Source organism: Paenibacillus sp. FSL P2-0121, assembly GCF_037975345.1.
GTDB lineage: Bacteria > Bacillota > Bacilli > Paenibacillales > Paenibacillaceae > Paenibacillus_AQ > Paenibacillus_AQ odorifer.
Genome location: NZ_CP150245.1, coordinates 4,265,236 through 4,726,608 on the forward strand (window position 1 = coordinate 4,265,236; position 461,373 = coordinate 4,726,608).

Annotated in this window: 426 protein-coding genes, 1 tRNA gene and 1 pseudogene (1 of these 428 only partly in view); 81 read left to right on the forward strand and 347 right to left on the reverse strand. The window is 43.1% G+C overall.

All coding sequences use genetic code 11. The features are described 5' to 3' along the window. Nucleotides 1–20 precede the first annotated feature (20 nt). Complete coding sequence (locus tag MKY54_RS18825) at nt 21–161, forward strand: hypothetical protein (protein ID WP_179086773.1); 141 nt, start codon at nt 21–23, stop codon at nt 159–161. A gap of 128 nt (nt 162–289) precedes the next feature. On the opposite strand, the gene dut is transcribed toward MKY54_RS18825, so the two are convergent. From dut to MKY54_RS19170, 69 genes are all read right to left on the reverse strand, one after another. Then, complete coding sequence (gene dut / locus MKY54_RS18830; protein WP_172628834.1) at nt 290–736, reverse strand: dUTP diphosphatase; 447 nt, start codon at nt 734–736, stop codon at nt 290–292. Beyond that, a complete protein-coding gene (locus MKY54_RS18835) occupies nt 711–1,979 on the reverse strand; it encodes a pitrilysin family protein (protein WP_036688449.1) in 1,269 nt (422 codons plus the stop codon). Before MKY54_RS18835 ends, dut begins: the two co-directional genes overlap by 26 nt. Before the next feature lie 78 nt (nt 1,980–2,057). Beyond that, nucleotides 2,058–3,041, reverse strand: a complete 984-nt coding sequence (locus MKY54_RS18840) for a polysaccharide deacetylase family protein (RefSeq protein ID WP_076307730.1) — start codon at nt 3,039–3,041, stop codon at nt 2,058–2,060. A gap of 235 nt (nt 3,042–3,276) precedes the next feature. Beyond that, a complete protein-coding gene (gene pnp / locus MKY54_RS18845; protein WP_076127850.1) occupies nt 3,277–5,379 on the reverse strand; it encodes a polyribonucleotide nucleotidyltransferase in 2,103 nt (700 codons plus the stop codon). Between the two features lie 293 nt (nt 5,380–5,672). Beyond that, a complete protein-coding gene (gene rpsO, locus MKY54_RS18850) occupies nt 5,673–5,942 on the reverse strand; it encodes a 30S ribosomal protein S15 (RefSeq protein ID WP_036656390.1) in 270 nt (89 codons plus the stop codon). Between the two features lie 148 nt (nt 5,943–6,090). After that, the gene (locus MKY54_RS18855) at nt 6,091–7,038 is read right to left on the reverse strand and encodes a bifunctional riboflavin kinase/FAD synthetase (RefSeq protein WP_076182610.1); all 948 of its coding nucleotides are present in this window, start codon (nt 7,036–7,038) and stop codon (nt 6,091–6,093) included. Between the two features lie 37 nt (nt 7,039–7,075). Further along, nucleotides 7,076–7,990 (reverse strand): tRNA pseudouridine(55) synthase TruB, encoded by a 915-nt coding sequence (gene truB, locus MKY54_RS18860; RefSeq protein WP_076127847.1) that lies wholly within the window; start codon nt 7,988–7,990, stop codon nt 7,076–7,078. Continuing rightward, nucleotides 7,987–8,964 (reverse strand): bifunctional oligoribonuclease/PAP phosphatase NrnA, encoded by a 978-nt coding sequence (locus tag MKY54_RS18865; RefSeq protein WP_076106341.1) that lies wholly within the window; start codon nt 8,962–8,964, stop codon nt 7,987–7,989. The genes truB and MKY54_RS18865 overlap by 4 nt, the downstream gene beginning before the upstream one ends. 72 nt (nt 8,965–9,036) lie before the next feature. Further along, a complete protein-coding gene (gene rbfA / locus MKY54_RS18870) occupies nt 9,037–9,384 on the reverse strand; it encodes a 30S ribosome-binding factor RbfA (RefSeq protein ID WP_076127845.1) in 348 nt (115 codons plus the stop codon). Between the two features lie 18 nt (nt 9,385–9,402). Next, the gene (gene infB, locus MKY54_RS18875; protein WP_076307729.1) at nt 9,403–12,054 is read right to left on the reverse strand and encodes a translation initiation factor IF-2; all 2,652 of its coding nucleotides are present in this window, start codon (nt 12,052–12,054) and stop codon (nt 9,403–9,405) included. Next, nucleotides 12,047–12,370 carry a YlxQ family RNA-binding protein gene (locus MKY54_RS18880; protein WP_036688466.1) on the reverse strand — a complete coding sequence of 108 codons (324 nt, stop codon included), beginning with the start codon at nt 12,368–12,370 and terminating at the stop codon, nt 12,047–12,049. Before MKY54_RS18880 ends, infB begins: the two co-directional genes overlap by 8 nt. After that, nucleotides 12,363–12,671 (reverse strand): YlxR family protein, encoded by a 309-nt coding sequence (locus tag MKY54_RS18885; protein ID WP_036688467.1) that lies wholly within the window; start codon nt 12,669–12,671, stop codon nt 12,363–12,365. Before MKY54_RS18885 ends, MKY54_RS18880 begins: the two co-directional genes overlap by 8 nt. 28 nt (nt 12,672–12,699) lie before the next feature. Further along, nucleotides 12,700–13,797, reverse strand: coding sequence for a transcription termination factor NusA (nusA, locus tag MKY54_RS18890; RefSeq protein WP_076182615.1), 1,098 nt, complete (start codon nt 13,795–13,797; stop codon nt 12,700–12,702). Between the two features lie 26 nt (nt 13,798–13,823). After that, the gene (rimP, locus tag MKY54_RS18895) at nt 13,824–14,291 is read right to left on the reverse strand and encodes a ribosome maturation factor RimP (protein WP_076182620.1); all 468 of its coding nucleotides are present in this window, start codon (nt 14,289–14,291) and stop codon (nt 13,824–13,826) included. Between the two features lie 199 nt (nt 14,292–14,490). Continuing rightward, a complete protein-coding gene (locus MKY54_RS18900; RefSeq protein ID WP_339187551.1) occupies nt 14,491–18,819 on the reverse strand; it encodes a PolC-type DNA polymerase III in 4,329 nt (1,442 codons plus the stop codon). A 268-nt stretch (nt 18,820–19,087) separates the two neighbouring features. Next, a complete protein-coding gene (gene proS, locus MKY54_RS18905) occupies nt 19,088–20,536 on the reverse strand; it encodes a proline--tRNA ligase (protein WP_036688477.1) in 1,449 nt (482 codons plus the stop codon). 25 nt (nt 20,537–20,561) lie between these two features. Next, nucleotides 20,562–21,836 (reverse strand): RIP metalloprotease RseP, encoded by a 1,275-nt coding sequence (gene rseP / locus MKY54_RS18910; RefSeq protein ID WP_076127839.1) that lies wholly within the window; start codon nt 21,834–21,836, stop codon nt 20,562–20,564. Between the two features lie 247 nt (nt 21,837–22,083). After that, entirely contained in the window at nt 22,084–23,223 is a 1,140-nt protein-coding gene (locus MKY54_RS18915; RefSeq protein ID WP_076307726.1) for a 1-deoxy-D-xylulose-5-phosphate reductoisomerase, read from the reverse strand. 23 nt (nt 23,224–23,246) lie between these two features. Then, the gene (locus tag MKY54_RS18920; protein ID WP_076127836.1) at nt 23,247–24,050 is read right to left on the reverse strand and encodes a phosphatidate cytidylyltransferase; all 804 of its coding nucleotides are present in this window, start codon (nt 24,048–24,050) and stop codon (nt 23,247–23,249) included. Nucleotides 24,051–24,070: 20 nt separating this feature from the next. Then, nucleotides 24,071–24,838, reverse strand: a complete 768-nt coding sequence (locus MKY54_RS18925; RefSeq protein ID WP_076127834.1) for an isoprenyl transferase — start codon at nt 24,836–24,838, stop codon at nt 24,071–24,073. 78 nt (nt 24,839–24,916) lie between these two features. Beyond that, a complete protein-coding gene (gene frr / locus MKY54_RS18930; RefSeq protein ID WP_076127832.1) occupies nt 24,917–25,471 on the reverse strand; it encodes a ribosome recycling factor in 555 nt (184 codons plus the stop codon). Continuing rightward, complete coding sequence (gene pyrH / locus MKY54_RS18935) at nt 25,471–26,199, reverse strand: UMP kinase (RefSeq protein WP_036688491.1); 729 nt, start codon at nt 26,197–26,199, stop codon at nt 25,471–25,473. The genes frr and pyrH overlap by 1 nt, the downstream gene beginning before the upstream one ends. A 102-nt stretch (nt 26,200–26,301) precedes the next feature. After that, on the reverse strand, nt 26,302–26,952 hold the full coding sequence (gene tsf / locus MKY54_RS18940; RefSeq protein ID WP_036688492.1) for a translation elongation factor Ts: 651 nt from the start codon (nt 26,950–26,952) through the stop codon (nt 26,302–26,304). A 132-nt stretch (nt 26,953–27,084) separates the two neighbouring features. Continuing rightward, nucleotides 27,085–27,786 (reverse strand): 30S ribosomal protein S2, encoded by a 702-nt coding sequence (gene rpsB / locus MKY54_RS18945; protein ID WP_036688493.1) that lies wholly within the window; start codon nt 27,784–27,786, stop codon nt 27,085–27,087. Between the two features lie 161 nt (nt 27,787–27,947). Continuing rightward, a complete protein-coding gene (locus tag MKY54_RS18950; RefSeq protein WP_076307724.1) occupies nt 27,948–28,604 on the reverse strand; it encodes an endolytic transglycosylase MltG in 657 nt (218 codons plus the stop codon). Next, a complete protein-coding gene (locus MKY54_RS18955) occupies nt 28,601–29,179 on the reverse strand; it encodes a hypothetical protein (protein WP_076127828.1) in 579 nt (192 codons plus the stop codon). The genes MKY54_RS18950 and MKY54_RS18955 overlap by 4 nt, the downstream gene beginning before the upstream one ends. A 49-nt stretch (nt 29,180–29,228) precedes the next feature. Then, nucleotides 29,229–29,543: a hypothetical protein gene (locus MKY54_RS18960; RefSeq protein WP_076127826.1), complete on the reverse strand. Its 315-nt coding sequence runs from the start codon at nt 29,541–29,543 to the stop codon at nt 29,229–29,231. Nucleotides 29,544–29,594: 51 nt separating this feature from the next. Next, the gene (locus MKY54_RS18965) at nt 29,595–30,998 is read right to left on the reverse strand and encodes a FapA family protein (protein ID WP_036688497.1); all 1,404 of its coding nucleotides are present in this window, start codon (nt 30,996–30,998) and stop codon (nt 29,595–29,597) included. Between the two features lie 29 nt (nt 30,999–31,027). Beyond that, nucleotides 31,028–31,816 (reverse strand): FliA/WhiG family RNA polymerase sigma factor, encoded by a 789-nt coding sequence (locus MKY54_RS18970; protein ID WP_076127824.1) that lies wholly within the window; start codon nt 31,814–31,816, stop codon nt 31,028–31,030. 90 nt (nt 31,817–31,906) lie between these two features. After that, the gene (locus tag MKY54_RS18975) at nt 31,907–32,311 is read right to left on the reverse strand and encodes a hypothetical protein (protein ID WP_076127910.1); all 405 of its coding nucleotides are present in this window, start codon (nt 32,309–32,311) and stop codon (nt 31,907–31,909) included. 8 nt (nt 32,312–32,319) lie between these two features. After that, a complete protein-coding gene (locus tag MKY54_RS18980) occupies nt 32,320–32,817 on the reverse strand; it encodes a chemotaxis protein CheD (RefSeq protein ID WP_339187553.1) in 498 nt (165 codons plus the stop codon). After that, a complete protein-coding gene (locus MKY54_RS18985) occupies nt 32,810–33,436 on the reverse strand; it encodes a chemotaxis protein CheC (RefSeq protein WP_076182646.1) in 627 nt (208 codons plus the stop codon). The genes MKY54_RS18980 and MKY54_RS18985 overlap by 8 nt, the downstream gene beginning before the upstream one ends. A gap of 3 nt (nt 33,437–33,439) precedes the next feature. Then, entirely contained in the window at nt 33,440–33,901 is a 462-nt protein-coding gene (locus MKY54_RS18990; protein WP_036688501.1) for a chemotaxis protein CheW, read from the reverse strand. 27 nt (nt 33,902–33,928) lie between these two features. Next, complete coding sequence (locus MKY54_RS18995; RefSeq protein WP_339187556.1) at nt 33,929–36,001, reverse strand: chemotaxis protein CheA; 2,073 nt, start codon at nt 35,999–36,001, stop codon at nt 33,929–33,931. A 34-nt stretch (nt 36,002–36,035) separates the two neighbouring features. Beyond that, nucleotides 36,036–37,367, reverse strand: a complete 1,332-nt coding sequence (locus MKY54_RS19000; protein WP_339187560.1) for a chemotaxis response regulator protein-glutamate methylesterase — start codon at nt 37,365–37,367, stop codon at nt 36,036–36,038. A 33-nt stretch (nt 37,368–37,400) separates the two neighbouring features. Then, nucleotides 37,401–38,282: a MinD/ParA family protein gene (locus MKY54_RS19005; protein ID WP_076276206.1), complete on the reverse strand. Its 882-nt coding sequence runs from the start codon at nt 38,280–38,282 to the stop codon at nt 37,401–37,403. Then, nucleotides 38,279–39,664 carry a flagellar biosynthesis protein FlhF gene (flhF, locus tag MKY54_RS19010; protein WP_076182662.1) on the reverse strand — a complete coding sequence of 462 codons (1,386 nt, stop codon included), beginning with the start codon at nt 39,662–39,664 and terminating at the stop codon, nt 38,279–38,281. Before flhF ends, MKY54_RS19005 begins: the two co-directional genes overlap by 4 nt. Then, nucleotides 39,661–41,694 carry a flagellar biosynthesis protein FlhA gene (gene flhA, locus MKY54_RS19015; protein WP_076182665.1) on the reverse strand — a complete coding sequence of 678 codons (2,034 nt, stop codon included), beginning with the start codon at nt 41,692–41,694 and terminating at the stop codon, nt 39,661–39,663. Before flhA ends, flhF begins: the two co-directional genes overlap by 4 nt. Nucleotides 41,695–41,712: 18 nt before the next feature. Beyond that, a complete protein-coding gene (gene flhB / locus MKY54_RS19020; protein WP_036688512.1) occupies nt 41,713–42,807 on the reverse strand; it encodes a flagellar biosynthesis protein FlhB in 1,095 nt (364 codons plus the stop codon). 22 nt (nt 42,808–42,829) lie between these two features. Beyond that, nucleotides 42,830–43,615, reverse strand: a complete 786-nt coding sequence (gene fliR, locus MKY54_RS19025) for a flagellar biosynthetic protein FliR (RefSeq protein ID WP_036688514.1) — start codon at nt 43,613–43,615, stop codon at nt 42,830–42,832. 9 nt (nt 43,616–43,624) lie between these two features. Next, nucleotides 43,625–43,894, reverse strand: coding sequence for a flagellar biosynthesis protein FliQ (gene fliQ / locus MKY54_RS19030; RefSeq protein WP_036688516.1), 270 nt, complete (start codon nt 43,892–43,894; stop codon nt 43,625–43,627). A gap of 21 nt (nt 43,895–43,915) precedes the next feature. Continuing rightward, on the reverse strand, nt 43,916–44,677 hold the full coding sequence (gene fliP / locus MKY54_RS19035; RefSeq protein ID WP_036688518.1) for a flagellar type III secretion system pore protein FliP: 762 nt from the start codon (nt 44,675–44,677) through the stop codon (nt 43,916–43,918). Beyond that, on the reverse strand, nt 44,674–45,198 hold the full coding sequence (locus MKY54_RS19040; RefSeq protein WP_036688521.1) for a flagellar biosynthetic protein FliO: 525 nt from the start codon (nt 45,196–45,198) through the stop codon (nt 44,674–44,676). Before MKY54_RS19040 ends, fliP begins: the two co-directional genes overlap by 4 nt. 9 nt (nt 45,199–45,207) lie before the next feature. Beyond that, complete coding sequence (locus tag MKY54_RS19045) at nt 45,208–45,573, reverse strand: response regulator (protein ID WP_076127811.1); 366 nt, start codon at nt 45,571–45,573, stop codon at nt 45,208–45,210. Between the two features lie 26 nt (nt 45,574–45,599). Next, nucleotides 45,600–46,904, reverse strand: coding sequence for a flagellar motor switch phosphatase FliY (fliY, locus tag MKY54_RS19050; RefSeq protein ID WP_076182668.1), 1,305 nt, complete (start codon nt 46,902–46,904; stop codon nt 45,600–45,602). Then, nucleotides 46,894–47,892, reverse strand: a complete 999-nt coding sequence (fliM, locus tag MKY54_RS19055; RefSeq protein WP_036688529.1) for a flagellar motor switch protein FliM — start codon at nt 47,890–47,892, stop codon at nt 46,894–46,896. The genes fliY and fliM overlap by 11 nt, the downstream gene beginning before the upstream one ends. Nucleotides 47,893–47,931: 39 nt before the next feature. Beyond that, nucleotides 47,932–48,399: a flagellar basal body-associated FliL family protein gene (locus MKY54_RS19060; RefSeq protein WP_076100380.1), complete on the reverse strand. Its 468-nt coding sequence runs from the start codon at nt 48,397–48,399 to the stop codon at nt 47,932–47,934. Beyond that, nucleotides 48,396–48,620, reverse strand: a complete 225-nt coding sequence (locus MKY54_RS19065; RefSeq protein ID WP_036688535.1) for a flagellar FlbD family protein — start codon at nt 48,618–48,620, stop codon at nt 48,396–48,398. The genes MKY54_RS19060 and MKY54_RS19065 overlap by 4 nt, the downstream gene beginning before the upstream one ends. Nucleotides 48,621–48,709: 89 nt before the next feature. Next, on the reverse strand, nt 48,710–49,528 hold the full coding sequence (gene flgG, locus MKY54_RS19070; RefSeq protein ID WP_036688538.1) for a flagellar basal body rod protein FlgG: 819 nt from the start codon (nt 49,526–49,528) through the stop codon (nt 48,710–48,712). Nucleotides 49,529–49,632: 104 nt separating this feature from the next. Next, a complete protein-coding gene (locus MKY54_RS19075; RefSeq protein ID WP_036688541.1) occupies nt 49,633–50,016 on the reverse strand; it encodes a TIGR02530 family flagellar biosynthesis protein in 384 nt (127 codons plus the stop codon). Further along, entirely contained in the window at nt 50,013–50,510 is a 498-nt protein-coding gene (locus tag MKY54_RS19080; protein WP_036688543.1) for a flagellar hook capping FlgD N-terminal domain-containing protein, read from the reverse strand. The genes MKY54_RS19075 and MKY54_RS19080 overlap by 4 nt, the downstream gene beginning before the upstream one ends. 33 nt (nt 50,511–50,543) lie before the next feature. Further along, on the reverse strand, nt 50,544–52,025 hold the full coding sequence (locus tag MKY54_RS19085) for a flagellar hook-length control protein FliK (protein WP_339187563.1): 1,482 nt from the start codon (nt 52,023–52,025) through the stop codon (nt 50,544–50,546). A gap of 24 nt (nt 52,026–52,049) precedes the next feature. Continuing rightward, complete coding sequence (locus MKY54_RS19090) at nt 52,050–52,967, reverse strand: kinesin (protein ID WP_076127908.1); 918 nt, start codon at nt 52,965–52,967, stop codon at nt 52,050–52,052. A gap of 39 nt (nt 52,968–53,006) precedes the next feature. Continuing rightward, nucleotides 53,007–53,450: a flagellar export protein FliJ gene (fliJ, locus tag MKY54_RS19095; protein ID WP_036688544.1), complete on the reverse strand. Its 444-nt coding sequence runs from the start codon at nt 53,448–53,450 to the stop codon at nt 53,007–53,009. 9 nt (nt 53,451–53,459) lie between these two features. Continuing rightward, nucleotides 53,460–54,785, reverse strand: a complete 1,326-nt coding sequence (fliI, locus tag MKY54_RS19100) for a flagellar protein export ATPase FliI (RefSeq protein WP_235219563.1) — start codon at nt 54,783–54,785, stop codon at nt 53,460–53,462. Then, on the reverse strand, nt 54,766–55,614 hold the full coding sequence (locus tag MKY54_RS19105) for a FliH/SctL family protein (RefSeq protein ID WP_036688548.1): 849 nt from the start codon (nt 55,612–55,614) through the stop codon (nt 54,766–54,768). Before MKY54_RS19105 ends, fliI begins: the two co-directional genes overlap by 20 nt. Next, nucleotides 55,607–56,623 (reverse strand): flagellar motor switch protein FliG, encoded by a 1,017-nt coding sequence (fliG, locus tag MKY54_RS19110; protein WP_036688550.1) that lies wholly within the window; start codon nt 56,621–56,623, stop codon nt 55,607–55,609. Before fliG ends, MKY54_RS19105 begins: the two co-directional genes overlap by 8 nt. 4 nt (nt 56,624–56,627) lie before the next feature. Continuing rightward, nucleotides 56,628–58,214, reverse strand: coding sequence for a flagellar basal-body MS-ring/collar protein FliF (fliF, locus tag MKY54_RS19115; protein WP_076182681.1), 1,587 nt, complete (start codon nt 58,212–58,214; stop codon nt 56,628–56,630). A 34-nt stretch (nt 58,215–58,248) separates the two neighbouring features. Beyond that, nucleotides 58,249–58,560 (reverse strand): flagellar hook-basal body complex protein FliE, encoded by a 312-nt coding sequence (gene fliE / locus MKY54_RS19120; RefSeq protein WP_036688553.1) that lies wholly within the window; start codon nt 58,558–58,560, stop codon nt 58,249–58,251. 33 nt (nt 58,561–58,593) lie between these two features. Further along, nucleotides 58,594–59,040 carry a flagellar basal body rod protein FlgC gene (flgC, locus tag MKY54_RS19125; RefSeq protein ID WP_076307721.1) on the reverse strand — a complete coding sequence of 149 codons (447 nt, stop codon included), beginning with the start codon at nt 59,038–59,040 and terminating at the stop codon, nt 58,594–58,596. Nucleotides 59,041–59,046: 6 nt separating this feature from the next. Continuing rightward, nucleotides 59,047–59,454, reverse strand: coding sequence for a flagellar basal body rod protein FlgB (gene flgB, locus MKY54_RS19130; protein WP_036688558.1), 408 nt, complete (start codon nt 59,452–59,454; stop codon nt 59,047–59,049). 388 nt (nt 59,455–59,842) lie between these two features. Further along, nucleotides 59,843–61,243 (reverse strand): ATP-dependent protease ATPase subunit HslU, encoded by a 1,401-nt coding sequence (hslU, locus tag MKY54_RS19135; protein WP_248548840.1) that lies wholly within the window; start codon nt 61,241–61,243, stop codon nt 59,843–59,845. 33 nt (nt 61,244–61,276) lie between these two features. Next, nucleotides 61,277–61,819 carry an ATP-dependent protease subunit HslV gene (hslV, locus tag MKY54_RS19140; RefSeq protein WP_036688562.1) on the reverse strand — a complete coding sequence of 181 codons (543 nt, stop codon included), beginning with the start codon at nt 61,817–61,819 and terminating at the stop codon, nt 61,277–61,279. A gap of 17 nt (nt 61,820–61,836) precedes the next feature. Beyond that, entirely contained in the window at nt 61,837–63,219 is a 1,383-nt protein-coding gene (trmFO, locus tag MKY54_RS19145) for an FADH(2)-oxidizing methylenetetrahydrofolate--tRNA-(uracil(54)-C(5))-methyltransferase TrmFO (RefSeq protein ID WP_076100371.1), read from the reverse strand. Nucleotides 63,220–63,227: 8 nt separating this feature from the next. After that, nucleotides 63,228–65,327: a type I DNA topoisomerase gene (topA, locus tag MKY54_RS19150; RefSeq protein WP_339187566.1), complete on the reverse strand. Its 2,100-nt coding sequence runs from the start codon at nt 65,325–65,327 to the stop codon at nt 63,228–63,230. Between the two features lie 36 nt (nt 65,328–65,363). Continuing rightward, nucleotides 65,364–66,482, reverse strand: coding sequence for a DNA-processing protein DprA (dprA, locus tag MKY54_RS19155; RefSeq protein WP_076127799.1), 1,119 nt, complete (start codon nt 66,480–66,482; stop codon nt 65,364–65,366). 223 nt (nt 66,483–66,705) lie between these two features. After that, the gene (gene sucD, locus MKY54_RS19160; protein WP_036688571.1) at nt 66,706–67,635 is read right to left on the reverse strand and encodes a succinate--CoA ligase subunit alpha; all 930 of its coding nucleotides are present in this window, start codon (nt 67,633–67,635) and stop codon (nt 66,706–66,708) included. A gap of 62 nt (nt 67,636–67,697) precedes the next feature. Beyond that, the gene (gene sucC / locus MKY54_RS19165) at nt 67,698–68,858 is read right to left on the reverse strand and encodes an ADP-forming succinate--CoA ligase subunit beta (RefSeq protein ID WP_339187568.1); all 1,161 of its coding nucleotides are present in this window, start codon (nt 68,856–68,858) and stop codon (nt 67,698–67,700) included. A 352-nt stretch (nt 68,859–69,210) separates the two neighbouring features. Then, nucleotides 69,211–69,699 carry a MarR family transcriptional regulator gene (locus tag MKY54_RS19170; RefSeq protein ID WP_235219564.1) on the reverse strand — a complete coding sequence of 163 codons (489 nt, stop codon included), beginning with the start codon at nt 69,697–69,699 and terminating at the stop codon, nt 69,211–69,213. 142 nt (nt 69,700–69,841) lie between these two features. Here MKY54_RS19170 and MKY54_RS19175 point away from each other — a divergent pair, with 142 nt between their 5' ends. Further along, nucleotides 69,842–70,270 (forward strand): organic hydroperoxide resistance protein, encoded by a 429-nt coding sequence (locus MKY54_RS19175; protein ID WP_036688575.1) that lies wholly within the window; start codon nt 69,842–69,844, stop codon nt 70,268–70,270. Nucleotides 70,271–70,639: 369 nt separating this feature from the next. On the opposite strand, the gene MKY54_RS19180 is transcribed toward MKY54_RS19175, so the two are convergent. From MKY54_RS19180 to MKY54_RS19230, 11 genes are all read right to left on the reverse strand, one after another. Further along, the gene (locus MKY54_RS19180; protein WP_036688578.1) at nt 70,640–72,319 is read right to left on the reverse strand and encodes a YifB family Mg chelatase-like AAA ATPase; all 1,680 of its coding nucleotides are present in this window, start codon (nt 72,317–72,319) and stop codon (nt 70,640–70,642) included. A 209-nt stretch (nt 72,320–72,528) separates the two neighbouring features. After that, nucleotides 72,529–73,038: a metallophosphoesterase gene (locus tag MKY54_RS19185; protein WP_036688580.1), complete on the reverse strand. Its 510-nt coding sequence runs from the start codon at nt 73,036–73,038 to the stop codon at nt 72,529–72,531. 174 nt (nt 73,039–73,212) lie between these two features. Continuing rightward, on the reverse strand, nt 73,213–73,629 hold the full coding sequence (locus MKY54_RS19190) for a hypothetical protein (RefSeq protein WP_051491578.1): 417 nt from the start codon (nt 73,627–73,629) through the stop codon (nt 73,213–73,215). 154 nt (nt 73,630–73,783) lie between these two features. Further along, complete coding sequence (locus tag MKY54_RS19195) at nt 73,784–74,170, reverse strand: YraN family protein (protein WP_076127091.1); 387 nt, start codon at nt 74,168–74,170, stop codon at nt 73,784–73,786. After that, a complete protein-coding gene (locus tag MKY54_RS19200) occupies nt 74,167–74,469 on the reverse strand; it encodes an EscU/YscU/HrcU family type III secretion system export apparatus switch protein (RefSeq protein WP_038571992.1) in 303 nt (100 codons plus the stop codon). The genes MKY54_RS19195 and MKY54_RS19200 overlap by 4 nt, the downstream gene beginning before the upstream one ends. Continuing rightward, nucleotides 74,466–76,655, reverse strand: coding sequence for a DNA ligase (locus MKY54_RS19205; protein WP_339187570.1), 2,190 nt, complete (start codon nt 76,653–76,655; stop codon nt 74,466–74,468). The genes MKY54_RS19200 and MKY54_RS19205 overlap by 4 nt, the downstream gene beginning before the upstream one ends. A 118-nt stretch (nt 76,656–76,773) precedes the next feature. Then, the gene (locus tag MKY54_RS19210) at nt 76,774–77,385 is read right to left on the reverse strand and encodes a ribonuclease HII (RefSeq protein ID WP_076100429.1); all 612 of its coding nucleotides are present in this window, start codon (nt 77,383–77,385) and stop codon (nt 76,774–76,776) included. Nucleotides 77,386–77,560: 175 nt separating this feature from the next. After that, complete coding sequence (gene ylqF, locus MKY54_RS19215) at nt 77,561–78,421, reverse strand: ribosome biogenesis GTPase YlqF (protein WP_036688587.1); 861 nt, start codon at nt 78,419–78,421, stop codon at nt 77,561–77,563. A 29-nt stretch (nt 78,422–78,450) separates the two neighbouring features. Beyond that, on the reverse strand, nt 78,451–79,059 hold the full coding sequence (gene lepB / locus MKY54_RS19220) for a signal peptidase I (RefSeq protein ID WP_036688589.1): 609 nt from the start codon (nt 79,057–79,059) through the stop codon (nt 78,451–78,453). A gap of 298 nt (nt 79,060–79,357) precedes the next feature. Further along, entirely contained in the window at nt 79,358–79,702 is a 345-nt protein-coding gene (gene rplS / locus MKY54_RS19225; protein WP_036688590.1) for a 50S ribosomal protein L19, read from the reverse strand. A gap of 147 nt (nt 79,703–79,849) precedes the next feature. Further along, entirely contained in the window at nt 79,850–80,140 is a 291-nt protein-coding gene (locus MKY54_RS19230) for a hypothetical protein (protein WP_051491579.1), read from the reverse strand. A 412-nt stretch (nt 80,141–80,552) separates the two neighbouring features. Between MKY54_RS19230 and MKY54_RS19235 the strand changes: the two genes are divergently transcribed. After that, nucleotides 80,553–81,503: a hypothetical protein gene (locus MKY54_RS19235; protein ID WP_036688593.1), complete on the forward strand. Its 951-nt coding sequence runs from the start codon at nt 80,553–80,555 to the stop codon at nt 81,501–81,503. Nucleotides 81,504–81,561: 58 nt separating this feature from the next. On the opposite strand, the gene MKY54_RS19240 is transcribed toward MKY54_RS19235, so the two are convergent. Continuing rightward, nucleotides 81,562–81,792, reverse strand: coding sequence for a hypothetical protein (locus MKY54_RS19240; protein ID WP_036688596.1), 231 nt, complete (start codon nt 81,790–81,792; stop codon nt 81,562–81,564). 205 nt (nt 81,793–81,997) lie between these two features. Here MKY54_RS19240 and MKY54_RS19245 point away from each other — a divergent pair, with 205 nt between their 5' ends. Continuing rightward, nucleotides 81,998–82,174, forward strand: a complete 177-nt coding sequence (locus tag MKY54_RS19245) for a hypothetical protein (protein WP_155288145.1) — start codon at nt 81,998–82,000, stop codon at nt 82,172–82,174. Between the two features lie 602 nt (nt 82,175–82,776). On the opposite strand, the gene trmD is transcribed toward MKY54_RS19245, so the two are convergent. From trmD to MKY54_RS19285, 8 genes are all read right to left on the reverse strand, one after another. After that, nucleotides 82,777–83,568, reverse strand: a complete 792-nt coding sequence (gene trmD / locus MKY54_RS19250) for a tRNA (guanosine(37)-N1)-methyltransferase TrmD (RefSeq protein ID WP_076307759.1) — start codon at nt 83,566–83,568, stop codon at nt 82,777–82,779. Beyond that, nucleotides 83,568–84,092: a ribosome maturation factor RimM gene (gene rimM, locus MKY54_RS19255; RefSeq protein ID WP_036688599.1), complete on the reverse strand. Its 525-nt coding sequence runs from the start codon at nt 84,090–84,092 to the stop codon at nt 83,568–83,570. The genes trmD and rimM overlap by 1 nt, the downstream gene beginning before the upstream one ends. Nucleotides 84,093–84,181: 89 nt before the next feature. After that, nucleotides 84,182–84,412 (reverse strand): KH domain-containing protein, encoded by a 231-nt coding sequence (locus MKY54_RS19260; RefSeq protein WP_036688600.1) that lies wholly within the window; start codon nt 84,410–84,412, stop codon nt 84,182–84,184. A gap of 22 nt (nt 84,413–84,434) precedes the next feature. Further along, nucleotides 84,435–84,707: a 30S ribosomal protein S16 gene (gene rpsP, locus MKY54_RS19265; protein WP_036688604.1), complete on the reverse strand. Its 273-nt coding sequence runs from the start codon at nt 84,705–84,707 to the stop codon at nt 84,435–84,437. A gap of 54 nt (nt 84,708–84,761) precedes the next feature. After that, nucleotides 84,762–86,150 carry a signal recognition particle protein gene (ffh, locus tag MKY54_RS19270; RefSeq protein ID WP_036688607.1) on the reverse strand — a complete coding sequence of 463 codons (1,389 nt, stop codon included), beginning with the start codon at nt 86,148–86,150 and terminating at the stop codon, nt 84,762–84,764. Nucleotides 86,151–86,171: 21 nt separating this feature from the next. Continuing rightward, complete coding sequence (ylxM, locus tag MKY54_RS19275) at nt 86,172–86,528, reverse strand: YlxM family DNA-binding protein (RefSeq protein ID WP_036688609.1); 357 nt, start codon at nt 86,526–86,528, stop codon at nt 86,172–86,174. Nucleotides 86,529–86,677: 149 nt separating this feature from the next. Continuing rightward, nucleotides 86,678–87,325 carry a hemolysin III family protein gene (locus MKY54_RS19280; protein ID WP_036688612.1) on the reverse strand — a complete coding sequence of 216 codons (648 nt, stop codon included), beginning with the start codon at nt 87,323–87,325 and terminating at the stop codon, nt 86,678–86,680. A gap of 56 nt (nt 87,326–87,381) precedes the next feature. Continuing rightward, a complete protein-coding gene (locus MKY54_RS19285; protein WP_339187574.1) occupies nt 87,382–88,899 on the reverse strand; it encodes a carboxypeptidase M32 in 1,518 nt (505 codons plus the stop codon). 162 nt (nt 88,900–89,061) lie between these two features. On the opposite strand from MKY54_RS19285, the gene MKY54_RS19290 reads away from it, so the two are divergent. The 4 genes from MKY54_RS19290 (at nt 89,062) to MKY54_RS19305 (ending at nt 90,877) form a co-directional block, all read left to right on the forward strand. Next, complete coding sequence (locus MKY54_RS19290; protein WP_076127099.1) at nt 89,062–89,403, forward strand: iron-sulfur cluster biosynthesis family protein; 342 nt, start codon at nt 89,062–89,064, stop codon at nt 89,401–89,403. 14 nt (nt 89,404–89,417) lie between these two features. Further along, nucleotides 89,418–89,978, forward strand: a complete 561-nt coding sequence (locus MKY54_RS19295) for a carbonic anhydrase (protein ID WP_339187575.1) — start codon at nt 89,418–89,420, stop codon at nt 89,976–89,978. 165 nt (nt 89,979–90,143) lie between these two features. Continuing rightward, complete coding sequence (locus MKY54_RS19300; protein ID WP_076127101.1) at nt 90,144–90,584, forward strand: hypothetical protein; 441 nt, start codon at nt 90,144–90,146, stop codon at nt 90,582–90,584. An 8-nt stretch (nt 90,585–90,592) separates the two neighbouring features. Continuing rightward, a complete protein-coding gene (locus MKY54_RS19305) occupies nt 90,593–90,877 on the forward strand; it encodes a YxcD family protein (protein WP_036689115.1) in 285 nt (94 codons plus the stop codon). A 48-nt stretch (nt 90,878–90,925) separates the two neighbouring features. Here MKY54_RS19305 and MKY54_RS19310 read toward each other — a convergent pair whose 3' ends face one another. From MKY54_RS19310 to MKY54_RS19340, 7 genes are all read right to left on the reverse strand, one after another. Further along, complete coding sequence (locus tag MKY54_RS19310) at nt 90,926–91,942, reverse strand: S66 peptidase family protein (protein ID WP_339187578.1); 1,017 nt, start codon at nt 91,940–91,942, stop codon at nt 90,926–90,928. A 160-nt stretch (nt 91,943–92,102) separates the two neighbouring features. Then, nucleotides 92,103–92,480, reverse strand: coding sequence for a hypothetical protein (locus MKY54_RS19315; RefSeq protein ID WP_339187580.1), 378 nt, complete (start codon nt 92,478–92,480; stop codon nt 92,103–92,105). Between the two features lie 80 nt (nt 92,481–92,560). Continuing rightward, nucleotides 92,561–92,911 carry an Asp23/Gls24 family envelope stress response protein gene (locus MKY54_RS19320; RefSeq protein ID WP_076127105.1) on the reverse strand — a complete coding sequence of 117 codons (351 nt, stop codon included), beginning with the start codon at nt 92,909–92,911 and terminating at the stop codon, nt 92,561–92,563. A 28-nt stretch (nt 92,912–92,939) separates the two neighbouring features. Continuing rightward, nucleotides 92,940–94,046 carry an AI-2E family transporter gene (locus MKY54_RS19325; protein ID WP_036688627.1) on the reverse strand — a complete coding sequence of 369 codons (1,107 nt, stop codon included), beginning with the start codon at nt 94,044–94,046 and terminating at the stop codon, nt 92,940–92,942. A 41-nt stretch (nt 94,047–94,087) separates the two neighbouring features. Next, entirely contained in the window at nt 94,088–95,506 is a 1,419-nt protein-coding gene (locus tag MKY54_RS19330; RefSeq protein ID WP_076182735.1) for a HAMP domain-containing sensor histidine kinase, read from the reverse strand. Further along, nucleotides 95,484–96,191 carry a response regulator transcription factor gene (locus tag MKY54_RS19335; RefSeq protein WP_170914177.1) on the reverse strand — a complete coding sequence of 236 codons (708 nt, stop codon included), beginning with the start codon at nt 96,189–96,191 and terminating at the stop codon, nt 95,484–95,486. The genes MKY54_RS19330 and MKY54_RS19335 overlap by 23 nt, the downstream gene beginning before the upstream one ends. 155 nt (nt 96,192–96,346) lie before the next feature. Then, nucleotides 96,347–97,186 carry a DegV family protein gene (locus MKY54_RS19340; protein ID WP_036688632.1) on the reverse strand — a complete coding sequence of 280 codons (840 nt, stop codon included), beginning with the start codon at nt 97,184–97,186 and terminating at the stop codon, nt 96,347–96,349. A gap of 174 nt (nt 97,187–97,360) precedes the next feature. Between MKY54_RS19340 and MKY54_RS19345 the strand changes: the two genes are divergently transcribed. Together MKY54_RS19345 and MKY54_RS19350 are read left to right on the forward strand one after the other, a co-directional pair. Then, complete coding sequence (locus tag MKY54_RS19345; RefSeq protein ID WP_339187582.1) at nt 97,361–97,585, forward strand: hypothetical protein; 225 nt, start codon at nt 97,361–97,363, stop codon at nt 97,583–97,585. A gap of 336 nt (nt 97,586–97,921) precedes the next feature. Beyond that, nucleotides 97,922–99,480, forward strand: a protein-coding gene (locus tag MKY54_RS19350) for an IS3 family transposase (RefSeq protein ID WP_339187584.1) whose coding sequence is annotated in 2 segments (ribosomal slippage) — nt 97,922–98,555 and nt 98,555–99,480 — 1,560 coding nt in all. Because the reading frame shifts where the segments join, the coding sequence is not laid out codon by codon here. An 87-nt stretch (nt 99,481–99,567) separates the two neighbouring features. On the opposite strand, the gene MKY54_RS19355 is transcribed toward MKY54_RS19350, so the two are convergent. From MKY54_RS19355 to MKY54_RS19370, 4 genes are read right to left on the reverse strand one after another with little or no spacing between them, the layout of a single operon-like run. Beyond that, the gene (locus tag MKY54_RS19355) at nt 99,568–100,365 is read right to left on the reverse strand and encodes a PHP domain-containing protein (protein ID WP_305953529.1); all 798 of its coding nucleotides are present in this window, start codon (nt 100,363–100,365) and stop codon (nt 99,568–99,570) included. A 34-nt stretch (nt 100,366–100,399) separates the two neighbouring features. After that, entirely contained in the window at nt 100,400–101,233 is an 834-nt protein-coding gene (locus MKY54_RS19360; protein ID WP_339187586.1) for an energy-coupling factor transporter transmembrane component T, read from the reverse strand. Continuing rightward, nucleotides 101,220–102,962, reverse strand: a complete 1,743-nt coding sequence (locus tag MKY54_RS19365; protein ID WP_248548608.1) for an energy-coupling factor transporter ATPase — start codon at nt 102,960–102,962, stop codon at nt 101,220–101,222. Before MKY54_RS19365 ends, MKY54_RS19360 begins: the two co-directional genes overlap by 14 nt. Next, nucleotides 102,955–103,833, reverse strand: coding sequence for a cell division protein FtsQ (locus MKY54_RS19370; RefSeq protein ID WP_076127114.1), 879 nt, complete (start codon nt 103,831–103,833; stop codon nt 102,955–102,957). The genes MKY54_RS19365 and MKY54_RS19370 overlap by 8 nt, the downstream gene beginning before the upstream one ends. 181 nt (nt 103,834–104,014) lie before the next feature. Here MKY54_RS19370 and MKY54_RS19375 point away from each other — a divergent pair, with 181 nt between their 5' ends. After that, nucleotides 104,015–104,848, forward strand: coding sequence for a MurR/RpiR family transcriptional regulator (locus MKY54_RS19375; RefSeq protein WP_339187589.1), 834 nt, complete (start codon nt 104,015–104,017; stop codon nt 104,846–104,848). A 24-nt stretch (nt 104,849–104,872) separates the two neighbouring features. Here MKY54_RS19375 and MKY54_RS19380 read toward each other — a convergent pair whose 3' ends face one another. The 4 genes from MKY54_RS19380 to MKY54_RS19395 all read right to left on the reverse strand — a co-directional run bounded on the left by MKY54_RS19380 (nt 104,873) and on the right by MKY54_RS19395 (nt 107,458). Then, nucleotides 104,873–105,133 (reverse strand): helix-turn-helix domain-containing protein, encoded by a 261-nt coding sequence (locus MKY54_RS19380; RefSeq protein ID WP_036688642.1) that lies wholly within the window; start codon nt 105,131–105,133, stop codon nt 104,873–104,875. A gap of 15 nt (nt 105,134–105,148) precedes the next feature. Then, nucleotides 105,149–106,141, reverse strand: a complete 993-nt coding sequence (locus MKY54_RS19385; protein ID WP_076316296.1) for a hypothetical protein — start codon at nt 106,139–106,141, stop codon at nt 105,149–105,151. A gap of 742 nt (nt 106,142–106,883) precedes the next feature. Next, nucleotides 106,884–107,078 (reverse strand): hypothetical protein, encoded by a 195-nt coding sequence (locus MKY54_RS19390; protein WP_076127122.1) that lies wholly within the window; start codon nt 107,076–107,078, stop codon nt 106,884–106,886. A 77-nt stretch (nt 107,079–107,155) separates the two neighbouring features. Beyond that, nucleotides 107,156–107,458, reverse strand: a complete 303-nt coding sequence (locus MKY54_RS19395) for a DUF6809 family protein (RefSeq protein ID WP_076127124.1) — start codon at nt 107,456–107,458, stop codon at nt 107,156–107,158. Between the two features lie 105 nt (nt 107,459–107,563). Here MKY54_RS19395 and MKY54_RS19400 point away from each other — a divergent pair, with 105 nt between their 5' ends. Both MKY54_RS19400 and MKY54_RS19405 read left to right on the forward strand, forming a co-directional pair. Continuing rightward, nucleotides 107,564–107,782: a helix-turn-helix transcriptional regulator gene (locus MKY54_RS19400; protein ID WP_076100339.1), complete on the forward strand. Its 219-nt coding sequence runs from the start codon at nt 107,564–107,566 to the stop codon at nt 107,780–107,782. 60 nt (nt 107,783–107,842) lie between these two features. Next, nucleotides 107,843–108,064 carry a helix-turn-helix transcriptional regulator gene (locus tag MKY54_RS19405; RefSeq protein ID WP_076127127.1) on the forward strand — a complete coding sequence of 74 codons (222 nt, stop codon included), beginning with the start codon at nt 107,843–107,845 and terminating at the stop codon, nt 108,062–108,064. Nucleotides 108,065–108,157: 93 nt separating this feature from the next. Here the strand turns inward: MKY54_RS19405 and MKY54_RS19410 are convergent, their stop codons facing one another. The 23 genes from MKY54_RS19410 to MKY54_RS19520 all read right to left on the reverse strand — a co-directional run bounded on the left by MKY54_RS19410 (nt 108,158) and on the right by MKY54_RS19520 (nt 135,746). Beyond that, entirely contained in the window at nt 108,158–109,879 is a 1,722-nt protein-coding gene (locus MKY54_RS19410; protein ID WP_076127128.1) for a helix-turn-helix domain-containing protein, read from the reverse strand. A 108-nt stretch (nt 109,880–109,987) separates the two neighbouring features. Next, nucleotides 109,988–110,764 carry an IucA/IucC family C-terminal-domain containing protein gene (locus MKY54_RS19415; RefSeq protein ID WP_339187594.1) on the reverse strand — a complete coding sequence of 259 codons (777 nt, stop codon included), beginning with the start codon at nt 110,762–110,764 and terminating at the stop codon, nt 109,988–109,990. A gap of 1 nt (nt 110,765) precedes the next feature. Next, on the reverse strand, nt 110,766–111,815 hold the full coding sequence (locus MKY54_RS19420) for an iron-siderophore ABC transporter substrate-binding protein (RefSeq protein ID WP_076127132.1): 1,050 nt from the start codon (nt 111,813–111,815) through the stop codon (nt 110,766–110,768). A gap of 404 nt (nt 111,816–112,219) precedes the next feature. Continuing rightward, nucleotides 112,220–114,796, reverse strand: a complete 2,577-nt coding sequence (locus MKY54_RS19425; RefSeq protein ID WP_076307711.1) for a glycosyl hydrolase — start codon at nt 114,794–114,796, stop codon at nt 112,220–112,222. Between the two features lie 709 nt (nt 114,797–115,505). Beyond that, the gene (locus MKY54_RS19430) at nt 115,506–117,395 is read right to left on the reverse strand and encodes a DUF4365 domain-containing protein (RefSeq protein ID WP_076307710.1); all 1,890 of its coding nucleotides are present in this window, start codon (nt 117,393–117,395) and stop codon (nt 115,506–115,508) included. A 723-nt stretch (nt 117,396–118,118) separates the two neighbouring features. Further along, complete coding sequence (locus tag MKY54_RS19435; RefSeq protein ID WP_076307709.1) at nt 118,119–118,280, reverse strand: DUF255 domain-containing protein; 162 nt, start codon at nt 118,278–118,280, stop codon at nt 118,119–118,121. Between the two features lie 360 nt (nt 118,281–118,640). Then, entirely contained in the window at nt 118,641–119,558 is a 918-nt protein-coding gene (locus tag MKY54_RS19440; protein WP_076307708.1) for a hypothetical protein, read from the reverse strand. Between the two features lie 262 nt (nt 119,559–119,820). Then, nucleotides 119,821–120,414 carry a hypothetical protein gene (locus MKY54_RS19445; protein WP_076307707.1) on the reverse strand — a complete coding sequence of 198 codons (594 nt, stop codon included), beginning with the start codon at nt 120,412–120,414 and terminating at the stop codon, nt 119,821–119,823. Between the two features lie 158 nt (nt 120,415–120,572). Next, a complete protein-coding gene (locus MKY54_RS19450) occupies nt 120,573–121,232 on the reverse strand; it encodes a hypothetical protein (protein ID WP_339187599.1) in 660 nt (219 codons plus the stop codon). Between the two features lie 334 nt (nt 121,233–121,566). Continuing rightward, nucleotides 121,567–122,700 carry a DUF3626 domain-containing protein gene (locus MKY54_RS19455; RefSeq protein ID WP_076307705.1) on the reverse strand — a complete coding sequence of 378 codons (1,134 nt, stop codon included), beginning with the start codon at nt 122,698–122,700 and terminating at the stop codon, nt 121,567–121,569. A 310-nt stretch (nt 122,701–123,010) separates the two neighbouring features. After that, nucleotides 123,011–123,655, reverse strand: coding sequence for a Type 1 glutamine amidotransferase-like domain-containing protein (locus tag MKY54_RS19460; protein ID WP_076127138.1), 645 nt, complete (start codon nt 123,653–123,655; stop codon nt 123,011–123,013). A 377-nt stretch (nt 123,656–124,032) separates the two neighbouring features. After that, a complete protein-coding gene (locus tag MKY54_RS19465) occupies nt 124,033–124,797 on the reverse strand; it encodes a VOC family protein (protein ID WP_076127140.1) in 765 nt (254 codons plus the stop codon). Nucleotides 124,798–124,799: 2 nt separating this feature from the next. After that, a complete protein-coding gene (gene proC / locus MKY54_RS19470) occupies nt 124,800–125,606 on the reverse strand; it encodes a pyrroline-5-carboxylate reductase (protein ID WP_076127142.1) in 807 nt (268 codons plus the stop codon). A gap of 17 nt (nt 125,607–125,623) precedes the next feature. Further along, nucleotides 125,624–126,451: a MetQ/NlpA family ABC transporter substrate-binding protein gene (locus MKY54_RS19475; RefSeq protein ID WP_076307704.1), complete on the reverse strand. Its 828-nt coding sequence runs from the start codon at nt 126,449–126,451 to the stop codon at nt 125,624–125,626. 11 nt (nt 126,452–126,462) lie between these two features. Beyond that, complete coding sequence (locus MKY54_RS19480) at nt 126,463–127,482, reverse strand: uroporphyrinogen decarboxylase family protein (protein ID WP_076307703.1); 1,020 nt, start codon at nt 127,480–127,482, stop codon at nt 126,463–126,465. A 30-nt stretch (nt 127,483–127,512) separates the two neighbouring features. Then, on the reverse strand, nt 127,513–128,172 hold the full coding sequence (locus MKY54_RS19485; protein WP_036688669.1) for a methionine ABC transporter permease: 660 nt from the start codon (nt 128,170–128,172) through the stop codon (nt 127,513–127,515). Next, on the reverse strand, nt 128,147–129,190 hold the full coding sequence (locus MKY54_RS19490) for a methionine ABC transporter ATP-binding protein (RefSeq protein WP_036688670.1): 1,044 nt from the start codon (nt 129,188–129,190) through the stop codon (nt 128,147–128,149). Before MKY54_RS19490 ends, MKY54_RS19485 begins: the two co-directional genes overlap by 26 nt. 27 nt (nt 129,191–129,217) lie before the next feature. Next, the gene (locus MKY54_RS19495) at nt 129,218–130,378 is read right to left on the reverse strand and encodes an amidohydrolase (RefSeq protein WP_076278667.1); all 1,161 of its coding nucleotides are present in this window, start codon (nt 130,376–130,378) and stop codon (nt 129,218–129,220) included. Nucleotides 130,379–130,398: 20 nt separating this feature from the next. After that, nucleotides 130,399–131,070 carry a GntR family transcriptional regulator gene (locus MKY54_RS19500; RefSeq protein ID WP_052097124.1) on the reverse strand — a complete coding sequence of 224 codons (672 nt, stop codon included), beginning with the start codon at nt 131,068–131,070 and terminating at the stop codon, nt 130,399–130,401. Between the two features lie 261 nt (nt 131,071–131,331). After that, nucleotides 131,332–132,684, reverse strand: coding sequence for a sodium-dependent transporter (locus MKY54_RS19505; protein ID WP_076127152.1), 1,353 nt, complete (start codon nt 132,682–132,684; stop codon nt 131,332–131,334). Nucleotides 132,685–132,934: 250 nt separating this feature from the next. After that, entirely contained in the window at nt 132,935–133,582 is a 648-nt protein-coding gene (locus tag MKY54_RS19510) for a FusB/FusC family EF-G-binding protein (RefSeq protein ID WP_076307702.1), read from the reverse strand. A 319-nt stretch (nt 133,583–133,901) separates the two neighbouring features. Further along, nucleotides 133,902–134,774, reverse strand: coding sequence for a carbohydrate ABC transporter permease (locus MKY54_RS19515; RefSeq protein ID WP_036688680.1), 873 nt, complete (start codon nt 134,772–134,774; stop codon nt 133,902–133,904). Nucleotides 134,775–134,789: 15 nt separating this feature from the next. Beyond that, the gene (locus tag MKY54_RS19520; RefSeq protein ID WP_036688682.1) at nt 134,790–135,746 is read right to left on the reverse strand and encodes an ABC transporter permease subunit; all 957 of its coding nucleotides are present in this window, start codon (nt 135,744–135,746) and stop codon (nt 134,790–134,792) included. Nucleotides 135,747–135,890: 144 nt separating this feature from the next. On the opposite strand from MKY54_RS19520, the gene MKY54_RS19525 reads away from it, so the two are divergent. The 3 genes from MKY54_RS19525 (at nt 135,891) to MKY54_RS19535 (ending at nt 141,108) form a co-directional block, all read left to right on the forward strand. Continuing rightward, nucleotides 135,891–137,702 (forward strand): sensor histidine kinase, encoded by a 1,812-nt coding sequence (locus tag MKY54_RS19525; protein ID WP_036688684.1) that lies wholly within the window; start codon nt 135,891–135,893, stop codon nt 137,700–137,702. 4 nt (nt 137,703–137,706) lie between these two features. Then, nucleotides 137,707–139,317 (forward strand): response regulator, encoded by a 1,611-nt coding sequence (locus MKY54_RS19530; protein WP_076307701.1) that lies wholly within the window; start codon nt 137,707–137,709, stop codon nt 139,315–139,317. 105 nt (nt 139,318–139,422) lie between these two features. Continuing rightward, on the forward strand, nt 139,423–141,108 hold the full coding sequence (locus MKY54_RS19535) for an ABC transporter substrate-binding protein (protein WP_076127158.1): 1,686 nt from the start codon (nt 139,423–139,425) through the stop codon (nt 141,106–141,108). 68 nt (nt 141,109–141,176) lie between these two features. On the opposite strand, the gene MKY54_RS19540 is transcribed toward MKY54_RS19535, so the two are convergent. Continuing rightward, nucleotides 141,177–142,310: an SGNH/GDSL hydrolase family protein gene (locus tag MKY54_RS19540; RefSeq protein ID WP_076307700.1), complete on the reverse strand. Its 1,134-nt coding sequence runs from the start codon at nt 142,308–142,310 to the stop codon at nt 141,177–141,179. Nucleotides 142,311–142,462: 152 nt separating this feature from the next. Here MKY54_RS19540 and MKY54_RS19545 point away from each other — a divergent pair, with 152 nt between their 5' ends. Further along, nucleotides 142,463–143,008 (forward strand): CDP-alcohol phosphatidyltransferase family protein, encoded by a 546-nt coding sequence (locus tag MKY54_RS19545; protein WP_076307699.1) that lies wholly within the window; start codon nt 142,463–142,465, stop codon nt 143,006–143,008. On the opposite strand, the gene MKY54_RS19550 is transcribed toward MKY54_RS19545, so the two are convergent. The 5 genes from MKY54_RS19550 to MKY54_RS19570 all read right to left on the reverse strand — a co-directional run bounded on the left by MKY54_RS19550 (nt 142,995) and on the right by MKY54_RS19570 (nt 149,936). Further along, a complete protein-coding gene (locus tag MKY54_RS19550) occupies nt 142,995–146,111 on the reverse strand; it encodes an ATP-binding protein (protein WP_076307698.1) in 3,117 nt (1,038 codons plus the stop codon). The two genes, MKY54_RS19545 and MKY54_RS19550, sit on opposite strands and share 14 nt — an antisense overlap. A 161-nt stretch (nt 146,112–146,272) precedes the next feature. Then, complete coding sequence (locus tag MKY54_RS19555; protein WP_076307697.1) at nt 146,273–147,163, reverse strand: AraC family transcriptional regulator; 891 nt, start codon at nt 147,161–147,163, stop codon at nt 146,273–146,275. A gap of 41 nt (nt 147,164–147,204) precedes the next feature. Next, on the reverse strand, nt 147,205–148,044 hold the full coding sequence (locus MKY54_RS19560; RefSeq protein WP_076304571.1) for a sugar phosphate isomerase/epimerase: 840 nt from the start codon (nt 148,042–148,044) through the stop codon (nt 147,205–147,207). A 35-nt stretch (nt 148,045–148,079) separates the two neighbouring features. After that, complete coding sequence (locus MKY54_RS19565) at nt 148,080–148,913, reverse strand: sugar phosphate isomerase/epimerase family protein (RefSeq protein WP_076307696.1); 834 nt, start codon at nt 148,911–148,913, stop codon at nt 148,080–148,082. Nucleotides 148,914–148,928: 15 nt separating this feature from the next. Next, the gene (locus MKY54_RS19570; RefSeq protein WP_076127168.1) at nt 148,929–149,936 is read right to left on the reverse strand and encodes a zinc-binding alcohol dehydrogenase; all 1,008 of its coding nucleotides are present in this window, start codon (nt 149,934–149,936) and stop codon (nt 148,929–148,931) included. 205 nt (nt 149,937–150,141) lie between these two features. On the opposite strand from MKY54_RS19570, the gene MKY54_RS19575 reads away from it, so the two are divergent. Continuing rightward, nucleotides 150,142–151,041 (forward strand): LysR family transcriptional regulator, encoded by a 900-nt coding sequence (locus MKY54_RS19575; protein WP_076127169.1) that lies wholly within the window; start codon nt 150,142–150,144, stop codon nt 151,039–151,041. Between the two features lie 8 nt (nt 151,042–151,049). Here the strand turns inward: MKY54_RS19575 and MKY54_RS19580 are convergent, their stop codons facing one another. The 4 genes from MKY54_RS19580 to MKY54_RS19595 all read right to left on the reverse strand — a co-directional run bounded on the left by MKY54_RS19580 (nt 151,050) and on the right by MKY54_RS19595 (nt 153,992). Beyond that, complete coding sequence (locus MKY54_RS19580; RefSeq protein ID WP_076127171.1) at nt 151,050–152,039, reverse strand: aldo/keto reductase family protein; 990 nt, start codon at nt 152,037–152,039, stop codon at nt 151,050–151,052. Nucleotides 152,040–152,249: 210 nt separating this feature from the next. Then, nucleotides 152,250–153,338, reverse strand: coding sequence for a DUF1648 domain-containing protein (locus tag MKY54_RS19585; RefSeq protein ID WP_076307695.1), 1,089 nt, complete (start codon nt 153,336–153,338; stop codon nt 152,250–152,252). Between the two features lie 347 nt (nt 153,339–153,685). After that, the gene (locus MKY54_RS19590; protein ID WP_081383209.1) at nt 153,686–153,814 is read right to left on the reverse strand and encodes a hypothetical protein; all 129 of its coding nucleotides are present in this window, start codon (nt 153,812–153,814) and stop codon (nt 153,686–153,688) included. After that, entirely contained in the window at nt 153,798–153,992 is a 195-nt protein-coding gene (locus MKY54_RS19595) for a hypothetical protein (protein ID WP_076307694.1), read from the reverse strand. Before MKY54_RS19595 ends, MKY54_RS19590 begins: the two co-directional genes overlap by 17 nt. 177 nt (nt 153,993–154,169) lie before the next feature. On the opposite strand from MKY54_RS19595, the gene MKY54_RS19600 reads away from it, so the two are divergent. Further along, nucleotides 154,170–155,378 carry a GNAT family N-acetyltransferase gene (locus tag MKY54_RS19600; RefSeq protein WP_076307693.1) on the forward strand — a complete coding sequence of 403 codons (1,209 nt, stop codon included), beginning with the start codon at nt 154,170–154,172 and terminating at the stop codon, nt 155,376–155,378. Nucleotides 155,379–155,474: 96 nt separating this feature from the next. On the opposite strand, the gene MKY54_RS19605 is transcribed toward MKY54_RS19600, so the two are convergent. From MKY54_RS19605 to MKY54_RS19660, 12 genes and pseudogenes are all read right to left on the reverse strand, one after another. Beyond that, on the reverse strand, nt 155,475–156,392 hold the full coding sequence (locus tag MKY54_RS19605) for a BadF/BadG/BcrA/BcrD ATPase family protein (RefSeq protein ID WP_076307692.1): 918 nt from the start codon (nt 156,390–156,392) through the stop codon (nt 155,475–155,477). Nucleotides 156,393–156,420: 28 nt separating this feature from the next. Next, nucleotides 156,421–157,983, reverse strand: coding sequence for a glycoside hydrolase family 3 protein (locus MKY54_RS19610; protein ID WP_339187609.1), 1,563 nt, complete (start codon nt 157,981–157,983; stop codon nt 156,421–156,423). Nucleotides 157,984–158,000: 17 nt separating this feature from the next. Beyond that, a complete protein-coding gene (locus tag MKY54_RS19615) occupies nt 158,001–159,143 on the reverse strand; it encodes a DUF1343 domain-containing protein (RefSeq protein WP_076307690.1) in 1,143 nt (380 codons plus the stop codon). A 98-nt stretch (nt 159,144–159,241) separates the two neighbouring features. Then, entirely contained in the window at nt 159,242–159,949 is a 708-nt protein-coding gene (locus MKY54_RS19620; RefSeq protein WP_076307689.1) for a PIG-L family deacetylase, read from the reverse strand. A gap of 2 nt (nt 159,950–159,951) precedes the next feature. Next, nucleotides 159,952–160,923, reverse strand: a complete 972-nt coding sequence (locus MKY54_RS19625) for a GNAT family N-acetyltransferase (protein WP_256716012.1) — start codon at nt 160,921–160,923, stop codon at nt 159,952–159,954. Further along, a complete protein-coding gene (locus MKY54_RS19630; RefSeq protein ID WP_076307688.1) occupies nt 160,924–162,144 on the reverse strand; it encodes an anhydro-N-acetylmuramic acid kinase in 1,221 nt (406 codons plus the stop codon). Then, nucleotides 162,144–163,004, reverse strand: a complete 861-nt coding sequence (locus MKY54_RS19635) for a carbohydrate ABC transporter permease (RefSeq protein ID WP_076127188.1) — start codon at nt 163,002–163,004, stop codon at nt 162,144–162,146. Before MKY54_RS19635 ends, MKY54_RS19630 begins: the two co-directional genes overlap by 1 nt. A gap of 18 nt (nt 163,005–163,022) precedes the next feature. Then, nucleotides 163,023–163,925: a sugar ABC transporter permease gene (locus tag MKY54_RS19640; RefSeq protein WP_060622964.1), complete on the reverse strand. Its 903-nt coding sequence runs from the start codon at nt 163,923–163,925 to the stop codon at nt 163,023–163,025. 104 nt (nt 163,926–164,029) lie between these two features. After that, nucleotides 164,030–165,484: an extracellular solute-binding protein gene (locus MKY54_RS19645; RefSeq protein WP_076190768.1), complete on the reverse strand. Its 1,455-nt coding sequence runs from the start codon at nt 165,482–165,484 to the stop codon at nt 164,030–164,032. A 57-nt stretch (nt 165,485–165,541) separates the two neighbouring features. After that, the gene (murQ, locus tag MKY54_RS19650) at nt 165,542–166,447 is read right to left on the reverse strand and encodes an N-acetylmuramic acid 6-phosphate etherase (protein WP_076217895.1); all 906 of its coding nucleotides are present in this window, start codon (nt 166,445–166,447) and stop codon (nt 165,542–165,544) included. A gap of 574 nt (nt 166,448–167,021) precedes the next feature. After that, entirely contained in the window at nt 167,022–167,885 is an 864-nt protein-coding gene (locus tag MKY54_RS19655) for a MurR/RpiR family transcriptional regulator (protein WP_042129113.1), read from the reverse strand. Nucleotides 167,886–168,212: 327 nt separating this feature from the next. Then, nucleotides 168,213–168,457: pseudogene (locus MKY54_RS19660) on the reverse strand (hypothetical protein); the annotation flags it as partial. Nucleotides 168,458–168,770: 313 nt separating this feature from the next. Between MKY54_RS19660 and MKY54_RS19665 the strand changes: the two are divergent. Both MKY54_RS19665 and MKY54_RS19670 read left to right on the forward strand, forming a co-directional pair. Next, nucleotides 168,771–169,472: a response regulator transcription factor gene (locus MKY54_RS19665; RefSeq protein ID WP_076127196.1), complete on the forward strand. Its 702-nt coding sequence runs from the start codon at nt 168,771–168,773 to the stop codon at nt 169,470–169,472. Nucleotides 169,473–169,478: 6 nt separating this feature from the next. Then, nucleotides 169,479–170,873: a HAMP domain-containing sensor histidine kinase gene (locus tag MKY54_RS19670; RefSeq protein WP_076307687.1), complete on the forward strand. Its 1,395-nt coding sequence runs from the start codon at nt 169,479–169,481 to the stop codon at nt 170,871–170,873. Between the two features lie 82 nt (nt 170,874–170,955). On the opposite strand, the gene MKY54_RS19675 is transcribed toward MKY54_RS19670, so the two are convergent. From MKY54_RS19675 to MKY54_RS19690, 4 genes are all read right to left on the reverse strand, one after another. Then, a complete protein-coding gene (locus tag MKY54_RS19675) occupies nt 170,956–171,309 on the reverse strand; it encodes a YxeA family protein (protein WP_036688737.1) in 354 nt (117 codons plus the stop codon). Between the two features lie 5 nt (nt 171,310–171,314). Beyond that, complete coding sequence (locus MKY54_RS19680; RefSeq protein WP_076307686.1) at nt 171,315–173,234, reverse strand: ABC transporter permease; 1,920 nt, start codon at nt 173,232–173,234, stop codon at nt 171,315–171,317. After that, nucleotides 173,221–173,988 (reverse strand): ABC transporter ATP-binding protein, encoded by a 768-nt coding sequence (locus MKY54_RS19685; protein WP_076307685.1) that lies wholly within the window; start codon nt 173,986–173,988, stop codon nt 173,221–173,223. The genes MKY54_RS19680 and MKY54_RS19685 overlap by 14 nt, the downstream gene beginning before the upstream one ends. A gap of 153 nt (nt 173,989–174,141) precedes the next feature. After that, entirely contained in the window at nt 174,142–175,290 is a 1,149-nt protein-coding gene (locus MKY54_RS19690; RefSeq protein WP_076307684.1) for a VanZ family protein, read from the reverse strand. Between the two features lie 184 nt (nt 175,291–175,474). Here MKY54_RS19690 and MKY54_RS19695 point away from each other — a divergent pair, with 184 nt between their 5' ends. Continuing rightward, nucleotides 175,475–176,521 carry a DUF418 domain-containing protein gene (locus MKY54_RS19695; RefSeq protein WP_076182853.1) on the forward strand — a complete coding sequence of 349 codons (1,047 nt, stop codon included), beginning with the start codon at nt 175,475–175,477 and terminating at the stop codon, nt 176,519–176,521. Between the two features lie 131 nt (nt 176,522–176,652). Here MKY54_RS19695 and MKY54_RS19700 read toward each other — a convergent pair whose 3' ends face one another. The 4 genes from MKY54_RS19700 to MKY54_RS19715 all read right to left on the reverse strand — a co-directional run bounded on the left by MKY54_RS19700 (nt 176,653) and on the right by MKY54_RS19715 (nt 182,945). Further along, on the reverse strand, nt 176,653–178,284 hold the full coding sequence (locus MKY54_RS19700) for an alkaline phosphatase (RefSeq protein ID WP_076307683.1): 1,632 nt from the start codon (nt 178,282–178,284) through the stop codon (nt 176,653–176,655). Between the two features lie 172 nt (nt 178,285–178,456). Next, on the reverse strand, nt 178,457–178,831 hold the full coding sequence (locus tag MKY54_RS19705) for a hypothetical protein (RefSeq protein WP_076182861.1): 375 nt from the start codon (nt 178,829–178,831) through the stop codon (nt 178,457–178,459). A gap of 528 nt (nt 178,832–179,359) precedes the next feature. Then, complete coding sequence (locus MKY54_RS19710; RefSeq protein WP_339187619.1) at nt 179,360–181,948, reverse strand: metallophosphoesterase; 2,589 nt, start codon at nt 181,946–181,948, stop codon at nt 179,360–179,362. 88 nt (nt 181,949–182,036) lie between these two features. Then, entirely contained in the window at nt 182,037–182,945 is a 909-nt protein-coding gene (locus tag MKY54_RS19715) for a chitosanase (RefSeq protein WP_248548588.1), read from the reverse strand. A 235-nt stretch (nt 182,946–183,180) separates the two neighbouring features. Between MKY54_RS19715 and MKY54_RS19720 the strand changes: the two genes are divergently transcribed. Continuing rightward, a complete protein-coding gene (locus MKY54_RS19720; protein ID WP_076217885.1) occupies nt 183,181–184,020 on the forward strand; it encodes an AraC family transcriptional regulator in 840 nt (279 codons plus the stop codon). A gap of 20 nt (nt 184,021–184,040) precedes the next feature. Here the strand turns inward: MKY54_RS19720 and MKY54_RS19725 are convergent, their stop codons facing one another. From MKY54_RS19725 to MKY54_RS19735, 3 genes are all read right to left on the reverse strand, one after another. Further along, entirely contained in the window at nt 184,041–184,691 is a 651-nt protein-coding gene (locus MKY54_RS19725; RefSeq protein WP_175618995.1) for a polysaccharide deacetylase family protein, read from the reverse strand. A gap of 78 nt (nt 184,692–184,769) precedes the next feature. Further along, a complete protein-coding gene (locus MKY54_RS19730) occupies nt 184,770–185,375 on the reverse strand; it encodes a polysaccharide deacetylase (RefSeq protein WP_256716011.1) in 606 nt (201 codons plus the stop codon). Between the two features lie 289 nt (nt 185,376–185,664). Next, on the reverse strand, nt 185,665–186,933 hold the full coding sequence (locus MKY54_RS19735; RefSeq protein ID WP_076307680.1) for a hypothetical protein: 1,269 nt from the start codon (nt 186,931–186,933) through the stop codon (nt 185,665–185,667). A 49-nt stretch (nt 186,934–186,982) separates the two neighbouring features. Between MKY54_RS19735 and MKY54_RS19740 the strand changes: the two genes are divergently transcribed. Both MKY54_RS19740 and MKY54_RS19745 read left to right on the forward strand, forming a co-directional pair. Then, entirely contained in the window at nt 186,983–187,159 is a 177-nt protein-coding gene (locus tag MKY54_RS19740) for a hypothetical protein (protein ID WP_339187623.1), read from the forward strand. Nucleotides 187,160–187,200: 41 nt separating this feature from the next. Further along, entirely contained in the window at nt 187,201–187,674 is a 474-nt protein-coding gene (locus tag MKY54_RS19745) for a hypothetical protein (protein ID WP_339187626.1), read from the forward strand. A 102-nt stretch (nt 187,675–187,776) separates the two neighbouring features. Here the strand turns inward: MKY54_RS19745 and MKY54_RS19750 are convergent, their stop codons facing one another. The 9 genes from MKY54_RS19750 to MKY54_RS19790 all read right to left on the reverse strand — a co-directional run bounded on the left by MKY54_RS19750 (nt 187,777) and on the right by MKY54_RS19790 (nt 196,885). Then, nucleotides 187,777–188,985 (reverse strand): hypothetical protein, encoded by a 1,209-nt coding sequence (locus MKY54_RS19750; protein ID WP_076307679.1) that lies wholly within the window; start codon nt 188,983–188,985, stop codon nt 187,777–187,779. A gap of 34 nt (nt 188,986–189,019) precedes the next feature. After that, nucleotides 189,020–190,414 (reverse strand): hypothetical protein, encoded by a 1,395-nt coding sequence (locus MKY54_RS19755; RefSeq protein ID WP_076306911.1) that lies wholly within the window; start codon nt 190,412–190,414, stop codon nt 189,020–189,022. Nucleotides 190,415–190,475: 61 nt separating this feature from the next. Next, nucleotides 190,476–191,027 carry a DUF4303 domain-containing protein gene (locus MKY54_RS19760; RefSeq protein WP_076127224.1) on the reverse strand — a complete coding sequence of 184 codons (552 nt, stop codon included), beginning with the start codon at nt 191,025–191,027 and terminating at the stop codon, nt 190,476–190,478. Nucleotides 191,028–191,090: 63 nt separating this feature from the next. Next, nucleotides 191,091–191,657, reverse strand: coding sequence for a hypothetical protein (locus tag MKY54_RS19765; protein ID WP_076127226.1), 567 nt, complete (start codon nt 191,655–191,657; stop codon nt 191,091–191,093). A gap of 37 nt (nt 191,658–191,694) precedes the next feature. Beyond that, on the reverse strand, nt 191,695–192,444 hold the full coding sequence (locus MKY54_RS19770; protein ID WP_076127228.1) for a hypothetical protein: 750 nt from the start codon (nt 192,442–192,444) through the stop codon (nt 191,695–191,697). A gap of 180 nt (nt 192,445–192,624) precedes the next feature. Next, the gene (locus MKY54_RS19775) at nt 192,625–193,242 is read right to left on the reverse strand and encodes a hypothetical protein (RefSeq protein WP_076127230.1); all 618 of its coding nucleotides are present in this window, start codon (nt 193,240–193,242) and stop codon (nt 192,625–192,627) included. 68 nt (nt 193,243–193,310) lie between these two features. Next, complete coding sequence (locus tag MKY54_RS19780) at nt 193,311–193,883, reverse strand: hypothetical protein (protein ID WP_076127231.1); 573 nt, start codon at nt 193,881–193,883, stop codon at nt 193,311–193,313. A gap of 410 nt (nt 193,884–194,293) precedes the next feature. Then, on the reverse strand, nt 194,294–196,225 hold the full coding sequence (locus MKY54_RS19785; protein WP_076127233.1) for an AraC family transcriptional regulator: 1,932 nt from the start codon (nt 196,223–196,225) through the stop codon (nt 194,294–194,296). Between the two features lie 288 nt (nt 196,226–196,513). Beyond that, entirely contained in the window at nt 196,514–196,885 is a 372-nt protein-coding gene (locus MKY54_RS19790) for a MerR family transcriptional regulator (protein ID WP_076182898.1), read from the reverse strand. 135 nt (nt 196,886–197,020) lie between these two features. Here MKY54_RS19790 and MKY54_RS19795 point away from each other — a divergent pair, with 135 nt between their 5' ends. Continuing rightward, nucleotides 197,021–197,779: an SDR family NAD(P)-dependent oxidoreductase gene (locus MKY54_RS19795; protein WP_076182900.1), complete on the forward strand. Its 759-nt coding sequence runs from the start codon at nt 197,021–197,023 to the stop codon at nt 197,777–197,779. A 137-nt stretch (nt 197,780–197,916) separates the two neighbouring features. On the opposite strand, the gene hcp is transcribed toward MKY54_RS19795, so the two are convergent. The 7 genes from hcp to MKY54_RS19830 all read right to left on the reverse strand — a co-directional run bounded on the left by hcp (nt 197,917) and on the right by MKY54_RS19830 (nt 205,760). After that, nucleotides 197,917–199,209, reverse strand: a complete 1,293-nt coding sequence (gene hcp / locus MKY54_RS19800; protein ID WP_076182902.1) for a hydroxylamine reductase — start codon at nt 199,207–199,209, stop codon at nt 197,917–197,919. A gap of 92 nt (nt 199,210–199,301) precedes the next feature. Further along, nucleotides 199,302–200,702, reverse strand: a complete 1,401-nt coding sequence (locus MKY54_RS19805; RefSeq protein ID WP_339187629.1) for an MFS transporter — start codon at nt 200,700–200,702, stop codon at nt 199,302–199,304. 187 nt (nt 200,703–200,889) lie between these two features. Then, complete coding sequence (locus tag MKY54_RS19810; protein ID WP_076127240.1) at nt 200,890–201,447, reverse strand: cysteine hydrolase family protein; 558 nt, start codon at nt 201,445–201,447, stop codon at nt 200,890–200,892. Between the two features lie 201 nt (nt 201,448–201,648). Next, nucleotides 201,649–202,257: a CPBP family intramembrane glutamic endopeptidase gene (locus tag MKY54_RS19815; RefSeq protein ID WP_076190720.1), complete on the reverse strand. Its 609-nt coding sequence runs from the start codon at nt 202,255–202,257 to the stop codon at nt 201,649–201,651. A gap of 110 nt (nt 202,258–202,367) precedes the next feature. Further along, nucleotides 202,368–203,690, reverse strand: a complete 1,323-nt coding sequence (locus MKY54_RS19820; RefSeq protein WP_339187632.1) for a GHKL domain-containing protein — start codon at nt 203,688–203,690, stop codon at nt 202,368–202,370. Next, the gene (locus MKY54_RS19825) at nt 203,691–204,416 is read right to left on the reverse strand and encodes a LytTR family DNA-binding domain-containing protein (RefSeq protein ID WP_076182909.1); all 726 of its coding nucleotides are present in this window, start codon (nt 204,414–204,416) and stop codon (nt 203,691–203,693) included. A 129-nt stretch (nt 204,417–204,545) separates the two neighbouring features. Next, nucleotides 204,546–205,760 (reverse strand): MFS transporter, encoded by a 1,215-nt coding sequence (locus MKY54_RS19830; RefSeq protein ID WP_339187634.1) that lies wholly within the window; start codon nt 205,758–205,760, stop codon nt 204,546–204,548. 335 nt (nt 205,761–206,095) lie between these two features. Between MKY54_RS19830 and MKY54_RS19835 the strand changes: the two genes are divergently transcribed. The 3 genes from MKY54_RS19835 to MKY54_RS19845 all read left to right on the forward strand — a co-directional run bounded on the left by MKY54_RS19835 (nt 206,096) and on the right by MKY54_RS19845 (nt 210,226). Beyond that, nucleotides 206,096–207,676 carry a spore germination protein gene (locus MKY54_RS19835; RefSeq protein ID WP_256715792.1) on the forward strand — a complete coding sequence of 527 codons (1,581 nt, stop codon included), beginning with the start codon at nt 206,096–206,098 and terminating at the stop codon, nt 207,674–207,676. 5 nt (nt 207,677–207,681) lie between these two features. Beyond that, entirely contained in the window at nt 207,682–208,851 is a 1,170-nt protein-coding gene (locus MKY54_RS19840) for a Ger(x)C family spore germination protein (RefSeq protein ID WP_179088771.1), read from the forward strand. A gap of 268 nt (nt 208,852–209,119) precedes the next feature. After that, complete coding sequence (locus MKY54_RS19845) at nt 209,120–210,226, forward strand: endospore germination permease (protein ID WP_076127252.1); 1,107 nt, start codon at nt 209,120–209,122, stop codon at nt 210,224–210,226. Nucleotides 210,227–210,651: 425 nt separating this feature from the next. Here the strand turns inward: MKY54_RS19845 and MKY54_RS19850 are convergent, their stop codons facing one another. Then, entirely contained in the window at nt 210,652–211,317 is a 666-nt protein-coding gene (locus tag MKY54_RS19850) for a CAP domain-containing protein (RefSeq protein ID WP_081391877.1), read from the reverse strand. 435 nt (nt 211,318–211,752) lie between these two features. Between MKY54_RS19850 and MKY54_RS19855 the strand changes: the two genes are divergently transcribed. Beyond that, nucleotides 211,753–212,742, forward strand: a complete 990-nt coding sequence (locus tag MKY54_RS19855; RefSeq protein WP_339187637.1) for a ketoacyl-ACP synthase III — start codon at nt 211,753–211,755, stop codon at nt 212,740–212,742. 17 nt (nt 212,743–212,759) lie between these two features. On the opposite strand, the gene MKY54_RS19860 is transcribed toward MKY54_RS19855, so the two are convergent. Next, complete coding sequence (locus MKY54_RS19860) at nt 212,760–213,341, reverse strand: LysE family transporter (protein ID WP_339187639.1); 582 nt, start codon at nt 213,339–213,341, stop codon at nt 212,760–212,762. Between the two features lie 114 nt (nt 213,342–213,455). Between MKY54_RS19860 and MKY54_RS19865 the strand changes: the two genes are divergently transcribed. Beyond that, nucleotides 213,456–214,010: an XRE family transcriptional regulator gene (locus MKY54_RS19865; protein WP_339187641.1), complete on the forward strand. Its 555-nt coding sequence runs from the start codon at nt 213,456–213,458 to the stop codon at nt 214,008–214,010. 77 nt (nt 214,011–214,087) lie between these two features. On the opposite strand, the gene MKY54_RS19870 is transcribed toward MKY54_RS19865, so the two are convergent. Further along, a complete protein-coding gene (locus tag MKY54_RS19870; protein ID WP_076304548.1) occupies nt 214,088–214,291 on the reverse strand; it encodes a hypothetical protein in 204 nt (67 codons plus the stop codon). Next, nucleotides 214,278–214,967, reverse strand: a complete 690-nt coding sequence (locus tag MKY54_RS19875; protein WP_076190699.1) for a copper amine oxidase N-terminal domain-containing protein — start codon at nt 214,965–214,967, stop codon at nt 214,278–214,280. The genes MKY54_RS19870 and MKY54_RS19875 overlap by 14 nt, the downstream gene beginning before the upstream one ends. Before the next feature lie 255 nt (nt 214,968–215,222). On the opposite strand from MKY54_RS19875, the gene MKY54_RS19880 reads away from it, so the two are divergent. Then, the gene (locus tag MKY54_RS19880) at nt 215,223–215,849 is read left to right on the forward strand and encodes a glycoside hydrolase domain-containing protein (RefSeq protein ID WP_076127258.1); all 627 of its coding nucleotides are present in this window, start codon (nt 215,223–215,225) and stop codon (nt 215,847–215,849) included. Between the two features lie 668 nt (nt 215,850–216,517). Here MKY54_RS19880 and MKY54_RS19885 read toward each other — a convergent pair. Beyond that, complete coding sequence (locus tag MKY54_RS19885; RefSeq protein WP_076127260.1) at nt 216,518–218,347, reverse strand: M56 family metallopeptidase; 1,830 nt, start codon at nt 218,345–218,347, stop codon at nt 216,518–216,520. Continuing rightward, nucleotides 218,347–218,736, reverse strand: coding sequence for a BlaI/MecI/CopY family transcriptional regulator (locus tag MKY54_RS19890; protein ID WP_036688814.1), 390 nt, complete (start codon nt 218,734–218,736; stop codon nt 218,347–218,349). Before MKY54_RS19890 ends, MKY54_RS19885 begins: the two co-directional genes overlap by 1 nt. 275 nt (nt 218,737–219,011) lie before the next feature. Here MKY54_RS19890 and MKY54_RS19895 point away from each other — a divergent pair, with 275 nt between their 5' ends. Further along, nucleotides 219,012–219,401, forward strand: a complete 390-nt coding sequence (locus MKY54_RS19895) for a hypothetical protein (RefSeq protein ID WP_076127262.1) — start codon at nt 219,012–219,014, stop codon at nt 219,399–219,401. Nucleotides 219,402–219,538: 137 nt separating this feature from the next. Here the strand turns inward: MKY54_RS19895 and MKY54_RS19900 are convergent, their stop codons facing one another. The 14 genes from MKY54_RS19900 to MKY54_RS19965 all read right to left on the reverse strand — a co-directional run bounded on the left by MKY54_RS19900 (nt 219,539) and on the right by MKY54_RS19965 (nt 235,178). Then, nucleotides 219,539–220,414 (reverse strand): amidohydrolase family protein, encoded by an 876-nt coding sequence (locus MKY54_RS19900; protein ID WP_076104960.1) that lies wholly within the window; start codon nt 220,412–220,414, stop codon nt 219,539–219,541. Next, on the reverse strand, nt 220,401–223,571 hold the full coding sequence (locus MKY54_RS19905) for a GNAT family N-acetyltransferase (protein WP_076127265.1): 3,171 nt from the start codon (nt 223,569–223,571) through the stop codon (nt 220,401–220,403). The genes MKY54_RS19900 and MKY54_RS19905 overlap by 14 nt, the downstream gene beginning before the upstream one ends. A 252-nt stretch (nt 223,572–223,823) precedes the next feature. Next, nucleotides 223,824–224,999, reverse strand: coding sequence for an MFS transporter (locus tag MKY54_RS19910; protein ID WP_076127267.1), 1,176 nt, complete (start codon nt 224,997–224,999; stop codon nt 223,824–223,826). A 179-nt stretch (nt 225,000–225,178) separates the two neighbouring features. Further along, nucleotides 225,179–226,198 (reverse strand): LCP family protein, encoded by a 1,020-nt coding sequence (locus MKY54_RS19915; protein WP_076218415.1) that lies wholly within the window; start codon nt 226,196–226,198, stop codon nt 225,179–225,181. 30 nt (nt 226,199–226,228) lie between these two features. Then, nucleotides 226,229–227,350, reverse strand: coding sequence for an FtsW/RodA/SpoVE family cell cycle protein (locus MKY54_RS19920; RefSeq protein WP_076278706.1), 1,122 nt, complete (start codon nt 227,348–227,350; stop codon nt 226,229–226,231). A gap of 138 nt (nt 227,351–227,488) precedes the next feature. After that, the gene (locus tag MKY54_RS19925; RefSeq protein WP_339187646.1) at nt 227,489–228,052 is read right to left on the reverse strand and encodes a hypothetical protein; all 564 of its coding nucleotides are present in this window, start codon (nt 228,050–228,052) and stop codon (nt 227,489–227,491) included. 60 nt (nt 228,053–228,112) lie between these two features. Next, nucleotides 228,113–229,498, reverse strand: a complete 1,386-nt coding sequence (locus tag MKY54_RS19930; RefSeq protein WP_339187648.1) for a HAMP domain-containing sensor histidine kinase — start codon at nt 229,496–229,498, stop codon at nt 228,113–228,115. A 3-nt stretch (nt 229,499–229,501) separates the two neighbouring features. After that, complete coding sequence (locus tag MKY54_RS19935; protein WP_076127275.1) at nt 229,502–230,206, reverse strand: response regulator transcription factor; 705 nt, start codon at nt 230,204–230,206, stop codon at nt 229,502–229,504. 138 nt (nt 230,207–230,344) lie between these two features. Further along, the gene (locus tag MKY54_RS19940) at nt 230,345–231,427 is read right to left on the reverse strand and encodes a Gfo/Idh/MocA family oxidoreductase (RefSeq protein WP_076190679.1); all 1,083 of its coding nucleotides are present in this window, start codon (nt 231,425–231,427) and stop codon (nt 230,345–230,347) included. Nucleotides 231,428–231,444: 17 nt separating this feature from the next. Then, nucleotides 231,445–232,362 carry an AraC family transcriptional regulator gene (locus MKY54_RS19945; RefSeq protein ID WP_254857007.1) on the reverse strand — a complete coding sequence of 306 codons (918 nt, stop codon included), beginning with the start codon at nt 232,360–232,362 and terminating at the stop codon, nt 231,445–231,447. Nucleotides 232,363–232,364: 2 nt separating this feature from the next. Beyond that, complete coding sequence (locus tag MKY54_RS19950; RefSeq protein ID WP_076218419.1) at nt 232,365–233,363, reverse strand: Gfo/Idh/MocA family oxidoreductase; 999 nt, start codon at nt 233,361–233,363, stop codon at nt 232,365–232,367. A 189-nt stretch (nt 233,364–233,552) separates the two neighbouring features. Continuing rightward, nucleotides 233,553–233,912 carry a GIY-YIG nuclease family protein gene (locus MKY54_RS19955; RefSeq protein WP_038572157.1) on the reverse strand — a complete coding sequence of 120 codons (360 nt, stop codon included), beginning with the start codon at nt 233,910–233,912 and terminating at the stop codon, nt 233,553–233,555. Between the two features lie 42 nt (nt 233,913–233,954). Then, nucleotides 233,955–234,434, reverse strand: a complete 480-nt coding sequence (locus MKY54_RS19960) for a DUF6530 family protein (protein ID WP_038572158.1) — start codon at nt 234,432–234,434, stop codon at nt 233,955–233,957. 189 nt (nt 234,435–234,623) lie between these two features. Continuing rightward, nucleotides 234,624–235,178 carry a GNAT family N-acetyltransferase gene (locus MKY54_RS19965; RefSeq protein WP_339187651.1) on the reverse strand — a complete coding sequence of 185 codons (555 nt, stop codon included), beginning with the start codon at nt 235,176–235,178 and terminating at the stop codon, nt 234,624–234,626. Between the two features lie 116 nt (nt 235,179–235,294). Between MKY54_RS19965 and MKY54_RS19970 the strand changes: the two genes are divergently transcribed. Next, nucleotides 235,295–235,876 carry a LysE family transporter gene (locus MKY54_RS19970; RefSeq protein ID WP_076278710.1) on the forward strand — a complete coding sequence of 194 codons (582 nt, stop codon included), beginning with the start codon at nt 235,295–235,297 and terminating at the stop codon, nt 235,874–235,876. 19 nt (nt 235,877–235,895) lie between these two features. Continuing rightward, a complete protein-coding gene (locus MKY54_RS19975; protein WP_076190665.1) occupies nt 235,896–236,666 on the forward strand; it encodes an AraC family transcriptional regulator in 771 nt (256 codons plus the stop codon). On the opposite strand, the gene nagA is transcribed toward MKY54_RS19975, so the two are convergent. The 5 genes from nagA to MKY54_RS20000 all read right to left on the reverse strand — a co-directional run bounded on the left by nagA (nt 236,655) and on the right by MKY54_RS20000 (nt 242,097). Continuing rightward, nucleotides 236,655–237,803: an N-acetylglucosamine-6-phosphate deacetylase gene (gene nagA / locus MKY54_RS19980; protein ID WP_339187656.1), complete on the reverse strand. Its 1,149-nt coding sequence runs from the start codon at nt 237,801–237,803 to the stop codon at nt 236,655–236,657. The two genes, MKY54_RS19975 and nagA, sit on opposite strands and share 12 nt — an antisense overlap. Nucleotides 237,804–237,825: 22 nt before the next feature. Further along, entirely contained in the window at nt 237,826–238,611 is a 786-nt protein-coding gene (locus MKY54_RS19985; RefSeq protein WP_076182961.1) for a DeoR/GlpR family DNA-binding transcription regulator, read from the reverse strand. 175 nt (nt 238,612–238,786) lie between these two features. Continuing rightward, nucleotides 238,787–239,269, reverse strand: a complete 483-nt coding sequence (locus tag MKY54_RS19990) for a DinB family protein (protein ID WP_339187658.1) — start codon at nt 239,267–239,269, stop codon at nt 238,787–238,789. Nucleotides 239,270–239,307: 38 nt separating this feature from the next. Next, on the reverse strand, nt 239,308–240,774 hold the full coding sequence (locus MKY54_RS19995; RefSeq protein ID WP_339187661.1) for a YdiU family protein: 1,467 nt from the start codon (nt 240,772–240,774) through the stop codon (nt 239,308–239,310). 33 nt (nt 240,775–240,807) lie between these two features. Continuing rightward, the gene (locus MKY54_RS20000) at nt 240,808–242,097 is read right to left on the reverse strand and encodes an L-serine ammonia-lyase, iron-sulfur-dependent, subunit alpha (RefSeq protein ID WP_339187662.1); all 1,290 of its coding nucleotides are present in this window, start codon (nt 242,095–242,097) and stop codon (nt 240,808–240,810) included. A 133-nt stretch (nt 242,098–242,230) separates the two neighbouring features. Between MKY54_RS20000 and MKY54_RS20005 the strand changes: the two genes are divergently transcribed. Then, nucleotides 242,231–243,040, forward strand: a complete 810-nt coding sequence (locus tag MKY54_RS20005; RefSeq protein WP_076127292.1) for a lipase family protein — start codon at nt 242,231–242,233, stop codon at nt 243,038–243,040. A gap of 302 nt (nt 243,041–243,342) precedes the next feature. Here the strand turns inward: MKY54_RS20005 and MKY54_RS20010 are convergent, their stop codons facing one another. Beyond that, nucleotides 243,343–243,684 (reverse strand): DUF4181 domain-containing protein, encoded by a 342-nt coding sequence (locus tag MKY54_RS20010; RefSeq protein ID WP_076127294.1) that lies wholly within the window; start codon nt 243,682–243,684, stop codon nt 243,343–243,345. A 427-nt stretch (nt 243,685–244,111) separates the two neighbouring features. Here MKY54_RS20010 and MKY54_RS20015 point away from each other — a divergent pair, with 427 nt between their 5' ends. Further along, nucleotides 244,112–244,543 carry a flavodoxin domain-containing protein gene (locus tag MKY54_RS20015; RefSeq protein WP_076190655.1) on the forward strand — a complete coding sequence of 144 codons (432 nt, stop codon included), beginning with the start codon at nt 244,112–244,114 and terminating at the stop codon, nt 244,541–244,543. A gap of 56 nt (nt 244,544–244,599) precedes the next feature. On the opposite strand, the gene MKY54_RS20020 is transcribed toward MKY54_RS20015, so the two are convergent. Then, a complete protein-coding gene (locus MKY54_RS20020; protein ID WP_339187665.1) occupies nt 244,600–246,672 on the reverse strand; it encodes a serine hydrolase domain-containing protein in 2,073 nt (690 codons plus the stop codon). Between the two features lie 92 nt (nt 246,673–246,764). Continuing rightward, nucleotides 246,765–247,487 (reverse strand): MOSC domain-containing protein, encoded by a 723-nt coding sequence (locus MKY54_RS20025; RefSeq protein WP_076276121.1) that lies wholly within the window; start codon nt 247,485–247,487, stop codon nt 246,765–246,767. A gap of 197 nt (nt 247,488–247,684) precedes the next feature. Here MKY54_RS20025 and MKY54_RS20030 point away from each other — a divergent pair, with 197 nt between their 5' ends. The 3 genes from MKY54_RS20030 (at nt 247,685) to MKY54_RS20040 (ending at nt 250,970) form a co-directional block, all read left to right on the forward strand. Then, nucleotides 247,685–249,148 (forward strand): ATP-binding protein, encoded by a 1,464-nt coding sequence (locus MKY54_RS20030; RefSeq protein ID WP_256720974.1) that lies wholly within the window; start codon nt 247,685–247,687, stop codon nt 249,146–249,148. Between the two features lie 86 nt (nt 249,149–249,234). After that, complete coding sequence (locus tag MKY54_RS20035) at nt 249,235–250,086, forward strand: AraC family transcriptional regulator (RefSeq protein ID WP_339187667.1); 852 nt, start codon at nt 249,235–249,237, stop codon at nt 250,084–250,086. Next, nucleotides 250,086–250,970 (forward strand): DMT family transporter, encoded by an 885-nt coding sequence (locus tag MKY54_RS20040; protein ID WP_339191238.1) that lies wholly within the window; start codon nt 250,086–250,088, stop codon nt 250,968–250,970. The genes MKY54_RS20035 and MKY54_RS20040 overlap by 1 nt, the downstream gene beginning before the upstream one ends. 81 nt (nt 250,971–251,051) lie before the next feature. Here the strand turns inward: MKY54_RS20040 and MKY54_RS20045 are convergent, their stop codons facing one another. From MKY54_RS20045 to MKY54_RS20065, 5 genes are all read right to left on the reverse strand, one after another. Next, on the reverse strand, nt 251,052–255,533 hold the full coding sequence (locus tag MKY54_RS20045; RefSeq protein ID WP_339187669.1) for a hypothetical protein: 4,482 nt from the start codon (nt 255,531–255,533) through the stop codon (nt 251,052–251,054). Continuing rightward, nucleotides 255,520–256,278, reverse strand: a complete 759-nt coding sequence (locus MKY54_RS20050; RefSeq protein ID WP_076190642.1) for a DUF6063 family protein — start codon at nt 256,276–256,278, stop codon at nt 255,520–255,522. Before MKY54_RS20050 ends, MKY54_RS20045 begins: the two co-directional genes overlap by 14 nt. Before the next feature lie 12 nt (nt 256,279–256,290). Continuing rightward, nucleotides 256,291–257,799 (reverse strand): hypothetical protein, encoded by a 1,509-nt coding sequence (locus MKY54_RS20055; protein ID WP_076182986.1) that lies wholly within the window; start codon nt 257,797–257,799, stop codon nt 256,291–256,293. Further along, nucleotides 257,796–258,869: a Wadjet anti-phage system protein JetD domain-containing protein gene (locus tag MKY54_RS20060; protein ID WP_339187673.1), complete on the reverse strand. Its 1,074-nt coding sequence runs from the start codon at nt 258,867–258,869 to the stop codon at nt 257,796–257,798. Before MKY54_RS20060 ends, MKY54_RS20055 begins: the two co-directional genes overlap by 4 nt. A 509-nt stretch (nt 258,870–259,378) precedes the next feature. Further along, entirely contained in the window at nt 259,379–259,759 is a 381-nt protein-coding gene (locus tag MKY54_RS20065; RefSeq protein WP_339187675.1) for a GNAT family N-acetyltransferase, read from the reverse strand. A 98-nt stretch (nt 259,760–259,857) separates the two neighbouring features. Between MKY54_RS20065 and MKY54_RS20070 the strand changes: the two genes are divergently transcribed. Both MKY54_RS20070 and MKY54_RS20075 read left to right on the forward strand, forming a co-directional pair. Continuing rightward, nucleotides 259,858–260,034: a hypothetical protein gene (locus tag MKY54_RS20070; protein ID WP_256717547.1), complete on the forward strand. Its 177-nt coding sequence runs from the start codon at nt 259,858–259,860 to the stop codon at nt 260,032–260,034. A 129-nt stretch (nt 260,035–260,163) separates the two neighbouring features. Beyond that, nucleotides 260,164–260,976 (forward strand): undecaprenyl-diphosphate phosphatase, encoded by an 813-nt coding sequence (locus MKY54_RS20075; protein ID WP_036688882.1) that lies wholly within the window; start codon nt 260,164–260,166, stop codon nt 260,974–260,976. A gap of 70 nt (nt 260,977–261,046) precedes the next feature. Here MKY54_RS20075 and MKY54_RS20080 read toward each other — a convergent pair whose 3' ends face one another. Genes MKY54_RS20080 through MKY54_RS20090 form a run of 3 tightly spaced genes read right to left on the reverse strand, consistent with a single transcriptional unit; the run spans nt 261,047 to nt 262,885 of the window. Then, nucleotides 261,047–261,640 carry a hydrolase gene (locus MKY54_RS20080; protein ID WP_076182991.1) on the reverse strand — a complete coding sequence of 198 codons (594 nt, stop codon included), beginning with the start codon at nt 261,638–261,640 and terminating at the stop codon, nt 261,047–261,049. 50 nt (nt 261,641–261,690) lie between these two features. Next, on the reverse strand, nt 261,691–262,023 hold the full coding sequence (csaA, locus tag MKY54_RS20085; protein WP_076182994.1) for a chaperone CsaA: 333 nt from the start codon (nt 262,021–262,023) through the stop codon (nt 261,691–261,693). Nucleotides 262,024–262,066: 43 nt separating this feature from the next. Then, nucleotides 262,067–262,885 carry a DMT family transporter gene (locus MKY54_RS20090; RefSeq protein WP_339187680.1) on the reverse strand — a complete coding sequence of 273 codons (819 nt, stop codon included), beginning with the start codon at nt 262,883–262,885 and terminating at the stop codon, nt 262,067–262,069. Between the two features lie 235 nt (nt 262,886–263,120). Here MKY54_RS20090 and MKY54_RS20095 point away from each other — a divergent pair, with 235 nt between their 5' ends. Continuing rightward, a complete protein-coding gene (locus MKY54_RS20095) occupies nt 263,121–264,011 on the forward strand; it encodes an AraC family transcriptional regulator (protein WP_076143736.1) in 891 nt (296 codons plus the stop codon). 295 nt (nt 264,012–264,306) lie between these two features. Beyond that, complete coding sequence (locus MKY54_RS20100) at nt 264,307–265,362, forward strand: ankyrin repeat domain-containing protein (RefSeq protein ID WP_339187683.1); 1,056 nt, start codon at nt 264,307–264,309, stop codon at nt 265,360–265,362. Between the two features lie 95 nt (nt 265,363–265,457). On the opposite strand, the gene MKY54_RS20105 is transcribed toward MKY54_RS20100, so the two are convergent. After that, complete coding sequence (locus tag MKY54_RS20105) at nt 265,458–265,538, reverse strand: YjcZ family sporulation protein (RefSeq protein ID WP_232061537.1); 81 nt, start codon at nt 265,536–265,538, stop codon at nt 265,458–265,460. A gap of 266 nt (nt 265,539–265,804) precedes the next feature. On the opposite strand from MKY54_RS20105, the gene MKY54_RS20110 reads away from it, so the two are divergent. Continuing rightward, entirely contained in the window at nt 265,805–266,230 is a 426-nt protein-coding gene (locus MKY54_RS20110) for a MarR family transcriptional regulator (protein ID WP_076183004.1), read from the forward strand. A gap of 88 nt (nt 266,231–266,318) precedes the next feature. Then, nucleotides 266,319–267,728, forward strand: coding sequence for an MDR family MFS transporter (locus tag MKY54_RS20115; RefSeq protein WP_076183007.1), 1,410 nt, complete (start codon nt 266,319–266,321; stop codon nt 267,726–267,728). A gap of 68 nt (nt 267,729–267,796) precedes the next feature. Here the strand turns inward: MKY54_RS20115 and MKY54_RS20120 are convergent, their stop codons facing one another. From MKY54_RS20120 to MKY54_RS20135, 4 genes are all read right to left on the reverse strand, one after another. Beyond that, nucleotides 267,797–268,270, reverse strand: a complete 474-nt coding sequence (locus tag MKY54_RS20120; protein ID WP_076301726.1) for a GNAT family N-acetyltransferase — start codon at nt 268,268–268,270, stop codon at nt 267,797–267,799. A 40-nt stretch (nt 268,271–268,310) separates the two neighbouring features. Next, complete coding sequence (locus MKY54_RS20125; RefSeq protein ID WP_248548548.1) at nt 268,311–268,580, reverse strand: hypothetical protein; 270 nt, start codon at nt 268,578–268,580, stop codon at nt 268,311–268,313. 94 nt (nt 268,581–268,674) lie between these two features. Next, entirely contained in the window at nt 268,675–269,328 is a 654-nt protein-coding gene (locus MKY54_RS20130) for a DUF421 domain-containing protein (RefSeq protein ID WP_339168619.1), read from the reverse strand. A gap of 122 nt (nt 269,329–269,450) precedes the next feature. After that, nucleotides 269,451–270,689 (reverse strand): ATP-binding protein, encoded by a 1,239-nt coding sequence (locus MKY54_RS20135; RefSeq protein WP_076127331.1) that lies wholly within the window; start codon nt 270,687–270,689, stop codon nt 269,451–269,453. A gap of 325 nt (nt 270,690–271,014) precedes the next feature. On the opposite strand from MKY54_RS20135, the gene MKY54_RS20140 reads away from it, so the two are divergent. After that, a complete protein-coding gene (locus tag MKY54_RS20140) occupies nt 271,015–271,434 on the forward strand; it encodes a hypothetical protein (RefSeq protein WP_076127333.1) in 420 nt (139 codons plus the stop codon). 171 nt (nt 271,435–271,605) lie between these two features. Here the strand turns inward: MKY54_RS20140 and MKY54_RS20145 are convergent, their stop codons facing one another. The 4 genes from MKY54_RS20145 to MKY54_RS20160 form a co-directional block, all read right to left on the reverse strand. After that, nucleotides 271,606–272,205, reverse strand: a complete 600-nt coding sequence (locus tag MKY54_RS20145) for a chorismate mutase (RefSeq protein ID WP_076127335.1) — start codon at nt 272,203–272,205, stop codon at nt 271,606–271,608. Further along, complete coding sequence (fabZ, locus tag MKY54_RS20150; protein ID WP_076127337.1) at nt 272,202–272,642, reverse strand: 3-hydroxyacyl-ACP dehydratase FabZ; 441 nt, start codon at nt 272,640–272,642, stop codon at nt 272,202–272,204. The genes MKY54_RS20145 and fabZ overlap by 4 nt, the downstream gene beginning before the upstream one ends. A 191-nt stretch (nt 272,643–272,833) precedes the next feature. Next, nucleotides 272,834–273,319, reverse strand: a complete 486-nt coding sequence (locus tag MKY54_RS20155) for a GNAT family N-acetyltransferase (RefSeq protein ID WP_076127339.1) — start codon at nt 273,317–273,319, stop codon at nt 272,834–272,836. Nucleotides 273,320–273,475: 156 nt separating this feature from the next. Beyond that, complete coding sequence (locus MKY54_RS20160) at nt 273,476–273,787, reverse strand: antibiotic biosynthesis monooxygenase (RefSeq protein WP_076127341.1); 312 nt, start codon at nt 273,785–273,787, stop codon at nt 273,476–273,478. 136 nt (nt 273,788–273,923) lie between these two features. Between MKY54_RS20160 and MKY54_RS20165 the strand changes: the two genes are divergently transcribed. After that, on the forward strand, nt 273,924–274,823 hold the full coding sequence (locus tag MKY54_RS20165) for a LysR substrate-binding domain-containing protein (RefSeq protein ID WP_076127343.1): 900 nt from the start codon (nt 273,924–273,926) through the stop codon (nt 274,821–274,823). After that, nucleotides 274,820–274,948, forward strand: coding sequence for a hypothetical protein (locus tag MKY54_RS20170; RefSeq protein ID WP_339187692.1), 129 nt, complete (start codon nt 274,820–274,822; stop codon nt 274,946–274,948). The genes MKY54_RS20165 and MKY54_RS20170 overlap by 4 nt, the downstream gene beginning before the upstream one ends. A gap of 75 nt (nt 274,949–275,023) precedes the next feature. Here the strand turns inward: MKY54_RS20170 and MKY54_RS20175 are convergent, their stop codons facing one another. The 5 genes from MKY54_RS20175 to MKY54_RS20195 form a co-directional block, all read right to left on the reverse strand. Continuing rightward, nucleotides 275,024–275,440: a transporter gene (locus MKY54_RS20175; protein ID WP_076127345.1), complete on the reverse strand. Its 417-nt coding sequence runs from the start codon at nt 275,438–275,440 to the stop codon at nt 275,024–275,026. 257 nt (nt 275,441–275,697) lie between these two features. Beyond that, entirely contained in the window at nt 275,698–276,186 is a 489-nt protein-coding gene (locus MKY54_RS20180) for an LURP-one-related family protein (RefSeq protein ID WP_076127346.1), read from the reverse strand. A gap of 48 nt (nt 276,187–276,234) precedes the next feature. After that, nucleotides 276,235–276,750, reverse strand: coding sequence for a GNAT family N-acetyltransferase (locus MKY54_RS20185; RefSeq protein ID WP_076127348.1), 516 nt, complete (start codon nt 276,748–276,750; stop codon nt 276,235–276,237). 2,147 nt (nt 276,751–278,897) lie between these two features. Beyond that, nucleotides 278,898–280,190, reverse strand: coding sequence for a DUF4179 domain-containing protein (locus tag MKY54_RS20190; RefSeq protein WP_076310457.1), 1,293 nt, complete (start codon nt 280,188–280,190; stop codon nt 278,898–278,900). Beyond that, nucleotides 280,180–280,728, reverse strand: a complete 549-nt coding sequence (locus MKY54_RS20195) for a sigma-70 family RNA polymerase sigma factor (RefSeq protein WP_339187695.1) — start codon at nt 280,726–280,728, stop codon at nt 280,180–280,182. Before MKY54_RS20195 ends, MKY54_RS20190 begins: the two co-directional genes overlap by 11 nt. Nucleotides 280,729–280,934: 206 nt before the next feature. On the opposite strand from MKY54_RS20195, the gene MKY54_RS20200 reads away from it, so the two are divergent. Next, nucleotides 280,935–282,800 (forward strand): LTA synthase family protein, encoded by a 1,866-nt coding sequence (locus MKY54_RS20200; protein ID WP_076218177.1) that lies wholly within the window; start codon nt 280,935–280,937, stop codon nt 282,798–282,800. Nucleotides 282,801–282,869: 69 nt separating this feature from the next. Here the strand turns inward: MKY54_RS20200 and rbsB are convergent, their stop codons facing one another. The 8 genes from rbsB to MKY54_RS20240 form a co-directional block, all read right to left on the reverse strand. Next, the gene (rbsB, locus tag MKY54_RS20205; RefSeq protein ID WP_339187698.1) at nt 282,870–283,793 is read right to left on the reverse strand and encodes a ribose ABC transporter substrate-binding protein RbsB; all 924 of its coding nucleotides are present in this window, start codon (nt 283,791–283,793) and stop codon (nt 282,870–282,872) included. Nucleotides 283,794–283,806: 13 nt separating this feature from the next. Next, nucleotides 283,807–284,775: a ribose ABC transporter permease gene (gene rbsC / locus MKY54_RS20210; RefSeq protein ID WP_076127362.1), complete on the reverse strand. Its 969-nt coding sequence runs from the start codon at nt 284,773–284,775 to the stop codon at nt 283,807–283,809. Nucleotides 284,776–284,777: 2 nt separating this feature from the next. Beyond that, nucleotides 284,778–286,259, reverse strand: a complete 1,482-nt coding sequence (locus MKY54_RS20215; protein WP_076218180.1) for a sugar ABC transporter ATP-binding protein — start codon at nt 286,257–286,259, stop codon at nt 284,778–284,780. A 21-nt stretch (nt 286,260–286,280) separates the two neighbouring features. Beyond that, a complete protein-coding gene (rbsD, locus tag MKY54_RS20220; RefSeq protein WP_339187700.1) occupies nt 286,281–286,676 on the reverse strand; it encodes a D-ribose pyranase in 396 nt (131 codons plus the stop codon). A gap of 2 nt (nt 286,677–286,678) precedes the next feature. Further along, a complete protein-coding gene (gene rbsK / locus MKY54_RS20225) occupies nt 286,679–287,557 on the reverse strand; it encodes a ribokinase (protein WP_076201458.1) in 879 nt (292 codons plus the stop codon). Nucleotides 287,558–287,584: 27 nt separating this feature from the next. After that, a complete protein-coding gene (locus MKY54_RS20230; protein WP_076127368.1) occupies nt 287,585–288,565 on the reverse strand; it encodes a LacI family DNA-binding transcriptional regulator in 981 nt (326 codons plus the stop codon). Between the two features lie 147 nt (nt 288,566–288,712). After that, on the reverse strand, nt 288,713–289,180 hold the full coding sequence (locus tag MKY54_RS20235) for a DinB family protein (protein ID WP_076127369.1): 468 nt from the start codon (nt 289,178–289,180) through the stop codon (nt 288,713–288,715). A gap of 62 nt (nt 289,181–289,242) precedes the next feature. Continuing rightward, nucleotides 289,243–290,145: a LysR family transcriptional regulator gene (locus tag MKY54_RS20240; protein ID WP_339187706.1), complete on the reverse strand. Its 903-nt coding sequence runs from the start codon at nt 290,143–290,145 to the stop codon at nt 289,243–289,245. A 158-nt stretch (nt 290,146–290,303) separates the two neighbouring features. Between MKY54_RS20240 and MKY54_RS20245 the strand changes: the two genes are divergently transcribed. Next, nucleotides 290,304–290,921 carry a histidine phosphatase family protein gene (locus MKY54_RS20245; RefSeq protein ID WP_339187708.1) on the forward strand — a complete coding sequence of 206 codons (618 nt, stop codon included), beginning with the start codon at nt 290,304–290,306 and terminating at the stop codon, nt 290,919–290,921. A 62-nt stretch (nt 290,922–290,983) separates the two neighbouring features. Here the strand turns inward: MKY54_RS20245 and MKY54_RS20250 are convergent, their stop codons facing one another. Together MKY54_RS20250 and MKY54_RS20255 are read right to left on the reverse strand one after the other, a co-directional pair. Continuing rightward, entirely contained in the window at nt 290,984–291,229 is a 246-nt protein-coding gene (locus MKY54_RS20250) for a hypothetical protein (protein ID WP_339187711.1), read from the reverse strand. A 620-nt stretch (nt 291,230–291,849) separates the two neighbouring features. After that, nucleotides 291,850–292,401, reverse strand: coding sequence for a polymer-forming cytoskeletal protein (locus tag MKY54_RS20255; protein WP_076183054.1), 552 nt, complete (start codon nt 292,399–292,401; stop codon nt 291,850–291,852). Nucleotides 292,402–293,042: 641 nt separating this feature from the next. Here MKY54_RS20255 and MKY54_RS20260 point away from each other — a divergent pair. Beyond that, nucleotides 293,043–293,954: a LacI family DNA-binding transcriptional regulator gene (locus MKY54_RS20260; protein ID WP_076129864.1), complete on the forward strand. Its 912-nt coding sequence runs from the start codon at nt 293,043–293,045 to the stop codon at nt 293,952–293,954. Nucleotides 293,955–294,002: 48 nt separating this feature from the next. Then, nucleotides 294,003–295,268, forward strand: a complete 1,266-nt coding sequence (locus MKY54_RS20265) for an MFS transporter (RefSeq protein ID WP_339187716.1) — start codon at nt 294,003–294,005, stop codon at nt 295,266–295,268. A 23-nt stretch (nt 295,269–295,291) separates the two neighbouring features. Here the strand turns inward: MKY54_RS20265 and MKY54_RS20270 are convergent, their stop codons facing one another. Together MKY54_RS20270 and MKY54_RS20275 are read right to left on the reverse strand one after the other, a co-directional pair. Continuing rightward, a complete protein-coding gene (locus MKY54_RS20270) occupies nt 295,292–296,044 on the reverse strand; it encodes a hypothetical protein (RefSeq protein WP_339168648.1) in 753 nt (250 codons plus the stop codon). Nucleotides 296,045–296,180: 136 nt separating this feature from the next. Next, a complete protein-coding gene (locus MKY54_RS20275; RefSeq protein ID WP_339168650.1) occupies nt 296,181–297,224 on the reverse strand; it encodes a phosphotransferase in 1,044 nt (347 codons plus the stop codon). Nucleotides 297,225–297,380: 156 nt separating this feature from the next. Here MKY54_RS20275 and MKY54_RS20280 point away from each other — a divergent pair, with 156 nt between their 5' ends. Next, nucleotides 297,381–299,243: a rhamnogalacturonan lyase gene (locus MKY54_RS20280; protein ID WP_339187718.1), complete on the forward strand. Its 1,863-nt coding sequence runs from the start codon at nt 297,381–297,383 to the stop codon at nt 299,241–299,243. 237 nt (nt 299,244–299,480) lie between these two features. Here MKY54_RS20280 and MKY54_RS20285 read toward each other — a convergent pair whose 3' ends face one another. From MKY54_RS20285 to MKY54_RS20325, 9 genes are all read right to left on the reverse strand, one after another. Further along, nucleotides 299,481–300,245 carry an ABC transporter ATP-binding protein gene (locus tag MKY54_RS20285; RefSeq protein WP_339168654.1) on the reverse strand — a complete coding sequence of 255 codons (765 nt, stop codon included), beginning with the start codon at nt 300,243–300,245 and terminating at the stop codon, nt 299,481–299,483. Nucleotides 300,246–300,259: 14 nt separating this feature from the next. Continuing rightward, on the reverse strand, nt 300,260–302,599 hold the full coding sequence (locus tag MKY54_RS20290; RefSeq protein WP_339168656.1) for an ABC transporter permease: 2,340 nt from the start codon (nt 302,597–302,599) through the stop codon (nt 300,260–300,262). Nucleotides 302,600–302,630: 31 nt separating this feature from the next. Next, on the reverse strand, nt 302,631–303,878 hold the full coding sequence (locus MKY54_RS20295; RefSeq protein ID WP_179088350.1) for an MFS transporter: 1,248 nt from the start codon (nt 303,876–303,878) through the stop codon (nt 302,631–302,633). Nucleotides 303,879–303,920: 42 nt separating this feature from the next. Further along, nucleotides 303,921–304,544, reverse strand: a complete 624-nt coding sequence (locus tag MKY54_RS20300) for a TetR/AcrR family transcriptional regulator (protein ID WP_076129871.1) — start codon at nt 304,542–304,544, stop codon at nt 303,921–303,923. A 688-nt stretch (nt 304,545–305,232) separates the two neighbouring features. After that, the gene (locus tag MKY54_RS20305; RefSeq protein WP_339168663.1) at nt 305,233–305,910 is read right to left on the reverse strand and encodes a DUF1266 domain-containing protein; all 678 of its coding nucleotides are present in this window, start codon (nt 305,908–305,910) and stop codon (nt 305,233–305,235) included. Between the two features lie 16 nt (nt 305,911–305,926). Beyond that, complete coding sequence (locus tag MKY54_RS20310; protein ID WP_339187723.1) at nt 305,927–307,411, reverse strand: J domain-containing protein; 1,485 nt, start codon at nt 307,409–307,411, stop codon at nt 305,927–305,929. Further along, a complete protein-coding gene (locus MKY54_RS20315) occupies nt 307,408–309,108 on the reverse strand; it encodes a molecular chaperone HscC (RefSeq protein ID WP_076301745.1) in 1,701 nt (566 codons plus the stop codon). The genes MKY54_RS20310 and MKY54_RS20315 overlap by 4 nt, the downstream gene beginning before the upstream one ends. A gap of 219 nt (nt 309,109–309,327) precedes the next feature. Further along, nucleotides 309,328–309,897, reverse strand: a complete 570-nt coding sequence (locus tag MKY54_RS20320; protein ID WP_076301746.1) for a hypothetical protein — start codon at nt 309,895–309,897, stop codon at nt 309,328–309,330. 85 nt (nt 309,898–309,982) lie between these two features. Then, on the reverse strand, nt 309,983–310,174 hold the full coding sequence (locus tag MKY54_RS20325; protein ID WP_076301798.1) for a cysteine-rich CWC family protein: 192 nt from the start codon (nt 310,172–310,174) through the stop codon (nt 309,983–309,985). 164 nt (nt 310,175–310,338) lie between these two features. Between MKY54_RS20325 and MKY54_RS20330 the strand changes: the two genes are divergently transcribed. Next, on the forward strand, nt 310,339–310,887 hold the full coding sequence (locus MKY54_RS20330; RefSeq protein WP_076301747.1) for a MepB family protein: 549 nt from the start codon (nt 310,339–310,341) through the stop codon (nt 310,885–310,887). Here MKY54_RS20330 and MKY54_RS20335 read toward each other — a convergent pair. Next, on the reverse strand, nt 310,857–311,387 hold the full coding sequence (locus tag MKY54_RS20335) for a hypothetical protein (RefSeq protein ID WP_076301748.1): 531 nt from the start codon (nt 311,385–311,387) through the stop codon (nt 310,857–310,859). The two genes, MKY54_RS20330 and MKY54_RS20335, sit on opposite strands and share 31 nt — an antisense overlap. 107 nt (nt 311,388–311,494) lie before the next feature. On the opposite strand from MKY54_RS20335, the gene MKY54_RS20340 reads away from it, so the two are divergent. Further along, nucleotides 311,495–312,103: an isoprenylcysteine carboxylmethyltransferase family protein gene (locus MKY54_RS20340; RefSeq protein WP_076301749.1), complete on the forward strand. Its 609-nt coding sequence runs from the start codon at nt 311,495–311,497 to the stop codon at nt 312,101–312,103. A 128-nt stretch (nt 312,104–312,231) separates the two neighbouring features. After that, complete coding sequence (locus MKY54_RS20345; RefSeq protein WP_339187727.1) at nt 312,232–313,500, forward strand: alkaline phosphatase; 1,269 nt, start codon at nt 312,232–312,234, stop codon at nt 313,498–313,500. 542 nt (nt 313,501–314,042) lie between these two features. On the opposite strand, the gene MKY54_RS20350 is transcribed toward MKY54_RS20345, so the two are convergent. Then, nucleotides 314,043–314,564, reverse strand: a complete 522-nt coding sequence (locus tag MKY54_RS20350) for a PadR family transcriptional regulator (RefSeq protein WP_036688994.1) — start codon at nt 314,562–314,564, stop codon at nt 314,043–314,045. A gap of 181 nt (nt 314,565–314,745) precedes the next feature. On the opposite strand from MKY54_RS20350, the gene MKY54_RS20355 reads away from it, so the two are divergent. After that, the gene (locus tag MKY54_RS20355) at nt 314,746–316,671 is read left to right on the forward strand and encodes an FAD-dependent oxidoreductase (RefSeq protein WP_339187729.1); all 1,926 of its coding nucleotides are present in this window, start codon (nt 314,746–314,748) and stop codon (nt 316,669–316,671) included. A gap of 469 nt (nt 316,672–317,140) precedes the next feature. On the opposite strand, the gene MKY54_RS20360 is transcribed toward MKY54_RS20355, so the two are convergent. From MKY54_RS20360 to MKY54_RS20395, 8 genes are all read right to left on the reverse strand, one after another. After that, nucleotides 317,141–318,229, reverse strand: coding sequence for a winged helix DNA-binding domain-containing protein (locus tag MKY54_RS20360; RefSeq protein WP_339187731.1), 1,089 nt, complete (start codon nt 318,227–318,229; stop codon nt 317,141–317,143). Nucleotides 318,230–318,319: 90 nt separating this feature from the next. Further along, complete coding sequence (locus MKY54_RS20365; RefSeq protein WP_218642202.1) at nt 318,320–319,381, reverse strand: LLM class flavin-dependent oxidoreductase; 1,062 nt, start codon at nt 319,379–319,381, stop codon at nt 318,320–318,322. 26 nt (nt 319,382–319,407) lie between these two features. Further along, complete coding sequence (locus tag MKY54_RS20370) at nt 319,408–320,379, reverse strand: ring-cleaving dioxygenase (protein ID WP_076190569.1); 972 nt, start codon at nt 320,377–320,379, stop codon at nt 319,408–319,410. Between the two features lie 87 nt (nt 320,380–320,466). Further along, complete coding sequence (locus MKY54_RS20375; protein ID WP_076219998.1) at nt 320,467–320,934, reverse strand: MarR family transcriptional regulator; 468 nt, start codon at nt 320,932–320,934, stop codon at nt 320,467–320,469. An 80-nt stretch (nt 320,935–321,014) separates the two neighbouring features. Further along, the gene (locus MKY54_RS20380; RefSeq protein WP_339187737.1) at nt 321,015–321,728 is read right to left on the reverse strand and encodes a type II CAAX endopeptidase family protein; all 714 of its coding nucleotides are present in this window, start codon (nt 321,726–321,728) and stop codon (nt 321,015–321,017) included. Between the two features lie 98 nt (nt 321,729–321,826). Then, nucleotides 321,827–323,167 carry a HAMP domain-containing sensor histidine kinase gene (locus MKY54_RS20385; protein ID WP_339187739.1) on the reverse strand — a complete coding sequence of 447 codons (1,341 nt, stop codon included), beginning with the start codon at nt 323,165–323,167 and terminating at the stop codon, nt 321,827–321,829. Nucleotide 323,168: 1 nt separating this feature from the next. Then, complete coding sequence (locus tag MKY54_RS20390) at nt 323,169–323,864, reverse strand: response regulator transcription factor (protein ID WP_076281473.1); 696 nt, start codon at nt 323,862–323,864, stop codon at nt 323,169–323,171. Nucleotides 323,865–323,973: 109 nt separating this feature from the next. Continuing rightward, complete coding sequence (locus MKY54_RS20395; RefSeq protein WP_339187741.1) at nt 323,974–324,177, reverse strand: hypothetical protein; 204 nt, start codon at nt 324,175–324,177, stop codon at nt 323,974–323,976. 258 nt (nt 324,178–324,435) lie between these two features. On the opposite strand from MKY54_RS20395, the gene MKY54_RS20400 reads away from it, so the two are divergent. Further along, a complete protein-coding gene (locus MKY54_RS20400; protein ID WP_076129886.1) occupies nt 324,436–324,783 on the forward strand; it encodes a PadR family transcriptional regulator in 348 nt (115 codons plus the stop codon). Beyond that, on the forward strand, nt 324,770–325,765 hold the full coding sequence (locus tag MKY54_RS20405; protein ID WP_076129887.1) for a hypothetical protein: 996 nt from the start codon (nt 324,770–324,772) through the stop codon (nt 325,763–325,765). The genes MKY54_RS20400 and MKY54_RS20405 overlap by 14 nt, the downstream gene beginning before the upstream one ends. 392 nt (nt 325,766–326,157) lie before the next feature. Here the strand turns inward: MKY54_RS20405 and MKY54_RS20410 are convergent, their stop codons facing one another. The 13 genes from MKY54_RS20410 to MKY54_RS20470 all read right to left on the reverse strand — a co-directional run bounded on the left by MKY54_RS20410 (nt 326,158) and on the right by MKY54_RS20470 (nt 340,396). After that, on the reverse strand, nt 326,158–327,435 hold the full coding sequence (locus MKY54_RS20410; protein ID WP_076307753.1) for an alpha-L-fucosidase: 1,278 nt from the start codon (nt 327,433–327,435) through the stop codon (nt 326,158–326,160). 49 nt (nt 327,436–327,484) lie between these two features. Next, complete coding sequence (locus MKY54_RS20415; RefSeq protein ID WP_312148292.1) at nt 327,485–328,435, reverse strand: ROK family protein; 951 nt, start codon at nt 328,433–328,435, stop codon at nt 327,485–327,487. 28 nt (nt 328,436–328,463) lie between these two features. Further along, a complete protein-coding gene (locus tag MKY54_RS20420; RefSeq protein WP_339187746.1) occupies nt 328,464–329,156 on the reverse strand; it encodes a copper homeostasis protein CutC in 693 nt (230 codons plus the stop codon). A 24-nt stretch (nt 329,157–329,180) separates the two neighbouring features. Further along, nucleotides 329,181–330,620 carry a leucyl aminopeptidase family protein gene (locus MKY54_RS20425; RefSeq protein ID WP_339187748.1) on the reverse strand — a complete coding sequence of 480 codons (1,440 nt, stop codon included), beginning with the start codon at nt 330,618–330,620 and terminating at the stop codon, nt 329,181–329,183. Between the two features lie 41 nt (nt 330,621–330,661). Then, nucleotides 330,662–331,654 carry a dipeptide ABC transporter ATP-binding protein gene (locus MKY54_RS20430; RefSeq protein WP_339187750.1) on the reverse strand — a complete coding sequence of 331 codons (993 nt, stop codon included), beginning with the start codon at nt 331,652–331,654 and terminating at the stop codon, nt 330,662–330,664. Next, a complete protein-coding gene (locus MKY54_RS20435) occupies nt 331,651–332,652 on the reverse strand; it encodes an ABC transporter ATP-binding protein (RefSeq protein WP_339187752.1) in 1,002 nt (333 codons plus the stop codon). Before MKY54_RS20435 ends, MKY54_RS20430 begins: the two co-directional genes overlap by 4 nt. A gap of 13 nt (nt 332,653–332,665) precedes the next feature. Continuing rightward, nucleotides 332,666–333,577 (reverse strand): ABC transporter permease subunit, encoded by a 912-nt coding sequence (locus MKY54_RS20440; RefSeq protein WP_038572342.1) that lies wholly within the window; start codon nt 333,575–333,577, stop codon nt 332,666–332,668. 66 nt (nt 333,578–333,643) lie between these two features. Then, a complete protein-coding gene (locus tag MKY54_RS20445; RefSeq protein WP_036689023.1) occupies nt 333,644–334,567 on the reverse strand; it encodes an ABC transporter permease subunit in 924 nt (307 codons plus the stop codon). Nucleotides 334,568–334,679: 112 nt separating this feature from the next. Further along, on the reverse strand, nt 334,680–336,284 hold the full coding sequence (locus MKY54_RS20450; RefSeq protein ID WP_076129894.1) for a glutathione ABC transporter substrate-binding protein: 1,605 nt from the start codon (nt 336,282–336,284) through the stop codon (nt 334,680–334,682). 89 nt (nt 336,285–336,373) lie between these two features. Beyond that, on the reverse strand, nt 336,374–337,378 hold the full coding sequence (locus MKY54_RS20455; RefSeq protein ID WP_339187756.1) for an asparaginase: 1,005 nt from the start codon (nt 337,376–337,378) through the stop codon (nt 336,374–336,376). Nucleotides 337,379–337,406: 28 nt separating this feature from the next. Then, complete coding sequence (locus tag MKY54_RS20460; RefSeq protein ID WP_076183118.1) at nt 337,407–338,564, reverse strand: ROK family transcriptional regulator; 1,158 nt, start codon at nt 338,562–338,564, stop codon at nt 337,407–337,409. Between the two features lie 467 nt (nt 338,565–339,031). Further along, nucleotides 339,032–339,715 carry an MgtC/SapB family protein gene (locus tag MKY54_RS20465; protein ID WP_339187760.1) on the reverse strand — a complete coding sequence of 228 codons (684 nt, stop codon included), beginning with the start codon at nt 339,713–339,715 and terminating at the stop codon, nt 339,032–339,034. 126 nt (nt 339,716–339,841) lie between these two features. Then, nucleotides 339,842–340,396, reverse strand: coding sequence for a GNAT family protein (locus MKY54_RS20470; protein ID WP_081387118.1), 555 nt, complete (start codon nt 340,394–340,396; stop codon nt 339,842–339,844). A 186-nt stretch (nt 340,397–340,582) separates the two neighbouring features. Between MKY54_RS20470 and MKY54_RS20475 the strand changes: the two genes are divergently transcribed. Then, nucleotides 340,583–340,978, forward strand: a complete 396-nt coding sequence (locus MKY54_RS20475; RefSeq protein WP_076129897.1) for a DUF2871 domain-containing protein — start codon at nt 340,583–340,585, stop codon at nt 340,976–340,978. Between the two features lie 58 nt (nt 340,979–341,036). Here the strand turns inward: MKY54_RS20475 and MKY54_RS20480 are convergent, their stop codons facing one another. Continuing rightward, the gene (locus MKY54_RS20480; RefSeq protein ID WP_339191242.1) at nt 341,037–343,685 is read right to left on the reverse strand and encodes a glycoside hydrolase family 6 protein; all 2,649 of its coding nucleotides are present in this window, start codon (nt 343,683–343,685) and stop codon (nt 341,037–341,039) included. Nucleotides 343,686–344,138: 453 nt separating this feature from the next. Between MKY54_RS20480 and MKY54_RS20485 the strand changes: the two genes are divergently transcribed. Beyond that, a complete protein-coding gene (locus MKY54_RS20485) occupies nt 344,139–344,567 on the forward strand; it encodes a VOC family protein (protein ID WP_076183122.1) in 429 nt (142 codons plus the stop codon). A gap of 64 nt (nt 344,568–344,631) precedes the next feature. Here MKY54_RS20485 and MKY54_RS20490 read toward each other — a convergent pair whose 3' ends face one another. The 4 genes from MKY54_RS20490 to MKY54_RS20505 all read right to left on the reverse strand — a co-directional run bounded on the left by MKY54_RS20490 (nt 344,632) and on the right by MKY54_RS20505 (nt 349,869). Continuing rightward, nucleotides 344,632–346,974, reverse strand: a complete 2,343-nt coding sequence (locus MKY54_RS20490) for an ABC transporter permease (protein WP_076301762.1) — start codon at nt 346,972–346,974, stop codon at nt 344,632–344,634. Between the two features lie 2 nt (nt 346,975–346,976). Continuing rightward, nucleotides 346,977–347,750: an ABC transporter ATP-binding protein gene (locus MKY54_RS20495; RefSeq protein ID WP_076183127.1), complete on the reverse strand. Its 774-nt coding sequence runs from the start codon at nt 347,748–347,750 to the stop codon at nt 346,977–346,979. Nucleotides 347,751–347,908: 158 nt separating this feature from the next. Further along, nucleotides 347,909–349,183: a HAMP domain-containing sensor histidine kinase gene (locus tag MKY54_RS20500; protein WP_076301763.1), complete on the reverse strand. Its 1,275-nt coding sequence runs from the start codon at nt 349,181–349,183 to the stop codon at nt 347,909–347,911. A gap of 2 nt (nt 349,184–349,185) precedes the next feature. After that, nucleotides 349,186–349,869, reverse strand: coding sequence for a response regulator transcription factor (locus MKY54_RS20505; RefSeq protein ID WP_076301764.1), 684 nt, complete (start codon nt 349,867–349,869; stop codon nt 349,186–349,188). 66 nt (nt 349,870–349,935) lie between these two features. Here MKY54_RS20505 and MKY54_RS20510 point away from each other — a divergent pair, with 66 nt between their 5' ends. Then, on the forward strand, nt 349,936–351,207 hold the full coding sequence (locus tag MKY54_RS20510; RefSeq protein ID WP_339187763.1) for a serine hydrolase domain-containing protein: 1,272 nt from the start codon (nt 349,936–349,938) through the stop codon (nt 351,205–351,207). A 39-nt stretch (nt 351,208–351,246) separates the two neighbouring features. On the opposite strand, the gene MKY54_RS20515 is transcribed toward MKY54_RS20510, so the two are convergent. Further along, nucleotides 351,247–351,606 (reverse strand): hypothetical protein, encoded by a 360-nt coding sequence (locus MKY54_RS20515; protein WP_076129905.1) that lies wholly within the window; start codon nt 351,604–351,606, stop codon nt 351,247–351,249. Between the two features lie 279 nt (nt 351,607–351,885). Here MKY54_RS20515 and MKY54_RS20520 point away from each other — a divergent pair, with 279 nt between their 5' ends. Next, a complete protein-coding gene (locus MKY54_RS20520) occupies nt 351,886–352,095 on the forward strand; it encodes a hypothetical protein (RefSeq protein WP_076100132.1) in 210 nt (69 codons plus the stop codon). Here MKY54_RS20520 and MKY54_RS20525 read toward each other — a convergent pair. The 6 genes from MKY54_RS20525 to MKY54_RS20550 all read right to left on the reverse strand — a co-directional run bounded on the left by MKY54_RS20525 (nt 352,092) and on the right by MKY54_RS20550 (nt 358,025). After that, on the reverse strand, nt 352,092–352,574 hold the full coding sequence (locus MKY54_RS20525) for a DinB family protein (RefSeq protein ID WP_175617285.1): 483 nt from the start codon (nt 352,572–352,574) through the stop codon (nt 352,092–352,094). The genes MKY54_RS20520 and MKY54_RS20525 overlap by 4 nt on opposite strands. 37 nt (nt 352,575–352,611) lie before the next feature. Beyond that, nucleotides 352,612–353,715 (reverse strand): LCP family protein, encoded by a 1,104-nt coding sequence (locus MKY54_RS20530; protein ID WP_081383220.1) that lies wholly within the window; start codon nt 353,713–353,715, stop codon nt 352,612–352,614. A gap of 8 nt (nt 353,716–353,723) precedes the next feature. After that, nucleotides 353,724–354,533, reverse strand: a complete 810-nt coding sequence (locus MKY54_RS20535) for a GNAT family N-acetyltransferase (protein WP_339187766.1) — start codon at nt 354,531–354,533, stop codon at nt 353,724–353,726. A 207-nt stretch (nt 354,534–354,740) separates the two neighbouring features. Further along, nucleotides 354,741–354,968 carry a hypothetical protein gene (locus tag MKY54_RS20540; RefSeq protein WP_038572358.1) on the reverse strand — a complete coding sequence of 76 codons (228 nt, stop codon included), beginning with the start codon at nt 354,966–354,968 and terminating at the stop codon, nt 354,741–354,743. Between the two features lie 64 nt (nt 354,969–355,032). Next, entirely contained in the window at nt 355,033–355,233 is a 201-nt protein-coding gene (locus MKY54_RS20545) for a cold-shock protein (protein WP_036685790.1), read from the reverse strand. A 683-nt stretch (nt 355,234–355,916) separates the two neighbouring features. Beyond that, nucleotides 355,917–358,025, reverse strand: a complete 2,109-nt coding sequence (locus MKY54_RS20550) for a methyl-accepting chemotaxis protein (RefSeq protein WP_339168704.1) — start codon at nt 358,023–358,025, stop codon at nt 355,917–355,919. 178 nt (nt 358,026–358,203) lie between these two features. Here MKY54_RS20550 and MKY54_RS20555 point away from each other — a divergent pair, with 178 nt between their 5' ends. Then, nucleotides 358,204–358,608, forward strand: coding sequence for a CBS domain-containing protein (locus MKY54_RS20555; RefSeq protein WP_038572361.1), 405 nt, complete (start codon nt 358,204–358,206; stop codon nt 358,606–358,608). 54 nt (nt 358,609–358,662) lie between these two features. Here MKY54_RS20555 and map read toward each other — a convergent pair whose 3' ends face one another. Continuing rightward, a complete protein-coding gene (map, locus tag MKY54_RS20560; RefSeq protein WP_076278759.1) occupies nt 358,663–359,409 on the reverse strand; it encodes a type I methionyl aminopeptidase in 747 nt (248 codons plus the stop codon). A gap of 399 nt (nt 359,410–359,808) precedes the next feature. Here map and MKY54_RS20565 point away from each other — a divergent pair, with 399 nt between their 5' ends. After that, complete coding sequence (locus tag MKY54_RS20565; RefSeq protein ID WP_339187768.1) at nt 359,809–361,452, forward strand: cellulase family glycosylhydrolase; 1,644 nt, start codon at nt 359,809–359,811, stop codon at nt 361,450–361,452. 1,391 nt (nt 361,453–362,843) lie between these two features. On the opposite strand, the gene cysI is transcribed toward MKY54_RS20565, so the two are convergent. The 5 genes from cysI to MKY54_RS20590 form a co-directional block, all read right to left on the reverse strand. Next, a complete protein-coding gene (gene cysI, locus MKY54_RS20570) occupies nt 362,844–364,568 on the reverse strand; it encodes an assimilatory sulfite reductase (NADPH) hemoprotein subunit (RefSeq protein ID WP_076130761.1) in 1,725 nt (574 codons plus the stop codon). Nucleotides 364,569–364,614: 46 nt separating this feature from the next. Next, nucleotides 364,615–366,471 (reverse strand): assimilatory sulfite reductase (NADPH) flavoprotein subunit, encoded by a 1,857-nt coding sequence (locus MKY54_RS20575; protein WP_339191244.1) that lies wholly within the window; start codon nt 366,469–366,471, stop codon nt 364,615–364,617. 234 nt (nt 366,472–366,705) lie between these two features. Continuing rightward, nucleotides 366,706–369,966 carry an ATP-binding protein gene (locus MKY54_RS20580; protein WP_339187770.1) on the reverse strand — a complete coding sequence of 1,087 codons (3,261 nt, stop codon included), beginning with the start codon at nt 369,964–369,966 and terminating at the stop codon, nt 366,706–366,708. Next, entirely contained in the window at nt 369,953–370,324 is a 372-nt protein-coding gene (locus MKY54_RS20585; protein ID WP_076130763.1) for a response regulator, read from the reverse strand. The genes MKY54_RS20580 and MKY54_RS20585 overlap by 14 nt, the downstream gene beginning before the upstream one ends. A gap of 61 nt (nt 370,325–370,385) precedes the next feature. Beyond that, nucleotides 370,386–372,017: a diguanylate cyclase gene (locus MKY54_RS20590; RefSeq protein ID WP_076130764.1), complete on the reverse strand. Its 1,632-nt coding sequence runs from the start codon at nt 372,015–372,017 to the stop codon at nt 370,386–370,388. Between the two features lie 217 nt (nt 372,018–372,234). On the opposite strand from MKY54_RS20590, the gene MKY54_RS20595 reads away from it, so the two are divergent. Then, nucleotides 372,235–372,504, forward strand: coding sequence for an ACT domain-containing protein (locus MKY54_RS20595; protein WP_036685776.1), 270 nt, complete (start codon nt 372,235–372,237; stop codon nt 372,502–372,504). 17 nt (nt 372,505–372,521) lie between these two features. Then, nucleotides 372,522–373,877, forward strand: a complete 1,356-nt coding sequence (locus MKY54_RS20600; protein WP_339191246.1) for a PFL family protein — start codon at nt 372,522–372,524, stop codon at nt 373,875–373,877. Nucleotides 373,878–373,966: 89 nt separating this feature from the next. Here the strand turns inward: MKY54_RS20600 and MKY54_RS20605 are convergent, their stop codons facing one another. Further along, a complete protein-coding gene (locus tag MKY54_RS20605) occupies nt 373,967–374,377 on the reverse strand; it encodes a hypothetical protein (RefSeq protein WP_248548519.1) in 411 nt (136 codons plus the stop codon). Nucleotides 374,378–374,584: 207 nt separating this feature from the next. Here MKY54_RS20605 and MKY54_RS20610 point away from each other — a divergent pair, with 207 nt between their 5' ends. After that, complete coding sequence (locus MKY54_RS20610) at nt 374,585–375,622, forward strand: glycosyltransferase (protein WP_076130766.1); 1,038 nt, start codon at nt 374,585–374,587, stop codon at nt 375,620–375,622. 13 nt (nt 375,623–375,635) lie between these two features. After that, entirely contained in the window at nt 375,636–376,703 is a 1,068-nt protein-coding gene (locus MKY54_RS20615; protein WP_312151268.1) for a glycoside hydrolase family 99-like domain-containing protein, read from the forward strand. A gap of 33 nt (nt 376,704–376,736) precedes the next feature. On the opposite strand, the gene MKY54_RS20620 is transcribed toward MKY54_RS20615, so the two are convergent. Next, nucleotides 376,737–378,197, reverse strand: coding sequence for an MFS transporter (locus MKY54_RS20620; protein WP_076278765.1), 1,461 nt, complete (start codon nt 378,195–378,197; stop codon nt 376,737–376,739). 164 nt (nt 378,198–378,361) lie between these two features. On the opposite strand from MKY54_RS20620, the gene MKY54_RS20625 reads away from it, so the two are divergent. Beyond that, complete coding sequence (locus MKY54_RS20625) at nt 378,362–378,781, forward strand: MarR family winged helix-turn-helix transcriptional regulator (protein WP_076130769.1); 420 nt, start codon at nt 378,362–378,364, stop codon at nt 378,779–378,781. 53 nt (nt 378,782–378,834) lie between these two features. Here the strand turns inward: MKY54_RS20625 and MKY54_RS20630 are convergent, their stop codons facing one another. The 18 genes from MKY54_RS20630 to MKY54_RS20715 form a co-directional block, all read right to left on the reverse strand. Beyond that, on the reverse strand, nt 378,835–380,502 hold the full coding sequence (locus MKY54_RS20630) for an extracellular solute-binding protein (RefSeq protein ID WP_339187776.1): 1,668 nt from the start codon (nt 380,500–380,502) through the stop codon (nt 378,835–378,837). Then, nucleotides 380,499–381,905: a response regulator gene (locus tag MKY54_RS20635; RefSeq protein ID WP_339187779.1), complete on the reverse strand. Its 1,407-nt coding sequence runs from the start codon at nt 381,903–381,905 to the stop codon at nt 380,499–380,501. Before MKY54_RS20635 ends, MKY54_RS20630 begins: the two co-directional genes overlap by 4 nt. Continuing rightward, nucleotides 381,898–383,643, reverse strand: coding sequence for a sensor histidine kinase (locus tag MKY54_RS20640; RefSeq protein ID WP_076130772.1), 1,746 nt, complete (start codon nt 383,641–383,643; stop codon nt 381,898–381,900). The genes MKY54_RS20635 and MKY54_RS20640 overlap by 8 nt, the downstream gene beginning before the upstream one ends. 134 nt (nt 383,644–383,777) lie before the next feature. After that, entirely contained in the window at nt 383,778–385,613 is a 1,836-nt protein-coding gene (locus MKY54_RS20645) for an extracellular solute-binding protein (protein WP_076187499.1), read from the reverse strand. 91 nt (nt 385,614–385,704) lie between these two features. Continuing rightward, entirely contained in the window at nt 385,705–386,601 is an 897-nt protein-coding gene (locus MKY54_RS20650) for a carbohydrate ABC transporter permease (RefSeq protein WP_036685756.1), read from the reverse strand. A gap of 17 nt (nt 386,602–386,618) precedes the next feature. Further along, the gene (locus MKY54_RS20655; protein ID WP_076130774.1) at nt 386,619–387,578 is read right to left on the reverse strand and encodes an ABC transporter permease subunit; all 960 of its coding nucleotides are present in this window, start codon (nt 387,576–387,578) and stop codon (nt 386,619–386,621) included. A 1,983-nt stretch (nt 387,579–389,561) separates the two neighbouring features. Then, complete coding sequence (locus tag MKY54_RS20660; protein WP_339187780.1) at nt 389,562–391,109, reverse strand: MDR family MFS transporter; 1,548 nt, start codon at nt 391,107–391,109, stop codon at nt 389,562–389,564. A 40-nt stretch (nt 391,110–391,149) separates the two neighbouring features. Then, entirely contained in the window at nt 391,150–391,821 is a 672-nt protein-coding gene (locus MKY54_RS20665) for a hypothetical protein (RefSeq protein WP_076278768.1), read from the reverse strand. Then, nucleotides 391,814–392,500 carry a hypothetical protein gene (locus MKY54_RS20670; RefSeq protein ID WP_076130804.1) on the reverse strand — a complete coding sequence of 229 codons (687 nt, stop codon included), beginning with the start codon at nt 392,498–392,500 and terminating at the stop codon, nt 391,814–391,816. Before MKY54_RS20670 ends, MKY54_RS20665 begins: the two co-directional genes overlap by 8 nt. Nucleotides 392,501–392,512: 12 nt before the next feature. Beyond that, the gene (locus MKY54_RS20675) at nt 392,513–393,157 is read right to left on the reverse strand and encodes a YhbD family protein (protein ID WP_076192157.1); all 645 of its coding nucleotides are present in this window, start codon (nt 393,155–393,157) and stop codon (nt 392,513–392,515) included. A gap of 270 nt (nt 393,158–393,427) precedes the next feature. Further along, entirely contained in the window at nt 393,428–395,275 is a 1,848-nt protein-coding gene (locus tag MKY54_RS20680) for a fibronectin type III domain-containing protein (RefSeq protein WP_081386409.1), read from the reverse strand. A gap of 324 nt (nt 395,276–395,599) precedes the next feature. Further along, nucleotides 395,600–396,208 carry a 50S ribosomal protein L25 gene (locus MKY54_RS20685; protein ID WP_339187783.1) on the reverse strand — a complete coding sequence of 203 codons (609 nt, stop codon included), beginning with the start codon at nt 396,206–396,208 and terminating at the stop codon, nt 395,600–395,602. A gap of 210 nt (nt 396,209–396,418) precedes the next feature. Further along, nucleotides 396,419–397,384 carry an oligopeptide/dipeptide ABC transporter ATP-binding protein gene (locus tag MKY54_RS20690; protein WP_036685744.1) on the reverse strand — a complete coding sequence of 322 codons (966 nt, stop codon included), beginning with the start codon at nt 397,382–397,384 and terminating at the stop codon, nt 396,419–396,421. Beyond that, on the reverse strand, nt 397,377–398,360 hold the full coding sequence (locus MKY54_RS20695) for an ABC transporter ATP-binding protein (protein ID WP_076130798.1): 984 nt from the start codon (nt 398,358–398,360) through the stop codon (nt 397,377–397,379). The genes MKY54_RS20690 and MKY54_RS20695 overlap by 8 nt, the downstream gene beginning before the upstream one ends. Nucleotides 398,361–398,371: 11 nt before the next feature. Then, nucleotides 398,372–399,295: an oligopeptide ABC transporter permease gene (gene opp4C / locus MKY54_RS20700; protein WP_339187785.1), complete on the reverse strand. Its 924-nt coding sequence runs from the start codon at nt 399,293–399,295 to the stop codon at nt 398,372–398,374. A 16-nt stretch (nt 399,296–399,311) separates the two neighbouring features. After that, entirely contained in the window at nt 399,312–400,265 is a 954-nt protein-coding gene (locus tag MKY54_RS20705; protein WP_339187788.1) for an ABC transporter permease, read from the reverse strand. Nucleotides 400,266–400,329: 64 nt separating this feature from the next. Then, the gene (locus MKY54_RS20710; protein ID WP_036685737.1) at nt 400,330–402,078 is read right to left on the reverse strand and encodes an ABC transporter substrate-binding protein; all 1,749 of its coding nucleotides are present in this window, start codon (nt 402,076–402,078) and stop codon (nt 400,330–400,332) included. A gap of 234 nt (nt 402,079–402,312) precedes the next feature. Beyond that, nucleotides 402,313–403,215: a winged helix-turn-helix domain-containing protein gene (locus MKY54_RS20715; RefSeq protein ID WP_076308375.1), complete on the reverse strand. Its 903-nt coding sequence runs from the start codon at nt 403,213–403,215 to the stop codon at nt 402,313–402,315. A gap of 1,553 nt (nt 403,216–404,768) precedes the next feature. Here MKY54_RS20715 and MKY54_RS20720 point away from each other — a divergent pair. Both MKY54_RS20720 and MKY54_RS20725 read left to right on the forward strand, forming a co-directional pair. Continuing rightward, entirely contained in the window at nt 404,769–405,062 is a 294-nt protein-coding gene (locus MKY54_RS20720; RefSeq protein ID WP_076308376.1) for a GNAT family N-acetyltransferase, read from the forward strand. An 81-nt stretch (nt 405,063–405,143) separates the two neighbouring features. Further along, a complete protein-coding gene (locus tag MKY54_RS20725) occupies nt 405,144–405,989 on the forward strand; it encodes a GNAT family N-acetyltransferase (protein ID WP_339187793.1) in 846 nt (281 codons plus the stop codon). 94 nt (nt 405,990–406,083) lie between these two features. Here MKY54_RS20725 and MKY54_RS20730 read toward each other — a convergent pair whose 3' ends face one another. The 4 genes from MKY54_RS20730 to MKY54_RS20745 form a co-directional block, all read right to left on the reverse strand. After that, complete coding sequence (locus tag MKY54_RS20730; protein ID WP_076308378.1) at nt 406,084–406,851, reverse strand: hypothetical protein; 768 nt, start codon at nt 406,849–406,851, stop codon at nt 406,084–406,086. Between the two features lies 1 nt (nt 406,852). Further along, complete coding sequence (locus MKY54_RS20735; protein WP_076134641.1) at nt 406,853–407,305, reverse strand: flavodoxin; 453 nt, start codon at nt 407,303–407,305, stop codon at nt 406,853–406,855. Nucleotides 407,306–407,476: 171 nt separating this feature from the next. Continuing rightward, the gene (locus MKY54_RS20740) at nt 407,477–407,842 is read right to left on the reverse strand and encodes a VOC family protein (RefSeq protein ID WP_076308379.1); all 366 of its coding nucleotides are present in this window, start codon (nt 407,840–407,842) and stop codon (nt 407,477–407,479) included. Nucleotides 407,843–407,927: 85 nt separating this feature from the next. Beyond that, complete coding sequence (locus tag MKY54_RS20745; RefSeq protein WP_076278319.1) at nt 407,928–408,758, reverse strand: helix-turn-helix domain-containing protein; 831 nt, start codon at nt 408,756–408,758, stop codon at nt 407,928–407,930. 231 nt (nt 408,759–408,989) lie between these two features. On the opposite strand from MKY54_RS20745, the gene MKY54_RS20750 reads away from it, so the two are divergent. Together MKY54_RS20750 and MKY54_RS20755 are read left to right on the forward strand one after the other, a co-directional pair. Continuing rightward, nucleotides 408,990–409,853, forward strand: coding sequence for a class I SAM-dependent methyltransferase (locus MKY54_RS20750; RefSeq protein ID WP_036685718.1), 864 nt, complete (start codon nt 408,990–408,992; stop codon nt 409,851–409,853). A 3-nt stretch (nt 409,854–409,856) separates the two neighbouring features. Next, nucleotides 409,857–410,603 carry an RluA family pseudouridine synthase gene (locus MKY54_RS20755; RefSeq protein ID WP_076219226.1) on the forward strand — a complete coding sequence of 249 codons (747 nt, stop codon included), beginning with the start codon at nt 409,857–409,859 and terminating at the stop codon, nt 410,601–410,603. Between the two features lie 805 nt (nt 410,604–411,408). On the opposite strand, the gene MKY54_RS20760 is transcribed toward MKY54_RS20755, so the two are convergent. From MKY54_RS20760 to MKY54_RS20790, 7 genes are all read right to left on the reverse strand, one after another. Continuing rightward, a complete protein-coding gene (locus MKY54_RS20760; protein ID WP_339187797.1) occupies nt 411,409–411,954 on the reverse strand; it encodes a hypothetical protein in 546 nt (181 codons plus the stop codon). After that, nucleotides 411,951–412,382 carry a MarR family transcriptional regulator gene (locus MKY54_RS20765; protein ID WP_076127601.1) on the reverse strand — a complete coding sequence of 144 codons (432 nt, stop codon included), beginning with the start codon at nt 412,380–412,382 and terminating at the stop codon, nt 411,951–411,953. Before MKY54_RS20765 ends, MKY54_RS20760 begins: the two co-directional genes overlap by 4 nt. Nucleotides 412,383–412,574: 192 nt before the next feature. Beyond that, a complete protein-coding gene (gyrA, locus tag MKY54_RS20770) occupies nt 412,575–415,016 on the reverse strand; it encodes a DNA gyrase subunit A (protein ID WP_076127599.1) in 2,442 nt (813 codons plus the stop codon). Nucleotides 415,017–415,193: 177 nt separating this feature from the next. Next, entirely contained in the window at nt 415,194–417,176 is a 1,983-nt protein-coding gene (gene parE / locus MKY54_RS20775) for a DNA topoisomerase IV subunit B (RefSeq protein WP_076127597.1), read from the reverse strand. A gap of 169 nt (nt 417,177–417,345) precedes the next feature. Next, a complete protein-coding gene (locus MKY54_RS20780; RefSeq protein ID WP_036685819.1) occupies nt 417,346–418,335 on the reverse strand; it encodes an ABC transporter permease in 990 nt (329 codons plus the stop codon). Further along, nucleotides 418,328–419,308 carry an ABC transporter ATP-binding protein gene (locus tag MKY54_RS20785; protein ID WP_076183951.1) on the reverse strand — a complete coding sequence of 327 codons (981 nt, stop codon included), beginning with the start codon at nt 419,306–419,308 and terminating at the stop codon, nt 418,328–418,330. Before MKY54_RS20785 ends, MKY54_RS20780 begins: the two co-directional genes overlap by 8 nt. Before the next feature lie 102 nt (nt 419,309–419,410). Continuing rightward, entirely contained in the window at nt 419,411–420,250 is an 840-nt protein-coding gene (locus MKY54_RS20790; RefSeq protein ID WP_076127595.1) for a GDSL-type esterase/lipase family protein, read from the reverse strand. A 238-nt stretch (nt 420,251–420,488) separates the two neighbouring features. Here MKY54_RS20790 and MKY54_RS20795 point away from each other — a divergent pair. Next, nucleotides 420,489–420,561 (forward strand) — tRNA-Lys (locus MKY54_RS20795). 133 nt (nt 420,562–420,694) lie between these two features. Here MKY54_RS20795 and MKY54_RS20800 read toward each other — a convergent pair. The 3 genes from MKY54_RS20800 to MKY54_RS20810 all read right to left on the reverse strand — a co-directional run bounded on the left by MKY54_RS20800 (nt 420,695) and on the right by MKY54_RS20810 (nt 424,090). Continuing rightward, nucleotides 420,695–421,411 (reverse strand): CAP domain-containing protein, encoded by a 717-nt coding sequence (locus tag MKY54_RS20800; protein ID WP_036685704.1) that lies wholly within the window; start codon nt 421,409–421,411, stop codon nt 420,695–420,697. A 312-nt stretch (nt 421,412–421,723) separates the two neighbouring features. Continuing rightward, nucleotides 421,724–423,688 (reverse strand): WG repeat-containing protein, encoded by a 1,965-nt coding sequence (locus MKY54_RS20805; RefSeq protein ID WP_339168794.1) that lies wholly within the window; start codon nt 423,686–423,688, stop codon nt 421,724–421,726. Nucleotides 423,689–423,787: 99 nt separating this feature from the next. Continuing rightward, the gene (locus tag MKY54_RS20810; protein ID WP_339187799.1) at nt 423,788–424,090 is read right to left on the reverse strand and encodes a hypothetical protein; all 303 of its coding nucleotides are present in this window, start codon (nt 424,088–424,090) and stop codon (nt 423,788–423,790) included. 33 nt (nt 424,091–424,123) lie between these two features. Between MKY54_RS20810 and MKY54_RS20815 the strand changes: the two genes are divergently transcribed. Next, the gene (locus tag MKY54_RS20815) at nt 424,124–424,618 is read left to right on the forward strand and encodes a hypothetical protein (protein ID WP_339187802.1); all 495 of its coding nucleotides are present in this window, start codon (nt 424,124–424,126) and stop codon (nt 424,616–424,618) included. Nucleotides 424,619–425,292: 674 nt separating this feature from the next. Here MKY54_RS20815 and mglC read toward each other — a convergent pair. From mglC to leuC, 17 genes are all read right to left on the reverse strand, one after another. Then, the gene (gene mglC, locus MKY54_RS20820; RefSeq protein ID WP_076127586.1) at nt 425,293–426,300 is read right to left on the reverse strand and encodes a galactose/methyl galactoside ABC transporter permease MglC; all 1,008 of its coding nucleotides are present in this window, start codon (nt 426,298–426,300) and stop codon (nt 425,293–425,295) included. A 93-nt stretch (nt 426,301–426,393) separates the two neighbouring features. After that, nucleotides 426,394–427,905, reverse strand: a complete 1,512-nt coding sequence (locus tag MKY54_RS20825; protein WP_076101437.1) for a sugar ABC transporter ATP-binding protein — start codon at nt 427,903–427,905, stop codon at nt 426,394–426,396. A gap of 146 nt (nt 427,906–428,051) precedes the next feature. Continuing rightward, nucleotides 428,052–429,122, reverse strand: coding sequence for a galactose ABC transporter substrate-binding protein (locus tag MKY54_RS20830; protein ID WP_094903385.1), 1,071 nt, complete (start codon nt 429,120–429,122; stop codon nt 428,052–428,054). Between the two features lie 198 nt (nt 429,123–429,320). Then, a complete protein-coding gene (locus MKY54_RS20835; protein ID WP_339187803.1) occupies nt 429,321–430,343 on the reverse strand; it encodes a substrate-binding domain-containing protein in 1,023 nt (340 codons plus the stop codon). Then, complete coding sequence (locus tag MKY54_RS20840; protein WP_081383399.1) at nt 430,340–432,169, reverse strand: sensor histidine kinase; 1,830 nt, start codon at nt 432,167–432,169, stop codon at nt 430,340–430,342. The genes MKY54_RS20835 and MKY54_RS20840 overlap by 4 nt, the downstream gene beginning before the upstream one ends. A gap of 2 nt (nt 432,170–432,171) precedes the next feature. Then, entirely contained in the window at nt 432,172–433,824 is a 1,653-nt protein-coding gene (locus MKY54_RS20845) for a response regulator (protein ID WP_076127582.1), read from the reverse strand. Between the two features lie 194 nt (nt 433,825–434,018). Beyond that, on the reverse strand, nt 434,019–434,483 hold the full coding sequence (locus MKY54_RS20850; RefSeq protein WP_232061416.1) for a GNAT family N-acetyltransferase: 465 nt from the start codon (nt 434,481–434,483) through the stop codon (nt 434,019–434,021). Then, nucleotides 434,473–435,663, reverse strand: a complete 1,191-nt coding sequence (gene purT / locus MKY54_RS20855; RefSeq protein WP_076302737.1) for a formate-dependent phosphoribosylglycinamide formyltransferase — start codon at nt 435,661–435,663, stop codon at nt 434,473–434,475. The genes MKY54_RS20850 and purT overlap by 11 nt, the downstream gene beginning before the upstream one ends. Before the next feature lie 149 nt (nt 435,664–435,812). After that, nucleotides 435,813–439,499 carry a dynamin family protein gene (locus tag MKY54_RS20860; RefSeq protein WP_339187806.1) on the reverse strand — a complete coding sequence of 1,229 codons (3,687 nt, stop codon included), beginning with the start codon at nt 439,497–439,499 and terminating at the stop codon, nt 435,813–435,815. A gap of 343 nt (nt 439,500–439,842) precedes the next feature. Further along, entirely contained in the window at nt 439,843–440,109 is a 267-nt protein-coding gene (locus tag MKY54_RS20865) for a hypothetical protein (RefSeq protein ID WP_036676334.1), read from the reverse strand. Between the two features lie 32 nt (nt 440,110–440,141). Next, nucleotides 440,142–440,822 (reverse strand): endonuclease III, encoded by a 681-nt coding sequence (gene nth, locus MKY54_RS20870; protein WP_036676333.1) that lies wholly within the window; start codon nt 440,820–440,822, stop codon nt 440,142–440,144. Between the two features lie 313 nt (nt 440,823–441,135). Next, entirely contained in the window at nt 441,136–443,868 is a 2,733-nt protein-coding gene (locus tag MKY54_RS20875; protein ID WP_339187808.1) for an S-layer homology domain-containing protein, read from the reverse strand. An 87-nt stretch (nt 443,869–443,955) separates the two neighbouring features. Beyond that, nucleotides 443,956–444,615 (reverse strand): GerMN domain-containing protein, encoded by a 660-nt coding sequence (locus MKY54_RS20880; protein ID WP_076308384.1) that lies wholly within the window; start codon nt 444,613–444,615, stop codon nt 443,956–443,958. Between the two features lie 116 nt (nt 444,616–444,731). After that, nucleotides 444,732–446,174 carry an N-acetylmuramoyl-L-alanine amidase family protein gene (locus tag MKY54_RS20885; protein ID WP_076127574.1) on the reverse strand — a complete coding sequence of 481 codons (1,443 nt, stop codon included), beginning with the start codon at nt 446,172–446,174 and terminating at the stop codon, nt 444,732–444,734. A gap of 150 nt (nt 446,175–446,324) precedes the next feature. Then, the gene (locus MKY54_RS20890; protein ID WP_081388299.1) at nt 446,325–447,917 is read right to left on the reverse strand and encodes an N-acetylmuramoyl-L-alanine amidase family protein; all 1,593 of its coding nucleotides are present in this window, start codon (nt 447,915–447,917) and stop codon (nt 446,325–446,327) included. A gap of 186 nt (nt 447,918–448,103) precedes the next feature. Further along, nucleotides 448,104–448,706, reverse strand: coding sequence for a 3-isopropylmalate dehydratase small subunit (gene leuD, locus MKY54_RS20895; protein ID WP_076127570.1), 603 nt, complete (start codon nt 448,704–448,706; stop codon nt 448,104–448,106). Nucleotides 448,707–448,735: 29 nt separating this feature from the next. After that, nucleotides 448,736–450,160 carry a 3-isopropylmalate dehydratase large subunit gene (leuC, locus tag MKY54_RS20900; RefSeq protein WP_076127568.1) on the reverse strand — a complete coding sequence of 475 codons (1,425 nt, stop codon included), beginning with the start codon at nt 450,158–450,160 and terminating at the stop codon, nt 448,736–448,738. Between the two features lie 669 nt (nt 450,161–450,829). Between leuC and MKY54_RS20905 the strand changes: the two genes are divergently transcribed. Next, nucleotides 450,830–451,741, forward strand: a complete 912-nt coding sequence (locus MKY54_RS20905) for a LysR family transcriptional regulator (RefSeq protein WP_076101451.1) — start codon at nt 450,830–450,832, stop codon at nt 451,739–451,741. Between the two features lie 85 nt (nt 451,742–451,826). Here MKY54_RS20905 and MKY54_RS20910 read toward each other — a convergent pair whose 3' ends face one another. Continuing rightward, nucleotides 451,827–452,024, reverse strand: a complete 198-nt coding sequence (locus MKY54_RS20910) for a hypothetical protein (protein WP_076308386.1) — start codon at nt 452,022–452,024, stop codon at nt 451,827–451,829. Nucleotides 452,025–452,456: 432 nt separating this feature from the next. Between MKY54_RS20910 and proB the strand changes: the two genes are divergently transcribed. The 3 genes from proB to proC (MKY54_RS20925) are packed head-to-tail and all read left to right on the forward strand — an operon-like array spanning nt 452,457 to nt 455,763. Further along, on the forward strand, nt 452,457–453,560 hold the full coding sequence (gene proB / locus MKY54_RS20915; protein ID WP_076308387.1) for a glutamate 5-kinase: 1,104 nt from the start codon (nt 452,457–452,459) through the stop codon (nt 453,558–453,560). 36 nt (nt 453,561–453,596) lie between these two features. Beyond that, entirely contained in the window at nt 453,597–454,844 is a 1,248-nt protein-coding gene (locus tag MKY54_RS20920; RefSeq protein WP_076192177.1) for a glutamate-5-semialdehyde dehydrogenase, read from the forward strand. Nucleotides 454,845–454,893: 49 nt separating this feature from the next. Continuing rightward, the gene (gene proC / locus MKY54_RS20925) at nt 454,894–455,763 is read left to right on the forward strand and encodes a pyrroline-5-carboxylate reductase (protein WP_076308388.1); all 870 of its coding nucleotides are present in this window, start codon (nt 454,894–454,896) and stop codon (nt 455,761–455,763) included. Nucleotides 455,764–455,813: 50 nt separating this feature from the next. On the opposite strand, the gene MKY54_RS20930 is transcribed toward proC (MKY54_RS20925), so the two are convergent. From MKY54_RS20930 to MKY54_RS20960, 7 genes are all read right to left on the reverse strand, one after another. Continuing rightward, nucleotides 455,814–456,539, reverse strand: coding sequence for a hypothetical protein (locus MKY54_RS20930; RefSeq protein ID WP_081388300.1), 726 nt, complete (start codon nt 456,537–456,539; stop codon nt 455,814–455,816). Then, entirely contained in the window at nt 456,536–457,642 is a 1,107-nt protein-coding gene (locus tag MKY54_RS20935) for a hypothetical protein (protein ID WP_076127557.1), read from the reverse strand. The genes MKY54_RS20930 and MKY54_RS20935 overlap by 4 nt, the downstream gene beginning before the upstream one ends. Nucleotides 457,643–457,657: 15 nt before the next feature. After that, entirely contained in the window at nt 457,658–458,155 is a 498-nt protein-coding gene (locus tag MKY54_RS20940) for a hypothetical protein (RefSeq protein WP_339187817.1), read from the reverse strand. Further along, complete coding sequence (locus tag MKY54_RS20945) at nt 458,146–458,754, reverse strand: sigma-70 family RNA polymerase sigma factor (protein ID WP_305954008.1); 609 nt, start codon at nt 458,752–458,754, stop codon at nt 458,146–458,148. The genes MKY54_RS20940 and MKY54_RS20945 overlap by 10 nt, the downstream gene beginning before the upstream one ends. 71 nt (nt 458,755–458,825) lie before the next feature. Next, a complete protein-coding gene (locus MKY54_RS20950) occupies nt 458,826–459,578 on the reverse strand; it encodes a DnaD domain-containing protein (protein ID WP_038572407.1) in 753 nt (250 codons plus the stop codon). A 31-nt stretch (nt 459,579–459,609) separates the two neighbouring features. Next, entirely contained in the window at nt 459,610–460,908 is a 1,299-nt protein-coding gene (gene asnS / locus MKY54_RS20955) for an asparagine--tRNA ligase (protein WP_036676308.1), read from the reverse strand. A 21-nt stretch (nt 460,909–460,929) separates the two neighbouring features. Next, nucleotides 460,930–461,373, reverse strand: the final stretch of a protein-coding gene (locus tag MKY54_RS20960) for an acetate kinase (RefSeq protein WP_036676305.1). Its footprint extends 765 nt past the window's final position; 444 of the gene's 1,209 nt are visible here — the last part of the coding sequence; the start codon falls outside the window, past its right edge — the gene reads right to left on this strand; the stop codon is at nt 460,930–460,932.

Here is a 461,373-nt window from a genome sequence, read left to right on the forward strand (position 1 = left end):
GAAAATGCTGAGTTTATTCGATGGGGAAGTCGGGGTTAGTTGGAGTAGCAGATAGCACCGCAGATGGCACCGCAGATGGCACCGCAGATGGCACCGCAGATGGCACCGCAGATGGCACTGCAGATGGCACTGCAAATGGCACTGCAGTTAGCACTTTATAAAATGCTATCTGCTTAACAATCGAAGAAATTAAAGTTTTGGATAATTAACTCTGCATAATAAAAAAAGCTCACGAATCATACCTTGGGCATGAATTCGTAAGCTTTTTAAATGAATTGTAACAACACTCTTACTTGCCAGTATGGCCAAAGCCTCCGGCTCCGCGTTGTGTTTCGGACAACTCTTCCACTTCCACCAAATTAACCACTGGAACGGCTTGAAATACCATTTGGGCAATCCGCTCATTGCGAGCGATAGCAAAAGGCTCCTGCCCCAGATTGATCAAGAGCACTTTGATCTCTCCGCGGTAATCGGCGTCTATAGTTCCAGGTGTATTCAAGCAGGTAATCCCGTGCTTCAAGGCCAGTCCACTACGCGGACGGATCTGCGCTTCAAGCCCCTCTGGCATAGCCAGTGAAATCCCTGTTGGAATTAATGCCCGCTCTCCTGGTGCAAGTACAATTTCACCCGCAACGGCAGCATAAAGATCATAACCGGAAGCTTGCTCCGACATTTTACAAGGAAGATTTACATCCTCGTTTCCAGCAAGTTTATTGATTTGTACGTAATAAGACAAGATCATCTCTCCTAACATTTGCAATAGCTTTATCTGATGAGCCTACCATCGCTAAAGAAAGCGGCTCCGCGAACATATGGTCCAGCACACTGTTGATATTGTCCATCGTCACTAGCTGAATTTTGGCGATCATATCGTCCAATGTATTATGTCTTCCGAGCATAAGTTCATTTTTTCCGATACGGTTCATTCGGCTGCTAGTGCTTTCGAGACTAAGAATGAGGCTGCCTTTAAGCTGCTCCTTACCTTTTCTCAGCTCATCTTCACTGAGGCCGTTGGTAGCAAGTTCGTACATCATTTCCTTGATTAACTCCATGACATCCTTTGTTTGCTTGGGCGCTGTTCCAGCATAGACCGTAAACAGACCAGAATCTGCCTGGGAGCTGTGATAGGAATACACCGAATAAGCTAATCCGCGCTTTTCACGAATTTCCTGGAACATGCGGGAGCTCATCCCTCCGCCTACGGCATTATTAATCAGCACCATAGCATACTGCAGGGGATCGCCAGAACGGACACCTGGTAAGGAAAGACAGATGTGATTCTGCTCTGTTTTCTTGCGGTGAAATAAGAGCTCTCCATAGTAATCTGGTGGAGTCAGCGGCGCACTTGTACCATGATTATCAAAAGAACCAAAATGCTGTTCCAGCAGTTCAATCAATCCATCACTGATGTTGCCGGCAACGCTTATAACCGTATTCTCAATCGTGTATTGTTCCTTCATATACGCCCGAAGATCATCCGGCTTCATCTCCATTAGCCGTTCCTTCAAGCCAAGGATAGAATACGCAAGCGGATGGTCCTTGTAGGCAGCAGCACACATCAAATCATGCACAAGATCATCCGGCGTGTCCTCGCACATGGAAATTTCCTCAAGGATGACATTCTTTTCTTTCTCCAGCTCTTCAGCATCCATCCGTGAACGGAAGAACATATCCGCTAACACATCTACAGCGATGGGCAGATGCTCATCCAATACTTTAGCATAATAACATGTATATTCTTTTGAGGTAAACGCATTTACATTGCCGCCGATGGCGTCAAACTGCTCAGCAATATCCTTGGCACTGTACCGATCCGTACCTTTAAAAAGCATATGTTCTACAAAATGGGATATCCCGTTGTTTCCAGGATGTTCATTCCGAGAGCCTGTCTTTACCCAGATTCCGAAAGAAACGGACCGGCCGGTCGGGATTTTCTCCATTACCACTCGTAAACCATTGGATAACACTATTTTTTCCACTTCAAGTCCTCCTGGCTAATAGCCATGTTCTATCTAATTTAATTACACGTGCCTATAATCCTACCAGAAATACATCTCTCACTCAACATTAGAGGGGATTAGCCGCTCTGCTGAGAGTGTTTGACTAACTGTGCCTAGCTGTAACCCTTTTGCTTTGATTCCACGTATCATGGCCTTCAGAGCTTTGGAGGATGCGGCTGTGGGATGCATTAGGACTAGAGTGCCCGGTTCCGCTTTGCTTGTGATTTTGGCAACCACAGATTCAGGAGACGGATTACGCCAATCTACGGTATCCACGGTCCAAAGTACGGTTTTGAGCCCTAAACTGCCTGCAATTTCTACGGTCTCCTGATCGAAATCACCAGAAGGGGGAGCGAACCATTTATTAGTGACTCCAAGCGATTCCTTTAACAGCTTTTGTGTCTTCTCAATTTCTACAGTAGCTCGTGCACGACTTAAAGTACTCATATTAGGGTGGGTATAAGCGTGATTCTCCATCTCATGACCGCGTTTTAGCATTTCTTTAGCCAGCTCCGGGTTTTTGCTCAACCAGCTCCCATCCAGAAAAAACGTAACTTTAACGTTCTCTTCATCCAAGGCATCCAACATTGGCACAATGTACTCATTTCCCCACGCCACATTAATCATCAGCGATACCATCGGCTTAGCCGGATTCCCACGATATATGGGTTCAGCTCCCAGTTGATTCAGGGATATCTGTGGTTCGATCTGCCGATACACAAATTTTATAGGTTCTTTTGGTGCCAAAAGAGCATTCCGATATGTACTCTCTACATCAATTTCAAGCCCGTTATAACCCGGAATCGCCTTCCATACCCGATCAACCACAGCATTCACTGGAGGGGCATTAAGCTTGGCTGCGGCGGTCTCAATCCGTGTCCGAAGATCATTGTTCTCCGCCTTAGAAATATCCTTCCACACAGCTAGGTCATCCTGCGGCTTCAATTGCGCAAGCATGTCCTTTACCGGTCCCTGAGTGCTGCCAATTCCTATCACGATCGCAATACAAGCAACCACTAAAGCCACTTTTTCCGTCTTCATGACGACTTCCTCCCCGGTAGAAACGACTTGTAGTCCGTTCCACACGAATACAAAGACACTTTGTCCCAATCTATGAGACAAGAGAGGAATTTATGTCATAAGAACAGAGGACAGAGGCGTGATAGTGATGCACTTTACTTTATTTCATATAAAAAAAGAGCCAGAACGCAATCGCTTCTGTCTCCTTTTATTATGCTATTAGGTACTTTAGAAAAGGTACCTCTACAATCGAAACTTAAGCTTTAGCTCCAGTTTCCGAAGTCAATACCGCTTTACGCGACAGGTTAACCCGGCCTTGTTGGTCGATTTCGGTAACTTTAACGGTAATTGTATCCCCGACAGCTACAACATCTTCAACCTTAGCTACGCGCTCAGTAGACAATTGGGAAATGTGTACCAATCCGTCTTTACCCGGAATTAGTTCAACAAATGCTCCAAATTTCTCAATACGTCTAACTGTACCCACATAGATTTCTCCAACTTGTACTTCACGCACAAGTCCTTCGATAATCGAACGCGCCTTTTGGATCATTTCTTCATCTGAAGAACCGATAAAGACACGGCCATCTTGTTCGATGTCGATTTTTACGCCGGTTTCTTCAATAATTTTATTGATAATCTTACCACCAGCACCGATAACATCACGGATTTTGTCCGGATTGATGTTGATAATAATGATTTTTGGAGCATATTTGGACAGATTAGGTCTTGGCGCAGAGATCGCTTCATTCATTTTGTCCAAGATGAACAGACGGCCTTCTTTAGCCTGCTGAAGTGCATCCTGAAGAATTTTGCGGTCGATACCGGCAATCTTAATGTCCATTTGAATAGCTGTAACACCTTCTGCTGTACCAGCTACCTTGAAGTCCATATCTCCGAGATGATCTTCCATACCTTGAATATCCGTCAGGATGGAGACATGCTCTCCGTCTTTGATCAGACCCATTGCTACTCCGGCTACAGGTGCTTTGATTGGCACACCAGCGTCCATCATAGCCAGAATGCTGGCACAGATACTTGCCTGGGAAGTAGAACCGTTAGATTCAATCGCTTCTGATACTAGACGAATCGTGTATGGGAATTCAGTTTCACTAGGAATAACCTTGGATAATGCACGTTCTCCAAGTGCTCCATGACCGATTTCACGGCGTCCTGGTGCTCTAAGCGGACGAGCTTCCCCTACGCTGAACGGCGGGAAGTTGTAATGGTGCATGAAACGTTTCGTTTCAGTAGGATCGATTCCGTCAAGAATTTGCACATCACCTAGTGCCCCAAGAGTACAAACGCTAAGGATTTGTGTTTGTCCACGTGTAAACAGACCGGAACCGTGTGTACGCGGTAACAGACTTGTATCACATTCAATCGGACGGATTTCATCAAGTTTACGTCCATCTGGACGAACCTTATCATGTGTGATTAGACGTCTTACTTCATCCTTCACGATATCATGTAGGACTTCTTTAACATCTTTCAGAAGCTCCGGTGCTTCTATGTACTTCTCTACGAAATACGCAACCGCTTCATCATTAACGACATCAATCGCTTCCTGACGCGCATGTTTTTCAGCTATTTTAACGGCTTCCACCAGACGAGCCTCAGCAAATGCACGGACCTCAGTATTCACGTCAGCATTCACTGTATGCAGCTTCACAGCCATTTTTTCTTTACCAGCCACTTTAACCAGTTCTTCAATGGTTGCAACGATCTTGCGGATTTCATCATGACCGAACATAATCGCTTCGAGCATCACATCTTCCGTCACTTCGTTCGCTTCTGCTTCAACCATCATGATTGCATCCTTCGTTCCAGCAACCACCACATAAACATCACTGATTGCTTGCTGAGACATATCCGGATTGATCACAAACTCTCCATTAATCCGACCTACAGCAACGCCGCCGATGGGTCCATCAAAAGGCACATCGGAAATACTAAGTGCAGCTGAAGTACCGATCATAGCAGCAATATCTGGTGCGCAGTCCTGATCCACACTCATTACCATGTTCAATACCTGAACATCGTTACGGAATCCTTCAGGGAATAGTGGTCTGATTGGACGGTCTGTCAAACGGCTTGACAGAATCGCTTTCTCACTCGGTCTACCTTCCCGTTTAATAAATCCGCCAGGAATTTTACCTACCGCATATAATCTTTCCTCATAGTTAACTGTAAGCGGGAAAAAATCCAGATCCTTAGGCTCTTTTGAAGCCGTAACGGTACATAATACCGAAGTATCCCCGTAACGCACCATAACGGCTGCGTTTGCTTGTTTAGCCAGGCGGCCCGTTTCCAGCACAAGGCGTCTTCCACCCAGCTGCATTTCTACACGTTTTTCCATAAATACCTCCTTGAATAGTAGTAGACCCGCAGTCTAAAATAGCAGGTTCACATATCGATCTAAATGAATTGGAAAGGCTTGTCCCAAAGGGAGGCTGCCTATTCTGTATGCATATAAGAAGAAACGGCTGGGCCTTACTGAAAAGTAAAGTCGCCGTTTTTGCGAATAATCTCATCGATCCTAATATTAAGTTTTCCCTAAATTTTCAAAAAGCAACCCAGCTGTCCCGCTGTCGCTCCGAGAAGGACATACGGTATACAACCAGGCTGCTTTAAGAGTAATCTTATGGAAAATTAACGACGCAATCCCAGTCTTTCGATCAGGGCGCTGTAACGTCTGATGTCTTTGTTTTTCAAATACGCCAGAAGTTTACGACGTTGTCCAACCATTTTCAACAATCCACGACGGGAGTGATGATCTTTCTTGTGCGTACGCAAGTGGTCAGTCAAATTAACGATGTTCTCCGTTAGGATAGCAACTTGCACCTCAGGGGATCCAGTATCGGATTCGTGAGTTTTGTGCTCGTCGATCAATTGATGTTTACGTTCTTGAGTTAATGCCATCCTGTTCACCTCCTTCAATATAATCGCCACTAGCCTCGTCACCGTCGGTGAGAACGTGCAACCAAGCTAAGGTTATGATGCTGTAAGCCAGCAACGTTACTTAGTATAGCATCTCCATTAACAAAAGTAAACGGCTTGTCCGGGATGACTATAAATTATACTCCAGAATCTTCTTCGCGGTTTCTGCATCCTCGCCAATCTGAGTAATCAATGCTCCAATGGAGTCAAACTTCCGTTCTGGACGAATGTAAGATACCAATTCTACCTTAAGCTCTTGATCATACAGGTCACCCTCGAAGTCAAAAAGATGAACCTCAAAGCTCGGAGTTAACACACCCTCATGAAAGGTTGGTTTAACACCCACATTCATAACCCCGTACAGAACTTTATCCTTATAAAAGACTCGGACCGCATATACACCTTTGGTCGGAATGACAAAATGATCACTGAGCTTCAAATTGGCAGTTGGAAAACCAATTGTGCGGCCTCTCTTCTCACCATGCCCCACTTCACCACGCAGATGATAGCAACGTCCGAACCAGGAGTTTGCCAGCCCCAGATCTCCATTTTGGAGACTTTTACGAATGCCGGAGCTGCTAACCTTTTCGCCTTCAAGCAGAAAAGGAGGAGCAACTTCCACATTCATAACACCTTCACCCAGTTTGCGAAGCATCTCAACATCGCCTTCACCTTGGTAGCCAAAGCGAAAGTCAAAGCCAACAACTGCAGTTACAATATGTAGCGGCAAAAGCATAACAGAGACAAAATTCTGTGGACTAACCCGGGAAAGCTGCTCATTAAATTCAACAACATACAGGATATCGACACCCATGCTGGCAAGAATCTCTTGCTTTTCAAAGGGTGGCGTCAAGTACCCTTCATAATCTCCCTTACCCATAACATCTTTGGGATGAGGATGAAATGTAAGGACTGCAGCCGGCACACCTTGTTTACGGGCTAAGGCTACAGCGGATGTAATGACGCTGGCATGTCCACGATGCAGGCCGTCAAACTGCCCTAGAGCAGCCACTTGAGGTTGTGCCCATTCGGCAGCAGTCTCCGGCGACATCGGATAGGTTAACGTTACGGTTCTCACGCTGTTTCTCACCTACAATTCACTTGGTAAAATTGATTTAAGCTTGTGCAAACACCTTTACTGGGGCAATAGCACCTGTCTCTTCCAGCTCATAAATGCCAAGAAACAATCCCTGAAGATCGTATAGCCGAATTTGACCTGTTGTCTTCACTTCTGGAGCAATGAACCGCGAAGACAAACGTTGCCCTTGCAGTGCTGCCTTCTTCTTCTCATCCATAACGGTATGCTTAGGCAAATGCGAAATTGCCTCATCAGCAGCGATTAAATGATCTTCCAATGTTCCGGCTTCCTTGTGCGCGGCAATATCCTCAAGGGATAAACAATGGCTGGCAGAAATTCCTGCCGACATTGTTCTCTCCAGCTTCACCATTACACCCGGCAGTCCAAGCGCACGACCGATATCTACACAAAGTGTACGAATATACGTGCCTTTGGAGCATAATACCCGGAAAGTGATGTCGGGATGATTACCTTCCCAAGTCATATCCGTCATTTCGATTTCATAAATCTCTACTTCGCGACTTTTCCGTTCAACGGTTTTGCCTTCTCTAGCCAATTCATAAAGACGTTTGCCGTCGACTTTCACCGCAGAGTACATGGGAGGAACCTGAGAAATTACGCCTTTGAAAGAGGCAAGCACTGCAAGAATCTCTTCCTCAGTTACATGAACCTCATCAACAGTTTCCGTAATGGTTCCAGTTAAGTCTTCAGTATCACTGGACATCCCCAGTCTCAGTGTTGCCACATATTCTTTGGGCAGCTCCTGAATATACTCCACAACGCGAGTCGCACGTCCCAGACAAAGCGGCAATACACCAGTCACTTGGGGATCTAGTGTCCCCGTATGACCAATTCGTTTCATGCCGAGAATCCGACGTGCCTTGGCTACAACATCATGTGAAGTGAAGCCTGCCGGTTTATAAACCGCCAGAACACCTTCTAATTCACTCATAAATGACGTCTTACCTCCTCAAGCACCTGAGCTATTGCCTCTTCAAGCGTAGCTTCTATACGCGCACCTGCAGCACGGGTATGACCGCCGCCTCCAAACGTTTGCGCCAATGCAGCCACGTCAACTTTACCGGCAGAACGCAGGCTAACCTTGACCGCATGTTCGTGAATAACTTTAAAAAGAATGCCTACTTCCACGCCCCGAATATTACGAGGGTAGTTTACGATTCCTTCCAAATCTTCATTAGCAGCAGCACATTCGATCATATGCTCGGGTGTAACATATAGCCAGGCAATATCTCCTTCAGGAGATAATTCCAGCGTATTTAAGGCTTTATTTAATATTTTAACCTGTGGCAGCGTCATTTCTTCAAGCAATGTCTCAGCGAGTTCAGGACCGTTAACCCCAAGGGATAATAGCTCAGATACAGCTGCCATTACTTTTGGTGATGTGTTGGTATAACGAAAACCACCGGTATCTGTTAACAGACCCGTATATATAGCTGTGGCGATATCAATATCCCATTCGATCTCGAATGTCTTCAGCAGGTCGAACAAAATTTCCGCTGTCGCAGCTGCATCCGGTTTGATTAAATTAACGAATCCATAACCGTTATTTGTTGGATGGTGATCAATGTTCAGGATAAGAGCCTCATTCGCAAAATAGCGATTTGTCAGCCCTACTCGCTGAAAATCCGCACAATCCACACAGATGACGTTGCTGTATTGACGGGGCGGTTCACTAGAGGCCATATTGATGATTTCATCCGAATGCCATAGGTATTCCATTCGCTTCGGGATTGGTCCTTCATTCAGCATAGTGTATTTTTTGCCCAGACATGAGAGAAGCCAGCCCACCGCAAGGGTGGAGCTGACTGCATCTCCGTCCGGCTGAACATGCGACACTACAAGGTAATCGTCGTGTTCCAGCAGAAACTCACGGGTCTGCTGGAGACTTTGTTCATAGCTCTGCATTCGCCGTCTCCTTTTTAAAGGTTGTTCAAAATAGCATAACGCTATTTTGAACCCCACTTTAATCACTTATTTCTAATCGTTCTTATGAAGCTCTCCAAGAAGCTTCTCAATATGACTGCCATAAGCGACAGATTCGTCGAACTTAAAGATCAGCTCCGGTGTATGCCGAAGGCGAATGGCCTTGCCAAGCTCTGAGCGAAGAAAACCATTGGCTTTCTCAATCGCTTTAAGCGAGTCTGACTTCTGCTCTTCATCCCCGAACACGCTTAGGTATACCTTGGCTTGGGATAGATCGTTAGTCACGTCTACGCCAGTTACAGTTACAAAACCGATTCGAGGGTCTTTCAGACCGCTTTGGATAAGTTGACTAAGCTCTTTCTTGATCTGCTCGCCCACTCGTCCTGCTCTAATTTTAGACATCTATATTCACCTCTTCGCTTAGCGCTCTACAGTTTCCATAAGAAACGCTTCGATAATGTCGCCCTCTTGGACGTCATTATAGCGTTCCAAAGTTATGCCACATTCATAACCTTGCGCCACTTCTTTGGCATCATCTTTGAAACGTTTCAAAGTATCAACCTTACCTGTGAACACTACGATTCCGCTACGGATCAAGCGCATTTCAGCATTACGGGTAATTTTACCGGAAGTAACCATACATCCTGCAATGGTACCCACTTTGCTGATTTTGAACACGCTGCGAACTTCGGCGTGACCGATAACATTCTCTTTATAGATAGGATCGAGCATACCTTTCATGGCACTTTCGATTTCTTCAATTACGTTGTAGATAATGTTGTGCAGACGAACATCTACTTTTTCTTGCTCAGCAGCAGCTTTGGTCTGTGCGTCTGGACGAACGTTAAAGCCGATAACGATAGCATTCGATGCTGCTGCAAGCGTAATATCGGATTCAGTAATCGCACCAGCACCGCTGTGAATGATCTTCACGCGTACGCCTTCCACTTCGATCTTAGCCAAGGATCCTTTAAGCGCCTCGACTGAACCTTGTACGTCAGCTTTGATAATCACGTTAAGGTCTTTGATCTCGCCATCTTTAATGTGCTGGAACAGATCATCCAAAGTTACACGGGTGTTCGTATTCAGCTCAGATTGACGTTGGGAAGTAGAACGTCTATCAGCAATCGCACGCGCTTTACGCTCATCTTCGAAAGCCATAAACGGATCTCCAGCTTGTGGTACCTCAGTCAAACCTGTAATTTCAACTGGAGTAGATGGTCCAGCTTCTTTGATCTTACGACCTTTATCATTGACCATCGCACGTACACGTCCGAAGCAGTTACCTGCTACAAAGGCATCGCCGACTTTCAACGTACCGTTCTGAACGAGTATACGAGCAACTGGTCCACGGGATTTATCAAGCTCAGCTTCTATAACAGTACCGCGTGCCCGTTTGTCAGGGTTCGCTTTGTACTCATTAACTTCAGCTACGAGCAGGATCATTTCCAGCAGTTCTTCCAAGTTAATACGTTGTTTCGCAGAGAGGTTAACGAAGATGGTATCTCCACCCCACTCTTCAGGAACAAGTTCATAACTTGTAAGCTCTTGCTTCACCTTATCAGGATCTGCACCCGGTTTGTCGATTTTATTAACAGCGACAATAATCGGAAGTCCAGCAGCCTTAGCGTGTGCAATAGCTTCAACGGTCTGAGGCATAACACCGTCATCAGCAGCTACTACGATAATTGTCATATCCGTAACCTGTGCACCACGAGCACGCATAGCAGTAAATGCTTCGTGACCAGGTGTATCAAGGAACGTGATTTTCTTTTGGTTGATTTCGACTTGATAAGCACCGATGTGCTGAGTGATTCCGCCGGCTTCGCCTAGCGTCACATTGGTCGAACGAATAGCATCAAGTAGTGTAGTTTTACCATGGTCAACGTGACCCATAATAGTAACTACTGGAGGACGAGTCTGAAGATCCTCTTCATTGTCATTCTCTTCCACTGTTTCGAAGCTGTCCTCGTCAACAGGAATCTTCACTTCTACTTCTACGCCAAATTCAGCAGCGAGTAGCAAAATGGTGTCGATATCAAGTTCTTGGTTGATGGTAGCCATAACACCCATCGAAATCAGCTTTTTGATTACTTCAGAAGCATCCTTGTGAAGCAATTTCGCTGTTTCACCAACGGTCATGCTGCCACGAACGATGATTTTCTTAGGTGTGTTATCGATCTTCTCGCGGTGTACCATTGGTTGGTTCTTGCCACGGCCATTCTTACCACCACGACCGCGGTAGTTACCACCTTTACCATCATCGAAACGTCTTTGATTATTATTCGGTCTGCCACCAGTTGTGTTCTTTTTAGGACCTCTGTCATCACCGCGTGTGAAACCTCCGCCTGTGCCAGATTGACCTTGTGGACGGCTGTCAGTGCGTGGTGCACTGCTTTGTCCTTGCGGACGGCTGCCACTTGTATTGCTGCCTTGTGGACGGCTTCCACCAGTGTTGCTGCCTTGTGGGCGGCTACCACCAGTATTGCTGCCTTGCGGACGGCTGCCACCGGTATTGCTACCTTGTGGACGGTTGCCGCCAGTATTACTGCTTTGCGGACGGCTGCCACCGGTATTGCTACCTTGTGGGCGATTGCCGCCAGTACTGCTGCCTTGCGGGCGGCTGCTGCTAGTACTGCTAGTACGTGGAGCACCGCTTTGTTGCGGACGTGCATTCTGCGTTGAACCTGTTTGTGTTCTGCGGGAATCTTGTCCGCTTTGGGGCCTTGGGGACGTCGTCGATTGGTTGTTGTTTTGGTTACTGTTCATACCTACCTGCTTTTCCTGTTGATTTTTGTTGGCATTCTGAGCACTTTGAGGTTCGGCTGTTACCGCACCGGTTGTTACCGGCCGGCTGCTGGTGCCGGTATCCCGCTTGGCTGCAGCGTTTGATTTGATATCCTTAAAGAACTGTTCAACTTTGTTCACGGATCCATTCTCCATGACACTCATATGATTATTCACAGGGACATTCAAACGCTTCAGAATAGTAATAATTTCTTTACTGCTCATGTTTAGTGACTTGGCGTATTCGTACACGCGCAATTTATCTTTGTTCTCTTCTTTAGTCAATAAATCCACCTCCGACAGTATCTCCGAGTTGCTTGGAGATCATTTCCGCGAATCCTTTATCCGTAATGGCCAGTACTACGCGCTGGTCTTTACCAATACTTGCACCGAGTTCATCCCGGTGAAATGCGATTACTAGTGGAATATCGTAAGTTCCGCATTTATCACGGAACTTTTTTTGGGTATTATCTGAAGCGTCACCTGCCAGAACGACCAGCTTCGCCTCTGAAGACCGTACAGCTTTGAGTACAGCCTCGTCACCGGTGACTATCTTGCCTGCTCTCATGGCAAGCCCTAAATAAGAAAGCGCCTTACTCATTATCCTCACTATCCTTTGCTGCTAGAAACTGCTCTTCCACGGAAGTAAACTCCCGGGCTAGCTGGGCGTAGATTTCAGGACTCACTTGACATTTCAATGCACGGTCAAGTGCTTTGTTCTTTTGTGCCAGCTGAAAGCATTCAAGCTTGCCGCATATGTAAGCACCACGGCCTGACTTCTTGCCCGTCAGATCAATCAGCACTTCACCTTCAGGCGTTCTTACCACACGAATCAGCTCTTTTTTAGGCATCATCTCTTGGGTAGCAACGCATTTACGCAGCGGCACCTTTTTTTGTTTCATTACAAACGCCTCCCGTCAAGCAGGTTAATTAATCTATGGAGACGGAATCCTGATGCATTTCATCAATAGAAGATTTCGGTCTGCCGTATTCCTGCTCCGCTTGAGTTTCACTCTTGATATCAATCTTCCAGCCGGTAAGTTTAGCGGCAAGACGTGCATTTTGCCCTTTAATACCGATAGCCAGTGACAATTGATAGTCAGGAACGATAACTCTCGCCATCTTCTCCGTTTCAAAGACTTGAACTTCAAGAACCTTTGAAGGGCTAAGTGCATTCGCAACATATTCCTGCACCAGATCAGAATAACGGACGATATCGATCTTCTCACCGCGAAGCTCAGTAACGATGGTCTGAACGCGTGTGCCTCTTGGACCTACGCAAGAACCAACGGGATCTACTTCTGGATTGCGGGAATACACAGCAATCTTCGAGCGGAAGCCAGCTTCACGGGCTACAGAACGAATCTCAACTACACCGTCAAATATTTCAGGAACTTCAAGCTCGAACAGACGCTTCAGTAATCCAGGATGACTGCGGGAGAGCATAATCTGTGGACCTTTTGTTGTATTCTCAACTTTTGTGATATAAGCCTTGATGCGTTCGCTTTGTTTGAACTTTTCACCTGGCATCAATTCGCTAAGCGGAAGAACCGCTTCGATTTTACCAAGATCAATGTAAATGTTCCGCATATCTTGACGTTGAACTAGTCCAGTAACGATATCATCTTCTTTGTCGATAAAAGCATTATAGATAAGTCCACGCTCTGCCTCGCGAATTCGTTGAGTTACAACCTGCTTAGCAGTCTGTGCGGCAATACGTCCAAAATCACGCGGTGTCACTTCAAGCTCAGCGATATCTTCCAGCTGGAAATGCGGGTTAATTTCTCTGGCTGCCGGCAATGAGATTTCAGTCCTTGTATCCAGGACCTCCTCAACAATTAACTTGCGGGCAAACACTTTAATGACACCTGTATTGCGATTCATGTCAACACGCACGTTCTGTGCTGCATTGAAATTACGTTTATAACTAGAGATCAGCGCCGCTTCAATCGCTTCAAACAGCACATCTTTACTGATGCCTCTCTCCCTCTCCAGCTCATTCATTGCTTCAATAAACTCCATACTCATGAATTTCCGGCCCCCCTTTCAAGACGTTAAAAAATAATGGCCAATCTCGCACTTGCGACCTTGGCGTACGGTACTACATGTTCTTTTTTGCCCGCGGAGATGAGCAGTTCCTCGTTCTCGAACGAGAGCAAACGACCTTCAAATTCTTTGAGTCCTTGAATCGGCTCATAAACAGTCACATACACGTCCTTACCTACCGCTTTAGCTACATCCGAAGCTTTTTTGAGAGGACGCTCTGCTCCCGGCGAGGAAACCTCAAGGAAATATGCCTCAGGAATAGGATCATTCTCATCTAACTTCTGACTGAAATATTCGCTAATGATCCCGCAGTCATCAATATCAATGCCGCCTTCTTTATCTACGAATATACGCAGAAACCAATTGGAGCCTTCCTTCACGTATTCAACGTCCACCAGTTCGAAACCATTGTCGTCGAGATAGGGCCCGAGCATCTGCTCTACCGTTTGTTTAATTTTAGATTTGGGTGTGCTCAAAAGAAAATTACCTCCACGAACTTGTCTTTTGCTATATACCAAAGATAAAGAGTGGGTTTCCCCACTCTTTACACAACGGACTTATCTCATTATTACCAAAGAAATTATACCATAGGGAAACTGGACTGACAAGTGCTAGCCCTTGACTCCCCCTTTGGAGCACTCTTTTCTAGCCATGAAATAAGTGTTGTTAAAGCCTTTAAAATAGGGAAAGTTGATTGCTTTCCGGTAAGCCGCGGAAGCAGCCCATGCCGGTCAGCAGCTCAATAACCGTCTTACTTGCCTTTGATTTCTGCTGGAAATCTTCAATAGACAGGAACTCGCCAGCATCTTTCGCAGCAGCTATGTTGATAGCAGCATTCTCACCAATTCCCGCTAAAGCAGAAAACGGAGGGATCAAACTCTTGTCATCAACAATAAACTTATTCGCTTCTGAGCGGTAAAGATCAATGTTTTTGAATGTAAACCCACGTGCCGTCATCTCCAAAGCCATCTCAAGGACAGGCAACATAGCCTTTTCCTTAGGCAAAGCTTGAAATCCTTTTTGCTCAATTTCTACGATCTGACGGCTGATGGCTTCATACCCCTTACAGCACAATTCAATATCAAAATCTGCTGCACGTACAGAGAAATAAGTCGCATAATATTCAATAGGATGATACAGCTTGAAGTAGGCGGTACGCACTGCAGAAATTACGTATGCAGCAGCATGCGCCTTCGGGAACATGTATTGAATCTTTAGACAAGAATCAATATACCATTGTGGGACCTTGCACTTTTTCATTTCCTCGATCCATTCGTCAGACAAACCTTTACCTTTACGAACACTCTCGGTAATTTTAAAGGCCAAGCTCGCATCCATTCCCGCTTTATAAATTAAGAAGAGCATGATGTCATCACGACAACCGATAACGGTCTTAATGTTACAAGTGTTATTCTTTATAAGCTCTTGAGCGTTACCAAGCCAAACTCCAGTACCATGAGACAAACCTGATATTTGCAGTAAGTCAGCAAAGCTGGACGGCTTCGACTCAATAAGCATTTGACGTACGAACTTGGTACCCATTTCGGGCACACCATAGGTCGCAACCGGTGATCTGATTTCGTCAGGTCTTACTCCAAGTGCATCTGTAGAGTTAAACATGCTCATTACTTTCGGATCATTCATCGGGATAGAAGTTGGATCAACACCTGTCAAATCCTGAAGCATCCGCATCATCGTCGGATCATCATGACCCAGAATATCAAGCTTCAGCAAATTCGCGTCAAAAGCGTGATAATCAAAGTGTGTGGTCTTCCATTCAGCATTGACATCATCCGCCGGGAATTGTACTGGCGTAATATCTTCTACCTCCATATAGTCTGGAACAACGACTATACCACCCGGATGCTGTCCCGTACTACGTTTAACGCCTGTACAGCCAGCCGCCAGACGGCCAACTTCAGCTCCACGCCAACGTTTCTGGTGCAGTTCTTCGTATTTTTTTGCAAATCCGAAGGCTGTCTTCTCAGCTACGGTACCAATCGTTCCGGCACGGAATACATTTTTCTCACCAAACATTTCTTTGGTAAAGTTATGTGCATTCGGCTGATATTCCCCTGAGAAGTTCAAGTCGATATCGGGGACTTTATCCCCTTTAAATCCAAGGAAGGTCTCGAACGGAATATCCTGGCCTTCACCTTTGAGCTTCTGACCGCAATCCGGGCAGACTTTATCTGGTAAATCGAATCCGCTCCGCACACTACCGTCCAGGAACCATTCATTATGGCGACACTCGGGGTTTAGGCAAATATAATGTGCAGGCAAAGGATTTACTTCTGAAATCCCAAGAAATGTAGCTACTACAGAAGAACCTACGGAACCCCGCGAGCCTACGAGATACCCATCCTGATTTGACTTTTTAACAAGACGTTCAGAAATCAAATAGTTGGCAGAGAACCCGTATTTAATAATCGGTGCAAGCTCTTTCTCCAAACGGGCAATAACTACCTCAGGCAGCTCTTCACCGTAAATGGATTTGGCAGTATTGTAGCAGGTCTCGCGAATTTCTTCGTCCGCCCCGTCAATAATTGGTGTAAATAGCTTATCTGGAAATAGCTCCAGTTCTTCAAAACGCTCCGCCAGCTCAACTGTATTTGTGACAACGACTTCCATCGCTTTTTCAGCACCAAGAAATTCGAATTCAGACAGCATTTCATCTGTTGTGCGGAAGTGTGCATCCGGTTTGCGTTGGTCTTTAAGCGGACTAAAGCCCGTGATCCCATTAATCGTAATATCACGATACAGCTTGTCCCGGGGTTCAAGATAATGCACATTCCCCGTTGCGATAACAGGTTTATTCAACTGTTCCCCTATTTCGCAAACCTTCCGGACTACATCGCGAAGCTCATCAGGGCCTGCTACAAAGCCCTTGTCCACCAAGTGCATGTACATGGTCAATGGCTGAATCTCCAGCACATCATAAAAATGAGCAACCTCCATGGCTTCCTCAGTCGTTTTGTTGAGTACTGCTTCAAAAAACTCTCCACGTTCACAACCGGAAATCACGAGCAGTCCATCTCTATGCTCTTCCAGCTTGGATTTCGGAATACAAGGTAAACGTTTGAAATATTCCGTATGTGACATGGAAATGAGCTTATAGAGATTTTTTTTCCCTATTTGATTTAGTGCATAAATATTACAGTGGAACGGTCGTGTGTTCGAAAGATCATTACCCACATAATCGTTTAGTCGATCAAGGCGGGTCATGCCCTTCATCTTTTCAGCATCTGCGAGCAATCCTGTTAATATACCGCCGAGTGCTATGGTATCATCAATCGCACGGTGATGGCTTTCCAGAAGAACTTTATATTTATCGGCTAATGTGTTCAGCCTGTGATTCTTCATGCTTGGATATAGTAACCGCGCGAGCTCAAGCGTATCAAGAGATGGATTCGGAAGCACAGGTTCACCTATTTTACGTAACGAGGCCTGAATAAAACCCATATCAAATCTGGCGTTATGAGCTACAAGGATACTGTCACCCACAAATTCAACAAACTTACGCAGCACTGGTTCAAGATCAGGAGCATCCTTAACCATTTCATCCGTAATATTGGTCAATTGCTGAATATGATAAGGGATTTTCTCATGCGGATTAACAAAAGTAGAATAACGGTCTACTTCTTTGCCTTCGCACATTTTAATGGCCGCCAGCTCCGTAATATTATTGCGGGTAATCGATAAACCCGTGGTTTCTATATCAAACACTACATAGGTAGCTGTCTTCAAGTCCAAAGGCTGAGCGTTCTCGACAATATTCACAGAGTCATTCACAACATTAGCTTCCACACCATAAATCATTTTTATCTTATGCTTATGAGCTGCATGGTTTGCATCAGGAAAAGCCTGAACGCCGCCATGATCAGAAATAGCAATCGCAGGATGACCCCACTGGGCAGCTGTTTTGACATAGGTAGTGATCGGAGTGACCGCATCCATCGTACTCATCGTAGTGTGAAGGTGGAATTCCACCCGTTTCTTAGGAGCTGTATCTTTACGCGCAGGCGGTGCCTTAACTTCCGTTAAATCTGAAGGGATCATCACGAGCTCAGGAATCTGCATAAAACGGTCATATTCTACTTTCCCGCGTGCTCTTACCCATTTGCCATTAGCTAGCTGACTCATAACCTTCAGATCATCTTTAGTCTTCGCGAACATCTTCATTTGTAGAGAATCCGTAAAATCGGTCAGACTGAAAGTGAACAAGGTACTGCCATTGCGAAGCTCCTTACGATCCAGACCAAAAATGGTACCCTGAATTGTAATTTTCTTCTCTTCATCTTGAATTTCAAGAATCGGCACGGCCTGTTCCTTAATTTCATACCCCACTTGAAGCTTAATTACTTCATTAGGATCGCTATCATCAGCAGGAGCTTCTGTTTCCACAGCAGTCATCATCTGCTCAACGATCTCGCGTTGTTCTTGCTGAAGCTTTTGCTGAAATTCTTCGAATGCTTCAACATTATTATTTTCGTTCTCCGCCATTAGTAATTTAACTTTTAAGGAGAGACCGAAATACTTTTCATAAAATTTAATAATTGCTCCATCGATGCCTTTTTTGCGAGCCAGCTCCATCGAGGTGGAATCACTCATCGTTAACATTAAAGTATCCTCTTTAAGCTCCTGTGAGGAGCGGGTCAGCCAGCCGTTCACCGATGGAATCTCCCGATGCACCCACTCCAGAAACAGTCCCCAATATTCCTGGACAAGCTCCGCTCTACTAACCTTCTCATCATATAGGAACAAAAAGCTTACTTTAGCTATATGCTGTAGCTTCTCACGCATTCTAAGGCAAAATGTCCGATATACCTGTGCTGGAACCAGACTTTCTTTCGCAATAATGATTTGCCAGTCCCGATTACCGCGACTGATCTCAACACGTTCTATATACCCGTCCAAAAAGTAGGGGTCCATGATTGCAGGCGGAATTTCACCCTGCTTCATCAAGAGCTCGAACCTTTTTCTTCTCTCCTGGTTTTGTTCCATGCTTTCCTCCCACCTTTAATAACCCAGTTAAAACTATCCATGATATACAGTGAAAGTACAATATGATAAGAAGAAACGATGTAGTCGCCTTTTAAAGACGACAACTGTTTCTCGTAAAATATAAGGATAATTTATAGCGAATTCCTATAAATTCTTATATTTTAAAAAGCTTCTGGTTTCAAAAAGCATTGGGTTCTTACGGCCCGCCGACTCCTTTCGCCAGAAGCTAAATTAAAATACTACAAGACTGTTGATCGGTGCCTAATGATTAATACGCCTTTGCAAAAACCACAGTATGCTTGGCTGGTTGGCCACAGCAAATGCAGACTTGCTTAGTCTCCGCTGGATCAAAAGGAATATTGCGGCTACCCGCACCTGTCTCTTCCTTAACTTTGGACTCGCATTCTTCGGAACCACACCATCCCGCTAGAGCAAATCCACGTTTTTCGTCCATCGAAGCTTTCATTTCCTCCAAGGAATCTACAGAATAGAAATGGTCCTCACGGAATTTCAGCGCACGTTCGAACATTTCATTGTGAACCTGTTCAAGCATTGTTTGAACCTCTTCTACGAGGTTTTCCTGTTGAATAACCTTCTTCTCACCAGTGACACGTGAGACGAGAACGCAGACGCCATTCTCCATATCGCGTGGTCCAAGCTCCAAACGTACTGGCACTCCACGCATTTCATATTCATTAAACTTCCAGCCTGGGGTAACATCTGAACGATCATCCACACGTACACGAACGCCAGCATTCTTCAATTCCTTGAACAGCTCGTCCGTCCGCCCAATCACAGCTTCGCGGGTCTTAGGAGGTCCGATAGGAATCATAATAACTTGCGTTGGAGCTACCTTAGGCGGCAGAACAAGACCACGGTCATCTCCATGCACCATAATCAGGGAGCCAATCAAGCGAGTGGTTGAGCCCCATGAAGTAGTGTGTACATACTCCAAATTATTGTCACGGCTTAAATATTGAATCTCAAAAGCTGTGGCAAACTTGGTGCCGAGGTAATGTGAAGTAGCAGCCTGAACAGCGCGTCCATCCTTCATCATCGCTTCAATAGAATACGTATCTACCGCACCGGCAAAACGCTCGGAAGGTGTCTTTTGTCCGGTAATAACCGGAATGGCAAGATAGGTCTCGACAAAATCACGGTAGTTATCCAGCATCCGCATAGTTTCTTCACGAGCTTCCGCTTCATTCTCATGCGCGGTATGCCCTTCTTGCCAAAGAAACTCAGTAGTGCGGATAAATGGCAATGTACGTTTCTCCCAACGAACCACGTTCGCCCATTGATTGATAAGTACAGGAAGGTCACGATAAGATTGAATCCATTTGGAGTACATGTGGCCAAACATGGTCTCTGAAGTAGGACGAACTGCGAGACGTTCCTCAAGTACATCACCACCCGCTTCTGTTACCCATGGCAGCTCTGGATTAAAGCCTTCAATGTGATCCTTTTCCTTCTGAAAGAAACTCTCTGGAATGAACACTGGAAAATAAGCGTTTCGATGCCCAGTTTCCTTGAGGCGACGGTTCATTTCCTCCTGAATATGCTCCCATATTTCATAGCCTTCTGGCTTAAATACAATACAGCCACGAACAGGAGAGTAATCCATCAAGTCTCCTTTTTTAATAACATCAATATACCAGCGTGAGAAATCCTCGCTTTGCGGCGTGATTTCCGTAACGAATTGTTTATCTTTTGCCATGTAATGGAATGCCTCCCGAAGAAAATTAGCCGCTGATCAAACGTAAAATATCATTATACGTAACAGCAATCATTAATAAAAATAGCAGTGCAAAACCTACAAAGTGAACCATGCCTTCATGACCCGGATCCACAGGTTTGCCACGCAGTGCCTCTACACCTAGGAATGCCAGACGGCTTCCATCGAGTGCCGGAATCGGCAAGAGGTTAAATATCCCCAGATATAGACTCAAAATAGCGGCCCAGTATGTAAGATACTGAATACCTTGTTGAGCAATTTGACCGGTTACTTCAAACGTACGAACCGGACCTCCAATATCATCCATATTGAATTTATTGATCAATTGTTTAAAGCCCAAAAAGATAGCTTCTGTCGTATCGACCATAGCTTTTCCTGAACCTGTTATCGTCTCGCCAAAACCAGCTTTACGAGTAGGCAGCTCAGGAGTGATGCCTATTTTACCGCCTTCTTGCCCTTCCATACTACGAGGAACTAGCGTAACGTTAAGGGTTTCCTCTCCCCGCTGCAGCGTCCAGTTCATTTCTTTCCCTTTGGACTCCGAGGTCAAGCTAATCATTTTTTGGTAATCAGCACCGATCTTCTCACCATTGATGGAGACAATGATGTCGCCCTTTTGGAGTCCTGCTTCTTGCGCAGGCATTCCTTCGGAGACGTCGCCAATCTTAACAAAAGTAGGATTTTCAACTTGAATACCGACCATTTGCAAATGGATGGCGAAGAGTACAAAGGCTAACAGAAAGTTCATCACAGGACCCGCAACAATAGCCAACGCACGCTGACCCACGGTCTTGCTGCCGAATTGACGATCTTTAGGTGCAATTTGTGTCTGTTGCGTTCCTTTAATCATCATCGCTTGCGGATGAACATCATAAGTTGTAACTTCTCCGTCCACATCTAAGGTAATCTGCAATTTATCCTCGAGATCGGTATTCAGCGCCTCACCACGGATAACATTTCTACGGGTGTCTAGTGCATCCAGATAAATGTTTTTAACTTTATTGTCTTGTCCGAGCCTTACCGCAATGGTCTGTCCAGAACCTATCTCGACAATCTCAGGATCTTCACCAGCCATGCGGGCATAACCGCCAAAAGGCAGTAAGCGAAGAGTGAACTGAGTCTCATTCCGTTTATAAGAAAACAGTTTCGGACCGAAACCGATAGCAAATTCCCTCACGAGAATACCGGCGCGTTTGGCAAAATAATAGTGACCCCATTCGTGTACAGTCACAAGTACAAAAAACATGAGCACCGTTAAAAAAACGACCTGAACCATTTCCAAACGTATCATCCCCCTTTAGGTGTAAGACCGAAGTATGTCCTCTTAATTTATCATTATTCTCCGATCAGGCACAAGAGAATCAACTGTCCCAACCTATTTTTAGGGCAAAGTAAGTATTTCCAGTCAAGCAATAACGCCATCGGTGTCCCTTAAGGAGACGGTACGCGTTTACGCGAGAAATATAAGGATAATGTATAAAGTGAAACTTATACTTTCTTATATTTTGAAAAGGAGATCTTTCTACGTTCTACAGCGTAGCTGCCAGTTCTCGAACACGTCTATCACAGGATTCAATTTGTTCCAGATTCGGATTATGCTCGTTATTATGACGATCTAGCACTTCTCCGATTATCTCCTCAATACGCAGGAACGAGATCTCATGACTCAAGAATCGAGCAACAGCTATTTCGTTCGCAGCATTAAAAGCTGTAGTCGCCGTTCCACCAGCTTTTCCACAATCTATCGCTAGCTTCAGTGCAGGGTAACGTTCAAAGTCCATTTCACGGAAGGTCAAACGTCCTATCTCAGCTAACGACAACCGCTGTGCCGGAGATTCCCAACGAGCTGGATAAGTAAGTGCATATTGAATCGGGACACGCATATCGGGATTGCCAAGCTGGGCAATAATACTGCTGTCACGGAATTCAACATAAGAGTGAATGATGCTCTCCGGGTGCAGCAGCACATTCACTTGTTCATACGGAAGACCGAATAACCAATGCGCTTCAATAACCTCTAGGCCCTTGTTCACCATTGTAGCAGAATCTATCGTTATTTTCGCGCCCATGCTCCAATTCGGATGACGAAGCGCATCTTCTACCGTCACATCCTTAAGCTGATCACGCGTAAAGTCACGGAATGAGCCGCCGGATGCTGTTAAAGTAATGTAGGCAATATCTGAGATGTTCTCGCCATTGAGACATTGATAAATAGCTGAATGCTCACTATCAATCGGCAACAGCTTAACTCCCTTACGATTAGCGAGATTAGTGACCAAATGTCCGGCCGTTACTAATGTCTCCTTATTGGCGAGTCCAATATGTTTGCCGGCTTCAATTGCGGCTAGTGTTGATTGAAGCCCTACGCTTCCCATAACAGCCGTTACGACTATTTCGGCATCGCCGCCAGCCGCCACTTCAACAAGCCCTTCATTCCCGCTGTAAAGCTCTATACCAGAAGGTAGGCTGGATCTAATCTCATCTGCCAGCTCTTTCGTTGCCACAGAGACTCTACGCGGGTTAAAACGACGAACTTGCTCCAGTAATAATGCTGTATTTGTTCCGGCCGCCAAGCCATCTACTTCAAAAGAGTCTGGGTGCATTGCGATGACATCTAGAGTCTGAGTGCCGATCGAACCCGTCGAACCTAGAACACTTATTTTTTTCATAGTTATACTCTCTCTCCCTTCGTTTAATAGTAAGGCATAAGCATTACAATATGTACGAATGGAAATACGATAATCCAGCTGTCACATCGATCAAGAATACCGCCATGCCCTGGCAAAAGTGTACCTGAGTCTTTAATGCCATACGCACGTTTATAAGCTGACTGCACAAGATCTCCAAGCTGTCCTAATATCGCACAAGAAAGCCCAATAAGCAATGCTCGTCCTATCGTCAAGTGTTCAGGAGCAAGCAGCGCAAACACGATAGAAATAAGCATCGAGATCAGTACCCCGCCAACAGCACCTTCCACCGTTTTGTTAGGACTGATGGCCGGCCAGAGCTTGTTCTTGCCAAAGCTTCTGCCTACAAAATATGCCCCCGCATCACTGCCCCAAATGCAGAACAGGAGCAAAAAAGTCCAGAACAAACCATGTCCGTCATCCGATGCACGAGCCACGGCCATATAAGAGAAGCCCATTCCAATGTATACAATACCAGTAAACAGCAAGGCTGTTACTCGAATATCTAATTTATTTTTAGTAAAAACGGTGACCAGAAGGAACAATAACAGCAGAATCCAAATCCCTTGCTCCCAGGACAACGGCTCATTAACACCAAGCAAATTCCATGGGATCATGAAGCTTAGAATAGCTGCGTAACCCAGAACAGTAGTACCGGAAAGCGTAGGAATACCTATCATTTTGACAAATTCATAAAAACCTATAAGAGCCATAGCAATAAGCAGAACCTGATACGGCCAGTTTCCCAGTACACATAACCCTAAAAATAATACTCCGGCAACAATTCCGGTAATCAATCGCTGCTTCAAAGGTTCCATCTCCTAACAAGCTACTTCAGTCCACCATAACGGCGTGTTCGTCGTTGATATTCAGCAACGGCCTGATGCAAATGCTCTTTGTCGAACTCAGGCCAGTACACATCAGTAAACCACAGTTCACTATAGGCAACCTGCCATAACATAAAATTGCTAAGCCGAATTTCTCCGCTTGTACGTATCAGCAAATCAGGATCGGGTAAACCAGCAGTTAATAGTCTGTTGTTAATCAACTCTGATGTAATTTCTTCTGGCGACAATATACCAGCTTGGATATCTTTCCCTAAACTGCGCATACAGCCTTCTATTTCATTGCGTCCACCATAGTTAAGAGCAAAATTTAAGATCAATCCAGTATTCTCTTTTGTTCGAGCTACCGCCTCTTCCATAGCCTTACGGGTATATGAAGGTAAAGCGTCAGCGTCACCCATCATGCGTACTTGAACATTCTTCTCGATTAGCTCATCAAGCTCAATCGCCAGAAACTCCCCAGGCAAACGCATCAAGTAATCGACTTCTTCTTTCGGGCGTATCCAGTTTTCTGTCGAGAACGCATACATCGTTAAGTATTTAATACCTAATTCGTCTGCAGCGATCGTAGCACGTTTGACAGCCTTCATGCCGTTCTGATGACCCATAACGCGCGGTAAGCCGCGCCGTTTAGCCCAGCGTCCATTACCATCCATTATCACAGCCACATGCCGGGGAATGTTATCCGGTGAAATCTCGACTGACTGTTGCCTGTCTTTACGGCTCAGCCACGCTTGAATCCGTTTGATCATTTCCGTTTCCTCCAAGCTCTTATCAGAAAGAGACAAACCCCACCATTAACGGAGGGGCCTTAAGTCTCTTGAATATCATTAAACTTCCATAATCTCTTTTTCTTTGGAAACAAGCACTTTGTCAACTTCGGCTATGAACTTATCCGTTGTTTTTTGAATGTCTTCCTGATGGCCACGGGACTCATCTTCAGAGATACCGTTTTTCTCCATCTTTTTAATATCATCGTTGGCATCACGGCGAATGTTGCGGATCGCTACTTTCGCTTCTTCACCAAATTTCTTAGTCAGCTTAACCAAGTCCGTCCGACGCTCTTCAGTCAGCGGAGGGATAGAAAGACGAATAATGGTGCCGTCATTGGCAGGTGTCAATCCGATATCGGATTTCATGATCGCCCGTTCAATATCAGACATCGATGTTTTGTCCCACGGCTGAATCAACAGTGTCCGGGAATCCGGAGTACTAATGTTGGCCAGCTGATTAATTGGAGTAGGTGCCCCGTAATATTCAACTTGAATACGATCGAGAAGCGATGTTGTTGCACGTCCTGCACGTAATGTCGCCAAGTCACGTTTCAGCGATGAAATCGCTTTTTCCATACGCTCTTCAGCATTTTTTTTGACCGATTGTGGCATTAATCTACACTCCCTTTAACAATCGTTCCGATCTTCTCACCGAGAACGACACGTTTGATATTGCCTTGTTCTGTAATGGCAAATACAATGAGCGGTATATTGTTATCCATGCATAAAGATGAAGCTGTTGAATCCATAACACCGAGGTTTTTGTTCAGAACATCCATATAAGTAAGCTGTTCGAATTTCTCAGCGGTACTATCTTTGAACGGATCAGCAGAATATACTCCATCAACCTTATTTTTCGCCATCAGAATAACTTCTGCTTCGATCTCTGCCGCTCTAAGCGCTGCAGTAGTATCTGTTGAGAAGAATGGGTTACCTGTGCCTGCTGCAAAAATAACAACACGACCCTTCTCCAAGTGGCGAATCGCACGACGACGAATGTATGGTTCAGCAATTTGCTGCATCGAGATCGAAGTCTGTACTCTTGTTGGCACATCGATTTGCTCCAATGCATCCTGCAGTGCAAGTGAGTTCATTACTGTTGCCAGCATGCCCATATAATCTGCAGTAGCGCGATCTATGCCGCTTGCGCTGCCCGCGATCCCGCGCCAAATGTTCCCCCCGCCACAAACAATCGCAACCTGAACGCCAAGTTCTACAACTTCCTTGATCTGTTCAGCGATGGAAATAATCATGTCGGCATCAATACCATATCCGTTTTGTCCTGCCAAAGACTCTCCACTTACCTTAAGGACTACTCTCTTAAATACCGGCTGTTCCAAATGTATACCCTCACTTTCTGCAAAAGACGGAACACTACGTGTACGTGTTCCGCTCTTCTGATGCTTGCCTTTATTCAATTCTTCACATTTATGATGAAACTATTATTGATTAACTTGTGCCATAACTTCTTCAACAAAGTTATCCACTTTCTTTTCCAAACCTTCGCCAAGTTCAAAACGAGCAAAACGACGGATCGAGATGTTTTCTCCGATGGTGCTGATTTTTTCATTCAACAATTGGGAGATTGTTTTGTCAGGGTCTTTAACGAAAGTTTGCTCAAGCAAGCAATATTCTTCGTAATATTTACCAATACGTCCTTCAACCATTTTTTCAATGATTTTCTCAGGCTTACCTTCGTTCAAAGCTTGAGCTTTCAGGATTTCTTTTTCTTTCTCAACATCTTCTTGTGGAACTTCTTCACGACGAACATAACGTGGGTTTGCTGCAGCGATTTGCATAGCGATATCGCGAGCAAATTCCTTGAAGGAATCTGTTTTACCAACAAAGTCAGTTTCGCAGTTGATTTCTACAAGTACACCAATACGGCCGCCAGCGTGGATGTAAGATTCTACAACGCCTTCAGTAGCAATACGTCCTGCTTTGTTCGCTGCTGCAGACAGACCTTTTTCACGAAGCAATTCTGCTGCTTTAGTGATATCGTTATTAGCTTCTTCAAGCGCTTTTTTACAATCAAGCATACCAGCGCCTGTTCTTTCACGAAGTTCTTTTACTGCTTTTGCATCAACTGCCATTGTTTATTCCCTCCAGGTAATTGTCGTTTTCTTACATTATTCAAGGCCTTTATCCTAAAAAAAGGGCAGTGAGAGGTTATCCACCTGCCAACCACCCTTTTCATTTAAGTTCTTGTATGTGTTAGTCGCTACTTAAGCAGTAGTTGTGTCTTCGCCTTGGTGAGCTTCAACAACAGCGTCTGCCATTTTACCAGTCAACAATTTAACAGCGCGGATAGCGTCGTCGTTACCTGGAATTACGTAGTCGATTTCGTCTGGATCACAGTTAGTATCAACGATAGCTACGATTGGAATACCCAATTTGCGAGCTTCTGCAACTGCAATACGCTCTTTACGCGGGTCAATGATGAACAGCGCGCTTGGAAGACCTTTCATGTTCTTGATACCGCCCAAGAATTTTTCAAGACGATCTTTCTCTTTGCGAAGAAGGATAACTTCTTTCTTAGGTAGTACTTCAAAAGTACCGTCTTCTTCCCAAGATTCCAATTTCTTCAAGCGATCAATACGCTTTTGGATAGTTTGGAAGTTGGTAAGAGTTCCGCCCAACCAACGTTGGTTAATGAAGAACATACCGGAACGTTCTGCTTCTTCTTTTACGGAATCTTGAGCTTGTTTCTTTGTTCCTACGAATAGGATTGTGCCGTTGTCACCAGCGACGCTTTTTACAAAGTTGTAAGCTTCCTCTACCTTTTTGACTGTTTTTTGCAAGTCAATAATGTAAATTCCGTTTCTTTCAGTGAAGATATAACGATCCATCTTTGGGTTCCAACGACGAGTCTGGTGACCGAAGTGTACCCCAGCTTCTAGAAGCTGTTTCATGGAGATTACTGCCATCTTCACACACCTCCTAAGTTTGGTTTATTGTGTGTCTCCTCCGCCATGCGTCATCTTTCAGCAAGACTTTCTTCAGAAGAAAGCACCCCTTGTCGAAATCAACCGGCGTGTGTTTTAACACCGTCAATTACTATACCATATTATCTCAGTGTATGCAACGATCACTTTAAAGTTATTAATTTCTCTATTATCGAGTCAATACTTTCTCCCTTATTAAAGCTATAAGAACCGGATTGAATTTTGGTATTAATCTTACGTTTGTTTGCAGCCTCTAGAAAAGTAGACTTATCTTTAATGACACCAGCCTTCGCTAAAATATCTGTTGTTGCGGTCAATGTGCTGCCAGATGGAATTCGAACAGAAACACTAGCATTTGCTGTGACTTTAGGCGTTACAGGAGCTACAGCGGTTGGAGCGGCACTGGCCTTTGGAGTGACCTTTGGTTGCTCAACCTTCCCGTCAGTAGGCGTAGATGGCTTGTTCGGGGCAATGGCTTTATCAGAGCTCTCAGGCGTTGTAGGTGACACTGCCGGCGTGGGGGAGGCTGCAGCAGCCGGCGCAGAGGGGCTGACGTTCTCCTTGCTTTCTGCTGTCGGCCCCCCGGTCTCTGTGACTTCCTCTTTATTATCATTCTCAGTTTCCCCTGAGGAAGGTACTGCAGCTTCATCGATGACTTTCATATTCAGTTTCTCCGCACCCTGTAGAACTTGTTCTTTGGTAAGTGGAGCCGCTCCACCGGAGATCATTAATTGAAGTAATAAAGCGCCAGTAATTAGTCCTGTGCCTAGCCCGAACAAGAATGAACGGTTCTTAATCATACCGATTCCTCCTGTTTGGCAAGTTGCAGAATCAGTTGCACTTCCCCTCGCTGAAGTCCAGCTGTCTTGGCAATGGAATCTATCGATTTGCCCTGCTCATGCAGTTCAAACAATCTTGGGTAACGTAATTTTATCGAACTAATAGGTTTCGCTTTCACATCTGGCGACACTGAACTCATCTCTGCTGGGAGAGACGGATCTTCGTTTACACCAACTTTAACCTTCGAACCTTGTTCAACCGACACTGCAAGTTCTTTCAAACTCTTTTCTTCCTCGGCCACTCGTGCTTCTAGCTTTAAAGAGCTGTTCTGCAACTCTACCACTTGACTCTGTAATTCATTAACCTGTCCCTGCAGTACATTATGATTAGTTTGCGATTGTTGTTTAATACTACTAACTAATTGTACCAGTTCCTCATTCTCGCGCTCTATGTCTGCCATATATAGCTCAAGCGCAGCCTCTGTATCTTTGAGGCTTTGCTGATTAGCTTTTCCTTCCTTTACACGTGCGGGAAGTAAAAGGGCATAAAGAATAGCGGCGACACCTACTAGCACAATATAAACCCATGGTTGCAAGTGCCTTATCTCCTTTTACATATCAGATGTAGATTCATGTAGATTCTTATTAAAGACTTAGATCAATGCGTTGGCCTTTGTAAGGATGCTCAGCATCACGGGTTGCAGGCGGGTTCGAATGTTTATCTGACGAAGAATTGCCACCTGAATGCTGATTGCCTTTTCCACCGCCATCCCGTAAAGCTGATTCAGAAGACTCATCCACTTCAGTGCTCCGCATGGCCAATTCCTGACTTTGTTTTACATTTTGCCCAGCCAATTGATGTTGGTCGATAGCAGGACGTTGCTGAGATTCATTCTGAAGCTTGCCCGCCTCCGTGGTGCGAGGCAAAGCAATTTGCAGTTCCACCGGTTTTAGGCTCATCTTAACCCTTCTCTCACAAGTAATGGCCGGCCGCAAATGCTGCCCGCCCGATTAATTGTACGGCGTTAAAGATATATCCCCATCACTGTAAATAAACACAACCCGCTCCGTAGCATCCTTAACAAATCGGGTATATCTGCCGATCATGATCTTTGAACCGCCATAAATGGTTTTGATAACCTCAACTCTCGCTCTACCTGTATCTTCTAACATTCTTTCTATCTCTAGCACCCGTTCTTTAATTCTTTTTTCTTCACGTTGATGGGATTGTTTAGTAGCATTTAATTTGACGCGAAGCGCCACTTTATCCGCAGGGAGCTGACCGTTAGTAGCCAATTGATTTAATAGATACAAAGCTTTAGAGGTTTTATCCTCGTTCTCCAGCAGCTGCCGCAGCTCTTGACGAAGTTCGTTAATCTCATTTCTAAGCTCTGGAACCACGCCTACCTCAATCACAGTCGCAGTGGACATGGTGTTACCTATAGTTCTTGCTACAACTCTTTCTCCAGACTGAACGATTCCACCCACAATTAAACCTTTAGAGCCGTTACAGATAACATCTCTACCAGCACGTATATTGGAGTGCATAATACTCTGAGAGACAATTACATCTTCCCCAGCGGTTACGTTTCCATCTTGAATGAAAGAAACCTTCACACTTTTTCCAGCGGTAACTTGGCCTTTGTTATATCCGATAATTCCACCAGTAATTTCAATGGAGCCCCCAGAGATTAACTCTGCACCTTCAACGCCGCCTACAACCCGAATATCACCGGCAGACTTTACCGTAAAGCCTGAAAGGACATTCCCACGTATGACGACTGTACCTACAAAATCAATATTTCCAGTGCCGTAATCGACATCACCATTCACTTCATATACAGGAAACACATTGATTTTCCCGTTATCAGTTAACGTGACCAGTCCATCAATCGCTGCGTACATCGAAGTGCCATCGTTATCAATGAGTACATTTTTCCCGATTTTAAAATGAGCTTCCTTTCCAGCCTTGAAAGCAAGCTCATCACCAGTTACAGTCATCCCTAACTTTCCAGGCTGGGCAGGGATAATTTTAGCTATTAACTTTCCTTTAAGCACATTACGAAGCCGGACCAAGTCCTTGTAGTCGACCTTACCATCCGCTTTCTCAAGCGGTTTGCGGTCCTCTTCCAGATCAACTGTAAGCATAACTCGTCCATCTGTGCCATGCACAGCAGGATAACCTGCAGCAATCGGAACTTTACTCCAAAAAAACTCCTCAGGATGACTACTAATACGTTCGACAACATCACTCTTGATACCGTAGCGAATATTGTGACTGTGCAGGAAGGCTTCCAGTTCTGTAGATGAGCAGGAAAAATTCTCATCCTTTTTGGAGAACTGCAAATACGCGATTCCTTTGTCCTCCGAAAAAGTTATACTCAAGTACTGATTCAAAGCATATTGACCGATCAAATTTTGCTCCCCCTTGTCACCGCTAACGGTTAATCGTTCTGCATAAGGAGATCACGGTTCTTCTCGAGCGTTCCCCTCAGCCGCAAAATAGCTTTGGAATGCAACTGCGAAATTCTTGAAGGAGATAACGACATGACCTCAGCAATCTCACTTAAAGATAAATCTTCATAATATAAAAGGGACACAACGGTCCTTTCTTTCACCGTTAATTTCTCAATACCTTTGGTGAGCGCTTCGCGCAAGTAGAATTCATTTACCTTGCTATCCGGATTCTTAGCTTTATCGTCCACCAGTATGGACATTCGGGTCTCTGATTCCTCTTCACGAATCGGGTCTTCCAGTGAACAAAGTGACATCACAGCCACATCCTGCAACATATTTTGAAATTCCAGTTCACTAATATTAAGGTATTGGCTCATTTCCTCGTCACTAACTGACCTTAAGTGCTTCTGCTCCAGCTGCTGATAAGCGTCCTCAATTTTTTTAGCTTTTTCCCTAACGGATCTAGGTACCCAATCACTTTGGCGTAATGAATCTAATATCGCACCACGCACACGCCAGGACGCATAGGTCTGAAACTGCAATCCTCGTTTGTAGTCGAATTTCTCAATCGCATCAATTAGTCCCATAACCCCATTACTGGCTAAATCATCTTTGGATACATTTTTGGGTAATCCCACAGCCAAACGACTGGATACATAATCAACAATATGGAGATAACTCTCTATCAGCTTCTTTTTGGCATCAGGGTCTCTGTGTTCTTTCCACTGTTCCCATAGCTCGTCAGTTTCCAATTGAGAAGCTTTACGCTCGTTCAATAGCTTTCACCCTTCCCAAAGTTTAGTCAGCGAGCATTCGCGGCGAAATGTACCTTCCAATAAGATCACCGATTCCGCCTCAGCCCTCACTTATTCTTCTTTCAGGTGACGAACGGCCTTGGCCAATTCTTCAGGATCCTTCATCGAAACTAGCTTAGGAGGTGTAAGAGGCTTAAATCCCTCGCTATTTTCGTTTCCTTGTCCTGGCTTCGGTTTTAGTAGATTGATTAATTCTTCATCCTCATTAGGCGTGCTGATATCCAGCTTCGCCCCAAGTTCTTCACCACCAGTATCCACTTCATCCGGAGGCGATGTTTGAATCATAATAAAACCCAATACCCATCTTACGAGGAAAGCAAGCAGAAACCAGATGATAAATGCAATTAGGCTTCTTAATAAACTAGTACCCAATACATTGTTACTGTAGGTTACAAAAAAGGTAAATATGAAACCTACCAAACCCGACACCAAGTTTATCAAAATGTTTCCAATCATATTCATAATTATAGTTCCTTAGAGCCTTTTTGCACACTGCGAATAAACAATATACCAGTGTTGCAGGCTATTTCTATCGTACGGCCATAATTGCCGCCTGTGTCTTCTGCGATTAATGGAATTTTTAAATTTTCAAGTGCTAGTTTACAAGATTCAACATTACGAGGCCCGATCCTCATGGTGTCGCTCCCCCCGGCAAAGGCAAACATTTGTGAACCTCCGGCCATCTTGGCTACGATCCGGCTCCGAACCGCCCCAAGCTCTAGCAGACGGGATAAGAGCTCCGGCACTGCAGTATCTGCAAACTTAGCGATGTTTAACTGCCCTTCCCTAGCAATCTCAGATGATGGGAGCATTACATGCGCCATCCCTGCAAGCTTTTTTCCAGGGTCAAACAATGTTAATCCCACGCAGGAGCCAAGACCTGTGGTACGAATTAAACTGTCTTGGCTACCCACGTTAAGATCCGCCATCCCTACTTTAATAATGCTTTGTTCTTCAATCATTTTCAAAAGGAACTCCTAGCGATTTGAAGATTTTCGGGAATGATTCCGGATCGGGAATAAGGAAAAATTGCCCTTCAATTTCGTTTTTCCCTTCGAAGAAGGTAGTGTCGATCAACAATGCATCGTCCCCCATCTGCCCGAATTGCAGCAGACCGTAGCTAAGGATAGCGCCAGCCATGTCCATAGCAAGGGCCGGCACCGTTGGATACATAGAAAGTGCGGTGAAATCTGCTAGAGAAGAAAGATACGATCCTGCCAAAATATTGCCAATTTCGCTTAGTGCAGAGAGCTCCATTTCTCCAAGCTCTTCATTACTCGATAGCTCAATGCCCGCAATACGACTAAGCAAGTTCATAGCCGCTTCTGGTGACAGAATGAAAAACAGGTTACCTGGAGCTTCACCCTCCACACGTAGAAACACCGCATATACAAGTTCTTCGGCTCCGCCAACTTTATCTGTTATTTCTTCAAAGTTAAGGAGCTGTACCTTAGGAACAGCCATATCTATCGGCTTATTCAAGAGCTGTGATAATGCGGTGGCTGCATTTCCAGCTCCAATGTTCCCAACTTCCTTAAGCACATCCATTTTGAAATCCTTATAGTGCTTAAATAGTTCCACAGGTTAGCCCTCTAGGCTTTCTAATTGAACGATTTCGCTTTTGTTAAGCACTTCTGACAAGTTAAGCATAATCAGTAAGCGCTCGTCTCCAATCTTGGCCACCCCATCCAAATACTTTGCCTTGATGCCGCCAACAACATCAGGAGGTGTATCAATAGAATCTCTGTTCAAATCTATAACATCATTTGCAGAGTCTACAATGAAGCCTACTTCCATTTCATTAACAGACACGATGATGATTCTTGTCTGATCGGTGTGTTCAGCCTCTTCGATGCCGAAACGGCCCCGTAGATCAATTACAGGAATAACAACCCCACGTAAATTAATTACACCTTTGATAAATGAATAGGTCTTAGGTACACGAGTAATGGGCATCATGCGCTCAATAGTTTGTACCTTTTCAACTTCAATTCCATATTCCTCTACGCCTAATTTAAACACTATCACTTTAATATCTTCAGCCATGGAATGAACCTCCCTGTTCTATCCTAGTTATTTAATAAAAGCGTTCGGATCAATAATAAGTGCTACTTGACCATCACCAAGAATGGTTGCGCCAGATATTCCTTGTACATCAGGCAAATATTTACCCAGATTCTTAATCACAACCTCGTTCTGGCCAATAAAATCCTGTACTGCTAAGGCAACTAATCTTTCTCCCTTGCGCACCACTACGATTTCTGTTTCTTCTTCGGTACTCTCATCATAATCTGGTACTGAAAAGAGACGACTTAGCGAAACCAGAGGAATATGCGAATCACGGAATTCTACCATTTTATTGCCATGGATTGTACGGATCTGAGATTGCTTCACGATTCCGGTTTCCACTATAGAGGTCAAAGGAATGGCATACTTCTCGGAACCTAATCGGATAAGCATTGCAGCAATGATTGATAGAGTTAAAGGCAGCTGCACTGAGAAATTTGTTCCTTTACCTGGAGCAGAATAAATCGTTACATTGCCGCCTAAAGAAGAAATCTTAGATTTCACTACATCCAGCCCTACCCCGCGGCCTGAAACATCAGAAATGACCTCTGCTGTACTGAAGCCTGGGGCAAATAACAACTGAAAAGCTTCATCGTCCGACATACTGGCTGCCTGCTCTTGTGTTATAACACCCTTCTTCACAGCAGATTTCAGAACCTTCTCCGGATAAATCCCTGTTCCATCTTCTTCGATCTCAATGAAGACGTGATTACCACTGTGGAAAGCCCGCAAATAGACCGTTCCGGTCTCAGGCTTACCAGCAGCAACACGATCCGCAATGGATTCGATACCATGGTCAACTGCATTACGCAATAAATGCACCAGCGGATCCCCGATTTCGTCAATGACCGTTCGGTCTAGCTCAGTTTCTGCTCCTGTGATGATAAGATCTACTTTTTTGTCTAGTGACTTGGCTAGATCACGAATCATACGTGGGAATCGGTTAAATACTGTATCTACTGGAACCATCCGCAGCTTCATTACAATATTCTGGAGATCTCCGCTTACCCGGCCCATATGCTCAACCGTTTCTGTAAGATCACCATTTTGAACCTCAGAAGCCAGCTGTTCCAATCGTACACGGTCGATAAGAAGTTCACTGAATAAATTCATCAACACGTCCAAACGTTCAATATCTACACGAATGGTACGTGATGGTGCCCCACCTGTTTTGTGAGCTGCCGGTTTGTTCCCTTCTTCTTTGGTTGGCAGGGGTTTAGCGGCAGAAGACGCAGGTGTAGCTGCTGGAGCCTCAGTAGTCGTGGCAGCCACTTCAGAGGCTGCTGCTGCTGTTTCTTGACCCAGCTGTTGCAGAGAGTCTTGATCCAATGCTACTGCCGATACCTTATCAATCTCAGACAGATTTAGTATCATAGCCTGAATTTGATCAGCACTTTTTTGAGTTATGTAATAGAGAGAGAAGCTTTGATCAAATTTCTCTTGTTCAATATCCTGAACGGATGGGAAGGATTTAACCACTTCACCTGAACGCTCCAAAAGATCAAACACCATATATGCACGTACTGCCTTAAGCTGACAATCCTTGCGAATGGTTACGTCCACATATAATACTTGATGTCCTTCTTGAATCGACTGTTCTAGAACAGAAAATTGAAACTCATCTAAATGAATCGGGGTTTCAACCGCTTGTGCAGCAGGTCCTGAGACAGAAGCTGCCTCACCACCCGCAACAGGAATCTCTCCCCGGACTATAGCCTGTAAGGAGGAGACGATAGACGAAACATCCGCTTTACCCTCGCCTCCTCCCGTAATATCCTCAACCATAGACTCCAAGGCATCCAAACTTTTGAACAACGTATCAAAAATGAAATCCTGCATGCGCAGTTTGTTGTTGCGTACCAAATCAAGAACATTTTCCATTTGGTGTGTGAGTGAAGCCAAATCTTCAAAGCCCATAGTTGCTGCCATACCTTTTAAGGTATGCGCAGAGCGGAATATTACCTGTACAATACTAATGTCCTCAGGATTCGCTTCCAGCCCCATCATGCTCTCGTTCAATGACTGCAGATGATCGTTCGACTCATCAATAAACATGGATAAATATTGGTTCATGTCCATCAGTGAGCACCTCCCCTTTGAGTTCGCTTTTCTGTTATTTAACAGCTTGCACCAGCCTTGGAGCAATTTCTTGCAAAGGCAGTACGTGCTGGACGCACTGTAATTCCACCGCAGATCGCGGCATTCCATATACGACACAAGTTTCTTCGCTTTCAGCAAAGGTTGAGGTTACCCCAGAGTCGTATAAGGATTTCATCATTCTTGCCCCATCACTACCCATCCCTGTCATTAGTAACAAATGACGTTCTAACGATGTGAGCGGCAGCAATGATTCAAATAAAACATCCACAGAAGGTCGATGGCCATTACGTGCCTCCTCCTTTGTGAGTACAACCGCATATTGCCCTCTAGAGGATGGGACAACTTGTAAATGATAGCCTCCAGGTGCTATATAAGCAGTTCCTTTTTGCAATATCATCCCCTGCTCAGCTTCAATCACTTCTAGCGGGCTGAAGGTATTCAGTCGCTGGGCTAGTGATTTGGTAAAGTTAGGCGGCATATGCTGCACAATAACAATAGGCGCTGGAAAATCCGCAGGAATCTTCTCCAGAAATACCTTTAGAGCACGTGGTCCACCTGTAGAGCACCCCACGGCAACCAACTTTTGCAGATCATTACTCCCATACTTCCGGACCTGAGGATTTGCAGGAGCGTCAGAAGACACTTCCACTTTAGGTTTAAGCAACGGTTTTGGTGGGGTAGCGTTATTCTCTACTCTTGACCTTGCATTACTCTTTTCTGATAAAGGTGGTGGAGTAGAGATTAATGGTTTTGCTGCTCTTTTAGGAACAGTATGATCTAACGGCTGCTTCACCCGCGGTTTTTTGGTCACTTCATTTTTGAGTGAAGCTTTAGGTTCTACCTTGTGTTTGCCGGGCATCACTCTCGGTACAGTTGGCGGTGCGACTTCTACTGGCGGTATGTCTGGCAACTTAAATGCAGAAGCACGTGCTTCGCGCTGCTCCCGGGCCATCATAGCCTCTTTCATTTGTTCCCTTAAGGATTCTCCTACTCCCATGATATCCTGAGAGTTGGTAATCGAAGGTTTACGAATAAAGTCAAAAGCGCCCCATTCCAGTGCAAGAATGGTTTCCTTCATGCCCTCTTCATTGATCCCTGACAGCATAATCACTGGCAGAGGGTCTGAGGCCATTATTATTTTCAGCGCTTCCAGGCCGTTCATTTCTGGCATTTCTACATCCATAGTAACCAGATCTGGACGAAGCTCATTGATTTTTTCGATAGCCTCACGACCGTTTTTTGCTGTTGCCGTCACCTGAAAGTCAGCGTCATTTTCAATTAAATCGGAAATGATCTTGCGCATAAATGCCGAATCATCAACAACCAATACTTTATATGGCTTCATATCATTTCCACCTCTGTCCCAAATTCAGAACAACTATTTACTTCGCTTTAACCATTTATGGATAAAGCCTTTAATCCCTTGGACTTTTGTGGTCTTTTTAGAATCAATGGTCAAATAACTTAGGGCAAGCCGATGTATATCCTTTGCAGCAATACTGTTTGGAAAAGCCAATGTGAAAGGCGTTTGCCTTTTGACAGCCTGCACTACATGGGCATCTGAGCTTATATGACCAAGATAAGAAATATCTAATTGTAAAAAACGACTGGCGGCCATTCGGATCTTGTCGCTTGTCGCTATGGCTTCCCTTTCATCACCTGCCTGGTTCACAATCAATTTAAAGGAAGTCTCAGGATAGGAACGATTCACAACCTTCATTAATGCGTATGCATCTGTGATAGCTGTTGGTTCTGGTGTAGTAACGACTAAGCAATCGTCGGCAGAAGTTATAAACTTCATCGTTTCCTTAGATAATCCAGCACCTGTATCGAACAAAATATAATCCATGCTGTCCGCGATAAGTGCTATCTGATTTGTGAAATAATCAAGATCAGACTCTGAAAGAGTAAATAGCTCATCCATTCCAGAGCCACCTGCTATAAAAGGGAGCGAATTCGGACCGTATTGAATAATCTGCTCGATATCCGCTTCTCTTTTTAACAAATGATAAAGATTATATCTCGCCGATACGCCCATCAACACATCTATATTAGCCATGCCGATATCTGCATCGAACAGCAAAACCCGTTTGCCCATAGCCTTTAAAGTTAGAGCGAAGTTAAGTGTAAAATTCGACTTACCAACGCCCCCTTTACCACTACACACCGTAATGATCCTGGCGGATGATCCCCCTCTTACAGCTACTTTAGAATCCTGACTGGATACAAGCTGTCTTAAGGATTGTGCCTGATCCATCATGTTTCACCTGTTCCAAGAAGCAACTCACTAAGCTGTCCTTTGGTAGCCATAAGCAGATCATCAGGTACATTTTGACCATCGGTCATATAAGACAAGGTAAGTGGGAAGTCATTCAGGACATTAAAGAGCGGGCCGTAACTCCCCGTCTCATCCAGCTTTGTGAAAATAACCTTATCCAGTCTATATCTGCCGAAATGCTCTGCAATAAGTTTCATATCACGGCTTTTGGAGGTCAGGCTAAGCACAAGATAGGTTTCACTTCTCAATTCCTTCGCAAGCAAGCTTTGCAGTTCTGCTACTAGCATATCATTGCGATAATTTCGGCCAGCTGTATCCATTAATACTAGATCACAACTCTCCAAGCGAAAGAGTGCTCTTTGCAAATCTCCTGGCGATTGGACAACCTCCAGTGGAACATTGAGGATAGCAGCATAGGTTCGCAACTGTTCAACAGCTGAGATTCTATACGTATCGGAGGTGATAAAACCTACCTTGCGTCCGTGCTTAAATAGCTGTTCTGCCGCAAGCTTAGCTATGGTTGTGGTCTTTCCAACTCCAGTGGGTCCGGCAATATATACAATTTGAGTATCCCGGGCAATTCCATCAGCAATTCGTCCCGTCAGGAAACCATCAATCTGTTCTTTAAGAGATCCCATAAATTTCTCAGGTCCCCAAGTACGCCCTTCATCTACCCAACGTTCCGAGATGTTACTGATCCATTCCTCAACAAGCACAGCATCCATTTCTTGCTCTAATAAAAGATCCCGTAGCTCCTGCAGACTGTCTGGCAGTTCTCTTCCACCTGAGGATTGTCTGGCAATTCGCTCCATCCAGAGCTTCATATCTCTAATCTCACGAAGAACATCATTTTCGAGAGCAGTGGCAACCTCTGGCGATTGTTCTAATCCTAATGATTCATACAACGCTGATACAGAAGGTGCATCTTCCAGATTTAATTCAGGAAGTTTTTGCTCAGGTACTGGCTCCGGATGCTTGGCTATCGATTCTTGTACATTGATAGCTTCCGATAAGGCTGCGGCAATCTCAGCAAACGTCCGTGACTCTTCTGGCTTTTCTAATGAAACAGAAGGTACGGAAGGTATAGAAGGTATAGTGGAAGCAGATGACGCTTTTTGATAAGCCTGTGGTACTGCACTCCGTGGAATGTTCATCGCTGGCGCAGCCGGCTTTTTTGGAACATTATTCTTCTCTGCCTTTTCTACTGCTGCTACAACTTCTATTTTTTTCTTCTTAAATAACCCTAAAAATCCGCCGATTTTGATTTCCTTTGTACTTAAAATGACGGCCTCGCTCCCAAGCTCGTTGCGAATGGAAAGCATGGCGTCAGGCATCGAATCGACCACGTAACGCTTCACTCTCATAAATTCACCACTCCGACGCTTTGTATTTCAATGTTAGGCTCTAGCTCGCTATAAGACAGTACAGGAATGTCCTGCATCGTTCGTTCAATCACCTGCCGCAAATACATACGAATGGTTGGTGATGTGAGCACTATTGGCTGTTGCCCTGTCTGCAGCAATCGATTGATCTGTTCACTTAACCGCTGATAGATCGTTTGTGTCGAAGTTGGATCTAGGGCCAAATAACTTCCCTGTTCAGATTGCTGCACACTCTCGGAAATTTTCTTTTCAAGATTAGGTCCAACTGTGATGACTTTCAGTGTCTCTCCTGCTTGTGAGAATTGCTGAGTAATCTGTCTGGACAAGGACTGACGAACATATTCAGTGAGAATATCCGGATCCTTGGTGTATGTCCCATAATCCGCCAATGTTTCAAAAATCGTAACCAAATCTCTGATCGATATCTTTTCACGAAGCAGCTTAGCAAGCACCTTCTGCACATCCCCAATCGCCAATACAGAAGGAATAAGATCGTCGACGAGCACTGGATAATTATCCCTAAGGTTGTCCACCAGCATCTTAGTTTCCTGTCTTCCTATCAGCTCATGTCCATGACGTTTGATTAACTCCGTCAGATGTGTTGCGACAACAGATGGAGGGTCTACTACAGTATAGCCGGACAATTCAGCCCGCTCTTTAACCGATTCATCAATCCATAATGCTGGAAGCCCAAAGGATGGTTCGATGGTCTCAATACCGTTTATAGATTCATCATCATATCCTGGACTCATTGCAAGGTAATGATTAAGTAATAATTCACCACCGCCGACTGTATTTCCTTTAATTTTTATGACATATTCATTCGGTTTTAGTTGAATATTGTCGCGAATGCGAATAACAGGTACTACAAGACCCATTTCTAGGGCACATTGCCGTCGAATCATGATGATACGATCTAACAGATCGCCTCCCTGACCTGTATCCGCCAAAGGAATAAGACCATAACCAAACTCGAATTCAATGGGATCAACTGACAGCAAATTAATGACACTTTCCGGACTTCGTACCTCTTCAATCTGCTTCTCTTCAACAAGTTGCTCTTCGGCAATCTGTTTCTTATTTAAATTTTGTCCCATACGGTAGGCTGCAAAAGCCAGCAATCCGGCCAATGGGAGCGTTGTAATCATATGTATGGGTGTAAAGAGTCCAAGAAAAGCTACCGTAACTGCGACAATATACAACAATTTCGGATAGGACAACAACTGTCCTGTCAGCTCTTCTGCAAGATTACCTTCCGAAGAAGCTCTAGTAACAATCAAGCCGGCTGCTGTCGAAATCAGCAAAGCTGGAATTTGACTGACGAGACCGTCCCCAATGGTCAATACAGAATAAGTGGATAACGCAGTAGCAAAGTCCATCCCGTGAACCATCATACCGATGATAAATCCACCGATGAGATTGATCAGCAAGATGATAATACTCGCAATCGCGTCTCCTTTAACGAATTTACTCGCACCGTCCATGGCTCCGAAAAAATCCGCTTCGCGTTCTACGTTACGACGACGCTCACGTGCCTGGGTTTCGTTAATCATGCCTGCGTTAAGATCGGCATCAATACTCATTTGCTTACCGGGCATCGCATCCAAGGTAAATCTAGCGCCTACCTCAGCTACGCGCTCTGAACCTTTGGTGATAACAATAAACTGAACTACTACCAGGATCAGAAACACGATAAATCCAACAGCAATTTGTCCGCCAGCGATCCAGCTACCGAAAGTAGATACCACTGAACCGGCATCTCCATAAGTCAGGATCAGTTTTGTAGTCGAGATGTTAAGTGACAGACGAAACAGTGTGGTTACTAGGAGCAATGAAGGGAAAATTGAAAATTCGAGTGCATTTTTCGTATTCATAGCAACCAGAATGATAATTAATGCGATTGAGATGTTAATAACAAGCAAAACGTCCAATAGCCAGGACGGGATAGGCAGAATCATCATAAGCACGATCCCGATGATGCCTAGCAAAACTGTTAAATCTTTAGCTTTCAATGTCCTAACCCCCCCGCCTTATCTCCTCTTACCTTTAAGCTTATATACATATGCCAGCACTTCAGCCACAGCCTGGAACAGATCATTTGGAACGACATCTCCAATCTCTGCCCTTTGGAATAATGCCCGTGCCAGCGGTTTGTTTTCCATAGTCACGACGCCGTGCTCTTTAGCCAGCTCCCGGATGCGAAGTGCTACATAATCCTGCCCTTTTGCTATAATCTGCGGCGCTTCCATCTTGGTACCGTCATATTTAAGCGCAACAGCAAAGTGCGTAGGATTCGTAATGATTACATCCGCATTTGGAACTTCCTGCATCATACGCTGCATGGCCATTCTACGTTGGCGTTCCCTGATCTTACCTTTGATTAGAGGGTCACCCTCCATTTTTTTGTATTCATCCTTGATATCCTGCTTGGACATTTTCAGGCTTTTTTCATGCTCGTACTTCTGATACATGTAGTCCAGAAAAGCCATAGCCAATAGGGCAGCCCCGATTTTCAAGCCAAGACTCATCGTCAGCTTGGCCGCAAATTTAAAAATCCCCTCCGCACTGATATGCGACAGGGATGCAAAGTTCTTCTTTTCTCCCCATAAAGTGCTATATACCAGATAAGCGATAATTAGAAGCTTAAATATGGATTTCAGGAACTCGACAAACGAACGCATGGAGAAAATATTTTTGAACCCTTTTATCGGATTAAGCTTGCTGAATTTAGGGGTGATCCCCTCTCCAGTGGTCATAAAGCCCACCTGCGCCAGATTGCTTACCAGCGCCATAACAAAAACTATTCCAAGTAATGGAGCTAGCAAAATCAGTATTTGTAGTCCATATTGATTAAATAGCAGCGTTATATTCTCAGGAGTAACCTCCAGTGTCATTTGATTCTGAAATACATCCATATATAGCTTCATGAAGCGCTCTTTCATAAAACCACCAAACATCATCAAGCTAACTACTGCTGATAACAATACAACTGCACCGGATAGCTCAGCACTTTTGGCTACTTGACCCTTTTTACGAGCATCTTGCCGTTTCTTCGGGGTTGCTTTTTCCGTCTTTTCACCGGCGAATTGTTGAAGATCCAGTCTATACCGCTTCGTCTTAGGCATAATACGCTCCCCTTACGGTCACCTACGGACTCTTCCCCATGAGATTCAATAAATTCTCCATGGATTCGAACATGATATCGAAGAGATTCTGAAACAGCACAGCCAGACCAGGCATCAGCACTAAAAGCAGTGCAAGACCTATAATGATTTTGAGCGGAACCCCAATAACAAATACATTATATTGCGGAGCCGTTCTCGCCAAGAAAGCAAGGCCAACATCAGTCAGAAACAGCGCAGTTACTAAAGGAGCCGACATTTGAAAAGCGAGTACAAAGGACTGAGCAAATGTTCGAACCAGAAACTCTGACAAACTACCGTCAATCATGCCTAGAAATAAATCATTATTCATAGGAACCCATTTATAACTGTACACAATAGCATCTAGCAGATGGTGATGACCATTCATGCTCAGAAACATTAGCAGGGCTATCATATATTTGAAATTACCAAGAATTGGTGCAGACGTTCCAGTCATAGGATCGATAACATTAGCAATACCGAAGCCAATCTGAATATCAATAAATGAACCTGCTGTCTGAATCGCCATAAACATCAAATATCCAACGAAACCTAGCAATAATCCTATTAATACCTCTCTGGCAATCAGCAAAATATAACTGAAATCCTGCGGGATCGTAAGCCCTGTTCCGTTAGCACTAAAGACAACCAATGCTACAAAAAAAGAAATGCCAATCTTAAAGGTTGTCGGGACCCCTTGTGAAGAAAATACAGGAACGACAACAAAAAAAGCGGTTATTCGACAAAAAATAAGCAAAAAGACGGGTAAACTTTGCAGTATGGTCTCCATGTTCATTGATTAACCAATATACATATAGAGATTACCCAAAATTTGGCTTGTAAAGTCAATCAGCTTCGTGATGATCCACGGACCAAATAGCAATAAAGCCAGTAGCACTGCGACGATTTTGGGAACAAACGCTAGCGTCTGTTCCTGAATCTGTGTCGTAGCCTGAAAAATACTGATTATTAGCCCTACCACCAGACCAAGAATCAGCATGGGTGCGCTGACTTCCAGCACTAAATATACGGCTTGGCTTGCTAGCCCGATTATAAACTCCGTACTCATCCCTCATGCCTCCTCTTTAGGTCAGGTGTTAAAACTAAGAAGTAGTGATTTAATGACTAAGTACCAGCCGTCTACCAGTACAAAGAGCATTATTTTAAAAGGTAATGAAATCATAACCGGGGGAAGCATCATCATCCCCATGGCCATCAGTGTGCTCGCCACAACAATATCAATAATCAGGAATGGTATGAAAATTAAGAAGCCCATTGTAAAAGCCTTTTTCAATTCGCCAATTGCAAAAGCTGGCACCATCACCGTCAGTGGAATATCACTGTATGTAGCCGGTTTAGTAGATCCGGTATAACCGGTGTATTTCATAAATAACAGAAGATCTTTGGTGTTCGTCTGTTTAAACATAAATTCTTTCATCGGATCAGCAGCTTTATCAAAAGCCTCAGTTTGGGTGATTGTCCCCTTCATATACGGCTGCAACGCATTTTCATTCACTGTGGCCAGCGTTGGTGACATAATGAACAGAGTCAGAAACAGAGCAAGTCCTACCAGCACCTGGTTCGGAGGCATTGCCTGAGTACCCAGCGAGGTTCTCACAAAACCTAATACGATTACAATTCTAGTAAAGCTAGTCATAAGAACCAGAAACGCCGGAGCAATACTCAGAACCGTAACAAGAAGAAGAATTGATATGGAACTGGTACCACTGCTTGAACCTTCATTACCGACCTGAATATTAACATTAGGTATAGGATCAGCATGTATCGGCGTCATCATAACCACACTGATAATACCGAACAGCAGAATAGCAAGAATTAGCTTCTTTTTCATATATTCCTCGACTCATCCTTAGTAACATCATCCCGAAGCAGCTCTTCCATTTTCTCTTTACGCTCTGGTGCAGAACGAAGCTTGGATTGCAAAGTCTCGTAAAAAGATGATGTTTCACTAAGTTCAATTTCCTGAGATGGAACCTCCCCACGCAGCTTTACCTTTACCTTGGCAATAAGCGGTGCGAGGAAATTATTCTGGTTAGAGGACTGATCCTCAAATGCCGCAATGATCAATGCTACCTCATCCGGATCGGTGACTTTATCCAAAATGGATATATTCTCACCAATCCCGATTAAGTAAAGACTGCTTCCCAGTTCGATAACCTGCATCGACTTATTAGGTCCAAGCCCAATTGCACCAAGCGTTCTTATGGAACGGTTGCTCATAAAGGTCTGATTACGTCGTCCAAGAAAACGAATTAGTACCACTATAAGTACAATGATTATCGCCAGGACAATAATAACTTTAAACAAATTCAGCAGGGTGTTACTGCTTCCGAGCGTTTCGGAATATAACATGACTTTATCCTACGCGCCCAACGTTTTGTTAATAGCTTCGATAACCCGGTCAGCTTGGAAAGGCTTCACGATAAAGTCTTTAGCTCCTGCTTGGATTGCATCGATAACCATAGCCTGCTGGCCCATGGCTGAACACATAATAACCTTTGCAGCCGGATCTACTTTTTTGATTTCTTTCAGGGCGGCGATTCCGTCCATCTCAGGCATAGTAATATCCATCGTGATGAGGTCCGGACGCAGTTCCTTGAATTTTTCTATCGCTTGAGAACCGTCCTGAGCTTCGCCCACTACTTCAAATCCGTTTTTCGACAAAATGTCACGGATCATCATTCTCATAAATGCTGCATCGTCCACGATTAGAATTCGGTTAGCCATTTTTACAAAATCCTCCCTAAGTATGCTTATTGTAATTTCTGAATTCGGTCCCACTGGCTGACGATATCCGTAACGCGTACGCCAAAGTTTTCGTCGATAACAACGACTTCACCTTTGGCAATAAGCTTGTTGTTAACCAAAATATCTACAGGCTCACCTGCGAGCTTGTCCAGCTCAATAATTGAGCCTTGTGACATTTCTAAAATATCTTTGATCTGCTTCTGGGTCCTTCCTAATTCTACGGTTACTCTAAGCGGTATGTCCATCAATAAATTTAAATTATTTTCATCAATATGACCAAAGGCCCCACCATTCAGATTTGCAAATTGCACAGGCTGTACATTTACATTGCGATTTGCCTCAGAATTAAGCGGTGGTGTCTGTCCATATGGCATCCCTTGCGGTGGCATACCGTATGGTGGCATCCCAGGCATTCCGTATGCTGGCATACCCGCTGGAGGATAATAATACCCGCCTTCTGGCATCCCTGGATACGGTGGCATACCCTGCGGTGGATATGGTGGTTGCGTTCCTCCTGCGGGCTGTGAGGGCGCCTGTTGCACCGGAGGTGCTGGAGGTGGTGTCTCAGCAGAATTAGTCACGGCAGGTGTTTCAGCCATTGTGACCGCTGCCTCCTCCTCTGCAGGACTAACATCACCAAGAAGCATGGATACCATATCTTTTGCGAACTGAACAGGCAAAAGCTGCATAATAGTAGAATCTATCAAATCACCAATTTTAAGCCGGAACGAAATACGAATTAGGGTCTCATCGTCTGGCAGACTGCCTACTCCTTCTCCGCTGGACATATTCAAAATGTCGATACCCGGAGGCGAGATATTAACAAAACGATTAAAAATCGTAGACATCGATGTAGCAGAAGAACCCATCATTTGATTCATAGCTTCTTGCACAGCGCTAATATGAATTTCATTCAACTCTTCATCCTTAGGTTCGCCAGCACCGCCAAGCATCAGATCGGCAATGACCTGCGCATCCCTAATCTTAATAACAAGTGAGTTAATGCCTTGAAACCCATCCACATATTGAACGTGAACAGCTACATGCGGTTTAGGAAAAGCGATTTCAAACTCCCCGCGTGTAATGATCGAAACTTGAGGGGTTGTAATATCTACTTTTTTCCCTAGTAAAGTGGAAAGTGCTGTTGCTGCACTGCCAAACGTTATATTACCAATTTCGCCCAAAGCATCCTGTTCAAACGGTGTTAGATAGTCATCTACCGTTTTCTCCGTAGGAGCTAATGAGCCCTCCGCAGATTGTCTCAGAAGGGCGTCGATTTCTTCTTGGGATAAATAATCTTTACTCGTCAAATTCTTCAACTCCTTCATTGACAATTTCGTCTATTTGCACGGCTACCCGATCTTTAACCATTCCGGGACTTCCGATGAACTTAAGCTTCTCCCCTACCTTAATCGACAGTCCAGAATCTACGTTTCTGTTGAGAGAAATCACGTCACCGACACTAAGCCCTAAGAATTCAGATATGGATAAGCTCGATTCTCCAAGTTCAGCAACAATCGGCAGCTTCGCTTTATGAACTCTAGCTCTAATGGCCAGTAGCTCATCTTCATCCCGCGTCTTCTTCTCTGTCACAAACCATTGGTGAACAGAAAGTCTGGACATGATAGGCTCTAGAACGACATGCGGTATACAAAGATTGATCATGCCTGTTGTGTCTCCAATTTTGGTACTTAGAGAGATTAATGCAATGGTCTCATTGGGCGATACAATCTGCATGAACTGCGGGTTCGTCTCAAGAGCTTCCATCCGCGGATGAATATCCAGCACCGTTTTCCAAGCCTCCTGCAGACTCTCAAAACATCTACTAAAGATGCGCTCCATAATTGTTGTTTCGATCTCAGTAAGAGCATTAATCTTAGAAGGTGCAGTTCCAAAGCCTCCAAGCAACCTGTCCAGCATAGCAAAAGCAATGTTAGGATGAACTTCCATTACCATGCGGCCCTCTAAAGGTTCTGCTTCAAAAATGTTCAATATCGTCATTTTCGGTATGGAGCGAATAAATTCATCATAAGGGAGCTGCTCTACTTGAACGACATTAATCTGAACGAAGGTGCGCAATTGGGCTGAAAAATACGTTGTAAGATAACGGGCGAAATTGTCATGTATCCGTGTAAGACTGCGGATATGATCTTTGGAAAAGCGGACAGCCCGTTTAAAGTCATAAGAGCGGATTTTCTTCTGAGTTTCTTCCTTTTTAAGTTCATCGGCGTCCATCTCACCTGAAGAAAGTGCAGCAAGTAGAGCATCAATTTCGTTTTGTGATAGTACATCAACCAATTCAATCACCCCCCCATCAAAGAATTATCAGGAATAAAGCTACACAGAAGCCAAAAGGAATTTGGTGATTTCGATCTGAGTAATTTGGCCCTCAGTCAATGTCTTATTGATCAGATTAATAAGCTTACTGCTAAGCTGATCTTTTCCATTCGCTCCATTAAGGTCCTCAGGCTTGGTATCTGCAAGCGTCTTGATAATTATTGGTTTGATTTTGATCTCTTTTATTTTTTCGAATTCTTCCTTTGATTTCGCAGAACTCAGTTGGAAGGCGAAATCTACTTGAAGGATAAAATCGGGATCAGCAAGATTTGTTTTGATATCAATGATCTCTGCCGTCAATTCGACGATTTCATCTGCAGTTAAATGTTTTGTTTCCACATTTTGAACAGCAGCACTTACCTCGTTCGTATCTTTCGGAAAGATCCTGTCCATTAGTAAAAATGCGGCGACCACTATCAGAGTAATCGCTAGTAATATCGTGATGAGCCACGGCATCATCTTTTTCATGTTAGCTCCTCCATTGACTGGATTTTAATGGTGGCAGCATATGTGCCTATGTCCCTGTTATAATCCCGGATCTTCGTAATAACCTCATCGGCTTTTTCGAGAACGATCAGTCTTTTTCCGGTTACGAGCGTAATATATGTATCCGGGCTTTCTTCTACCATTTCGACCAGTAGGGCATTGATCCACATCGGTGTTCCATTTAATCTTGTTACCGATATCATAACAGGCCTCCTAACAAAATAGGGGGAGGAGTAACTCCCCCACGACTCCGCATGAACCATTTAAGAAAATATAGAATTTATTGATTAAATTAACGCTTCAGGTTTACTACTTCCTGCAGCACTTCATCAGAAGTTGTGATGATACGGGAATTCGCCTGGAATCCACGCTGTGATACGATCATTTCTGTAAATTCATTGGTAAGATCCACATTGGACATTTCCAGCTGTCCAGAGATGATTGCCCCGGTGCCATCTTCTGTATTGTTCGCTGTAGTCGGAACTAGTTCGCCTTCTGCATTCGCATTAAGTGTCATACGATACAGATTGCCTCCGATTTTCTCCAGACCAGATGGGTTAGTAACCTTGGCTACACCAATCTTCACCCCAGCTCCAGTCGTTCCATCTTCCATGGTCTGAACAATTGTTCCATCATTAGAGATAGAAAACGCCGTTACATCGTCACCTAATTGAATGATCCCACCGTCGGAATCTAAAACATGAAGTCCGTCAGCGGTAACCAGATTACGCGCAGCGTCAATGTGGAAATCTCCGGCGCGGGTCAAAAATGCAGTATCTTGATCCTCAGTAAGCTTAACCAGGAAAAAACCATCTCCATCGATACGTAAATCTGTTGGGTTGTTGGTGGTTTGAGCACTACCAGCCAAATGTAGGGTATCTATAGAAGCAATACTAACACCTAGTCCAACTTGTTTCGCATTTACCCCACCTTGACCATCCTCACCCGGTGCAGTAACACCAGAAACGGTTTGGCTCATAATATCCTTGAACATAACACGTCCGGATTTAAACCCGATAGTGTTTACGTTAGCAATATTATTACCGATTACATCAAGCTTAGTTTGAAAGCCTCTCATTCCTGAAACCCCTGAATACATTGATCTTAACATGTTTAATGTCCTCCCAGATTATAGAGTCCTAATAACTTTCCAAGTGAATTGGGACCGCGTCAGTCGGTCAGCGGCCGCCTCGGCTTTCCGTTAGGACCAGCCTATTATGAAATCACTATTGCACTATCGATTTGTGTAAATACATTATCTTTGATCGAGTTACCATCCATAGCAGTAACTACTGTGCGATTAGGAACGCTAACGATAAACGCCAAATCCTTCATTAATATCAAGGATTCTTTACTTCCCTTAGCAGCAGCTTTGTCCACAGCAGATGAAATTTGATCTAGCTGACCGCTTCCAAGCTCTATCCCTCTTTGTTCTAGGCGCTTAGCAGCATGATTGCTGAATTTTAATAGTTTCTGTTGCAGTAAACTCTCAAAAGAAGCTTCCCCCGCCACAGACTGCTTAGGCAGCGAAGATCGTTGTAACGTTGTAGAATGCAGGGACGCAGGATACAGTTGGCCTATAGTAAGCCTGTCACTCATATGCTCGCCCCGCTTCCTCCGCTATTCTCCGGAGTATTACTATCTGTACCAGAACCGCTTTCTGGTGTTGCTGCGGCATTCTGAATTTGTGTAATATCGGTTAAAGCAATTCTGTCTTTTCCCACAACCGCATATTGAATACCATTGCTAACAACGATAGATTCAACATTACCTGTCTTAGGCAGCTTTGTGGCGGTGTCTGTCCAAGTAATATCTTTACCAATCAACCCGGATACAGATCCAAGGGACTGATTCATAGCATTAAGCTGAGTAGAGATATTCATCAATTGCTCCACGGATGTAAACTGGGCCATTTGCGCAATAAATTCTTTATCTTCCATCGGTTGCATCGGATCTTGATTTTGCAGCTGAGTAATCAAAATCTTCAAAAACTGATCCTTACCTAAAGTAGAATTACCCGTTGTGCGTGCACTAGAGTCGGGAGTTGTATAATTCCACTGATCTTTAGTAGAGACCGGAACTGTTGTCGCCATAACCACTCACCTCTCTTTCCTTTGTTATTAAAGTTAAGCCTTAGCAGAAAAAGATCCACCTTGGGACTGATCTTCTTGTCCCGCGTTTGAAACCCAGTCCTTCCATTCACCATTCAGCTCTGCGGCTAGAACAGCATCACTGGCTTCCTCTCTGCTTTCTTTGGAACGTCTACCCTGCTGTCCACTTCCGGAATTAGGTTGGCGTCCTTCCTGCCCCCATTGCGAATTGAGTGGGGTATTATTTTGCGTAACTTCCAGCTTCTCCACTTGAAGACCTTGAGATTGCAATGCAGCGCGAAGCTGGTTCATTTGTTGTTCCAGCATATCTTTAGCGCCGGTATGTTCAGTCATGAACTGGGCAACTAAATGACCATTTTGCATGGTGATCTTAACATCAACTTGTCCGAGATTTTCTGGAAAAAGGGATATAGTCGCTTCAGCGATCCCACCTTTTTGCACAATCTCTAATTTGCCTGTAATGAAACCTGTCATTTCTTGAGCAAATTGCTGAACCGGAACAGGCGCTGCTGGCACTTCAGCCTTCAGCGGTGCTGTAATTCCTCCGCGCAGAGATAACTGCCCCGCAGTAACAACCTCATGATCCCCTTCGTTAGCTGTAATTCCTAGCGGGGAATCTTGAGCAGATTCTGTTGTCTTCGTTTCCCCGGTTACGCCTGTCTTGATTAACGGTGTGTTCGCAGTCTCTGCTTCAGCTTCTTGCACAGTTCCTGATGTCACAGGCGAGCTTACAACCGTATCATTTTTCACTACAACAGCTTCTCCGGAACGACTGCTCACATTCTGAATTGTTTTATCCGTTTGGTTATTTTTGCTTTCAGTAATAACGGGCTGTTGTAAGGAAGAATCAGAATTAATACTCACATTGCTGGTCTTTCCCTTCCCCTTATTAGTGTTAGAGGAGGACTCTTCTAAAAGCGCTGTGAAATTATTCAATAAACTGATTCCCTTAGTTGCAACTTCCTCATTGCCACTTACTGCAGCTTCTTGAATCATAGAAACTAAACTTTGCAAGTCATCTTGAACTGCAAATCTTAATGTATCAGCATTCTGTGCCAATAGTGACAAGCTTCCAGCCACTTCTGCTTCCGTTGTAGTAGTACCATTCTCTGCAGCATGGCTTCCAGATAGAAGTGCAGATACCTGAAGAATCCAAGCTTGCAAGGCTACCAACAGAGCTGGATCACTACTGATACTTTCATCCAGTTTCTCAACATCAGCAGCAAGTTTTTCAAGGAGCTCACCCTTCTGAGCGTCTTGCCCTGCTTGCTCTTCTCCAGTCGGCTGCACTTCCTTTAACAGGCCTTGCAGCAAAGAAGCTAGATTTCCCAATAGGGGTTCAGCTGGAGTCGACGGGGTGTTGGCATTGCCTCCCATGGTTTGTACCAGGGTTTGAGCAAATGGTGCACTCGTCGTTGTTGTGCCCGTTGTAGTCGATGAACTCCCATTTACTGCAGTTGCGTTTGCACTCACAAGCGATTGAACGACTAAACTCATTTATTTTTCACCTCCTTTCCCTATCTATTTAGCACCCATCAGACGATTAACAATTTTCGCAGTTTGCGCGCTATCATTTTTAGTCATTTCTCCCAAAATAGATGAACGAACACTATCACTTACGGTATTCATAATCGTCACGACCTTATCAGGGCTAATCTTGTACATTTCTCCTAGTAACGATGCTGCATTAGCAGGAGTCATTGAGCTGAAGGTCTGATTCAACTTTTCCTTATCCAAATTCTTACTGGTTGTTGCTGTTGCTGTTGTGCCGGCATCTTTCTTCAATCTAGATTGAAGGGCTGCGATCGCCATGTCACTCGAAGATGTGGTTTCTTTTAACTTAATCGTTACATCTGCAGCCTTTTGCGGATCCATTTTTTCCAAAATCGCAGTTTTACTCGCTTTATTCATGACACTGAAGATCTGTACCATTTCTTCTGTAGTTAAATTCTCCATGATCGGTGCAGCCTTCGAAGCTTTCATGCCCGCATACAGCTTAGCCAAATCAGAAACCTGTTTCTGATAAGGATCTTCAGTTTCTTCTGTGCTTGCCTCTGCGGTTTCAGCTTCCTTCTTCATACCCTCAATCTGTGACTCTAGCGCCTGAACCTTGGTATCCTGGGCTGTTTTTTCATCTGTAACCTTCTTCAGGTTTTCTTCCTGCTGGGCGAGCTGAGCTTTAAGCTCCTTAATCGTTGTCGCTGAGCTCACTTCCTGCTTTTTGCTTTCTTCCTTCGGTTTAGAAGGATCTGCAGGCGGATCAGGAACCCATTTTTCCAGGATAGGAATTTTATTCGCAACTTCAAGCACATTATTACGAATGTCCATATTAAAAAGCGTCAACAGTACTCCAAGCAGTACTAGCGTGAAGATAATCGGTATCATTAAGAATAAGAACCGCTCAAATTTCCCCGCTGACCCTTCATTTTCAAGTTCCATATCATTATCAATATTAGCCACTAGCGGAAACCTCCCGGGTTAGAGGGATTTCATCGCGAAGCGGACGGTTGCCATCTCATCCAGTTCGTTTTGTTCCCGTAAAATCATACTTTGCTGAAACAGTGTCTCAGCCTTGTCTTTTGCCTTCAACCATACTTTTTCATCTAAAACCTTAGTGCTTAACTGATCTTGTTTCTTCTGGACTTCTTGATGTGCACGGCTAATGTCCGTATGCTTACGGGCAATGCATTTATCCAGATATTCCACATACTCCTGCATTTCACGAATCTTAATCATAGGTGTCTTTTGCTCTGCGGCATTTTGTAAGGATAGCATGATAGCACTCCGCTGAAAGATGAGTTCATCCAGGCTTCTTTCCTGTGCCTGCAATTCTCCAAGCGCGCTTGAGAGCATCCATTCTGCCTGTGTCTTCTCATTGCCCTTCAAGTCAACGACTTTTTGAAAAGTATAATGAAACCTCATAATACCGAATCAACTCCTTGAGAACTGTGAAATTAAAGACTGTTGAACTTCAGCCAGCGTAACTTTTTCATTCACCTTTTGTTTGGTGAAATCCCATATACTGTCGATAAACTCCATCGACTCGTCGATTTGAGCATTAGAGCCTCTCTGATAAGCTCCAATATTAATCAAATCCTCTGAATCCTTGTAAACGGCCATAAGGCGCTTCACATTCTCCGCTGCTGCAATCTGTTCTTCTGGAGCAATATCCTTCATTACTCGACTTATGCTGGAAAGAACATCTATTGCTGGAAAATGTCCTTTGTTAGCAATATTTCGATTGAGTACGATATGTCCGTCAAGTATCCCTCGGACTGCATCTGCGATTGGCTCGTTCATGTCATCACCATCAACCAGTACCGTGTAAAAGGCTGTTATAGAGCCTGTAGGACCTGTACCGGCACGTTCCAGCAGTTTGGGTAAGCTGGCAAACACCGAAGGTGTATATCCCCGCATGGCTGGCGGCTCTCCAACTGCAAGTCCAACTTCACGTTGGGCCATGGCATAACGGGTGACCGAATCCATCATCAGCATTACATTAAGGCCACGATCGCGGAAATACTCGGCAATCGTTGTAGCGATAAGCGCACCTTTTATGCGAATCAATGCAGGTTGGTCTGAGGTAGCAACAATTACTACGGATCGCTGCAAGCCCTCTGGTCCCAAATCCCGTTCAATGAAATCCAATACTTCTCTGCCACGCTCACCAATCAGAGCAATAACATTTACGTCAGCCGATGTATTCCGGGCAATCATCCCCATCAAAGTACTCTTGCCGACCCCCGAGCCAGCAAAAATACCGACCCGCTGTCCCTTGCCAATCGTTAGCAAACCGTCAATCGCTCTCACACCAATACTGATGGGTTCCTGCACCCGCGGTCTATTAAGTGGATTGGAAGGAATATTAAAGGTAGAGCTATGTGGCATTCGTGCTGGAATGAGAGAGCCATCAAGCGGCTGCCCCAGACCATCCAGTACTTTTCCTAACAATTCAGAACCTACTTGCACGCTAAGCGGCTTACCAGTGCCCACTACATCACAACCAGGTCCAATCGCCTGCAGTTCACCAAGTGGCATCAATAGTACCTTGTTATCACGGAAACCAACGACCTCAGCTTGCAGCGGTTTGTTTCCTTTAGAAGGGTAGATGTAGCATACATCACCTATACTTGCGTCAGGACCTTCCGATTCAACCATTAGACCGATTACCTGCGTCACTTTCCCATTGATCCTCACCGGATCGAGATTACGAAGTTGCTCCTTATAACGGTTGCTATTAAGCATCGTCTTCCCCATTTCTCTGCTCATCGGTGTCCAGCGCAATTCTTACCAGCTCTTTCTTGATCTCTGCGAGCTGAGTGTCGATTCGAGCATCAATGCTGCCAAAGGAAGAGCGGATAACACATCCTTGGTCTTTTACCGTTGAGTCGGGCAAGATTTGCAGTTCAGCCTGTGAATCAACAGCTAGTGATAATTCTTCCCGAGCAGCATTCACAAAAGCGAACTGCGCTGGGGATACACAAAGTGAGATCAAACCCTGTTCTCGCTTACGAGCCAGATTTTTGCGAATTAAGTCCATTGCGAATTGTGGTTCTACCGTTAACTGCTTGTCCACAATTTTCTCTGCAATATCACAGCTTAACTCTACTAAAAAAGGCTCTGCTTCCTGAATAATCACTTCTCTTGCTTTATACGCCTCAGTCAAAACAGCACGCGCTTCTTCCATCATCTCTGCGATCTTATGCTTCATCTCTTCCTCAGCCTGAGAAACACCTTCCTCATAACCTTGCTGATGAGCTTCAGCTTTGATAGCTTCGATCAGATGTTCATCCTGCTCACGCCGTTGTTTCCACCACTCTTCAGCCTCCGCTTTCGAGGACTCTACAATCTGTTCCGCTTCAAGAGATGCATTCCGAACCTGCTCTTCAGCAAAATCCTGAGCGTCCTTAAGCATTTGCTTACGCGTCTCTTCTGCCTCTTCACGTGCGGGATCATGATAGTCAGTCTCGCTTAAAGTCTCCTCGGGAACGGGCTCCTCAGTTAGGCCCGCATATTGCCGGGCCTGTTCCAGTCTCTTAAAGACATCAACCGGAACATACTGGGAGTGTTTGATCAGCTTAGACAATGATGTCATCTCCTCCGCCACGAGCGATGATAATTTCACCAGACTCTTCGAGTCTGCGGATCGTGCCTACAATACGAGTCTGTGCTTCTTCAACATCACGCAGCCGCACAGGACCCATGTATTCCATTTCTTCTCGGAACGTTTCTGCCATACGCTTGGACATATTTCTGAAAATAACATCCCGTACTTCTTCGCTGGCAACCTTGAGTGCAAGCTGTAAATCCGCATTATCGATATCACGAACAATGCGCTGTATTGAACGATTATCCACATTAACAATATCTTCGAATACGAACATCCGTTTTTTGATCTCTTCGGCAAGCTCTGGATCTTGAATTTCGAGAGAATCCAGAATCGTACGTTCTGTCCCCCGGTCAACCCCATTCAAGATTTGTACAATTGATTCGATACCACCGGCATTTGTATAATCCTGGGTTACTGTAGCGGAAAGCTTCTGCTCCAGCACACGTTCAATTTGCGTAATTACCTCTGGAGAGGTACTGTCCATCACAGCAATTCTTCTAGCCACCTCTGCCTGCTTCTCTTGAGGAAGCGAGGAAAGGATTGCAGCAGCTTGTTCAAATTGCAGATAAGACAATACAAGTGCAATAGTCTGTACATTTTCATTCTGAATAAAGTTGAGAATCTGATTAGGATCCGCTTTTCGTGCAAAATCGAAAGGTCTTACTTGCAATGTTGCAGTCAGACGATTAATGACCTCCATTGCTTTTGTTGATCCAAGCGCTTTCTCCAGAATTTCTTTAGCGTAGTTAATACCGCCTTGTGATATATATTCCTGGGCGAGGCATATCTGATGGAATTCAGACATGATCGACTCTTTTTCACCGCTGTCCACTTTGCGAACATTAGCAATTTCAAGAGTCAGCTGTTCAATCTCCTCGTCTCTTAAATGTTTGAAAATTTGCGCCGATACCTCGGGCCCTAGTGTGATAAGCAGGATCGCAGCTTTTTGACGGCCACTAAGTCCCTGCTGGCTAGCCTTTGCCATTAGTTCACCTCTGTTCGTCTGCAAGCCATGTACGCAGCAGATTTACGAATTCGTCTGGCTTCTTCTTGGCCAAACTTTCCAATTGCTTACGAACTTGACTTTCATTCGTCACGCTCTCCAAGTTAATAGAAGGAAATTCAGTAGGAACCTGCAATGGAATGTCTTCATCTTCCTCTTCCACAGTCTGTTTACGACTCCGGTAGATTAGATATCCTCCACCTGCTCCAACCAGCAATGCTGCTGCTCCGATAGCCCATATCATCCAAGAAGCAAGACCACCTTTAACGGTGTTGGCATCGGTGCCACCAAATTGTTGCGAGTAGACCGAAACCTTTTTGGTCAAATCAGCGTCTGTATATGTAGTACCTGAATCTGCAAGAGAAGCGCGAACAATATTCACCAAAATATTTTGAATTGCAGCTGATGTTGCATCATCTAAACTTTTTTCTCCTGAAGGTGGTTCAACTGCAACATTTATGGTTAAGTCTTTAACAGTATACGGACTAGCAATAACATCTTTAGTAATTCGGTTAACTTCGAAGTTCCTCGTTTCCGAAGATTCCTCCGAGGTAGAAGTATCCGCACCCGCATTAGAAGGATAGCCCGTAACATCTTGAGAACCAGTGCCAGCCACTCCGCCAGTCGTGTTACCTTGACCCGAATACGAATTACTAATTATTTGTGAACTGATCTCAATCCCCCTCATGTTCTCTGTATCCACAGGGGTAACAAGATCTTCCTTCCGGTTTTCCTTGTCAAAGTTCAACTTTGAGAACACAAGAACATCCACTTTATCAGGACCGGTAAGAGTGCTAAGGAATTGTTTCACATTTTTCTTTACTTCTTCTTCGAATTTCTTCTGAAGAGCGAAGTTTTCTTCAACTTGGTTTGTGACACCAGCCTGTCCACCTTTAGCTGTTGGCATTAATTCAATTTCATTATTTGCAATGGTAATGTTGTCAATTGGTAAATTAGGCACAGCAGTTTTCACAAGATTGAAATACCCGTCAATATTGTCTTGGGTAGGTCTAAATCCTGGATCAAATGAAAGCACAACGGATGCAGATGCCTGCTCCTGATCAGCCTGCGAGGCAAAAACTGTCTCTTTAGGCAAATTAATCAGCACTTTTGCATCTTTAATCCCTTGCATACGTCTCATTAACTGTTCAACTTCACCGTTTAATGCATTATTGTACTTCACGTTAAACTCGCTATCTGTTGTACCTATCATTGACGAATTTTCGTCAAAGACTTTATATCCGATAGAGCCACCTTGAACAATCCCCTGAGAACCGATATCCACCTTGACCCGAGCTGCTTCTGTACTAGGTACAGAAATACTCTTTCCATCTTGACTTAATCGGTATGAAACACCTGCTGAATCTAAGGCCTTCATTACTCCAGCCGAATCCGTACTGTCCAAATCTTGAAATGCTACTTCATATTCTGTTTTTGAAAGCTGCATGGTCATAACTACGATTATTATTAGAATGATAAACAATGTTGAAAAGAATAAAATCTTCTGTTTACCACTAAATCTGTTCCAATACAAGAGAACCTTCTCCCGATATTGGGCAAATCTTTCATTCACAGTGTCACCCCATCCGAAACTAAGCTAGGATTTATTATATTTGAGTTCTCATAATTTCTTGATAGGCTTCAATCACTTTGTTCCGGACTTGTGTAGTCAACTGTAAACTCAGTAGAGCCTGTTGGGAAGAAATCATCACTTCGTCAATGTTCACTTCTCCCAATACAAATTTATTACTCATATCCTTAGCTTGTTGTTCCTGATCAGCCACTTTATTGAGCGCATCCTCAAGATAAGAGCCAAAGCTCTCCATCGAATTAGCAGGAGTGGATGAAACTTCGGAAGATGTCGGTTTCATTGCAAGCTGCTGTACAGCCTGAACCCCATTAGATATATTCTGTATCAACTGTTTCCCCCCCTTAAGTTAATTAACATTCATTTATCTACCAATTTCGAGTGCCTTGCTTACCATAGCTTTGGATGCATTAAGCATCGTAACATTGGCATCATAAGAGCGAGATGCAGATAACATATCAACCATTTCTTTGGTAATGTCTACGTTTGGCATATAGACATATCCGTCAGCATCCGCATCGGGATGGCTCGGATTGTACACCGGCTTCAATGGTGAAGAGTCTTCTATGATCGACTGCACCTTAACCCCTTCATTGCTATTGTTCATTTTCGAATTTAGTATATTCGAGAATTTATTACTTTCGTTCGTTTCCAAAACAACCAACTTACGTCGGTAAGGAACAGCCTTGCCATCCACCACGGATGCTCTTGTAGTTTCAGCATTGGCTACGTTGGAAGAAATTACATCCATCCGCAACCGTTGAGCCGTTAATGCAGATGCGCTGATCCCAAAACTACTACCAAAGTTCATACTCTCTTATCCTCCTTGAATTACGGCTCGCATCATCGAAATCTGACTGTTAATCTGTTCAACATAAGAACTATACCTAAGCTGGTTCTCTGCGCTTAACGCCATTTCGCGATCTACATCCACATTGTTGTCGTTATTGTTCATAGAGGTAGTTTCATCAGTATTTTCAACAGCAGCGGGAACAATTGTGTTGCTGCCAAATTGATAATGCCGGGTATCCGAAACTTTCGCTCTAAGTGTAGATTGGATTCCACTTTCCTGTTGTTGCAGGATACTTTCGAATGAAACATCAGAACGTTTGAAATTGGGCGTATCTTGATTAGCCACATTATTTGCTAGAGCATTTTGTCGTTTATAGGCAGCATCAATGCCTCCCTGCAATCGTTGAAAACTGACACTATTCAGCAATCCCAAGACAATTCCTCCTTTCAAAGCTATCATAATGAAAAGAATTCCACAACTTCCATCAAAAAACCTGCTTGCTTTCGACAAATAAAGAAAAAAATACTCTAAATTTACGGTATTCCGTCGAACGCTGTCGCAATGAATAACACTTAGCATTTTCACATACATTGATTTTCATTTAATTTGTATATTATTACAATAAGAAATAAGCCCTATCTTTTTAGAAAAGACAGGGCTTTTAGCACTTTATTACTATTTATTTACATTTTCAACTCATTTTTTTCTTTTTAATTGCATGTTTTGACATAATTTTACGTTTTCACGACACCAATTTGTAATTTATCTAATCCGTTATGCCCAAATTCAAAATACATAGATTTTTTGTTTTTTTGTCGCTTTAAAGAATATACTGACTTAAATCACGATCCTGAGCTATACTTGCCAATTTCTCGCGCACATACTCCGGGGTAATAACCATTTTTTCTAAAGTCAGCTCAGGCGCTTCAAAAGAAAGATCCTCTAACAGCTTCTCCAAAATAGTATGAAGACGCCGTGCACCTATATTCTCCATATTTTGATTCACTGAAGCCGCTATTTTGGCGATCTCATGTATAGCATCCTTCTGGAATTCCACTTCTAAATTTTCTGTTTTAAGCAGATTCACATATTGTTTAGTTAAAGCATTCTCTGGTTCCGTCAAAATAGAAACGAAATCCTCTAACGTTAGACTACTCAGCTCTACGCGAATCGGAAAACGACCTTGAAGTTCAGGAATCAAATCTGAAGGCTTAGCAATATGGAAAGCTCCGGCAGCCATAAAGAGTACATAGTCTGTCTTCACAGGACCGTATTTCGTCATAATGGTCGAGCCCTCTACAATCGGCAAAATATCCCGTTGCACGCCTTCACGCGACACATCCGGTCCAGACCCTTTTCCCTGACTCGCTACTTTATCGATTTCATCAATAAAAATAATGCCTGATTGTTCAGCCCGAGTCACGGATTCCTGGATCACATCATCCATATCTATCAGCTTGGCCGCCTCATCCTGAATGAGTACCTTGCGCGCTTCCCGAATAGGAAGCTTACGTTTCTTCGTCCGCTTAGGCAGTAAACTGCCGAACATCTCTTGCATATTCATACCCATCTGGTCGTTTCCTTGACCTGCAAACATATCCAGCATAGTTGGCGCTGTATCCTCAACATCAATTTCAATGATGTCATCTTCCAGCTGACCAGCTAACAGCTTAAATCTAACCCCACGGCGGCGTTCACTTAGGCTTCCATCCTGCTCAGTGTCTTCTTTAGAGTCCTCTTGGGCAGAATTCCCTCCAAAAATCATCTCGAAAGGATTCTTTTGTGATTTATTTTTGGAAGAGGAAGGGACCAATATAGAAACGATCCGCTCATTAGCCAGTTCTTCCGCACGATCCTTAACCTTCTCCGTACGCTCAAGCTTGACCATACGAATAGAAGTCTCTACCAAATCACGAACCATAGATTCCACATCTCGACCTACATAACCGACCTCAGTGAATTTAGTGGCCTCCACTTTGATGAACGGTGCATTAACAAGCTTTGCTAGACGCCGGGCGATCTCTGTCTTACCCACACCTGTAGGTCCGATCATCAAGATGTTCTTAGGAACGACTTCATCACGCAGTTCCTCTGCTAGCAGACTGCGCCGATACCGATTACGGAGCGCAACAGCTACCGATTTCTTGGCTTGCTTCTGACCTACGATATATTTATCCAATTCGGCTACAATTTGACGGGGTGTAAGCGATTGATTCACCATCGTGAATTCCTCCTTGTCTCTATGGCACTGAGTCTATAATTGTTCAACAATAATGTTGGAATTAGTGTACACACAAATTTCAGATGCTACCTGAAGCGATTCTCTAGCAATATCCGCAGCGGAAAGATTGGGTGCATGACGTTTGAGTGCTCGACCTGAAGCCAGCGCAAAGTTACCCCCGGAACCAATCGCAAGAACGTCATCATCCGGTTCGATAATTTCACCATTTCCGGAGATCAGGAGCATTCCTTCCTTATCCATAACAATCATCAAAGCTTCAAGCTTCCGAAGAATACGATCTTGACGCCAGTCCTTCGCTAATTCAACTGCAGCCCGCTGCAGGTTCCCATGATGCTCCTCCAGCTTGCCCTCGAATTTTTCGAATAGGGTTATAGCATCCGCAACGGACCCCGCAAAGCCTGCTATTACTTGTCCTCTGTACAGGCGACGGACTTTTCTGGCCGTCGTCTTCATAATAACACTCTCTCCGAATGTAACCTGTCCATCACCTGCTATAGCTGCCTGTCCGTTATGTCTTACAGCACAAATTGTAGTCGCATGAAAGCTGGGTACCATGATTGTAAGTTACCTCCTTAAGATGGGCTTTGTTCGCTATCGACAACCTCCGGCTCCGAATAAGCGAGTCCTGTACGGTTGGCATACTCGGCAAGACTGTCCAGAGCGCGATGAGCTAACATTTCATTCTTTTCCTTCTTATTGCGGATCTTCTTCTCTACCTTCGGCAACAGACCGAAATTGGCATTCATAGGCTGAAAATGCTCTGGATCGGCAGAAGTAATATAAGCTGGCATGCTGCCTAGAACAGTATCCTGCGGGAAGATCAGTCCTTCCTGACCGAGTGCTGCCCGTGCAGCATTAATACCAGCTATGAGCCCGGAAGCAGCTGATTCAACATAACCTTCTACACCTGTCATCTGTCCAGCAAAAAAGAGTCTTTCCTTGCCTTTCATCTGATAGGTAGGGTGCAGAAGTTTAGGAGAATTAATAAATGTATTTCTGTGCATCACACCATAACGAACATATTCAGCATTCTCAAGACCTGGGATCAGCGAGAATACACGCTTTTGCTCGCCCCATTTCAAATGGGTCTGAAAACCAACAAGATTGTAAAGTGTGCCGGCAGCGTTATCCTGACGGAGTTGCACAACCGCGTAAGGAAGTTTACCTGTATGCGGATTGATAAGTCCTACTGGCTTCATTGGGCCAAATAACGCTGTTTGCTTGCCGCGTTTCATCATGATTTCGATAGGCATACAGCCCTCAAAGTATATTTCTTTCTCAAAATCCTTGAGTGCTGCTGTCTCAGCAGAAATCAACGCATCATAAAACACGTCGAACTCCTCTTCTGTCATCGGACAGTTCAGATAAGCCGCTTCACCTTTATCATAACGGGAAGCCAAATACACCTTGTTCATATCAATGGTGTCTTTCTCAACAATCGGTGCTGCTGCATCATAGAAGTAGAAATACTCTTCACCCAGCAGCCCTTTTATTTCAGCAGATAATGCCGGTGAAGTTAGTGGGCCCGTTGCAATAACAACAATCCCTTCCTCCGGTATATGCGTAAGTTCTTCATTTATGACTTCCACGAGCGGATGATTATGCAAAGTATGGGTGATCTCACCTGAGAATCCGTCCCGATCTACGGCAAGTGCTCCTCCTGCGGGTACCGCGTGTCGGTCAGCAGCACCTAATACAAGAGAGTTCAAACGTCGCATTTCTTCCTTCAATACACCTACAGCATTTCCTAATCCATTCGCACGCAAGGAGTTACTGCATACCAGTTCAGCAAATTGATTCGTGTGATGGGCTGGCGTCTTTACTACAGGTCTCATCTCATATAATCTTACCGGAACTCCTAGTGATGCTATTTGCCAAGCGGCTTCGCTTCCTGCGAGACCCGCTCCAATTACTGTTACTTTTGCTGTATCTGACACTGTCTTTTTTCCTCCCATAGAGACTATTAATCTGCTAATTCTTCTTCGTTGTCTAGAACCGCCTCTGTATGATCACAAGATGTACATTGTAGCTTGGTTCCTTGCTTATTACGTTTCTCAATCATCCAAGATCCACATGATGGACATGGTTTTATAGAAGGTCTATCCCATGAAACGAAATCACAACCAGGGTACTGATCGCAGCCATAGAAAACACGCCCTTTTTTGCTGCGTCGCTCCACAACCTTACCTTCATGACATTTAGGGCAAGTTACGCCAATATCCTTGATAATCGGTTTCGTGTTTCGGCAATCCGGAAAGCCAGAGCATGCTAGGAATTTCCCAAAGCGACCCAGCTTATACACGAGAGGTTTACCGCATTTCTCACAGATCTCATCAGAGACTTCATCTTCAATCTCAATTTCTTTCATCTCTTCTTCCGCGAATACCAAACGCTTCTCAAACGATTCGTAAAACTCTGCAAGAACCTTTACCCAGTCTTCTGAGCCCTCTTCCACATGGTCAAGATCCCCTTCCATGTTCGCGGTGAATTCAACGTTTAGGATTTCCGGAAAAAATTGCTCCATCTGCTCTATAACAAGCTCGCCAAGTTCGGTTGGCATGAATTTTTTCTCTTCAATAGCCACATAACCACGCTTCTGGATGGTTTCCAGCGTTGGGGCATATGTACTTGGACGGCCTATACCCAGCTCCTCAAGCGTCTTTACAAGTCTTGCTTCCGTATATCGTGGAGGTGGTTGTGTAAAGTGCTGTTTAGGCTCGATCTCCTGCTTATTTAAAGCATCTCCCGCTTGAAGCGGCGGCAAATACTTGTCTTCATCTGTAGTTCCGTCATCGTTGCCTTCTACGTAAACCTTCATGAACCCGGGGAATGAAACCTTCGAACCAACAGCTCTGAATGTAGCAGTACCTGCAGCAATATCGACCGAAAGCGTATCCAGCAGGGCAGAAGACATCTGACTTGATACGAATCGCTCCCACACTAGCTTGTAGAGACGGAATTGATCACGGCTCAAGAACTCTTTGACCATTTCTGGTTCGCGTAATGCCGAGGTAGGACGAATCGCTTCATGCGCTTCCTGTGCTCCAGCTGCCTTTTTAGAATACTGCCGTGGGGATTCTGGCAAGAACTTCTCACCATACTTAGCTGTTATAAGCTCTTTAGCTTCATCCTGAGCGGTGACAGAGAGACGCGTGGAGTCAGTACGCATATAAGTGATCAAACCTACGGTACCTTCTTTACCGAGTTCCACACCTTCGTATAGCTGCTGTGCAACAGACATTGTCTTAGCGGCACGGAATCCAAGCTTACGGGCTGCTTCCTGTTGTAGGGAGCTGGTGGTAAAAGGAGCCGAAGGATGACGTTGTCTTTCCTTCTCCTTCACATCACTCACCTTAAAAGATGCGTTCTTAATGGCTTCAAGAACTTCCTGAACATCACTTTCCTGGTTCAGTTCTTTTTTCACACCATTCAGCTTATGAAACTTAGCTTCAAAGACGGAATCCCGGATTCCAAGCTTCGCTGTTATGCTCCAATATTCGGTGGGTACAAAAGCGAAGATTTCATTCTCACGATCCATAATGATCTTCACGGCAACGGATTGTACACGTCCAGCAGATAAACCTTTTTTGACTTTCTTCCATAATAGAGGGCTAATCTTGTACCCTACCAGTCGATCCAAAATACGTCTAGCCTGCTGTGCATTCACGAGATCCATATTAATCTTACGCGGTGTCTTAAAAGCATCTTTTACCGCTTGTTTGGTGATCTCATTAAAAACAACTCTGCATTCTTGTGTATTATCTAAATCCAGCGCATGCGCCAAATGCCAAGCAATTGCTTCCCCTTCGCGGTCGGGGTCAGCTGCGAGATAAACTTTTTTAACTTTTTTACTAGCGTCTTTCAATTCCTTCAATATAGATCCCTTACCGCGGATAGTAATATATTTGGGACTGAAATCATTCTCCACCTCAACACCAATTTGACTCTTCGGTAGATCTCTAATGTGTCCCATTGATGCCTTTACAATATATTTACTACCTAGATATTTGCCAATTGTCTTCGCTTTTGCAGGCGACTCGACAATAACTAATGCATCTGCCATAGACTCTTCCTCCTCGTTAACACTCGCACCTCTATATTAAATTACCTTATAAATAGCTCCTGGTAATTGTGTTACCGCTTTTTTTATGATTAAAGATAACAGAACTGAATGCAAATGTCCAAAATCCCATCCTGTTCTTACAAGCAGATCGTCCAATATAAAAGGGCCTTGATGCAGTATATGGTATAGGTGAGACTCCTCATTTGTCAATTTCTTTTCAATCATAAAGTCGTCTGCTGTCTGTTCGGTAGTGCTATTATTCCCTGTTTTTATTACGTTTGTCGGCAAATAAGAAGTATATTCTTCTATAATATCTAATCCACTGGTTACCAGCTTTGCCCCCTGCTTGATAAGCTCTAACGCCCCTCTGCTCTTAGGTGATGTAATAGGTCCGGGAACTGCGAAGACATCCCTCCCAGCTTCCAAGGCAGCATCGGCTGTAATAAGTGATCCACTGCGACTGTCAGCCTCCACGACCACTGTCCCCCGTGATAAACCTGCTATGATCCGATTACGCTGTGGAAATAATCCAGGATGACTTTTAGTTCCAAGAGGATACTCTGTAATGACAAGCCCTTCCTGAGAAATACGCCGCTCCAGTTCAATATTCTCAGTTGGATAGACTTTGTCCAACCCTGTTGCCACTACCGCTATGGTCCCTCCACCGCTTCTTAGCGCCGCTTCATGACAAATGCTATCGATCCCCCTCGCAAGTCCGCTAACCACCGTTAGACCTGCTGCACTAAGCTCCTCCGCGAGAATCTCCCCTACCTTTCGTCCATATGCTGTTGGCACACGGGTGCCAACCATCGCCACACTAGGAGTTGATAACAGTTCCAAACGACCTCGATAATAAAGGATCCACGGTGGCTGTGCCGTCTCCTTCAACAAAACAGGATAAGCCGCATCAAACACAGTGACCATCTTCACTGCACATTCTTCCATTAATAAGCGCCTTTTGGCGATCCATTCTAATGTATATATGGAAGCAAGATAATTCGACAGCTTTCCGTTCAATCCGATCGTTTCCCAATCTTTTGCACTACAGGAAAATGCTCGTTCTGACATTAAGCCGGCTCTGCGAATCTTGTCGATACTCTTCCAGCCAATCCCCTCCACTTCATTAAAACCAAACAGCAGATCTTTTTCTTCCATATAAGCTTACTCTCCTTTAATGGAAGGGTTAGCCTTCCCTATTTTGTAACATGAATTAGAGGAATGCAATATTTTCTTTTAATTCAATATTTTTCTATGTTAAAAAACAAAAAAGCAACCTTTTATCCCTTGGATAGGAACAAAAGGTTGCTTACCTCTGAAATAATTATACACGAAAGAAGCCCACTCGCGTAGAGTGAATTCCTTCAATTAAATAAAATAATTAATGCGTTGTAAAAGCGCTAAGAATACCGCGTTCTTCGAGCACACTTACTAGCGTTGAGCCCATTTCGGCAGGTGTAGGAGCAACCTTGATTCCGCACGATTCAAGTACGGCAATTTTCTCACTCGCTGTGCCCTTGCCTCCGGAAATAATAGCACCCGCATGCCCCATACGTTTGCCAGGAGGGGCAGTAGCACCGCCAATAAACCCTACAACAGGCTTAGTCATATGCTCACGAATCCACTCTGCTGCTTCTTCCTCTGCGGTTCCGCCAATTTCACCAATCATAATGACTGCCTTTGTACCCGGATCCTCATTAAAAAGCTTCAGAATATCAATAAACTCTGAGCCTTTAACAGGGTCTCCGCCAATACCTACAGCTGAAGATTGCCCGATTCCACGCGTGGTCAGCTGATGAACAGCCTCATAGGTTAGAGTTCCGCTGCGCGAGACAACACCTACATACCCTGGCATATGAATATAACCCGGCATAATTCCTATTTTGCACTCACCAGGAGTGATAACTCCCGGACAGTTGGGTCCGATCAATACAGTAGAGCGCCCCTCCATATAACGGGACACTTTTACCATATCAAGCACTGGAATCCCTTCGGTAATACAAATCACCAGGTCGAGTTCTGCGTCCACGGCTTCCATTATGGAGTCTGCTGCAAATGCTGGCGGTACATAGATTACACTAGCGGTTGCGCCTGTAGCCGCCTTAGCAGCTACAACAGTATCGAATACCGGAAGGCTAACCTCACTGCCATTTTCAAGCGTGATGTTGACAGATGTTCCACCTTTACCCGGTGTTACTCCTCCAACCATCTGTGTTCCATAATCCAGCGCACCTTTAGTATGGAACAAACCCGTTGATCCTGTAATTCCCTGCGTGATAACTTTCGTATTTTTATCTACAAGAATGCTCATGCCTTAAGTCACATCCCTACTTATATTGTCAAATACGATAACTGGCTTCCTAAATCAGGCCATTATTGCACAAGAGACACAATCTTACGGGCACCGTCCGCCATAGAATCAGCAGCAACAATATTAAGTCCCGATCCAGCCAAAATCTGCTTGCCCAATCCAACATTTGTTCCCTCAAGACGCACAACCAGCGGTTTAGTCAAACCCAGTTGACTAGCCGCTTCTACAACACCGTTAGCGATAACATCACAGCGCATAATACCACCGAAAATGTTAACAAAAATTCCGTTCACCTTTTCATCCGATAAAATGATTTTAAAGGCTTCTGTTACTTTCTCGGTCGTTGCACCGCCCCCTACATCCAGGAAGTTGGCGGGTTCGCCTCCATAATACTTAATAATATCCATAGTGGCCATCGCGAGACCTGCGCCGTTTACCATGCACCCAATATTGCCATCAAGTGCAATGTAACTAAGGTCATACTTCGAGGCTTCGATTTCCTTTAAATCCTCTTCATCCAAATCCCGCAGCTCTAGAATATCTTTATGACGGAACAAGGCGTTGGAATCAAAATTCAGTTTGGCATCCAGTGCCATCACATTCCCATCCGCAGTCACTACCAATGGGTTAATTTCGGCAATAGAGCAATCTTTATCCATGAAAGCTAAATATAGCGCTTGCATGAATTTCACAGTTTTGCCTACCAGCTCATTAGGAATAGAGATACTATAAGCCAGCTTACGCGCCTGGAAAGTCTGCAAACCCACTGCCGGATCAATGATCTCTTTAAAAATTTTCTCCGGATGTGTTGCAGCTACTTCTTCAATCTCAGTACCGCCTTCTTCAGAAGCCATCATGACCACTCGGCCAGTACCTCTGTCAACTACGATACCAATGTAATACTCCTTAACAATTTGACAACCCTCTTCAATGAGCAGTCTTTTTACTACCTTACCCTCCGGTCCAGTCTGGTGAGTTACTAGAGTCTTGCCCAGAATCTCAGTTGCGTAACTACGCACCTCATCGATATTCTTAGCAACCTTTACTCCTCCAGCTTTACCGCGTCCACCTGCGTGAATCTGAGCTTTAACTACAACAACTGGTGTGCTCAGTGACTCTGCGGCTTCTACCGCTTCCTCCACTGTATAAGCTACTTTTCCATTCGGTACGGCTACACCGTACTTCTTAAGCACTTCTTTTCCCTGATACTCGTGGATATTCATAGCGGTAGCCTCCTAAAGTAGCGTGGTGACTAAACAGGCAGCCTGTTGTCATCTCGCTTTCCGTTTTGATTGCCGCGGGGTTAGGGATAGGCTGATGTTATACATGCAGCACTATTCCGGAACCAGCAGAAACTGATCTACCACTCGTAAAAAGAATGGCATTATTTCTGCAAGAGACATTGTGTAAATCTATAAGACTAAGCTTATATTTACCTATATGCCATACAAAGGAACCCAGAATAGTGTAACATGTTTTTAAAACGCTTACCTTAAATATATTCATGATTTGTACACATTTTTTCGCTTGATTTCATGCCGGAATGCGAACGATCGCATTGACTCCTTACTACGCTTACTTTTTACTATCTTGGATATTAGCTTCGTGAACACGATTCAGTAAGTCTTTAAACTGATCAAGTAGCTCTATGGATTCATTATTTGTCAGTGTCGTTTCTTCCATCATTTTGCCGGGAATACACACGGCATCACTTTGGAGTGCCCAGCCTTGTTTCGTTAGTGAGATTAATACTTTTCGCTCATCCTGCATCGAGCGTTCACGTATAATTAGGCCTGCAGCTTGCAAGCGTTTCAATAACGGAGTCAGCGTTCCTGAATCCAAAAATAACGCCTCACCAATCTCTTTCACTGTACATTGCTGCCGTTCCCATAACACAAGCATTACTAAGTATTGGGAGTAAGTTAAACCGATCTTATCCAAATACGGTTGGTACAGCTTTGTAATCTCACGCGAGCAAGCATAAATGGTAAAACAGAGCTGATTCTCGATCAGCAGCTCTGGGGTTGTAGTCATTTTCTGCATATCTTCTTCACTCATTTTCATATTTATTCACCCGCCTTATCTCTTTATTTTATCATAATTCCCTCATATATCATAATAATAGCAAAAAATTAATTTGACTTTTATATTAATTGTGATAAATTAGATTGTACACAAACTAATTAGTGAATAGGAGAGATTTATTATGATGACAATTCAACAAAAGATGTATGAAACCACAGTTAAAGCCGTTGGGGGAAGAAACGGTTATATAGAATCAGAAAGCCCTAAACTCAACCTTACGATCAGTACACCACGTGAAATGGGGGGTGCCGGAGGTGAAGGCACTAATCCTGAACAATTATTCGCAGCTGGTTACTCCGCTTGTTTTGACAGTGCTCTGAACATGGTTGCTCGTCTTGGAAAAGTGAAGATTGAAGGCAGTGAAGTTACGGCTACTGTAAGCTTTGGTAAAGTTGAAGATGGCGGATTCGGCATTGCGGTTAAGCTTGACGTGCTGGTTAAAGGCGTTGACAGAGAAACCGCAGCATCTTTGGTAGAAGCTGCCCATGGCGCATGTCCTTACTCCCGTGCCACTCGTGGCAATATCGAAGTAGAACTGAATGTACTGTAAGAAATTATAGAGAAAAATGTATGTGAAATTTGCTAAACGATCTAACCTTCGTTTGAATACGTGGCATTTCACATTCGAAGTCGCTAACGGACACAGTTGATCTTAAACGCAACTTAATCCCATATTTGGGATGTTATCGGACCTCATAGCAGCTATTGGAAGGAAAACCACCCAATATAACCTTCTTCCGAAGGAATAGCGTCTCCAGCGTCCGAATCTACGCTCCAAGGGCTAAAAACTTGCAAACAACGTCCTCTAGGTCCGTTCCATAAGCATCAGAGCATAATAATGGTTCGGCGGTGCTCGTCACTACCGGTCCATAGTATAGAGCAGCGATTCTCATTAACGGGAATCGCTGCTCTTTTATCTTTATTCCTCCGCTAATACCTGTCGATCCAGATTACGGTATTGCACAGCTTCCGCGAGATGTGCAGAAGAAATATCCTGTGCACCCTCCAGATCAGCTATGGTACGGGATAGCTTAATAATCCGATCATGCGCTCGCATGCTTAGACCTAAATTCTCCAAAATATCATACAGCATTTGAGCACTCTCTCGGTTTAGGCTTGCATATTTCCGAAGGGAAGCACCGGAAAGTTCACTGTTCCATGAAATCGCCAGTCGTTTGTAACGTTTAGCTTGGATGGCCTGAGCAGCCAACACCTCCGCACGCATATCTGCTGACGATAAAACATGCCCCTGCCGATTCCATTCCTTCGGGCGGGGAACATCAACCTGTAAGTCGATCCGATCCAATAATGGACCGGATATTTTGGCTCGATATTGGGCAATCCTTGATGGACTACAGGTACAATTTTGCTGGGAGATACCGCTTCCAAAAAAGCCGCAGCTGCACGGATTCATCGATGCAGCGAGCATGAATTTGGCAGGAAAAGTAAAGGAAGCCCGGGCACGACTTATAGTAACCACCCCATCTTCGAGTGGCTGTCGCAGCACTTCAAGCACATTCCGGGAGAATTCAGGCAATTCATCCAGAAACAGAATACCTCGATGCGCAAGACTTACCTCACCTGGCTTGGGAATACCGCCCCCTCCAATTAATCCGGCAGAAGATATCGTGTGGTGTGGAGAACGAAATGGACGACTTCGCAGCAAACCGTTGTGTGCATCCTTCAAATTTCCAGCCGCACTAAAAATTTTGGTTACCTCAAGTGCCTCACTGTCCGACAATTGTGGAAGGATACTGGGAAGGCGTTTGATCAGCATCGTTTTGCCTGTGCCAGGTGGGCCGATGAGCATAATATTATGCATCCCTGCAGCCGCGATAGTTAGTGCTCTTTTCACATGTTGCTGTCCAAGCACATCACTGTAATCATCCATTATTTCATTCGCTTCGGAAGAAGCAGCCTCAGAATCAGAATATTTAGGGTTATATTTGAGATGCTCTACAGAAAGAACAAGCACCGGAGGTTGTTCTTTTGCCCCCGTCCCCATACTCACGGATACAGGAAAAGGAAGTGGTGATCCTTCAGATTCTACTAGAGGAACTAGCTTATCTATAATCGGACCAAAGCTAGCCACAGATTCAGCAGCATTCGCTAACGCTTGCAAATGGTCGATGGTATAAACATTCATGCCACTGATTAAAGCGGCTTCTGCCGCATTGCCTTGCGGGAGCAGAACGGCTTTAAACCCGCTTTTACGCGCTGCTTCAACCATCGGCAGCACACCCGAAACCGGACGCAGACTGCCGTCGAGCGCAAGCTCTCCAATCAAAAGCATCTCTTGAGCTGAAGGCATAATCAACTGGCCACTAGTTATCAGTATCCCTAAAGCAATCGCTAGATCAAAAGCGGAACCTTCTTTACGCAGGTCAGCTGGAGCAAGATTGATCGTAATACGCTGCTGTGGATAGCGGTAACCGCAATTTTTAACGGCAGCCCTAACTCGTTCAACAGCCTCGCGAATCGCTGAATCTGGTAAGCCAATGATATTCGTCTGCGGCAGTCCATTTGCAAGATCGATTTCCACACCGATCATTACCCCTTCAATCCCATACAGACACGCGCTAAACATTTTCCCATACATAATAAAAACACCTCATCTCCTGAATTACACCCTAATTTGGGGTGTCATAGCTTCAAGAAAAAAGGTGCTTCCTTATTTTCCAAATATATATATTAGCTGTTAAGTACATTATAGAAGTTGTGTCCTAACGCAATCTGTGAGCAATTTATCTTTAGAATAAGAAATTCAAGTTTTACATAAAAGCGAAAGCACATCTCTAAAGACCTACATCAATCCCCTTCTTTAACTACGACCGAGTCCCTAATCTGCTCAAAAGTCAACGGTTTATAGTTCCAATGCTCTACACAAATGTTAAAATGATTGTTTCCCTCATATTTTTGCCCATGAATATGGCCGTGCACATTTACGTAAGGCATATGTTTATTCATGTACATAGGCTCATGTGAGAGGAAAAAGAAATCCTTATAAATCAAAGGATATTCACTAACCTCATCAAAACCTGCCTCAAGCCACCAACTTCGGCTGCGGCCGCGATCATGATTGCCAAGGATCAGGATTTTGTATCCATGCAGTCTGGCCACAATCGCACGAGTTGCCTCCTTATTCAGAAAAGAAAAGTCTCCCAAATGAAATACTTTGTCGTCCGGATTCACTACCGAATTCCAACTTTCAATCATAACTTCATTCATTTGCTCTACATCGTTGAAGGGTCTGGATTCAAAATCAATGATCAACTTATGCCCAAAATGATGATCTGATGTGAAAAAAACCTTAGCCATGTGCACCCTCCTTTTGTTCCTATTCTAATGACAGTATGTATGAAAAAAGCTCCGACTACCCATAAACCCTAGGAAATTCGGAGCCCCGAGGACTTTTCCGCCTAATTTCTCACGAAATTATACGTATCATTCTATGTCATGAGGCGATGACGGAATACCTCTTTATTGTTAATGTTACTTTTCCCAGTCGCGCCGCTTACTCGAACGTTTATTAACATCACTCTGAATCAGTTCAGCTAAAGGAGGCGCCTCCTCATTGTCAATGAGCCAGCCACGCATCTCCTTGATCGCTTCCACCTGTCCATTGCCTTTGTCACGCCATGTAAGCAGTTCAATAACTCTAATTACAAGCGCTAAGAGACTGCTATTGCTGTTTTGCGACTTTTCAGCCCGGATTTTTTGAAATAACGCTTCATTTTCCCAATCTATTAATATTTCCTCCGCTATAGTGGGCCGCATTACCGTGAAGGTCTTATTGCAATTATCGCAACAGACGACAGATATTGGCTCTGCTTTAAATTTCACTTCAATCTTCTGCTGGCAATATTGGCATGTAAAACTAACCTGCATTTCAGAAGGTTTATTCTTCACTAGACAGCCCTCCTCATGATGACATTAAAAAGTTACTCCTAATGTTTACCCATTTCTTTTGAGAAATGACCCACAGTGCGGAAGGTATGTAAAGACTTTTTTATCAGAACAGCAGCAAATTCATAAAGAATCGCATGAGAAAATAGAGTTACTCTTAAAACGCCTCGCGAATATGACTAAGTGAAGCTAGGCTAAGATCGTCATTTAACAAGACGCTAATTACATCAAAAGAAACCCGCCGTTCCTCATAACCCTTCATATGCAAATAAACCTGTGTTGTACTCCGAACCTGGTTTATTTTGCGAGCATTCACCGATTCTTCTGGAGTTCCCTGAAGCAGCTCTCCACTGCGGCTACGAACTTCGACAACAACAATACAGTCTTCACGCTCCGCAATGATATCAAGCTCTCCAGTACGACAACGCCAATTCCGTTCCAATATCATATACCCGCTAGAAGATAGGTACTGCACAGCTCCGTTCTCTGCAGCAGTTCCTTTCTCTTTGCGGTTATAGTGCTTTCTTACATAGGGCTCTTTCATTCTTGTCCCCGTTCACCAGCGGAACGATCGCTCTGATACACAAAGCTGAGGATTTCCGCCACCAGCTGATAGAGCTCAGACGGAATCTGTTGGTCCAGATCAAGCTTTGAAAGAACCTCCACGAGGGCTGCATCTTCCTGAACAGCAACCCCGCTCTCCTTAGCCTTTTGCAGAATAAGGTCTGCTATCGCGCCTTGTCCCTTGGCTACTACGACAGGAGCCTCGTTTTGTCCGGGACTATATTTGAGAGCGACCGCTTTTTTGAGCCCTTGTGAAATTGGCTGTACAGGCTCATTCATATACGGTAATCCACTCCTTTGTAAGCCTCAGGAACATAATCAACAAACTTATTAGTATTGGAGCCAGCAAGCTCTTTAGGCAAATTCAATTCTGGCAAGGGTTCGGTTCTTAAACCTGATAATTGATAACCGATGGATTCTACTGCAGTTTTTATTTCTTCACGCCGCGTCTCCAGCAGCTCAAGCACCCACGGATGATCATTATGAAGCTTAAGACTAACGATTCGATCGACAACCTGCACATCTACCAATGTCTGCCCTAGCTGCTTCATGTCCAAATCGAACCATAATCGACAGTTAGCTGCATCCAACTCCCCTTTGCGGCCCCGCCTGGACTGGATATGAACCGATGCAGTTTCCTGCCCATCTGGACCTTGCAGCGGCAAGAACAATGTAACCTGCGCGAAGGGAGCAGTCCGATCTGTATTCAGCAGCAGCTGTTGGCCTGTCAGCTGCTGCACTAGCCCGCTCGCGGCATCTTTTACCGCGGGCGGCACCTCGCTGCTGCTCATAAGCTGCAGCAGCACGCCCTTCAACGTGTCGGCAGCTTGCTCCCCGCCGACACTGCCTAGCGCGGCTGCAGCTGTCCCCGCTGCCGCTCGCGCCGTCTCCGCGGCCGGCAAAGCGCCGCCGCGCACGGCCTGCTGCTCGTGCTCCGCACCGAGCAGCTTCAACACCCGCCCCACCCACGACTCCGCATCCGCGGGTGGGGCGGTGTCTGGCTGCACCGGCGAAGCCGCAGCAGCCGTGGTCTCCCCGCGCGGCGCTGCCGGCGCGGGGGCAGGTTCTTGTCCCGCCGCCTCAGCGGGCGGGACGTTCGCGAGCTGCGGCATGCTGCCGCGCAACTCGGTGAGCACGCCCTGCAGCTTCGCGAGCAGGGCAGCCCCGCTAGGCGCAGCAGCTTGGCTTGCTGCACCAGCTTGGCTTCCCGCAGCAGCTTGGCTATCTGCACCTGCTGATCCAGTGGCGCTTGTAATCGCGCCACTGACACTACCCTGCGCTCTATCTTTATTTAGACTCATTTCATTGCCATGAGTTTCGCTCTGATTAGAACTATTTTGATTGCTTACAATTCCGTCCCCTTGCGTGTTAGCAGCACTACTCTGAGTTCCTGAAGCAAGCGTAGAAGTTATTTTCCCAGTCAAAGGTTCACCAGTATTTCCACTCTTCGAGAGCTGAGCTACCTCACCAGCCTCTTCGGGGACCACTGGCTTGGCAGTTACAATACCGGTTTCATTCTCAGGAGTTTCAGCTGTACTTGCAGCTGCACTTCCTGATATTTCTGATTTCACTGAATTCAAAGGAATTATTGGTTCATCAGAAATAACTCCGGCTCCCGTTGCCCCTCCTGTTGCAGCAGTACTTCCGCTTGTAGTAGTAGCACCACCACTACCCTCAGCAGGTTTACTTACAGGTTGTCCAGTTCCTTTAACCGCCACCTGGTCCATTTCCGCATCAGCATCACCTGCTGATACCGCTTCCGCGTTAATCACAGCGCCCGTACCTGTCGTTACAGGAGCATTCAGGTTTCCGGTTGGGGTACCCATTCCAGTTTTAGCTTCGGCTGTTGTTGTTTCTTCACCGGCGACTTGACCTGCCCAAATCGTAATCTGTTCTTCGAGCGCTGACAAAAGCTGATGAAGCTGCGGACCAAAAACCGCCTGCTGCAATCCTTTCACACTTTCAGGGGTAACCGGCAAGCCCCGCTTTACAGAAATGACAGCTGCATCAAGCCACTCTGAGGTCGGCACGCCCGCAGGTTTCGCACTCATTACAGCATCCAGAATCGCCGCTGTCTCTTTGGTAAGCGGAATACCACCCGACTGCATCGCCAACACAATTTCCCTACCCGCTTTGGAGTCAGTAAGCCCAAGCGATTCCAATGCCTCGCCCATGTTTTGCGGGGTGGCTAACACCGTTTCGCCGAGGGAGACCGGCTTCAATACGGGCAATCCGCCTTCTCCGGGTGCTCCAACCTGTAAGTTCAGGGTCTCTCCTGGCAGTAGTGGTGTTTCCAACTCCGCACGAACAGGTGTGCCTTGAATCTGCACAACGGCTTCTTTTCCCGAATCCGATACAGACAATACAACACCACGTACAACCTGCCCTTCCTTCAATTCCAAAGACTTGGCTGCTCCCGGTTTATTATCCCCGAGCAATCCACGGATCAATGTTCCGATATTCATACCGTTTCTCCTCCCTCCATTTTCTCTCTTCTTACTATATCGGTATTAATCCGACTTTTTTGAGCGGTGAATTTATCCAAGCTTAAACGCCTTTGGCGTCTTTTATATTCTGATATTTCTAAAAAAGGGTTTGCTGTTCAGCAAGAATCTTCCCAATAAAGCTGCGCCGATGCATAGGTGTCGGACCTAACGCCGTAATTTGTTCCCTGTGAAGCTTGGTCGCATAACCTTTATGTATCGCAATCCCATAATCAGGGTATAATTCCTCCCACACCCCTTCACACAGTCTATCTCTTGTTACTTTAGCTATAATCGAAGCTGCCGCAATGGACTGGCTGTTTGCATCTCCTTTTATGATCGCCTGCTGCGGCAACGGAAGATCAACTTTTTCAGCATCGATTAACATATAGTCCGGGGTATGACTAAGACCTTCTACCGCTTTTTTCATCGCTAGACGAGAAGCCTGTTTAATATTAATTTCATCAATCATGCGGGAATCCACATAACCTACACCAATAGCTATCGCCTGCTCCATAATAATCTCGAATAAGGCATCTCTTTTTTTCGCTGTAAGCTTCTTAGAGTCGTTGACGCCATCAATAATAAGCCCTTCCGGCAAAATCACCGCTGCTGCAACAACATCCCCAAACAAACAACCTCTGCCTACTTCATCTACGCCGGCTATACGGCGATAAGACTGTTCCCAGCCCTCTTTTTCATAACTCAACATATCTATCGTACTCACGATCTGTCACCGCCAATTATAAATTATTCTATAAACTACATAAGTCAGCTTACCATAGTAAAGCCCACATGGTCATGTACAAATAACCATCCAAATCAGCAAAAAAAGAGCCCCCGAAAATTTCCGGATGGCTCTTCCATACCCATTCATTTAAACGCCTTTAAGGTGTTTCCAGCGTAAAACGACCAAGCTTACCTGCCCGCAGCTCATGCAGCAAAGCACGTGAAGCTTTTTCCAGATCAACACGTCCACCGCTAATCAGACAACCGCGTTTGCGACCCACGGCTTCCATAACTGCAACGATCTCATCAGGGTTCTCAAGATCCTCAGGAAGCTTCTCAATACCAAAGCGCTCTTGAAATCTGGAACCATAATCCTTGACCAAATACTTCACTGCATAAAAAGCAATGTCCTCAATGTTCAGGATTTCTTCTTTGATCGCACCCGTCACGGCCAAGCGGTAACCCACGTCTTGATCCTCAAACTTCGGCCATAAGATACCAGGAGTATCCAGAAGCTCCAGATTACCTCCTGTTTTAATCCACTGCTGGCCCTTAGTAACCCCCGGGCGATCACCCGTAGCAGCGATACTCTTACCAGCCATTCGATTAATCAGCGTTGATTTACCGACGTTAGGAATACCGACGATCAATGCGCGCATAGCCCGTGGGTTCATTCCCCTTGCGATCTGCCGATCAATCTTTTCCTTCAACAGCAGCTTGACCTGCTCCGGAATCTCCTTAACGCCTGTTCCAGTAGATGCGTCCACAGGATGGGCAACATGCCCTTGTTCCTTAAAGTACGCCAGCCACTTCCGAGTAATTTCCGGATCCGCCAGATCCGCTTTGTTCAAAATAATTAATCTCGGCTTGTCCCGCAAAATATCGTCAATCATCGGATTGCGGCTGGAAAGCGGCAGACGGGAATCGAGCAACTCTATAACAACATCAATCAGCTTCAGCTTATCCTCGATTTGCCGCCTAGCCTTCGTCATATGACCAGGAAACCAATGAATGGCCATTGCCGTCACCTCCTTTGACTTCTGTCAACTTAATGGTTAATCAGTGTAATATCTTTTATCGGCCAGAAGATTAAATCTGCACGACCCACAATATCACCCAGCGGCACATAGCCAATCATCCGGCTGTCTGTACTATCCGAGCGATTATCCCCCATAACGAAAATATGTCCTTCTGGTACAGTACCATCCGTGAATTTTTCATTTGGGAAATCTTTATTATTATACAGAGCGTTGTTACTATGCGCAGCATCAATAGCGCCTTGGATGTAAGTCTCGTTAACAACCTCACCGTTAACTGTAACTACATCTCCTTCTACTTTCACAGTATCTCCAGCCACACCAATTACACGTTTAATAAAATCTCTGCCTTCAGATGGCACGTGGAATACAATAACCTCACCCCGCTGCGGAGATCTTATATCGTATAAAATTTCATTAACGATAACACGTTCTCCCGTATGGAAATTAGGCTGCATGGAAGGTCCATCTACAATAAAAGGCTTGAATAAAAGCCAGCGAATCAGTATAACCAGAACTAAAGCAATCGCAATGGCCTTGACCCATTCCAGCACTTCATTTTTCTGTTTACGTGGGTTCTGCTCGCTTGATTCCAAAGTTTCGCTTTGTTCCTGCTGCATAGTTCACCGTCCTCTCTTAATACTACTCTTACTATACAACACAAAAAAACTCCTGCCAAAAACCCCTCCACAGATACTCCTTCAGGAGGCCTTTTCGGAGAAGCTTATCCCCAAGCGTATATGTCACACGCATTGTATACCAAGCTAAAACGCCCTCAGCGTCCTTTTAAGGACGGTATGCGTTTATGCGAGAAATATAAGAATACTGTATAACGTAAAACTTATGCTTTTCTTATATTTTCAAAAAAAAATAAAGCGAAAGGGGCTTGAACTCAAGCCCCTCTCCTCTGTCACTATTCTAGCGACGAATTTCTTTAATTCTCGCTGCTTTACCACGTAGTTCACGAAGGTAATAAAGCTTAGCACGACGCACTTTACCACGACGAGCCACTTCGATTTTTTCGAGTTTAGGCGAGTTGATTGGGAATGTTCTTTCCACACCAACACCGTAAGAAATTTTACGAACCGTAAAAGTCTCACTGATTCCACCGCCACGACGTTTGATTACAACGCCTTCGAACAACTGGATACGCTCACGAGTTCCCTCGATAACTTTTACATGCACCTTCAAAGTGTCACCCGGACGAAAACTAGGGATATCTTTACGAAGTTGCTCTTGCGTAATAGCTTGTAGGATATTCATTAAGGACTTCCTCCTTCCGTACAGGTGTTCTTGCCTCTTCCGGAGAGATCTGAGCTCTCCCTCATTATCCGCAGCGGACCACCGTATTCCACACAACAGAGTTAATAATATCATAAAGGACGGGCTAATACAACTTATTTTTCTATTTTATAACGGTAACATATCTCTTTTTTTTGCCTTAGACTGGCAGTCTTTACACAAGCCGACCACGGTTCCATTGTCTTGAGCATAGAAGATCAACTTCCCATTCTTCTTCTTGCAAGAAGAGCAAGGTTGCTCCCCTGGACTCTGTTTGGCTTTGCGATGACTATCCATTGAGATCACATTACTGCTAGTCGTGCGCAAAGGATCGCTTGAGCTGCTTGTTTTCTTTTTCTGAACGATATAATACCCAACACCCAGCGCTAGCAAGACAAGCAAAATAACTACATATTTCATCTGGCTCCCTCCGCTCTTCATGATTTACTTGAGGTAAGAAAATAAAAAGACCGCCCTGTGATGCAAGTAAGGCAACGGTCTATATCGTATTCGCAAACTAGCCTTAGCACATCTCACTATAAAAAGCGCTTTTCAGTAGCTGCTGAAGATTATATATGAGAGCATCTTCGCTCTTTTTATATGTACTCTTACCCATTTTAATGTGAGCGTAAGATCTATATTTCATTTTAGCACAATTGAAATTTGAAGTGTAGTGAACACTTTTTAAATACCTAGTCTTTGGTCCAGTATATTAACCCGCCTACAGCCGTTTTTACAATAAATCCCCATAGGCTATACTTACAGAAGTACGTACATAACGTAGCGCTTAGGGAAGAACACATATACCCAAAAATAAGGAGGATTTTATTCAATGAAAAAGAGTAATACAACTAGCGTAATGGCAGCTGTAGCCGTCTTGTCCGTCGTACTTCTGGCAGGATGCACAGAGTTACCGGGTAGGCAATCCGCTAATAATGAACTAGGAAAGAATATTACTGAAGATGTGCAGCAAAATATTGGTGAGGCTGTGAAGCAAGAGCTGGGTAAAGCCGCTGCAAGCGTGGAACAGGCCGTTCAGGATACAGCTACCAAGGTGGTCGACGAAGTTAAAGCAAACAGCATTAGCAAAGAACTATCCTTATCTAAAGAGATCGGCTCTGCTTCAGTGCTTAGCATGAACAATGCAGTGGGAGAAATAGAAGTTACATCAACTACGGGTGATCAAATTAATGTGAGTGCGACAATCTTAGCCCATAACGGCTCCGCTCATAAAGCTGACCGCCAGAAAATCTTGGATGACGCTGAGATTTCAATAGACGTTAGTGGCGATACTCTGAAGGTATCTACAAATTCCAAATCAAATCCGAAGAAGGATTTATGGACTTGGGCTCAAGACAAATACGGTTATTCAGATTTTAGCATTAACTATACCATTGAGATCCCCACCCGTATGGATGAATATCAAATCACCAATAATGTCGGGCAAATTCGTCTCCGCAATCTGGACGGAAATTACCGCGTCGTCAGCAACGTTGGAGCTATTGATATCGAAGGAGCTAACATCACCGGTAAGTCCACTCTAGAGTCTAATACAGGAAGCATACGCATGGATATAGCCGGAATGAAGAGTGATAGCCGTCTTAAAGCGACAACAAATGTAGGTAGCCTCAATGCTGTTCTAGCCGATGGCGTGAAATGTAGCTTGGTGGCTAAAAGTGATCTAGGCCAGATCACCGGGGTTGAGGGTGGCAAACGTGATGTTAACGGAGGAGGTCCTTTGTTGTCCTTAAGCTCTGATATAGGTGCAATTACAGTAGAGTAACCAACCACTAAAAACAGACCGTCCGGATTAGCGGACGGTCTGTTTTTGCATCATCATATCAGATTAATGCAATAGCCAACAGTGTGAACAAGCTGAGAGTTAAAATATTGTCAGCAGCATAAGGGTAACCAAAAAATGCAGAAGTCTGCACAGGTCCATTGGATCCTGTTCTTAAGTAAACATTATATCTGTCCACATCTGTAATCACACCTTCATGCTGTCTGCCATCAGTAGTCAGGATACGTACCCTTCTATTCTTACAACGTAAGCAATTATAATAAGCCTCCACTAGTGTACTCCTCCTCATTCGTAATGATATACTCTATGGTGAGGAGTACAGGTCGGTAACGGCTAAGTTACATAGGTCATTTGTTTGGATCGATATTTACTTTCCGTTCTCTGCATTTTTTGTATTCCCAAAGGTTATATATAAGGAAAGACATATTCTCGGCTTGTTATCCGTACCATCCTATCCATTCAAGGAGGCCAATCGAATGAATGTAGCACGTAAACAGTTTATTAAGGAAGGCGTACTGCGTATTACCATCTTTATTATTTTATCATCGCTTACCTATACCGTTCGCAACTATGCATGGGCAGTTACTGTTCTCGTATGTTTTGCGCTTTACGCTCTACTTACAGGAGTATATCGCCTCTTTCGCAAAGAGTAGAATGCGCCTCCACGAATTTTTATAGTTAACCAAACGCCCCCTTTCCAAAGAGTTTTTAATTCTCCTTGAAGAGGGGGCGTTTACATTCTGACCAGAATCACAGGGTTTGACCTCTTTGTAGAGCACAATAAAACCATTAGATGTAGTGAACTTTCGTTCGCTATACTCTAATGGTTTTATTGGACTTGCTTATCCATACTTAATTATTAATCTTATATGTTCAAGCTTTAAAGGGCGAATGGGAATTACGATTTGCGATTTGTATAATAATCGATAATATCATTCACGGTGCGGAGCGGCTCCGCATCTTTGTGGATCGTGTCCACGCTAGGCTTGAATTCTTCACGCGTCTTCGTAGTCACTTCAGTTCATTCCTTTCAATAGTTAAGCTTGCTGCATCGTAAGCTGCATATAGTATTACGCCACCTCTATCTATTACCCCAAATAGAAGAGTTCAACGCACCTATGCTCATTTGTTTTGGAAATTACGCAAAAAAATACGAGATTATAGCCCTTCTTATACTTAAGTAAACATAACAAAAACGCCTCCTTAACGTAAGATACGTTAAAAAGACGTAAAATATGCCTGTTTTATTAAAATTTTACTCCGGCTTGATTTCATTTTTCAGACGTTCCAGTGTTTTCTTGTCTTTCAATGTTAGTTCTGCACTTTCGAGCAAATCAGGTCTACGTTCAAGTGTACGCTGTAACGCTTGCTCTCTCCGCCATACTTCGATGTTGGCGTGATGGCCACTCAGCAACATATCTGGTACCTTCCAGCCGCGAAATTCAGCGGGTCGAGTGTAGTGAGGATATTCCAACAGCCCTGTACTGAACGAATCCGTGATCGCAGAGGTTTCATTTCCAAGCGCCCCTGGCTGTAGCCGAACTACTGAATCAATAACCGTCAGTGCTGGTAGTTCTCCACCCGTTAGCACATAATCGCCAATCGACAGTTCATCTGTAACCAGATGCTCCCGTATTCGCTCATCGTAGCCCTCATAATGACCACATATAAAGATTAGATGCTGCTCTTGTGCCAGTTCCTCAGCAATCTTCTGATTATAGGTCTTTCCTTGTGGGCACATAAGAATGATGCGCGGCTTCACAGAGGAAGGCGACGGGACTGCAGATTCAGAACCCTTCTCCAAAGGACTAGCCTCGATCCCCAATACATGTTCTACCGCTGCAAAGATCGGGTCAGGCTTTAGTACCATACCCCCGCCCCCGCCATACGGTGTATCATCCACACTGTTGTGCTTATTTCCTGAGAAATCACGAAAGTTCACAGCATTCAAAGATACAATCCCTTTTTCGCGTGCCTTACCAAGAATACTTGTGCTAAATACGCCTTCGCACATCTCCGGAAAGAGCGTTAGCACATCAATTCTGATCATGGCAATAGTCCTTCCATTAAGTGAACCGTAATTCGTTTGGCCTCAATGTCCACGTTCAGCACTACATCGTTAATTACAGGGATAAGGATGTCTTGACCTTTAGCAGGCTTAACAACCCACACGTCATTTGCACCTGGCTGTAAAATTTCCGTAATTGTGCCAAGCGGTTCACTTCCAGCATCATCCGTATAAACTTCACAGCCAACGATTTGGTGGAAGTAATATTCGTTCTCTGGCAGATCAACCAGATCATTACTTGGCACCTTAAGCAAACTTCCCTTATACTTTTCCACTTCGTTAATATTGGTATATCCCTTAAGCTTAACGATAAACATACCCTTATGCTCTCGAGCGGATTCTACAGTCACTTCGAATTTTGCACTGCCATCCGCAGGGATGACGAACAGCTTCTTGTCTTTAGCGAAACGAACCTCAGGAAAATCGGTATGGGATAATACTTTAATCTCCCCGCGAATTCCATGTGTATTCACAAGCCGGCCTACGGTTAATTCTTCCGTCATATAACCCTCTCCTCTACAAGCTTCATCTATATATTTGAACAAAAAGGAGCCGGGATATACTATCCCTAGCCCCTCATTGTACGCATTATTTAAGATAAAATATCTACAGTTACGCGTTTATCGCTCTTGACTGCTGCAGATGTGACTACTGTACGGAGCGCCTTGGCGATCCTGCCTTGCTTGCCGATGACCTTTCCTACATCATCTGGATGTACGGACAGCTCATAGACAATCAAATGCTCTTTCTCCACAGCCCGTACCGTCACATCTTCTGGATGATCCACTAAAGCCTTAGCAATTACTCCAACTAATTCTTCCATAGAGGACCCTCGCAATCAGTCATTATTTCTGTTGCTTAAGCTCATGAAACTTCTTCATCACGCCTGCTTTGGAAAGCAAGTTGCGGACGGTATCAGATGCTTGCGCACCTGTTTGAAGCCATTTAAGAGCTTTTTCCTCATCGATCTTAACTACTGCCGGTTGTTCAATCGGATTATAATAACCGATTTCCTCGATAAAACGACCGTCACGAGGGGACCGGGAATCGGAAACCACTACACGATAGAAAGGCGCTTTATGCGCTCCCATTCTTTTTAGACGAATACGTACTGCCACGAAAAATCACCTCCTTATAATAGTTTCCAACATTAGTTGGACAGACATTCAAGATCATTTAAAAGGGAATTTCAGCCCTTTTCCACCACCAAGACCTTTAAGCTGCTTCATGGCATTTTTCTTGGAGGCTTTGCCGCCTCCGCCCATCATGCCGGAGAATTGCTTCATCATCTTACGCATCTCATCAAATTGTTTGATGAGGCGGTTGACCTCAGCGACTGAGGTTCCGCTGCCGGTTGCAATACGCTTGCGGCGGTTATGGTTAATGATCTCAGGCTGTTGCTTCTCCGCCTTAGTCATAGAATGAACTATGGCTTCAACGCGTCCCATTTGCTTATCGTCGACCTTTAAATCTTTAATGCCCTTGGCTTTGTTCATACCCGGGAGCATATCAAGAATTTGATCGATAGGGCCTAGCTTCTTCACCTGATCCATTTGCTCTAGGAAATCGTCGAACGTAAACTCTGCATTACGCATCTTACGTTCCATTTCTTTAGCCTTGTCAGTATCAATGTTCGCTTGGGCTTTCTCAATCAGCGACAGCATGTCGCCCATACCCAGAATCCGCGAAGCCATACGTTCCGGATGGAACGGCTCCAGCGCGTCGATCTTCTCCCCTAAAGCAGCGAATTTAATCGGGCAACCGGTAACAGCTTTTACTGACAGTGCAGCACCACCACGGCTATCGCCGTCGAGTTTCGTCAATACGACCCCTGTAAGCTCAAGCTGTTTATTAAAGCTCTCGGCTACATTCACGGCGTCTTGACCCGTCATAGCATCTACTACAAGAAGTACTTCATCAGGATTTACAACATTGTGAATCTGCTTGAGTTCTTCCATTAGTTCTTCATCAATATGCAGGCGGCCTGCAGTATCGATAATAACATAATCAAGTCCGTTATCCTTCGCATGTTGTACAGCTTGTCTGGCAATTTCTACCGGACTAGTCTGATCACCAAGTGAGAATACAGGAACCTTAATCTGTTCTCCCAGCACTTGCAGCTGCTTGATAGCAGCAGGCCGGTAAATATCTCCCGCAACCAGGAGCGGACGATGATTGCCCTTCTGTAACAGCTTAGCTAGCTTACCCGAAGTGGTTGTCTTACCAGCCCCTTGTAGACCCGCCATCATAATGACGGTCGGCGGCTTGTTCGACTTGGCCAGCTTCGCTTGGCTTCCGCCCATCAGCTCGGTTAGTTCCTTGTTGACGATGTCGATAATTACCATGCCAGGCGTAAAGCTGTCCATGACTTCCTTGCCGATGGACTTTTCTTTCACCTTAGCCACGAATTCTTTAACTACCTTGAAGTTAACATCGGCTTCCAGAAGGGCTAACCGCACTTCACGCATAGCTTCGTTTACGTCTTCTTCGGATACTTTACCTTTACCGCGTAGCTTGCTGAACACATTCTGCAATCTTCCGGTTAAACCTTCAAACGCCATATGCAGATTTCTCCCTTCATGCTACTCTAACCTCTGCAAGCGATCCACGATCTCCGCGAACCGAAGTTTATATTGCTCAGGCAGCATCCCATTCTCCGGCAGTCTGCGCAGCTCTTCTAAATATTTAGTACGACTCTCATGTTTTACTAATAGTCCAAGTTTTTCTTCATAATTCTCAAGGACTTGCTCAGCGCGCTTAATATGCTCATAAACAGCTTGGCGGCTGATTTCAAATTCAGCGGCAATCTCTCCCAAGGAAAAATCATCGTGAAAATAATATTTAAGAAACGTTTGCTGCTTATCTGTAAGCAGTCGTTCATAGAAGGCAAAAAGCAAATTGATACGATTCGTTTTCTCGAGCCTATTCTCCTGACTCATTAAGGACAACCCCTTCGTCAAGGAAAAACACTTTACACCTTCACAACGTCCCTTATGATACCTAAAAGAAAGAGAGATGTCAAGCACTTTTGCTTGTCATCTCTTTCTTTATTAAAAATCCATATTTTCCGCGATAAATCCGCTTGAAATTATTGGATTGGCAGTACATAAATCAATATGGCGAAGAAATGTGTGACACTGCCCGCAAGAACAAAAACATGCCAGATCGCGTGATGGAACGGAAACCCTCTCCATACATAAAAAACTGTACCTAGAGTATAAAGCACTCCTCCAGCCATCAACAGAATCATGCCACCATCCGCTACCACTGCTGAAAGAGGATTCCAGGCGATAACAATCAGCCAACCCATAGCAATGTAGAACACCGTAGACATGAACAAGAACTTTTTAACAAAAAACGCTTTGAAGAAAACGCCAAATACTGCGATTCCCCATATAACACCAAATAAACTCCAGCCAAGTGTTCCCCGAATAGCTACTAGCAAAAAGGGTGTATACGTGCCTGCGATAAACAGATAAATAGAGGAGTGATCGAAAAATTCGAACAAATCCTTCGCCTTGCCCTCTTTGAGACTATGCACAAGTGTTGAATTGAGATACAGAAGCAGCATTGTCGTTCCATAAATGGAGAAGCTGACTACATGCCATGCCGTTCCTTTCAGACTTGCAAAAACAACAAGCAGGACAAGTGCAGCGACGCTTAATACAGCTCCGATCCCGTGCGTAATCGCATTCGCGACTTCTTCTCTCCGGGTGTAGGTGTGAGTATTTGCCATATCCATATCCTTCCGTCTAAGCTTTCTTTCTATTATACCACGCGGACCTCACTGGATTACAGTTTGTAAATCTCCGTGTATTTCTCCTCCAAATAATCAGCCAGATAATCTGGACTGAGCGGCTCACCTGTTACTTGTTCGATAATTTGCGAAGGGGGCAGACTTTTTCCGAAACGGTAGATTTTTTCTGTTAACCATTCTTTAATCGGCAAAAGATTTCCCGCAGCAATCAATTCATCGTAGTTCGGCAGCTCCTTGCGGAGTGTATTCAAGATTTGGGCAGCATACATATTTCCCAAAGAGTAGGATGCAAAATATCCGAAGTCTCCACCGGACCAGTGCACGTCCTGCAATACACCAAGCGCATCATTAGGCGGTGTAATACCTAAATATTCTTGATATTTAGCATTCCATACCTGAGGCAGATCTTTGACAGATAGTCCTTCATTAAAAATAAGCTTTTCGATCTCGTAACGCACAATAATGTGCAGATTGTATGTAAGCTCATCTGCTTCAATTCGGATGAATGAATTTTCCACACTGTTAATAGCCCGGTAGAAATCCTCTACATCTACATTAGCAAGCTGCTCTGGGAAATGCTGCTGCAGATCACCGTAATAACGTTGCCAGAACGCACGGCTGCGGCCAATCATATTCTCCCATAGTCTCGACTGAGATTCATGAATCCCCATCGATGCGCCTTGAGCCAGCGGTGTTCCCACTAAATCTTGGCTGATATTTTGTTCGTAAAGCGCATGTCCACCTTCATGCAGTGAGCTGAAGACGGCGCTAGTCACGTTATCAAGTAAATAAGCGGTCGTAATACGAACGTCACCTGGATTCAGCCCTGTAGCAAAAGGATGCACACTCTCATCCAAGCGGCCTGCGTCGAAGTCATAGCCCATTTGCTTCAGAATAAAGTTACCAAACTTTTGTTGCTGCTCTTTAGGGAAAATCTGCTGCAAGAAGCTGGTATCTGGTTTATTAGGTGAAGCAGCGATAGCTTCCACTAACGGAACCAAGCGGCTGCGGAGGCGACTGAACACTTCATCCACCTTTTCTACTGTGAGATCAGGCTCATACATATCTAGTAGCGTATCGTAACGTGTGCCATTAACACCCCAATAATCGATGAACTCTTGTTTCAGAGCTACGATTTTACTCAAATAAGGTTCAAATGTAGCAAAGTCATTGTTCTCCTTAGCTTCTTCCCAGATCGTTTGGGAATGAGCAGACAGGACAGCGTACTCTTCAAATCTTTTGGACGGAATACTCTTACTGCGCTCATACTCTTTGCGGCAATCGTTGACGATCTTTTGTTGATTAGCTGTAAGCTGGCTCAACACTTCTGGACGGCTGAAAAATGCTGTAAAGTCACCCATCTCCTGTGAAATCTCAAGTCTGAACAATTCTCCACTCAGCATCCCAATCGTACCGGAACGAACTTCTACTCCCTTACGTGGTGCACCTGTGCGCAAATCCCAGTGCATTAATTCTATGGCCTCTGAATATCCACTAATTTTTGCTAATAACTCGCTGAATTGTTCCCATCGTTCCTTTACTTGTTGTTCCATTCTACTCCACCTGCTTTCTCTGTTTTACAGACTCCTCTTGATGATACTTTTTTGAATGAGTATAATCAACTTCAGAGATACATCTCTAATTTTAAATATTTAATGAGTTACATAAGAAGCAGACCATGCTTCGAACAAAAATCAAGGAGCGTGAACAGGGCTATGATGATTCAAGTTACACCTCTCGCAGAAAGGAAGTTGAAGGAAAGGCTTGGAGATCAGCCAGGATTTTTCAAGCTCTTTTATGATACGGTAGGCTGCGGGTGTGACGGAATTAATGTGTTACTGATTGTTTCAGAAGTGGAGCAAGGCGATTCTAGGATAGAGACGAATTCTCTTCCCTTTATCGTAAGCCGGCAACAGGAAATCTTTTATGAAGACAAGATGCGACTCGATGCAGAGGAACGTTTCTCTTCCTATAAGCTGGTCAGTGATTCTCAGATTTATGGCAACAATATCATGGTAAGAGATATGCGCAACGTAAGTACAATTCAAGGAATTTAAGGGAGGAAGCTAATATGAGCCACGTATCAGAAATTATTAACTTTAATAAAGGTTTTGTAGAGAATAAGGACTATGAAGCTTATTTAACCAGTCGTTATCCTGACAAAAAAATGCTGATCATCACCTGTATGGACACTAGACTCGTTGAATTATTGCCGAAAGCCATGAATTTCAAAAATGGTGATGTCAAAATCATCAAAAATGCTGGCGCGGTTATTTCTCAACCTTTTGGTAGTGTTATGCGTAGTGTAATGGTAGCTCTATATGAACTAGATGCTGAAGAAGTAATCGTGGTTGGACACTATGAATGCGGTATGGCCTCCCTCAATGCGGACCATATGATCAATTCCATTAAAGAACGTGGAGTATCTGAAGAAGTGCTGTCTACACTGGAGAATTCCGGAATCAAACTTACAAAATGGCTGCGTGGGTTTGACAATGTCGAAGAAGGGGTAATTCAGACTGTGGACCTGATTAAACGTCATCCACTGCTTCCCCCTAATGTACCTATCCATGGCATGATCATCGATCCGGCAACGGGAGCGCTTGAGCTTGTCGCTGATGGGTATAAGTAACGAATGACGACTCTCTAACTGCTGTTTGCGTGGATCCTGGATCCACGCTTTTTTTGTGTATAAAAGTATAAATTATGATAAATAAAATTGAAACCTTGTGGGGCATGTCTGCGTATTACCGACCATACACAAAAATTCATGCTCACAGGAGGGTTTTCGTACTAAATGAAACCAATGAAACGCGTAATGATGATTCTAATGGCCTTCACTCTGTTTTTTGCAGTGGTTGCTCCAGACTTTGCCGATGCACGTCGAGGTGGCGGCGGATTCAAATCCGGCACTCGCAGCTATTCAACAACTCCAAAAAAATCAACAACAACAAATAACATCAAAAAAAGTGACAGCACTAAAAGTTCCACAGCAGGATCTGCTGCAAATACAAAACGTGGCTTCTTCAGCGGCGGCAGCTTAATGAAAGGCATGATGATCGGTGGTTTGGCCGGATTATTATTCGGTGGAATGTTTGGTGGAATGGGAGCTTTTGGTGACTTCCTAGGCTTTGCCGTTAATATGCTAGCTATCTATGTATTGGTTATGCTCGTGATGTCCTTCTTCCGTCGTAGAAAAGAACGTCGCCGCTTAGAAGAACAGGATGGTCGGTACTAATGTCTACAATTGTTCTAAGCATGGATGAGATCATCAATGCCCTCTGTCTGCACATGGCGGAACGAAAGGCTGTTCGCCCAGAGGATGTTCAGGTAGAACTGAGCTGGGAAGAAGATACCGGTTACTCTGCAGAGGTTTGGGTACAGGGCCGCAGTCAATTTCTAGTGGAGTCCAATATGATTGAAGCGATCCTACGTTACATGCTCAGTGAATATGGTGTTCGCGCCTATCGTGAAGATGTAAGACTGGACCTGGATGAGGAAATCACAGCGATTGTAAATACAGGGAACTAATGATAGTAAAAGGGACAACCCGAGGGGTTGTCCTTTTTTGATTTAACGCTATTCATAGAAATATTGCTTTACCGTCCCTACTCCGTCTGCCACTTCAATTTCTGCATAAGCTCCATTAATAAAAGTAACCTGCGGCGGGACATGACCACAATCGATATCATAAACGATCGGTACCTTAAGCTCTTCAAATAGTTCAGCATAGATATCCTCGGCAGTATAGTTATCCACAGGCCGATTAGCTGGACTTCTGCCAAACATAATCCCCGAACAATTCTGAAACCACCCTGCCAGCTTCATCTGCACTAAAGATCTGCGTAAATCCGCTGTGTTCAATTCACAATTTTCCAAATACCAAACAATAGGTTCGTCATGAATCATTTCTTGCTGAAAATGCTGGAGCTTTCCATAAGGTGTGCCGATCAAATGCCTAATTACATCTATACAACCACCCAACAGACGTCCTTTCATCGTTACAGCATCTGTAGTTAGAGACTTCCAATAAGTCTCCTCTGTCAAATGAAAAACGCATGGCGAAGGCACATCATGCTGCCATTCCCGCTGATATTTAAGAGATGAATGCTGCACAATGGACTCACCCACTGGTGTCTCTAGAACCGCCTGCCAGAGGGCTGTAGTATCATCCGAATACTCTCCCCGTAAATCAATGAGATTCGCTCCGTGGGCAGTAGCCAACCCGGTTGTCAGCGTGACCGCAAGCAGCAAGACGCTTATATCTGAATATCCCACGATCCATTTGTCCTGCAAAGCATCAAAATCAATAAATTCCAGAGCTTCAATTAACAATTCCCCGCCCCAAGGCGGAATAAGGACATCGATTCCATCATCTTTGATCATTTCATTAAACTCATGACCACGAACATTGGCTGGTGCAGATTTAGCCTTATCTTGCTTCCATGCCGTTTCGCCGATAATGACATTAAATCCTTGCGACTTCAAACGGCTGGAGGCCAGTGTTAGTAGTTCTGCATTTTGAATGCCTACTCCAGATGAAGGTGCTGTAACGCCTATCGTCGCATTTTTTTTCAAAAAAGGGTATCTAATCATATGCCACCTCCCAGAGTTTGTACCCATTATATCCCTAAAGTGATAATGAGAACACCTTCTTCTAACACATACTTTACGCCTACAAAAAAAGGACCTGGCGGGATGCGTCAACGTATGACCACAAATCCTGCACATGTCCTTCTTCAATTAAACCCGAGCACTAGATTAAAGAGATAGCAAGCAGTTCAAACAACACAAGCGGTAAAATCACATTATTATTGTATGGGGGACCTGGATAAGGTCCTGGATATGGGCCAGGTCCCGGGCCCGGATAAGGATGATAAGGCTGATGAGGGTTGTAAAACCCTCGGGGCATTTGCCCATTAGCTGCAACGTTCAGATACAAGTGTTTATTATCTACTCCGGCTATAACGCCTTCATGTACAAAGCCATCTATTGTCTGTACGTTCACCTTATGGTTAAGGTATGGCTTGCAAGATTGATGTAGGGAATCGCGGACACCGTGCAGGTGCCGGATCACAGCAGGATCGGCCTGATAAATCACATTCTGTTGCTGCCCAGTGTTAAATGTCGACATGGATGTTCTGACCTCCGTAAATGGATTTGCTCCATTCTATGCAGAAGCCTAGATTACGGTGCCTATTAAATGGGCTATTCTTAGAATGGCAGAGCGACCTTCTCAACCTTAACATTTACGGAAACTAGAGACAGTCCCATCATATTCTCAACAGCATTTCTTACATTTTGCTGCAGTATATAGCAGACCTCTTGAATCACACATCCGTAATTAACTATGACCTGAAGATCGATGGCAACATCCACTTCTTTTACTTCAACGGACATTCCTTTTTTTACATTTTTACCGCTTAGACGTTTAGCCCAGTTGTCCGAGATACTGCTTCCTGACATGCCGGCAATACCCGGTGTGTCCAGAACCACTTGCCCGACGATCGAAGTCACCACATCATCTGAAATATGAATTAGTCCTTGCTCCGTTCCTTCATTCATAGAAATCCCTCCATAATGTTTTATTAACTTAAGAGATATCAGGACTCTCCTCTACCTCTATCTCTACCCGGCGTTGCTTGACAAACAAATAATAGGCCTTGGTCAAGACGATTTTAACAATCATATACAGCGGAATAATCAGCAATATCGCAATGATCCCGCCTAAATCACCGCCAACTAATACCAGGATAATCGTTGTCAGTGGATGAATATCGAGCTTTTTCCCAAAGATGTAGGGAGCGATTAAATTATCCTGTATCTGCTGCGCTACCAGAACAATGATGATGGACCAGACGGCTATAGACGGCGATTGAATGAATCCGATGATGAAAATAGGGATACTAGACAGTATCGCACCAATAAAAGGCACGAAGTTCATCACAACTGCGATTACAGTCAACAGCAATGCATATTGCAGGCCGATAATAAGGAAACCAATATACATCAGAACGCCTAAGGCTAAATTAACAAGCACCCGGCCCACGATAAAGCCACTAAGCGCACTGTCGATTTCAGTCATCATTGTAGTTCCTTCTTCACGATACTTCTTTGGAAAGAAACTTACAATCTTACGTCCGAATTTCCCACCTTCCTTAAGCATGTAGAATAACATAATCGGAAAGGTGAATAAAATGATCGCGAAATTCGAAACAAAAGAGAACAATCCTGATACGTAATTCGTTAACAGCGTAAACCCTTTATTCAAATAATCCGTCAATGTGGAGGCTGGATTCGCATCAGCAGGGATCAACGCAGACAGAAATTCATTATCTTCTAGTTTCAATAGCTGTTGATTCAAGGAGGCAATGAGATTCGGCATATTATCGACGAAATTAACTAATTGTGTGCGAAGTGAAGGCCAAACGCCGATAATAAAAGCAAACAGAAGCACTAAAATAACTACATATACGATGATAATCGCCAAAGAACGATTCAGCTTATATTTCTCCAAGGTATCGATCAGTGGCCGCAGCAGGTAATAAAAGAAACCCGCCAGCATTAAAGGCACTATAATGACACTGAACAAAGACAGGATCGGTGTGAATAAAAAATCTACGCGTGAGCCTAAAAATACAATGCCTAACACTAAAAGAATCGCTAGACAAACTCTGATGAAATTGTTCAGTTTAGCCATACTTTCTCTCCCGTCTTCTGATTTGGATGTCTTCCAGCTCGTTATTTCGGAATCCGGATGGTGAATACCGTAGGTTCCTTCTTTCGTCGACTGAGATGAAGCGTCCCCCCCATTTTCTCTGTATTTTTCATAGCTATCGAGAGACCTAGCCCTGTTCCTCCCGAAGCTGTCCGCGCTTTATCTCCCCGAACAAACGGATCAAACATTGTGGACCACAGCTCTTCTGGAATACCCACTCCAGTATCAGCGATTTCAATCGTGACTTCTTTCTCCAAAGGGATCACCTCCACACGCAAATGTGTACCTGGAGGATTATAGATCAGTGCATTGGAGATCAAATTATGAACCACACTCGAGAGCAGCTCCGCATCAAAGTTCAAGAACACATCCTCTTCGGGAACATTTAGATGCAAAACAAAGTTCTTTTGTTCAATCTCTCCGTACGTATCTGCAATGATTTCACGAATAAATTCGCCCAGTTCTTGATGTTCCATTCGTAGCAAGAAATCCGGTGAATCTATTTTTAACAGCTCCAGCATGTTCTGAATCAGCTTAGTAACCTGTGAGGATTTATTATAAATATAGCTTAAATATCTTTTTTGGCGTTCTTCATCCTCGCCTCTACCCTCTACAAGCGCCTGTGCAAAGCCTTGTATACTCGTTATCGGCGTCTTCAGATCATGGGACAGATCAACCATCATCCGTTTCTTACTTTCCTCTGCCTGGCGTTTTTCTTTGGTCGTCTTTTCAATTACGTCTGCCATATAATTAAAAGTCTCTCCAATTTGCGAAAATTCCTTCTCTGCATATAAAGCGATTCGAGTATCATAATTCCCCTGAATCATCTGCTTCAATCCAAGCGTGATGATACGCAGTGGTTTCCTGATTCGCCGCGCTACCCAATAGCTGTACACGATAATTAGCAAAAGAATCATTCCCACACCCAAAAAGACGTAGTATGAGAGCGAATGATTAAAGTAGGCCACGAAGGGATCACTATTAATGGTGATGGTGATAGCTTCCCGCGGCAGCTTCAAGAGCAGCCACTCCGATTCGCTCTGAGCATTTAGCGTGGTCAACGAGTAAAAGTAAGCTTGATCTTCTCCATTTTCCAAACTTTTTAAAAGCTGGTTACTGGTATATTGGGTTACACCGTCTTTTTTTTCTCCAACAACCTTGGTGACCTTCATGTCTTGATCCAAGACCTCGATCCATCCCCCGCTACGCAGAAGACGTTTGGTTTCTATCCCATGCTCCAGATTATCTCGATAAGCACTAGCTTCCACCTTCAAATCAGGATCAGCGATTTTATTTTTTTCAAAAATATGGGTCACATCAAGATTAATAAACAAATAATATACAATCACGAGAAAAAACAAAATACAGATAAACAACAAAAAATCCAGCGTCAGCGATGATTGTAAAGGTCGTTGATCTCTATTGCTCCATAGGCGCTTCAATTTTGTATCCCAGCCCTCTAATAGTCTTTAAATATACTGGCTTTTTGGAATCTTCCTCAATTTTTTCCCGGATATTGCTGATATGTACCATGATACTATTATCTTCGTACACATAGAAATCTTCCCACACGGCCTCATAGATTTTTTTGCGTGTAAAGACTCGTCCAGGCTGCTTCATCATTAGTTCCAAAATTTTGTACTCGGTAGAAGTAAGCACCACAGGTTCACCTGAACGATAGAGCAGACACTGGCTTTGATCCAGCATTAATTCACCTAATACAATCTGTTCAGCTTCTTTTTCCTCAACGACTTGCGCATCGAAATGATGTACACGCCGCAGCAGTGCTCCAACACGGGCTACTATTTCTAATGGATTAAACGGTTTGGAAATATAATCGTCGGCTCCTAGTTCAAGACCCAGAATTTTGTCATGATGTTCGCTTTTGGCGGATAAAAATAACACTGGAAAATGATGCACCTCGCGGATCTTTTTCAATAATTGCAGTCCATCCAGACCCGGCATCATAATATCCAGAATTGCCAAATCAACTTTATGGTTCTGTACCTGCGTTAAGGCTTCAGTACCACTGTTTGCTTCCAAAATGTTGTACTCTTTCTCTAAATATAATCTTAGCAATTCCACAATTTCTGCTTCATCATCAGCGATCAATATTGTATACATGATAATCCCCCCATCTAACTATATTCTGTGATTATTAACAGAGCCTAAACACAATCTAAAGAATAGCTAAATTATCACATAGTAATAAAATAAAAATCGCACACGGGAAACCGTCCCATGTACGATCGTAATTTGTCTGGATTGTGAGGATCACTACTTTAAAAAGCTACGCCAATTCCGCCTTCCCCAGCATAGGTTCCCATAACCGGCCCCATGCTTGAGAGTAAGACTTCTTTGAAGGGATGCTTTAGTAAAATGCGTTCTTTAATCTCGAGTGCCAGCTTCTCACAATTACTGTGTACAATAGCGATAACCGCTTTCTCGTAATCATGCTGCTTCTCATCCAAATGCGCTAGCAGACGATTCAGTGCTTTTGGAAGACCCCGGGTCTTCTCCACTACTTCGACAGTGCCTTCTTCGCTGATTTTGAGCAGCAACTTTATATTGAGTACAGACGCTACGGCTCCCGAGAGCCGACTTAGACGTCCGCCTTTCATTACATTCTCCAGAGTGTCCAGCGTAAAATAAGCGTTAACTTCCTCTATCTGCTGAAGTACCTTTTCCTTGAGCTCTTGCAAGCTTGAACAAGTTAAGGACCACTGCGCCGCCAGGCCGACAATCAATGACAGCCCGCCTGAGAAGTTTTTGGAATCTATAACCTCTATTGCATTGGTATGTCCTTCATCCTTATACATTTCCATAGCAATCATAGCCGTCTGATAAGTGCTACTAATATTAGAGGACATACAAATGACCATAATGTCAGTTCCCTCCTCCACTTGCTTGAACTTCTCAAGGAATTCGTTGGGACTTGGACTAGCTGTGGTAGGCAGCTCCTTGGATTCGCGCATTTGAGCATAAAAGCTTTTCGTGTCCGTATCTGCCGGCATTAACTCATGCCCAAAATGAACCGGTAGGTGGATCACGGAAACATTATACTTCTCCATGTAGTCAAGGGGTAGGTCTGAACCGCTGTCTGTTATGATCTTGATTGCCATAATATAAGTACTCTCCTTTCAATATCAGTACTATTATAGCCACCATAAAATGAAATCTCCAGTAACCTTTATAACTTGAAAAATTCTTCGATCTGTGTTATGTCTTTCTTCCTTCCTTAACTTGTCCTTATATGATATGGTTTATGAATAAGCGTATAGAAATGGAGTGTATGTATGAGTAAGGGTAGAGTATGGAACAGAGGCAAACATGATGGTACAGGACTATCGAGGAAAAAAACCGTAGATCAAGAGGGTGCAGCTTCTACTGAAACTAAATCCACAGAACCTTCGAATGAACCTTCCAATTCAAGAATTGATACCGTAAAACCGATGAATCGCACGAATTGGGTGACCAGACCCACCCGTGTCAGCAATAAAGATTCGAAAGACAAACGATAATTCATACATTCTGAGATTTGAGGACCCAGATGACGTTATTGGCAAATTTCCAGCCTTTTGAGCAGAGTTTCGGACTCCAGAGACGTTATTCCGTAGAATGAGGTTCATATATGGTGTCTTTAGTGCCATTAGTGGCTATACGGTCCGTTAGCATCCCAAATGTGGAATAAAACTGCGTTTAAGGTCATCTGTGTCCGATAGTTGTCTTTGTACATGCAAAAGTAATGAAATCCAGCGAACAACAAAAGGGTTGTCCCAGTAGCCATTTCTGATATGCTCCCCATATAGTAGACAGGTAAAATAATAAAAACCTGTCGCTGTATGGGGAGCATTTTTATGGAACAAAAGAAGTTTACAGCACTGGAAAAGTTAACGATTCTCCAAGAAATTGAACGGGGCGACATTGGTTTGAAAACTGCGACCCGGAAGTATGGAATATCCAAAAACTCATTAGTGAAGTGGCGGCAACGTTATCAATTGTATGGATACGAAGGGCTGGAAGTCCGAAGCTACAATCGTACATATTCTGCAGAACTTAAACTCCATGCCGTTAAGGACTATCTCGAGGGAGGATTGTCGCAAAACCAAATCATCTGCAAGTATAAGATTGCAAGTTCAACCCAACTCGCCAACTGGATTAGGAAGTATAATGGTCATAGCAACAGCTTAACAGCTCATTCAGGAGGAACTAAAGCTATGACCAAAGGACGCGTAACCACTTGGCAGGAACGGATAAATATCGTGCTGTACTGCCTTTCGAACAGAGAAGACTATGCGAAGACGGCAAGCCATTTTCACGTGTCTTACCAACAAGTATATAGCTGGGTAAAGAAGTACGAAGCTGGTGGTGAAGAGGCGTTACGAGACGGTAGAGGACGCACTAAAGCGCCTGAAGAACTTACGGAAGCAGATCGCCACAAACTCGCGATGCAAAAGCTGGAATACGAGAATGCACGCCTGCGTGCGGAGAATGCTTTTCTAAAAAAGTTAGAGGAACTCGAAAGGAGGAGGCGTTAAGGACCATTCGCCAGGTGAACATCTACCTGGCCATTCAGGCCGTACAGCAGGAACAGTCTTGCTCCATTCGGCTTTTGTGTGACATCGCAGGGATTTCACGGTCAAGTTATTACAAATGGTTGAATCGCAAACCCAGTTCTCGAGAGGCTGACAACGAGAAACTGACAGAGGCTATGCTCCTCTTGTATGAGAAGGTGGAACGAACCTTTGGGTATCGCCAATTGACCCTGCATTTGCGCAGACAAATGGATAAATCTATTAACGCAAAGCGAGTGTACCGGCTGATGAGATGCCAAGGCATCCAATCAGTCATCCGCAGAAAGAGAAAGAAGTATGTAGGCTCCACGCCTCAGCAGGTTGCAGAGAATGTGCTGAACCGTAATTTTGAGGCTGAAGCTCCAAACCAAAAATGGGTAACGGATGTAACGGAATTCAAATACGGCAACGGCAAGAAGGCGTATTTAAGTGCAATAAAAGATCTGTATGACAAGTCGATTGTTGCTTACGTTCTGGGTCATTCCAATAATAATTCGCTAGTTTTTAACACACTGGAATTAGCTTTGAAGGCAGCACCGGAGAGCCGAACCTTACTCCATAGCGACCGTGGTTTTCAGTATACCTCTCTGCATTTTAAAAAGATGCTGGACGATGCAGAACTGAAGCAAAGCATGTCCCGAGTAGGCTGCTGCATTGACAATTCGCCGATGGAATCCTTCTGGGGAACATTGAAATGTGAGAAGTACTACTTACATACCTACCAGACCTTTGAAGAACTCCAAACAGATATTGATACCTACATTCACTTTTACAATAACGAACGGTTACAGGCAAAACTAAACGGCCTCAGTCCCATTGAATTTAGGACTAAGGCCGCTTAAACTACTTTTATTTTTTGTGCTGTCTACTTGACGGGGTGCAGTTCATTTCATCATTTCATGGCTTATGGAACAACCCTCTTCTATTTTCTACGCCATATATCCTAACTCCGCTTCATCTCTGGAGGGAGCTTCGCCAATTAACTGCTTCAATAGTTTTTTCATCATTACCGAAGCCTTTACTTTGGTATGAAGACACGGAGAAACCTCTATTTCATAGTTCCCTTGTTTGATAGCTTCCTTCAATTCTTCCACCGTTGAGCAGGAGTCTTGCAGTCGATTCACAACACTGCCATATTGCAAACACTGATGACTGTCACTGCCAGCAATCACAGGCACACCCAGCTTCTCAGCAAAGGGCGTGATCAGGTTTTTATAGGTCTCCACCCCCTGCATGTAAATATCCTTAGCGTTGAAATCAAAAGCGTCTAATCGCTGAAGCAATGCCGGATCCAGTTGATGTAAAGGTGTAGAAGTTCGGAAGGGATGGGCTCCGATTTTCCAAAGATTATGTTCGTCGGCCATATCAAGCAACTGCTTAAAAGGTATGAAATTCCCCTCCTGCGTATGCTCATCTAGTAAAGCGCGAACAGCTAGAACATTCTCCTTCAGTCCGATCAACAGGATATGACCTGTCTCCGCGATATCCACTTCCATGCCTGGAAACAGTTTAAGTCCGTTCACATCGTAATAATGCCCGTTATAGGGATAAGTCTGATCCAGCGCATCATACATCGCAAAGAAATTAGAAGTATTAAAATGCTCGGTCAATGCTACAGCCTGTAATCCATTCGCCTTGGCTTCGAACATCATCTCCGCAAAATATTCGGGTGAAAACGTAGATTTCTTAGATAATTTACCATGGGTATGCAGATCAATATTCATCATGTCTAATTCGTCTCCTTTGAGCTTGTAAGTTATGTTAATACACCAGTTCAGGGTAGAGATAACCAATACAGAATATCAAGATGACATAAGCAGTGGATCCGGATAAAAAGTACCAGTCGGACCGCTTCATTTTTAAATAAGATAACTTGATCTTCTTCACTTTCTTATTATTAAGGCCGTAGCTAAATCCCCGAGTCTCAAGTGCTTCAATCGTTGTTCGAGAACGTTTAGCTGTGTTCAACATGAGCGGGTAAAATGCCAGAATGACGATTCGCAAATAATACGTTATTGTTCGCCAATAGAAAATTCCATGTTGAAGCGGTCGTTGCCCTCTCAATCTAAAGGAAAGTAGGATCTGATGGAATTCCTCTAGTAAAGTAGGCAAAATACGATAGCCATAAGATAAGCTGAATGCAAAGGTATCAGGGATTCCTAAAGACAGTAAGCCGTCACTAAGTCGTTCCGGATCAAGACTAGAGAAAACCGTTATACTCGCCAGCGAAATCACCGAAAGCTTAAGCGTCAGTGTCAGCATAGGCAGCAAGGATTCAATCCCCCCACCGAAAAAGAGCGTCAATATAAACATCCAGCCAATCTGGCTGATCAAGCCGAGACATAATATAAAAATAATATAGGGGCTGACCCGGGAGAGGACGGTTGTTAAAACCATAAGCACGAACATCCCTAACAGGATTGTCCGGTTATGTACAAACCAAGGCACGATGGCAAAAAAGAGATACCAGAGCAGCAGGGTTCGCGGGTCCAGCCTGCCCAGAAAAGTGCTGCTGCTGTTATATGCGGTCCCGAGTAACTCCAATTTGATTTGTTCTACAGATATACGGTCAAGTGCCCGTTTAACGGCTTCCATGGATTGCAGCTACCTCCTTCTTTTCCACTAAACTCACAAACTCTTCTAAGCTACTGCAAATTCTAGGGAGACCGAGCATACGACTTAGCTCCATCAATTGGGTCTGGGCCAGACCCGCACGCCGTAAAAGAAGGCCGTCAGCGAAAATTTCATCCTTCGTCCCATCCGCAATTATCCGCCCTTGATGCATTACAATTATTCTGCTGGCCCATTCAGAGACAAGCTGCATATCATGAGTTGCGATGACGACCGTCTTCACATGATTACGAAGCGTCTCCAGCACATGTACCATTTCTTGTTTGGTCGAAATGTCCAGATTAGCTGTCGGTTCATCAAGCAACATGATAGCAGGCCTAACCGCGGCACCAATCGCCAAGGATACCCGGCGCTGCTGCCCTCCACTTAGCAGTCGGGCATCCCGTTCAGCCAGCTCGCTTAAGCGAAATGCCTTTAGCATCTCATCCACTCTTCCATCCGTATCTGGTAGTTTCCGCGTCTTCAGATAATAAGCAATTTCCTTACGCACAGAATCCTCGATAAACATTTCCTCCGGATTCTGGAATACGTAAGCTACCGTACCGGAGAGACGTTCAGGCGGTAGCCCGTTCACCGTCATTTCTTTAACCTTTACGGTTCCAGCTGTAGGTCTGACAATACCAGCAATCAGCTTCATTAATGAAGATTTACCTGCTCCGTTGTTGCCAATAAGAGCAATGGACTCTTCCTGCCCCAGTTCTAGCTGAATTCCATTCAGTACAGGATGCAGCACCTTATGAATCGTACGGTAAGAGAGGTGAACATTCTCCAGCTGAACGATAGAATTTTTTTCTTTTGCAGCTATGGGGAGCTGCTCTTGCATACGTCCGATTGGAAGTGTCTCCTTGGCATCCTGACGAAGCGTCATACGGGTACTGCCTTCCTCAGCATTTAAGGGAAGCAGCTTTGTCTTCTGATCATCGGGCTGTAGCAGCCAAGCCGCCCGGGTCACATCCGGTGGGTATATGCCCAGCTCTAGCAATTCTTGTACAGATGACAAAGCTTCACGCACAGGCTTCTGCCAGCGCATTTTACCTTGATCCATCAGGACAACATTTTTGCAATAATCCGCAATAAATTCCGCATGATGCTCAATCACTACAATGGTCTTTCCATGCTCCTCATTCAAACGCTGCAAAATATCATAGATATGACGGGCATGCTGCGGATCCAGCTGGGCTACGGGTTCGTCGATCACCAGAATTTCCGGATCCATAGCTAGTGCTCCGGCCAGAGCGAGCAGATGTTTTTGCCCACCACTTAACTGCCAAATAAATTCGTGCCTCAAGTCACTAAGTCCGGTTAACGCCAGCGCACGCTCTCCCCGTTCCTTGTAATCCGTAAATCCATAATTCAGAGGTGTAAAAGACACATCATCAAGCACCGTCGGCCGTACCAATTGATTCTCGAAATCCTGATAAACATAACCGATACGCTTGGACAGCTCTGCTACACTTTTTCCATCCGCAGATTGGCCGCAAACTGTCACCTCTCCACTGAAATCACCAGTGTAATAATGTGGAATTAAGCCGTTAAAGCATTTGCAGAGAGTAGATTTCCCGGAGCCATTACTGCCGATGATCGCAATAAAATCCCCTTCTCCCAGTCGTAAGTCTACGTCTTGCAGTACTGGTTGTTCAGCTCCCGGATACGTAAAGTTAATTTTGTTCAATTCAAGAATTGTATTACGCATCTGCTTGACCCGCTTCCTGTCTTTTTCGTGCCGAACGCCGAAGCAGTGCAATAATCGCCGTTGCCGCTACAACAGCCGCTACCAACATACTGAGCCAAATCAAGGTCTTTTCATTCGATTCCGCGCCTGCAAGCTCAAAATCACCGAAGTTCCAGCCCGATTCCGATAACAATTCCGAACCCACCGCTACCATCACTAGAAAGGTTCCGGCAATGACCAACTTAGGAGATAGCCATGCTCCTGTTGCATATTTCATATTCCGCTCACGTGGCTTCATGCCGAGCAATGGTTCAATTTTTCCATATAAACGCGGAACCAGATACATAGTAGGAATTAGCGCGAACAAAATACCGGAGAAGAGGACATCATTCAAGAACCCTACTCCCTCAATTACAACGATACTTTCTGCCAGTCCTTTAACAGCCTCTAGCTCTTCTACCCCTACCCATACCTTCACAATATCTATAACGGAGCTAAAAAACTGGTGAATCGCCACGCCGGTAATCGCAGCCACTCCAACCTGTCTACGATTCTTCGGATCAGATACCATGCGGCCTGCGGTATACATCGCCAGTGAGAAGGTAATGAATTTCTCCAGCTCCCCTAAACCTCCAAATTGGCCTAACATCAATTCCCCGAAGATTACCTCACCAACAGCTGCTCCGACCGCCGCATATAAGGGGTGAAACAACATACATAATGTCAAAGGAATGAAGGCGAAATATTCAATGGATAATTCAATCGGGCCCAGTTTGATCCCAGGCACTAGCTCGGTAAACATATTGGACAACCCGTAAAGCGACATCGACAGTACAAAAATCATCATTTTTTGTGACTGAGTCAGTGTGTAACGCGTTTTTATCGTGCTCATGAAATATTTGGCCTCCCAATAAGAATTTATCTTCATTATAAGAAGGCCATGTCATCACAGCTTTTTTCATTTGTTAAATGAGAGTAATATTTTTTTCAATATTTTTAACGTTGTAAAAATATTTACAACATATTCACAGGTTATATTCTATCTATCGCATCATCATAGGAGGATTGAGAGATTGTATAAAGATTGGAACCACCGCGCTTTTTCGCCTAATCAACGGATAATTGCCGACTTTATTCAAAAAAATGAGCAACGTGTGGTCTATATGACCGAACAAGAAATGGCAGACGAGCTGCATTTGAGCATCGCCTCCGTTTCACGGTTCTGGAAAGCTGCGGGATACAAACATGCCAAAGATTTTAAAAACCGGCTCCGTTTCCGCTTTGAATCCACACCTTCTGTAAAAATGCGTGATGCCATGCAGCGATCAGACGATACCTCACTCCCTCAACTGCTGCTGGACAATTGTTCACATCATTTGCAAGAAACACGCCGCTATTTAAGCGACGATGTACTAAAGCGTGCAGTAGATGCGATATCTACAGCTCGGATTATTTATGTATACAGCCCTGGCCCTTGCGCCGGATTAGCAGAGCTAATGATCTATCGAATGGCGCGTTTTGGTCTTCAAATGAAAAAAATGGTCCCCAGCGGCCATGAGCTGCTAGAGACCTTAATGCATGCTGACAAACAAGATGTCTTGCTTGTCTTTGGATTTGTGCAAATACTGCCTGAGATTGAAGTCATACTGAACCATGCACGTGAAGCAAATTACCAGGTCATCCTGATCACAGATAGACTTGTCTACCCGCGATCCCAAGATGCAGATATCGTGCTTTATGCGGGGAGAGGTGAGGTTTGGGAGTTCCATTCCATGGTAGGCCCCACTTATATTATTGAGAATTTGATCCTTGGAGTGGGATTAGCGAATAGGGACAGTAGTCTAAGCAAGCTGGATAAATTGCAGCAATTGCGCGCGCAGTATGGGGGGAAGCTCCCACGGAGTTAGGTTGACTGCAAGGATAAGGGGAATTTAATTCATTCCTAAAGCTTCTTTAATTTGTGGGATAGATAAACCGTTTGCTTTCATTTCTTTGATCCAAAGAATGCGCGCGACGGTTTCTTCTCTTTTATATCTGCGTGTTAAATTCTCCTCTGCCTGTTCAAAGGGCAGCATGCCTTCTTCTGTATAATGTTTGAGTGTACTATAACGAGCATTTGTGATTCTTACTAATTCCCCTATCGATACATATTCTGACGCCATAATATTCTCCATGGATCGTTGTCTAGACATTGATAACCAACTCCTTTACAGCGGGCGCTTCGGAATAAGACGCACACCTTGAATTGGCACTTTCATCATTACAAAATGTGGGATCGCATCGTAGAGCAAATTATCAATTTTAAGAGTCGCAATCGATCCTCTCTCCAGCACCTTAACTTCATGTCCATAGGACATTAATCTTGTAATAACTGCGTCTAACCTTTGATTAGAATTATCAAACCAGGACTCTGTTTCTATAAAGACAGCTCGTGATCGCTCTAGGGCAGGGAAGATAAGATTGATACTACTGCCGATAAAGGTCTTCGCAAACTTTGTCTTCAATGCTAAAAAACGTTTGATACCTAACTCAACTCCCTGGCGAATTTGTATAGGAAACAGCGCCTTTGCCCATAAGTTACTTTGGTATAGATCATGTAATTTGATATTCACCTCTTCTAATTCGTTCAGCGAGAAGAAATCATGCATACATCCACATTCACGAAGTAGCCATAGCATACAAATGACCTCATCTGTTACTGGGCCCTCTTCCAAAATCTCTGCCCGCATATTCTCTGTAATGCTCGTGTACGCCTCCATATTACTGCGATAGGCTCTAATTTCAACTTCAGCAGAATCAAAATACATGTCGCTCCCTATCAGGCTTGGTATATCTTCAAGCAAATTCATTGCTTGAAGATAATCTGAAATCGCGGTTTCGAACTTTTTTAATTGATGGTTAGACTTCCTCGAAGCCTTCTTTAACCACCAATTTAGATCACCCTTCACCTCAGCACTATTATGAAGTAAGGATTGTAGAACAGTTTCTCTATAGAGTGTTGAATGAGATTGATCAAGTGCTTCCTTGTGCAAAGTTAACTTGTTCTCAGATTGTGTGAAACATCCCTCTAAGTAAAGCTCCAATATAACCGCTGCTGCCATGCAGCGCAAAGACACTTTCTTGACAGTAGTCATCTGAAGACTTCTCTGTGCATTAAGCGCGATCAATGAAAAACTTGGTGCTAATTTAAGATCCATCATAACCATCCACCCCTATCCATTAATTCGTATTTACAGGATGATATTTATTCCGTATGGTGAGCGTTTGATTAACTTACTACTTACTACTTACTACTTATCACTTACAATACACCATCTTTACAATAATTGTCAATGATCTGGAATAACGTAAAGAAGGTCCTGCCCATAATGGTCAAGCCCCGATTTTACAGGCACCAAAAAAAAGACCCTAGGCTATAAGCTGCTTCCGGTAATCAACCAGGGTATCTTAGAAATAGGAGGATCAGTTCTAACGGGAATTTATGCAGCCAATGAAGCAATTGGAGCATCCGGCTGGTCACAAAAAAGAAGTCGCCTTGTAAAGCTAAATAAAGAAGGCTGGCCATGTGAGCCTGCCTTCTTTATTCACTCAGATCAATAAGTAATTTGGTTAACTCTAGATTTTCAACCTTGTCTTCTTTGACGACAAAGGCAAGGGAAGGGAAGGATGATAGAATCCTTCGTCAAGCTTGATAACGTTCACCCAATAGTTAACAACACCATCTACTTTCTTTTCGCTGCGGGATGCCTCAGGGATAGCTGCAATGATATCCTTTTCACTGCTTCTGATACCGATATTTTTATCCGTCCTAAGCGAAGAAAGAGAGTTAATCGGTATATCAACTACGCCTCCGACTGGCTTAGTCTCTCACTACGGTAAAACTGATCGTCAAATTATCTTTTTCATATAACCAGCGCATGTTAAGAGGTTCCCCCACTTCCGTCATCCGTTTCGAATGAATTCCCGCTCCGCTTTTTTCAAATGCTTTAATGAATTTTCGAAAGAATATGGAATCTTAGTCCTAAGTTTAGAGAGTTTTTCAACCTCTCCCATAGCGATAGCTTCCTTAATAGCAGGAACCAACTTCGCTTGAATAATGCCCCAACTTTCTGCCTGAAGAAGTTCGTCTATCAACATATGCGGTTTGGAATATTGTTCAATTTTTGTTCTCCTCTTCTCGATTTCTACCCTCTAATAGCTCTATCTTTATTTTTTCAAGACATAGCTTCTCCCTTAGAGTGTATAAGTTCATCCTTATGTTCTAATACTTCTATTATCATAGCAGCCCCCATTCTGAATCCGAGAGTATAGGCGGAAGCGGATGAGATAGAGTTCTGCATGCCACTCAGATCCAAGGCTTGTTCAATCATAGTAAAGTCTTCTATAGATAACTTTGCTTTTAGGATGTCCATAAACTCTGAGATTAGCTTGGAGTTCTGTATATACTCGGGATCGCGTAAACACAAAAGTTCACTTGGACAGATTTTCCCGTAATATAAATCCTCCAAAAGACTCACCAGTCATCCCTCCCAAATCATCTCTTCAATCATCTTAGCGAATTTATCGCTAAAAATTAATAGCGAATAATTCGCTAAGATATGCTTGCCTTGGAGGTGTTTAGTATGTATCAACGTATCCGAGATTTGCGTGAAGATAAAGATTTAACTCAAACCCAAATGGCAGAGTATTTGCAATGCAGCCAGAGGATTTATAGTAATTATGAACGCGGTGATGTTGATATTCCCACGGCCATTCTGATTAAGCTAGCAGATTATCATAAGACGAGTACTGACTATTTACTAAACAGAACGAACCAAAAAACTCCTTACTCTAAAAGTTAAATTTAAAGAATGAGTAGATATCGCAGTTTTCAAAGGATTTCATTCTTATGCTGATGAGCATTGTACACAGGAATCCGTGATTTACGCGAAGACAAAGATCTGACACAGCAACAAATAGAGGAGCTTTTACATATTACACAAGCCACCTACTCCCGCTATGAAAATGGAAATTTGGATGTTCCGAGCGCCGTTTTAATTACGCTAGCTAATTTCTATAAAGTAAGCATCGACTATATTTTAGGTCAGACAGATAATTCTAAATGCTATCCCAACAAAAAATAATCCGCAGCACAAACAAGCTCCTGTGATAATCACAGGAGCTGTTCACGTTTAGGCTAAAAATAGCCTGAAATTAGGGGATTCTCTTAGATACGCTCAGGCCAGCAAGGTACGGGCTACCTGATCCACAATGTAATTGATACCTGTCGGTCCGTAGCAGCCGATCCATGTAGCGGCATCTACCGGGTATATATACGGCCGCTCATCGGAATCCAACATCCCTCGGACGCTTTGCTCTGTCGCAGATACCCCCTCCTGCATCATCTCGTTACTAAGTAAAAAATAATGGCTGGCATGCACAGCCGGCAGTCTATCAACTGTAATATGATAAGCCGTGTCGGAAGTGTCTGCGACAAATAGAGGAGCTGGCAGACCAAGATCCCGGTACAGCACGGCACCTGTGCGATGGGAGGCAGTATGCACCCGTACCAGCGACTCACGCGGACGGATCAAGGCCACGCTCTGACCCGCCAGCGCCGTTGCAAGCTGCTCAGACAGCAATGCTGTTCGGCGCAGGTAATCCGCAATAATACGCTCCACCTCTGTCCGCTTGTCCGTCAATTCACCGAACAGGCCCAGAATCGTCTGCCAGCTCTCATTCCGTTGAAACATTAGGGTTGGCGCAATCCGGCTTAACCGTTCATAATGCTGAGCATGCACCTCAGTACAGACAATCAAATCCGGCCGCAGCCGTTCGACAGCTTGCAGGTCCGGGTACTCATAAGTTCCGAGCATTTCCGTTGTCTTAAGCCTTTCCCTGATATATTGGGGGAATTTTAACGCTGCACTGCCCGTTCCTACACTCCCTGCCGGAGATATCCCAAGCGCAAGCAAATGGTCTGCATATTGAACGTCGAGTACGGCGATACGCCCCGGAGAAGCGGTGACGCAATATTCGCCTCGCATATGACAAATTACCGGGCCTTGCAGCGTCTCGTACGATGAGGCCAGGCGATCCGGCAGCCCAGAATATGCTGAGAGAACACCGATCCCTGAAGCGGCAGTGCGCCTGTAGATCTGCGGGGGAACTCCATGATATTTCTTAAATGCCCTGCTAAAGTAATACATGTCGCGATAGCCCGTTTTTTCTGCAATTTCGCCGATGGGAGCATCCGTATGACGCAACATCCGCTCGGCACTCTCCATCCGCAGCTGGATTACATATTCCATCGGTCCTAGTAACTTCTCCTGTTTGAATCGCCGCTGTAACTGTCTTGTACTGCATCCGGCAAGCGCTGCCAGCTCCTTAAGCTCCAGCTCCTGACGATAATGCCCCGCTATATAGGCAGCGACAACATCCACCATATCCGCCTCTGTGCCTTTCTGACCACATTCATACTCCATAATAAGCTCGTAAAGCATTCCTTGCAGTAGCGCATTCGCATGGAAACGCTCCAGCCCTTCGCCCCGGCTCCATTTGGCTTCGATTTGTTCCGCAGTCTGATGCAGTTCAGCCAGGAGCACAGGACGGTGAACAAATGAAGTGCGTAACGGGTGATTGCGCTGCGGAAACAGAACATGGGCAGCCCCCAACATTGGAAAAGCCTTGTACATAATAACGGTATAATGAATGGTTTCTGATCCAGCAGTCAAAGTAAATGCTGATCCCTTGACTGCGTGACAAGCGAAATAGTCCTGGATATGGAAAATTTCGCCATTCATCACAAGCCTACCTTCCCCGCCGCCTGCCAGCAGCAACACATTGGCTGTTAATCCGGTTTCGCTCATAACGCCGCCGGGTGGCAAAGTACCGCTGCGCACATCAAGCATCTTGATCGTTGTATCACTCCATAAACTTGCCTGTTCTTTCAGCGGCATTTCTCTCATCTCCTGACAATAGCATCCTCTGTTAAACGGGCGCACTCGAATAGGATTACATGCTTTAGTGAAAGCGCGTCCGCAACATAAGTGAGTGCGTTGCTGTTGTCATTTTAATTGAGATTCATTCTCATTGTCAATTTTCGGACATTTCCCGCAATATTCCGCCGACATCCTGTAATAAAAACAGCAGGTGATACGTTTCTTTTTTGCAACCGGAGCTAGGTCATTGTTCACTGTGAACCGGGTAAATGGATTGCGTCTTGCGCCGAACAATTGTCCGGGAGCTATCCGGGTCAGGAAGGCAAAATCTGCTTGTATTCGTTGCCTTTCTTGCCCTAATTCACCTGTTCTAGGAGAATACAGCGGAGCAATACGTACCATAATATTCTCCCAAAGTACTGCCATGGAGACGGGACCAATTGCAGCAAGCGTATGCAGCATCGGCGCAAGACGTACCGCGAAAATTTCCTCTACGATCTCTTCTCGCCACGCTTCCCTGTCTTCCGGTGCCGCCGTCGCTCGAAGCCCGTTCAGCGCAAGGAAAGGAAAACGCGTATCCCCTTTAAAAGCTGGGGAAGCCGGATGATAGAGGAAGCTGTTCTCCAGCGGGATGGAGACTTCCCGGTTATGAAGGGTCATAGCGGTCAGCATCGGCGCGATCCACAGATAACCGATCCGCTTGGCCAGCATGGAAGCGGCAACCTGCATATCAGGCGCACCGATATAACCCTTAAGCCAGCTTACATACTCGCGGCATGCAGCTTCTTCGTGCAACTGGCTAAGGGCAATTGTCCGAACGTTGCCTTCAGGCGGTTCACCTACCCACAGACGGTATTCCTCCGCCATTTGCTTCCAGGTGACAGACGACAGATAGTTGTCCATTTTAATGCGATCCCAACAGCGCTTCCGCGGTTTGATCTACAATAATGTTGAGGGCAATTGGCCCATAATAAGCGATCCATAGCGTTGAATTCACATTGTATACGCGGTTATTTTTAACGGCATCATGAGATTTCCAGACCGGACTGTTCGCCATTGCCTCTGCCTCTTTGGCAAACAATTCATCCGATAACAGGAAATAGTGATCTGCTCCGATATCAGCGATGGTCTCCATCGAAATTTCAACGGAGGTATCATCTTTGATCTCCTGAACGAATGTAGGGATATTCAATCCCAAATCCTCATAAAGAATGCTTCCGGTCCGATGTTCGGGACCGTGTACGCGAATACCTTCCGGTCTTGGGCGAATCAGAGCTACCGTTTCGTCGCCCAGCTTCGCCGACAGCTGCTCCCGCAGTCCGACGATTTTGTCCTCGTAGGCTTGACGCACTACCTTCGCCTCCGCCTGCTTTCCCGTTATCATACCGATGGTAGCCGATGTATCCCGCCAATCTTCATAGAAGTCGAGTACTATTGTGGGCGCTATTTTACTGACGCTGTCATACACCTGCTCCTGAAAGTCGGTCATCAATATAAGATCCGGATTCATCGCTACAATAGCTTCAAGATTGGGCTCATCGCGTGTGCCCAGGACCTTCACATCACCCAATTGTTCACTTAAATATTCTGGAAACTTTGCATCCTTCGCTCCAGCTACAACGCTGCCTGCCGGATGCTCGCCTATCGCTAACAATTGATCGACAAATTTCACATCAAGCGCGGCAATGACCTTCGGCTTCTCAGTCAGCGTATATTCGCCCTTCATATGCGAGATGGTAACCGGGAAGGCTGCAGTCTGAGCCTGTGTCTCAGATGTAGGTGACGGCTCGGCTGAAGCAGATGGCAGTGCGGCAGTGCCCGTATTTGCGCCTCCTCCAGTACCGCAAGCCGTTAGCACAAGTACCAGTGCCATCATCCATATCATTAATAGTCCTGCTTTTTGGGCAGCATCTACCTTTCTACCGGTTGCTTGCCTCTTCTTTGTTCTTTTCATGCTGACTCCCCCTTATGTATGATAATGATTTTCATTATCAGATCAATAAAGCGAGTATAATCTATCTTCATACTCTATTTCCATGTACTTTTGCGACATTGCAGCCGGATTAATGCGACATTGCACACCATAGGAACGACTCAGGAGAATCGCGACTGACTACAAAAATTCCACAGAAGCACCTAAATCCCTAATTTTAACATAAATTTCTTTGCTCCTGTTCTGAAAATAGCCAACACAGTCGATGGTAATCTCGCTCAATTCAAGCTTTTCCTTCTCCAGAAACTGATCATCGAGCAATCTGGCTACTTCAGAAATGGTTCTTCCATTGCACTCCCTGCTTCTTCCCAAAATGAAAAAAGGTATCTTTGTATTACACAAAGATACCTTTTTTCATTAAAAGCTTACGGCTCAATCCCCCACACAAGCTGACCATTCATATACCCGGTGACCTGTTCATTGTTGATGAACTGACTGCTGGATGCCTTGAACGAATAATCATTAGCCTGGTTGTAATTGGACCAGTCGGTTTTGGAGAAACGGGTTTGAATTTCTGCGCTCTGACCTGGATTAAGTGTTCCAGCCGAACTCGTGAAACCAATTTCCAAAACATAATCGGCACTGGCAACAGGAGTCGCCAGCTTAACGAAATTGCCGGTTACATTCGCATTTCCGATGCTGGCCCAGTCGATCCAGAAACTCTGATCTTTCTCGCTATCAATCGTATAGTAATACCGGACCTTCACATCACTTAGTTGAATCGCTGAATCACCGGTATTGACTACTTTGATTTTGGGTGAAATCCCGTTGGTGGAGGCACTTGTGTTGCCATTAAAAGCTTGGACCGTCAAATCTCCAGTGGGTACTGGAACACTGCTATCCGCTACGTTCACTGTAAGAACAGCATTATTTCCTCCATTAAAATGAAAGGTTAGGGTATTCTGTCCCAGCGGCAGCGTGGAAAGATAGGATTTTTTCAGAACAACAGCAGCGCTTGATGCCGTATAATCCTGACTCGCTAAAAGTGTGGAATTTCCATTTGTGATACTTGCAAGCTGGTGTCCATTTAAGGTAAGGGCTACGGAAATATCCTGGGCTAGATTCGCCGCTTTATCAAATGCAGCGCTCACGGGCACAATGGATGCGCTTGGCGTGGAATCGACAATTTTCACTTTTAATACGGGATCTTGTCCTTTATTGAAATCAAAGATGATCGAATGCTCACCAACCGGCAGTGTCGCCAGAAATGCTTTTTTGAGCAGCAGCGTATTTCCACTCAAGGTATAATCCTGAGTCTCTATTAATGTATTTGCGTCTGCCCGGAGAGCGGTTAACGTATTGCCGTTTGAATTCACGGTGATGGCTTTGTCATTCTGATTGGAGGCATTTTTATCAAATTCGACGTTTGCAGGTGTGATAGACGCACTTGGAATTGGATTGTTAACCTTCAAATCAGGCAGCTCATCGAGCGTGATTACATAATTGCTTTGGTACAGCGTTGTTAAGGTGGCCGGATAATTAAAGGCGGAACTCATGAGATGCTCACCATACCACGGTAAGAAATAGAGCCAGCCCGATTTTTCCTCTGTCAGATTCTGAACACTTGGAACGGTGTCGTTCTCCGTCATGGCTACCATTTTCGTACCGCCGGTTAAATCAACAAGCTGATAGAAAATCGAGGTAATCGCGTCCTCATTGGGCACACCAGACAAACCGTCATAGCGGTTATAGATCGTGTTGTATTTATCATAGCCTACAATATCCACCTGATCATCGCCGGGATACCATGCGGGAGAAGTGCTGTACACGTAGCTGTTGTAGGTCCAGATCAAATTGTGCAGGCCATACGTTTCTGTAAGTTCGGTATAGAGCAGATCCCATAATTGCTTGTACACCTCCGAGCCAGCGGAAGCCCACCAGAACCATGCACCTTCCCCATTCAATCCGCCGTTGCCCTCCGCCTCATGGAAAGGTCTGAAGATAACCGGCACATTGTTATTTTGCAGAATCTGCAGTTGCTCCGCCAAATCCTCAATAGCCAGTTGTACATATTGGTATTCTTTCGTACCTGGAACTACCGCATTAGCAGTATTAAAATTGGTTTCTGTCGGCTTATAGGTGGCTTTCTTCCAATCCACAAATTCCCCGAGCTGATAGGCGGTGAAATCTTTGGGTACAGTGATATGCCAGCTATTTGTCGCAATCCCGCCCCGGTTATTCACCCAATCGATCATCCGGGCGGTTGTACCATCCTCCCAGCCGTAAAGCGGATTGTAATTCATCAAATCAAATCCGCGGATGGCCGGATACTTTCCGGTCAAATTGTGAATCCAATCAAACTCCAGCTCGGAATTGCCATCATTTCCTCCTCCGTAAATCTCCTGCTGACCGGAGATCATATGATTACCGTAAACCTCCGTTAAATAATTCATCAGCAGCTGAGTTTCTGATGTGGCTTGAGGATCGCTGAGAACAGGCTGCACATCCAGGGGATCAAGATCGGCATAATCCACCGTGAAAGCATCAAAATAAGCGAAACCCCAGCCGGCCTTCAGTTGAATAGTGTTGCTGCCTTGATTCAGCTTGTGATAACCAAAATCGAAATTCGACCACGTGGTCGAATAGGGCAGCATATACGAACCCTTCGTAACGCCGTTAACGGCTAAAGATTGAAGTCTTCCGTCAGCACTGAGCTCCTGCATATAACGTGTGGAGATCGTATACATGCCGGTTTCCGGGACAGTCACTGTGAAGGTAATTGTACCGGAATTCTGCATCCAGACAAATCCGCTTCCGGAGTATCCGGGTTTGGGCTGTCCGTAAATTTGGGTCGTCACTTGAAGATCGGAGGTGAGCTGAGCGTTTTCGCCTTCAATTGTGAAAAGTGCGTTGTCTGCATGAACGGGCGGCGCTGTCATCAATCCAAGCAGCAGAGTAAATGCCAGCATCATTGTGATTGCCTTCTTGAGCAAATTTTTCATTTCCACCTTTCCTCCCTATGTTAAATATGGTAAATAAAAGTTCAATATACCATCTCTTGGATGCGCTTTCATAGATAAGATAGCATATATTCCATATTTTGTAAATCTATCAAATCGAGAAAATTTCCACATGCAAAAAAACTCCCACCAATATTTATTAGGAGGAGTTAAATAACATTGATTCATACAAACATCCCATCAATGGGAGGTACGTGTGGGTCAATAAATAGCTATAGCTATAGCTATAGCGATAGAAAAGAAGATAAGATTGATATCGCGATATTCGATTTAAACGCTTCTTAAACGGTGGCAAACAGTTTACCGGGTTGTGCACTGGCTGCAGCAAGTCCGGTGACTTTTCCTGCTTGATTGATCTATTTGGGCGCTTTACTCACTTACCTGTGTCTTATTCCATATACCTGATTGCTCCAAAACCTCGCTCATAGCATTCATCTTTATTTCTACGGGATTTCCCTCTAAGGCATTGCCTACTTTATTTCATTATTAGAAGAACAAAAAAAGAGTGCTTAACAAAAAGCGCTCTTAATGAATAGTTGGATTACACATTATATAACAATATTTATTACAAATATCATGTTCATCTCTAATGATTCCCTTAAGTATTTGATAAGCAGTTTTGGATGATATTAATCAGAAAAATACTCATTAAAATCCACTAATAATATTTATTTGCGTTAGCTCTTAGATATTATTTTTTACTTTTTAAGAGTTTCAACTCTGCATTTCCATACACCATATAAAATGTAGACTCTGTAGTTTCCTTACATCCAAACTCCACTTGGAACACTTTAAATTTAGAATACGCTTTAATAAATTGCTTAAACCCTTTTTTGTTACTATTAGAGTTCGTAAAGCCATGTACTGCATAATCACCGTAGTCTATCTTAATATATACTCGTTCTTTCCCTTCTTCTATGTATAACTTCGTTTGATTATTAACATCAAAGCTTTGGTCAGTCTGTAGAGGGCCCCTCTCAAAACTAATATTATTTTTTATATTAGAGATTGCCTTTGAATAATCTTTATATTTATCATATATTTTTCCAACCAAGGGAAGTTTATATCCATGTTCGGATTTATTAATTGCTCCAATTAAGATATGTCCTTCCTCATTCATCATATCTAGAGGAAGATTTACTTCTCCGTTTAAATTAATCATAATCTGTCCGTCCTCATTTTTTGATACAGCAATTACGGAGGTGCTTTCCCATCCTAAATTAACTATTAACGCTGATTTTCCAATATCTAAATTTAATACATTCGTAGAAAAATATTCTCTAATATATTGTGTTATATATATCAAACCCTTTTCTATATTCTTTATTTCACTTAAATAAAGAAGGCTTATTCCTAGTAATGCCTTTTGATTATTTTTATCTATATCCAAGCAATAATGATAATTATATAAACTCTCTTCTTTCTCTCCTAATATTTCATAATATTCAGCAAGTAATGCAATTGCATCAGTGTTTGAAGGGTTGCTTTTTAATATTCGATTGATGAAATATTTTGCTTTTATTAATGATAGTGACTTAATATATATTTGTGCTAATAGCAGTTGTGCATAAATATATTTTTGGGAATTCAAAGTTACAACTTCTTTTTTTAGATATTTATGTAAAAATTCAGTTGCTTTCCGGATATCTCCATTCTTAAAATATAGCTCTCCAATGTTAATGTAAAGCTCTTTTAATTCTTTAATTTCTAACGCTAGTAAATAACATTCAATAGCTTTACTGTATTCATTCAAACATTGATAAGAGTATCCCATTCCTAAATAAGCCTCAAAATTTAACGAGCCTCTAATTGCTTTTTTAAAATTTCGAATTGCCCTTTTGAAGTCATTCAGCTTTAAACAAATTTCTGCACAAATTAAAAATAAATTTTCATTTTCCAAGAAGCTAGATATTTCGCTATATTTTTTAAGAGCACCTTTTAAGTTGTTAGAAGTTCTTAATTTTTCAGCTTGCTCAATTTTTACAGCAACAGATTTAATTATACTAGAATCATCAACTTTCAAGAGAGACAATGCATTTTTAATATATTTATTCATTTCTACTTCAACAGCAAACTTTCCGTATTCTTTTAATCTTTCTGAAACTAACTTGATCTGTTTATGTATGATTTGTTTTGACTCTTGATCTAATAATTTTGAGAATTTATAATTAATTGTTTGTTGTAAAGGGGCGTTGATATTTATTTCTTTACTTAATAAGTACTTTTCAATTTCAAATATCCATTCCCAAATAAATATATCTTTATCTTCTAAATATATTGCAATTATAGAGTTAGTTTGATTTGAGAGATAATTGATGTTTTTTAAGTCGACAGTATAAATGTACGCATCACCATCTGGAGTAATAATTTTCCGTGAATCTAACTTATCCTTAACTTGAACACATATTAGAAAATTACTGGCATATTTCTCTTCAAGTTTTATTTCGACTGACAAATCAACTCCGTAATCACTCTCACGTGTATCTCTAACAATAAAATCTTTATCCTCCATTACTTTTCTAAATGCAGTAATACTTCTCCTTTCTTGTTCATGGCTTTCTAGGACTTCTGGTAAATTCATAAAGAAAAAGAATCCCCTTTCAAATATAAAGGTTGTTCGCTTAACTCCACATGTTAGTCCAATTGAACTTTAGACGTATATATTTAAATCTACTTACATATTGCAGAAACACAGATCTCAAGTAATACTTGCCACAAGCTTTTTCATATCATGAAAGATCTGATATTACTTTAAGAAACTTATCATAGCTTCCTTGCGATTATTTTCGAAGGAAAGAGATGGTGGTATTGATTTAACAGACAATACTTACACACAATATTATCGTTCAAGTCAAGCATTACATTAGAAGCAAGTATTCCAATCTTCGCACATCTCTCTTGAGAAATACTTTTCAGAGAAATACCTTGTTTCAATTGCACTAATCGGTGTGCTCTCATCCTGAAATTCTAAAATAAAAACTATTGGAGTCAACAGTTTATCCCCCCCCTTCTATTGTGTCTTTAAAAACATCAAGATGGACATGATTATATCTTGATTTCTCACTTGGTTTCTCTCAAGTTTGTTAATGGATTGTAATCTTGAAGAAATATATAGCATATTTCGAAAATCAGCACTTTTCGCATTAAGAATGAAGTGTAATTGTCTCTAAAAATAGCACTATACAATTGCTAATACTATACTTTACGAATAAAAAAACTCCCACCCAAACCATCAACAGAATCTTCTATAATAAAATGATTCACACAAATATCCCATCAATGACAGGTACGTGTGGATCAATAATTAGCTATACCTAATAAATATGAAGATAGGCTTGTTGTCGCGCTTGGCGATTTCAAAAGCCTCTTCCGACCAAGGGAACCAGTTCACCGGGTTATGTGCGTGTTGCAGTAGATATGGTGACTTCTCCTTAGCTAATCTATTGGGTACTTTGTGAGTTGTCATGGGGCATCACCTCTTTTCAGTGGGATTTGGGTAAAGTATTGCTTAGGGTTAGTTTACCCAAAAAGGTGGGGGAGGGCACAAGGGGAAATTACTTGGAGAGCAATACCTCATAGTGATTTAATAATTTATTTACCCTATAGAAAAATAGAACGAACTTAAAACGGGCAAAAGCCCCCAATCTATTACAATTTGCCACCTTGATCGTGTATGTATTCATTATTATTTTCCGAAAAAGCGCTGCGAATTATTGGTTTCTTTCTATGGAAAGTACCAACTAAATAATAAAGTCTTAGGAAGACTCCGAAAAAATCATACTTATAGTCATTTTTAATTTTACTAGTACGGGCTCACCCAAACCATTCACTCCGTTAATTCGTAACTGTCTAAATTTATTGGTCCAGTGTCGCAAAACTCTTTTATTGCTATGTCGATAAAATAACTTAAAGTTTCTTTTATGAGAAAAATTGAAGAGTCAACTTTTTTGTTATTTAATATAACTTTACTATCGATTTTTAAATTATTTTTTTCAACTAAGGTCTCACCAATATTTTTAATCGATTTTTTATTATAAAGCCCTCTATTATGTGCTATACAGTTTCTTTCTTCATTAAAAATCTTTATTTCATTTAACATATCGTTGTTAGTAAGGTTGAGGTGTTTCAATAAATACTTAACTTTACTGAAAGCACCCGACATATTTCTATCGCTAATCATAATACTATCAACAAAGTGTTCTCTTAAGTCTGTTTTATTGTCAAATTCATTTAGTTGTTTATAACTTATTTTTATACTCGTTTCAATAAGGAAATCATTGAGATACATACCAAACACTTTGATTATTTCATTTAAATAATCATCTAAAATAGTGTAAGCATTCACAAAACACATTTTATTATGTACTTGTAATTGTTTCATATATTCTCTTACTATAATAGTTTGAACGAATGAGTCTCTTTCTTCTAGATCTTCTTCTAATTCTTCAATTTTACTGATCCATGAAAATTCTTCTCGTACATCATCTCTGTGAGAATGCATTATTTTTTCAAGATCATCTATTGTTGCATTTTCTAAATAGCATTCAATAATCTTCATTTCAGCGTCTGGTAAACTTTTGAAGTTAATCGAACCAAATTGGGTAATCTCAGAGAGAGTACGTCTGTAGAATTTTAATTGGTCTATTTCTTCATTAAATTTCTCTCTTAGCTTTAATAATTCATAGTCAATTCCATAATCGTAGAAATCTCTATCTTTAAAATATTTCCCTTCATAGGAACTCATAAATTTCCTCCTAATAACCATTAAAAAATTTTAGTATTTTGAACCAGAAAAGTGATTGACTAGAAATATGTACATCAAGTAAATTCAGATATATTAATCTTTATAATAAAGCTGACAGAAAACGTTATCATATTCGAGATACCCACATTCAGCTTGATTGTTCTTCAACGAATATACCTTGGACAGTCATGGGCTCGAATGGCCCACAACGCGAACAGTATGTCTGAATGATCGGACTTCACAGAAGCACACTCTAATAGAATTAGTTTAGCTGATAAATTTTCAACTTATGTTTGTTAGGCATTTCATTGCTAAGTAAACAAGTTATTGAAAATATCTCATCATTAATGTGTGGAATGTTTTTGATAAATGTATCTGACCTAGAATTAATTATATTTTTATCAATTACCAAAGAATTTCCTTTTCCTAAATTAAAAAAACTATCTAACCCATTAGTTTTCTTAGATAAATATGTTGCCATTTCACTATCAGTTAAATATACAAACCATCGCTTCGCTTTCAAATCAATTTGAAAAGATTGTAGTCTGTATAGATCGTTTATCAGTTTTCCTGCTTTAAGTGGTCGAGGAAGGTTATATTTTCCTGAATATTTGTCATACTTAAACTCGACCACTAATCCCGCCCTATCTAATATTGAAGGGATATATGTATCAACAAGTCTGTTATGCAATATGGGATGTGGATACTCTAATATTACCTCATGAGGGTCTATATCCATGCTATAAAGAATAGCAGCGAAAAACGTATATCTAAATGAATCTTCGGTAGTTAATACCTCTGAATTCATAAGTCTTATATTTAATAGCCTTGTAAATTCTTCTAGTAATTTCTCCATAGAATTGACCATCCTTCCGGTCTTTCAGGTAACGTTTACGTGCTCACGACGTCCGTCGTAATACCACTTCCCTGCTTCTCAACTTCGGCCGGACCATGGACGTCAGGGACGGAGCGTGAATACGGCTTATAAGATGTGATTAGCATCCTACAATAATCTCAAGAAAGCTTATTAGTTATGTGTTCTTTTGTATATGTAAACCATTCTGGCACAATAGAGTCATTAATTGAATATTCTGTAATATTGTTGTCATCAAGATTTATTTTCCATAATTTCTGTTTTTTACTCTTAGTATCATTCCATAGTTCATCAACTTTTTTTACATTTGGATCCAATACAAAATAAAAATCTTTTTTTCTATAATCACTATCTTTCTTTATAAACCTCCCTCTGCAAGTCAAGAGAATATATGGTACATACATAAATGTTAGTCCTTTAAAATTCCAAACTCCCTTCGATGTTGCAAAATCAATTAATTCTCTAAACTCTTTTACGCTTAAATTATCAGCCATACTCTTGCATTTTTCATAAATTAAAAATGAGTTATTAATAGTAACTGATTTAATGTACTTCCCATTCTCATTATCAGTATCACTTGCAACTAAATGTTCAAATGGCTTATGATTTTTTTCAATTGTAGGACAATCTGAACCTTTTCCATGTGAAAAATGTGTTCTTGTATTTTCCGATTTATCAGCTCGCAGAGAGACTTGCTCGTTACATACAGGACATAATCCTTCTCTACGATTGCTACACACCTTTAACCATTCTTGAACCTCTAAGAGGTTACTACTTACTGGATCAATTGCTGCATTCATTTGAAAACTCCTTTTTATTATTTTGGTCATTTCTCATAACTTAATATTCACAAAGTTCGTAAACATAAGGAATACAATTGTTTAAACGAACACATCGTGTTCAAGATAGCCCTTTTAAAGCTTGTTTTTATTATACTATTAAATGGAATAATATCACGAATCATCCAAATTAAAAACTTCTACCGAATGGCAGAAGTCACAAGAATTGATTCACGACAACATCCCATCAATGACAAGTCGAATACCCCATACGGAGGGAAATTCGCTTTTTTTGTTTCTTTTACCTAAATCCCCCTCACTTCAAGCGTACCAACTCTTCTTACAACTTAAAGTTTCAGAGCGGCTTTCCGTACTTTACCAAAACATGCCATAAGAGTTTTAATTCTTGAAGTACTTCTTTTTCGGTTCCTCGGTCCCGCCATGCTGAAGGATCATGCTTTAAGTGCATAGCAGCAGATCCAATCATGCTCGTATCGATATAACCGTCATGAGCAATACGCTTAGCCAAGGAGGGCATCGTAGGCCCTCTAAAATCTGAAGGCACTTCGTCTACCCACATCGCGAATCCCATGTGCCAATAGAGTTGGATGGCATACTGTAAACATATTTGCTCCAGGACTCGCCCTGTTGGAGTACCCTTGAATGAAGGATCGGCTACTAAAATTTCCACATCTTCCTTTAGACGGATGTTTCCATGAACTTGCGCTTCAATATAGTGGTTAAGATTACGTTTAGCTTCACATTTTGAAGAGTCTGAAAACGGCATTGTGAGGTTGCCCCGAAGATGGTCAACTAATTTTTGTGATCGAAGATCTTTTTCCCCTAGAGCGGAATCTCTTAAGAAAATCTCCTCTAGTAATGCCGCCATCATATCATCAAATTCTGCAAATGTTCCTTTCTGTACAGTGTTTTGATGCGAATCCATATAGGTGTATGTACTGCGATAAGAAACCTCAGGGGATAGGAGGAAATAGCAGGAGCCAAAGCGCGGAGCTGGCCCATCCGAATGACGCATCAAATCAAGAGCGCCATATTTAGGGCGTTCGCTATTCGAAGCACCCTCTTGTTGGTATGCCCCTCCAAATAGTCTTTCCTCCCACAAATCACGTGGACCGCCAGAATAGGCTGATACACTACCACTGGATAACAAGGTCTCAAATTGGCTCTTGTACACGCCTTGCTCCAATAGCGCCTCTGCAACACTTTTCTTTACCGGATCTAGTCGATCTGGATGGAAATGTAGAGCAATCTTCGCATGTGACTTTATTTTGACCACAGCATCTTCAAACTCTTCCCGATCCACATTAGACATTTGAAGAATTTCATGGATGGTCTGAACTGCTTCACTTTTTCGAGTTCGCGCGTAATTCGTAACATATTCTAAAGCCGATAATTGTGACTCCGATAGTTCCTCAGTGAACTGAGACTCTCTTTTTTTATTGGCATTTGCATCGCCTTTCCACTCCATTGCTTATTCACTCCTTTCTAGACCCAGTACATAAGAAAAGAGACTTGATTTCTCCTCTCACTGTATCAAACGCTTCTTCACTTAAAACTTCATATCCTTACCATCGCAGATTCCGATAACTTTACATGGATCTCGAATGATATAAATTCAAGATCGAATGTTGCTGGCTTGAACATCGTATGCGCGTTATGCGTAATCTTCCTTTTTCGCAGGACTAATCAACTCGATTTGCTCGTAAGGTGCTGTCAAATAGGGACTCAAAACAAATACCATTCAGTTAACCGTCAGTGTCACAACCACTCAACCATAATTAGAGCGTCTCAGCCAATTTCTGAATCTTTGAGTGGGAAATTAAATATACATTGCCTATAATGTCGATTTTGCTGCCCTTCACACGTACAGCACCATCTTTGTCTGCCGCCACATAAATATCCATTTTATTTGATAAAGGGAAACGCTCCTCAATCATTGCGGTGTTATCATGATCAAAATGAGCTTCAAAAGAAAAGTGATTAAGAGCCATACCTTCACAAACAGTGCATTCATCCACATATTCATCAGACATGTTCATCCCACCAGCACTTGTTCCCATTACAACAGCATTGCTTTTTTTAATCAAATCCGATAATTCATATTCCGTCAAAAGGTGCTTTTGGTCCCGAGCGGTTCCACCACATAAAAAAACGACAGAGGCGTTTTGAATTAATCGCTGGGCATCTTCCTTCTGCGTGCGGTCATCAATGAAATGATATTCATCAAAATAAATGTTAGCCTGATTAAACCATGTCCTTTCAAAAACACTATCAATATTAACTTGTTCATCACTAAAATCAGACGATTCAGCGCTAATCATAACAAGCGATTTTCTGTCTGTTATATCCTCATGCAACACATTGACTAGCTTCTCAGAAAAGCCCTTATCATAAAACCAATCTAAGTAATAGTGAGTTTTCATCCGTAATTACCTCCATATGTAATATCTAAATTTATCCATTATGTTTATCAAAATTCATAGCGCCAGGCAAGTGAAAAATGTCTATAGTAATATAAATTTAGAGGCATAATCAAAGTTTTTTATCTGCGCTAGATCCACATTAAGCTTATCCGGCGAGGAAATGGGCCACGTATTTTTGTTCTGCACCGATTATCTTCACCTCCTTTTATATCATGGACATCGTACCATATAATGAAATTCAATAAATCTTACAAATTAATTAAAACAAAAAAATCCAAGCATCATTAGTTCCTTCGGTGAACAGCAAAAAGACTTACTCGAGGTATCGATCCCTTCAAGTAAGTCTTTATTTCTAAAATTATAAAGATACTAGTCCCTTAAACGAAAACATACTCCCCATCACCAATCGAAATCTTCTTCCCTTTCAGGTCTAACGAATCTGTTTCAAAAACCACCTGCTTAAATTGGTTCTCGTCTCCTTGCACGAAAGCAAATGATCTATCGCCAATCTTAAGGCTGAAGGTATCATCCTCTGACTTCGTAACTGGCAGTCCGAATATCGTTCCCCAATGGTTGGCTGCAGCTTCAGGATCGGAGACATGAAATACAGCACGGACGATTTCGACTTCTCCCGCAGGATGAGGTTTAATGACTCCAGATGATGTTAATCTTTCCACTCGCTCTGTATCCGTTCCGCTCCATTGAATGATGAACGGATAGACCAGTCCCCCAAAGTCACCAGCAATGGTCATCATCCGCCACTCTATTAATCTTCCCTCGTTATCTAGACGCTTACCATCGATAATTGGAGATAATGATAAGCCTGCTGCTTTCAGGGAAGCCGCTACTTCTTCAATATCATCCGTCCGGATGACTACTCTACTTAGAACTTCATGTTCTGGTAGAAGTTTTACTGCATCTTTCACCACTAAATTATGTTCAGTTGCCTTTGCCAGCTCAAGATTCTCAATGCCCAGAAATTCGAGATAGGTTAGCCCAAAGTAACTTAAGGCATTATAGGTTCCCCAATCTTTATGAGAGCCTCCCTTAAAAGCAACCAATCCATGAGCTCCAAAGAGCTCAACCGGTTTGGCCAAATCATTGACATAGTGAACTAAATGATCCCATTTCATCGTTGCCATGCTTACTTCACTCCCAGCTCAGTAGTACGTTTTACGGCTGCCAGAACACTTCTTTGCAGACCCGCTGCGAAATCACTGTTGTTTAATTCGTACAAGCCATGCATGCCGACACCGCCAGGTGAATTATTAATATCCAGCAGCTGTCGTGGATGCAGCCCTGTCTGTTGCAGCATTGCTACCGAGCCCATCATATTCTCCAGTGCAACCTTCCAGGCTTGCTCACGCGGCAGTCCGGCAAGTACACCTGCATCCACGAGAGATTCAATGAAATAATAGATATAGTTAGGACCCGCCACACCAAATCCAGTGAAAACATCCATTAACGCCTCATCCAGATATTGTACTTTTCCAAAGCCGAGTAGGAAATGCTCCACTTGATCACGAGTAGCATAAGCATTTAACGCTACACCACTATAGCCATATCCTGTATCGGTCAAAGTATTGGGGATAACCCGGATAATGGGCCGTTCAGCTCCAAAATAACCAGCTAACTGATCATTCGTCACACCCGCCACAATCGATACGATTGCGGCAGAAGCTGTAGCGAATTGTTGTACGTTTTGACCAAGGGTAGTTAAATCATCCTGTGGGCGAACTGCCACTACAATCACATCTGCTGTAGACAGGTTATGCTCTTGCGAACTCTCCGTATCTACACCGTATTTGGTATTCAAAAACTGCAGACGCGTTTCATTAATATCCGATACACTAATTTGATTTACAGACAAGGTGTTATTCGCTATACATGCGCGGATGATCGCTTCCGCCATCTGTCCGCCACCAATAAAATGAATCTTTTCTTTGGTCACTCCGTTCACTTCCTTAATTAATTTTTGTCCCAAGCTTCAGGTAGAATGAAACCATCATATTTTTCTAATCCAAGAATATATTCTTCAAACTCTTTGGATTCATAAGCAGCTTTCAAATCTTTAGCCCACTGAGAATTTTCATCCTTTTTATTAACCGATACGATAATTCTGTGTTCCATAGGTGTGTTTTCTATTTTCAAAGCATCCGTAATCTTTCTGTCCGAATTAGCAATATAATTACCATTTACAACGCCATAATCAACATCTTGAAGGGAGACAAGGATTTGAGCGGGGTCCAATATTTTAATATCAATATTATATTTATCCGGTTCCATACTATTAATATTAAAATCCGCTACGCCTGCCCCTTCTTTAATTTTGACCCAACCCAATTCTTCCAGAATACGCAGTGCACGCTCTTGGTTTACCGGATCGTTCGGAACAGCTACGGTTGTACCGTCTTTAACATCGTCTAGCGTGGTATGATTTACAGAATAAAGACCTTGTGGAGCACCTGGAACATAAGCAATTCCGACCATATCTGCATTGATTTCTTCGTTAATGGCCTCCATATAAGCTGTACTTTGGAATATGCTTGCGTCAATGGAGCCTTCCTTCATTGCTGGATTGACCTGCATATTTTGCGAGAAGGTTTTAATGTCAACGGAATACCCTTGTTTCTCTAGAATCGGTAGAATCGATTGGCGGAATTGTTCCTCATAGGTTCCGACACCAAATCCAACGGTAAGCTTTTTCTTATCTCCAGAATCCCCCGCCTCTTTATTGCCACAAGCCGTCAACACTGCAAGAACACCTATCATCATCACTAACATTAACTTTTTCATACTTACTTCCCCTATTCCAATATAGATTTTTTAAATTGTGCCAACGCTTCATCCGTCACATTGAGTGGGATTGCGCAATTTGGAGATAGAATAAACGGCTGGTCTTTCATTAACTTTAATGCATCTTCAGCTTGCTGCTTGATTTGGGCAATATCGTTTACCGCAAACAACCCATGATCGACTCCACCCACTTTAGTAGCCTTGAGATTTGCCTCTAACCCTGGATTCCCCTCGGCTACCGTATCCCAACTGATCCCGTCAATCCGATAATCGTTAAACTTCTCAGGCTGGGCGTAGGCTCCACAAGTATGAAGAATGTTTTTTCCATAGCTCGCTGCTTCTAAAACAATAGAATCATAAGGTCTGGACAGTTCGTCAAACATAGCTTCATCAAATAATCCTGGGTGAGCTGTGCCCGTCACTGCGTAGAACAAACCGTCAGAACCCGCTTGCTGTAACTCTTGTACATAATCGGCTAAGGTTAAGGAAATCGCATGTAGCGCATGATGTGCTGCCGCTCGATGTTCTTTAAACAAGGATTCCAAAGTTACCGGGTGCTCAATACCAAACACCGTTTTAGTAACGTAAGCAGAACGCCCTACAATAAATAGCAATACTGTTAATGGTGAAAATACAGTTTGGATTAGCGGGGTGTCTGGTAACCCTTGACGAATCTTTCTAACCGCATCTAAATGCTCTGCCAAAGGGGCTGACTGGACTGCCTTTTTGACGTCGATATCCCACAGACTAGCCGCTGTTGGAATAGCCGTCGTTTGCTGTCTCGGAAATACGGTCTGATAATCCGTAAAATCGTATTGATTCCCCCAAGCTTCCGCCAGATAAGTCGCTCTTGGATTAATCTTGACCCAATCCCAATCATATTTTTTCGTAAAAGAAATCGTAGTTTCTGCTAAATCATCTGCAGTTTGTTCTTTGTCGATAAAATGGCGCCAACCACTTCCGATTGGACGATCCGCCCGTTCTCCAGATAATAATGCTTTAAAACGATCTTGCTTACTCCATTCACTCATCTGTCGAGTCCCTCCCAGAATATGTAGTAACTAGTAACGGCGAATTTTTCTTGCTAGCGTGTTGCCTAAAGATTGAATACCTTGCACTAAAATAATGAGGATAATCACGGTGGCTACTACGACAACAGTGTCAAAGCGTTGGTATCCATATACGATCGCCAAGTCTCCCACGCCGCCTCCCCCTACCGTTCCAGCCATTGCAGTTGCACCTATCAAACCAATCGTCGCTGTAGTAAGAGACAGGATTAAGGATCCAACCGCCTCTGGCAATAAAAAGTACCAAATGACTTGAAAAGGAGTGGCTCCCATCGCCTCAGCGGCTTCAAGGATTCCCGGATTCACTTCAAGCAGTGAGTTCTCTACCAACCGTCCTATATAAGGTGCGATATAGATAATCAAGGGTACGATCGCTGCGCTTGTCCCAATTGAAGTATGAACAATCAATCGTGTGAAAGGCACAATCGCAACCAGTAAAATAATAAAAGGCAATGAGCGAATGATGTTGATAATTGGATTTAGTACGGCGTAAAGCGCTTTGTTCTCCAAAACCCCACCCGGACGAGTGATGACAAGCAATATCCCAAATGGGATCCCAATCAGGGAACCAACAAACAAGGAGAACCCTACCATTTGAATTGTTTCTATAATCGCCTGCAGAAATTGATCACCTGTTACTGTGGTCGAAAACATTAGATTCTACCTCCTCTACACCGACTCCATTTCTTGTTAAGAAAGATAATGCATTGTTAATCTCTGCTGCCTCACCATCGAATTGAATGATCACTGTTCCCAGTGTTGTTTCTTGAATCTCCGTCGTATTCGCAAATAAAATATTGACCTTTATATCGCAGGAGCGAATCATTTCAAACAGGATAGGCTCAGAGGCACTTGCTCCCACAAAATTAAGCTTGTACAGCTGACTTCCGGGTTCTGTTTTGATAGATTTCCGCACGCTAGAGGTCATGCTATTTTGAATAACCGTCTTCACGAAATTTTGCGTGGTCAGATGTTTTGGACTTCCGAATACATCTAGAACACTTCCTTGCTCAATAATCCGGCCTTCTTCCATGACAGCTACCTTGTTACAAATCTCTTGAATCACGGACATTTCATGTGTAATGATCATCACGGTAATGTTGTATTCAGCATTGATTTTTTTTAATAGCTGTAAGATAGAATGTGTGGTCTGTGGATCTAAGGCAGAGGTCGCTTCGTCACATAAAAGGATAGACGGATTCGAGGCAAGCGCTCTGGCAATCCCGACACGTTGCTTCTGACCACCTGATAGCTCACTCGGGTAACTCCCCGCTTTGTCACTTAATCCAACAAACTCTAGCAGCTCCATTACCCGCTGGCGGATTTCATTTTTATTCTTTTTTAGGAGAACTAGAGGGATCGCCACATTATCAAATACTTTTTTAGACTCTAATAGATTAAAATGTTGAAAAATCATTCCGATATTTTTCTTAGCGGTACGCAACTCTTTATCGTTGTATGTTCCCAAATCACGTCCAGCGACCATAACTTGTCCTTTGGTGGGTCTTTCCAAATAATTGACTAAACGAATTAATGTACTTTTCCCAGCACCGCTATAGCCGATAACCCCGAATATATCGCCTTTTTCGACCTTTAAATCGATTCCTTTAAGAGCATCAATAGTGGTCCCTTTCCGAGTGAACGATTTGTAAACATTCTTTAATTCAATCATTTCCATTCCCCTCAATCATCTTTAGGATTAAGCTTCCTCTTGCAGCTTCACCAGCGCTTGTTCTGCCAATAAAGCGAAGTACTTAGCAGCTGGCAATATCGCAGCTTCATCAACATCGAAACGAGGGTGATGTAAGGGATAGGCTGGACCCGATCCTATATTCACAAAAGCACCCGGTATCTGTTGTAAATAAAAAGAGAAATCTTCTCCACCCATCTGTGGAGGAATATCATGTACTTCATAGCCGAAATCTGAGGCGATCTCTTTGGTAAAGTCCGCCCATTCCCCATGATTTATCGTTGCGGGTGGACCTGGATACCAGTGTAACTGGGCCTCTGCCCCAGCTCCCGCAGCAATCCCTTCGATAAGACGAGTCATTTGTATTGGAATATTGCGGCGAATCTCTTCATTGTAAGTTCTTACTGTACCTTCTAATTCGACTTTTTCCGGCAATACATTCCATGTGAAGCCTCCATTAATTCGGGTAACACTTAACACTACTGGTTCAGTGGTGCTGTTTTGGCGACTTACGATGGTTTGTAGTGCGGTAATGATCTGAGCCGCAGTTACAATCGTATCTACACCTTTTTCAGGATAAGCAGCATGAGCGCCGACACCTTTTATTGTAATTTCAAAACGGTCAACACCGGCTGTTAAAGCTCCTGTTCTTGTTCCAAAAGCTCCCGTTGGCAAGTCAGGTGAATTATGGAGACCAAATATAGCCGCCACATCCTGGAGTCCTCCCGAGGCTAAGACACTTTCCGCCCCATGCCCTGTTTCTTCCGCGGGTTGAAACAATACTCTAACCTTTCCAGGTAGTTCATTTTCACGAGCCTTTAATAATAATGCAGCACCTAAAATAGTAGCCGTGTGAAAATCGTGACCACAGGCATGCATCTTTCCTGGGATCTCTGAGGCAAAGGACAATTCAGTTTGTTCCTCTATGGGAAGTGCATCAATATCACAACGAATGGCCACTATGGGTCCGTGACCCTGCCCGATCTCTGCGATGAGTCCGGTTTGTAAAGGTAAGTCAAGGATGTGAATATTGGCTTGGGTCAGCCATTCCCGTAATTTTGTTGTGGTTTTAAACTCTTCATACGCTAATTCAGGCTCACGATGCAGGTTTCTGCGAACCTCTATTAATTGATTAGCTAAAGCTTGCTCAACCTCATTTAGTGGTTTCATAGGTGATGTCTCCCCTTTCGTTATGCTTCCAGCTTTTCTTCAATCCCTTTGATGCGATCAAGCGCAGTCGATAGACTGCTTAAAATATGATCTTGCATGGCTTTTTCAGCACCATCTTCATTTTTAGCAGCGATCATTTGTAAAATAAGATCATGTTCTTCATCCGCTTGTGTGTTCCAATCCCCATGCATAGAGACGAATCGACAATAACGAAGCGAATGATCTCTTAATTGATTCAGAACCTTCTCGAAGGTTTTTAGTTCGCTGATTTCTGACAAATAATCATGGAACTCAAATCCATATGTAACAAAATTCTGATTATCACCAAGCTGGAACGAGTGTTTCATTTTTGTAATCATCGTCGTTAAATTCACAATATCTTTCTCTGTGGCATGCTTAGCTGCACTTCTTGCAATATAGCCTTCAAGCATGCTGCGAATAAGAAATATTTCTTCAACCTCTTTAAGGGTTACTGAAGCTACCCGCAGTCTTCCATTTGGCTGTCGAACCAGAAAATCCTCGTTCTCCAGTCTCTGTATCGCCTCTCTTAGAGGTGTGCGGCTGACCCCGAGCAAGGCCGCCAAATTTTCTTCATTTACAGGTTGATTCGGTTCAAACTCGCTATCAATAATTTTTTGTTTTAATTCATAGTAGGTATTATCCTTTGATAACCTTCGTGATCGTATCGCCATTTCTATACTGCTCCTCATCGATAATCTGTGGGGTCCGAATCCCAATAATATATTTGTATAATTGTATACAATTATTAGTTAAGAATGGATTGGTTAGTTACATTCCCTTCCATACCGTTCAAGCTTTTTTATACTATATTCCAATTATTCCACCTAGTCAAGTAGGAATTAAAAATCAATTTAATCCCCTCTTTTCAACACAAAAAAACTCTACAACCCTCAGGGGTTGTAGAGTTTTTTTTGGATAAATAAATTTCAGAATTAGAAGGAAATAATCCCCGAGGTATGGAGTAACACTAGGAACACTAGGATCGGCGCCACATAACGGAGCATAAACAGCCAAACACGGAACCAGCGCGCCTGTAGTCCAGCGGCTTCCGCTGCACCTTTCCAGAAATAACCGGCGAAGATGGTAATCAGCAGACCTCCAAGCGGCAGCATAATGTTAGAGGTGATAAAATCCAGCCCATCAAATAGAGATTTGCCACCAATCGTTAGCTCCGGGAACATCCCCAGTGACATCGCTAAAGGAATACTAAGAAGGAAACAGATCAGCGTCAAAATCCAAACCGAACGTTTCCGGCTCCAATTCCAGCGCTCCATTGTGAAGGATACAGGCACTTCAAGCAGCGATACAGCTGAGGTTAGAGCAGCAATCGCCAGCAAGATAAAGAACAAACCGCCGAAGAGCGCACCAAAAGGCATAGCCGAGAAAGCGGCTGGCAAAGCGATAAAAATCAGCGAAGGCCCCTGATCAGGAGCAATACCAAATGAGAACGTCGTCGGAAAAATAATCAAGCCTGCGATAAACGCGTATAACAAATCTCCTGCACCGATTGCGATTGCAGCGGTACCCAGCGATTGTTTTTTATCAACATAAGATCCGTAAGTCAGGAGAATCCCCATCCCGAGCGATAATGAAAAGAAGGCATGTCCCAATGCAACTAGCGCAGATTCCGCTGTCAACACTGAAAAGTCCGGTTTTAGGAAAAAAGATACCCCTGCGGATGCACCCGGTAAGGTTACTGCGCGAATCATTAACACTACAAGGAGTACGACCATACCAGGAATTAATACTTTGTTAAATTTCTCAATCCCGCCTGATACGCCAAGGATGACTACACCCGCCGTAATCAGAATGGCTATCCCCTGCCAAACGATCGGCATATATCCAGAGACAAACGAATTGAATTCGCCTGCATAATCAGTAGTGCTGAATAGTTGTCCATTAAAAGCAATCATCGAATAGTTCAGCGTCCAGCCAGCAACAATAATATAAAAGGAGAGAATTAGAAACGGCGCAAGTACCTGCAACATTCCAGCTGCAAACCAACTCTTCCCGCCTCCAGCCCGCATAAAAGAGGTCGCCGCGCTACCACGCCCGCTGCGTCCGATAGCCAGTTCTGCCAACAGCACCGGTAACCCTATCAGCACTAAACAGACGATGAAAAGCAGGAAAAAAGCTGCCCCCCCATTTTCTCCTGTAATATAAGGAAACTTCCACATATTCCCTAGCCCAACCGAGCTGCCGATGGCGGCAAAAATAAAGCCCGCGGAAGAGAAGCGTTCCTCCTTCTCCGAGAGAAGATTTTTGTTACCCTTCATTTGATTCATTATAACGCCCCGTTTTCTTTTTTAGACCTCATTATAGCTTAAGTAACAAAGCACGTCATATGGAAATTTTCTGACTATTTTTATAACCACTCGAATTCTCTGTTTGTAAACGCTTATATTATTTATTCAGCTCTTGAATCTCATTATATCCACTAATGTCGTGCCTCATTGCTTCAATGAAACGGATTGTCTAAATCCTGACAATATTTTTAACAAAAAAGGCTCCCACTAAGGGAGCCTTTTCTAAACATTATTTGCGGACAGAGAGAATGAACCTCTCAAGCTTAGCTGTATCGGTTATGCTCCGATTACATTCCTGATTATCCAGACATACGTATTGACCCACAGCAGAAATATTATCCGGCGAAACGTTCACATTCTTGGTCTTAACATAAAAGAATGCAAGCTCTTGATGCCGATTGCAGAACATGCAGTACCCTTTTTTGTGCGTTGGTGTGATTCTACCCTCAATACCAATGAACTGTCCTTCGCACGGATAGATAATGAATAATTTATTACTGGCAATATCTATCCAACTCAAATACGTTATGTTGCGATAGTCGATGAGTTGTAGATCAGGTACTTTCAGTTTCTTATTCTTAGGGAATAGCTTCTGAATCTGCTTCAGCGTAATCGTCGGATATGACTCTAGGTATGGTTCTAATTCACTAAGATATCTCTGGAAATCTTCTGCAGTTTCGAAGGTCGATATTTGTTCCAGCATCTGCTTGTGATTCTCCGTAAGAGAAGGAAATGCCTCAATAATGTTCGTAGCAGCACTATATCTTACAGTCTCCAAGACTCTACGATCCGCAACGGTTCGCAGGGTATGCAGAACAAATTTCGTTTGTTTCTTAATTAAGTTATATTGATGGTTTCTAATAAATGGTGTACACATCGCTTTTCAGCCCCTTATTTATATTAAAAGTTCATAAGGTGCAAAGCCCATTTATAGAAACGATAAAATTAAGTTGGGCGATATATCCATCCATCGCACCTCACGCAAAGTATCGCCCTATATTAGGCTTTGCGTGAGGAACTTCTAGCTAATGGGCATTTCAACATTAGCACTGTACCACCTCCGAGCATATTTCATGCCAAAAGTATAGCACCGTATTTTAGAAGGCGCAATTCATCTCGGGTTGCTTATTTGCATGCCATACCTACAAAAAAAAAGGGAGCTACATGGACTAGTCCAGTAACTCCCTCTTTTTTGACTATTCTTTTACAGCGCCGACTACGATCCCTGTCACAAAATAACGTTGCAGGAATGGATAAACTAATAATATCGGTAGCGCACTTATGAAAATCTGTGAAGCCCGTATGGTCCGTTGAGACAAGTTAGCTACAGCTGACGGATCAAGCTTGGACATATCTGCCTGAACGATAATGGTCTGCATAAACGTCGCCAGTGGCAGCTTATCCGAATCTCTGATATAGATTATACCGTCAAAGTAAGAGTTCCAATGGCCCACCATCATGAATAGGGAAACTGTTGCAATGACTGGTAAGGAGACTGGTAAATATATTTTCAAAAAGGTCTTAAAATGTCCTGCTCCATCAATAAAGGCTGCTTCCTCAAGGTCCTTAGGTACACCACGGAAGAAGTTCAGCAGCAAAATGATGTTAAACACGGCTACCAATCCAGGTAAGATAAGTGCCATCAAAGAATTCATCAGCCCGAGCTTTAGAATCAAGATATATCCCGGAATCAGACCCCCACTGAACAGCATGGTTACGACAAAATACCAAAGATAGATATTACGCGCCCGGAAAACTCTAGTTTCCTTAGAAAGAGCATAGGCTGCAACCGTATTTACTACCAGTGCAAGTGCAGTTCCTAGTATTGTCCGCTCTACCGACACCCACAGGGATGTAAGAAAATTAGTATTGTTAAAAGTTTTTGCATAGGCCTCCAAAGTGAAGCCAATTGGCCAAAAGGTGACCAACCCAGCATTGGCTGGGGCGGACGCACTAAGAGATACCATGAGTAAGTGATACAATGGCAGCAAGCAGAGCACCGAAAGGATAGTTAGGAGCACATTATTGAATATGCTAAATATTCGATATGGAAGGGTTTTATGGTACATTTGTTGTCATCCTTTCTAGAAAATTCTGTACCCTGCAAATCTATAGGCAAGTCGGTATGAAATAACGATTAGAATTAAACTAATTGCTGATTTAAAAAGATTAACTGCGGTCGCAAAGCTGAATTGTCCGCTGAGAAGACCTTCTCTATACACAAAGGTATCAATGATATCCCCTTGTTGATAGATCAAAGGACTATATAGGTTAAATACCTGGTCAAAGTTGGCGTTCAATACATTGCCCAGTGCCAAGGTCGCAATTACAATAGCAATTGGAATAAGTGCTGGTATGGTAATATACATCGTTTGCTTCCAGCGACCTGCCCCATCCACTTCAGCAGCTTCATAAAGTGATGGATTAATGCCGGATAGCGCAGCTAGGAAAATGATCGTGTTGAAACCAAATTCTTTCCAAACATCACTGGCTATGATGGTAAATCGGAACCAGTTGCCGTCCCCTAGAAAAAAGATCGGTTTTATGCCGAAAACGGACGAAATAAACTGATTCACGATCCCTGTTTGAGCTAGGATATCGATCAGAATTCCTGAAAGGGTAACCCATGACAAGAAATGCGGTAGATAGACGAGTGTTTGAATCGATCTTTTAAGGCCCATATTCCTTACCTCATTAAGCAACAAGGCGAATATAAAAGGAATAATCAGGTTCAAAACAATCTTGGAGCAAGCAAAAAACAGTGTATTCCAGGTAATTTGCAGGAAGTAATCGTTCTCCCACATGTACCTAAAATGCTTAAGTCCGACCCATTCGGAATCAAAAAATCCTAATGCAGGCTTATAATCCTGAAATGCCATGAGTATTCCTGACATGGGGATATAAGAAAAAATAAAAACCATAATTGCCGCCGGTAATACCATGAAGTGGAGCACCCATGGTTGTTTATAGCCTTTTTTTCTTTTTCTTTTTATACTTGGTTTATTTTCCAGGCCTACCTGCTGTATTGAATTAGCCTCCATAGCTCTCTCCTGTTCCCAAAAAAAATATTTTGTGTGTGATGGGGATCTCTGCTATAAATAGTATCAGGCGTTTCTCAGGTTTGACTATATAACATTGTTAGGCTTGATATGGTTTTATTAGGACATCATCTGGAGGGTACATTTATGAATATTTGGAAGCGCTTTACATCCTTGAGAGAATTAACACAATCCCGGTTTAGTTTGTTTGCCAAAATAAACTGCCTGATCATACTCTTATTCATCCCCATCATTATCATGTATACCTTTTCAAATAACGTCACATACGATGTTGTAAGCAAAGAGCTGCAGGTGTCCAATACGAAGCAGCTCACTTTTCTGTCCAGTCAAATTGATTCGCGTATTAATCAGATGATGGACTTCACCCTTATCCTTTCTAGAGATCCCAATGTCAGAGCCTTCAACGGATTAAACATTTGGGCTGATCGATATGATCAGATGCAGACCCGGTATGTCATTCAGGAAAAGATGGTGCTTCAATCTGGGGTTGCAGATATTTGGCCTGCCAGATATGCCGTACATTCACAGCAAAATAAAGATGTCATCTCCAACTACAATCGAGCATTTGGGTATGATGAGGATTACTTAAAAAGAAATATGAGTGGAAAATGGACGTATGGCGATCACAGCTTGGAATCTAAAGACGAGTTAAAATCCTTCTACTGGTTCTATACAGATTCCTTAGCTCAGCCGGGGATGTTGACGGGAAGCAACTTGGTGATTGAGGCCAGCTTCAGTTATGAGAATATTCAGAACATGCTGGATACGTACAAGGAAGGTGGACAAGGTGATCCTTTTCTCTATCATAAAGGGAACTCGCCAATTCTGAATCGCAGTGCGGACAAGCAGCTATCTGAAGAACTCATTCGTTACCTGGATAAACACTCACCTGAGAATACTACCCAGGATGTAGTCAAACTCAATGGCAAGAACTACTTGGTCAGCTCTGTGAAGTCCTCCTATTTGGATTGGAATTTAATAGATGTTGTCCCTCTATATCAAATTCTAAAACCCATTTCGCTCAGTCAGGATTTGTTCTATATCTCGATGATTTTGCTGTTTGTTATGGGAATTTCCGCTTCCATATTACTATACAGAAATGTTCAATATCCTATCAAAAAGCTAATTAAAGGCTTACGGCGCGTGCAGCGTGGAGATTATTCTGTACGTCTTCATAATGAAGGCCGGAACGAGTTTTCGTTTCTATTCCATCGCTTTAATGATATGTCCCATCAAATTCAAGACCTGATAGAGAATGTGTTCAATGAGAAAATCCGTGCCCGCGAAGCTACACTTAAGCAACTGCAGGCGCAAATCAATCCGCATTTTCTCTATAACTGCCTTGGTTATATTATCAATATGGCCCAAATGAAGGATGAGGACGCTGTCGTCTCCATGGCTTATAATTTAAGTGCTTACTACCGTTATACTACCCGAATGGAACGGGAAACCGCGTCACTGGATGAAGAAATCAAGCTGCTCGTCAACTATTTGGATATTCAAAAGCTGCGCAATGCCAGAATTGATTATCATATCGAAATCCCTGAGAACATGTTAAGCCAGTCTGTGCCACGTCTAATGCTACAACCTATTGTGGAGAATTCAGTCATTCACGGAGTGGCAAAATCGTATTCTTCGGGTGAGATCAGCATTAGTGGTGAGATTTCGAACGGCTTCTGCAAGATCTACATTGATGACGACGGACCTGGCTTGAATCCGGAGCAGCTGGAAGCTTTGAATCGTAAAATGCAGGAGCCATTGCAGGAAGAAATGGGCTGCGGGCTCTGGAATACGAATCAGCGGATCATGCACCTGTTCGGTAATCAATCCTGTCTAACCTTTAAACCATCCCCTCTTGGAGGTTTCCGAACAGAGATTATCTGGGAAATCCCTACGGAGGATGAATATTCTAAATTTAAGAATCATCAAGGAGAATAACAACATGCAAATGATTATAGTAGACGATGAAGCACACTGGGTAGATAATCTTGCCATGACTAAACCCTGGCATACGCTAGGCATTGAACAGGTGCATAAAGCGTATTCAGCACGTGAAGCGCTACAAATTATCGATACAAACCCTATTGATATTGTGATCTCGGATATCCAAATGCCCGAAATGACGGGAATTGAATTAATAGAGCGGATAAGAAAACGTGATAAAAAGATCAAATGTATTATTTTATCAGGCCATTCGGAGTTCGATTACGCCAAAAAAGCACTTCAGCATAATGCCGTCGATTACTTGCTTAAGCCACCTACCGATGATGAAATTATCGGTGCAGTCAAAACTGCCATCGAGCAATTGAACACAGAATGGGAACTTATCAGTTCGCTTAAACGAACCCAGTTTACCCTACGGGAAAATCTGCCGCTTTTACGTGGTCAACTGCTGCTTGATGCCTTGCAAGGTCATCAATTTCAAGCTGGCGAATGGGAACGGAAGCTCGTAACTTATGATTTGCCCTTCCATTCTGGCGATTGCGCTTTGATGCTTGTACGCATGGAAGAAGAATTTAGCCATTATAACAATAATGATCAAACCTTAATTGAATATGCCATCATCAATATGGCTGAAGAGATTATGGGTGAGTTTATGCAGGTCTGGGGCGTTAAAGAGGAACATGGATATCTTGTGTTTCTGCTTCAGCTTAAAGAGAAAGGATCCGACATCGGCAAAGAAACCATCCTAGAAAAGCTTTCTTTACAGCTTCAGTATAAGGTTAAGCAATTTCTGAAAGGTTCCCTGTCCATAGTAATCACTGAATGGTTCCAGTTTCCCGAGAAGGTGTCGAGCCGTTTCCGTCAGGCTACAGCTTATTTCCGGCAGATCGTGGGAGACGAGCGCGAATTCGTAATGCGGGTCAGCGAATTTGAACCTTCCACTACCCAAGGACCTTTGGATGCCCTTTACACCCCGCCGACACTAATTCACCTGCTTGAAAGTGGGCATTGGGATGCTGCGGAAGAGAAACTACTCGCTGTCTGCGCGGAGCTGGATGAGAAATGGTCTGAATCGTGGGAGCATTGCATGGAGGCCGGTTTTTTAATCACTGCATCCTTCACGAATCTCGCACACCGAAATGGGCATACTCTAGCTAACTTAGTGGGAGACGATCTCGGTTGGTTGCAAAGCGGTGAAGCGTTCTCGACCATCGGTAAACTTAGAAAATGGTCCCTCAGCATTCTGAGCAAATTGAAAGAAGGAACGTCTAACGAAATTAAAGACATCAGGTCTGAATATGTGAAAAAGATTCAAGATTTCACAGACAAAAACCTGCATTTAGATGTTTCATTACGGGTTCTGGCTGACCATGTAAACCTCCATCCGACTCATTTATCAAAAATTTATAAGATTGAAACGGGTGAAGGAATAAGCGATTATATCTCGCGCCTGCGCATGGATCGCGCCTGCCATAAGCTGAAGACTACCTCTAAAAAAGTTTATGAAATCAGCATGGAGATTGGCTATATGGACCCTGCTTATTTTATAAAAGTGTTCAAACGACAGTTCGGAGTAACGCCGCAGGAATATCGAGACAATAATAAATAGCATGATAGAGTCCTATCGAAACTAAAAATCTCATATAGATGCCATCCCCGACTAGTTGTTAAAGTTACACTTGTAAAGATCATACACAGTAGGGGGAATTAAAGAATGATCAAGTTCAAAAAAATGTGGTCGTTGTTAACGGTCACAGCACTTATCACACTCACAGCCTGTGGCAGTGGTGGCGGAAATAATGAAAACGCCAAACAAAACAATACCACATCGTCTGAGACTAGTTTATCTGAAGCAGATGCTGCTTTTGAAAAAGGTAAATACGATCCACCCATCGAGTTCAGTTCGGTATTGATGCCGAAGAAATATGTTCAAGGTGATACCAAAGAAAACAATGTTCACGATCGCTGGATGCTGGAAACACTGGGCATGAAGCATAAAGATACTTGGTATCCTGCCAATGACGATCAATACAGACAAAAGCTTCAGCTTGCCATTGCTTCTGGCGAAAAGCTGCCTGACTTCGTTTCTGTACCAACCAATGCAGTATTGACCAATCAACTGATTGATTCCGGTCAGTTCATTGCTATCGATGAGTTGTTCGACAAATATGCTAATAAAATTCTAAAAGATCATGCTGCAGCACACCCAGAACTTTGGTATCCATTCACAAAAGACGGTAAGAAATACAATATGCCGATCCTTGAATATACTGATAATGACGATACTCTTCTCTGGTTACGTGAAGATTGGATGGAAAAGCTGAACCTTCAGGCTCCAAAAACAATTGCCGATCTTGAGAATATCATGGACAAATTTAAGAACGAAAACCCTGATGGTCTAGCACCTAAAGATGTTTTCCCACTTGCGATTTCTTTGAAAAATAATACAAACACCTGGATGGGCCAACTCGACTGGTTATTCGGTGCTTACGGTACGATTGAGGAACAATGGAATAAAGATGCCGACGGCAATCTGGAATACGGTTCCATTAACCCTGGTGCTAAACAAGCCCTTGCTAAGCTTAGTGAGTGGATGGACAAAGGTTATATTCACACAGACTCTGCACTTTGGGATGAAGGTAAATCTGCTGAAAGCTGGACAAAAGGCGCCGCAGGTATTCTACCAGGGGCAAACTGGGTTCCAGACTGGCCGGCTCCCGATCTTATGAAAAATGTACCTGGAGCGAAGATCAAAGCTTATCCGGTTCCAGCAGGTCCAGACGGACTCATCGGTACCAAATGGCAGAACTCTGGGGTAAACGCTAGTATCATGATTAACAAAGATGCTAAGCACCCTGAAGCAATTTTCTTATACTACAACTACTTGCTTGATAACCTAGCTAATCCAGCAGCTGGTAGTGAATTTGAATACGGCTTTGCTAAAGGCTACGATTGGGACATGATTGATGGAAAGCCTACTAGTGATAAAGAGAAGATTAAAGACTTCTCCAATGAGTTTCCTTTCTTAACTGGACCGGCTCGTATTCCTGATCTGTTCATGAAGACATTGGTTAAACTTGCTGATGGTGAAACCCCTGTAACTCCTTATGAAAAACAAATGGCTGAGTTCCGTAAACCGGAAAACTGGGCCGCTGCAAAAGTTGTTATGTCACAAATAGACATTCGTAGACAGAACTATTTCACTGGCGCTGCGACACCAACGATGGTATCCAAATGGAATCTGCTTCGTCAATCCGAAATGGAAACCTTCAACAAAATCATTTACGGTAAGCTACCTGTAGATGCCTTTGACTCCTTTGTTTCCAACTGGAAAGCAAATGGTGGTGATCAAATCACCAAAGAAGTTAACGAATGGTTCAAGTCTGTATCCACCAAATAGACTAAAGTAAATAAAAACAAGCCAGAGCGTGATCCTTTCGCTCAGGCTTGTTTTTTTATGAATTCCTATTAACTTTCGCTCGCTAGAATCCCTTTCAAATACCCCGTCAACTCTTTTGCCGCTTGTTCATGAGCTAATGCTCCCGGATGACTTCTTGCCCCTATGGTCTCACCCGTCATATTTGGAAGCTGCAATACAGAAACCTGCTTGTCCCCTGTTTTCTTGCTATAAACATCGACCGCCCGGTAGATCGCTGGCATCATCGGGATACCAAGCATCCCATATGCCCATACGAGATGTGCATGTTGATTATTTTTTCTAAGCTTCATCAGAAATTTCTCAGCGGCATCGACAAAAGCTTGTATATCATCCTCATGATAGGTCCCGTCTTCATTTAAGCGTTGTTTATGGCTCTCCCCTGTTACCTCATCTTTCCATTCTGGCGATTGAAAGGCGCCCCCATCATTTGTTCCTAGATTAACTACCACAACATCTGGCTGCCAGGTTTCAAAAGAATGTTCTTGAAAAGCTCCTAAAGCTTCGTTTTTTGCTCCAGTTAGAAGACCACAAACCTGCTCATAACAATCAGGGATATTACCGTGCGGATTATTATCCCAGCTAGTAAGGACTCCCCAGCCACTTTGAGAAATAACTCTATATTCTGCATTTAAAGCATCTGCTGTCATTCTGGTATAGTTGTTGATGGCGCTAAACCACATTGGAATCCAATCTTCTTCAGCCTTGGCACCTATACTTCCTTCTCCGGATGTGATGCTGTCACCTATGAACTCTATCTTGTGGGGTTTGTCCGCAACCGGCAGGAATTTTCCATCCATCTTCACCGCATGTATCTGCAAAGAGCAGCCAGGATCTCCACTCATTGCCTGCACATCTTTTACAATACGAATATTGTTGACAACACGATCATTCATGCCTCTAAATACACAAATCCAATACCTGCCTGCTACTAACATTTGTCTGCTAACAGGAACGGAATTGATCAGGATGCTAATCCAGGGTTCATAAACATCATAATCTGCTTCTACTTCAAGCCATAGCTCAGAACTTTTAACATTTAATTCGACCGCACTGCCTGTCCAAAATAACGTTAGTGGAGAAAGTGACCCTGTTGTTCTGCCGTGAATTTTCAGATGTTCGATATCAGCTAATGTATGTACCTTTAAGTTTGTATTCTGCTTCATAAAATCCCTCCTAATTTACCGCTAGAATCCTAATCTATACTTCTACTTCACTACTTCTTCAATACTATCTTATAATCCTTTTCCAAATAGCATATACTCTTCCTCTGGTACAATAGAATTAAATGAGGTCATGAACAAAGGTGGGATTGAAGTTGAAAGTTATACCTAACTGTATCACACTTGGCAGAATTTTTTTGGCAATAATGCTGTTATTCTTCGAGCCGCTAAGTTCGGCCTTTCTTGCAATTTATATCCTTTGCGGAGTCACCGATCTGATAGATGGTCCAATTGCCCGAAAATCAGGCACAACAAGTAATCTCGGAGCAAAGCTGGATTCTGCTGCCGACACGATACTAATCGGGATCTGCTTATTTACTTTGTATCCGTATCTGGGTCTTACCCTCGACTTCATCCTATGGATCTTCTTGATCGCGGCCATCCGCATAACATCGACAGGGATTGCCCTCCGCAGATTCAAAACTTACGCAAGTATCCATACCTACGGCAATAAACTCACCGGGCTTCTCTTATTTGTAACTCCTATATGGCTTTCCCATAGTAACCCCACCATTTGGACAACCATTGTCTGTATAGTTGCAACCTTATCCGCCGTGGAAGAATTGATGATTCAAATCACATCCACTCAATTACAGCTGGACAGAAAAGGATGGTTTTACAACCCTCCTAATCAGGAATAATGAAAGACACCGTAGTTCCCACCCCAGGAATACTTTGAATCTTCAAGCCTTGTCCATATAATTGTGTTAATCTCCGATCTGTATTAAGGAGCCCAATTCCTTGATCCTTAAGACTTTTTGGTTGCAATAACTTACTGACTTGAGCTTCATCCATTCCAATCCCCGTATCAGCAATGATAAAATGAACAGCCTCCGCATGTGTCTCGATGTGAATACGCAAGGTTCCACCTTTTGCCCGACTTAAGATCCCATGCCGGACGGCGTTCTCGACCAGTGGCTGAATGGTCAGCGGAGGAATTAGAAGCTGTAGATTCGCGTCTACCTCCCATTCAACCTGCAGCCTCTCCTCAAAACGCTGCTGCTGGATATATACATAATTCTCGACCAGCTCCAGCTCTTGCGACAGTGAAACAAGTTTGCCTGCATTTAAGAAGTCAAAGCTGATCCGCAGATAAGTAGTGAATGCATCTGAAAGATCTTTCATTTTGACAGTGTCAAAATCACTCAAGGACATAATCGAATTTAATGTATTAAAGAGAAAATGTGGATGGATCTGCGCTTGTAAATAAGCAGCCTCCATTCTCAAACGATCATTGACTGCTTGCTTCATAAAAGTGAGCGACGAAGCACGATACTTCAATTCCATGGCATCTACTGGCTTGGTTACATAGTCATTAGCGCCAGCCAAGAAACCTGCATAGACATCCTCCTGCTCACTGCGAGCGGTCAATAGAATAATAGGAAGTTCATACATCGTGAACCGCTCGCGTATCAATCTTGTCAATTCATATCCAGACATGCCCGGCATCATCACATCAGCGATAACCAAATCGAACTGCTCATGATGCAACATATCCAGCGCCTCACGGGCTGAAGTCGTTGTATCAATCCGATAGGCTCCATCTGATAAAATATTTTGCAGAACTTTTAAATTGACCGAATCATCATCAACCGCTAGCACATGTATGATGTCAGCGTCTGTATCGAGCTTCGAGAGTGCCTCTACTTCCTTTGTGTTATAGGTGGCAGCCACCATAGCTGATTTCTCCGCAGTTATCCACATGCTGAATGGTGACAATGGATCCGAATCTTTTTCAGTATGAACATCTGGAATAGATGACTGCAGACTCCCTTTGGCTACAGGTAATTTAAAGCTGAACTTACTTCCCTGACCCGGCTGCGATTGCAGCAATAATTCACTGCCATGCAGTTCGACCAGCTCCTTACAGATACTAAGCCCCAGCCCAATGCCGCCTTGACCGTAAGCCCCTTGTTCATAGCGCATAAAAACACGCTTTTTCAAAGCTTCATCCATACCTACTCCTGTATCCGTAACATGTATCCATACATCCCCACCCACTTGTTCTGCGGCCAGTTCAACACTTCCCTGTTCGGTGTACTTTAGTGCGTTATGAACTAAATTAATCAGAATCTGCACCAATCGCTCCTCATCAGCATAAACACGAGGCAGATTCTCATCTATAGACATTCGAAGCTCCACCTTCGTCCCACCGGTTAAGAAACGTAACATATCCAGTACACCTTCAGCCAATGACCTCACTTGCAACGCCTTTATATTCATCACAATCCGCTTATCCTGCAATCGCACAACATCAAGCAAGTCATTCAGCATAAGCGACATCCGGCGACTGACCATAATTAGCAATTCCATGTCACGCTGGCTCTCTTCATCCAGCACATGTTTTTTTCTTGTTAACACACTTTGGGCAATATTCATAATCCCATGCAGTGGAGTGCGCAGCTCATGTGACGTATTGGCTAGAAAACGGTCCTTTAATTTATTGGATTCCGCCAATTGAGCGTTCAGTAACACATTTTGATGGGATTGATGAAAATATCTCCTAAACCAATAGGCGGAAAATGCGGCAAGGGCAGCAATTAAATCTACGGGATAAAACATAAATTGTGAGCTACCGGCATAGTAGACAGCCCCCCACAACATATTATTTAGTACTGCTAACACTGAAAACAATAAAAATAGAGCACCTTCAGCTCGTAAGGCTACCATCTTCCAAAAATAATATACCGTCCAACACACTGGAACGTAATACAGGATCATGTAATACCCTTTTCCGATGATATATAACACTGCCTCTTCAGGACCTACAATAATAAATAAAGTAAAAATGAGAACTGACAGGATGTAACTATAAAACGCCTTGCCTTTCCGTCGATTCCCCAATAGTTCTCTTCCCATCAATAAAAGGAATAAACAAAACCCTATATACGAAAGAACCTTTAACCTCAGCATCCAGGCAAAATCAACATGAAGAAACCTGAACAACAGTCCATTATGTTCAACCCCAATGGATACAGCCGCAGCGACCATCATTAGGAAAAAAATAATCAGCTCTGTTTTTCGTACATCCATCAGATAGATAATCAATAAATACAACCCATGTAGAAGAAGCATGACCCCTACGACTAGCTGCAAGCCAATGGAATTCCAGTATATAGTGTCTACCCCATGTTGAATGCCAAACTCCACGGACCGAATTATGCCCCCTTTTAGTGGAGACTCATAGTTTGACGTCCGAACAAACAGATCCAGATGCTTCTGATCTGTAGGTGTATAACTGATTAAGAATGCTTTCGTCACATAAACATGCTCTTCCTTCTCGTCAGATAACACTCCAAACCGTGAGAGAATTGTTCCATTAATCTCCACTTCAGAAGAAGTATAGATGGATTGGAACCAAAAGCTAAGTGGCTCAGACAAGGGACGATCTAGCAGAATCCGCAAATGATAAGTTCCGTATCCATACGCCTTCTTTTGCTCAGCAGAATTGAATACAGAATTCCAGTTACCCGGCACCTGAAGCATCTGGCCTTTTAAAACACCATCCACATTGGCGGCATTCACCCATTGTTCAGGATAAAACTCCCATTCTCCATCCAATGGAAAGGAGCTTAGTGATTCAAGGTCTACTCCCCGCAAATCGAGCACACCTTGCTCCACTACAGGAGGATTGGACAGAGTAAAATGATTGTACCAGCTCCAGCGTATTGCAATCAGCAGGCAGATGAATACTACTATGTACAACATATGACTTAACTTAATTTTATTCTCCGAAGTTCTCATAGACTCCTCATTCGTCAATAGTATTTAATAGTGCTATATCCCTATCTCCAACTTTGAGCAATACAGTATGATTATACTATATTAAGAGGCCTATAGACGTATGTAATCCTATGTTCAGAGGAAAAAAACCAACCATCCCAAAGAGCAGATGGTCGATTCCTTTATTGTGATTTATTGATTAAAGCAGATCGCATCGCCGCGAACTTACTAGGCATTACTCCCACATTTGTTTTGAACGTCCGACTGAACAGATGAATACTAGAAAACCCCACATCTTCGGCAATCTCCGTTAGATTTTGCTTTCCCTGAATGATTCTCAATTTAGCCTGCTCGATACGAACATGCTTCAAATAATTATGAATGGTCACCCCAAGCTGAGTCTTGAACACATACGACAAATGATTGGCAGTCACACCAACATGCCTACTGATAGATTCATTACTTAACTGCGGATCTTGATAACACTGGTGTATGTGATGAATGGCGCCTTCAATTAAAGGCCATCCTTTGGTTCTCTTCCCTTCCGTTCCTTTGGACAGGTTCTGATTTCTAAAGAACAGAAACAACAATTCCAAACAGATAGACTTGTTGATTAATACCCCGCCGTACGTTGGATCTAGCAGCTCTTTTTGCAGTTGCATGAATCTTCTCTTCAATTCGATTCGATCTGGGAGCTGCAGATGAGATAGCGGATAAATATCAGCAAGCTGCATTTCACTTGGCATGATATCCTGGATCCCGGGCCTAAGTCCATCCGCTTGATCCGATGAGCTTTTATCCTCGTTATCATACAAATCAAAATGAAAGATATACTGCACTAAGGGTAAAGCCGAGGTGGACCTAATTATATGGGGCAAGCATGGATGCATGAGCAGCACATCCCCTTCTCGAACCAGGAACTTCACCCCATTCAAGAAAAACTCCGCCTCTCCCTGATCTATATAGGTATACACGTGATCTTGATCCAACCATTCACCTGCTAGTAAGGAGGATTCCATGACTTTGGCTACTCGAACATAAGGGGAAATGCTGTTCATCCACGACTCATTCACCTCGAATCTTCTCCTTCTTCTGACATTTTATTGATCTTATTTTATATCCTAACCGGAATCTTTAAGTGATCTTCTACATAATCTCGGCAGATTTCCATGGTATTGTACGGGCTATTTAGCGATTCGTCCACTTCGAGTGTCATCCAACCGGAATAATCAATTTCATTCAGCGCTTCAATAGTTGCGTGTAGATCAACAGATCCTTTGCCTAACTCACAAAAATGAGGAAGCTGTGTATCAAGTGTAGCGGCAGACCTGTCTGTCAGGTCCTTCAAATGAACATAAGCTACCCTGTCCTGATACGTTCGGATGATAGATGCCGGGTCCATCCCCGCTCCGAGCAGATGTGCTGAATCCGGGGCAAGATATACCACCCGCGGATCTGTCAGGCTCATCACAATCTCAATTTCTTTCTCGTCTTGCAATTCCGTCCACAAATGCGGATGAACACATGTCTTTACCCCTAAGGCATAGGTTCTTTTCGCCACTTCATTCATCGTGGCTGCGGCAACCTTCAATTCTTCCAGCGATGAGGGTTGATCCCGAGTGCCACCTGGCCCTAGGACAAGGATGTCTGCTCCACACTTCGCTATGATTTTAGCAAGTCGCACATTGTAGTCAATGATACTCGAAGTGTTCGCGGCATTGCCGAATTTTTGCTGCTGTCCCCCAGCCGTACCTCCATACAACGCAGTCATCTCCAGCCCGTACCCAGCCATGAGCTCTTGTAATTGTTCTGGACTTTCTTCATATTGAAGTGCAAAAGACGCCCACGGCTCAATCCCCGTGAAACCCAGTCTGGAGACTTCCTCCAACGCTTTGAAATGCGCTTGCCCCCAAGTGATGGTGTGTGCAGCGATTCTACCCTTGAACAGACTCATCCTTAACGCTCCTTCCAATGTTGGATTCGATGGGGTTAGATTTCCAGTGATGAGAATACTTTATCGAAGCCTGCTTTGGAACGAGAAAATAGTTCAGATGAACTTTGTGATGAAGCTGGCGCTAGCACTTCTTGAGCGATAACGCCCTTGTATCCGATCTTTTTCAAGCTTCCCAAGAATCCGGTAAGATCAATGGATCCTTCCCCTGGATACAATCGATCGGAATCTAGCAATTCCTCTATCGGCAGAGGTTTAGCATCATTAATATGGACATACGCAATTTGATGCGGTTGTAATTTCAGCAGGTCCTCACTCGTTAATCCATTCGTATGCCAATGATAGGAATCCAGTAATAAACCGATATTTCTCACTTGAATTGTATCCATCCAGTCCAACGTATCTTGCATCGTCCAGATTAGCGGATTTGCCCATTGTGTACGTAAGTGATGAGGACCAACGAACTCTAAGGCTAACGAAATACCATAGGCGCCTAATATTTCTGCACATAGTCTTAAACGTCTAGTGGCTGCAATCATGAACGATGCGACCGGAAGATCTGTCGAAGGCAAAATATAGGTACAGCATGTGGTGCAATTTAATGCAGCAGCGGCCTCAGCCATCAGCGTAAGCGATTTCAGACTTTCCCTAAAGCTTTCCTCTGTCGTGCGCCAATCTACCTCTAAACCAAATGATCCTAGCATGATGCCATGACTTTCCAGTAATTGGATGGCCCCATCCTTGCCATACTGCTGTACCAACTCTAATGGATTGACGTCTATGGCCTGAAACCCGAATTGGCTCGCAAGTCTGATATATTCTTCATTAGAAGCAATTTCTCCCAAACCCGCTGTTGTTAATCCTCTTATCATCGTCGTTCTCCCCCTTTATGACCAATCAAACAGTACGCCATTATACTGATCTTTGTTGGTTCTTAATCCCTCATAGGCTTCGCTAGCTTGCTCCGGCTTGATGACATGGCTAATCAAAGGTTCGATGTGCAGCTTCTGTTGTTGCATAAGCTCGAAGACAATGCCAGAATTACGCACCAAGGAATGTTTCACAAACGAATTAGGCTCTGTTGGATAACGCCATTCGTGAGCACCTTTAAATGTAATGCATCCCCGGTTATACAGATGACAGTAATTAAGCACATCCGTAATATCTGTATTGTATTCTCCACGCGGGCTACCCAAAAAGATGATTTCTCCCTGTGAGCCGATGTATTGAAGACTATCAACCCCAACTTTGGAAACACCGGTTGCCTCAATATGACTGGAAACACCCTTGCCCTTAGTTAACGTCATAATCTGCTCTTTTACCAATCCTTCGCCACTGTCCAGTGTGTAATCCACACCGCATTGACGCGCGGTCCGCAGCCGTTCTTTGGACAAATCCATACCAATTACCGTAGCCCCCTGCAAACGCGCCAATTGAGCTGCAAGATTGCCTACCAATCCAAGACCTGTCACACTCACTTTGTCTCCAAGTTCGATATCCGACACACGTATCGATGTAAAAGCTACCGTAGCCATCCGGGTAAACGGTACCCATTTCAAGTCTAGCGCATCCGGCACTCGAATGAAAACATCCCTAGCTTCAACCACTTGATATTCGCAATGAGTTCCGTAATGAAAAACCACATCGCCCGCTTGAAATTCCTGAACACCTTTACCACATTCTACGATACGACTGACGCTTGCATAACCTGGACACAGCGGGAGTTTTGCCCAATCCTCTTTGCCAGATAACATTGCCATCTCCGTTCCCGGACTAATCAGCGAATAAATCAATTTTACGAGTACCTCATGGTCACCTAAAGCCTTAAGTACAAGCTCCTCTTCAACCGTTTCCACATGGTGTGGGCTCATAAACATTATCTTTCTATTTTTCATCCTCATTACCTCCCATGATCCTCAAACTTTCTATTTAAATGTATGCGTTTTTAGACATCATGTCTTTGACTGCAAAAATGTTTTTTTGTCTAAAAGTAAGATGGGAGGTAGAGTTTAAGTGAGGAGACGACATGTCATTCCTTTCATTTTCGTTCAAAGATCCTTATACTTGCTTGGAGAAGCATTTCAAGGGAGAATGAAAAATATGGACATAAAAAAATTACAATACTTTATCGCAGTAGCAGAGGAACTGCATTTTAACCGTGCAGCTGAGAAGCTAAATATGACGCAGCCTCCCTTAAGCCAGCAAATTCAAGCTCTGGAGAATGAGATTGGTGTGAAACTATTAGAACGGAATAAAAGACAAGTTCGTCTCACGTCAGCGGGGGCGGTATTTCTAGAGGAGGCTAAATCCATTTTATCTCAACTGGAACGCTCTATTAAAACAACACAATTAGTCGATCAAGGAATTATCGGACATTTGAACATTGGATTTATAGATTCTGCAGCTGGTGGAGTATTGGTTGATATGTTAAAAATGTTTCGGGAACGTTATCCACAAGTACAACTCACATTACATGAGATGACGTCTGCTCAGCAGTGGCAGGCTTTACATGAAGGAACGATTCACATTGGATTTGTACGTTATACAGAGTCGGGCAAACATATCGAGCATCGTCCCTTAGTCAATGAATCGCTTATTGCCGTTTTGCCAGAGCAGCATCACCTAGCTCATTTACCGGTGTTATCCATTCGCTCTTTAGCTTTAGAGCCATTTATATCGTTCCCACGTCATTTAGGAGCTCCTTTTCATGACCTCATTATGAGCTTCTGCGCCCAACACGACATGTATCCGAATGTTGTACAGGAAGCCATTCAGATGTACACCATTGTAAACTTGGTAGCTGCTAATCTTGGAGTTTCCATTGTGCCCTCATCAGTTGCTATTTTTCAGCGTGAAGGTGTCGCATTTCGTCCCTTTGAAGAAAGCACACCATCGATTCCCCTTTATGCCGCTTGGAGAACCGATTGCGATCGTGCCTCCTTATCCGCGTTACTAGAGATCATAGGACAAATGAGTTCAGAAGCTATTAATGGTGAATAATATAATATTCAGCCCGTTTTTCTAGGATCACGTTCAACGAGTCCTTCTAGCACCCTATCGATTTCCAACATCACTTCCCTATCCAGACGAACTCCCGCAGCTTTGGCATTTTCTATAACCTGCTCAGGTTTGGATGCCCCAATAATTGCAGATGAGACTTGTGGATTTTGCAACACCCATGCTATAGCCAACTGCGGAAGCGTCAACCCAACTTCACTGGCGATGGAAGAGAGATTCGAGACCGCCTCAAGCACCTCAGTCCGAAGCCACTGACCCGCCAATTTATTCATAAATGGTGAGCCCGCAGCTGTTGAAGCACGAGAACCCTCTGGCAATGGTTGACCTGGCATATATTTGCCTGAAAGAATCCCTTGAGCTAGCGGTGACCAGACCACCTGTCCAATCCCTTCCCGCTCACAAGCTTGAACTACCTCCGTCTCCATCACACGCCATAACATCGAATATTGAGGTTGACTAGCCACCAATGGCACCTTCAATTCCCTCGCCAAAATAGCACCTTCTGCTATCTGATCCGCCGTCCACTCACTTATCCCGACATAGAGAACCTTACCTTGACGCACCAGATCCGAAAAAGCCAAAAAGGTCTCTTCAAGGGATACTGATGCGTCAAAGCGATGCGCATAATAGATATCAATATAATCGGTCTGTAATCTGTTCAGTGAAGCATGGCACGCCTCCATAATATGCTTGCGAGACAGACCTCTTGCGTTACGTCCCGTCCCTGTGGGATGGCACACCTTGGTACACAATTCGATATCAGCTCTGTGCACTCCTTTTAATGCTTGGCCCAGCACCATCTCAGCTTTCGTATCGGAATATACATCTGCAGTATCAAATGTTGTGATCCCTACATCCAATGCAGCGCGAACACAAGCATGGGCAGTATCATTGTCCACTTGAGCACCATGTGTAATCCAATTACCATAAGCAATCTCACTTAGATGTAAGCCACTCGTTCCTAATTTACGATAGTTCATTTTATACCCTCCTTTAGATAACAATCTGATTGTAACAAAGAGATATTAATACGAGAAATACTCTTTAAGATGCGATTTAATTCAAAAAAGATATTACTGAGATCCTTAAAGATAATAAAAAACGCCCTTTAGGCGTTTTTTTCGGTACATATTCTGTTTCGAAACTCTAACTTCGCCTATACTCCGGTGAGTATTAACCTCCAAGCCTTGTTACCGCACCACAACTAACAGTACAATAATTCCGAGCCAAAACAGCCAGCTTACTGGGTGACCGAAATTTAATCCCCAGCCGACTCCGAGCCTTTTCTTGACGATTAGGTTTGGATCTTTGCGATTGAAATAAATCATACCTAATCGCCATTTATCATCGTCATGGACAGGTCTGACATTGGAGCTATCGGCAGATCGCTCCAAGCGGCTTTCGCCCTGACCAGCCCAGAACGTTAAGGCCAAGGCGTATAGGATGACAAGGGCTATTATGATTAGGATAATAGGGATAGCGAAACTCATGTTAAGCAGAGATATCATGTTTAGTTGCACGACGGAAAACAGGATAACTATTAAGAAGCTTGCTGTAAGCATAAAATATGACCAAGTACGGCGGTAAGCTGCGTCTTGTCTGATGGAACGGTTAGTATCATTGGGTTGAACCTGCTGCTTTACTCTGCGAATACTCCAATTCTCAAATATGAACAAAAGTGTTATGAACACTTGCATGATCGTAGGCATAAACACAGAACTAAAAGATTTAGCTGCATAGCGGTCTACGTTCCAACTGCTGTTGTAATGGATCGGAATCTGATCAGGAATCAGATCGTAGTTGCGCAGCACAGTTACAATACTAACAACAGTAATTAAAACATGAATGAGGAACCAATTATTAGACAAGCCAATGTTTCTTTTCCGAAATCCAGTGTCCACTGCCATGATCGATGGTTCCAGAGCAATAGGCAGCATAGGTAGTAAACTTTTCATTTTGAAATGATAGCTAATGTTTATGACTAGGGAGATTCCGACCATGGCGAGTGAATAAGTGACAATGATCCAACTTTGTTGCTTGGAATGTTCATCACCGTATATTAGACAGAGGATACAAACCATGAATAGGATGGTATGCACGGTAGCACTAATCCTAGCATATGACTTCCGCATCTGGCGCAGAGGCTCACTATGGAATTGTACAGGGCTGACGGTGACCCCAAAACTAATCGTCTCTTTTGTTAAATAAGGCATGCATACCATGAGTACAATGGCAGGTACAAATACAAAGATCATTACTATAACAGGCATTATCGTCATATCATTCGCCTCCTCTTATACATAAGTGTGTATTTGAAAACTCTATAACCCTTATAGCATAGGCAATTGAGCGCTATGCCTTTTTGCGTATGATGATCCTATTAACTTAGGATAGGTGATCGACTTGAACATAAATTTTATTATAATCGATTTTAGTGACTATAGGGGTGAAATTAACATTTATCCAGTTTTTTTGCTGCGCAAAGCTACTCATCTGACAACTCAATTATGGCAATTACATCTGTTTGAAATTCTGTGTTGGTAAAGGACTCGCCTCTTATCTGCAATGGTGCGGATTACTGCGTCAGAGTATAAATAAGTCCGTCCATGCTTAATATAGTACTTGCTCAGGTTTGTTCCATTAACTCATGCATGGTCATATGCAGCACTTCTTTAGCATTTGCAAGAATGTACTCCGCTACTTTTTTCTCTGATTCTGGCAATTCATTTAAGTCTAGCTCAATTTGCGAAATCATACTTCCCCGCAATTATACCCGCTCCAACAAATGCAGGAATCATCAGTATGAAAATATTTCCGATTTTTTGCAAAAAGTTCTTGAACGGTTTATCATTCTTCTTTTTAAGCTGCCCCTTCATTTGTGCACTTTGTGCTTGTAATTGCTCAGCCGAAGTCGCTATTTTCCTAATACTCATTTAGACTATATTGAGCAATCTAAATTTTGTATCACTTCTATGATTCCCCACGTTCCATTATTGACGAAATTTTTTTTCAACATTAAACTATAAGGTAAGAAATTAAATTTCAAAGAAAACCGTTTTTTTTCATTTATTAAATTTATCCCAACATTACGGCGCAGGAGGAAATGAAAGATGACGACGACACCAAACATCATCGTAATGAACCATCCAACTAGAGAGCAGCTTGAAAAGATTTACGATATTTTAGATGAATGCTTTTCCGTAGGCCGAGCTTTTTTCCAAGAAAGATTAGACCTAGACACCACATATGATCCAGATACAACATGGTTTGCGATGGTTGACGATAAGATTGCATCTAATGTACAAATTTTTCCGTTTCATATTAGAGTCGGTCAAGCGATCTTGAAAACGGGTGCAATGGGGAGTGTCGGTACAGATCTAAATTACCGCGGGCTGGGGCTTGCACACAAAATTCTTCATGCGCAGACCAACTATATGAAAGAAACCGATTATGATATAAGCTTGCTTTTGGCTAGTAAGCATGCGTTTTATGAAAAAGCTGGCTGGAGACTTATTCCCGAGACTGCTTTCGCAATTGAAAAACCAGCAAGTTTGGAGCAGCAGCAAAGCAGTGATGAAATCATTCCTTTTGAAGCCTGTTATCTCGATGATATCCGTTTCATCTATGAACAATTTAATAAGAATCGTACCTACACCGTGATCCGAAGTAAAACGTATTGGAATGATTTATTGACCTGGCCGGAATGGAAGAAAGTTGACTGCTTGCTCCTTCGCAGAAATGGAAAAATCGTCGCTTATGGCATCATTGAAAAGAAAGATACTGAACAAGTATTTATTAATGAATTATTGTATTTGAACGAAGCCGAAAACGGTGTTGAAGCTTTGTTTCATGCCTTATGTCAGCTGCGCCAAAATGCAAAGCAAATATTAGCGATGCTCCCAGAGGACCATAAGCTATATTCCTATTACCAACAGCATCATGCAAATTCAATTCAAATCAATATGGCGATGTGGAAAATGATCAATCTCAGTTCAACTTTCCATAAGCTTCAGCCTGAATTAGAAGATCGCCTAAACCGTAGCAACATAATTGCAGGCCAGGAGCTGCATATTGCACTTCGCAGCAATGAGGACTGTATCTACTTGGATTATAAGCAAAAGCAGCTTTCTGTTTCGGATGCTAGTAATCATACCAATCCCTATACTTCAATAGAAGTAGATGAACGCGAGCTAATGACTTATATCATGTTCGGCTATAATGAAGCAGGCGCAGCAAAGGACAGTACGGAGGACGCTAACATCCTTCAAGCTCTATTTCCGAAACAACAAGCCGTGTTTTATTTGACCGATAAATTTTAAGCCATTTTTGATTCCTACCATTTTAAAATAAGGGTGTGTCGCAAGTCCAACTGCTCGGACTTATGACACACCCTTATTTTTCCATAGCAACAAAAACTAGTCGTTGTTCATTTTTGATCTTCCTAACAGGACAGCACCGTAGGCTGCATCCTTAATCGGCAAAATCAGCTTTGTTTGCGGGTAGCTCTGTGCGAGCTTTCGCTCCAAGGCTTCTTTCACAAAGCGAGACTTTTGCAGCACACTTCCTGCAATCGCAATCGGACTTTCATATAGCTTAAGCCGTTCAATAACAGGCACAACAAGCTCATATAGATTGGCTGCACATTTCTCCGCTAACGCTAGTGCATGTGCATCGCCCTTCTCGCATGCGGTCGTCATAATCGGTGCGAGCTGCGCAATATCTTTTTTCGTCGTATTTTTATCATAAACAAAGCCAATAATCTCTTTCACAGTACTTAAGCCAAGCCGCTCATATACCATCGCTGGGATGACCGTATCGGTTATTCTTCCGTCCTCCACTTGAACTAATGCGGATAATAGATCGCGCCCAATGCTATAACCGCTTCCCTCGTCATCAATCAAATGACCAAAGCCTCCTGTGCGATGCTGCTCTCCTTTTTCATTCACCCCGAAGCAAATCGATCCTGTACCGGCAATGAGAATGATGCCTTGCATCGCATTTTGTGCCCCGTATAATGCGGTTTCTTGATCGCCTGTAATCGTTAATGGCCCGATATAACCGTTATTTCTCACATGCTGCTCCAAAAAATTGATGACCAGCGGATTACTTATTCCTGCCGCACCTATACATATATGAGCAACTTCTTGTAAATTACCGCAGTAGAGCTTCGTTTGACTAAAAATTTCCTCAAAGGAGGCGGCAATAGAGTCAGCATCACCACCGTTATAATTAATAGGCCCTACAGTAAAGGTGAATAAAGAGTCATCCTGGTCATGCGTAATGGTGACAGCTGTTTTCGTGCCACCCCCATCAATTCCAACGATAAATGCCATACCTATGTCCCCTTGTTGTACTTTTTATCTACATCTGTATCGTAATCTTGGCGGTGGGTACAACCTCACCATTTAGGATTGGAAGGAGTGATTTGAATGCATCAAGTGTATACTCAAATGCCGCAATTCCGCAGAACTCGCCTTCGATTAACGGTAAATCATACGGGCGACCTAATGTAATGGCCGTTACTTTGCAGCCTGCTGCCAGCAGCTTCTGAACAAGCGCAAGCTGACCTTTGTTTTCACGCGCATTGAACAAGCCGATAACAATATGCTTGTAGCCTTGTACCTTTGGCAGCGCAGCGTTGATTTGCTCCTCGCTCGGGTCAATGTCGATAATCTCATAAGCTGTATTAAAATGCTCCCCCATATATTGCGGAAAGCTAAGAGCTTGATTCAAGCTGCTGGACGCAAGATCGGTGCGGTATGAATAGGAACCCATAAATAACACTTGCTCGTCACCGGTATGAATGGGCTGGAGCTCTCCTTTCATGAGGCAGATCGTTTCCGTACGCATTAGCTCATTTGCTCGGCGATGTACATCGCAGCCAACTAGTTCATAATCCAGCTCCTCAATCGTCGCATATTGTGCTTTATAAGCTATAATTTTTGTAACAGCTGCATCAATCAGCGCTTCATCCAAATCACCGGTGGCTACAGCTTCTTCGATCAAATGAATCGCTTCCTTCACTGTCTCAGGAGTATGACTAATGAATACCAAATCAATACCTGCTTTAACAGCTCCTAACGCTCCTTTTGCCGTACCATAGTATCGTTTGATCGCGTCCATTTCTAAACAATCCGATACAACTAACCCTTTATATCCTAATTTTCCTTTTAATATCTCTGTAATAATGGTATGAGACATAGTTCCGGGCACACCGGATTTTTCAATTTTCGGAAATAAAATATGTGCACTCATAATCGCTTGAGCGCCTTGCTCAATTGCGGCCTTAAACGGCAGCAGCTCAAGCTGCTCTAATTCCTCAAGTGTTTTTTCAATGGTAGGCAAGCCAATATGTGAATCGACATTTGTATCACCATGACCTGGAAAATGCTTAAGTGAGGACATGACGCCTCCATCGAGCAATCCCTTCATCATTTGAATTCCATACTGGGATACTGTTGCAACAGAATCACCATAGGAACGAACATTTATGACTGGATTCAATGCATTATTGTTAACGTCCATAACTGGAGCTAGATTAAAATTAATACCTAATGCTTTCAATTCTCTGGCAGTCATTCTGCCTGCTGCATACGCATTTTCAGGTCGTCCTGAAGAAGCAATTGCCATGGCTCCAGCAACATTGGTCGCGTCTTTAGGCATACGAGTGACTCGACCGCCTTCTTGGTCGATCGTAATAAAGCCCGGGATACCAGTATGTGTCGTGTACCATTGCTGCAGCTCAGTAACAAGCTCGCCTAATTGATATTTATTGTCGATATTATGTGAGAATAAAATAATATTGCCGACTTTATAATGCTCAATAACTTCCTTCAGCTCAGGAGTGATCTCGGTTGAAGGGAAGCCTGTTACGAACATTTGTCCAATCTTTTCGCGCAAGCTCATATGTTCTATTGTTCTCATCAATTATTCACCTTCCTCTAGCGATATAAATGATACTGCTGTGTTATTTCTGCAAATTGCTTGCTTTCCGCTGCAAACTGTTCAAGCAGCTGCTTGGCTTGCATATTGTCCGTACGATACATGTTGTCTCCCCCCAGCAAATCGATAAATGGACGAGAGCCCTCCTTCACAGGAGGCAGGAATGAAAATTGCTCGTACAAATCTCTTATCGTAAATAATAAGATTACCCCAACTTCTAAAGGCCTCAGCACTTGGAGATCTGTAATGTAAATTTGTACCCCGCCGCATAGCTCGCCACAATGTTTAGATGACGTTGGCTTGAAATGAACTGGACGAAAAAGCACACCCGGGATACCTTTTGCATTCATCTCATCTGCCAATTGCTGCGCTTGAATGAACGGAGCACCAATCATTTCAAAAGGGAACGTTGTTCCACGTCCTTCGGAGCAGTTTGTGCCTTCAAATAAACATGTTCCTGTATATAATAACGCCGTTTCATATCGTGGTATTCCAAGTGAAGGATGAACCCAAGTTAATCCTGTATCCGGGAAGGACATACTCCGTTCCCAGCCTTCCAAACGAACGACATGCAGCGATGCATTCCAATTCATTTGATCATTTGCCATCGTTGCTACCTCACCTGCTGTTAAGCCGTATCGCACGGCTAGCTCGTAATTTCCAACAAATGATTTGAAGCCGGGCTTCAAGACATTCCCTTCTACCGTTACCCCGTTAAGCGGATTAACACGATCAAGAACAACAAATTCCACACCTGCATTTGCACAATCTTCAAGTGCATACAGCATCGTATAAATAAATGTGTAATAGCGTACACCAACATCTTGAATATCGTATACAATGATGTCTACTTCATTCAGCATTTCTTTTGTTAAACGCTTGGAGTCTTTACGGTACAAGCTATAGACTGGAACATTCGTAAAAGGATCCATGTAAGTGTCTACTACTGCCCCTGCATCCAAATCTCCGCGAACGCCATGCTCAGGTGAAAACATCGCAGCAAGATTAAAATTTTCATGTAAAATAGTAATCGTTGATGCAAAATCCTTCGTAAGACCTGTCGGCGCTGTAATCAATCCTACGCGCTTACCTTCGAACAAATAACGATAATTCGTTATAGAATCAATCCCATTTAACACCATATGAAGCTGCCTCCTAGCTGCTTTTTCGCATAAATGGATAGAACAAGGGAATGTTTCCTGCTATACATAGAAACACTCCCTCTTAGCTAGTTGAATAGTTACCAAAGACTAGACTGCCTAACCTTCACCGTTTCAGCAGGCACCATAAATGCTTCTGCATATGTCTTTCTTGCTTCACAGCCGCGAACAACTGCTAGTGCTTTATAGTAATCCATGTATTTGAAAGATTTGCTATTCGTCACAAACCAATGCTTGCTTAAAGCATCTATCCATAGATCAAATGCCGCTTGATCAAAATCCACATATACGTAAGGGACATAATCAACCGCATCCTCCCAGTTTTCGGAGTAATATAATCTTGCTGCAAAGTGCGCGGGGAGCGCTCGTTCAAAGGATGATAGACTTGCGAAGAAACGGGCATCATTTACGATATGATGCGTTAGCGCATGGTCCTTATGCATACTGTTTTTCCAGTGTGTAATAATAATGTTAGGCTTCACGCGACGAATTACATCACAAACCTCCATACGAACTTCCTGATTGTCAGGCAACTCTCCGTCACAATAACCATCGAATACAATGGCTTCACCGCCTAGCATATCCGCAAAAACCTGTGCCTCTTTCACTTTTTGCTGACGATATTCCTTCATATCCTGTCCTGCCGGGACCCCTCGTTCACCCGCAGTTAACGCTAGTGTCACAATGCGATCTCCCTTTAAACTATGACTAGCGAGCACACCACCAGAAGCTAGCTCCACATCACCAACATGCGCTCCAATTGCTAATACTGTGAATTTTTCGCTCATCTTTAAAGTTCCCTCCGCAATATAGAAAATTGTTTTTCAATAGTAAAGCCCGCTTTTTGATAGATTCGAAGAGCCGGATTATTATTTCCAGTGAATAGAGACATATATTGACAGCCCACATTTTGAAAAGCTTCAACCATTCGGAAAAATAATACACTGCCAAGACCATGACCCTCATGCTCTGGGTGCACTCCGATACCGCAAAAAAATGCTCTTCCATCAGGCTGCGAAATAATTGGACCTGCAAAGCCCACAACCTCGTTGCCGTACACAGCTACTACAAGTGGTGCGCCAACCTTCACATAAGTAACAATATCCTTCTTCCACTGCGGATTTTGCAGGGCAGCAAGCGTTGCTTCAAGCCCTGTATGTAAATCAGGGACATAGGACGTAATGTAATAGTCCTTGCTATTTGCATTGGTTTCCTTATCTAAAATATCTTCGGGAACTATAAAGCTTCCGAGTTTTAAATACATGCCGCATTGCGTCGCTCGATCTTCGTAGCCTCTAGCCATTAAAGCTTCATATAATGGCTGGTCCTTACTGATGCCCGGGGCATTATTATGCTCATGCTGAGGTGCACTTGGTATACTCCACTTCAGCTTAACAGGGTTGAAAAACAATACATCCGCTTGTCTTTTCCCAAGTTCTTGGAATCTTTTTTCTAAACGCAATAGAAAAGCATCGTAAAGCTCCAGAGAAGCCACATGGGTATCTATAATAACACTCGTAATATAACCGGCCACATCTCCAAGAGGGAGATCGTCACCGCAGCAGCCAGCTGCAAAACCAACAATCCCTTTTTCGTCACAGCCTACCCATATACAGTCAGCGTCAAAATAAGGATGGTCGATGAATGTATCTTGAAACTCTCGCTCTGTAAATGGCTTATAATCATATTTTGTAGCCTCACGATTCCAAAGCTCTACAACTGCAGAGTGATCTTCAATTGAAAAGGATCTGATTTGCATCATTTAAGCCTCCTGTGAACGTCCAATATAGGGCCAGGAAATTTTGCCCATTACTACTGGCTGTGAAGCTCCAGTTACTAGCGGGATATTGTTTGGTAAGCGCTCCATCGTGTAATACGCTAGCAGAGCAAAAGCAATTGCTTCCTTAGCATCACTATTACCACCGATATCCTCCTGCGTCAGCACCTGCACGTTATGCGGTGCAAATAAGTGCTGCAAATCACGCAAAAGCGTCTTGTTATAGCTTCCACCGCCGCCAATTAACAATTGCTCAGCCTGGTGCTGCGGTGCAATATACCTTTCATAGCTATCGACGATGCTCCAGGCAGTTAAGTACGTAGCTGTTGTAACAACATCTTCTGCTTTCCAGTGATTAACCTTCATCATTTCAATAATTTGTGCCACGTATTGTTGGCCAAACCGTTCTCTGCCTGTCGATTTTGGTAACGGCATCGTATAATATTTATCCTGCTGCATCCATTTCAATAGCTCATCAATCACTTGACCGCCCGCACCAATTTCGCCATTAACATCCATTGTCATTGGTATAAATAATTGCGATACAAGGCCATCGATAATCATATTTCCAGGACCCGTATCAAAAGCAAATACCTCATCCGGTGAGGCATTTACAGGCAAAACAGTCACATTGCCTATTCCGCCAATATTTTGCATCAGAAGTGTTTTCTCTGGATTATTAAACAATAAGTATTCGGTAAATGGTACTAACGGAGCTCCTTGTCCACCCATTGCCATGTCAGCAACTCGAAAGTCTGATACGCAAGGAATCCCTGTGCGATTGGCGATAACTGCACCATCCCCAATCTGAACGGTACAATGCAGATTATAGCCGCCCATAACATTCTCTTCCGGAGCATGATAGATTGTTTGACCATGCGATCCTACTGCGAATATTTGCGAAGGCGAAAGGCCGCATTTCCCTATAACGGATAATGTGGCTTGGGCGTATAATTCGCCAAGCCACATATTCATTGCGCCAACCTTATCAATCGTAGCGCTAGCGGGATCAAAAAGCTCAAATATGGAGTTTCTAACTTGCACCTCAAAAGGTGTGTTTTCAAAAGCCAGTAATTCAATCTCTACTCCATGCTCTTTTTCGGCTGAAGGGAAAAGCTTAACTACTGCTGCATCAATACCATCTACTGATGTACCTGACATCAAGCCAACTAAGTATGTTGCATCCACTTTTGATTGTTTGTCCATTAACCTTTCACCGCTCCAACTGTTACCCCTTCAAGGAAGTATTTTTGTAAACTGAAGAACAAAATAAACATTGGAACTGCTGAAATGGTTGCCCCCGCCATCATCGGTGCAAAGTAAGTTGTATTCGCAAAGCGAAAGTTTTTCAAGCCGACCTGAATGGTTTGCATATCCATCGTATTCGTTACTAGGAACGGCCAGAAAAAGTCATTCCATGCCGCCATGAACGTTAGGATTGCTAGTACTGCCATAATTGTTTTAGATAGAGGCATAATGATATACCAGAAGATTTTAGGCTGGGAACAACCTTCGATTTTAGCAGATTCAATAATTTCACCTGGAATGGAGGACATGAACTGCTTAACCAAGAAGATATTGTATACCGTTACTATGCTCGGCATAATCAACGCAGTGTACGTATTTTGTAATTCAAAAATATTTACGATCAAAATATATAGTGGAACCTGAGTAACTTGAACAGGAATCATCATAGATCCCAGCAAAATAGCGAACAAAATGTTTTTCCCTTTAAATTTCATTTTTGCAAAAGCATATCCAGCAAGAGTAGCAAAAAATACGTTAGATACCGTGATACACGCTGCTACTATAAAAGAGTTCAATAACCAGTCCCATGTATGTGGGCTAAAGTTAAAAAAGAATTTATAAGATTCAAATGAAATCTTCTTTGGTAGGATAGAATAGCTCATTGCACCAGCTTCTACCGGATCACCGAACGAGGAAATGACCATAAAGTATATCGGGAATATGGTAGCTGCGGCGAATAGGATAAGGAACGTAATGTTTGCACCATTACGTATAAACAGATACCCTTTGCTTCTTAAGCTATTGTTGTACAAACCCATAGTATTCTGCTCCTTTTCCTAGTATTCTACATCTTTACCTATAAACTTGAATTGAAGGAATGAGATAAATCCGATAATCGCTGCTAGAACTAATGATTGTGCCGCTGCCTCACCAAACTCAAAATATGTGAACGCATTGTTAAAGATTAACAAACCTACCATTGTTGTTGCATGGTCTGGTCCACCGCCTGTCATAAGATAAGCGTTTTGGAATACTTGGAAGGAACCGATAACACCCGTAACAAGTAGGAATAGCGTTGTTGGCTTAAGGAAAGGGACAACGATAAACCAAAGCTTTTGCAGGAAAGACGCGCCATCAATTTCAGCTGCTTCATAATAGCTGTTATCAATAGCGAGTAATGCGGCTATATAAATAATAATTGCTGTACCATGACTTGATAACCATGACATTAACACAAGTGAGAACATTGCAGTTGCACTGGAACCAAGCCAGTTTTGATTTTCAATACCTAAAAAACTCACGAGCTTATTAGCAATACCTGATTTTAACGGATCGAAGATCCACAGCCACACAACAGAAAGCGCTACACCAGATGCTACGGCTGGCAAGTAATATAGTGCTTTAAAGATCGTTTGTGTTTTTTTCTTGAAAGGAATAATCAAAATTGAAATTAAAAATGATAGAAGAATATTAAACGGAACAGTTAATAGCGTATATACTAACGTGTTTTTCAGTGCTTTCCAGAAAAGTTCATCTGAAAACGAGTTAACGAAGTTATCCATGCCGACAAAAGTGGATCCTAATGGACCATATTTTTGTAAGCTGATAATAAAAGCATTGATGACTGGATATGCGGTAAATAAAGAAAACGCAATAAGTGCTACTGCGATAAACGCGTATCCCCAACCTGAGTCACTTTCGAGCTTCAATTTTTTTCTTTTAGTCAACGTTTGATTCATTGGGTCGCACCTCTCTTCTAAAAACAGTACAAGCTCTAGCTAATTTAGAAGGAAAGCTGTACGTTCTAGCTACGCACAGCTTTCACATGTCAGCCTACGACAGACTAGTCAACTACAATACCATCTTTACCGAAAGATTTAATTGCAGCCGCTTTAACTGCATCATACATTTCTTGTGGAGCAATCTCATTTGCAAGTAAGGCTTGTAGTTTAGGAATAATAACTTCTGTTTCAATTTTTAATGCTTCAGCAGCCAGATCAGTAGGAATATCTGTACGAGCCGGAAGCGCTTTTGCCATCATAGCTTTACCTGCAGCAACGTTATCTTCGTTACGAGGGAATTTTTCAAGTACTTCTGCATTACGTGCAGATTCAGTAATTGGTGATAAGAACAGCTCATTACTGTAGTTAGCAGCAATTGAACCAGAAGACAAGAAATTCGTTGCTAGGGCAATATTTTTGATGTGCTCTTCAGATGGAGCTTTTTTACCACGAAGTGCGATATAACCATCAACGATTGAAGTAGGGACATAATCGGCACCGTTGAATGTTGGGACTGGAAGTGAAATATAATCAACTTCAATAGAATCTGCAACAGCTGAACCATCGTTCGCTTTAATCTTCTCATTGTTTAGACGAGCAGAGTTTTCAAATGCAGATAAACCTTTACCTGTGATCATCGTTTGGCCCGTTAGGAACATGTTCCACCGTTTGCCAGCATCGATAGAGCTTAGCTCTTTAGGCATAGAACCATCGTTGATCATTTCGCGAATAGATGTAAGTAGACCCAAGAAGTTTTTGCTTGTATACGTATATTTAAGATCTTTATCGAAGTAATCTGGTAAACCTGCAGTTTTAGCAAGAATAGCTAGATAGTCTTTAGATGCTACACCAGATGTTGCGAACACGAAACCATAACGAGTAGTTTCACCTTTATCATTTTTCACTACGCCTTTAGAAATTGCATTACGGAACTCTTCATAAGTCCAACCGTTTTGTTGAATGCTTTTCCAATCAATTCCGGCTTCTTCAAGGAATTGTTTGTTACCACCGATAGTGTGGATTTCCATATATGCTGGTAGGCCGTATTGAGCGTCACCTAGTTGGAAATATTTCAATGGAACTTCGTCATAATCGGCCTTGGCTTCATCAGAAAGGGCACCGTTAAGGTCGATTAGTACATTAAGTGCTGCATATTTCGAAATTCCTGAAGCACCGATAAAAGCAATATCTGGAGGAGAACCTGCATTTACTTGAGTATCAAGTTTTTGCGTCATATCTTCCCAGCTCGCTGGTTCGATTTTCAAAGTCAAGTTAGGATGTAGTGTATTAAATTCTTTTTCCATATCAGCAAAACGTGTTTGATAGTTCGCTGATATCGGAGGTAAAAGTGCTGTAATCGTATCCTTTTTAGGCTCAGAACCACCGTTACTAGTTCCTGTATTACCGGAATCTGTAGAAGTTGTAGCGTTATTTCCGTTTCCTCCGCAAGCCGATAAGAGTGATACCATCATGATTCCTGACAAAAACAGAGTTAATCCACGTGATCTTTTTTTCATCGAAAACAGCCCCCTCAATTATTAATAGCATCCATCCTGTTATTCCACTTTTCACACCTAAACCAATGATGCGATTGCCTGTTTCAAGCGTCCTCCGTTTGCGTTAAGTACTTGTTCTGCTTCTTTTGCATCTAACCCCGATTTAATCATCATAATTGCCAGCTTACAGTTCATAGATGCTTTATCAAGTGTTTCTGCGGCGGTTGATGTATCTACACCAGTCGTGTTCATGATGATACGAATCGAGCGATCTACGAGCTTAAAATTACTAGCCTTCAGATCAACCATCAAGTTGTTGTACGTTTTTCCTAACTTGACCATTGTGCATGTTGTCAGCATATTAAGCACCAACTTCTGAGCAGTTCCTGCCTTTAATCGAGTCGAACCGCTAATGACCTCAGGTCCTACAACAGGTGTTATACAAACATCTACAATGGGTTCGAACTTTGAGCCTCTGTTGTTACAAACACCGATAGTGGCTGCTCCAAGTTCCTTTGCTTTCGCTAAAGCTGCAATAACGTAGTTTGCACTACCGCTTGCCGAAATCCCAATTAGTACATCTTTGTTTGTTACACCAATGCTTTCGATTAATGCGATCCCTTCATCCATATCGTCTTCACAGCCTTCAACCGCAGTACGCAAAGCAATATCACCACCAGCGATATAGCCCTGCACCAAGGAAGGATCTGTACCAAAGGTAGGAGGACATTCGGAAGCATCCAGAACACCTAATCTTCCTGATGAGCCAGCTCCTATGTAAAACATTCTTCCACCATTAGACAACCTATGATGTAGAATATCTACCGCCTTTGCAATCTGCGGAATCTCCTCAGTTATAGCTCTGGGGACCAGTGCATCTTGTTGATTCATTAACTGGATCATTTCTTCCGTAGTACATTCATCAATCATTAATGTGTCTGGATTCACAGCCTCTGTTGTCAATCCCGCAAGGTAGTCATTCATAGCCATCCTCCTTCTTCCCAGTCTCAATCTGTCACCTAGTTAACAAAACGTGTTATATTAACTTACAATTATTATGCTCTTATACTAATACAACACCATCGCTTCGTCAATAGATTTTGAAATATAATTTCATAAAGAAATTAAATTCTGATGTTTTATTTCATTTCTTACATACTATGTTATACCACATTTATAAAGCGCTTACAAGATACAATTTAAATTTTTACCAATTGCTTTGATCGCTATGGCTCTAAGGTTAAAGCGATTTTAAAAAATGCATTATTTGCTGATTATCGCTCCAAACGAAACATAAAGTTACATCATCCGCGTTCAACCGGATGATGTTTCGTCTTCGATTCCATTCATTTTCTTCCTCATTATTGTGTGCCAAGCTATTAATTATTGAATTAAACTACTTATTATATTCATTAGATCAACGTATTCATCATGTAGATAATCTGACATAGATTGATAAGTAGTACATTTTAGTACACGAATAAGCGAATGAAATACAAAAAAAAGGAAAGCATTGATCCATGATCAATGCTTTCCTTCACATTCATTCTATCAGAACCTAATTTCTAAGTTTTTTCTTTAATATATTATGCGTTTTTGTTAAGTAGGTTTTTACTTCTTCATATTCTGCACTTGCGACACCAGCAAATAATATGTCGATGATCGTAAGCATCGCAATACGTGAGCCCATAGCCCCACTGCGGATTGTTATTTCAGGTGTGGATATGCTCAGTACAATATCCGCCCGCTCCGCAAGCTCACTTTTATTGTACTTCGTAATCGCAATACATTTCGCTCTATTCTTTTGGGCAATTTCCAGTGCATCAATAATATCACTAGTTGCTCCAGAGTTAGAAATGAAAATGGCAACATCATCTTTCTCAAGTAAAGTTGCTGCCGTGAGCTGACTATGACCATCTGTATAGGCGTGACACATCTTATTAATTCGCGAGAACTTCTGTTCCCCGTCCATACAAACGAGTCCCGAAGCACCTATTCCAAAGAAAACAATTCGCTTACTATGACATAGTAATTCTACAGCTCTTGTAATTTCTTTTCGATCAATAACACTAAGCGTATCCTCAATGGACTTGCAATTATTCAATGAAATATTTGATATAATTGTCGAGAGATCATCACCTGGCTGAATATCTGTATATTGAGCCTTTGAATCCTCATCACGAGAACCCAAAGATGCCGATATACTCACAATAAAATTGCGGTATCCGCTGTAACCCATCGTCTTACAGAAACGAAGGACAGATGCATCGCTTGTCTTACTCGATTGAGCCAATTCCTTAATCGACAAATGAGGGATCTCTTCCGTATTTTCTAAAATGTAATCTCCGACCAATCGTTCAACTGGTGTAAAACTCTCTCGCATATCACGAATTTTAATTAATACGTTGTCATTTAGACTCATAATCTACCTACTCTAGATTTAATTAACACCTTTATTAATATCATAAACAATATAAACAACCAATTTCAATAACAAAATACGTTTCGGCATATCAAAGCTAATATTAATTAATCTATTAAAATCATCCTACTCTTAGGTCATCTGGTGACTTTACGTTGATTATAGCGTAATAAAGTTGTAAGGTATAGTCGATAATTATATACTTTCTGATATGGTGAAACAAGGGACCACAAAGGTCCCCGAAGATTCTTTCTATTGTTCTCAGCATACGTAATACGCATGTATTTTTAAATTTCACTGCCGTCTAAATATGACTCAATTTGTCAACTACATCCTGTGATGTAGCACCGTACTTGAACCATTTAATTTGCTAGCAAGCTGCTTTAATGTAGTCAAGAACACCGGCATGGCCGCTACACTTAGTAATAATAGTGCAATGATTAATACGAATGCTACCTGTATAAGTGTCGTTACGCCCGAAGGAATCAACGCGGCGCAGGTGATCCAACATCCCCTTCAAGCTCGTTATACCGCATCATCAGGAAGTAATCAACGCCCAGGGCTGCAATCAAGCCATCTAATGGCATTCCAAAAGCTGTCTGCAAGTTCTTCTTCGAGCTCAAGCGAATACAGTAACTCACCTTCTTCCATCATTTTAGCGAACTTCTTCAAAGGGCCATATACAGTGCAGACAATTTCTCCTCCTTACCTGATTTGACTATATCTAGAATGAATTTTAATAAATGACCGAATATTGCTTTGCTATGTTCGTCTAAGTAATATCCATCTTCATGCAAGCCTTTCTTTTGCGATTTTTTTGCGCAAGAAATAAAGAGTTCTTTATAATGTAATAATGTACATAAAGACGGATTTGGAGGGAAATAAATGGCAAGTCGTAAATGGGTATTAATCATAGACGATGAAGATGATTTAGCGCGTCTGATGAAGGCTGTTTTACATAAAGAAGGTGTTCCAGACGTTGTAACTGCCGGGACCGTTGCAGAGGGTTGGGACAAGTTCCAGGAGTATAATCCTGAGCTTATATTGCTAGATATTATGCTCCCAGATGGAGAAGGATATGACTTATGCAGAAAAATTCGGGAAACATCAAATGCACCCATCTTATTTATGTCTGCAAAAGACGAGGAAATTAATAAGCTGTTAGGACTGGCGATAGGTGGCGATGATTATATTACTAAACCATTCAGTCCGAAAGAAGTCGCTTATCGGGTAAAGGCACAACTGAGAAGAGCTGGCTTTACAGAAGAAAAAAAAGCTCCGAAAAGCTTACAAGCTGGCCCCTTTGAGCTTAGTGCCAATGAGACAGAATTAAAAAAGAATGGCGAGGTCCTCGTGCTAACCGCCAAAGAAGTCGGTTTAATGAGCTGTTTTATGCATCATCCCAATCAGATTCTAAGCAAAGAAACCTTGTTTGGACAGGCGTGGGGTGAGGACTTTTTTGGTTCCGATAATACAGTGATGGTACATATTCGGCGCTTACGCGAAAAAATTGAGGCAGACCCTTCAAATCCTTCCTTTATTTTGACGGTTAAAGGGTTAGGTTATAAATTAAATACCAAGGAGTGAGACTAGTTGAAATGGAAATTGACACTCCGCTTTTTAAGATCGGTTATGACTATTGTTGTGATCGTTGGTATTGTAAACGCGATTTTGTTCCTTTCCTTATTCGTTATAAAGGTAAATAATAATAACTTTGGCACTGAAGAAGCATCTGCAGAAACCTTTAGCCGAACCTTTTCACAATACGTAGAATTACAGGCTGGCAAACCTGTTGTGAATGAAGAAGGTCTCAAAAAACTACAAGAAATGAGCGCCTGGGTACAATTCTTGAATGACCAAGGGGAGCAAGCAGCAGCATTTTATACCCCTGAAGAATTGAAAACAGAGTATTCTCCTATTGAAATTGTACAAATGTATAAATATAAAGAATTAGATGCACGCACGACGGTTTTTGTCAGCGAAGCCCAACATTTCAGTTACTTTTTAGGGATTAATAATCCTAAAATAGGCCGCTACGTAATGACCTATGACTACGCTAAAATTTTCAAAGATGTTAATGTTTTTCTTTTCATTTTTTTAATCGTTGATGTGCTTATTGTAATCCTCATTGGATTTCTATTTGGGAAAAAGTTAACTGCACCCCTTCATACATTAATAGAGGGTATTCAACAGCTCAGGGAACGACGTTTTAAGAAAATGCCTACTCCCAAAGGTGTTTATGAAGATGTTTTTCGTAATATGAATGAACTATCTGAAAAGCTCGATCGACATGAAGAGGAACGTAAACGTCTCGATCAAATGCGTGAGGAATGGATTAGCAATGTTTCACATGACATGAAGACACCACTTGCTTCTATTCAAGGTTATGCAGAATTTATTAACGACAGTGCCACAGATCTAACAGCCCAAGAATTACAGGAATACACATCAATTATCAAGAGTAAATCGATGTATATGAAAGATCTGTTAGATGACCTCAATTTAACGACACGTTTGCGTAATCACCAGCTATCCCTGCAATTTGAAGAGGTGAATCTCGTTCAGTTTCTACGAGAAATGACGATTGAACTTTTAAATGACCCGACCTTTGGTGAACGGCAGATAGAGTTTGAGGCGAATGTGGCTAAAGCAATGCATAAAGTAGATAAGAAGTTACTAAAACGAGCGATCCTTAACTTGATCTACAACGCGCTGGTGCATAACGATGAAAATGTCGTGGTGAAGATTCGAGTGGATACAGGTCCAGAATCTCATACCCGAATTTCGATTTCTGATAATGGTCATGGAATTCCAGCTAAAGATCTGGAACAGATTTTCGAACGTTACTATCGGGGTACAAACACAACGAGTAAGCATGGTACTGGTTTAGGAATGGCCATCGCAAGAGACATTATTTGGGCTCATGAGGGGAAACTCGATATGACGAGCATTGAGAATACCGGAACCACCATTACTATACTTTTATAATACAAATGCCTTACTTACTCATTAGGCAGAGAAAAGGGCTGTGCTCCATTACCTTTATTGGAGACAGCCCTTCTTCAATTTATTAGTTTTTTATTGCTTTTAGCGGAATATCCTCTACCTTCACTTCATCATATGAGGAGACTTGATCACCTTTTTTTACATACATTTTTAAGTAGGCGCCTTTACGAAGATTTTTTTGTGCATTAAATTCCAGTGGAATTGTATTCCCTTTGGCATTTGTAGCTTCTAGTGTATAGGAATAGGAAGTCATCACTGTACCATCACTCAGTTTATATTCATGGGGTTCCCCATCCTCTGTAATTTGTAAATAATAATTTTCGGCATTCATGCGATTGAAATCAATCTTTGCTAGAGCAAAGACACCTACAACCCCAATAACAAACAAAATACCCATAGTAATTAGAAATTTTTTCATCTCAATCATCCTTCTGTTCTATTATTTAGTGTGATAATACGATTGTATGAAGCTACGGTTAAGAAATAATACAACCCATAAATTATGGTATAAGCAATCATCCAGAGCAACACTGGCTTTGCTAAATCTATCATCAGTAGACTAGAGAATGCTTTTAAAGCCACTACACTATGCAATAACCCTACTATAAGCGGTACAACAAAGATAACGAATACCTGTGACGCAATGGATTTCCGCATTTCTTTTGCACTGACACCCATTTTATGCAGCATATTGTACTGTGCTTTATCTTCTTCTGCCTCAGTTAAAACTTTAAAGTAAATGATACTGCCTGTTGCAGCCAGAAATACGAGTCCAAGGAAACTTCCTATAAAAAGTAGAGAACCCACACTTTCCAAGCTTGTTTGGTAATCTTGAGGCCTGCTTGAAAATAGCGCTTCTTCAGGTAATTGGTTTGCAATTTTTGCAGATAAATCCACAGAGGCGTCCTCTACCCCAAGAACACGATAGCGTAGCACTTCTCCATCATTCCGTAATACTTTATACTGTTCATCCGAGACTACAACTGTTATACCTGCTGTACCTGCATTTAATACGGTTTGTGTTTTAAAGCTTTGGAATGTGAGTGGATGGCCGTTGCCTGTTGTTATAGTTTTTCCTGTATACATAGGTGAGAACCTTTTGTTATATCCGATATCTAAAATAACCGCGTAGCCATCCTTTACATTTAATTTTTCTTTATGCTGTACATTTGCTAAGTTGTTGTATGTTATTTCATCGATAACTGTATACCCTCTTTTATCAGAGCTATCGAACGAGGATCGCGAGTTTAATTCTTTCGTATGAAATGTAATGGATAGCGCTTCGATATTTTCATCGTATTTTGTAGCTGGCAGTACAGCACTTACTTGTTTATCCATTTCTGCATCTGTTAATTGATACATAAAGGTATTCGGATTAATCGTTTTTGCCGAGTCGTTCGTATTGTAATACAGGCTATAGACCGCTCCACCGGCAGTTACTGTTGTAGCACTCAACACAGCAATCACAGTTAATGTACGTGCATTCCCACGGATACGATAGAGCAGCTGCGAAATGGTTATTACATGAAGGCCCTTCCACAGCCACTTTTCATTTTTCTTAATCATTGCTAACAGAAAGCCAGTCACACTGTGGAACAATAAAAATGTACCCACAATTACCGTTGTTAAAATAATTAATACGGTCATGAGAAATCCGATTTTTGCCCATACCTTAGAAGTGAAAAGGTCCTGCATTGCAAGCCAATAGCCCAAGACAATAAGTAACACTCCAAGAACAGCTACTATCATAGATGGTTTAGGCGCCACTTCTCCCTTTTTGGAAGCATGAAATAAATCAATCAGCTTAAATTGATAGATCAAGCGATAGCCTTGAAACGATGTCACTAAGAAAATAACCAGAAATACGATAGCCGTGTTCATCGCTGCCGCCATTGAAAAAGTAAAGGGTGCTACAACGTCATAACCCATTAAATGAATCAAAATCGTCATAAATCCTTTTGAACAAAGGAAGCCAAATACAATCCCTACTATTAAAGAGAATAATCCTAATAATAAATTTTCAAAAAAGAGCATAAAACCGATTTGACGATTACGTACCCCCAGCAACGCATACAGTGCGACTTCTTTTTTACGTCTTTTCATAAAAAATGAATTGGAATAAGCTATAAATATGAACACGAAAAAGATAAGAATGACTGCCGCTCCACTCATTAGGGAACCCAGTTTTTGGGATGAAGCCGTCTGTTCTGCTATCGTATCACTATATTTTAAGGTCACAAATGTAAAGTAAATGATGATACTAAACACCATCGATGCGATGTATAAAAAATATTGCGAGAAGTTTCTGGCTATATTTTTTCTTGCTAGACTAAATAACGTCATCTACCTCACCCCCAATGGCCGCATGAACATCTAAGATCTCTTGGAAGAAGGCTTTGCATGTCTGATCACGACGATAGATTTCTGTTGAAAATGAACCATCCTTGATGAAAATGATCCGGCGGCAGAAGCTTGCGGCAAAGGCATCATGGGTCACCATCATAATGGTCGAATTGTTATTTTCATTTAAAGTACTTAAGCTTTCCAATAAATCTGTTGCTGATTTAGAGTCAAGTGCACCTGTTGGTTCATCAGCCAAAATCAGTGCTGGCTCTGTCACGAGCGCTCTAGCCGCAGCGGTTCTTTGCTTTTGACCCCCAGAGATTTGGTAAGGATATTTCCCCAGTAAATCTTCAATCCCAAATACTTTAGAGATCTGAGTCACAAGGTGATTAATTTTCTTCGCTGGAATTTTAGCAATCGCCAGGGGAAGCAATATGTTCTCCTTTACCGTCAAGGAATCGAGTAAATTGTAATCTTGAAAGATGAACCCGAGATGTTCACGCCGGAAGTCTGACAAAGCTGCTTCCTTCAGATCATGAATACTCTTGTTCTTCATATATATCTTTCCTTCTGTTGGAGAATCTATGGTTGCTAACAAATTTAGCAAGGTTGATTTTCCCGCTCCGGAAGGTCCCATAATCCCTACAAACTCACCTTCATGAATGTCAAAAGACACGTTTTCCAACGCTGTGTAAGCAGCACTTAACTTCCCGTACACTTTTTTTACGTTTTCTACTTTTAATAATGGTTCCATTCATTTCACCTCATAATTTGCTGATACTTATACTATAGGCACCGAACCTTACAGCAAATTCATGCCAACCTTACAACAAGCTTAAATCTACAAAAAAAAGATACCCTGTAGCCATTTAAGACTACGGAGTATCCCTTTGCTATTGAATAGCATTCATTTTTTTCTGGTTGTATATAAATCAGAAGCTTCATCAAAGTAAAAGCGGCGTTTTTGTTTGCCAAACACGACTAATATAACATGAACGAACAATACGATCGTTAAAATGAGAGAGGTCAATCCAGCACCTAGGGTTAAGAATATAGATGCCTTATAAAATGGAGAATCCATTGATATTTCCACATTATTCAACGTTTTCGCAATGACTGTTATGAAGTACATCGCGTAAAGGGCACCAAAGCGTTTAAATAATCGCTTGTTAGTTTCCACTCGACTTATTTTACTGTCATAGCGATAACGCATTATTTTCGTACCGATTGTCGATCCATTCCAAATCATCGGAATAATAAAAAAGGTTACAGAAAGTGTAATGGTGCTCGCAATAAATTCACTAACGATATTAACGTTGGTCATACTCAACACAACTTTAACTACTAGGTTGCTGATAAATAGATCAATGATAACAGCCAGTAACACAGACATCCCTCTTACTTCATCAAGCGCTAATAATCTTTCCGCTTTCTCCTTAATTTTCTTTTTTGACGGGAATAACGCCAACACAGCTGGAGCAATAAAGAACCCCAGTACACCGCCAGTAGTATTTAACAATAAATCATCCACATCAAAAATACGATAAGGGCAATTATAAATCCCGTAAATGCCGGTTACCTGTGTTATCTCATAAAATAAAGTTAATAAGAACGTGAAGCCTAGAGCTTTCTTCCAATATTTCTTATCTTGAAAAAAGTATCGCAGATAAACACCAAAAGGTAATAATAGCAAGAAATTAAAAAACGCTTGATAGAATGAGGGTTGGCTAAATAATAGCCTATAAGTTGCAGGCTGTGATAACACGATGCCACTATTCCCAAAGGTGCCCACTATAAATTGAAATGGCATAAGTGAATAATGTTGTGTGTCCGGTTTTTGTAGCGAACAAGTGTTACGTATTTCCGGCAACGGCAACAATACTAAAAATAACGCTGCTAGAAAGTAAAAGATAAACGAAAACGAAATTAACGTGGTAGAAAAGGGAAGGTAATTATATTTTCTATAGGTATAAATGAGCCATGGGATAAAAAAGGCAAATGCTAAAACCACAAAAAAGATCGCTGCCACAAAGATCGGTTGAGTATATGCTGACATTTCTAGTTCACACCCCAAAATGATTTAGTATTCATATTAACCATAAAACTGATTCTAATTCAACTGGAGTTGGAACATTTTATCAAATTTAAGGATCCTGTAATGTTGGCATCAATTTAATGTAAGGTTCGCAACTTATACTGACTCCTAGGCAAATAAAAATATTTTCAAAGGAGCACTATTAATGAATCCCTCCATCTCGCAAAAAGAAAGAATCATTTCACTCGACATCATTCGCGGACTTGCTCTTTTTGGCATTCTGCTTATAAATGTTGGAGCCTTTAAAGTTATTATGGAAGGAGATCCCTTACCAGACTATAGTGGCATTAATGGAATCATCCATAGCTTGATAATCATCTTCGTACAAAAAAAGTTCTTTTCTATTTTTTCATTCCTATTTGGTGTAGGTCTATACATTTTCGCCTCAAGAGCCGAAAGCCGGGGAGATAAACCCAGATGGCGTATGGCTAGACGTTTACTAATCCTTTTGCTGCTGGGAATCATTCATGTATTTATCTTTTGGGGAACCATTCTGCCCGCATATGCCATTATCGGATTGTTTCTGATCCCTTTTTATCACACAACGGTTTCTACACTTAAAAAGTGGCTTATGGGTATGACATCCATTTACATCATTTCCTTAGTGGTAAAAATATTCCTGCCTTCTCAAGGGGCAATCTCATCTATTCTTGATATTTTTTCTAATGACGCTATACAAATCTTTATTATGTTTTTAGCTGGTTTTTTAACCGCAAAGTCAGGTTGGCTGACACACATACAAGAATTAACAAGACCCATTAGATGGATTCAAATGGTATCATTTCTGTTGTTCATTGGTTTTTCACTATGGATTTGGAACGCTTCTCAAAATGGGAACAGCAATGTAGATTCAGTTACGGGCTTAGGATCTCTCCCAACCACTTTGTTCTACTTAACAACATTATTTCTACTATTAGAAAATAAACAAATGGTGAAATTCCTGAAACCCATATCACGGGTGGGTCAAATGGCGTTTACAAATTATGTAGCACAAAGCATTATAGGGACGGCAATCATTTCAATGATAGGTCTCGAAGTCGTTTCACCAAAAGATATTCTCTACATCGCAGTTCTGATTTATATGATTCAAATCATTTTTAGCACCATTTGGTTCAAGTTTTTTTCCATGGGCCCTTTAGAAAAGGTTTGGCGCTTGATGACCTATGGAACAAAGCCTGCAATAAAACGATAAAAGCTTCGCTTTCCTCGCCTCAATTCAAGTCGAAATTTCTTATCTAAACCCAAAAACCCCTTTTAAAAAGGGGTTCTCAAGTTTAAGCGCTTTAACTTTTAGGCGACAGATCACAACATGAACTTTAAGAATTAGAGAATTAAGTCCAAAGCATCCTGCGAAATCCACACTTTATCTTTAATCATTACTGTCAGCACATTTAGTTTCGTTGTTTTGCCATCCTGAATGGCGATATTTTTATCTATAGGCAGCTTGAGAACTTGGCCTGCTTTTTTCACTACAACCACCGGATTAGTCTTATCGGTCTTATCTAGGGTAATCGTAGCTCCTTTGGCCTTGAATTTATCACTGGATACGTACAGTGTATCCTGAAGCTGCGCCAGATTGAGTCCGGTCACTTCTTGAATATACTTATTCACATCCGTATTCTGGATTACACCGCTGTTCATGAAATCGGTCGGTTTAAAATTAGCCGGATGGTAGGCGAACAATCCAACTTCTTCCGATGTGTGATCATCCGTAGAGAAGGTTACACCTATTTTATCCCCCAAAATTTTACCGATGACTGGCGAAAGGTTATCCTGCATTCCCAATCTGACTTGATCCGCTTCTTCTTTGGTTAGATCACTAAGTCCATAATTATCCGCAAGGACCTTTTTGAAATTGCTCTCATTAATACTGCCTTCAATGTAATAACTGGTGTGCTTCGCTTTCTTCAGCACGGAGATTAGATCTTTGGTAGAATCATAGTTCGTCATATTGAGCCCGCCGGTAGCATGATCCGAAACCGATAAGACTGCTGTATTCCCGTCCTTTTCTGCAAAATCAACAGCGGCTTTGAAGGCTTTATCAAACGCTAAGGTCTCACTCATAATCCCCACTGGATCGTTATCATGACCATACCAGTCAATCTGGCTTGCTTCGACCATCAGAATAAAACCATTCTCGTTCTGTGACAACTTCTCTATCGCTACATTGGTCATTTCGGCAAGGCTCGGTTGCTTTTGCGGGTTCAGGTCAAAATCAGCATCCAGTGCTTCGGGGTTGAATAGTCCCCAGATTTTATTCGTTTTAGAATTCATTAAACCTGCTTTATCCGTTACGTATTCATACCCATTTGATTTCAGGATTTTGGTTAAATCTTCTCCGTCCTTGCGGTTAATGTCTTCTTTGCCGGGTACCAAATACCCGGAACCGCCCCCAAGTAGAACATCTACACCACTATAGACCATCTGTTCTGCAATAGACTGCGCATTGTCACGCGTGTATGCATGACTTAAAAATGTAGCCGGTGTCGCATCCGTTAATTCACAAGTGAATACCGTTCCTGTACTTTTCCCTGCCATTCTCGCTGCATCCATAAGGGTAGGCAGAGGTTTGTTCATGTCCTCTGGTTTAACTGCGCTTACGAAAGGCATCGTTATTCGGTCTGGAAGTATGGATACCGTCTCACTCTTAACCTTATGGCCTGTGGCATAAGCCGTAGCTCCGGCAGCGGAATCTGTGGTCAGTGAATCCGTAGAATAGGTTCTCACCAGCCCGCTGAAATACTTATCCATCGCAAGCGCCTGACCTCCCTGATACCATCTGGCCAAGTTCACATCGGATAAGCTCATCCCATCCGTAATAAACAGGATTACGTTTTTGACCGATTTGTTGGTAGGAGCATCAGAGTTATTGGCGTAGGATGTTCCGTTGCCTGCTGCAAGCAGACTGCAAACCATAACTGTACTGCAAATTCTCCCGGTAACCTTTTTGCGCATTTGAATCCTCCTCTAGCAGATTTTGTTAAGTACGTTACTAGTTTAAAGGAGGATTGTTTGCGGGAGCAGCACCTATTCTCTTATTTTATATTAAATTCTATGCATATTTTGTCTTGACCTGTGCTACTGATATTTGTAAAAAAGGGGCGCCCTAGGGGCACCCTTTGCATTATTATTGTCTTATTACGAGGACATCTCGAGGCGCTCTACCCGTGCTTTGAATTTGGGAAATTTCGGAGCTTGTAAGGATACGGCCTACCAATATCAACGAAGATGTGACATTGTTAAAGTTAAAATTATTCAAGTTCGCTACGTTTTGGCTGCCACGGAATACACGGAACGATCCCTGAAAGTTAATTCGCGAAAATAGTACAAGCGTTACTTGAGAGCTCTGCACAACATTTCTGAGACGGAAACTCGAGAGAACGTTGTTAAACCGAAACGCTCCAAGATCACGAACCGCAACTCCCCCACGTCTGAATCGAATCCGGCGATTGGTAAAATTAGTACCCGACCAAAGAGTAAGACGTATATCACTGTTAGCCAACTAAATCAACTCCTTCTCTGAGATTGATATAGTCTATTACTAACTTCAAAGAACGGTACAAGACAAATACAGTTGCACAAATGATTGTTTTTCAGATTTCCCTACGGTGGTATTATCTAAATCACCGAGTCGAGCCTCGGATATGTTAGCAGCCGAAGTGATTTTCCAGTTATATTCATCTACCTATTAGACGCTTTCTTATACGTTAGGAGCGAATATGAAAAAAATAACTCAAACATTCGGGTATTTAGGTAGTACAATGTTGGCTACAGCTTTACTGTCATGGATCTGCGTATTTTTGATTCACGGCTTACCTGGTGTCTATGTATGGATGGCACTTAAATTTATCATCCCAATTCTAGGTTTCGTAGGACCCACCCCAAACCCTCTTGCCGATTCTGCTCATGATCTGGTAAAAAGTGAAGCTATCTTTTGGAGGAGTTACCCTAGGAGGAATGGACAGCTTCAACAACTATGAAAAAAGACGTTAACGGATGCCTAAGCTCCGTCAACGCCTCCTCTATCCATTCATTGCATTCCTGCCTCTGCTGGAAGCGAGTTATTTCTTGTCCCCACTGCTTTAATCACGAAATTGTAGGCTTTAGCAGAATCTATGCCGTTTAATGTATAACTGTAACTCGTCTGACCGCTTACCGTCGGCACATACACGCTCCAATTTGTGCTGACTTTATCATTATTCTCGTAAATCCGGTAACCTCGCACAGGCTCAGAGCTATTTGCTGGCGCTTTCCACGAAAGAACTGCACGGTTCCCTGACTGTCTTACTGCACTTGGATTTTCTACAATGCCGGGTTTGACGTCAGTCCGTTTAATACTGTAAGCATCATAGACGGCAAGAGGTTTATCTTTAACAGCTGTGTAGGATGTGAATTTCAGCACGTCGCTTGTAATGGAAACATCCACGAACATTTTCTTATTGGGCTGGTCGTTTTTTGCTGCAAAAAAAGTGTCTGCATCTGGATTAATGGCATAAAATTTCGAAGCGGCCGAGTTGCCCATCAGATACACGGTCCCTTTGGGATTCAGCACATTTCCTTGCTCATCGGTAATAACATTCTTAATCGGAACGTTGTTCAGCATTTGAAAAGACCTCATATACATATGGTCATGTCCCTCAAACACCATATCCACACCCAGCTCATCAAATACAGGAATTAGATATTTCCGGTAAAATTCTACCCGGTCGCTTTCTGCTGAAGCATTATCCCCTGAAGAATACGCTCCCTTATGCATCGAGACGAATTTCCACTTCTTGTCGGTCTTTGCCACTTGATTCCGCATCCATTCCAATTGCTTCGTGAACTGAATATCCGCTTTATACGGCTTGACCTCCCCTTCGTACTGGGAATTGATCTGCATAAACAGGGCATCGCCGTATTCGAAAGCATATACCGACCCGTCATGAGCGCCCGTCCCGACATCTTTTGGAAGATTAAAATGGTTATAGAAGTTGTTATTCGGATAATCCTCTATCTCATGGTTGCCGATAATCGGTGCAAATGGCACATTGGCAAATTCTTTTTTCGGCACACCTAAGAACCACTGCCACAGCTGCTCCAGATCACCGTCATCCGTTAGATCCCCTGTAAGAAGAACAAACTTGGGATCTACCGTTTTCTCAATAGCTTTCTTAAAAGTATCCTGCCACAGATCGAAATTCGATTTACTTGAGCCTTGGGTGTCGGTTACATAGAGGAAATGGAAATCCTGATTATCCGCCTTGTCCGTGGTAAAAGAACCCGCCTCGCTCCAGCCGTCCGCATCACCGTTACCGGCCCGGTAGATATACTTAGTTCCAGGCTTAAGACCGCTTGCAATAACCTTGTGGCTGGCGAACTTTTTATACTTTTTGGAGCTTCTGTCTCCTGATGTCATTAAGGTTTCAATAACTGTTGCGCTGCCCTCATAAGAAGCTGCCAGTTGTTCCGGGAACTCGCTTCCTCCCACATTGGCGGCCTCCACTACTTGCACTACTGTACCTCTGACGGTTTCAGCTGTATACCAGTCAAAGGCAATACTTGTCTTCGGGTCTCCATTAAAAGTCATGTTCAGCAGCGTTGGAGTTTTGATGCCGGTATCCGGAGACTTCGTCTTAAAGCTCCAGGTAATATCGTTCTCAGGTGTACGGCCATCCGTAGTCCCCTTAACAAGCTCTTTAGGGACGGTCACGTTGTAAGTTTTGCCGGCAGTGAAATTAGGGTGGCTGACTTTGACTGTGTCTTGACCGAGGAGTGAAGCAGAAATGTTGGTAAGAGGAAGATTGTTTTCTGTGATTACAACTTGATAACTACTGTCGAGACTGATGGCTTTGTTAAACTTCACGGTGATCTCTGCGTTAAGGGGAACATCTGCAGCCCCTGAAGCGGGAGTTTTGCTTACCTCAAGTGTGGGAGTGTCCCCAGGTTCGCCGCTGCTGCGTGTTCCTTTAATTATCACATCTTTGATTCTGCTTGAGCCTGAGCTGGACACCGTTCCCCCGCTTACGCTTTTCGCAGAGTTTACCACCCAGCGGATATAGAGTACATCTTGATTGTTTGTTCCGGCAGGCAAAGCGAGGTTAGTTAATTTGCAGGAATTATTGGAACAATTAAAATTGTTCTGGGCTAGAACAAGGTTGCCGCCCGTAACATCTATCCATTCCTGTTGATCTTTACTGTATTGCACCTTGAAATCCCTAGGTCCTGTACTTGAAGAGGTTTGCTGTGAAGAGAGGAAGATCCCTTCGAAGCCTTGGGTAGAAAGCGTGGCAAGCCAGTATTTTAGGCCCGTTCCTTCATGCCAGCCCTGGTTGCGTACGCTGTTCTCACTTGACTCATAGGTGTACGCATCCGTATTAGTTCCTACATCACGAATGGATGAAGACGTCTGATATACCCCGCCGGTAGCCGGAAATACACCGTTTTCGCCTTTGTCTTTAAAAATCCACTGGGCAATCGTTTCCTGAACTGCAGTTGCTTCATTTACAAGGTCTTCCTCAATTTCTTCCCTCCCTGCTGAGACAAAACCAGTCAACTCCATGGCAAGCAGCAAACCTATAACCATTAGACTGATTACCTTGTAAAATCTATTTTTGAGATAAGATTGGTTGTTATCCATTCAGCCCATCTCCCTCTTCCTTAATCTCACTTATCATCGAACCGCCGCCTCCGAGAAGAACGGCGGTTCTGCTACCCTTACCTTCCTGTTATTGGAGTTCCCAGTCGGTGACTTGAAGGATTGCTGAATCTGCACCCTTCAGGTCTGTCTCTCCCATGTTCAGCAAATTGCTCCACTGCTTCACACGGTTCTTGCCGTTAGGCGGAGAGTTGTACTCATTAGTATCCACAATCTTGGTCCGTTCTTTATAAAATTTGGTCATAAAAGTCTTCTCATCCGTGCTGCTTCCGGATTTACCCAAAAGCCCTTGAAGGGTCTCGGAGCCGCCGGTAGCTCCATGGTTCAGCGCTGCATCCACGAAGGAACCAATAGTTAATGCCGAGTTAAAGCCGCGTTTGCGGGCCTGCTCCACACTGTATTTAATATAGATATTGTAGAACGTTTTCCACATAGCCTCTCTCCACTCGGGATCATTTTGCAAATTGCCGATTTTTCTACAAAAGCTCTCTTCGCTTTCATTGATTTCGAGGATCTTCCCTTTCATCGAACCCTTAACACCGATCCGGGCCAATGCGCCTTTAACCGAAGGATTACTCGCGCCTTTGGCAGCGTCATATGCCTTGAACAGATCCGGACCGTCGGGACCGGTATCATTTGAGCCGCCTGTAGTCGCACCGAATATTCCAATCGTATACCCGCGGTCATCATCAATATCTTCACAATATCCGTAAAAATTGATCCAGTTCAGATCGTCCTGCTCCGGTTTGTTGACAAGCATCATAATATTGTTCCACTGCTCACCATCCAGACCTGTGTTGTCACGCAAGAATTGAAGTGTTGCCGGTGAGAAATTAGAATCAGGGTTCCCTGCCGCATAACTTTTCTGTTGAGATGTTTTGGACAGACAGCCATAAGAAAAAATCATTGAAAAACTGAGCAGAATCATCAATGAAAATTTCATCTTCTTGGAAACCTTACTCTTCGTTGAATTTAGCACCGCAATCTCTCCTTTAATTGAATAGTTTAAGCGCTTTAACTTTTAGTGGCAGTGAACCTTATCCCTAACCTATCTGAGCATGACAGCCCTCCTTTTTCCAACACTTGGTAATTCAATTTAAGCTTATCTCAAAAACTTTGTCCAAACAGCACGTATTTTCTTGTAAATATTAATTTTTATACATATGTTGCTACAAACCATAGATTAAGTCTACAATCCTCTTAGGAGGTGCTGAATGAAACCAGTATTTTATGAGTCTACTCTTTTTGACATCAGCCGCAAGAAACAGGTATACACCAGCATGCCTTCAAGACACTATCATGATGCATATGAGATTCTGTATTTAATATCCGGGGATTTTTATTATTTTATAGGGGACAGAACTTACCAGGTTGCGGGCGGAACACTACTATTTATGGATATTCACGAAATGCACAAACTGGTCAATTCCGGCTGCAATATGTATGAACGGGTTACACTCCTGTTTAAAAAAGAATTCCTGCAGCATTTCTGCACCGGCAGTCAATGTGAGGAACTGCTCGAATTGTTCAAAAGTGATTACCGTGCTTTGAAGATGACCGGGATGGATCAATATTTCATCGAACAGCTTTTTCAGAAAATGATCCAGGAGGGGAAGAAGCAAGCCCGCGGATATGAACAGTACCAACAAATATTATTGGTGGAGCTGCTCCTCTATCTTAATCGTAAACTATTTGACAGCCGCGTAGCTTCATTTGTAGAATCCAATCGTACACATAAGAAAGTCCTGGACATCGTTAATTATGTAAATCAACATTATATGGAACCGCTCAAGCTCTGTGAGATTTCACGGCAATTCGACATAAGCTCTTCCTACCTTTGCCGCACTTTTAAAGAATCCACCGGGTTCAGCTTCATTGAATATATCAATAACATCCGCATTAAAAAAGCGCGTGATTTGCTGGTTGGCTCTTCTTTTAATGTTACTGAAATTGCGGGAATGGTTGGGTTCGATAACACCTCCCACTTTGGACGAACCTTCAAATTAATAATGGGCATCTCGCCGCTCTGCTTCCGCAAACAATTTAAGTCTTAATAACAAATCACTGGAATACGTCAAGACATTTCATCAAGCCTAACAAATTGCAAGTTTCTTGCCTGTAGTTGGTTTAGCACTTCTTCTAAAGCTTGCAGCATAAAATAAGGAGCATGCCGGTCCGCGCCCGCAGTCTCTCCGCTGTCGTGAAGTAAAACAACGGAGCCATCGGTGATTCCACCTAATAAAATGGCCTGCATCCGGGTTTGACAGGCCCGGATGTTCCAGTCACTCGCCTTCAGCGACCATAGAACAATTCGATACTGCTTGTGCCGAAAGAAATCAAATAGATTGATTAATCCCCAGGGTGGACGGTAATGATTGGGTCTGATTCCGACAATAGACTCTATAATATCAGCGGAGCGTTCCAGATGTTCTCGCCTAATTGTACTGGGCAGCATCAGCCAATTAGAGGTATGGCAGTAATTATGGATGCCAATCTGATGGCCTTCCCGATCCATCCTTCTGATCAGATCTGGATACTGCTCCGCTCGCGATCCAAGCACGAAAAAAGTAGCCTTCACTTGATGTAACTTCAATAAATCCAGCAATTCCGGCGTATATTTCGGATGTGGCCCATCATCAAAAGTGAATGCCACCTGTTTTTCTACCGTTCCTTTGCGAAAAACACCAAAGCCGCTCACTCGCGTAATCAAACTTGGAATAAACATGTAAAGAGTAGCGGCACATAGTATTCCTCCTATCAGATATGTAAGTATGATTACACCTCCTTATAACAAGCATAAGACCTATCCAGAGTAGTTCTGTCCGGGTGAAAATCGATTTTTCAGTGAGGCGCGTGAATGGATCAGTAACATCGGGACCAGTTGCTCTGTTCGCCGATTGATTCTTTGTCTCCCTTCAGGATGCATGGCAGACAGCAGCAATCGAAGATAGATGGTGGTGATGCGTTCGAAAACGCCGGACTTTATATTTTGTTGTTCAAAACCAAGACCGTGCGTTAATCCCCGATGGAGCAGTGTAATCCCCAATAAAGCCTTGACCTGCCTGAACTCCGACTGCGATTCGAACGCTTCATTGATTTGCTGCATTGATTTGCGCAGCATGCGAGCCGTTTGCAGTGCGGCACGATCCGATCCTTCGGACCGGATCAACTTCAGGATTCTTTCATTGTCGAGGTGGAGTTCTCCCACCCACTCTCCCTGATTGATGACCGTGGCGTCTTGGCATACAATAGGCTGTCCCCGGTGCTTTTTTAGCATCACGGTACATATACCAAAGCGTGACTTATGTGATCCGCGAAAATGTGAAAGCAACGCAAAAGTTTTTTCCCACATCATCCAGACGGACTGCACCGTGTTTTTACGTATTTTGAAACCCAACTTTTTCACCATCCTTAAACCGGTTATTGTCTCTCATTTCATCCATTGTACCTAACGAAACTTTCTTTTTTCCTAACGTCTACTTCTATTTGACGCTATTCACCGGAATTTCTCTGCGTGTAAATCTAAATTTTTGGCATCTAGTTAAAAAAACTTTCTGACCTAAAAAAAGGACAAAATTTAGTAGGTCTTAAATTAGACAACTTCTGCAAGAAAATCCAACTACATAAAGAAAAACCCATGTCTCTTGGACATGAGTTTCGGATGTTATCTTTTTGACTAAATCAATCTGGTTTCACTATCATTCCAAACTACCCAACTCTACCACATCTCCGCTGGTGGCCTTCACGGCATAATCACAATCCAGCTTTCCGCACAGCACATACCTCTTCTGCCCAGGATCATACACATATACGGGTGTTAATTCGAACCATCCCTTGAGCTTATCATAAGCTTCGTCATGGCTCACAGCAATTTTCCCTTCACTCTTGAATTCATCAAATGTATCGAGCATTAGCTTGTTATCCATATAATTTATAACCTTATAATTGTTCGTATCGATGAACAGAAGGAGCTTACGCTGAAACATACGATTACTTGACACATTCTTCCTCAATGTCGCTTGAATATGTCCTCTTTCCCGATGTAAAGTCTTCAATATCCATTGTCCGGATTCTTCCGGATAGAGCTGGCTTAAACCAATTTCGACTGCGGTTATACATTGGGCTTGTTCTATGTCTGTGATTGAAAATGAATCTGGATGCGGCTCACGTGCTATTGCCTGTTCGATTGTAACCACTTCTTGCAGACGGATCTCCGTCCTTGCGAACTGTTTCGTGTCCGCTTGCTCCCACTGCATTACTTGATCAATACTCAGTCGTGCTCTCGTTCCTGATATCATCTCAAATGGAATTGTGGTTGTTCCATCATTTGTAATGTAGATTTCTTCTATCCCATAGATCGGCAGGAGATGCTTCATCTCGTACACTGGATATTCTATAAGCTGTAGTTGGTTTTTAGCCAGTAGCTCTACCGCTTGAAGCGTGAGAGAATAATCCTCTTTTTGCACAAGGGAGCTGGAAGGAAACTGGCCATAGACACTATAAAAAATAATCCTACCTTCCCCATCGAAGCGTAACTCCATTCGCCCGCCGGGAGAGATAGGTATACCGTCTATACATTCGGCAAAATAATATTCTCCTCTTTCTTCCTTCAATAGGTAGAATTGTTTACCATATTCAAGCCCTACTTCAGCTTCCATCCACTGAATAACGCCGTTTAATTCAATGTTTTGGAACGGTGTTCGATTTGCATAAGATTTCCCTCCAACAAAAATAACACTTTTATAGTTATTGGATAGCAAGTCAAGCGTAATGACTGCAGTTCCTTCCGGATTATAATCTTCCTTCCATTCCTTAATGTGAGAAGGAAACCATTCCATACTAAGCAAATAGTCGGTTTCTCCCAGCATCGTAACTTCACGATAAATTTCATTTGTATGTAAATAGTAGTTGTCCAGTCCATAGGTTTGCTGTGTAGCATTAACTAGTTCTTTGATTCGGAAATCCATATCAGTGCACCCCACAAAATTGATACCTATATCATATCATTACTTAGCAATGATTATGAAGCGCAGCGAATCATATCTCCTACATATTCTACGATCTTATGTAACGGGTTTTGCTGGTGTTCAGAAAATGATCAGTAGCTTGGGGTTTAATAATGCAGAGTGTATCAATCGATTGGACAAGTCAGGAAAATTCACCCTGCTGACTCAGACCTTGCCAGAATACTAAACGTGTATAGTGAACACATATTTTAATGGAGGTATATCATCATGATTGACATCATCGACGGAAATGCGGCATTAATACATTTTTTTCCACTTCCGGCGCATCTTTATTCTAAGAATATTGCTTGTATTGTTGCTGTGGCGCATGCAGAAGAACGGGGTCCAAATTTAACAGGCCTCATAAATGCTCTATACTCGAAGGGATATACAGATCTTGAACATCTATTAGATTCCACATGGAAAAAACTATACCAAGTTTCGAGGTTGGGCCAGCAAAGACTGGTGCTTCTACTTAGTTTACTAGAACGAATTTCTGCAGATCCCAAGACTATAGAAACCTATACAGCTGTCCCTCATGTTACCATCCACAGTAAAAAGGAAATGAAAGAATTAACTTTAAAGAGGATCATTAAGAAGTATAACGAAACATCTGTAGAGGTATTAACTGAAGACACCGAAAAAGAAGCTCGTTTAAAGAAAATTAAAGATAGACTCCGAGAAATGGGGATGATCGTATAACAAAACCCCGTCAGTATAGTGAAGTGCACCCCTTAGAATAGACATTGGACAAACCTCTGGGTCATTCCGATTTCTATTCTAGGGGTGTGACTTTCAATTCATTTAGTAATCGCGCGCTGCATCGAACCAGCGTTGAGCCATCTCCTCTGTGATAGGCTGGCCAATCAGGTGGTCAGACTGGCTAAGTTGCCATACCGCTTCACCAAGGTCTTCTCGTTCGGTGGTTTCGATGCCCTTAAGATTGTTGAAGCGCACGGTGAAAGCGGTAATGGCGGCCTCGGCTTCAGCAAAGCTACGGGCTTCGGACAAGGTTACCTGTGCAACGTTGTAAGCTTCATTAGCCAGCTTGGCTAGACGTTTAGCCCAGGAGGAGAATGGGCGGCCAAACTCGGTCGTCCACCACTCTGGCTTTCGTAATTGGCTCACTGAAGCATGGTCGGTCCAAGGACGGGTTTCAGCGCGAGTTTTCATTTGCTTTTTTATACGCTTGCCAGCGCTTTCTTCGACATTGTAGGCGATGAATCTGTCAAGCAACGGCCACGCGTTCAAGGTCGGCAAGTCCCCCAGATCAGGCATGAAGCGCAGCTCCAGATTCGTTAACTGGGTATGATGAGCTAATAAATTCAGGTCGCAGAAGTTTCCCCACAAACTCAGTGATTTAAGGTTTGGGTACCGGTTTAGACACTCTAGCGAGATGGGCTGTCCCAGCGGTGCGTTATGTAGCGTCAAGCTCGTTACCTGGTGCAGCTCCCCCATATCGGGCAGCAAAAAAGGGGGATCATTCTTACGTCGGCCGGTGCGCGGTGCTAGTGTAAGAGAAGATGGCATTTCGCCTGTGGCCGAGAAGCGTGATAGATCGCCGGACACACTCAGGCGGAAAGGCTGCTTCGGAAGTATTAGGCTAAGGGACCTCCCGGATGGTTCCAACTCGACATGCAAGCCATGCAAATTGGACTGACTGGCGTCCGCCACCGTGTCTGCAGACAGGATCGGAGTCCATGTCATCTCTTCAATGGGACGTTTCTGTGCCCAGTCAAAGAAGCCTGAATCACTGCCTGTATAATGCAGAAATCGCGGCCAGGGAGAGCCAGCCGGTGTGGCAAAGACATCGAATACGGTCCAATCGATAGGCGCATCAGACGCGACATGAAGGTCAACCTTTTTCCCCAATTGCGACGGACCCATGGATAGACTGCCCACACCGGGCTTAAGGACAAGAGTATGACTACGTGGACCTGTCAGGTTGATAGGATAACTACCAACTTCTCTAACAGAACCAGCTGAAGGACCAGCTTGGCTATCATTTGGCATTTCTATCATCCTTTCCTCTAATGCATATCAAGATCTAACCATTCACACCTGACTCTATCTTCTCAGTAATAAATTGTTTGAATCTTGTAAAATACCGCTCTGATGCTTCCCAGCGCCTAAGATCCAAATAGGACATGTCCTGCTTGCCATATTGATCGGGCGGCTGATAATGCCGGGAAACATAAGTTCCATTGTCCACTGTATAAAAATAATACGCTTCATCTGGAGTCCTGATTTCAATCCGACCATGTAGGAGGTCTCCGTCCTCGTCCGTATGCGTTTGACGGAAGCTGTAACATTTAGAGCCGTCCCAGAACCCGCCATTATCCTCCACTTCCGAATATAATTCCCGAATTACAGTGTGTTGCAAAATGTCTTGCACATACTGTACCTCAATGTTTCGTAAATAAAGCTCAGCCATATTAACGCAGGTCAGCAACATCGTCCAGCAATCGCTAATCTCTGCTAGTTGTTCCTGAGACTCTTCTGTAATGTCCTCCCACTCAGACCCTTCTTCTATGGTTCTCTTCAACAAACCGACAGAATGATCTTGCTCCAGCCAAATATAATAGTGATGCCGGTTATCATTCATATAAACGCTAAGATCCCGCTCATCCCCGTCAGCATCAATATGCTCCAGTTGAACTTTGAAAAAAACGTCTTGCTCCCGAAAATTAAAAGAAGGCTTGTCACTTGGCATTAAAATACACTGCGTCAACTTCAATATATTTTCTTCATTGATTGTGTTATGGGTGAAATATAAATGAACAGCTTTCTTGCTAGCGGGGGATTCCTTTATTTTTTTTAGAGCAGAACGGCCTTCTTTAATTACGTTCACCAGTGTGCCAAAGGAAAAGTCCTCCTCATCCTCTTCCATATCCAAAAAAACTTCATCAATCAACACTTCATGAATGTCTACCGGAAGCTCCTGAAATACGCCGTCCCCCTCCCACACATTTACTAAGCAGGCGATCGATTTATGTCCGTCCACTTTGAAACTGTACTCGTCATCCTGAACCAAAACCGCAGCGCTGAGATCACCTTTAACAATCGTTTCCCCATGATTGTAGGAGCCGCATAATATTTCCTCAATCATCAGGTTGCCCGAAACATAAATTTCCTGACCGCCTACAGCTATATTTTTCGCACTCATATTACCGGTCACCAAAAGCCCTATGGCACCATCCGTTTCTTTATTATAAAGATTGTCTACAGTAAAATTTCCTTCTATAAAAATGATGATTACCTCTTTTTGTTGCGGGAAAGGTTGCTCCCAATCTAGATTAAGAGAAGGCAGCGTCAAATCCCCTTCATAGTAAGCGGCAAGTTGCTCGTCACTAAAATCTTGGTAAAACTTCGCCCACCAAGATCCTTCGGGAAATTTATCTGCTAGTTGGCTAATAGGAATGAATCTGAAAAGATTGCTCATAAATTATTTTCCTCTCATTTTAAATCCGAATATAGTAGACGATTTCCGAAAGCGGAGGCTTCTACTCCGCCGCTTCCGCCAACCATACTTGCATAGCTGGAGATTCTGCCCGATTCAAACGGAGGGCGATTTCAGTATTGATCTCATCCGGAGGCATGACTTCGACAAGGACGCATACTGACTCTCGCAGTTGATTCAAGGCAAACACACCTTCATCATCGAGTATTTTCATCGCCAGCTCCATGGCCTTCAGCCTCAAATCAAACTCGCGATTCCCTTCGTCATTCTCAAGAACCGCAATGAAAGAACGCTCGGTAAATCGTTGTTTAACATTATCAAAGTTCTCATCGCCGAAACAACAATAGGGCGAATCCGCATAAGACCATTTGATAAGTTCCGCAATCGTCGATGCCGGTGTGTCACTTTCGACGCCTTGCCTGGCTGCTTCTACCTCCAAAGCTTCCCACGACCAGGCGGAGATACTTGGCGCATGTCCCTCACCAGTAGTGTAAAGGGTACAGTAATAGTAACGTTCGCCATTTTCAAAAAGAGCGCGAAAAGACGTTCTAGCAGCATCGGCGATCTCTATCGCCAGCCTCTCTATTTCTTGCATCGGCTTCCTCCTTTCCGTTAGTGGATCCGTTCAGGCAGGATGTCTTCTATTTGCTCCAGCCTTCTAGAAATGATATGGCGGTGCTTTTTCTACTACAAGGTTATCAGGATGAACATCAGTTGGCTCATAGTCATTCATACGGAGAAGGATATACTCAATCTCTTCTAATGGCATCTGCAATTTCTGGCTGACTTCATAAAGATCCATGTCTTGCGAAAGTAGGTCCCGTGCTTGATTTAACTTTCCATTTAGCCAATTGTTTTCGAGCATCCATTTTTTCACTAGGTCCAGTAGTTGATTTTGGTTTTCCTTAACTGCATGCTTATTATATTTAGCAACTGACTCTGACAAATAGTTAAAAAGGTGAATACCTAATCCCTCACGTTGCTCATGCTTGGACATCCGTTGGTACTGTTCATAACTTATGCTGATATCTAATTCGAGGGTATGATCCCTGCTATCAAACCGTCTGGATGTTTTTCGACCATAACCTTCAGGTAAAACACGCAACACAAAAAAGATATCATAGGGAAACTCCCATGTATTTGCTAATTCCTCTAAGGGCAGCAGTTCATCTCTCAATTGACCCACACACGTTCCATGTGTATCCAAAGTAAAAACTAGTTTCATGCATACCTCCCTCTCCCAGACTTACGGAGCACCCAGATCAGCTGTTATTTTCTGAAATCGCTTCGCAGCCTTTCGACAAGAGCCACTGCTCCATTACGGCAAACGCCTGCCCCATATCCTGTTCATAGAAAATGGCCACCTCTTGCTGGTAGGCATAATTCAACCGTACATAGCCTCCCAGCTGCCGGTAGAACAGGAAACAAGCATAGGCATTCTCAATAAACAAATCCGGCGGAAATTCATGTTGGCACAATCCAGCCAGTTCGGGTAGCGTAAGCTGGTCCTGCCCTTGTGGCAAACGCAAAAAGCGATGGCTGCGAGTGCCCGTCCACGGTTCATAATAGACGCTCTCCCCTTGACTGATTCCATACACCTGACGATAAATTTCGTCCAGCACCAAGGCGTACAACCCTTCGTCTTCCTGCTCCCCTGCCTGCAGGGAAATCGCCTTTACGTGCTCCGCATGCCGAGGTAGCCAAAGCAGCCCAGCTGTCTGGGGATGTATTGCCAGAAAATCTCCGTCCACCGTTGTACCTATAACGATACACTCACCGATCTGTTGCTCAGTAATGGGGCTATTCTCGTCATGCTCCCATAATCCGTACTCTGCAAAAGGTTTAAGCACCTCCGCATCCGGAAACTGAACATTCAGCCACCCTCTGTAAGTCCCTTCGCCGAATCGCCGCAAAAAACGGAGGTAGCCCGGTGGATAAACAGTGGCGTCTTCCTTTGCAAGTGCTTGGTTTTGACCATCAGACAGCGGTTTTGGCCGAGATACGATGTACATAAATACTCCTCCTGCTGCCCCCAACATGCAACTCTTCCAGATAGAGAATTCTTTAAAATATTGCAGGTTGAGCAGCTTTTTTATCCAAGATAATACTGAAATTTTAGAGAGTGCAACATATCAATCCCCAATTTTTGAATTCTCCAGCTTGGCCAATGCCTCGGTGTAATTTGCCCTGGACTATTTGCCACCCATCACAAGCCCATATTTATTGAAAATCCACGATTTGCTCAAATCGTGAATCGCACCATGGCTTATACGCACAGAAGGCTTTTGCTCCTTCATAGCATCTGCATCATGCGCCGAGAAGCGAAGCGGCTTTGTCATTTTTTTAATAGCACCCGTTATTTCATCGAAAAACGTATATGTTAACGGCTTATGATCCCGAATATCCTCATAGATATAATACTTCCCTTTTTCATCTTCCAAATCTATTTGAAAGCCTTTAGGAAATGATAGCAAGATACACGGCAGTTCATCCTCTGCCCATTGTCCGTAATATGGAAAATAGACACTCTCATTTCTCGCGAAAAATCCGGAGCTTTCATTATCAGACGTAACAGAAATGGAATAAACAAAGAAAGGGGGACCCTCATTCCTTTTTTTCTCTGCCGTAAAATAATGATAAAAGGTCTGATATGCTTCATACACCTGTTTCAGATCATGCTCTGTCTGGGCATAATTGATTAGATGAAATTGCGCTTGCTTATGTTCAAAACGCTTCAAAACGCCTTCAAACTCTTCCGGCCTGATGAAGAATCTAAGCTTATAAAATCCGCTGTTCTTTAATTTATCCATTTCTTTTCGCTCACCGCCATGTATTAAAATGTCATCTCAGATGTCCTTAGCCATTTACTCGTGTATTTTCAAAATTCATATTTCACAAATCGATTTTTGAGAGCTTCTTCGTACGGGATCCACTCCCAGTCACTCCATAAAGACATGCTTACGATTTCTGACAGCTTATCTACGGCTTGTCCCGGACTCGTAATGCCAATGAAGCCGTCAAAATTCTCATTACGGATATCCAACGCTTTTCGCAAGTAATCATCATTGAGACGCTCTTCCCGGAGTTGTTCATATTCATCCCTCGTCCACTGCTCACAAAAGATCTTTTCGGCTTGAATGTCTCCATTCTCGAACAACGACAACTCGAATATCTCCTCATTCATATATCCGGCGGTCATCACTGGCTCCCCGGTAAGCTGGGACAACGTTTTACCGGCCTTCTTCACCGTACCCCATACAAAATAATCGTGGAGCACGCTGATCCAGTTTTCGTTGCTTTTGCTTACATACATGACAACTTTGCTCTCTGGAGCTTCATGATTTTTCTTGCCTAATACTTTGGCATGCGCTTCGCTTAGCTCTCTTAATGCTTCGACAGTCTTCTCAAGGTTATTCGACTTGATATGCAAATTTGCAAATGATCTTCCCACGAAATGGCCTCCTCTAATCGCTTTTTTAATCAGCCGGATTCTTATTTATATCCTATTGATCGGTTCTGTGAATGTCTCATATTTCCATTATAGTGATCGCTTGTCCTGAGTCTACCTACTTTTCACCTGGATTTTAGAAATAACCTTTGCACAAAAAGAATTATAAACTTGACCGTTCAGCACAATCTCTAGTCCCTTCCCCACTCCGCTCTTAAAAAAAGGAGGGTATCCCTCTGCCATTTTATGACGTTTAGGACACCCTCTGTCGAGCTATTCCGCACCCCCACAACACTCTTCATCTTTCCAAAACAAAATTTTTTCGTCGTCACTTATGGTAAGGATCAGCGCGCTGGCTGTAACGGCAAGTTCTGATTTTATATTACCGTTCGATCAATCCTTACTCTAGGCAGTTACCGACTCGCTGCCTCGATGATCCAGTCGGTCAAATCGTTGATTTGTCTTTTCACGGCGATTGGGTCGCGGTACCAGGATTGGTTCTCCGTCCATAAAAATACCCGATTGTTGCGAATCGGCTCTAGCGACCCCCAGATTGGATCAGCCTGCAGCGATTCCAAGCTGGCTTCCGTCGTCAGAATCAAATAATCACCCATGTACTCCGAAAGTTTCTCCAGCGAAAATTCATAGTAGGATTCCTTCAGCATAAATTCTGGAACCGTCGTCGGCGGCTTCAGCCCCATTATTTCATACATCAGCCGGCCGCCTCGTCCCGATTTCGGACCAAAAAGGCTCACGTTTCCATCGTACTCTTGCATAATCGAAAGCGTCTCTCCTTTGGGAACGGCTTGTTGGACTTTCTCCCGAATGTCTGCAATTTCCTTCTCGAATTGTTCGTTCCATTTCTCCGCTTCCTCACGTCTATCCAGCAACTCGCCAAAATACAGCATTTCTTCCTGAATGGATACAAACTGATTGTAAGGAACCGATACCGTAGGTGCGATCATCTGATATTTCTCGACTACCTCAGGCTGTGGATTATGCGTTATGATTAAATCCGGATTGAGTTCCAGCAGCTTCTCTAACGAGTCGCCTACATCCGTCACGACGTCCAGCATTCCCTCGAGATAAGGACTCGACATCAAGAACGATTCGGCTGCGATCGGCTGGACTTCCAGAGCAAGTACGGTGCCGAGATAAGAAATTGCCGCTACGCGCTGAGGGTGTGCAGGAACTTCGACATCGCCGAAAGCGGTCTTGACTACCTTGATCTCAGAAGATGCCAAAACCTCTGACTCTTGAGTGATCATGGTTGGAGAAGCGCTGACGGCAACCTGGCTGTTCGTTGCACCTCCGTTGTTCACCGACCCACCACAAGCTGTTAACATCACGGTCAAACATAACAGCATCACTGCATAAAAACTTCGGGTTGCTCTAGTCATTTTATTCGCCCCATCCTGTTGAAATTGATAATCAATATCACTCACATAAAAAGGATAGCTTAATGACCGGCTTAGAACAACGGACGATTGTGACCTATTCCTTGCATAATCTGAAACGAACTGGCCGTATCGTTTACGATATTGACCTGGCGTCATGCCGGCATGCTTTTTGAACATACGGCTGAAATAAATGAGGTCCGGATAACCGACATGTGATGCTATTTCCTGTTGTGTTGCTATCGTGCCGGCCAGCAGAGCCTTCGCATCTTCCATTCGGAAACGAATGACGTAGTCCAGCGGACTGAGCCCTGTCTGTTCTTTAAATTTTCGCGATATGTATTGTTGGCTGTAATTCAATTGCCGAGCAAGCTCCTCAAACGAGATCGGCTGGCGATAATTCCTGGACAAATGTCGAATAACTTGCTCCGATAAAGATGGCTCGCCGGCTCCGAACAGACGCTCCCTCAGGACAGCGTGAACGAAGCGGATAAAGTCTCCCTTGGCCGACAGCCGTGTCAATCCGTCGTCATATTTAAGCCAACCGTCGCGTATCGTTTGAAGCAGCTCAAGCATGGCCAGCGGTTCGCCAGGCGGGAACCCCCAGCTTTCCAGAAACGGGTCGGATTCCTCCATCATCATATGAAATTCGCGCGAGGCCGAAGCGGGGAGAAACGCTTTGTAGAGTACAATATATACATTCAGCGCTTCTCGGCTCCGAACCGTCACCAGAGAGCCTTTGCCGGCGTGCAGTACATGGAAACGATCGCACAGCCATACCTCATCGTCAACCCACAACTCGCCTTGTCCTTGAAAAGCGAATAAAAATGCGCTTGCCGGCAAACGGTATTGATTCAAATCGTTGTCGTTTCCGGCCTGCTTTAGCCGTACGTCCAGCACACTCATAATCACCTGGTTCCATATTTGTATAAGTTTCAGAACGTCCATAACTGATTCGCAAACTCCCTTTAAATTCTCAAGAGATAATCATTCTCAATTGAATCATGTTACTAAACACAATAACGAATACGTCTAGCGCTGTCAATAAGGTGTTGCCGCATGAGACGAGGATGCGAATAGCGAGGCATACGGCTATTTTGCCGGAGTCTAGCCCAAAAGCAAAAGACGCTGATCCGCAAACACACATGCGGAACTAGCGTCTATCAATGAATCGTGAGGGCCCTTTTTTTGATCTCACAATTATCTTAATCATTGGCATACTTTTATGTCGCCTGCTTAGTAAATGCCTGTCTCTTTCGCAAGGGAATTTTTGTAGGCTGCAATTTTGTCTTTCAACATCTTCTCTGTGGCTGTTAAGTTTCTGATTTGGCTCTGTATAGAGTTACTATGATTCTCAAGAAGGTTCAAGCGGGCTTGGGCCGTATGCTCTCCTTCTAAATATAACTGCGCATATTCTCTAATTTGTGAGATCGGCATTTGGGTTTGTTTCAACCTCATCACAAATCGCAGCCAAGCAAGATTGGAGTCATCATATATTCTTTCTCCATTCGCATTCCGCATCGGAGCAATAATCTTTTCCTTTTCATAATATCTCAGTGTATATGCGGTAATCCCTAGTAATTTGGCTACATCGCTGATCGTATACATACAAGCCCCCGCATCTATGTTGATTTTAAGAGTCCCCATAATTATAAAAAATATTTGACTTAGAGTAAACTCTAAGCTTTATGATTACATCGTTGTTGAAACACTAAATATTCTTGTAAAAACGGAGGAATTCATATGAAATATACTGTAATTACAGGCGCCAGTTCAGGTATAGGTTTTGAAACCGCTCTAGCCTTTGCGGCTCGCGGTAAAAACTTAATTGTTACAGCCCGCAGAAGGGAGCAACTGGAGGAGCTAAAATCTGAAATCAATCATAACTCCCCCGATGTAGATGTCGTTATTCGAGTAACTGACTTATCCGTTTCTAGTAATGCTTATAAGCTTTATGAGGATCTACAAGGGTTCGAAATCGAAACTTGGATCAACAATGCGGGGTTTGGAAATTTCGCTTCAGTGGCCAAGCAAGATTTAGATAAAATTTCTGCAATGCTGCATCTGAACATTGAATCGTTGACGATCCTTTCCTCTCTATTCGTTCGTGATTATTCCAATGTTGAAGGAACACAATTAATCAACGTTTCATCCGGTGGCGGCTATACGATTGTGGGAAATGCCATTACGTACTGTGCGACTAAGTTCTATGTGAGTGCCTTTACTGAAGGACTCTCTCATGAGTTGAAGAGTCAAGGTGCACTTATGCAGGCTAAAGTGCTAGCACCTGCCGCAACAGAAACAGAATTCGCGAAGCTTTCTTTCGATATCCCCGAATTCGAATATCATGGGACTGTGCCGAAATATCATACCGCGAAGGAAATGGCTGGATTCATGCTTGACCTGTATGATAACGATCATGTTGTGGGGATTGTTAATGGTTTGACGTACGAGTTCGAGTTGAGAGATACCCTCTATAATTATGTGGCGAGCACGCGATAAGCTCATCTTGTAATGGCAAGTTAAGAAGCATGACCATCCATTACGGATCGCCATGCTTCGACAATGATGTATCACCTAAATCCCCTATCAAAAAAAGGCTGCCAATCCCTTCCGGGCGGCAACCTTTGATTTTCACTCTACGACAATGCCAACATCGCGTTCATATCTTCCTCAGCAGTAGTAATTAGCTTCAATCCAAAAAGTTCTACCAGAACATCCAGTACACCTGGTGAAATGAACTCGGGTGGCTTTGGTCCGATGCGAATGTCCTGAATGCCGAGACTGAACAAGCCTAGCAGAATGGCTACTGCTTTTTGCTCAAACCAAGACAACACGATGCTGACAGGCAGCTCGTTCACCGTACACTCAAATGCCTCAGCCAGAGCCATGGCAATCTTCACTGTAGAACCGGAATTATTACATTGCCCAAGGTCAATGTAACGCGGAATACCGGTGTCTCCAACGGTGCCATAATCTACGTCATTAAAGCGGAACTTTCCGCAAGAAGTCGTTAAAATGACAGTATCGTTCGGTAAAGAAGTCGCCAACTCACGGTAGTAATTCCCGCCAGTACCTGGCGCATCACAGCCAGCAATGACGAAAAACCGGCGGATATGCCCGTCTTTGACAGCTTGAATGATCTCTGGTGCTAACCCGATTACAGTTTCATGATGATATCCGGTCGTAAGTACCAGATCTGACTCTACATCAGCCGCAGGTAGGGACAACGCACGATTAATTAATGGGGAGAAATCGTCGCCCGTTATTTTCTCTACACCTTCCAGCCCCGCTACTTCATATGAGAAAAAGCGGTCTGCATACGTGCCTTTAATCGGCATTACACAGTTTGTGGTAGCAAGAATTGCACCGGGAAACTGCTCGAACAATCTACGCTGATCATACCATGCTTTGCCGATGTTGCCTTTCAGATGCTTATACTTTTTGAGTGCAGGATATCCATGCGCAGGCAGCATTTCTGAGTGGGTATAAATGTTGATGCCTTTCCCCTCTGTCTGCCGCAGTAATTCCTCCAGCGCATATAAATTATGTCCTGTTACAACAATACATTGACCTTCAATTTTGTTCTGACTGACTGTGATCGGTTGCGGAATGCCAAAGCGGTCCGTATGCGCACGATCCAGTACATCCATGATGCGAACCGCCGCTTCCCCGACCTTCATCGCCATCTCCAAATGTTCCTGTGTATTAAAGTTGGAATTGGTCAACGTCATATACAAAGCTTCGTGGGTGATACGATCCACCTCGGGATCGCTATATCCTAGCTGCCGGGCATGTGTCGCATACGCTGCAATTCCTTTTAATGCAAAAATCATCGTATCCTGCAAACTCGCAATGGTTTCATTTTTGCCACATACCCCTACAACGGTACATCCGCCATTCGGTGTCTGTTCACATTGGTAACAAAACATATCGTTATCCTCCATATCTAGATAATCATTCGTTACTTCCAACGTAACAGAACACCAAAGCTTGAGTTGTGATTACACACACATTTTTTAGATCAAGCAGATTTAAATGTCCTTCTATTTATAACAACCATTAATACAATAACGCTTAAACAAATGAAAATATTAATCTCAAAAACCAATTTGAACGCCTGCAACTGACTCCCTTGTCCTGTCTCTCCACTCATCACACCAAGTCCAAGTGCTGAGCCAAAGACCATACCCGCATTTCTTGTTAAAGCAATTAATCCGCCAATCGAACCCACGTGTTCCCGAGGTGTCTGCTGCATAATGAAGCTATTATTAGGAGAGGCAATGAGCCCCATACCAAGGCCAATAAGAGATAGAATCGCCGCGATTCCATAAATCGGTATATGATCTAAATACACCAGTAACAAGATAAACCCGCTTCCCATGCAGCTCAGTCCCATAAGCATCAGACGATGAGAGCCATAACGGTCGGAGCAGTAGCCTGCGAGAGGGCCTGCAAACGCCAAGGCAATGGGATAAGCCGCCATAATATATCCTGTCGTAGATGACGAGAACGGAGCCGACACCCCCATCAAATAAAATGGAATGAGGACAAGCAATGTGTTAGATAAAATAAAAGAGGCACAGCTAACGATCAAGCCTCCCGCTACAGTTGGAATTTTCAATGCTTGTAAGGGTAGAAAAGGAGTCTTTTGCTTCCGCTCCCAGAATAGAAAAGTAATCAACAACAAGGAAACCCCCACCAAACTTGTCATTGTCCACACGGACACCCAGCCCCATTTGCTCCCATTTGTTATTACGAGAAGGACCAAGGTGATGAATGCCATAAACAAGCTGGCCCCCACGAAGCTGACAGCACCCGGCTTGCGCTCTTGCACACGGTTCGGGATGTACCGATATGCCATAATTGTAGCCACAATCGCCACAGGAACATGGATTAAAAATAACCATTTCCAGCTCAGCCACTCTGCAATCAAACCTCCCGCTATAGGTCCCGTCATCCCGCCCAGCGCGACAGCTGTACTTAAAATTCCGAGAGCACGACCTCTTTGCTCTTTCGGCATATGAATGGTGATGAGTGCAATATTAGTTGCTTGGAACATCGCAGCTCCTACTCCCTGTACAACTCTGAGCGTTAGCAATATTGGCAGATTAGGTGAAAAAGCGACCAGGATAGAACCCACAGTAAAAATCACAAATCCAAGATTGTGAATCCGGCGAAAACCATAACGGTCTCCCAGTTTCCCCATAATAGGAAGAAGAGCCGTAATCACTAGCAGATAACCTGTTGTGATCCATAATCCCTTCCCAAGCTCTGTCTGAAAATAATTCACAATAAAAGGAAGCGACACATTCACAATTCCAGCTGTAAAATGGGAAATAAACGCCCCCATACAAATAGCCGCCATCATTCCCAGCCGCTGCCCGTGTGTGCTTTTAAACTCTATATCTTTTGCTGCCATCATGTTGATCCCGTCCCTACTCATATTGTTTAAGAATTACTAACAATTATAAGTAGATCCCTTGCAAGAACAATCCCATAAAGATGGGATGGAATGGTTTAGGCGAATATGTCTATCAGTATAGGTGAGGAAAATCAGAGGTCCTGCGAAACAGCAAAAAGCGGCACATTTAAGTGCCGCCACTGAATTATTATCTATAAGAGTCATGCGTTGGGCGAAACAAATCTTCTTCGGAACTTCTGACCATAGAAAAATGTTCGACATTGTAGTGCCCATGTAATGTTTTATTGTGATGCTTGATGATTTGTTCTGCACTTAAAACATCATTGTCCGTTGTAGAATGACCATCTCCGACCAATGTAACATCCATGCCGCTAACCGTAGCCGTCCGAACCGCAGTATCGATGCAGTGTTGAGTTTTACATCCCATAATCACCACATGCTCAATCTGCTGATCTTTCAGATATTGTAGCAGCTCAGTTCCGTGAAAAGAATTCGTTGCCAGCTTATCAAAGATTTTGGCATTTGCAGACCTGTTGATTTCATTGTGAACTTGAAAGCCTGTACCTGTTCCTTCAGCGACATCTAGATCCCTAACGAACACAACTTCGACATCGGCTTCTTTTGCTTGTTCAATCACTTTATTAATATTCCGGATAAGCTGCTCTTTATTGAATACTGCACTTTCCTTTTCGTTTCCATCCATTAATTCTTGTTGTGCATCGATGATTAATAATACCTGATTCAAATGATTTTCCCCTTTCGAATGGTGGGGAAACGTCAACACGCTTGATCAGTTAAACGTTATCCCCATATCATTTTGCAAGCTGACATTGTTTTTCATAATATCTACCTCCCAATAAAAATGGTATATAAACTTTAATCTTATAATTTAAGACTTTTTTAGTTTACCATATTTTTAAAATGTACTCTCTAAAAACTTTGATTGCTACATCCATTGATACATCATAAAAATGGTGGAAATCAGATTAGTCAGCCCGTGCAGAACCCAACCTGGAATGATCGAACCGCCGGATAATTTCTCATCCAACATTCCGATGCTCCAACCCACAAAACCTGTAAGAATCATTACAACAGCAGAATTCAATAATCCGGAACTGCTGTATAACAGCACAGCATGTACGACACCAAATAATAAAGCTTGAGCACAGTTTCCAATTCCGAATCCGAATTTCGAACTTAACCGTTTACCAATGAAACCGCGGAACAGAATCTCTTCGGACAAGCTAGTCTGCAACCAAGAATAAATCAATGCCGGAATCAAACCTTTAAGACCTGTACCATAAAACTGTGAGCTGGCCAAAGTATTCTTATCCAGCATATAGATTGCTGTAAGCATTCCCAGGCTGGTGAATATAGTCATGGTAAGTATAAACCATAGTATGAACTGCTTCCTAGAAAGCAATTGGGGTTTCTTCCAGCCAATCCACATGGCAAAGGATGAAGTTGTTCTGCTTGTAAAAAACCAGTATGTATAAGGAATGATGCTGAATAAGATGAGCTGAAGGACTGCACTGATGAGCAATGACAATGTCAACGGAATACCCTCCCTTTAATAAGAACAGCCTCAATATATCATGGACCGCTGCTTACCAGCGGAAAGAGACCGTAACTTGCAGGTTAGGTGGAGTAGTTGGTTGCGGATTGCTACTCAGGCAGTGGTAATACCGCCAACATCATGAACTGCCCATTCTCATATCTGAAACTGACGCTTCCTTGAAGCTGTTGAACCGCATACTCAATGCTTTCGATTCCGAACCCTCTACGCCCAAAGTTCCGCTTGCTGGACAAAAAAGAGCCCTGCCCGTCCTCTGTAAGCAGAGATGCTTGATTCTTTAAAGAAATCACCAATAACCCGTCGCTATAAATCACTTCCAGCCCAATAACATTCTGCTCTGACTCTGGTAATCTCTGAACCCCTTCGATTGCATTATCTAATGCATTGCCTAAAATAATTGCAATTTCAACCTCTTTGCCTGCAAGTAACAGGTCTTGCGGGATGCAAAAATGAGATTGCATTGTAACTTGATGTAGCTCGGCTTTGGCGAACTTCTCATTATAGATGGCATCAATAGCTATATTTCCAGAAGAAATATACTTTTCTCCTGACTCCTGTGTCGAAGCAAGCTCCGCAATATATCGCTTGGCTTCTTGTACAGCTCCTTCATCCAGCAGAGAATGAATAAGGATCAACACATGGTTCAGATCATGCCGCAAACGCTGTGCTTCCTGATTATCTTTCAGTTTACTCGTGTAATCCTTCACTTGCTGCTGAAGCACATGATTATGCAATTCTATTTGCATCCGTTTCATTAACTTTTGATATATAAACATTACAGCCACATTAATTACAAGAATCCCAAGCAGGATGAATACAAAATCAAACGGAATATCAAAAGGTTTATCACTGGAATGTCTCAGATTCACAATAATAATAAGCAAAGAACCCGCCGAAACAAGATTCAGCACAGCCCAATCCTGATTCGACAGTAACGTTGTGGTATCCACTTTGAACAACCGCAGCAATAGCAGACATAACATGATGCTTAGCAAAACAACAAATAGGAAAGCAAAAGATAACCACCAGAAATTAACTGTATCTATTCCCTCGGCATTGAGTGGGATATGCTGAATCCCAGACCATACCAGCATCTCAATAACCACCGTAAACACTGTATAGAAACTGCTAAAGAACAGCTTTTGTAGCACACTGCCGCGGAAATAAAAAATAGTAATCAGACTATACACAAGCAGGTGAAGGATGACCGAATCTACTAGAGGTAAGCTAGCAGCGGTAAGCGATTTAATTATATAAAAGATAATAAGACAGCCTATAAATGAATTTTTGCTCCTGCTCAGGATCAGGAATTTTTTGAGAAAAATATAAAATGTAACCCCTTGCGGGACATATATAAGGACGAGCATAAATACACCAAAAAAGTAAGGACTAATCTCCCGGATGAAAGACATTTATCTTAAGATCCTCTTTTCTATAAAGGCATGGTAGGACCGTAAAGAATCAGAGCTTCTACTGCGGCTGACGGGAAGCTCCACCCCGTTCTTCAGCTGAATAAGTTCTTTGCTTAAAGAACGAACATACAGCCAATTTACTAGGAATCCCGTATGTACGCGACAAAAATCGTGTGATTCCAGCTGTCCTTCCAACTCTCTCAGTTTGCCATAATACGAGTAAGTCCCTTGTTCAGTACAAAGGACCAATTTTTTACCTCGTTCTACCGTGATATACATAATATCATCTACCCTTAAATTATAGCTCATATGATGGATTGAGAATGACAGCACGTTGTTTCTTTGCATGCATTGCTGAATGGCTTTGACTGTGGCGGTCTGCAGTTCATGTTCATCAATGGGTTTCAGCAGATAGCGAAAGGGATGAACCGCAAAGCTTCTTCTCATATAACTTGTATGGCTGGTGACATAGATAATTAATACCCTGGCATCTTTGAGCCGGATCTTCTCTGCGACTTCTATACCGTTATACTCGGGCATCTCCATATCCAGATAAACTATATCGTATGCGGTAGTCGTCATTGCCTGAAGCAGGGTTTGGCCTGATTCAAATATCTCAATAGAGGCAGTCATCCCTTGCAGGCTGGTTATCTGCTTCATGAGTAATTCTTCCAATCGCGAGGCATCTTGCCTCTGATCGTCACAGATTGCAATGTGAAGATTCATATTATGTATCCCTCCAAGTGAACGTAATTCTATCATATTATAATTTGAAAAAATATGAAGAACCGCCAAAAAGCCGATCCTCTCGGACCGGCCTATAAACTCTTTTTTACAGGGAAGTTTCTACCCTAGTCAATTCAACGGAAGAGCGGACGCCAGCCGCCGAAACTGGATGAAAATAAACAGAGCGGTCAGCATCACCACAATTCCTGAACCGAGGAACCATAGCTGCACACCGTATCGATCCACCACAGGTCCTGCCAACAGCAGCCCAATTGGCGAAGACAACATCATAATGCTGGTCACGAGTGAAATGACACGCCCAAGCATCTCGGGTTCAAAAGAACGTTGGATCATCGCCATGAAGGGACCATTGAAGAAGGGTGCCGCACTGCCCATCAAGAACGAGAGAATGGCAAAAATCACAAATGCATTCGGTCCAATCAAACCACTGATCACACAGGTAAGACCGATGACTAGCAGACCTACGCTCATGTAGCTAATGTCGCTCCATTTAGATGAGAACATCGACAATAGCAGACCGCCTAAAATCATCCCGATGCTGAACACCGCTTCCACCAGGCTGGCACTGTATCCTCCACGGCCAAAATGAGACAATGTCATATAAGGAAACAGTGTCGCCAAGGGCATAAATGCGATACTAAACACCGCAGTAGCCCCCGTAATCAACACAATGGGTTTCGCTTGAATGAGTGCGTTCCAACCCAAACGGAATTCTTGAACGAAAGACGGCGCAGCTGTAGACTGCACTTTAGGCTGATGGATCTTCACCATGAACAGCATCAGATTCGCAATCAAAGCCCCGGCCACATCGAGTAGCAATACTGCCCCAAGCGAAGTTGCCGAGTAAACCGCTATCCCAAGTGCAGGACCAATTACATTCGAGAAAGAGAACACCATCTGCTGCCAGCCCGCGACTCTTGTCAATTCTTCTTCAGGCGCAATCAACGGAACAGCCGCCTGAAATGCCGGAGCATGAAAGGCTGATGCCGCCGAACGCAAGCTCAGAATGACATACACAAAGCCAAGTCCCGGTTCCCCCCACATGAAATAAATACCTAATATCAGACTGAAGAGCGCAATTGCGCTATCAGCAATAATCATCGTTATTTTACGATTCCAACGGTCCAGCCAGACCCCTACAAAAGGACCCAAGACCGCTTGCGGCAAAAACGCTGCCAACCCAGCAATCATCAAAACTGCCGCTGACCCTGTCGATTCCGTCAAGTGCCAGATCACCGCGAATTGAACCATCGAACTCGTGAGAATCGAGAAAATCTGTCCGCTAAAAATAAGGGCGAAGGCTTTTTTCCATTGTATTTGCATAAGGTCATCTCCTTTGATTAAAAACTTAAATAAACTCATTCCATGAGCATAGGCACACTGAAACAGGCACATCACAAATAAACTCATTTCCTTATCTCAAAAAATGAATGAGTCCACTTGTCTTGCACCACTGATTACCATAAACGAATGGAATGGGTCACAAGGAGCACCTCCTGAAAAAAATTATGTTCATTATAACATCGCATCTCTTCCCTGAGCCAGTTCCAATTGTTCTTTTTACGAAAAATTTGATCTATCTCTATCTTCCGAATAAATTCCTAAATAAGGGAGAAGATAAAAATCACTTAACATCTCATTTATTTAAGGAGAATTGCATGCGGAAATTTTTTAACGCCAAGACACCTCCGTCTAATCCTAAGGTGCACCCTCAATTGGAAGCCGAAAATGAGCTTTCAATGAAGGATCTTTTTTCCCATGCTATCTCTGCGTCTCTCGAAGACAACTTACAGATTATTAATAAATGTTTTGCCAATTGTTCGGACCTAAAGGTTATTCCATGGCATTATGGCCCGGATCTTAAGTATGAAGCCTCATCCGTCTATTTCAATACACTTACTAAGTCTGACCCTACAAATTATTTTAAAGATGTCTTGCAGAATTTAGTTCCGCATGAGTTGGGTCCCACCTTGGACGTAACCGTTGAAGATGTCATCTCCTATTTTGAAAAAAATGGTGTTTCATCACCGCTGCTTGAATTAATGGACAATATCGGTCAAGCCATTAAGGGGATTCTTGATGGGAAAGTTGTCCTTTTCTTTACAGGTTGGCAAAAAGCCGTTGCCTATTATGCCTTCGATGTAGAACAGCGCCAAACCTCTGAGCCCATTTCAGAGCCTACTGTTCAAGGTCCCCACGTCAGCTTTATAGAAAGCTTGGAGCGTAATGTAGGTGTTATTCGTAGTTTGCTGAAATCTACTAATCTTAAGTTCGAGTTCTTTACCTCTGGTAAGCAGGTTCAAAGAACGTTGTCCTATGGTTATCTGGATGGAGTAGTCAAAGCAGAAACATTAAATCAATTCAAACAACGGATAGCAAGTATTGATCAGGAAGAAATTCTTGACGTCTCCTATCTCGAAGAGTGGATCGGTGATTCGCTCTACTCACCATTTCCACAAGTCCGCTATACAGAACGACCGGATACAGCTATAACAGCTCTGCTAGACGGGAAGATTATTGCTATGGTTAACGGAAGTCCTTCCATTCTGATCTGTCCCGGGAATTTCATGGAGTTTTTTACGAATAGCGAAGATTATTACTACCGGACTATTTTTTCATCATTGATAAGACTGATTAGGGTCGCTGCCTTCATCATCGCCCTGCTGTTACCCAGTACCTATATTGCCTTATCCAACTTCCATTCCGAACTAATTCCCACGGTTCTGCTGCTTGCTATTCTAAACACACGCGAAGGAATCCCCTTTCCGGCTATGGTTGAAGCTTTGATCATGGAGTTTTTCTTTGAACTATTGAGAGAGGCGGGCATACGCTTACCCAGACCGATTGGATCGGCCGTCAGTATCGTTGGGGCTTTGGTCATTGGACAAGCTGCTATTCAATCGCAGATTGCCTCTCCGGTCATGGTCATTGTCGTCGCTTTGACGGGCATTGCCTCATTTGCGCTACCACAATACAATATGGCAATTGCGCTGCGGATTTTACGGTTTCCCTTAATGATTCTCGCGGCAACATTCGGAGGACTTGGCATCATGGTCGGTTTTATTCTAATTTATCTCCATCTGGCTACCTTGCGCTCTTTAGGAGAACCGTATTTAGACTCGTTAGCTCCGTTAGATCTTAAAAGAGTACGTGATTCTATTTTTCTACTTCCGAGAAGACTGCTGCTTCATTCACCACGGAATCGACACCTATATAAAAAGACTTCGGGAAGGAAGTAGATATAGTGAAGCGGCTTACTACCATACTAATTTCCCTTCTTGTACTCACTCTAACTAGCGGATGCTGGGATAATAAAGAATTGGACGAGTATGGGTATGTGCAGGCGGTCGCCATTGACCAAAGCGAAGACAATCGGATTGTAATCACGACACATTTCTATAATCCTTCCACCAAAATAGAAATGGGACAAGCAGGGGATCCAGCGTCCAAGGGAATTAATATCGTTACGAGTGGAGAAACCTTTTTTGAAGCAATAAGGGAGATCCCGGCAAAATTTGGTCGAAAAGCCAAATGGGATCATATGCGTGTCATATTAATCGGGGAGCAACTAGCCAGAACCACGAACATCCGGGAGGTACTTGATTTTTTCTCCAGGGATCAAGAACCGCGTGGTACCGTTCTTCCTCTCATCGCTGAGCAATCTGCGGCACCATTTTTAGATATCAACCCGTTTATCGAGCAGACCATTGGTCAACAGTATAAGAGAATGGAGACGAGCGGTGCTCTATATGCCGCAAAAACTTCCAAGATTCCTCTCTATGAGCTGGCTATACAAATGTGTAGCCCCTCCAATACTTCCATCATCCCTTACCTGCATAAGACCAGTTTGGATCATAAACCATTGATATCTGGGCTGGCTGTAATTCATGACGGTAAAATGATTGACATTCTAAAGGAGAAGGATACCGAAGCATTCATGATGCTGACGGATAGATATATCTATGGAGTACTAGAATTTCCTTGCCCGGATGAGACCGAAGTACCGCTGCGGAAAAAAGAAACGCTTGAAGTGCTTACCTTCAACAGTACGCTTACTCCAATCGTAAAAAATGGTTCTGTGTCCGTCGGTGTAAAAATTGCTATTGAAGGAATGATCGGAGAATTACGTTGCTCACATTTAAAAAACAATAAGGACATGAAGCTTTTTGAGCAGCGTATCATAACTCAGGTTGAACAACAGGTTGAGCACGCAACCAAGTTTTTGAAAACAAAAAAGATCGACGCACTCGGAATTGGCAATCAGATTTACCGGAAAAATCCGCAGCTGTGGAAACAACTAGAGCCTCAATGGAAGGATACATTCGCCCAGACTCAGTTCGATATCAACGTTGATGTCAAAGTGTTAAGCACTGGAATGAACTCAGGCACAATATTTGGAACAAAGGAGAAGTAGCTATGGTGGGAAAAATAATCTGCGTTCTCTTATTAGCTTCCGCTATGCTAGCCCATGACATCCCAAGGTTTAGACAAGCCTCCATCCGCGATCGAGTAGTTTATGGAGTATTATTACTACCCGTACTTTATCTCGGATTTATCTTTATTGCAGCTAAGCCATGGCCCAATTTAGATTCCATCTTCAATTTATTCACGGCTCCAGCTGAGCACATCGTCCATTGGATCAACCCTGCCATTTCATAAGCTTAAAGAATGAGGAGGAACGTATGAATAAGCAAGAACGTGTTAGTTCGATCCAAATGTCCATGCTGTTTCTCTTCTTTATGACCGGTTCCTCAATCGTTATCGTCCCTGCGTCACTAACTAACTTTGCCGGCAACGGAGCCTGGATATCCCTCTTAATCGCCTCTGCCATAGGAATGGCTCTGCTTTCCGGTATTCTATATTTGAACCGACGAGCGCCAGATCTTTCGCTTGTGGAACAAAGCCGCTCCGTACTTGGAAACGGACTGACCCTCGTCCTCCTGATTCCTTTCACTTGTGTGCTGTTTTGGAATGTCGCAGGAATTGTAATTGAGATCGGAACCTTTTTCAAAAGTACGATGTTAAAAGAAACGCCCACTTACGCGGTAAATACCATGTTTTTTATAACGATTGCGATGACAGCTCTAGCTGGAATCGAAGTAATTGCACGCATGGCAGCCGTCCTAATGTCACTAATGTTCGGATTTATCATCTTAGTCTGGATACTCGTAGCAGGGTTGTATCATCCCGAGTACCTACTGCCCATCATGCCTGATGGATTTAGGCCTATCCTAAGCGCTGCATATGTAGTCTATGGCTTCCCCTATTCCGAGCTTATCGTTTTTTCGATGATTTTACCGTTCGTGCGTAAAGAAGACAATTCTAAACTGGGAAAACAGATGTATCTTGCACTCATCATCAATGCCCTGACGTTAATTGCTTCTGTCATTAGCAGTATTATGGTATTGGGACCACTGTCCGGCAGCTTGAAATATTCATTATATCAGTTGGCGAGACTCATTTATTTTCAGGAAACCATTGAAAGAATCGAATCCGTGATTGGTTTTTCACTCATTATCGGCTTCTATTTCAAGGCTTCTATCCTGCTGCTTATTCTTATTAAAGTACTAAAGGAGCTTCTGAGATTGAAGGATGAACGTTTAATTGTTTTCCCACTTGCTTTTGTCTGCCTGCTATTATCTGTAACGACTTACACACAGGAGTCTGAGCTTGAGAAAATCGTGAATACTACATGGCCCTTGATCACTAACCTAGCTTACATCCTGCCGTTTCTTCTAATTCTATTGGTCACTTTTATTCGTTATCATATAAATCAACACAAAAAATAACCCGTTCTAAACGGATTCAATATCCCCTATCTCATTTCGCAGACTTCAGCTTCTTCTTTTCTTGGATCCAGCCCGCCAGCAAAAGTATTGCTCAACATAATTGCTTGCCATCGCGATTGAAGATTCTGAGATTTCCGGACCCAGAGGACGTTATTTGCAATTTTTTGGCCTGTGGAGCAGAGTTTAGGACTCCACTGACGCTATCTCATATAAAAAGACTCATATTGAGTGTTTTTTTGTGGGAATAGCTGCTATACAGTCCGCTAGGATGCAAAATATGGACCAATGACGCGTTTAAGGTCAGCTGTGTCCGATGGGCTTGGTATGTGCAAGTGTTATTGGATCAAACGAAGCAAAGTAGGGATGCCCAACAGCCACCTTTAGCTTATTAGGACACCCCTGTGAAGTTTATTACGTTACTCGCTCTAACCAATAAATTCTTGAACCCACTCGCTGTTATAGTAACCTATTCCAATTTCTGTGAAGCTGCTATTCAGGATGTTGGCACGATGACCAGGACTGTTCATCCATTGGTTCATTACTTCTTCTGCGCTCGACTGACCTTTGGCGATATTTTCCCCTGCTGAATTGTATGAGATCCCGAATGCTTTCATCATATCAAACGGAGATCCATACGTAGGAGACTGATGGTCAAAATAGTTATTGTCATACATATCCTGCGCTTTAGCCAAAGCCATTTTCGAAAGTTCGCTATTTAAGCTAAGAGGCTTCAAGCCTGCATTCGTTCTTTCTTTATTCACCAGATCCAATACTTGCTGTACCGATTGGGATGTATTGGTGGATGGTTGTGGATTTGCAGACTTCTGTGGGACAGCAGAATGTTGCGGATTTGCAGAATATTGTGGTTTCGCCGATTGCTGCGGATACGTTGTTTGATCTGTTGTGCTTCCTGTAGGTGGATTGGTACGGATGAACCCATCCAGCCATTTCGTTACATCGCCAGGAACTTGTTTAGTCTTAATTGTTGTATTCCCTGCATTCTCCGTGGAAATGGAAGATGCTTGCGTTAAAGTTGAACTTGAGGTAGTTTTACGAGCATGATTGTCAACCTTCGTTTGTTGAGTTGTCATTTGGTTGTTGGCCGAGTTATTACCCGAACAAGCAGTAACGAGTAATAGCGCTACTATTACGATAAATGGTTTAATTAGAACCCCTCCTGATTTGGCAAAGTAGTGACTTAATCGAATAAAGTTTTTGTAAAGTACCCCTGATTTATTCATCTCTAATTCAAAAATATAAAAAGCAAAAAAGTCCACTCGCAACATGGTTGCTGTGGACTTAATCTTAGTGGATATTTTAGATGCGTCGATATAGTTACATTTATAGTAATTTATAGAATTTTTTACTAATTAATGTTATGCTTTGTTAAGATCATAAAGTATAACATCAAATAAGTTTTGGACAAACAAGCTTATAGAAATAAGCAGGCTTTGTTAGGTAAATAGATACTTTTAGATTACTTAATGTAATGTGATTGCAAAATTATTACAAGGAGTGATCATGCTATGTTAGAAGGTATCTCGATAAAACAAGTCTCCATTTATTGTCCTGAAAGAGTGATTAACAACCAATATTTTATTGACCATTTTCAAAAGCAAGGTATAGATATTAAGCGGATTCTTAAAAAGACAGGCAGAAAAAAACGCCATGTTATTGAAGGAACGAAGGAGAACTCGTTGACGATGGCGATTAATGCCGCTCAACAGGCAATTGATGCTGCATCATTGAATTCTGCAGATATAGACCTGATTCTTTTTTCCAGCTCAACTCCGGAATATTTATCACCTACGAATTCATTGCTTATTCACAAAGCTATCAAAGGTAAAGATGATACGCTTTGCTATGACTTAAATGGTAATTGTATAGGAATGTTTATTGCGGTTGAACAGGCTGCTCGTACTTTATACGATGATCCTGATAGAGATAGAGCGTTGGTTATCGGTTCGGATTTTTTAAATTTATGGGCTGATCCTTCACATCCAATAACATATTCAATTTTTGGCGATGCCGCCGTAGCCCTCATTTTAGAAAAAGATCATTCAGAGAGTGGATTAATTGACGTAAGGTATCTTTCGGACAGCCGTTTTACAGAAGAAATTGTGTACCCCGCTCAAGGATTAGCTAAGTCTTTGCGTGATGGGGCTGAACACCGCTACTTACACTGGGGGAGATTCAGCGGAATAGACAGTGTACGATTTGCGGAAGCATCTATTGTTGAATTATTGAACAAACATCACCTAACATTCGAGGATATACAAGTTTTTTGTTTTTCACAATTTACATTGGCTAATATTAAATTACTTCAAGCTAAGCTGAACCTGGATCAACATAAAATTATTTATGTGGCCGACGAATATGGCTATACAGGCACAAGCAGTCCCTTTCTGGCCTTATATTGTGCTATTGAACATGGTTTGATCAAACGTGGCGACAACTTATTATTTTGGACATTGGGGTCAGGTTATCAAGCCGGTTCAATGTTATGGCGTTATTGACATGGGGCTCCATTTATTCATCCTATCACTATCGAAACTCCACAATACACTAACAACAATCCCATAAGTATATTAAATTGACTTCTATATTTAGATATCATTTTTTTGAAAAGAGAACCACATAAACACCAACTAAAAGTGCCCATAAAACCGATGAAAGCTAAGACTATAGAGTAACTCAATAAGTTAAAATAGGAAGAATGAGAGGTAAGATTAAATGTAGATGTAACTGTGATTCCATATAATATCCCTTTAGGATTAATAAATTGTAAAAGCATACCCGCAATAAAACTGTTGTGTTTATCGCCACTTCCATCACTTTCTTGATGTTTACTTGTAATAATTTTAAATGCTAAATAAAACATGTAGACTCCGCCTATCACAGCCATAATAGATTCAATCTTAGGGATAAAATTGATCAGAAGTATATTAAAATAGCAACATAACAATATAATCACGAAAAAACCTGTGCCCACTCCTAAACAAAATCTCATTGTTTTTCGTAAACCAAACTGGTTTGCAAAAGTCATTGCCATAATGTTATTGGGTCCCGGAGTAAAGCTAGCCACAAATGCATATAAAAACAAAGAAACAATCACTGAATTCCACCTCGTTGTATGTTATAATGTATTTATCAGACGCTATAACGTCCTTATGTGCGTTTTATTGTATATCCTGGTCGTTATAAAGTAAATAGGAATAGGAGAATTACCGTGGAAGAGATAAATCAAATCATTGCGGAGAATATAAAAAAGATTAGAAGAAGTAAAGATTTAAGCCTGGAAAAGGTGGCAGAATTAACAGGAGTAAGCAAAACAATGATTGGTCAAATCGAAAGAGGCGAATCGGCACCTACCATTACAACCATTTGGAAGATCGCCAATGGATTAAAAACTTCATTTTCTGCGCTGATAGATTATCCAAAACCTGACACAAGATTAATATTAAGAAATGAAATTCAACCATTGCTTGAAGACAACGGAAAATATCGGGTATATCCCTCTTTCCCATTTGATGAAAGCAAACGATTTGAGGGTTATACAGTGGAGTTAGACGAAGGTGGATACCTTGATGCCAATCCACATATGGAAGGAACTGAAGAATTAATCACTGTATTTGATGGTGAATTGTCTTTGCGTGTCAATGATAATGAATATCTATTAAAATCTGGTGATTCTATCACGTTTAACGCAGACAAACCCCATGTATATTATAATCCAGGACAATCATTGACCCGTTTAAGCATGATCTTATATTATTCTAGTTAGCAAAAAAACCAAGGTTCTTAAACCTTGGGATCAAATCTTACTATGATAACCTGCGGAGATAACGCTCAGCCTCCCCATTATGAACCGTCCAGCATTAACTTATAAACCTTACCGTCTTTTGCATATTCATTATTAAAAAGCAGGGCATCCCCTTCTCTTTTCAGGAATTTCAGATTGTCTCCAAAAAAAGGAAGGTCGTTTGTTTCGGCATATTTTTGCTGCTCTACGTCAAGAAGTGCCTTGTACAACAATGTTTTGGCACCTGTTTTACGATCTATCATCATGAGGAAACCTTGCTGATTGGACCGAATCAGCAGAAAATCTTGGTTCTCCGTAAACATCTGTTACGGTCAGATAGATTAGGCCTTTCGGCGTCTTCTGAAAATCGAACTGAACAGCATCGAATAACTGCGAACCAAGGTTCGTTAGCAAACGAGTTTGTCCTGCGGAATCTGTTAGATATAAACCCCCTGTTTTTTTATCCACTGTATAAGTAGATCCAGCAAATTGTGCGCTGGCACTAGCATAGTTCAATAGCCCAGTTGCTGTATATATCCTCTTCGTCGCATCCCAGCTGACCGTTGTTCCTCCTAATGAATTTACAAGAAAACGGGCAGGTACATAGAGTTGACCATTAATTTCAAAAGGAACACCTTCTACACTTACCAATTTACCATCAAGGACCCCCTGTTTACTTCCAATACGAACGGCTATCTTTTTTCCCCATCCAGTAAACTCCGCTCTTTGATGCGATTTATCCCATACAACCTTAAGTCCTGCCGCTTCCCAGTGACTGGCTGAAACATAAGTAATCCCATCCTTTACTAGTGCAGCGCTCGTACCTTTCCCGCCTCCATCCATAATGAAAGTGAAGTAAGCGGGCAATGCCGCATTCGCAACTGGAGCAGCAAGCAATGATGCAACAAGTATTGGAGCTAGCAACCATCTTTTATCCATATCTTGATCAACCTCCATGTTAGAAAATCATAAATTCTTCATAGGGTATAGACGCAGTTTAATTCCAAATGTTCCTATAAGTTAACAATAATAGTAAATTCTAAGTTCAAAGTCTCTCCTTCTATTATTCCTCTCAATCTGCCTCTTTTTCTCTCATTTCGTTGTTCCCCCAAGAATCTGTGAAAATTTTCTCATATATTGATAGGGAGGTTGGCGCCAATCCTTAAACAAAATAATTGAAAGAAGGCAATTACAATGGCTTTAGGTTGTGATACAGCTACAAATGTAACAGCAGCAAGATTAACTACACTTAAAAATAATAAATTCACATTCGTTTGCCGATATTTGAATCGCGTCGAAGGATACCAGGATGGTCTCACCTCAGCTGAGATTACACGGATTTCAGATGGGGGATTATATATCATATCCCTTTATCAAATCAGCAAATCGCTCGATCATTTTACGAAAGCCAATGGGATTAAAGATGCTGAAACGGCTGTAGGATTAGCAAGTGATTTGGGACAAACCAGCAGCACTCCGATTTATTTTGCGATAGACCGCGATATGACCTCTACCGAAATCACAAACAATATAGTACCTTATTTTCAAGGCATAAAATCAGTGCTAGACAGCAGTACTAAAAATTCCAAAGGCTATAAAATGGGTATCTACGGATCACGAGCAGTCTGCTCTCATATTCGAGGCACTAATTCCGCCACAACACGTTACACCTTCATCGTAGATAATGACTGGCAGGGAACCTTCGAGGATTGGAACCTGCGACAATATAATTTCAACACTGAGGTAGGAACAAGCACTGGCAAAATCAACGTAGACTATGTAGAGTCCTCCTCACATAGCGGTGGAGGCTGGAAAAAGTAATTTATTCCACTTTTATCGGTGACGAGGCGTCGTACGAAAGCAGATTATGATAGATTCAAATAAAGTCTCGTTATTATAAAAATAGTAAAAAGACAACCAGGCATGGATTATCCGATTAATGGAGAAGCTCTGCCTGGTGTTTTTGGTTTGTAGCGGTTTGTTTAAGCAGATATTCATAAATCGTAGCTATCCGACTTTAATGTCTTCTTTGGGCAACCCTCGGAGAAAAATCCATAGAATTTTCCAATGTCCAGCCGAATTACGATCGAGCATCCATTCCACACTGACAGCAACTCGCTTTCCTCACTGATAGCAGCTTGCTTTCTTCACTGACAGCAGCTTGCTTCCGCTATCCTCTCCCCGTATATTTTATCGCTGTAACTTTATGCAACCTATGAGATAACTGCACTTTATACACTTATTTCGTCTGTAAAAGGCTAACTTCTCACTTTAACTGTATTCTATACAATTAAAAATCACAGTTATCAGCTTTAGCGGCAAAAAACTAAAAAATAGCTGTACAAAATACAACTATCTTCATGAGCGAGTTTTTCGAGCGAAAATAGCTGTACAAAATACAATTAAAAGCCGCTACATATTAAATTCGTCCGCTCTCCATATAAAAAAGGGGCGAGATCTTTGTAGATCACCCCCTGCTCCACTTGCTCCTATTTAGAATCGCCTATTTGATCATATGCTGGATCATACGTCCACTTCAGGCCGTTGTCCTTACTCGACAGATAGATGGTACCTACAGTGTTGCCCTCTTTGCTGAGCAGAATAGGATACAATCCTTCTTTTCCAATAAAAATAGGTGAAAGCGGCGTTTTTTGATATTCATTAAAGGTTTCCGGAAGGGATACCACGAGCTTTTCCCATGACTGTCCCTTATCTTTGGTCCAATAAATAACAGGCCCATTATCTTCATAATATCTGAACCCTAAGAATCCGATATCCTTGTTAGAAAACCCTGCCCCGGCTAAACTTTCCGCGTATAAATCGTTAGGATTTCCAAGCTCCGTCCATGTCTTCCCGCCGTCAGAGGTCTGGTATACATAATTTAATGAGCGTCCCACACCTGCAGAACCTCCGGAGACGATCCATCCATTTTGTTTGTCAGTAAACCCGATGAACTTGGCGTCATAACCCTTGGCACCTGCAATGTTGTAGTTATTCCACGATTTCCCCATGTCATCACTGATTAATACATGTAGAGGGGATTCTTTACCATCCGCAAATCCATATACAATTGCAGTTTTATCCTCGGAGATATAAAATCCGGTATCCGCTCTCCCCATCCCCATTTCTGTTCCAGTCGTATCAAGTTTTAAAGGCGTTTGCGCTTGGATCTCCCCTTTCCGATAGGAGACAGAGACATTACCATCCTCGTCCATGGAATACGCATTCCCAGCGTCATGCACAACAACTTGTTCGCCACTAGAGCTGTAGGAATAAATAGTACCTGGTTTGAGCGCCGCCGTATCTGTAGATTGGCCGGTTAGGTTGGTACAGGCTGCTAGCACTGCTGTTACACTAACCACCATTAAGACCGCAAGAAATGCGCCTACTCCATTTCGTTTTTCTTTCATATTTAAAATACTGCCAAATCGCTGCTTCATCGAGTGTTTTCCTCCTGCAAAATTCGTTGATAAAGCTACATGCCGTGTAGCATTACTTTGCATTACCGATAAAATGGCTTCGCAGTATTTCTTTCGATATGCCGCATTTTGCTTACGTACAACGGTGTCATCACAATAAATTTCAATTTCGCGGACAGCTTCGCGTGCCATGAACCAGACCAATGGATTAAACCAATGCAGTGCCTGCACAATCAGTAGCAGTAGCTTATATATGATGTCATGCCTTTTGTAATGGACCAGCTCATGTTTTAAGATAAACTCCAGCTCTTCGTCACTATATTGATCATGCGGCAAGAATAGTGTTGGCTTGTAAAAACCCATTAGCATCGGATTCGGAACTTTACTGCTTATCAGAACCGCAATGGTGGTTGTTACATGCATTTCTTTAGCGACTTGTTTGAGCTTGGAGAACATATCCTCTCTCTGAAGAGGGCTGCTCCAACGTAACACCTGTTTCCTGAAAAAGAAATAACTCAGCAAATGATACCCTAAAAAAAGCACAGCGCCAGTAACCCAGATGTAAGCTAAAATATTAATTATAGAAGGGATATGGCTTACATCCCCTGTCTGGACCGGCTGAGAGATTACTGGCGTATCCGCCTGCAAATTCTGGGACACTGAGCTTTGAAAGACAGTTGCTATGGCCTGACCTTCGGGTAGCTGAATCGCCACGGGAGGATTGGTAAAGGAAAAGTTGAACGGCAACAATAACCGCAGGGTTAGGATCAACCATATCCAATAGCTCAACTTAGCCGAATAATGTTTTCTTAACAAGGGAGTTAATGTGATTAAGCCGATAATAACTAAACTAAGGGTCACAGAAATAACCAGAAAATCTGTAAAAAGACCTGTTATCATCAGGATTCCTCCTTATCTACTCTATCGAGCATTTCCCGCAACTCAGCAAGATCGCTTTTATCAATCGCCTTCCCGTTGTATAAGGACATCACCATATCCTGCACAGAGTTGCCAAAAAGCTTTTCAAGGGTAGACTTCCCTTCGCTCTCTTTATAATCTGTCTCAGAAATTGCAGCGAGATAACGGTTGCTCCGCCCTTCTTTTTCGCAAGATAGAAAGCCCTTTTCAACCAGCCGTGACAGCACTGTCATCAAAGTTGCAAGCGCCCACTTACGTTTGTCCCCCAGTTGATTCAAAATATAAGAGGAGCTAACCCAACTCTCGGCTCGCCAAATCACCAGCATAATTTCCAGTTCAGCATCTGGCAAGCGTTTGATTTTGTTATTCATCCATATTTCTCCTTATTATACATTTGTGTAATACCTTCATTATACAAACGTGTAATTAAAAAGCAAGCACATTATTTCTAAAATATGTATACATTCTTAGACGTTTATTATTTTAATAAAGGTTTCACAAGTCCAGTAGCAAATAATAAATAGAACCCTAGGAATTTTTATAAGATTCCAACAATGAGATAACCAACACACACTCAGCTGAAATTTATAACTATTTTGGAAACTAAGTGATTGGTCTGAATTATTCTTAAGTAAGGAGGCAGGTTATGAAAAAATTTAGTATTCTATCATTTTCACTGATAATTTTACTAATTTTATTATTTGTATTAGTCAGACCCACGCAAAAGATCGTAAGTGTCAATCTTGCATCCGAAACAACAGAAATTACTTATACTGACCGTGAAAGCCTTCAAATCTTCGAAGATGCTATAAGAACTGTAAAAAAAGTACGCGGGTCTGTTGATGTGGGTGAACCGACTTATCGAATGACTGTTACTTACGCTAATTCAAAGGTGGCCGGATTCAGCCTTTATATGGATTTTAAAACGAAAGATGGTTTCCTGATTAAAGCTAGCAATAGCGAAAAGATGCTGGATTTAAGAAATAAGAATTCGGTTGAGCTAGCTGATCTGTTAAGTAAAGAAAAGGAAGATTAAAATTTGGAAACTCAATCTAAAAATAGGCATGGTCATCATACAAATGTAAAAACAAGCCATCCTTTAGTACTAACTAAGGATGGCTTGTTCGTAATTATATTATTTTCCTGCGCTTCAGATATACTGTCCCGCTCCGCTCAGAGCGCTGCAATTCTCTGCTGGATGCGTGGGAATAATGCAAAGGCATTCTCATAAAATACTTTCTCGTGGTGCTGCTCAGGCACAAGCCGGCGGACGAACTCCGCATACAGGTCAATAGGCGCGAGTGGCCAATCGGTACCGAACAACATTTTTTCATAGTGATCAGAGTACACCAACGCCCGGCGAAAATGATCCATAAACAGGGGTTCATTCATGAACCGCTCAAAATGAGGCCGGTCACCAACAACGAGACCAGACAAATCGGCATAGACGTTCGGATTCTTGGCGACCACTTCGGCAGCATCCATCACCCATGGATCGCCTAGATGGCAGATCATAAAGTTCACGTCGCGCCGTTGGAACGCCAGTTCGTCCACGGTAAGCGGATGCGCATACTTAAGCAATCCATTCATCGAATACGTATCCCCGGTATGAATAACCACAGGCGTGCCGTACTTGGCGGCCAGCTCATAGATCGGCGAGTAGATTTTGTCATAAACGTAATGATGATAGTACCCGGCATAGAGCTTAATACCAGCTACCTCAGGAGCTTGCAGCCGTGCCTCAATTCGGTCCAGCTCATCCAAAGCATCCTTTCCTCCGAGCATATTCGGATTAATGCCCACGCATTCCATTAAGAATGGCGGCACACTGGCTTCCAAGTCGAGACCCATCGGATTGGGAGAGGCAGAGTCAGGGAAGGCTCCCTTCGTCTGCTCCGTGACCCCCATACCAATGCCGAGAACAACGTCGTTCTTGTCAAACTCCGCTTTGAGCCCAGCAGCTGTGTAATCAACTTTGGAGAGGTCCAGTGCTGTCTGATGAAAGCTATCGATGTCCGACAGATGAATGTGAATATCAATGATTGGCATTTATAGTCTCCTTTTTGTCAGAAGCACTAGCAAAGGTCACCTTCATAAGATTACGAACTGCCTCTGGATCCAGAGCGAGCTCTCCCATGATCATGAAGGTCGGCTGTGTCCAAGCGGTTTCTCCGTTCAGAAGTAGTAGATGGTGATTCACACCATATGTGAATACCTTATTGTTCACGTAAGACATAGCTCTCTGATTAGGATAACTATGCACCACATGCAGCATGTCTTTACGCGAAGTTGCACCGATTCGGATAAGCCCCTTGGATTCCAGATGGGCTTCGACCTTCCCGATAGGGAAGTTGCCTTCCTCTGGGAGCTCCATCCAGCCTTCCGAATAGATTGGTGAAGGCTTAAAGTAACTATCCTCGGATAGCGAATAATGCGGCAGCGTCATTCCACTTTCATTGGTTACTGAAATCAACACACAGAGCACAGGAACTCCGGGCAGCATGAGGTAATGCTGATTGATCGTAATCCCCCGGTTTGCTTCCTGCTTCTCCATCAAAGTGGTCAGTCTCAATCCCTTCCAGACGTTGCCGTGATCATCCATCTGCTCCGTCCAAGCTGCGCTTCTTGGCTCCTGCAACCGGCTAAATCCGCCTATGCCAGAAATACCCACACCGAGTCCACCATGCCAAGGATTCCACCAGGAACGTGGTTCAGCTTTCGGAAAGGTGCTGTCCAGCCACTCTTCTCCTTGGTGCTTCAAGGAATGCACAACGCTGCCGAAATCAGGAGCAGCTGCAATAGATAGAACTCCGTTGCTCACTGTGTAAATGGGACCCGCAGGTCCTTCTTCTATCCCACAAACAACGCTTGTTTCCGTTTGTGGAAACCAGAGGCCTGTTCGCTCTTGAATGCGATCCTCACCACGATAGACGACCCGGACCTTACGGCCAGATTCGTTGTGTTCTGGTGATTCTGTATCCTCAGTAGAGAGTTCAAAACCAGCGGAGTGCAAATTTTGTCCTCTTTGCAACTCCATCTCAGCGACACTTCGCTCCTCTTCTCCATCAGCCTGTACATACAATTCAAGGCTTCCATCAAGCGGTGTCATCTTTCGTTCGATTAGCTCGGAATGAAGTGCCCCTGCCGCAAAAGGATTTCCACCGCCGAGCGTTAGCTCAAGATGGTCATCCAACACCGGTATGACCGAATTCTGCTGTTTTAGGGCAAAGGCGCGGAATTCCGACCACTTAAGGAAGGTGTTAAGAGCAAACACCATAGTTTTTGTCCGTACGACATCTCCAGCGGAGATTCGGCCAAGATTATGCTCCAGCCCAAGCGGGTATTCCGGACGAAGCAATTTTAGCGAAGGATCCCAGCAGATTCCGCATGTGACGTTCTCTTCCTTGCAGAACAACCAGTTCTCCGTAATTTGTGCACTGTCCCAAAGACTTGGATCGCCTGAGTAAGCATCGCCCATGTCCACGTATTGGCCCTGATATGGCAAGATGAGCTGTTTACCGAAAAAGCCGAAATTCGTCAACAGATACATGTCTTCTTCCAGGATATCACTATTGGTATTGCAGACCTCACTATAAAACTCAGCGATTCCGTTGGCAAACAGCTTAGCCACTCTTTTTATCTCAAGACCCGGGAATTCTTCCGACTCGTAAAGAGATTCGAGAACCTGACTCTCCCCTTCAGAATAGATCTTTACTTCTTTGGCCTGTTTCTTAGAGAATTCTTCTGCGAATGGCTTGCCTAACTTCGGATGGGTCAACCAGAAATTATGGCTCGAGCCGGGATATTCAATCCACATTCCATTGTCGGTATTATTAAGATGAATAGAGTAGGCGCCATTCACCGCCACCCACTGATCCCCGTTTTCCCCACCAAAGCGGCCATGCGTTCCCTTCATTAGAACGGATAGCTTGCTGATAAAGGTGACTGCCTTCTCTCCAACCGGAACGGCCGTTACCTCAATAGCCTGTGAATAAAGACCGTATGAATTTAGGGTAAAGGGTACTTGAATAGAAGCCTTACTCTTAGCTGGAACAGTAAAGCTTACTGTACGATCCGCCCACATCAGGAATTCGTCTTCGGGCAAATCAAAAGAAAATTCTGCTTCTGCAGCAAAATTATTCTCCACATTAAGGTACAGTTCCGAAGGAAGACCCAGATACAGTTCCCGGTGTGGCAGCGCTATCTTCATTTTTAGTGGGAATTTAGGAGCAACGCCAATGCGGAATTCAGCACGCTTGCCACCGATGATCCACTTGCTAAAAACAACAGGGTGTGTCTTCTTATCATTTTGCTCTTCCCGAACCGAATCAAGCTCAAAATCACCTTCCACGATAACCGTTTCACCTGGTGCTAATGTTCGCGCAGCAGATAGAGCAAACCGGATATTTTTATCGTTCTGGCCTTCGATCTCAATGGCCAGCTCAGACGTCGAACGATTCTTGATGCGATAGCGAATCTTGTAGGTCGAACCAAACACAAGATCATGATCATCAATTTCCGTAGAGATTTCATAGTCTGGTGTATCAAGAGCGGTCAGACCGCGGCCAGTCTTCTCGAATTCCGCCCGCAAGGAGAGTTCTCCCTTTTGCCAAGTGTAATCAAAGAAATCAAAGCCACGCTCCTGGCGGCCATCTGGCTGGATGGGGAGTTCACGGGTACTGTCTGCATACCAATCCAGTTCTTCAAAATAAGGAGCAAGTGCTTCCGTTTGCAGTACTGTTGGAATGAAGTTCATCAGATGGACGTAATCTTCATTTTTCTCCCAAAAAAATCCGCATTTCTTATACATTGGTACGGCTTTCGTATTACCTGCCCAAGTGAACAGATCAAGACGTGGCCAGCCCGCTTCTATTGTTTGGCGAACAGCGTTCAGAATCAGATTGCGGCCAACCTTGTATCCGTGATAATCGGGACGTACATTCAATAGCGGGACATACAAAGCCCCTTCATCTTGACGGTAGTGGGCGAAGCTGCAGAAGCCGACTACCTCTTTGCCATCAACGGCAAGAAAGGCATTAAGATTGGACGAGATCTCCATCTCACGGCGCACACTGTCCTCAGTTCTTTGATTGGTGCCTCCGCCCCAGCTTTCGTTGCTGCGGTTCCACATTTCTGCGACCGCCCCAGCATAAGAAGAATCGTATTCGATAATGCGGATTTGTTCCGCTGTAGTTTTTACAGTCATGTCTTCATCTCCTTATTCCTCAAAAAAATATGAGTATGTATTCGTATACAGTTATTCTGGATAACCTCTCTACAACATATTGAAATAACTCCTACGAGTTCTTATTATACTATTAACTGGAAGCTCAATACGAGGTAAAAAACTCTTTCTCCTTATTTTCTACATAAACTCACTGCCAGCAGAAAGCTACAAAAAAAGCTGTCGAGTCACCCTCGACAGCCTGAAGCTGCTATTAGGAGCAGCCTTTCTTCTTTAACAACTCTCCACACGATCCGCCGCTCTTTTCTTCATATTAGCGAGACCTACAATACATATCAACAGTACGCAGATAGAATAAGGAAGCGCCATATTAACGGTGTATAAGGCCGTACCTATAACTGGCCCTATGAATGACCCGCCACCTTGCAGGGCCGCAATAAAGGAAGCAACGCTTCTTTGCTCATGGTCTTGAACCGCCATTGAAGCACCCGCACTGTAGCCGAGCAGTGTAAAGCCGATGCCAATACCCAAGAATGTAAAGTCTACATACGCAAATCTGATGAACAATAACAATCCCAGCAAGCCTAAGGCAACAAATAAGAGTCCTACGAGCAGCACTTTTTTAGGATGCCATTTGAGATACTTACTGATTACAATTTGCGAGAGCACTACCATTATTCCCGAGATCGCCAGCCCCATTCCAATTAACTGAGTGGCTTGCTGAGTACTGTAACCCAAGCTATCCTGCACAAAAAATCCGATAGTAACCTGCACGATATTCAGAGCAAACGAAAGCAAAAGTCCAATCCATAAATAGAGGCGTATACGTCGATCATTGGGGGAAAGTGAAATCGCCTGCCGCTCAATCTCAATATTCTTTTCTTTAGGAATAAACACCAGAAACAATATAGCCAAGGTGAACAATAAAATAGCTGCCGCGTACATTGGTGAGGTCAGGCCCAGTGAAGCCATTCCTCCACTCATTGCGGGTCCTACTACGAAACCAAGACCGTTGGCCGCTCCGAATAATGCCATTCCTTGTGTACGGGTTTCTTTTGTACTCCAGCCCATAACATAAGCTTGTGCTAATGCCGGAATTCCTCCAAAGAAAAAGCCAGCGATTGCGCGAAGTAAAAAGAAACTCCAAAACAGACTCTCTTTACTCTGTGCATTTACTGCATAATCAGCCAATAGTGCAAAAATGATGAGTGTCGCCATATAGACGAACATAATCGAAGCAAGCAGCCACTTTCGGCTCATAAACGTTTGTTTTTCCCAGAAATATCCTCCGAGTAGCCAACATAACCCCGCCACCGATACTAAACATCCTGATTGAATATCACTCAGCCCCAAATTTCGTGCAAGCGGACCAATAATCGGATTAAAAGCAGCTATTGAGATCATTCCTGTAAGTACGATTAGAAACATAATACCCCGTCTGTATTTCATAAAATTCCCTTCTCCTCTCAAGTAAACCAGAAACAATATACGATTCGTCATAATCGCTGTGTTTATGGTACTATGCATGGAAGTCAGGCCTCTACCTCTTGGCGGATTACTTTACTGGTTAGCGGGATTTATAGTAGAACAAACAAAAAAACCTGCTCTTAAGAGCAGGGTTATAGATGTTAATCCACCGTCCCAACATTCTCCAAGTGTAATGAGCTTTCGGAGCTGACGCCTGCTTCCGTACTCAGAGTAGTAAGTGCTTGTTTTAGATCCTCTTTATTCACATAGACATACGGACTCTTCCAAAGAGATTCCACATGTAAGGAATTAATATGCTCTGGTTTAAGTTTAGGAAAGTTGAATAACCACTGCTGCAGATCTGCTTGAGGAATATCCGTCTTCACATTTTCACCAATGATATCCAATACATTTCCCCATTGGGACACGCCTTGGAAATTTCCTAGCTTATCCAGAATCTGCTTGATTACTTGCTGCTGCCGATCATTGCGCTGGAAATCGGAGGATTCAGCCGTTCCTTGATTCGATTTACGGTACCGCACAAAATCAAGAACTTGTTGGCCATCCAGCTTTTGCAAGCCTTTCTTTAAATCGATGTGTGTACCATCTGCCGTATCGGTATATTTCATATCCATATCTACATCTATAGTCAGTCCGCCAAGCAAATCCACGGTCTCCTGCAACACATCAAAATTCACCACAACCATGTGATCAATCGGCAGACCGAGCAAATTGCTGAAAAACTCTTTTGTATTCGGAATAGCCTCTGTTTTGTCTTTTATGTAATGATAAGCATAATAATAATTGGCTTTACGGGAAGGTAACGATTTAGGTTTTAGCAACAAATCCCTGGGTAAAGATAAGAAACTTGTTGATTTCGTGTCCGGATTGAAGCTGACAAGCATCAGAACATCAGTATTCATTACCCCACCGCCACCGTCCCGGCTATCTACCCCGGCAAGCAGAAAAATCATAGGTTCAACCGATACCGTCTCCTTTTTTTCCTCTGGAGCAGCAGTGGGTTGGATGGTGACTGGAGCTGCCATACGCTGTATCGCATCATCCGTCTTTTTGTATAAATACCCTGCATATACTCCAATCCCTATAATAGTTGCGCCTAAGACAAGACCAATGCTCGTCAGAATTTTACGGGTTGTTGTCCACTTGCGTTTGTTAGACATAATTTCCTCCACTCAGTTCCAATAGCTTATTCAATCAGCGCTTTCATCCTTATGAACTTTAACACTTAGCACTATGCCAATCGCTATCATATTAGTTAGCAACGAGCTGCCTCCATAACTAATAAAAGGTAATGAAATCCCCGTTAGGGGCAGTAACCCAATATGCATCCCAAGATTAACGGAAACTTGAAAGATGAACATAGCGATAAACCCGGTGACAATATAGGTACCCGCACGGTCCCTACTATCCAGCGCAATAAAGATCATTCGGTACACGAGCAGCAAATAAAGCATCAGCAGCACGGATGAACCTATAAAACCGTATTTCCCCCCGATGACTACATAGATCGAATCGGAATACGCATATGGAATATATCCTTTTCGCAAAAAAATACCTTCACTGCCCGATAATCCTCCGGAGCCAATGGCTATCATTGCGTTTTTCACATGCCAAGACTTATCTGGATCGCTCTGCGGGTCCAAAAAAGCTTGGATTCGTGACAGTTGATGGGGCTCGACAATCTTGGATAACAGGTCGAAGTTAGCATAATACAGCCATAATATCGTGCCGATCGAAATAATCACAACACCAAGGATCAGAATCATATATAGAGCACGGATGTTACCAATCCACAGCATACTAAGTAATATGCCAGCAAATACGAGTGCTGTACCCAAATCGGGCTGATCCATTATTAAAATGAAAGGAATTAAAAAAACGAAACAGACCGGCACTAAATCTTGAAAAAATCGCAGCCGCTGGCCCTCTCGTGTACCTAATAGATGAGCAATGAGCAGCACCGTACATATTTTAGCCAGCTCGGAGGGCTGAAGCTGAAAGCTCCCAATACTTAACCAACGCACAGCACCATTGAGGTTTTCTCCAACCAGCTTGACTAGTACTAGTAAACCTATGCCCACGCCATAAAAGAGATAGGCTAACCTGCCTAATAGAATCTTATAATCTACCAAAGCAATGAATAACATGGGTAGGCAAAATAAAGCAAATAAATACAAATAACTTATGTAAAGACCGTCTAACCGCGTATCCGTAGTCGCTTCATAAATAGCAACAGTACCCATGCCAACTAAGCAGGTGGTGAGAAAAAGTACGGATCTGTCCAGCTTTGCAATTTTGGTAGAGATAAGCATTTACAACCTCTATTTAATTTCTGTAGTTTTCTTGTTGTGTAGGGGATATATACATGAAAATGGGCATTATAAATAATCCGCTGAGCACTTTTACTTCTTTTTTCTCAATGAAGCGCTGCGGATGATTAGGTTAAATGATTACCTCAGATCATATTTGCCCTGATACGCCTTCTTCGATAACAGCTTAAGTTTATCTTCACTTAGCGTATAAATATCCATACCATTACCTGCCTCACCCAATGACCAGCCCAGTGCAAGCTCGTTATGGCCATCTTCATCAACATCAAAGAATCCGGCATAATCTAGACCATACCCAAACCCCTCAACCTCGGAAATCTTCTGCCAAGCTTCATTTTCCTGCCTCAACAACATTGCTTTTATAGTGTATCCTTTGTTTTTACTGTACTCATACACAACTACAGCTTCGTCGATTCCGTCTCCATCCATATCGCCAAAGGAGATGGCATTATCTTCTTGTCCCTTCATCGGAGTTATCAATTGAGCTTTGTCTGGAAGCCACTTAATAAATTCCTGGCTCGTTTTGTCTCGCTGCAGATTTGCTTCTGATGATGGAGGTTTAATCAGCTCTCCGGGTGTCGCCGGGACTCCGCATCCTCCGAGCAAAAATAAAGTTGTCAACAGGGTACCTATTTTTATGAATTTGCTCGGCATTTGGATCATCGACTCCTCGCTTGTCCGCATATATAGTATTTTATCTGTGAAAGAGATGAAAGTGGTTATGAAATAGTTAAATTTGAATTCTTATTCTATCGGTAAGTCAAAATGGACAATCGTTCCTTTGCCTAAAGTGCTGCTTATTCGCAGCTCTCCATGATGCAATTTAATGATCTGTTCCGAGATGGATAATCCCAAGCCGCTGCCCGAAGCCTGTTGATCCCCTTTGTAGAATTTTTGCCGCACATTCTCTAAATCCGTCTCAGCGATGCCTGAGCCTGTATCCTTTACAGAAATCACGACTTTCCCTGGAACCGTATGAGCGGTGATAAAGATTCGACCTGATGAACCAGTAAATTTGAGTGAATTATCAATGAGATTAATCATGACTTGCTTCACACGATTCTCGTCAGCTTGAATCACTGGCAGATGTTCTTCTATTTTTACATCTAGTGAGATGCCTTGTCGGGTCGCTCTAGGGGTAAGTTGTCTGCCGATATGCTGCAGTAGTTCTGTTAGATCCACAGATGTGAAGTGAACGGCGATTCTTCCGTTATCCAACTTGGAGAAATCCAATAATTCATCCACCATATGAGTTAACCTGTCACTTTCGGATTCAATAATATCAAGCCCATCATAAAACAGAGGTTGATTACTCACCTCACTCGCCTTTAAGGTAATTGCCCAACCTTTGATCGAGGTCAAGGGCGTTCGCAGTTCATGGGATACGGAAGCGATAAAATCATTCTTAAGCTGTTCACTCTTGGAGATTCGGCTTGCCATCATATTTAACGTATCCGCCAATGAACCAAGCTCATCTTGATAGCGCTTATGCACTCTGATGCTGAAATCACCTTCGGTCATCTGGTCTGCTGCCTGCTTCAAATCTTTAATGGATCTGGTTATGGTCCAAGACAGTAATAATCCAAGTAAGGTGACAATGCCAATGACGATGATCCCCACCCCGATCAGTAAAACCGTAATCTGTTTAACTGTATGTATAGTTTCCGTTAAGGACGTGATAAATCTGACTCCCCCCACGATGTTTCCATTCGCTTGTAAAGGATAGGATACCGCGTAAATCGCTTCCTCTGTGTTAGGGTCCGCACCTTTCCAACTGCCGGGCTGCCCTTTTATTGCTGCTTGCACATCTATGTACTCAGTCATAGTAAGATCGCCTTGAAGTCCATTTGAATCCTGCAACAGCCGGCCTTCAACATTAATAATCTGTACCTGTGCATCGGAATGACTCGCAAACCCCTTCAGTAACCTATCCGATTGTTCCTCCAGATCCTGGTCCCCAAAGTATTGCTGAAAAAAAGAAGCCGATAGCTCTGCTTGATTCATCAGGGTTTCCTCAATGTTATGAAAATAATAATATCGTACAGATACATTAAGAATGATTTCAAGAATGAGCACAGTAAGACAGATGACTACAAAATAGCTTCCTACTAATCTTTTCTGAATTCCCATTCTTCAACCATCCTTTCTAAAGCGGTATCCGAGCCCCCATACCGTCTCAATCCAAAGCGGATTAGAAGGATCAACCTCAATTTTCTCTCTTAACTTACGCACATGAACATCTACCGTCTTAGGATCTCCAATATAATCTTCTCCCCAGACAAGATTCATTAATTCATTCCTAGAGAGTGCTGTATCCGGATGCTCCAGAAAGGTCTTCATCATCTGAAATTCCTTCGGAGTTAATTCAATGCTGTCATCCTGCTTAAACATCTTGTTTGCATTCAGATCCAGCCGAATCGGTCCAGCTTGAAGTATCGTTTTTTGCGGCTTGAGAGCTGATTCTGTACGGCGCAAAATCGCTTTAATACGTGCTACCAATTCTAATGGATTAAAAGGTTTAACAATGTAATCGTCAGCACCCATTTCAAGGCCATTGATTTTGTCCATATCCTGTCCACGAGCGGTTAAGAAAATGATGATGACCCCAGCGTCTTTCTCTCTTAGCTTTCGGCATATTTCGAACCCATTAGAATCAGGCAACATGATATCCAGAACCAGAACATCTGGACGGCTCACCTCAAAGCTCTGCAAGGCTTCTTCTCCACAAGCAGCTTCACTAACCACAAACCCGTTATTCGTTAAATTTATAGATATAAAACGTCTAATATTATCGTCATCTTCCACAATAAGCACATGATTGCGATCAATAGTATCCACGATTTCCACCCCTATTACCCAGAGTCTAAACAAGTAAAAAAACAAAAAAACTCTCCCGGTAAAGAGAGAGTCTTGTCTCAGATCCCTATAATTAAATCACAAGTGGATATTACTCTAAATCGCTATAGTTGTCAAAATCTAATCCAGATACACAGCCTTGCCGGTCTGCGCCGATTCATAAATAGCTTCCAATATTTGCGAAACAACAAAAGCTTGTTCAGGAGTTACAACCGGGTCCTTATCCTGTTCAATCGCTTCAATCCACTTTCTTAATTCTATATCCGGAGCACTTTCAGCTTTACCTTCATAATAGGCAACGCCGCCTGCCCCAAGCTCAATTTTATTAGTGTACAGCTTGCTGAATTTCTCTCCGTTAATTCTAAGTCCGTCCTTCATATCTGCGCCTGCTTCCGTTCCACTTAAGCTGCATTTCGCTTCATGTACGTCTAGTGAATTCAGAGCCCAGCTCGCTTCCAGCATGATTGTTGCGCCATTCTCCATTACGACCATTCCAAAGGCTGAGTCCTCCACGGTGAACTTTTTAGGGTCCCACGGTCCCCATGCGTTGGCGGCTTCTTCCTTTTGTGAAAGTTCATGATATTTAGTGCCCAGCACGACTTTTGGTTTATAGTTATCCATCATCCAAAGGGTTAGGTCCAGCGCATGAGTTCCGATATCGATAAGCGGACCGCCGCCTTGTTTCTCTTCATCAAGAAATACTCCCCAGGTCGGTACGGCTCTCCGTCTGATGGCATGTGCTTTTGCAAAATAGATATGACCAAGCTCTCCGGACTCACAGGCTTTTTTCAAATATAAGCTGTCTTCTCTATATCGGTTGTCATATCCAATGGTCAGCTTCTTGCCTGTACGTTTCGCTGCTTCAACCATTCGTTTGGCATCTGCCGCTGTCTTAGCCATTGGTTTTTCGCACATCACATGTTTTCCGGCTTCTAGTGCAGCGATTGATATTTCCGCATGGACATCATTAGGCGTAAGCACATGAATAATATCAATGGATTGATCTTTTAATAGTTCAGTGTAATCCGTATAGACAGTAGCTTTATTATTTCCGTATTTCTCCGCTGCTTCTTCAGCACGTTCTTTAATAATGTCACAAAAAGCCACGATCTCAACCTTACTTTGTCTGCTCAAGCTTGGAAGATGTTTGCCATTCGCAATACCACCACATCCAATAATCCCTACACGAAAAACCTTACTCATATCCTTCACCCTCACCTCTAATGGATTTGTTTGCTGTTTCGATAAGTTGCCGGTGTCATGCCTAACCGCTTGCGGAAGACAATATGCAAATAGGTAGCATTGGTAAACCCTTCCGACTGTGCGATTTGTTCTATCGGATAATTGCTTTCTTCAAGCTTGCGGCAGACCGCTTGCAATCGGATGTCCTCAAGCGCCCTACTGAATGATTGTTCTGCATTTACTTGCTTAAACACCCGCTGCAGCTGCCTTGAACTAATATTTAGCTTTTCCGCAACATTTTCTAAGGTAACCGTTCCTGAATAATTCGCTTCCATATATTGCATTGCGTATTGATACCGGTAAGTCAGCATATCTCTAACCGGCGCCTCCGTGCGGATCCCGCCTGAATCATACGCTCTAACGGCCTTTAATAAAATACTAATCACGAGATGCTTAATTGAAGTATAATATCCGGTCAACTTCCCATCGCATGCTTCGTACGCTTCTCGAAAACACTTCATAGCCCCGTGATAATCTTGTGCTGGGACCAAGGGTAAACACTTCAGCTTCTCCACACAGGTCTCAGCTTCCGCAACCTCCCAAAGATCCGCATCATCCCGGATCCTCTTCTTGATGTCAACATGCAGGCATAGCTCTTCCATGGATTCATCTGCGGCTGCCTCTTGACGATGCATAACACCTGGTCCGGTTAGATAGAACATCCCCTCTGACAGAGGATACCTTTGATCCCCAAGAATGACTTCTCCCTTCCCGCGCGGAATGAAATGAAACTCAAATTCAGAATGATTATGGAACTCGACTACTCTGCCCGGTGGAAAAGATGTCAAATGAAATCTAAACACTGTAATCTCGTAATGTCCCCATAGAATCGTGATATCCAATCTTTCAAGCATGTCCTGCTTCTCAAACATCATCTCATAGGGAAAGCTGCTCAACGTTAAGTCCTCCCAATCGGAATTACACAGCCTTCTTTAGCCGAGCGGTTCGCCGCCTCCATTAATCTGGTAAGCTCAACTGCCATTTCAACATTTTGAGTGGCGAGTGTATTATTTTGAATATGATCAACCCATTGATGGAAGGCGCTTTCACGATTGCTTTGCAGGGCTACTTCTTTCCAGCCTTCTTCTTTATCTGTGGATTTGTTCGTTCTAAGAAGAAGCTTATTCTCTGGTGTTCCGTAAAGCAGCGTTCCTTCAGTTCCATGCACCTCGATAGTAAACGGCGAATGACTATTCACGAAACCAGCCTCCACCACTCCAATTGCTCCTGAATCCGTAAATAATGTCACTACAGCATTATCTTCCACTTCTTTACCGGTTACATACCCAAAATTAGCACTAACCCCAGTCACATCTTGATCTAAGAAAAGCTTCGCCAAATACATGGGATGACAGCCAAGATCAATCAAAGCTCCGCCTCCACATTGCTCCAAGCTAAAGAAATGATCAGGAAGCCAGCTTTCCGTTGCTCCGTTATGGGATAAGCGAACTCTAACGTAAGTAATCTTGCCGAGCAGTTCCTGACTTAGAATCTCTTGAATAGTTAATGTATAGCCGTCATTTAAACGAGGCAAGGAGACCGTTAGCTTCACTTTGTTCTCATTAACTTCTGCGATAATTGCGTTAACTTCTTTTAACGTTGGGGCAATAACTTTTTCTGTGAAAATATGTTTGCCCGCCTTGGCCGCAGCCACGATTACGTCTCTATGCATATTCGTTGGTGCATCCACGATAACGGCATCTATATCCTCTTGCGCAAGCAGATCATCCAGTGATTCAAAAAAAGGAATATTCAAGCTTTCCGCAGCTTTGTTCCCACGCTCTACGTTTTCGTCCCAAACTGCAGCTAATACGGTATCTTCATGCTCCTGAGCTTGCTTGGTATAATCCCATGCATGCACATGCCAATAGCTGAGCTTACCAATTCTAATGGTCATTTACTTGTGCCTCCCGTATATATGTTATTCTGACATCTGCTATAAAAATAACACATAATAAACAGCTTTTTTAGTAGGAAAATGCGACAAAACATATATAATATTACGACACATAAAATCCGGAGTGAAATACGATCCCTAAAAAAAGAAACCCTTGCTATAAAAGCTAAAGGTTTCTTTATACTTGGCTTAATGGGTTAGTGGCTTATTATATCCTTTGTCATCAAAGGGCTGCAGTTTCTCGAACCACTTCTTTTTCAATAGTTTAAGCTCCCAGCGCACGTCGGTTACGTCTTCTGACTCCTTCTGCTCTAACACCTCATAGCTGAAGGCTTCTGCTCCAAGTTCCTTCCAGTCCTTTTGCAGCTCTGCATTCGCAAATCTGCCCATATCTAATTGCATCTGTATAGTCATCCATTTATTCTTCAGGTTGGGATAGCTGTCAACGAATATTTTCCCGCTTCTTTTGTTTGTAATTTGAATAGCACCCATGTACGTCTTGAGCTGCTTATATTGCTCCTGAAGTTCTTTACGTTTACTTTTGTCCATTATAATTTATGATTCTCCTTTCACAGGCCATTCTGCTAAATTTCAGTACCCCATTTCTTTTAATAAACGGGACAATACCGAAAGTCGTTCTCCGATCATTTCACCATCATCACTAAGCGCCTGAGCGAACAGCTTAATATCATTATCAATCATGGGATTATCTGCACATACAGATACACTCATTGCATCTCCCTGCAGTCCAATACGATCAATCATAGGGCTCTCGGGATCATACATTTTCGGAAAACGATAGGCCTCTTGAAAATACAAACTACTTCTGCAAATCAAAATTGCCAGGTCAAGCACACGGTGCATTGGCAGCTCTTCGGACTGTCTCGACCATTTGTCCCCTGTATGTCTCCATACCTTTGCTGAGATGTCGACCTTTCCTCTATCGTTCCATTGTGCTAATCCAAGGGACAGACCTTTTGCATCTGTGTCCCCGGCGTAGCGGCCATCAACCTGCTCGTAATTTTCTGACACGACTACAGGTTTATGTTTTAGAGTTGTTGGAATTTTCATGTTAGTCACTCTCCATTTTATGATTTACTAATTTACTCATTTACTAAATTACTAATTTACTAAATCTAAGATTCATATTACCCGGCAAAAGATCATCTGTCAAACGACATTACACCCGTTTTATCCAACAAAACAAAAAATCCCTCTGCGCGTAGCAAAGGGACTGTTATTTTCATGTAAAATATATCTCTAGCTTATATGATCATTCACATTACAAAACCAAACCATATGGACAGAATCAGGTCCCCAATAGTCTTCTACTACTTTATAAGGCTGCCCAAATTTACGTTGCCACCTGACCTGTGCACGTTTATAACCGCTGTCCAGACAAAACTGCTCTACCCCTTGCTTTTTTAGAAATATCATCATTTCCTTAATTAAGGCTGAACCCACACCTTGACCCTGATAACTTGGCATAATGTATAAACTGCCCAATTCCCCTATTTCATCTAACTGATGGTCCGTGCAGGTTTGAATATCTTCGCCACAAGGTCCAAAGGAAATCGTACCGACAACCTGCTCTTCTATTTTTGCAAGAAGGAAGTAAGGCTCTCCGGTCGTAGTATCCAGTGAAGTCATCACCATTTGCTTTTTATGATCTATTTCACTTTGGATATCGTCTTGTAAATGATCAAGCCCTTCTTTTTCAAAGGCATCTTGGATTGAAGTTTCAAAAACAGAGCATGTGGATTCAAAATCAGCTGGAGAAAGCGTGCTTATGGTCATTTGATTACTCTTATTCATTGATTCGGACACCTCTTCTATTCCCGGCCGGAATTCTTAAAAACCCTGCAATAATATACTATCAGCATTCAGACTGAAAGGTTTATATTCATAGAACTACTTTACTGGAGGTCATCATGAATATATTGTCCTTTCTGATCTATTGCGTTGTCGCTACATTTACACCCGGTCCTACCAATATTGTTATTCTTTCTTCCGTGCAGCATTCCGGGGCTAAAAAATCAATGGGGTATGTATACGGATCCACGCTGGCTTTTGGCTTATTACTTATCCTTTCTACTCTGCTGAACCGTATTCTAGTAGAAATCATCCCAAATATCCTGATCATTATGCAAATCATTGGGAGTTTATATATGCTCTACCTTGCTTATAAAATCTTTAAAATGGGTTCAATGGAAGACCAGCCTGACCCCAATGCCAATTTCCGCTCAGGCGTGCTTATGCAGCTTGTGAATCCTAAAGTGCTAGTATTTACACTAACGGTTATTCCCAACTACGTAATGCCATTCTATACCTCTTCGCTTGCCTTGTTTATATTTGTTATAATTATAACTGTGATCGGATTTTTTGCATTTACGACATGGGTTGTATTTGGGACAATCTTCAGAACATTTATGAAAAATCATCAAAAAGTTCTAAATACCGTGATGGCACTGTTTTTAGTATACTCGGCCATTATGATATCGGGAATCCTATAAAGTCGTGGAGGTTAAGAACGTGGAGAAATTTAACTATAAAAAGTCAGCAGAGATCCTGTCCTTATCCGCCAGCCTTACTGATTTCACCTATAAAAAACATTGCCATGAGGAATATGCACTCGGTGTGACCCTTCGTGGCATTCAGCAATATAATCTTGATGGTAGTTTGCAGTCCTCTCATAAAAATGGCGTAATGTTGTTTAATCCGGAACAAACGCATGATGGCAATGCGTATGATAAAGGTGGCATTGATTATGTCATGCTTTATATTAAGCCAACCCTAATGTTAGAGATACTAGAAAAAAAAGAACTCCGCTTCGCCACTCCTATCTTATACGATGACAAATTGGCGCAGTGCATATTAGCCCTAAACCATGCCATTCAGAATGGCAAAGAGGAGTCTTTGTGCAGTGAACTGCTATTCACTCTGGTTCATTTAGTCTCTAATACTGAAATAGTTACCGATCGTAGAACGAATAATAAATTTCTCAAAAAAGCAAAGGAAATGATGTACTGCAGCTTAGACCATGTGCTGAAGCTGGACGATCTCTGCACAGAGTTTGGTCTATCCAAATATCAGTTTATTCGCGAGTTTAAGACACATACAGGAATATCACCCTATCAATTTTTCTTAAATTGCAAGGTAGAGCGTGCCAAGCAGTCCATAGAGAGAACCAAGGATATCTATGCAGCTGTTGTAGATTGCGGATTTGTGGATCTAACTCATCTGAACAGGCATTTTAAAAGCGTGTTCGGAATAACCGCACATGAATACCGGTCACAGCTGTAAGATCTGCCCTCCTACCATTGTCCAGAGCACTTTAAATTCATCATCCAAGAGAACCAGGTCAGCATCCAAGCCAGAGGTGATCGTCCCCTTTTGTTGAAGTTCAAGAATATTGGCCGGTGTAGTTGAAGCCATTTGCACGGCATCTGTGAGCGAAATTCCAGTATCGACAGTATAACGTAAGGCTTCATTCATGGTAACTGTACTGGAGGCCAGCGTGCCATCTTCCAATCGCGCTATGCCACCAGATACCGTAACCTGATGTCCTCCAAATATATAATTCCCATCCCCTAACCCCATTGCCTGTAAGGCATCTGTGATCAAGACCATTCCTTCCGGTCCTTTCATGGTATGCATCAAGCGGATAATTGCAGGATGCAGATGGACATTATCCACAATAGCTTGCAGGCTCACATGCTTCTCTTCGAAAGCGGCAACCACAATCCCCGGATCTCGATGATGGATCGGCCGCATGCCATTAAAACAATGCGTAACATGACTTGCCCCAGCGGCAAAAGCTTGTTTGGCTTCCTCATATGTGGCATCCGAATGAGCAATCGCTATCACCACTCCCTGTTCTTTCAAAAAGGAAAGAAGCTCCATGCCTCCCGGCAGCTCGGGAGCAATCGTAACCATTTTTATGAGTGATCCAGCTTCTTGGAAAATGAGCTTCATTTCCTCTAAGTTAGGATGCCGCAGATACTTTTCATTTTGCATTCCTTTTCTCTTGGGGTTTAGATAAGGTCCCTCTAAGTGAATGCCTGCGATCTTTGCTCCCACTTCATACCCAATGACACGTTTGACACTACGAATCATCTCTAAAAGATCCTCCATCGTAGAACTCACAGAGGTAGCCAGAAATGAGGTGCAACCAGAAGCTGCACAAGCCTTCGATACTTCTTGAATACTCTCTTCAGTACCGTCCATCATATCAAACCCGTTAGCGCCATGAATATGCACATCTATCATTCCGGGCACTAACAAATGCCCTCCGCCATCAATCCGTTCATACTCACCCTCTGGGATAGAAATATCTCCTGAGTCTATCCTCATCACCTTTCCTTCAGAAATCCATACATTGGCCGCTGAAACTATACTATTCTGAAGCACTACTTGTACATTTTGCAAAATATAAGTCATAAACATTCTCCTCCAGTCGTTATCACTCTTGATTTCGAACCTCTTCAGCTTCATCTAGGCACTCAATAACTGTGATGTTCTTCTGATCTAGAACTTCTCTGATCTCGATTGGAAGCTCTCGATTTGTAACTAAAATATCAACGAAATCAAAGTCTAGCCGATAAAAGGATTTAGCATTAAATTTGGTGTGATCCGCTACTAAAATCACTTGATCAGATCTTCGAGCCATTTCTCTTTTTACCCGCGCATCTTCTTCATAAGGATAATAGAGTCCATCAGCACAGATCGCCGATGCTCCAATAAAGGCTTTATCCGCACGAATTTCACTAAGTTTATCGATAATGGAAGAACCATATAACAAGCGGTTTTTCACATTCAAGTAACCACCAAGTACATAAATTAGCAGATCCTCGCGATGGGATAAAATCCCTACATTATCTATCGAGTGCGTGACAACCGTAATATCCTGCGCACTAATTTGTTCTGCAACAAACTGTACAGTGGTCGATACGTCTAAAATTACAGTCTCACGATCTTGGATAAGTCCGGCCGCGATCTTCCCTATTCTCTGCTTACTCTCGGATTCATCGATCAAACGATCTTGATAAGATAATAATTCTTTTTGCAATTCAGGTAACGCTAGACCGCCATGCGTCCGAACAACGACGCCCTCTTGTACTAACCTAACAATATCCCGTCGGGCAGTATCTCTTGAGACTTCAAATTGCGTACAGATATCTTGAACACTCATCGATTGGTGTTGTTTCAAATATTCGAGTATTTTTAATAATCGTTCCTCTTGATACATAATGAAATTCACCTCCTAAAGTCATCATAAGTCATTTTATAAGTATTTACAAGCATTTATAAGTTAATAATTAAGTATATATAAGTATTAATGCGTAAAAAAAGACGAAAGCCAGATGAATGTGCATCCGCTAACGTCTTTAAAATGTCTATTCTTTAGGATTCACTTCACAATGTCACTTCACATCGCGGTTCCAGCTCTTCTGTATCTTTCGAATATAAACAATTTGGCCCACATGATAAGCATTATGTGTTGTTACATTTCCTAGAACTTCCCACCATTTACTGTCTGGAAATCCTCGAACATCAGCTTCCAATTGTTCTTTCTTAATCAATTCCTGCCAGTGTAAAAGAACCTCTAAAAGTTGTTTTTGCAGCGCTTCGAACGTTTTCCCTTCTGCAACGACAAAGGTATTATTATTACTATCCACTGGAGGAACCGCCTGAACACTGGCTTCTTTATACCTTGTTTGCCAAGTTTCATTCCAGTAAAGCAGATGCTGCACAATCTCAGCAATACTATTGCTTTCTTCCGTTACCTTCCAAAAAGCTTCTTCTTCACTTAAGTCTTTAACCGCCACTTCAAAGGGCACATACCAACTCGGATCATTCGCATTGGCCAGCAACTGGTTGGCTAGAACATCATAAGCATGAAACATTCTTCCTTCCCCCATTTTCCAGATAAATTATATGCAAATCAAGTACCGCAGAATGTACGATATGGACATGCGGATTCCTCAGGAAGTGCCGAGTATTCCTCTTGTTCAGAGGAGTAGGCGTATGGGTTAGTCAAAGCTTGAAGTAACCTCTCCATCACATCGTAATCTTCCCGCTCTACCGCAGCCTCAAGCGCTTCTTCTACACGATGGTTCCGCGGAATAATCGCAGGATTGCTGCTATGCATCAGCTTCTGTGAAGAGGATTGTGATTCCTGCTGCCTGCTAAGCCGCGCCTGCCATAGCTCATTCCATTGCTTAAATTCAGGGGTGCCAAACAGATCAGCATCTTCCGTTACGCCTAAAGTTAAGGACCGAAATGTATTAGTGTAGTCAGCCCGATATTTTTGCATCAGTTCAAGGAGGGTATCAATCAGAGCAACATCCTCTAACTCTTCGTTAAAGATTCCCAGCTTCGCTCTCATTCCCGTTAGCCAATATTGATAGGACCGCTCCGAAAAATCTGAAATTGCCTCCTCAGCCAGCTTAATCGCCTGTGCCTGATCGTCAGCCAGCAATGGCAAGAGAGTCTCGGCAAATCTGGCGAGATTCCATGCGCCAATCCCGGGCTGATTGTGGTAAGCATAACGACCCTGCTGGTCTATGGAACTAAATACTGTCTCAGGATTATACACATCCATGAAGGCACATGGACCATAATCAATCGTTTCTCCGCTAAGGGCCATATTATCAGTATTCATCACTCCGTGGATAAAACCTACAAGCTGCCATTTAGCAATTAGCGCTGCTTGACGTTCCATTACTTCCCGAAGCAGAACAAGATATGGATTATCTTCCACAGGAGCTTCTGGATAATGTCTTTGCAACGTGTAATCAGCCAGAATACGCAGATCCTCCACAGTCCCCCATGCAGCAACATATTGGAAGGTTCCAACACGCAAATGACTGGCAGCAATCCGGGTCAGAACCGCCCCCGGCTGTTCCGTTTCCCGAATTAGCGGCTCCCCTGTAGCTACCACCGCCAAGCTGCGAGTCGTAGGAATCCCAAGTCCATGCATAGCTTCACTGATGATATATTCGCGTAACATCGGTCCAAGCGCTGCCCGGCCATCGCCACCACGAGAATATGGGGTTCTTCCCGCACCCTTCAATTGAATATCTACACGATCACCTTGAGGGGTGATCTGTTCGCCCAGCAGCACTGCTCGACCGTCTCCCAACATGGTAAAATGTCCGAATTGATGTCCAGCATAAGCTTGCGCAAGCGACATGGTACCTTCAGGAACTTCGTTGCCGGCAAGATTCCCAAGCCCCTCCTTACTCTGTAGTGCTGTGCTATTCAGCCCTAGAGTAGCAGTCAATGGTTCATTAAAAATAATCAGTTCCGGTTTACGCACAGGCGTTGGCTTAATCCTTGTAAACATTGATTCCGGCAGATGAGTATAACTGTTCGCAAAATTCCAGCCTATATCTATTTTCTCTGTCATATTATCTCCTTTTTATATCAACTTATTTGGAAGCTAATTCGCTCCGCCTTTGGAGAGCATAATATTGAGAATGGTCTTGTCAGTATCCGCCAGCCCTTCCTGAACCAAACGCTCCATGTTGCGGATGGTATCTTCCACCTCTTCGAAAATTACACCATCCTTGGTTGTAGGAGCAATGTTGTTCATAGCCAGTGTGGCTGCCTGGATCGCCGTATTAGTGGAGGTGGAAATCTTCAGCGCACAGGTAGAATTCGCACCGTCACAGATCATGCCTGACAAAGAAGCTATCGTATTCTGTATCCCATGCTTGATCTGCTCAAGACTGCCGCCCATGAGATAAATGATCCCGCTATTTGCTCCTACTCCCCCTGCAATCCCTGAACCACATAATGGGGACAAACGCCCGATATAATGTTTGATGTGCACAGTGACCAGATTGCTCAGTGCAAGCGCCCGAGCTAGCATTTCTTCATCTTTGTCCAGCAATTCCGCCAGAGCTATAACGGGAAGCGTACAGGCGATGCCTTGATTGCCACTGCCCGCAGTTGTCATCACAGGCATTGCACTGCCATCCATTCGAGCATCTGAAGCCGCTGCGGTAGCCGCGATAATTCTGTTCGCTACATCATTGCCGAACAGATTCACCGCTGATTGCTGATTCATTTTCTTACCTACTTGCAAGCCATAATCGCCTCGCAATCCCTCATCAGAGATCGCTTTGTTCATCCGCGCCCCTTCCAAGAGAAAGCTTAGGTCTGAAAAAGGAGCGGTACAGATAAACTCGAATATCTGGTCAACTGAGCCCGCATACTCTTCCGTGTCGAAAAGACCAGGCTTGCCACAGTCGGCTTTTGAATTCCGGGGTGTTATTTTCTCCCCGTCCAGAGCCAAATATTCTATATGGGTGTGCTCTCTGGCAATAATGGCAGTCGCCGTATGGTTCTGCGTAAACAACTGGGCTTCAATATATAATTTCTCAGGAGTGTCCTTTATCTCCACTTTTAGCAGCTTTCTATCCAGCAGGTCATTTGCCATCTTCAACTCAGCCTGCGTCAGACCTGACAGAATTTCCAGCTCCTTGTGAGAACGGCCGACCACCGCTCCAAGGGCTGCTGCGATGGGCAGGCCTGTCTGGCCTGTCCCGGGAATGCCCACTCCCATTGCATTTTTGATAATATTACCGCTGAGATGCAGCTGAATCCCCGTAATTTCTTCCTCGAGAAGCTCTGCCGCCAAGGAGACGGCATACGCAACTGCAATCGGCTCCGTACAGCCTTCTGCCGGCACGACTTCCTTGTGTAAAATTTCCAATAAGTTGCTCATGTATGCATTTCCCCCTTTTCTCTCGCTGTTGGACTTATTTATATATAGTAACTCAGAGAGAAGTTTCAGGGAATCCTTTTTCTTAGGAATCACTCCTTCATCCCCCTAATATAGTGTAGGAAAGAAAGGCGGGATGTACGTGAGTAAGCGGGATGAGCAAGAGCAAAGGGCGATCTTTCTAGCTGCAGTCTGCGGGCAAACCTATACACAATTTTCAAATATAGATGGAGTTTTCGTCATTCCATTAGATTATCAGCTATGTCATCCCATTGAAGCACAATCCTTCAATAATGTATGGGAACGTTTCGGCTTTATTTTGGAGTCTCCACAAGAGATTATTATCGCCTTTCGGGGAACCAGTACGACGACCAATTGGATATCCAACGTCCTCGCTTCACAGGAACGGTTCAAATATCTTAAAGAAGACTCTCTCACCCATCGTGGCTTCACCAACATTTATTCTTCAGCTCGGGACGGCATCTTCTCTGCGCTCTCCAAGCTATCTCCTGACAAGACCCTATACATTACGGGCCACAGCCTCGGTGGAGCGCTCGCCACCTTATGTACCTTAGATATTGCGGCAAATACCTCTTACACCTCACCTAACCTATATACTTATGGTTCCCCACGGGTAGGTGATCCGGACTTCGTTAATATTTTCAAACAATATGTGCGGAAGAGTTACCGGTATGCCAATCTTTTTGATGTTGTAACCTACGCACCTCCACATGTCTATAAGCTCCCCAAACGGGAAAAAAAGTATTATTACAATCATGTCCATACTTTTAACTCACTGTCTTTCCAGAATGGATCTACAAGTGGTAATCACGTAATCAGCAGCTATTTCGCCGAGCTCTCCAAGCTCCAACCGGAATTCGCTCAAGAATTATGTATAACGAACCCTGGATTCTGTCCACTCGTGGCTACGAAAGCAGAAGTATAATGTGAACACAAAAAGGAGGTGCCCAACAAGCCATATGCTGGCTGCCGGAACACCTCTTTTCTTCGTATGATTCGATGCCATCAGCAGTTACAAAGTCACTAACGGACTCCATTGACACTAACAGCAGTATATTTCCACTTTAAGAATTCCATCGGACCCCATGGACACTATTGGCATAAAAAACCCGTAATATAAGTCACTTTCTAACGAATAGCTGCACTGGAGTCCGAAACGCTGCCCAAAAGGCGATTATTTAGCAATTAACATCATCTGGGTCCGAAACCGGTACGAATGAAACTAGATCAGAATATAAAATAAACTAATACCACACCCAGGACTAACAGAATAAGTGAAACTATGTGCTGTTTCGTATGTTTTAGAAATTTCCAGTCGATAAACGACTGAAATCCTATTGCTACTATTATGACTACAATCCAAAACCACTTCATAACCGTACCCTCTGGGCCATCGGCAATTATTATCACAATCCCCGTAATTAATCCCACAAGTGCAAGTATAAGCTTCCCTTTTATATTAAGCTCATAACCGTCTTCAGGAAGTTTTTCTTTATCCGGGCCAACAATCCATATCCTTAGAAATAGGTTAGAAAAAGCAAGGATTATAAGTATAAGTCCAATTTTCACTTTCGTTCACCTCCACTCTTATATAGAATTCATTCGTATTTATTTCTGATCATTAGTTCTTTGATTTCTTTTAACTCATTTAATATTTCTTTTGATAGTTGCGTACTTCTAGAGTTATCGATGCCTACTTTAATCACGAATATTCCAAGCAACAAATAGATGATTAGCATTACGATGATCCCCAATTTACGTTCACTCCTCTTATTTTTGTATATTTCATTAAAGATATAGTTAGCATTAGATTAATATTATTCCCATGATACCATAATAAGGATATCTAATTAACACTCAGGAGCTTGCCGTTGGCTTGACAAATGATCAGTATATTCGATAAAATATACTATATCTTGATAATCAAGATAATTGGTATGCGAGAGTTTTTTCAATGCGGGAACACGATTAATCTTAACTGAAAAGAGGGAACACAATGGCAGTACTTATTCTATACGCTACAAAATCTGGAGCAACAGAACAATGTGCAAAAGTATTATCAGAAGAGCTACCTCAGAGCAAAATTTGCAATATAGAATTAGAGAAGCCGAATATCGAGGCATTTGATAGCATTATTTTAGGAGCAGGAGTAAGAGATGAAAAAATATATAAAGCCATTCGTGACTTTATCAAAAAAAATAAAGATGAGTTACTGACTAAGAAGATGGGCTACTACATTTGCAACGAGAAACCTAAGAAAACCGAAGAATTAATAGAGAAAAATTTCCCTGATGATCTGAAAGAAGCTGCGATTTGTATTGAATCTTTTGGAGGTTATAAGGCCTATAAGGCTCCAAAGGAAGGTACTGATCAGCTAAAAGGGATTTTGGTAGATAAAATAAGAGAATTCTCACAAAATTTCAAATAAAAAATCCTGTTACCAAGACGAAAATCTTGATAACAGGATTCTTTTTTTATATACGTTTATTGCGCCTTGAGGGTCACTTCAAACTTCGCACCGACATCACCTACAAATACAATTTTGCCGTTGCTAGGAAGTTTGACTTGTTTAAGACCGCTTATGGTGAAGTAATTCACACATACACCATTCTCATCATAGACGGCAAAGGAACTTTTGGTTGGCAGCTCTACTGTCATTATCTTACCTGTTGCCGTTTCAGGAACTCCATACCATCTAGCATATCCATCTGATTGGATAGTTACCATAGATTGCGGGCCTGCATAAATAGGTTTAACCGCATCTTGATGTATAAACAATTGATTGCCAATCTTTAAATACTCCACACCATTTTTCTCTTCAAAAATAAGATCCGCAAGATCGCGCCCAGCGATGGTTGGGATTTGCACGGTCATTTCTGCTTTATTAGGCCCAGTTATTTTATTCGAGCCCATATAACCAGGTGCGTCAGGGAACATAGCGATTCCAGCTACCGGCATACTCATGTAATATTGGGAGCTGTACTTCTCGCTGACATCAAAATACAATTTCCCTTGGCGCTGCTGCCATGCAGTAGTGACCTCTTGAGATAGGGCATTAGGTTCAAGCTTCTCAGCTGCATATTGGGTAACGGCAGTTTCACCAAGTCCTGGAATCACCCCATACCCTTGACTCCAAAGATAGATACGGCCATTGCTCTCCTTCACAAAGCTAACTTTACTTGTACCCTCTGCATCTAAGAATTCTCCGTTCGAATTATAGGAAAATTTCTGCGCCGGCATTGTAGGAGCTATAATTGAAGATATACTCAATTCCCCAGTTTTACTAACCTCTATCTTCATCAGTTGCGTAGAATCACCATAGACACCCGCATAGTTTAGCAATTCTTGCGGCATATCCTCTTTGTTCGAAGTTTTAAATGTAGGTGTAGCTTTCAGTTCCTTAATAACTCCCTTTTCCTGTAAAGCGCTGAGTAAAATTTCGTTGGCAAGCATCTGGTCCGTTGTACTTGATCCGCCAGAAGATATTACTGCTGCTGCCATCTGCTGCTCGGGCAGTACAACTAATGAGGTATGATACAGACCTGTATCTCCACCCTTTGTCAAAGCCTTGATTTCGTACTGGTTAAATGGATATAAGTTCACACTGTCCCAGCCTAATCCATAAGCTAACGAATTATCGGCTCCTTTAGGCCATATTCCAAGCTTATATTCCTCTTGTTCCATCGCTTTTACAGACTTTTCTGACAAAATGCCAGTCGATTGGCCTGTAAAAATAGTTGCAAAACGCACCAAATCCTCAGCAGTGGAATAGATACCACCTGTTCCAATCACGTTAATGGTTTCTTTAGGTAAAGCTGCTGAGTAGGTAGCATTATAGACACTAGCCAGCTGAGAAGAAGCTACAGAATCTACAGGCGTTTTCGTATGTTCAAGCCCTAGAGGTTCTGTGAAATTTTGATGAATGAATGTGGTAAAGTCCGTGCCACTGACCTTTTCAACAATCAACTCAGCCAACGTAAATCCATCATTACAATATACTGAGTAGGCGCCTGGATCGGCCTTCAGACGTTGTGTTGACAAAGTCTCTAGCAAACTATCTTTTGCAATAGGATCGGAATCATTAAATAAGAAAGAATTGGATAAGTTCGAGCCAGCAAGACCTGATGAATGATTCAACAGCATCCGTACAGTGATTTGCTTATAACGAGAATCTTCCATCGTAAAATTATTCAAATAAGATACGACTGAACCGTCCAAATCTACTTTTCCTTGCTCAACAAGCTTCATAATAGAAGCTGTTGTATACATTTTACTCGTCGAGCCAATACCATACATCGTTGTGACGCTTGGTGCTGTCTTACTCTCCACATGGCTAAATCCAGATTGACCGCTCACAACGATATTATCGCCATCAATAAGAGCATATTGGAGACTAGTCGTCCCCAGCTTCTCCGTTAAGAACGCCGCCTTCTCTGCTGCCACCTTCTGAGTGTTCACATACGTTTGCCCTTTGCTGCTATCCGCTGCTAAAACACTAGTAGGGACATACACCAATAGAAGCAATGCAACTAATAAGGATGCCAAATTTTTCTTCATACATAACCTCCCGATATGAAATCGTCATCCTTTAAAGGATAATTTATCCATGGAGTAATGTAAAGGAAGTTTATACTATTGGGATTATATATCTAATCTACTATTTCTACTTTATCTCCGATTCGAATTTCCCCTGTTTTGATTACAGAGGCATAGACTCCGAAATGCAAATCAAACTCTTTATGTAATTTTTTCAAAAGAACTGGGTCCTTCTGGAGACTATCCGGGTCCATCGTAATCACGACACATCTCTCACAAAAACTATCTACCTGTAGCTGTACATCCCCAATGTTGAGCCGGCGTCCAATCCAATCTCCTTCAAAAAGAGAATCATCATTCAGCGCGATAACAAAATTCCCGCGAAAACGACGTTGATCCAAGGAATGCCCCCAGGTTGCCTCCAGTTTTTTTAAGCTGGCATCCGTAATGAGTAGAATACTAGCGCCATCCACGGATAGGAGTTGCGGATGTTCTGGCTGTGGATGTGCAGCTTTTAGACCAGACATAGTGATTGGAGTTTTGGTTTGGCTTTGGATTTCTTCCAATAGATTATCATCCCATCCAAAGGTTCGCCCGTCTGATGCCGTTACATGGATTTGTCCATCTATAAATTGCGCTTGATAGGTAAGCATATTCGGTATATTTCTAGCGGTGATATATCTTCGCCAGCCCTCTTTTGACTCATCGTAAAAGGAGCAAAAACGGTCACCAAGCATTCCATACGGTTCAATCATACAGCTTTCTAATTTTTCACCCGCAAATGACTTGACCGGGTAACGATTAATTCCTTGAATTTCACCAACAACTGATAACATAATACAACGCCTCCACTTGTCTTAAAATGCAACGTATCTTCCTATTCTACCTGATTTTATTTAACTGTTGTATGAATATCTAATAACCCAGAAATTTTATATGTTTTATTGAGTTATATGTTTTATACTATGACTGTTAGACATATTGCATTTTGAAATAACACTCACTCCCCCATAAAGAAGAGAGGTAACCTGCTGTGCGGACAAATGATTTTCAAGGTTTTGACTTTGTTTTTACTCAAGCCGTGATGGGTATGGCCCTTATTTCGCTTGATGGAACGTTCCTAAAACTGAATTCAGCATTATGCGACCTCTTGGGGTATGATGAAACCGAATTAACGACACCCTCTCCAACCGTCCGTACCCTACTAGATCAGATTCATAAATTCAATTCATTAGGAAGTTCTCTTCCACCTACGAGCACTGATCCGCAGAGACTCGAAGTAGATTATTTCCATCCCACCGGACGCCGGTTATCTTTAAAGGTCTCCATATCTATCCTTCTGGGTGATAATGGTCAACCCATATATTATTTTACTCAATTCGAGAATAAAACCCTGATCAGGGAAATGGAGACTCAGCTTCAGGTTGTGAATTCCCATCTACTTGAAAAAGAGAGCTCTTTTCTACAGCTGCTGGAGGAACTGCCTCAGCCCGTGCTTATCACTAGGGGAGGGATTGTTCTGTATGCAAATTCGGCAGGTTTACAATTAATCCATGCGGAAAGCCTAGATCAAGTGCTTGGTCTATCGACTATGGATATTGTAGACTACTCTAATTATGAAATTCTCTCAGAACGAAGAAAGAAATTCAACACTGATAGAACAACAGGTTCTGTCTGCTACCTGATTAATTGTTTAAATAACCAGCAGAAATATGTAGATGGGATTACATTGCCGATCATTTATGAGGGAAACGAAGCCTACATTGGCATATTCAAAGATATATCCGAGCAAGTATTGGAAGATGAACGACTGATACAGTCCGAGAAATTATCCACAGCAGGACAGTTAGCAGCTGGAATCGCTCATGAAATACGGAATCCTCTTACAGCCATTAATGGCTTTATGAAGCTACTGCGCTCTTCCGAGCGGATGAATGATAAATATATTTCCATTATTGAGTCAGAATTGAAACGCATCGAGTTCATCGTCAACGAACTGCTTGTCTTATCTAAACCCCAAACCACTCATATTAGTAAACCAGTGGATTTATTGTCTTTGCTGGAACAAGTCACCACACTAATGAATGGACAAGCTGCCCTAAAAAATCTCAAGATCCTCCCTGTCTGTACTGATCAATCCATTTGGATCAATGGTGAGGCTTATCAGATGAAGCAGGTATTTATTAACTTACTTAAAAATGCGATGGAAGCAATGAATCATGGGGGAAACATCTATATTCATGTGCAAACCTATGACAGAGAAGCCCGAATCAGTGTGCAGGATGAAGGCTGTGGGATGACAGAGGAACAGATCAATGCCCTCGGCAAACCATTTTATACGACCAAAGAAACAGGAACAGGCTTAGGTTATATGATCACACAAAATATTATACATAATCATGGCGGAGCGATCTCTATAGAAAGTATTCTGGAGCAAGGAACAACTTTTACTGTGAGTATTCCAACGATCATTACACCTGAGGAACCTATCATGTAGAAGATGAGGTATCGCAACATCATGCAAGAATGCCCCTAATTTTCACATTATAATGGTTATACATAATTGGAAAAGAAGGTGCAGCAATGACTCGTGAAGTTCGAACAGTTGTTTTCGATCGTGACTTAAAATTTGAGGCCTATCGATTCGAAGGTATTATGCAGAAGTTTCCCAACCATTTTCATGACTATTATGTCATAGGTTTTATTGAACAAGGAAAAAGACATCTGCTATGTAACCAAGAAGAGCATATTCTTAACAGCGGAGATGTGGTCATCTTTAATCCGGCGGATCCCCATGCCTGTGAACAGATAGACGGGAGAACGCTTGACTATCGCTGCATCAATATTCAGCCGGAAGTCATGCGTGAGTATGTGCTAGAAATTACCGGCATAGACTACTTACCGCGGTTCACACACAATGTCCTCTACCAAAGTGAACTGTCGAGCCCTTTACACGATCTGCACCAAATGATATTAGAGGATCAATCCGATTTTCAAAAAGAAGAGTTGTTTCTATTTCTCCTTGAGCAGCTTCTGAGAGAATACACGGAGACAGAAACCCTCTGTCCCGCTCAAGAGCCTACTTCTGAAATTAAAATCATTTGCGAATACATAGAGTTACATTATGCGCAGAACATTACGCTGAACCAGCTAAGTGAATTGAGCGGCTTAAGTAAATATTACTTGCTGCGTTTATTTACCAGACAGAAAGGAATATCACCTTACCGTTACTTGGAAACTATTCGCATCAACCACGCCAAAAGGCTTTTAGAACAAGGAATATTGCCAATAGAAGTGGCCTCTCTAACCGGATTCAGTGATCAGAGCCATTTCACAAATTTTTTTAAAAGACTCATAGGCTTAACCCCTAAGCAATATATGCGTATATTTGTTCAGCAAACGGGAGTAAAGTCATCAACGGAACTTACGATATGATAAATCAACGCAAGATTAACACAGGACATCTGCTGGCATTGCTTACGATTTTAATCTGGGGAACCACCTTTATCTCCACAAAAATACTGTTAAAAGACTTTACGCCTGTGGAAATTCTGTTCTTTCGTTTTCTTATTGGGTACTTTGTCCTGTTACTGATCTATTCACGTCCAATCCGAACTACATCCTTTAAAGAGGAATTACTCTTTATCTCAGCAGGTCTTTGTGGAGTCACGTTATATTTTCTTATAGAAAATATTGCCCTAGTCTATACCCTTGCATCCAATGTAGGTGTGATTGTCTCCATCGCTCCATTTTTCACGGCGGTTATCGCTCACTTCTTTTTAGAAGAAGAGAAATTTCATAGGCAGTTTTTTATAGGATTTTTGATAGCCTTGACAGGAATTATATTAATTGGGCTGAACGGGAGTTATCTTCTGCCACTGAACCCCATCGGCGACTTGCTGGCATTGCTGGCACCTGTGGTTTGGGCAATATATTCAGTGTTGATGCGAAAATTAAGCCTACTAAAGGTTCATACTATAGGGGCTACCCGCAGAGTATTTTTCTATGGTCTGCTGTTTATGCTGCCTCCTCTGTTTCTGTTTGATTTCCAGCTGGGTCTGAGTAGATTCAAAGAGATTTCAAATGTAGCTCACCTGCTTTTCTTAGGTCTGGGTGCCTCGGCACTGTGTTTTTTGACTTGGAATAAAGCTGTAGGGATTCTGGGGGCTGTAAAAACAAGTGTATACATCTATATTGTGCCTGTAATTACAGTGGCAGCTTCTGCCCTTGTTCTGAATGAAAAGATCACCTGGGCAATCCTGACGGGAACTTTTTTAACGCTCACCGGTTCATATATTTCCGAACGCAAACCTAAATAACCACACCATCTTTAACATTTAATAAAAAGAAGCCCCAGCAGCGTGATGCATACTGGAGCTTCTTTAAGTTTCATTCCATACTCAGAACAACGAGACAGGAATAAGCTTTCTTCCTCCCTTGATCAGGGTCGATTCCAGCATGTCCCCTTTGACGCCTCCAAAATAAAGCTGCCAATATACGCCAAAACGCACGCTGACATCATTCTTCACCAGCTCCGGCGGCGTAACAATCAGCCATTGGAATTTGAGTGCCTTGGAAATTTCGAAGACGGGGTCAAGCACGTTATTGGAGACCATTTCTCCGAAAGGATTGTCATATAAAAAGACCGTCCAGCCTTTATTCTCACGATTCACCCGTTTATGCGTCATGATCATCATTGCGACCAGCAGCTGTACAGATTGACGTTGCCCACCACTGCCGACTGCTTCATCCAGTGCGCCGCGATTAATAATCTCCCAGTCCGAATAATGATAATCTTCCGGTGCGGCGTAGAGGAAATAATTCTCCGTTACCGGTTTATACACTTGAAGTATCGGAAAGCGGTTCTGCAGCGCCGCATAGACAATTCGTCCGTCATTAATAACCTCTTTGATTACCAGCGCCGGCACTTGTTCTATCTTTGGATACTTTTTGAGCAATTCATTGATGCATTGATTGAAGTAGTCACTCACCATCGGCTCTACCTCATCGCTTGTTCTTGGCACATTGATATTCTTGTAATTCAGACGTACCAGCGGGAAGGCATAATTATTCTCGTTATGAATAATCATCCGGCGTTCCATTCGCTTCATAATATCAATGATTTGTACCACTCGTAGAGATGCCCGGCCAACCCACATCTTGCGGGAGAGATCCATGCCTTCCTTATCGCTTTGAATGCTCTCGATCTGATCGCGCGAACTGCGTAGCATGGAATCTAGGACTTGCAGTGCAATGGCGAAATTATCCCAATGGACCGTATTCAATCGATCTAGAATCTTGGTCTCCAGTTCGGAATTCCGTTCATTTTTCGCAAGTTTTTCGGTTAAGGAATTTTTCTCTTCCTTCACCTTTTTGGAGATCTCATCCTGTCTAATCCGGCTATCCTTAATGCGGAGAAGCCAGTCGGCTACTAGAGGCTCGCAGCTTTCTCTAACCCTCAGCGTTATTTCTTCTGGCACACTCCGTAGGTTGACGCGATCCTCAATATGCGCGTTCATTATTTTGATTTGATTGGATAAAGTCTGAAGGAGGACATCGATTCGGTCCAAGGATCTTTTACACTGATTAAGCATAAGCTCATTCGCTTGGCAGCGCTCCTGAATTTCTGTCTCCTTATCCCCTAGCGCCTCATTCCAAAGCTCCACGGCACGTTCATGTTTCTCTTTGATCCCCTTCTCTACTTTGCGCAACTCTTTCTGCAAGTTCTCCAATTCAGTCTGGCAGCGGATGTAACCGTCGTGAACAATCTGATAGTCTTCCTCCAACGAAGTAGTATCCGTCTTTTGGCGATTTCTTGCAGCCATAATGGTCTCAGACGTTTCCGTAGGTTCAGTCGCCTTCCGCCAATTCACATCCACTTGATTCAGGCTGGATTCAAGCTCAGCCAGATTCTCGCTTGCTGCTTTAATCTGTGCAGCTCTTGTCCGAACTTCCAGTTCATTTTCAGTTAATGATTGCTGTAGACTTTCCACGGTACTGAGCTGCTGCAAGAGAAGATTCTGCTCTACAGGATCTACAGGTATGACTTCTCCTTCATCAGAAAGCTGGTGGTCTGTTGGGAAAACAATCTCAGGAAACCATCGTTGCAGTCTGGGGAACAACGCATATTCGGTTTCTCTCGTCCATTTATTGCGTTGTCCACTCAAGCTTTCCATTTGCACCTTTAGGTGTTCAAGCTGCTGATCTTTACCTGCTAACTCTTTGCTCACCAGATTCTTTCGTTCGATTATTTTTTGTTTTTCCTTATAATCTTGTTCCTGTTTCTTCGTCCGTTCAATCCAAGCTTGCAGAACCCCCGCTCTCTGCTCATGCTCCACACTTAGAACTTTGTTCTCAGCGAGCTCCCGTCCGATCCGGGTAAGCGTCCCTTCGTTCTCATCCATCTCATTGCTCAGATTGTTAATGCTCTGCTGAAGTTCAGCCTGCAGTTTAATAAGGGCATCATGCTTGGCTGTAAGCGTCATGGTATTCTCAGTTTGGAATAAACGGTCATATTCTTGACGCACCGATTTTAACTTAGATAAATAAGCTTCAGAGTCCTGAAGGATCTGCTCCTGTTCTTTGAGCTTCCCCTGAATACTGCTCTTCCAATCCTGGAAACGATCCGGCTGCAAGACCATTTGCGGCCCTTGATTCGCAAAAAGCATGAAGGATGCTTGATGCGAAGCTGCCATCTCTTCACGGATAAAGATCGGCACCGCTGATTTAAGCAAGGTGTCCTTCATCAGTTCCGGCTGAATTTTATCAGCTTCGCGCCGGGTCATAATCAAACTATATGGAAGTAACGGATATTGCTCCAGTTCTTCCTCACGTTCAAGATACGGACGGTCATTTAAGTAGGAACTACCTAGCGTTGATTGAATCTTTAACGAATCGAGTGTATCTTTGACCGTCAGAATATCTGAATTGGGTAGCCAGTAGGATTGGTTCTGAAGTTCCACATCCATGAGCTGATTATAGTAATCCCTTCTGGAACGTTTAGTCTGTTGCTCTACTTCATCTATTTTTCGGATAAAACGTGCCGGGATAACATCTTGTTCTTCAAAAAGGCCGGTAGCTCCTAAACGATTATGCTCTTCATACATTTCCAGCAGGACAACGAGCTGTGACCATAACTGGGATTCTTTCTGAGTCTGTGACTCAAGCAGAACCCCAAGCTCGTCCGCTTCACGCTCATAAGAACGCCGTTTCTCATTCAGCTCAGCATGACTCTTATGCAGTGCCAGCTTCCGAATCTCTTCCTGCTTGTGCTGTTCTTCCAAGTCTCCAATGTCTTGAAGAATCGTTTTGGCCGCTGAGATCGTACGCTGCAGGGCAGCTGCCGGAGAATGGGCGGCATCCTGCCCATATTGGGCTGCGAATGCTCCGAGTTCTTCCGTGTATTGCCGAATAGATAAGGTCAAATCATTGATCTGATTATCCAGCCCGGCCAGCTCCACCAAGAAACTTTCCCTTTCCTTGCGCAATCTTCTCTCTTCCACCGTTAGGTCTTGCTGTGCTGTCCCAAACTCTCTGATCGTTTGCTGCCAGAGATTAAACACCACATCCCACTGTTTCCGCAGCTGTTCCTTGGCTGCCTGAATGACCTCCTGCCGTTCTTTCATCTCCAGAGAACCTTCGATAGCTTGAATTTCTTTTTGCCACTGCTCAATTTGCCGGGTATGGAGCAACCGTTTAGCCAGAAAATAAGCTACTTCAAGCTTCTTCTCTTGCGCTTTGGAATCCTCCAGCCGACCACGCGCACGGCTCTGATCATCACTGAGCTTCTTAAACTCTTCTTGCTTCAGTTCCGTTTCTTCCTTGCTGCGTAAATATTTAAGATTGTCTGTCTCAAAGCGCAATTGCTTCGCATCCTGATAACGTCCAGCCAGTTCATCAGCAATCTTACTTCGCTCAACTTCTGCATTTCTCTGCTCTTCATAGATAACCGTATAGATTTGGCGTCCACGTAATTCCGTTTCTTGAACTACGTTTTCTGCTTCCACGCCTAGTTTTACCAGCTCATAAAGCGGTGCAGCCATACTAAGAAACTCTGTATAGACCTGCTCCCGCTGTTCAAGCATCGGCAAGCGCTGAGCCACTGTTGCTGTATCGATAAACATCCGCTGCAGCGTATTGTCGTCTTCCTTTAATCCTTCATTCAGACTAGATCCGATTTCAGGAATAATCAGCTTTTCGAACAAGTTATGATTGGTGAAGGCATCATTCTTTTTAAAATAACCTTTGATACCGCCCTCTTCACCATTGATCCGCCGCATATTACGCCACTCGGCGATATGGATATCCCGGGTAGCCAGGAAGTCATAATATCTTTTCAAATCCGAGCTATGGCTGCCAAAAGGTACAATCTCTCCCCGCCGATCGCGCACAAATTGCTGGATCGTTTCAAAACTCGTAGGTTCAGCAGTCACCTCGTCAAATAACGGCAACGTTGATAGCGTAAGTTCAGCCGCTTCACCGTAATCTGTAAGTGCGTACAGCAAGTAATCCACTTTGATATCCTGCTGATCAAGCGAATTATGTGCCGTCATAGCGATTCCCGTGGTCATATACTCATTGCGCTCATTGTTGTCCAGATGCCATTCGATAGCTACGTGAAAAGTGTACGGTTTAAGTTGTTTTTTATGATTATGAAAGAATGCCTCAACCTGGTTCTCACTGTCTTTGCCCCATGGTGTTTTGGGCATCAATAGCTGGAAAATGGATTGCAGCAGTACGCCCTTTCCACCGCCATTCATGAGCGTAATAAGCGTATTAGCGGGTCCCTCTTCGTTACAGAGGTCCAGAATCATGTCGTCGTATTTCTTGAGCATCTTCTCGTATTTAAGTCCTGTAATTCGTATGCGTTCAATCCGCGGCATAGGTAGCACCGTCTTTCTCAGCTAAAGTTCTTCCAATGAGGCTCTTTAATTCCTGGTATCGATCGACATCATGATATAAATAACGCATTCTCTCATAAAGCTCTTCCCGAGGAAAGATACGCTTCTCTGTCTCAGAGATGAATACGAGCTTCTCCTCCTCCAGAAGTTTCATGCCTTCATGAATCAGCCCAATTCGTGAGCCTGCGCCTCTGGTCAGAAGATCACTCTCTTCCTGACTCTTAGTCTGCATGTAAAGACTGGTCCATACCTTAAACATCGCTTGGATATCAAGCTGCCACTGCTGGCTGAATCGTCCTTCCTCATCCATCTGAATCCACGTCTGAAAGAGAGAGGACACTTGATCAGCAATTTGAATATAGGACATACTGTCCTGCCCAGACTTAAAATGAGTCTCATCCTGATCCATTTCGGCCAGAAAAACCAGAATAATAATATTGATAATATGTAAGTGAGTTTTACGCTCAACACGTGAATATTTGTTCTTCAACTGGGTGAAGTTGGTTGCAAACACTGATCCCAGCGGATTAACTAGCAGATGGAGACGGTGCCCGGAATTCATCACCCGACAGCCCCCTTCTTTAGCAACGTACTGAAGTGCATCATAAGTTCCTGCATCCTGAAGGCATTCTGCCGCTGCAGGGTCATCGAGAGGAATTACTTTTTTACGGAGCAATTCAAAAAATAGCCGCGAAGCTTGCTGTACCTGTTCTAATGTATAACTCATGTTAGTAACTTCTCACCTCTCCACGATCGTAATCATATATGGACTCATATCCAGACCAGGACACCGTACCCTTGAGGCTGGTTCTGGAGCAATGCTCGTCCGCAGCGTTTTGCCGCGTAAACTCTCCAACAGAAGATCTTCCGCAAGCACATATTGGATTAGCTGTTGGCATTCATCAGAAACGCCGCTACCACCTTCTGGTGCCTGTTCCTGCACTAAAAAATCTGTATGAAAAAACTGCACCCACAGATCGACAGCATCCGGTGTGTTTGCCCACCCTGTCAGTTCTTCGGCGGAAAAAGCGTCTGCAGTAAAGGTAAAGCTTCCATGCTCAGCCAAGGCAGCAAAAACTGGCTTCCACAGCTCCACTACTCTTGCCCATGGAATACCTTTAGGAATATATTGAACAGGCTCTGTGTCCACCTCATCTTCGAAATCATCCATCACTAAGTCGGGGATAAACCCTACCTCTTGTTCCTCCCAAGCCCAAGGAAGCGGATAAACGAAGTCCTGATTCGGAGCGAATAATCCGCTGAGCAGCAGTTCAAGACTGTCACCGCTTGGCAGACCCTCTTCTTTCACCCATTCCTCCCATACGTGAGTACGAAAGTTAAACCCGGCTGCTCCCCAGAATAATTCAGGGAAGTTCAATCTTAAATTGGTCTCCATCTCAAAAATATTCAACACTACCTCAGCCAGCTCATCGTGTACACGCCTAGAAAGCTCGACTCGTTCAGAGAGAATACGGATCTCATTGAAGTCGATCACGTCTTTCTCATCATTGGCCAGCCGGGCCAGAGAACGGTGAATACTGTCAAAATGTTTGCGTTCCTCCTCGAACTGATGATGAATCTCTTCGAGTCGCTGATGCCGAGCCACTCCGAATTCACTAAAAATATGCTTCGGATTGCGGCGTAACGCATTGCGGTATTCTTGCTGTTGCTGAGTCATCTTACGGACACGGGAGATCAGTTCATTAACATCCTGAAGAGCCCGAGTTACGCGCCCATGCTTAATATGCATTTGAATCTCGAGCAGTTTGATGCTGATCTGAAATTCATCAATAATCTCATGGCTCATAAAAATGAGCTCCATTGCATATTCAGAGAGACGATAGATGGTTCTGCCGTTCTCTTCCCAACTGCTGCGAGTCGCATCCTCGTCCACTGTGAAATACTTATATTTCTGCACGGACATTTGCCGGGTCACATCATCATAGAAAAAGGATTCGAAATCCCCACCATTCCCGCTCCACAATAAACCGTCCACGAGACGCTCTACGGATTCGGTAGTCCCAAGATTGGCGATATTAAAACGTTCCAGCGCAGTCCAAGTAAGCTCAATAATATCCTCTTTGGATCTTCTCTCATTCGATTCTAGCTCCAGATAATAGACTTGCAGCAGAACGCTTAAAGATACCATTTCTTTGTAAGGTTGGATTTCGCCAAGGTTCATGCCAGCCCCCAAATTCCACAGGGGATTCAATCGTTTGTTTCGTTCGCCAAAATCCGACCAATTCATCTTTCTGCTAACCTCGCCATCACTTCATAATTTAAAATTTCCTGCGGAACTCTCCGATCCTCTTCCAGCAATCGTTCTATATATGACTTTAGTTCGGGATAATTAGAGAATTCTTGAAGTACATTGTGTAGATGATCTGGGTTACAACTCTGGGGAACATTATACATATACGGTTCCTCAGTCAGTTTCATCATCTGCTCATAAATAGGGAGCGCCAGTCCAAGGTTTAAATCCGGATAACTAACCTTTAGTTTAACGTATATGTCCAAACCTGCTTTATCCATATCCCCGACATATAACAAGGTGGTTTGAAGGGGGTCAATATCCAATTCTTCAAGAAAGAGTAGGCTACTATCAATCTTCCAACCTTCACCGTAAATTAGCATGTCTGGAAACAGACCACAGATCTTCTTTTCACTAAGCATTAATCGTTTGGCTGAATGGAAAAATGACTTATTCTCCACAATAAGAATATTCCGAACGGGAACTAATGAACTGAAGTAAATAAATGGCTCCCTTGCGTTTACACTTTTTAAACTTTCCAGCGTAAGTTTAAGTCTAGTAAGAAATTGTTTACCTTCAGTTTCGGAGAGCCACTTCTCCTTACCAAACAGTTCCAGTGACCTTTCTTCTGTTGTAATGATTTCGCGATCCTTCGCCGTACGCAAAAAATTAGATACCTGCACAATCTGATCCCAAACCTCTTGTGTCTGAGTTTCAGGACGAATCAAGTAATAATGAAGATCCAGTAGATTCTGTACGCTTAACACGGCTGAAGGATCCCACCCCACTTGAGTTGAAACACTCTTATTTAACCAAAAATATGTATACATATAAGGCTGTTTAGAACTCATCGGACTGGACTTCACCGGTTCTAAGAAACCTTCAGCAACAAGCTCGTTTATACTATCCGCCAAAACACGAAATCCTCCGGCCCATAGATATTCTTCCTGTGTTTTATAAGCAGAACTAATGACTTCTTGTTCAATGCTGTCAAGATTTATTTTTCTTCTCCCTGTACGCACAGTTCCATACTTATTCTCCAACAAATTAATTATAATTACTCTCAATTCATCACCCTCACTAAAAGAAATAAAACCCCTATACATCCTGTATAGGGTTCTGAAGCACGGGAATATATGTTTCTATTATAACAATCCTTCAAAGGTTATGCTATTTTTGTTAAACAAAATAATAGATTCTATTGTTTACACTTTCCTATCAAAAAAGAGGTTATACTACGGATTTTCACTTTAACACATAGACTATTTACAGTGTTAGGTATCGCTAGAACATAATTAGGGAAAAACTCCCTGAAAACAGTCGATATTCGCTCTAAATGATCTGAATTAGGGAATTGCTCCCTAAAAATCAGGGAAATCTCTTCATTTTCCACCAAATCAGCTAAATAATAGGGAGGTTTTCCCTAATTATTAGCCGGATGACAAAAGATCGCAGAATTACAGGGAGAAATTCCCTGATTTTTCTGTTGAAGCTTCATTAACCCTTATAGAATCCGCAAAAAAAGACAGCCCCAAAAACCATGAAATGGCTGAATGGGACCGCCCTTTTTTATTAACTACTCGGCAACTCCTGGCGTAAACGCCATACAATACTGCTCAAGTGTGCTATTAGGTAGAGGAATGACCTTAACCGTAAGGAACTGATAATGCTCATAAATGGGCAAATTGCTCGGTGTCTGTGTCTCTAACGTACATAACGTATTGCTCATACGACATTCCGCGAGTAGCGGTGTCATGATTTTTGATACATATCCTTGACCTTGATATTGATCCTGCACTGCAAGCATATCCAAATGTTTATACTTCTGATCCCCAAACATTGATAACCACAAGGAACTCATACTACGCAAAATAGATAAACCACGTATAAATCCTCGCACCCCAATGATTCGGCAAATCGGCAATGACTTAATTATCGCAAGGACTATCTGTTTCATATACCTGACGTTCGAAATCACTGTCCCTGTCTGACGCTCCGAATGGAACACTAAAGCCACTGCTTCAAAGTTAGTAGAAGTCGTTAGTAAATCCGAATATGGATACAACATCTCAATGTAACGATGAAAAAAAATATTCAACACGCGTAATCGGGTTGATTCATCAGGCAAGATATGCTGATATAACGGATCATTTTTGGCAAATGCTTCGGCCAGAACACTGGCTGCTCTTGGAATATCATGCTGCTGAATTTTTAGTAATGTACTACAAATAGTTCCACCTCATTTAATAGTCTTATGAATTAGTATAACTCGTCCAATTGAATATGGCACGATGGTTCTATTGTCATTTCTTTATTGAATACGATATGATTGAAAAGATTACAAAAATACTGGGAGGTAAAATGGAAGATATTATACTGTGGCTTAAATACTTGTTTCTAGGGTTTGTTCAAGGGGCAACTGAGCCAATCCCCGTCTCTTCGAGCGGCCATTTGATCATCGCACAGAAATTGCTAGGCTTAAAACAAAATGGGCTATCATTTGAAATTTTAACAAATACGGCTTCACTAATTGCGATTTGTTTTATTTTCCGCAAAGATATCGGAAGATTGATCACTGGATTCGTTCAATTTATTCTGACCCGCAAAGAGGAATATAAGTCGGATTTCCTCTTCTCTTTGTACATCATCATCGGTACCTTGCCTGCGGTAATTGTTGCCTTACTCTTCAAGGATCAGATTGAGGATATCTTCTCGTCGGTTCATACCGTATCCATCGCCTTGCTTGTTACAGGGGTAGCTTTATGGTTGATCCGTAACCTTCGCGGACGTAAACAAGATGGTGACTTAAAAGCGAAGGATGCAGTTATAGTCGGACTTGCCCAAGCAGTCGCCCTTATTCCTGGGATAAGCCGTTCTGGTGCAACTGTCATCTCTTCCATCGCTGTGGGAATGAAGCAAGAAACTGCTTTACGCTTTTCTTTTATGCTTTATATTCCTGTCAGTTTGGGCGGACTCGTTATGGGCGCATCTGATATTGCCCACGATCCTAACCGCTCGCAGCTAGCCATTCCATACTTGATTGCATTTATTACTACACTTATCGTCACTTATTTCTCCATGCGTTGGTTTATGGGGATTATGGCTAAAGGTAATTTGAAGTATTTCTCTTATTACTGCTTCTTAGCTGGGATACTTCTCCTCATCTTTATGTAAGACATAACTTCAATTAAAAAACCTCATGACAATCTCTGAGATCACAGAGAGAGCATGAGGTTTTTTTGTACTATTTCAACATGGATATTACTTCATCGCTCGACCGGATCTTACCTATGCGAGGGAAGATAGTTTTGCATACATAATCATGTTCTTCTTTAGCCATCGCGGTCATAGCATCTTCTACAAAAACTTGATGATAACCAAGCTGATAAGCTTCTCTAGCAGTAGTATCCACACCAATCGAGGTAGAAATACCACATAATACGATCGTGTCTATTCCGCGGCGTCGTAACTGCAAATCAAGATCAGTACCGAAAAATGCCCCCCACTGCCGTTTGGTAATCAGATGTGCATTTTTGATATTCGCTAATTCTGGTACGATGTTGTCCCAACCTTCTGGATAGGTCACGGAATTCATTTTCAAATCAGTTTTAGGTTTAAGCATATCTTGCCCATCTAGCCATGACACCCTCACCAAAACAACAAATCCTCCTTTCTCCGTAAAGGATTGGGCTAATTTGCTGGCATTCTCAACCACCTGAGCACTTGTATGCGGTCCCTGCTTTGGACTGTGGACAATTCCCTGCTGCAAGTCGATCACGACTAGCACCGTTTTACTTGCCTCAATACTTTCAGATGCTAAGCTTGTTAATTCTTCCATTGTCTTCTCTCCGATTACTATCAATTTTTGTATACTACAATTACCCTATATTACCCAATAGGTGTCCCATTAGGTAATTTAATATCTGGCTTCAAGAGAACCACATCCCCTTTATCCGGTATTCCTCCAAGAACTAATACTTCTGATTGGAAACCCGCAATATTTCGAGCAGGAAAGTTAACTACCCCAATGATTTGTTGCCCTACAATCTCTTCGGCCTTATATCGTTTAGTAATCTGTGCACTTGATGTTTTGCTTCCGATATCTGGTCCAAAATCAATTTGGAGTTTAATCGCAGGTATTTTTGCTTTTGCAAAAAACTCCGCATTAATAATTGTTCCAACACGAACATCAAGTTTTAAAAAATCATCAATAGTTACCATTTGCCATCCCCCTATTTAGCTAAAACATTTTCCGACTACTTATTTACTTATTTTGAATGTTGTACTTTAAAGATTTCGCCCAAAAATACATTCCCATACCGAATAAGGTTATTATGCCACCTAAAAACTGGAATAACGATATAGTTTCCCCTAATAATAGATATGCAAGGACAATGGCAAGAACAGGCTCACCAATAATCCCAACCGAGACAGTAGTTGCTCCAATCGACTTTAACAAAAGGTTAAAGATGTATTGACCAAAAATAGTTGGAATTATTGCAAGAAGCAAAAAATAAATCCAATCTGATGAAGCATAATTAATTAATGAGACATTATTTATCAAATTGTACACGAGCATAACAGTACCACCAATAAAAAAGACGAAAATGCTGTATTTATTTGCATTGATTTTGCCGCTTACTTTTTGCCCGGCCAACAGATAGACTGAAGCAAAGAATGTGCCAATTAACGATAAACCATCGCCGATTAGTGCATCTTTCGAAACCCATATGTCTCCCCATGCAATAACAATCGAACCTAAAAGAGCAACAATCAGGCAAAAAACGGTTAGCAGGTTAACATGTTCTTTGAATAAAAAGTAAGACCCCATCATAACAAATAGCGGCTGTAACGATAAGATCACCATGGAGCTTGCAACTGAAGTATAGACCAATGATTCCATCCAGAATAAAAAGTGTAACCCTAGAAATAGGCCGGATAAAATAACGATGGCCCAATCTTTTTTATTCATCTCAGTAGAACGAGCCATTTTCCCAGATGTAAAACAGAGCATGATGATTACAGAAATAAACAATCTATACATCCCGGCCACTGAAGTAGGTGTATCTGAAAGTTTAATCATGATTGAAGAGATAGAAACGGACAAAATACTGATAAATAACAGAATAAACGGATGAAATAGTATAGGCGGTTTATTTGAACTAACCATAGTTCCTCCAAAATGTGTGACAATCCCTGTGCACAGAATTGTATGATAAGTCTAGGCTGGATATAATAATATCACCGTCAGGGTCTATATTGTGCAACTATATCTTTAATTTATATAGAAATATCGTCAAATAAGGAGAATAAGCACTTTGAAAAAGCAATTGCACGAAGCCATTCAATTTCCTGATGATGCATTTCCATACATCATGTACACTCATACCAATTATGAATCTATTCCTAATGGCAGAGGGGTTAACGATCTACATTGGCACCAAGAACTACAAATTACTTTAGTGACCAAAGGGAAACTAACCATACAAGTCAACGGAATCAATTATGATTTAGAAGCAGGTCAGGCCATCTTTATTAATAAGAGCGTACTTCATATTGTTACGTACCTTAACCAAGAGGGTGAATATGTTAGTTTTAACTTCCCAGAGAAGTTACTCGCTTTTTATTCTGAAAGTGCAATGGAAAAAAAGTATGTACTTCCGTATACCAATTCATTCTTGTTAAGTTTAGAAATCAAAGGAGATAAGGACTGGCATAATCAAATCCTACAAATTCTTTGGGATATGAAAAAAGAATTTGAATCGAAAAAAAAATGGGGATGGGAGTACGAAGTTTCTATCAAAACTGTCCAGTTATGGTTAATCCTTATATCAAATTTTTCTCTATCCTCTGAGGAATCGTCTAAATATAACAGACTCCAGCAAGAGAGACTACAATTAATGCTTAGTTTTATTCACAAAAACTATTCTAATAATTTGACATTGAAGGAAATAGCAGATACAGCACATCTAAGTGTATCGGAGTGCACTCGAGGTTTTAAGAAAAGTATCCATATGACTCCGTATTTCTACTTAATTAAATATCGCATTAATAAAAGCTGTGATTTGTTAATAGCAACTGACTACACGATAACTGAAATCGCACAGCGAGTTGGTTTCAATAACGCAAATCACTTTATCCAGTCTTTTAAAAAACACTTAAACATAACTCCTAAGGAGTTCAGAAAAATTAGAAATGAACGAACTTAAAAAACAACAAAAGCAGAGTCGATCGCTTTGTCTGACTGCCTAGTGTTAGCGTAATTTCGATGTCCTTCGTAAATCTCGAATATATTTCCAAGACACAAGCTTAATGTTTTTCATTTTCTAATAGTCTATGATCTCGAGATCGCCATATAAACGATATCCCACTATTTTCCAATAAAGTTACGTTTATATCTTCAACCTTTTCGTCCTGCATGAATTAGTGTTCAATTCTCCTATATGATAAACTTGCAAGAAGTTATCTGCTATTTATCTATTAATAAAGGAGCGGAAAAAAGAGATGGGCAAAAAGAAAAAAACATTACCCGCCAATTTTGCCGAGCTGGTTAAAACGAATGATATGTCTGCCTTAAAAGAGGTATTTGAGCTATGCGAATGGGATGCCCGTGGGGGTTACAGCAAAGGTACCGCCCTCAGCTTCCGGCAAATACCGGATGAAATGGTTTCCTGGCTTGTGGAGCAGGGCGCTGACATCAACGCTGCCGACAACTATAAGCGCACCCCTCTTCATGCTCAGGCTGCAACCTGGTCCGGAAATGTCCCCTTACTCCTTGAGCTAGGTGCAGATATGGAAGCCCTGGATTACCAGAATGAGACACCGCTGCACTCAGCAGCTGCTTCTTACAAAACAAAAGTAGTGCGGGATCTGGTGGTACGCGGCGCAAATGTCCATGCAGAAAATAACCGAAAAAACACACCTCTCGCCAAAGGATTATTACAATGCCGGAATATCGATATAGTTCACATGGCAGAAATCTCGCGTATTATGCTGGATGCAGGAGCAGTAATCACGCCGGAGATGAAGGAATCCGTGCGGCGTATCGGCAAGGATTTTGAATTCGTCAGAACAAATTACAATAAAGATCGACTGGATGAAACTGCAAATGCTCTCCTGGAGCTGTACCGGCAATTTGATGTCGAGCCTATAGCGAAACTGCAGAGACATGATGGAATCTCTCCTATCGAGGTAACGGCAACCGCATGGCCCGCACAGCACCAAGAGCTGTGGGATTTTCTCGTCCCTGCTTCAGGACACGCGACAACGGTGCAGGGTGAGGTTATCCGCATCACAGGGCGGGTGTCTCATGAAATCCTTAATAATGGCGGAGGAAACTGGGATGCCGATTACCGTAAAATGCTGGATGCACTGATACGGCATTTTAGCACGGGAACGCCTTTAGAGCCCGTCCTTCTTCAAGAGGCAACATCACTCGCCAAACGGTTCCGCAACATCGCTGGCAATGAGCAACCAGCCAGATTATGCGAGCTGGCGGTGCAATGGGTACTTGCCAATCCTCAGCCTATTTCTATGACACAACCCGATTATTCCCGTTAAGTCTATCCTGAATCCTTAACGTGTCTATTATCTAACTAAAGAAAACAAAGAAACGCCCCGAAGAAAAAACTTTGGGGCATCAATTTACATGAATTCTAGATCCAACAAGTTTTAAGGATAATGACGAGAAGAATGTAAAGCACAAGAATCGTACCCGTTGATGTCCAAGGATTAATACAAACTGGAGCCTTTTTTTGTTCTTGAACGCCCCCAACACAGTTATACCCCATTTAAATCCCTCCCTAATTAATTTTTTTAAATTTCACAACAGCATATGACTATGTATCATCAAGTGATTGGGCATTAAACAACTTTGCCGCTTGTATCTAAGTCTATGATTCAATTCATTTTCTTTAACTTGACAAGCATACATAACTTTATGCTAATATAGACAAATCAATAACGTTGATATATCATCTATTCTTCAATTAGGAGAGATCATATGGATTCAAGAGAACCTTTAGGTTTGGTCATTCGAGATTTGCATTTAGAAATAGCAAATTATTTAACAAAGTTACTTGCTCCTTTTCGACTTGCACCTGAACAGCATCTACTTATGGCTCTGATGCTTGAGAAAGAAGGTCTATCTCAGAACGAGATTGCTGCTAATCTTGGTAAGGACAAAGCCAGTGTTGCCCGAATGATCGCCAGCTTAGAGAGCAAAGGTTACATACACAAAGTAACAAGTGCGCAAGATCGCCGAGCGGTAAATGTATATGTAACAGAAGAAGGACGGAAATTAGAGAATACTATAAATGAGGTGACGGTCAATTTAAACGAAATTATCGAGTCAGGATTATCTGCTTCAGATTACTCAACGTTAAAGACTTTGCTAACACATGTGCTGAATAATGTAAGAAGTGCTTAAAGCATTTCTCTCCCCCTTATAGTTGATATATCATCTATCATGCAAAAATAATACGAATCAAAATTCTGAAAAGAGGTTCATCATTATTATGGAATCATCATCAACTGTTCAAGTTAAACGTCCAGCCCTCATGGCCTTCTCGCTTATGTTAGGTGCATTCGTCGGGCTATTTAGTGAAACCGCCTTAAACATGGCTTTTACAAATTTAATGGATGAATTTTCAATCAACGCCTCAACGGTTCAGTGGCTAACCACAGGATATTTACTTGTATTAGGTATCCTCGTTCCAATATCCGCCCTATTAATGCAATGGTTTACCACTAGACAATTATTCACAGCTTCCTTGCTATTATCTATCGTCGGTACATTAATTGCTGCCCTCTCGCCTAATTTCACCTCATTATTAATTGCAAGATTAGTGCAAGCCTTAGGGACAGGCTTATTGCTTCCATTAATGACCAATATTATTCTTATTATTTTTCCTGCACATAAACGCGGAACTGTCATGGGAATGATGGGGCTCGTTATTATGTGTGCACCGGCACTTGGGCCTACTCTATCTGGTTTAATTGTAGATCATTTTGGGTGGGAGTATATCTTTTGGATAAGCTTACCTTTATTGTTATTTACATTAGGTTTCGGATTAACATTCATTAAAAATGTAGCCAACATCACAAAACCTAAAATAGATATTTTATCCATCTTGCTTTCTACTTTTGGATTTGGTGGAATCGTCTTTGGTTTTAGTAACTTTGCTGATCATTCTTTGAGTGAAATCATTGTTTTGCTGCCTCTTATTGTTGGTTTCATCAGCTTAATCTTGTTTGTATTACGGCAATTTAAATTGGAAACCCCAATGCTGAATTTACGGGTATTTAAATATCCCATGTTTACGATAGGTCTTATAATGCTCTTTTTAGGAATGATGATCATTTTATCTTCTGCAATTTTATTACCTTTATATTTAAAAGGAGGTTTATTGTTATCGGCCACAATGGCTGGTACTCTACTTCTTCCAGGCAGTGTTATTAACGGGGCTATGGCTCCAGTTACGGGTAGAGTATTCGATAAATACGGTCCGAAATTATTGCTGCCGCTTGGATTTTTTATCGCAACCATTGCTGGTTTTCTATTTACAAGAAACTCTACTGAAACCAGTAGCCTAACCTTTATTTTAATACACTGCGCAATGTTTATCGGATTAGCTATGGTCATTATGCCCGCTCAAACCAATGGGTTAAATCAATTACCCGTGAAATACTATCCGGATGGGGCTGCTGTTATGAGTACACTTCAGCAAATTGCAGGTGCTCTTGGTACAACGTTCGCTGTTACGCTAATGTCTAGCGGACAAACACGATTCGCAAACACACATCCAACCGCTGCACAGCCTGAAATATTAACCGCTGGAATTACACATGCTTACTTATTTATCGCAGCAATTGCAGGTATTGGATTGATTATATCGTTATTTGTGAAGCGTATTCGAGTGTATTGATTTGTATGTGAAAAAGACAGTGGACATGAACTGCCCGCTGTCTTTTTTTTAAGTATAACCCTAAGGCTTTAACTCATATGTTTTTCATAAAAAACTAATGTTAAGTTGTCATTTATTTTTTTGGTTTCCCCCGTGCTTCTATACCCTAACTTTTCATATAAATAGCAATTTCTTTGCTCCTGTATAATACTATCCAGCTCCCATTTCTTTGCATCTTTATATCTCTGTTCAATGATTGCAAAAACCTGCTGGGCAATCCCCTTCCCATGATGTTCTGGCAAGATAAAGATGATGCTGACCCGATAAGTTTTATTATCCTTTTTAACGATACGGACACCGCCCACAGCAATATCAAAATACTTAATCATATAATAATCTGCAAAAGACTGATTAATTCGATCCCTGATTTGTTCCACAGATTCATTGGCTGGGCTGGTTTCATAATCTTTATATTTCTCCAGCAATGGCATAAAGGCTTTGACTTGCATTTCATGAATAAACTCTGCGTCGCTCGCGTCTGCTTTACATAAAGAAATCTCCATAAAGTTATACCCCTCCGAAAGTTAGTAAATATATAAGCTGTCAGATATTCTTTTTATCCTCCGGTTTAGAGGAATCTCTAAAAGAGCCCAAGATCCCCGTAAACAGTCCAATTAATCCAACAAAAACGCCTATCCCGCGACCACCCTCATAGGCCAATATCACAACTACTCCAAACAATGTAATGTGAAGACCAAAAATTTGAGTTTGTAGGACACTAGGCCGGATAAAATCTAATAATGCTCCTGCGTGAAACATTACAACAACTAGCACAATTAGAGCGGTTAAGATCCATAATCCTAAACTAATCATCCTTACCTCCATTAAAATTTATTATTCACTAGGCACTCCTGATTTCAAATAAAGACACTTGAGCCACTCGGCTCCAGCGTCTTATCATGTTGATTTATGGTTTGTTTTTGGGAAGGATATAGAGCGTTCCGTCTTCTTTATATTCAGCATAGGCAATATCCTCAATGCAATTATAACCCTGCTCTCTGACGCGTTCCTGAATCTGCTCCTTGTTCATCGATCTGCCCCGCATGGACTCTTCCAGTACCCTGCCTTTATCAATAACTGTTATGGAAAAAGCAGAAGACTGCTCAGCTTCAGACTTGCGCATAACCGATAGAGAGCCGTTCGTTTCAAGCAGAGCATACCGCACTTCACTTAGGGAAAAGATATTTTGTTGCCTCAGCATGAACAGCAGTTGGGTATACTCAATATCGTATTTCTCCAACAAATCCTGATTCACTTTGCCATCGTCAATTAGCAGCACTGTCCGGCCTTCCGCCATGTTCCCGAATTTCACAAAATAGGTGGTCACCTTTTCGAACAGATAAGATAATGCGGTCCAAATAAAAAGAGCAAACAGCAGATGCCAGATCTTCACCTCATCATCATATATCGTATTGCCGACAATTTCACTTAAAATCAATGAAGACAGAAAATCGAGTGGTGTCAATTGACTAAGCGTCTTGCGGCCGGTAATAAAGGTAATGATCCACAAACCAAAAAAGCTGATGACCAATTTGACGCCTATAGATACAAATATCTCCATTGCTGCACCTCCAGATGGGACTCGCACAGGCTCGTTACCCTTTTTACACGAAATCCATTCATGAGAGGTATTACACACTCCTAGTGGGGTATAAACAGCAAAAGATACTCTCTGCAACTTGCCTATGTTGGGATAGTTATAAGGAACGTTGTCCCTTTGCCTTTTTCACTATCGACTTCAATAGTTCCTTTCACTTTATCGACGGTACTGTAGACCATAAGCATACCCAGCCCCGTTCCTTCTGCTTTAGTCGAATAATACGGCTTACCGAGTCGCGATATTTCATCTTTAGTCATGCCGACTCCGTTATCTTTGATACTGATCATAATATTTTGTTTTTTTTCAAATATATCGATAAATAGCGTACCGCCATCGGTTTCCTTCATCGCTTCTATACCATTTTTATATAAATTAATTAGACACTGCTGAATCTGGTTTCGGTCATAGTTTTTATTTAACGAATTATTAAAACTAAATTGGACATCTACTTTGTGCATAGTGGCATAAGGCATTATGATATTTTTAGTATATTCTGATTCTGCCTTCATATTGGAGTAAACCATGTTTTCAGATTGTGGCTTGGCAAAGGAGAGATAATCACTTACAATTTTTTCTGCTCGCTGTAGCTCTTGTAGAGATAACTCTACAAAGCCCTTTTCCTCTGGCGTCATCGTTTTAGATTTATTTAATAGCTGCAAAAAACCACTAGTCACTGTAAGTGGATTTCTGATTTCATGGGATACACTTGCCGCTAGCTCGCTGACGACATTTAATCTTTCCGATTGAACAATCCGTTCCCGATTTTTAATATTGGAGATAATCTTCTCAATCAAAATCATAATGACACTCATCACCCCAACATGAGTTGTCAACGCATTTAATGAAAGAATCCAAAATTGCCTGTCTAAGGAATCCTGAACAAAACCTAAAATTAACAGATAAACCCCCATAATTAGCAAAGCAATCAGACTTGCCGCAATCACACGGCCCTTCGATGGTAATTTTAAAAATCTATTTTTATATAACGGCACCAAAATCAGAATCGCTGTCGCAAATAGAAACGAATAAAATACTCCACCTCCACCCACATAGAATCTGTAAGCATTCAAAATAATATATAGAGGAAGAACGTTCCTATATCCTCCAAACAGTGCCACAATAATAAACGGAATGTACCTTAAATCAAAAATATAGCCAATTTCAAGTCTGATAGGTTTTGCAATACAGAGACTCATGGTCACTGCAGACATAAAAACGAGAATCAATCTATTGTAGGAATAGGCCCGATTCTCAAAGAATATTAGAAATGTTAATACTGGAAAAAGCAAAAACAAAAAATTTAAAAGTAGGGTTTCAAACAAGAGATGACTTCCTTTCAGCCTTTTGCTGCGTAAATGAATATATTCAAGGTTATATTAAGAGTTTTAGATCATTACCTAAGCTAACATTATAAGTCACAGTATTGACTATACACTATGTATTTCTCAACCATTTTTCAAATAATCCCAAAAAATCATACTATAGAACCACAATTAGCAAAAAAATACAGACATCTGAAATCTGTTTGGGGTCATCAATTTTCGTATTCCTGAATATCTAAATTGTAAACTGTACCTTCGTAGTTTTTAAGGGCTCATAATTCTAGAGCTGCCACCTTTCTGTATCTGAGAGAAGGAGAGGATTTCATTGCATCCCATAACCGTAATCGAAATTGTAACGTCGGTTGGGTTTGTCCTTGTCATTTTTGTTATAGTATTAGTTTCACCTACGAGGATTAGAAAACTCGGTTTAATCGTAGCCTCTATATTAACATTACTTTTGCTTTTATCCTTTGCGATTCGTCCCGTTTGGATTGAGTTTCAAGTTTCTAAAAAAACAGAACAACTTAATCAATATCTGGAGAAAAAATACCCTTATCAAGAGTGGGAGATTAGCCGGCCAGAAGGTAGACAATATAATCCTTATCATTTAACGGTTAGATTTAAAAATGAAGCGGGCTGGGCTTATACCTATTTAGTAGCAGACAATAATATTCATCAAATCGTTTGGATCCCACCAGAAGGCAAATCTCCTGAGGAAGGAACGCATTCGGAAATGAATCATTAAGTTGTCTTACACAGAAAACAGCCATCCCCTCAGGATGGCCGGTTTTTATTTCACTAAAAATCCGTTAACTGTGATATGGAGCGGAGTCAAACTAACTTCGCTCGGATCTCCACTTTTGATAATAGCAATGGAGATAGCTATAAGCAATATTTTCCGGAGAAGAAATAAGTACTACAGCCTAAAAACAATTTGATTTCCTGTCTCATTGTTCTTGAAGGGTTTACCATGTTCCCTGAACTCTAATATAACACCTGAAGGATCGTCAGAGAGCGGTGGAGAAATTACGTAATTATAAGAAGCTTTTCCGGTTGAACTTCCGCCATTCATCATTCGACTATCATATTCTTCGCCTATAAACAGCTCGAAAAAGCTATGGTTATGAGAATTTGTTGGAAGCTCAGTTGTCATGTCCCAATCTATATTAAGGGTGACCACACTAGCATTACTATATTGGCGTATAGAGGTCAGTGTATAAAAAAATCCATCTTTCTCAATTGATTTAAGAACTGCAATATGTTTTCTAAAATCAATTGGCTCAACCATCGGTTTAAAATGATCTTCACTTAGCAACGTCCCAAATACCGCTTTCAAAAAATCCTCATAGAGCTCATAATTTTCTGCCCATTTAGAGATAGATTCAAACGGTGGGAATCCTGGATTATTATTCGAGATTTCCTTTCGTTGCTTAATCAATGCACATATTTGCTCGTCAATATCCTTAATTTGCAGATCGTAATGTTCGGTTGGTCGTACAAACGGCATCCTTTTCATTTTGAACCTCCTTTTTGCACAAATGCAAAAGAAATCTCAGCTTCACATACAAGCTCACTATTTACTGTTGCGGTGCCTTTGCCTTTTACAATTTCACCTTTCATCCGATTGACTTCGAATTCGAGAAGAAGCTGATCCCCAGGCGTTACTTGGCGCTTAAAACGGGCATTATCAATGCCAACTAATAACCCTATCTTGCCCATCAGCTTCTCGTTTTTGCACATTGTGATTCCGCCTACCTGGGCTAATGCCTCCACAATTAAAACACCCGGCATAACAGGATGCTCAGGAAAATGGCCGCTAAAAAACGGTTCATTAATGGATACATTTTTAATACCTACTGCTCTTTTGTTCTCCTCCAGCTCTATAATTCTGTCCACTAAAATAAACGGATACCGATGAGGAATAAGTTCTACAATCTGCTGTATATTTAGCATAATTCCCGTCTTAGCCTCCTAAAATACTTTTTGGGTAATTTTAACATCAGAAGTGATTTTGTACTACTCAAAAATACCCGGACAACTGGCCTATAACATCACTTCTGGAGATCCTAAAAAAACAACGGCAACCCTGGACTAGAAAATAAAGTCCACGACTGCCGCTTTTTATTGATCTATTGTACCCTAGCTTAAGATTCAACTCGATTAACAAACACCTGTGTCTTTCTCCCTGCTTCAATTCGTTCAGTGAATTTTCCGCCAGTGTATTCCTCTATCACCTTTTTCCAAAAGCGTTGTGCGGGCTCGTTATTATCTATTTGGTAAACTTCCCATTGCCCCTTATGTATATTAAAAATATCTTTTGCGACTAGTCTACCTAATCCTACTCTCCGATACTTTTTTATAATAAAAAACTCTGCAATGGAAAAGTATAAATCATCATCTCTATTTTTTATTTTGACTAAAACGAATCCAGCATTTTTCCCATTCAGAGTTAACAGATATGGGAAATTCGATTCTTCTGTCCAGTAATCGTTGAGAGGATAATCATTAAATTTTCCGTTTTCTTCAAGGTGCAAATCCATATACTCGGAGAAATCATACATATAAAATTGCATTAGGTTGTTGAGGATTTCTTTTTCTTCAAGGGTCGCCCTTTTAATTTGATAGTTCATCTAAAAATCATCCCATATCTATATTTTATCTAATTAGTAACGGACTCTTCTATTTTCTCGAATAAGTTTCTTTGCATCCTTTTGAGAAATAAAATGATTGTTGTTGTACGCTTCAATGGATTGATTCCCAATGACTTTGCAGTAATATGTTACCACTCAAGAATACTCTCTTTCAACTTTACAAATTTTTACTTTGTAATTTTGGTACCATTCTTTCTTACCTTTCTCCTGAGCAACTTTGTGAGATTGATGCTGTTTCCAGTTCCTAATCGCGTCCAAGCTCTCCCAATAAGAAATCGTAATACCTGCTCCTGAAGAATCCCTGACACTTTCCACTCCTAAAAACCCAGGTTGCCCGGACGCAAGCTGCTCCATTTTTTCAGCCATAAGGTTATACCCGTTATCCCCCTCCGTACGTTGACTTGAAAATATGACTGCATAATAAGATCCGTTTGATTCATGAACCATTCCGCTCAAACTCCCCTTTAATCGTAGATGTTTTTATATAAAACAGATTATACTATTATAATTAAGATAAAAATAATGAATATTAATTGTTAGTTTAATGAATTTTTTTCATACATTATTGAGGAGAGAAATCATTATGAATCTTTTAAAATATCAAATTTTCAGTAAGGTAGTTGAGATCGGCAGCATTACCAAAACAGGAGAGATATTAAATTTAACACAATCAGCCATCAGTCATGCGCTTTCTAGCTTAGAAGCTGAATTCGGACTGTGTCTTCTCATAAGAAACAGATCGGGTATCCGGTTAACCAACGATGGCGAACGTTTAATCCCACATATCAGAGAAATCCTCCAACTTAATGAAAAACTCAATCAAGAAGTAGCTGCATTAAAGGGTGTCGAAATCGGCACTGTGAAAATAGGTGCTTTCTCTAGTGTATCGATCCAATGGATGCCCCAAATCATTAAACAATTTCAAAATCAGTTTCCACATATTGAAATAAAACTACTTGATGGTAACTACTCTGAAATAGAAGAATGGATTGCCGATGGAACCGCTGACTTGGGATTTGTTAATCTGCCTACTCGAGATGCTTTTCATGTGGTCCCTCTTCAAAAAGATAGGATGGTCTGCATTATGTGGCAGAATCATCCTCTCGAGCGCCAATCAACCATCCGCCTTGAGCAATTGATTGATGAACCTTTTATCATGCCCATTGCGGGTTGTGACACCGATGTAAAGCGAATTTTCTCGCAAAATAAACTCACACCCACGATCAAATATGAATTAGAAGATGATCATGCCATAATAGCCATGGTACAAAATGGTTTAGGGTTAAGTATTCTCCCAGAAATGATTTTGTCACATCTCCCCGACAATGTATGTTATCGCCCATTGGAAGGCGAGTATTATCGTTCTATTGGTATTGCAGCCGCCTCCATTAAAAATGCCTCTCCAGCGGCAAAAAAACTAATTGAATTCATAACACAATGGATCACCAACGTGCCCATCCCTCCGCATTACCGTGATTTATGAGATGGCTCAACGCGCTGTCTGTAACGGCAAGCTTTAAGGCTATCCTTCGCAGAGTAGTCCTTTTTTTTCCAGCATTAACGTTAGCGTCAGGGGAAACGATTCTTCACTATGTATCTTTTGCGTAATTCACAACTCCGGGGACACGATAATTTGCACAACATAGAGAACAGCCTGCTGGCTGTTCTCTATCGCTGTCTACCTTAGAAGCACGTGAACGAGCTAATCCGATTCAAATCAATGCCGAAGTACGACCAGAAAAAACCATTCCATCTGAACCCTGCAATAGAATTACGTCCGACGAATACCGGAAAGAACCAGAATTGCTCGCCGTTGTTCAGCCAAATGTATGTGTTGCGGAACAGGCAGCGTCTGATCCCGCCGGGATCAATGGCAAATGTGGTAGACGACATTTGTGGCACGAATTGCGGTGGAGGAGCCGTCGGCGCTTGAACGCCTCCCGGTGCACCCCCCGGAAATTGTCCGGGGGTTCCACCCGGAAACCCTGGTCCCCCTGGTCCTCCAGGTCCTCCTGGTCCTCCTGGTCCTCCCGGCACGCCAGGTCCGCCTGGGAATCCTGGAAATCCCCCGCCGGCTCCCGGTGTTGGAAAAAATCCCATATGTGATCGCTCCTTTCAATGAGTAGGCATAATCATCATATGCATTCGCGGAGAGAGCGTTTGGGCGCAATAGGCGTTTTTTCAAAAAATGAAAATCAACAATAAGATCTAACATAGGCACTATCAGAAACCTAACTTGCCTACTTATGGTACGTTCAGCGCATCATAGATAAACTGACCAATTACACTCAGCTTTACCTGCTGAATTTATTCCGTCCACATCACCTTGCTAAGTTATTAACTTTAATATTGAATCTTCACTGATGTGATGTAGATGCCTGGTCAGCCTTCACACAATCAATAGCGACAACGAACGCAATCATGAGCGTTTCCATCTCATCATTCAATATTTGAACCTTATAGCTATCACCCCAAGTGAACCACTCTTTGTTCACTTTACCGATGACTACACCACGCTGTAAAACCTGAAAATCCATGTCCCACCAGTTACCATGTACCTCAATGTCAGCCGCATCAATCGTATAACGTGCTTTAAAGAAAGAAAACTCCTTCTTAATCGTCAATACCTCTCGACCATCTACTTCTACAAAAAACTTTGGTAAAAAACTGAACACTTTTTTCGTAATAAGTGCGACTTCATCTCTTGTTGTATTCATGATGGAGAATGTCTTGGGAATTTGCATAAAACTGCCCTCTACGTAATAGACATCTTGCTCCTGCTGATTCTTTACCGTGAATTTACCACTTAGACTGAATACCTTTTGTTTTATATAAAGTTGCTTCATTCTAAGCCTCCTATCGATCCTCTTAGTTAACATCATTTTAGACAAATGTTATAGTTGTTTTGTCATAATAAAATCTATTTGTTCTTCTTCACCCATATAAAAAGAATGAGTTCCTGTATGAACAAACTTCATTTTTTCATAAAAGCTAATAGCGTTCTTATTCTTTTCCCAAACCCCTAACCAAATCTTCTCTTTATTACATTGTACCGCTATTTCTATAGCTTTATTTATTAGATATTTCCCAAGCCCCTGTTTATGAAATTTTTTTCTAATATAGATCCTCTCGACTTCAAGTGAATCATTACCCATTACTTCAGATTGAGCATCCTCGGTGTTTACCTTTAAATACCCAGCGATTTCTTCATTAAAATAAATAAAATAGAATTCTGATGAGCTATCCGACAATTCTTTTTCTAATTGTTTTAAGTTAAATGCTCTATCCAGGTAGGCCTTCATATTTTCAGGTGAATTTTGATTACTAAATGTCTCATTAAATGTTTCAACACTAATTCCTTGAAGTGAACCTAGATCTTCGACCGTGCACTTTTTTATATTGATAGCCATATTGTTTTCTCCTTTTAAAATATCAATTTACAAATAAACTCTTATTTTGAGCTCTAATTATATGGTGTTATGCAGATGTGACAGGAAAATAGTATAACATAATTGTTGTATTTGCAACAAAAAAACTAAGGATTTACCATTCATTCTACCTATTAGCGTATTGGGGTAATCAGTCTCTCTACGGCAGTCAGAACTCCAAAAGGAAGCGAGCGTGGTTTGGGGATTCGATGATGGATGACGGTTACTTTCGGACCCAGTTGACGTTATTTTCGAATATTTCGCCTTTGGAGCAAGGTTTCGGACCCCAGTGCAGTTATTCCCCCGAAAAGGCTGCTTTCGGGGTGTTTTTCAGGCCAATAACGGCTATGCGGTCCGTTAGGATTCAAAAAGTGAGATATGACGCGTCTAAGGGTCATCTGAGTCCGATTTATGCTTCCGGGCGCGTAAACGTGATCCAAGAATGTGTGGCTTGGGGATTCGATGATGGAAGATGGTTACTTTCGGACCCAGATGACGTTATTTGCGAAGATTTCGGCTTTGGAGCAAGGTTTCGGACCCCAGTGCAGCTATTCCCTCGAAAAGGCTTCTTTTGGGGTGTTTTTCAGGCCAATAGCGACTATGCGGTCCGTTAGAATTCCAAAAGTGGGATATGACGCGTCTAAGGGTCATCTGAGTCCGATAGATGCTTCCGGGTGCGCAAATTTGATCCAAGAAAGCGTGGCTTAAAGGTGATGATAGTGGAAGTGAGCCAACTTTGAGAAATCGGTGATGGAGAATAGATCGGCGAGATTTGCGGGTCTACGATGGAGAATGTCAGCGGGATTTGGAAATCAGTGATAGCAGTAGCAAACGAAGTATGAGGATTCGTGGATAGAGGAAGCGAACGAGGCTTGGGGATTCGATGATGGAAGATGGTTACTTTCGGACCCAGTTGACGTTATTTGCGAAGATTTCGGCTTTGGAGCAAGGTTTCGGACCCCAGTGCAGCTATTCCCTCGAAAAGGCTGCTTTTAGGGTGTTTTTCAGGCCAATAACGGCTATGCGGTCCGTTAGGGTTCCAAAAGTGGGATATGACGCGTCTAAGGGTCATCTGAGTCCGTTAGATGCTTCCGGGTGCGCAAAGTGATCGAAGAAATTGTGGCTTGGGAGTTTGATGATGGATGGCGGTTACTTTCGGACCCAGATGACGTTATTTGCGAAGATTTCGGCTTTGGAGCAAGGTTTCGGACTCCAGTGAAGTTATTCCCCTGAAAAGGCTGCTTTCGGGGTGTTTTTTAGACCAATAACGACTATGCGGTCCGTTAGGGTTCCAAAAGTGGGATATGACGCGTCTAAGGGTCATCTGAGTCCGATAGATGCTTACGGGTGTGCAAATGTGATCGAAGAAAGTGTAGTTTTTTTTGGGGGATAGCGGAGGTGACAAAAGTAGAGGGTTCTTGATGATGGAGGAAGCAAACGAAGTTTCAGGATTCGCGGATGGAGAAAACGAGCGACGTTTGGGGGACGATGATGGAGCAAAAAAAATGAGGTGCCCCAACAGCCATTTTCGGCTTTTAGGACACCCATCCTCTCCGCTGTGCGCATATAGCGCGGTATGGTGGACTGGTCAGAGCCCGGTTAAAGCCATCTCATAAATCTTTTTTTAGATAGTTTAATCTGATTACTTTCGGCCCATGCGGTTAGTTCTTTCATTCCTTTGTATTCGTCGTCAAGAAAACTAAAACATAATTTATAGGGAGGAAATTTGTGATCTACAGGTTTAATGCCTATTACGGGTATGAAATAGCCCTTTACATAAATATTCTCAATTTGATTCGCTTGAATTTCTTTGTTTTCTACTATTATAGAGTCCGGAAGAATCCGAACCTCAATGAACTTTCTAATCGTAATGATCCTATAGAGCAATATGATTACAACAATCAGACAGAAAGCCGACCATATATAACCAAAATAAAGTAATACTTTATACTCCGTATTATTTCTGGTATTTAACAATAGTATGCCACTTGAAAAAATCATAGAAAACAGAAGCGACATTAACGACGGACGACTCACCTTATAAGCTCCTATATTTTCCATAACCCCCTCACTTTCTCAGACTATTATAGCTTACTATATTTCATAAATTATGGATATGGCACTTCTTTTTAATCCACAGGAATCTCAATGACCTTGTTATATTCCTTCATATAATGTATTCCTTCTATCAGAATACTTTCAGGTTTCGTTTGTGTATCAAATAATAAGGTGCGTTCCTTCATGAGTTTACCGTTCGTTTGTTCTGACTCTTTTTGATTAATTGTTGTTTTTAAAGCCGTGTTTTCGTTAGCATTTTCTATAGACACACCATCCAGCATTACATCCTCATCTGTAGCAATAGTTATTTCAATCCCTTGAGCGGTCTTGGTCACATCTTTAATCCATAATTCTTTATCCCCTAGTAGAATCGGCTCATTACTATCAGCATTTAGAGGATACTTCTCTTCCAGCTTCTGATATCCAACAAACTCTTTAACAACCAGCTGCAATGAATGTAATTCTTTTGGCAAGGTGTCATAACGAATATCAAATGATCTCCCACCCAGCGAGGTTTTATTGCTACTACCTAATATTTCTACAGGCTTTCCATTGGCAATTAATTGAATGCCTTCTAACCCTAATCTTATTCGATCGAAATTCTCGACATTCATACTCCCTTTAATCACAGTCATGGTGGGTGTGGCCGTGATCGACTTGAAGGTAATTGATCCTTTGTCGGCTTTGACCTTTTTATTAATCGACTGTTTGATCTGAGTCACCATCGCTTGATTTGGATTATAAGAAAACGTTATGCTCCCTTCACTCATCTGCCCTTTCTGTGGAGGTCCCCAGTAATGAAGTGTCAGTTTTTTCGAGAATGGGCTTACGCTATCAAATGTCATCGTGCCTTTTATTTCTGTATGTTCGTCGTTGATTAAAGATACGCCACTTCTTATGTTGGAATTCGTGAGAAACCCTTCTATTTTTGAAGGACTAAAATGATCTCCCGTCTCCTCTAGTCCCTTAGGATTGTTTAACGTGTAATACACAATAAATTGATTGGCATCTGCCATAATTCCGTTAATCGTAAGTTCTGTTCCATCTGCTAACGTCGTCTTTTTGTCTATGCTTTGTCCCATTCCTTGTTCATTGAGTTGTTGTAAAGTTCCCTCTAACACCTCATCAAAACCAAATAACTTTTTTCCATAATAAGCGAAGGCATTATAGCTGTTTCCAGAAACTACTATCACTAATATAATGACGGCTGCAATCTTCCAGAGGGGCGAGCTTTTTCTTTTTATTCTTTTTGGAGGTGCCGAGTCTAAAGCATTTCTTAATCTCATTTCTAAACCCTCAGGTGCAGTTATGGACTCTAAATTCCTCTTCTCATCCACTAATCGTTGTTCGACGTTATTGTTCATCAACATCACCTCTGTAATGATTTTTCAGCGTTTGTAATCCATTGTAGATCCTTGATTTAACAGTTCCGATCGAGACCTGTGTGATCTCAGCTATCGTTTGATAATCGAGATCATGAAAATACTTCAATTGAATTGCTTCTCTTTGCTGCTCGTTCACATGTAACAATAACGCCTGCATATCCATTTGCTGTTCACTTTTATGATAAGGATCGCCTGATGCAACATCGGCTTTTTCCTTCTCGTCAGTGATGCTCCAGTCCTCTAATAACATCAGCTTGCTTCGCTTATGAAGTTGCCGTTTACAGCCGTTTACCAAAATCGTCTTACTCCAGCTGTAAAAAGACTCCTCTTTCTTAAGTTGGTCAATCTTCTCGTATAACGTAACTATCATTTCCTCCATGGCATCCATAGCATCATGCGCATTTCCCATATAGCTGTACGCAAGCCTATAAAAAATATCTTTTTCATACATGATTAATTGCAGCAAAACTTCTTTATTTCCCTTTTTAGCTTTTTTCACCAATCGAACAACATCCATGCCTTCACCTCTCTCCCCTATATGAGTCAGGAGCACTGTAAAAAGTTCATCTTCATAAAAAATTTTTATATATCGTGAACTATTCAATCCACCTAAACTGTAATATTCAGGAAAATTTCACTCAGACATACCCAAATCTAGTTGATTTTAAACGCTTCAATGTAATAGAATGAACTAATCTAAAAAGAAAAGGATGGGCATAAGCAATGCCGTTTAAAGAACCTCGTACACTTAGTAAAAGATCCCTGCTATTCTTCTCTCTCATTATGCTTGTAAAAAGCTATTTTGCCTGGTATTTTCTATTTGAAGATGGCCCTACTTGGACCACTTGGCTTAAAGAAATCCCTTTTGTACTTCTAGTCTTTTGCTTGATTGAATGGTTCGCTACGAAACGAAAAATTGCAATTTACATGCTTGTCAATGTATTGATTACTACTCTATTTTTCTCATTAATTGTATATCATAATCATTTTGGCATCATTGCTACTTCGCAAGTATTAGATCAGGTCAAACAAGTGGGAGCCGTAAAGAAAAGTATATTTTCGGTCCTTCGTCCTCAATATATGCTTATCTTTGTGGATATCATTGTCATCAGCTTGGTTATGTTTAGAAAACAGAAAGCGCTGGATTGGAAAAAAGCCATGTCGCGCAAAAGTAACCGTAAAGCGGTGGCAGTCCTGTTCTGTATTTCCATCATCATTTGTGCAATGAATATTTTTCCAAACCGTGCCAGTATGAACGAAACGATTAAAGCGGAACAAATGGGCATTCTTAATTATGAAGCCTACTCTCTGCTAGCTGATCAAGAGGAAGAACAAATTGACGTTTCTGAGATTACGCAATCCACTATTGATAAAACTAAAGGAATTCAAGCTAGCTCTAATCCGGTTTTATTTGGAGCCGCCAAAGGAAAAAATCTAATCATTCTGCAAATGGAGTCTTTCCAGAACTTCTTAATCAATCTAAAGATTGATGGACAAGAAATCACACCAAATATGAACAAGCTTGCCGCCAGCAGCTTCTACTTCCCGCGTTTCTACCAGCAGGTTGGACAAGGCAACACTTCAGATGCAGAGTTTATTGTGAACACTTCTTTTTATGTACCCCCTGATGGTCCAGCTACCCAAATGTACGCTCCTAAAGAGCTACCAAGCTTACCCAAGCTGCTGCAAGCACAAGGTTACGATACGGCAACATTCCATACGAACGAAGTCGACTTTTGGAACCGTGGTGAGCTTTATAGTGCTTTGGGATTCAATCGTTATTATGATAAAACTTACTTTGGGGAAGAAGACACAGTATTCTATGGCGCTTCTGATGAAGTTTTGTATGAAAAAACAGCTGCAGAGCTGGCAAGAATGGATCAGAATGAGCAACCCTTTTACTCCCATGTAATTTCGATGTCATCTCATAATCCGTTCTCCATCCCAGAGGATAAATACAAAATGACACTTCCAGAGCGATTCGAAGGAACGCTTGTTGGCGATTATATTCGGGCTCAGAATTATGCTGATTATGCGCTGGGACTTTTTATCGATGAGCTCAAACAAAACGGTGTGTGGGATAACAGCTTGATCGTATTGTACGGGGATCATCGTGGACTGCCTATCTTCTCTCTAAAAGAGGATGATCATCTCCTACTGGAAGAGATTCTCGGCCATGAATATTCGGAACGTGAATTGATTAATATTCCGTTGATCATGTCAGCGACAGGGATTACAACTCCTAGTGTAAAAGAACAGCTAGGCGGGCAAGTGGATATTTTACCTACCGTATCTAATTTGTTGGGTGTCTCTCTTGCAGATCATATTCATTTCGGACAAGATCTCTTGAATCAATCAACTTATAACTTACTACCACAACGGTATTACTTGCCTACAGGATCTTTCGTAAATAACGAAGAGCTCTTCTTATCCGGCAGTGGCTTCGAGGATGGCCAGCATTATACTTTATCTGGTAACGGCAACCAACCTCTGCAATCCACAGAAGACGAATTCGAGCGTGCCTTACAGCTGCTCCATTTGTCAGACAGCTATGTTACACAGCTACCGGATAGAGTTATTGAAGAATAAGCTGCAATGTATAGCAAAAAAGACTGTGCTCACCAAATCGGTGAGCGCAGTCTTTTTCTATAATGATTATTATTTTGACTCTTTAACAACTAGTTTAAGCGGTGCCGCAATCAGCTTCTCTACGGTTTTGCCTTCTAATACATCCTTAGCGGCTTGAATGGCTAGTTGACCAATTAATTCAGGCTGCTGCGCAACGGTTCCTGTTAATTTACCAGCTTCGATGGATTTAAGTGCATCTTCATTTCCATCAAAACCAATCACAGGGATATTCTTGCCTGAACTTTGAATGGCTTCAATAGCACCTAGCGCCATTTCATCATTATGAGCGAAAACTGCTTGTACGCCAGGATTTCCTTGCAGAAGGTTCTCCATAACGGTCAGGCCTTTCGTGCGGTCGAAATCAGCTGTTTGCTTAGCAATGACCTCTAGCTGGCTGTCCGCAATCTCATGGAATCCCTTACCGCGTTCCCGAGTCGCTGACGCTCCTGGGGATCCTTCTAACTCGATGACCTTTGCACCTTTCCCAAGCTGCTCTACAATATATTCTGCTGCCATAGAGCCACCCTTTACATTGTCAGAGGCAACAAGAGCTTTGATATCCCCTTGATCTGCGGAACGGTCCAACGTAACGACGGGAATATTTAAACTGTTAGCTGTTTGCACTACCGTCGAGATCGCTGATGAATCCACTGGATTGATCAATAACGCATTCACACCTTTTTGCATCAAATCTTCGACGTCATTACTTTGTTTAGCAGAATCATTTTGGGCATCAATGACAAGGACTTCCAAGCCTTGCTTCTTAGCCTCGGCCAAAACACCATCTTTAACGGATACAAAGAAGGGGTTATTCAATGTAGATATGGATAATCCAATCTTCATATTCTCCAGGCTTCCACCACTGCTAGGCTTAGCCCACTCTGGAGGCTCCAAGGAACAACCTGTCATGAGAATTAATAGTAAGGAAGTAAGAATCAAAGTTAACTTTTTCATGTTGGAATCCCCCTTATACGGCTTTCTTACGGTCTATGAGTACGGCAATGGCAATAACGATCCCTTTGACCACCATTTGGTAAAAAGAAGATACGCCGAGCAAGTTCAATCCATTGTTCAAAATCCCGATAATCAGTGCACCAATCAATGTGCCCACGATACGTCCACGACCACCAGTTAAGCTCGTACCGCCTAATACTACAGCTGCGATAGCATCCAACTCATAAGATGTGCCTGCTGTGGGTTGCGCTGAGTTCAATCTGGAAGTCAGGATCGCTCCTGCCAATGCGGACAACATACCGGTCAATGAATAGATCATTATTTTAATGCGGTCGACTTTAATCCCTGAAATAATAGATGCTTTTTCATTACCACCAATGGCATAGGTTTTACGACCAAATGGAGTTTTGTGCAATACAACCCATAAGACTGCGAAGACGATGATCATTGTTATAGCAGGTACAGGTATTCCCAGTAAATATCCACGGCCAAACAATTGGAAGGTCATGCTGTCTCCGAGACCTGTGATCGGATTACCGTCTGTGTATACAAGTGTTAATCCCCGGAAAATCGTCATGGTCGCCAACGTAGCGATAAATGGCGCCATTTTACCTTTTGTAATCATCAGTCCGTTAACCATCCCCATCACGCCACCCGCTAAACAACCTACAATAATGGCTAAGACAGGATCCCAACCAGACAACATCAGGTTAGCGGTGAAGGCACTGGATAGGGCTAGAATAGAACCCACCGATAAATCGATACCACCCGTTAGAATAACAAAGGTCATCCCAAAAGCGATAAGCGCATTTATGGCAACTTGTCTAAGCAAGTTCAGGATATTAAGGGGCTCCATAAAGCTTGGGTTCAACACCGTAACGATAACAATTAGAATAATCAGCCCTAGTAATGGACCTAGCTTCTGTGTAATTTGCCCGATTTGAAAACCTTTATTTTCTCTCTCACCTTTGATAGTTGTCATTACTATTGCCCCCCTGTAGCTAACGTCATGATTTTTTCTTGCGTAGCTTCTTGTTGTGATAGCTCTCCACTAATTTCCCCTTCATGAACCACTACGATCCGGTCGCTCATTCCTAAGACTTCAGGAAGCTCTGACGATACCATGATTATGGCGACTCCACGTTCCGTTAATTCGTTCATGAGCTGATAGATCTCCCGTTTAGCTCCTACGTCCACTCCACGGGTAGGTTCATCGAGGATAAGCACACTTAAGCCGATCCCAATCCATTTGGCGATGACCACCTTTTGTTGATTCCCCCCGGATAAATTCCGGACTAAAGTGGAGGAAGACTGTGTCTTGATGTGCAGCCGCTTGATAAGTATGTCTACAAATTCTTGTTCTTTTTTATCAATGATTACACCCTTAGGAGCGAAGCTATATAAATTTGTAAGCACCATATTGTCTCGAATAGAGAAATCAAGCACTAACCCTTCATCTTTACGGTCCTCCGTAACGAATCCTATCCCCGCCTTCATCGCATCATTGGGATTTCGAATCGTGACCTTTTCTCCCCGCACCATAATCTCACCACGGTCTAACGATTCCAATCCGAATAAGGTTCTCATCATTTCTGTTCGTCCAGATCCCATTAATCCTGAGAAACCTAAGATCTCACCCGAACGAACGGAGAAATTAACATCTTTAAATTGCCCTTTTTTCGTGGCATTTTTAACTTCAAGAACAACCTCTCCGGGTTTGGAGGTACGCTCAGGAAACCGGTCGGTTAATTCACGCCCTACCATCTTCCGAACTACATCATCGAAGTTAGTCTCTGGAATGGGCTTCGTGTCTACTGTTTTCCCATCTCGCATGACCGTTATTCGGTCACATATCGTAAAAATCTCTTCCATCCGGTGCGAAATATACACGATGGAGACGCCTTCCTTTTTAAGGGAAGTTATGACTTCGAACAATTTCTGGATTTCCCGTTCGGTTAATGCCGCTGTCGGTTCGTCCATGACGATAACTTTTGCATGAGTCATAAGCGCTTTTGCAATCTCAATCATCTGTTTCTCCCCTACCGAACATTCCCCCGCCTCTTGATTTAAGGGAATCGTTACGGAGAGCTTACGAAACTGTTCATTTGCTAACGCTTTCATTTCTTTCATATTTAAGATCCCTAGTTTGGAGGTTCGTTCCTTACCAATAAACAGATTATCTAGAACTGTCATATCCGGCCACACATTCAACTCCTGATGGATAAAAGCGATCCCATAACGTTCAGCCTCTTTGGGATTGTTAAAGTATGTTTCCTGACCATCTATACTAATGGTTCCTTGATCACGCTGATGCAGTCCAATCAAAATGTTCATCAGAGTAGACTTTCCTGCACCATTCTCTCCCATTAGGGCATGAACTTCACCATCCTTCAGCTCAAAATCCACACCCGTCAACACACGGTTAGCCCCAAAAGATTTATAAATATCCTTCATCGTAATGTGCATATGCTTTGAACCCCCTTTTTATCAAAAATAGACCCCGGCTTGTAAAATACAGTTTGCATACGGCTTAGCTTCCCCCGTACGAATGATGACCTTCGCATGCCGGGTTAACAATTTAAATTGTTCATGTGAAATCGCCTCTATAGGTATTTCCTTAAATTTGTCATTCAAGTATTCAGAAGTGTCTTTATTTTTTGCTGCTAATTCCTCTGCCACGATAACTTTCTCTATGACCATATCCTCTGATATGATTTCGACAATCTCTTGAAAGCTGGGAACTCCCAATTTAAGCGCTAAATCAATCTTTGGAACACCAGATGGAACGGGTAATCCAATATCAGCAATGACAATCGTATCGGTGTGGCCTAAGTCAGTAAGCACTTTGGAAATATGACTGTTTAAGATTCCTTGTTTTTTCATAATTAAAGACTCACCTCCACCTCTACTCTTGTTGGCATGCCACCTTGGGCACCAAATTTTGTGACGGATAAAGAAGCGGCGCGATTGGCAAACTTTACACTAGTTCGAATAGACTTGCCTTCAGCTAGAGCAACAGCAAATGCCGCATTAAAAGTATCTCCTGCTCCAGTGGTATCTATAGCATTCACTTTATAGGTGGGAACTAAAACTTCCTGTTTACCATCGTAATAACGCACACCATTGCTGCCCTCGGTTATAAATAACTTATTGGGATATTTGCGTAAAGCTTCAGCAGTACTCATCTCAGGAAATAATATTGCACATTCATGTTCATTGGGAGTTAAATAGGTGGCATTGTTTATAATCGTTTCACTGATAGGCCGAGCAGGTGCTGGGTTAAGCAACATAGGCACATTGAATTTATAGCAAATCTCACTTACATAAGACACCGTCTCTTCCGGAATTTCTTGTTGGATTAATACCATGTCAGAGCCTTTAATATTCTCAAGTGCCCGTTCAACCAATGCAGGAGTAACTAAATCATTGGCTCCTTTTACAACGATAATGCTGTTATCGCCTTCCGCTAAAATGATGTGAGCTGTCCCACTTTCGACATGTGTAACCGGTTCCACATTGGCGGTAAAAACGCGATTCTTTTTCAGATTATCCATGATAGCGGTACCATAGAAATCATCACCTACACAACCAACCATCGTAACTTCTGCTCCTAGACGGGCAGCAGCGACGGCTTGGTTCGCACCCTTACCGCCCGGAACGGTGGAGAATTGTTCTCCAAGCACAGTCTCACCCGCGTGAGGCCGCTTATTCGAAGTCACTACTAAATCCATTGAACAGCTGCCAATTACACATATCTTAGCCATATTCATCAACCTTTCTCATGTTGTCATCTATTCTTTACTTCTTGTAGTTTCCCGCTCCACAAAGCTAACGGGTAGTTGAATAATCTTCTCTTCCACCTTATCTTGCTCAATTAGCTTAATAAGTAAACCCGCTGCTTCTCTACCCATATCATGTGCCGGCTGGCGAATGGTGGATAAAGCAGGTGACAACAAGCTGCTGAGCGGAATATCATCAAATCCGATGATTTGCAGATCCTGCGGCACTCTTTTACCTAAACGATGTGCTTCATGAATGACTGCCGTCGCCACAATATCATTACTGGCAATTACGCCATCCGTATCTATATATTTATCAAATAACTCCACAGCCCATTGTTCTGCTACTGTATGGGAGAAGGATGAAGTTTCGATCACATTATAGCTGATTCCCATTTCATTAAGGACTTCAATCGCCCCAAGAAATCGATCTTGTGCAGGTTTGATATGCGCCGGTCCTTGTATCACTGTAATTTTTTTGCTTCCCCGTGCGATAATCTCCTGTGCTGCAAGACGTCCGCCCTTTTTGCCATCTGCGTATACGGAAGGGCTATCATTAGAAGTACGGTCCAGAAATACAACCGGAATCTTCAAGTTAGAATAAACGTCACTCTCAGGGAAATTGGTTGACGATATCATGCCAATGACATTGTTTTGGATAAAGGTTTGAATATAATCCATCTCTTTGTCCTCGTTCTCATCACTATTGCCAAAGATGATCCGATAACCTTGCTCCTGCATCCGATCCTCTATCCCCCGCGCTAACTGCGGGAAGAACGGGTTAGTAATATCAGGCAAGAGCAGCCCGATTAATTTAGATTTCCGCTTGTATAATGATCTTGCAACCTCATTAGGGGTATAATTCATTTCTTTGATCGCTGCCTCAACCTTTTTGCGAGTATCGATATTCACATATCCAGATTCATTTATAACCCGTGAGACTGTTGCTACCGAAACTCCAGCTATTTTTGCGACATCTTTGATCGTCATCATTCTTTCATTCATCCCCCAATGTGTAACCGGTTACATGTATTACATAAATTAGATTATCACATAACCTTTTCATTTACAAATCTTTTTTTCGATCATAAAGCTAACAAAAGATACCAACTATATATCGATATCTTTTGTTATTTGAATTTATTTATCTGCAAAGCGATTTAATAATTTTATTGTATTGAAATGCATACCTTCATGGTAAAGTGTGAAATTTATGAATTCACCGATTGAATTTAAGGTTAATCCACTTCCTGTTGTAAGAGGAGTTACTTGCTCACTTAAGCGATTGTGAAAAGCTTCCTGGATCCGTTTGGGTTGCTCCGTAAGCATCTCAAGTAAAACTTCAAGCGTTGGCGGTTCCTCATTCCACTCGGCTGGTTTAGTCCCTTTCGCAAATAAGCGTTCAAAGCTTGCCGGCAATTGCATAAGCTCCCGAGCAGAATGAAAGGCAAACTTCTCTTGCACCAAATAAATATGTCCCAAATTCCATCGGATATTGTTATTAAACCCTTCTGGAATGCTATTCAAAGTTCCCTCAGATAGTCCCTCGACAGCACGCACAGTAACACTTCGCACAAACTTAATTTGTTTGAATACAATTTGATCCATTATGACCCCTCCTAATATTTTCATCCATAGTTTACCATGAGATTATCTTTAATTTCCTAAAATTATTTTATACTTAATTGTTTCATAACGAGCGTAATAAACGACTGCATATAACTTTCTTGAAGTTCCTTCTTTCTGTAGCCCATCCATATCGAATGCTTGGAGACTACATTTTCTACTGCTATTTTAGCTAATGTTCCCTGATCAAGATAAGGTTTCGCCAACAAAGCGGATACATAACTAATTCCATAACCGGCAATGACAGCTTGAATAACTTCATTCACTCCATTAAATTGAAGCCCAATCGTTGGCTGCTGTACACTTCTTTCTTCACACAACCGGACAAGCTGCTCTCTGGCTGCACTGCCCTCTTCCCTCATAATAAATGCTTCAGACATTACTTCTTCAAAGCTAGCCTGCTGATTGGCAATAGGGTGATGGGAAGAAACCACGAATATATACTCGTCCCTATATAACTCCCGATGTTCGAACACTCCTGTATTATGCGAAGGAAACTCCATATCACTGTAAATCGCCACGTCTGCTTCAAAATTATTTAATTTTCCCATGACACCATGAGAATTAGTAGTAGTGATCTGAATGTTAACTTCCGGAAAAGATTGTTTGAATAATGACGCCCACCGGGGAATGAGGATGCTTGTCGCCAAATAATTACCTGCAATCCGCAGATTCCCCTCAGGAAATTTGTGATAGTCTTCAATGATTTGCTGGACTTGATCACCCATGGCAAAAAACTTCTCAAGAGGTTCGATTAACCTTTTTCCTAAAGGGGTGAGCACCATCCTCTTTCCTTTAATTTCAAATAATAAAATATGATTCTCCCGTTCAAACTTACGGATTTGCGCTGATATAGCGGGTTGACTGATATGCAAACGTTCAGAGGCTTTGGTCACACTACCTGTGATCGCAACGTAATAAAACAATTTTAATACATGATAGTTCATCGTCAACTCTTCCTCACTTTATAAAATAATATCTGTATTCGCCGCTTATCCTCAGCCATTTTATTATAACTATACATTATGGATGTTAACTATTATATATTGTTTATTTATATTTATTTATCTTATACTTACAACTATTCATTAGGGAGGTCACGTTAATGACAAAGACAGTATTCTACTTAACCCGCCACGGGCAAACAGAATGGAATTTACAAAAACGAATGCAAGGGCATCAAAATTCTGCGCTTACAGCCTTGGGTGAACAGCAGGCGGAATGGTTAAGAGATCGTTTGGAAGTAGAAAACTTAGGCGCAATTTATTCTAGTACTAGTCCAAGAGCATTGCATACTGCGCAGATTTTACGGGGAAAGCGGAGTTTACCTATTCATCAGCAAGTTTCTTTAATGGAAATTAACATGGGGAGCTGGGAAGGAATGAATACGGATCAGATACAACTAGAATCCCCTTTACAATATTCCCATTTTTTCACCAGACCCGATCTATATATTCCTCTAACCTCAGGTGAAACTTACAAGCAGCTTGAACAAAGAGTAGTGCCGACAATGGAGCGCATCATAAACGATAACGTAGGGCTAGAAGTGCTCATCGTCACGCATCGGATGACTTTAAAAGTCATTATGGCTTATTTTCTCAATAAATCATTGCAGGAAATTGGAGAGTTACCGGATATTCTCTCTACAGCATTATGTAAAGTAACCCTAACTAATAACAATACAACCATCAATCTGTATGGAGATACTTCACATTATCAATGATTATGGGTCAAAAAATAAAAAGGTAACTCCGATTAACGGGGCTACCTTTATAGGGTTCAACATTAAATATCCACACTTTTGATTATAAAACTGCGGACCTTCATCCATTTGCCTAAAATGAATTCATCAATCGTTTTCGTCTTTGGTCTAACGCAAAAGCGATGTTTTGCCCCTTTATCAAAGCCCACAGCTTCAAAAATTAGGCTATCCCCTATTTGCTCCTTGAAGAACACCTGCTTTAATCCCAACCTATTTAACATTTCAAGCTTTACGCTCTCAATATATGTGCGCGAATACTCCTTAGACATATGTGTTCCTCCTAGTAGTGGTAGTAATATTATAAGTCAATATGAAGAAAATCAACAATAGTTCATATATTCATCCACAAAAAACAACCAGGCAGCGATTCTCCGTTGGAGGTTCACTGCCTGGTGTTTTGGGTCTGCGGTGGTTTGCTTGAGTAGGTTACGAGCTAAGCTTAATCATTCGTAGCTTTCGGTTACCCACTCCGTTGTAACGCACTATCTTGTTGAAATTTGTAAGATAACTGCATTCTATACACTTATTCCATATCCACAAGGGCTAATTCTAACTTTAAGTGTATTCTATACAATTAAAAACTAGAGAAATAGCCTGTAGAGTATTAAATCAAGAAAATAGATGTACTAAATACAGCTATTTTCATTGGCCGAGCATTTTGAGCATACTAGTTGTACAAAATACAGTTAAAACCATCTACTGTACACTTCAATACTCCATTACTTGTTACTTCAAAGCTTCCGTCGGCTCTCATATGGTAACTAGATGGGGAGTAGTCCATTATGAGTTTGCCCATTCATACTGATTCCTTTTTCCTGAACCTATCCGAATAATTCTATCTATTTAGTCCTTCAACTTCTACATCTAACTAATCGAAAACATCACTAACTTATTTAACTTCAGTTGCCCCAGTCACTTTACCTTCAATCCCTGCAGTTGCTTTCACATCTTCGTTTGCGAAGTAAAGATTTCCATCAATAGTCGAGGTTTCATGCAGATTAAATCCGTTCGCTTCTACATAAACATCACCTTTAATGGTTCCGCCTTGAACTCGTAAATTTTCACTTTGTACAGTTAACTTAGGTACAGTGAGTGTGTAATTGGCAGTAACTTTGTGATCAGCGTCTTGGGCATAAAGAGCAATCTTACGGTAGATGTCGCCGTCTGCGGCCCCTTTATCATGGAATTCGCCTTCAACAACAACATCTTGGGCAATCGTCACATCATTTAGAATGGCAATAATCCAATTTCCATCTTTACTTACAGCCTTGGTAAACGCATCTGCTTGATTTACGATTGAAGCTGTAGTAACTGCATCCGTTTGCTCTGTAGTTGGAGCCGTAGTAGCCGCCGAATTAGTCGCATTATTATTATTCGCACCACAACCAGACAAGACTGCAACCGAGACGCCTGCTACTAACATCATTTTAAATAACTTCATTTGAAATCCCCCTTGTTTTTGATTATAAATTAATTATATATTAAAATTTTTAATAAACAGGTGAAAATTTTCACAATATTGTGTCGTTATCTGAAGCGGTTTCACAAAGATCACTCCTTTCCATCCGGAATCGTATCCATAAGTAACACCTCATCTCGCTGCCCGTTTTAGGTTCATGGATCTTAATACTTATTTACCCAAATTTTAAGAAAGGTCACAAAGGTGCTTAATTCCATACAAAAAGGACACTCCCAATAACTGCGGAAGTATCCTCATAATCTTTATTACTATAAATCTTTAGATTAGATATCCTCTTGAAAAAGATATGGAACCATCATACTCTACGCTTACTTTTTTAATGTTAGGTTTATGCAAAACTCCAGCATAAAAATAATACAGCGGAAGGATGACCATTGGGTCAATAAACATTTTTTCAGCTTTTGCATAAAGCTTGTTTCGTATAATTTAGCTTAAGACGATTATCAAGCAGATCTTCCCAGAGTTGAATCTCACGGGCTACATTCTTCCATTTCTAGCTACTTAACAGGGTCATCTGACTGCTCTCTCACCCCCCATTGACGCTTTAGAATCAGAATGTTAATCTTTAGAAAATATCACAAGGATAAGGGAGCTATTTACTGGTGAAAAAGACAACCATGAAGGACATCGCACTTCGTGCCAATGTCTCCGTCGCAACAGTGAGCTATGTTCTGAATCGTGTCGGCAACCAAACCATTCCTGAGAAAACGCGCCAGCAGATTCTTCAGCTTGCCGAGGAACTGCATTACATACCGAATCTGGCAGCACGTTCACTTGCGAATCAGAAAACAGGATTGGTCGGTGTGCTTGTTAACACAGCAGCCCATACCCCACACTGGAAGCTCCATGCCCAGTTCTCATTTATACATGCCTTGGAACAACGGTTAACAAATGCTGGTTACCATACGCTGCTATATTCACTTGATGTTGACCAGCCTTCTTTGGATATTATCGTAGAAAGAAAGCTGGAGGCTGTATTTCTGATCGATGTGCGCGAGGAAGCCTTTTATTCGATCTCCAAGCATTTTGTAGAAGGAATTCCTTTGATTCTGATCGACAGCATGATAGAAGATAAACTCTTTAAGCAAGTCTTTTTCAACTATCGAGCAGCTCTGCAAAAGGTAAAACCACAGGACCTTTCACAGGTATGTTTAATTATGGAGAGCTTCAATAACTCTTTCCTCACCCGCTTTATTCAGGACAGTCTTCCATTACCTGAAGAAGCGATATTCACCGTTGTCAATTTGGAGGAATTAAATACATTCTTACAGGAGGGGGGCTATAAAGAGGCCATTGTCATTAATGAGTTTATTGGAAGTTACGTTGAAAAAAACGGGAGGTTCGAACAACTCTCTGTTCTTTGCACCTGCAATTGTCCGGAAATATTAGGCGATGACGTTCATAAATTCATTTTCACAGGGGATAAAGCGGCTACTGCATTTGAACTCATGGACAAATTATTGCATCATTCTGACTACTCCGCACAAGAAAATAATTGTTATTTTGTAGAATAATTTTTTTGGCTATTCACTTAAGCGTTTAAGTTGAAAGGAGCATAACTTATGCCTGGTCCTGTATTAGTGAAACAAGTTCCCTCTGCTGTTCAAGCTCATCCCTCTCTTTGGGGAAATCGGAGATTCCTGCTGCTACTCAGTTCGTACTCCATTTCCTTGTTCGGTAACACTTTTCATAGTATTGCTTTAAGTTTATGGGTACTGCAAACGACCGGCAGCGCCAAAATGATTGCCATCATCACGATAATCAATTTATTGCTTAGTTCTTTGCTCGGATCGATAGGGGGAACTTTTGCGGATAGGGTCAATCGTCGAACCCTCATGCTGATCACAGATCTGATAAGTTGCGGACTCGTAGTGACGCTAGCTTTAGCCATTTCCCTGCCCTCTACTTCGTTCATTATCGTCGCCATACTGACGGGTCTTACGACCATTTCAGCTTTATTCCAGTCCCCGGCATACCAAGCTTCTATCACTACTGTTGTTGGTAAAGAACATCTACAAAAAGCGGTAGGACTGTTGAACTTGTCTGAAAACATCTGCCGGACTATTGGTTATTCCGCCGGTGGGATTTTCGTAGCGAGTTTTGGAGCAGCCGACGCTATTTTATTTGATGGAGCTACATTCTTCCTCTCCTTTCTGCTCGTGTTAGCGGTCCGTTCCCTTCCTTTGCCAACTCAATTAAATAACGTGCCCAAGAAAGAACGGAAATTCACACAGGATTTGATCGATGGAATTCACTATATTTGGAGGTACCCTTTTGCACGCGCCGTTATGATTATGCTTCCTACCTTAACCTTATTTTTTGTCCCCTCCCTGATGTTGACCCAGGTTATGGCTGTCAACGTGTGGGATTCCACTCCCTTTCAGTTTGGACTTATTGAAGCCTGTATTCCACTTGGTTATATGATCGGATCCGGTCTGATCTTGCTGCTCGGCTCCAAATTGAAAAACAGAGGTTTCCTTATTATGACTGGACTGCTATGTCTCGGTCCCCTGTACCTCCTGTTATCATTCGTCACTTCCGCTGCGATTGCCATTCCTATCATTCTTGTGATTGGCTTCATGTTCTCATTCTCCACGTTGCTGATTAATACAATCCTTAGGCTGGAAGTTTCAGAAGACATCCAGGGTAGGGTGTTTGGTGTATTAGGTTCTATCATGAGTGTAGCCCCAACCATTGGTCTTACTGCTGTCTCGTTCTTGTCTGATCTCTTCAGCCCTGGTCCTGTCATGGGTTCAATCGGAGTCTTACTGCTGCTGTTTGCCTTATCAACTATCACTAAATTAAAGGTAATTCGAAACTACAAGTAATTTCAGAACGTATCCTGTGTTCTTTATCGCCCTCTTTTTCTAATAACACTTCTAAAATGAAGCTCAAACAGTAAAAGAACAATCAGAAAAATCAATAACAGGAGACCCGCTATACCAGTTAGAAACGGAAATAGGAGTGGGAAGAAAATACTAGGGTAGGCCTTAGTAACATCTGAATAATAGCCCATACCCATAAGGGAGGTACCGGAGAACTCGATTAGCCTGACGCCTAAATGATTGTTGCTTCTTTGCGCATAGCTGAGAACCTCTTCGTCTACTTCTCCGTCTTGGGCAATCGTAATGATTTTCCATTTTCTTGTTTCCATGGGTTGACTATCATCGGTCAGTCTTTGGACTATACTTATTTGTTTCTCACCAGTCTTTCGGTCCTTTACTGTGAGAATATCTATCCACGAAAAATACCGGCTGCCTCTGTCCCGATTGGATAGCCATATTTCATCAGGGGTGGAGATTTTTTGATCATTTAATAAGAACTGAACTTTGACAATATCACCAGGCGGGACCTTCTCCTCTTCATCCCATGGGGTCAAATCTGCTTTCCTGCCTGTTTTTTCTTCCCTGATTTTAATATTCTTATCATCAACCGTTATCTCTTGTACGTTTATTGGGTTATATTCTTTTTCAGCATGCTTTATCTCATAACGCTGATTAATTTGATCAGAGATTATGTACTCACGTATATAGTTGAACAATGGGTTAAAAGAAATCGCCAGCAAAAATAGCGAGACGCCAGATATAACTATAAACTTCTTCATAAGTCCTCCTTTTTAACGTACAGTCAGTTTAAACTTTTGGCGTGAACCCCCTTCCGATCCATCGGAACACACTCATCCATTTATATCTTCCATCGTAGCGTTAATAACATTCATAAATAAGTTCTCCTTTAATAGATTAGGCACTACCTTCCTCTAAATCTCCCAACCATAATAAACATTGTGGAATAAAATCAGCGTAGTCGTGTAATGCATTAATCGTACGGATTACCTCACGAGTACCCAGCTCCCGTTCTGCATCATCTGAGCTCTCCAGTCCTAGCGAACGTCTGATATTGTAAGCTAACCATTCTAATTTTCCCAAAAAGCCATAGTTGAGCACAACCTGCCAATCCGCATAAATCTCTCCGCCATGCTCCAGATAGCTGTTAATCAAATTTGAGAATGCCTTTTTGCTTAAATCTCCCGATTCAGAACCTGACCAATATAAAGCTACATCTATCAGCTCTAACGTAGGATGAATAGGTCCTGCTGCTTCCCAATCGATTATTATTGGAACTTTCTGCTCATCCCACAAGACATTTTTGGGGTCTAAATCCCGATGGCTGATAACATAATGATTCGTCAATAGACTCGCTGAAGAATGAATCAATGACTCCCAATTCTCTATCTTATGCAGGTGATCTGCTAGCAAGCTTGACCATTCTGCACCCTGCTGCTCTCCTTTGAGAGCAAGCTCCTTCCAATTTTCAACTGCAGCATTAGACGCTTTAAGCGTTTCAAAGTGATGATCATCCGTTCCCTGTGAGAAATCGATGATGTGGAGCTGCGCAAGAATTGCCCCAATCTTTTTACAACAATCTAAATCTATTTCATCTAAAGGTAATGCCTTCCCCTGAACCCATGGAAACAATAAATAAAATTGCCCTTCAACCTCATGCATACTACTGCCATTAGATACGATTGCCGGAACAGCATGGATTCCCTTTTGATAAGCCAGATTCGCAACCATTTCAGAAAAAATATAATTGGACATTGCTGTATCTCGTTGCATAATTTGAGGATTTAAGGCCTTTACTGCGTATTGCGCTTTATCCGTTTGCAGGCGATACATTCTGTGCAAAAGTCCACCTGTTATCGGTTCAGGTTCATTCATCAACAGACCCAGATTATATTTGGCGCAAAGTGTAGCGAATTTTAAATTATAGCTTATATTTTCCATGTTATGTATTCCTTTCCGTGTGAGTAAAGTCGTACTCATTTAAAATGGTTCAAGTAAATTTAAAACATATTTTTATCTTTATGAAATATTATGTACTGTTCACTATGACATCCTGTGTAACCCTCGTGAACCAAAAATGAAAAGGAGGCTTCGTTAATGAGTAAGCGGTTACATCAATCAGGGTATCTTGTAATCATTTGGTTTTTAGTCTTTACCTTAGGGACGGCAGCTTTTGGCTCACTTTCCTCTGTGTCGGCAGCATCTGCCCGGCAAGCGGAAAAGCTAAATCGGGGACTAGTAGCAGTGAAGGTATCCAGCGGTGTATTTGTGAGCTGGCGGCTACTCGGAACAGAAGAACTGTCGGTTTCTTTTAATTTATACCGCAATGGCACAAAAGTAAACGTTACCCCAATCACGGACAGCACGAATTATCAGGATAACGCCGGCACAACTTCGTCTAGCTATACAGTTCGAGCAATCGTTGGCGGTATTGAGCAATCTGATTCCCCAGCAGCAAATGTATGGGCCAACAATTATTTGGACGTTCCAATTCAAATTCCGGCTGGCGGCACTACGCCAGATGGCGTAAGTTATGCCTATAGTGCCAATGATGCCAGCGTGGGCGACTTAGACGGTGACGGGGAATATGAAATCGTGTTGAAGTGGGATCCTTCCAATTCCAAAGACAACTCGCAAAGTGGCTATACAGGCAACGTCTATCTGGATGCCTATAAGCTGAATGGAACTCGGCTATGGCGAATTGATCTGGGTAAAAATATTCGGGCTGGCGCACATTATACTCAATTTCTAGTCTATGATTTCAATGGTGATGGTAAAGCCGAAGTAGTCTGCAAAACAGCAGACGGTACGGTTGACGGAGTTGGCGTAACCCTTGGAAACGCAAGTGCAGATTATCGCAATTCCAGTGGATATATCCTGACCGGACCTGAATATCTGAGTGTATTTTCCGGACAAACGGGCAAAGCCTTAACCACGATTGATTATGTTCCTGCCAGAGGAACGGTATCCAGTTGGGGTGACAATTACGGCAATCGAGTAGACCGCTTTTTAGCAGGAGTAGCCTATCTGGATGGAGTACATCCAAGCATCATTATGGCACGTGGTTATTATACGCGCACAGTCGTTGTAGCTTTTGACTGGAATGGCAGTGCTTTGACCCGTAAATGGACCTTTGATAGCAATAGCTCCACCAATGCTGGAACCGCCGGTCAAGGTAATCATAGCTTAAGTGTAGCCGATGTGGATAACGATGGTAAGGATGAGATCATTTATGGTGCCTTAACCATTGATAATAACGGTGCGACCTTATACAATACAGGGCTGGGTCATGGAGACGCGCTGCATGTAGGCGATTTAAATCCGAACCGCCCCGGTCTCGAAGTTTTTAAAGTCATGGAAAACACTAGTTCTCCCTATGGCGCTGCGGTATGGGATGCCGCAAACGGGACGGTCTTATGGGGTGTATACACGGGAAAAGATACCGGCCGGGGGATGGCTGCCGATATTGATCCCAATTATCCCGGGGAAGAGGTATGGGCTCACGGCGTTGGCCTATACTCCATTACAGGCACCAAAATAAGCAGCTCAATGCCTTCTGTGAATTTTGGGATCTGGTGGGATGGCGACTTGTCCCGCGAACTGCTGGATGGTGTCAAGATCGATAAATGGAACCCTGCAAGCAACTCCGTTACCAATTTATTAACCGGAGCGAGCGTAGCATCCAACAATAGTACCAAAGCAACGCCAAGCCTACAGGCCGACCTGCTTGGAGACTGGCGCGAAGAGGCTATCTGGAGAAAGTCCGATAACTCGGCTCTACGAATCTATACAACTACGAACATCACCACCAATAAAATATATACCTTAATGCATGATCCAGTATATCGGTTAAGCATTGCCTGGCAGAATACAGCTTACAATCAACCTCCGCACACAGGATTTTTCCTAGGCAACGGTATGGCCACTGTGTCTAAACCCAATATCTACGTAGTGCCGTAAGCTTTCTAAAAAATTAGTAAGTGAACAAGAAAGCAATTGCTGTTATCCGGATACGCCGGGGCAATTGCTTTTTTGGTCGGTTTATATCAGCAATGATCGAGGAGCATTAATAGTTTTTTTAATTGTTTAATGCCTTCGCATTGAGTGGTTATTATTGCATATAGGATAGGTTTTAGTGCTGGGCAGATATTAAACTGCAAAACGTTGTTTGACATTCGTACAGCGCTAGATCCCCAATCAGAATCCCAGCTTTAATAGCCAGGCCGCAAGCTTCTCCTCCCGCCTTTTCAATTCACCATCTACGCGATTATATTTTCCAAGCCGTTGCTCAGCTGCAATGCTGCCATCTAGCATATACAAGACACGCTCAGCTTGAGCAGCGACTTTAGCATCATGTGTGGCGATTATAAGCGTTGTTCCTGATTGATTAATATCTGCTAATATGTCCATGATTTCACTAGCTGCTTTTGAGTTAAGCGCCCCGGTTGGCTCATCGCCAAATAATATATCTGGCTGATTAATGAGTGCTCTGCAGATTGCTGCTCTTTGTAATTGTCCTCCTGACACCTGTGTAATATCACGTTCAGCCAGCGCAGATATTCCTGTTTTGTTCATTAACTCAGCTGCTCTTTTATTGATAGTTCTACGGCTGCTGGTTCTCGCCCGATAAGCAGACAGGATGATATTGTCGCGGATATTCATGTTTTTTAACAGATGCATTTGCTGAAAAATAAAGCCCATATGCTTTAAGCGCAGACCGGCTAATTCGTTCTCTGAAACTCCGCTGATCTCCTGCCCTTTAAAAATAACACTTCCCTCTGTCAACTTATCCATCCCGCTGATCGTATACAGCAATGTTGATTTTCCTGAACCAGAAGGTCCCATGACAGCTATGAATTCCCCCTGAGACACCTGAAGCTGAACATCCTTTAATATCGACAGCGGAGTTCCTTGCCCTGTTGAATAACTTTTTTTTAACCCTTTCGACTCTAATATGAACATTCTGCCACCTCCTATCATTCGGCAATTAGTTTGGCTATACTGGATTTTCTCATTGAGATCGTGCTTGTTACGGTGGTGAGCGCTACAATCAGCATGAAAAGTAGAGGAAGAATAAGATAGGCTACCGCCGGATTGACTACAAACTGTATCTTAGAAGCACCCATAAAAGAGCCTAGCATTTGAGCAATTTTTTGCCCGAGAGTGTTAGCCGCAAAAGTACCAAGAATGACGCCCAGCCCTGATATTATCAGCATCCTTACCAGGTATTGCCTACGAATATCTCCTAACGTAAAGCCAACACTTCTCAAAATAGCGGTTTGCGAAGAATCCTTGGCAAGCAGCATTTTCAGAAATAAAGAGGTAATCAATATCGAAATCGAAAATGCGATAACGATGGATAAGCCTGTAACCAGCTTCAATTGGCGAATTGTATTTCCTAATGTCTGAGCTAAATAGCTTTGCAGATGAGTGATTTTTGCTGGATAAAATAATTTGGTGTACTGATCCATTTTTGCCTGGACGGAAATTCCCGGGTTCACATCCAAAGCAACTACATACCAGAGAACCGTCTTCGGATCATATGGCAATTGCGCTTTTGCGGTTCGGCCACCATTAGTTATATCCTGATAGATCCCGCTAACGGTCAATTTTTTTGCCACCCCAGCAACCTCTAAATGAACGATATCCCCCACCTTTTTATTCAGTTCCTTGGCGTTCAGGTCAGAAAGAGCGATCTCACTTGCACTTCTAGGAGTTCCTCCATGAACATACGAGAGCGGAAAAATAGTAAAGTCACCGGTTTCAACATTTAGCGATTCCCATACACCATCACTACCTAATACCTTAAATCTAGAAGTAATCAGTGGAGAAAATTTAGAGATGTCCGGGTCATTTTCAAGCTTGGTTATCATCTCATTAAAACGCTTCTCTATTTGGTTCGATTGCTGCAAATCAATGCGAATATCGCTCTGACCGACACCCATATAAGAAACAAACCGGGGAGACTGAAGGGTATTCAATATATTCACTGGCACTAGAACGATAAACAAACTGATCACAAATACGAAGAACAATAATCCGTACATGGTGAAGCGCCCGTAAACATCTTTTACCCCGAGAAAAGCATTCACGTTAACAAATTTACGCTTGCTAAGTGAAAATCTGCTTGTGTTAATCTTTGCTTCCCCCCTCGTACCTGACCGTAAAGCTTCTACAACCGTGATGCGATTAAAGCGTCTAAGAATCATCCGGCAAAAGAATACAACAACTCCAAAGATCAAACCTACCGCCAGGACAGGAACAAAATAATGAAGGATACTGGCAGGAGCAACGCCCAAATACAAAGTAATATTGGCTGTAAACAAACGAACCACACCTAAAGACAGTAAATATCCACATACAGAGGCGACGGCTGCCATCACGATATATTTTGCTAAATAAATGCTGCGAATATCTTGCTGCGTGATCCCAATCGCTTTCATGACACCTATCTCTCTGTAATCCTCTTCCAAGGTAGCGATCATCGTAAATCTGAGACATAAAATAGCAATCAGCATCAGCAGAACACTTACCAAAATAATAACAACTGCGATAATCCCGTCCGTCAGTGCATTCAGCGTTTTAAATAAAGGATAGTCAATGGAGGGGCCTTTATTGGGCAGATTTGAGGATTGATACTCATTGCGGAAATCATTGAGCTTAGATAGATCTGTAAGCTGAAATTCAATCAGGTATTCAGGTTCGCCGAGCTGTTGTTTAAGCGCTGTAAAGTCAGCAGCATTTACGACAAAACGTTTGGAGCTGACCATGGCTGGATTCATTTGGACATCCCTTACAAAATCAGTAATCACAAACTTTTTATCGAACTGTTCACCTAGAACACTAACTACGTCGCCGATTTTCAGATTCTTTTGCTTCATATAATAAATGGGGACAGCGATTTCTCCTGCCGATACCTCAATCACCTTGTTCTCTAAATTCAACAGCAAATCAAATGAAGGGTTCTGCTCTACAAAGCCGATATCCATCACGCTGTTTGCTTCCGAGCCTTGGTTACTGCCTAGATAAACGTTAGATCCATCCAAGTTAAGCATCTCTACGGTTTGTTGATCTTTCACCAGTGGATTAGCGGCTGTAAAGCTCTCGATTGCTGAGCTGTCGATTTGTCCTGCGTGCATCTGCACGAAATGAGGGGCTTTGGATTTAATCAATAGCTGATTCAAGGACCCCGACAATTCTATAATCACTTGCGAAGCTGAAGCAACAAGCAAAGCCGATAACATGATAAACACAAATAATCCGAAGGTAATGATTTTATTGCGTTGAAGGTCTCTTTTTACAATTCGTAGCAGCATTGACGGGCCTTCTCCTCTCTAATTCGTTCAATTATTCACGTTCAAGGCAGCGAATTGATTTCATTCTGGGGATCACAAATGCCATAATAATGATGAGCAAACCAGAGATGATAAATAATAAACCGATTCCCCGTCCTTCCCCAGTGCCTATCACCTTACCTACTGATGAAGCAAGTAGACCTCCCTCTCGTAAAAGAGGATTAAACACTTGATCAGCCAATATGCCAGCAAAAGCATACGCAGCCACATAACCGAGTTGTGATAAAATGCCAATGATCCCCCATGCCCGCCCCTGTGTGTCATTTGGGATATGGTTGCGAATCATAACGTCAGCACTGGTATTAACAAAAGGCAACGTTGCAAAAAATAAAAAACCAGCAGCTGTAATAAAAGCAACATTCGTGGTCAGACCCACCAAAGAAAAAAACAGTCCGGCGAATCCTAGGCCGAGCGCTAATACTTTGATATATTTACGATCGATGCTAAAAACTCCAATAATCAGACTGCCGAGCAACATCCCTATAGCACTTACAGATAATACCGTGCCTAGAGTTTTCGTATCCGTAAAGGGTAGAAGCATAGGCGTATATAAGGTTTGGAGAAAACCCACATAAAAAGTAACGACAGACAAAATGATCGTAAGCTGCAGTACACCTTTCGTGTAAATAAGAGCATCCCAGCCCTCCTTCAAATCTTTTACAAACGACTGATTCGTTGGAACTCTGTGTTCAGTCTGTAGATTCCTGCGAACAGCCATCACTGCAAGAACTGTAACTAGAAAGGTTGAGATATCTATAAGCAGGATAGTTTTTATATCCATAAAGCTAAGCAAAATCCCGGCAAGGATAGGGGAAAGAAGATATTTTGAGGACGCAGCAAGCTGAACTAAACCACTAGCCTTGGCAAATTGCTCCTCTGTTAATAAATCTGTAATGGTAGCCTTGTAGGCAGGTTCAAGCAAGGATACAAAAATCGAACTAAACGTCACGCCCAGACAAATCTGCCATAAATGAGGTTCACCCAGCAGCATGATGATGAGAACATATACAAGTCCAAAAGCAGATAACAAATCCCCTGCTATCATCATCAATCGCCGATCAAACCGATCCGCTAACACGCCGCCAAAAGGACTGAGCACAATGGAAGGGAGAAAAGCACATAAGGTTAAAAGTGCCACACTAGAGGCGGTCTGCGTCATCTGGAACACATAGACCCCTAAGGTGAAAGCCGTCAACCCGCTGCCAATACTGGATATCCACTCCCCCATCCAAATGATCATAAAATTTCCGAAGGATTTGTTGTTCAGAATATTCCCTCTCCCCTACTCAAACATTTGAAACACATAGTCGAAGCTACCCTTCTCCGCCCCTAGCGTAATTTCCATCGTATAGATAAAAGCTCTTATCTTCTGGATGATTTCCTCAGGCTGCCACTTGAATATCCCTTCATCAAAAAGAAATTGAGAGGTGATCAATAGAAATTCCATCGTCTCCCGGGGATACGGATTGTGAAACAGTCCCTCCTCTATGCCCTGCTCAATGACCTCCGTCAAAACAGGAGTTAGCCGCAAAATGGTTTCCACCAAGCTTTTCTGGTGCAGCTGTGCATTATCAGCCTGATGGAACTGCTCAATCATTTGGCTTTTTCTGTCCGTATCCGGCTTTTGCGCCATAATGATTTGCAGCAGCTTTTCATGAACGGTCAGCTTAGGATCTGCAGCAATTTGCTTAGCAGCTGCTACACCAGCATCAATAAATCGCAGCACAACAGCATCCATGACCTCTTCCTTCGATTTAAAATAATAGTAAAAGGTTCCCTTCGCTATACCTATAGCCTGCAAGACATCATTCACCGTCGTTTTGGTATACCCTTTCGTAAAAAACAGCATTTCTGCTGTATCCAATATTTCATTTCTACGTTCTTCCGCTTCTTTGGAAATTCTCATCTGCAACGTCCTCCATTCTATCGACCGACCGTCGGTCTATTCCAATTATATACAAATATTAGATCCTGTCAAGATTAATCCGGCATCACAAAAAGAGAGAATTCCAAAAGCTACGTTATAGCAGCTGGAACTCCCTCTTTTTTGGATATACTGTTGGGTTTTACCGTTGGGTTTTTACTGCTGGGTTTTAGTCTTACTGTTTACTGTTTGGTCTTGCTGTCTTGCTGTTGAGTTTTAGTCTTACTATTTACTGTTTAGTCTTATCGTTTACTGTTTGGTCTTATTGTTTACTGTTTGGTCTTACTGCTGCGTTTTACTTTTAGCTTGCTCTTTGATCTGATCCATGGAGATACCTTTGCTCGCGTTGTAACACTAAACTACTAAACTTCGTTTGCTTGGATCACATTTGCACTTACGACGCAGCTTATCGGACACAGCTGACCTTATACGCTGCATTATCCCCCATTTGGGATCCTAACGGACCGCATAGCCACTATTGGCATGAAAAACGCCACAAAAGACCCCTTCCTCAAGGAATAGCTGCACTGGAGTCCGAAAACCAACTCAAAGAGCTATAAATCTGCAAATAGCGTCCTCTGGGTCCTTAAGCAACACGGGATAGGGATTCAATAGGTAATCAATAGGTAATCAATAGGTATTCAATAGGTATTAATTACCTAAGTTCGGACTAAGTGGCTTCCGGCTGCAGATTTTGCCCCCAAACGGCTTCCCTGTATAGAATGCTGCTATTTCGCATGAGCTTCTGCAATCCCGTCTCAAATAGATTATCTAATCCGCCGGATTGTACTAATGAAAATTTGCTGCCCAAGGAATAGGCTATATAATAATCCGCCCAACTGCTATAACGTTCTTGTAGCTGCCTTGCGGCTTCTATTTTGTAATCCCAGGCTTCTTCCTTCTTCAAATAATCTTCAACATAACCAATCCGGCTCAGATAAATTACCCAAGCTAACCCAAAAGCAGAAATGTCACCAGAAGGCAACTGATGTATACCTTGTGCAACAACCTTCAGATTAACAAAATCCTCATGATCCTTATGTGCCTCAAGATATTTACTGCGTGAGGTTTCGGAAAGTGTGGCTAAACGAGCATGTAAAGATCTATATTCTGCACGGTTGCCATCTTCTAGAAGCCAGCGAATCTGGCGATGAAAGGAGTTAGCATCCTCGATATTCCATCTTTCACAAGCATTTTTGATTAATCCTCTTTTGAAGAAGACATTACTGAAATCAAATTCATAAACCACATAGTATCTCCCTAAGAGACCACGTATGCAGGTAGAGGAAAGACAGCGGAAATACATTTCCAATCGTTTTCTTTGCTTAACATTGTATTCCTTCAGCATGTAGAGCCTCCTGATATTAGTTCGAGAATAGGTATGCTGTTTTGCAAATCTTCCTGATTTTCCATAGAAAAATAAGAATGAACACCGCATTGACAAGTGGGGGAAGCTCAGAAACTGAAAAATAATATATGGTATATACCAAAATATAGAACCAGCTTAATTTCAGGAAAACCAATAGATAGAATAATATAGACCCTATAATGCTCTTTCCAATGCTTACGAGCGAAGAGATACGAAGACGTTGTGGATACAGTTTTTTGTTCTTCAACATGGACTTATTCGCAAGGTAACGAAAATGAATGAACTCGTCCTTTTTAGGCTCATTAGTCTCCGTTTGTGTAAGAGCTTCCTCAATTTGAGAACATGCAATCTTACATTCCAGAATTAAACATTGCACATCTCTATTTCCAGCATCCTCTTGCAACAAATATTCACAATCCTTCATCGCTTCCTCATAACGCTGCAAATAGTAGAGAAGCCGCCCTCTTAATAAGTAACCGTCTCTTTCGTTAGGCCACATAGTGGTTACTCGGTCCAAGCACACCAGCGCTTCCATATAATCAGCAGTATCCAGACAATTCTTAGCTCGCAATAATTGCAGATCAGGATCATACTGAAACAGCTTATTTGCTTCGTCGAGCAGTTGACCCGCTTCAGTATGTTTATCCTCCATCAGCATGAATTGAGCGGATTGCCTCAGATTTAGATAGTGTTCTATGTCAAACTCAAGAGACTCCTGCAAAAGGAAACACTCATAACGCATCTCCATGCTTCCGTCGACCTGCCCCAGTATGTACTCGACTAACTTATTATCATAACGTTGAAGAAATATTTCCTTGTCCTCACGAAAATGAAAAAATGAATCCAACGCCTCCCATACGGCATGAGGCAAATTCCGATGCTGATCAAGGAACAACATAAGCTTATCCCTTAGCCGATCACGATGCTCTATACTCCACATGAAATCTTCATTCAAAAGTGAATGCCACGAAGCTTGTTGAATCCGGCGCGAGAAGTCCGCATACAGTTCCCTAATTTGTCTGTCAAAAATATCTGCTGGCTGTTCTTGAAGATCAGCATCAAGTTGAATGGGAAGTGGGCGAAACAGCGCCCACTCGTTTTCATGCGGTATAGTAGTAGCCCCTTCTACTTCTTCCTCGGTGTCTTCCTCCGCAACTTCTTGTTCTTCCTCCTCGCTTTCTTCCTCCTCAGCTTCATCTACTCGTATTACTGTTTCTGCTTGTATCACCATTTTTTCTATTTCTTTTGATATTGCTTCTGCTATTTCTTTCTTATCCTCACCTATAAATGAAGGGACAGTACTTGCTATACGCTGCCCGGAGCGGGCCCATATCACAGCTGTATCATAAGCTTCTCTAAGCTGTTGGTATCCTTCAGGGTCATCTTCGGGGTGATGCGATTTCAGTTTTTTGGCATAGGCTTTCTTGATGATAGCTAGTTCATCTGTGGGTTCAATCTCCAACATACTCCAGATTGTCATGTGAAGTATGACCACCCTTCAATTTCCGCCAATTGCTCATTGAAAGCTTGTGCCGCTTTTTCAATCACTTTTTCGTTCTGAGTATATAACGCATCTTCGAATACTTTCAGACACTGTGCGATAAATTTCCGTTGGTCCCCAAGCACCTCTTCATATAAACGCTCACCTCTAGCAAGCAGAAGCCTGTTCTCGGTACGCTCACGCGGATGAATTTTGATACTCCGCAGTTCCAGTAAACGAGCTTCAATTTGCTTTTTCGTCATTGCACCAGCATTTTGCTCAATGATCATCTGATGCTTCTGACCTGTTGAAACGGTTGTAACCTCCACCTCAAGAATCCCATTCACATCATATGTATATCTGACATCTATACTTTCTTCTCCCCGAGGTGCTTGCGGAATCTGAAACTCCATTTCTCCCAGGAAAAGATTATTTTCAACGCGAGGACTCTCCCCCTGATACACATCCACACTTATGATCTTTTGATTATCTGCGGCTGTATATAGACGTTCTACCCGGCTAACAGGAATCGGAGTGTTACGTTCAATGATCGGAAAGTAATGTCCAGATGACGTTTGTCCGCTTGAACCTCTTCGCAGAACACTGGTTCCTAATGTATAGGGGCAAACGTCCGTCAAAATCATTTCATCCAGCGCTTGATCACGCTGCTTCAGCGCCACCTGAACCGCAGCTCCCAGTGCGACGGTCTCATCTGGGCTGATATTCGCATAAGGCATTTTCCCGAACATACGGCTGATAATTTGCTTAATCAGAGGCATTTTAGTCGCACCCCCAATCATCACAATCCCATCCAGATCGGAAGGCTGCAGAGAAGCATCCCGCAATGCTCTTTCTATCGGCTGTCTTAGACGTATTAGTAATGGTTGTACCAATTGCTCAAGCTCTGAGCGTTCTATAGTCAGCACGTATTCTTCCTCTTTAATAACTATCCGCATAGTCGCAGCAGACTCTGTACCAAGAATTCGTTTACTCTGCTCAGCCTGCTTATACAACATCGACCTCGTTATTGGTGTTAACGATTCAGCGTCCAGCTTATTCTTTTGGATAAAATAGGCCACTAGTATCTCTGTGAAATCTTCCCCGCCAAGATAGTTATCTCCGGCTATCGACTTAACATCCATTACCCCTTCGAAAAGCTCTAGGATTGACACATCAAAGGTTCCTCCACCCAAATCAAAAACAAGAAATGAAGTCTCCTGATTCTGATGCAGGCCATAAGCGAGTGCTGCCGCCGTAGGTTCACTAATAAGCCGCTCTACTTGTAAACCAGCCATCTCAGCCGCTTTCTTAGTTGCTTTCCGCTGAACATCATTGAAATAAGCCGGAACACTGATTATAGCTTTCGTTACGGACTCACCTAGATGATTTTCCGCATCCTCTTTCAGTGATCGCAGAACAAAAGAAGATAACTCTTCAGGAGTAAAAGTCATCGTACCTAGGGTGTATTTCTTTGCTGATCCCATAAAGCGCTTAAAAGTCGAGGCGGTTAACTGTGGATGTGTAATCAGTCTTTCCTGTGCGATTCTTCCAACTAATACTTCTCCCCCTGCATCTACACTAACAATCGAGGGTGTTACATGCTCCCCGAGTACATTGGGAATAATTACAGCCTGACTGCCGTCCCAATAAGCAGCAAGACTATAGGTCGTTCCTAAATCAATTCCGATTGTTCTCACTACTATCTCCACTCCTTTTATATACAATAATATACAAAGAAAAGAGTCCAAGAATCGAAATGTCACTAATTCAACATATTTACATCCAGAGCATAATAATGAAATTGTGCTTCTGCAATAGACATAAAAAAGGTATCTCAAAAGCCACAATGGCTAATGGGATACCTTCATTTTTTGGCGGAGGATATTTTTCTGTACATCATCTATAAAAAAACAGTCTCATTCGTTCTCTGGACGTCCTAACAGCTGATCTATCTTCTCTTTTGCACCTTCCCATGAGGTCAATAATGGAAAAGCATATTGTTCACGGGCCCGCAAATTCCATGGATGCGGAATACAAAGCACTTTTCTTCCCTCCTGCAATGCCGGAACCAGGTTATGCACCCCGTCATCGATCAATAGATCGTAGTTAATAAGATTTTTCCGCTTACAGGTAAAGAAATTTTCAATCGGAATAAACGGCATATGCTTCTGCAGCCAGTTCCATTTTTCCACCACCGACTGGGGTTGGGCTGCCGTAACTATAATTACATCATAAGCGTTATGCAGCTTCTCCATTTCTCCTACGACATGTTCGTCAAACAGTTCAAGCTCTTCATACAGACCGGGCCGCCCATAGAAAATCTCTTGTGTACAATCCGGATGACGTAAATGATCCGTATTCCAATCAAGCATTTCCTCATACCGCAGCAGATGCGTGGGAAAATCATTATTATTATGGTATATGGCTCGCTTCACTAGATGGCAAATTGTATCATCCATATCTACTGCAATTATTGGCTTCCTCATCTGCGCCTCCATTATTTTTTTAGATTACACTTTAATTATATACAATGAAATTACGGTTTTCGTCGAGAGTTAATTAAAATCCCCGTTAATGTTTATTAAATACTTCTACGCATTTTTGGCAGATACAAGCTTTCCCTCTCAGTTCTTCCGGGATCTGTTCTTGCAATTCGAGTGGAATTTCTGTATGGAAACACCAACAGTCACCGCCTTCAGCGCCACAACGATTCAATTCTTTACATAAAGGACAATGGCGTTCTTCAACCAGTATGTTCATCATATCCAAAATTTCTACTCCCCCAAAAATCACAAACTATTTTTCTTTGGAAAACCATATCAATAAAATAAATCCAACTTCAGTTTCTCTATTATTCCTACACTTGTGAACTCGGTTCACTTGCATTAAGATAGTGAACATTACGAACTCAAATGGGAGAATAACAGATGAATGATAAGAAGCTGAGCTTTTTAGATACCCTACATAGTGACTTACTTGCTACCATGGAAGAAGTATATAATCCATGCAGGTTTGATTGCTCCGAACCAATTCTTGAACCGCAAAATGCGGAATACGGAGCATATATCTTTACCTTAAATGCGCTGGCCATTAGATTCCGGGTGGCTAAAATCACACCCACTAAAGTCGGGCAATTTGTGACACTATGGGAGCGAATTGGAGATCATCCCATCCAACCCTATGACATCTCAGATCCTGCTGATCTCTTCGTTATAAGTACACGAAATGGGAATCACTTTGGCCAATTTATTTTTCCAAAAGCTGTCCTAAGAGAACAAGATATTCTATCTGATAAAGGTGAAGGTGGAAAAAGAGCTTTTCGAGTCTACCCGCCTTGGGACATTCCCACGAGTCGCCAAGCTCAAAAAACGCAAACATGGCAGTCGGAATATTTCTTGGATATCCCTGCAAATAAACCCGTAGACTACCTTCGTGCGCAAGCACTTTACGGTTTACCCGTAAATCTTACGGTCTGACCTATCTCCTCCACATGTTCCTTATCGCCCTGCAAAATAAAATAATAGTATACATCATCTCCTATTTTCACCGCTTCGGGATATTTAATTATAAGCGCCGCTTGATGATTCCATTCCTCCCCTTGGTCAGCAGAAGGCATAATCAACTTTGCCTTCTCTTCCTCTTTCAACCTCTCTAATGTCAGTTCAGTAATTTGCGGATTGGAGCCATAAGGCTTCAGCTGATGGGAGGTAATGATTTCAGCTACTTCATCTATTGATTGTCCCTCTCCAGACATAGCTGATAATTGAAAAAAACCATCCTTCCCCTGACCCTTCTCATCATCTGCTGAATCTAAGACCCATTCCGTTGGATACTTCAAAGAGACTCCATAAGCATTGGAAGTAAAGGTTGCAAGCCCAGTTTGCGTAACCAGCATACCGATTACAGTACCTGCAAGTACAATAACCGCGATAACCAATACCCATAGCCACCGTTTTTTGTATACTCTTATTTTCACGATATCCCCCTAAATCAATAATTAGTTGACATGTACAATATTAGGAAATAAGATATAAACAAACATATGAGCAATCATTCATATGTATTAGTGAGGAGGAAATTAAAATGAGCGATTTTAAAAATATCCTATCTCTACTTCTTTTCTGCATCTTCCTAATTTCTTATCTATTAAAGCTCCTTATACTTTACAAGAAAAACCACATTAAAGGAAACGTTCTGGCTAAAGGCGCTAAACTATCTAAGATCCATTATACCGAGCTATTGGTAAAAACCTCTACTTTTTTATGGGGCGCAGCATGGTTTGTTTTTTCCGTAGCAGAGTCCTTTATGGTTACACTTGTAGGCAAAACGTTTGATATTCCTGTAATTCACTTTAGCGGTGTGGGTGTAGCAGCCCTCGGATGTTCCATTTTCATTCAAGCTATGATTGCTATGCGCACTTCATGGAGAGTTGGGATTGATAAGACTACTGTAACCAAACTCATCACACACGGTATTTATAAATATAGTAGAAACGCTGCATTTGTCGGGTTTGATCTCATGTTTTTGGGATTGTATCTGATGTACCCCAATCTGTTAACACTCCTAATATTCATTCTTAACATTGCCGCGATTCATTTACTAATTCTTCAAGAAGAGCAACATTTAAAGTCCGTATTCGGAGACGAATATATCCAATATGCCAATAATACACCCAGATATTTTTTATTTTAAAATCTTTTATCACAGCTCCGATAATTTATATTCGCTATATCATTTTACATTTTTTACAAGTCAAGAAAACATTCTCTTAATGTAACTACTATAATATGAGACTGTAAACATACATTAGGAGGGAAATTATGAAATCACCGAAAAAGTATGGCGTCAGAACAGCAATTGTAGCGACAGCGGCAACTGCTCTTTTTGTATCCAGCATAGTCACTACAAATGCACCTAATCAAGCAGACGCAGCATCTTCGAACACAAGAAATGTAATTCTGTTTATTGGAGACGGAATGGGTGCTGCTCAGCGTGATGCCATCCGGCTTGCCACCGTAGGTGAAAAAGGAAATCTAGCAATGGATTCCATGCCATACGTTGGATTAATTCATACAAGCTCTACTGTCCCTGTTACAGATTCGGCAGCTTCTGCTTCTGCTTATGCCAGCGGTGTGAAGACTTATAATGGCGCTATCGGAATGGATGCCGATAAAAAAAGTGTTAAGACCATTATGGAACATGCTAAAGATGCCGGGAAATCAACTGGTGTCGTTACTACTAGTCAGATTACAGACGCGACTGGCGCCGCATTTGGTGCTCACGTTGAAGACCGCTCAAAGCAAAGTGATATCGCTCTTCAGCTTCTGACAAAGAGCAAGGTTGATGTTCTGCTCGGTGGGGGTGAGGATTTCTGGTACCCGGCAGGCAATCCCGGCAAATTCCCAGATGAACCCGCTGAAGATCCTTCAGAAAAAAGCAAAGGAACGCAAGGTAACCTTGTGGATAAAGCTAAACAATTGGGCTACACCTATGTAACGAACAAAGCGGATATGCAAAAAGCAAAAGACGGCAAGCTGCTTGGAATATTCGCAAACGAGGAAATGTTCCAGCAAAAGCCTGAGGGTGAAGGAGATATTTATAATCCGGTGGTATCGCTGCCTGAGATGACTAAGAAGGCTATAGATACGCTAGCAACAAATAAAAAGGGATTTTTCCTTATGGTGGAAGAAGAAGGCACTGACGAATTTGCACACCAAAACAACGCTAAAATGACGATTAAATCAGGTCAAGAACTGGATAAATCCGTGCAAGTAGCCAAAGACTTCGCCAAAAAGAATCCAGATACACTGGTTCTAGTGCTTGCCGACCATGAGACCGGCGGATTTTCTATTGAAGCAGTTGACGCAGATGATGAGTCCGGTGACGGCATATCCAAAGAAGACGGTCCATTCGCCATCGCCAATTCCAAACACAATTTTGTAGTGGACTGGACGACCTCAGGCCATACTGCGGTTGATATTCCAATCACAGCTATGGGCAAAAATGCACAATTATTTACTGGAATCTACGAAAACACCGAAGTATTCACCAAGCTTATGCAAGCAGCAGGTTTTAAAGCCAAAAAATAAAAGCAAATAATAAAAGACTAGCCAGATTTTTTTCTGGGTAGTCTTTTTTATTTTAAAATACAGTATTTACTTAGCATCTGTTCGCACAACAAAAATGATATCCTTAGTCTGATCCGCCCATTTACCTGTCAGATGAAATCCTCTGATCGTTGCTCCAGGCTCATAATCTTTACTATTTGAACTCAAAAAGGCTGCCAGATTGACTCAAGTTTAAACGTTGCTTTTCGATCTGCGAATTAGTGGATGGTTTCACCAAGCTTTACATAAGGAATAGAAGCCGCAGAATCCTTCATTTGTGCTTGAAAAAGCGCACTCTCATCATCCAGTTCTATGCCCACCTCTCTGGAGAGGGGTTCAACTAATCTGATGTGAAATATTCGATTCCCAATATGATCAAACCCAAAATAAAGATGATGATATCAATCACAAGCGGAAAACCTAAAGCTAAACTATGAATCGATTTTACAAATATACCGTTAATTAACGATTACAGCGAGGTGTGTTTATAAAATTCTATTTTTATAGCTAATCCAACGGTTTCCTTATGCTTCTAATTTACGTGACAGCTCCTTAATTAACTCGATCTCTCGTAAAACCATACTTCTGGTGTAAAAATAGAGCTCCTCAGAGTAATCCATATCCTCACTATTGCCAACTACTTTGGATAACTGCTGTAAATGGTCCAGCTTTTCGTTCATATAAGTCTCTCTGTAATCAAGCAATCTTCTACGTGTCTCCTGATCCAAAAGCTCATAATAAGCAAGACGAATAGACCATTCATTATCAATTCGAATAGTCTCCAGCGTAAATTCTGTTAAGCAGGTGTTAAACCGCTCCTCACCCTCAGTAGTTATAGAATATACATAACGTTTAGGCCGGCGTTCCTGAATTTCCGTTTTTTTGATTACCCATTTTCGCTTTTCAAATAATTTCAGCTTTGGATAAAGCGAGTTATTGTTTACGATTTTATCATTGCCCATTACAAAAATAATGTTTTTTTTAATTTCATAACCATGTTTGGCCCCTTTCATTAATTGGGCCAGAATCAAAACTTCAATATCCATAATCATCCTCCGGGCTTCCGGAATACGTATCCGGTTCATCATTTTCTTATATTACCTCAATTACTACATTCCTGCCAAATCACTCGTGATTTTTTGCACATACTTCCACCCTGTTCTTTCGCTAATATAGGTTAAAATAACCTATTTATTTTCAACCTATATGTAGAGAGGAAGTTATCATATGGAATTCACACATTTATTTAGCAAGGGCACAATCGGAAATATGGAGCTTAAGAACCGGGTCATTTTACCAGCGATGGGCACGAAAATGAATGCGCCGGGTGGATACGTCAGTGATCGTCTGATTGATTACCATGTAGCACGAGCTATAGGCGGCAACGGCTTAAATACTGTAGAAGTAACAACTATTCACCCAACGGCGGCCTCCGATGATGCTCCTGCCCTTTATGATGATAAATTCATTCCAGGTATGGCTCAATTAGCATTAGCTATTCGAGAGGCAGGAGGCAAAAGCTGTCTACAGTTATGGCATGGAGGTAAAGTAACTCCCAACCTAATTCAGGTCTCCTCTTCACCTGTTCCGTTTGAAGGCGTGACTCATATACCACGTGAACTTGCGCATCATGAAGTCGGCGAGATGGTTCAAGCTTACGCAGATACAGCATTACGTGCGAAGAAAGCCGGATTTGACAGTGTGGAATTCCATGCCGGCCATGGTTATTTGCCCCAACAATTTCTAAGTCCTGCAATGAATTTTCGTCAGGATGAGTACGGCGGTTCTTGGGAGAATCGCTGCCGCTTCCCGCTGGCTTGTATCCGGGCTATCCGGAAAGCGGTTGGACCTGGGTTCCCTATCTTGATGAGAATCTCTGCGATTGAGGATCTACCGGGCGGACTTACGCTGGAAGATATGAAGCTCTTCTCAAAGCTCGCTGAAGAAGCTGGAATTGATGCTATTAATGTATCTCGTGGGGTCCCTGCTGGCGCTGCGATTAAATATGAAGTTCCGCCGATCGATTTACCTGTAGGCTTCAATGTAGATAACGCAGCACAAATTAAATCTGTGGTTAACATCCCTGTTATTGCCGTAGGCCGTATTAATGATCCAGCAATTGCAGACCGGATTATTGCGGAGGGTTTGGCTGATTTTGTAGCCATTGGGCGTGCGCAGCTGGCAGATCCGGAATTCTGCAATAAAGCTTTAGCCGGACGTGCAGACACGATCGTTAAATGTGTGGGTTGCGACCAAGGCTGCTTCGATGGATTCGTGAATCCTAATGTTCCATTTATCAGCTGTGTGTTTAATCCTGCAACCGGTCGTGAAAGTGAATATGAATTGCAGCAAACGGGTATCCCCAAAAAAGTACTTATTGCTGGTGGTGGCCCTGGCGGATTAGAAGCAGCTGTCACCCTGAAACGACGTGGGCATCATCCAATATTATGCGAAAAAAATGACATTCTGGGCGGACAGCTTTATATTGCCGGTGCCGCACCACGTAAAGAGGAAATGGCTGCAGCCGCTCTGAATATGGGAGAAACCGCTAAACGTGAAGGTATAGACATTCGAATGAATACAGAGGTTACACCTGAATTAATCCAGGAAATTGCTCCAGATGAGGTCATTCTTGCAATCGGATCTTCTCCTATTATTCCGCCTGTGGAAGGCATCGACAGTTCACATGTGGTCAATTCACATGATGTGTTATGGGGAACGGTTCATCCAGAAGGAAGAGTCGTTATTATCGGCGGTGGTTTAGTGGGGCTTGAGGTCGCAGAACTGCTTGTAGAGCGCGGACATCAAATCACTGTAGTTGAAATGCAAGCTGATGTTGCTAATGATCTAGGGCTTCTGCGGAAAATCTGTGTCATGGAAAGTCTATATGGACATGGCGTTGAATTAATGACCAACAGCAAATGTATGGCGATTCAAGGGGATAGCGTAATTGTTGAAAAAGACGGCGAACGTCACAGCCTACCTGCTGATTATGTAGTAATTGCTGTAGGTTCACGCGCCCTCAACAAACAAATCCTTCAGGATTTCTTGGAGGAAAGCTCCATCCCTTATCATGTAATTGGCGATGCGGTGCAAGCGCGTAGAGCGCTGAATGCGATTTGGGAAGGCGCTGAATTAGCTAGACGAATCTAATTAAGCTAACTATATGCTTCATGAAAATAACCCGGCAGATCCGCCCTGCCGGGTTATTTTTTACTCAGAGTGCATTCGTGAGCGGCTATTCGGTAATCGGTATCCATTTAATCCTTCACCCTTCACCCTTCACCCTTCACCCTTCACCCTTCACCCTTCACCCTTCACCCTTCACCCTTCACCCATTATGCCGTTCGGACTCAGGAGACGCTATTGAGCTAAAAATAGCCTTTTTACGAATCTATCGGACCCAGATGCCGCTATTCCGCAAAAATAGGGGTCAAAAGAGGTGCTGCGACGGGAATAACTGCATTGGAGTCCGAAAAGCTCAGTAAATCAGCATTTAGGTGCTAATAAGTGCAACGGTGTCCGTTAGCGAGAAAGAAGCACACAAAAGTATGGTAAGAAAGATGAAAATGGTGAGAATGATCAGAATGGTGAGAATGGTGAGAATAGTGAAATACTCATCTCAATGACCACTCACAATCATTTTGAGTATCGGCAGCCCAATAAATGAGGCATATCGCTCAGCTTCTTTAAGAACCAACTTTTCCGTATCGCCCAGCTCGGCAAAAGGATGGATCATAATCTCAATCCCCTTGGTCTTTAGGGTTCTTTTCCATGTACCCACCACCTGACCCTCCACAACAATCGTCGGAAGAAAAACACCATTATTCCCCGGAACTATTAAAGGAGCAACGTCGGGCTCTAGAACGGCACTTCGGTCTTTATAACCCAGAATGTACTCATCAAAACCCGGAACCAGATGAACGCCGGAGTCCTCAGCAGCTGGCTCTAGCCGATCAGCAGACATCCAATACTCACTGCCATCAATAACCTCTGATTGCAGTTGACTTTTGGCCGCTTCCAGACCTCTTCTAGCATCGGTGAGGGTTATGCCTGCCCACCAAGCAAAATCTTGAACAGTTGCTAAACCATGTCCGGTGAAATATCTCCGAGCGAGTTCATACAATGACTCATCGTAAGAAAGTTCTCGAAACTGTGGCACCCATTCCTCTAACAAAACAATCGTTTGCTGCTTACCATTCATCGGTCCGAAACAAATCAACCCTTGGTACGCAACATTCCACAACATATGATAACCACGCTGGTTCCCTGTGTGAATACCTTCTTCTTCTATAAGTTGAAGTAGAAGTGCACGATCTAGCTGCTTTCCACCTTGTAAAGCATTAACTATAATATGTCTACAACGTTCTAGTGTCTGATCATCTAGCCCAAGCTCTGCATTCCGCCGCTTTGTTTGTCCTGCTAAACGCGGCACAGATAGCTGATGCATCCACTTTACATCTTCCGGTGGGACAAAATGAAGCGTACCTCGCAGCGTCCAATTCAGAATCATCTTGCGATCAGCGATAGCACGCTCTATATCAGCTAAACTCGAAGATGGAATACGTAACCCGATCGCCCACATCGCCTGCATGTAATCCTGCGCCTGTACTGCCCCTAATTCTTTAACGACCTGTTCGGGCTTGATTAGCTTGGAATCAACGATCTTCTGGTTATATAAACGTTGCGCAGCTATCATTTTATTCGTCACACTTTGCCTCCTTAAGTGATCCTTCTCAAACCATCGTTTAACCTTATTGGAATAATTTTAATATAATTTTTTCCAATCTCATAGTTTTTCTTATTTCTTAGCTGTGGCCCGTCTTACGGCTGGTGCGACTACCGATCCCAACAAATCAATGATTTGCTCAACCTGAGCATAAGGTAAACCACCAATATCAATCTGAGCCAGAAAACGATTGTGTCCGTACAGCTCATGTTGATAAAGGATTTTTTCAATAACCTGTTGTGGGCTGCCTACGAGCAGCGCATTTCTCACACTCATGGCTTCAGCAAATTGGTCTTTAGGGTACGCTGATCCACGAAGCTCTTTCATCATGTGATTTAAATAAGGGTAATAGTTACGGAACGCTTGCTGTGAATCTTTATCGATATATAAAAGGGTGGTTGTACCCACCGGCAGCTCAGCCGGATTAAAACCTGATTGTGCGGCAACTTGACGATACATATTCACAGAGGTCTTGAACGCTGAAGCAGGTCCACCTAGAACAGCCAGCATCATCGGGATGCCCATTCTTCCTGCCTTAACTGCACTTGCCGGAGGTCCTCCAACCGCTCTCCAGATGGGCAGTTTACCACTCAGTGGCTTCGGAAAAATCTCCATATCATTTAGAGCAGGACGGAATTGCCCTTCCCAGGTAATTCTTTTTTCGTTATTTATTTTCATAAGCAATTCAATCTTCTCTTCGAACAATTCTTCATAATCCCTCACGTCATATCCGAACAGTTCATAAGCTCCTAATCGTGATCCACGTCCAGCAACAATCTCTGCTCTGCCTCCGGATAACAAATCCAATGTCGAAAATTCTTCATGTACACGTACAGGATCCGCTGTGCTCAATACAGTCGCTGAACTGATGAGTTTGATTCGTTCCGTTGCGTTTGCTATAGCTCCAAGTACGACCGATGCTGCTGAAGTAATAAATTTCGGCTGATGACTCTCCCCCACTCCAAACACATCTAATCCAGCATCCTCTGCTAATTTGGCGGCAGCAATGATCTCTTGAATCCGTTGTCGTTCACTGATTGGTTTACCTGTTAAGGCATCTGCAACATGATCACCTAATGTGTATAAACCTATTTCTAAACCCTTATTCTCGTCGATTCTATATTGTTCCATCATGATGATGTCCTACTTTCTTCGCTGTATTATTGGATAGGATGAAGCTTCGATGCAATCTCTTCCCGGCGTTCTTCCAGAAAAGAAGGCAAGGTCAAATTCTCGCCCAATGTGTCAAAAGATTCATCAATCTCAAACCCTGGACCATCTGTAGCAAGCTCGAAAAGAATATGGTTCGGATCACGGAAATACAAGGAATGGAAGTAATAACGATCAATGACCCCTGTGTTCTTGAACCCTGCAGCTGTGATTTTAGCAGCCCATGCGGTTAATTCTTCCAGATCCTTCACTCTTATAGCCACATGATGGATACTCCCTCTTCCCGGTCTTTCCCGGTCTTGATCATTAACTTCTTTGAGCTGAAGTTCAGTGTACAAGCCGCCTTTAGCTGTTTCATAAATATCCACCATAACCTTCGGATCACCCATAGATGGAACTCTACGAACTTGTGTATAGCCTAAAATATCCTCCAAAACAGCCTTTGTACGGCTAGCCTCACGGACAGTCAATTCAACGGGACCCAATCCAACAATGGCATATTGTGGTGGAATATCATCAGTAATCCAAGGTTCTACCAGCTGAGTCACATTATCTTTTTCTGCGGAAACCAGATGAACCGTTAATTCATCACTATCCTGAAAAGTAAGCGAATTGCGCTCCTCTATACTTACGATAGCTTCATGAGCAACTTCAAATGTATCTAATCTGCTAGCCCAATATACTAAAGCCTCATCGCTAGGAACGAGAAGAGAGATTGCAGAAATACTGTTCGTTCCTTTCCGGGTCTGGCCTGCATTCGGCATTTCAAAAAAGGATACCTCGGTGCCTGGAGCGCCATTAGAGTTGCCATAGAATAAATGGTACATGGTTGGATCGTCCTGATTTACGGTTTTTTTGACAAGTCTTAGTCCCAGTACTTCTGTATAAAACCATAGGTTTTGTTTAGCGTCTTTAGTAATCATTGATACATGATGTTGTCCGGTTATTTGTGGTTGGCTCATTTTAATTTCCTCCTAATATGATTATGGTTTACTAGTAAACTGATGCTGAAAAAAGGAAGCTTTATTCAGAATAAAGCTTTTACAATACTACTGAACTCCTTGTGGAATTCGATTCTCATTCAGGCTATGGCGGTGAATCTTCTTAAGCATGCTGTAAAATACTTTCTTCTCGTCGTCCGTCAGTGGATCGAATAACGAAGCTTGGAAATCCGATTGCAAAGGAAGAACCTTCTCGATAAGCGCCTGGCCCTTTTCAGTTAAAGAAATATACTTCACCTTCCAATCCTGCTTGCGTTCAATCCATCCTTCTTTTTCTAATCTGCCAAGCATATGTGATACTCCACCTTTAGTAATGGTTAAATGCTCGGCCATTTCCATCTGTGTCACAGGCTGATGTAATAGTATTTGTACTAACGCATCAAACTGGCTAACCGTTAAATCAAACTGCTTCAAGAACTCATTGGAAAGATCGTTACTATTGTCATAAACTCTTACCAGCCGCAGCCAGATCAATAAGCTTAGTTTGTTGTCTTCAGTGAATCCATTGTCTCGCATTATGCCACATCCATTACTTTGGAATTGGATCTACTTGATTATCAGTTTACTAGTAATCTGATATGAAGTCAAGTTTCGTATTAACTTAAGAAATAGAGAAGCACAGATAAACCATTACTAAACATGTGCGCGCCTATAGGCACTAATATATTTTTTCTTTTCTCATATAGGTAGGCAAAGATTAATCCAGCAGCCATATAGGAGAAGATATTCCACATTTCGTTATAGTTGCTCTGGAACACCACGGCTCTATAGACATGTTGAAAGCCAAATAAAAAGGAGGATATCAGATAAGCCAGAAGACGACTTTTCCTGCGGATCGTTCTAAAAATGGTAACCCGATACACTAATTCTTCAATCACGGGGCCAATCCATACCACGTTCACTGTAAAAATAAATGGATACGAGGACAACATTGCCCGTAAATCCACCTCATTAACAGACTTTGTAATAGGATGAAAAATGGAAATTAGTGTGGGGATCAACATACTTCCGATGATAATAATCAAACAAAGTCCCCAAACCATCCATAACATATTACGGACCCAGTATTGTCTGAAATCTTGAATAGCTTGTTTATAGAATCTCCTAAAACCTATAATCACTCCTATGTAGATCAGACTATTCAACAGTAAGGCCATTCGATTTTGTTGTTCTGGCTGCCAAATAAAAACATGGTTAAGAATTCCCATAACCGGCCTGATCAAGAGAATGGAGAACAATCCTAAAAAGTACATTACTGCTAATATAATGCCCAAGATCAATTGCCTTTTACTTAATTTTTCATCAATCATTATAATCTAATCCCCCAAGTAAAATTGTTAATAGACTGAATATCAACCATTTTAGCATTGGGAAATTTCATACGACTTAATGTAATCTTACATAGACCTTAAATTTGCCGGTTCAGCTCAATTATAATTTCAAACTGGTTATCTTGCGTATTCAGCTGAACAGTCCCTCCATGAGCAGCTATTATTTTTCGAACAATGAGTAGCCCTAATCCAGAACCTGCCGGGTTCAAGGCTGATGGTTGGCCGTAATTAATAAAAGTAAGCTTGGCTCCATCATTCACCTTTTCCAGCACAACTTGAAACGTAGAACCTTGCTCCTGATAAGCGATGGCATTATAAAGCAGGTTTGAGAATACTCGATTCATTCTTTTTTTATCAAACTGTAGAATTATTTCTTCTGGCTCGATTACAAAATCAGGGATCAGACCCGCAGCCTCAAGCTCGGGCAACATATGTATCATTTCTTCTCTCAAATATTCTGAGAAATCATCTGTTGTAACATCCAAGCGGAATTCGGGACTTTCCATTCTCGATAATTCAAACAAACCCTGAATCAATACATTGGCACGGATACTATTTTCGTATATTATTTTGGCAAATTCCAAATGTTCTATCCGACCGCTCCCCTGTTCTTTTAGTTCAAGCTCTGCGTAACCCATAATACTTGTTAATGGATTTTTTAAATCATGGGATATATCCAATATTAGATTTTTTCGATTGTTTTCACTCTGTTCTTTTAACGAGGTCTGGATCTGAATCACTTCTGCCATATGATTAAAAGCCTGCTCCAGTTGACTAAACTCCCTATTCCCGCCTACCTGCACTCTTGCTGAATAATCCCCATTCTTAACTTTTTCAACAGCAGCGGACAACTGGTCTAAGGGTTTAATGAAACTAACCGCCGTAATTCTCGCATAAATCATCGTGCTTAGAATCAGAATCAACAAATAACCTAACCCAATAAACCCAAGCATTTGAAGGGTATGATCCTGCATAGGTGAATCTGAATTCCAATGGAAACTACCTGTCATTTTCACTTGTATAGGTAAAGAGACGATCAGCCAAAATTGTTCCTGCTCATTATATTCAACAGTGATCATATCTTTGTTAGCGCCAGTATTCATTAGAAAATCCGTAAATTCTTTGACACTAATCTGCTTGGACGTAAATGGATTGTTGCCAATGGAATGTATGACTTCGTAATTGTAATTCACAACCTGTAAACTGCCCCCGACATCATTAACAACACTAGTGTCAATTCTTTGATAGTCATTTTGCATAAGCTTAGCAGCCGTTAACTGATTATAAATAATGTCCTTAGATCCCAGCCTGTTCATGCAAAACAAAGCAATAATCACCAATATCGTTATAACCGTTGTTATAAGAAAGATCGCGATATAGTTTTTTAACAATTGATAGGATATATTTTGTTTTCTCATCTTATTTACCTGGGTTGTAGAATTTGTAACCTAGTCCACGCACTGTAACGATATATTCGGGATGGTGTGGGTCCCGTTCGATCTTATTCCTTAGACGGCTGATGGTAACCATAATCGTATTATTATCACTATAGAAATCTTCTTCCCACGCCGCTGCATATAACTTTTTGGGCGTAAAAATTTGATTAGGACTCTGCATCAGACATTGTAACACCTTATATTCCTTGGCATTTAGAAGAACTGGACTTTCATTTATGTACAACATACATTCCTTTAAATTCAGCTTCAATTCTCTATGTTGGATTGTTTCTTCAGTTATCGATTGGCTAAGATCGTATACATTTCTTCGTCTCAGCTGCGCCTCAACCCTAGCCACAAGCTCTGAAGCACTAAATGGCTTCACCATATAATCGTCTGCTCCAAGGCCTAAGCCCACTATCTTATCAATTTCTTCACCGCGGGCAGTTAACAAGATAACCGGAATATGGCTTTTCTCTCTTATCCGTCGCAGCAGATTAAGCCCATCAAGCCTGGGCATTACAATATCCAGAATGGCAAGATTTATTTCATGTTGATTAACAACCTCTAAAGCCTCAATGCCATCCTTGGCTTCGAATACTCGATAGGATCGATCTTCTAAATGTATTTTCACTAGTTTTCTTATATCAGTTTCATCTTCAGCAATCAGTATATTCATCGCTTAATTCCCCTAACTATTCTCAAATAGCTGAGTCTTTTCACTCAGTATAACTTGCCAATACCACTTCGGTATATAAAGCCTAAAGAATACATCTGGAACATCATGATTAAAATACCCATGGATCACCATAATCAAATCTATTAAAATCAATAATTCCAAGTTCCTCGACTTCGTAATGATCATACTCCCGTTTTTTCAGATCATAATAGGAAATCTCCGCCGTTCTCAACAATAACTCTCTGCCCTTATGAACCGGTTCAACTACCTCCCATGTAGAAGCATTCGGGATGTCACTAAAAAATGGAATCATTTCACGACCTCCTTTTAATCAAACTGCTTCACAAAATAGAAAAATCTTCTTATTTATTTCTCAGAAGATTATTTTATTCAATTGATGTTGGAACAACAATAGTGTATGATGCATAGTATAGATCGAATACTGTATGACACATAGTAAGTATAAACGACTTCGACGTCCTCTTAAGGACAGTAAGCGTCTAAACCAAAAATATAAGAACAATTTATAAGAGATTATAAATTCTTATATTTTAAATAATGAGGTGGGTGAATGAGTACTTTATTAAATTCTTTAATCACAGAGCTTAGAAGAGGTACGTTAACGCTAGCCGTTTTAAGTCAATTACGAACACCCCAGTATGGATATTCGCTCGTTCAATTGTTGGAGGAATCCAGCATCATCATCGATCAAAGCACCCTATATCCATTACTTCGCCGATTAGAGAAACAGGAATTAGTGACGAGCAGCTGGGACACATCCGAGAGCAGACCCCGTAAGTATTATGTTCTAAGTGACTATGGCGTAGAGATTTTTTTACAGCTAAAGGAAGAATGGCTTAAGAATTCGAAAGAACTCTACGGCCTATTACAAGGGGAGGATGACCATGAAGCTGATTGAGATTTACATTCATGAAGTTACTCGGAGGTTACCAGAACAAAATCGGGAAGACATCGCATTAGAATTACGATCAACCATCGAGGATATGTTACCGGATGATTATGACGAAAAAGAGGTAAAAGCCGTCCTTGCAAAATTGGGCAATCCAGCTATTTTAGCTAGTGAGTACCGCGATCAGCCCATGTATCTCATCGGCCCACGCTATTTTGATTTATATGTTACGTTATTAAAAATGATTATACCCATCGCTGTAGTTGTTTCTTTAATCGCTCTGGTTGCTGATTACTTGATTGGCTACAGCGGCGATAAAACAGTTGCGGATATTGTTACTGCAGTTATAAGTACAGGAATTGGAACCTTTCTTGAAGTAGGCATCCAAGTCTTTTTCTGGATAACTGTTGTGTTCGCTATTATCGAACGGGCGGATAAAGGAAAGGAAGGTCATCCTCTTACTACAAAATTAAGGAAATGGACTCCTGATGATTTGAAGGATATCGCGCTTGTCCATAAGAAAAAAGCAATTACAAGCTTCGAAGTGTTCGGAAGTTTACTGTGGACTGCCATTTGGGCTACTGTTTATTTTAATGCTGAACACCTGATCAGAGTCTATAGAGGCGGTGAAGGCGCACTTAACTTCGTAGCCCCAGCTTTTAATCAGCATGTATTACTTGATTATTGGCCAATTATTCTTATTGTGATCGGATTGGAAGTCGCGTTAACTATATATAAATTAATCAAGAGACAATGGACTAGAGAATTAGCATTATGTAATACGGTCCTTGAGCTCATTGTACTTATTGTATTCGCTGTTATCCTTATAAATCCGAGTGTATTCAACCAAGAATTTATTAATTACATGTCTAATTTATTAAACACTACAGCTAACCAATTTGAAACGGGACTAGTAGGTGGAGGAATAGCAATCTTGATTTTAGTCGCGGTCCTCAATATATATGAGGGCTTCCGCAAGGCTCGCCTTTAGTATTCACAGAACGGCGATTCTCCTGTTATTTGGAGAATCGCCGCTTTGTTTTCTGACTCGTTGAATGCCTGCTTCAAATGCTTCAACAGCTTCAACATTGTCACCCCCCTCTGAGAGTTGCGGACCCAGATGACGTTATTTGCACATTTTCTGCCTTTGGAACAGGGCTTCGGACTCCAATGACGCTATTCCCTAGAATCAGCTCCAAATCGGTGGTGTTTTAAGGCAATAGCGGCTATGCGGTCCGTTGGCATCCCAAAAGTGCGATATTTCTGGGTTTAGAGTCATCTGTGTCCGATAGGTGTTTCGTATGTGCAAATGTTGGCGAAGAATACGAAAAAAAGGAGTTGTCTCAGCAGCCATTCAGGGCATATCGGACAACTCCTTCTGATTTAATTAAATAGTTCAAGCTCGATAACCGTATCCATCTCATCAGGTAACATCGCGCCTTTTAATGTAATAAAAGCTCCACCGTCAACATCCGAATATTCCTCAGCCATCCACGGCACCTCCACCTTTAGCTCGGTACCATCACGTAGTAATCTTGCCTTTTTAATCTTCCCTTTCAGACCTTGGAAATAGATCGGGCCAATTCCACGGTCGTAGACATGCGCATACAATTTATTGCCCTTTTGCGTATAACGTCCCCACTCTGGCTTAGGTAGCAAAGACTTCCCGCATCCATAAATACTATCTCCATTAAGGCGCATCCACTCCCCAACTTCGTCAAGGATAACCAGGGATTCCCGCGTCATTTCACCTTTGGCATCTGGTCCAACATTGAGGAGCAGGTTACCATTCTTACTGATACATTCGACCATCGTACGGATGACTTGCTTGGTCGATTTATAATTCTTATCCTCGGAATGATAACCCCAGTTGTCATTCAGGGTAATGCAGGCTTCCCAAGGGATGGATTGGCCGTTTACGTCAACAATGCCGCCAGGCGGAATGATCTGCTCGGGGGAGAAGAAATCTCCAGCATACTCCTCAGGTTCTGCCGCACGAATATTGCCACCTAATCGATTGTCGATAATAATATCAGGTTGTATGGAACGAATCATCCGGATAAGCTCCGTCGCCTTCCACTTCTCCCCTGTCATATTATCGTAGGAGAAGTCAAACCACATAATGTCGATTTTACCGTAATTGGTGAGCAGTTCCTTTACTTGCCCATGCATATACTCTAAGTATCTATCGAAATCAATCGGCTTATCTTTGACCGCTTCGTTATCCCGATCAGGATGTGCCTTATCTCCATATCCGGGATAATCCTCATGGTGCCAGTCTATGATAGAGTAATATAGACCTACTGCAATCCCTTCAGCACGGAAAGCGTCTACATATTCCCGCACTAGATCACGCCCAGCAGGCGTATTAGTCGCTTTGAAATCAGTCAGCTTACTATCGAACAGACAGAACCCGTCATGATGTTTGGTCGTAAGCACAGCATATTTCTGACCCGCAGCTTTGGCTGCACTTGCCCATTTCTTCGGGTCATATCGAGAGGCGTCAAATTCATCGAAATACGTCATGTAATGCTCTCTACTCATCCGCTCGTTGCCGCGTATCCATTCCCCTCTAGCAGGAATTGAATATAATCCCCAATGGATAAACATCCCGAACCTATCCTGTAAGAACCATTTCGTTCTTTCTTCTCTTGTACCCATCTCTCCAACTCCTCCGTTAATGAAAGCTGTGATCAATCATTCACTCCACCTAAGTGGTATGAAATAATGCAGCTGCTCCAATTAGGCCTACATCGTCTTTGAGCGCGGCAGGTTCAATTGTAAAAGTACCCTTATAAGGATCCATGATAAATAGCTCCGTCTTCTCCACCAGTGCAGGGAATAACAAATCTCCAGCCTTACTCACGCCTCCACCGATCACGATCCGATCAGGATTGAACGTATGTACTGCATTGGCTAGACCTAGTGCCATATAATGAATACTCCGGTCAATAACCTCGACGGCCACGGGATCGTTAAGTGCCATGGCTTCAAATACGTGCCGCGAAGTAATTTTTTCTCCATTTATATTAGCCAGTTCCGTAATCATCGACGGTCTGCTCTCCATACTTCGCAGCGCCATATCCCGAATCGCTGTGCCCGAAGCGAAAACTTCCCAGCAGCCGAATCTTCCACAGCTGCATTCCGTTCCGTTCGGGTCAATAATATTATGACCTAGTTCACCAGCAAATGAATTTTTGCCAAGAAGCAGCTTGCCGTCAATGACGATACCTGCTCCAATCCCTGTGCTAAAGGTAACATAAACCATGTTGTCTGCACCTTTGCCAGCACCTCGGACATACTCGCCCCAAGCCGCAGCGTTCGCATCATTCACTACCTTTACTTCAACGCCTAGCTCCAACTCCATCCAGTGCTTCAGTGGAACATTGTCCCACTCCGGAAGATTGGTGCCGTGAATAACGATCCCGTCCTGGCTATTTACAGCTCCGGGAGAAGCCAGACCCACTCCTGTGAGTGGTCGCCCTTCGGATACGGAGCGGATCATATCGATCATTCGCTGCACCACTTCTTTAGCGGTACGTGCCCCAGCCGTTTCCATCAATTCCCGTTTCAACACGGTCCCCTTTGAATCGAACAATGCTGCGGCAATTTTTGTGCCTCCTAAATCGATTCCAACTACGTAGCTCTCAACCTTCTGCATAACCCATTCACCTTTTCACTATCTATTATTAGCCGTTAGAATGAATACTCTCCGCTAACGCCCGTAAGGCTGCTGGATCGATTGGCGACAAAGCGTCTTTATCATAACGAACAGCCGACCCAAAATGCACTTCTGTTACTCCAGTCTGATGTATAAATGAAGTAATACCTTCCGGCTTCAGACCGCTTCCAGCCAGTATACTTACCGTTTTACCCCTTGATTCCTCGACTAGCTTCCGCATAGCAGGAATAGCTTCAGGTGCCGGACCTGGCCCGGCAGAAGTGAGCACACGCGTAATTTGCGGATACTTACAAAGCGTTCGATAACCTTCTATTTGATCCTTCAACTCATCAAAAGCACGGTGGAAGGTTACTTGCAATCCCTCGGTCAACGGCAATAATGTTTCAAGCGCTCGCTCGTCGATAGTCCCTTCCGGAGTTAACGCACCAAGCACAATCCCCGCCGCACCGCTGGCTGCAATTTGCTTTATCTCTGCTGCCATGGTCAAAATGTCATACTTTGAATAGCAAAAAGAACGGCTGTGCGGGCGAACCATAACAAACGCAGGAATGTTAACCGATTTGGCAACTTGTTGCACCAATCCTATCCCTGGTGTTAATCCGCCTTCCGTAATCGCAGTAATGAGCTCCAGGCGGTCAGCCCCATTCGCTTCGCTTGTAAGAGCATCGTCCATACAAGTAGCGATGACTTCCAATCTCATAACTTTCCTCCACTCTTCCGGTTGTTATTGTTGTGCCTGTTTCATAACATAATCAGCGAGCAGTCGAGCACCATAGCCCGTTGCTCCAGCTTCTGAATACCCGACATCCTGTTTGTACTGAACCGTCCCAGCCATATCAATATGGACCCAGCTCAGCGATTCCGCTACAAAGCGCCGTATAAAAAGCGCTGCTGTAATCGCACCTGCAAAAGGTGAAGTACTAACGTTGCGCAGATCAGCGTAATTGCTTCGAAGATCGACTTCGTATTCATCCATAAGCGGCATGGGCCACAGTCGTTCTCCATTGCGCTCACCGATTTCGACGAGGCTCTGCGTCATCTCTCCATCACCCCATATGCCGGCGATACCTAATCCTAACGCTGCGCCAACATTTCCAGTAAGTGTTGCAATATCAATGACCTTAGTTGCCCCGATATTAGCTGCATGAATAAGAGCATCCGCGATAATAAGCCGCCCCTCGCCATCCGTATTTGCAACCTGAACCGTCAGCCCATTAGGATAGCGTATAACAGACGATGGCAGCATTGCTTCAGCATCTGGTACGTTATCAACAACTGGGATCAACGCGGTCACATTTACATGAGCTTGATTCCGCACTAAAATATCCAGCGCCCCAAGAACAGCTGCTGCGCCACCCATGTCCATACGTGCATCGCTAATATCACTTGCGGTCTTAACATTCATCCCACCCAAATCGAAGGTAACACCTTTACCCACCAATGCCAGCATTGGCAATTCAGGGTTACTCTCATAGCGAATTTCAACGAGGGCTGGGGAGTGTTTACTGCCAGCTCCAACCGCCAGCAACCCATTCATCTGTAGATCAACCAGCTCCTGCCCCCGGTAGACATGAACTTTCACTGCTGCGTTATCACGCTCGAAATATTCGACCATCCATTCTGCGAACCGATCCGGATTTAGAGTCCCGGGCACCTCATTCACCAGATCGCGAGCAACCACTGCTCCTTCAGCGCGCATGCGGCCAGTACTTAGTACAACTTCCAGTTCAGGCTTAGTCAGTTCAGGCCAATCGGCTGTCTGGAGCAGCAAATCAACTGAAATGTCTATTTTAGTAACGCCACGATAGGTTTGAAAACGATATAATCCAAGAAGCCAGCCTTCAATCCATGCTTGCAGCTCATCCGCAGCGGAAATATTACTTTCTGCTGTCTTACGAACAAATGAAGCTGAATTTCGTCCTTCTCTTAGGGCTGTACGGGCGGCAGAGCCCGCTGCTCGGCGAACTTTCTCAAGCGTAAGAGCCCGGCGTTTTCCCATTCCAATTGCTATCACATCGGACTCTTCCTCAGAGCGAGCATATAACCATGTCACACTGCCACTCTGTTTGTGAGCTTCTCCCAGCCGAAGAGGAAAAGGCTCCTCTTCATAGGCTAAGTAGATAAGCGTATCCGCCCCATTAGCGGAATCGAACAAGATATTCATAGCTGTCCCTTCTTTTCCGTAAAGTGTACTCACATTTAAAATTATCGTTCTAGTTTCAACATTTCTTCATCAAACAGATGACAAGCGAGCTCATGACCTGGTTCAACTTCCCGGAATACAGGCACATGTTGCTTACAGATTTCCATACAGGAAGGGCATCTTGTATGAAAACGACAGCCCGTCGGCGGATCAACTGGACTTGGAAGATCCCCTTTTAGAATAATGCGTTCCTTCTTCAAGCTTGGATCGGGCACGGGAACTGAAGATAGCAGCGCTTGGGTGTAAGGATGCAAGGGACGGTCATACAATGTATCCTTATCAGCCGTCTCCACAAGAGAACCCAGATACATAACCCCAATTCGATCACTAATATGCTCGACCACACTGAGATCATGAGAGATGAATAAGTACGTCAGGCCATATTCCTCCTGCAAGTCCTGTAACAGATTCAACACTTGGGACTGAATCGATACATCCAGCGCTGACACGGGTTCATCCGCCACAATTAGACTTGGGCGAACGGACAGAGCCCGGGCAATCCCAATCCGTTGCCGCTGTCCACCGCTGAACTCAAACGCGAATCGCTCGGCGTGGAAACTGTTCAATCCAACGGTCTCTAGCAGTTCGCAAGCTAGTTTATCCCGTTCTTTAGAGGACAGCTTTGTATGAATAAGCAGGGGTTCGGCGACAAGATCCTTCACCTTCATGCGGGGATTAAGTGAAGCATAAGGGTCTTGAAACACCATCTGCATATCTTTGCGCAGTGGCCGCATCTGGTTGTCTGAGATATGGCTAATATTTTGTCCCTTAAACCATACTTCTCCATGATTGGGTTCCAGTAAGCGAGTCACCAGCCTGCCCGTAGTCGATTTCCCACAGCCACTTTCACCTACAAGACTGAACGTTTCTCCCTTACGAATGGCGAATGAAATCCCATCAACGGCGTGTAAATATTTAGTCGTTCCGAAGAAGCCCTTCTTCACAGAAAACAACTTCTTCAAACCCTTAACCTCAATTAATGAAGTCTCTTTCATAAACATCCCGCTCCTTCCGTGTCCTCCTGCTGTGTAAGCCAACAACGGCTTTTGCGCTCTAGCCCCTCAATCGGAAGTAGCTCAGGTTCTTGCGACAGACAACGCTCCATGGCAAATTCGCAGCGTGGCGCAAACTTACAGCCGGCAGGCATTTGTGAAAGGTCTGGCACATTCCCTTTTATAGACTCCAAGCGATGTACATTCTGGCGCAGCTTAGGTACCGATTGAATCAATCCCCTGGTATACGGATGTTGCGGTCTGGCGAACAGCTCCTGAACAGAGGCTTCTTCCACCACACGACCAGCATACATAACAACTACCCGGTCACATAATTCCGCAACTACTCCAAGATCATGGGTAATGAGCAGCATTCCCATATCCTGTTCATCTTTCAACTGCTTCATCAGATCAAGAATTTGCGCTTGAATCGTTACATCGAGTGCGGTCGTGGGTTCATCGGCAATCAACAGCTTTGGATGACAAGACATGGCCATTGCAATCATAACCCGCTGTCTCATCCCGCCGGATAGTTGATGCGGATATTCATCGATTAATTCCTCTGCGCGAGGGATACCTACAAGCCGCAACATATGAATCGCATGCTCACGAGCCTTCTTGCGTCCATAACCCAAATGCAGTCTAATCGGCTCTGTTAATTGCAGCCCAATCCGCAGCACTGGATTAAGAGAGGTCATCGGCTCCTGAAAAATCATTGCCAGATCATTTCCCCGGATTTGGCGCATCTCCTTCTCAGAAATCTTCGTCAAATCCTTTCCTTCAAAACGCACAGAACCTTCAGAAATTCTGCCCGGCGTATCTTTAAGCAACCGCATGATCGATAATGAGGTTACACTTTTGCCACAACCAGATTCACCAACCAGGCCTAACACTTCGCCTTTTTTAATAGCAAAGTCTACCCCCGCAACCGCAGTTATACTTCCCTCGCCGCGTTTGAACTCCGTTTTCAGCCCTTGTACATCCAACAAATGTTGAGTCATGTCTTGTCCCTCCTTAGTTTTTCATTTTGGGATCAAGAGCATCACGCAGTCCGTCCCCGACCAGGTTAAATGCAAGTACTGTTAAAAAGATGGCTATCCCCGGAAAATAAACGATATGTGGAGCAATACTTAAATAATCACGTCCCATACTTAACATTGCGCCCCAATCGGGCTCTGTTGTTTTTGCACCCATTCCGAGAAAGCTCAATGAAGCAGCGGCCAAGATCGCTCCGCCAATCTTCATGGATAGATTAACGATAATGCTGGGCACGGTCTCAGGAAAAATATGACGCCAAATAATCCGGCGATGCTTCGCTCCCATGGAACGAGCCGCTTCCACAAACAATGTTTCTTTCGCAGACAGCGTTACGCTCCGAATAATTCGGGCGAACGATGGAGTACCAAAAACTGCAACTGCGATAACAACGTTGGATAGACCCGGACCGAGAATGGCGACGATCCCAATGGCAAGCAGCAAGTCAGGAAAAGAAAATAGTACATCACTGCCACGCATAATTATCCGATCTAGCCAACCGCCATAATATCCGCTTAACAGACCTAGGATAGTTCCAAGTACACCTGCGATTAAGACGGAACTGAGACTGACCGCTAAGGTTAAGCGAGTACCATCAATCAAACGGCTTAGAATATCACGGCCATATTCGTCTGTCCCGGCCCAATGTGCAGCAGAAGGACCTGCCATAAGAGCATCGTAGTTTGGTTCATCAGGATTATACGGGGTCAGAAATGGCCCGAAAATTGCAATTAAGAATAGCAATATAATAAAAAATGCGGCCACAAGGGGCATCTTTTGTTTACTGAACTTACGTAAAAAAACACCCATACGGCCTTTTGTTTTCTCCGGGGCCAGTACCTCTCCGGGTAATGGAGATTTTGCTCCCATCACCGCCGAATTGTCACTCATGATATCCCTCCTGATCCTAAATTCACCCTATAAATCTATTGAAATTCTGCTTCTTAGTCGCATTAGCTACTGAGAAAACCTTATTTTCGGATTAAGTACGCCATACAATAAATCTACTAATAGATTGATAAGAATAAATTGTGTAGCAAACAGAAGCAGTAAGGCTTGAATGACTGTATAATCCCGGAACAAAATGGAGTCTACTAGCAGCCTGCCAAGACCCGGAATACTGAATACCGTCTCAACCATTACAGAGCCGCCGAGCAGGAACCCAAACTGAAGTCCAGCTACGGTAACCACCTGAATCAAAGAGTTGCGCAGCGCATGCCTGCCGATAACAACATACTCGCGTAAGCCTTTTGCACGTCCTGTACGGATATAATCCTCCCGAAGAGTCTCCAGCATAGATGACCTAGAATAACGGGCCAACATAGACATAATTCCCATCCCGAGTGTAATGGAAGGAAGAATATAGGACTTCCAGGAATCAACACCACCCGTTGGAAACCAACCAAGCTCTACCGAGAAAATTTGAATGAGTACCAAGCCTAACCAAAATCCAGGAATAGACATCCCTGAAATGGCTGTCAACGTCCCTAAATGATCCGGCCACCGATTGCGATAAACGGCTGAAACCACGCCAATTAGAAGACCAATAATTAGAGCCCAGGCCATACTAAGAAAAGTCAGCCACAACGTAGGCATTACTCTGCTTTCCAGCATGTCAGTAACCGGGATCCCTGAACGGATCGAATTGCCCAGATTCCCACTTAGCAGATCACCCATGTAGTTTATGTATTGCTTCCACAAAGGCAGATTGAGACCCAGCTGCTCCTGAATTCCACGAATCTCTTCAAGCGTGGCATCTTTACCGGCAATAAGTCGGGCTGGATCGCCTGGGATTAAGTGAATAAACAAAAAGACAAGCACCGATACAATGAACAACAGCGGAATAACCCCGAGGAGTCTTTGTAAAGCATATCTACCCAACTCATAAGCCCCCTTCAGTATCGACAAATGATTTAGTGAGGCCGCTTCCCACCATACTACAGAAGCGGCCTCGTTCATTTCTTGGGATATTAAACCTAACGTTTGTTTAGCATTATTTCACTTCTGCATTCAGGACATTAATGGAACCATCCGGGAAGACCTTAACTCCTTCCAGATACGATCTTTTGCCTGAGATGATTTGGTCGACGCCCATGAATGCCCATGGAGCATCTTCCCAAATTGTTTTTTGAATATTGCCATAGATGGATTTAGCCGCTTCTGGATCAACAGATTTATTCGCCTCAGCGATCCATTTGTCTACATTTTCATTTTTGTAATAGGCTGTATTTGAGCCAGCAGGCGGGAACATTTCACTACTGAACAACCCTCTGGTTGCACCATCTGCATCTCCTGAAGACGGAGACCAGCTGACATACCACATTTGAATTTTTGCTTCTTCAGGTGTCTTAGCAGAGTTAATTTGGTCGGACAATGTGCCGCCTTCCATGGATTTCACGTCTACCTTAATCCCTACAAGTGCTAGCTGTTGCTGAATAAATTGCATACCCTTCATAGTTTCGGATTCATTTTCACCCCAAATTTCGGTTTCGAATCCATCAGGATAACCCGCTTCAGCAAGCAATTGTTTAGCTTTTTCAATGTCATAGTCATAACCTGTTTGCGGGGAATAGTATTGTGTTTTGGAAGACATCGTGGAATCAAGCTTAGCACCAAGACCCGATTTCACAACTTTGATATAAGCTTCTTTATTGATAGCATAGTTAATGGCTTGACGAACCTTCACATCATCGAAAGGTTTTTTCATCGTATTCAACGTTACATAACGGACGATTGTCGAATCGATGGTATCTACAGTAATTCCTTCAAGACCTTCAACCTCAGATACTTGCTCCGTTGGCATTGGATAAATGAAATCCGCCTCGCCGGTTTTTAGCATGGCTATCCGTGATCCATTCTCTGGTACAGGTCTAAAGGTCACACTATCCACTTTTGGCAACCCCGCTTGCCAGTAATCAGGGTTCTTAACGACAACCAAGCGGTCGCCTTGCACCCATTCTTTGAACTTAAATGGACCCGTCCCTACAGGATTTTTTGAAATATCGGTGCCATTTTCTTCTAAAGCTTTCGGACTAATAATAGGTGCCATAGCTACTTTATTTAAAAATGCGTTGTACGGCTCGCTGAGTGTAATAACCACGGTTTTAGCATCAGGAGTCTCCACTTTCGCTACCTTTGCGAAGCTTTTGCGCAGTCTCAGATTGTTCTTCTCATCTTGAATACGGGCGATGTTTACTTTAACCGCTTCAGCATTAAAGTCAGTACCGTCTTGGAATTTAACATTCTCTTGCAGCGTGAACGTGTAGACCAACCCGTCTTCACTTATGGAATGGCTTGCGGCAAGAACAGGAACCACGTTCATATTCTCGTCAAAACCCATCAGACCTTCGTACATCGTTCTGGCAGCGCTGATTGAATGCGTATCGCTTGCGTTATGAGGGTCCAGCGTAATAAAGTTAGAATTGATGGCAATTACAATGTCTTTATCATTCTTTGTAGTTGGGGTGCTAGTTTCAGTTCCACCAGCAGTATTGCCTTTTTGTCCCTCGTTGCTCGCTTTGTTGCCGCACCCTGCAGTCACTACTACTGTAATAAGCAGCAGCATGAACATTGACCATACTTTTCCTTTTGCTTTCATTTTTTACACTCCCCTATTCAAACGATGTATTAGAAAAGCTTCTAGTCCGATTAATCACCAAACTTGAAGATTATTCTTGACCTTATGCTCTAGATCTCCCATTGAAATACAGCACGGCGTTCGCCGACTACAGTACCGCCATCATTAACAATCGTGTTAGGCACGAGTGCATATAGGCGATCAATTGTGTCTTGATTGCTGTAACCAATACGTTCTAGAATCGATGCGATAATACATGGCCAGACTTGTTCTGATCCGTCGGATACTTTCAGTGATATACCCATTCGTTCCTTACGGAGTCCGATACCGTATACCCCTTTTGCTCCACCCTTAGCCGTCAGATTGTCATCCTTCAGGAGCTCTGAGCATACAAATTTCGTGTCAGCAATCATAACCGGGTTATCATTCATAAGTTTTGCAATGGCAGCGGCTGCGTTACGTATATCCGTATCCTCAATTAAATCGGGACACGCTAGCTTTAGATAGGAATAAGCGATTTTATGAAGCGGAAGTGCGAAGATAGGAAGTCCACAGCCATCAATACCTTGCGGGATGGACGCTTTGGGAACTTCAGCGATATAAGCCATCATCTCAAGAATCTCCTGTTGTACAGGATGGTTAGGATCGTAATAAGTGTTTATATCCCAACCCATATATTTGCTAAGGCCCATTAATCCTGCATGTTTGCCTGAGCAGTTATGAAAGATTTTACGAGTGGGCTCATTTGCCCGGTGACGTTCTGCTTTGGCTTCATCATTCAGCGGGTATGTAGAGCAGCAATGAAGTGACTCTTCTTTTAATCCCATTTTCTGAAAAAGAGCTTCAAGCGCTTCAATATGGAAGGCTTCTCCCCGGTGTGAAGCGGTAAACAGCGAAGCTTCTTTACTTGTCAAACCATATACTTCATCGATCCGGCGTTTCATTACCGGCAAAGCTTGGAATGGCTTAGCAGCAGAGCGAAGATAAGTCATATGCTCCGGATCGCCTGCTTTGTACAAAATGTTGCCCTTCTCATCAACTACACTAACTGCACCATAATGCACATTCTCCAACAGGCCCCCACGATATTCTTCTACCAATGTTGTAAATCCCATCTGTACAACCTCCCCAGCAGTAGTTAATTTAATCTAAGGCAAAAAATCGATTCTGCGATAAAAGTCCCGATCCGATAATTACACCCTTCTCATTCAGCAAAGAGCGATGAATCGTAAAGGAACCACGAAGCGGCTCCCATGTAAAGCGCGAGAGGTACAGCTGCTCAACTTCTTCGTATATATCCGGGAATTTGTCCACGAGTTCTCCACTTAAAATCACGCTGTCGGGGTTATACATGCATACGACATTATTAATGGTGATGGCCATATACATGAGTGCACGGTCGATCAAGTGAATCGCCCATTGTTCTCCTGCATGTTTTGCTGCGAATAACTCCTCAATCGTACGGATCGGGCGAATCCGATTAGCTTCAGATAATAAAGAACTGATATTTATATAGGTCTGTAAACAGCCCGCTTTGCCGCACTCACACATCATTCCGTTAGGATCTACTGTCGTATGCCCAATTTCACCCGCACTGTTCATCACCCCTCGATAAATCTCTCCCTCGAGAATCATCGCAGAGCCCACGCCTTGACCGAAACCCAATAATGCCGTACGGCTGGAGCCGACTGCAGCTCCTTTAAGATGTTCAGCAAGAGCCCTTACTTTCAGCTCATTGTCCACAGCGATTTCAAAACCTGTCAGCTCTTTCAAGCGTTTGGCTAACGGCACATTTTTCCATCCTAGCTGAACAGAGAAGACAACAATTCCTTCTTCGTTATTCACAATGCCGGGAAGTCCAACGCCAATCCCCACGATACGTGTTCTGTCAATCACATGCTGCTGGAACAATTGCTCAATGGCTTCATGAATCCGTTCCAGCGTTCGTTCCGGGCTTTCGTCTGGTGTACGGGGAAATTGACTACTGCAGATAAGCTGTCCTTGTAAGTCCACAATTCCTATAGACATAAGACTGCGATCCAGTTCAACGCCAACCGATAATACAGAAGCGTCCATCATACCTATTAACGTTGATTTCCGACCTAATCCTGATGATACCTGCTCTGAATCGAGTAAATATCCTTCCTCCGTCAACTCTCCGACAATTCGACTTACAGTCGTAGGACTCATACCAGTCTGTTTAGCAATAGAAGCGCGAGAAATCGGTTGTTGATTTTTTATAATTTCGAAAACCGTTAAACGATTTTGTCGCTTCATAAAATCCTGATCGTGCTTTTTCACGGGCATTCTCCTAATTATTTTCTCCAGTGCATTAATTGGATTAATAAACCACAAAAACAAGAAATTATTTGCAAATAAAGCGCTGATAATGTATTCTTTGATTTAAATTTTAATTTAGTTTCTCCAGTGATGGGATTAATAATAAAGGGTCATGGTTTATGTGTCAATATAAATGACATATTTTTTATTTAAAAATAAATGTAAGCGGTTAACGAAAGATAACCAACACAAAAACCACTCAATATATGACACAGACATAACATATAAGCCCATGAATTAGCATTTAATTTGAATCTTGAACCTATTAATTGGAATAGAAAGACTGAAAGTGGTATTTTGCTTGGATTAATGTGAGGGTGTGTGAATCGATGGTAAATTGAAGGTAACACTCGCATCAAAAGGAAACTCTCAAAAAGGAGGTAGCTTTTGATGCGAAGTAAGTTAGTTACATCGAAGGTGCTAAAAAATCATTGAAACTCAACGGTCTTAACCGCTGCGTTCTCTTGGATCATCGATAACAATTGTACTGGATTAAATGATTCAGGCAATCTTACAACGATTTCTACGTTTAATTCGGATTCTACACTGTTATTTTCAGCATGAAAACTTAGAACAGCGATTTTGTGTTCTTTAAGCAACTCTTGAATTCGGCCCATAGCGCCTTCTGTGTTAGCTAGACTTATAACGAGCTGTTGGGTTTTTGGTGCGGCCAGCCAGCTGTTACGACTGTGTAAGATCTTTTGCCCAAGTAAAATGATTATCGTTGCTCCTACGCCAAGAATATAAAGACCAGACCCTATAGCCATGCCCACTCCGGCTGTTGCCCAAATCCCTGCAGCAGTAGTGAGCCCTTTGACTGTGTGTCTTTGCATAAAAATCATTCCTGCGCCCAAAAAACCTACTCCGCTTACTACCTGAGCAGCTATCCGAGCGGGATCAAGAGAAAGATTAGGCCAATCCGCTTGGTCCTGAAACCCATATTTGGAGATGACCATCATGAGTGCAGCACCTAAGGCCACAACAAAATGTGTTCTAACTCCAGCTTCTTTCATCCGGCTTTTGCGTTCATATCCAACTAATACGCCACAAATTCCCGCGCCAATTACACGAAGCAAATACTCAAACTCCATACCTTCACCTTCTTTCATCATGATATGTATGTTGGATTAGTACCACGTAGGATAAAGTCGATAATCTATTTATTGTATCACAAACAAAAAACCATAATACGTCCTCTCGCATTATGGTTAACTCGCTTTTTTATAATTTTATACTTCTTAGTTCGTATCGGAAGCTAACAAAGAGCAAATCTCCGCATCTACAAATCTACCTTTTTCAAAAAAAGATTCGCGCAACAATCCCTCATACTTAAAGCCCGCTTTCAAAAGAGACTTCTTGGAGGCAATATTAGCCGGATCATAAAACGCCTCAATTCGATGGAGCTTCATATGCTCAAAGCCATACGCAATAATAGCTGTCAGGACTTCCGTCATCACACCCTGCCGCCAATAAAGTGGAGATAATTCATACCCAATCTCTGCTTTGAAATTTCTGTGCGCCCAGTTATGATATCCGCATGAACCCATCATTATATTATCCTCACGCCTGGCTATTCCCCAGCGAATACTTTGTTTGCCTTTGAAACGTTCATCCCATCTTTCGATAAGGTTGATCGCTTGCTGTATATCGGTAAAGCTATCCAGATCATAATACTGGGTCACTTCATCTTTTGAAAAATAATTATATATTTCTTTAGCATCATCCAGTGTAATTCTTCTCAAAATAAAGCGGTCTGTTTCGAGCACAGGAAATCCTTCAACGTTATCGATCATATTTTCCTTAAGTCTCCTCTCATTTCTCTAGTAGTACAGTTCGTCGTGGAAAGTGAAACTTCCTTTAGGATATAATGTATTTTATAAACTAGTGATTTTTTTCACCTTGTAATCATTTGTTCATATTGCGTTCTTAATTGCTTGATACACTTCAATCATAACGATAACTACAAAGGAGATATTCTTATGAAAAAATTGTATTACACGTCTTTTTTCTATGCAATTCTTGGTTTGATAGCCGGAGTGGCCTATCGCGAAATTACTAAAATGAATGATTTCACAGGAGATACTATATTAGTTGCGCTTCACACTCATATTCTAGTCTTAGGATTCTTTTTCTTTATTATTGCTATGATCTTAGACAAGTTATTTAATATCCATGAGGCTAAATCTTTTGGTGCATGGTACATTGTCTATAACATCGGTCTTCTAATCACGATTGGTGCAATGGCTACACGTGGAATGCTGCAAATTAACGGCAGTGATATTAGCTTCCTGCCCCATATTGCGGGGCTTGGTCACGCCATTGTTGGGGCTGGAATCATCTGGCTGCTTGTGCTACTCGGTAAACGAATTAAATAATACAGAAAGAGCCGCCAGGATCACTCCAGCGGCTCTTTTAATTATCCCCTGCTTTCCGTTACGGAGCAATCCCCCATACGAGAGCATCACTTTGATAAAGCGTCACTTTATCCCAGTTAGTATAAGCAGTTTTAGTAGCATCAAAGGAGTAGTCATTGGCTTCGTTAAAATTAGTCCAATCTGATTTATATATTCTGAGTTGAATATCTCCGGACTGGCCTCCAGCTGGAATGGAACCAGCCGAAGAAGCAAACGAAAGTTCAACGTAAGTGTCTGCATTCGTGCCAGTGTAGTCTGCAAAGGCGACTTGAACATTATTATTGCCGATCTGTGCCCAATCAATTGTGCCATTTAACGTCTGATTACTATCTTTAGTGAAATAATAACGGATTTTAAGATCGCTTAAGTTCACTGCGGTTGTGCCGTTATTTTTAATATTAAAATAAGGTTTGATCTGATTGTCTGTCGCATTAGTATCTCCCGCCCGATACTGCAACGTCAGACTAGTTGCTGCCGGAACTTGTGGAACAGCACTCGCTTGTGCCGAATTCACACTCTCTCCTGTACTATTGGTTGCGCTTACAACATAGTAATAGGTTGTTCCGTTCGTTAAGCCCGTGTTGATGTAGCTCGTTGCCGTTAGCCCTGTTGCTACAGTGGTATACGGCCCTCCGCTTGTGGTTGCACTTTTCACAGTGTAACTAGTCGCACCACTGGATGCACTCCAGCTCAGGTTTACTTTTGCATCTCCTGCTGTCGCTACCAAATTGGTTGGCGCCGCGGGAACAGTCGCAACTGCTGCTGGAGCCGCACTCGCTTGTGTAGAATCCGCACTCTCACCCACACTATTGGTTGCGCTTACAACATAGTAATAAGTTGTTCCGTTCGTTAGGGCGGTGTTAGTGTAGCTCGTGGTCGTTAGCCCTGCTGCTACAGTAGTGTACGGGCCTCCGCTTGTGGTTGCACTTTTCACAGTGTAGCTAGTCGCACCATTGGATGCGCTCCAGCTCAGGCTTACTTTTGCATCTCCCGCTGTCGCTACCAAGTTAGTGGGTGCCGTCGGAACAGTCGCCACTGCTGCTGGGGTCGCACTCGCTTGTCCCGAATTCACACTCTCTCCTACACTATTGGTTGCGCTTACAACATAGTGATAGGTTGTTCCGTTCGTTAGGGCGGTGTTGGTGTAGCTCGTTGACGTTAGCCCGGTTGCTACAGTGGTGTACGGCCCTCCGCTTGTGGTCGCTCGTTTTACGGTGTAACTAGTCGCACTGCTGGATGCCGTCCAGCTCAGGCTTACTTTTGCATCTCCCGCTGTCGCTACCAAGTTAGTGGGTGCAGCTGGAACTACAGTGCCCCCTCCGTTACTCAGAGGAATTACAGGGTAAGCATTCTGTACCAGCTGAACAAATTGATCATGGAACCAGTGGCCTGATACAGGCGCATTAGGTAATGCACCGGTCAGTGTGCCGCTTGAGCTGGTATAAGTTGGATCACACATTCTGTCAAAGCCCTTGCCCTCATTATTTGGAATGGCACTGCTGGAGCCGTCAGATTCTCCTGGAGGTTTCACCCAGACGAATGCATCCAAATGTGAGGCTGCATAACCTGCGGGTGCTGCTTGTGGAACTTCTCCAATTCCGGCACCGCTGGCATTACACCAATTGCCGCGATGGAGACGTTTATCAATCCGACCGGAATCCGCATAAGCGTTAACGGTTGTTCCGCTTGCACTAGTCGGACGATTAGGTCCTCCCCACCCGTTACGGGAAGTATCAATAAGGAAGCCGATCGTGGAAGGCCAACCTTTTGCTACAAAACCTGAATACAAAGCTGCTGTGAAATCAGCTTCATCAAAATACGGATTCCATTCATAATAACTTGCAGAACGAAGCTGCTGGCTGCCTATCGTAAGATTCGGATCTGGAAGATTAGGTTCTACTAGTGGAGTGGTATTGGCTGTATTCGTAATGAATCCATCGACACTAGCAAGTCCAGCTGTAGTGCCTGACACAACCGAAGTAAAGAGGTCGATAGCGGGGCCACGGTTAGTATCCCATCCGAGCCAGCCGGAGTGACCAATATCCATGTAAGTATACACATTTGGAATGGCATGGAGAGCATTTAAAGTGTAACGTGTAGCATCACGGTAAATATTCGTGGAGTTAGCTTGAGCACACTGTGGTGTGCTGAGATTGGTAACAAGATTCGGAAGCGAATCCGGCTCTACGATAGTCACTATCCGAATGTCACTATATTTGGGCTTTGCAAAAATACTGGCGATTACGTCAACATAATCTGATTTGTAGGTTGTCAAACCCGCTGCTGTCAGTGGCAGCTCGCCATTGGAGGCCAAAGCGTGGCAATCCCGCCCAGGCATATCATAAATTACGAATGTGGCTGTAATCGGCGTGTTTGGTTGCTTTTGCGCGAGTACGGAATCTAATGTTTCCTCAAGACTTTTTCTGCCTCCGTTTTCTGTCCCGCCATAAATTGCAGCAATTCGATCCAGCCATACGGCTGTCGGATATTTTTTAATGGTCTCCATCTTGGAAGCTAAAGTACTATCGGTAACCTGAGCAATAGAGGTATCAATCAGTGCGGCATAATCAGGATTAACATATGCTGTAGCTCCTACAAACGGATTGTCAACATGTGCCTCACTGGCATACGTGGTAGAAGGAGCATATCCGGTGATAACTAAAGCCATGATCGTAAGCAATAACAACATTTGCTTCCTTAGTGCTTTTGTCATTTATTATTCTCCTTTCGACAATTAAATAAATTCGCAAATAATTTATTAATAGCCACGCGATGCTACAATTGCAGTATTCACTCCTTTAAAGAATGGTCACCTCCTCTATGCCTTACCCGCACTCATCATCACCTCCTCTCCGTTTTAAAGATCTAACAAGAGCCTAAATACCCTAACTATTTAACATAAATATAATTTTATTTAATTTATAGTAAATTATCCCTTTTCTTGAATACTACCATATCCTATTTTTAATTAGAAGATAGTAGATGAAATAAAAGTTTAATAATGAGACTATAAGAATATTTGTTTATAAACTGGTAAATGATACAATGTGGAAGTGACAAGGTATTTTGAATTTTAAGTATTTTCAAAGTAACGCTAACAAACCTTTAAGGAGTGAAAAAAATGTCTATCGATGTTTATCTTAATTTCAATGGGAATTGTCGTGACGCAGCAGAGTTTTACGCAGAGGTGTTTGGCACTGAACGTCCACAAATCATGACCTTTGGTGAAACACCACCCGATCCCAATTTCACTCTTCCTGAGGAAGCTAAAGATTTGGTTATGCACACCCGCTTGAATATCGAAGGCAGTAATGTAATGTTTTCTGATGTTTTTCCAGGTATGCCTTTTATCGAAGGAAACAATATTAGTCTTTCCGTAGTTAGTAAGGATTTAGATAACATAAAGAAATATTTCGATAAGCTTCAAGAGGGCGGTAAAGTAGTTATGGAACTGCAAGAAACCTTCTGGAGCTCTTGTTATGGTAGTCTAAAAGATAAATTCGGCATCGACTGGCAATTCAATTATGATGACGGACGAATAAATATGTAATAAAAAAACAACGGGCATGGAGTAACTAACCTCCTGCTCGTTGTTTTTTTGTTTTTCGCTTAAATTAGTCCATAATCAAATCGTACACACTAACCTTCCGAATTCGCCGGGCAACAAGCATAGACACCGCATAAGCGACTACTAGAATGGCTGCACACAATAGCAATACTTGAGGCAAACTAACCGCCAGTTGGACATTATAAATCCCTAAACTCGAGAGCAATAGTACAAACGCTGAGTCTGAGAAAAAATACCCCCCTATGCTCCCCAAAGCTACTCCCACCACAATCACCGGAAACAGACTAAAGGTAATCTGCGTCATCAGATTAAAAGTGGTGTAACCCATTCCTTTAAGAATGCCGAACTCACGTTTCCGCTTCAGAATCAAAGTCTTAATCACTAAATACAAAATCAGACTGACTACTATAATCGTCACCACAGTGATGACTGCTGTCATAGAAGATACTGCGGCAGTGAATGTACTGAGCGTACTATCAACCGTTTCTCGAATGTTAGTAATGTTCCATTGCTTAGGGAAGCGTGCTTCCAGATCCTTCACAAAAGCTTGCGCATCTCCCCCCTCTTTCAGATACACATTGATGGACAGAGGGGTGTACTCCGGTTGAAGTCTTCTCATTCCATCACCGGTCATACTCGCCACCATTCCAAGTTGGCTAATCTGCTGGCTTAAGCCAGTAACCAAATAATTCTCCGTCACACCATTAAAAGTGATCGGGACCTCGTCCCCTATTTCTGAATTTTCCAACTTTGCAATAACACCGGAAATCACAATTTCATTATCATAAATTGGCTCTCGCCCTTTGTATATGGTTTGTGTCTCCAGCTTGCTATAATCGTCAGATACCCGGAGCATAAAGCTGGTGTTTTTAATCGAAGCGACCATGCTATCCAATACAGTCAACTTTTCAACCCCTGGCATGGCTTCTAATTCTGTAAACTTCCCCTGCTGTAGGTCACCGTTTTTCGGCAATAACAAAAAGTCGCTGCGTTCTATACCTACCAGTTCTATAACGGCGGAGGTATCTCCCTTAAAGTTGAAATTCAATATAGAGCAAAAAATACTAGAAAAGGTTAATCCGGCAACGATCAATACGATCATCATATTCTGTTTTGCCTGCCTTACTAAAGCTTTAAGGCTTAAGCTGAATTGCAGATTCATCCGGGATGTTTCGAGTGGAATTGGGTTCCGCTTAAAATTGTGAGTGAGGATTCCGCTCTGCAGAGCTGTAATCGGAGTAATGTTCCGAATTCGCCGGCTCGACAGATAGGTAACAAGTAGCACTAGTCCAGAGACAATAACCAAACTCAGTACTGCACTGACCCCTTCAAAGGATATTGGCCACAGAAGTCCGATTGAAGACGAAATCATATTCCCTACCAACGGCATAACCAGCCCAGATAACCCGCCTCCCGGTATAGCTGCAATGATGGAAACTGAGGTGAACTGTAGCAGAAGCGCATTTTTAATCTGCCATGAAGTATAACCGTTAGCTTTTAAAATACCGATGTTCGTTAAATTGTCTTCAATATGCCCCAATATTTGAAACCTGATGACAATAAGCGAGATTAGAACCATAATCAGTGCAAATACGATTAAAATGGCTGCTAAAAGATTAACAAAAACACGGTTCCCTTCGAGCCCAACCTCTGCCCGCATGACTTGAAATTGATCCGTACTTCCTGAGGCAAAAATCCGCTCACTAAGCATTTGCTCCAGCTTTACATCCTTTGAAGGATCGGTTAAATCTGCTGATAGAAAGCTGTACTGAGCTTCAGTTCCAAGACGTTCCTCCAACTGTTTATAACCTTCATCATTCAAAAATACTTTTAAAGCTCCATTAGTTAACGTCCCTAGCAACGGCTCCTCAATAAAGCCACCTATGGTATAAGAAAATGAGTTATTATCGTATACAAAAGTAAAAGTATCCCCAAGGTTATACCCCGATCCAACATGGAACAAATAAGGCAGATAGATCATATTCGCATCCTTAGATCCTGGTGGAGTCGTTGTCTTGAACAGTCCCTTGGTCCGCGGTGTATCCATGTTAAGAATTATAAAAGCTACCGTAGTGTCCGTTTGTCCGTACTTCATTTTAGCATCTGCTAACAGAATTGCTGCTTCATTCTCCCAGGATTCTGTATATGAATAACTATCCACAAGCTCCTCATACTCTTCTAGATAATCATCTTTTGGAAAATATGCACTTATTTCTGGAGTCCTTAATTCAGTCATTTTTTCTTGCTGGAAGGAATTGAGCTTCAAAATGACCGTAAGACCAATGTTCAGCAGCAGCACAGCTATCATGATAAGAATGAAGAGCGTAACCGTAGCACTTTTTCTTTTACGAATATTGGACCAAGCTAATTTTCCTATTAGGCTGCTCATCCCTACCACCCCAATTCGGTTAGAAAGGACTGTAATTGCTGCTGCCGTTCAGGTCCGTTATCTTCGCTATAAGGGGTAAGACGCAAATCTCCCACGATGACTCCATCCCGCAAATACAATATCCGATTTCCACGCAACGCGGTTTTAAGATCATGAGTAACCATAATTATACTTTGCCCTTGTCTATTCACCTCAGTAAGGACGCGCAGTACACCTATTCCTGCTGAACTATTTAACGCACCCGTCGGCTCATCGGCGAAAACCGCTTTTGGACTGTTGATCAATGCCCGGATAATCCCCGCCCGCTGAGCTTCGCCACCTGAGATTTGCGCCGGAAACTTGCCCCAGACAGAGTCATCCAGACCTACATCAGAGAGTAGCTTTTTGGCTTTTTTTACAGCACCTGCTCTATCCTTTTGTACAAGAAAAGCACTTGATAATACATTGTCGAGGACACTCATCGTATCCAGCAGATGAATCTGCTGAAACACGAACCCACAATTCTTCCGCCGGAATATCGCAAGCTGATCATTACTCATGGCTGTGATATCCTGACCTTCAAATAGAACCTCTCCAAGTGTTGGCTTATCCATACCCGAAATGGCATACAGCAGTGTTGATTTACCAGAACCAGAGCTGCCCATGATAATCGTAAAATCACCATGATATAAGGTCAGATCCAGATTTTTCAAAACATGCTGCTGAGTTCCTCCATGGGAGAAGGTTTTTCCAAGCTTATTAGTCTGCATCAGCACTTTATTATTCACTTCGCTCATGTTGAACACTCCATTTACATTCATGCTCATTAATTGCGCTAAAAAAATCATAGCTCTACGCGAAATATAATGGCTGCAATCACAAGCTCATTCGTAATTGCAACCTTATCGTACGTTAAATGTTCTTAACATGTCTTTGTGCAATCCTTAGCTAATTCTTAATTCTGTCCTACTAAGGGAATTAGCAGTTTGACTGTAAATCCGTCCTCCCGATTGGAGCACAGAATGTCGCCTTGCATTTTTTGCATCATATAACGGGAAATGTACAGGCCTAGACCTGCACCATTCTGGCTCACGGCCAGACTGCCCCGAAAAAATTTATTGAATACTAAAGGCAGCTCCTCTTCAGGAACCCCGGGACCATAGTCCAGAATATCTACCTCCAGATAATGATCCGTGATCTCGAACTTAATATCTATGGGTGTGTCTGTGTAGGCATATTTGTAGGAATTATTCACAACATTATCGATCACCTGCTGCAACCGCAAGGGGTCCACCGTAATGAGACAGTCAGGCACAGATGCTGCTGAAATCCGTTCATAGAAATTTACATTATTTATAATTTGGATCAGCAGGTGGCTTTGCTCTTCCGTTAAGCTGACTTTAAGTTCATTTAGTTCCTCCAAGGTCGAATGGAACATATCAGTCACCAGACGATCAATCTGATCTGCTTTGGAGTACAAAGTGTTAAGCTGTCTGCCGGTCTTCTCATCCCTTGCGCTTAATAACATCAGTTCCGTGATCGCCTTTAACGAAGCAACGGGTGTTTTAATGTCATGACTGAGACTAGCAACCAGTTCCTTTTTACTTTTATTCGCCAAATATTCGCTGTGTCTAGCCGCTGCAAGCTCTTCCCGCATCATATCAAAGCTTTCGGTAAAAGCACCAAACAGATGATTACGATCCATCTCCAGCGGCACTTCCAGATCACCTCTCGCGATATGCTTCGCGAATTGCTGCATTTTGCGGAACGGACGGAGAACCGATCGATTCAGGAACCAAATATAGAGAACGCCTAGAACCGTAAGCAGAAGCAGCATCACAATAGAAACTTGTATAAATTGTTTTTTCATATGTATAAAGATCGCACGGTAATCATTATTAATAATCACCTTCCCCACCATCTTATCCTGATCAAAAACGTCCACTAGAGTATCCCGATTATTGATGGCTTCGTTAACAGTAACGGAAATCGCATTTCCCGTCTGATATTTAAGTACTCCCGCGGTATCGATAATGGCAAATTCATAAGGACTTTCCTTGTACAGCTTCGGATCAAGCTTGTCCCAGTTCTGTTCCGTGAGCTTCACAATGGTATTGATCGCCACTCTATCTGTTCCTGTCTCCACCTGCAAATTAAGAATTAGGAAGGTGAGCGCTAAACTTGCGGCAAATATAGTAAACAGAAGGGCCAACAGCAGTTTTTTTGTCATAACTATTTGTCCTCAAAAGCATAACCGATGCCCCATACTGTACGGATGTACTGAGGATCATTAGGATTCTGCTCAATCTTCTCACGTAGATGACGGATATGTACATTTAGGGTGCCATCCCCCGCAAAAACATCTCCCCATACCTCTGTAAATAACTCCTCTTTGGGGATTACCCTATTTTTCTGCTGAATCAAATAGCTGAGCAATTTATATTCCATCGTTTTCAGCTTGAGAGCTACGCCATTAAGGCTTGCCCTCCTAAGTTCGGGGTCTATCTGGATAGGGCCGGCTTGGAGGATAGCTGCCTCAGCTCTAACTTCGTTATTGTGGCGTTTAAGCACCGCCTTCACTTTTGCGAGCAGCACTCGCAGGGTATACGGCTTATGAATATAGTCATCTCCTCCGATATCAAGAGCAATCAATACATCATCTTCACTGGAGCGGGCACTAATAAACAAGATAGGAATCCCCATCGTCTGACGCAGCTCTTTGCATAACTGGAAGCCGGATTCACCGCCTAAATTAATATCTAGCAGTAACATTGAGACCTGATGCTCACGCAAAAAGCTCCGGCAGGCATCAGCGCTTGTAACAAACGCGGTTTGAACATCGAACAAATTAAAATATTCGCAGGTGGTCTCCGCAAGTTCAGTTTCATCATCAATAATTAAACAATCATATCTCATGGATTTCTCTCCGCTTCAACAGAATTTAGTATTATGTTAGAATATGCCTTTAAGGAGGGGTTACCTGTGGATAAACAATCCCAGCGTCTGGAGCAATTTTTAGATAAATACGAACAAAGCTGGCCATTGAGCGGCACAGTCTTGATAGCTCAGCATGGAGAAATCAAGCTACAAAAAGCATATGGATATGCGAATCTTGAACATCAGGTCCCGAACGCTATAGATACCAAATTCCGGATCTGGTCACTAACCAAGTCATTCACTGGCATGGCGATTCTGATGCTAAAAGAACAAAAACGTCTGCGACTGGAAGATCCGATCCTAAAATATCTTCCTGAACAGCATGCATTCGAGGGGATGACCATCCTTCATCTGCTGGGGCATACCTCGGGTATAGCCAACTACACTTCTCTACCCGAATATAATCAAAAATTAAATAAGCTTAAGCTGACTCCACTGGAGATGTTACAGCTATTTGTGAGTCAACTGCCTGCATTTATGCCTGGCACATCGTTTTCCTATAATAATTCAGGCTATTATTTATTGGGGATGATCATTGAAAAGATTACTGGCATGACATTTGAAGATTATATCACTACTTTTATATTACAGCCTCTTGGCATGGTAAATACAGGAGTTTATAACAATCAGCAAATCATTTCAAAATTAGCCTCACCTTATCATTCCTCATGGGGAGAGTATACTCAGGGTGAATACATACATATGAGCTCTATCCTGTCAGCGGGTGCCATGTATTCGACGGCTGCTGATCTTTTCCTGTGGGACCAAGCGTTATACTCCGATCAATTAGTATCCCACGATACTCTGGAGATGGCTTTTCATTCAAGTAATCTCAAATATCGATTTGGTTGGTTTTTGGACGAACGATATGATCGCAAAAGAATGTATCATGGTGGCGCTTATCGCGGCTTCCGAAGTGAAATGCACAGATATCCAGAAGAGCAGACAACCGTCATCATGTTGACCAATTATGATTGTGTCCCCATTACCAAGTTAACGGAATCTCTATCTGGATTAGTATTCGGTGAGCCTGCCGAAATGCCGATATTCCCGCGAGCCTTTCCACTTGATGATAGCATGTATGCTGAATATATGGGGACCTATGAGGGATTTGGCTGCAAAGCGAGCGTGGAGCGTAGGGGCCAGGAATATTATTTTGTCTGGAATGATGATGAGGTTACACCGTTCTATCCTATCTCTGAAAAAAGATTCCATCATACCAAGCATGACAGTGAATTTGAATTTAAACGGAATGAACAGGGTGAGCTTTCATTTCTGGGGATGAAAAAAAACAAACGAGTGCCGCATAAGCCATGAAATGGCTGCTGGGGCACCCGCCTTTTTTTCAGCTAAAGCCTAAGCCTTAGCCAAAATAATAAATTGTGTGAGCATCACGATTACCGCTGCAGACACCCCCAGCGAATTAATGATTGTTAAAGCATTTGGATAACTTTCTTTCCGAAACTGTGAGAACAAAGATACCGTCCATAACACGCTGAAAAATAACGACGACAACCCGGATACAGCTTCACTATCAATTCGTCTGCTCCGGAGAAACAATCCGGCAAGGGTGGCGACAGTATAAACAATATATATTACTAGCTCTATCGATGTGATAACGATCGCCTCGCCGGCAGAGAACAAACGCATTAACAAGTATTGAAAACCTAAACAGATAAACACAAGCTGGTTAAAAGATAGTCTCTTCACTCTCATAGCTTAGCTCCTTTAGGATATAATTTCGCAAAAGATAACGCTTACATTGTACTAGTGATTGAATATATCTTCTGTGACTTTCCATACCCTGCCAAATATTAGTCAGATAATATCCTCACATACAAAAAAGGAAGTACACTTTGCGAAAAAGATCCGCAAGGCATACTTCCTTTTTTTACGATGCGATTGTAGATTTAGACGGAATGGGACATCTTAGTTCCAAAATAGAATGAACAGTGGATTTATAAGATGTTTTCTTAAAATTAGGAGGTCATTGCTGTGAGAAACAAACAATCCATTGTCTTCGTGACCATACCATTATCCGAGATCAAGAAGTTCATCCTTATTGATATTGTTGCTGGATGGGTCTTTTATTTTGCTATAAAATTCCCCTTCCATTCCTTAATTGCCGCCTCTGCCGGAAGCATGTTTGGTCCTATCCTCATACGCCAATCCATGAAGTTAGTTCAAAATCGCGCCAAGTTTTAAGGTTTTAAGAACTGCTCAATCTGTTTTTTATGATGCTTATCATGTGGGATAAAACTTCTCAAGTACTTGCGAACGCTGAATTTTTTGCGATCTCCATCCTTATATTCCTGATTGAATTCCTCTTCCGTTAACCCTGCAGCTACATCTATGATTTTAGTTCTATAACGTACAAATTGTTCAATTAATGTTTGTTCAGATAATAATTTAGCATATTCTACAGCGTTAGCATTAAACTCGTTAAAATCCAAATGCTTGGTTGTGATCGGTTCCCGGAGAATTATTTTCTTAATCGCACCTTCATAAAAATATTTATCCCATAACATGAGATGACAGATGATATCCTTTACAGTCCATTTACCAGCTGCAATAGGCTGATTCCAATGTTTGTCTGATACTTCACCTAAAGATTCTACGAACGGGATGAGGGACTTAAATTCGAGTAACATTTGCTCATTTGTTTTTGCAGCCAGAGAGATCAACCTCCATATGAAAAATATAATAATTCAGTCACAACATCTATGCTGCGTCATCCGCAGAAGCTGCGGCCAGATCCGTATCGGTAGAGTCAGGATTCAACCAAATCTCAATTAACTCATGGGTACGCTTCACATCATTTTCGTCAAGCATGTAATACCATTGATCCTTCCGTCTGCCCTCACCCTGCAACATATGGCTTGTGATCTCAGGAGTACCCCCTTCAAGAATTACTCTTTTCGCCAAATCAAGAATAAAGTCTGACTTCATATTGGTTTGGAAATTACTTCCTGCTATTTCGATGATTTTCTGTATATTAAGGATATTATCTACTCTCTTCATCCGTTCAAGCGCAGATTTCAAAAAGATCCGCTGCCGCTCCGTTCGTTTAAAATCAGAATCCTCGCGGTATCTTACATACATTAATGCTTCAGCGCCAGAATAAATCGGTTTGTTCGGTTCAATTCTTAATTTCTCATGATCCGGGCTCTTGTTCTCAATCACCTTGGTAATCGGAAGTTCAACACCCCCTAGAGCATCTGTAACGCCCACAAGACCGTTAAAATTAATAGTAGCGTAATATTCGATAGGCGCGTTTAATAAATTTTTAACGGTGTCTACACTCATCTGAGGACCGCCATAGGAATGAGCTGCATTAATCTTGGTTTCTTTCCTAGCTCCTTTAACCTTTTCCGCTCCGATAATTTCTGCATAGGAATCGCGAGGGATCGACACGAACAATACTTTATGATCAACTGGCCGAATCACAGTATATATAATCGAATCAGAAAGCCCGTTCTCTTTTCCCCGCTGATCAGTACCCAATAGGAGGATAGAAAATGGACGATCCTTGTTATCCGCCGTTGGTTGTAATCCAGGAGCTTCAGCGTTTTCATTATTTTCTAAAGGAACGTATGATCCATCAAGCGTGTGTTCAATAGTCGGAGCCACAACATTATTAAATCCGAAAATCAGCAGTTCTTTACGAAAAACATAAGATCCTAGCCCAGCAATAAGTACGATAGCAAGCGTAAATAGCCAGATCTTTTTTTTCTTGCTGGTCTTAGTTTTCTTCTTCACCTTTTTTTTCTCAATTCTACTTAAAGAAAATGAAGAAGCTGAATGAGTAATCTGTTTATTTTTCATTCGGATCCTTAACCCTTCCTGATGACGGATTCTACCAGCCGGTAATAGGGAATCATGTAGGTTGTCTCAAAGCCTAATCTATGCGCTAAGTTGAAAGAACCTTCGTTATCCAGACGACACGCCCACACCGGCTCAAGCTGATGTTCTAGACAGTATTCTATTAAGGCTGAACAGACCGCGTAGGCATAGCCCTTCCCCCGATGTGCTTCTGAGGTTTCTATGCCAATTTCCAGTTGATGCTCATTAACAAAACCCGAAAATGCCGTAGAGGCAATTTCCCCAGCGTCAAGAATATTGAAGCCCAGCCCCTCAGCAAGAAATTGCTCTTCATTCCTCCAAAACGCCTTAGGATTGACATCTCCTGTTGCCGCCAAAAACCGTTCTTTGTTCATTCGCACCACTTCAAGGTCTTGGTTAAGATAAGAAGCTTTCTGTTCCAGATATTTCTCGCGGTTAAAGCTGAAGTTGACCCTTGTATTTCTATGGAGCATTTCCTGTTCACTCCAATGAGCGATAACTTTCGGCCAGCCTCCCGCTGGATCAGCCTGCAGCAACTCTTGATGATGCCGAATCATATTTTTATTGGTTATGTAATCAAAAAGATCGCGCTTGAACTCTTCATTATCCGACTCTCCAATTAATAAAGACATTCCACAAGGGTGTGCAATGTAAAAAGCACGCGGGTTAACGATATCGTCAACATATACGCTGCCAGGTATGACTTGTTTAACCACTGACTCAGCAAACATCGTATTTATTTTCACTTTTCCTAAAGGCTCAATAGCTTTGTAATAATCTTTACGCTCTAGTCGTTTCATAATTTTCTCCTTAGATCTCACGTAATGTTTTGATAGATAACCACCAGTATGTGAGGATATTTTTTGCCGGATGACACTGTTACCTAAAATATCCCATTATTATAGACGATCTTAGGGTCGATAAGTTTCTATTTATAAGAAATTTGTGAGACAAAAAAAGACCATATCCTTTCAAGGATTGGTCTACCCTATTTATTAATGATGATCTTAGGTTTTTTTCACAATCATATCGATCTCACTCTTCAGTAAAAGATATCTGACGACACTTCTCATGATCGGAACTTTAGTCAACTTATGCTGATCTACATAACTTTTCATTTGGTCTTTAGACAGCCCGAGCAAGCTTCCCGCTTCAGACACCGTCAATACTTCTTTGTTACTTGTAGCGTTAAAGGTTTTCTTAACTTTTAAATTCCAGTCTTCAAACACCTGCATTTACATCCGCCACCTTTCTATAAAAAAATCCCCAAACGATACGTTTGGGGATTCATTTTACTACTTACAGTTTTACAACATTCTCAGCTTGTTGACCACGATTACCTTGAACTACGTTAAATTCTACACGTTGTCCTTCATCCAGGGACTTGAATCCGTCACCAGTAATAGCGCTGAAATGTACGAATACATCTTCTCCACCTTCAACCTCGATAAAACCAAAACCTTTGTCTGCGTTAAACCATTTCACTGTTCCTGTTTGCATAATATAATTACCACCTTATTTTTATTTACATGTTATTCTTATCCTCAAAAAATCTCTTGCAAAATCTCTAAAAAAATAAAAATTCACATATGGTACAAGGTTATTAACGTCTAAAGAATAACCCTCTACGCTATGTGAATTCGCCAGGTAAATACTTTCGATAGATTGATTATAACACAGCTAACACCAAATAGATACTCTACTGCATTATGAAGAAAATGGGAGGTAAGAAGGAGCTGTGCCATAATTGATTCTACGAGCGGAGACTGACCTCCTCACTTTCAAAATCCTAAAATCAACAAAACAGCGATTCTTCTGTTATCGAAGAATCGCTGTTCGGCGTTTTTTGGTCATTCGCGGCCTGCTACGACTACACATTCATTATCCTACGGGGCTTTCGGACTCGGTAGACGTTATTTACATGTTTTAATTCTTTACCGCTAGATTTCGGACTCCAGTGACGCTATTCCTTGGAAAGAGGCTCATAATAAGCATTTTTCGGTCCAATAGCTGCACTGGAGTCCGATAACATACCAAATATCGGATAATCGTACTTTTAAGGACCACTGTGTCCGTTAGCAGGTTACTAAGCGTATTTTCCAGTGACTAAGCATCTGCTTTCGACACAGCAGTCATTTTCATAGTTTTAGGTGCCAGCCCTTCTCTATATTTGAAAAGGGAATCTAAATTTTAAAGTAAGATAATTTATCCAACAGGTCTTGCACCATTGAGCTTAGTGACTCCGACGAGGCTGAGATCTCTTCCATAGAAGCAAGCTGCTCCTCAGAGGCTGCTGCTACACTTTGGGAGTCAGAGGAAGCTTCCGAAGCAAGATCGGCTAATTGTTTAACGGTAACTGAAATTTGCTCCGTTCCCGCGGTCATCTGCTGTGCAGCTGCTGAGACCTCTTGGATCTGATCGGTTACCTGTGTCATCTCTGTCAGAATCGACGTAAATAAAAGATCACTATCAGATACACTCTGCACACCAAGAATTACTTTTTCATTGCCGACAGCCATCGCTTGTGAAGCTTGATTAGTATCTTGCACCACATCTTCAACCAAAGCAGTAACTTGTTCGGCAGCTTTTTTAGTCTGATCTGCCAGCATGCGAATTTCTGAGGCCACCACCGCAAAACCTCGGCCATGTTCACCCACTCTGGACGCCTCAATAGCCGCATTTAGTGCCAACAGATTGGTCTGTTTACTTATGTTCGAAATCAAGCCGATAATCCCGCTGATCTGAGCAGATCGTTCGCCTAAACGTTCAATCGCCAGACTCGTCTCATCTACAGACAGCTTTAACTCCGACATTTGATTCACTGCCATTTGCAGCTGCGCACTGCCCTTTTTCGTCTGATCGGTAACTTCATCTGCAGACGCAGACACCGATGACGAAGAGTCAGCGATCCGTTGCACTCCAACATTCAGCTCGCTCATCGCCATTGAAGAATCACCCGCATAATCATTCTGCAGCTGCGCTCCTTCGGCTACTCGTCCAATTGCCACAGCAATTTGTTCAGCAGCTTTCCCAGTCTGCTCAGCGTTAGCTGTCAGCTCTTCAGAGGTAGCTCCCACGGACATTGATAGATCAGCGACAAGTCCAAACATTTCTCGAAGCTTATGGGTCATATGATTAAAATGTGTAGCCATTTTCCCGAATTCATCATCATTTCGAACCTGCAGGCTTTGAGTCAAATCCCCCTGAGACATCAGCTGCAATTTCTCAGATAACAAGCGAAGCGGTTTAACTACCATCAACCATAGTTGAAGACCAACAATAACAGCTAAAATCAAAATCCCAATAATCATAATGATAAAAAATTCTGTTTTAGCTTGTTCATAATCAGCCATGATAACATCCTTAGAGATCGCTGTCTGTGTGTACCAGACCTGGTCACTTCCAGGCATTGGTATCGGAACAAAAGTCCGCAGCACGTCTTCTCCCTTGGAATTTATCGTGTATCCCAGTTTGGCCTCCCCATTCTTCACACGCTTCCACAGTACTGTTTTATCTTCTGTATCACCGAATTCTTTGAGTACACTTTGAGGATCATTTGGGTTGGCTGCATATTTGCCATTAGCAGTGATTAAAGAAACATAACCTCCCAGAGGTTTATAGTTAACGGCTTCTTCCTGCAATTGGGTTAACGAAACATCGAACCCTACAGTCCCCAGAAATGCACCCGTTTTATCCAAAATTGGCAGCATGACCGAAATCATCTCTATAGCTCCACCAGTCGTCTCATAGGAGTAGGGTTCAATATATACCGGTTTTTTCTCTTTTTTTGGTAAAAGGTAATAATCACCCGCACCTTCTACATCATAATTCTTTAAGGGTTCAACCTTTATTGCACCTTGATTTCTAAAGACATAAGGAATAAAACGCCCCGTACCATCATCATATGGCATCTTATTTATATTAGCCTGATCGTTCTGATCAAAAGCATTGGGTTCCCATAATATGCTCATCCCAAAAATTTCTGGTCTGTGCTCAAGCATAGTTTTCATTGTAGAAACAACATCTTCACGGTCCAAGGTTTGACGTTCTCTTGATTCAAGGAGTACTTCAGCGAGCGCTTCACCCGTCGACTGAATGTCTATCATTCTATTCTGAATGGTCTCCGCATAACTTTTTCCTGCGACCTCTGCCTGAAGTTCACCGTTGGATATGCTCACACTACGCAGATTAGCCAGGTTTGCGACTAAACTAAAGAAAAAGATCACAATAATTACTAAACTTACCACCATAACAAATTTAAACGTTAATGAAAGCCTTCGATACAATGCCATCTGAACAACTCCACTCTAGGATAATATATCTTTAATCGACAAAATACGACCTCTATTCAATAGGACTTATTACCTATAATTCAAGGGGTGAAAATTTAAAATTCTATCCATTCCAAAAGTATGTTTAAATAAAAGTAGCCTAATCAAAAAATAACATAATACAAAGGAGTTCATGCCGATGGAAATATCCTCTTTTTTGTTGCCAAAAGATCAAGTCGCCTATATCACTAACTCACTATCCATGCTGGAAGCCTTAGAACAATTAGAACAGCACCATTACACGGCTATCCCTATTATTGATAATGAAGGAAAATATGTAGGAACACTTTCGGAGGGTGATCTATTGTGGAAGCTGAAAAACACAGCAGATTTAACCTTTGACAATATAGGGGAAGTTCCAGTAAGCGACATCCAAAAGCATGTTCATAACGAAAGTGTTCTCATTAATGCAGAAATGGAGGATATGCTGACGCTTGCTGCGGATCAGAATTTCGTTCCTGTGATTGATAATGAGGGTGTATTTGTTGGAATTATTAGGAGAAAAGATATCATTGAATATTACACTCGCAACATTACAGATTAATAAAAAATGACCAATCTCCATTACGGAGACTGGTCATTTTATTTTTCATCAAAATTACAGTTCAGTCAGGATAATCGTTCCTTGTGGGGTAATCGCTAAAGTATGCTCATATTGTGCTGACAATCCGCCGTCAATGGTACGCGCAGTCCAACCATCCGCATCAATTTTTGTTCTGTAACTGCCTGTGTTCAGCATGGGCTCAATGGTAAATACCATCCCCTCTTTAAGACGAGGCCCTCTCCCTGCTGGACCATAGTGAGGTACTTCCGGAGCTTCATGCATTTCTGAACCGATCCCGTGGCCAATAAAATCACGCACTACAGAAAACCCGTTAGACTCTGCATAAACTTGGATGGCATGCGCAACATCGCCAATACGGTTGCCTGCAACCGCCTGCTCGATTCCACGGAATAAAGATTCCTTAGTAGTGTCTAGAAGTTTGGTCGACTGTTCACTAATATTGCCAATCCCGTAAGACCAGGCCGAATCTGCCAACCAGCCGTTTAAGTTAACAACCATGTCAATGGTTACGATATCCCCGTCTTTTAGCGGCTCTTTTTTCGGGAATCCGTGGCATATTACATCATTTACAGATGCACAGGTTGCGTACGGGTACCCATTATATCCTTTTTGCTCAGGAGTAGCTCCTTGAGACAATATAAATTTTTCTGCAAATTCATCAATTTCCCAGGTCGTAATACCAGGCTGCAAAATTTGCGCAATTTGACGATGACATTCAGCGAGAATTTTTCCCGCCGCACGCATTTTTTCGATCTCTTCCATCGTTTTCATGATAATCATAATATCGCCTCTTCTGTACAGAACACATCGCTCTCGGGCAACGGTCCTTCTTTTGTATTTAGTTTACCCTTTATATTATGAAAGAAAATCGCGAGAAATCCAAATCATTAGGCAAAAAAAATTATATTTTCCTTCCTGAATCTAAAAATAACATCATTTCTTATGAGAATGTTAGATGAAAGACGAGTGCCTTATCAGCAATTTCTCTTATCTTTCTAATAAAACATAAAGTTATTGTTATCGTTAAATTATTTATTATTCCTAAAAATTCCTTTATATGTTATATTCAAAATAACTGAGGAGGTGATACATGCCTGTAATTGAGTGCATTTACTGCAACCACCTGGAGGATACGCATAATCAAAGAAGCAACCCTATTTGATTAAGGAGGAAATGTTGATGAAATTCAGAAAGCATTTTTCGTTCCGGAAAATCAGTTTGTTAGTATTAATTAGTATCCTTACTCTTTCTATTTCTTTACCTCAACAGCAGGCAGCGGCAGCAAACACTTCTGTTAAAGGTTTTTATGTAAGCGGTACCACTTTATACGATGCTACTGGCAGTCCTTTTGTAATGCGTGGGGTGAATCATGCACACACTTGGTACAAAAACGATCTGGCTACTGCAATACCGGCCATCGCAGCGACTGGCTCCAATACCGTCAGAATTGTACTTTCTAATGGCAGCAAGTGGTCTCTCGATACTTTAGCTGATGTCCAAAATATTCTTAAGCTTTGTGATCAGTATAAAATGATTGCCATGCTGGAAGTGCATGATGCTACGGGCTCAGACAACACCTCTGATCTTAACGCTGCAGTAAACTATTGGATCAGCATCAAGGATGCTTTGATCGGTAAAGAAGATCGTGTCATTGTGAATATTGCTAATGAATGGTACGGTTCTTGGAACACTGCAACATGGGCTAGTGGATACCAAGCGGCAATTCCTGCGTTAAGAAATGCGGGCATTAAGAACACTTTAGTTGTAGATGCAGCGGGATGGGGTCAATACCCACAATCTATCTTCACTAGTGGTCAGGCTGTATTTAATTCAGATACCTTAAAAAACACTATTTTCTCAATTCATATGTACGAATATGCTGGAGGTAATGCTGCTACAGTTAAGAGTAATATCGATAGTGCCTTGGCTATTGGAGCCCCTGTGATTATCGGCGAATTCGGTGACAAGCACACGGGTGGAGATGTCGATGAAGCCACCATTATGAGCTACACGAAGGAAAAAAAGGTGGGCTGGCTCGCCTGGTCCTGGTATGGTAATGGCGGAGGCGTTGAATATCTGGATCTAGCCAGCGGTCCAGCAGGAACACTCAGCAACTGGGGAAATACAGTCGTTAATGGAGCAAACGGAACCTTAGCAACCTCCGTGCTTAATAAAATTTACACAACACCTGGTTACCAACCTGTGCCGGATGGTGGCACTACTCCTACACCTACACCTACACCTACAGTAACACCAACACCAACAGCTACACCTACGCCAACACCAACACCAACACCAACAGCTACACCTACGTCAACACCTACACCTACACCTACAGTAACACCTACAGCCACTCCTACCGGCTCGCCAACCAGTAATCTGGCACTTTACTACCGTGCAGCAGATACCAATGCTACTGATAACTCAATCAAGCCCTACTTCAACATCTATAACAACGGAACAACGGCAGTCAATTTAAATGGACTGAAAATTCGTTATTACTTTACTAAAGATGGAAGCACCTCTCTCAATGGAGTAATCGATTGGGCGCAGGTCGGTGCTTCTAATATATCGGTTGCCCTCGGGTCCACAAGTGGGACGAACGCCGACTCTTACGTTGAGCTTACTTTCAATGCTAGCGCGGGCTCCATACCTGCCGGTGGACAATCAGGAGAAATCCAATTACGCGTGCACAAAAGCGACTGGTCTAACTTCAATGAAGCAAATGACTATTCGTTCGATCCAACCAAAGTTTCCTTCAGCACTTGGAACAAAGTAACCCTGTATCAAAACGATGTACTGATCTCCGGTATCGCTCCTTAAAAACATAAACCAGCGAGCCTCCCGGAATTGGAGACTTGCTGGTTTTTAAATTGAATCTGTTGTAGCGCAGATGTTGGGATCTTACTAGATTATTGTAGATCAAATGAAGGCTGCTGCTAGATTTGTCAGTCAACGGTGATCTACTGCTGTTAGCCTGCTGCCGGACTGTTACTACTCTGATGTTAGTCTACCGCTGGACTGTTACTACTTTGATGATAGTTTACTGCTGCTCGTCTATTGTTCCGCTAGTCGTTTGCTGCTCTTTTGTTTGGCTGTTCTGCGTACTACTCCACTATTGCTCCTACTGATCTAATCTAATTTTACTCTTTCACCATCTAATGTTATTTTACTATCGATGTAATTCGACCCTTTCACCACTCTGATGTTAGTCTACTGTCGCTCGTCTATTGTTCCGCTAGTCGGTTGCTTCTCTTTTATTTGGCTGTTCTGCGTTACTTCACTATTGCTCCTGCTGTTCTGCGTATTACTCTATAATTGCTCCTACTGAGCTAATTTCACTCTGTCCACTATCTAATTCAATCCTTTCACTACTCTGATATTAGTCTACTGTCGCTCGTCTGCGCTCATCTGCCGTTCTTTACCTTTGGAGCGCTTTTGTCGTGATTTTCGGACTCAGATGACGCTATTTGTGCGATTTGAGCCGTTTTGAGCAACTTTCGGACTGGAGAGGCGCTATTCCTCTGAAAAAGGCCTGTTCCTGTCTCTTTTCATCCCCATAACGGCGCTGGTGTCCGAATACTCGGCAAATTGGCAAGATTTCAGGAAATAAGGGCTCCTGAGTCCGTCACCTTGTTAGTCTACTGCCGCTCGTCGCGCTCCTCTACTGCTCATCTGCTGCTCATCTCGCTCGTCTGCGCTCATCTGCCGTTCTTTACCTTTTGAGCGCTTTGTCGTGATTTTCGGACTCAGATGACGCTATTTGTGCGAGTTAAGCCGTTTTGAGCAACTTTCGGACTGGAGAGGCGCTATTCCTCTGAAAAAAGCCTATTTTGGCCTCTTTTCATCCCCATAACGGCGCTGGTGTCCGAATACTCGGCAAATTGGCAAGATTTCAGGAAATAAGGGCTCCTGAGTCCGTCACCTTGTTAGTCTACTGCCGCTCGTCAGCGCTCATCTACTACTCATCTGCTGCTCATCTACTACTCATCTACTACTCATCTGCCCCTCATCTACTACTCATCTACTACTCATCTGCCCCTCATCTACTACTCATCTTCTATTCGTTTGCGCTCGTCTGCGCTCACCTACCGTTCTTTACCTCTGGAGCATTATGTGTACGACACGACACCCCGCGCATCTAACTACGACCAAACCACAAAAATCCCGGCAGCCATCAACTGGCCCCGGGACATTTTTAAATCTACTTTCATTTAGTCATGGAAATTAAGTCCAGAGGTAACGGCTTTAACATAATCTGCACGGATCACGAAATCTCCAAAATGCTCGCCTTGTTGACGTTCTTTGGCATATCGGTGAAGAATAGGTTCAAGCGTCTCTAGGATCTCCTTCTCATCTATGTTTTCTTTATACATTTTATTGAGGCGATCACCCGTAAAGCCTGCTCCTAAATACATATTGTATCTGCCAGGAGCCTTGCCGATAAACGAGATTTCACCCAGCGCCGGTCTAGCACAGCCATTAGGGCAGCCGGTCATTCGGATCACAATTTCCTCGTCACGCAAACCAGCCTTATCTATAACAAGCTCCAGCTTATCTATCAGCGAAGGCAGATAGCGTTCCGCTTCAGCCATCGCAAGTCCGCAGGTTGGCAGTGCTACACAGGACATGGAGCTGCGCCGCAATGCAGAAAGATGTGCTCCATCTGTTAGTCCATGCTGTTTAGCCAGCTCAGCTACTTTTCGTTTTTTGGCAGTAGTGACGTTGGCAATCGTTAGATTCTGATTCGGCGTTAGCCGGAAATCTCCAGTATGAATCTTAGCAATCTCCCGCAAGCCAGTCATCAAGGTGTATCCTTCTTGGTCATGAATCCGTCCGCTTTGGATATAAAGTGTCAGATTCCATTTTCCGTTGGTACCCTTCACCCAGCCGTAACGGTCTCCGTTGTGATCAAAATGATAATCACGTGCTGCTTCAAGCTGCCATCCGAGTCTTTCATGCAGTTCGTCTACGAACCATTCCAGACCATGGCGGTCAATTGTATATTTGAACCGTGCATTTTTGCGGACAGAGCGATTGCCATAATCCCGCTGGATTGTTACGGTCTTTTCTGCCACATCAATCAACTGTTCCGGACGGCAAAAACCAATTATACGTCCCAACTGAGGATAAGTACTGGTATCGCCATGAGTCATCCCCATACCGCCGCCTACAGAAACGTTGAAGCCGACTAGTTTCTCATTTTCCAGAATAGCGATAAAACCCAGATCTTGCGAGAATACATCCACATCATTAGAAGGAGGCACCGCTAGACCAATCTTGAATTTACGCGGTAAATATACCGGTCCATAGATCGGTTCTACTTCCGCACGTTCGCCTAAGCTATCTACTACCTTCTCACCGTCCAACCAGATTTCATGGTAAGCAGGCGTACGTGGTGATAAGTGATCACTTACTTTGCGCGCCCATTCGTAGACCTCTGCATGCACCTCTGACTGGTAAGGATTCGGATTACTCATTACGTTACGGTTAACATCGCCGCAAGCTGCCAGCGTCGTCATCAGCGTATCATTAATGCTGCGGATGGTTTTCTTAAGATTCCATTTGAGTACCCCATGCATTTGAAACGCCTGTCTGGTAGTCAGACGTAAGGTTCCATTGCCGTATTTTTGTGCCAGATCATCCATCACTAGCCACTGCTCTGGTGTCGCTACCCCGCCTGGGGCAACTACACGAAGCATGAACTGGAATGCAGGCTCCAGCTTTTGCCGTTCACGCTCGTTGCGTAAATCCCGATCGTCCTGCATATAGCTTCCGTGAAATTTCAGCAGCCGATTATCATCTTCCGGCAAGCCTCCGGTAATCGGATTGCTTAATGTCTCAACAAGCGCGCCCCGCAGATAGTTACTCTCTTGCTTAATGTGCTCAACATCGCTTGGAGGCCCGCCGATCGGCTTAACCTTTTCATTGTTTGCCATTGTTGTTATCTCCCCCCGAAGTCATTCGATAACTTTCCTCTATCCATTAGTAAACATCACGTTGGTAGCGCTGCGCCTGCTGCATATTATCCAAATAAGCTGCCGCTTCTTCAGGACTCAAACCACCCTCATGCTGGATGACAGTAATCAGAGCAGAATGAACATCATGTGCCATATGCTTCTCGTCTCCGCAAATGTAAATATGAGCTCCCGCTTGCAGCCATTCGTAGACCTCGCGGCTCTTTTCCAGAATGCGATGCTGAACATATACTTTCTCTTCGGTATCACGGGAGAAAGCAACATCCAGCTTAGTTAACAAGCCGTCTTTAAGCATTCTCTGCCAGTCCGTCTGATAGAGGAAGTCCGTCACAAAATGCCGATCTCCGTAGAACAGCCATGATTTACCTTCCGCCCCAAGCTCGCCACGTTCCTCCAGGAAAGAGCGGAAGGGTGCAACACCTGTGCCCGGTCCAATCATAATGATCGGTGCATCAGGATTCGTCGGAAGCTTAAAGTTCGGATTATGTTGAATGTAGATGGGCAACGTATCTCCCGGCTGGACTCTTTCAGCACAATGTACCGAGCAGACCCCATAACGATCACGGCCATGTGCCTCATAACGTACAGCTCTAACCGTTAAATGAACCTCATCTGGATTAGCTTTATAACTGCTGGCAATTGAATAGAGTCGTGCCGGAAGCTTGCGCAAAATAGTCACAAAGCTACTGGCCGACCCCTCCCATGGAGAGAAGTCCTGAACTAAATCGAGCAGATCGCGGCCTTGAATATATTCCTTAAGCTGTTGCGCACGTTCTGGCGACAATAGATCACTTAGTTGGTTAGAAGAAGATAACTTCGCCGCTTGTTCAAGTAACGGTTTGGTCAATACAGTGATTTCATAGTGGTGAAGAAGGGCCTCACGTAAGGTGCCGTCTTCCCCTTTTTTATTAAATGGAACAATATCATTAGGATTCCAGCCCATAGTATGAATAATAGCGTCTACCAATTCAGGATGATTCTCCGGATAGACACCCAGCGCATCCCCTGGTTCAAATTGTATGTTCGAGCCTTCTAGGGATAGTTCCAAATGGCGGGTCTCCCGGTCAGAACCACGTCCGTTCAGATTAAGGTTCTCTAATACTTCCGCTTTAAAAGGATTGTTACGGGTATACAAAGGCTCCTGAGAATCTGCGTCTTCCGCAGCTTGAACCGCTTTTGCCGCAATGGCCGGAGCATTTAAATGTGCATTTAAGGCACTAATGACGCCTTCAAACCACTCGGTAACCGAATCATCATAATCAAGATCACAATCCACACGCGGACTTAACCGCTTGCCGCCAAGTTCCTCAAGCCGCTGATCGAAGTCCTTGCCGGTCTGACAAAAGAATTCATAGGAGGTATCCCCCAGTGCCAGCACTGAGAACTTCAGATTCTCTAATTGAGGAGCTCTTTTGCTATAGAGAAATTCATGGAACATCCGTGCATTATCTGGCGGCTCGCCTTCACCGTGTGTACTGACCAGCAATAGGAGGTTCTCAACCTTCTTAAGCGCATTGGGCTTAAAGCTGTTCATCGCAGTGAGTGTGACCTGAAATCCTTGCTCCTCCAGCTTGCGGGACAAGCTCCCAGCCAGCCGTTGGCAGTTCCCTGTCTGGGACCCAAACAACACGGTCACTTCACGTGAAACTGCAGGTTGACTAACGGTACTACCTTCCACATTTCCTATCGTATTTGATTGTACTGCTTGAACCCCGGCACTTGCCGATGGTGCAGTAGTAAAGCCCATGGCTGACAAATAACCGCTAAGCCATATTTGCTGTGTCTCCGTTAAGGATGGTAGAAGACGATTGAGTAGCTCGACTTGGCTCTCGTTAAAAGGACTGTTCGTTACCTGTAGTTGCAACAATATCCACCTCTCCTAAACATGAAATCTTCTGATGATCCGTACCTCATGAAATCAGGCTATCACAATAATTGTAAACGATCAATGATGTCGATTTACCCTAATAATTGTATTTTATTGAAAAATAATCTATAAAGTACGTAAAAACCGATCAAAACAGTATGATTTAACCTGTTTTGATCGGTTTCATTATAAAAAGTGATACTATTTATAAAATATTGTGATAAATAAAAGCTATAATTTTTGCTTACTTTCGGGAAATAACACCTCGCCGCTCCCCGTCTTAATCTTCACTATCTCCTCAAGCGTATTCGACAGCTCGCCGGGTGGATAAGGTTTAGTTAAATATTTTTGAATTACATCGTTTAATTGATTCTTATCCGATTGATCCAGAGCAGAAGAAATAACGATAGGTATATTTTCAGTTCTTGGATCTTCTTTAAGCATTCGGATCAAATCCCAGCCATCCAGTTCTTCACCCAACATCAAATCTACCACAATCGCCACAAATGGTGTTTTCAAGGCCTGATCAAAAGCTTGCTGTGGATGGTAATGATGGGTAACACGGAAGCCCTTCCCTTTAAGCTCTTCTGATAAAAGCAACGATAGACTGTAATCATCTTCAACGATCATCACATTAGGCTTGAGCTCTTTATCGGTGCTCCATTTATTAAGCTCATCCTGTTGCCGGCTCGCTTCCGCATGGAGGATAGGGAGGCTAAACCAGACGGTAGTGCCCTCTCCTTCAACGGAATCTATACCGATATTTCCCTTTTGCTTCTCAATAATCTCCTTACAGATGGCAAGCCCGAGTCCTGTTCCTCCAATTCTTTTAGAGGCGCTATTATCCACTCTTCTGAATTTTTGGAATAGCTGTCCTATTTGATCCTTAGGAATGCCAAGACCATTATCCTGGATACGTACAATAATTCTATCCGACTCGTTATGCAGCAGTACTTTAACTTCATTGTTATCAGGCGAGAATTTAATCGCATTACTTAACAGATTCGTCAGAACTTGGACAATCTTATCCTTGTCCACGTCAACATCCGCATTCAAAGCCTCATCCACTAGGAGTACATGATGGGTACTGCTCAGTTTATATTGATCAATTACGCCTAATACAATTTCACTGAGATTCAAATGCTCCGTGATATATTGCTGCTTACCTGACTCCATTCTCTGCAAATCAAGAAAATCATTAATGAGCTCCGTCAGTCGTTTAGCTTCTTTATGAATCGTCTCCAGATATTTAAGCTGCTTCTCAGGCTTCATGGTCTTAGATAATAACAGTTCTGTGAAACCAAGTACACTCGATAGCGGTGTTCTTAGCTCATGACTTACCGTACTGACAAGATCAGATTTCATAAGGTCCAGCTCATATTCTCTAGTGATATCTCTGTAGACAAACAATGTACCAATACGCAGTTCGCGACGGAATACAGGGATCGCATACACATCAATATGCTTCATCGATTCAGTTCCAATGGAGTATTGCATGCTGCTCGATTCCAGAGCATCCTCAGCAATCGCTTTTTCAAAAAACATCCGAAGTTCATGATTCTCATTCGAGTGCTCAATGAAATAATCCATCCATTTCTGACGGGGAATCAAAGCTCCTTCTGTCCACTCATAATTAAAAATGTTGCTCAACGCTTTATTCATCTGCAGGAGCATACCTTCTGTATTCACAAATTGTATGCCCTCGTTCACATTATTTACGATGTCCCGATTCAGCTTTCGTCCATGTTCAATCTCTTCATACATGAATAAACGTTCAATCGCCAGCGCTACGCGGTTCATCATCCCCTGAACCTCATTAATCTCTTCTTTGCTGAAGGAATGACCAATCCGGCTGCCACAGAACACTGCAAGAATCTCATCCTCTGCGTTCACAACAGTAGTGTAGAAGTCGTAAACATAGACCTCACTCGCAGAAATCCCTTGCTCTGATTGTGTGGCCAGGCGCTTGATTAGGTACGTTTTTTCCGCTTGCAAGCGATATAACATCTCATTATTCTCATGATCAAGATAACGCTCCACATTCTCCTGGGGAATGCCTTTCACAGCCGCGATATTATCTTTCACAAGCAGGAAGAAACTCGAATCAAAGGCATACAGGCGATGCATAAACTCAATAAACTTATCGGCAAATTCATGTTTATCCAAAGTATAAGTAATATCATGATTCAGCTGATTATTTAGCTCTAGCATCATCTTGGTCTGTTCTGTGTTTTTTAACGTTTCGGCTAGCTCCTGCTGCACGCTTTTCATTGAGGTGATATCGTTCGCAATAAGGATGTATTGATAAATCACACCCTCTTCATTCAGGTACGGCACAATCGTCAGATGCAGCCAGATGGGCAATCCGTCTTTGGCTAGAATCTGCAGCTCATTGTTCCACACTCCGCCTGTATTTAATTTGTTAAAGATTTTCTGATAACCCTCATCAGAGAGATTATAAAGTTCAAATAACTTATAGGTGTAACCGATAATCTCAGACTTTTTATAGCGGGTATATCCACTTAAATTATCATTCGCGTAGGTAAAGACACCTTTAGCAGTAAGGATCCCTACCGCAGACGATTGATCCAAGGCTTTCATCATACTCTCAATTTCACTAAGCGAGCGCTGCAGCCTATATTGCTGATCCTGAAGTTCATCCTGCTGCGCATGCAGCTCTTCATTCTGCATCATCAATTCTTCTTCTTTATCTTGAATACTTCTAGCCATATTTAGAAAAGCATCATAAAGTCGGCCAATTTCATCTTGATTCTTAAGCTTGCCCAGAAGAATTTCTTCTCCTGCAGCCAGGGAATGGGTTGCCCCTTCCAGCTTCAGAATAGGATCTATTAGGTTCTTCAGAATCCGCCAGATCATAAAGGTGAAGATTAGCAGAATAATCGTGCTGAAAAAGAATGCGATAAAGGTAAACTCATTGGCACGTTTGATGTAATCCATAGCCAAAGTATTTAATGCGGCATCGGATCGTTGCTTGTACTCTTTTGTATACATTAAAAAATCATTTACTGATTTCGTGTTGCCATCTGCGGATAGAGCTCTCAAAGACACATAATCGTCTGCCTCGACAAACCGAATCGCTTCCGGCAAAACTTTAGTTTTGTACTGAACATAAAATGCTTTCAAACCATCTCTAAACAAGGCTTCTTCCGGAGATAAATTGAGATTAGAATAGGTATCCAGAATCTTATCAAAGTTAACAAGTCCTAAGTTTAAGAGCTCTAATTCATTGTCACTCTTAAGTGCGCTGAATCCCCTCGCTCGGAAAAAAACCTCATTTAACGCAGTCGCCAATTCGTTAATCGTGTCCGCCTTATTTTGCAGAACTTCACGGTCTCTACTTAATTTGTTCTGCTCATTGTTTATGAAAAACAAAAATACAGATCCCATAAGAATGATTAACGAAAAAACCAAGGCAATGATACGAAAATATCTATTTTTAATACTGTGATTAGAGCTGCTATCCTTTGTCACTTAGGATCCCCTCCACAATCTGCAAGAGTTCCATCGGACTAAAAGGTTTTGGCATAAAATAACGTGCGCCTGCATCTACCGCTCGAAGACGATCTACATCTTGGGCTTTGGCTGTTAACATTAAAATAGCTGTAGCCTTCTTTTTCTCATCATCCAGTTGACCTAGGACTTCAATCCCTGTCATTTCAGGCATCATATAATCCAATATCACCAAATCATAATGATCCTGTGACAATTTTGAAAGCGCCTCTAATCCGTTCTCGGCAGTGTGGATCTCCACGTCTTCCAAATCTTCTAAGGTGTCTACGATTAACATTCGTAATACTTCTTCATCATCCACTACCATTACCTTTTGCATAGCTGCCTAGTTCCCTCCGCTTTAGATCTCTCCTGGTGCTCACAACATATTCAGAACCCAATTAGAACAAAAATCTATGAGCCAACCGCTCTATCCTCGACAATAACTCAGGCATATGGACCGGTTTGACTACATAATCATCGGCACCCATCTGCAGGGCATGTACAATATCCGCCTGATTATTCCTTCCCGTCAACATGATCACTAATATATTTACTTCCGGATACGTTTTGCGGATTCTTTCCAGAACTTCTACTCCATCCAGATCAGGCATCACACCATCCAGCAAAATAATATACTTCTCATCCACGGCATACCAATCCGATTGCAGGAAATCAAGCCCATTCGCATAGCTGCTAACCTTCACCTCAGCAATATTCTCCGGCTCCCAAATGGCGAACTGACTGGTCACAATTCTCCGAATTAGCGTATCGTCATCCACAACAATCACATTCAGAACCGAATGCTTTTTAGTAGTGGATAAATGGTCCGAATAAAGCGTTGTCTGATTCCTTCCAGCATGCTTACTGGCATAAAGAGCCTGATCTGCTTCCTCAATCAATTTATCGGCTATATTCTCGGCATCTGTTACCTCAGAAATCCCGCTAGAGATAGTCACATGAAAGATTTCATTTTTCGCAAAAAAGTCAGTCGCCGCAAACCGCTCTTGAATACGTTGTATAACCAACATTGCAGATTCCGCATCCGTGTGAGGTAAAAATACTGCAAACTCTTCTCCCCCATAACGGCAAAAGGTATCCTCCAGACGGATGGAATTCTTCACAAGCTCGGAAAAGCCCTGCAGCACTTCGTCTCCGATTAGGTGACCATATGTATCATTAACGTTTTTAAAATAATCCAAATCAATCAGCGCTAACGAAAATACGCGGTTGGTCCGCTTAAAATCACCAATCAGCTGCTTCATGACTTGATTGAAGTGTTTGCGATTGAATGCGCCGGTCAAATCATCCACGATGATGGACTCCTGCCATTCTCTTTTGAGCTGAAAGCGATTTTTGATCAATACCAGAAATAAATCAATATCTACAGGCTTCGGCAAAAAATCCATCACCCCCAGCGAATACGCCTGCATTTGGGTAGCTTTGGAGTACTCCCCACTTATAATGATAATGGGAATTCGTTCTTTTTTAGCCTTGCCGATAATTTGGTTCAACACCTCAATCCCGCTTTTATCCGGTAAAAGAATATCCAGCAGAATGAGATCTGGTTTCGTTTCATAAAAGATTTTGAGTCCCCGTTCAGCAGATAAGGCAATGCTTACATAGTAATTCTGCCTCTCCAACGACTCTTTCAGATAAGCAACTAACTCTACATCATCGTCGATAAGAAGAATATCATTCTGCGTGAGTGTCTCAGCAGGTCCCTTTTTATCCAATGCTTTGACAGAGCTTGAAGCTGCCAATGAATGGACATTAAACAATGGAATCAGTGGATATAAATAATCCCCCCATTCCTCGACTGACCAACTCTTAAGACTGCTTTCCATGAAATAGGGCAGCGTATCCTCGGCAAATTGTTCGACATCCGGTAATCCGACAGTTCCAGCAGTGCCTTTTAAATTATGCAAGAAACGATAAATGTCCTTTTCCTTCACTTCCGCCTGTTCCGTCCATTCCTGGAGGGTCATCTTCGTTCTTTGCTCAACCATGTCTTTATATTTTTGTGTAGTCATATTTACTCCTTCAGACTATCATATCAATCTCTCAGTTCATCACATTTTTTATAGGCTGTCAAATGAATTTTCTATAATTTCAGCTGCCAAAACAAATATTTAATCAAACTGACAAAAAACCTTTGGTTGAAGCTTGTTTCATCATTTGCAATAATAGTTGGAATGGTTCATTCCGTATACACGGTGAAATCAACAAATACAAAGGGAGGCTGTATTCATGAAGGGGATTATTACTGTATTAGGAAAAGATAAAGTAGGGATTATCGCTAAAGTATGTACATATCTAGCCGAACACAATTTGAACATTCTGGATATTTCGCAGACGATTGTTCAAGATTATTTTAACATGATGATGATTGTAGACATTTCTAGCTCAACTAAAGCTTTTGAGAATATTGTAGAGGAATTACATTTGCTTGGCGAATCGATTGGCGTGGAAATCAAGCTTCAGCATGAGGATATTTTTAATATTATGCACCGAATCTAGGAGGATGGCTGACCATGATATCACTAGTGGAAGTACAAGAAACGAATAAGATGATTCGTGAAATGAATCTGGATGTGCGTACCATAACGATGGGGATCAGCCTCATGGATTGTGCCCACACGGATATGCGCACCTTTAATCAAAGTGTATATGACAAAATCACCAGATCCGCTGAAAAGCTCGTAAAGACGGGTGAAGATCTGGAAAGACAATTTGGGGTTCCTATCGTTAACAAACGGATTTCTGTCACACCCATCGCTATTGCCGCTGGTGCGGTGAAGACAGATACCTATGTACCTGTTGCTGAAATCCTGGACAAGGCTGCAAAAGAGGTAGGCGTTAACTTTATCGGCGGCTTCTCTGCACTTGTACAAAAAGGCTGCACCAAAGGCGATCGTATTCTGATCGACAGTATTCCAGAAGCATTGGCAGTCACTGAAAGAGTCTGCTCCTCGGTCAATGTCGGTTCCTCCAGAAGTGGAATCAACATGGATGCTGTGAAATTAATGGGTGATATCATTATCCAAACTGCGGAACGCACCAAGGATCGGGATTCCATCGGCTGCGCCAAGCTGGTAGTCTTCTGTAATGCCGTTGAGGACAACCCTTTTATGGCCGGAGCATTTCACGGGGTTGGAGAGCGGGAATGTGTCATCAACGTTGGCGTCAGCGGTCCTGGTGTCATCAAACGTGCGCTTGAAGAGGTTCGAGGACAGGATTTTGAAACCTTATGTGAAACCATTAAACGGACAGCCTTCAAAGTCACACGTGTCGGTCAGCTAGTTGCTCAAGAGGCTTCCAAACGGATGAATGTTCCTTTTGGGATTATCGATCTATCCTTAGCTCCTACTCCAGAAATCGGAGATTCCATTGCCGAAATCTTTCAAGTCATGGGTCTGGAGGAAGCTGGGGCTCCGGGAACAACCGCTGCTCTGGCGATCCTAAATGACAATGTTAAAAAAGGTGGCGTAATGGCCTCCTCCTATGTAGGTGGACTTAGTGGAGCCTTTATTCCGGTCAGTGAAGATCATGGCATGATTCAAGCGGTTCAGCGGGGTGCCCTTACACTAGAGAAGCTGGAAGCTATGACCTGTGTGTGTTCCGTAGGACTGGATATGATCGCTATCCCAGGAAGCACTACCAAGGAGACCATTTCCGGCATCATCGCGGATGAAGCTGCAATCGGCATGGTGAATAACAAAACCACTGCGGTTCGCGTGATTCCAGTAATCGGCAAGGACGTTGGTGAAATGGTCGAATTTGGCGGCCTGCTCGGATATGCACCAGTTATGGCAGTGAATGGCTTCAACTGCGCGAACTTCGTTAATCGTGGCGGACGAATCCCTGCACCAATTCATAGCTTTAAGAATTAATAGAAACCTCTAACAGCAAGTCCCTATTTGTACTTAGGAGACTTGCTGTTTTTTTATATTCTAAAGCTGAGAATATTAGTTTATCTTGATTAAGCCCGTTGAATGCCGATATTAGGCGTTCCGCCAGTCAAATCGATAAATAATACATAATCATTTCCATCTGTGCCCTTCAGCACGAGACCCGTCTGACCTACAGCACCTACAGAAAAGTATCGAACCTGTTGCAGGCTGGTAGGAGCGCCTGGTGGCAATGTTGCTTGGTTCGTAGCGATCAACCGGGTTGCAGCTCTGATGGTGCCTGCCCCGCTAATTTCACCGGTTACCCCCAGATGACCGAGTATGGATTCACTGCCGTTCACATTTAGGCTTCCCATTATAGTCTGACTACCATTCAAATGCAGATTCGAATCGATAGTCTCATTTCCATTAACGTGCAGATCATTTTGAATGGTCTGACTTCCTGTAACTAGAACGCTATCGAAGGTTGGCAAGGCGATCATCCCTTTCAGGTTTTATAGTATATCTTATGTTAAACAAGCCAGCCCTGTCATAGATAGATATACAGCTTTCACTAAATCCGCTTTTTATCTTCGAGACTCTGATTAATGGTCTTATACCTAAAGTCAAAATAACCCCCTACACATATAATGATTAGCAAGACTCGGTGCTAGAGCGGACGACTGGCTCCACAGAATACAGGAGGAATTATGAAGAAGACAGCTAATAGGCTCACTCCTGAAAGGCCTTCAAGTCACGAAGTCACCATCAGCCAAGTTAATCCATCGCAACACCATAACCTCATCCTAGAGATGAACTCTTATAGAGCGGAACCTCTGCAACGGGAACTCAAACAATTAAGAATATTGCTGCTGGTTCCTACAGAGGCAAGCGGTAAAATGCCTAATGTACGACTTTTTAAAGATCAACTAAGGCATCTGGTCAAAGAAGTACTTTCTATTAAATTCCAGCATAATCTGGAGGAATATTTAGCCCATTTTCAACCTGATCTAATATTAGCTCTAGGATCGGAGACCCTATTTCCGGAGGAGAACCTCCCTGCTCTGAAAGCTTCCAATGTTCCCAAAGCGGTATGGATGGCAGATGCCGCTTGTCTTACTCCAACAGAACGTAATCTGGCATTGTTATTCGATTATATTTTCACACAGAACATAGCTAATCTGATCTATTACCAGGGTTTATGGGGCAAACACTCCAGCTATCTCCCATATGCTGCGGATACGGATCTCTATTATCCAAGACGTGTGGAGGACTGTTATCAGAGTGATGTACTCATTCTGGGCGATTTTCAAATCGATAGTGTGCTTTACACGTTGGCGTATTCAGACCTACTTCAAGGCCTTAAGGTAATGATCGACGGGCGTGGTTGGGAACCCCCCAGAAATTTCATTGATATCACCCATAGTAAAGATATGTCCAGCTATTATAATGGAGCAAAAATCGTCATCAATTGCACTGGTTCTGTGCAGCAGATTATGGAGGTCACCGCTTGCGGTGTATTTCAGTTAGTGGAGGATCATCCCCATCTTCATAATTACCGAATTGCAGAAGAAGATCTCATTCGTTTCCAGAACTTCAAAGAGCTCTCCGATAGCTTTAAGCACTATTTTTCACATAGTGAAGAAAGAAGAATTTCTGCCTCTCGTGCCCTAAAGGAACTTAAATATAACCATTCTTATATCCAGCAAGGAAAGTTACTGCTGAGAAAAATATTCAAGGAACCATAGGGGGTGACCTGACTTGAAATGCATTGCTTTTGTATTGCCTCAGTTTCATCAGATCTCAGAGAACGATTCCTGGTGGGGTGAGGGTTTTACAGAATGGACAAATGTCAGGAAGGCTGCAGCCCTTTATCCTGAACATGATCAGCCCAAGAAGCCATTAAATAATTACTACTATGATTTAACGGATCCTAAAGTGAAACAATGGCAGGCAGAGACGGCAAGGGCTCATGGCATTTACGGTTTTTGTTATTATCACTATTGGTTTAATGGCAGGCGGCTACTGGAACAACCGGTTCAGCAGATTCTTGCGAGCAAAGAGCCTGACTTCCCCTTTTGCCTTTCTTGGGCTAACGAACCCTGGACACGTAGCTGGGATGGTACCGAAGAGGATGTCCTGATGCCACAGGAATACGGAGAAGAACGGGATTGGCGAATGCACTTTTATGCTTTACTGGAAGCCTTCAAAGATGATCGTTATATCCGGGTGGAGGATAAGCCTGTCTTTATCATTTATCGGTCTGCTAGTATCCCGCACTGTGAAGAAATGCTTCAATATTGGCGCGAATTGGCTCTGCAGAACGGACTTAAAGGACTTCATCTGGTCCGGACACTGGGCGGTTTCCCCCTAAAGAAAGAGCAAGGATTCGATGCCAGTCTGGAATTTGAGCCGCATTACACATTCGCACATGGCGGGGTTAAGCATTTATGGAGCTCAAAGCAGGTGGAGGATCAGAGGCATATCGTAATTGATTATGATGAGTTATGGGAATCTATGTTGGAGCGGACACCCCATAGAGACGGAGAAATCATATATCCGGGAGCCTTTGTCAACTGGGATAACACACCACGTAAAGGCCCTGCCGGACAAAGCACCTTAGGCGCTAATCCTCAAAAATTCGGCCAATACCTTTCACGACAAATTGAGCGCGCCAAAAAAATGTTCAAAAGTGAATATATTTATATCAACGCCTGGAATGAATGGGCTGAAGGGGCCTACCTAGAACCGGATGTACGTTATCAATACCAATACTTGCAAGCCGTTAAGGAAGCCTTACAGTTTCATCACAAAGAAGATCCTTCTTAGCCGTAGCGCCAGAAGGATCTTTTTCATGGTATGTTATCTTTCCGATGACTGCACTCTAGCGCTTCTTGCACTCACCAATCTCCAGCCAGTTAATAAAGCAGCCACTAGACATATCGATGCCGAGGTTACAAACACTACATGCATGCCCTCGATAAATAACTCTGGCCGACCAGGAACTAGCCCTGTCACCCTATAGCCGGCTTTACTGCTCATCACTTGAAAAAGAATTGTAGTAGCAATTGTTATGCCGACAACCATACCCACATTACGAACTAACGAATTGACACTACCCGCAGAACCAAGCTGTGTTCTTGGTACCTTAGACATGACAAGCGAATTGTTCGGCGATTGAAATAAACCACTTCCTATCCCCAGCATAGCGATCCACACACCTACCAGCACAACAGAGCTTCCTACATGAAGCTGTGCTAATCCGAACTGCGCAATAACCATGACCACCAGCCCTGCAAAAGTCAAAAATTCCGAGCCTATTTTATCCGATAGCGCTCCACTCATTGGAGCCACGACTACCATACATATCGGCAACAGCATTAACAAAAAGCCTGCATAGAATGGCGATAAATTAAGCATGTTCTGTGCATAAAACGGCGCGATAATATTGAAGCAGAAATTCGCTGTAAATACGAGAAAACCACATAAGATACTTAAAGAAAACAACGGATTCTTAAATAATGACAGCTGCAACAGCGGTTCTTTTCTGCGAAGCTCCATCCATATGAAAGCAACGAAGCTGACTACAGCAACAATTATTGATGTAACAATTAAGCTGTTACCATATCCAAGCTGTTGACCTAGTAATAATCCTGCGAACAAAGTAATGATAAAGACAGCGAACAGTAAACTGCCCGGCACATCAATCGAAGATTTCACTCTCGTTAAATCCTTAGGCAATACCTTCCATCCAAAAAATATAGCGATCAGGCCAATAGGGACGTTTACCCAAAAGATATACTCCCAGCCTAAGGTGGAAACCATAATCCCGCCTAGACTTGGACCGGCTATACTTCCCAGAGACACGAATGTACCAATGAAACCAAGGGCTTTACCACGCTCCGTGGCAGGAAAGATATCCGTAACAATTCCCTGACTGTTCGCCATGGTCATCGAAGCACCTAAGGCTTGAATTACGCGCGAAGCAATTAAGGCTGGTAAGCTTACACTAAGCCCACACAGCATAGATCCAATAACAAATACAATCGTGCCAATCTTAAAAATTCGAATCTTTCCTACGATATCTCCAAGCTTGCCGAAGAAAAGGATCGCCGCACAGATCGCCATTAAATATCCTGTTGTTACCCATTCGATTTGCGCCATGGGCAGCTTCAGTTGTTTGGATAGCTCAGGCAGAGCAATATTGACAATACTACCATCAAGGGTGGACATAAACGTAAAAATATTCAGAACAATTAAGATCATCCAGCGCTTCTTCTGAATTTCTTTATCCTCCTGATAGGTTGCACTTACAGAACTCATAACTAACACCTCATTAAATATTAATAATCACTGTTTAGTTGCGCACGCAACCAAACTCGCCATACCCAGTGTACAACAATTTAGTTGCGTGCGCAACGACTTTATTGTACACTTTATTTCAAGGCAACAAATGAACGAACATATAACCCAAAGAGGTGTCTATATTGGCAAGAGAGCCTATCGGGAAGCTAATTTCCCATCTTCACCGTCAAAATCAAAAGAAACTGGTTAAGCAATTTGTCCCCTATGGAATCGGTAGTGGTGGACAGCATAGCTTTCTTAAATTGATTCTCTCTCGGCCAGGCATTACTCAGGATCAGTTAACTGCCGAATTGAAGTTCGATAAAGCAACTACAGCACGTTCTGTGAAGCAATTAGAGAACTCGGGATATATCGAGCGCAAAGACGATCCTAATGATCGACGCTCTCACCTTCTATATCCTACCCCGAAAGCCATCGATTTCTTCCCAGTTTTACAGTCCATCTTAGATGAATTTAATAAAAGCCTTGTGGGCCATTTAACCGATGAAGAAGTAGAGCAACTACATTTCCTGCTGCAAAAAATCAGCAAAAACGAAGAATAGAACATAAGAAAAAGGATGTCCCACAGCCATTAGGCTGTTGAGGCATCCCACGTTTACTTTTGCTTTACAAGCTCAGTAACTTCTTCCGTAATCTCTTCTCCGCCCATACTCTTCCATTTAGCTACAAACGCATCAAAATCACTAAGCGGTGAATCACCCACAATGATATTTAAGAACGTCTCATTCTCCAGATTCTGCAGTTCCGGCCATTTAGTCTTCATAAGTCGGGTGTTCCCATAAAAGACCCCACGCACTCCCTCTATAGCAGTTGAGGTTAACACAGCTACTCCATATTTATACGCATTCGCTGCTTTCCAGCCTTCTAGATCTTTTTTGGGCTGCTCTGTTTCCGCTACCCATTGATCATAAATGAGCCGGGTATCAGAATTTAATGTATCCGGGTCTATCTTTCCGTGCAAAGCCTGCTGGATATCAGCATAATGTTTCTCAATCGCATCCCTATAATCTATCAGAAGATCGAACGGATAATATGCACGCAGCTGAATGCCTGTCTGCGCAGAGAAATCACCCAGCTTTTTTACCTCCTCTTGATTAGGATCCTGTCTTCTTTCGAGTCTTGTAAACACGTTTAATTGCTTGATTACAGCCTCAGGATGTTCAAACCCTTTACGCACAACAAGATATCGATCTGTTACCGGCGCTAAATGAGCGACAAACTTACCGGAATCGTCAACTGGAGCTGCATATGCTCTCCATTCTGCCTTCGTATCCAAAGCCACTGCCTCTGATAAAGGATAATAAGGCATCCACCAAGGACCAAAAAACATCCCGGATTTACCTGTAATAATAGGCTCCTGAGTTTCCTTATATAGTGCAAAGTCCGGATCCAGCAACCCGCGTTTATACCAATCAGCAAGTTTAGCAAGCGCTTGTTTGGTCTCTGGTGTAATGGAGCCATACACGATATTGCCGTTGTTATCCTTAATCCAATTCGTGGGGAAAGCGTGAAATGCACTAAACACAGCATCCAGACCATTAACTAATGGTTTAGTTCCATATACAATATTTTTGTAGCCGCTTAGACCGACGGTGTCTCTTTTTCCATTTCCATCAGGGTCTTTTTCAATAAAAGCTTTGGCAATTTTCTCGATGTCTTCAAAAGTTTGAGGAGGCCGCAGCTCCAGCTTCTCCAGCCAATCCTGACGTACCCAGAGCAGCACGGGAGAGTCAGCATCAATAGCTACATTCGGTAATCCATATAGTTTACCATCGCGGGAAGCGTCCTCTAATGCCTCCCCCTTTGTAGAATTGTACATATCCTTGATAAGTTCAGATCCATATATTTTATAAGTCTCTGTCAAATCTTCAATCATATCATTATCAATTAATTTCTTCAGTTGATCACGATCCACAACCATGGCATCAGGCAAATCGTTGCTATCAATGGCAAGCTGTACCTTTTGCGTAAAAGCATCCTCACCCTTCGCTTCCCAGGAGTGAACCACTTTGATATTCGTAATGCTCTCTAAATAACGGGTGATTGGATTGTTATCGTTGCTGTCACCTGTATTAAGCCGCGAGTCGGGAACCTTAAACCCTACTCGGATCACAATCGGATCCTCATATTTGCTATAAGCGATAGAAGTAGCCTCATCCCCTGCCTGAGGGCTTGCAACCGAATCTACAATACCAATATTGTCACGACATGATGTCATTCCAATGACCAGACACACTAGGAGGATAGATTTCCAAAATTTCATATTTGGTTTTTCCCCTCCGCACGGAATTCACTTGGTAATTTACCAATACGTTCTCTGAATAATCTGCTGAAATAACGATCATCCTCAAAACCGGACCGCGAAGCAATCTCACAGACGGGAAGAGTAGTCTCCAGCAGCAGTGATTTGGCAAGCTCCAGCCGCATTCCCCGTAAACATTCACCAAATGTCTCTCCGGCAAAACGAGCGAAACATTGGCTGAAATAACCACGGCTCATATTAATGACGGCTGCTACGTCGCTCTGATTGATTTTGTCACCTGCATGGCTCTGCATATAACGAACTGCGCGAATAAGACAAGACATAACCTCTTTAGTTAATCCAAGCTCCAGCATTCTTCGTCCCACATGATCAGAAAATCGCCGCAGCCAGTTCTTCCAATAGCACCAGTTCAGATTATGGGAGATGTCCCTTTCCAGTTGAGCAGCATCTTCAGGCTTTAATAGTAAAGAGCTCCAGCTTTGTATTAGAGAGTGTGCAAACGCCAGAAACTGATCAGAACGGGGTTTCTGCTGAAGTATGTTTGCTACAAATTTCTCCCACTCATTTCCATCAATTGTCCACTTTAGATTCTGTGCTTGCTCCAGCAGATTATCCGCCTCTTGTTTTGAATAGGGAGCCGCTGGTTCCTTCTTTATGTCTTCATATTTCAATGAGGTCAAATCCTCAGGTTCAGGATGATAAAATAGAATACGGCGTAATTTCGCAGTGAGCTGTTCCTCCAGTTCCTGCAAGGGTTGATCTCTCAATCCACTGATCAGCGCGGTCTGCCATCGTCCGGATAGCTGGATCTTAAGCTCACGTTTGCTCTCATCTATTGAGAAACGATGTAATAAGGGCGACATCCACATCTCATGAAAAGTAATGAGCGGATTATTTTTCACGCTGGACAGCTGAAATAATTCTTCTTCATTGCATTGATGATTTAGGGGCAAATACAGCAGAGCCTTATCAGCAGCCATACGTTTACTTTCCCCACGAACCAGAGCATCCCGTGTATTGTCCTCCCATTTAATACGATCGACAAGACGTCTGATGGTTTCATCCGCATTTTCCATCTCAAGCAGTGTTTTTACAATATAGTCAACGGCTCCTAAACGCATAGCCTCCTGAACATAGTCAAATTCATGATGACAAGTAAGGACAACACAGCGAATGCCTGCGAACCGTTGTCTAACCATTTTAATAAGCTCGAAGCCTGAAATGCCTGGCATGGTCAAATCCACAAATAATAAATCTACTTCCTGCTGTTGAAGCAGCTCCAAAGCAGATTTACCATCACCTGCCTCCCCAACTATAACAATCCCTAAGGATGACCAGTCGATCAGGGAAATGAAGCCTTTTCGCACGAGTCTCTCGTCATCGACAACTACAGCCTTAATCATCGAAGTCCTCCTTACCTTTCCTCGGAATCACAATGGATACAACCGTACCTTCTCCTGGCTTACTGAACATCTCTAGCTTCATTTGTTCTCCATAATAGGTTCTAAGCATCCGGTTCACATATGAAAAACCAATTCCAAGTCCCCGTTTTTTCGCTCCATCATCAGATAACAGCTGATCTAATGTATCTGCATCCATCCCAGCGCCATTGTCTCTCACACATAGCTGAACCTCTCCTTCACCATGTTTCGTTATCTCAACATCTACCTTGCCATTATCGCTTAATCCATGATAAATCGAGTTCTCCACCAGAGGCTGAAGCAGAAATCTCGGGACTGCCACAGACAATACATCCTCATCAGCTTCAACGTTAAATTCAAATTCATAATCATAACGAATACGCTGCAGCTCCATATAATTTCGAATCGCTTCAATTTCCTCGCCAATGGTAACAATGATGCTTTGCTTTCCCAGATTATAATGCAGCACCTTTACAAGAAGAGTGACCAGCTTGTCGATCTCCTTCTGGCCGTTTAGCCGGGCCATCCACTGTACCGTATTTAAGGTATTATGCAAAAAATGAGGATTGATCTGGCTGAGCAACTTCTCAATCTCAAATTGGCTTTTCTGTTTCTCATTATGGGCAACCGCAACAATCAGCTCATTCACCTGTTTTTTCATCTGCTGAAAGTTGGTAAGCACGAAATCAAATTCTTCCACATTCGTATAAGCTACCGGAGCGGTGACATTTTCCGCCATTCGGTTGATTTCAAGGTTGACCTTACGCAACGGACCATAAATTTTCCTCCAGATGATCCAAGCCAGAAATCCGGCAAAAAGAAGGGTAGAGAAGGCAAGTAAGATCATTTTATAAAACCAAGAATAAATTTCACTGTTGAATTCTGATTTTTTCACAACGGCAATAAGCTTCCAGCCCTGAGGACTCGCGTAACGAAAAAGATGATATCCGCTTAGCGTTTCATGGGTGAGATTGGAGTTGCTTCCCGCAGCTTTAATAATACTTAGCGGAAGTTTGCCATCGATCACTTTCGTACTATTACCTTGCTGATTGACCAGCAGATGATTTACTTTCATCCCGTAGGACTCCTGATTGAAGATTTTGCGAAACAAACTATAATTCGTCTCCAAATAAATATAAAGCTTATGCTGGCCCGGCACACGGACAATCCGCTGCTCCGAGAATACGAGATTATCACCAACAGCGTACATAGTGGGATGTGGTCCATAATAGTCAGCCCCGTTATATCGCATAAAAGACGGCAATGTACTGATATCAAAATTTCTGCGTGCGCTCATGTTGGTGAACAGAACGGGATCATCGCTGTCCGGCATAATGTAGGCTGTAAGTCCAATATAAGGGTTCGTAAAATTGACTAGATTGATCTTCTGGTTGATGGAATTCATCATTTGCGATTTGCGAAAAATTTGTTTTTCCTGAATAAATGAGGACATCTCCTGCACAATCTGACCGTCCAGAGCAAACTGTTTGGAGGCAAAATCCATATTGTCGATGGCATTCTCCAGGCTTGAGGCTTCCTGTCTCAGACTAGCGCTGATCCCGTTGCCAATTTTACCTGAAAGGATGGAGTAAATAGAGGTGTAGGTTACGAATCCTACTAAGAGAAGCGGAAGTAGTGTTCCGATTACTAGATAGATAAATAAGGTATTGCGTAAGGATTTGACAGCTGGAGTATGACTCCGCAGGGGTACTCTTACCATCTGGATTATCCTCTTCTTTCTATCTGAAAGCGTTTTATATTAATGTGAGAATACCACATTTATCCTTAATTGAATAGAATAAGGCAGAACAGCCTCCACGCCGCCCCGCCTTATTTTATAGTTACTAGCCGTGTTTATTTAACGCTTTTACGGGCCTCGAACAATTCCTCAGCCTTTTTAATCGAGAAATCCATAACTTCAGAATACCCAAGACCATTTACCTTATCATGCATTTCTTTATTCAATTTATCGTATTCCGCTTGATCTTTAGCAAAGACCATTTTCCAGGAAATCTGTTGAATAACCGTACCGATTTGTTTATTCTTTTGTTCCACTGTTTTATCCATGGTTAATGGCTCTTTGCCAGTGAAGCCTTGTGGTGCTACAGCCAATAGATTGTTTTTCTCAAAATACTCCTTAGGAGTCAGAACACCCATTTTCGCTCTCCAGTCACTATCAAGCTTGGAAGGGTTACGCTCTAGGGTTGTTGTCCACAGATTATGATCGAATGGCTCACTATTCTCTGGATTCACCATCGCCGGAACCACAAACGAGAAGTTCATTTGATTGGAGCCATAGTAGTAGTCACCACCGCCGTATTCAGCAGGAACTTGAGTATTCTGTTGATCAGTATAAGCTTTCCAACCAAAATCAGTCACTGCAGGTTTGCCGTTTGCATCAATATCCCAAGTCAGACCTTGAGGTCCGTTAGGTACTGCTGTACCACTTCCTGCAGAAATCATTGCACCTTCCGGTGTGTACATCCAGTTAATGAATTCCATAATTCTAGCAGGTTCCTTAGCTTTTGCGCCGATTGCAATAATACCGTTACCACCGTAAACATTGAATCCTGTGGAATACATCAATTCATCTTTGAACGGAACCAGCGCAAAACCTTTACCTTCGGCTGTTCTTTCTGGTGTATTGTAGTTAGCAGCTCCAAGCCATGGGAACCAAGAGAACAATAGACGACCATCTTTGTATTTCGCTACAACATCGTCAAATTTTTGCGTCATAGAGTCCGGATCAACCAGCCCCATTTGGTTAGCTTCAAAATACAGTTTGAGCGACTTCATGTACCAGCTATCTTCGGATAAGAAGTCATAATACTTTTCTTCATCTGCCTTAACATACACAGCAGTATCAGGAATTTCGTCATAGCCCATCATGTTTGCGAACTGTTTAGCCAATGTCATTTTATAGTTGCCATCCCAATCAGACCACATCGAGAAAGCATAGGTTTTTTTGCCTTGTTCATTCTTAGGCTCGAGCTCTTGCATTTTTTTCAGCACAGGCAGATAATCTTCAATCTTTGTAATTTCTGGCGCTCCAATTTGTTGGTAAAGATCAAAGCGCAGGTCTGGACCCCAAGTCATATCTTTTCCTTCAGAGGGTCCGGATGGATTAGAAGCTACGCTGTTCCCCATACCAAAGACTGATGATCCACCGCCAAAAGCTACCTTTGCTTTCTCAATAGCTTTTGGAAAAGTGCTAGAAATGTCTTTTCCGTATTTGTCCAAAAGACCGTCCTGTGTCCAGTCCAAGAGCAGCTTTCCTTTGATGGCGTTTGGATAGTGGTTCTTGTCGTCACCGAAAATGATGATATCTCCAAGATCTCCGGAAGCCATCATTGCAGAGATTTTGGTATCTCCACCAGTTAGGTTTGAAGCTACAATCTCCATTTCGATGTTGAACTTATCCTTGATGATTTTTGCAAACCATCCGGTCTGTGGACCGGCATAGTTAGCGGTTGTTGAGAATACAGTCAGCTTCAGCGGCTTGGAATGATCAAGCGCTCCGTCATCCGGTGCTGCTGTCTCTTCCGCCGGGGCATTCGTGGCAGCCGACGTAGGTTTCTCTGTGCTCGTGTTTTTGCCCGAGTTAGCCGTATTATTCCCTCCGCCACATGCTGCAAGAACGAAGACCAGGATTACGGATAGCATGACAAGCGATGCTCTTCTTAATCTCATTGCTTTATACCCTCCCTTTCATCTCTTCACTTATAGTTCAACTCTGCTTATAACAGAGGAAAACCCAGTTCTAGTCCAGAGCGGCCACCCATCAGCCTTTAACCGCACCGATCATAATTCCTTTGACAAAAAAGCGTTGGAAAAACGGATACACGATCAAAATTGGCAATACAACGATCATCGTTACAGTCATCCGCACTGAGGTTGGAGTCTGCATATTCGCTGCACTAGCGGCCATATCTGGCGAATTACGAATTAAGGCTGCGAGCGAGCTGGATTCGTTCAAATAACGCCATAATAAGAACTGGAGCGTAAAGTATTTCGTATCTGTCATCAGAAACGCCGTATCAATAAAGGCATTCCACTGATTCACCGCTGAGAAAATCGTAATCGTAGCCAAGATAGGTGTCGTAAGAGGAACAATGATACTCCAGAACACCCGGAAGTAACCTGCTCCATCCATTGACGCCGACTCCTCAAGTGAGGGAGGAATAGCCTCGACGAAGGTTTTGACCAAAATGATATTAAAAGGAGTAATAATGGTTGGCAAAATATAAGCCAGGTAATTATTAGTCAGATGCAAGTTATGCATGGTGATATACCATGGGATCAGCCCTGCGCTGAAATACATCGTAACTACAACACTGCGGTACCAAATACTCCGGCCCCACATTTCCTTTTTGGTGAACAAGTACCCAAGAAATGCCGAAGATCCAACGGTGAGCAAAGTACCAACAACTGTTCTATAAATAGAGACTGTCGCCGCATGGCCTAAACCACTGATTCTTAGAACCTTACTATAGTTATCAAAATGGATCTGCCTTGGATAAAATTTGATATACCCTGCTGCGCTAAGATCATTCGAACTGATCGTATTAATGAACAAATAGTAGAATGGATAAATGCATGACAGGGTGAACAATCCAAAGAGTGTGTAGATAATAATTTGAAAGATTAATTCTCCAGAAGTTAGTTTTTTCTTTCTCAAATGGGATCACCCCTGCCTTAAATGATAGATTCGTCACGCACCATCTTGGATAATGTGTTTGCCGCGAACAGTAGAATTACACTGACGACCGACTTCAGCATACTGACAGCTGTGGCAAACGGAAAGTTGTTAGCAAACGCAATATTGTATACATAAAGATCCAGCACTTCTATGGAATCTTTATTCATCGCATTTTGAAAGGCAAAGTACTGCTCCATCCCGTTATTGACCAAGTTACCTATGGAGAGCAGCAGTAGGACAAAGAAGGTTGGGATAAGACCCGGAATGGTAATATGCCAGATTTTACGGAACCGGCTTGCACCATCCACCTCTACGGCTTCATACAACTCCTGATCAATGCCTGCGATTGCAGCAAGATAGAGAATGGCACCCCAGCCTAACGATTTCCACCAATACCAAATGATCATCGTGACCCAAATATTTGAGCTGGAGGCTAAAAAGTTATAACCCTCATCAACGATTCCAAGCTGCACTAAAATGTGTGTGATGACCCCGTTATCAACGGAAAACAACGAGAAGGCCAATGCATATACCAGAATCCAGCTGATAAAGTTCGGAATCGTGGTTAGCGTCTGCACCATCTTGCGATACCAGCCTGACTTAATTTCGGTCAGGAAGATCGCAAAAATCACTGGAAATATCGAGGTGATTAGTCCAAGTGAACTCATGGCAAGAGTGTTCTTCAGCACGCGCACAACCTCTGCGGTCTGTGTTGGATTGGATACAATCGTCTTGAACCATTTCAACCCGACATATGGCGTGTCAGACAACGGGATTCCGGGAATGAAATCATAAAATGCATAAATCCATCCGCTGATCGGCAGATAATAGAAAATAAAGGTGACAACAAGAAACGGAAAAGCCATGAAGAACAACTTATGCTTGTTCTTCATCTTCCAGCGGGATCGATGAACCGGATCGACGCTGGGAAGTAATTCACCAGAAGGTACCCCCATGTCGGAATCTCCTATACCCATATTTTGATTACGTTTTCATAGTATCAGAACCTTTACGTATGACGAGATAGAACACAGAACGGCCTCACTGGAGAACCGTCTGATGCTTGTGAACCAAATTCGCATCTATTTCGACCATTTTCTACCTAATCGCTGTAGGTCTAGTGATGGAGAGCCTACATGCCTTTTGGCTTATAAAAAGCGGCAGGATGACAGGGAATTCCCGTCATCCTGCCGCTGATGGATATGCTTTGTTAAGGGTCGCTATGTCTGCTACATCAACTATGGTGCGCTTTGTCCTCTTCGTCTGCCACATCAACTGTGGTGCGCTTTGTCCTCTTCGTCTGCTACATCAACTATAGTGCGCTTTGTCCTCTTCGTCCGTTATATCAACTATGGTGCGCTTTGTCCTCTTCGTCTGTTACATCAACTATGGTGCGCTTTGTCCTCTTCGTCCGCTACATCAACTATGGTGCGCTTTGTCCTCTTCATCTGTATGGTCTTTCACACTTCATAGTTTTGGCATCGGACCCAGATGCACTTATTTCCGGAATTCAGCGCTTTTCCTCGTGCTATCGGACTCAGGTGCAGCTATTCACTCAAATATAGTCCAAATATGAGCAAATTCATGCCGATAAGAGCTATACAGTCCGAAACTACGGCAAAGTAGCTCAAAAATCAGTAATAGTGACTATACGGTCCGCTACACTCCATCCATCATTCTTGGGCACCCTACTATCACGTATCCATCGCTTTCCCTCACGCTGTCGAACTCATTCTTGGATCCATCACATTTGCTCACGCTATCGGACACAGATGCACTTATTTCCGGAATTCATCGCTTTTCCTCGTGCTATCGGACTCAGGTGCAGCTATCCACACAAATATAGCCCAAATACGAGCATATGCATGCCGATAAGAGCTATACAGTCCGAAACTACGGCAAAGTAGCTCAAAAATCAGCAATAGCGACTCTACGGTCCGCAACACACTTCATGCAGCGAAATCAGGCACTCTTCTCTCGAGAATTCATCGCATTCCCTCATACTGTCTGACTCATTCTTGGATTCATCACATTTGCTCATGCTATCGGACTCAGATGCACTTATTTCCGGAATTCAACACATTTTCTCGTGCTATCGGACTCAGGTGCAGCTATTCACTCAAATATAGTCCAAATAAGAGCAAATGCATGCCGATAAGAGCTATACAGTCCGAAACTACGGCTAAGTAGCTCAAAAATCAGCAATAGCGACTCTACGGTCCGCAACACTCCACCCATCATTCTTAGGCACACTTCTATCGAGAATTCATCACATTTGCTCATGCTGTCGGACCCAGGTGCACTTATTTCCGGGTTTCAACACATTTTCTCGTGCTATCGGACTCAGGCGCAGCTATTCACACAAATATAGCCCTAATACGAGCATATGCATGCCGATAAGAGCTATACAGTCCGAAACTACGGCAAAGTAGCTTAAAAATCAGCAATAGCGACTATACAGTCCGCAACACTCCACCCATCATTCTTAGGCACACTTTTCTCGAGAATACATCGCATTCCCTCATGCTATCGGACTCATTCTTGGGTTCATCGCATTTGCTCATGCTAGAGGACTCAGTTGCACTTATTTCCGGAATTCAGCGCACTCCCTCATGCAGTCTGACTCATTCTTGAATTCATCGCATTCCCACCTGCTATCGGACTCATTCTTGAATTCATCGCATTCCCTCATGCTATCGGACTCAGATGCTCTTATTTCCAGAATTCATCGCATTTACTCAACCTTCGAACTCAGCTCCCTTACTTCGAGGGTTCATGCTCATTTGTACTCCCAACCACACATAAAAAAGCAGCCTCTCAAATGAGAAGCTGCTCCATCACTTTACAACCCTAGTTTGTTTACAACCAATTCACTGCATTCCGCATAATGCGCACTACATTCCGCTCGTCATTCGAATGCCCGCGCCTTTCGCCACAGCCTAATGCCCGGGCGTCTGAACTTTCCCCTCCGCGGAGGCATCCATTTTCTGGCGCCCCATAAAAAAGGAGGCCAGCAAAGCTAACGCAGCAGGAATAACCGCCCAAGCGAAGGTGTTCGCAATGGAAGAGGAAAGTCCCTCCGTAATTTTGCTCAAAATTTCCGGTGGAATGAGTGCTCTAGTCTCAGGCGACAGCAGGGAATGCGGATCTTTAAAATCCATAACCCCAGCAGCCCCCGCAGAAGCAGCTCCTCCTCCATTTGCTGTGAGCAACTTAGTTAGACTGCCCGAGAAATAATGGCTTTGAATAATGCCAAATGTGGTTATTCCGATGGTCATGCCAAGCGAACGAATGAAATTCAGTGTTGCGCTGGCGGAGCCGCGTTGCTGCGCAGTCAGACCATGAATGGCTGCCGTGCTTAACACAGAGAAGGAAGCGCCAATGCCTAATCCGATTAAAATCATATACAAGGTAACCAAAAGACGTGAAGCTTCCGGAGTAAGCGTTGCTACCAGTCCTGTGCCGATCACCAAAAGTACAAACGTAGGAATCAGCAGATTGCGGTAACTGGTTTTTGCCATCAGGAATCCTCCCGTTGTGGCGGTAATTACTGAGCCGACCATCATCGGCAGCAGGACAAGTCCTGAATTGGTAGCCGAACCCCCTAATACACCTTGGATAAAGATCGGGATATATACGGAAGCCACGATAAATGCAGCACCACTAAATAGCGCGCACAGAATGCTGACGGCGTACAGTCTTTTTTTGAATAACGCAAAGGAAATGATCGGCTCTTTCGCTCTCGTCTCTACAAAAAGGAACACTGCCGCCAATATAGCAAAAGCTGCAAATAAGCCGAGGATCATCGATGAGCCCCAAGCGTATTCTTTTCCACCCAGCTCCAACGCAAACATTAAGCAGATGACAGAGCCCAGCAATGTGCCCGCACCCAGCCAATCAATAGGTTGTTTGGAATGCTCATGTGACTCTTTATAAAAGAAAACGATCATCACAAAAGCCAACAGTCCAAGCGGTAAGTTAATATAAAATATCCACTGCCAAGCAATATGATCGGTGATATACGCGCCTAGCAATGGACCAAAAATACTCGATAATCCAAATACCGCACCAAATGCACCGCCCAGCTTGCCCCGTGTCTCCAGCGGTACGGCGTCGAACATTATGGCAAAAGCAATCGGCACTAGCGCGCCGCCTCCAATTCCCTGAATCGCCCGATAAGCAGCCAGCTGAGTAATCGTATCTGCCGTCCCGCAAAGCGCTGAACCCGCCATAAATACAATAATCCCAAAAACAAAAAACTTTTTACGCCCATACATATCAGACAGCTTGCCAAAGATAGGCATCCCCGCCATCTCAGCTACGAGATAAGCTGATGTTACCCAGACAAATTTGTCCATACCGCCTAGTTCCCCAACAATATTGCCCATTGCTGTAGCAACGATGGTGCTGTCCATGGAGGCCATCAGTATTCCCAACAGCAGACCTGCGATTACAATGCCCAGATTGGGCGCTTTGGCAGCACTCATTTATTCCACTCCCCATTGTCAAAAGATCTATAACTATGTGTTACAGCTTTACTTGATGCCTCACTATTGCATTCTTGTGAATCTCCAAAGCACTACGGTATTCCACAGTATCAATCTCACAGTCCACACCGATGATTACCCGATCTCCTCTGACAATATTTGCTTTTGTATTATTCAGCTCTATCGTATCGCCTTCAATGAGCCCAGCCTCAAAAAGCACTTTAGGATTCTGCTTCATCAAATGCAGGAATTTTCCGGTCTTGCTTTTTTTGATCGTTAAAGCACTGCCTCCAACCTCTTTCGCTCTACTTAGACCATATAAATTGATCTCCAGTTGCTCCGCACTTAGCAGTCCTGCCACATTGAGAGCGCCCGAAATACGCAGATGTTCACCTTCACAATCACCATTAACCTCCAAATTACCGTTAAGATGAATATCGTCGATTTTTACGGAGGCTGCTTTAATTTCCCCCTGCCCCCGCAAGGAATCCCCTTCAAGATTACCCATAAGTGTCATCTCACCGGTTATTTTCATTTTGGTCATTAGCAGGTTTCCATCTACCCTGGCATTTCCAGTCAGGCTCAGCTTCTCACAATCTACATCCCCTGCAAAATGACCTTCCCCAGTAACCTTAATATCCCGAAAAAAGCCTCCCGCGGAGGTCGTTGTGCCCATTATTTTCAAATTACTCCGAATTGTTTCTTCAGTCACCGATCTTCTCCACCTTTCCAACCTTTGCTTCAGGATGTACTGTAATCTGATCACGATACTCTATCCGTTCGACAGTACAGCCTGGACCTACAATCACAATATTGCCCCTGATAACATCAGCCGTTGTATATTCCAAATCAATAAAATCTCCTTCAATAGTCCGAGCCCGCAGCTCCGATCTTAATTTAGGGATGATTCCACTTAACATTTTGCTCCAGACTCCACTATTCGTTTGCCGGATCACTAGACTCTCCACACCAATTTCATGCGCCTTTCCCTGCCCTTGCAGTTTGAAGTCTACATGTCCTGCACTAAGTAAACCTCCGACACTAAAGCTTCCTTCCCCCGCAAAATCCTCAAGCTCACAATCACCCTTGATATTCAGCATTCCATGAAGTGTGCAGCTTTCTCCCCGAATGCTCTCCCCGACAGTAATCATTCCGTCCACTTTTAGGGAGTTAAAACGCAAATGGCCCAGCACTTTCATCGTTCCATTGCATTCCGCTTCTTCCGCCGAGAGATCATTCTTCAAATTCATATGCCCGTTTCCTTTAAAAATTCGCGTCACGATGGGTCCCGTTACTTTGCCTACACCATCGATTCGCACGCTGTTATAAGTACCTCCGGCCCCCCCGCTGACTCCGTTTATAATCAGATCCGGCAGCTCTCGTTTGTCCATTACACTAACCCCCTATTCAACAAGCTTAAAAGCAAGCTTACCTTTCAATTGTTCTATTACATCTGCACTTAGTATTTTACTGACCAGCTTTACCCCTTCATCGAACCATAACTCCGCTGGTGCCTGAGCCAGAATAAAGGATGACACCCCCATTTTGCGGATAAAAAATAACTCCCAGCTGCCACTCTCAAGATTGGAGGCTTTATCCATTAAGGTTCGAAACAGCAGCTCTGCTTCCTCCATACTCATCTCCCCTGCACTAAGCAGGCGATCTACAGCCAATAAATAAGTGAGTTGATCGAAGCTATATCCATTCTTGACACCGAGCCTCTCTCCAAATTTCCCCAGCGTCATCGACGAAACAATGTTACGTTCTATAATTTCCGCAGCAGATACACTTACTCTGTCAAAAGAAGCCTTATCTGATAGCTTATCAGCCATTTCATCCAAAGAAAGTCCATCTTTCATATTCACAATATTATCGATACGGGACAAAATCATGTCTTTTGGAAAAAAAGTCTCCTGTCCAGTAAACGTAGATTTACGGATAAACCATTCCTCTGGAATCAACTGCTTCCGCTTCCAGCGGTACAATTGCCCATAAGATATACCGGTTAAATCCAATAGCTGCTTCTTTGAGATCAAATCCTCTTCCATGCTTATCACTCCTTGAAGCCATCGTAACATAACACTGTTACGTTGTAAAACCAATAAATTAAACTCCCCTCATACCTACCTACGCTAGTAACCATCGTGTCCTAACGTCTCCCCCAAAGATTTTAAAGCATACCTTAAGAGCAGACCTCCGTCTTGAGAAGGATTTAACGGTCATTCACTATTTTTTCCACAACAAAAGACTGCCCCCGCCGCTATAAATAGCAGCATGGAACAGCCTTCTCTTAGAATGATTTTTACGATCTGCTAATCTTACTGAACAAAAGTATAATGTGCTGAATCATATTGCGGGCCGGATTTTTCGTAAGTGAACCAGTACTCAATACTGCTGCCAGCGCTTAATCCACTCACCGTCTGCTTCCATGTTCCTGAGTTATTAGTCATCCTGTAATTAAGCTGGGAACCCCCGTTAATCTTGTAATGCACATCTACATAAAGGGCACTGGTTACAGGTGTAATATAGATACTCGCCTCTGTAGCAGAAAGTCTCGTTACCCCTGCTGTAAAGTCAGCCGTCACATGATCACCGCCTCCGCTGCCTCCAGTGGGATTAGTAGTAACTGTTGCGGTATTACTAGCGGAGGATAAATTACCTGCTGCATCCGTGGCTTTTACTGTAAACGTATAGGCTGTGCTTGGAGTAAGTCCACTAACAGTAGCTGTAGTTCCCCCCACAGTGGACACCTGCTGTGTTCCGCGATAAACAATATAACCTGTAACGCCAACATTATCGGTAGAAGCGGACCAGCTTAAGCTAACTCCTGTATCCGTCTTACTGGTTACCGTTAGATTAACGGGAGCGGTTGGCGCGGTTGTATCCCCAGTATTACCACCACCCGTCAAATATTGACCTGTGAATGGATTAAACCGGTGCAGGGACATTATTAACCAACCTGTGCTGGAAACACAGTTTTGCTGCGCCATCACCCAATAACTGTTGCTGGACCCTTTCAGCGAGTAGGGAATACCCCCAAGCGAAGCACCGCTTGTGCCTTGTTTTTTAATAATCTCTGTATTAATAGCGTCTGCCTTTGAGGCATTGCCTTGCAGATAATAAGCGAGCGACATGAATGCGCTTCCTTCAAACCATACGTCAGCACCCGTATTGCCAATTTGATTTCCGTTATCGTCATACGCTGGCAATACTTCATCTGTCCAGTCAAAATCATATCCGGTGAGCGTATTCCCAGCATCATTGTAAGTAAGCGTCTGCTTGTAACGCGGATTCGCAAGTGTTCCCGGGGTGCCGGAGGCATTTTCCACATAGGTTAAGCTTGCGCCGTAGTTATGTGTTCCGGATACGCCTAAAGCTAATACTCCCCAAGGATTCACGTCTAAAGGTATTTTGGGGTCGATCAGATTTGTATCGTTTTTCCAGCCCCCCTTGAAACGTTTGACTGTGTCATCCCACACATAATTATCCAGGAAGGTTTTGACTCCAGAAGCCGCACTGTTATAAGTGGCTGCCTTTGAGGAATCCACCGAAGCATAATACTGCAATACCCGGTAAATATCGATATTGTGCTCGGTTGAGCTCCAAGGCTCATCGGAATTACTCCAACCACTCCATCCCCCTGCGATACTGCCATTAGCCTTTTTATACTGTAAACTCCAATCTAGTGCTTTGAGCGCCATTGGACGATACCGTGAATCATTATATTGCTTCTCATAAGCCATAGCAGCCATTGCCATCCATACAACGGGTCCCACATGTTTACGGATTTCTTCTCCGAAGCCGTTGTTATACCAATAAGAATTCAGCCAGAAGCCTGATGGATCTTGAATGTCCCGCATTTTGTTCAAAACCTGCTCTGCCCGCGTCCGTTCACCCTTTACAATAAAGGCGATAGCTGCAACCGCTTGATCATATGTGTATACAATCTGTTTGGGGTTGTTTGGTCCCCAGAAATCTTCAAAGCTATCTACCAGTCCCTCAAAAGCATACCCCGCTGTTGCATCCTGCTGGGCCTTCAGCCAGATTAAAGCACGATTTGAAGCGTCACTTGCAGCATCTGCATTCGCTTTTCCACCAAAGGGTAGAGCTACCCCAAGCACCAGCAAACTTGTCATTAAGATCGAAAACAGCTTCCTCATCTTCATAACTTTCCTCCTCTTAATCATGATGAACTAGGCAATAAGAGTTCTTTGAAGCATAAAAACTAAAGCGTTTTCAAACAGCAACAACAGGGACTTTTGAATATTTTACCATGGTAATTGTCCTCATTTTCAGGCTTAGAAACCCGTTCGTCAACGATTTTATGTAAATTTTTAACTAAATGAGGCGAAACAACCAAAATTGCCATTTGAGAAATCATACGAAAGACCAGCATCATTTTTATGAATTCATATTTATGAAGACAAAACAAAAAGAGCAGACAGCTCCTTTATAAGGATTCTATCTGCTCTTTACTATTTATCTCTATACTATTCTGCTTTATCTTCGCCAGCAGTTTCAGCTACAGCGGGTTCAGCAGTATCTTCTTCTGTTGGCTCTTGCGCTGCTGGAGGTGAAATACGGACAATCAATGTGTCCTCAGGCGTCAATACTTCCCAGCCTTCATGCTTCGGCAAATCAGATACCAGCAATTGATCACCAATATCTAGTCCACTGATACCCACTTCAAAGGATGCAGCTATTTTATCTGGAAGTGTGCGAATATCCAGCTCATGCAATTCAATTTGTTGCACGCCGCCGCTCTTCACACCTACTGGTTCACCTGTAAAGTGGAACGCTACTTTTGTATCCAATTTGGCCTTCATATCAATCTGCTGAAAATCAATGTGCAGCAGTTGTTTGGAAATTGGCTGACGTTGGATTTCTTGAATAACCACGTTCTTTTTGCCCGAGTCTGGCAATTCCAAAGTAAGAACAGCCCGTGGGTTGCTGGCTAAAATACCTGAAATTGTCTTAGCATCCGCTGTAAAGGACTGGCTATCTGAACCTGCACCGTACACGACTACCGGTACAAAGCCTTTTCTGCGCTGTGAAGAAGTCGAGCCGGATCTTTCTGTCAAACGTACTGTTGTATTCACGATGATTCCTCCTAAGTAGGGATTTTATACTAGACCGATTAGATATGTACGCCTAACCTAACCACTCTCTAATTACCCCATTGACCTGGCTTTGAAACCTCTCACGACTTTTGAGCCCAGGCAAAAATAAGGTCAAATTGTATTATTATACAATTCAACATTAATTATTCATGTCTTAGGAGTAAATCATTGCTATATTTGTGACAACTATTAAACTAAATGACAAGCTACAAAATGGTTACTGCCAACATCACGAAATACCGGGATTTCAGATCTGCAAACCTCTTGCGCAAAGGGACAACGGGTATGGAATTTACAGCCAGAAGGCGGATTTACCGGACTCGGAATATCTCCCTTAAGTACAATTCTTTCCCTTTTCAGCTTTGGAATAGGAATCGGAACAGCCGACAGCAGCGCTTTGGTATACGGGTGGAGCGGATTCTTAAACAGTTCATCTCTTGAAGCCGTCTCCATCATAGAGCCCAGGTACATGACACCGATTCTTGAACACAAATGCTCCACAACACTCAAGTCATGGGAGATAAACAAATACGTTAACCCTCGACTCTGCTGGAGCTTACTGAATAAATTAATAATCTGTGCTTGGATGGAAACATCCAGTGCTGAAACTGGTTCGTCTGCAATGATCAGCTCAGGATTCAAAACAAGCGCACGGGCGATCCCGATCCGCTGCCGCTGCCCCCCGGAGAATTCATGCGGAAAGCGATCAATATGATAAGAAGATAACCCGCAAGCCGCTAGCGCTTCAAGCACCAGATCTCGCACCTCGGACCTTGAGCATAGACCATGATCCAGTAAAGCTTCACCAATGGCATCACCTATACGAACCCGTGGGTTAAGTGAGCTATAAGGATCTTGGAAGATCAACTGCATTTGGGGTCTAATATTGCGCAATTCAGCGGGCGACAGGGAGTGAATGTCTATCCCTTTGAACTTGATCTCACCTGCCGTTTTATCCGTTAGCCGTAAAATCGTCCGTCCGACTGTACTTTTGCCGCTCCCAGATTCCCCTACAAGCCCAAACGTTTCCCCAGGTTGAAGTGTGATGCTAATATCGTCAACAGCCTTTACATGCCCAACGGTTCGGTTAAGGAGCCCCTTAGTAACAGGAAAATATTTCTTTAAATGATTGACCTCAAGCAGTGCTTCAGGCATGAACAACCGCCTCCTCATACAACCAGCAAGCTACCTTTTGTCTGCTGGCCACCTCTTTAAGCTGGGGCTGCTGGCTGACACATACAGGCATGCAATGCTCACAGCGGTCATGAAAATAACAAGAGGGCACCAGCTCAAGCGGATTTGGCACTTGACCTGGTATGGAATACAGCTCATCCTGTCGCTGATTGATTACCGGCTTCGATTTGAGCAGCCCTTTTGTATAGGGATGTTTGGGGTTGTTGAACAATTCAACAACTTCCCCCTCCTCCACAATCTTTCCGGAATACATAACAATCACATAATCGGCCATCTCTGCCACTACGCCAAGATCATGGGTGATTAGTAGAATGGACATGCCCGAGCTATCTTTAATTTCACGCAGCATATCCAGAATTTGCGCTTGAATCGTTACATCCAGCGCCGTAGTCGGTTCATCAGCAATCAATAGCTTTGGACTGCAGGCAATGGCAATAGCAATCATAATCCGCTGCAGCATACCTCCACTTAATTCATGCGGGTAACTATCAGCAATTTGCTCTGGTCGTGATATGCCTACCTGCTTAATCAGTTCAATCGCCCGGATGCGCGCCTGTTTCTTGTTCATCTTCAAATGTACAATCAGCGGCTCCATGATTTGCTCACCGATCTTGATTACAGGATTAAGGGAGGACATGGGTTCCTGAAAGATCATCGCGATCTCATTCCCGCGGATGGTCCGCAGTGTGTTTTTGTCCATTTTCAACAAATCTTCACCCTGAAAATCAATTTTCCCTTGGGCTACCTTGCCCCCGGGTTCCTCAACAAGCCCCATGATGGACATCGCGGTCACGCTTTTGCCGCAGCCCGATTCTCCAACGATACATACCGTCTCTCCCTCGCGAACACGGAAGCTTACATCATCAACGGCTTTCACTTTTCCTTCTTCCGTGAAGAAGTATGTACTTAGACCGTCTATATTCATTAAATCACTCATCTGAGGGTCACCTACCTCTTCTGTTTAGGATCAAGCACGTCCCGGAGTCCGTCACCAAAGATATTGATCGCGATCACTGTCGCAAAGATCGATAACCCTGGTGGAATCCACAGCCACGGCCGATCCTGAAAGTCGATCATATTATTCGCAGCATCAATCATATTGCCCCAGGTTGGAGTTGGCGGCATAACACCTAGTCCAAAAAAGCTAAGAACCGATTCACTCAATATAGCACCACCGATGTTAAGGGTAGCCATAACAATCAGCAACGGAACGATATTCGGCAGCAAATGATTAAACAATTTACGCCGGTCACGGAGGCCTAATACTACCGCCGCCTGCATAAACTCACGTTCACGCAGACTAAGCATTTGCCCCCGTACCATACGTGCCATACCCGGCCAGCTAACAATACTAAGCATCAGCATAACGATATACATCCGATAATCCGTTGGAATCTTCCACTCCGATAATAACGCACCAAAAATAAAGAGCAGTGGCAGACTCGGAACCGTCAACAGAAGATCCGCAATCCGCATTATGATTTGATCAGCAATACCGCGGTAATACCCGGCAATAGCCCCCAGAAGAGCACCGATAAACACCGAAAGAACCATTGATGCTAGTCCCACAGTCAGTGAAATGCGCCCCGCCTGCATTACCCGGGTCAGAATATCTCTGCCCAGTGCATCGGTGCCCAGCCAATGATTCATATTGGGTGCCTTGTTCATCATGGCCATATTAATTTTGTTATCCGTATAGGGTGAGAACAGCGGACCAATAAAACAAAGCGCAAACATAAAGATCACCACCACAAATCCGGATACCGCCAGCTTGTTCTTCAGCAACCTCCGCATAGATTGCCGGAATAAAGAGGATTTTCCTTTGGTGGTCTGCGGCTTCGCGATCCCAGCTACATTACTTTGAACTGCCACGTCAGCTTCCTCCTCTCTATAGCCGAACTCTAGGATCGGCAATCCGGTACAAAATATCCGAAAGCAACGTTCCTATGACGGTAAGTATGGCAATAAACATCGTAAAGCCCATCAGTAAAGGATAATCCCTTAGTCCGAAGGACTGCATATACAGTTGGCCAATCCCAGGCCAATTGAATATTTTCTCAATAATAAGTGATCCGCCAAATAGTGCCGGAAGCTCAAAACCAACCAGTGTAATTGCGGGCAGCAAGGCATTACGTAAGGCGTGTGTAAAGAGCACCTTGCGTTCTTTCAGGCCTTTGGCGCGTGCCGTACGGATATAATCCTGTTTTAAGACATCGATCATATTACTGCGGAAATAACGGGTGAGCGAACCTAATCCCAGAAGGGTCATAACCACAACCGGAAGGGTCATATGCATTACGATCTCCTTAAAGTAAGCCAAACCCGTAGCATTACTACCCGTGGTGATTATTCCACCTGGAGGCAGCCACTTGAGATCGACGGCCAGGATTTTGATCAGGAATAAGCCTATAAAAAATGACGGCAGCGACATTGCTGCGAATATAGCGATCATCACGAGTGTATCGAACCAGGAATATTGCTTATAGGCAGAGATGACGCCAATAATGACCGCAATCACCCACGTCAGAAACGTAGATACGGCAGCCAGCAGAAAGGAATTCCAAATATAATCATTAAAAAGCTGCAGCACAGGCTTTTGTTGGGCTAAGGAATACCCGAAATCACCATGCAGCGCATTCTTCATCCAGATCCCATACCGTTCAAGCACAGGCTTGTTTAAGCCGTAGATTTCACGCAGCTCAGCTTTGCGTTCAGCGGTCAATTTAATATTTCCGGTTATGAAGTCACCGGGAGTTGAAGCATACAGACAGAAGATCAATAATGATGCCGCAAATAAGATGATGACCATGTACAACAGTCTTTTCGATAAATAAGCGCTCATGACAGACTCCTTATGATTCGTCCCCTGCCCTTGAATCCAGTCAGGGCAGGGGACACTGGTTTATTTATTTCAGGCTCCAAGTTGGCAGACTGCCAGCAAGACCGATGAACGGGCTGACCGATAGATTCTCAATACGTCCGTTATAGGCGTATACTGTCTTTTTATAACTTGTAAAAATAATAGGCAGTTCATCATTGAAAAGCTGATACAGCTCTTTATATACCGCTTTGCGTGCCTCAATATCAGTAGTGGCCAAGGCTTTGTTGTACAGCTCCAGGAATTTCGGATTGTCATAATCCGTGATTTCTCCATCGAAGAATTGCATGAACCCGTCAGACGGATCAGTCAACATGCTTGTGGAGAAGGATACGAGATCGTAGTCCCCACCTTCTACTTTCGATACCAGTGAGTTAAAGTCTGCGAAAACCTCAGGCTGGAATTCGATACCCAGCGCTTCAAAATTCTCTTTAGCTACAGCGATGAAAATATCTGTGTTTTTACTCTTCGAACCGAGGTAATGGATGGACAGCGGTTTGCCATCTTTTTCACGGATTCCCCCCGCGCCTACCGTCCACCCAGCTTCATCGAGTAATTGTTTTGCTTTTTCCGGATCATATTTGTAAGGATTAATGCCTTCCTCAGTGTAAGACCAGGAAATCGGCGATGCCGGGATGTTGGCAATAGAACCTGCACCTTGCGCTGCATCCACATAAATACTCTGACGATCCAAACCGTACACAATAGCTTGACGTACAAGCTTATCCTTGAGCTGCTCATGCTTCAGGTTAACTTGCAAGTAACCATAGGTGCTTGGAGTGTAAGGAATAATATTCACAAAACCGAGTGCTTTCAGCTTCTCGATATTCTCGTCTGTCGCACTAAAGGAAGCGTAGTCCACTTCACCAGTTTCTACGAACTGCCATACGTCGCCTTCCGTAGTTTTGTAGATGAAATGCTCCGTCTTTGGTTTACCTTTGAAATAATTCTCATTCGCTACAAAACGCACTTCTTGACCTGGAATAAATTTTTCCAGCTTGTAAGGTCCATCGCCAAGTGGCTTCTCATGCAGCTTTTTAATGTATTCAAGATTTCCAATTTTATAGTCCTTGCCATAGTAAGCTTTCGACAGTACATTCGAGCCGAGCTGTACCAGCGCCGTTGCGTTTGGTTGCTCAAGGGTTGCTGAGATCGTCTGTGGATCGATTACTTTAATGCCCTCAACTGTAGGGGATGTACCTTCCTTATAGGCTTTGCCGCCTTTAACATTTAGCGATGGAAGCTGGGAGCTACCATCATACGATTTGTCGTATTGGATCGTCCATGTAAATGCCACATCATCCGCTGTTAACGGTGAACCGTCGCTGAATTTCAAATCTTTTCTCAAGTGGAAAGTGTATGTAAGCTGATCATCCGAAACATCCCAGCTCTCCGCAAGCTCCGGCGTTGGAACGCCTTTGTCATCAACAGTTACGAGAGAAGCGTATAGCAGTGAAGAGACATTGCCATCATAACCACTTTGTTGAAAATAAGGAGTGAACGCTCCGCTTGGGTCCGTAAGTCCGACGATAATGGTATCTGTACGTTTTTGGGCCACCGCTGGAAGTTTGGATAAATCCGTGGCAGTAAAAGGTTCGCTTAGAGCACCCGCAGGAACAATCTCTGGTGCAGTGGTTGCTTCCACATTGGTTGAATTGGAGCCTGCAGCCGCATTGTTTGCGGATGAGGATTCGTTATTACTGTTGTTAGCGCAAGCAGAAAGTAACAGTGACCCCGTAAGCAGTAATGAAGTGATTACAATCGCATTTTTTCTCATGTACCTATCTCCCTTTTCTCTCTGAATAGAATAATAACTATAATTCCTACCCGTTAAGTATGAATAACATCTGATGTTCATTATAGAAAGGTTTTCTAGTTCTGTAAAGAGAGAACTTCAAAAAAATTCTCCATAAACAGAATTAGGCGATAATTAAAATAAATAAAAAAAGCCAAAACCCTCTCTGCATAAGAGAAGTCCTGGCTTTCAGGCGGTTATATTTTTTAAAAATCATTATTTCAAATACTCGAATAGCTGCTCATTCATCCGATGAATGCCTTCAAGACGCAGACTGTATCCGGTGACATTCTCCCCTTCAATATAGGCATGAAGTAAACCTGCACAACGAAGATTAAAAATATGATCATGCACAATCCCCTTCGAGATCCCCGCATGCTTAACAATTTCGGTAAACGTCTTACGGCCACCACTAAGGGCTTGGAGGATTTTTAGCCGGCTTTTTTCACTCAGACTACGGATCGCTCTGTACATAAAAGGGGAGAGTTCCTCATTCTCCATCGATATCCACGCCGCATAATGGCAGATCGTTAATTCACCGTAGCAATAGATAATATTAGCAGGCTGAAAATGATACTGTGGAATCAGTACGAGCTTCTTAAGCCCATCCGTAGGCATGAAGTAAAATCCGTTGGTCGTCTTGTTCACGAAATCCGCAGTGTCCAGTCCATTAAGCTCCATGTTCTTGGAGTCCGCATGCTGCTGTAGTTTGCTCAAAATCGCAGGATTGCATTGGCTAAAGTACTGGCGGTTCCACTCGGAGAGCAAAAATACTACGCGGTTACGGTAATCCTCCATATGGCTTGGAAATACCTTTACATACTTTGATAAGGTCTCATATAACTCACCAACCGATAACCCTTCAATCCATTTCAACACACTGTCTACATCATCTTTAAATGGACAACAGTAAATGAGCAGATTCAACATTTTCCACTCATTGTTTAGTTCGGTTTCTTTCAGACGGGATAACAGCTCTTCACTGAGCGTGCTTTCAATTTCATTAGCCCACGCTACCCCTAAATCAATCTTCTTATAGGATTTTTTGCAGAGATAAGTATGTAAGCTGTTCAACAATTCATAAATCGATCCAAATTCAACCTCAACCTTGTATTCCACAATGATTCCTCCTGCTAGCGGTTCTTTTCAGTAGTGAGATATTCTCTTAATCTTATTGTATTATCCTGAGAATACGCAAGCTACTCTATAAACGGGAGTGCATAAAAATTCATTAGCTGCTGTTTCTGCTCCGAATTTTCTGTATTGCACGCTGGTTTAGCTGTCATTTCCGCGAGCGTGGACGCTATCGGACACAACTGAGCTTGTGCTAATGGCGTCTGCCGTAGGCTTCAGCGCGAGATCAGGACTCTGCTGCGCTATCGGACACAGTTGACCTTATGCTAATAGCGTCTGCTGGGTCCGTAATCTCCTGCGGGAGATCAAGACTCAGCTCTATCGGACTCAGTTGAGCTTGTGCTAATAGCGTCTGCTGGGTCCGTAATCTCCAACGGGAGATCAAGACTCTGCTCTATCGGACTCAGTGGACCTTGTGCTAATAGCGTCTGCTGGGTCCGTAATCTCCAGCGGGAGATCAAAACTCTGCACTATCGGACACAGTTGACCTTATTCGCAGTATTATCCCCTTTTTTGTGTGCTATCGGACTCCATAGGCGCTATTGACACTATAAATGCCTATTTCGTGCCTATTCCAAAGGAATAGCTGCACTGGGGTCCGAAACTTTGCTCAAAAGGCTAAATATGTGCGAATAGCGTCTGCTGGGTCCGAGAGGTTCTACGGAGGTTTAGGATTTTGTTCCATCGGTCAGTTGACCTTGTGCTAATAGCGTCTGCTGGGTCCGTAATCTCCAACGGGAGATCAAGACTCTGCTCTATCGGACACAGTGGACCTTGTTCGCAGTATTATCCCCTTTTTTGTGTGCTATCGGACTCCATAGACGCTATGGGCATAAAATAGGCCTATTTCTCGTGCTTATTCCAAAGGAATAGCTGCACTGGGGTCCGAAACTTTGCTCAAAAGGCTAAATATGTGCGAATAGCGTCTGCTGGGTCCCTAAGCATCAGTGGGGAATTAAGACTCTGGACCGTAAGCTTCTGCGACGGATTGGGATCCTACGATATTGGACACCTATCGGACACAGTTGACCTTATTCGCAGTATTATCCCATTTTCAGCATGTTATCGGACTCCATAGGCGCTATGGGCATTAAAAATGCCTATTTCGCGACTATTCCAAAGGAATAGCTGCACTGGGGTCCGAAACTTTACTCAAATGACTAAAAATGTGCAAATAGCGTCAATTGGGTCCGTTAGATTCCGCAGAGGATTAGGACAAGCGAGAGTTCGGGGTTCGGGGTTCGGGGGTTCCGGGATTCCAGCGTTCCCAGCATTCCCAGCGTTCCCATCATTCCAGACTTCCAGACTTCCAGCGTTCCCAGCTTACCAAAACAAATACTCGAGGTTAGTTAACTCTCACTTGCTATATTCTGCTATAGCCAAATTGCCCACATGAAAAAAAATGCAGTGCAGCGATCCACGGGTAACAAGGAAAACAACATTCAAGCCGAAGAACAATCAATCTGGTTCGCTCCTCGCTTTTTGCAATTCATGGTAGTAAAATATAGGCAATAACTAATTAGGAGTGAAGCCATAAGATGCAAATTCAAAATGAAAACGGACGTTTTTTTGTTGCTAATGACGGTAAGGACCTTGCCGAAATCACATACAGTTTGGATAAAGGAACCGGGGAATTGGTCATTGACCACACTCGTGTCTCCGAAGAACTGCGCGGGCAAGGTACTGGACAAGAGCTTGTACGTGCTGTTGTGGACAAGGCTCGGAATGAGAATTTAAAAATTGTACCCGTGTGCTCCTATGCTGCGCATCAATTCGAGAAGCACCCGGAGTACAAAGACGTGCTGAGCGGGAATACTGGCGGGAGAGCTTAAACCTGCTCCCGTTTCCGCGAAGCTTTTTTAGTAACTATGCGAACTTATAATAGTTCAAATACACTTTAGGGGGAAACGGGTTTGACGACTGCCGACACTTTTAAGAATATTGAGGAATTACAACAACGCTGTGAGCAATATGAAGGAATCTCATTAAAACTGAATTGGGATATGCTCCGCCAGCCATCAAGCGCAGGTGATACGGAATGGCTCGTGACTTATGAGGACGAATTACTGGTCGGTTTCTTGGGACTCTATGGTTTTGGAAGCGATATGGAGGTCTGTGGCATGGTTCGGCCAGGCTACCGTCGACGCGGAATCTTCACCTCTCTGTGGAACCGAGCACAAACCATAATCAAGCGCAATAAAGTCTCTACTCTTCTTCTAAATGCACCCGCCGCTTCTTCATCTGGAACTGCTTTCCTGCAAACCTTGCCTCTGCAGTTCAATCACGCTGAATATCAAATGAAATGGGATGGCAATTCCATGGTGTCATCTGATGTCAGCTCAGCAACAGGGACTGTCGTCTTACGGCCAGCTCGTGAAGAAGAGGCACACATTCTGGTCGAACTGGATTGTGGAGGTTTTGATATGAAGACAGAAGATGCTGCCGAGCAGTATGAGTTGCACAAACAGGAAAGTATGCAAGAGAATATTATGATCGAGATGGACGGCAGGCCTGTTGGGAAAATGCGAGTGTGGACTGAAGATAATGAATCCTGGATCTATGGATTTACAGTCGACAAAAAGCTACGTGGGCTTGGCATTGGCCGCAGCGCCCTTCTTCAGACCATCGAACGAGAGCGCAAAAATTATAATGGTGTAAATCTGGAGGTCGCACTGGATAATCCCAATGCACTTAAGCTGTATGAGAGCTGCGGCTTTGTCATTCAGAATAAACAGGATTATTACCGATATCTCGGCTAATCCCCAGACCTACTCTTGAGATTTTAATAAAGCAGTCACAATAAGACCTCCTTACTTGCTGGTGTTCTAACCTGCAGATAAGGAGGTCTATTTATTATAGTAAATAATCCGCTTCGCCTCTCTCATTTCTACGATCGCTGCAGCTTAAGGAACCGTCAGCTAACACTTCACGCTCAAGAAATACGGATAACAGACGCACATAATCCAGTGACTCCATAATCGAGATTGCCTCTCCATCAAAGCAGTATTTACGTCCATCCAGCAGCGAGAAAACTTCCACGGTCTCCGCTGGCTCACCATAAGCATGATGGCAAAAAACATTGGCCATATGCATAAATCCAGTGATGATATCCTCATTGCCATTAACCATAAATTTCTGAATGTTCACGCTTCGGCAACTTTTTGAAGAGTTCCAAGCCAGCTGCGTAATCATCGATAACTCCAAATTCAGCGCTGGAACTGGAACATGCCACTGTTCATATAACATCACTGGAATCTCCTGTAGATGATTGCTTGAAACGATACGCATAAGCTCATCAGCTACACTCGTTTTGATATCCCAATATTGCAAAAGGGAGGGAAAAGCATCTCCCCTAGGAGGCCACCGGCGTTCTAACAGAAATTGTATAGGTGTCTCTCTTCGCACTTCCGGCAACAGACTATAGAAGTCATTAAGTGTATGCCCCACAGCATATTGAACCTGCTGACGCCAGCGTGGGAGCCCCGTCGCTGGAGCTCCGCTAGCTAAATTCTCAGTCCCGCCCAGCATAATATGCTCCATGCGATAATCGTGCAGCCGTTTATACGGAGGGGTATGTACATCCCTTGGTTTGTTAAACCAACTTCCCACTGGCCCACCCATCTTAGGTTACCGCCATACAGGCTTCGATGAATTGACGTCCGAATTGACGGCAGGCTTCTTTTTCGGCAGCATTAGGGCCATACTCAATCTTTAGGCTATCTTGCAAAATGACTGCTCCACGCTCCTTTAGCTTCTCCTCGATAACATCCACTGCCCCACAATAAATGGCGTAGCCTGTATCTCCACTACCAAAAACTGCTGACTTCATAGCAGTCAAATCAAGTTCATCCATCTCCTCATAGAAATCAAGAGCTTCATCCGGCAACTCTCCGTCTCCCCAAGTATATGCCCCTAGCAGAACGCCTTCATATGATTTTATCTCAATCGCATTACATTCAGTGACCGACTTCAAAACAGCCTCACCGCCTGCTTGGCGTATTCCTTCTACAATCAATTCAGCCATTTCCTCAGTGTTCCCAGTTAAACTAGCATATGCCACAAGCACTTTAGCCATAAACTCCTGTTCCTCCCCTACTAACACCTTAAATTTAAATCATATACGCTTCACCTCATTCTATTTGATAATGATTATCATTGTCAATAAATAAAGTTAAAAAAACGCAAACTCCCCGTTATTACACACGGTTGAGGTTTGCGCTCCGTCTCATTTTTCTTAAAAAGAAGCTTAATAAGCACCTTCCAGCAAGGTTATGTGATTCCCATCAGGATCACGAAAATTCATTTCTTTACCGCCATATTCCATCGTAACAGGTGGCTGACAATCCAGTCCCTTAGCTTTCAACTGCTTGTATGTCTCATCCAGATTATCACAGCCGAATACTAAATTAACAAAACCTGTCGTAAGATTTTCCCACTTTGCAGCATCCCAAATAATAATTCCCGGCTGTTTCTTGTCAAAACCAAGCTTTGCCCCGTCGAAATTACCGTAACCTTCGAAAGGCATAGGAATTCCTAGTACCTCCGTATAAAATTTAGCTGACGCCGCAGTATCTTTAGTGTAAATGTTAGTCCCTTCAAAAGACGAAATCATAACTTGTCCCCTCTCATTCTCATAATATGTCTCATTTCTTACTTAGGTTTAGTCTAACAAGGTTGACACGCTTTGTATTGCAAAATTACGACATTCTTCGGCCTGCATAGACCAAGGCTTCAAGTGGGGTTCTTCCTGCATATTTTTTGAAATTATTGATAAAATGGGACTGGTGACTGTAACCATACGCGAAAATAAGATCCTGCATATTCTTCGTCTGCCCAGGTAAATGACACATCTCCCGCCATACATTCTGAAACCGCACGAGATCTGCTGTTTTTTTGGGCGATACACCTATATATTCTTGAAAAAGCCGTTCAAGTTGTCGTCTGCTTAAATTAGAACTGGTCTCCAAATCCTCTGCGGTCACAATCCCTTTTTGTTTAACCATAGTATAGACTGCGTTCATCATCCGATCGTTAGTCCGCCCTCTACGCTCAAGACGACGAAGCAGATAGGCTTCAGCGGCAGCAATCCTTTCGTCCATCGAGTTTACTTTCTCCAATAGATGACCAAGCTCTTTTTTAAAAGTGCCAAAATATTGTTCTACATCGACATGTGCATTCAAGACATTCCGCAGATGATCATCTGCAAAAAAATGAACCGCCCAGAAATGAAACCGGATACCAAAGGTTGAACTCCCCCCTGGCTTTCTGTCTGAGGAGACTTCAAATGGAGTGTCATTGATGCCGGAGAAAAAAGTGTTTGTATTACCTGATTCTCTATCCAAATCCCAAATAATATCCATACAGGTGTCCGGAATTATTGTCTCCGTCTCAGGTTGTTGTATAGACTCCACATCTACAGAACCCCAAAAACAGCGAATAAACGGCTGCAAGGCATGGCTGGGCAGAAACTCACTAGTGTGGTTGGGTTTTGCAGTTATAGGGAAATACAGCGGTGAGAGATTAAACATAGCTTTAGTTCTCCGATCGTAAATAGGGTAAGAACTCTACTATCTGATCATACACAATCAAGTCATGAAGCACCAGTTGAATAGCCGCATAAGTATGGGAATATTATACACTTCATTAGCATTGGACAAAATAATTGGTGAAGCTGGCTGAGGCGTAATTTGTTTGTAGCAATCAGGTGAAATGTTGTACAATAAAGGCTAAATGAATTTTTTTGAAGGATGGATTAAATCATGTATATAGCGAGCGATTGGAAAGACTATGAAGTAATTGATACAGGCGGTGGAGAGAAGCTCGAACGCTGGGGCGATATTATCTTGCGTCGTCCTGATCCACAGATTATTTGGCCTCTAAATAATGAGACCGCTAAATGGCGTGATGTGCACGGACATTATCACCGTTCCTCCGCTGGTGGCGGACAATGGGAAATGAAAAAAACGATTCCGGACGATTGGAAGATTAGCTATGGTAAATTAAAATTCCACTTACGTCCTACAAACTTCAAGCATACAGGACTATTCCCGGAACAAGCAGCCAACTGGAGCTGGATGATGGACAAGATTGCAGCGGCTAACCGTCCAATCTCAGTGCTGAATCTTTTTGCTTACACAGGTGGAGCTACTGTGGCAGCGGCGAGTGCCGGTGCATCTGTCGTTCACGTGGATGCAGCCAAAGGTATGGTGCAGTGGGCGAAAGAAAACGTTCAGCTGTCTGGTCTTGGAGAACGTCCAGTCCGCTTTATCACGGATGATGTATTCAAGTTCGTACAACGTGAACAACGCCGCGGCAGCAAATATGATGCGATTATTATGGACCCTCCTTCTTACGGAAGAGGACCTGGTGGAGAAATGTGGAAGCTTGAATCAAGCTTGTACCCTTTCCTTGAGAGCTGTATGGAGATTATGAGCGACAACCCATTGTTCATGCTCATTAATTCCTACACCACTGGAATTTCTCCAACTGTACTGCGCAACATGTTGTCCATGACCATGGGCAAACGTTATGGCGGAAAACTTACCTCCGGCGAAATTGGTCTTCCGATCACCTCCTCCGGCATGAACCTGCCATGTGGTATCCTGGGTCGCTGGGAGGCGTAAGCCATGACACAGCATAGTTCCGGCAACAATGAGGCTGTAAGCGGCGGATCGCAACGCTTTGAAGTGTTGTACGAAGACAACCATCTTCTGGGGATTGTAAAACCCGTGAATATTCCTGTTCAGGAGGATGCAACAGGCGATCCTGACCTGCTGAACCTGCTGAAAGAAGATGTGAAGGAACGTTTCAACAAACCCGGCAACGTCTATATAGGTCTGGTCCACCGTTTGGATCGACCGGTTGGGGGCGCAATGATTTTTGCCAAGACTTCCAAAGCGGCTTCAAGACTATCCGAGAGTGTCCGTACTCACGGCTTTCATAAGGTGTATTTAACAGTCGTGCATGGTAAACCGCCAGCCACTCGTGGCCGTCTTACAGATACGCTGCTTAAAGACGCAAAGAGTAACACCGTCACCGTGGTTCGAAAAGGAACTCCCGGCGGCAAGGAAGCAATTCTGGATTACACAGTGCTTGACAGTGCAGAAGGATACAGCCTGCTTAAGATTGATTTACTTACAGGGCGTTCCCACCAAATTCGGGTGCAGCTGAGTTCGATCGGCTGCCCATTATACGGTGATCAGAAGTACGGGGCTTCAGTGAACAGACCGGGGCAACAAATTGCGTTATGGTCAGCACTTGTAGGATTCCCTCACCCTGTTACTAAAGAAGAAGTGGAACTCATCTCTCTGCCCCCACAAACCCATCCTTGGGATCTGTGGCCGCGTGAAACACTACAAGAAGGGCTGTCCTGAAGCAGCCCTTTTTAGGCAATGAAACAAACCCTGTTATTTAAAACAAGGCAGTGATTCTCCGGTTAGTGGAGAATCACTGCCTTGTTTTTGGTTCTGCGTCTGCTACTTGATCAGAGACTATGGGAAAAGGGTCCACGTTGGAGTGTTCTTCCTAGCTCCGCACGAATGCTTAGTCCGATTATTCCAGCCGGGCATGGAATATCCCTTTGAGATTAAACATCCCTTCGAGATTAAACATCATTTTGAGAGATTAAACATCCTTTCCACCTTCCAGCCTGAACTTAGCTAACGGTCCACCGCTCTGTTTAGCGATGGATCAGCAGTGGTACAGTAGTGGTACAGTAGTGGATCCTAGTTGGAATCTGAAATGAAAGTAAGATAACTGCACTCTATACACTTATTCCGAATAAAAAAACAGTAGGTCGGATTTTAAGTGTACTCTTTACAACTAAAAATCAGGGAAACTGTAAAAAGAGAAGTAAATCAAGAAAATAGTTGTATAAAATACAGTTATATCTCAATGCTCGAGTAATTTACAAATAATAGCTGTACAAAATACAACTAAATACATTTAGATACCTCTACATGTTTCTCTTACTTCTAGATGCCACTAAATACCTATATATACTTTCAAACGCTTCTAAATGTTTCTATATACTTCTATATACTTCTATATATATCTATATATTTCTATATATTTCTACATTCATCTAATTCTTCTAAACGCCTCTATCTTCTTCAACATTTTCCGCATTGCTTCCATCGGCTCTTTATACATATATTCTAAATGGGTGTAGATCCAAATCTAATACCCTATCATATTTATTAAAGGCTTATCATCCCAAATTTGAACCTCAATATATCGTTCAGGTCCCTTGTCACCATTGGCATTCCATTCCTGTGGCATACCGAATTTATCGATTACATCTATAATCTCGTCCCATGTATAAACTTGATTGCGATAAGGTTTGCCATCTTTATATCTCATAGTAGGAAACAAATCCCCGTAAGTGAAACTGATCGAAGCAGGATCAAACTGCTCAATAGTAATTTGCAGGCTTTTACCTCTAGGATACCAGTCTAATAACCACGGACATTCTCCCAGCGTCATATAATGCGGACAGGCTCTAGAAGGCTTACCACCTTTTATTATAAATAATTCCCTGGCCTTTGCTTCAAGACCCCGGCAAATATCTAGATAATCTGCTGAACGCTTACTCGCAAAACCTTTATTACGCTGACGTAGATCATTCAGAACCTGTTCCGCTTCTTGGGATGGCAGATCAGACAGATTTTGAAATGGACCTGTAGATTCATCATAGTAGTGATACAGCCAAGCTATTTGCTTCAAGGTGTAGAACCCTCCGGTGTAGTTGTAACAACCATTTTGCCCATTAAGTAGAGCAGTAACTGTTGGTTATGAGAGGAGATCGGATCAAGCGCTTCCGCAAAAAAATCACTGCGGATCTTTAGACCCCGTGCAGTTTCTTCCATTCCAGTCTCCGTTATACTCACCCATACAATCCGCCGGTCCGAAGCATCTCTTTCCCGCACAATAAGCTCATGTTTCTCCATCCGATCAAGTAACATCGTAACCGCTGCAGGACTGGTCGCCAAATGTGGAGCCAGATCAGAAGGCTTCATGGCGTCGCGTTCCTGAAGCAGTTCAAGTACAGTAAGTTGGGCATCCGTCAGCGTTGGAGCAAGATTACTGTCCATATGTAATTTATAATCTTTTAAAATCTTATGCCAAATTTTACTGAATTCAGAAGCATGCACACTTATTCCTTCCTTTCCTCGCGGTTCTATCCGGTATATCTACATTTTCGCGAAACAACTTCCATTTCCTGCAAACGAAGAAAAAATAAATCTGCCGGACCTTCAGCATAAAAAAATAAAAAACGACGCTTAGTCAACCCTCCAAAAGAGCGGACTAAACGCCGTTATAAAATCACTTGTTAATCGCTAGTTTTAATGAACTGATGGGAAAAGATTTATGATCTCATCCTTTTTCTCCACAGCTACAATCTGTTTGCCTGTAGAACGACGCTCGCCCAGCGGCGCTGATTCAGAGGAGAACGTATGGTGGGCATTCTCACGGGTAACGGCATTCAGTTCTAATGGCTCCTTGCAATAGAAAGCCCCTGCTAACCTGCTGCCATTTGGACGTATTCGTTTGCCTTCCTTGAATTCGAAGGTTGGCATTCCTTTGCCACCACGGCTTTGTGATGGATAATCCACAAGTAATGAACGTTTCGCATAACCAATATCAGAAATAGCAAGGATTTCGCCTTCATCTTCGCTGACCCAGAAGCAGGAAATCACCTCGTCGCCCTCGCGCAGCTGAATTCCTCTTACACCGGATGCAACGCGACCCATAGGGTTAACCTCATTCTCATGGAATCGGATACTCATTCCCTCACGGGTGACCAGCACAATGTCCTTGTCATTCGTACTAGAAGCCACTGTAATGATCTCATCACCCTCGGCTACCTTACAGGCCGCTACAGCTCCAGAACGGCTTGTAGAGTATTCCTTGAGCTCTGTACGCTTCACCTGACCCCGGCGGGTGACAAACACAAGGCTCTGCTGCGGATCATCTAGATTATTCACCGGAATCACACTAACGATTCCATCTCCTTTAGACAATCCAATAACATTCACAATCGCTGTACCAGGCTCTTTCCATTTAAACTCCGGAATCTGGTGCACAGGAAGCAAGAAGTATTGCCCCTTGCGGGTAAATACCAGCAGACTGTCACGGGTATTTACATCCAGCAGCCTGACGATATGATCGCCTTCTTTGACGCCTGAGGTATGACGCTCCCCACCAGAACGGGTGAAGGAAAGCATACTAGTCCGCTTAATATATCCATCTGCTGAAAGAGCAACGAGCACATCCTCCGCATTGACCAGCGCTTCAAGGCTAACCTTGAGCTCCTCGACTTCGCCTTGGATCAGAGAACGGCGATCAATGCCGTATTTGTCGCGAATCTCCAGCAGTTCCTTACGAATTACAGCAACTAGCTTTTTGTCGCTATCCAAAATGCCGCGCAGATGTGTAATCTTTGCCATCATTTCATCTAACTCTTTCTGGAGTGAAGTGATCTCCAGATTGGTCAGACGATACAATTGCAAAGTAAGGATCGAATCGGCTTGGCGTTCACTGAAGCCGAACATCCATACGAGATTGTTCTGAGCATCCTGACGATTTTTCGACGCTTTGATCGCAGCGATAACCTCATCCAGAATGTTTAGTGCTTTAACTAAGCCCTCTAAGACATGAGCACGGTCTTCAGCGCGTTCCAGATCGAACTGGGTGCGATGAGTCACAACTTCACGCTGATGCGCGATATAAGCTTCCAGGATGGCTTTTAGACCAAGCTGCTGAGGTGCTTTGTTAACAATAGCAACCATATTGAAGTTATAGGTGATTTGAAGATCGGTTTTTTTGAGCAGATACGCCAATACGCCTTGAGCATCAGCCTCTTTTTTGAGTTCGACTACAATCCGCAGTCCCTCACGACCGCTCTCATCACGAACCTCGGCAATGCCATCGATCTTTTTCTCCAGCCGAATATTTTCCATGGAAGTAACCAACCGTGATTTTACAATCTGGAATGGAACTTCCGTGATCACGATTTGCTGCTTGCCGCCCCGCATATTCTCAATCTCTGTTTTGGAGCGCAGGTAAATACGGCCTTTACCTGTGCGGTAAGCATCCATGATGCCGTCTCCGCCCATGATTGTGCCGCCTGTAGGGAAATCCGGACCTTTCATGAAGGTCATAATTTCTTCCAGCTCAATATTTGGTTTCTGCATCACTGCGATACAAGCGTCAATTACTTCACGCAGATTATGTGGCGGAATTTCAGTGGCAAAACCAGCAGAAATCCCACTCGTGCCATTTACGAGCAGATTCGGATACCGGGAAGGAACCACAACAGGCTCTTTGGCGGTATTGTCAAAGTTATCTTTAAACAAGACCGTCCGCTTCTCGATATCACGCATCATCTCCATTGCAATGGGAGACAGCCGTGCCTCTGTATAACGCATTGCCGCTGCTGGGTCATCGTCCATGGAGCCCCAGTTGCCGTGACCGTCAACTAGCACATGCCCCATTTTCCAAGGCTGTGCCATACGTACCATACCATCGTAAATAGAGGAGTCACCATGTGGATGGTAATTACCCATTACATCTCCGACAGTTTTGGCTGACTTGCGGTATGGCTTGTCAGGGGTGTTGCCGGAGTCGTACATCGCATAAAGAATCCGGCGCTGCACGGGTTTAAGTCCATCACGGACATCGGGGATTGCCCGGTCCTGAATAATATATTTGGAATACCGACCAAAGCGGTCACCGACGACCTCTTCCAGAAATGCCGGCAAAAATTGTTCTGATAAACTACTCACTTTGCTCACCTTCTGTTCCTCAAACTGCCCGTTTTAAAATAGTGTGGTGATTCTCAGGTACTTCAGAGCTTTTTGGAATTCTGGGCACTATCGCTCCTACTGTTCCAAAATTCCCCTAGGTCCCATAAACACCAAGCTCTTAGAAAATCGGGATTATCGTCACTTGCAGCACTGACATTACTCTACAATTTCGGTGAAATCGACATTTTCAACAATCCAGCGTTTACGTGGATCGACTTTGTCACCCATAAGTGTTGAAACACGGCGCTCCGCCTTAGCAGCATCCTCAATCTGTACCTGAAGCAGCGTACGCGACTCTGGATTCATCGTGGTCTCCCACAGCTGATCGGGGTTCATCTCGCCCAATCCTTTATAACGCTGAAGCTCGAAGTTTTTGCCGAATTCCTTTAAGTAATTTTGCAGCTCTTCATCACTCCAGGCATACCTTACAGTCTCCAGCTTACCCGTTTTGCGGGTCAACTTATAAAGTGGAGGCTGAGCGATAAAGACCTTGCCTGCATCTAATAAAGGCTTCATATAACGATAGAAAAATGTCAGCAGCAGCACCTGAATATGCGCTCCATCGGTATCGGCATCGGTCATAATGATAATTTTGGAATAATTGCTGTCTTCGACAGTGAAATCCGGACCAATTCCAGCACCTATTGTAGATATAATTGCTTTATACTCGTCGTTCTTCAGGATGTCCAGCAGCTTAGCTTTCTCCGGATTCATCGGTTTACCTTTTAGCGGCAATATCGCTTGAATCTTAGAGTCACGGCCTTGCTTAGCTGAACCACCGGCGGAATCACCTTCCACGATAAACAGCTCTGTACGTGTAACGTCCTTTGATTGTGCAGGAGACAGCTTACCGCCAAGATTCGAGCTTTCGCTGCGTTTCTTGCCTGTGCGGATCTCATCGCGGGCTTTACGTGCCGCTTCCCGCGCTTTCGACGCTTGAATCGATTTCTTCAGAAGGCTCTGCGCAACTTGTGGATTTTCTTCCAAGAAACGCGCCATATTTTCAGAAACGATATAATCTACTGCACTACGGGCGGAAGCACTGCCAAGCTGATCCTTCGTCTGTCCAACAAATTCAACCTCGGACATTTTTACACTGATAACAGCCATCATGCCTTCCCGCAGATCATTACCTTCCAGGTTTTTATCTTTTTCTTTAAGCAATTGCGTGCGGCGGGCATATTCATTTAATACACGAGTGTACGCAGTTTTAAAGCCGGTCTCATGTGTGCCCCCGCTGCGAGTTGGAATGGAGTTTACGAAGGAAGCCAAGGTTTCTGTGTAGCCTCCGTTGTATTGCAGAGCTACTTCTACCTCGATATCATCCTTTTCTGCACTGAAATGAATAACATCATGGAGAACATCCTTACCTTCGTTGAGAAACTGCACAAATTGACTGGCTCCACCTTCATAAAAGAACTCATCCTGACGGTTGCTCCGCTCATCTTGCAGTGTAATACGCAGACCGGAATTCAGAAAAGCAATCTCCTGAACCCGCTCTGCCAGCGTGTCATAATTCAGAGCAATTCCATTTGGGAAGACACGAATATCTGGCTTGAAAGTAATTTTCGAACCCGTTTTATTGGTGTTACCCAGAACTTCAAGACCAGTTACAGGTTCGCCAACATGCTCCTTGCCCTTCTTGTCCACCCAGTACTCAAACCGCTGCCGATGGATTTTGCCCTCACGATAAATCTCTACTTCGAGCCATTCAGACAAAGCGTTTGTGACAGAAGCCCCTACGCCATGCAAACCGCCTGATTTTTTATAACCCGATCCACCGAACTTACCGCCCGCATGCAAAATTGTAAATACAACTTGCGGGGTAGGTACCCCTGTCTTATGCATTCCAGTTGGGATCCCCCGTCCATTATCGCTAACGGTTACCGAGCCATCCTTGCGAAGCAGTATGTCAATCTTTGTACAATACTTGGCTAAATGCTCATCTACGGCATTATCTACGATTTCCCATACTAAATGATGTAGTCCTGAAGAACTCGTACTGCCGATATACATGCCAGGTCGTTTGCGTACTGCAACCAGACCTTCGAGCACTTGAATGTCGTCAGCATCGTATCCAGTACGGCCATTCTCGCCGTTATTAGAAACTTCAGCAAACATATCGATCTGTTCGAGCATTCATGCTCCTCCTTCTTTTCTCTATACTAAGAAGAAACGGCTTGGCCGTCCTTTATGTTAAGAACGGTATCCGTTACTGCCAAAAACCTAAGGATAGAATATAACGTGAAATTATACTCTCCTATATTTCTAAGAAATGCAAACAAACGTTTTGGTCACTTTGTTCATTCTAATTCAAAATATCCCTTTTCGTAAAGACGGCGAATGAAATGATCACCGAAGCGGCCCCCCATACAGCCAGCACAGCCATGGAAAATGACAAGGACATCCCTTCAATGGGGGCGGGAGTACCAGACAAATAGCTGGTCAGTCCAAGATTTACCATAAATAAATATTTTGCTGTTGTCCAGGCAGAGGCCATATTGGTCAGTATACTACCTGCAATCAGCGCTGCCATCATAACTACTATACTCGCCGCAGTACTGCGAACAAGCACCGAGATCATGAACGCGAGCAGTGCAACCACTACGCTGACGAACCAAATCAAACCACCTTGCATAAGCATATATTTCCACTGGGGCACTGCATGTACAGTAGACATATCTAGCGAATCACCACTGATTTTAAAGCCTGTAAAAACAGGAATGTTAAAACCCTTAAAACCAAAGGCGAGACCAGAGATAAAGTAACTGATTGCAAATGTGGAAAGTACGATAAGCGAAACAAACATTAGCAGTGCTGTCATTTTGCTAAAAAGCACCTTCCAACGCTTGACCGGCCTAGTCAACAGCATTTTGATAGTTCCGGTTGTCCTTTCGGCCGAGACCAAATCTGAGGCCACCGCCATAATGAGCAACGGAATAAATAATGTAACCGAATTATCCATAAATTCACGGGTAAAGGTAACCCCGCTAGGTTCATTCGGATTAACGTCATGGTGAAGATAATACTGAAGCTGTTGTACAAATATTCGCCGATAAGTCTTCCATTCCTCTGGAATCCGGTCACTGCCCAGTGAATTTTGATTATCGATAATCTGCTGCTGGATCTCAAGCCGCCAATCGGAATTAAATTTCTCCCGACTCCGTTCGGCTGAACGCATCTGTGCATAGGTGAACATAGGCACCAGTACAATCAGAATCAGCAGTATAACATAAAACCGTTTCTTTTTTATAATCTTCAAGCACTCATTACGGATTAGCGGAAGCAAGTTACTCAACATTCTCACCCTCCGTTAGTTTCAAGAATAGCTGTTCCAGTGTCGGATTAATTTTATGCACAGCTCTCACCTCAATTTCAGCAGTAACCATTACGGCCACAATCTCGGGGATCAGATCCTGATCCATGATCGTTATTAAAGAATTGGGGCCCATCCCGGCAATAATTGAGTCATCCAATGTGACGTCTTCCAGTTTCTGAATTTGAATATCTGAACGATCAGCCAGCATTTCCCGGGCCTCAGCAAAAGGCTCCAGCTCCCAAAGTACATACGGCGAATTACGAGCGATCAGCTCATCTACCGCACCTACTGCCAATACACGCCCTTTACTAATAATCGCTACACGGTCGCAAAGAAGCTGAATTTCACTAAGCAGATGGCTGGATACGAACACCGCCAGCCCTTCATCCGCCAGCTTGCGAATGAATTCTCGCAGCTCTTTAATGCCTTTAGGGTCAAGTCCATTCGTCGGCTCGTCCAAAATAAGCAGCCGTGGACGTCCCAACAGCGCCTGCGCAATGCCTAATCGTTGTCTCATCCCAAGCGAGTATGTACTTACCTTATCATGTATCCTCTGATCTAATCGAACAATATCGACCACTTCGCTAATACGTTCATTGTCTACGCCAGGCTGCATCCGGGCAAAATGCTGCAAATTCTCCCATCCGGTCAAATAGGTATACACCTCAGGATTCTCAACGATAGACCCTACATATTGCAATGCTTTTTCCGGATTTCGGTTCACATTGTACCCACATACTGTAATCTTGCCCTCAGTAGGTCGAATCAAATCCACAAGCATGCGGATCGTGGTCGTCTTCCCAGCGCCATTAGGCCCGAGAAAGCCAAAGATTTCCCCTTCTCTCACATCGAAAGTGACATCATCAATAATCCATTTTCGTCCTATTTTTTTACGTACCCCGTCCACAGACAAGACGACTGTGCCGGAGTCTTCACTGTTCGCTTTTGTCATATTTAATTTAGCTCCTTGTGACTGTCATTTTCTCGGTTTGTACTTGCTCAAAGGGCATTTACCTACATGATCTTACTGCAAAATTTAACACTCACCTATATACTACTGCACAGCCTGTATGAACCGTTCTCCGATTCGCTGATAGCCATCACCATTAGGATGAAAATGATCGGTGGATAGATACTTGTCCAAATGTCTGTTAAACAAGTCAAACGTAGGAACCAAGGTCATGTTGCTATGCTCATTAATAATATCCATTGCCGTATTATTCCACTTCGTTACCGCTTGATTGCCTGGTGCCAGTAATTCTGGAATATCGCCAAAGGGATTATACAGCCCCATATAGTAAACTTGCGCATTCGGATTGATCTGTGAGATTTTATCGAGAATCTTCTCCAGTCTAGCTGCTGCTTCTGGCAGAGCGGCTAATAAAGACTCTGGAGTCAGCTCCTGCCCCGAGGTTGATGAAGTTGTGTTGCCCTGTTGCGCCCCATTATTCTCAAGAATATCCGAATCCTTAAACAGATCATTTCCTCCGACGGATAGCAAAACAACATTCGACATGCGCAAGGCATACTCCACACCATCTTCGTTCAGTTTGCTTAACAGCCCCGCAGTAGTCAACCCGTTAATCCCCATATTGCCTAAAAAGTCTACTGTGACACCTTTTGCGGATAAACCAGTAACCGTACGCTTAACAAACCCTTCTCCGGTGTTATCACCGGTCCCCTTGGTAAGCGAATCCCCGAGCGCAACAATTTTGAGGAGCTTGACAGTCTCCGTCACCGGTGCGGCTGTTTGCTGAGGCAAGCTGCTCTCGGTAACCTCTCCGACCGGATAGATAATATCTTTAACCGCATAAACTAAACCAACCATCAAAACTATAGTTGTTACTATGGAAATCAAGCTGACGCTGCGCCATGTCCATTTCGAATCCTTCAAAGCTATCCCTCCGTATGCCGTTCTATTATGTATTGTTCCACAATTTACAAAGATCTTAACTATGTTACATAAACATAATTCTTCCATACAAGTTTTGCAAATGTCTAGCAAAGAAAAAAATCCCGCTGCTACAGTGTTTTTGCCGAGGAACGAGTGTGGACTTTTTTGAAAATAAAAAATACTGGCTTTTTAATTAATGCCATTATATAATATTTACCGTTGACTCTTTAGACATTACGGGTTATTAGCTTAGCTGGTAGAGCAGCCGACTCTTAATCGGCAGGTCGCAGGTTCGACCCCTGCATAACCCATAGAGCTAGACAGAAGAAGTAAGGACAAGTTCCTTACTTCTTTTTTTGTTGCATTTTTAATCTTCACCACACAAAAAAAAACGCTCCCCGACTTACATCGGAGAACGATTTCTTCCTGAAGCATCTACTCGTATTATTTACCAATAAACTCTTGAACCCAGTAATTATTATCATAACCGACACCGATATAATTGAAGTTAGCATTCAAAATATTAGCGCGGTGACCTGGACTATTCATCCATGCCTTCATTACTTCTTCTGGTGTTTTTTGTCCCATTGCGATGTTCTCACCTGCGGCTTTATAAGTGATGCCAAAGGATTTCATCATATCAAAAGGTGAACCATACGTAGGTGAAGTATGTGAGAAATAGTTATTGGAACGCATATCTGTAGCTTTTGTAGCGGCAACTTTGTGCAGGCTGTCCAATCCAGCTACAGGTGACAAACCAGCTGCTGCACGTTCTTTGTTTACCAGCGTTACGATTTGCTGAACATAGGTTCCTTTATTGCTCACAGCACCTGTTGTAGTTGTATTATCAGTTGGCTTAGTTACAGTAGTTGTGTCTGCTGGCTTTGTAACCGGTTTTGTAGTGGTAGTTGTGGTCGTGTTGTCTTTGTTTGGTACTGTTCCAGTTTGCGGCTTAGTTACCACGATTGTGCTATTCGAAAAAGGGAATCCCTCAAGATTAGCTTGTTTAAAATATTGTAATATTTGCTCATAACTTGTGCCTTTTATTGTTACTGTCGATTCATTCGATGCCGCATTTGCTTCCAATGGAAGAGAAATACTAAGTGCCATAACAGCTGCCACGCTACCACCGATGATTGCTTTTAATGTCTTGTTCTTCAATCTGCCATCTCCTTTTTTCTTGCGTGTAATATATGCTTCTGCCTAGAGTGACCATCTACAAATGTTACAAAGTTGTAATTTGTTCCTCAGTCATTGTAGCATAAATCTCTCAAATGTGCGCTTCTAATTTTTTACATATAATAGTCTTGACTGTAAGATTTCCGATTCCTAGATACATTCGCTTTCTTCCGCTGTTTTCCTGCCTAAAAATACCATTTTACCTGTTATTCGCGAAAAAAAGCGAGAAAAAGCAAAAAAAGTCGCCCTCCCCGAAAGGACGGCAACTTCAGCAAACCTATGGATACCTGACGATTAATGGAACGATTGCCAGAACTCGCCCTCCGTAGAGATCAATCCCATGATTTCCGCATAAGGAATCCGGAAGGTTGGAAAACCTGCAGAATACGGAGCGATCTCATAAGGTGCGAAATATAGATACAACGCTTCATTATCTACAAAGAAGGGCTGATCCGAGGTAATTCCTTTATACGTATCCGGAAAAACATATGAATATTGTGGATCGTTCTCGATCTGTTTGCCCACAATTTTACTGAGCTTCTCCACATATCTGCTGCCTGGCTTGAACAAGTCCCCCAGCTTATAGAACCTGCCGCTGCGCAAATTAATATGCGGATAGATTTTGGTAGGCATTCCATGTGCTGCTCCAAAAGGAAAACGATACCCGGTCAGCTCCAGCACCAGCAGGTTTTTACGGAAGAAAGAGACTGAAAAATCACCATTATAACTAAAGTCCTGGGAAACCCCTCCACTCCCAACGTCTTCAGCAAGGGATAGCTTGCGCAGCTTATCGTTAACCTCTCGCGAAACTTCCGCACTTGCAATCCCCTCAACGACCGGATAATACACCAGATAATCCCTGTTCGGTTTGTATTTCTTCTCCACTACGGAATAGGGAGGTCTCAGCGGAATGACTCCATTTTGGCGCCAAACCTGCTTTCCCTGCCGATCATAATAAGATGTGCGTTGATCTACATCTGCTCTTATCAAACGTCCGCTAAGGGTGAGTGTTCCTGCCCCTGGAATAACTGGGGGCTGGGCTGCCTTTTTTCCACTTCTATCGATAAAATAGGTATCTTTAGCATCAAATACAGACGCCAATCCCTCCTGGTAATTGTTCACGCCAAGCAGGGTGTGATTGCTCAGGACCGCTCCCGTTTCCGCATCTGCAATTACGTAACGTGATCCGCGATAAGGCTGGCTGGGGAATACAGGCGTTCCTATGGCTACTCTGCCTTCACCTAGCTGCAATACCTCATAATATTTTGCCGGGATGATCATTTTTCCTTGTTTATCAATCAGCCCGTAGGCGTTGCCATAATTTTCAGCGGTATTCACCACCGCGCGTCCCTCTGAAAAAGGTAAAGCAGAGGTGAATTGCGGTTGAATGGCTACAGAACCATCCGTATTTAAATAGCCATATTTACCGTTTTCAGTCGCTTGATAGGCTAGTAAACCTTCTCCCGGACTTCCAACGAAAGGATGGTTATAAGTATGCAGAATGTTCCCATCCGGATCGATGAGCGCATACTCTCCTTCTTTGATTTTAACCAAAGCCACGCCGTTCATAAAATCATTGGCATCCACATAAATCGCAGGCAGCACCTCTTTGCCTTGTGCGTCCACATATCCATATTGCGATTGGCCGCCGGTCGTATTTTGTTTTGAAAATAGTGCACGCCCCTCATGTAATGAGTTCAAATAATCATACCGGGCGGACGTCACTTCTTTGCCTTTTTCATCAATAAAAGTGTACCCCTTAGCATCCGACACTACGGCGCGCTCTTCCGAAAAAGGCGCAATAAATGAATAGATCGGCTTCACTCGTTCTCTTCCAGTGCTGTCAATGAGCCCGCTGCTATTTTTTCGCTGAACTACGGCAAGACCGTTCTTCTGAAAATCCTCAGCATATTCGTACCGGGGTTCAATCTGAACACGGCCTTCGTCATTAATATATCCCCAAAGTGTGCCCTCTTTGAGATTAAACGGCGCCGGATGGAGACCCGTGGTCCGCAGATCGTCCCCCACCCACTCCGGCAATAAGTATGGCGCCTCAAAAGGCTTATTAGAGTAATCTACACGATATAATCCCGCTTCTGCCGGAATCGTGACGAATAACTCCTCTTCCGTGCGTATGAAATCCTCATCCTGCTGAGTAATATATTCGTTCCAGCCAATGCCATCCCATTTCCATACATCCGCCTGTATCAGACCATTGTCATTCCCTTTCCCTAGCTCATTCAACCTAATCCTTAACATCCAGTCGCTCCCCTTTAACAAAGGCATTTGCCTATAGAATATGGGAGAACGTTGGTTTATGTGCTTTTTGATCTTAGGGGTTAGGGGGAGAGGAGCATTCTAGGAGAAAAATACCGTGTTTCCTCCATAGTTGCTCGTTTCGGCGAATTCTAGGGCATTTTTGCCTCTCTTTCCTCCACTGTAGCTCGTTTTGGCGTACTTTAGAGCATTAATGCCTCTCTTTCCTCCTCCGTAGCTCGTTTCGGCGTATTCTAGGGCATTAATGCCTCTCTTTCCTCCACTGTAGCTCGTTTTGGCGTACTTTAGAGCATTAATGCCTCTCTTTCCTCCTCCGTAGCTCGTTTCAGCTAATTCTGCGGGATTTATACCGTTCTTTCGCCTCACGTAGCTCGTTTCAGCCAATTCTGCGGGATTTATACCGTTCATTCGGCCCACGTGGCTCATTTCAGCCAATTCTACGGGATTTATACCGTTCTTTCGCCCCACGTAGCTCGTTACAGCCAATTCTACGGGATTTATACCGTTCTTTCACCTCACGTAGCTCGTTTCAGCCAATTCTACGGGATTTATACCGTTCTTTCGCCCCACGTAGCTCGTTTCAGCCAATTCTACGGGATTTATACCGTTCTTTCGCCCCACGTAGCTCGTTACAGCCAATTCTACGGGATTTATACCGTTCATTCGCCACACATAGCTCGTTTCAGCCAATTCTGCGGGATTTATACCGTTCTTTCGCCCCACGTAGCTCGTTTCAGCCAATTCTACGGGATTTATACCGTTCTTTGGCCCCACGTAGCTCCTTTCAGCCAATTCTACGGGATTTATACCGTTCTTTGGCCCCACGTAGCTCCTTTCAGCCAATTCTACGGGATTTATACCGTTCTCTCACCTCATGGTGCTTCTGTTCTGTTACTAATATTAGTTTGTTGATATTGTTGGTGAGCAATGATGAATATGATGTGTTTTCGTGGTGCTCCTGATGGCGATGGTAGTTTTATTGCTGCTGATATTGATTTGTGGCGGTGATTGCCGTGTTCATGCTGTTAATGTTGAGAGGATTGTGATAACCGTGTTTGTGTTGATGATATTAATTGGTGATGGTAATGATGCTGTAGTAGTACCGTGGCGGTTATGGTGCAACTATTGGGTGGAGTAAATCCTATTGGTGGAATATTAGATTTGATGGAGCAGGGGTGGCAATGTTGATTGAAGTTGGTGGTGGTAAGTAATGTTGATGTTAGTGTTGCTGGCGCTGTTTAGTCGTGGTGGCATTTTGGCGGGTAGTTTTAGTGGTGTATTTGTTTCATGTTTGTAGTAGCCATTGATGATCTGTGTGTTAGTGGTGGTGACACTATTTGGTCGTGGTGGCATTTTAGTGGGTAGTTTTCGTGCTCGTGCGTAGTTTTCCTATGCGAGGAGCAAGGGGGCGACGTTCAGTACTTATGAATTTGCAATTGTGAATTTGTACTTTAAATTGGTACTTATGAATTGGTACTTATGAACTGATTCTTACGAGTTGCTTATATCCGCAAGCGAAATGGACAAACCAAAAAGCGTTTGCCATAAATAGCAAACGCTATAATCACCACACATCCCCCACACAACTACTTCTTCGAAGAATATTTCCGCATATCAAATGCGACCGCGGCGATGATGATCAGACCTTTGATAATCAACTGATAGTAAGGGCTGATGCCGATAAAGGTCAGGCCGTAGTTGATTAAGGTAAAGATAATAACACCGACCAGAACACCTGGCACTGTTCCGATACCACCGGTTGTGGACACCCCGCCCACGACGCAAGCAGCAATCGCATCGAGCTCATACATGTTACCATAGTTATTGGTTGCGCCACCTGTTCTGGCAGCCTCCAGCACACCCGCCAAACCATAAAGGGCTCCAGCAATCGCATAGATGTAGATCAAGTTCTTGGAAACATCGATGCCAGATACTTTTGCTGCCTGCATGTTACCGCCGATAGCGTACATGTTCTTGCCCAGCTTAGTTTTATTGAACACCACCCATACGATGGCGGCGACACCCAAGGCTATCAACACGATATACGGGATTGAATATTGCCCCTTGCCAATAAACCCGGAACCGATTGTAGTGAAATCTGGACGCAGACCGCCAATCGGCTGTGATTGGTTGGGGTCCATGTCAAAGTACAAGGAATTCAAGCCGTAGACGATAACCATCGTACCCAGTGTTGCGATAAACGGCGGGACGTTCAGCTTGGAGACGACAATACCATTGACGAGTCCGCAGAGAAGGCCAGCGATAATAGCTATAAGGATCGGAAGCCACACTTGCACCTGCGGCAGATCAGGAAAAAAGCGCCGGGAATAATCCGGAATTTGCAGCATCGAAGCAGAGATTACCGCTGTAAAACCAACCACACGTCCAGCAGACAAGTCCGTCCCAGCTGTGATAAGGATGAAGGCAACACCAAGCGCGATGATAATCCGTGTTGACGACTGAATTAGAATGTCCCGTAAAGTATTTACAGAGATAAAGGCCGGCTCATATAAGGCAATACCCATAATTAGAATTACCAAGACAATATAAATAGCATTTTGAGTAATAAAAGATTGGGCTCGTTTAGCGTTCATTAGTAGTGTTCCTCCTTAAAGTTACGCGAAGAGTACTTCTCTTCGTAAACCAAATCTAGTTTCGCCCCGCAAAACTATCATTGAAATCCTATCCTAATGCTGTGCAGCGAGTCGCATAACTTCGGTTTCCGTAGCTTGCTCGCCTTCTAGTATTCCGGTAAGCCTACCCTCCGACATGACCATTACACGGTCAGACATTCCGAGCAGCTCCGGCATTTCTGAGGAGATCATAATGATGCTTTTCCCTTGCTGCGCCAAGTCGGCAATAATCGAATAAATCTCGAATTTAGCCCCTACGTCGATACCGCGAGTCGGCTCGTCCAGAAGCAGGATTTCGGGCTCGGTTAGAAGCCATCTGGCGAGCAGCACTTTTTGCTGATTCCCACCAGAAAGATTCATGATCAGCGTTTTGGTTGTTGGAGTTTTGGTCCGTAATTTTTCAATCATTTTATCGACTTCTTCTTTTTTCTTTTTTCCATCTAGTAGAAGTAGTAGTTTCTGGTATCGATGCAGATTAGCGATTGCGCCATTTTCATGAACAGACAAGACTGGAAAAATACCGGTGACACGCCGTTCCTCCGTAAGCAAAGCCATTCCGTGTTTCTTAGCATCCTTGGGAGATTGGATATGAATGCGCTTACCATCGATAGAAATCGTCCCCGATTTAATAGCCCTCAGGCCAAATAATGCTTCAATAACCTCTGTTCTCTGAGCGCCTACCAGACCACCAATCCCTAAAACCTCACCTCGCCTTAATTCAAAAGAAACATCTTTAAACGATCTTTCTTCAGGGGAGGTTAACCCTTCCACCTTCATATATACTTCGCCAGGCACGTTAAAGCGTTCTGGGAATCGATTGGTCAAGTCACGGCCGACCATTTTGGAAATGATAAGGTCTGTAGTCAATTCCGCCGCTGGCCAGGTTCCGATTTTTTTACCGTCCCGCATAATGGTAACCTCGTCAGAAATTTCGAGAATCTCTTCCATTTTGTGAGATATATAAATAATAGCTACGCCTCTACTCCTAAGGTCCCGTATGATCCGAAATAAATGCTCCACCTCCACACTAGTGAGGGAGGAAGTAGGTTCATCCATTACAATAACGCGGGAGTGAAAAGAGACAGCCTTCGCAATTTCAATGGATTGGATTTTGGATACAGACAGTTTACCCACTAATGTCTCGGGATTCAGATCGATATCCAGGTCTTTAAACAAATTCTCCGTGTCAGTGTACATTTTCTTATGGTCAATAAACTGAAAAGGTCCAATCCCTTTGGTTGGGAAACGTCCTAACCAGATATTCTCCATCACACTTCGGAACGGCACGGGATGCAACTCCTGGTGAATCATGGAGATCCCATTTTTCAAAGCGTCATTTGAGCTTCCGATAGAGGTCTTCTCACCCTCCAAAAAAATCTCACCGGCATCCGGTGAATAAATACCAAAGAGACATTTCATTAAAGTGGACTTACCCGCACCATTCTCGCCCATAAGGGCATGCACCGAACCTGGTCTGACCTTTAAACTAACTGCATCCAGCGCTTTGACGCCGGGGAATTCTTTAGTAATGTCATTCATTTCTAGCAAAAACTCAGCTTTTTCCATGTTGTTACGCCCCCTACGCTTTTTTCTTTTTTCATGAGAGGCACAGCGGTTTCATCCTGTTCCCTGCCTGAAAGAAATCCGAGGAGCGAATATCCGCTCCCCGTTGCTGCCATATGATCATGAATTTCATCTAGATTAGAGCGTTATTATTTGGCGTCATCGATATTGTCTTTGGTGATCTTTTTATAGGAAATCCACACATATTGGTTGTCTGTGATATCAAAACCTACGTTATCTTTTGTAGGTGTTTCTCCTTTAGCAAGCAGAGCAGCAACTGTGATCGCAGCTTTACCTTGGTTGTTCGCATCATTCAGCACGGTACCAAGCATCGTTCCATCTTGCAGCGCTTGAATCGCAGGAGCAGTAGCATCTACACCTACTACCGGCATGAATTTATCACCCGTGAAGTAACCTGAAGCTTTCAGAGCTTCGATGGCACCGAGAGCCATATCGTCATTGTTCGCAAGCACAGCTTCAATTTTGTCGCCATGGGAGCCAAGGAACGCTGCCATTTTTTCTTGCCCTTTTACGCGGTCCCACATCGCAGTATCTTCAGCCAGCTTTTCTACCTTGATGCCGGCATCTTCAATTGCTTGGATGGAGTAAGTAGTACGAAGCTCAGCGTCTTGGTGCCCCGGTTCGCCTTTTAGCATTACGTATTGAAGGACACCGTCGCCGTTTTTATCTGCTTCAGGATGTGCCTTCCAGTAGTCCACGATCAGTTGACCGGACATAGTTCCGGATTCTTCCGCTTTAGCGCCTACATAATAAACCTTATCCCATTTCTTCATATCTTCTGGCAGCGGCTCGCGGTTCAGGAAAACCACCGGAATATTTGCCGCTTTTGCTTTTTCGATAATAACGCCAGCCGCAGTACGGTCAACCGGATTGATCAGCATGCCTTTATATTTTTTGGTGATGAACAAGTCAACTTTGTCATTTTGTGTGGGTTGAGAATTTTGGCTATCTACGATATCTACAGTAGCAATGCCTTTGGCAGCAGTGTCGATTGCGTTACGAACACCTGTCATGAAGGTATCGTCAAATTTGTAAATGGCTACCCCTACTTTTGGCGTTTCAGTGGAAGAGCCCGCATTTTCAGTTTTTGGAGCGTTGGTAGCTTTACCACTGTCTGCATTATTGTTGCTATTGCCACAGCCTGCCAGGGCGGCACCCAGTATTGCGCTTGCTAAAAGAACGGAAGTGATTTTTTTCATTATTCATTGACCTCCTGTTTATACTTCTTTTTTTTGGTTTAACCCTGAATTCTCTCGGGCACATCCATATTATGCCTTAGGTGAAAACGGTTTCGAATATAAAATCCTACTCACTTTTATAAAAATTCTACTGAACCCAAAAAACGAATACCTCCCATTTTAAGGATGGCATTCGTCTTTTCAAAAATAAACCGTCCACTATCTGACGAAGGGAAATAACAATTTCTGATTCTCAGGCCACAGCATATTGTCCAAATCAATGAGTTTAGTGCCCGTATCGACACGTTCAGGAACATCCATTCCTTCGATTACCTCAACGGCATGTTTTACGGCTAAATACCCGTTACTAAAAGGATTTTGGATTACGGTCGCTTGAACCGTACCCTCCTGCAGCAACTCCATCATTGACGGGGAGCTGTCGAACGCAACCATTTTAATATTATGCAGCCCTCGGCTCTGGATAGCTTTTGCCGCCCCCTGTGAAGCTGTCTCATTCAAGCTGGCGATCCCGCGAAGATTTGGATGTTTCAGCAGCATTAACCGTGTCAGCTCTTCAGCATCACTAATACTCGAAGTGGTATAAGAAATCTCTACTACCTGTATGTTCGGATATCGGGCAGCGTAATTTAAAAATCCCTTTTCCCGCTCCTCCGCGTCCCTAGCACCATATTCAATGCCGTTTGAAGACTCCTGCTCCGCCCCCAAAGATGAATTTGTGAAGTTAATGATGCCGACCTCCCCGTATCCATTTAGCAGCTGAATGAGTCTTTCTGCAGACTTTTGTCCCGCTTCATAACCGTTTGAACCCACATAGGCTCTTACTCTGGCCGAACCGACTTCTGCATCCACAGACAATACGGGAATCTTGGAATATGCCGCCCGATCAACCACTTGTGCAAGTCCCATATAGCTACTGGCAGCTAAAATAATAACGTCCGCTTTTTCTTTAATGGAGTCCTCAACCATTCTGACCTGTTCCGCAATATCACTCTCAGCATTCGGAGCTTTGAACGTTAGTTTCACATTAAATTCCTGTGCCGCGGCTTCTGCGCCCAATCTAACTGTATTCCAATAGTCACCTTTGTTCATTTTTACAATAAGATGAATATTGCGGGTTTTGTTCGTGTTGATATAATTAGGTGCCGAATTAAAACAAGAGGTGATAGTTGTCCATAACACCACACATACCAGCAGGGTTAGCCAAAAACGAATGATTCTCATACCGATGTCTCATCCTCCTCATGTCCAGGATTGCCCTCGCCTGCTGCGAGTGCCGGGAAGATAAGAGTAACCGTAGTGCCTTCTTCAATTTCACTTTCAAAAGAAAGACCATAATCACGCCCATAATACAGCTCAATACGCTCGTTTACATTTCTAACGCCTACCCCGGAGCCATGCATACTCTTACTGCCGCCAGTCAAAAGAACCTTCATAGTCTCCTCGGACATTCCCAGTCCATTATCACGAATGCGGATGATGACAAGATCATCCTTCAGCTCCGCTTGGATCGAAATAAAACCTTCATCAGGCATCATTTCAATCCCGTGATACAGGGCATTCTCCACAATAGGTTGTAAAATTAGCTTAATCGTCTGACACTGCAGCACTTCATCCTGAGCCTCGATCTCGTAGCGGAACTTATTTTTGAACCGAAAGCTCTGAATCACAAGGTAATGACGAACATGATCAAGCTCTTCCTGCACGGTAATCATATTATTCCCTTTACTAAGGCTAATCCGGAAAAACTTCGATAAGGACTGAATCATCGTGACTACCTCCTCAGTCTTGCCGCGTTCAGCGAGCCGGATCACAGAATTCAAGGTATTGTACAGAAAGTGCGGATTGATCTGGGATTGCAGTACTTCAAGCTCACCTTTACGTTTGGTTTCCTGTTCATAAATAATCTGATCCATCAGTTGACGGATACGTTGTAGCATAAGGTTAAACCGTTTGGACAGCTGTTCCACCTCATACGCCCCACTGACATCTATTCGGGTGTTGAGATCCCCTTCGCCCACCTGCTGAAGCGTCCGTTCCAGCTTGCGGATAGGGCGGGCAATACGTGCAGACAAAAAGACGGATACAATAATTACGCATAAAATGACTACCGCTAAAAACCAGGATAAAAAAGTGTTTAGATCACGTTTGGTGGTTACAATCTCATCGTAATAAGCCACGCCCACGATCTTCCAGCCTGTCTGTTCCAGTGTTCTTACGGTGATAAACCGTTTTTCACCCGTAGACTCATCCAAATAGCTACGAAAAGCATATTCCAGTACTGGCTCCACATTCTCATATTTTAAGCCAGCGTAAATCAGCTGCTGCTGGGGATGGTACACAATATTTCCTAGCTGATCGAGGATGTAAGCGTATCCTCTTTTGCCAAGCTTAACCTGCTTGCTCAGCTCATCAATGGTTCGAAAGTTAAAATCCATCAGCAGAATGCCGGTTTTTAAGACTCCGTTCTCCTTATATTGAATTAATTTGCTGATAGACACGACCCAGATATATTGACCTTTGAACAAATTCTGAATATGAGGTGCGGAATAGGAGAGCTCTGATGTTCTTTGCGCCGTCGTAAACCAGCTCTGAGTCTCCAGCTGTGTGTTGCTGCGCAGCTTCTGACCGGGTGTACCCACGACATATTTCCCCTGTGGTGTAAAAACAGCCGCTGAGACCAGATCCTCTCTGCTCCCCATTAGCATAGCCATTCTTTCCGTCAATAAAGCGGAATCCACGGAAGGGCTATTCGTAATCTGCTCCTCCGCTGTCTCAAAAATATTGCGCATTCCCTTAACATAAAGACCCAGATTGTAATTCACTTGCTCAATGATCTGCTGCATATTCATATTGGCATTCTCTTCTGCGGTCTTGGCAAACTTGTTGTACAGCATAAGGCTGACAACAACAGCTACCAGCACGGCAACAGATGTAAAAGTGAGTGTAATCGTAACTTGAATGCTTCGGAGCTTGGAGGACAACCGACGTTTTCCGCCTTTGGGATGCTGCGGTCTTAGAGGAAAGGAATAAGGTTTATCCTTCAGCATCTTTACCCTCCTCTGGAGCTGTTTTTATACTCTTTAGGAGATTGGCCATATTTTTTGCGGAAACAAAAGCTGAAATAGTTAGGATCGGCAAAACCTATTTTTTCTGCGATTTCAAAAGCCCTCAGCTCCGTGGACCGCAAAAGTTCCTTGGCTGCCTCTAACCTAATTTGCAAAAGATAACTAACGAACGTCATTTTCATTTCCTTCTTAAAAATACTGCTAAAATAGCCGGTACTTATATGTAAATGCTGACAAACCTTGCCGATGGAAATATCAGATTCAACATAGTGGCTGCGTATATATTCTTTAGCTTCATCAATAAGCAGCTTATAGGAAGATTGACGTTCTAATGCAATCGTATCCATTAAACCGCTACAGACTGCAATAATCCATTGCTTGGCTTCGGCCATACTATTAAATTTATTGATGGCAGTTAGCGACGAAATGCCAGAACCAATATACTTTGCAGCTTCACTGCCGGATTCTTTAGCCACTCGCAGGATAGATGTAAAAATCTCCAGCAAAAAAATCTGATAATCCTGTGTAGACACCTGCTCTGCGTCAAGACCGGCAAATAACTCCTCAACAACCTCTTTGAGTTCTTGCACCGTACCTAGTTTAATCGTCCGGATTAAGGATTGCTGGGTTAGTTCATCATAGGTTAGCAGTGTGCTGGAACGTGACTCAACGTCCTCAATCCAGATCACCCGGTTATTGCCGAGAATAAGCCGATAATCTAATGCCTGCAAGGCATCCCCAAAAGAATTAAATAACAAAGCAGGCGATGAACAGACCGTTCCGGAGCCTGCCGTTACCGTCAGCTTCAGAAAACGCTGTACGTTCTGGCGGATTTCTTCAAGAAGCTCAAAAGTCTTTCCAGTGATATCAGTTTCTTCCCCTTCTTCATGGATTGTGAGCAATACGACCTCATCACGATGAATAAACACCCTTCCAAAACCATGCTTCGAGCATATTTCTTCAGCAATATTCAGCACAGCGAATAGCTGTAAATTCTTTTCACCAGTGTCTCGTAAAGAAATTTGCCCGCCTGTTGCACCCCCAGCAGATTCCCGCTCAGGACGAATATAATCCACACTAATTACCGAAGCCTGAAACCACCGTCCCGTTAATTTTATGCCATATTCAGTGCTTTTCTCAGCAATTTCATCCGTACGCAATCTACGCGAAATAAGGGACGATAAAAATTGCTCCCTTAACACAGGCAGACTTTTCCGGTAATGCTCACTGAGTACAAATACATTTTCTTTTTCTGCAATTTCAGCCTCGATAGTGGCTCTAACCTTAAGCAATACTTCAATTAATTCCTGTGAAGAGAACGGTTTCAAAATATACTCATCAATTTGCAATTTTATCGCCTTCTGAGCATATTCAAATTCATCATACCCAGTCAAAATGATAATCTTAGTGTTAGGATGATGACTACGAATCCATTCAGCCAGCTGAAGTCCATTCATAAAAGGCATTTGGATATCGGTAACTACCACATCCGGCAGCAAACGGTCTATGGCATCCGCAGCTTCCCGTCCATTCTCCGCCTGCTCGACAATCTCAAATCCGTAACGCTCCCAGTCAATCTGCCCGATAACGCCTTCCCTAACGTCTTCTTCATCTTCAGCAAGAACTAGCTTATACATGTCTCATCCCTCTTTGGAAACGTTTTAGATGTCATAAATTTTATTGTATATGATTCAAACCAATCCATCTATGGTTAAGTTATTTAAATAGTTTTAGGTATTAATATATTAAATACATATAAAAAAAGAGTTCCAGAGCAAAAAAAAACCATCCCGCCGTAGCTGGGATGGGGATGATCGGTAACCTATAAGTATTATAGCAACGCTTTGTTAAAGCGATAGCCTGCTGTCTTTTCGAAACCGATATGACGATAAAAAGCATGTGCCGGTGCGCGTTCTACGCGGTTGCCACTTCTAAGGAAAAGCTGACAGCAACCTTGCTCACGTGCCCATTCTTCTGCTGCGGCCACAAGTCTTTTACCGAGTCCGTTTCCTCTGAGTTCTTCTGATACGATAAGTGCAGTAATCTCAGTGATACAATCTGTCTGTTTGTAATACGAGCTTACCTGTCTAAGGCCGATCATACCCACAACTTCATTGTTCAGCTCTGCTACAAGTGTGCATTGGAGATTGCTGTTCTCCATGCTTTCCAGTCTCTCTTTCATCACGCTTAGCGTTGTTGGATAGCCGAATTCCCGCAGAAGCGCTGTAACTCTCTCCAGATCATTCAAGCCGCATTTGCGAATTTCCAGTACAGGTGCCATGGTACTACTGTTCATCCTCATATACCTCCACTTTTAGCATAGACGCCGCCTGCTTGGCTATCGTCCGCGCGATTTCCACATCTTCCGCCGCACTTAACGCTACTGCCATCCGCCGACCAGGACGAACTTCCGGTTTACCAAATACGCGAACCTGAGTCCTAGGCAGTTCCAAAGCTTCACCAATTCCGGTCACAGCAAAGGCTCGTCCTTCTCCATCAGCCTTCAGCGTAGCTGAGGCACCAGGTGTCAGCAATTGTACTGACTGGACAGGAAAACCAAGAATAGCTCTGACATGCACTGCAAATTGAGATAAATCCTGCGTCGCCATCGTGACCATCCCCGTATCATGGGGTCTAGGTGACACTTCACTGAACAATACGCCTCGATCTGTCAAAAAAAGTTCCACTCCAAAAATACCGAAACCTCCGAGCTGATCCGTTACTGCATTTGCAATAGATTGCGCTTCTTCAAGCAGCTCTGGCTTCATAAAGTGAGGCTGCCAGGATTCCACGTAATCTCCATCCTTCTGAATATGTCCAATAGGTGGACAAAATACCGTACCAGACACAGAACGCACCGTCAAAAGAGTAATCTCGCTCTCAAAAGTAACAAAAGCCTCCACGATAACTCGTGTTCCTTTAGCTCTCGCTCCAACCAAAGCAGTGTTCCAGCAGTTTTCTGCATCCTCAGGGCTTTTGCATACGCTCTGACCCTTGCCAGAAGAACTCATAATCGGCTTAATGACACAAGGAGTGCCTAGCTCGGCTATAGCTTGTTGCAGCTCTTCCAGACTATCCGCAAAACGGTAATCAGCAGTTGGCAGTCCAAGGTCTTCAGCCGCAAGACGACGAATCCCTTCTCTGTCCATGGTCAGCCGAGCCGCCCGCGCCGTCGGAACAACGAAAAAGCCTTCTTCTTCAAGCTCTTGAAGAGCATGAGTGGCAATTGCCTCAATCTCCGGAACAATGACATCCGGTTTCTCAGAGCGAATCAGCGCTTTCAGCGCCTCTGCATCCAGCATATCAATTACATGTGAACGATGAGCTACACCCATCGCCGGTGCATCGGTATAACGGTCTACAGCTACGGTCTCTACGCCAAGGCGTTGAGCTTCAATTATGACTTCCTTACCCAGTTCCCCGCTGCCCAGCAGCAACAGCTTGCGGCTTTGAGCTGAAAAAGGAGCTCCCCACATTGTCGATTCCAACCTCTTTCGGCAAATTGACTGTCTCGTTTTTATGAATTTCAGAAAACGTAACAGTTTCATTGTATATTTTCAGGCTTCTTTATTTTCATCCATCATACGCCAGATTGCAAGTGTTCTTCGACATTTTCCTACAAACTTCACAGAACTTTGTCGACTTTATCAACGAAAGTTTGTTCTAGACGTGATAATTGGTGGCTTATTTGGCCCCAATGATCTGCAGTCTCACCCCCTTTAAGGAGATCTAACATCGCTTTCTCTTGCTCCGCAAGCCCTTCTTGCAGGCTTTCGGCAGCAGATTTTAATTCTCTGCTGATATTCTCGACGTAATGAGCGATTAATTTTTCCTTCTGCTCTGCCGCTGCAAGATTAACCGCTTCTTTCAAAAGCGGCTCTGCCGCACCTTTGACCAACTCCCGCCCAGTTCCCTCAAAGAAATAACGCGGGGATTTGAAATGGCCCCATAAAGCGGACCACTGCACAGGCTGAAGCTGGCATTCCAGATCCTTAGGAGATGGCCAAGCCTGCTCCTCATTCTCCATAAGATGAAATTCCTCCGTGGAAAAGAGTAGCTCTGTAGCTGCCGCTTCAGCAGCTTCATGTACAAGCCTGCGTCCCGTGCTCTCTAGCCGCAGCGTTGTTGCCCATAGCTCTTGCTCAAGCTCGCGCTGAGTAGTACGCATTAGTTCGGCACCACAGGCAGAGAAAATGGCTTTTAAATTCCCTGCATCCTCACGCAGTAAGGAGGGATGAAAAGATTCCTGAAAATTTCTGTTGAAGGAGAAGCTAATCCGCTGGCACACATGATAGATCAGTTCTTCACTTTCATGAATAAGATCTCTGCTAGGACGTTCCTCAGTCTCCAAAAGAGATAACCGCTTCATGGCGAACTGCCGCCTTTCCTGCAGTTCTTTTAACCCGGCTTCACGCTCGTTCGCCGCCTTGGAAGCCAGATTCTGCCATTCCTCAGCCCGGCGCCGAACCGATGCGATGCTCTCAGCAGCTGCGTTAAGTGAAAGCTGTGGAAGCTCATCACCAGCAAAGCTGGATAATGCTTGCTCAAATTCATTGAAGCGGGAGGTTTCATAAAGATCGTGATTATGTTGAGTTTTAGCTTCTAGAGCAAGCAAGCTGGACAAAGCATAGATTCTCGGAGACCGCAAACCTCCGGCACGCAGATTTTGAACGACATGTGCTTTAACCTCATCTAGTTCTTCTTCGCTTGAAGCGAGATCGGAGGCATTAATAATAAAGAACATTTTATCGAGAGAAAAGCTATCTTTAATGCGGCCCAGCTGGGCCAAGAGGCCGCGATCCGCCTTCGAAAAGGCGTGGTTATAATAGGTCACAAAACAGATCGCATCCGCATTTTTCATGTAACTAAAGGTTACGCCAGTGTGGCGTGCATGCAGTGAATCTGCTCCTGGTGTATCTACGAGCACAATCCCGCTCTCCGTCAAAGGACAGGCATAATATAGGTCAATCCCTTGCACGAAGCAAGCCCGGGTCTCTTCCGCAACTAGGTTTCGATATTCATCCAAATCAACCGTCCGCACCGTTCCTAATAGCGGCTCAGCTTCAGCCCAACCGGATGCTGCGGCTCTTAGAAATCCTGCATGCGGCAGCGCAGAGGGGTGAATTCCCCGTGTTGGCAGGCTCGCAAGTACTGCTGTCCACGTATCCTGTTGCGGCTCTCCAAGCTGCAGCACGCTGAAGGAATGGCAGATGTCATCCCAGAAATCCGCCATGCTCTTCATCGTTACAACCGCGCTGGCATGGCGGAAGTCTCCTTCCGGCGCCAATATGCGGTTAACTGCGGCCGTGGCAGGGTGTGGCGACACGGGCAGCACTTCTTCGCCGAGCAAAGCGTTGGCGAAGGAAGATTTGCCTGCGCTGAACGCACCGAACAGCGCAAGGGTAAAGCGGCCGCCGGCGAGATCCTCCGCCCGTGCGGCCAGACTGCGCGCCGCCGATGCCATCGCTGGCTCGCGGCGCAGCAGCTCTGCCGCAGCCGCCAGCGCGTCAGCGGCTGCCGAGAGCCGGCGGCGTCCGCCCGCCGGCGAAGCCGTTCCCGCCGCCCAGCTTGCGGCGGCGGCACTTCCAGCCGCGGCGCGTTCGCGCGGCTGGGTCTCCCGCGGTGCGGCGCTCTGCGCAGCCGCACGCGGGGTGACCCTCACCTCCGGCAGGATGCCGGGGGTGAGGGTCCGGCGCGGCGGCAGCAGCGCCGCTAGCTCGTGCGCGCGGGCGTCAGCCGCGCGGTCCAGGGCGGCTAGCGCGCGGGCAGCGCTCGCCTGCCGCGTAAGGGCCTGATCGCGGCGCTGGAGTTCCGCACGCTGCTCCTCGATAAGCGATGGCAGCTTCGCCAGGAGCTCATCGCCAACTAACAGCGCAGCGCGGCGGAATTGGCTCTTCAGATCTGCCGCAAGTGTGCGGCAGAAATTGAGCAGCGCCTCGCCGCTATTCCCCGTTCCCGGCTTAACTGCAGCCGCCAGCCATTCCTGGCTCACCGCCGGGAACCCTTGCTTCAGAGTCGTCTCTGCCTCCTCTGCCCACAGTCCGAGATTCTCCGCCCATTGACGTACCAGCTGAATCAGATGCCATTCCAGCTGAGCGGAAACCTCTCGGACCAGTAATCCTTGCCAGGCATCCAGTCGTTTGCCTTGTTCCTTCTCCCGCCGTCCGGCTGTAGAGAACAAACCTAAGCGGAAGCCTGGGCTGACACTCTCCACATAGCTCCCTGCCGCCTCTCTAACATCCGCAGGCATTAAGTTAGCATTATTGAGTAAGGCATCAAGATCACTTCGCAGGCTAGCTCGTGATTGCTGAGGCAGCTCCTCAAGCAGTGCCTTCTCTTCTTCCAGCGATTTCAGCTCTTCCATCACAACTGTAACCTCTGCACCCTCTAGCTCAGCTAAAAAAGTTTCCCGCTCCTCCTGCTGGTCTTCACGGAACGCGGTTAGCGAAGAATCTGCTGTATGATGAATGGAACGTGACAAGCTATATTGAAGCAATTGTTCCCTGTGCTCCAACAGCTCTGTTATAAGGTTCAGCAGATTATCCCAATGATTCAGTGGGTGCTCTTTCATTTTGAGTGAGGTAAACAGAATCCCCGCACAATGAATCCCCCACTGCTCAAAAGCATTTTCAAGCTGGCGTTTATATTCTTCAATGGAAATTTCTTGTTCTCTATGCTTGTCTATCTGATTAACAATAAGATAGAGCGGTTTGCCCCAGTCACTAAGATTTTTGGCAAAAGCCAAATTATTCTCTGACTGTACATGGTTATAATCCATAACATAAAAGACGACATCAGCTAAATGCAGCGCGGAACGAGTGGCCGCCTGGTGACCATCATCCGTCGAATCTACGCCAGGCGTATCCAATAGAACACCATGCTTCCCTAGAAGAGGAATCTCATTCCAGACTTCAATCGCGGAATATTCTCCGCCATTTCGACAATATTCCTGTAATCTTTCTGGTGTTGTCTCTACAGGGGCAGATTCATTTTCACTTCCCTCAACCCTTGGATAGATAAGCACTCGTGGAGCCCCGCTGCGAATAGAAACAATATTGGCACTAGTCGGCACAGGTCCGGAAGGTAACACTGAGCTACCGCATAAAAGATTAATCATGCTGGATTTCCCTGCCGAAAAATGCCCACAAAAAGCAAGGGTCAGTTCATTCCCACCCTCTTTATTTTGTAAATCTTCATATATTCGTTCAGCACTCTCGTCGCCCCAGTGGCGCATTAAATCTTTCAGCTGGGAAAGCAGCGATGCTGTTTCACTTAATGTCTCTCTCTGAATTTTAACCCGTTCCGCTCCCACAGACATTCCACCTCCACAGTTACCTTCTAATCATGCACTGATCTTAATCCATTCTTGAATACTGATTTAAGCTCTTTTTTATGCAAAACTTATATAGGTACAATTTCTGAACTTTAGCGCGGAACATTTTTTATAAATAATAATTACAGTTTATCACCAGTTTGACACAAATTAAATACACACTACTTACAAAATAACCTATCATCTCCTACGAAATGATACCAAAAAAGAAGCGAGGTTGTCGTCCTGTAAAGCCAACAGTCGTTTCTCGTAGAAATATAAGGATATTCAATAAAAAAGGAGCCAGCCCCAAGGGCCGACTCCATTTCAGGTCACTTCTCAATTATGCAGTTTCCAAAACAGGCAACAGAATTTCAAATACTTTTCCGTGCTGCAGAATAGTCAATCCACGAGATTTGTCTCTCATTACGACAACCTCTGGTTTTACAGACATACGTTCCAGATAGTGCTCAGGCACATCACCGGAATGACTGATCGTAATGCCCTCTACTTCTTGCTCTTCATTTTCTTCCAGCGGGCTTTCCACTACGCGGTCAAAAATATCCGAGAATACCTCAAAATTATCTGTGTATACAGAAATGCATTTCATCTCTATCCCATCCTCTTCTTCAACTCTAACTTTTAACTTTTTGGCGTATGATCTTTAGCTTTCCTGACGACAGCCGTTTTCATACGTTTTTTGCCCTCTCGACATACATCAAGGAGCGGACAAACCTGACATTTTGGATTCTGAGCCTTACAGTGATATCGTCCGAAAAAGATTAGCCGGTGATGCGTGAGCGTCCATTCATCACGTGGCACAGCCTTCATCAGCTTTTTCTCCACTTCCAGCACAGAATCTTTCCAGCCTGCCAAAGCAAGTCGTTTAGCAACCCGCTCCACATGAGTGTCCACAGCAATGGCAGGAACTCCAAATGCGTTGGATACTACTACATTAGCGGTTTTACGACCTACTCCTGGCAACGTTACAAGCAAGTCATGTGCCTCAGGCACTTCTCCGCCATACTGTTCTATGAGTATAGAGCACAGGCTTTGGATATGCTTAGCTTTGTTACGATATAAGCCGATGCGCCGGATATCCCCCTCCAATTCCTCCAGCGGCACAGAAATATAATCGATGGGGGCTTTGTACTTTTGGAACAGGTCCTCGGTCACTTTGTTCACCGTTGCATCCGTACATTGGGCTGACAGCAGCACCGCTATTGTCAATTCAAAAGCGTTACTGTGATTCAGCTCGCAATGTGCATCCGGAAACAAATCTCCAATCGTATCCAAAATGTGGCGGACGTCTGCAGCTTTCATAGTGTCCCCTCCACGGAGCAAAAACGCTCAGAAAATTCTATCGAGCGTCTCACCTCAAATGTTAGAAATATAAGCAAAGTATGTATTATAACGTATGGATTCATACATTTCAACACATACGATACTGGCATTATATTTCAAGTATTAACGCCTGGATTGTCCTAATAAGAACAGTAAGCGTTTAAGCGAGAAATATAAGACATACAGTATAGGAGCAATACTTATACTTTCTTATATTTCAAAAAAAACGTCTTGACGCAGGTAAAGCCCCCTGTGTCAAGACGGTGATTCACTCAGAAATCCACCATTGCAACTATTGTTTCACAATTTCAACCAAAATATCATTATTGAAATACATTATAATATTATCATTTTCTTTCAAAGATTGCACGGATAAAGTCGAATCTCCCTGATGAATATAAACATTAGCAGGAACAAAAAATTGATATTTATCGTTCAAATTAGGTCTCTTCGTCACCAATGAGTTTGTTGCACTCTCATAACGTGAGAATGTTCTACTGAGCTGAGACATAATACGAATCGTTGTAGATCCATCCGGATCCTTGCGAATCTCTACTCTGTCCCCTGCCGTCAAGTTGCTAAGAGCAGTCGTTGTCGAGCCGTCACGAATGATTTTGACTCCTCCACTTACCGCTAAGGTCTGTGCAGCTCCAGCATAATCCTTCACGACTACGCTATTCCCAGCGGCATCTACAGAACTTACCTGACCTGTTGTGAGCTTAACTGCTTGAATAGCCAGCGGTGAGCTACCATCAAAGGTCACATTAAGATAATCTCCCGCTTTTAAATCCGTTAGCTTAATGCTCTCACCAGCTTCATTGGTCAACGGGATTGCCAAAGTATTAATATCACTGGTTCCCCCATTCCATTTGATGCCCAAACGGTTGGTTCCAGAATTCACGGTTGCCGCTTCAACTTGCAGCACAGTCTTCACTTTCAATACCGCTATCAGATCCTGACCTGTAGTCAGTGAAGCCGTTACATTGCTTCCAATAGGAATATCACTTAGGGAAGGACTAGTCTTACCAAAGAGATCAACAAGTTGCGGATAAGGCATCGTTAAACTTTGTCCATCATTAAGCTTCAAAACAAGAGTTTTCGACGTAGAATTAACAGCTGTTAAAGTTCCTTCGTACTTTGTGACAATTTCCAAAGACAAAGCCCGCTGTCCTATTGCCTTCAGATTAACTTTGCGGTTCTCGATAAGTTTCGCACCCATATTAGTTAAGTTAGGCAATGCACCTTCATAAATCAGCTTTGTTTTCTCATCCAACTGAACCACATGGGCTTTTTTGCTGCTGTCCATAACTGTAAGGAGCTGTGTTTTGCTATTATAATCCACAATTGTTGCTCCACTATACTGCTCAATTTGGCGGCTTAACACTTCAATTTTGGTAACTTGATCGCTGCTGTTTAAGGTAACCTGAATCTTGTCCCCACCTACTGCATCAGCAATAAGATCATCAGCTACTGCTCCACTCATGTTCGGAATAACAATCGTCGGTTTAGTGCCAAGCAGTTTAACCTCACGATTTCCGTCTGCTTTTTTGTAAACAACTGTGGAACTAGTCAGCTCGGTAAGTACCCCCTCAACTGTCCGTTCAACACCTTCCGTCACTTCTACAGTGCGGATCACATTATCTTGAATCGTATATTTCACCGCATTACCTGTCTTCAAATCTGCAGGTTTCAGCACTGATGCTTGGGAGCTGAATAATGAAGTCTCATCTTCCCATTTAAAAGTTTCTACTGTACCCGCGGTATTTTTGAAAGTAATGCTTTTGCCAGTAAGATCTACACTTTGAATGGTGCCTGTTGTTGTTTTGTTAATGACCCCTGAAGTCACCTGAACCTTCACTACTTTATGCAAACCACTGTACGTTTCACGTTGCAGTGAAACTACACTGTCTGTTACCAGCGAAGCAGGTTCAATTCCAGCTCCATTTACATCCACAAAGGAAGTAGTCTCATCGTAGTAGTATTCAGTGAACCCTGTTGGTGACTTTAACCAAAGCTTATTACCTGGAGCTACCATGGCAAAGTTTCCTGACAGAGTCTCTACTTGTTGTGTAGGGTCAGTCACTTCAACATAAGCCGCGTTATATGTCGCGCCAATTACAGTAACCTTAGTGTAGGGTTGGACATCACTTAGATTGATTCTGCTTTCAGAAGCACTTGTGTAATAAGCAGTGCTTGCTCCCAGGGTATATGTAGAAGTCTTTCCGTTGTTATAAACGGATAGTTTCCCATCTGCTAATTGACTGATCGTTCCTGATACCGTGTTGTCGTATTCAACCGTATTGTGAGCTTCAGCACGACTGAAAAAAGTCGCCAATTGCGCACGTGTTACAGCACCTTGCGGATCAAAACGATTGCCGTCAAGTCCGTTTGCTAGGCCTAAATCAACGGCAACGTTGATGTAACCACGTTTGTTGGCAGACACTTTGGTATCATCCGCAAAGCCTGTTGGCTCACTAGCGGCCCCTGCTGCATCTGCGCTTTTTCCAAGGGAGCGGATTAACAGCTCCGCAATCCATTCCCGGGATGCTTTACGCTCTCCCCAAGAAGTCTTCAGATTATCTGGAGCCATTTCGGTTGCTTTATCGAGTAATCCTTGTTGAAAAGCTAACACAACATAATCCTTGTAATAATTCGTAACCTTAAAATCTGTAGGCAATGCTACCGCAGAAGAAGCATCCACTTTATCCTGCAGCTTCATAAACCGCAGGGCCATAAGCACTGCTTCCTGCTGAGTTACAGAATCACCCGGACGGAACAATCCATTATTCCCAACCACAATTCCTTGTGAAGCGAGTTTATAAATATGTTTTTCAGCCCAGAAGCCTGTCTTCACATCGCTAAAAATCCCTACAGATTGTGTAGTGGTTGATGTCGGTGTAGTGGCAGCTGTGTCTGCAAACACTGCACTTGCACCACCAAAAACCATAACACCAGCCATAACAGCCGACACTGCTTTATTAGAATAAGCCTTCAATGGACGTTTTGACCTTTTTTGCGCGGACAATAGATTATTCCCCTCTCTATGACTCAAATAAATAGTATGTTTAAAAATTCGTCAGCTAGATGCCTAATTCCTTTGTTGCATAACCAATTAAGAATTATCTCTAGTCATAGGATGCAATAGATCCACATGGCCCATTAGACTTTCTACCTTTTCACCATCAACTAAAACTTCGATACTCTTTACTTCCGCAAATTGAAAATAAGTTTTGGCAAGTGAAGTAATGGCAAAGGATTCTCCACCCGCACCAAGCTGAGCTTCATCTGGTTTGTGAATATCCATTACGATTTGACCCTCTACAAATTTTAATGATTTCAGTTCAATTTTTCCCCATAAAGGTATAAGATCTGTATTTTCACTACTTTGCAGTGCTTTGAACGTTTCTGTATATTTCTCAACATCGTCAGAGTAGTTAATCGTAGTCTTAGCAGGCACTAAATTCATAATTTGCGAATCAGTGTAATAAACTTCAATACTCTGGCTTTGCTTTTGTGTCTCATTTTCTACCGGCTTCGAAGACGGCTGAGTTTCTACATTAGTATTATCTGCTGTCGGTTGCGGAGTACTAGCCACTTCGGTTTCCTGATCATCAGACGGAGCTGGGGTACTTTCTCCCTCACCACTTACAACGTTTGTAGTATCTTGCTCCACTCCATTAGCAGGAGCTGCAGTAGGCTTATCTCCACAGCCAGCAATCACTAGTAGAAGCAGCGCAGCAACCCCAACCATAGTCCATTTTTGTTTAAACATTAATAAACGCCTCCTCTAGATGAATACGGGCAGACAGGTACCGCAAAACCACTTCTTGCCTTTTTATAGATAAAAGCAGAAAGCTGACTTTGCGGCGCTCGTCTGCCACTGGTCTGTTATTTTATACCCAAATATTCCTTGATTCCACTCACTATTGAAGCAGCAACTTTGTTTTGTAATGCTTCCGTAAAGAGCAATGTCTCATCCTTCTTATTGCTAAGGTATCCTACTTCAAGTAGAACAGCAGGCATTTTCGTTTCACGAATGACATGGAAATTCCCGTATCGTACACCGCGATCACTAAGCCCTGTAGCCTCAACAAGATACTTATGCATTACTTTCGCTAAGGCCTTACTGGCTTCCCGCTGATAATACGTTTCTGTCCCGCTTGCCGCAGAAGATGCGGAACTGTTGGCATGTACAGAAATGAATAGATCTGCTTTTAAATTATTAGCCATAGCTGCTCTATCCTTGAGCTCCAAGAATGTATCGTCACTGCGCGTCAGTACGACATCGATATTACTTTCTTTTTTCAGCAATGCTGCTGTCTTAAGTACTATAGCTAAATTAAAATTCTTTTCGTATTTTCCTGTTACTCCTACTGCACCAGAATCTTTAGCTCCGTGCCCCGCATCCAGTACTACGAGCTTCTTGCCATCATTACCTGGCTGTGTTGAAGTATCATCCGTACTTTCTGCATTCAGGTCAATGATAACCAACTTAGAATCCGTCCCAGATACGCTGATGTTATAATTCTTAGGATAATTCAAATCAATTACAAAACGTACAGTATAAGGATTGGAGCTATAAAGCGAATACCGGACACCTGATACATCAGGATAATCCTTCACTTCCAGTTTACCATTCAGATCAGGATCAAGAACTTGTCCCGTACCAAACAGATCTGAGAAAGTGGCATTAGGAAAATCAATAACTAACCGATCCGGCCCTGTCATTACACTTACTTTTGGCTCGGAATTACCTTCCATCGCAATGCTCAAACGATTCTCGCTAAAGCTCAAACCATTTATCATGGTTAAATTTTTAGTAGGATCTACCGGCGGAACAACAACTTCAGATCCACCATTTCCAGAGTTCCCATCAGAACTGCCGTTTTCATTTGAGGATCCTGGGGTAATAAGATACACGATCTTCTTCGCATTATCCCAAGTGACGGTGAGACCAAACTGCTCACTTATGAACCGTATAGGTACAAGTGTCGTATCACTCCGCAGGACAGGCGCAGTGGTAAGCTGTACTGTTTTGTCATCAACCGAAGCTGTCTTTTGATTAACAATAAGTTTGATGACCTTCCCTTGCTGTTCAATCGTCACCGTTTTGCTTTTTTGATCCCAGCCCACGGTATAACCAAGACTCTCGGAGATCAATCTCAACGGTACCATGATAGTATCATTCACATTTTCAACCGGTACTTTTTGCCCTGCAGTAATCTCTTTGCCGTCTAGATAAATCTTGCTATTCGCGGCAGCAGCATGTCCATGCTCAGGCAAAACCAACACAAAGAGCAACAATAACAACATCAAACTGAATTTCTTCATTCTTCACCTCTAAGAATCTAGTATTCGCCTGTGAATGGCGATCGTGGTGCCCCTGTCTCCGTCAACCTCAGACCTCTATTAGACGCTGGTAATCTATAAAGGTTGCGAATATATTCCATAAAAATTGAGAAATCTCACCAACCGCAAGTGTTAAAGCCCCAGATATTCCTTAATTCCGGCAACAATTTCTCTCGCTAATTTCTCTTGAAGCTGCTCACTATACATCGCCGATTCATTTCCTGAATTTGTAAGATATCCTACCTCTAGCAAGACTGCTGGCATTGTGGTTTCCCGTGTAACATGAAGGCTTTTCGTACGAATCCCGTTGTCTTTAAAACCAGTAGCGGCTAATAAATGCTTATGCATAATCTGAGCAAGAGGCAGACTATCACTGCGAGAATAATAGGTTTCACTGCCATTTATTTTATCTCTATTTGGATATCCAACCTCTAGCGAATTCGCGTGCACTGAAATAAAGAGATTCGCTTTAGCAGCCTCCGCAATTTTCACGCGATCCTGAAGCCCCAATGTAGCATCGTCAGTTCGAGTAAACACCACGTCAACTAATGCTTCCTGCGTTAACAGTGTTTGTACTTTGCGGATGACGGCCAGATTGAAGTCTTTTTCCAGCTTACCTGTGAGACTGACAGCTCCTGATTGAGTTCCGCCATGACCCGCATCTAGAACTACAATTGGCTTACCTAACGTTCCATTAGCCCCTGTGGTGTTGCCTCCGTTGTTAGTTACATTCAAATCAATCGTAACAAGCCCGGTGCTTTCATCCGTACTAAGCTGGTACGGTTGATTTCCAACCGTTTGAATTACGAATCTGACAGTGGAAGGACTCACACTGAACAGTGCATAACGGATCTCAGAAACGAGCGGGTAGCCGGCAACGTCCAGCTTACCTTGTGGACCGCCAGTGGTGGTAACACCCGTAAGACTTCCAATGAAATTCGGATCGAACGCAGCACCCGGAAAATCTACGACGATTCGATCAGGGTTGCTCATTTTTGTAACGTTTGGCTTAGTAGCCCCCGACACAGCGATAATAAGTCGGTTCTCAGTGAATACTGCCCCGTTTACTAGAGGGCCTGTTGGAATTCCTGCTGTGCTTCCCGGTGCCGTAGTTGTTTGTGGAACTGGTGTCGGGCTGGGTGAAGTTACTACACTGCCAGCAGTTGTCCCGTTGTCATTTCCCGGCGTAGCACTTGGAGTTGGAGCAGGTGTATTAGTTGCTGTTGGATTGGTAGTATTCCCCTCAGGTGTCATTGCAGGATTGCTAACTTGTCCACCTGTCAAATAGACGGTTTTATCAACATTATCCCAGCCCACCTTTAAGCCGAACTGCTCGCTTACGAAACGAATTGGAACAAGTACTGTGCCGCCACTCTGCTTAGGAGCTGCATTTAAATCAAATGTCACCCCATCTGCATCAGCTGTTTTCCGTCCTACCGCCAGCTCAATGCTTTTACCATCCTGGTGAACGGTTACTTTCCGGGTCTGCTGCTCCCATAACACCTCGAATCCAAGATTCTCTACTACCACTCTGACCGGAATCATAACGCTACCATTTACATTTTCGAGTTTAATTCCTTTTGGCAAAGCAAGTTCCTGATTGTCCATAATAATTCTGCCTGTGCTGCTACCAGCTGCGGCAGCTTCTTGTCCGGTGGATGTTAAAAATAATAAAGGCAGTAACAAAAGCAGCAATACACGAAGCCCAGCTCTTCTCATTCTCATTTTCCGCTCCTTCTGCAAGTAATAGATCCTAGATAAGTATTTAGACGACAGAAATCACCAAATGTTTCCTTAATGACCAATGAATATATCGATTATAGCAAAAAAACTTCTATTTCCGACACCCGGAAATAGAAGTTTTGCGTATTTTTTGTAAAGTTTAAGAATCAGACCAGTTATATCCTCTTTTTAAGAGAATAGCTTTGCAGCATGACGCTCTTCATAAGCAGCAATTTCATCCGCATGTTGAAGGGTCAAACCGATATCATCCAAGCCTTGCAGCAGGAATTGACGACGGTGCTCATCCAGATCAAAGCTGATGCTCAGTCCGAATTCATCTTGTAAAGCATTGTTCTCAAGATCAACTGTCAGCTTGTAGTCCTCATGCTCAGCTGTCCGTTTGAACAATTCATCCACTTGCTCTTCCGAAAGCTTGATCGGCAGAATGCCGTTCTTAAAGCAGTTATTGTAGAAGATATCCGCATAAGAAGGTGCAATTACAACTCTGAACCCGTAATCCATAATCGCCCATGGTGCATGCTCCCGAGAGGACCCACAGCCAAAGTTAGCGCGTGAGATCAGAACAGAAGCCCCTTGATAACGTGGTTTATTCATTTCGAAGGCTGGATTATCGTTACCTTCTTCATCAAAACGCCATTCATAGAACAAAAACTGTCCAAATCCCGTCCGTTCAATCCGTTTCAAAAACTGTTTTGGAATAATCGCATCCGTATCTACATTTACCCGGTCAACTGGTGCAACAATTCCTGTTAATTTTTTAAAAGCATCCATAGTTTTATCCTCCCGTGTTCTCTCTAGTTCTATGAGCTGACGGCTTCCGTCTTATAATTCCAATCACGTACATCAGTGAAACGACCTTTGATCGCAGCTGCGGCTGCCATAGCTGGAGATACAAGATGCGTACGTCCTCCGCGTCCTTGGCGTCCTTCAAAGTTACGGTTCGAGGTAGATGCACAGCGTTGTCCAGGCTGCAGAACATCCGGGTTCATGGCCAAGCACATGCTGCATCCCGCTTCACGCCATTCAAAGCCAGCGTCAGTAAAGACTTTATCAAGTCCTTCTTTCTCAGCCTGCATCTTAACACGGCCCGAGCCTGGAACAACAATGGCAGTAACCTTTTCAGACACCTTATGACCTTTAGCTACCACTGCTGCAGCTCTCAAATCTTCGATCCGTCCGTTAGTGCAGGAACCGATAAATACATAATCGATCGGAATTTCAGAAATAGGTGTTCCAGGAGTCAAATCCATATATTCAAGCGCCTTTTCAGCAGCTTTACGTTCATTTTCAGTGGTGAAGTCCGCCGGATTCGGAACGCTGGAGTTGATGTCAGTTCCCATGCCCGGGCTAGTCCCCCAGGTCACTTGTGGAATCAATGTTTCCACATCAAATTCAACAACCGTATCGTACTGGGCGCCCTCGTCGCTTACAAGACTCTTCCATGCTTCTACAGCAGCATCATAAGCTTCGCCTTGCGGTACGTATTGACGTCCACGCAGATAATTAAAAGTAGTTTCATCAGGGGCAATCAAGCCAGCTCTTGCTCCGCCTTCGATCGACATATTGCAGACAGTCATACGTTCTTCCATCGACAATTCACGAATAGCTTCGCCTGTATACTCAATTACATAACCTGTGGCAAAATCAGTACCGTATTTAGCAATAACACCCAGGATCATATCTTTTGCTGTTACGCCAGGGTTACGTTTGCCTGTAAAGCGTACTTCCATAGTCTTAGCTTTGGATTGCTGCAAACATTGGGTAGCCATTACATGTTCAACTTCACTAGTTCCGATACCGAATGCCAGCGCGCCGAATGCACCATGCGTGGAGGTATGGCTGTCGCCGCAAACGATAGTTTTACCAGGATGTGTCAACCCGATTTCAGGACCCATTACGTGTACGACGCCTTGATCAATATCGTTCAGATCGAACAGTCTTACACCAAAATCAGCACAGTTCTTAGAAAGGGTATCAATTTGCTGCTTGGAGATTGGATCTTTAATGTTAAAACGATCTTTAGTTGGTACGTTATGATCCATCGTTGCGAAAGTCAGCTCAGGACGGCGAACCTTCCGGTTGCTGAGGCGAAGCCCTTCAAAAGCCTGCGGAGAAGTAACTTCATGAACCAAATGCAGATCAATATAAATAATGCTAGGTTTGCCTTCCTCTTGATGAATAACGTGATTCTCCCAAATCTTCTCAAACATTGTCTTGTTGCTCATAATTTCACCTCATTAATAGAATCGTTCATTGGAAGAGAGCGTGGAGTCTCTCTTGAATGATCTAAATATAACACCCCTGTCTTTATAATTCCAAGATATGATATCTATAAAAGTGATAGTCTGAACCTATAAGCTGAGTTAGGGTATATTGAGGCACAATATGTAGGAGCGTTGCGCAAGCGGGATGTGTAGGAGCGTTGAGCAACCGGGATGTGTAGGAGCAATGCGCAAGCGGGATGTGTAGGAGCAATGCGCAAGCTTGAGGTGTAGGAGCATTTAGTTGTATTTTGTACAGCTATATTCCTGTGAATCATTCGTTAATGAATATAAGTGTATTTTGTGCAGCTATTTTCTTGAATTATCGCCCTATAGCTGGGAACTCTGCTTTTTAGTTGTATAGAATACACTTAAAACCAAAATCATCCCTTTTGCATACGAAATAGCTGCACATAATGCAGTTATCTCATAGATACTCTCAAGATCCGGCGCAATAAATATACTGCGGGAGGGTATCGGATACTTCGATCAGTGTAGTAGGGATAATTCTTGAAAACAGGCCCGGCAGATTCTGGGGAGTGAAGAAGTGAATGCTCCTTCGGGTTGCCTATACAAAACTATAATCCAATAGGATATACTTATAAGTAAATCATTTCCCTAAGGAGTCCATATATGGAACTGAGACAACTGCAGTATGTGCTGCAAATCGCAGCCGAAAAAAACTTCTCACGTGCAGCGGACAAGCTGCATATTGCCCAGCCCTCGCTCAGCCAGCAGCTTTCCAAACTGGAAAAAGAGCTCGGCGTAATGCTTTTTCAGCGTAATACCAGCTCAGTTGAGCTGACCTACGCAGGTTCTAAATTCGTTGAACAAGCCCAGATTATCATTGACGCAGTGGAGCTGTTGCGACAAGAGATGTCCGACATATCAGAACTGCGCACTGGACGTGTAGTTGTGGGCAGTATGCCGATTACAGGAGCACATCTTCTGCCGCATGTGCTTCCAGTTTTCAAACAAAATTATCCTGAGGTAGAAATTACGCTGCTAGAAGACTCGTCGATGAACCTAGAGAAGCTCACGGCAAGTGGTCAGACCGATTTAAGCCTGCTCTCCTTACCCCTCGAAATTCCTGCTCTAGCTTATGAAGAGCTTGGAGAGGAAAGAATTGATCTTGCCGTCCCTCCTGAACATCCGCTCGCTAAACGAATCTTAGATGGAACACGGACCTCACTTGAAGAGCTTAAGGACGAACCTTTCATCGTACTTAAGGAAGGTCAGGGCTTCCGCAAAATGACTGTGGAGCTGTGCCGGAAAGCCGGATTCGAGCCACGAATCGTTTTCGAGAGCAATAATATGGAAACCGTTCAATCCCTAGTGGCAACAGGTATGGGCGTGACTCTTGTTCCTCGTTTTATCGCTCGTGCACCGCGGAGTGAATTTGTTCCAGTCTACTTACCGCTCGCTGATCCGGTGCCTAGTCGTACGCTAGTTGTAGCATATCGACGCGGACGATATTTATCCAAGGCCGCAAAGGCTTTTGTAGAAACATTCAAATCAACCGTGTCTGAATTAACGGAAGAATAGAATATATACAAATAAAGTGCCCCAGTAACCATTCGCGTGGTTGCCGGGGCACTTTTTCAGGTAAACCTCTTTTAACAGTACTAGATTATTTACGCAAATTACGCTGTGTAATCAGGCGGTTCTGATCATCCGACACACGTGCTTTACTTGAATCAGCCAATCCCTTATCAATTGGAGCCCCGGTGTGCTCTTCCACAAATTCACGAGTCACACTATTCTGAAGCTCTGCTACTTCGTTTGAATCTTGATTCTGTCCCTGCTCGGCATTGTTGTCTTTAGTCAATTTAATCCACCTCCTGGTAACAGATTATAAGTTCTTTACCCCTTCTCTTTGAGGTTAAACATAATATATAGAGCTTTCTGCATGAAGAAATATATCCTACGTTTTCCCTTTGCAATGCAACCAGCTCCATGGTATTCTATTGAAAATAAGTGAAACGTGCAGACGGGACCAGTAAGAATGAGTCTAACCGCGCCTAGAGAGTAGATTCCGACAGGCTGAAAGAATTTACCGCGGTTTTCGTTCCGAATCCTACCCCCGAGCGGCCTGTGTCTAACAGGACGGATCCTCCCGTTATGAGAATGAAGTCGGATGATCCCTCATCAATAAAGGTGGTACCGCGGAAGTTTATAAGCTTTCGTCCTTTGCTAAGTCTAAGGATGGGGGCTTTTTGTTGTTTTCAGGACTTAATAAACGAAGAGGATGTGGATAGAAATGATGACGCGAATCGTGGTCAAAATAGGCAGCAGCTCGCTGACCGGACCCGAGGGCGGCTTGAATCGTGAAGCAGTCTCCTTTTTTGCCTCAGAGATTGCCGAGTTGAAGAAAAACGGCTGTGAGGTGTTGTTAGTAACCTCTGGTGCGGTAGCCGCCGGCTTCCGCAGTATCGGTTATCCAGCACGTCCGAAGCTGCTGCATGAGAAGCAGGCCGCTGCGGCTGTGGGTCAGGTACTGCTGATGCAGGCTTATCAGGAAGCTTTTGCCCAGCATGGAATTACTACCGCGCAAATATTGCTGACTCGCACCGATTTCTGCAGCCGCAGAGCCATGAATAACGCTATGATGACTGTAGAAGAGCTACTTCGTCAAGGAGCGGTGCCCGTATTTAACGAGAATGACACTGTCTCCGTAGATGAACTGAAATTTGGCGATAATGATACCCTCTCTGCGCTCGTAGCTAACCTGTTAAAAGCCTCTAGACTGCTTGTTTTAACCGACATGGATGGTTTATACAGTGGAGATCCCCGCAAGCATCCGGATGCTGTCCGTTATCAGTTCGTAGATGACATTACACCAGAGATATATGCTATTGCTGGTGGAGCTGGCTCTAGTGTTGGAACAGGCGGTATGCGATCCAAAATCGATGCGGCCAAGATTGCTACTCGGGGTGGTGTTCCTGTCTTTGTCGGGAGAGCCACCGAACCTGGTGATTTACAGCTTGCTGCAACGGGAGAAGGCAGGGGCACTTATTTTGCAACGAAGCTATCCTCTCTTCCCGTCAAAAAACAATGGCTAGGCTTTATGTCTACCCCTCTCGGCTCCCTATACGTGGACGAAGGGGCTGTAGAAGCTTTGCTACATGGCGGACACAGCCTGTTGCCTGTAGGCGTCAAACAGACAGAAGGTAGTTTTCACGCAGGAGATGTTGTAGAAGTCCTTGGACCCGACTCCAAATTGCTTGGACGTGGGATTGTAAATTACGATGATGCTCAGCTGCGCAGCATTCAAGGTCTGCCAAGCCGTGAAATTGTACCGAAGCTGGGAGAAGTACACCGGCTTGAGGTCATTCACCGTGACGAATGGATTACACTGAGATAAGCATTTTTTTCAATTCAAATATAGGGAGGAAACGTCATGAGTGAAGTTATTAATAAGAGTAAATTAGCCAAGGAGACAACAGGAGTTCTAGCAAGCTTAACAACTGGCCAGAAGAATGAAGCACTGCTGGTCATGGCCGATGCACTTCGCCGCGAAGCTCCCGCCATTATCACCGCCAACGCGGAGGATTTGGAACGAGGAAGACTTAATGGAACTCCGGAATCCATGCTCGACCGGCTGGCATTAGATGTTGACCGGATTAACAGCATTGCCGAAGGCTTGCAACAAATCGCTGTATTACCGGACCCTATCGGTGACACGCTAGAAAGCATTGAACGTCCTAACGGCCTCAACATCCAGAAGCTGCGCGTTCCGCTTGGTGTGATCGGCATCATCTACGAAGCACGTCCCAATGTGACTGTTGATGCTGCGGGTCTATGTCTCAAAACCGGCAACGCTGTTGTGCTGCGCGGGGGCTCCTCTGCCCTGTCCTCCAACCGTAAAATTGTCGAGGTTCTGCACAATGCTCTTGCTGAAACCTCAATGCCGCCTAACGCGCTTCAGCTGATTGAAGACCCAAATCGTTCTTCAGTAGATGAAATGCTAAAGCTGAACGGACTTTTAGATGTGATTATCCCGCGCGGAGGCAGCTCTCTTATTCAAAATGTAGTCCTTAACGCAACCGTTCCCGTAATTGAAACTGGAGCAGGCATCTGCCATACTTATCTCGACGCAACTGCCTTGCCAGAAATGGCACAGGACATTAGTTTAAATGCCAAAGCTCAGCGCCCTTCGGTATGTAACTCTATGGAAACACTACTCGTTCATCAGGATTACGCGAGCAAATATCTGTTATCCTTAGCCGAAGCATTCCGTGAGGTTCATGTAGAACTTCGTGGCTGTCAACAAACCATCTCTCATGTCCCATGGGTATTACCTGCAACCGTAGAAGACTATGCTACAGAATACAATGATTATATCCTTAATATTAGAATCGTCAGTGATATGGAAGAAGCTATGCAGCATATCGCCCAGTATGGCACGAAACATTCGGAATGTATCGTAACGGAAGATCAGGAGAACGCCACACGCTTTTTACAAGAAGTGGATGCTGCCGCTGTTTATCACAATGCCTCAACCCGCTTCACGGATGGCTTTGAATTTGGATTCGGTGCAGAGATTGGTATTAGTACCCAGAAACTCCACGCACGTGGCCCGATGGGTCTGCCTGCACTAACTTCAACCAAATATAAGATCTACGGAACGGGACAAATTCGGGGTTAGTATACACGTTTAAGTATTCTATCACACAACTTTTAGGAGGATTTTAGCCATGTGTCAGCAACCTTCAGTTCCACTCATGAATCATAATATTGTTTTTTATGGCGCAGGCTCCATGGCAGAAGCCATCGTTCGCGGGATGATTAGCCGCAATATCGTAAAGCCCGATAATGTCATCATGCTCAATCGCAGCAGCAGTGAACGTCTGGCAGAATTAAAAAGCCGTTATGGTGTAATAGGCACAAATGATCCCGAACAAAAAGTAGAATACTTACGGAACGCACCAGTAATAGTACTGGCAATGAAACCTAAAGATGCTGCCGAATCCTTACGCGGACTAGGCCCGCTTCTTTCTCCGGATCAAATCGTAGTTTCTGTCATTGCAGGTCTATCTATTCGAACCATTCAAGGTCTACTTGGCAAAGCACAGCCTATTGTTCGCACAATGCCTAACACCTCCAGTTCCATCGGTCTGGGTGCCACTGGTCTAGCCTTCTCCAAAGAAGTAGACGAAAGAGGCCGTCGCCTTGCTCTTAATATCTTTGAGGCTGTCGGGCTTACAACAGTCATTGATGAGGAACGTATGGAAACCTTGACCGGAATTTCAGGCAGCGGGCCTGCGTATATCTATTACATGATGGAAGCCATGATCGCCGCTGGTATCCGTGGTGGGCTACCACTTGATCAAAGCACCGAATTAACTGTTCAAACTGTGCTGGGAGCTGCCCGAATGGTACAACAGACGGGAGAAGAACCCGCAGCACTTCGTAAGAAGGTTACTTCCCCTAACGGATCAACACAAGCAGCTATAGAAGTGCTTGAACGAGGGGAATTCTTTGAAACTGTGATTGCTGCCGTTAACCGATGTGCCGAGCGCTCACGTGAAATGGGTGCTGCCCTAGAGAAAGAGCTTCGTTCTTAACCAAAAAAGATCGCAGCCCATCCCCTCATCGGGTGGGAAGCGATCTTTTTTTACCTTGTTACAACATTTCCATAATTATCTCTTACGATTACCTTTAGATTTACAGGAGCCGCAACGGTCACGTTCAATGCATTCCTGGAGTTATCGAATACTAGATGTCTAGGTATGTCTCCTAAGATGACGTAAAATGTGTCTCCAACTTGCTTAGTTTGCAACAGCCGCTTCTCTTGCTCTTGCTTGAGTTGCCCTTCTGCCGTGGAATAACTCCCAAATACATTCAACTCGTTCCCAGCCGTTCGATCAACCATAATTCCATAAGGTTCGGCAGCCTGGATTATAAGTGTGCCTACACCCTGTGGAACATTCCCCTTCCATTCCGGCAAGGAATAATTCTCCTCCGTAGAGGAGATCACATGTCTAAGTTCCTGTGTTAATCCTAAAGAGCTGACTCCTGCGAATACTAAACAGCACACTGCCAGAAATCCGACGAACAGAACACTTAGCACATCATAGTACATTTTCCCTTTACCACGGAACCATAAGGTGTAAATTACAATTTCTAAACCAAGTAAGATAAAAATGAGCGGCCACCAAGCAAGTGTTGTCTCGAACACATCCGCTCCTTTCCACTGCGAGACCATTATTAATGCCCCGAGAAATAAAAGGCTCAGTCCCATCGACAACGTACCTACACGCCAACTTCTAGATTTCCCTTCGTTCACTGGAAACTCGCTAGTTACCATGACTCCCGGCTCTACTTCTACTGGATTATTCAAGATTGACCCCCCGCCCCTTTTCTACCTTTATTATTCTTACTTCCAGTCATCAGCTTCACCCCACCACCAATCAATAACACGGAGACGACAATGGTCTTAAAATATTCATTTACGCGATATTCCAGCCGCCATTCTGGAAATCTGATATCGATGGCAGGAACTGCGACATTCACAACAATAAAGTATAATCCGAGACACATCAGGACTGCTCCGAGCCAGCCTTGATGATTTAAGAAACCTTCGATAACCGGCTTATCCTGCAAAGGTTCACGTCCATATCGGCTAACTAACTGTAAGCCATCGAATAAGCTATAGAACCAAATGACCGGGATAAGGAAAAAGAGCAATGTTAACCGCAATAGATCCATGACATAGATACTTCCTAAGAAAAGAAGCATGAGCTGGAGCCCTCTTTTTTGCAGTCCCAGATACATCTGTCCAGCGCCAGGAAATGCGGATAGTAATGTCGCTAATACTTTGCTGCGTCGTCCTTCCTCACGTCCAGCCTCCATCTCTTCGAATAATGTGCGGTCAACAAGCATTTCTCCTGCTTGTTTACGATGGATCAACTGAACTGCATCAAACATGCAATACAGCCAAATTACTGGCAATACTCCAAACAGCAGCAAAAATGCATCACTCGAAGTAATTCCAGCCAAGAATAACATAACGGTCATGAATCCGAAAAATGAAATCAGAAAGGATAGTCCACGCTGCATCAGCCCCATATGAAAATGACCCAATCCAGGAATGAAAGACAATAAGATGACATGCACACGTTCATTATCCTCCGTCTTTACGGGCATAGTAGAACTAAAATCCAGCATTGATCCATCAGGCGCTACAATTGGAGTGGGCATTTGCAGTAATTTAATCACCAGATGAATCATCGAAAGAATCCATAGAAGTAAGAATCCGATCACGCCCAATGCCAGAATCCCCTCATCCCCTTCAGCCATAGCGATTAAGAATGACATAAATAACACACCAAAGCTTAGCAAAAAATAAACAATCCCTTGTGGTCGTCTTCCCATATAATAATGACCTGCTCCAGGAATCATATTAAGAAAAAGACCCTTAATTTTATTACGCTGCTGTTGCATTGTTCATTTCTCCTCTCATTTCTGTCTTCCGTCCATAATCCGGCTCAACCATCCGCTGGTGGCTTGCATGAATTGTTCGCTATAAGATGGCGAATTATCTTTCTTAGGGACAATAAGCTCCATTTCACCCGTGAGTAACTTATCAAACATCCCGGAAGACATAATCAACAGCGTTAACGAAGCAGCAACGGCATAATGAAAGATTGTTTTATCATACCAGCGATAACGCCGTGATCCTTCTTCTTGCCCCGCTACTTCTTCTATGACTACTGAAGATCTCACCGTAGCCACCCAATCTCCCATAACTCTCTCAGTAAAAGCAGACGAATTCTCCAATGAAGGCAGATCCTCCTTTAGCTCATCCAGCATCTCTATGTATGAAACAAATGTGTCTTCATCCTTGAGCAGCAATTGTTCCCATTCATCTCGCTCTATACTATCTTCTTGCCCTTCAAGATAAGCTTTTGCCTGCTCGCGGCGAATTAAGTTTTCTCCACTCTTCATCATAGCCATTCGTCCTCCTTCCAATGTTTTCGCATCCATTGTCTCGCCCTATATAGTCTGGACTCCACCGTCTTCAAAGTAATTTCATTTTCAGCAGCAATTTGCTCATATTTTTTATTTTCCAGATAATAAGCCACCATAATTTCCCGATGACCCTCCGGTAAATTGTTGATCTCACCCGACAGACGATTCATCCGGTCACGACGGACAACAGTGGCTAGTACATCCTCCTCATTAGAAGGTGTCTGGCTCAGCACAAGCTCATAGTCAACAGGTAACTCTCGTAGCCGATCACGTTTACGTTTGGCATCAATAGCCTTATTTAAGGCGATCCGCGTAATCCATGATTTTAAGCCTTGATAACGGTAGTCAGGGAGAGATTTATACATCTGAAGAAAAGCTTCCTGAGCAGCGTCTTCAGCCCCTTTGACTTCACGTAATACAGAATAGGTGATTTTGTATATGTGCTGACTGTATGTATTTACAAACTGGCGAAACGCATCTTCGTCTCCTTGGCAAATCCGCTTGATTAATAGCTCTTCCTCAATGACTCTCCCCTCCTTCCCACAGCAATAGACGCTGAGATCTTCGCCTCCCCCTGCACTTATCTAAAAAAATAAAAAAAGAACCGTACAGACTCTAGCAATAGCTAAAGCAATACGGTTCTCTCCTAAACGATCTATCTTCCACCATTGCGGAATTTTTGTGTATACGTCTTAACATCCTGAGCGTTCTTGACCCGGTTACGGGCCCATTCCAGCAATATCCGGTCGATATAACGAAAATGAACCTTCCCCGCAAATACGGATTCCTTGAGTGCTAACAGAATCAGCTCCTCAGGGTATCGGTCTTGATCCACCCAGCTAGAAATCGTCTCACATTCCATTGGAGACAGCGGGCGCCCGAATTCCTTCTCGAAAATACTGAATAGATTCCGGCTCTCCTCTTTATCTCCAAGTGAAGAAGGAGATGTGGGGGGAGTTCCGAATCCTCCACCTGACGCAGCAGCCCGGGGAGCTGATGTTCCATATGCTCCCTTGTCCTTATCTTGCTCATTTTCTTGTACAGCTGTCGCAAGATAAGCACCTAGCTTTCCATATAGCCCTGAGAAATTGTAGCGTTCATAATGGATATCTCTTAGCTCATCGTTGTCTCCATCGATGCTAATAAAACCTTCCTTCATGAGCTTCTGCAATTCTCCGGCGAGAACGGAAATGCTACGACCAGTTACGACCTGAAGCTCCTCCAGAGAAGGGAACTCAATCCCTTCCACTTGCCTGAAGGAGAGCAGATGAATCAGCAGCATCGCTTCACTTCCGCTTAAATTCAGCTTCCGGTAATACTTCAGTAAAGCGTAAGGTATGACGGCCATTCCGTTCTCCAGACCGAAGGAGACGCCTTCGCTCCAGGTACTCCATGTCTTGCCGTCCATGTGCTTCCCCCTTTGTTCAAATCCTAAGAACTTATGGGTAGAGGCGGTACAGTGTACGTGGGAATGGAATAGTCTCACGTACATGGTCAAGACCACAGATCCAAGCTACAGTACGCTCAAGCCCAAGTCCAAAACCGGAGTGAGGTACAGATCCGTAAGTACGCAGATCCATGTACCATTTATAAGAGTCCATCGAAAGATTGTGCTCTTTATAACGCTCTTCAAGCAGCGCAGGATCATCGATCCGCTGTGAACCCCCAATAATCTCTCCATAACCTTCAGGAGCGATCATATCAGCACACAGTACGACTTCAGGACGATTTGGATCCGGCTTCATGTAGAACGCTTTGAATGAAGCAGGATAATGAGTAATAAATACAGGTTTATCGTATGCTTCAGCGATTGCTGTTTCATGAGGTGCACCAAAATCATCACCCCAAGCAATATCTTCAAAGCCTTTATCATTCAAGAACTTGATCGCATCGTCATAAGTAATGCGTGGGAATGGTGCTTTGATATTCTCCAGCTTGGAAATATCGCGGCCTACCGCTTCCAACTCCGCACGGCAATTCTTCAATACGGATTGTACTACGAAGCTAATAAACTCTTCCTGAACCTTCAAGCTTTCTTCATGATCTGTGAAGGCCATTTCAGGCTCGATCATCCAGAACTCGATCAAGTGGCGACGAGTCTTAGATTTCTCCGCACGGAAGGTTGGTCCAAAGGAATATACACGGCCCAGTGCCATAGCTGCAGCTTCCATGTATAACTGTCCGCTTTGGGTCAGGTAAGCATCCTCATCGAAGTATTTCGTGTGGAACAAGTTAGTAGTTCCCTCTGCTGACGTTGGCGTCAGAATCGGAGGATCCACCTTTGTAAATCCGCTCTCGTTGAAGAACTGTTGGATTGCCCGGATAATCTCCGCACGAATAACCAGAACAGCCCGCTGCTTCGAGGCACGGAGCCAGAGGTGACGGTGATCCATCAAGAAATCAACGCCATGCTCTTTCGGAGTAATTGGATAATTCTCTGTAAGGTGCAGAACTTCAATTCCGGTAACAGTCATTTCAAAACCGGATTGACTGCGAGGCTCCTCACGAATAATACCGGTCACATACAATGAGCTTTCCTGTGTGAGGCTCTTAGCTGCATCCCATACCTCTTCAGGCACTTCTGATTTCACTACAACTCCCTGAATATAACCTGTACCATCGCGAAGCTGCAGGAACTGAATTTTACCACTGGAGCGCTTGTTGTTTACCCAACAACCGATAACAACACTTTCTCCAACATGTTCATTCACGTTCTTGATTACACTCTTGTTAGCCATGCCTTCAATCTCTCCTCTAATTTAGCCGTTAATTCCTTGCACAATACGGTTTGTATCACGTGCGATGACAAGCTCTTCGTTAGTCGGAACTACAAGCACCTGCACTTTGGAATCTACCGTAGAGATACGACGCGGGTCGCCGGAGCGAACTTTATTAGCTTCAACATCCAACTCAATACCCAGGAACGTAAGGTTATTTAGCAGTTTCTCACGTAGCAATGAAGCATTTTCACCAACACCAGCAGTGAATACGATAGCATCTACACCGTTCATAGCAGCCGCATAAGAACCGATATACTTGCGCAAGCGGTACTCATACATTTCAAAAGCTAGCGTGGAATTAGGCTCACCTTTTTCCATACCCTCAATAATATCACGCATATCACTGCTTACGCCCGAAATTGCTAGAAGTCCACTATGTTTGTTCAACATGGAGTTAACTTCGCCTACGGACAATTCTTCCTT

Coding starts and splice junctions, on each gene's coding strand:
- parE (WP_076127597.1), bottom strand. CDS start 417,176: ATGCTCGAACAGATCGATATGTTTGCTGAAGTTTCTAATAACGGCGAG.
- MKY54_RS20885 (WP_076127574.1), bottom strand. CDS start 446,174: ATGAAGAAATTCAGTTTGATGTTGTTATTGTTGCTCTTTGTGTTGGTT.
- MKY54_RS20595 (WP_036685776.1), top strand. CDS start 372,235: ATGAAGGGGATTATTACTGTATTAGGAAAAGATAAAGTAGGGATTATC.
- rbsK (WP_076201458.1), bottom strand. CDS start 287,557: ATGGCTAAGATATGTGTAATTGGCAGCTGTTCAATGGATTTAGTAGTG.
- MKY54_RS20195 (WP_339187695.1), bottom strand. CDS start 280,728: ATGGATGTTGTTCGATTGGTGAAAAAAGCTAAAAAGGGAAATAAAGAA.
- MKY54_RS18960 (WP_076127826.1), bottom strand. CDS start 29,543: ATGAGCCTAAAACCGGTGGAACTGCAAATTGCTTTGCCTCGCACCACG.
- MKY54_RS19900 (WP_076104960.1), bottom strand. CDS start 220,414: ATGCCAATCATTGATATTCACATTCATCTGTCGGACATCGATAGCTTT.
- flgG (WP_036688538.1), bottom strand. CDS start 49,528: ATGTTAAGATCAATGTATTCAGGGGTTTCAGGAATGAGAGGCTTTCAA.
- MKY54_RS19235 (WP_036688593.1), top strand. CDS start 80,553: ATGAAAAAGAGTAATACAACTAGCGTAATGGCAGCTGTAGCCGTCTTG.
- MKY54_RS20020 (WP_339187665.1), bottom strand. CDS start 246,672: ATGAAGAAAAATTTGGCATCCTTATTAGTTGCATTGCTTCTATTGGTG.
- MKY54_RS18880 (WP_036688466.1), bottom strand. CDS start 12,370: ATGAGTAAGGCGCTTTCTTATTTAGGGCTTGCCATGAGAGCAGGCAAG.
- MKY54_RS19620 (WP_076307689.1), bottom strand. CDS start 159,949: ATGAGCGAAAAATTCACAGTATTAGCAATTGGAGCGCATGTTGGTGAT.
- MKY54_RS19325 (WP_036688627.1), bottom strand. CDS start 94,046: ATGGCTAAACTGAACAATTTCATCAGAGTTTGTCTAGCGATTCTTTTA.
- flgC (WP_076307721.1), bottom strand. CDS start 59,040: ATGAACTTTGGTAGTAGTTTTGGGATCAGCGCATCTGCATTAACGGCT.
- MKY54_RS19040 (WP_036688521.1), bottom strand. CDS start 45,198: ATGTTATATTCCGAAACGCTCGGAAGCAGTAACACCCTGCTGAATTTG.
- MKY54_RS19610 (WP_339187609.1), bottom strand. CDS start 157,983: ATGAGAACAATAGAACATATGAGCTTGCGCGAAAAGATTGGACAAATG.
- MKY54_RS20605 (WP_248548519.1), bottom strand. CDS start 374,377: ATGATCGCCTTGCCAACCTTCGATAGCGTTCTAGTTACAGGAAGTCAG.
- MKY54_RS19060 (WP_076100380.1), bottom strand. CDS start 48,399: ATGAAAAAGATGATGCCGTGGCTCATCACGATATTACTAGCGATTACT.
- hcp (WP_076182902.1), bottom strand. CDS start 199,209: ATGTTTTGTTACCAATGTGAACAGACACCGAATGGCGGATGTACCGTT.
- MKY54_RS20255 (WP_076183054.1), bottom strand. CDS start 292,401: ATGAAGTTATTTAAAATGATGTTAGTAGCAGGCGTCTCGGTTGCAGTC.
- MKY54_RS19360 (WP_339187586.1), bottom strand. CDS start 101,233: ATGGAAGCCGTTAAACGGGCACTTGACCGTATATCTGTAGAACAAATC.
- MKY54_RS19170 (WP_235219564.1), bottom strand. CDS start 69,699: ATGAAAATGAGTGAAGAAGATATGCAGAAAATGACTACAACCCCAGAG.
- MKY54_RS20410 (WP_076307753.1), bottom strand. CDS start 327,435: ATGGGTACAAGAGAAGAAAGAACGAAATGGTTCTTACAGGATAGGTTC.
- MKY54_RS20300 (WP_076129871.1), bottom strand. CDS start 304,544: ATGAGAATTTCCAAAGAAGCGGAAGAACGTAGAAATGAAATATTGGAT.
- MKY54_RS20050 (WP_076190642.1), bottom strand. CDS start 256,278: ATGAGTTATACATTAGAACAGGTACAGCAAGCTTCGCGGCTATTTTTT.
- nagA (WP_339187656.1), bottom strand. CDS start 237,803: ATGACTTATATTTTGCAAAATGTACAAGTAGTGCTTCAGAATAGTATA.
- flhF (WP_076182662.1), bottom strand. CDS start 39,664: ATGAGAGTGAAGCGTTACGTGGTCGATTCGATGCCTGACGCCATGCTT.
- MKY54_RS20285 (WP_339168654.1), bottom strand. CDS start 300,245: ATGTTCATATTAGAGTCGAAAGGGTTAAAAAAAAGTTATTCAACAGGG.
- MKY54_RS20495 (WP_076183127.1), bottom strand. CDS start 347,750: ATGAGCGAAGTGAATAATAAAGTGCTGATGCAGACTAATAAGCTTGGA.
- MKY54_RS20755 (WP_076219226.1), top strand. CDS start 409,857: ATGACACAGCATAGTTCCGGCAACAATGAGGCTGTAAGCGGCGGATCG.
- MKY54_RS19180 (WP_036688578.1), bottom strand. CDS start 72,319: ATGTATGGGAAAATGTTTAGCGCGTGTCTGTATGGGATTGAAGGGGTA.
- MKY54_RS19415 (WP_339187594.1), bottom strand. CDS start 110,764: ATGGACAACTATCTGTCGTCTGTCACCTGGAAGCAAATGGCGGAGGAA.
- fliI (WP_235219563.1), bottom strand. CDS start 54,785: ATGGGGAAGACGATGCTTAATAGCAACCGTTATAAGGAGCAACTTCGT.
- MKY54_RS19730 (WP_256716011.1), bottom strand. CDS start 185,375: ATGGTGAAAAAGTTGGGTTTCAAAATACGTAAAAACACGGTGCAGTCC.
- MKY54_RS20280 (WP_339187718.1), top strand. CDS start 297,381: ATGAGTAAGCGGTTACATCAATCAGGGTATCTTGTAATCATTTGGTTT.
- MKY54_RS20185 (WP_076127348.1), bottom strand. CDS start 276,750: ATGGCTATCAATATAAAAAAGTGCACGGTCGAAGATCTAGGTTCACTT.
- MKY54_RS19765 (WP_076127226.1), bottom strand. CDS start 191,657: ATGAAACTAGTTTTTACTTTGGATACACATGGAACGTGTGTGGGTCAA.
- MKY54_RS20305 (WP_339168663.1), bottom strand. CDS start 305,910: ATGCTGAAGGAATACAATGTTAAGCAAAGAAAACGATTGGAAATGTAT.
- pnp (WP_076127850.1), bottom strand. CDS start 5,379: ATGGAAAAACGTGTAGAAATGCAGCTGGGTGGAAGACGCCTTGTGCTG.
- MKY54_RS19925 (WP_339187646.1), bottom strand. CDS start 228,052: ATGCGGACAAGCGAGGAGTCGATGATCCAAATGCCGAGCAAATTCATA.
- nth (WP_036676333.1), bottom strand. CDS start 440,822: ATGAAAGCTGCAGACGTCCGCCACATTTTGGATACGATTGGAGATTTG.
- cysI (WP_076130761.1), bottom strand. CDS start 364,568: ATGGCAAACAATGAAAAGGTTAAGCCGATCGGCGGGCCTCCAAGCGAT.
- MKY54_RS20065 (WP_339187675.1), bottom strand. CDS start 259,759: ATGAAACAGATAGTCCTTGCGATAATTAAGTCATTGCCGATTTGCCGA.
- MKY54_RS19915 (WP_076218415.1), bottom strand. CDS start 226,198: ATGTCTAACAAACGCAAGTGGACAACAACCCGTAAAATTCTGACGAGC.
- MKY54_RS20550 (WP_339168704.1), bottom strand. CDS start 358,025: ATGGCATTGTATCGAAGGCTTTCATTAACGTTTAAATTTGTTATGGTG.
- asnS (WP_036676308.1), bottom strand. CDS start 460,908: ATGGCTAACAAGAGTGTAATCAAGAACGTGAATGAACATGTTGGAGAA.
- MKY54_RS19185 (WP_036688580.1), bottom strand. CDS start 73,038: ATGGCTAAGGTTTTTTTCACATCAGATCATCATTTTGGGCATAAGTTG.
- MKY54_RS19985 (WP_076182961.1), bottom strand. CDS start 238,611: ATGTATCAAGAGGAACGATTATTAAAAATACTCGAATATTTGAAACAA.
- MKY54_RS19855 (WP_339187637.1), top strand. CDS start 211,753: ATGTTAGAAGGTATCTCGATAAAACAAGTCTCCATTTATTGTCCTGAA.
- MKY54_RS20485 (WP_076183122.1), top strand. CDS start 344,139: ATGTCTATCGATGTTTATCTTAATTTCAATGGGAATTGTCGTGACGCA.
- MKY54_RS19260 (WP_036688600.1), bottom strand. CDS start 84,412: ATGGAAGAATTAGTTGGAGTAATTGCTAAGGCTTTAGTGGATCATCCA.
- MKY54_RS20530 (WP_081383220.1), bottom strand. CDS start 353,715: ATGAAAAATAAACAGATTACTCATTCAGCTTCTTCATTTTCTTTAAGT.
- MKY54_RS19440 (WP_076307708.1), bottom strand. CDS start 119,558: ATGAGTTCCTATGAAGGGAAATATTTTAAAGATAGAGATTTCTACGAT.
- MKY54_RS19955 (WP_038572157.1), bottom strand. CDS start 233,912: ATGGACAAAAGTAAACGTAAAGAACTTCAGGAGCAATATAAGCAGCTC.
- MKY54_RS20425 (WP_339187748.1), bottom strand. CDS start 330,620: ATGAATATCTTGTTCGATTCCGCTAATGGGGCGGATACGCTTATCTAC.
- MKY54_RS19080 (WP_036688543.1), bottom strand. CDS start 50,510: ATGGCGACAACAGTTCCGGTCTCTACTAAAGATCAGTGGAATTATACA.
- MKY54_RS19550 (WP_076307698.1), bottom strand. CDS start 146,111: ATGAGAACTTCGGAGAATAAAATTAAGTTAAGTCATATGTTGTACATA.
- MKY54_RS18885 (WP_036688467.1), bottom strand. CDS start 12,671: ATGAAACAAAAAAAGGTGCCGCTGCGTAAATGCGTTGCTACCCAAGAG.
- rpsB (WP_036688493.1), bottom strand. CDS start 27,786: ATGGCAGTAATCTCCATGAAACAGCTTCTAGAAGCTGGGGTACACTTC.
- MKY54_RS19575 (WP_076127169.1), top strand. CDS start 150,142: ATGGACATAAAAAAATTACAATACTTTATCGCAGTAGCAGAGGAACTG.
- MKY54_RS20540 (WP_038572358.1), bottom strand. CDS start 354,968: ATGCAGGTGTTTGAAGACTGGAATTTAAAAGTTAAGAAAACCTTTAAC.
- MKY54_RS19200 (WP_038571992.1), bottom strand. CDS start 74,469: ATGAATGAGCCTGTACAGCCAATTTCACAAGGGCTCAAAAAAGCGGTC.
- MKY54_RS19635 (WP_076127188.1), bottom strand. CDS start 163,004: ATGGGTTTGTACAACAATAGCTTAAGAAGCAAAGGGTATCTGTTTATA.
- MKY54_RS20080 (WP_076182991.1), bottom strand. CDS start 261,640: ATGGAAGAATTAACAAGCTTAGCATCTGAAAGTATTGAGGCAAGTAAA.
- MKY54_RS19085 (WP_339187563.1), bottom strand. CDS start 52,025: ATGAGTTTAGTCGTTCAATCGCTTGTGAGTGCAAACGCAACTGCAGTA.
- MKY54_RS18980 (WP_339187553.1), bottom strand. CDS start 32,817: ATGATTGAAGAACAAAGCATTATTAAAGTAGGGATGGCGGATCTTAAC.
- MKY54_RS19280 (WP_036688612.1), bottom strand. CDS start 87,325: ATGGCAAATACTCACACCTACACCCGGAGAGAAGAAGTCGCGAATGCG.
- MKY54_RS20845 (WP_076127582.1), bottom strand. CDS start 433,824: ATGTATAAGCTAGTTCTTGCTGAAGATGAAGAAGACGTTAGGGAAGGC.
- MKY54_RS20265 (WP_339187716.1), top strand. CDS start 294,003: ATGCCTGGTCCTGTATTAGTGAAACAAGTTCCCTCTGCTGTTCAAGCT.
- MKY54_RS19875 (WP_076190699.1), bottom strand. CDS start 214,967: ATGGATAAAAGATGGTTGCTAGCTCCAATACTTGTTGCATCATTGCTT.
- flhB (WP_036688512.1), bottom strand. CDS start 42,807: ATGCCTAAGACGAAGCGGTATAGACTGGATCTTCAACAATTCGCCGGT.
- MKY54_RS19315 (WP_339187580.1), bottom strand. CDS start 92,480: ATGTCGACATTTAACACTGGGCAGCAACAGAATGTGATTTATCAGGCC.
- MKY54_RS19425 (WP_076307711.1), bottom strand. CDS start 114,796: ATGAAAAATTTGCTCAAGAAGGCAATCACAATGATGCTGGCATTTACT.
- MKY54_RS19600 (WP_076307693.1), top strand. CDS start 154,170: ATGACGACGACACCAAACATCATCGTAATGAACCATCCAACTAGAGAG.
- MKY54_RS19400 (WP_076100339.1), top strand. CDS start 107,564: ATGTATCAACGTATCCGAGATTTGCGTGAAGATAAAGATTTAACTCAA.
- MKY54_RS19495 (WP_076278667.1), bottom strand. CDS start 130,378: ATGAAACCACTAAATGAGGTTGAGCAAGCTTTAGCTAATCAATTAATA.
- MKY54_RS20585 (WP_076130763.1), bottom strand. CDS start 370,324: ATGCAAAAGGTAATGGTAGTGGATGATGAAGAAGTATTACGAATGTTA.
- MKY54_RS19690 (WP_076307684.1), bottom strand. CDS start 175,290: ATGTCAGCATATACTCAACCGATCTTTGTGGCAGCGATCTTTTTTGTG.
- MKY54_RS20125 (WP_248548548.1), bottom strand. CDS start 268,580: ATGATTAGTTTAGGATTATGGATCTTAACCGCTCTAATTGTGCTAGTT.
- MKY54_RS20420 (WP_339187746.1), bottom strand. CDS start 329,156: ATGAGATTGGAAGTCATCGCTACTTGTATGGACGATGCTCTTACAAGC.
- trmFO (WP_076100371.1), bottom strand. CDS start 63,219: ATGGGAGGAAAAAAGACAGTGTCAGATACAGCAAAAGTAACAGTAATT.
- MKY54_RS19045 (WP_076127811.1), bottom strand. CDS start 45,573: ATGGCTAACCGAATTCTAATCGTGGACGATGCAGCATTTATGAGAATG.
- tsf (WP_036688492.1), bottom strand. CDS start 26,952: ATGGCAGTTGATGCAAAAGCAGTAAAAGAACTTCGTGAAAGAACAGGC.
- MKY54_RS19450 (WP_339187599.1), bottom strand. CDS start 121,232: ATGAATGCAGCAATTGATCCAGTAAGTAGTAACCTCTTAGAGGTTCAA.
- MKY54_RS20950 (WP_038572407.1), bottom strand. CDS start 459,578: ATGGACGGCAAGACATGGAGTACCTGGAGCGAAGGCGTCTCCTTCGGT.
- MKY54_RS19370 (WP_076127114.1), bottom strand. CDS start 103,833: ATGAGCACGATAAAAACGCGTTACACACTGACTCAGTCACAAAAAATG.
- MKY54_RS20890 (WP_081388299.1), bottom strand. CDS start 447,917: ATGAGAATGAGAAGAGCTGGGCTTCGTGTATTGCTGCTTTTGTTACTG.
- MKY54_RS20400 (WP_076129886.1), top strand. CDS start 324,436: ATGAGTACTTTATTAAATTCTTTAATCACAGAGCTTAGAAGAGGTACG.
- MKY54_RS19740 (WP_339187623.1), top strand. CDS start 186,983: ATGATTATGAAGCGCAGCGAATCATATCTCCTACATATTCTACGATCT.
- MKY54_RS18900 (WP_339187551.1), bottom strand. CDS start 18,819: ATGGAACAAAACCAGGAGAGAAGAAAAAGGTTCGAGCTCTTGATGAAG.
- MKY54_RS19430 (WP_076307710.1), bottom strand. CDS start 117,395: ATGAATTTACCAGAAGTCCTAGAAAGCCATGAACAAGAAAGGAGAAGT.
- MKY54_RS19770 (WP_076127228.1), bottom strand. CDS start 192,444: ATGTACATCGTATCTCGGCCAAAACCGCTGTCTGATGGTCAAAACCAA.
- fabZ (WP_076127337.1), bottom strand. CDS start 272,642: ATGCTAAATATACAGCAGATTGTAGAACTTATTCCTCATCGGTATCCG.
- MKY54_RS19075 (WP_036688541.1), bottom strand. CDS start 50,016: ATGAGTGACAGGCTTACTATAGGCCAACTGTATCCTGCGTCCCTGCAT.
- MKY54_RS20470 (WP_081387118.1), bottom strand. CDS start 340,396: ATGATCGATAACGTTGAAGGATTTCCTGTGCTCGAAACAGACCGCTTT.
- MKY54_RS20670 (WP_076130804.1), bottom strand. CDS start 392,500: ATGGACAAACGAGAGCTGCCGGATCTGATTATAAACGGAGTCAGCGGG.
- MKY54_RS19340 (WP_036688632.1), bottom strand. CDS start 97,186: ATGGCAATCAAGATCATAACAGACAGCGGTTCAGACCTACCCCTTGAC.
- MKY54_RS20035 (WP_339187667.1), top strand. CDS start 249,235: ATGACTCGTGAAGTTCGAACAGTTGTTTTCGATCGTGACTTAAAATTT.
- MKY54_RS20175 (WP_076127345.1), bottom strand. CDS start 275,440: ATGGGATTTTTTCCAACACCGGGAGCCGGCGGGGGATTTCCAGGATTC.
- MKY54_RS20785 (WP_076183951.1), bottom strand. CDS start 419,308: ATGACAAAAGCGAACAGTGAAGACTCCGGCACAGTCGTCTTGTCTGTG.
- MKY54_RS20640 (WP_076130772.1), bottom strand. CDS start 383,643: ATGGTAAGAGTACCCCTGCGGAGTCATACTCCAGCTGTCAAATCCTTA.
- MKY54_RS19830 (WP_339187634.1), bottom strand. CDS start 205,760: ATGCAAATACAATGGAAAAAAGCCTTCGCCCTTATTTTTAGCGGACAG.
- MKY54_RS19825 (WP_076182909.1), bottom strand. CDS start 204,416: ATGAATCTTCACATTGCAATCTGTGACGATCAGAGGCAAGATGCCTCG.
- MKY54_RS19175 (WP_036688575.1), top strand. CDS start 69,842: ATGATGACAATTCAACAAAAGATGTATGAAACCACAGTTAAAGCCGTT.
- MKY54_RS20840 (WP_081383399.1), bottom strand. CDS start 432,169: ATGCTGAAGGATAAACCTTATTCCTTTCCTCTAAGACCGCAGCATCCC.
- MKY54_RS19300 (WP_076127101.1), top strand. CDS start 90,144: ATGAAACCAATGAAACGCGTAATGATGATTCTAATGGCCTTCACTCTG.
- MKY54_RS20935 (WP_076127557.1), bottom strand. CDS start 457,642: ATGCAACAGCAGCGTAATAAAATTAAGGGTCTTTTTCTTAATATGATT.
- MKY54_RS19710 (WP_339187619.1), bottom strand. CDS start 181,948: ATGGATAACAACCAATCTTATCTCAAAAATAGATTTTACAAGGTAATC.
- MKY54_RS18865 (WP_076106341.1), bottom strand. CDS start 8,964: ATGCAGAGCTATGAACAAAGTCTCCAGCAGACCCGTGAGTTTCTGCTG.
- MKY54_RS19390 (WP_076127122.1), bottom strand. CDS start 107,078: ATGTTGATAGACGAACTTCTTCAGGCAGAAAGTTGGGGCATTATTCAA.
- MKY54_RS19535 (WP_076127158.1), top strand. CDS start 139,423: ATGATCAAGTTCAAAAAAATGTGGTCGTTGTTAACGGTCACAGCACTT.
- MKY54_RS19410 (WP_076127128.1), bottom strand. CDS start 109,879: ATGCCGCTGAAAGAACAGGCAAGTTTATGGAGTGATACAACGATCAAG.
- MKY54_RS20165 (WP_076127343.1), top strand. CDS start 273,924: ATGAATCTTTTAAAATATCAAATTTTCAGTAAGGTAGTTGAGATCGGC.
- MKY54_RS20180 (WP_076127346.1), bottom strand. CDS start 276,186: ATGAAGCAACTTTATATAAAACAAAAGGTATTCAGTCTAAGTGGTAAA.
- MKY54_RS20380 (WP_339187737.1), bottom strand. CDS start 321,728: ATGATTGATGAAAAATTAAGTAAAAGGCAATTGATCTTGGGCATTATA.
- MKY54_RS20015 (WP_076190655.1), top strand. CDS start 244,112: ATGGCAGTACTTATTCTATACGCTACAAAATCTGGAGCAACAGAACAA.
- MKY54_RS19960 (WP_038572158.1), bottom strand. CDS start 234,434: ATGAAAATTCCAACAACTCTAAAACATAAACCTGTAGTCGTGTCAGAA.
- MKY54_RS20705 (WP_339187788.1), bottom strand. CDS start 400,265: ATGAGCGCTTATTTATCGAAAAGACTGTTGTACATGGTCATCATCTTA.
- ffh (WP_036688607.1), bottom strand. CDS start 86,150: ATGGCGTTTGAAGGTTTAACCGGAAGATTGCAGAATGTGTTCAGCAAG.
- MKY54_RS20850 (WP_232061416.1), bottom strand. CDS start 434,483: ATGAACAGTAGTACCATGGCACCTGTACTGGAAATTCGCAAATGCGGC.
- MKY54_RS20375 (WP_076219998.1), bottom strand. CDS start 320,934: ATGCGAGACAATGGATTCACTGAAGACAACAAACTAAGCTTATTGATC.
- MKY54_RS19385 (WP_076316296.1), bottom strand. CDS start 106,141: ATGATGGATCTTAAATTAGCACCAAGTTTTTCATTGATCGCGCTTAAT.
- MKY54_RS20905 (WP_076101451.1), top strand. CDS start 450,830: ATGGAACTGAGACAACTGCAGTATGTGCTGCAAATCGCAGCCGAAAAA.
- MKY54_RS20155 (WP_076127339.1), bottom strand. CDS start 273,319: ATGAACTATCAAATTAAAAGGGCGACCCTTGAAGAAAAAGAAATCCTC.
- proB (WP_076308387.1), top strand. CDS start 452,457: ATGATGACGCGAATCGTGGTCAAAATAGGCAGCAGCTCGCTGACCGGA.
- MKY54_RS20720 (WP_076308376.1), top strand. CDS start 404,769: ATGCAAATTCAAAATGAAAACGGACGTTTTTTTGTTGCTAATGACGGT.
- MKY54_RS19500 (WP_052097124.1), bottom strand. CDS start 131,070: ATGGCGATACGATCACGAAGGTTATCAAAGGATAATACCTACTATGAA.
- murQ (WP_076217895.1), bottom strand. CDS start 166,447: ATGAATGACTACCTTGCGGGATTGACAACAGAGGCTGTGAATCCAGAC.
- MKY54_RS19515 (WP_036688680.1), bottom strand. CDS start 134,774: ATGTACCATAAAACCCTTCCATATCGAATATTTAGCATATTCAATAAT.
- MKY54_RS20745 (WP_076278319.1), bottom strand. CDS start 408,758: ATGTTTAATCTCTCACCGCTGTATTTCCCTATAACTGCAAAACCCAAC.
- MKY54_RS19905 (WP_076127265.1), bottom strand. CDS start 223,571: ATGACTGTAAAAACTACAGCGGAACAAATCCGCATTATCGAATACGAT.
- MKY54_RS20735 (WP_076134641.1), bottom strand. CDS start 407,305: ATGGCTAAAGTGCTTGTGGCATATGCTAGTTTAACTGGGAACACTGAG.
- MKY54_RS19245 (WP_155288145.1), top strand. CDS start 81,998: ATGAATGTAGCACGTAAACAGTTTATTAAGGAAGGCGTACTGCGTATT.
- MKY54_RS20630 (WP_339187776.1), bottom strand. CDS start 380,502: ATGAAATTTTGGAAATCTATCCTCCTAGTGTGTCTGGTCATTGGAATG.
- MKY54_RS19820 (WP_339187632.1), bottom strand. CDS start 203,690: ATGTCTTTCATCCGGGAGATTAGTCCTTACTTTTTTGGTGTATTTATG.
- MKY54_RS20290 (WP_339168656.1), bottom strand. CDS start 302,599: ATGCTGCTACGAATTGTAAAAAGAGACCTTCAACGCAATAAAATCATT.
- rimM (WP_036688599.1), bottom strand. CDS start 84,092: ATGACGGAAGAATTAACCGTAGGCCGGCTTGTGAATACACATGGAATT.
- sucC (WP_339187568.1), bottom strand. CDS start 68,858: ATGAATATCCACGAGTATCAGGGAAAAGAAGTGCTTAAGAAGTACGGT.
- MKY54_RS19675 (WP_036688737.1), bottom strand. CDS start 171,309: ATGAAAAAATTTCTAATTACTATGGGTATTTTGTTTGTTATTGGGGTT.
- MKY54_RS19310 (WP_339187578.1), bottom strand. CDS start 91,942: ATGATTAGATACCCTTTTTTGAAAAAAAATGCGACGATAGGCGTTACA.
- MKY54_RS20535 (WP_339187766.1), bottom strand. CDS start 354,533: ATGAAACGACTAGAGCGTAAAGATTATTACAAAGCTATTGAGCCTTTA.
- MKY54_RS19565 (WP_076307696.1), bottom strand. CDS start 148,913: ATGATAAGAGGATTAACAACAGCGGGTTTGGGAGAAATTGCTTCTAAT.
- MKY54_RS19525 (WP_036688684.1), top strand. CDS start 135,891: ATGAATATTTGGAAGCGCTTTACATCCTTGAGAGAATTAACACAATCC.
- MKY54_RS20200 (WP_076218177.1), top strand. CDS start 280,935: ATGCCGTTTAAAGAACCTCGTACACTTAGTAAAAGATCCCTGCTATTC.
- MKY54_RS20295 (WP_179088350.1), bottom strand. CDS start 303,878: ATGATCATTTGGATGGGGGAGTGGATATCCAGTATTGGCAGCGGGTTG.
- MKY54_RS20320 (WP_076301746.1), bottom strand. CDS start 309,897: ATGAGGAAGCCAATAATTGCAGTAGATATGGATGATACAATTTGCCAT.
- dprA (WP_076127799.1), bottom strand. CDS start 66,482: ATGGAAGAAAAAGATCTGCTGTTTGGTTTTAATGAAGTGGAGGGGATT.
- MKY54_RS20270 (WP_339168648.1), bottom strand. CDS start 296,044: ATGAAGAAGTTTATAGTTATATCTGGCGTCTCGCTATTTTTGCTGGCG.
- MKY54_RS20330 (WP_076301747.1), top strand. CDS start 310,339: ATGAATGATAAGAAGCTGAGCTTTTTAGATACCCTACATAGTGACTTA.
- MKY54_RS20415 (WP_312148292.1), bottom strand. CDS start 328,435: ATGCAGAAGGTTGAGAGCTACGTAGTTGGAATCGATTTAGGAGGCACA.
- proS (WP_036688477.1), bottom strand. CDS start 20,536: ATGGCAAAAGATAAACAATTCGTTACGGAAATCACGCCGCAAAGCGAG.
- MKY54_RS19880 (WP_076127258.1), top strand. CDS start 215,223: ATGGCTTTAGGTTGTGATACAGCTACAAATGTAACAGCAGCAAGATTA.
- MKY54_RS20110 (WP_076183004.1), top strand. CDS start 265,805: ATGGATTCAAGAGAACCTTTAGGTTTGGTCATTCGAGATTTGCATTTA.
- MKY54_RS19510 (WP_076307702.1), bottom strand. CDS start 133,582: ATGTGTACACCATTTATTAGAAACCATCAATATAACTTAATTAAGAAA.
- MKY54_RS19380 (WP_036688642.1), bottom strand. CDS start 105,133: ATGTCTAGACAACGATCCATGGAGAATATTATGGCGTCAGAATATGTA.
- MKY54_RS19365 (WP_248548608.1), bottom strand. CDS start 102,962: ATGCGTAATACAATTCTTGAATTGAACAAAATTAACTTTACGTATCCG.
- MKY54_RS20680 (WP_081386409.1), bottom strand. CDS start 395,275: ATGAAGATGAGGAAGCTGTTTTCGATCTTAATGACAAGTTTGCTGGTG.
- MKY54_RS19680 (WP_076307686.1), bottom strand. CDS start 173,234: ATGACGTTATTTAGTCTAGCAAGAAAAAATATAGCCAGAAACTTCTCG.
- MKY54_RS20865 (WP_036676334.1), bottom strand. CDS start 440,109: ATGAAATGCATTTCTGTATACACAGATAATTTTGAGGTATTCTCGGAT.
- MKY54_RS19290 (WP_076127099.1), top strand. CDS start 89,062: ATGATGATTCAAGTTACACCTCTCGCAGAAAGGAAGTTGAAGGAAAGG.
- MKY54_RS20730 (WP_076308378.1), bottom strand. CDS start 406,851: ATGGGTGGGCCAGTGGGAAGTTGGTTTAACAAACCAAGGGATGTACAT.
- MKY54_RS19695 (WP_076182853.1), top strand. CDS start 175,475: ATGAATCCCTCCATCTCGCAAAAAGAAAGAATCATTTCACTCGACATC.
- MKY54_RS20350 (WP_036688994.1), bottom strand. CDS start 314,564: ATGGATATTGAAGTTTTGATTCTGGCCCAATTAATGAAAGGGGCCAAA.
- MKY54_RS20345 (WP_339187727.1), top strand. CDS start 312,232: ATGAAATCACCGAAAAAGTATGGCGTCAGAACAGCAATTGTAGCGACA.
- MKY54_RS18925 (WP_076127834.1), bottom strand. CDS start 24,838: ATGATCAAACGGATTCAAGCGTGGCTGAGCCGTAAAGACAGGCAACAG.
- MKY54_RS20500 (WP_076301763.1), bottom strand. CDS start 349,183: ATGACAAAAAAACTGCTGTTGGCCCTTCTGTTTACTATATTTGCCGCA.
- MKY54_RS19065 (WP_036688535.1), bottom strand. CDS start 48,620: ATGATATCGGTAACAAGATTAAATGGAACACCGATGTGGATCAATGCC.
- MKY54_RS20920 (WP_076192177.1), top strand. CDS start 453,597: ATGAGTGAAGTTATTAATAAGAGTAAATTAGCCAAGGAGACAACAGGA.
- MKY54_RS19590 (WP_081383209.1), bottom strand. CDS start 153,814: ATGATTTCGCAAATTGAGCTAGACTTAAATGAATTGCCAGAATCAGAG.
- MKY54_RS19435 (WP_076307709.1), bottom strand. CDS start 118,280: ATGACAACTCACAAAGTACCCAATAGATTAGCTAAGGAGAAGTCACCA.
- rpsO (WP_036656390.1), bottom strand. CDS start 5,942: ATGGCATTAACTCAAGAACGTAAACATCAATTGATCGACGAGCACAAA.
- MKY54_RS20275 (WP_339168650.1), bottom strand. CDS start 297,224: ATGGAAAATATAAGCTATAATTTAAAATTCGCTACACTTTGCGCCAAA.
- fliP (WP_036688518.1), bottom strand. CDS start 44,677: ATGAAAAAGAAGCTAATTCTTGCTATTCTGCTGTTCGGTATTATCAGT.
- MKY54_RS20340 (WP_076301749.1), top strand. CDS start 311,495: ATGAGCGATTTTAAAAATATCCTATCTCTACTTCTTTTCTGCATCTTC.
- MKY54_RS19355 (WP_305953529.1), bottom strand. CDS start 100,365: ATGATGAATATTGATCTGCATACCCATGGTAAATTATCTAAGAAATCT.
- MKY54_RS19895 (WP_076127262.1), top strand. CDS start 219,012: ATGAAAAAATTTAGTATTCTATCATTTTCACTGATAATTTTACTAATT.
- topA (WP_339187566.1), bottom strand. CDS start 65,327: ATGGCAGATGCATTAGTTATTGTCGAGTCGCCTGCAAAAGCGAAGACA.
- MKY54_RS19700 (WP_076307683.1), bottom strand. CDS start 178,284: ATGCGCAAAAAGGTTACCGGGAGAATTTGCAGTACAGTTATGGTTTGC.
- MKY54_RS19345 (WP_339187582.1), top strand. CDS start 97,361: ATGAGTAAGGGTAGAGTATGGAACAGAGGCAAACATGATGGTACAGGA.
- MKY54_RS20310 (WP_339187723.1), bottom strand. CDS start 307,411: ATGACAATCTGGAGTATGTTGGAGATTGAACCCACAGATGAACTAGCT.
- rplS (WP_036688590.1), bottom strand. CDS start 79,702: ATGAATATCCTACAAGCTATTACGCAAGAGCAACTTCGTAAAGATATC.
- MKY54_RS20515 (WP_076129905.1), bottom strand. CDS start 351,606: ATGAGAGTGAAGAGACTATCTTTTAACCAGCTTGTGTTTATCTGTTTA.
- MKY54_RS19625 (WP_256716012.1), bottom strand. CDS start 160,923: ATGATGCAAATCAGATCCTTTTCAATTGAAGATCACTCTGCAGTTGTA.
- MKY54_RS19735 (WP_076307680.1), bottom strand. CDS start 186,933: ATGGATTTCCGAATCAAAGAACTAGTTAATGCTACACAGCAAACCTAT.
- MKY54_RS20940 (WP_339187817.1), bottom strand. CDS start 458,155: ATGGCTATGATGAAGAGTGGAGAAAACTTAATTCGCCGCGAGCAGGCA.
- MKY54_RS20490 (WP_076301762.1), bottom strand. CDS start 346,974: ATGAGCAGCCTAATAGGAAAATTAGCTTGGTCCAATATTCGTAAAAGA.
- MKY54_RS20695 (WP_076130798.1), bottom strand. CDS start 398,360: ATGAGTGATTTAATGAATATAGACGGTCTAAGTACATACTTCTTCACG.
- MKY54_RS19090 (WP_076127908.1), bottom strand. CDS start 52,967: ATGGAACTTGAAAATGAAGGGTCAGCGGGGAAATTTGAGCGGTTCTTA.
- MKY54_RS20025 (WP_076276121.1), bottom strand. CDS start 247,487: ATGTTATCAGTTGTTGGTGAAATTCAAGGAATTAATCGTTACCCGGTC.
- purT (WP_076302737.1), bottom strand. CDS start 435,663: ATGTGGGGAGCTCCTTTTTCAGCTCAAAGCCGCAAGCTGTTGCTGCTG.
- MKY54_RS20480 (WP_339191242.1), bottom strand. CDS start 343,685: ATGGCTTTAGTTATCACCGGATATGCTCCTTCTACCACGTATGCCAGT.
- mglC (WP_076127586.1), bottom strand. CDS start 426,300: ATGAACGCTAAACGAGCCCAATCTTTTATTACTCAAAATGCTATTTAT.
- MKY54_RS20710 (WP_036685737.1), bottom strand. CDS start 402,078: ATGAGAAAAAATGCGATTGTAATCACTTCATTACTGCTTACGGGGTCA.
- rbsD (WP_339187700.1), bottom strand. CDS start 286,676: ATGAAAAAACAAGGAATCTTAAACAGTCATATTTCCAAAGTGCTTACT.
- MKY54_RS19585 (WP_076307695.1), bottom strand. CDS start 153,338: ATGACGATAATGCCTGTTATAGTAATGATCTTTGTATTTGTACCTGCC.
- MKY54_RS19520 (WP_036688682.1), bottom strand. CDS start 135,746: ATGGAGGCTAATTCAATACAGCAGGTAGGCCTGGAAAATAAACCAAGT.
- MKY54_RS20635 (WP_339187779.1), bottom strand. CDS start 381,905: ATGATTAAGGCTGTAGTTGTCGATGACGAGAGACTCGTGCGAAAAGGC.
- MKY54_RS20250 (WP_339187711.1), bottom strand. CDS start 291,229: ATGTCTAAGGAGTATTCGCGCACATATATTGAGAGCGTAAAGCTTGAA.
- MKY54_RS20555 (WP_038572361.1), top strand. CDS start 358,204: ATGGAAATATCCTCTTTTTTGTTGCCAAAAGATCAAGTCGCCTATATC.
- MKY54_RS19785 (WP_076127233.1), bottom strand. CDS start 196,225: ATGGACGTTCTGAAACTTATACAAATATGGAACCAGGTGATTATGAGT.
- MKY54_RS19505 (WP_076127152.1), bottom strand. CDS start 132,684: ATGAATCAAATGAAGGGTAACAAAAATCTTCTCTCGGAGAAGGAGGAA.
- MKY54_RS19210 (WP_076100429.1), bottom strand. CDS start 77,385: ATGTTGAGTTATGAAAAAGAGGGCTGGGAACAGTCTTATCGCCGTATA.
- MKY54_RS19850 (WP_081391877.1), bottom strand. CDS start 211,317: ATGACAACTCAACAAACGAAGGTTGACAATCATGCTCGTAAAACTACC.
- MKY54_RS19320 (WP_076127105.1), bottom strand. CDS start 92,911: ATGAATGAAGGAACGGAGCAAGGACTAATTCATATTTCAGATGATGTG.
- MKY54_RS20230 (WP_076127368.1), bottom strand. CDS start 288,565: ATGATGACGATCAAAGATGTCGCAAAAATAGCTGGAGTTTCGGTAGCA.
- MKY54_RS19295 (WP_339187575.1), top strand. CDS start 89,418: ATGAGCCACGTATCAGAAATTATTAACTTTAATAAAGGTTTTGTAGAG.
- ylxM (WP_036688609.1), bottom strand. CDS start 86,528: ATGAGTCAGGAGAATAGGCTCGAGAAAACGAATCGTATCAATTTGCTT.
- MKY54_RS20825 (WP_076101437.1), bottom strand. CDS start 427,905: ATGGAAAAAGCTGAGTTTTTGCTAGAAATGAATGACATTACTAAAGAA.
- rbsC (WP_076127362.1), bottom strand. CDS start 284,775: ATGACAACTATCAAAGGTGAGAGAGAAAATAAAGGTTTTCAAATCGGG.
- MKY54_RS20245 (WP_339187708.1), top strand. CDS start 290,304: ATGACAAAGACAGTATTCTACTTAACCCGCCACGGGCAAACAGAATGG.
- MKY54_RS19465 (WP_076127140.1), bottom strand. CDS start 124,797: ATGGCAACGATGAAATGGGATCATTTAGTTCACTATGTCAATGATTTG.
- MKY54_RS20070 (WP_256717547.1), top strand. CDS start 259,858: ATGGATACAACATCTCAATGTAACGATGAAAAAAAATATTCAACACGC.
- MKY54_RS19630 (WP_076307688.1), bottom strand. CDS start 162,144: ATGGACAAACAATCAAAAGTGGATGCAACATACTTAGTTGGCTTGATG.
- MKY54_RS19580 (WP_076127171.1), bottom strand. CDS start 152,039: ATGAACTATCGTAAATTAGGAACGAGTGGCTTACATCTAAGTGAGATT.
- MKY54_RS19920 (WP_076278706.1), bottom strand. CDS start 227,350: ATGCTTATCTCTACCAAAATTGCAAAGCTGGACAGATCCGTACTTTTT.
- MKY54_RS20075 (WP_036688882.1), top strand. CDS start 260,164: ATGGAAGATATTATACTGTGGCTTAAATACTTGTTTCTAGGGTTTGTT.
- MKY54_RS19540 (WP_076307700.1), bottom strand. CDS start 142,310: ATGAAGCAGAATACAAACTTAAAGGTACATACATTAGCTGATATCGAA.
- MKY54_RS20610 (WP_076130766.1), top strand. CDS start 374,585: ATGAAGAAGACAGCTAATAGGCTCACTCCTGAAAGGCCTTCAAGTCAC.
- MKY54_RS20505 (WP_076301764.1), bottom strand. CDS start 349,869: ATGAGATATGATTGTTTAATTATTGATGATGAAACTGAACTTGCGGAG.
- MKY54_RS19950 (WP_076218419.1), bottom strand. CDS start 233,363: ATGACCATTAGAATTGGTAAGCTCAGCTATTGGCATGTGCATGCATGG.
- MKY54_RS18840 (WP_076307730.1), bottom strand. CDS start 3,041: ATGAAGACGGAAAAAGTGGCTTTAGTGGTTGCTTGTATTGCGATCGTG.
- MKY54_RS20170 (WP_339187692.1), top strand. CDS start 274,820: ATGAGATGGCTCAACGCGCTGTCTGTAACGGCAAGCTTTAAGGCTATC.
- MKY54_RS20005 (WP_076127292.1), top strand. CDS start 242,231: ATGTACGTGAGTAAGCGGGATGAGCAAGAGCAAAGGGCGATCTTTCTA.
- sucD (WP_036688571.1), bottom strand. CDS start 67,635: ATGAGCATTCTTGTAGATAAAAATACGAAAGTTATCACGCAGGGAATT.
- MKY54_RS20355 (WP_339187729.1), top strand. CDS start 314,746: ATGGAATTCACACATTTATTTAGCAAGGGCACAATCGGAAATATGGAG.
- rbsB (WP_339187698.1), bottom strand. CDS start 283,793: ATGAAAAAGTTAACTTTGATTCTTACTTCCTTACTATTAATTCTCATG.
- MKY54_RS20385 (WP_339187739.1), bottom strand. CDS start 323,167: ATGAGAAAACAAAATATATCCTATCAATTGTTAAAAAACTATATCGCG.
- MKY54_RS19420 (WP_076127132.1), bottom strand. CDS start 111,815: ATGAAAAGAACAAAGAAGAGGCAAGCAACCGGTAGAAAGGTAGATGCT.
- MKY54_RS19490 (WP_036688670.1), bottom strand. CDS start 129,190: ATGATTGAATTAAAGAATGTTTACAAATCGTTCACTCGGAAAGGGACC.
- MKY54_RS20660 (WP_339187780.1), bottom strand. CDS start 391,109: ATGAGTGCTGCCAAAGCGCCCAATCTGGGCATTGTAATCGCAGGTCTG.
- MKY54_RS19940 (WP_076190679.1), bottom strand. CDS start 231,427: ATGAGTAAGGTTTTTCGTGTAGGGATTATTGGATGTGGTGGTATTGCG.
- MKY54_RS19570 (WP_076127168.1), bottom strand. CDS start 149,936: ATGAAAAATAGAAAGATAATGTTTATGAGCCCACACCATGTGGAAACG.
- MKY54_RS20565 (WP_339187768.1), top strand. CDS start 359,809: ATGAAATTCAGAAAGCATTTTTCGTTCCGGAAAATCAGTTTGTTAGTA.
- MKY54_RS19195 (WP_076127091.1), bottom strand. CDS start 74,170: ATGAAAGAGCCCTATGTAAGAAAGCACTATAACCGCAAAGAGAAAGGA.
- MKY54_RS20590 (WP_076130764.1), bottom strand. CDS start 372,017: ATGACTACACAAAAATATAAAGACATGGTTGAGCAAAGAACGAAGATG.
- MKY54_RS18950 (WP_076307724.1), bottom strand. CDS start 28,604: ATGATTAAGAACCGTTCATTCTTGTTCGGGCTAGGCACAGGACTAATT.
- MKY54_RS18995 (WP_339187556.1), bottom strand. CDS start 36,001: ATGGACATGAACCAATATTTATCCATGTTTATTGATGAGTCGAACGAT.
- MKY54_RS19605 (WP_076307692.1), bottom strand. CDS start 156,392: ATGGCATTTATCGTTGGAATTGATGGGGGTGGCACGAAAACAGCTGTC.
- MKY54_RS20455 (WP_339187756.1), bottom strand. CDS start 337,378: ATGGGATTTACAACATTGGTAGAAGAATATCGTGGGGGCCTGTTGGAG.
- MKY54_RS19480 (WP_076307703.1), bottom strand. CDS start 127,482: ATGAGTGAATGGAGTAAGCAAGATCGTTTTAAAGCATTATTATCTGGA.
- MKY54_RS20835 (WP_339187803.1), bottom strand. CDS start 430,343: ATGAGAATCATTCGTTTTTGGCTAACCCTGCTGGTATGTGTGGTGTTA.
- MKY54_RS19885 (WP_076127260.1), bottom strand. CDS start 218,347: ATGATAACAGGTCTTTTTACAGATTTTCTGGTTATTTCTGTGACCCTT.
- MKY54_RS20160 (WP_076127341.1), bottom strand. CDS start 273,787: ATGGTTCATGAATCAAACGGATCTTATTATGCAGTCATATTTTCAAGT.
- MKY54_RS20545 (WP_036685790.1), bottom strand. CDS start 355,233: ATGCAAACAGGAACAGTGAAATGGTTTAACGCAGACAAAGGTTTTGGT.
- MKY54_RS18975 (WP_076127910.1), bottom strand. CDS start 32,311: ATGATTGGAAACATTTTGATAAACTTGGTGTCGGGTTTGGTAGGTTTC.
- MKY54_RS19930 (WP_339187648.1), bottom strand. CDS start 229,498: ATGGGAATTCAGAAAAGATTAGTAGGAAGCTATTTTGTAGTCATCTGT.
- MKY54_RS19795 (WP_076182900.1), top strand. CDS start 197,021: ATGAAATATACTGTAATTACAGGCGCCAGTTCAGGTATAGGTTTTGAA.
- MKY54_RS20370 (WP_076190569.1), bottom strand. CDS start 320,379: ATGAGCCAACCACAAATAACCGGACAACATCATGTATCAATGATTACT.
- MKY54_RS19890 (WP_036688814.1), bottom strand. CDS start 218,736: ATGAATAACAAAATCAAACGCTTGCCAGATGCTGAACTGGAAATTATG.
- MKY54_RS19640 (WP_060622964.1), bottom strand. CDS start 163,925: ATGAATCAAACGTTGACTAAAAGAAAAAAATTGAAGCTCGAAAGTGAC.
- MKY54_RS19790 (WP_076182898.1), bottom strand. CDS start 196,885: ATGTATACGATCAGCGATGTAGCCAAATTACTAGGGATTACCGCATAT.
- MKY54_RS19725 (WP_175618995.1), bottom strand. CDS start 184,691: ATGTTTATTCCAAGTTTGATTACGCGAGTGAGCGGCTTTGGTGTTTTT.
- MKY54_RS19000 (WP_339187560.1), bottom strand. CDS start 37,367: ATGAAGCCATATAAAGTATTGGTTGTTGATGATTCGGCATTTATGCGC.
- MKY54_RS20750 (WP_036685718.1), top strand. CDS start 408,990: ATGTATATAGCGAGCGATTGGAAAGACTATGAAGTAATTGATACAGGC.
- MKY54_RS20120 (WP_076301726.1), bottom strand. CDS start 268,270: ATGGAGATTTCTTTATGTAAAGCAGACGCGAGCGACGCAGAGTTTATT.
- proC (WP_076308388.1), top strand. CDS start 454,894: ATGTGTCAGCAACCTTCAGTTCCACTCATGAATCATAATATTGTTTTT.
- MKY54_RS20740 (WP_076308379.1), bottom strand. CDS start 407,842: ATGATTTCGTCTTTTGAAGGGACTAACATTTACACTAAAGATACTGCG.
- MKY54_RS19595 (WP_076307694.1), bottom strand. CDS start 153,992: ATGAGTATTAGGAAAATAGCGACTTCGGCTGAGCAATTACAAGCACAA.
- leuD (WP_076127570.1), bottom strand. CDS start 448,706: ATGGATGCTTTTAAAAAATTAACAGGAATTGTTGCACCAGTTGACCGG.
- csaA (WP_076182994.1), bottom strand. CDS start 262,023: ATGGTAACTATTGATGATTTTTTAAAACTTGATGTTCGTGTTGGAACA.
- fliJ (WP_036688544.1), bottom strand. CDS start 53,450: ATGAGGTTTCATTATACTTTTCAAAAAGTCGTTGACTTGAAGGGCAAT.
- MKY54_RS19775 (WP_076127230.1), bottom strand. CDS start 193,242: ATGGATAAATTAAAGAACAGCGGATTTTATAAGCTTAGATTCTTCATC.
- truB (WP_076127847.1), bottom strand. CDS start 7,990: ATGAGTGAATTAGAAGGTGTTCTGGCGGTTTATAAACCGGCAGGCTTC.
- MKY54_RS20090 (WP_339187680.1), bottom strand. CDS start 262,885: ATGATTAAACTTTCAGATACACCTACTTCAGTGGCCGGGATGTATAGA.
- MKY54_RS19475 (WP_076307704.1), bottom strand. CDS start 126,451: ATGAAAAAGTTAATGTTAGTGATGATGATAGGTGTTCTTGCAGTGTTG.
- MKY54_RS19530 (WP_076307701.1), top strand. CDS start 137,707: ATGCAAATGATTATAGTAGACGATGAAGCACACTGGGTAGATAATCTT.
- MKY54_RS20430 (WP_339187750.1), bottom strand. CDS start 331,654: ATGAAAGAGACTTCATTAATTGAGGTTAAGGGTTTGAAGAAGTTGTTT.
- MKY54_RS20405 (WP_076129887.1), top strand. CDS start 324,770: ATGAAGCTGATTGAGATTTACATTCATGAAGTTACTCGGAGGTTACCA.
- MKY54_RS20655 (WP_076130774.1), bottom strand. CDS start 387,578: ATGGGGGTACCTTCTGGTGAATTACTTCCCAGCGTCGATCCGGTTCAT.
- frr (WP_076127832.1), bottom strand. CDS start 25,471: ATGCCACAATCGGTCAAAAAAAATGCTGAAGAGCGTATGGAAAAAGCG.
- MKY54_RS20450 (WP_076129894.1), bottom strand. CDS start 336,284: ATGAAAGCAAAAGGAAAAGTATGGTCAATGTTCATGCTGCTGCTTATT.
- MKY54_RS19005 (WP_076276206.1), bottom strand. CDS start 38,282: ATGATGGATCAGGCACAATCCTTAAGACAGCTTGTATCCAGTCAGGAT.
- MKY54_RS19445 (WP_076307707.1), bottom strand. CDS start 120,414: ATGGAGAAATTACTAGAAGAATTTACAAGGCTATTAAATATAAGACTT.
- MKY54_RS20045 (WP_339187669.1), bottom strand. CDS start 255,533: ATGCCGCGGATTGAACGCATACGAATTACAGGACTTAAATACGAGAAG.
- MKY54_RS20365 (WP_218642202.1), bottom strand. CDS start 319,381: ATGATGGAACAATATAGAATCGACGAGAATAAGGGTTTAGAAATAGGT.
- MKY54_RS19750 (WP_076307679.1), bottom strand. CDS start 188,985: ATGCCAAATGATAGCCAAGCTGGTCCTTCAGCTGGTTCTGTTAGAGAA.
- fliR (WP_036688514.1), bottom strand. CDS start 43,615: ATGGAGACCATACTGCAAAGTTTACCCGTCTTTTTGCTTATTTTTTGT.
- hslU (WP_248548840.1), bottom strand. CDS start 61,243: ATGGTGAATCAATCGCTTACACCCCGTCAAATTGTAGCCGAATTGGAT.
- MKY54_RS20440 (WP_038572342.1), bottom strand. CDS start 333,577: ATGAGTGACAATTCGGCGGTGATGGGAGCAAAATCTCCATTACCCGGA.
- MKY54_RS18825 (WP_179086773.1), top strand. CDS start 21: ATGGGGAAGTCGGGGTTAGTTGGAGTAGCAGATAGCACCGCAGATGGC.
- MKY54_RS19615 (WP_076307690.1), bottom strand. CDS start 159,143: ATGGTGTTAAATGGGATTGATTCTATAACGAATTATCGTTATTTGTTC.
- MKY54_RS19870 (WP_076304548.1), bottom strand. CDS start 214,291: ATGATAGATCGTAAAACAGGTGCCAAAACATTGTTGTACAAGGCACTT.
- MKY54_RS20235 (WP_076127369.1), bottom strand. CDS start 289,180: ATGGATCAAATTGTATTCAAACAAATTAAGTTTGTGCGAAGTGTTACT.
- MKY54_RS20465 (WP_339187760.1), bottom strand. CDS start 339,715: ATGATGAAAGAAGGTGAAGGTATGGAGTTTGAGTATTTGCTTCGTGTA.
- MKY54_RS20115 (WP_076183007.1), top strand. CDS start 266,319: ATGGAATCATCATCAACTGTTCAAGTTAAACGTCCAGCCCTCATGGCC.
- MKY54_RS19205 (WP_339187570.1), bottom strand. CDS start 76,655: ATGAATATCGGAACATTGATCCGTGGATTGCTCGGGGATAATAAACCG.
- MKY54_RS20475 (WP_076129897.1), top strand. CDS start 340,583: ATGAAAAAATTGTATTACACGTCTTTTTTCTATGCAATTCTTGGTTTG.
- MKY54_RS20620 (WP_076278765.1), bottom strand. CDS start 378,197: ATGAGTTCTGTAAGTGCAACCTATCAGGAGGATAAAGAAATTCAGAAG.
- MKY54_RS20190 (WP_076310457.1), bottom strand. CDS start 280,190: ATGAACAATAACGTCGAACAACGATTAGTGGATGAGAAGAGGAATTTA.
- MKY54_RS19805 (WP_339187629.1), bottom strand. CDS start 200,702: ATGATGGCAGCAAAAGATATAGAGTTTAAAAGCACACACGGGCAGCGG.
- MKY54_RS20645 (WP_076187499.1), bottom strand. CDS start 385,613: ATGAGATTAAGAAGAGCATCGCTTGTCATGCTATCCGTAATCCTGGTC.
- MKY54_RS20000 (WP_339187662.1), bottom strand. CDS start 242,097: ATGAGCAACTTATTGGAAATTTTACACAAGGAAGTCGTGCCGGCAGAA.
- ylqF (WP_036688587.1), bottom strand. CDS start 78,421: ATGGCCATTCATTGGTTTCCTGGTCATATGACGAAGGCTAGGCGGCAA.
- MKY54_RS19665 (WP_076127196.1), top strand. CDS start 168,771: ATGGCAAGTCGTAAATGGGTATTAATCATAGACGATGAAGATGATTTA.
- MKY54_RS18915 (WP_076307726.1), bottom strand. CDS start 23,223: ATGAAAAAAATAAGTGTTCTAGGTTCGACGGGTTCGATCGGCACTCAG.
- MKY54_RS20830 (WP_094903385.1), bottom strand. CDS start 429,122: ATGAAAAAAATCACTTCCGTTCTTTTAGCAAGCGCAATACTGGGTGCC.
- MKY54_RS19485 (WP_036688669.1), bottom strand. CDS start 128,172: ATGTTTTCGACCACAGTAACAGGTGATCAATTTCTGCAGGCGATTATA.
- MKY54_RS19990 (WP_339187658.1), bottom strand. CDS start 239,269: ATGTTTCATGCTTATGATGTTCTAGCCAACCAGTTGCTGGCCAATGCG.
- MKY54_RS20880 (WP_076308384.1), bottom strand. CDS start 444,615: ATGTTTAAACAAAAATGGACTATGGTTGGGGTTGCTGCGCTGCTTCTA.
- MKY54_RS19760 (WP_076127224.1), bottom strand. CDS start 191,027: ATGCAAGAAATAGAGAGGCTGGCGATAGAGATCGCCGATGCTGCTAGA.
- MKY54_RS19845 (WP_076127252.1), top strand. CDS start 209,120: ATGAATAAGCAAGAACGTGTTAGTTCGATCCAAATGTCCATGCTGTTT.
- MKY54_RS19285 (WP_339187574.1), bottom strand. CDS start 88,899: ATGGAACAACAAGTAAAGGAACGATGGGAACAATTCAGCGAGTTATTA.
- MKY54_RS19460 (WP_076127138.1), bottom strand. CDS start 123,655: ATGAAAACTCACTATTACTTAGATTGGTTTTATGATAAGGGCTTTTCT.
- MKY54_RS20215 (WP_076218180.1), bottom strand. CDS start 286,259: ATGCACATTACGATGAAGGATATTTATAAATCTTTTGGGGCTAACCGT.
- fliQ (WP_036688516.1), bottom strand. CDS start 43,894: ATGAGTACGGAGTTTATAATCGGGCTAGCAAGCCAAGCCGTATATTTA.
- MKY54_RS19685 (WP_076307685.1), bottom strand. CDS start 173,988: ATGGAACCATTATTAAAAGTAGAAAACGTAAAAAAAGTGTACGGGAAG.
- MKY54_RS19995 (WP_339187661.1), bottom strand. CDS start 240,774: ATGACAGAGAAAATAGATATAGGCTGGAATTTTGCGAACAGTTATACT.
- MKY54_RS19645 (WP_076190768.1), bottom strand. CDS start 165,484: ATGAAAAAAAGATCACGTGGATTAACTCTGTTTTTGTCAGGAATCATG.
- MKY54_RS20130 (WP_339168619.1), bottom strand. CDS start 269,328: ATGGAGATATTTGTATCTATAGGCGTCAAATTGGTCATCAGCTTTTTT.
- MKY54_RS19835 (WP_256715792.1), top strand. CDS start 206,096: ATGCGGAAATTTTTTAACGCCAAGACACCTCCGTCTAATCCTAAGGTG.
- MKY54_RS20100 (WP_339187683.1), top strand. CDS start 264,307: ATGGGCAAAAAGAAAAAAACATTACCCGCCAATTTTGCCGAGCTGGTT.
- MKY54_RS20240 (WP_339187706.1), bottom strand. CDS start 290,145: ATGAACTATCATGTATTAAAATTGTTTTATTACGTTGCGATCACAGGT.
- map (WP_076278759.1), bottom strand. CDS start 359,409: ATGATTATCATGAAAACGATGGAAGAGATCGAAAAAATGCGTGCGGCG.
- MKY54_RS19560 (WP_076304571.1), bottom strand. CDS start 148,044: ATGAGTCTGTTCAAGGGTAGAATCGCTGCACACACCATCACTTGGGGG.
- MKY54_RS19230 (WP_051491579.1), bottom strand. CDS start 80,140: ATGAAATATGTAGTTATTTTGCTTGTCTTGCTAGCGCTGGGTGTTGGG.
- MKY54_RS19965 (WP_339187651.1), bottom strand. CDS start 235,178: ATGAATAAGAGTAATCAAATGACCATAAGCACGCTTTCTCCAGCTGAT.
- MKY54_RS20325 (WP_076301798.1), bottom strand. CDS start 310,174: ATGATGAACATACTGGTTGAAGAACGCCATTGTCCTTTATGTAAAGAA.
- MKY54_RS19755 (WP_076306911.1), bottom strand. CDS start 190,414: ATGAGCAATCTTTTCAGATTCATTCCTATTAGCCAACTAGCAGATAAA.
- MKY54_RS20145 (WP_076127335.1), bottom strand. CDS start 272,205: ATGAAAAGGATGCCGTTTGTACGACCAACCGAACATTACGATCTGCAA.
- nusA (WP_076182615.1), bottom strand. CDS start 13,797: ATGAGTATGGAGTTTATTGAAGCAATGAATGAGCTGGAGAGGGAGAGA.
- MKY54_RS18990 (WP_036688501.1), bottom strand. CDS start 33,901: ATGGCTGAAGATATTAAAGTGATAGTGTTTAAATTAGGCGTAGAGGAA.
- MKY54_RS19745 (WP_339187626.1), top strand. CDS start 187,201: ATGATTGACATCATCGACGGAAATGCGGCATTAATACATTTTTTTCCA.
- lepB (WP_036688589.1), bottom strand. CDS start 79,059: ATGCAGCAGGAACAAAGCGAAACTTTGGAATCAAGCGAGCAGAACCCA.
- MKY54_RS20690 (WP_036685744.1), bottom strand. CDS start 397,384: ATGCCTGAAGCACTGCTTGAGGTCAATCATTTAAAGAAATATTTTCCT.
- leuC (WP_076127568.1), bottom strand. CDS start 450,160: ATGAGCAACAAGACAATGTTTGAGAAGATTTGGGAGAATCACGTTATT.
- MKY54_RS20675 (WP_076192157.1), bottom strand. CDS start 393,157: ATGGAAGAGGATTTGATCTCAAAGAAGCAGCTATTGGATTTAACCGGT.
- MKY54_RS20435 (WP_339187752.1), bottom strand. CDS start 332,652: ATGACTCAACATTTGTTGGATGTACAAGGGCTGAAAACGGAGTTCAAA.
- MKY54_RS20055 (WP_076182986.1), bottom strand. CDS start 257,799: ATGAATTGGTCGGATTTTGGCGAACGAAACAAACGATTGAATCCCCTG.
- MKY54_RS19910 (WP_076127267.1), bottom strand. CDS start 224,999: ATGAAATACAGACGGGGTATTATGTTTCTAATCGTACTTACAGGAATG.
- MKY54_RS20395 (WP_339187741.1), bottom strand. CDS start 324,177: ATGATTCCATTTTTTAGTGACATCCCGAATGCTTCTACATGGGAGGTA.
- MKY54_RS20805 (WP_339168794.1), bottom strand. CDS start 423,688: ATGTTAAGGATTAGGTTGAATGAGCTAGGGAAAGGGAATGACAATGGT.
- MKY54_RS19720 (WP_076217885.1), top strand. CDS start 183,181: ATGAAACCAGTATTTTATGAGTCTACTCTTTTTGACATCAGCCGCAAG.
- hslV (WP_036688562.1), bottom strand. CDS start 61,819: ATGGTACCCAGCTTTCATGCGACTACAATTTGTGCTGTAAGACATAAC.
- rbfA (WP_076127845.1), bottom strand. CDS start 9,384: ATGTCTAAAATTAGAGCAGGACGAGTGGGCGAGCAGATCAAGAAAGAG.
- MKY54_RS19970 (WP_076278710.1), top strand. CDS start 235,295: ATGAATATATTGTCCTTTCTGATCTATTGCGTTGTCGCTACATTTACA.
- MKY54_RS19655 (WP_042129113.1), bottom strand. CDS start 167,885: ATGAGTCTAAATGACAACGTATTAATTAAAATTCGTGATATGCGAGAG.
- MKY54_RS19455 (WP_076307705.1), bottom strand. CDS start 122,700: ATGGAGTGGAAAGGCGATGCAAATGCCAATAAAAAAAGAGAGTCTCAG.
- fliG (WP_036688550.1), bottom strand. CDS start 56,623: ATGGCAAAGGCTAGCCAGCAGGGACTTAGTGGCCGTCAAAAAGCTGCG.
- MKY54_RS20390 (WP_076281473.1), bottom strand. CDS start 323,864: ATGAATATACTGATTGCTGAAGATGAAACTGATATAAGAAAACTAGTG.